General features: G+C 66.8%; 423 protein-coding genes, 4 tRNA genes, 11 pseudogenes and 2 riboswitches (2 of these 440 running past the window's edge). Of the genes and pseudogenes, 203 read left to right on the plus strand and 235 right to left on the minus strand.

All coding sequences use genetic code 11. From position 1 onward, the window contains the following. The 3 genes in view from ACZYVJ_RS08240 to ACZYVJ_RS08250 are tightly spaced (at most 10 nt apart) and all read left to right on the plus strand, a layout consistent with a single transcriptional unit that may run on beyond the window. A protein-coding gene (locus ACZYVJ_RS08240) for a lipid-transfer protein (protein ID WP_463830555.1) crosses the window boundary here: on the plus strand, window positions 1-105 show its 3' end. Its footprint begins 1065 nt before the window's first position; only the last 105 of its 1170 coding nucleotides appear in the window; its start codon lies off the left edge, out of view; the stop codon is at window positions 103-105. Window positions 106-115: 10 nt separating this feature from the next. Further along, window positions 116-1186, plus strand: coding sequence for a zinc-binding dehydrogenase (locus ACZYVJ_RS08245; protein WP_463830556.1), 1071 nt, complete (start codon window positions 116-118; stop codon window positions 1184-1186). Next, entirely contained in the window at window positions 1183-1791 is a 609-nt protein-coding gene (locus ACZYVJ_RS08250; protein WP_463830557.1) for a TetR/AcrR family transcriptional regulator, read from the plus strand. Before ACZYVJ_RS08245 ends, ACZYVJ_RS08250 begins: the two co-directional genes overlap by 4 nt. A gap of 98 nt (window positions 1792-1889) precedes the next feature. Here ACZYVJ_RS08250 and ACZYVJ_RS08255 read toward each other — a convergent pair whose 3' ends face one another. Both ACZYVJ_RS08255 and pruA read right to left on the minus strand, forming a co-directional pair. Beyond that, complete coding sequence (locus ACZYVJ_RS08255) at window positions 1890-2849, minus strand: proline dehydrogenase family protein (RefSeq protein ID WP_463830558.1); 960 nt, start codon at window positions 2847-2849, stop codon at window positions 1890-1892. Further along, on the minus strand, window positions 2849-4480 hold the full coding sequence (gene pruA, locus ACZYVJ_RS08260) for an L-glutamate gamma-semialdehyde dehydrogenase (RefSeq protein ID WP_463830559.1): 1632 nt from the start codon (window positions 4478-4480) through the stop codon (window positions 2849-2851). Before pruA ends, ACZYVJ_RS08255 begins: the two co-directional genes overlap by 1 nt. An 83-nt stretch (window positions 4481-4563) precedes the next feature. On the opposite strand from pruA, the gene ACZYVJ_RS08265 reads away from it, so the two are divergent. Together ACZYVJ_RS08265 and fadD21 are read left to right on the plus strand one after the other, a co-directional pair. Further along, complete coding sequence (locus ACZYVJ_RS08265) at window positions 4564-6159, plus strand: PucR family transcriptional regulator (protein WP_463830560.1); 1596 nt, start codon at window positions 4564-4566, stop codon at window positions 6157-6159. 66 nt (window positions 6160-6225) lie between these two features. Then, window positions 6226-7962 (plus strand): fatty-acid--AMP ligase FAAL21/FadD21, encoded by a 1737-nt coding sequence (gene fadD21 / locus ACZYVJ_RS08270; protein WP_463830561.1) that lies wholly within the window; start codon window positions 6226-6228, stop codon window positions 7960-7962. Between the two features lie 2 nt (window positions 7963-7964). On the opposite strand, the gene ACZYVJ_RS08275 is transcribed toward fadD21, so the two are convergent. From ACZYVJ_RS08275 to cysC, 3 genes are all read right to left on the minus strand, one after another. Further along, on the minus strand, window positions 7965-8294 hold the full coding sequence (locus ACZYVJ_RS08275) for a DUF6955 family protein (RefSeq protein ID WP_463830562.1): 330 nt from the start codon (window positions 8292-8294) through the stop codon (window positions 7965-7967). Then, window positions 8291-9550, minus strand: a complete 1260-nt coding sequence (gene sat / locus ACZYVJ_RS08280) for a sulfate adenylyltransferase (RefSeq protein WP_463830563.1) — start codon at window positions 9548-9550, stop codon at window positions 8291-8293. The genes ACZYVJ_RS08275 and sat overlap by 4 nt, the downstream gene beginning before the upstream one ends. A gap of 75 nt (window positions 9551-9625) precedes the next feature. Then, a complete protein-coding gene (gene cysC / locus ACZYVJ_RS08285; RefSeq protein WP_463830564.1) occupies window positions 9626-10294 on the minus strand; it encodes an adenylyl-sulfate kinase in 669 nt (222 codons plus the stop codon). A gap of 860 nt (window positions 10295-11154) precedes the next feature. Here cysC and ACZYVJ_RS08290 point away from each other — a divergent pair. Then, a pseudogene (locus ACZYVJ_RS08290) lies at window positions 11155-12095 on the plus strand (PPE family protein). Between the two features lie 59 nt (window positions 12096-12154). On the opposite strand, the gene pks2 reads toward ACZYVJ_RS08290, so the two are convergent. The 4 genes from pks2 to fdxA all read right to left on the minus strand — a co-directional run bounded on the left by pks2 (window position 12155) and on the right by fdxA (window position 22839). After that, complete coding sequence (pks2, locus tag ACZYVJ_RS08295) at window positions 12155-18514, minus strand: sulfolipid-1 biosynthesis phthioceranic/hydroxyphthioceranic acid synthase (protein ID WP_463830565.1); 6360 nt, start codon at window positions 18512-18514, stop codon at window positions 12155-12157. Window positions 18515-18929: 415 nt separating this feature from the next. Further along, window positions 18930-21293 (minus strand): APC family permease, encoded by a 2364-nt coding sequence (locus tag ACZYVJ_RS08300; protein WP_463830566.1) that lies wholly within the window; start codon window positions 21291-21293, stop codon window positions 18930-18932. A 92-nt stretch (window positions 21294-21385) separates the two neighbouring features. Next, a complete protein-coding gene (gene dapC, locus ACZYVJ_RS08305) occupies window positions 21386-22471 on the minus strand; it encodes a succinyldiaminopimelate transaminase (protein WP_463832901.1) in 1086 nt (361 codons plus the stop codon). A 41-nt stretch (window positions 22472-22512) separates the two neighbouring features. Next, window positions 22513-22839 carry a ferredoxin gene (gene fdxA / locus ACZYVJ_RS08310; protein ID WP_003875467.1) on the minus strand — a complete coding sequence of 109 codons (327 nt, stop codon included), beginning with the start codon at window positions 22837-22839 and terminating at the stop codon, window positions 22513-22515. 388 nt (window positions 22840-23227) lie between these two features. Here fdxA and ACZYVJ_RS08315 point away from each other — a divergent pair, with 388 nt between their 5' ends. Next, a complete protein-coding gene (locus tag ACZYVJ_RS08315; RefSeq protein WP_463830567.1) occupies window positions 23228-23560 on the plus strand; it encodes a hemophore-related protein in 333 nt (110 codons plus the stop codon). Between the two features lie 24 nt (window positions 23561-23584). Here ACZYVJ_RS08315 and ACZYVJ_RS08320 read toward each other — a convergent pair whose 3' ends face one another. The 4 genes from ACZYVJ_RS08320 to mshB all read right to left on the minus strand — a co-directional run bounded on the left by ACZYVJ_RS08320 (window position 23585) and on the right by mshB (window position 28590). After that, complete coding sequence (locus tag ACZYVJ_RS08320) at window positions 23585-24349, minus strand: maleylpyruvate isomerase N-terminal domain-containing protein (protein ID WP_463830568.1); 765 nt, start codon at window positions 24347-24349, stop codon at window positions 23585-23587. Between the two features lie 39 nt (window positions 24350-24388). Beyond that, window positions 24389-27028: a bifunctional FO biosynthesis protein CofGH gene (locus ACZYVJ_RS08325; protein WP_463830569.1), complete on the minus strand. Its 2640-nt coding sequence runs from the start codon at window positions 27026-27028 to the stop codon at window positions 24389-24391. 96 nt (window positions 27029-27124) lie between these two features. Beyond that, window positions 27125-27586: a hypothetical protein gene (locus ACZYVJ_RS08330; protein WP_463830570.1), complete on the minus strand. Its 462-nt coding sequence runs from the start codon at window positions 27584-27586 to the stop codon at window positions 27125-27127. 92 nt (window positions 27587-27678) lie between these two features. After that, a complete protein-coding gene (mshB, locus tag ACZYVJ_RS08335; RefSeq protein WP_463830571.1) occupies window positions 27679-28590 on the minus strand; it encodes an N-acetyl-1-D-myo-inositol-2-amino-2-deoxy-alpha-D-glucopyranoside deacetylase in 912 nt (303 codons plus the stop codon). A gap of 97 nt (window positions 28591-28687) precedes the next feature. Here mshB and ACZYVJ_RS08340 point away from each other — a divergent pair, with 97 nt between their 5' ends. After that, the gene (locus ACZYVJ_RS08340) at window positions 28688-29299 is read left to right on the plus strand and encodes a TetR/AcrR family transcriptional regulator (protein ID WP_463830572.1); all 612 of its coding nucleotides are present in this window, start codon (window positions 28688-28690) and stop codon (window positions 29297-29299) included. Between the two features lie 9 nt (window positions 29300-29308). On the opposite strand, the gene ACZYVJ_RS08345 is transcribed toward ACZYVJ_RS08340, so the two are convergent. From ACZYVJ_RS08345 to ACZYVJ_RS08375, 7 genes are all read right to left on the minus strand, one after another. Beyond that, a complete protein-coding gene (locus tag ACZYVJ_RS08345) occupies window positions 29309-31171 on the minus strand; it encodes an ABC transporter family substrate-binding protein (protein ID WP_463832902.1) in 1863 nt (620 codons plus the stop codon). Window positions 31172-31249: 78 nt separating this feature from the next. Beyond that, window positions 31250-33139, minus strand: a complete 1890-nt coding sequence (typA, locus tag ACZYVJ_RS08350; protein WP_463830573.1) for a translational GTPase TypA — start codon at window positions 33137-33139, stop codon at window positions 31250-31252. 180 nt (window positions 33140-33319) lie between these two features. Next, window positions 33320-34051, minus strand: a complete 732-nt coding sequence (gene narI, locus ACZYVJ_RS08355; protein ID WP_463830574.1) for a respiratory nitrate reductase subunit gamma — start codon at window positions 34049-34051, stop codon at window positions 33320-33322. After that, window positions 34044-34712, minus strand: coding sequence for a nitrate reductase molybdenum cofactor assembly chaperone (narJ, locus tag ACZYVJ_RS08360; protein WP_463830575.1), 669 nt, complete (start codon window positions 34710-34712; stop codon window positions 34044-34046). The genes narI and narJ overlap by 8 nt, the downstream gene beginning before the upstream one ends. Next, window positions 34709-36325, minus strand: coding sequence for a nitrate reductase subunit beta (gene narH, locus ACZYVJ_RS08365; RefSeq protein ID WP_463830576.1), 1617 nt, complete (start codon window positions 36323-36325; stop codon window positions 34709-34711). Before narH ends, narJ begins: the two co-directional genes overlap by 4 nt. A 34-nt stretch (window positions 36326-36359) precedes the next feature. Next, window positions 36360-40055 (minus strand): nitrate reductase subunit alpha, encoded by a 3696-nt coding sequence (locus ACZYVJ_RS08370; RefSeq protein ID WP_463830577.1) that lies wholly within the window; start codon window positions 40053-40055, stop codon window positions 36360-36362. Window positions 40056-40514: 459 nt separating this feature from the next. Beyond that, window positions 40515-40907, minus strand: coding sequence for a (deoxy)nucleoside triphosphate pyrophosphohydrolase (locus ACZYVJ_RS08375; protein WP_463830578.1), 393 nt, complete (start codon window positions 40905-40907; stop codon window positions 40515-40517). A gap of 213 nt (window positions 40908-41120) precedes the next feature. Between ACZYVJ_RS08375 and ACZYVJ_RS08380 the strand changes: the two genes are divergently transcribed. From ACZYVJ_RS08380 to ACZYVJ_RS08390, 3 genes and pseudogenes are all read left to right on the plus strand, one after another. Beyond that, a complete protein-coding gene (locus tag ACZYVJ_RS08380; protein WP_463830579.1) occupies window positions 41121-41894 on the plus strand; it encodes a cell division protein DivIVA in 774 nt (257 codons plus the stop codon). Between the two features lie 238 nt (window positions 41895-42132). After that, window positions 42133-43442, plus strand: a pseudogene (locus tag ACZYVJ_RS08385) (adenylate/guanylate cyclase domain-containing protein). A gap of 165 nt (window positions 43443-43607) precedes the next feature. Then, entirely contained in the window at window positions 43608-43892 is a 285-nt protein-coding gene (locus ACZYVJ_RS08390; protein WP_463830580.1) for a 4a-hydroxytetrahydrobiopterin dehydratase, read from the plus strand. On the opposite strand, the gene ACZYVJ_RS08395 is transcribed toward ACZYVJ_RS08390, so the two are convergent. Beyond that, complete coding sequence (locus ACZYVJ_RS08395; RefSeq protein WP_463830581.1) at window positions 43889-45178, minus strand: mannosyltransferase; 1290 nt, start codon at window positions 45176-45178, stop codon at window positions 43889-43891. The two genes, ACZYVJ_RS08390 and ACZYVJ_RS08395, sit on opposite strands and share 4 nt — an antisense overlap. 151 nt (window positions 45179-45329) lie before the next feature. Here ACZYVJ_RS08395 and ACZYVJ_RS08400 point away from each other — a divergent pair, with 151 nt between their 5' ends. Further along, window positions 45330-46091, plus strand: coding sequence for a hypothetical protein (locus ACZYVJ_RS08400; RefSeq protein ID WP_463830582.1), 762 nt, complete (start codon window positions 45330-45332; stop codon window positions 46089-46091). A 20-nt stretch (window positions 46092-46111) separates the two neighbouring features. Next, entirely contained in the window at window positions 46112-47320 is a 1209-nt protein-coding gene (locus ACZYVJ_RS08405) for an Rv1157c family protein (RefSeq protein ID WP_463832903.1), read from the plus strand. Between the two features lie 81 nt (window positions 47321-47401). On the opposite strand, the gene ACZYVJ_RS08410 is transcribed toward ACZYVJ_RS08405, so the two are convergent. Next, window positions 47402-47548 carry a DUF1059 domain-containing protein gene (locus ACZYVJ_RS08410; protein WP_066951537.1) on the minus strand — a complete coding sequence of 49 codons (147 nt, stop codon included), beginning with the start codon at window positions 47546-47548 and terminating at the stop codon, window positions 47402-47404. Between the two features lie 28 nt (window positions 47549-47576). Further along, window positions 47577-48149 (minus strand): HhH-GPD-type base excision DNA repair protein, encoded by a 573-nt coding sequence (locus tag ACZYVJ_RS08415; protein WP_463832905.1) that lies wholly within the window; start codon window positions 48147-48149, stop codon window positions 47577-47579. A 90-nt stretch (window positions 48150-48239) separates the two neighbouring features. Between ACZYVJ_RS08415 and ACZYVJ_RS08420 the strand changes: the two genes are divergently transcribed. Beyond that, window positions 48240-48773, plus strand: coding sequence for a nuclear transport factor 2 family protein (locus ACZYVJ_RS08420; protein ID WP_463830583.1), 534 nt, complete (start codon window positions 48240-48242; stop codon window positions 48771-48773). A 45-nt stretch (window positions 48774-48818) separates the two neighbouring features. Here ACZYVJ_RS08420 and ACZYVJ_RS08425 read toward each other — a convergent pair whose 3' ends face one another. Both ACZYVJ_RS08425 and ACZYVJ_RS08430 read right to left on the minus strand, forming a co-directional pair. Then, window positions 48819-49043, minus strand: coding sequence for a DUF5302 domain-containing protein (locus ACZYVJ_RS08425; RefSeq protein WP_463830584.1), 225 nt, complete (start codon window positions 49041-49043; stop codon window positions 48819-48821). A 49-nt stretch (window positions 49044-49092) separates the two neighbouring features. Further along, window positions 49093-49536, minus strand: coding sequence for a PPOX class F420-dependent oxidoreductase (locus ACZYVJ_RS08430; RefSeq protein ID WP_463830585.1), 444 nt, complete (start codon window positions 49534-49536; stop codon window positions 49093-49095). Window positions 49537-49611: 75 nt separating this feature from the next. On the opposite strand from ACZYVJ_RS08430, the gene ACZYVJ_RS08435 reads away from it, so the two are divergent. After that, window positions 49612-50133, plus strand: coding sequence for a DUF1697 domain-containing protein (locus ACZYVJ_RS08435; RefSeq protein WP_463830586.1), 522 nt, complete (start codon window positions 49612-49614; stop codon window positions 50131-50133). 57 nt (window positions 50134-50190) lie between these two features. On the opposite strand, the gene ACZYVJ_RS08440 is transcribed toward ACZYVJ_RS08435, so the two are convergent. Further along, on the minus strand, window positions 50191-50556 hold the full coding sequence (locus ACZYVJ_RS08440; RefSeq protein WP_463830587.1) for a GntR family transcriptional regulator: 366 nt from the start codon (window positions 50554-50556) through the stop codon (window positions 50191-50193). Window positions 50557-50593: 37 nt separating this feature from the next. Between ACZYVJ_RS08440 and ACZYVJ_RS08445 the strand changes: the two genes are divergently transcribed. Beyond that, window positions 50594-51307, plus strand: coding sequence for an NAD-dependent deacylase (locus ACZYVJ_RS08445; RefSeq protein WP_463830588.1), 714 nt, complete (start codon window positions 50594-50596; stop codon window positions 51305-51307). A gap of 13 nt (window positions 51308-51320) precedes the next feature. Here the strand turns inward: ACZYVJ_RS08445 and ACZYVJ_RS08450 are convergent, their stop codons facing one another. Both ACZYVJ_RS08450 and ACZYVJ_RS08455 read right to left on the minus strand, forming a co-directional pair. Continuing rightward, window positions 51321-51950, minus strand: a complete 630-nt coding sequence (locus tag ACZYVJ_RS08450) for a class I SAM-dependent methyltransferase (RefSeq protein WP_463830589.1) — start codon at window positions 51948-51950, stop codon at window positions 51321-51323. Between the two features lie 66 nt (window positions 51951-52016). After that, a complete protein-coding gene (locus ACZYVJ_RS08455; protein WP_463830590.1) occupies window positions 52017-54395 on the minus strand; it encodes an MMPL family transporter in 2379 nt (792 codons plus the stop codon). Window positions 54396-54708: 313 nt separating this feature from the next. Here ACZYVJ_RS08455 and ACZYVJ_RS08460 point away from each other — a divergent pair, with 313 nt between their 5' ends. Then, window positions 54709-54831: a hypothetical protein gene (locus tag ACZYVJ_RS08460; RefSeq protein ID WP_003878506.1), complete on the plus strand. Its 123-nt coding sequence runs from the start codon at window positions 54709-54711 to the stop codon at window positions 54829-54831. A gap of 155 nt (window positions 54832-54986) precedes the next feature. Here the strand turns inward: ACZYVJ_RS08460 and ACZYVJ_RS08465 are convergent, their stop codons facing one another. Both ACZYVJ_RS08465 and ACZYVJ_RS08470 read right to left on the minus strand, forming a co-directional pair. Next, the gene (locus ACZYVJ_RS08465) at window positions 54987-55751 is read right to left on the minus strand and encodes a 3-hydroxyacyl-CoA dehydrogenase (protein ID WP_463830591.1); all 765 of its coding nucleotides are present in this window, start codon (window positions 55749-55751) and stop codon (window positions 54987-54989) included. A gap of 48 nt (window positions 55752-55799) precedes the next feature. Then, window positions 55800-56891 carry a CaiB/BaiF CoA transferase family protein gene (locus tag ACZYVJ_RS08470; protein ID WP_463830592.1) on the minus strand — a complete coding sequence of 364 codons (1092 nt, stop codon included), beginning with the start codon at window positions 56889-56891 and terminating at the stop codon, window positions 55800-55802. 119 nt (window positions 56892-57010) lie between these two features. Here ACZYVJ_RS08470 and ACZYVJ_RS08475 point away from each other — a divergent pair, with 119 nt between their 5' ends. Together ACZYVJ_RS08475 and ACZYVJ_RS08480 are read left to right on the plus strand one after the other, a co-directional pair. Continuing rightward, window positions 57011-57823, plus strand: coding sequence for an enoyl-CoA hydratase (locus ACZYVJ_RS08475; protein WP_463830593.1), 813 nt, complete (start codon window positions 57011-57013; stop codon window positions 57821-57823). A gap of 95 nt (window positions 57824-57918) precedes the next feature. Next, a complete protein-coding gene (locus ACZYVJ_RS08480) occupies window positions 57919-59259 on the plus strand; it encodes a DUF2867 domain-containing protein (RefSeq protein ID WP_463830594.1) in 1341 nt (446 codons plus the stop codon). Between the two features lie 6 nt (window positions 59260-59265). On the opposite strand, the gene ACZYVJ_RS08485 is transcribed toward ACZYVJ_RS08480, so the two are convergent. Together ACZYVJ_RS08485 and ACZYVJ_RS08490 are read right to left on the minus strand one after the other, a co-directional pair. Beyond that, window positions 59266-59991, minus strand: coding sequence for a lysostaphin resistance A-like protein (locus ACZYVJ_RS08485; protein WP_463830595.1), 726 nt, complete (start codon window positions 59989-59991; stop codon window positions 59266-59268). Beyond that, window positions 59988-61136 (minus strand): NAD(P)H-binding protein, encoded by a 1149-nt coding sequence (locus ACZYVJ_RS08490; RefSeq protein ID WP_463830596.1) that lies wholly within the window; start codon window positions 61134-61136, stop codon window positions 59988-59990. The genes ACZYVJ_RS08485 and ACZYVJ_RS08490 overlap by 4 nt, the downstream gene beginning before the upstream one ends. A gap of 164 nt (window positions 61137-61300) precedes the next feature. On the opposite strand from ACZYVJ_RS08490, the gene ACZYVJ_RS08495 reads away from it, so the two are divergent. From ACZYVJ_RS08495 to ACZYVJ_RS08505, 3 genes are read left to right on the plus strand one after another with little or no spacing between them, the layout of a single operon-like run. Beyond that, the gene (locus ACZYVJ_RS08495; protein WP_463830597.1) at window positions 61301-62371 is read left to right on the plus strand and encodes a type III polyketide synthase; all 1071 of its coding nucleotides are present in this window, start codon (window positions 61301-61303) and stop codon (window positions 62369-62371) included. 20 nt (window positions 62372-62391) lie between these two features. Further along, window positions 62392-62892, plus strand: a complete 501-nt coding sequence (locus tag ACZYVJ_RS08500) for an isoprenylcysteine carboxyl methyltransferase family protein (protein WP_463830598.1) — start codon at window positions 62392-62394, stop codon at window positions 62890-62892. After that, window positions 62889-63905 carry an NAD(P)/FAD-dependent oxidoreductase gene (locus ACZYVJ_RS08505; RefSeq protein WP_463830599.1) on the plus strand — a complete coding sequence of 339 codons (1017 nt, stop codon included), beginning with the start codon at window positions 62889-62891 and terminating at the stop codon, window positions 63903-63905. The genes ACZYVJ_RS08500 and ACZYVJ_RS08505 overlap by 4 nt, the downstream gene beginning before the upstream one ends. 52 nt (window positions 63906-63957) lie before the next feature. Here ACZYVJ_RS08505 and ACZYVJ_RS08510 read toward each other — a convergent pair whose 3' ends face one another. Together ACZYVJ_RS08510 and ACZYVJ_RS08515 are read right to left on the minus strand one after the other, a co-directional pair. Next, entirely contained in the window at window positions 63958-64749 is a 792-nt protein-coding gene (locus ACZYVJ_RS08510; protein ID WP_463830600.1) for a crotonase/enoyl-CoA hydratase family protein, read from the minus strand. Next, window positions 64746-65894 carry a thiolase family protein gene (locus tag ACZYVJ_RS08515; protein WP_463830601.1) on the minus strand — a complete coding sequence of 383 codons (1149 nt, stop codon included), beginning with the start codon at window positions 65892-65894 and terminating at the stop codon, window positions 64746-64748. Before ACZYVJ_RS08515 ends, ACZYVJ_RS08510 begins: the two co-directional genes overlap by 4 nt. A 266-nt stretch (window positions 65895-66160) precedes the next feature. Between ACZYVJ_RS08515 and ACZYVJ_RS08520 the strand changes: the two genes are divergently transcribed. After that, on the plus strand, window positions 66161-67585 hold the full coding sequence (locus ACZYVJ_RS08520) for a WS/DGAT/MGAT family O-acyltransferase (RefSeq protein ID WP_463830602.1): 1425 nt from the start codon (window positions 66161-66163) through the stop codon (window positions 67583-67585). Between the two features lie 11 nt (window positions 67586-67596). Here ACZYVJ_RS08520 and ACZYVJ_RS08525 read toward each other — a convergent pair whose 3' ends face one another. From ACZYVJ_RS08525 to ACZYVJ_RS08570, 10 genes are all read right to left on the minus strand, one after another. Then, the gene (locus ACZYVJ_RS08525; protein ID WP_463830603.1) at window positions 67597-68388 is read right to left on the minus strand and encodes a lysophospholipid acyltransferase family protein; all 792 of its coding nucleotides are present in this window, start codon (window positions 68386-68388) and stop codon (window positions 67597-67599) included. Further along, complete coding sequence (locus tag ACZYVJ_RS08530) at window positions 68385-69653, minus strand: cytochrome P450 (protein ID WP_463830604.1); 1269 nt, start codon at window positions 69651-69653, stop codon at window positions 68385-68387. Before ACZYVJ_RS08530 ends, ACZYVJ_RS08525 begins: the two co-directional genes overlap by 4 nt. Before the next feature lie 267 nt (window positions 69654-69920). Beyond that, window positions 69921-70556 carry a maleylpyruvate isomerase family mycothiol-dependent enzyme gene (locus ACZYVJ_RS08535; RefSeq protein ID WP_463832906.1) on the minus strand — a complete coding sequence of 212 codons (636 nt, stop codon included), beginning with the start codon at window positions 70554-70556 and terminating at the stop codon, window positions 69921-69923. 97 nt (window positions 70557-70653) lie between these two features. Then, window positions 70654-72138: an aldehyde dehydrogenase family protein gene (locus ACZYVJ_RS08540; RefSeq protein WP_463830605.1), complete on the minus strand. Its 1485-nt coding sequence runs from the start codon at window positions 72136-72138 to the stop codon at window positions 70654-70656. Window positions 72139-72252: 114 nt separating this feature from the next. Continuing rightward, window positions 72253-73467, minus strand: coding sequence for a cytochrome P450 (locus tag ACZYVJ_RS08545; protein WP_463830606.1), 1215 nt, complete (start codon window positions 73465-73467; stop codon window positions 72253-72255). Between the two features lie 10 nt (window positions 73468-73477). Beyond that, the gene (locus ACZYVJ_RS08550; RefSeq protein ID WP_463830607.1) at window positions 73478-74494 is read right to left on the minus strand and encodes an SDR family NAD(P)-dependent oxidoreductase; all 1017 of its coding nucleotides are present in this window, start codon (window positions 74492-74494) and stop codon (window positions 73478-73480) included. Next, a complete protein-coding gene (locus ACZYVJ_RS08555) occupies window positions 74487-75629 on the minus strand; it encodes a spirocyclase AveC family protein (protein ID WP_463830608.1) in 1143 nt (380 codons plus the stop codon). The genes ACZYVJ_RS08550 and ACZYVJ_RS08555 overlap by 8 nt, the downstream gene beginning before the upstream one ends. Further along, a complete protein-coding gene (locus ACZYVJ_RS08560) occupies window positions 75629-76747 on the minus strand; it encodes an ABC transporter substrate-binding protein (RefSeq protein WP_463830609.1) in 1119 nt (372 codons plus the stop codon). The genes ACZYVJ_RS08555 and ACZYVJ_RS08560 overlap by 1 nt, the downstream gene beginning before the upstream one ends. Window positions 76748-76831: 84 nt before the next feature. After that, window positions 76832-77698 (minus strand): AAA family ATPase, encoded by an 867-nt coding sequence (locus tag ACZYVJ_RS08565; protein ID WP_463830610.1) that lies wholly within the window; start codon window positions 77696-77698, stop codon window positions 76832-76834. A gap of 55 nt (window positions 77699-77753) precedes the next feature. Then, on the minus strand, window positions 77754-79523 hold the full coding sequence (locus ACZYVJ_RS08570) for a nitric oxide reductase activation protein NorD (RefSeq protein ID WP_463832907.1): 1770 nt from the start codon (window positions 79521-79523) through the stop codon (window positions 77754-77756). Window positions 79524-79605: 82 nt separating this feature from the next. Here ACZYVJ_RS08570 and ACZYVJ_RS08575 point away from each other — a divergent pair, with 82 nt between their 5' ends. The 10 genes from ACZYVJ_RS08575 (at window position 79606) to metE (ending at window position 90327) form a co-directional block, all read left to right on the plus strand. Next, on the plus strand, window positions 79606-80580 hold the full coding sequence (locus ACZYVJ_RS08575) for an SDR family NAD(P)-dependent oxidoreductase (protein ID WP_463830611.1): 975 nt from the start codon (window positions 79606-79608) through the stop codon (window positions 80578-80580). A 115-nt stretch (window positions 80581-80695) separates the two neighbouring features. Further along, window positions 80696-81844 (plus strand): acyl-CoA dehydrogenase family protein, encoded by a 1149-nt coding sequence (locus ACZYVJ_RS08580; protein ID WP_463830612.1) that lies wholly within the window; start codon window positions 80696-80698, stop codon window positions 81842-81844. Beyond that, the gene (locus tag ACZYVJ_RS08585) at window positions 81841-82962 is read left to right on the plus strand and encodes an acyl-CoA dehydrogenase family protein (protein ID WP_463830613.1); all 1122 of its coding nucleotides are present in this window, start codon (window positions 81841-81843) and stop codon (window positions 82960-82962) included. Before ACZYVJ_RS08580 ends, ACZYVJ_RS08585 begins: the two co-directional genes overlap by 4 nt. Continuing rightward, window positions 82962-83609 (plus strand): nitroreductase family protein, encoded by a 648-nt coding sequence (locus ACZYVJ_RS08590; protein WP_463832908.1) that lies wholly within the window; start codon window positions 82962-82964, stop codon window positions 83607-83609. Before ACZYVJ_RS08585 ends, ACZYVJ_RS08590 begins: the two co-directional genes overlap by 1 nt. Window positions 83610-83747: 138 nt before the next feature. Next, entirely contained in the window at window positions 83748-85025 is a 1278-nt protein-coding gene (locus tag ACZYVJ_RS08595; protein WP_463830615.1) for a TetR/AcrR family transcriptional regulator, read from the plus strand. 97 nt (window positions 85026-85122) lie between these two features. After that, entirely contained in the window at window positions 85123-85965 is an 843-nt protein-coding gene (locus tag ACZYVJ_RS08600) for an SDR family oxidoreductase (protein WP_463830616.1), read from the plus strand. A gap of 37 nt (window positions 85966-86002) precedes the next feature. Continuing rightward, entirely contained in the window at window positions 86003-86656 is a 654-nt protein-coding gene (locus ACZYVJ_RS08605) for an SDR family oxidoreductase (protein WP_463830617.1), read from the plus strand. 43 nt (window positions 86657-86699) lie between these two features. Beyond that, on the plus strand, window positions 86700-87041 hold the full coding sequence (locus tag ACZYVJ_RS08610) for an alpha/beta fold hydrolase (RefSeq protein WP_463830618.1): 342 nt from the start codon (window positions 86700-86702) through the stop codon (window positions 87039-87041). Next, entirely contained in the window at window positions 87038-87577 is a 540-nt protein-coding gene (locus ACZYVJ_RS08615) for an alpha/beta fold hydrolase (RefSeq protein WP_463830619.1), read from the plus strand. The genes ACZYVJ_RS08610 and ACZYVJ_RS08615 overlap by 4 nt, the downstream gene beginning before the upstream one ends. A 140-nt stretch (window positions 87578-87717) precedes the next feature. Next, window positions 87718-87919: riboswitch (cobalamin riboswitch) on the plus strand. A 137-nt stretch (window positions 87920-88056) separates the two neighbouring features. After that, a complete protein-coding gene (gene metE, locus ACZYVJ_RS08620) occupies window positions 88057-90327 on the plus strand; it encodes a 5-methyltetrahydropteroyltriglutamate--homocysteine S-methyltransferase (RefSeq protein WP_463830620.1) in 2271 nt (756 codons plus the stop codon). A gap of 74 nt (window positions 90328-90401) precedes the next feature. On the opposite strand, the gene ACZYVJ_RS08625 is transcribed toward metE, so the two are convergent. After that, on the minus strand, window positions 90402-92135 hold the full coding sequence (locus ACZYVJ_RS08625; protein ID WP_463830621.1) for a DUF3556 domain-containing protein: 1734 nt from the start codon (window positions 92133-92135) through the stop codon (window positions 90402-90404). A 123-nt stretch (window positions 92136-92258) separates the two neighbouring features. On the opposite strand from ACZYVJ_RS08625, the gene ACZYVJ_RS08630 reads away from it, so the two are divergent. The 11 genes from ACZYVJ_RS08630 (at window position 92259) to ACZYVJ_RS08680 (ending at window position 102311) form a co-directional block, all read left to right on the plus strand. Next, window positions 92259-92471, plus strand: a complete 213-nt coding sequence (locus ACZYVJ_RS08630) for a hypothetical protein (RefSeq protein WP_463830622.1) — start codon at window positions 92259-92261, stop codon at window positions 92469-92471. A gap of 178 nt (window positions 92472-92649) precedes the next feature. Continuing rightward, window positions 92650-94017 (plus strand): flavin monoamine oxidase family protein, encoded by a 1368-nt coding sequence (locus ACZYVJ_RS08635; protein WP_463830623.1) that lies wholly within the window; start codon window positions 92650-92652, stop codon window positions 94015-94017. Between the two features lie 181 nt (window positions 94018-94198). Then, entirely contained in the window at window positions 94199-95653 is a 1455-nt protein-coding gene (locus tag ACZYVJ_RS08640) for an HNH endonuclease signature motif containing protein (protein WP_463832909.1), read from the plus strand. Further along, window positions 95535-97004: a recombinase family protein gene (locus ACZYVJ_RS08645; RefSeq protein ID WP_463832910.1), complete on the plus strand. Its 1470-nt coding sequence runs from the start codon at window positions 95535-95537 to the stop codon at window positions 97002-97004. Before ACZYVJ_RS08640 ends, ACZYVJ_RS08645 begins: the two co-directional genes overlap by 119 nt. A 472-nt stretch (window positions 97005-97476) precedes the next feature. Next, the gene (locus ACZYVJ_RS08650) at window positions 97477-97686 is read left to right on the plus strand and encodes a hypothetical protein (protein ID WP_463830624.1); all 210 of its coding nucleotides are present in this window, start codon (window positions 97477-97479) and stop codon (window positions 97684-97686) included. Beyond that, complete coding sequence (locus ACZYVJ_RS08655; RefSeq protein WP_463830625.1) at window positions 97683-97832, plus strand: hypothetical protein; 150 nt, start codon at window positions 97683-97685, stop codon at window positions 97830-97832. Before ACZYVJ_RS08650 ends, ACZYVJ_RS08655 begins: the two co-directional genes overlap by 4 nt. A 206-nt stretch (window positions 97833-98038) precedes the next feature. Next, window positions 98039-98443 (plus strand): hypothetical protein, encoded by a 405-nt coding sequence (locus ACZYVJ_RS08660; RefSeq protein WP_463830627.1) that lies wholly within the window; start codon window positions 98039-98041, stop codon window positions 98441-98443. 580 nt (window positions 98444-99023) lie between these two features. After that, window positions 99024-99206, plus strand: coding sequence for a hypothetical protein (locus ACZYVJ_RS08665; protein WP_463830628.1), 183 nt, complete (start codon window positions 99024-99026; stop codon window positions 99204-99206). A gap of 24 nt (window positions 99207-99230) precedes the next feature. Continuing rightward, window positions 99231-99449, plus strand: coding sequence for a hypothetical protein (locus ACZYVJ_RS08670; RefSeq protein ID WP_463830629.1), 219 nt, complete (start codon window positions 99231-99233; stop codon window positions 99447-99449). A gap of 315 nt (window positions 99450-99764) precedes the next feature. Further along, a complete protein-coding gene (locus ACZYVJ_RS08675) occupies window positions 99765-101186 on the plus strand; it encodes a phage major capsid protein (RefSeq protein ID WP_463830630.1) in 1422 nt (473 codons plus the stop codon). Window positions 101187-101963: 777 nt separating this feature from the next. Continuing rightward, on the plus strand, window positions 101964-102311 hold the full coding sequence (locus tag ACZYVJ_RS08680; RefSeq protein WP_463830631.1) for a hypothetical protein: 348 nt from the start codon (window positions 101964-101966) through the stop codon (window positions 102309-102311). On the opposite strand, the gene ACZYVJ_RS08685 is transcribed toward ACZYVJ_RS08680, so the two are convergent. From ACZYVJ_RS08685 to ACZYVJ_RS08695, 3 genes are all read right to left on the minus strand, one after another. Then, complete coding sequence (locus ACZYVJ_RS08685) at window positions 102308-105340, minus strand: hypothetical protein (protein ID WP_463830632.1); 3033 nt, start codon at window positions 105338-105340, stop codon at window positions 102308-102310. The two genes, ACZYVJ_RS08680 and ACZYVJ_RS08685, sit on opposite strands and share 4 nt — an antisense overlap. 656 nt (window positions 105341-105996) lie before the next feature. After that, the gene (locus tag ACZYVJ_RS08690) at window positions 105997-106560 is read right to left on the minus strand and encodes a hypothetical protein (protein WP_463830633.1); all 564 of its coding nucleotides are present in this window, start codon (window positions 106558-106560) and stop codon (window positions 105997-105999) included. 113 nt (window positions 106561-106673) lie between these two features. Next, window positions 106674-107195 (minus strand): DoxX family protein, encoded by a 522-nt coding sequence (locus tag ACZYVJ_RS08695; protein ID WP_463830634.1) that lies wholly within the window; start codon window positions 107193-107195, stop codon window positions 106674-106676. A 222-nt stretch (window positions 107196-107417) separates the two neighbouring features. Here ACZYVJ_RS08695 and ACZYVJ_RS08700 point away from each other — a divergent pair, with 222 nt between their 5' ends. Further along, window positions 107418-108998: a pyruvate, phosphate dikinase gene (locus ACZYVJ_RS08700; protein ID WP_463830635.1), complete on the plus strand. Its 1581-nt coding sequence runs from the start codon at window positions 107418-107420 to the stop codon at window positions 108996-108998. Next, window positions 108995-109609 (plus strand): MarR family transcriptional regulator, encoded by a 615-nt coding sequence (locus ACZYVJ_RS08705; RefSeq protein WP_463830636.1) that lies wholly within the window; start codon window positions 108995-108997, stop codon window positions 109607-109609. Before ACZYVJ_RS08700 ends, ACZYVJ_RS08705 begins: the two co-directional genes overlap by 4 nt. Here the strand turns inward: ACZYVJ_RS08705 and ACZYVJ_RS08710 are convergent, their stop codons facing one another. The 3 genes from ACZYVJ_RS08710 to ACZYVJ_RS08720 all read right to left on the minus strand — a co-directional run bounded on the left by ACZYVJ_RS08710 (window position 109610) and on the right by ACZYVJ_RS08720 (window position 112361). After that, window positions 109610-110851: a WS/DGAT domain-containing protein gene (locus ACZYVJ_RS08710; RefSeq protein ID WP_463832911.1), complete on the minus strand. Its 1242-nt coding sequence runs from the start codon at window positions 110849-110851 to the stop codon at window positions 109610-109612. A gap of 16 nt (window positions 110852-110867) precedes the next feature. After that, entirely contained in the window at window positions 110868-111776 is a 909-nt protein-coding gene (locus tag ACZYVJ_RS08715; RefSeq protein WP_463830637.1) for an alpha/beta fold hydrolase, read from the minus strand. Window positions 111777-111884: 108 nt separating this feature from the next. Next, a complete protein-coding gene (locus ACZYVJ_RS08720) occupies window positions 111885-112361 on the minus strand; it encodes a VOC family protein (protein WP_463830639.1) in 477 nt (158 codons plus the stop codon). A gap of 121 nt (window positions 112362-112482) precedes the next feature. Between ACZYVJ_RS08720 and ACZYVJ_RS08725 the strand changes: the two genes are divergently transcribed. Further along, window positions 112483-113346 carry an alpha/beta fold hydrolase gene (locus ACZYVJ_RS08725; protein WP_463830640.1) on the plus strand — a complete coding sequence of 288 codons (864 nt, stop codon included), beginning with the start codon at window positions 112483-112485 and terminating at the stop codon, window positions 113344-113346. A 161-nt stretch (window positions 113347-113507) separates the two neighbouring features. Here the strand turns inward: ACZYVJ_RS08725 and gnd are convergent, their stop codons facing one another. Then, the gene (gene gnd, locus ACZYVJ_RS08730) at window positions 113508-114530 is read right to left on the minus strand and encodes a phosphogluconate dehydrogenase (NAD(+)-dependent, decarboxylating) (RefSeq protein ID WP_463830641.1); all 1023 of its coding nucleotides are present in this window, start codon (window positions 114528-114530) and stop codon (window positions 113508-113510) included. Between the two features lie 13 nt (window positions 114531-114543). Further along, window positions 114544-115953 carry a glucose-6-phosphate dehydrogenase gene (locus ACZYVJ_RS08735; protein WP_463830642.1) on the minus strand — a complete coding sequence of 470 codons (1410 nt, stop codon included), beginning with the start codon at window positions 115951-115953 and terminating at the stop codon, window positions 114544-114546. A 121-nt stretch (window positions 115954-116074) separates the two neighbouring features. Here ACZYVJ_RS08735 and ACZYVJ_RS08740 point away from each other — a divergent pair, with 121 nt between their 5' ends. Next, window positions 116075-116908, plus strand: a complete 834-nt coding sequence (locus ACZYVJ_RS08740; RefSeq protein WP_463830643.1) for an adenylate/guanylate cyclase domain-containing protein — start codon at window positions 116075-116077, stop codon at window positions 116906-116908. On the opposite strand, the gene ACZYVJ_RS08745 is transcribed toward ACZYVJ_RS08740, so the two are convergent. Beyond that, the gene (locus ACZYVJ_RS08745) at window positions 116860-117069 is read right to left on the minus strand and encodes a hypothetical protein (protein WP_463830644.1); all 210 of its coding nucleotides are present in this window, start codon (window positions 117067-117069) and stop codon (window positions 116860-116862) included. The genes ACZYVJ_RS08740 and ACZYVJ_RS08745 overlap by 49 nt on opposite strands. A gap of 155 nt (window positions 117070-117224) precedes the next feature. Here ACZYVJ_RS08745 and ACZYVJ_RS08750 point away from each other — a divergent pair, with 155 nt between their 5' ends. Continuing rightward, window positions 117225-117905 carry a guanylate cyclase gene (locus ACZYVJ_RS08750; RefSeq protein WP_463830645.1) on the plus strand — a complete coding sequence of 227 codons (681 nt, stop codon included), beginning with the start codon at window positions 117225-117227 and terminating at the stop codon, window positions 117903-117905. 6 nt (window positions 117906-117911) lie between these two features. Here the strand turns inward: ACZYVJ_RS08750 and ACZYVJ_RS08755 are convergent, their stop codons facing one another. From ACZYVJ_RS08755 to ACZYVJ_RS08780, 6 genes are all read right to left on the minus strand, one after another. Next, window positions 117912-118235 (minus strand): putative quinol monooxygenase, encoded by a 324-nt coding sequence (locus tag ACZYVJ_RS08755; RefSeq protein WP_463830646.1) that lies wholly within the window; start codon window positions 118233-118235, stop codon window positions 117912-117914. A gap of 375 nt (window positions 118236-118610) precedes the next feature. Continuing rightward, window positions 118611-119144, minus strand: a complete 534-nt coding sequence (locus ACZYVJ_RS08760; protein WP_463830647.1) for a peptidoglycan endopeptidase — start codon at window positions 119142-119144, stop codon at window positions 118611-118613. Window positions 119145-119536: 392 nt separating this feature from the next. Beyond that, entirely contained in the window at window positions 119537-119917 is a 381-nt protein-coding gene (locus ACZYVJ_RS08765; protein WP_463830648.1) for a hypothetical protein, read from the minus strand. 64 nt (window positions 119918-119981) lie between these two features. Next, window positions 119982-120380 carry a VOC family protein gene (locus ACZYVJ_RS08770; RefSeq protein WP_463830649.1) on the minus strand — a complete coding sequence of 133 codons (399 nt, stop codon included), beginning with the start codon at window positions 120378-120380 and terminating at the stop codon, window positions 119982-119984. 177 nt (window positions 120381-120557) lie between these two features. Beyond that, on the minus strand, window positions 120558-121220 hold the full coding sequence (locus tag ACZYVJ_RS08775) for a cation efflux transmembrane domain-containing protein (protein ID WP_463830650.1): 663 nt from the start codon (window positions 121218-121220) through the stop codon (window positions 120558-120560). Beyond that, window positions 121217-121699, minus strand: a complete 483-nt coding sequence (locus ACZYVJ_RS08780) for an SRPBCC family protein (protein ID WP_463830651.1) — start codon at window positions 121697-121699, stop codon at window positions 121217-121219. The genes ACZYVJ_RS08775 and ACZYVJ_RS08780 overlap by 4 nt, the downstream gene beginning before the upstream one ends. Before the next feature lie 240 nt (window positions 121700-121939). Between ACZYVJ_RS08780 and ACZYVJ_RS08785 the strand changes: the two genes are divergently transcribed. Beyond that, window positions 121940-122578, plus strand: a complete 639-nt coding sequence (locus ACZYVJ_RS08785) for a methyltransferase domain-containing protein (RefSeq protein WP_463830652.1) — start codon at window positions 121940-121942, stop codon at window positions 122576-122578. Between the two features lie 45 nt (window positions 122579-122623). Here ACZYVJ_RS08785 and ychF read toward each other — a convergent pair whose 3' ends face one another. Further along, window positions 122624-123697: a redox-regulated ATPase YchF gene (ychF, locus tag ACZYVJ_RS08790; protein WP_463830653.1), complete on the minus strand. Its 1074-nt coding sequence runs from the start codon at window positions 123695-123697 to the stop codon at window positions 122624-122626. A 142-nt stretch (window positions 123698-123839) separates the two neighbouring features. Between ychF and ACZYVJ_RS08795 the strand changes: the two genes are divergently transcribed. Beyond that, the gene (locus tag ACZYVJ_RS08795; RefSeq protein WP_463830654.1) at window positions 123840-125051 is read left to right on the plus strand and encodes a DUF6542 domain-containing protein; all 1212 of its coding nucleotides are present in this window, start codon (window positions 123840-123842) and stop codon (window positions 125049-125051) included. A 14-nt stretch (window positions 125052-125065) separates the two neighbouring features. Here ACZYVJ_RS08795 and ACZYVJ_RS08800 read toward each other — a convergent pair whose 3' ends face one another. Further along, window positions 125066-126064 (minus strand): 4-hydroxy-3-methylbut-2-enyl diphosphate reductase, encoded by a 999-nt coding sequence (locus ACZYVJ_RS08800; RefSeq protein WP_463830655.1) that lies wholly within the window; start codon window positions 126062-126064, stop codon window positions 125066-125068. Between the two features lie 89 nt (window positions 126065-126153). On the opposite strand from ACZYVJ_RS08800, the gene ACZYVJ_RS08805 reads away from it, so the two are divergent. The 4 genes from ACZYVJ_RS08805 (at window position 126154) to ACZYVJ_RS08820 (ending at window position 129415) form a co-directional block, all read left to right on the plus strand. Then, window positions 126154-126753, plus strand: coding sequence for a lipid droplet-associated protein (locus ACZYVJ_RS08805; RefSeq protein WP_463830656.1), 600 nt, complete (start codon window positions 126154-126156; stop codon window positions 126751-126753). Beyond that, the gene (gene xseA / locus ACZYVJ_RS08810; RefSeq protein ID WP_463830657.1) at window positions 126750-127994 is read left to right on the plus strand and encodes an exodeoxyribonuclease VII large subunit; all 1245 of its coding nucleotides are present in this window, start codon (window positions 126750-126752) and stop codon (window positions 127992-127994) included. Before ACZYVJ_RS08805 ends, xseA begins: the two co-directional genes overlap by 4 nt. Next, window positions 127984-128253: an exodeoxyribonuclease VII small subunit gene (locus ACZYVJ_RS08815; protein WP_463830658.1), complete on the plus strand. Its 270-nt coding sequence runs from the start codon at window positions 127984-127986 to the stop codon at window positions 128251-128253. Before xseA ends, ACZYVJ_RS08815 begins: the two co-directional genes overlap by 11 nt. A 61-nt stretch (window positions 128254-128314) precedes the next feature. Continuing rightward, window positions 128315-129415 (plus strand): 3-beta-hydroxysteroid dehydrogenase, encoded by a 1101-nt coding sequence (locus ACZYVJ_RS08820; protein WP_463830659.1) that lies wholly within the window; start codon window positions 128315-128317, stop codon window positions 129413-129415. On the opposite strand, the gene ACZYVJ_RS08825 is transcribed toward ACZYVJ_RS08820, so the two are convergent. The 3 genes from ACZYVJ_RS08825 to ACZYVJ_RS08835 are packed head-to-tail and all read right to left on the minus strand — an operon-like array spanning window position 129412 to window position 132489. Beyond that, window positions 129412-130956 (minus strand): carboxylesterase/lipase family protein, encoded by a 1545-nt coding sequence (locus ACZYVJ_RS08825; protein WP_463830660.1) that lies wholly within the window; start codon window positions 130954-130956, stop codon window positions 129412-129414. The two genes, ACZYVJ_RS08820 and ACZYVJ_RS08825, sit on opposite strands and share 4 nt — an antisense overlap. A gap of 25 nt (window positions 130957-130981) precedes the next feature. Then, on the minus strand, window positions 130982-131779 hold the full coding sequence (locus tag ACZYVJ_RS08830) for a dienelactone hydrolase family protein (protein ID WP_463830661.1): 798 nt from the start codon (window positions 131777-131779) through the stop codon (window positions 130982-130984). 11 nt (window positions 131780-131790) lie between these two features. After that, window positions 131791-132489, minus strand: coding sequence for a DUF4245 domain-containing protein (locus ACZYVJ_RS08835; RefSeq protein ID WP_463830662.1), 699 nt, complete (start codon window positions 132487-132489; stop codon window positions 131791-131793). Window positions 132490-132543: 54 nt separating this feature from the next. Here ACZYVJ_RS08835 and glpX point away from each other — a divergent pair, with 54 nt between their 5' ends. From glpX to ACZYVJ_RS08850, 3 genes are read left to right on the plus strand one after another with little or no spacing between them, the layout of a single operon-like run. Further along, window positions 132544-133623 carry a class II fructose-bisphosphatase gene (gene glpX, locus ACZYVJ_RS08840; protein ID WP_463830664.1) on the plus strand — a complete coding sequence of 360 codons (1080 nt, stop codon included), beginning with the start codon at window positions 132544-132546 and terminating at the stop codon, window positions 133621-133623. Window positions 133624-133655: 32 nt separating this feature from the next. Then, window positions 133656-135071, plus strand: a complete 1416-nt coding sequence (locus ACZYVJ_RS08845) for a class II fumarate hydratase (RefSeq protein ID WP_463830665.1) — start codon at window positions 133656-133658, stop codon at window positions 135069-135071. A gap of 53 nt (window positions 135072-135124) precedes the next feature. Next, complete coding sequence (locus ACZYVJ_RS08850) at window positions 135125-136141, plus strand: hypothetical protein (RefSeq protein ID WP_463830666.1); 1017 nt, start codon at window positions 135125-135127, stop codon at window positions 136139-136141. A 15-nt stretch (window positions 136142-136156) separates the two neighbouring features. On the opposite strand, the gene ACZYVJ_RS08855 is transcribed toward ACZYVJ_RS08850, so the two are convergent. The 5 genes from ACZYVJ_RS08855 to glyA all read right to left on the minus strand — a co-directional run bounded on the left by ACZYVJ_RS08855 (window position 136157) and on the right by glyA (window position 142449). After that, entirely contained in the window at window positions 136157-137599 is a 1443-nt protein-coding gene (locus ACZYVJ_RS08855) for an adenylate/guanylate cyclase domain-containing protein (RefSeq protein ID WP_463832912.1), read from the minus strand. Window positions 137600-137755: 156 nt separating this feature from the next. After that, window positions 137756-138631 (minus strand): polysaccharide deacetylase family protein, encoded by an 876-nt coding sequence (locus ACZYVJ_RS08860; RefSeq protein ID WP_463830667.1) that lies wholly within the window; start codon window positions 138629-138631, stop codon window positions 137756-137758. Between the two features lie 57 nt (window positions 138632-138688). Further along, window positions 138689-139990: a PhoH family protein gene (locus ACZYVJ_RS08865; protein ID WP_007776610.1), complete on the minus strand. Its 1302-nt coding sequence runs from the start codon at window positions 139988-139990 to the stop codon at window positions 138689-138691. Between the two features lie 252 nt (window positions 139991-140242). After that, window positions 140243-141070: an acyl-ACP desaturase gene (locus ACZYVJ_RS08870; protein WP_463830668.1), complete on the minus strand. Its 828-nt coding sequence runs from the start codon at window positions 141068-141070 to the stop codon at window positions 140243-140245. Between the two features lie 98 nt (window positions 141071-141168). Next, window positions 141169-142449 (minus strand): serine hydroxymethyltransferase, encoded by a 1281-nt coding sequence (gene glyA, locus ACZYVJ_RS08875; protein WP_463832913.1) that lies wholly within the window; start codon window positions 142447-142449, stop codon window positions 141169-141171. Window positions 142450-142577: 128 nt separating this feature from the next. Between glyA and coaA the strand changes: the two genes are divergently transcribed. Next, window positions 142578-143516, plus strand: a complete 939-nt coding sequence (gene coaA, locus ACZYVJ_RS08880) for a type I pantothenate kinase (RefSeq protein WP_044487112.1) — start codon at window positions 142578-142580, stop codon at window positions 143514-143516. A gap of 35 nt (window positions 143517-143551) precedes the next feature. Here coaA and ACZYVJ_RS08885 read toward each other — a convergent pair whose 3' ends face one another. The 3 genes from ACZYVJ_RS08885 to ACZYVJ_RS08895 form a co-directional block, all read right to left on the minus strand. Continuing rightward, window positions 143552-143974, minus strand: a complete 423-nt coding sequence (locus ACZYVJ_RS08885; RefSeq protein WP_463830669.1) for a hypothetical protein — start codon at window positions 143972-143974, stop codon at window positions 143552-143554. Window positions 143975-144221: 247 nt separating this feature from the next. Continuing rightward, window positions 144222-145592, minus strand: coding sequence for a hypothetical protein (locus tag ACZYVJ_RS08890; RefSeq protein ID WP_463830670.1), 1371 nt, complete (start codon window positions 145590-145592; stop codon window positions 144222-144224). 48 nt (window positions 145593-145640) lie between these two features. Then, window positions 145641-146429, minus strand: coding sequence for a (2Z,6E)-farnesyl diphosphate synthase (locus ACZYVJ_RS08895; RefSeq protein WP_463830671.1), 789 nt, complete (start codon window positions 146427-146429; stop codon window positions 145641-145643). 169 nt (window positions 146430-146598) lie between these two features. Between ACZYVJ_RS08895 and trhA the strand changes: the two genes are divergently transcribed. Next, entirely contained in the window at window positions 146599-147372 is a 774-nt protein-coding gene (trhA, locus tag ACZYVJ_RS08900; RefSeq protein ID WP_463830672.1) for a PAQR family membrane homeostasis protein TrhA, read from the plus strand. Here trhA and ACZYVJ_RS08905 read toward each other — a convergent pair. The 4 genes from ACZYVJ_RS08905 to mca are packed head-to-tail and all read right to left on the minus strand — an operon-like array spanning window position 147369 to window position 150956. Beyond that, on the minus strand, window positions 147369-147752 hold the full coding sequence (locus tag ACZYVJ_RS08905) for a nuclear transport factor 2 family protein (protein WP_463830673.1): 384 nt from the start codon (window positions 147750-147752) through the stop codon (window positions 147369-147371). The genes trhA and ACZYVJ_RS08905 overlap by 4 nt on opposite strands. A 21-nt stretch (window positions 147753-147773) precedes the next feature. Further along, window positions 147774-149789, minus strand: coding sequence for a thioredoxin domain-containing protein (locus tag ACZYVJ_RS08910; protein ID WP_463830674.1), 2016 nt, complete (start codon window positions 149787-149789; stop codon window positions 147774-147776). Beyond that, complete coding sequence (locus ACZYVJ_RS08915; RefSeq protein ID WP_463830675.1) at window positions 149776-150087, minus strand: hypothetical protein; 312 nt, start codon at window positions 150085-150087, stop codon at window positions 149776-149778. The genes ACZYVJ_RS08910 and ACZYVJ_RS08915 overlap by 14 nt, the downstream gene beginning before the upstream one ends. After that, a complete protein-coding gene (gene mca, locus ACZYVJ_RS08920) occupies window positions 150084-150956 on the minus strand; it encodes a mycothiol conjugate amidase Mca (RefSeq protein ID WP_463830676.1) in 873 nt (290 codons plus the stop codon). The genes ACZYVJ_RS08915 and mca overlap by 4 nt, the downstream gene beginning before the upstream one ends. A gap of 122 nt (window positions 150957-151078) precedes the next feature. Between mca and ACZYVJ_RS08925 the strand changes: the two genes are divergently transcribed. Further along, the gene (locus ACZYVJ_RS08925; RefSeq protein ID WP_463830677.1) at window positions 151079-151513 is read left to right on the plus strand and encodes a DUF4307 domain-containing protein; all 435 of its coding nucleotides are present in this window, start codon (window positions 151079-151081) and stop codon (window positions 151511-151513) included. Between the two features lie 219 nt (window positions 151514-151732). Further along, on the plus strand, window positions 151733-152227 hold the full coding sequence (gene greA / locus ACZYVJ_RS08930) for a transcription elongation factor GreA (protein ID WP_083065928.1): 495 nt from the start codon (window positions 151733-151735) through the stop codon (window positions 152225-152227). 63 nt (window positions 152228-152290) lie between these two features. On the opposite strand, the gene ACZYVJ_RS08935 is transcribed toward greA, so the two are convergent. The 4 genes from ACZYVJ_RS08935 to ACZYVJ_RS08950 all read right to left on the minus strand — a co-directional run bounded on the left by ACZYVJ_RS08935 (window position 152291) and on the right by ACZYVJ_RS08950 (window position 156829). Continuing rightward, the gene (locus tag ACZYVJ_RS08935) at window positions 152291-153457 is read right to left on the minus strand and encodes a cystathionine gamma-synthase (RefSeq protein ID WP_463830679.1); all 1167 of its coding nucleotides are present in this window, start codon (window positions 153455-153457) and stop codon (window positions 152291-152293) included. Between the two features lie 11 nt (window positions 153458-153468). Continuing rightward, window positions 153469-154206: an RDD family protein gene (locus tag ACZYVJ_RS08940; RefSeq protein WP_463830680.1), complete on the minus strand. Its 738-nt coding sequence runs from the start codon at window positions 154204-154206 to the stop codon at window positions 153469-153471. 87 nt (window positions 154207-154293) lie between these two features. After that, the gene (locus tag ACZYVJ_RS08945; RefSeq protein ID WP_463830681.1) at window positions 154294-155700 is read right to left on the minus strand and encodes a cystathionine beta-synthase; all 1407 of its coding nucleotides are present in this window, start codon (window positions 155698-155700) and stop codon (window positions 154294-154296) included. Window positions 155701-155761: 61 nt separating this feature from the next. Continuing rightward, on the minus strand, window positions 155762-156829 hold the full coding sequence (locus ACZYVJ_RS08950; RefSeq protein WP_463830682.1) for an alpha/beta hydrolase: 1068 nt from the start codon (window positions 156827-156829) through the stop codon (window positions 155762-155764). A 243-nt stretch (window positions 156830-157072) separates the two neighbouring features. Between ACZYVJ_RS08950 and ACZYVJ_RS08955 the strand changes: the two genes are divergently transcribed. Continuing rightward, window positions 157073-158035 (plus strand): SGNH/GDSL hydrolase family protein, encoded by a 963-nt coding sequence (locus ACZYVJ_RS08955; RefSeq protein ID WP_463832914.1) that lies wholly within the window; start codon window positions 157073-157075, stop codon window positions 158033-158035. 94 nt (window positions 158036-158129) lie between these two features. Then, window positions 158130-159347 (plus strand): acetyl-CoA C-acetyltransferase, encoded by a 1218-nt coding sequence (locus ACZYVJ_RS08960; protein ID WP_463830684.1) that lies wholly within the window; start codon window positions 158130-158132, stop codon window positions 159345-159347. Between the two features lie 152 nt (window positions 159348-159499). Here the strand turns inward: ACZYVJ_RS08960 and ACZYVJ_RS08965 are convergent, their stop codons facing one another. Continuing rightward, window positions 159500-160357 carry a Bax inhibitor-1/YccA family protein gene (locus tag ACZYVJ_RS08965; protein WP_463830685.1) on the minus strand — a complete coding sequence of 286 codons (858 nt, stop codon included), beginning with the start codon at window positions 160355-160357 and terminating at the stop codon, window positions 159500-159502. A 225-nt stretch (window positions 160358-160582) separates the two neighbouring features. Between ACZYVJ_RS08965 and ACZYVJ_RS08970 the strand changes: the two genes are divergently transcribed. From ACZYVJ_RS08970 to ACZYVJ_RS08980, 3 genes are read left to right on the plus strand one after another with little or no spacing between them, the layout of a single operon-like run. Next, entirely contained in the window at window positions 160583-161620 is a 1038-nt protein-coding gene (locus ACZYVJ_RS08970) for an enoyl-CoA hydratase/isomerase family protein (RefSeq protein WP_463830686.1), read from the plus strand. Between the two features lie 13 nt (window positions 161621-161633). Next, complete coding sequence (locus tag ACZYVJ_RS08975) at window positions 161634-162416, plus strand: enoyl-CoA hydratase (RefSeq protein WP_463830687.1); 783 nt, start codon at window positions 161634-161636, stop codon at window positions 162414-162416. 9 nt (window positions 162417-162425) lie between these two features. Further along, window positions 162426-164216, plus strand: coding sequence for an alpha/beta hydrolase (locus ACZYVJ_RS08980; protein WP_463830688.1), 1791 nt, complete (start codon window positions 162426-162428; stop codon window positions 164214-164216). On the opposite strand, the gene ACZYVJ_RS08985 is transcribed toward ACZYVJ_RS08980, so the two are convergent. Continuing rightward, window positions 164213-164650, minus strand: coding sequence for a rhodanese-like domain-containing protein (locus ACZYVJ_RS08985; protein WP_463830689.1), 438 nt, complete (start codon window positions 164648-164650; stop codon window positions 164213-164215). The genes ACZYVJ_RS08980 and ACZYVJ_RS08985 overlap by 4 nt on opposite strands. Next, window positions 164647-165267: a cupin domain-containing protein gene (locus tag ACZYVJ_RS08990; protein WP_463830690.1), complete on the minus strand. Its 621-nt coding sequence runs from the start codon at window positions 165265-165267 to the stop codon at window positions 164647-164649. The genes ACZYVJ_RS08985 and ACZYVJ_RS08990 overlap by 4 nt, the downstream gene beginning before the upstream one ends. Before the next feature lie 176 nt (window positions 165268-165443). Between ACZYVJ_RS08990 and ACZYVJ_RS08995 the strand changes: the two genes are divergently transcribed. Next, a complete protein-coding gene (locus ACZYVJ_RS08995; RefSeq protein WP_463830691.1) occupies window positions 165444-165818 on the plus strand; it encodes a lipoprotein LpqV in 375 nt (124 codons plus the stop codon). Window positions 165819-165914: 96 nt separating this feature from the next. Continuing rightward, window positions 165915-166982, plus strand: a complete 1068-nt coding sequence (locus ACZYVJ_RS09000) for a patatin-like phospholipase family protein (RefSeq protein WP_463830692.1) — start codon at window positions 165915-165917, stop codon at window positions 166980-166982. A 33-nt stretch (window positions 166983-167015) separates the two neighbouring features. Here ACZYVJ_RS09000 and ACZYVJ_RS09005 read toward each other — a convergent pair whose 3' ends face one another. The 12 genes from ACZYVJ_RS09005 to ACZYVJ_RS09060 all read right to left on the minus strand — a co-directional run bounded on the left by ACZYVJ_RS09005 (window position 167016) and on the right by ACZYVJ_RS09060 (window position 178863). Beyond that, window positions 167016-167885 carry a patatin-like phospholipase family protein gene (locus ACZYVJ_RS09005; RefSeq protein WP_463830694.1) on the minus strand — a complete coding sequence of 290 codons (870 nt, stop codon included), beginning with the start codon at window positions 167883-167885 and terminating at the stop codon, window positions 167016-167018. Between the two features lie 23 nt (window positions 167886-167908). After that, window positions 167909-168799: a class II glutamine amidotransferase gene (locus ACZYVJ_RS09010; RefSeq protein ID WP_463830695.1), complete on the minus strand. Its 891-nt coding sequence runs from the start codon at window positions 168797-168799 to the stop codon at window positions 167909-167911. A gap of 60 nt (window positions 168800-168859) precedes the next feature. Beyond that, window positions 168860-170488 carry a long-chain fatty acid--CoA ligase gene (locus ACZYVJ_RS09015; RefSeq protein WP_463830696.1) on the minus strand — a complete coding sequence of 543 codons (1629 nt, stop codon included), beginning with the start codon at window positions 170486-170488 and terminating at the stop codon, window positions 168860-168862. 163 nt (window positions 170489-170651) lie between these two features. Next, entirely contained in the window at window positions 170652-171770 is a 1119-nt protein-coding gene (locus tag ACZYVJ_RS09020) for a WD40 repeat domain-containing protein (RefSeq protein WP_463830697.1), read from the minus strand. Window positions 171771-172209: 439 nt separating this feature from the next. Next, the gene (locus ACZYVJ_RS09025) at window positions 172210-172548 is read right to left on the minus strand and encodes a P-II family nitrogen regulator (protein WP_463830698.1); all 339 of its coding nucleotides are present in this window, start codon (window positions 172546-172548) and stop codon (window positions 172210-172212) included. Window positions 172549-172563: 15 nt separating this feature from the next. Beyond that, window positions 172564-173979 carry an ammonium transporter gene (locus ACZYVJ_RS09030; protein ID WP_463830699.1) on the minus strand — a complete coding sequence of 472 codons (1416 nt, stop codon included), beginning with the start codon at window positions 173977-173979 and terminating at the stop codon, window positions 172564-172566. A 146-nt stretch (window positions 173980-174125) separates the two neighbouring features. Then, on the minus strand, window positions 174126-174896 hold the full coding sequence (locus tag ACZYVJ_RS09035; protein ID WP_463830700.1) for a DUF427 domain-containing protein: 771 nt from the start codon (window positions 174894-174896) through the stop codon (window positions 174126-174128). Window positions 174897-174903: 7 nt separating this feature from the next. After that, window positions 174904-175176: a DUF6295 family protein gene (locus tag ACZYVJ_RS09040; protein WP_065054221.1), complete on the minus strand. Its 273-nt coding sequence runs from the start codon at window positions 175174-175176 to the stop codon at window positions 174904-174906. Window positions 175177-175186: 10 nt separating this feature from the next. Continuing rightward, window positions 175187-175942 (minus strand): dienelactone hydrolase family protein, encoded by a 756-nt coding sequence (locus ACZYVJ_RS09045; RefSeq protein ID WP_463830701.1) that lies wholly within the window; start codon window positions 175940-175942, stop codon window positions 175187-175189. Window positions 175943-176060: 118 nt separating this feature from the next. Then, window positions 176061-176867: a hypothetical protein gene (locus ACZYVJ_RS09050; protein WP_463830702.1), complete on the minus strand. Its 807-nt coding sequence runs from the start codon at window positions 176865-176867 to the stop codon at window positions 176061-176063. Window positions 176868-177532: 665 nt separating this feature from the next. Next, window positions 177533-177606 (minus strand) — tRNA-Leu (locus ACZYVJ_RS09055). 30 nt (window positions 177607-177636) lie between these two features. Then, window positions 177637-178863: a methyltransferase gene (locus ACZYVJ_RS09060; protein ID WP_463830703.1), complete on the minus strand. Its 1227-nt coding sequence runs from the start codon at window positions 178861-178863 to the stop codon at window positions 177637-177639. A gap of 185 nt (window positions 178864-179048) precedes the next feature. Between ACZYVJ_RS09060 and ACZYVJ_RS09065 the strand changes: the two genes are divergently transcribed. The 14 genes from ACZYVJ_RS09065 to ACZYVJ_RS09130 all read left to right on the plus strand — a co-directional run bounded on the left by ACZYVJ_RS09065 (window position 179049) and on the right by ACZYVJ_RS09130 (window position 194065). Beyond that, the gene (locus tag ACZYVJ_RS09065; protein ID WP_463830704.1) at window positions 179049-179378 is read left to right on the plus strand and encodes a DUF732 domain-containing protein; all 330 of its coding nucleotides are present in this window, start codon (window positions 179049-179051) and stop codon (window positions 179376-179378) included. Window positions 179379-180101: 723 nt separating this feature from the next. Further along, window positions 180102-180998, plus strand: coding sequence for a PPE family protein, SVP subgroup (locus tag ACZYVJ_RS09070; protein ID WP_463830705.1), 897 nt, complete (start codon window positions 180102-180104; stop codon window positions 180996-180998). A 54-nt stretch (window positions 180999-181052) separates the two neighbouring features. Further along, window positions 181053-182231, plus strand: a complete 1179-nt coding sequence (locus tag ACZYVJ_RS09075; protein ID WP_463830706.1) for a PPE family protein, SVP subgroup — start codon at window positions 181053-181055, stop codon at window positions 182229-182231. 159 nt (window positions 182232-182390) lie between these two features. Then, window positions 182391-182687 (plus strand): WXG100 family type VII secretion target, encoded by a 297-nt coding sequence (locus tag ACZYVJ_RS09080; protein WP_007771418.1) that lies wholly within the window; start codon window positions 182391-182393, stop codon window positions 182685-182687. Window positions 182688-182731: 44 nt separating this feature from the next. Then, window positions 182732-183016, plus strand: coding sequence for a WXG100 family type VII secretion target (locus tag ACZYVJ_RS09085; RefSeq protein WP_007771417.1), 285 nt, complete (start codon window positions 182732-182734; stop codon window positions 183014-183016). A 278-nt stretch (window positions 183017-183294) separates the two neighbouring features. Beyond that, window positions 183295-184068 (plus strand): response regulator transcription factor, encoded by a 774-nt coding sequence (locus tag ACZYVJ_RS09090; protein ID WP_463830707.1) that lies wholly within the window; start codon window positions 183295-183297, stop codon window positions 184066-184068. Beyond that, a complete protein-coding gene (locus tag ACZYVJ_RS09095) occupies window positions 184065-185594 on the plus strand; it encodes a sensor histidine kinase (RefSeq protein WP_463830708.1) in 1530 nt (509 codons plus the stop codon). Before ACZYVJ_RS09090 ends, ACZYVJ_RS09095 begins: the two co-directional genes overlap by 4 nt. A gap of 279 nt (window positions 185595-185873) precedes the next feature. Further along, window positions 185874-185957 (plus strand): potassium ABC transporter ATPase, encoded by an 84-nt coding sequence (locus ACZYVJ_RS09100; RefSeq protein ID WP_463832915.1) that lies wholly within the window; start codon window positions 185874-185876, stop codon window positions 185955-185957. Continuing rightward, a complete protein-coding gene (locus ACZYVJ_RS09105; protein WP_064953956.1) occupies window positions 185954-186043 on the plus strand; it encodes a potassium-transporting ATPase subunit F in 90 nt (29 codons plus the stop codon). The genes ACZYVJ_RS09100 and ACZYVJ_RS09105 overlap by 4 nt, the downstream gene beginning before the upstream one ends. Continuing rightward, entirely contained in the window at window positions 186044-187714 is a 1671-nt protein-coding gene (gene kdpA / locus ACZYVJ_RS09110; RefSeq protein WP_463830709.1) for a potassium-transporting ATPase subunit KdpA, read from the plus strand. Continuing rightward, window positions 187714-189876, plus strand: coding sequence for a potassium-transporting ATPase subunit KdpB (gene kdpB / locus ACZYVJ_RS09115; RefSeq protein WP_463830710.1), 2163 nt, complete (start codon window positions 187714-187716; stop codon window positions 189874-189876). The genes kdpA and kdpB overlap by 1 nt, the downstream gene beginning before the upstream one ends. Beyond that, complete coding sequence (locus ACZYVJ_RS09120) at window positions 189876-190799, plus strand: potassium-transporting ATPase subunit C (RefSeq protein WP_463830711.1); 924 nt, start codon at window positions 189876-189878, stop codon at window positions 190797-190799. The genes kdpB and ACZYVJ_RS09120 overlap by 1 nt, the downstream gene beginning before the upstream one ends. A 12-nt stretch (window positions 190800-190811) precedes the next feature. Continuing rightward, window positions 190812-193388 carry an ATP-binding protein gene (locus ACZYVJ_RS09125; protein WP_463830712.1) on the plus strand — a complete coding sequence of 859 codons (2577 nt, stop codon included), beginning with the start codon at window positions 190812-190814 and terminating at the stop codon, window positions 193386-193388. Then, the gene (locus ACZYVJ_RS09130; RefSeq protein ID WP_064953778.1) at window positions 193385-194065 is read left to right on the plus strand and encodes a response regulator; all 681 of its coding nucleotides are present in this window, start codon (window positions 193385-193387) and stop codon (window positions 194063-194065) included. Before ACZYVJ_RS09125 ends, ACZYVJ_RS09130 begins: the two co-directional genes overlap by 4 nt. 83 nt (window positions 194066-194148) lie before the next feature. Here the strand turns inward: ACZYVJ_RS09130 and ACZYVJ_RS09135 are convergent, their stop codons facing one another. From ACZYVJ_RS09135 to mfd, 7 genes are all read right to left on the minus strand, one after another. After that, the gene (locus ACZYVJ_RS09135; RefSeq protein ID WP_463830713.1) at window positions 194149-195096 is read right to left on the minus strand and encodes a Ppx/GppA phosphatase family protein; all 948 of its coding nucleotides are present in this window, start codon (window positions 195094-195096) and stop codon (window positions 194149-194151) included. Then, a complete protein-coding gene (locus ACZYVJ_RS09140; protein WP_463830714.1) occupies window positions 195090-195578 on the minus strand; it encodes a DUF501 domain-containing protein in 489 nt (162 codons plus the stop codon). Before ACZYVJ_RS09140 ends, ACZYVJ_RS09135 begins: the two co-directional genes overlap by 7 nt. Further along, on the minus strand, window positions 195571-196278 hold the full coding sequence (locus tag ACZYVJ_RS09145; protein ID WP_463830715.1) for an FtsB family cell division protein: 708 nt from the start codon (window positions 196276-196278) through the stop codon (window positions 195571-195573). Before ACZYVJ_RS09145 ends, ACZYVJ_RS09140 begins: the two co-directional genes overlap by 8 nt. Before the next feature lie 20 nt (window positions 196279-196298). Next, window positions 196299-197588 carry a phosphopyruvate hydratase gene (gene eno / locus ACZYVJ_RS09150; RefSeq protein WP_463830716.1) on the minus strand — a complete coding sequence of 430 codons (1290 nt, stop codon included), beginning with the start codon at window positions 197586-197588 and terminating at the stop codon, window positions 196299-196301. A gap of 57 nt (window positions 197589-197645) precedes the next feature. Continuing rightward, window positions 197646-198374, minus strand: coding sequence for a lytic transglycosylase domain-containing protein (locus ACZYVJ_RS09155; RefSeq protein ID WP_463832916.1), 729 nt, complete (start codon window positions 198372-198374; stop codon window positions 197646-197648). Between the two features lie 317 nt (window positions 198375-198691). Then, window positions 198692-199741 (minus strand): nucleoside triphosphate pyrophosphohydrolase, encoded by a 1050-nt coding sequence (locus ACZYVJ_RS09160; protein WP_463830717.1) that lies wholly within the window; start codon window positions 199739-199741, stop codon window positions 198692-198694. Next, window positions 199738-203403, minus strand: coding sequence for a transcription-repair coupling factor (mfd, locus tag ACZYVJ_RS09165; protein WP_463830718.1), 3666 nt, complete (start codon window positions 203401-203403; stop codon window positions 199738-199740). The genes ACZYVJ_RS09160 and mfd overlap by 4 nt, the downstream gene beginning before the upstream one ends. Window positions 203404-203533: 130 nt before the next feature. Between mfd and lysA the strand changes: the two genes are divergently transcribed. Continuing rightward, window positions 203534-204883 (plus strand): diaminopimelate decarboxylase, encoded by a 1350-nt coding sequence (gene lysA / locus ACZYVJ_RS09170; protein ID WP_463830719.1) that lies wholly within the window; start codon window positions 203534-203536, stop codon window positions 204881-204883. A gap of 49 nt (window positions 204884-204932) precedes the next feature. Here the strand turns inward: lysA and ACZYVJ_RS09175 are convergent, their stop codons facing one another. Then, on the minus strand, window positions 204933-205526 hold the full coding sequence (locus ACZYVJ_RS09175; RefSeq protein WP_463832917.1) for a TetR/AcrR family transcriptional regulator: 594 nt from the start codon (window positions 205524-205526) through the stop codon (window positions 204933-204935). Window positions 205527-205686: 160 nt separating this feature from the next. Between ACZYVJ_RS09175 and ACZYVJ_RS09180 the strand changes: the two genes are divergently transcribed. The 5 genes from ACZYVJ_RS09180 to ACZYVJ_RS09200 all read left to right on the plus strand — a co-directional run bounded on the left by ACZYVJ_RS09180 (window position 205687) and on the right by ACZYVJ_RS09200 (window position 209471). Beyond that, window positions 205687-205758: transfer RNA gene (locus tag ACZYVJ_RS09180), tRNA-Gln, on the plus strand. Window positions 205759-205880: 122 nt separating this feature from the next. After that, window positions 205881-207374 (plus strand): bifunctional UDP-N-acetylglucosamine diphosphorylase/glucosamine-1-phosphate N-acetyltransferase GlmU, encoded by a 1494-nt coding sequence (glmU, locus tag ACZYVJ_RS09185; protein WP_463830720.1) that lies wholly within the window; start codon window positions 205881-205883, stop codon window positions 207372-207374. A gap of 103 nt (window positions 207375-207477) precedes the next feature. Continuing rightward, window positions 207478-208458 (plus strand): ribose-phosphate diphosphokinase, encoded by a 981-nt coding sequence (locus ACZYVJ_RS09190; RefSeq protein ID WP_064953125.1) that lies wholly within the window; start codon window positions 207478-207480, stop codon window positions 208456-208458. Then, on the plus strand, window positions 208459-208815 hold the full coding sequence (gene arsC / locus ACZYVJ_RS09195; protein ID WP_463830721.1) for an arsenate reductase (glutaredoxin): 357 nt from the start codon (window positions 208459-208461) through the stop codon (window positions 208813-208815). It abuts the gene before it with no gap. A gap of 32 nt (window positions 208816-208847) precedes the next feature. Then, window positions 208848-209471 carry an LpqN/LpqT family lipoprotein gene (locus ACZYVJ_RS09200; RefSeq protein WP_463832919.1) on the plus strand — a complete coding sequence of 208 codons (624 nt, stop codon included), beginning with the start codon at window positions 208848-208850 and terminating at the stop codon, window positions 209469-209471. A gap of 1 nt (window position 209472) precedes the next feature. Here the strand turns inward: ACZYVJ_RS09200 and ACZYVJ_RS09205 are convergent, their stop codons facing one another. Then, window positions 209473-212769, minus strand: coding sequence for a helix-turn-helix transcriptional regulator (locus ACZYVJ_RS09205; RefSeq protein WP_463830722.1), 3297 nt, complete (start codon window positions 212767-212769; stop codon window positions 209473-209475). A gap of 171 nt (window positions 212770-212940) precedes the next feature. Here ACZYVJ_RS09205 and ACZYVJ_RS09210 point away from each other — a divergent pair, with 171 nt between their 5' ends. The 4 genes from ACZYVJ_RS09210 to pth all read left to right on the plus strand — a co-directional run bounded on the left by ACZYVJ_RS09210 (window position 212941) and on the right by pth (window position 216569). Next, on the plus strand, window positions 212941-214185 hold the full coding sequence (locus ACZYVJ_RS09210) for a cytochrome P450 (RefSeq protein WP_463830723.1): 1245 nt from the start codon (window positions 212941-212943) through the stop codon (window positions 214183-214185). Continuing rightward, a complete protein-coding gene (locus ACZYVJ_RS09215) occupies window positions 214182-215051 on the plus strand; it encodes an oxidoreductase (protein ID WP_463830724.1) in 870 nt (289 codons plus the stop codon). The genes ACZYVJ_RS09210 and ACZYVJ_RS09215 overlap by 4 nt, the downstream gene beginning before the upstream one ends. Window positions 215052-215312: 261 nt before the next feature. After that, window positions 215313-215981: a 50S ribosomal protein L25/general stress protein Ctc gene (locus ACZYVJ_RS09220; RefSeq protein WP_463830725.1), complete on the plus strand. Its 669-nt coding sequence runs from the start codon at window positions 215313-215315 to the stop codon at window positions 215979-215981. 12 nt (window positions 215982-215993) lie between these two features. Then, window positions 215994-216569: an aminoacyl-tRNA hydrolase gene (gene pth / locus ACZYVJ_RS09225; protein ID WP_463830726.1), complete on the plus strand. Its 576-nt coding sequence runs from the start codon at window positions 215994-215996 to the stop codon at window positions 216567-216569. Window positions 216570-216584: 15 nt separating this feature from the next. Here the strand turns inward: pth and ACZYVJ_RS09230 are convergent, their stop codons facing one another. The 5 genes from ACZYVJ_RS09230 to ACZYVJ_RS09250 form a co-directional block, all read right to left on the minus strand. Continuing rightward, on the minus strand, window positions 216585-218219 hold the full coding sequence (locus ACZYVJ_RS09230) for a fatty acyl-AMP ligase (protein WP_463830727.1): 1635 nt from the start codon (window positions 218217-218219) through the stop codon (window positions 216585-216587). Between the two features lie 337 nt (window positions 218220-218556). Further along, entirely contained in the window at window positions 218557-219513 is a 957-nt protein-coding gene (locus ACZYVJ_RS09235) for a 4-(cytidine 5'-diphospho)-2-C-methyl-D-erythritol kinase (RefSeq protein WP_463830728.1), read from the minus strand. 60 nt (window positions 219514-219573) lie between these two features. Then, complete coding sequence (gene rsmA, locus ACZYVJ_RS09240) at window positions 219574-220527, minus strand: 16S rRNA (adenine(1518)-N(6)/adenine(1519)-N(6))-dimethyltransferase RsmA (RefSeq protein WP_463830729.1); 954 nt, start codon at window positions 220525-220527, stop codon at window positions 219574-219576. After that, window positions 220491-221618, minus strand: a complete 1128-nt coding sequence (locus ACZYVJ_RS09245; protein WP_463830730.1) for a transglycosylase family protein — start codon at window positions 221616-221618, stop codon at window positions 220491-220493. The genes rsmA and ACZYVJ_RS09245 overlap by 37 nt, the downstream gene beginning before the upstream one ends. Window positions 221619-221775: 157 nt before the next feature. After that, window positions 221776-222618: a TatD family hydrolase gene (locus ACZYVJ_RS09250; RefSeq protein ID WP_463830731.1), complete on the minus strand. Its 843-nt coding sequence runs from the start codon at window positions 222616-222618 to the stop codon at window positions 221776-221778. Between the two features lie 33 nt (window positions 222619-222651). On the opposite strand from ACZYVJ_RS09250, the gene metG reads away from it, so the two are divergent. Beyond that, window positions 222652-224208 (plus strand): methionine--tRNA ligase, encoded by a 1557-nt coding sequence (metG, locus tag ACZYVJ_RS09255; protein WP_463830732.1) that lies wholly within the window; start codon window positions 222652-222654, stop codon window positions 224206-224208. 181 nt (window positions 224209-224389) lie between these two features. Next, complete coding sequence (locus ACZYVJ_RS09260; RefSeq protein ID WP_463832920.1) at window positions 224390-224752, plus strand: PAS domain S-box protein; 363 nt, start codon at window positions 224390-224392, stop codon at window positions 224750-224752. Window positions 224753-224767: 15 nt separating this feature from the next. On the opposite strand, the gene ACZYVJ_RS09265 is transcribed toward ACZYVJ_RS09260, so the two are convergent. From ACZYVJ_RS09265 to ACZYVJ_RS09280, 4 genes are all read right to left on the minus strand, one after another. After that, entirely contained in the window at window positions 224768-225820 is a 1053-nt protein-coding gene (locus tag ACZYVJ_RS09265; protein ID WP_463830733.1) for a polysaccharide deacetylase family protein, read from the minus strand. A gap of 13 nt (window positions 225821-225833) precedes the next feature. Then, window positions 225834-227870: a hypothetical protein gene (locus tag ACZYVJ_RS09270; protein WP_463830734.1), complete on the minus strand. Its 2037-nt coding sequence runs from the start codon at window positions 227868-227870 to the stop codon at window positions 225834-225836. Window positions 227871-227970: 100 nt separating this feature from the next. Continuing rightward, complete coding sequence (locus ACZYVJ_RS09275) at window positions 227971-228681, minus strand: TetR family transcriptional regulator (protein WP_463830735.1); 711 nt, start codon at window positions 228679-228681, stop codon at window positions 227971-227973. 131 nt (window positions 228682-228812) lie between these two features. Beyond that, window positions 228813-229484, minus strand: coding sequence for a TetR family transcriptional regulator (locus tag ACZYVJ_RS09280; protein ID WP_463830736.1), 672 nt, complete (start codon window positions 229482-229484; stop codon window positions 228813-228815). Window positions 229485-229992: 508 nt separating this feature from the next. On the opposite strand from ACZYVJ_RS09280, the gene ACZYVJ_RS09285 reads away from it, so the two are divergent. Genes ACZYVJ_RS09285 through ACZYVJ_RS09305 form a run of 5 tightly spaced genes read left to right on the plus strand, consistent with a single transcriptional unit; the run spans window position 229993 to window position 236842 of the window. Continuing rightward, window positions 229993-231207, plus strand: coding sequence for a PPE family protein (locus ACZYVJ_RS09285; RefSeq protein ID WP_463830737.1), 1215 nt, complete (start codon window positions 229993-229995; stop codon window positions 231205-231207). A 55-nt stretch (window positions 231208-231262) separates the two neighbouring features. Continuing rightward, a complete protein-coding gene (locus ACZYVJ_RS09290; protein ID WP_463830738.1) occupies window positions 231263-231835 on the plus strand; it encodes a dTDP-4-dehydrorhamnose 3,5-epimerase family protein in 573 nt (190 codons plus the stop codon). Next, window positions 231820-233403 (plus strand): sugar transferase, encoded by a 1584-nt coding sequence (locus ACZYVJ_RS09295; RefSeq protein WP_463830739.1) that lies wholly within the window; start codon window positions 231820-231822, stop codon window positions 233401-233403. Before ACZYVJ_RS09290 ends, ACZYVJ_RS09295 begins: the two co-directional genes overlap by 16 nt. Window positions 233404-233414: 11 nt before the next feature. Further along, window positions 233415-234878, plus strand: coding sequence for an oligosaccharide flippase family protein (locus tag ACZYVJ_RS09300; RefSeq protein WP_463830740.1), 1464 nt, complete (start codon window positions 233415-233417; stop codon window positions 234876-234878). After that, window positions 234875-236842, plus strand: coding sequence for a glycosyltransferase (locus ACZYVJ_RS09305; RefSeq protein ID WP_463830741.1), 1968 nt, complete (start codon window positions 234875-234877; stop codon window positions 236840-236842). The genes ACZYVJ_RS09300 and ACZYVJ_RS09305 overlap by 4 nt, the downstream gene beginning before the upstream one ends. Before the next feature lie 35 nt (window positions 236843-236877). Here the strand turns inward: ACZYVJ_RS09305 and ACZYVJ_RS09310 are convergent, their stop codons facing one another. Next, window positions 236878-237753, minus strand: coding sequence for a hypothetical protein (locus ACZYVJ_RS09310; RefSeq protein WP_463830742.1), 876 nt, complete (start codon window positions 237751-237753; stop codon window positions 236878-236880). A gap of 313 nt (window positions 237754-238066) precedes the next feature. Between ACZYVJ_RS09310 and ACZYVJ_RS09315 the strand changes: the two genes are divergently transcribed. Then, the gene (locus ACZYVJ_RS09315; RefSeq protein ID WP_463830743.1) at window positions 238067-238888 is read left to right on the plus strand and encodes a class I SAM-dependent methyltransferase; all 822 of its coding nucleotides are present in this window, start codon (window positions 238067-238069) and stop codon (window positions 238886-238888) included. 11 nt (window positions 238889-238899) lie between these two features. Continuing rightward, window positions 238900-239943: a glycosyltransferase family 4 protein gene (locus tag ACZYVJ_RS09320; RefSeq protein ID WP_463832921.1), complete on the plus strand. Its 1044-nt coding sequence runs from the start codon at window positions 238900-238902 to the stop codon at window positions 239941-239943. A gap of 5 nt (window positions 239944-239948) precedes the next feature. On the opposite strand, the gene ACZYVJ_RS09325 is transcribed toward ACZYVJ_RS09320, so the two are convergent. The 8 genes from ACZYVJ_RS09325 to ACZYVJ_RS09360 form a co-directional block, all read right to left on the minus strand. Then, complete coding sequence (locus ACZYVJ_RS09325; protein ID WP_463830744.1) at window positions 239949-241652, minus strand: GMC oxidoreductase; 1704 nt, start codon at window positions 241650-241652, stop codon at window positions 239949-239951. Beyond that, window positions 241649-242605, minus strand: a complete 957-nt coding sequence (locus tag ACZYVJ_RS09330; protein WP_463830745.1) for an aldo/keto reductase — start codon at window positions 242603-242605, stop codon at window positions 241649-241651. The genes ACZYVJ_RS09325 and ACZYVJ_RS09330 overlap by 4 nt, the downstream gene beginning before the upstream one ends. Then, window positions 242592-243605: a glycosyltransferase family 4 protein gene (locus ACZYVJ_RS09335; protein ID WP_463830746.1), complete on the minus strand. Its 1014-nt coding sequence runs from the start codon at window positions 243603-243605 to the stop codon at window positions 242592-242594. The genes ACZYVJ_RS09330 and ACZYVJ_RS09335 overlap by 14 nt, the downstream gene beginning before the upstream one ends. Further along, window positions 243602-245083 (minus strand): O-antigen ligase family protein, encoded by a 1482-nt coding sequence (locus tag ACZYVJ_RS09340; RefSeq protein ID WP_463830747.1) that lies wholly within the window; start codon window positions 245081-245083, stop codon window positions 243602-243604. Before ACZYVJ_RS09340 ends, ACZYVJ_RS09335 begins: the two co-directional genes overlap by 4 nt. Then, window positions 245080-246552 (minus strand): tyrosine-protein kinase domain-containing protein, encoded by a 1473-nt coding sequence (locus tag ACZYVJ_RS09345; RefSeq protein WP_463830748.1) that lies wholly within the window; start codon window positions 246550-246552, stop codon window positions 245080-245082. The genes ACZYVJ_RS09340 and ACZYVJ_RS09345 overlap by 4 nt, the downstream gene beginning before the upstream one ends. A 172-nt stretch (window positions 246553-246724) precedes the next feature. Further along, on the minus strand, window positions 246725-248368 hold the full coding sequence (locus ACZYVJ_RS09350) for a hypothetical protein (protein WP_463830749.1): 1644 nt from the start codon (window positions 248366-248368) through the stop codon (window positions 246725-246727). A gap of 64 nt (window positions 248369-248432) precedes the next feature. Continuing rightward, a complete protein-coding gene (locus tag ACZYVJ_RS09355) occupies window positions 248433-250298 on the minus strand; it encodes a putative bifunctional diguanylate cyclase/phosphodiesterase (protein ID WP_463830750.1) in 1866 nt (621 codons plus the stop codon). A gap of 197 nt (window positions 250299-250495) precedes the next feature. Beyond that, window positions 250496-252169: a hypothetical protein gene (locus ACZYVJ_RS09360; protein ID WP_463832922.1), complete on the minus strand. Its 1674-nt coding sequence runs from the start codon at window positions 252167-252169 to the stop codon at window positions 250496-250498. 386 nt (window positions 252170-252555) lie between these two features. On the opposite strand from ACZYVJ_RS09360, the gene ACZYVJ_RS09365 reads away from it, so the two are divergent. The 3 genes from ACZYVJ_RS09365 to ACZYVJ_RS09375 are packed head-to-tail and all read left to right on the plus strand — an operon-like array spanning window position 252556 to window position 255947. Continuing rightward, a complete protein-coding gene (locus ACZYVJ_RS09365) occupies window positions 252556-253737 on the plus strand; it encodes an NAD(P)/FAD-dependent oxidoreductase (protein WP_463830751.1) in 1182 nt (393 codons plus the stop codon). After that, window positions 253734-254645 (plus strand): RNA polymerase sigma-70 factor, encoded by a 912-nt coding sequence (locus ACZYVJ_RS09370; RefSeq protein ID WP_463830752.1) that lies wholly within the window; start codon window positions 253734-253736, stop codon window positions 254643-254645. The genes ACZYVJ_RS09365 and ACZYVJ_RS09370 overlap by 4 nt, the downstream gene beginning before the upstream one ends. Window positions 254646-254696: 51 nt before the next feature. Beyond that, the gene (locus tag ACZYVJ_RS09375; RefSeq protein ID WP_463830753.1) at window positions 254697-255947 is read left to right on the plus strand and encodes an aminodeoxychorismate synthase component I; all 1251 of its coding nucleotides are present in this window, start codon (window positions 254697-254699) and stop codon (window positions 255945-255947) included. Window positions 255948-255957: 10 nt separating this feature from the next. On the opposite strand, the gene rsmI is transcribed toward ACZYVJ_RS09375, so the two are convergent. Then, window positions 255958-256794 carry a 16S rRNA (cytidine(1402)-2'-O)-methyltransferase gene (gene rsmI, locus ACZYVJ_RS09380; RefSeq protein ID WP_463830754.1) on the minus strand — a complete coding sequence of 279 codons (837 nt, stop codon included), beginning with the start codon at window positions 256792-256794 and terminating at the stop codon, window positions 255958-255960. Window positions 256795-256875: 81 nt separating this feature from the next. Between rsmI and ACZYVJ_RS09385 the strand changes: the two genes are divergently transcribed. Continuing rightward, complete coding sequence (locus ACZYVJ_RS09385) at window positions 256876-258414, plus strand: dolichyl-phosphate-mannose--protein mannosyltransferase (RefSeq protein ID WP_463832923.1); 1539 nt, start codon at window positions 256876-256878, stop codon at window positions 258412-258414. 2 nt (window positions 258415-258416) lie between these two features. Here ACZYVJ_RS09385 and arcA read toward each other — a convergent pair whose 3' ends face one another. Beyond that, on the minus strand, window positions 258417-259631 hold the full coding sequence (gene arcA, locus ACZYVJ_RS09390) for an arginine deiminase (protein WP_463830755.1): 1215 nt from the start codon (window positions 259629-259631) through the stop codon (window positions 258417-258419). Window positions 259632-259724: 93 nt separating this feature from the next. On the opposite strand from arcA, the gene ACZYVJ_RS09395 reads away from it, so the two are divergent. After that, the gene (locus tag ACZYVJ_RS09395; protein ID WP_463830756.1) at window positions 259725-260321 is read left to right on the plus strand and encodes an alpha-ketoglutarate-dependent dioxygenase AlkB; all 597 of its coding nucleotides are present in this window, start codon (window positions 259725-259727) and stop codon (window positions 260319-260321) included. A 10-nt stretch (window positions 260322-260331) separates the two neighbouring features. Here ACZYVJ_RS09395 and ACZYVJ_RS09400 read toward each other — a convergent pair whose 3' ends face one another. From ACZYVJ_RS09400 to ACZYVJ_RS09410, 3 genes are read right to left on the minus strand one after another with little or no spacing between them, the layout of a single operon-like run. Then, complete coding sequence (locus tag ACZYVJ_RS09400; protein ID WP_463830757.1) at window positions 260332-260982, minus strand: DUF5642 family protein; 651 nt, start codon at window positions 260980-260982, stop codon at window positions 260332-260334. Between the two features lie 27 nt (window positions 260983-261009). Beyond that, window positions 261010-261699 carry a DUF5642 family protein gene (locus ACZYVJ_RS09405; RefSeq protein ID WP_463830758.1) on the minus strand — a complete coding sequence of 230 codons (690 nt, stop codon included), beginning with the start codon at window positions 261697-261699 and terminating at the stop codon, window positions 261010-261012. 55 nt (window positions 261700-261754) lie between these two features. Beyond that, entirely contained in the window at window positions 261755-262699 is a 945-nt protein-coding gene (locus ACZYVJ_RS09410; RefSeq protein ID WP_463832924.1) for a GNAT family N-acetyltransferase, read from the minus strand. Window positions 262700-263073: 374 nt separating this feature from the next. Here ACZYVJ_RS09410 and ACZYVJ_RS09415 point away from each other — a divergent pair, with 374 nt between their 5' ends. Next, window positions 263074-263796 carry a WecB/TagA/CpsF family glycosyltransferase gene (locus tag ACZYVJ_RS09415; RefSeq protein ID WP_463830759.1) on the plus strand — a complete coding sequence of 241 codons (723 nt, stop codon included), beginning with the start codon at window positions 263074-263076 and terminating at the stop codon, window positions 263794-263796. A gap of 4 nt (window positions 263797-263800) precedes the next feature. Here the strand turns inward: ACZYVJ_RS09415 and ACZYVJ_RS09420 are convergent, their stop codons facing one another. The 5 genes from ACZYVJ_RS09420 to ACZYVJ_RS09440 form a co-directional block, all read right to left on the minus strand. Continuing rightward, complete coding sequence (locus tag ACZYVJ_RS09420) at window positions 263801-264346, minus strand: D-glycero-alpha-D-manno-heptose-1,7-bisphosphate 7-phosphatase (RefSeq protein WP_463830760.1); 546 nt, start codon at window positions 264344-264346, stop codon at window positions 263801-263803. Window positions 264347-264353: 7 nt separating this feature from the next. Next, complete coding sequence (locus tag ACZYVJ_RS09425) at window positions 264354-264971, minus strand: D-sedoheptulose-7-phosphate isomerase (protein ID WP_463830761.1); 618 nt, start codon at window positions 264969-264971, stop codon at window positions 264354-264356. Next, window positions 264959-265975, minus strand: coding sequence for a GHMP family kinase ATP-binding protein (locus ACZYVJ_RS09430; RefSeq protein WP_463830762.1), 1017 nt, complete (start codon window positions 265973-265975; stop codon window positions 264959-264961). The genes ACZYVJ_RS09425 and ACZYVJ_RS09430 overlap by 13 nt, the downstream gene beginning before the upstream one ends. Before the next feature lie 119 nt (window positions 265976-266094). Beyond that, window positions 266095-267222: a M28 family peptidase gene (locus ACZYVJ_RS09435; RefSeq protein ID WP_463830763.1), complete on the minus strand. Its 1128-nt coding sequence runs from the start codon at window positions 267220-267222 to the stop codon at window positions 266095-266097. A gap of 72 nt (window positions 267223-267294) precedes the next feature. Beyond that, window positions 267295-268464: an aromatic ring-hydroxylating oxygenase subunit alpha gene (locus tag ACZYVJ_RS09440; protein ID WP_463830764.1), complete on the minus strand. Its 1170-nt coding sequence runs from the start codon at window positions 268462-268464 to the stop codon at window positions 267295-267297. A gap of 90 nt (window positions 268465-268554) precedes the next feature. On the opposite strand from ACZYVJ_RS09440, the gene ACZYVJ_RS09445 reads away from it, so the two are divergent. After that, the gene (locus ACZYVJ_RS09445; RefSeq protein WP_463830765.1) at window positions 268555-269163 is read left to right on the plus strand and encodes a TetR/AcrR family transcriptional regulator; all 609 of its coding nucleotides are present in this window, start codon (window positions 268555-268557) and stop codon (window positions 269161-269163) included. 68 nt (window positions 269164-269231) lie between these two features. Here ACZYVJ_RS09445 and ACZYVJ_RS09450 read toward each other — a convergent pair whose 3' ends face one another. The 3 genes from ACZYVJ_RS09450 to ACZYVJ_RS09460 form a co-directional block, all read right to left on the minus strand. Further along, on the minus strand, window positions 269232-269738 hold the full coding sequence (locus ACZYVJ_RS09450; RefSeq protein ID WP_463830766.1) for a formate dehydrogenase: 507 nt from the start codon (window positions 269736-269738) through the stop codon (window positions 269232-269234). A gap of 221 nt (window positions 269739-269959) precedes the next feature. Further along, a complete protein-coding gene (locus ACZYVJ_RS09455) occupies window positions 269960-271258 on the minus strand; it encodes a cytochrome P450 (RefSeq protein WP_463830767.1) in 1299 nt (432 codons plus the stop codon). A 181-nt stretch (window positions 271259-271439) separates the two neighbouring features. Then, window positions 271440-271940 (minus strand): universal stress protein, encoded by a 501-nt coding sequence (locus ACZYVJ_RS09460; protein ID WP_463830768.1) that lies wholly within the window; start codon window positions 271938-271940, stop codon window positions 271440-271442. Between the two features lie 205 nt (window positions 271941-272145). Between ACZYVJ_RS09460 and ACZYVJ_RS09465 the strand changes: the two genes are divergently transcribed. Together ACZYVJ_RS09465 and ACZYVJ_RS09470 are read left to right on the plus strand one after the other, a co-directional pair. Next, window positions 272146-272409 carry a YegP family protein gene (locus tag ACZYVJ_RS09465; protein ID WP_463830769.1) on the plus strand — a complete coding sequence of 88 codons (264 nt, stop codon included), beginning with the start codon at window positions 272146-272148 and terminating at the stop codon, window positions 272407-272409. 94 nt (window positions 272410-272503) lie between these two features. Further along, window positions 272504-272692, plus strand: a pseudogene (locus ACZYVJ_RS09470) (antitermination regulator); the annotation flags it as partial. A 76-nt stretch (window positions 272693-272768) separates the two neighbouring features. On the opposite strand, the gene ACZYVJ_RS09475 reads toward ACZYVJ_RS09470, so the two are convergent. The 5 genes from ACZYVJ_RS09475 to ACZYVJ_RS09495 all read right to left on the minus strand — a co-directional run bounded on the left by ACZYVJ_RS09475 (window position 272769) and on the right by ACZYVJ_RS09495 (window position 277173). Next, window positions 272769-272841: transfer RNA gene (locus ACZYVJ_RS09475), tRNA-Ala, on the minus strand. A gap of 50 nt (window positions 272842-272891) precedes the next feature. After that, a complete protein-coding gene (gene sepX, locus ACZYVJ_RS09480; protein ID WP_463830770.1) occupies window positions 272892-273953 on the minus strand; it encodes a divisome protein SepX/GlpR in 1062 nt (353 codons plus the stop codon). A 222-nt stretch (window positions 273954-274175) separates the two neighbouring features. Continuing rightward, entirely contained in the window at window positions 274176-274829 is a 654-nt protein-coding gene (locus ACZYVJ_RS09485) for a GNAT family N-acetyltransferase (RefSeq protein ID WP_463832925.1), read from the minus strand. A gap of 20 nt (window positions 274830-274849) precedes the next feature. Further along, the gene (glp, locus tag ACZYVJ_RS09490) at window positions 274850-276139 is read right to left on the minus strand and encodes a molybdotransferase-like divisome protein Glp (RefSeq protein WP_463830771.1); all 1290 of its coding nucleotides are present in this window, start codon (window positions 276137-276139) and stop codon (window positions 274850-274852) included. Window positions 276140-276261: 122 nt separating this feature from the next. Next, entirely contained in the window at window positions 276262-277173 is a 912-nt protein-coding gene (locus tag ACZYVJ_RS09495) for a UTP--glucose-1-phosphate uridylyltransferase (RefSeq protein ID WP_463830772.1), read from the minus strand. Between the two features lie 76 nt (window positions 277174-277249). On the opposite strand from ACZYVJ_RS09495, the gene ACZYVJ_RS09500 reads away from it, so the two are divergent. The 4 genes from ACZYVJ_RS09500 to mscL all read left to right on the plus strand — a co-directional run bounded on the left by ACZYVJ_RS09500 (window position 277250) and on the right by mscL (window position 279550). Then, window positions 277250-277849 carry a 5-formyltetrahydrofolate cyclo-ligase gene (locus ACZYVJ_RS09500; RefSeq protein ID WP_463830773.1) on the plus strand — a complete coding sequence of 200 codons (600 nt, stop codon included), beginning with the start codon at window positions 277250-277252 and terminating at the stop codon, window positions 277847-277849. Window positions 277850-277937: 88 nt separating this feature from the next. Continuing rightward, window positions 277938-278279, plus strand: a complete 342-nt coding sequence (locus ACZYVJ_RS09505) for an FmdB family zinc ribbon protein (protein ID WP_463830774.1) — start codon at window positions 277938-277940, stop codon at window positions 278277-278279. 65 nt (window positions 278280-278344) lie between these two features. Beyond that, the gene (locus ACZYVJ_RS09510) at window positions 278345-279025 is read left to right on the plus strand and encodes an SAF domain-containing protein (protein WP_463830775.1); all 681 of its coding nucleotides are present in this window, start codon (window positions 278345-278347) and stop codon (window positions 279023-279025) included. Window positions 279026-279091: 66 nt separating this feature from the next. Beyond that, window positions 279092-279550, plus strand: a complete 459-nt coding sequence (mscL, locus tag ACZYVJ_RS09515) for a large-conductance mechanosensitive channel protein MscL (RefSeq protein ID WP_463830776.1) — start codon at window positions 279092-279094, stop codon at window positions 279548-279550. 39 nt (window positions 279551-279589) lie between these two features. On the opposite strand, the gene ACZYVJ_RS09520 is transcribed toward mscL, so the two are convergent. From ACZYVJ_RS09520 to rpmF, 5 genes are all read right to left on the minus strand, one after another. Further along, the gene (locus ACZYVJ_RS09520) at window positions 279590-280087 is read right to left on the minus strand and encodes a MogA/MoaB family molybdenum cofactor biosynthesis protein (RefSeq protein ID WP_044487196.1); all 498 of its coding nucleotides are present in this window, start codon (window positions 280085-280087) and stop codon (window positions 279590-279592) included. A gap of 59 nt (window positions 280088-280146) precedes the next feature. Then, window positions 280147-281670 carry a S1C family serine protease gene (locus tag ACZYVJ_RS09525; protein ID WP_463830777.1) on the minus strand — a complete coding sequence of 508 codons (1524 nt, stop codon included), beginning with the start codon at window positions 281668-281670 and terminating at the stop codon, window positions 280147-280149. Window positions 281671-281742: 72 nt separating this feature from the next. Continuing rightward, window positions 281743-283311, minus strand: a complete 1569-nt coding sequence (locus tag ACZYVJ_RS09530) for a HAMP domain-containing sensor histidine kinase (protein ID WP_463830778.1) — start codon at window positions 283309-283311, stop codon at window positions 281743-281745. Window positions 283312-283327: 16 nt separating this feature from the next. Beyond that, a complete protein-coding gene (gene mprA / locus ACZYVJ_RS09535) occupies window positions 283328-284017 on the minus strand; it encodes a two-component system response regulator MprA (RefSeq protein ID WP_112632849.1) in 690 nt (229 codons plus the stop codon). Between the two features lie 56 nt (window positions 284018-284073). Next, window positions 284074-284247 carry a 50S ribosomal protein L32 gene (gene rpmF / locus ACZYVJ_RS09540; protein ID WP_003872812.1) on the minus strand — a complete coding sequence of 58 codons (174 nt, stop codon included), beginning with the start codon at window positions 284245-284247 and terminating at the stop codon, window positions 284074-284076. Window positions 284248-284515: 268 nt separating this feature from the next. Between rpmF and ACZYVJ_RS09545 the strand changes: the two genes are divergently transcribed. The 7 genes from ACZYVJ_RS09545 to ACZYVJ_RS09575 all read left to right on the plus strand — a co-directional run bounded on the left by ACZYVJ_RS09545 (window position 284516) and on the right by ACZYVJ_RS09575 (window position 293795). Beyond that, on the plus strand, window positions 284516-286249 hold the full coding sequence (locus ACZYVJ_RS09545; RefSeq protein ID WP_463830779.1) for an acyclic terpene utilization AtuA family protein: 1734 nt from the start codon (window positions 284516-284518) through the stop codon (window positions 286247-286249). Next, window positions 286246-287394 carry an acyl-CoA dehydrogenase family protein gene (locus ACZYVJ_RS09550; RefSeq protein WP_463830780.1) on the plus strand — a complete coding sequence of 383 codons (1149 nt, stop codon included), beginning with the start codon at window positions 286246-286248 and terminating at the stop codon, window positions 287392-287394. Before ACZYVJ_RS09545 ends, ACZYVJ_RS09550 begins: the two co-directional genes overlap by 4 nt. 2 nt (window positions 287395-287396) lie before the next feature. Then, window positions 287397-288986, plus strand: coding sequence for an acyl-CoA carboxylase subunit beta (locus tag ACZYVJ_RS09555; protein ID WP_463832926.1), 1590 nt, complete (start codon window positions 287397-287399; stop codon window positions 288984-288986). A 5-nt stretch (window positions 288987-288991) separates the two neighbouring features. Beyond that, the gene (locus ACZYVJ_RS09560) at window positions 288992-290971 is read left to right on the plus strand and encodes an acetyl/propionyl/methylcrotonyl-CoA carboxylase subunit alpha (RefSeq protein ID WP_463830781.1); all 1980 of its coding nucleotides are present in this window, start codon (window positions 288992-288994) and stop codon (window positions 290969-290971) included. After that, entirely contained in the window at window positions 290968-292134 is a 1167-nt protein-coding gene (locus ACZYVJ_RS09565) for an acyl-CoA dehydrogenase family protein (RefSeq protein WP_463830782.1), read from the plus strand. Before ACZYVJ_RS09560 ends, ACZYVJ_RS09565 begins: the two co-directional genes overlap by 4 nt. 16 nt (window positions 292135-292150) lie before the next feature. After that, on the plus strand, window positions 292151-293059 hold the full coding sequence (locus ACZYVJ_RS09570) for an enoyl-CoA hydratase family protein (protein ID WP_463830783.1): 909 nt from the start codon (window positions 292151-292153) through the stop codon (window positions 293057-293059). Between the two features lie 133 nt (window positions 293060-293192). Beyond that, window positions 293193-293795 (plus strand): DUF1707 SHOCT-like domain-containing protein, encoded by a 603-nt coding sequence (locus tag ACZYVJ_RS09575; RefSeq protein WP_463830785.1) that lies wholly within the window; start codon window positions 293193-293195, stop codon window positions 293793-293795. A 9-nt stretch (window positions 293796-293804) separates the two neighbouring features. Here the strand turns inward: ACZYVJ_RS09575 and ACZYVJ_RS09580 are convergent, their stop codons facing one another. The 7 genes from ACZYVJ_RS09580 to ACZYVJ_RS09610 form a co-directional block, all read right to left on the minus strand. Beyond that, the gene (locus tag ACZYVJ_RS09580) at window positions 293805-294653 is read right to left on the minus strand and encodes an aldo/keto reductase (RefSeq protein WP_463830786.1); all 849 of its coding nucleotides are present in this window, start codon (window positions 294651-294653) and stop codon (window positions 293805-293807) included. A 77-nt stretch (window positions 294654-294730) separates the two neighbouring features. Continuing rightward, window positions 294731-296710 (minus strand): vWA domain-containing protein, encoded by a 1980-nt coding sequence (locus ACZYVJ_RS09585; protein WP_463830787.1) that lies wholly within the window; start codon window positions 296708-296710, stop codon window positions 294731-294733. Beyond that, the gene (locus tag ACZYVJ_RS09590) at window positions 296703-298088 is read right to left on the minus strand and encodes a sigma 54-interacting transcriptional regulator (protein ID WP_463830789.1); all 1386 of its coding nucleotides are present in this window, start codon (window positions 298086-298088) and stop codon (window positions 296703-296705) included. The genes ACZYVJ_RS09585 and ACZYVJ_RS09590 overlap by 8 nt, the downstream gene beginning before the upstream one ends. A gap of 85 nt (window positions 298089-298173) precedes the next feature. Next, a complete protein-coding gene (purH, locus tag ACZYVJ_RS09595) occupies window positions 298174-299757 on the minus strand; it encodes a bifunctional phosphoribosylaminoimidazolecarboxamide formyltransferase/IMP cyclohydrolase (RefSeq protein ID WP_463830790.1) in 1584 nt (527 codons plus the stop codon). Further along, window positions 299754-300401, minus strand: a complete 648-nt coding sequence (gene purN / locus ACZYVJ_RS09600) for a phosphoribosylglycinamide formyltransferase (protein WP_463830791.1) — start codon at window positions 300399-300401, stop codon at window positions 299754-299756. Before purN ends, purH begins: the two co-directional genes overlap by 4 nt. Before the next feature lie 133 nt (window positions 300402-300534). After that, the gene (locus tag ACZYVJ_RS09605; RefSeq protein ID WP_463830792.1) at window positions 300535-301956 is read right to left on the minus strand and encodes a cell division protein PerM; all 1422 of its coding nucleotides are present in this window, start codon (window positions 301954-301956) and stop codon (window positions 300535-300537) included. A gap of 47 nt (window positions 301957-302003) precedes the next feature. Then, window positions 302004-302915 (minus strand): DUF5336 domain-containing protein, encoded by a 912-nt coding sequence (locus ACZYVJ_RS09610; RefSeq protein WP_463830793.1) that lies wholly within the window; start codon window positions 302913-302915, stop codon window positions 302004-302006. A 254-nt stretch (window positions 302916-303169) separates the two neighbouring features. Here ACZYVJ_RS09610 and ACZYVJ_RS09615 point away from each other — a divergent pair, with 254 nt between their 5' ends. Beyond that, a complete protein-coding gene (locus tag ACZYVJ_RS09615) occupies window positions 303170-304018 on the plus strand; it encodes an LLM class F420-dependent oxidoreductase (RefSeq protein WP_463830794.1) in 849 nt (282 codons plus the stop codon). A 3-nt stretch (window positions 304019-304021) separates the two neighbouring features. Here ACZYVJ_RS09615 and ACZYVJ_RS09620 read toward each other — a convergent pair whose 3' ends face one another. The 3 genes from ACZYVJ_RS09620 to sucC form a co-directional block, all read right to left on the minus strand. Continuing rightward, window positions 304022-305548 (minus strand): acetyl-CoA acetyltransferase, encoded by a 1527-nt coding sequence (locus ACZYVJ_RS09620; RefSeq protein ID WP_463830795.1) that lies wholly within the window; start codon window positions 305546-305548, stop codon window positions 304022-304024. Window positions 305549-305618: 70 nt separating this feature from the next. Continuing rightward, a complete protein-coding gene (gene sucD / locus ACZYVJ_RS09625; RefSeq protein ID WP_083018032.1) occupies window positions 305619-306521 on the minus strand; it encodes a succinate--CoA ligase subunit alpha in 903 nt (300 codons plus the stop codon). A 12-nt stretch (window positions 306522-306533) separates the two neighbouring features. Beyond that, entirely contained in the window at window positions 306534-307697 is a 1164-nt protein-coding gene (gene sucC, locus ACZYVJ_RS09630) for an ADP-forming succinate--CoA ligase subunit beta (protein WP_463830796.1), read from the minus strand. A gap of 320 nt (window positions 307698-308017) precedes the next feature. On the opposite strand from sucC, the gene ACZYVJ_RS09635 reads away from it, so the two are divergent. Next, window positions 308018-309070, plus strand: coding sequence for a M23 family metallopeptidase (locus tag ACZYVJ_RS09635; protein WP_463830797.1), 1053 nt, complete (start codon window positions 308018-308020; stop codon window positions 309068-309070). Window position 309071: 1 nt separating this feature from the next. Continuing rightward, a complete protein-coding gene (locus ACZYVJ_RS09640) occupies window positions 309072-309662 on the plus strand; it encodes a hypothetical protein (protein WP_463830798.1) in 591 nt (196 codons plus the stop codon). A gap of 20 nt (window positions 309663-309682) precedes the next feature. Here ACZYVJ_RS09640 and pcrA read toward each other — a convergent pair whose 3' ends face one another. Then, complete coding sequence (pcrA, locus tag ACZYVJ_RS09645; RefSeq protein WP_463830799.1) at window positions 309683-312055, minus strand: DNA helicase PcrA; 2373 nt, start codon at window positions 312053-312055, stop codon at window positions 309683-309685. Between the two features lie 393 nt (window positions 312056-312448). On the opposite strand from pcrA, the gene ACZYVJ_RS09650 reads away from it, so the two are divergent. Continuing rightward, window positions 312449-312769 carry a chorismate mutase gene (locus ACZYVJ_RS09650; protein WP_463830800.1) on the plus strand — a complete coding sequence of 107 codons (321 nt, stop codon included), beginning with the start codon at window positions 312449-312451 and terminating at the stop codon, window positions 312767-312769. Between the two features lie 78 nt (window positions 312770-312847). Beyond that, complete coding sequence (pgi, locus tag ACZYVJ_RS09655) at window positions 312848-314512, plus strand: glucose-6-phosphate isomerase (protein ID WP_463830801.1); 1665 nt, start codon at window positions 312848-312850, stop codon at window positions 314510-314512. Window position 314513: 1 nt separating this feature from the next. Here the strand turns inward: pgi and ACZYVJ_RS09660 are convergent, their stop codons facing one another. The 4 genes and pseudogenes from ACZYVJ_RS09660 to cobF form a co-directional block, all read right to left on the minus strand. Then, on the minus strand, window positions 314514-315263 hold the full coding sequence (locus ACZYVJ_RS09660; RefSeq protein ID WP_463830802.1) for an SDR family oxidoreductase: 750 nt from the start codon (window positions 315261-315263) through the stop codon (window positions 314514-314516). A 42-nt stretch (window positions 315264-315305) separates the two neighbouring features. After that, window positions 315306-315776: a zinc finger domain-containing protein gene (locus ACZYVJ_RS09665; protein WP_463832927.1), complete on the minus strand. Its 471-nt coding sequence runs from the start codon at window positions 315774-315776 to the stop codon at window positions 315306-315308. Window positions 315777-315926: 150 nt separating this feature from the next. Further along, window positions 315927-316169 (minus strand): annotated as a pseudogene (locus ACZYVJ_RS09670) (DNA-formamidopyrimidine glycosylase family protein); the annotation flags it as partial. Window positions 316170-316173: 4 nt separating this feature from the next. Beyond that, a complete protein-coding gene (cobF, locus tag ACZYVJ_RS09675) occupies window positions 316174-316920 on the minus strand; it encodes a precorrin-6A synthase (deacetylating) (RefSeq protein WP_463830803.1) in 747 nt (248 codons plus the stop codon). 125 nt (window positions 316921-317045) lie between these two features. Between cobF and ACZYVJ_RS09680 the strand changes: the two genes are divergently transcribed. The 4 genes from ACZYVJ_RS09680 (at window position 317046) to ACZYVJ_RS09695 (ending at window position 321294) form a co-directional block, all read left to right on the plus strand. After that, a complete protein-coding gene (locus tag ACZYVJ_RS09680; RefSeq protein ID WP_463830804.1) occupies window positions 317046-317951 on the plus strand; it encodes an AurF N-oxygenase family protein in 906 nt (301 codons plus the stop codon). Beyond that, entirely contained in the window at window positions 317948-319180 is a 1233-nt protein-coding gene (locus tag ACZYVJ_RS09685; RefSeq protein WP_463830805.1) for a DUF4873 domain-containing protein, read from the plus strand. Before ACZYVJ_RS09680 ends, ACZYVJ_RS09685 begins: the two co-directional genes overlap by 4 nt. A 392-nt stretch (window positions 319181-319572) precedes the next feature. After that, window positions 319573-320316 carry an STAS domain-containing protein gene (locus ACZYVJ_RS09690; protein WP_463830806.1) on the plus strand — a complete coding sequence of 248 codons (744 nt, stop codon included), beginning with the start codon at window positions 319573-319575 and terminating at the stop codon, window positions 320314-320316. A 111-nt stretch (window positions 320317-320427) separates the two neighbouring features. After that, window positions 320428-321294, plus strand: coding sequence for an LLM class flavin-dependent oxidoreductase (locus tag ACZYVJ_RS09695; protein WP_463830807.1), 867 nt, complete (start codon window positions 320428-320430; stop codon window positions 321292-321294). Between the two features lie 9 nt (window positions 321295-321303). Here the strand turns inward: ACZYVJ_RS09695 and ACZYVJ_RS09700 are convergent, their stop codons facing one another. Continuing rightward, on the minus strand, window positions 321304-322110 hold the full coding sequence (locus ACZYVJ_RS09700; protein ID WP_463830808.1) for an enoyl-CoA hydratase/isomerase family protein: 807 nt from the start codon (window positions 322108-322110) through the stop codon (window positions 321304-321306). A gap of 26 nt (window positions 322111-322136) precedes the next feature. Then, window positions 322137-322349: a hypothetical protein gene (locus tag ACZYVJ_RS09705; protein ID WP_463833092.1), complete on the minus strand. Its 213-nt coding sequence runs from the start codon at window positions 322347-322349 to the stop codon at window positions 322137-322139. Between ACZYVJ_RS09705 and ACZYVJ_RS09710 the strand changes: the two are divergent. After that, window positions 322246-323102 (plus strand): annotated as a pseudogene (locus tag ACZYVJ_RS09710) (SAM-dependent methyltransferase). The gene ACZYVJ_RS09705 and the pseudogene ACZYVJ_RS09710 sit on opposite strands and share 104 nt — an antisense overlap. Window positions 323103-323115: 13 nt before the next feature. Here the strand turns inward: ACZYVJ_RS09710 and ACZYVJ_RS09715 are convergent. Next, window positions 323116-325065, minus strand: a complete 1950-nt coding sequence (locus tag ACZYVJ_RS09715; RefSeq protein ID WP_463830809.1) for a fumarylacetoacetate hydrolase family protein — start codon at window positions 325063-325065, stop codon at window positions 323116-323118. Continuing rightward, window positions 325062-327317 carry an ATP-dependent DNA ligase gene (locus ACZYVJ_RS09720; protein ID WP_463830810.1) on the minus strand — a complete coding sequence of 752 codons (2256 nt, stop codon included), beginning with the start codon at window positions 327315-327317 and terminating at the stop codon, window positions 325062-325064. Before ACZYVJ_RS09720 ends, ACZYVJ_RS09715 begins: the two co-directional genes overlap by 4 nt. Window positions 327318-327445: 128 nt before the next feature. On the opposite strand from ACZYVJ_RS09720, the gene ACZYVJ_RS09725 reads away from it, so the two are divergent. From ACZYVJ_RS09725 to ku, 5 genes are all read left to right on the plus strand, one after another. Beyond that, complete coding sequence (locus ACZYVJ_RS09725; protein ID WP_463830811.1) at window positions 327446-328972, plus strand: mannitol dehydrogenase family protein; 1527 nt, start codon at window positions 327446-327448, stop codon at window positions 328970-328972. Next, window positions 328969-329823, plus strand: coding sequence for an HAD family hydrolase (locus tag ACZYVJ_RS09730; protein ID WP_463830812.1), 855 nt, complete (start codon window positions 328969-328971; stop codon window positions 329821-329823). Before ACZYVJ_RS09725 ends, ACZYVJ_RS09730 begins: the two co-directional genes overlap by 4 nt. Before the next feature lie 55 nt (window positions 329824-329878). Further along, window positions 329879-331306 carry a mannitol dehydrogenase family protein gene (locus tag ACZYVJ_RS09735; RefSeq protein WP_463830813.1) on the plus strand — a complete coding sequence of 476 codons (1428 nt, stop codon included), beginning with the start codon at window positions 329879-329881 and terminating at the stop codon, window positions 331304-331306. Continuing rightward, a complete protein-coding gene (locus ACZYVJ_RS09740; protein ID WP_463830814.1) occupies window positions 331303-332211 on the plus strand; it encodes a carbohydrate kinase family protein in 909 nt (302 codons plus the stop codon). The genes ACZYVJ_RS09735 and ACZYVJ_RS09740 overlap by 4 nt, the downstream gene beginning before the upstream one ends. Before the next feature lie 96 nt (window positions 332212-332307). Then, window positions 332308-333213: a non-homologous end joining protein Ku gene (gene ku, locus ACZYVJ_RS09745; protein WP_463830815.1), complete on the plus strand. Its 906-nt coding sequence runs from the start codon at window positions 332308-332310 to the stop codon at window positions 333211-333213. Window positions 333214-333225: 12 nt separating this feature from the next. On the opposite strand, the gene pstA is transcribed toward ku, so the two are convergent. From pstA to pstS (ACZYVJ_RS09765), 4 genes are all read right to left on the minus strand, one after another. Continuing rightward, window positions 333226-334128 carry a phosphate ABC transporter permease PstA gene (gene pstA, locus ACZYVJ_RS09750; RefSeq protein WP_463830816.1) on the minus strand — a complete coding sequence of 301 codons (903 nt, stop codon included), beginning with the start codon at window positions 334126-334128 and terminating at the stop codon, window positions 333226-333228. Between the two features lie 25 nt (window positions 334129-334153). Beyond that, window positions 334154-335128, minus strand: a complete 975-nt coding sequence (pstC, locus tag ACZYVJ_RS09755) for a phosphate ABC transporter permease subunit PstC (protein ID WP_463832928.1) — start codon at window positions 335126-335128, stop codon at window positions 334154-334156. Window positions 335129-335158: 30 nt separating this feature from the next. Further along, window positions 335159-336271, minus strand: coding sequence for a phosphate ABC transporter substrate-binding protein PstS (gene pstS, locus ACZYVJ_RS09760; RefSeq protein WP_463830817.1), 1113 nt, complete (start codon window positions 336269-336271; stop codon window positions 335159-335161). A gap of 251 nt (window positions 336272-336522) precedes the next feature. After that, complete coding sequence (gene pstS / locus ACZYVJ_RS09765) at window positions 336523-337620, minus strand: phosphate ABC transporter substrate-binding protein PstS (RefSeq protein ID WP_463830818.1); 1098 nt, start codon at window positions 337618-337620, stop codon at window positions 336523-336525. Window positions 337621-337859: 239 nt separating this feature from the next. Between pstS (ACZYVJ_RS09765) and ACZYVJ_RS09770 the strand changes: the two genes are divergently transcribed. The 6 genes from ACZYVJ_RS09770 to ACZYVJ_RS09795 all read left to right on the plus strand — a co-directional run bounded on the left by ACZYVJ_RS09770 (window position 337860) and on the right by ACZYVJ_RS09795 (window position 343107). Further along, a complete protein-coding gene (locus tag ACZYVJ_RS09770; RefSeq protein ID WP_463830819.1) occupies window positions 337860-338651 on the plus strand; it encodes an SDR family oxidoreductase in 792 nt (263 codons plus the stop codon). A 24-nt stretch (window positions 338652-338675) separates the two neighbouring features. Continuing rightward, window positions 338676-339752: an NAD(P)H-dependent amine dehydrogenase family protein gene (locus tag ACZYVJ_RS09775; protein ID WP_463830820.1), complete on the plus strand. Its 1077-nt coding sequence runs from the start codon at window positions 338676-338678 to the stop codon at window positions 339750-339752. A gap of 83 nt (window positions 339753-339835) precedes the next feature. Next, window positions 339836-341077, plus strand: coding sequence for an Nramp family divalent metal transporter (locus ACZYVJ_RS09780; protein WP_463832929.1), 1242 nt, complete (start codon window positions 339836-339838; stop codon window positions 341075-341077). Next, the gene (locus tag ACZYVJ_RS09785; RefSeq protein WP_463830821.1) at window positions 341078-342151 is read left to right on the plus strand and encodes a poly-gamma-glutamate hydrolase family protein; all 1074 of its coding nucleotides are present in this window, start codon (window positions 341078-341080) and stop codon (window positions 342149-342151) included. Window positions 342152-342158: 7 nt separating this feature from the next. Next, window positions 342159-342983 (plus strand): LLM class F420-dependent oxidoreductase, encoded by an 825-nt coding sequence (locus ACZYVJ_RS09790; protein ID WP_463830822.1) that lies wholly within the window; start codon window positions 342159-342161, stop codon window positions 342981-342983. Between the two features lie 48 nt (window positions 342984-343031). Next, window positions 343032-343107 (plus strand) — tRNA-Arg (locus ACZYVJ_RS09795). Between the two features lie 723 nt (window positions 343108-343830). Here ACZYVJ_RS09795 and ACZYVJ_RS09800 read toward each other — a convergent pair. Continuing rightward, complete coding sequence (locus tag ACZYVJ_RS09800; protein WP_463830823.1) at window positions 343831-343986, minus strand: LysR family transcriptional regulator; 156 nt, start codon at window positions 343984-343986, stop codon at window positions 343831-343833. Between the two features lie 202 nt (window positions 343987-344188). Between ACZYVJ_RS09800 and ACZYVJ_RS09805 the strand changes: the two genes are divergently transcribed. From ACZYVJ_RS09805 to ACZYVJ_RS09850, 10 genes are all read left to right on the plus strand, one after another. Next, window positions 344189-344887, plus strand: a complete 699-nt coding sequence (locus tag ACZYVJ_RS09805; RefSeq protein ID WP_463830824.1) for a cysteine hydrolase family protein — start codon at window positions 344189-344191, stop codon at window positions 344885-344887. 27 nt (window positions 344888-344914) lie between these two features. Next, on the plus strand, window positions 344915-345097 hold the full coding sequence (locus tag ACZYVJ_RS09810) for a hypothetical protein (protein ID WP_463830825.1): 183 nt from the start codon (window positions 344915-344917) through the stop codon (window positions 345095-345097). A gap of 31 nt (window positions 345098-345128) precedes the next feature. After that, window positions 345129-345554: an MBL fold metallo-hydrolase gene (locus ACZYVJ_RS09815; protein ID WP_463832930.1), complete on the plus strand. Its 426-nt coding sequence runs from the start codon at window positions 345129-345131 to the stop codon at window positions 345552-345554. A 2-nt stretch (window positions 345555-345556) separates the two neighbouring features. Next, entirely contained in the window at window positions 345557-345751 is a 195-nt protein-coding gene (locus ACZYVJ_RS09820; RefSeq protein ID WP_463830826.1) for an MBL fold metallo-hydrolase, read from the plus strand. 532 nt (window positions 345752-346283) lie between these two features. Next, window positions 346284-346679: a hypothetical protein gene (locus ACZYVJ_RS09825; protein WP_463830827.1), complete on the plus strand. Its 396-nt coding sequence runs from the start codon at window positions 346284-346286 to the stop codon at window positions 346677-346679. Between the two features lie 232 nt (window positions 346680-346911). Further along, on the plus strand, window positions 346912-348144 hold the full coding sequence (locus tag ACZYVJ_RS09830; protein ID WP_463830828.1) for a cytochrome P450 family protein: 1233 nt from the start codon (window positions 346912-346914) through the stop codon (window positions 348142-348144). A 1178-nt stretch (window positions 348145-349322) separates the two neighbouring features. Continuing rightward, entirely contained in the window at window positions 349323-350441 is a 1119-nt protein-coding gene (locus ACZYVJ_RS09835) for an LLM class flavin-dependent oxidoreductase (RefSeq protein ID WP_463830829.1), read from the plus strand. A 61-nt stretch (window positions 350442-350502) separates the two neighbouring features. Continuing rightward, the gene (locus tag ACZYVJ_RS09840; protein ID WP_463830830.1) at window positions 350503-350991 is read left to right on the plus strand and encodes a MarR family winged helix-turn-helix transcriptional regulator; all 489 of its coding nucleotides are present in this window, start codon (window positions 350503-350505) and stop codon (window positions 350989-350991) included. A 482-nt stretch (window positions 350992-351473) separates the two neighbouring features. Next, window positions 351474-352319: a helix-turn-helix transcriptional regulator gene (locus ACZYVJ_RS09845; protein WP_463830831.1), complete on the plus strand. Its 846-nt coding sequence runs from the start codon at window positions 351474-351476 to the stop codon at window positions 352317-352319. A gap of 572 nt (window positions 352320-352891) precedes the next feature. Further along, a complete protein-coding gene (locus tag ACZYVJ_RS09850; protein ID WP_463830832.1) occupies window positions 352892-354289 on the plus strand; it encodes an FAD-binding protein in 1398 nt (465 codons plus the stop codon). 493 nt (window positions 354290-354782) lie between these two features. Here the strand turns inward: ACZYVJ_RS09850 and ACZYVJ_RS09855 are convergent, their stop codons facing one another. Beyond that, on the minus strand, window positions 354783-355496 hold the full coding sequence (locus ACZYVJ_RS09855; RefSeq protein ID WP_463830833.1) for a peroxiredoxin-like family protein: 714 nt from the start codon (window positions 355494-355496) through the stop codon (window positions 354783-354785). A gap of 468 nt (window positions 355497-355964) precedes the next feature. On the opposite strand from ACZYVJ_RS09855, the gene ACZYVJ_RS09860 reads away from it, so the two are divergent. Continuing rightward, complete coding sequence (locus tag ACZYVJ_RS09860) at window positions 355965-356783, plus strand: methyltransferase domain-containing protein (RefSeq protein ID WP_463830834.1); 819 nt, start codon at window positions 355965-355967, stop codon at window positions 356781-356783. A gap of 99 nt (window positions 356784-356882) precedes the next feature. Beyond that, the gene (locus ACZYVJ_RS09865; protein ID WP_463830835.1) at window positions 356883-357908 is read left to right on the plus strand and encodes a methyltransferase; all 1026 of its coding nucleotides are present in this window, start codon (window positions 356883-356885) and stop codon (window positions 357906-357908) included. 1506 nt (window positions 357909-359414) lie between these two features. Here the strand turns inward: ACZYVJ_RS09865 and ACZYVJ_RS09870 are convergent. The 7 genes and pseudogenes from ACZYVJ_RS09870 to ACZYVJ_RS09900 form a co-directional block, all read right to left on the minus strand. Then, window positions 359415-360007, minus strand: a pseudogene (locus ACZYVJ_RS09870) (aldehyde dehydrogenase family protein). A 188-nt stretch (window positions 360008-360195) separates the two neighbouring features. After that, window positions 360196-362376, minus strand: a complete 2181-nt coding sequence (locus ACZYVJ_RS09875; protein WP_463830836.1) for a linalool dehydratase/isomerase domain-containing protein — start codon at window positions 362374-362376, stop codon at window positions 360196-360198. Further along, a complete protein-coding gene (locus ACZYVJ_RS09880; protein WP_463830837.1) occupies window positions 362373-363017 on the minus strand; it encodes a hypothetical protein in 645 nt (214 codons plus the stop codon). Before ACZYVJ_RS09880 ends, ACZYVJ_RS09875 begins: the two co-directional genes overlap by 4 nt. 130 nt (window positions 363018-363147) lie before the next feature. Then, complete coding sequence (locus ACZYVJ_RS09885) at window positions 363148-363522, minus strand: hypothetical protein (RefSeq protein WP_463830838.1); 375 nt, start codon at window positions 363520-363522, stop codon at window positions 363148-363150. Between the two features lie 589 nt (window positions 363523-364111). After that, window positions 364112-364948: a helix-turn-helix transcriptional regulator gene (locus ACZYVJ_RS09890; RefSeq protein WP_463830839.1), complete on the minus strand. Its 837-nt coding sequence runs from the start codon at window positions 364946-364948 to the stop codon at window positions 364112-364114. Window positions 364949-365072: 124 nt separating this feature from the next. Continuing rightward, window positions 365073-365573, minus strand: coding sequence for a Dps family protein (locus ACZYVJ_RS09895; RefSeq protein WP_463830840.1), 501 nt, complete (start codon window positions 365571-365573; stop codon window positions 365073-365075). A 15-nt stretch (window positions 365574-365588) separates the two neighbouring features. Continuing rightward, window positions 365589-366155: an NAD(P)H-dependent oxidoreductase gene (locus ACZYVJ_RS09900; protein WP_463830841.1), complete on the minus strand. Its 567-nt coding sequence runs from the start codon at window positions 366153-366155 to the stop codon at window positions 365589-365591. A gap of 170 nt (window positions 366156-366325) precedes the next feature. Between ACZYVJ_RS09900 and ACZYVJ_RS09905 the strand changes: the two genes are divergently transcribed. Next, window positions 366326-366601, plus strand: coding sequence for a hypothetical protein (locus tag ACZYVJ_RS09905; protein ID WP_463830842.1), 276 nt, complete (start codon window positions 366326-366328; stop codon window positions 366599-366601). Window positions 366602-366776: 175 nt separating this feature from the next. On the opposite strand, the gene ACZYVJ_RS09910 is transcribed toward ACZYVJ_RS09905, so the two are convergent. From ACZYVJ_RS09910 to ACZYVJ_RS09935, 6 genes and pseudogenes are all read right to left on the minus strand, one after another. Then, a complete protein-coding gene (locus ACZYVJ_RS09910) occupies window positions 366777-367583 on the minus strand; it encodes a class I SAM-dependent methyltransferase (RefSeq protein WP_463830843.1) in 807 nt (268 codons plus the stop codon). Window positions 367584-367910: 327 nt separating this feature from the next. Next, window positions 367911-368042: pseudogene (locus tag ACZYVJ_RS09915) on the minus strand (cytochrome P450); the annotation flags it as partial. Between the two features lie 449 nt (window positions 368043-368491). After that, window positions 368492-368848, minus strand: a complete 357-nt coding sequence (locus ACZYVJ_RS09920; protein ID WP_463830844.1) for a nuclear transport factor 2 family protein — start codon at window positions 368846-368848, stop codon at window positions 368492-368494. A 129-nt stretch (window positions 368849-368977) separates the two neighbouring features. After that, complete coding sequence (locus tag ACZYVJ_RS09925; protein ID WP_463830845.1) at window positions 368978-369799, minus strand: mycofactocin-coupled SDR family oxidoreductase; 822 nt, start codon at window positions 369797-369799, stop codon at window positions 368978-368980. A gap of 435 nt (window positions 369800-370234) precedes the next feature. Continuing rightward, window positions 370235-371479 (minus strand): cytochrome P450, encoded by a 1245-nt coding sequence (locus tag ACZYVJ_RS09930; protein WP_463830846.1) that lies wholly within the window; start codon window positions 371477-371479, stop codon window positions 370235-370237. Between the two features lie 73 nt (window positions 371480-371552). Next, complete coding sequence (locus ACZYVJ_RS09935; RefSeq protein WP_463830847.1) at window positions 371553-371840, minus strand: MmyB family transcriptional regulator; 288 nt, start codon at window positions 371838-371840, stop codon at window positions 371553-371555. Between the two features lie 62 nt (window positions 371841-371902). Between ACZYVJ_RS09935 and ACZYVJ_RS09940 the strand changes: the two genes are divergently transcribed. The 10 genes and pseudogenes from ACZYVJ_RS09940 to ACZYVJ_RS09985 all read left to right on the plus strand — a co-directional run. Further along, window positions 371903-372190: a hypothetical protein gene (locus tag ACZYVJ_RS09940; protein WP_463830848.1), complete on the plus strand. Its 288-nt coding sequence runs from the start codon at window positions 371903-371905 to the stop codon at window positions 372188-372190. 331 nt (window positions 372191-372521) lie between these two features. Then, the gene (locus ACZYVJ_RS09945) at window positions 372522-373520 is read left to right on the plus strand and encodes a GlxA family transcriptional regulator (RefSeq protein ID WP_463830849.1); all 999 of its coding nucleotides are present in this window, start codon (window positions 372522-372524) and stop codon (window positions 373518-373520) included. A gap of 62 nt (window positions 373521-373582) precedes the next feature. Continuing rightward, window positions 373583-374833: a haloalkane dehalogenase gene (locus ACZYVJ_RS09950; RefSeq protein ID WP_463830850.1), complete on the plus strand. Its 1251-nt coding sequence runs from the start codon at window positions 373583-373585 to the stop codon at window positions 374831-374833. Between the two features lie 291 nt (window positions 374834-375124). Then, window positions 375125-375427, plus strand: coding sequence for a helix-turn-helix domain-containing protein (locus tag ACZYVJ_RS09955; protein WP_463830851.1), 303 nt, complete (start codon window positions 375125-375127; stop codon window positions 375425-375427). A gap of 145 nt (window positions 375428-375572) precedes the next feature. Beyond that, window positions 375573-375700 (plus strand): annotated as a pseudogene (locus ACZYVJ_RS09960) (hypothetical protein); the annotation flags it as partial. Between the two features lie 18 nt (window positions 375701-375718). Then, window positions 375719-376294, plus strand: a complete 576-nt coding sequence (locus ACZYVJ_RS09965; protein WP_463832931.1) for an aldehyde dehydrogenase family protein — start codon at window positions 375719-375721, stop codon at window positions 376292-376294. 8 nt (window positions 376295-376302) lie between these two features. Beyond that, window positions 376303-376695, plus strand: coding sequence for an aldehyde dehydrogenase family protein (locus ACZYVJ_RS09970; protein ID WP_463832932.1), 393 nt, complete (start codon window positions 376303-376305; stop codon window positions 376693-376695). After that, window positions 376692-377822 (plus strand): NAD(P)-dependent alcohol dehydrogenase, encoded by a 1131-nt coding sequence (locus ACZYVJ_RS09975; protein ID WP_463830852.1) that lies wholly within the window; start codon window positions 376692-376694, stop codon window positions 377820-377822. The genes ACZYVJ_RS09970 and ACZYVJ_RS09975 overlap by 4 nt, the downstream gene beginning before the upstream one ends. Window positions 377823-377918: 96 nt before the next feature. Continuing rightward, window positions 377919-378086, plus strand: a pseudogene (locus tag ACZYVJ_RS09980) (AMP-binding protein); the annotation flags it as partial. Between the two features lie 62 nt (window positions 378087-378148). Continuing rightward, window positions 378149-378391: pseudogene (locus ACZYVJ_RS09985) on the plus strand (IS481 family transposase); the annotation flags it as partial. A 149-nt stretch (window positions 378392-378540) separates the two neighbouring features. Here the strand turns inward: ACZYVJ_RS09985 and ACZYVJ_RS09990 are convergent. Further along, the gene (locus ACZYVJ_RS09990; RefSeq protein WP_463830853.1) at window positions 378541-378768 is read right to left on the minus strand and encodes a hypothetical protein; all 228 of its coding nucleotides are present in this window, start codon (window positions 378766-378768) and stop codon (window positions 378541-378543) included. Between the two features lie 83 nt (window positions 378769-378851). Here ACZYVJ_RS09990 and ACZYVJ_RS09995 point away from each other — a divergent pair, with 83 nt between their 5' ends. The 3 genes from ACZYVJ_RS09995 (at window position 378852) to ACZYVJ_RS10005 (ending at window position 380420) form a co-directional block, all read left to right on the plus strand. Beyond that, window positions 378852-379463: a hypothetical protein gene (locus tag ACZYVJ_RS09995; RefSeq protein WP_463830854.1), complete on the plus strand. Its 612-nt coding sequence runs from the start codon at window positions 378852-378854 to the stop codon at window positions 379461-379463. A gap of 113 nt (window positions 379464-379576) precedes the next feature. Then, the gene (locus ACZYVJ_RS10000; RefSeq protein WP_463830855.1) at window positions 379577-379870 is read left to right on the plus strand and encodes a hypothetical protein; all 294 of its coding nucleotides are present in this window, start codon (window positions 379577-379579) and stop codon (window positions 379868-379870) included. Window positions 379871-380201: 331 nt separating this feature from the next. Beyond that, window positions 380202-380420, plus strand: coding sequence for a hypothetical protein (locus ACZYVJ_RS10005; protein WP_463830856.1), 219 nt, complete (start codon window positions 380202-380204; stop codon window positions 380418-380420). A 58-nt stretch (window positions 380421-380478) separates the two neighbouring features. On the opposite strand, the gene ACZYVJ_RS10010 is transcribed toward ACZYVJ_RS10005, so the two are convergent. Further along, window positions 380479-380865, minus strand: a complete 387-nt coding sequence (locus ACZYVJ_RS10010; protein WP_463830857.1) for a hypothetical protein — start codon at window positions 380863-380865, stop codon at window positions 380479-380481. Between the two features lie 48 nt (window positions 380866-380913). Then, window positions 380914-382443, minus strand: coding sequence for a DUF4185 domain-containing protein (locus ACZYVJ_RS10015; RefSeq protein ID WP_463830858.1), 1530 nt, complete (start codon window positions 382441-382443; stop codon window positions 380914-380916). An 801-nt stretch (window positions 382444-383244) separates the two neighbouring features. Between ACZYVJ_RS10015 and ACZYVJ_RS10020 the strand changes: the two genes are divergently transcribed. From ACZYVJ_RS10020 to ACZYVJ_RS10030, 3 genes are read left to right on the plus strand one after another with little or no spacing between them, the layout of a single operon-like run. Further along, complete coding sequence (locus ACZYVJ_RS10020; RefSeq protein WP_463830859.1) at window positions 383245-384471, plus strand: acetyl-CoA acetyltransferase; 1227 nt, start codon at window positions 383245-383247, stop codon at window positions 384469-384471. 2 nt (window positions 384472-384473) lie between these two features. Continuing rightward, the gene (locus ACZYVJ_RS10025; protein WP_463830860.1) at window positions 384474-385988 is read left to right on the plus strand and encodes a carotenoid oxygenase family protein; all 1515 of its coding nucleotides are present in this window, start codon (window positions 384474-384476) and stop codon (window positions 385986-385988) included. Beyond that, window positions 385988-386470: a VOC family protein gene (locus ACZYVJ_RS10030; protein ID WP_463830861.1), complete on the plus strand. Its 483-nt coding sequence runs from the start codon at window positions 385988-385990 to the stop codon at window positions 386468-386470. The genes ACZYVJ_RS10025 and ACZYVJ_RS10030 overlap by 1 nt, the downstream gene beginning before the upstream one ends. A gap of 4 nt (window positions 386471-386474) precedes the next feature. Here the strand turns inward: ACZYVJ_RS10030 and ACZYVJ_RS10035 are convergent, their stop codons facing one another. From ACZYVJ_RS10035 to ACZYVJ_RS10070, 8 genes are all read right to left on the minus strand, one after another. After that, window positions 386475-386909: a hypothetical protein gene (locus tag ACZYVJ_RS10035; protein ID WP_463830862.1), complete on the minus strand. Its 435-nt coding sequence runs from the start codon at window positions 386907-386909 to the stop codon at window positions 386475-386477. A 65-nt stretch (window positions 386910-386974) separates the two neighbouring features. Further along, the gene (locus ACZYVJ_RS10040; protein WP_463830863.1) at window positions 386975-387745 is read right to left on the minus strand and encodes a VOC family protein; all 771 of its coding nucleotides are present in this window, start codon (window positions 387743-387745) and stop codon (window positions 386975-386977) included. 90 nt (window positions 387746-387835) lie between these two features. After that, entirely contained in the window at window positions 387836-388309 is a 474-nt protein-coding gene (locus ACZYVJ_RS10045) for a type II toxin-antitoxin system Rv0910 family toxin (RefSeq protein ID WP_463830864.1), read from the minus strand. A 3-nt stretch (window positions 388310-388312) separates the two neighbouring features. Next, a complete protein-coding gene (locus ACZYVJ_RS10050; RefSeq protein WP_463830865.1) occupies window positions 388313-388501 on the minus strand; it encodes an antitoxin in 189 nt (62 codons plus the stop codon). Window positions 388502-388567: 66 nt separating this feature from the next. Next, the gene (locus tag ACZYVJ_RS10055) at window positions 388568-390949 is read right to left on the minus strand and encodes a cation-translocating P-type ATPase (RefSeq protein ID WP_463830866.1); all 2382 of its coding nucleotides are present in this window, start codon (window positions 390947-390949) and stop codon (window positions 388568-388570) included. Beyond that, on the minus strand, window positions 390946-392538 hold the full coding sequence (locus ACZYVJ_RS10060; RefSeq protein WP_463830867.1) for a serine hydrolase: 1593 nt from the start codon (window positions 392536-392538) through the stop codon (window positions 390946-390948). The genes ACZYVJ_RS10055 and ACZYVJ_RS10060 overlap by 4 nt, the downstream gene beginning before the upstream one ends. Window positions 392539-392577: 39 nt before the next feature. Next, window positions 392578-393687, minus strand: coding sequence for an MBL fold metallo-hydrolase (locus ACZYVJ_RS10065; RefSeq protein ID WP_463830868.1), 1110 nt, complete (start codon window positions 393685-393687; stop codon window positions 392578-392580). A 5-nt stretch (window positions 393688-393692) separates the two neighbouring features. After that, a complete protein-coding gene (locus ACZYVJ_RS10070; RefSeq protein WP_067838231.1) occupies window positions 393693-394424 on the minus strand; it encodes an enoyl-CoA hydratase in 732 nt (243 codons plus the stop codon). Window positions 394425-394451: 27 nt separating this feature from the next. On the opposite strand from ACZYVJ_RS10070, the gene ACZYVJ_RS10075 reads away from it, so the two are divergent. Genes ACZYVJ_RS10075 through ACZYVJ_RS10085 form a run of 3 tightly spaced genes read left to right on the plus strand, consistent with a single transcriptional unit; the run spans window position 394452 to window position 398058 of the window. Continuing rightward, the gene (locus tag ACZYVJ_RS10075) at window positions 394452-395948 is read left to right on the plus strand and encodes a carboxyl transferase domain-containing protein (RefSeq protein WP_463830869.1); all 1497 of its coding nucleotides are present in this window, start codon (window positions 394452-394454) and stop codon (window positions 395946-395948) included. A 45-nt stretch (window positions 395949-395993) separates the two neighbouring features. Further along, the gene (gene prrA, locus ACZYVJ_RS10080) at window positions 395994-396704 is read left to right on the plus strand and encodes a two-component system response regulator PrrA (RefSeq protein WP_007777113.1); all 711 of its coding nucleotides are present in this window, start codon (window positions 395994-395996) and stop codon (window positions 396702-396704) included. Window positions 396705-396720: 16 nt separating this feature from the next. Beyond that, window positions 396721-398058: a sensor histidine kinase gene (locus ACZYVJ_RS10085; protein WP_463830870.1), complete on the plus strand. Its 1338-nt coding sequence runs from the start codon at window positions 396721-396723 to the stop codon at window positions 398056-398058. Between the two features lie 4 nt (window positions 398059-398062). Here ACZYVJ_RS10085 and arfC read toward each other — a convergent pair whose 3' ends face one another. Genes arfC through arfA form a run of 3 tightly spaced genes read right to left on the minus strand, consistent with a single transcriptional unit; the run spans window position 398063 to window position 399410 of the window. Continuing rightward, window positions 398063-398542: a channel accessory protein ArfC, sunset domain variant gene (gene arfC, locus ACZYVJ_RS10090; protein ID WP_463830871.1), complete on the minus strand. Its 480-nt coding sequence runs from the start codon at window positions 398540-398542 to the stop codon at window positions 398063-398065. Beyond that, a complete protein-coding gene (gene arfB / locus ACZYVJ_RS10095) occupies window positions 398539-398652 on the minus strand; it encodes a channel accessory protein ArfB (protein ID WP_463830872.1) in 114 nt (37 codons plus the stop codon). The genes arfC and arfB overlap by 4 nt, the downstream gene beginning before the upstream one ends. Window positions 398653-398663: 11 nt before the next feature. After that, complete coding sequence (gene arfA, locus ACZYVJ_RS10100) at window positions 398664-399410, minus strand: channel-forming protein ArfA/OmpATb (RefSeq protein ID WP_463830873.1); 747 nt, start codon at window positions 399408-399410, stop codon at window positions 398664-398666. A 240-nt stretch (window positions 399411-399650) separates the two neighbouring features. On the opposite strand from arfA, the gene ACZYVJ_RS10105 reads away from it, so the two are divergent. Both ACZYVJ_RS10105 and ACZYVJ_RS10110 read left to right on the plus strand, forming a co-directional pair. Further along, window positions 399651-399914, plus strand: a complete 264-nt coding sequence (locus tag ACZYVJ_RS10105) for a DUF2630 family protein (protein ID WP_463830874.1) — start codon at window positions 399651-399653, stop codon at window positions 399912-399914. After that, window positions 399911-401488, plus strand: a complete 1578-nt coding sequence (locus ACZYVJ_RS10110) for a phytoene desaturase family protein (RefSeq protein ID WP_463832933.1) — start codon at window positions 399911-399913, stop codon at window positions 401486-401488. The genes ACZYVJ_RS10105 and ACZYVJ_RS10110 overlap by 4 nt, the downstream gene beginning before the upstream one ends. Window positions 401489-401509: 21 nt before the next feature. Here the strand turns inward: ACZYVJ_RS10110 and ACZYVJ_RS10115 are convergent, their stop codons facing one another. After that, entirely contained in the window at window positions 401510-402808 is a 1299-nt protein-coding gene (locus ACZYVJ_RS10115; RefSeq protein ID WP_463830875.1) for a citrate synthase, read from the minus strand. Between the two features lie 158 nt (window positions 402809-402966). After that, window positions 402967-403629 carry a pyridoxamine 5'-phosphate oxidase gene (gene pdxH / locus ACZYVJ_RS10120; protein ID WP_463830876.1) on the minus strand — a complete coding sequence of 221 codons (663 nt, stop codon included), beginning with the start codon at window positions 403627-403629 and terminating at the stop codon, window positions 402967-402969. Window positions 403630-403701: 72 nt separating this feature from the next. Between pdxH and ACZYVJ_RS10125 the strand changes: the two genes are divergently transcribed. Both ACZYVJ_RS10125 and ACZYVJ_RS10130 read left to right on the plus strand, forming a co-directional pair. Further along, window positions 403702-404823 (plus strand): citrate synthase 2, encoded by a 1122-nt coding sequence (locus ACZYVJ_RS10125; RefSeq protein WP_463830877.1) that lies wholly within the window; start codon window positions 403702-403704, stop codon window positions 404821-404823. A 131-nt stretch (window positions 404824-404954) separates the two neighbouring features. Then, window positions 404955-405413, plus strand: a complete 459-nt coding sequence (locus ACZYVJ_RS10130; RefSeq protein WP_463830878.1) for a VOC family protein — start codon at window positions 404955-404957, stop codon at window positions 405411-405413. 106 nt (window positions 405414-405519) lie between these two features. Here the strand turns inward: ACZYVJ_RS10130 and ACZYVJ_RS10135 are convergent, their stop codons facing one another. Then, window positions 405520-407208 carry an FAD-dependent oxidoreductase gene (locus tag ACZYVJ_RS10135; protein ID WP_463830879.1) on the minus strand — a complete coding sequence of 563 codons (1689 nt, stop codon included), beginning with the start codon at window positions 407206-407208 and terminating at the stop codon, window positions 405520-405522. Window positions 407209-407226: 18 nt separating this feature from the next. Then, a complete protein-coding gene (locus ACZYVJ_RS10140) occupies window positions 407227-408252 on the minus strand; it encodes an AurF N-oxygenase family protein (RefSeq protein ID WP_463830880.1) in 1026 nt (341 codons plus the stop codon). A 246-nt stretch (window positions 408253-408498) separates the two neighbouring features. Here ACZYVJ_RS10140 and serC point away from each other — a divergent pair, with 246 nt between their 5' ends. Continuing rightward, window positions 408499-409617 (plus strand): phosphoserine transaminase, encoded by a 1119-nt coding sequence (gene serC, locus ACZYVJ_RS10145; protein WP_463830881.1) that lies wholly within the window; start codon window positions 408499-408501, stop codon window positions 409615-409617. Window positions 409618-409739: 122 nt separating this feature from the next. Beyond that, window positions 409740-410513, plus strand: a complete 774-nt coding sequence (sepH, locus tag ACZYVJ_RS10150) for a septation protein SepH (protein WP_463830882.1) — start codon at window positions 409740-409742, stop codon at window positions 410511-410513. Window positions 410514-410621: 108 nt separating this feature from the next. Here the strand turns inward: sepH and ACZYVJ_RS10155 are convergent, their stop codons facing one another. Genes ACZYVJ_RS10155 through ACZYVJ_RS10165 form a run of 3 tightly spaced genes read right to left on the minus strand, consistent with a single transcriptional unit; the run spans window position 410622 to window position 412196 of the window. Further along, window positions 410622-410900 (minus strand): DUF2537 domain-containing protein, encoded by a 279-nt coding sequence (locus ACZYVJ_RS10155; RefSeq protein WP_076051318.1) that lies wholly within the window; start codon window positions 410898-410900, stop codon window positions 410622-410624. 10 nt (window positions 410901-410910) lie between these two features. Further along, window positions 410911-411768 carry a TrmH family RNA methyltransferase gene (locus ACZYVJ_RS10160; RefSeq protein WP_463830883.1) on the minus strand — a complete coding sequence of 286 codons (858 nt, stop codon included), beginning with the start codon at window positions 411766-411768 and terminating at the stop codon, window positions 410911-410913. After that, window positions 411765-412196, minus strand: a complete 432-nt coding sequence (locus ACZYVJ_RS10165) for an Rv0880 family HTH-type transcriptional regulator (RefSeq protein ID WP_064954373.1) — start codon at window positions 412194-412196, stop codon at window positions 411765-411767. Before ACZYVJ_RS10165 ends, ACZYVJ_RS10160 begins: the two co-directional genes overlap by 4 nt. A gap of 202 nt (window positions 412197-412398) precedes the next feature. On the opposite strand from ACZYVJ_RS10165, the gene ACZYVJ_RS10170 reads away from it, so the two are divergent. Beyond that, window positions 412399-412674: a DUF2530 domain-containing protein gene (locus ACZYVJ_RS10170; RefSeq protein WP_463830884.1), complete on the plus strand. Its 276-nt coding sequence runs from the start codon at window positions 412399-412401 to the stop codon at window positions 412672-412674. A 20-nt stretch (window positions 412675-412694) separates the two neighbouring features. Next, on the plus strand, window positions 412695-413150 hold the full coding sequence (locus ACZYVJ_RS10175; protein WP_459968007.1) for an SRPBCC family protein: 456 nt from the start codon (window positions 412695-412697) through the stop codon (window positions 413148-413150). 185 nt (window positions 413151-413335) lie between these two features. On the opposite strand, the pseudogene ACZYVJ_RS10180 reads toward ACZYVJ_RS10175, so the two are convergent. Next, a pseudogene (locus tag ACZYVJ_RS10180) lies at window positions 413336-414121 on the minus strand (DUF3027 domain-containing protein); the annotation flags it as partial. A gap of 142 nt (window positions 414122-414263) precedes the next feature. On the opposite strand from ACZYVJ_RS10180, the gene ACZYVJ_RS10185 reads away from it, so the two are divergent. Beyond that, the gene (locus tag ACZYVJ_RS10185; RefSeq protein WP_463832934.1) at window positions 414264-415913 is read left to right on the plus strand and encodes an MFS transporter; all 1650 of its coding nucleotides are present in this window, start codon (window positions 414264-414266) and stop codon (window positions 415911-415913) included. Beyond that, window positions 415910-416410: a DUF2771 domain-containing protein gene (locus ACZYVJ_RS10190; RefSeq protein ID WP_463830885.1), complete on the plus strand. Its 501-nt coding sequence runs from the start codon at window positions 415910-415912 to the stop codon at window positions 416408-416410. The genes ACZYVJ_RS10185 and ACZYVJ_RS10190 overlap by 4 nt, the downstream gene beginning before the upstream one ends. A 16-nt stretch (window positions 416411-416426) precedes the next feature. On the opposite strand, the gene ACZYVJ_RS10195 is transcribed toward ACZYVJ_RS10190, so the two are convergent. The 3 genes from ACZYVJ_RS10195 to ACZYVJ_RS10205 all read right to left on the minus strand — a co-directional run bounded on the left by ACZYVJ_RS10195 (window position 416427) and on the right by ACZYVJ_RS10205 (window position 419981). Beyond that, window positions 416427-417431, minus strand: a complete 1005-nt coding sequence (locus ACZYVJ_RS10195) for a glutathione S-transferase family protein (protein ID WP_463830886.1) — start codon at window positions 417429-417431, stop codon at window positions 416427-416429. A 39-nt stretch (window positions 417432-417470) separates the two neighbouring features. Beyond that, window positions 417471-419399 carry an acyl-CoA dehydrogenase family protein gene (locus tag ACZYVJ_RS10200; protein WP_463830887.1) on the minus strand — a complete coding sequence of 643 codons (1929 nt, stop codon included), beginning with the start codon at window positions 419397-419399 and terminating at the stop codon, window positions 417471-417473. Between the two features lie 174 nt (window positions 419400-419573). Further along, window positions 419574-419981, minus strand: a complete 408-nt coding sequence (locus ACZYVJ_RS10205) for a cold-shock protein (RefSeq protein ID WP_463830888.1) — start codon at window positions 419979-419981, stop codon at window positions 419574-419576. 166 nt (window positions 419982-420147) lie between these two features. Here ACZYVJ_RS10205 and ACZYVJ_RS10210 point away from each other — a divergent pair, with 166 nt between their 5' ends. The 4 genes from ACZYVJ_RS10210 (at window position 420148) to ACZYVJ_RS10225 (ending at window position 423183) form a co-directional block, all read left to right on the plus strand. Continuing rightward, the gene (locus ACZYVJ_RS10210) at window positions 420148-420555 is read left to right on the plus strand and encodes a YccF domain-containing protein (protein ID WP_463830889.1); all 408 of its coding nucleotides are present in this window, start codon (window positions 420148-420150) and stop codon (window positions 420553-420555) included. After that, window positions 420552-421634 carry a GTP 3',8-cyclase MoaA gene (gene moaA / locus ACZYVJ_RS10215; RefSeq protein ID WP_463830890.1) on the plus strand — a complete coding sequence of 361 codons (1083 nt, stop codon included), beginning with the start codon at window positions 420552-420554 and terminating at the stop codon, window positions 421632-421634. The genes ACZYVJ_RS10210 and moaA overlap by 4 nt, the downstream gene beginning before the upstream one ends. Beyond that, complete coding sequence (locus ACZYVJ_RS10220; protein WP_463830891.1) at window positions 421627-421917, plus strand: MoaD/ThiS family protein; 291 nt, start codon at window positions 421627-421629, stop codon at window positions 421915-421917. Before moaA ends, ACZYVJ_RS10220 begins: the two co-directional genes overlap by 8 nt. Window positions 421918-422153: 236 nt before the next feature. Next, window positions 422154-422339: riboswitch (cyclic di-AMP (ydaO/yuaA leader) on the plus strand. 13 nt (window positions 422340-422352) lie between these two features. Continuing rightward, window positions 422353-423183, plus strand: a complete 831-nt coding sequence (locus ACZYVJ_RS10225) for a transglycosylase family protein (RefSeq protein ID WP_463830892.1) — start codon at window positions 422353-422355, stop codon at window positions 423181-423183. 115 nt (window positions 423184-423298) lie between these two features. Here the strand turns inward: ACZYVJ_RS10225 and ACZYVJ_RS10230 are convergent, their stop codons facing one another. From ACZYVJ_RS10230 to ACZYVJ_RS10245, 4 genes are read right to left on the minus strand one after another with little or no spacing between them, the layout of a single operon-like run. Then, a complete protein-coding gene (locus ACZYVJ_RS10230; protein ID WP_463830893.1) occupies window positions 423299-423724 on the minus strand; it encodes a molybdenum cofactor biosynthesis protein MoaE in 426 nt (141 codons plus the stop codon). Next, complete coding sequence (locus ACZYVJ_RS10235; protein ID WP_463830894.1) at window positions 423721-424203, minus strand: MogA/MoaB family molybdenum cofactor biosynthesis protein; 483 nt, start codon at window positions 424201-424203, stop codon at window positions 423721-423723. The genes ACZYVJ_RS10230 and ACZYVJ_RS10235 overlap by 4 nt, the downstream gene beginning before the upstream one ends. Then, complete coding sequence (gene moaC, locus ACZYVJ_RS10240; protein WP_463830895.1) at window positions 424200-424730, minus strand: cyclic pyranopterin monophosphate synthase MoaC; 531 nt, start codon at window positions 424728-424730, stop codon at window positions 424200-424202. Before moaC ends, ACZYVJ_RS10235 begins: the two co-directional genes overlap by 4 nt. Window positions 424731-424738: 8 nt before the next feature. Beyond that, window positions 424739-424939: a hypothetical protein gene (locus ACZYVJ_RS10245; RefSeq protein WP_463830896.1), complete on the minus strand. Its 201-nt coding sequence runs from the start codon at window positions 424937-424939 to the stop codon at window positions 424739-424741. 152 nt (window positions 424940-425091) lie between these two features. Here ACZYVJ_RS10245 and ACZYVJ_RS10250 point away from each other — a divergent pair, with 152 nt between their 5' ends. Then, window positions 425092-427350 carry a helicase-associated domain-containing protein gene (locus tag ACZYVJ_RS10250; protein ID WP_463830897.1) on the plus strand — a complete coding sequence of 753 codons (2259 nt, stop codon included), beginning with the start codon at window positions 425092-425094 and terminating at the stop codon, window positions 427348-427350. Between the two features lie 51 nt (window positions 427351-427401). Beyond that, window positions 427402-429051 carry a DNA repair helicase XPB gene (locus ACZYVJ_RS10255; protein WP_463830898.1) on the plus strand — a complete coding sequence of 550 codons (1650 nt, stop codon included), beginning with the start codon at window positions 427402-427404 and terminating at the stop codon, window positions 429049-429051. 26 nt (window positions 429052-429077) lie between these two features. Here the strand turns inward: ACZYVJ_RS10255 and ACZYVJ_RS10260 are convergent, their stop codons facing one another. Both ACZYVJ_RS10260 and ACZYVJ_RS10265 read right to left on the minus strand, forming a co-directional pair. Next, a complete protein-coding gene (locus tag ACZYVJ_RS10260) occupies window positions 429078-430223 on the minus strand; it encodes a thiolase family protein (RefSeq protein ID WP_463830899.1) in 1146 nt (381 codons plus the stop codon). Between the two features lie 33 nt (window positions 430224-430256). After that, window positions 430257-430670 carry a Zn-ribbon domain-containing OB-fold protein gene (locus ACZYVJ_RS10265; protein ID WP_044488751.1) on the minus strand — a complete coding sequence of 138 codons (414 nt, stop codon included), beginning with the start codon at window positions 430668-430670 and terminating at the stop codon, window positions 430257-430259. A 151-nt stretch (window positions 430671-430821) separates the two neighbouring features. Here ACZYVJ_RS10265 and ACZYVJ_RS10270 point away from each other — a divergent pair, with 151 nt between their 5' ends. Beyond that, a complete protein-coding gene (locus ACZYVJ_RS10270) occupies window positions 430822-431115 on the plus strand; it encodes a putative quinol monooxygenase (protein WP_463830900.1) in 294 nt (97 codons plus the stop codon). 4 nt (window positions 431116-431119) lie between these two features. Here the strand turns inward: ACZYVJ_RS10270 and ACZYVJ_RS10275 are convergent, their stop codons facing one another. Both ACZYVJ_RS10275 and ACZYVJ_RS10280 read right to left on the minus strand, forming a co-directional pair. Further along, window positions 431120-432172 carry an FAD-dependent monooxygenase gene (locus ACZYVJ_RS10275; protein ID WP_463830901.1) on the minus strand — a complete coding sequence of 351 codons (1053 nt, stop codon included), beginning with the start codon at window positions 432170-432172 and terminating at the stop codon, window positions 431120-431122. A gap of 47 nt (window positions 432173-432219) precedes the next feature. Next, window positions 432220-433203: an LLM class F420-dependent oxidoreductase gene (locus ACZYVJ_RS10280; protein WP_463830902.1), complete on the minus strand. Its 984-nt coding sequence runs from the start codon at window positions 433201-433203 to the stop codon at window positions 432220-432222. 87 nt (window positions 433204-433290) lie between these two features. Between ACZYVJ_RS10280 and ACZYVJ_RS10285 the strand changes: the two genes are divergently transcribed. Next, window positions 433291-433575 (plus strand): hypothetical protein, encoded by a 285-nt coding sequence (locus ACZYVJ_RS10285; RefSeq protein ID WP_463830903.1) that lies wholly within the window; start codon window positions 433291-433293, stop codon window positions 433573-433575. Window positions 433576-433581: 6 nt separating this feature from the next. Here ACZYVJ_RS10285 and ACZYVJ_RS10290 read toward each other — a convergent pair whose 3' ends face one another. Further along, window positions 433582-434118: a TetR/AcrR family transcriptional regulator gene (locus tag ACZYVJ_RS10290; RefSeq protein WP_463830904.1), complete on the minus strand. Its 537-nt coding sequence runs from the start codon at window positions 434116-434118 to the stop codon at window positions 433582-433584. Window positions 434119-434194: 76 nt separating this feature from the next. Between ACZYVJ_RS10290 and ACZYVJ_RS10295 the strand changes: the two genes are divergently transcribed. The 3 genes from ACZYVJ_RS10295 to ACZYVJ_RS10305 are packed head-to-tail and all read left to right on the plus strand — an operon-like array spanning window position 434195 to window position 436956. Continuing rightward, window positions 434195-435403: an FAD-dependent monooxygenase gene (locus ACZYVJ_RS10295; protein ID WP_463830905.1), complete on the plus strand. Its 1209-nt coding sequence runs from the start codon at window positions 434195-434197 to the stop codon at window positions 435401-435403. A gap of 60 nt (window positions 435404-435463) precedes the next feature. Beyond that, window positions 435464-436324, plus strand: coding sequence for an LLM class F420-dependent oxidoreductase (locus ACZYVJ_RS10300; protein ID WP_463830906.1), 861 nt, complete (start codon window positions 435464-435466; stop codon window positions 436322-436324). Window positions 436325-436350: 26 nt separating this feature from the next. After that, window positions 436351-436956, plus strand: coding sequence for a class I SAM-dependent methyltransferase (locus ACZYVJ_RS10305; RefSeq protein WP_463830907.1), 606 nt, complete (start codon window positions 436351-436353; stop codon window positions 436954-436956). Between the two features lie 68 nt (window positions 436957-437024). On the opposite strand, the gene ACZYVJ_RS10310 is transcribed toward ACZYVJ_RS10305, so the two are convergent. Then, a complete protein-coding gene (locus ACZYVJ_RS10310) occupies window positions 437025-439169 on the minus strand; it encodes a 3-hydroxyacyl-CoA dehydrogenase NAD-binding domain-containing protein (protein WP_463830908.1) in 2145 nt (714 codons plus the stop codon). A 4-nt stretch (window positions 439170-439173) separates the two neighbouring features. Then, window positions 439174-440385 (minus strand): acetyl-CoA C-acetyltransferase, encoded by a 1212-nt coding sequence (locus ACZYVJ_RS10315; protein WP_463830909.1) that lies wholly within the window; start codon window positions 440383-440385, stop codon window positions 439174-439176. A gap of 295 nt (window positions 440386-440680) precedes the next feature. Between ACZYVJ_RS10315 and ACZYVJ_RS10320 the strand changes: the two genes are divergently transcribed. Next, window positions 440681-441862, plus strand: coding sequence for a pyridoxal phosphate-dependent aminotransferase (locus ACZYVJ_RS10320; protein WP_463830910.1), 1182 nt, complete (start codon window positions 440681-440683; stop codon window positions 441860-441862). Here ACZYVJ_RS10320 and ACZYVJ_RS10325 read toward each other — a convergent pair. Genes ACZYVJ_RS10325 through ACZYVJ_RS10340 form a run of 4 tightly spaced genes read right to left on the minus strand, consistent with a single transcriptional unit; the run spans window position 441859 to window position 444383 of the window. Then, window positions 441859-442299 carry an SRPBCC family protein gene (locus ACZYVJ_RS10325; protein ID WP_463830911.1) on the minus strand — a complete coding sequence of 147 codons (441 nt, stop codon included), beginning with the start codon at window positions 442297-442299 and terminating at the stop codon, window positions 441859-441861. The two genes, ACZYVJ_RS10320 and ACZYVJ_RS10325, sit on opposite strands and share 4 nt — an antisense overlap. Before the next feature lie 38 nt (window positions 442300-442337). Next, window positions 442338-442793: an SRPBCC family protein gene (locus tag ACZYVJ_RS10330; protein ID WP_463830912.1), complete on the minus strand. Its 456-nt coding sequence runs from the start codon at window positions 442791-442793 to the stop codon at window positions 442338-442340. 58 nt (window positions 442794-442851) lie between these two features. Continuing rightward, window positions 442852-443934: a CaiB/BaiF CoA transferase family protein gene (locus ACZYVJ_RS10335; RefSeq protein ID WP_463830913.1), complete on the minus strand. Its 1083-nt coding sequence runs from the start codon at window positions 443932-443934 to the stop codon at window positions 442852-442854. A gap of 5 nt (window positions 443935-443939) precedes the next feature. Beyond that, window positions 443940-444383 carry an SRPBCC family protein gene (locus tag ACZYVJ_RS10340; RefSeq protein WP_463830914.1) on the minus strand — a complete coding sequence of 148 codons (444 nt, stop codon included), beginning with the start codon at window positions 444381-444383 and terminating at the stop codon, window positions 443940-443942. A gap of 65 nt (window positions 444384-444448) precedes the next feature. Between ACZYVJ_RS10340 and ACZYVJ_RS10345 the strand changes: the two genes are divergently transcribed. After that, window positions 444449-446134 carry an alpha-keto acid decarboxylase family protein gene (locus ACZYVJ_RS10345; RefSeq protein ID WP_463830915.1) on the plus strand — a complete coding sequence of 562 codons (1686 nt, stop codon included), beginning with the start codon at window positions 444449-444451 and terminating at the stop codon, window positions 446132-446134. A 4-nt stretch (window positions 446135-446138) separates the two neighbouring features. Here ACZYVJ_RS10345 and ACZYVJ_RS10350 read toward each other — a convergent pair whose 3' ends face one another. The 5 genes from ACZYVJ_RS10350 to ACZYVJ_RS10370 all read right to left on the minus strand — a co-directional run bounded on the left by ACZYVJ_RS10350 (window position 446139) and on the right by ACZYVJ_RS10370 (window position 450079). Further along, window positions 446139-446324 carry a (2Fe-2S)-binding protein gene (locus tag ACZYVJ_RS10350; protein WP_463830916.1) on the minus strand — a complete coding sequence of 62 codons (186 nt, stop codon included), beginning with the start codon at window positions 446322-446324 and terminating at the stop codon, window positions 446139-446141. Window positions 446325-446334: 10 nt separating this feature from the next. Beyond that, window positions 446335-446961: a fatty-acid--CoA ligase gene (locus tag ACZYVJ_RS10355; RefSeq protein WP_463830917.1), complete on the minus strand. Its 627-nt coding sequence runs from the start codon at window positions 446959-446961 to the stop codon at window positions 446335-446337. Beyond that, entirely contained in the window at window positions 446958-448385 is a 1428-nt protein-coding gene (locus ACZYVJ_RS10360; RefSeq protein WP_463830918.1) for a FadD3 family acyl-CoA ligase, read from the minus strand. The genes ACZYVJ_RS10355 and ACZYVJ_RS10360 overlap by 4 nt, the downstream gene beginning before the upstream one ends. Beyond that, on the minus strand, window positions 448382-449572 hold the full coding sequence (locus ACZYVJ_RS10365) for an amidohydrolase family protein (RefSeq protein ID WP_463830919.1): 1191 nt from the start codon (window positions 449570-449572) through the stop codon (window positions 448382-448384). The genes ACZYVJ_RS10360 and ACZYVJ_RS10365 overlap by 4 nt, the downstream gene beginning before the upstream one ends. 87 nt (window positions 449573-449659) lie before the next feature. Beyond that, window positions 449660-450079 carry a lipoprotein LpqH gene (locus ACZYVJ_RS10370; RefSeq protein ID WP_463830920.1) on the minus strand — a complete coding sequence of 140 codons (420 nt, stop codon included), beginning with the start codon at window positions 450077-450079 and terminating at the stop codon, window positions 449660-449662. Between the two features lie 109 nt (window positions 450080-450188). On the opposite strand from ACZYVJ_RS10370, the gene ACZYVJ_RS10375 reads away from it, so the two are divergent. Both ACZYVJ_RS10375 and ACZYVJ_RS10380 read left to right on the plus strand, forming a co-directional pair. Further along, window positions 450189-450944 (plus strand): enoyl-CoA hydratase/isomerase family protein, encoded by a 756-nt coding sequence (locus ACZYVJ_RS10375; RefSeq protein WP_463830921.1) that lies wholly within the window; start codon window positions 450189-450191, stop codon window positions 450942-450944. A 68-nt stretch (window positions 450945-451012) separates the two neighbouring features. Beyond that, window positions 451013-451378 (plus strand): hypothetical protein, encoded by a 366-nt coding sequence (locus ACZYVJ_RS10380; protein WP_463832935.1) that lies wholly within the window; start codon window positions 451013-451015, stop codon window positions 451376-451378. On the opposite strand, the gene ACZYVJ_RS10385 is transcribed toward ACZYVJ_RS10380, so the two are convergent. Further along, window positions 451294-452013 (minus strand): TetR/AcrR family transcriptional regulator, encoded by a 720-nt coding sequence (locus ACZYVJ_RS10385; protein WP_463830922.1) that lies wholly within the window; start codon window positions 452011-452013, stop codon window positions 451294-451296. The genes ACZYVJ_RS10380 and ACZYVJ_RS10385 overlap by 85 nt on opposite strands. A gap of 193 nt (window positions 452014-452206) precedes the next feature. Here ACZYVJ_RS10385 and ACZYVJ_RS10390 point away from each other — a divergent pair, with 193 nt between their 5' ends. Further along, window positions 452207-453502, plus strand: coding sequence for a cytochrome P450 (locus tag ACZYVJ_RS10390; protein WP_463830923.1), 1296 nt, complete (start codon window positions 452207-452209; stop codon window positions 453500-453502). A gap of 19 nt (window positions 453503-453521) precedes the next feature. On the opposite strand, the gene ACZYVJ_RS10395 is transcribed toward ACZYVJ_RS10390, so the two are convergent. Genes ACZYVJ_RS10395 through ACZYVJ_RS10410 form a run of 4 tightly spaced genes read right to left on the minus strand, consistent with a single transcriptional unit; the run spans window position 453522 to window position 455981 of the window. Beyond that, window positions 453522-453809 carry a cytochrome C oxidase subunit IV family protein gene (locus tag ACZYVJ_RS10395; RefSeq protein WP_463832936.1) on the minus strand — a complete coding sequence of 96 codons (288 nt, stop codon included), beginning with the start codon at window positions 453807-453809 and terminating at the stop codon, window positions 453522-453524. After that, window positions 453809-454387 (minus strand): cytochrome c oxidase subunit 3 family protein, encoded by a 579-nt coding sequence (locus ACZYVJ_RS10400; RefSeq protein ID WP_463830924.1) that lies wholly within the window; start codon window positions 454385-454387, stop codon window positions 453809-453811. Before ACZYVJ_RS10400 ends, ACZYVJ_RS10395 begins: the two co-directional genes overlap by 1 nt. Continuing rightward, window positions 454384-455199, minus strand: a complete 816-nt coding sequence (locus tag ACZYVJ_RS10405) for a hypothetical protein (protein WP_463830925.1) — start codon at window positions 455197-455199, stop codon at window positions 454384-454386. The genes ACZYVJ_RS10400 and ACZYVJ_RS10405 overlap by 4 nt, the downstream gene beginning before the upstream one ends. After that, entirely contained in the window at window positions 455196-455981 is a 786-nt protein-coding gene (locus ACZYVJ_RS10410; RefSeq protein WP_463830926.1) for a hypothetical protein, read from the minus strand. Before ACZYVJ_RS10410 ends, ACZYVJ_RS10405 begins: the two co-directional genes overlap by 4 nt. A gap of 101 nt (window positions 455982-456082) precedes the next feature. Here ACZYVJ_RS10410 and ACZYVJ_RS10415 point away from each other — a divergent pair, with 101 nt between their 5' ends. Next, complete coding sequence (locus tag ACZYVJ_RS10415; RefSeq protein WP_463830927.1) at window positions 456083-456685, plus strand: TetR/AcrR family transcriptional regulator; 603 nt, start codon at window positions 456083-456085, stop codon at window positions 456683-456685. 3 nt (window positions 456686-456688) lie between these two features. Here ACZYVJ_RS10415 and ACZYVJ_RS10420 read toward each other — a convergent pair whose 3' ends face one another. Then, window positions 456689-457081: a hypothetical protein gene (locus tag ACZYVJ_RS10420; RefSeq protein WP_463832937.1), complete on the minus strand. Its 393-nt coding sequence runs from the start codon at window positions 457079-457081 to the stop codon at window positions 456689-456691. 263 nt (window positions 457082-457344) lie between these two features. On the opposite strand from ACZYVJ_RS10420, the gene ACZYVJ_RS10425 reads away from it, so the two are divergent. Then, window positions 457345-457416: the beginning of a hypothetical protein gene (locus tag ACZYVJ_RS10425; RefSeq protein ID WP_463830928.1), read on the plus strand. 675 nt of this gene lie beyond the right edge of the window; the window shows 72 of its 747 coding nt (coding positions 1-72); the start codon lies at window positions 457345-457347; the stop codon falls past the right edge of the window.

Consider the following 457416-nt stretch of genomic DNA (forward strand, 5'->3'; position numbering starts at 1 on the left):
GTGCGCGGCACGTCACACAACCAGGTCGACAACGTCGAACACGTGCTGGTCACGTCCGGAACCGGCGTGCCGACCAGCGGCCTGATTCTCGCACCGGCCGGCTAGGGGGACCGTCATGCCGAGGCTCGCGCTCCTGACCGCCCACGGCGGGCCCATCGAGCTGGCCGAATTCCCGTTGACCACACCGGCGCCGGGCACCGCCGCGCTGCGGCTGCGGATGGCCGGCATCTGCGGATCCGACCTGCACATCTTCCGCGGCGAGCTGCCGCTGCCGTGCCCGTTCGCCATGGGCCACGAAATGGTCGGTGAGATAGCCGAACTCGGCGAGGGCCTGACCGCCGACGCGACCGGAAAGCCGTTGGCCGTCGGCGATCGTGTGGTGGCGCCGTACTTTTGGTTCTGCGGCAGCTGTCACGCGTGCGCGCGTGGACGCTCGTATGCCTGCCAGAACCTGATGGCCGGCGAGTACCGCACCCACGAGCAGGCGCCGCACTTCGTCGCCGCCTACGGCGAGTACTACTACACCAGCCGCCGGCAGCCGTTGTACAAGGTTCCCGCAGACCTGCCCGACGAGGCCGTCGCACCGCTGAATTGCGCGCTCGCCCAAGTGCTTTTCGCGCTGCGCGATGTGCGGCTCGGGGACACCGTCGTCATTCAGGGTGCTGGCGGGCTGGGCATCAACGCCGCCGCCGTGGCGCGGACGGCGGGCGCCGCCGCGGTCATCGTCATCGACAAGATCGCCGAACGACTCGACGTCGCCGCCGACTTCGGCGCCACCCACTGCATCGACGCCGGGGGGATCTCGGCCGCCGAAGTCACCGAGCGGGTGCGCGAGCACACCGACGGTATCGGCGCGGACTGGGTGCTCGAGGTCGTGGGCGTGCCGGGCGTCATCCCGGAAGGGATCGGGTTTCTCAACAACGGCGGAACGTTACTCGAGGTCGGCAACGTCGGGATGGGGCGCACCTTCGAGCTCGACCCGAGCGCGTTGGTCTACGGCAACAAGTCCGTGCGCGGCGTGATGCTCTACGATCCGGTGACCCTGGCCACCGGCCTATCGTTTCTGCAGCACACCAGTTTTCCGTTCGAGCGGCTGATGCCCAAGCCGTTCCATCTGGTCGACGTCAACGCCGCGTTCGCGTCGGCCGATGCCGGGCTCGTCCCTCGGGGGGCGTTGATTCCGTGACGACGCAAGCGACTCAGCTGACCGACACCCGCGAGCTCATCGTGGAGTCGGCGTTCGAGTGCTTCGGCAAGCAGGGGTTGCAGAAGGCGACCATCGTCGACATCGCCAAGCGGGCCGGGGTGTCCCGCAGCACCATCTACGAATACTTCTCCGACAAGGCGTCCATCGTCGAGGCGTGCGCCGAACACGCGTCCGAGCGCTTCTATCGCGAGATGACAAAGGCGATGGACCGTGGCGGCACGCTCGAGGACAAGCTGTGTTCGGCGGCGGTCTTCGTCACTCAGGCGCGACGGGTCATCGCCTCCGAGAAGTACTTCGACGAGGATGCGATCAGCCTGCTGCTGACCAAGGACGCGGGCGTGCTGCTGCGCGAATGCGTCGAGTTCTTCGCCCCCTACCTGTCGGCCGCCCGGCTCACCGGCGAGGTGCGCAAGGACCTCGACATCGAAGCCGCCGGTGAATGGTTCGCGCGCATACTCTTTTCACTGTTCAGCACGCCGTCCTCGACGCTCGACATGGACGATCCGGAGGTGGCGGCGGAATTCGTTCGGGCCCACGTGGTGCGCGGCTTCGCCAGCGAGCGCCCGCGCCCCCGCCGCGGTTAGCCACGGTGTGCGTCCACGGCGTTGAGGGTGTGCTTCCGTGGCGGGGATTGTCGGCGTGTCGCCGCCCGGTGTTCACACTCGACGCCAACGCTTCACACTCAGCGGCGGTGCGCCAGTGCCCGCAGGAAGAACGTCAAATTGGCCGGGCGTTCGGCCAGCCGCCGCATGAAGTAGCCATACCACTGGGTACCGAACGGTACGTACACCCGCACCCGGTCCCCGGCCGCGGCCAGGCGCCGCTGCTCGTCATCGCGGATGCCATAGAGCATCTGGTATTCGAATTCGCCGCCTCGACGGCCCGATTCGCGCACCATATCGGGCACCGCGGCGATGATCTCCGGGTCGTGGGTGGCCACCATCGGGTAGCCGGACCCGGCCATCAGCACCCGAAGGCAAGCCAGATACGAGTCGGTGACCTCGGCCGGCTCGCGGTAGGCCAGCGAGGCCGGTTCGTCGTAGGCGCCCTTGCACAGCCGAACCCGGGCGCCGGAGGCGGCGAATTCCTCGCAGTCATCCAGGGTGCGCCGCAGATACGCCTGCAAAACCAGGCCCAGCCAGGGGAATTCGGCGCGCAGGTCGCGCACGATGCGTAGCGTCGAATCGGTGGTGGTGTGATTCTCCGCGTCCACCGCCACCCACACGCCCGCACGCTGGGCGGCGTCGCAGATCGACCATGCGTTCTCCCGCGCGATCTTGTGCCCGTCGCGCTCCAGCGACTGCCCCAGCGCCGACAGCTTGACCGAGACTTCCAGGGGTCGCACACCCGCGAAATCGCCGGAGCCACCCAGCCTTTCGATCAGATCCAGGTAGGTCCGCACCACCGCGTCGGCGTCGTCGGCGTTGGCGACGTCCTCGCCCAGATAATCGATACTGACGAATCGGCCCGAATCGCGAAGCACCGCGACGCTGTTCAGCACGGAATCGGTGGTCTCCCCGGGAACGAATCGGCGCACCACCTTACGGGTCACCGTCAGCCGTTCGGCGGTTCGGCGCAACCCTTCGCGGCGGCTCGCGGCCAGGATCGCCGGGCGCAGGGTGGTGGCGAACAGTCCGGCCATCACTCGGCGCCCATGTGCGGATAGGTGTGATCGGTCGCCGGGACGAAGGTTTCCTTGATGGTGCGAGCCGACGTCCAGCGCAACATGTTCAGCATCGACCCGGCCTTGTCGTTGGTGCCCGAGCCACGTGATCCCCCGAACGGCTGACGCCCGACGACCGCGCCGGTCGGCTTGTCGTTGACGTAGAAGTTCCCGGCGGCGAACCGCAACCGGTCCTGCGCGGTCAGCACGGCGGCGCGGTCGTCGGCGATGACCGCGCCGGTCAGCGCGTACCGTGACCCTGTGTCGACGACGTCGAGGATTCGCTCGTAATCGTGGTCGGGGTATACGTGCACCGACAGCAGCGGGCCGAAGTATTCCGTCGCGAACGACTCGTCGGTCGGGTCATCGGACAGCAATACCGTGGGTCGGACGAAATAGCCTTCGCTGTCGTCGTATTCGCCGCCGACGGCGATGGTGACGTGCGGGGCGCCCTTGGCCCGTTCGATGGCGTCGACGTTCTTGATGAAGGCGCGCCGGTCGATCAGCGCTCCGCCGTAATTGGTCAGGTCGGTCACGTCGCCGTAGCGCAGCGTGGCGGTCTTGCCCAGGAAGTCGTCACCCATGCGGCGCCACACCGACTGCGCGACGAAGGCGCGCGACGCGGCCGAGCATTTCTGTCCCTGGTAGTCGAACGCGCCGCGAATCAGCGCCGTGCCCAACACCTCCGGGCGCGCCGAGGCGTGCGCGACGACGAAGTCTTTGCCGCCGGTCTCGCCGACCAGCCGCGGATAGCTGTGATAGCGGCCGATATTGGCGCCCACCTGCTGCCACAAATGCTGGAAGGTGGCCGTGGACCCGGTGAAGTGGATGCCCGCCAGCCGCGGGTCGGCCAGTGCCACATCGGAAACGGCGAGGCCGTCGCCGGTGACCAGGTTGATCACCCCGGGCGGCAGCCCCGCGGCCTCGAGCAGCTGCATGGTCAGATACGCCGACAGCGTCTGGGTGATCGACGGCTTCCACACCACGGTGTTGCCCATCAGCGCCGGCGCCGTCGGCAGGTTGCCCGCGATCGAGGTGAAATTGAACGGCGTGATCGCGTACACGAAGCCGTCCAGCGGGCGGTACTCGCTGCGATTCCACTCCCCCGGCCCGCTGATCGGCTGCTGCGCCAGGATCTGTCGCGCGAACGCCACGTTGAATCGCCAGAAGTCGATCTGCTCGCACGGTGAATCGATCTCGGCCTGATAGACCGACTTGGATTGGCCGAGCATCGTCGCGGCGGCGACCTTCTCCCGCCACGGCCCGGCCAGCAGGTCGGCGGCGCGCAGGAACACCGCCGCCCGCTCGTCGAAGGGCAGTGCAGCCCACGGGCGTTTCGCGGCCATCGCGGCCTCGATCGCCGCCGTCGCCTCCGCGTGCCCGGCGTTGGTCAGGGTGCCCAGCTTCGCGGCGTGCCGGTGTGGCTGGACGACGTCGATGCGTTCACCGTCGCCCATCCGGTGGGCGCCGCCGATGACATGCGGCAGGTCGATCGGGCCATCGGCCAGGGCGGCCAGTGCGGCGCGGAGCCGGGCGCGTTCCGGCGAGTGTGGCGCATAGTCGTGGACCGGCTCGTTGGCCGGCATTGGGACCTGGGTTATCGCGTCCATGCTGCAAGGATCCTCGCGGCGGCCCCACGAAGAATTAGCCGATCGGACAATAGAGGCCGGTAGTCATAGTAGAATTGGACAACATGGCCGGTGTGGGGCTGGGGCAGCTGTTACTCGCGCTGGACGCAACCCTGGTGAGCCTGGTCGAGGCGCCCCGTGGCCTGGACCTGCCGGTGGGGTCGGCGGCGCTGATCGACTCCGACGACGTGCGGCTCGGGCTGGCGGCCGCCGCGGGCTCGGCCGATGTCTTCTTCCTGCTGGGGGTCGCCGAAGACGAGGCGCTGCGGTGGGTGGACAACCAGGCGCGCGACCGCGTGCCGGTGGCCATCTTCGTCAAAGAGCCGTCGAATGCGTTGGTGGCCAAGGCCGTTGCGGCCGGCTCGGCCGTGGTGGCCGCCGATCCGCGGGCCCGCTGGGAGCGGCTCTATCAGTTGGTCAACCACGTCCTGGAGCATCACGGGGACCGCGCGGACGCGACCGACGACTCGGGCACCGACCTGTTCGGGTTGGCGCAGTCGCTCGCCGACCGCATTCACGGCATGGTCAGCATCGAAAACGCCCAATCGCACGTCCTGGCCTATTCCGCCTCCAACGACGAAGCCGACGAGCTGCGCCGCCTTTCCATCCTGGGCAGGGCCGGCCCGCCCGAGCACCTGGAGTGGATCGGCCAATGGGGCATCTTCGATGCGCTGCGGTCGGGCGGCGACGTCGTGCGCGTCGCCGAGCGGCCCGAGTTGGGGCTGCGCCCGCGGCTGGCCGTCGGCATCCACCGGCCCGCACCGGACGCGCGGCGGCCGCCGGTGTTCGCCGGCACCATCTGGGTCCAGCAGGGCTCGCAACCACTGGCCGACGACGCCGAGGAGATGTTGCGGGGTGCCGCCGTGCTGGCCGCGCGCATCATGTCGCGGCTGGCGGCCCGGCCGTCCACGCATGCCCGGCGGGTGCAGCAACTCCTCGGCCTCGCCGATGCGGAGACCCTCGCGCATGTCGACGTTGCTGCGGTTGCCGGCGAGCTCGGCCTGGCCGCCGACGGCGACGCGGCGCTGATCGGTTGGGACGCGACGGACGGCTCACCCGGTCACGGTCGACTCGCCGATGTTATCGCGCTGAGCGCCAGCGCTTTTCGCGCTGACGCCCAGGTCGCCTCGAACGGCGCGCGCACGTATGTACTCCTCCCCCAGACACGCAACCGTTCGGTCACCTCGTGGGTGCGCGGAACCATCGGCGCCATGCGCGACGAGCTCGGGGTGCAGCTACGGACGGCCATCGCCGCACCGGTCGCCGGCCTGGCCGGGATTGCCGCGGCGCGCATCGAGGTGGACCGCGTGCTGGACAGCGCTGAGCGGCACCCGATTTCGTTCGGGCAGGTCACGTCGTTGGCCGAGGCGCGCACCGCCGTCCTGCTCGACGAAATCGTGACCCTGGTCGGCAGCGACGAGCGATTGATCGATCCGCGAATCGTGGCGCTGCGCGACGACGATCCGGTGCTGGCCGAGACTTTGCGGGCCTATCTGGACGCCTTCGGCGACATCGCGGCGGCCGCACAAGCGTTGCGGGTGCATCCGAATACGGTTCGCTACCGCGTTCGGCGGATCGAGAAATTGTTGTCGACGTCGCTGGCCGATCCCGAGGTGCGGCTGTTGTTTTCGTTGGGGTTACGGGTGCTGGAAAGCCGTTGACCCGCTCGCCTTCCCGGGCATGGCGGCCGGCATGAACGAAAATCCGGAAGCGGTACCCTAGCCCGCATGCAGAGTACGTCGGTTGTCTCCCTATTGCGGGAACGCGCCGGTCTGCAACCCGACGACTTGGCGTTCCGGTATACCGATTACGAGCAGGACTGGGCCGGCGTCACCGAGACCCTGACGTGGGCACAGCTGTACCAGCGAACGCTGAACGTTGCGCGCGAGGTCAAGCGGCATGGCACCACCGGGGACCGCGCCGTCGTCCTCGCCCCCCAGGGCCTGCCCTACATCGTGGCGTTCCTGGGCGCGATCCAGGCCGGGCTGATCGCGGTTCCGCTCCCGGTCCCGCAGCCGGGCTCGCATGACGAGCGCGTTGCCGCGGTCCTGGCGGACACCGCACCAACCGTGGTCCTCACCACGTCGGCGGCCGCCGCGACCGTCAACGACTACCTGCAGCGGCCGGAGTCGCCCGCCCCGGCGGTCATCGCCGTCGACGCGCTGGACCTGGATGATCCGAATTCGTCGAGCATCCGGATCAGCGGCGCCCCGAGCATCGCCTACCTGCAGTACACGTCGGGCTCCACGCGCCTTCCGGCCGGCGTCATGGTTTCGCACCGCAACCTGCAGGTGAACTTCCAGCAATTGATGGCCGCGTACTTTCCCGACTTCAACGGGGTGGCCCCGCGCGACACCGTCTGCGTGTCGTGGCTGCCCTTCTACCACGACATGGGGTTGGTGCAGGGCGTCATCGCACCGATCCTGGGTGGCTACCTGGGCGATGTGACGAGCCCGGTCGCGTTCCTGCAGCGCCCGGCGCGCTGGATCCACGCGATGTCCCAAACCAATCCGGTCTTCTCCGCCGCGCCGAACTTCGCGTTCGAGCTGGCGGTCCGCAAGACCACCGAGGACGACCTGGCCGGACTCGACCTGGGCAACGTCATCAGCATCGTCAGCGGCGCCGAACGGATCCATCCCGCCACGCTCGACCGGTTCTGTAAACGGTTCGCGCCGTACAACTTTCGTGAGCACATGATGCAGCCCTCCTATGGGTTGGCCGAAGCCACCGTCTACGTGGCAAGCCGCGCACAGGGCGCCGCCCCACACGTCGTCCACTTCGAACCGGGGCAGCTGTCGCAGGGCAAGGCGCAGCGGTGCCCGGCGGAGACCGGCTCACCGCTGCTGAGTTACGGCACGCCGACGTCGCCGATGGTGCGGATCGTCGACCCCGACACCAGCACTCAGTGCCCGGCCGGGACGGTCGGTGAGATCTGGGTCAGCGGCGAGAACGTCGCCGACGGCTACTGGCAGAAGCCGGTGGAAACCCGGCGCACCTTCGGCGGCGCCTTGGCCGACGCGTCGCCCGGCACCCCCGAAGGCCCGTGGCTGCGCACCGGCGACCTCGGATTCATCTGCGAGGACGAGATATTCATCGTGGGCCGGATGAAAGATCTGCTGATCGTCTACGGGCGCAACCACTATCCCGAGGACATCGAGTCGACGGTGCAGCGGATCACCGGCGGCCGGGTCGCGGCGATCTCGGTTTCCGTGGACGAGACCGAAAAGCTGGTCACTATCATCGAATTCAAAAAGCGCGGCGATTCCGACGAAGCCGCGAAGCGCAACCTCGACACCGTCAAGAACGACGTCACCGCGGCGATATCGAACTCGCACGGGCTCAACGTCGCCGATCTGGTGCTGGTGGCACCGGGATCGATTCCCACCACGACCAGCGGCAAGATCCGGCGGGCCGCATGCGTCGAGCAGTACCGCCGCCGGCAATTCACCCGGCTGGACGCTTAGCCCTACTGGCTGTTCGCCGTCTGGGCTTCCTCGAGGAAGTGACCCACCACGTCGGGGCCGGTGGAGTGCATCTTGATGGACAGTTCGAGCAGCCTGTCCTTGGCCCGCTTCGGCAGCAGCTCGATCGAGCCAGTGGTGGCCGAGTCATACTTCGCCCCGGGAAAGCGCTGCAGCAGAATGTCTTTCTGTTCCTCGGTGGTGTAGATCTCGAGTAGCTTCATGCCGGCGAACGCCTCGTTCGCCAGGTCCGCCATTCCGGCATTCGCAAGCGCTTCCAGCCGTTCCTCGTTGATCCAGACGTTGACCTTGATCTTTTTCTCGCCATTGCTCATGAGTTCTCCAACTGGTTCAGCGTAAAGACCGGCAATCTGTCTTTCAGATATTCCTCGGTGACGAACGGCGAGCCCTGGCCGTACTTGGCGGCGCTGTCCATCACGACTTCGAAAACCTCGTGGCGCATCACCTTCTGGGTCGGCTTGACCTCGTCGGTCAGGATGCTTCGAATCAGGCTGCCGCTGAAGCTTTGCGATTGGTCGTCGTGACCGCACAGGGCCGAGTTGGTGACCTCCTGGCACACCGGGCAGTACCAGTTCTCACGCAGGAACACCGGTTTGATGCCCAGCTCGCTGCGGTGTTCCTTGAGGATGTTCTGGGAGTCGTAGGGGTGGTAGAAATCGCCGACGCCGGCGTGGTCTCGCCCGAACATGTGATGCGTGCAGCCGAGGTTCGTCCGCAGGATCGCGTGGAAGATGGCCTCGCGGGGCCCGGCGTAGCGCATGTCCCACAGCGTGAACGACACCAGGTGCACGTCCTCCCGGAAATACCCGCTGGTGCGCAACTCGTTCTGCGCCAACAGGATTGCCTCGTCGATGTAGTCACCGACGCGCTTCTGGCCGATGATGGCATTGACCAGCACGCCGGTGTTCAGGTTGTCGACGGGCTGGTCCTCATTCGCCGCCAGCCACGCCTGCTTCATCAGGGCTTCGTGGCCGGTGTGCGGAACGTTGCGGGTTTGATGGGCGACGGCACGCACCCAGTTCTTCTTCGCCAGCGCATCCTTGTGCTGCCGCGGCGTGAGCCAGAAGTTCTTGAAGGGTTCGTTGAACACCGGCTCGTTGATGAGCGTGATGTCGCCGCCGATGAACCGATTCGCATAAGCCCGTGTCTTCTTGACGCCCGGGTGCCGGGGATCGGTGGTGCCGTAGGTCTTTTCGGCCATCCGCTCCAAGTCGTATTCGTAGATCTCGGAGACCTCGAAGATCGCCATCGGGGCATCGAGATATTCGAGGACGACGCGTTCGCCCTCCTTCACCCCGTACTTTTGCACGTCTTCCGCGGAAAGATCGAAGACGATCGGGATGCTCCACAGCGTGCCGTCCGGCAGCTGGAAGTTGTCCAGCGTGCCATCCACTTCGCGCCGGCCCATGAACCCGGTCAGCGGGGTGAAGAAGCCGTAGGACAGGCTGATCACCTCGTGCGCGGTGGCTTTCGAAATCGGGACGCGCGGCAAGCCATCGATCTGACCCGCCGCATTCTCCGTGGACACCCGTTCCACGATCGGCTTCCCGTTATGTCCTTGGTAGCTCATGAAAGTGACCTCGTTTCGGTAATCAGCGGTTTGCCCGTCGACGGCTCCCGACGCCGTCACTGCCGGACCCGTCCGCTAAGCGTCTGGCCGGACCGGGGCCGAGATGACGCCCGCGCGCTCGAGATGGGCGATCACCTCCTCGGCCAACGTGTCCGCGTCCTTGTTGCCGCCTTCGAGCCGCAGCTCGGGCTGCGCCGGGGCCTCGTAGGGGTCGTCGATTCCGGTGAATCCTTTGATCTCGCCGGCGCGGGCCTTCTTGTAGAGCCCCTTGGGGTCGCGCTGCTCGCAGATCTCGATAGGGGTGTCGATGAAGATCTCCTGGAAATCGCCGTCGTCCAGGGTGGCCCGGATGGCGTCGCGGTCACGAACGTACGGGCTGATGAACGCCGTGAGCGCGATGGTGCCGGACTCGCAGAACAGCTTCGCGACCGCGCCGATACGGCGGATGTTCTCCTCGCGATCCTGGGCGGAAAATCCCAGGCCGAAGCGCTTCGCGAACTCGGGCCCGTGGCGCTCCTCGAGAAGGTCCGGGCCGGCGTTGAGTCCGTAGCGGACGTTGTCCCCGTCCAGCAGGTAGCTGCGGATGCCCCGCTCGTAGAGCTTCTGCTCGACGACGTTGGCCACCGTGCTCTTGCCGCTGCCGCTCAGCCCGGTGAACCAGATGACGCAGCCCCTGTGACCGTTGAGTCTTTCGCGTTCGGCGCGGCTTATCTGGTGTTCGTGCCAGGTGATGTTGTTCGACATTGCCAGCTCCTGTTCACAACGTATCGGCCGACGCTGACGAAACCCTCACGGCCACTTGCCATCCTCCGCCTCACCGGTCTCCGCTTCGGTGGCCGGCCGGACGTTGGGCCCGCTCCGCGGGATTTGTTTGCCTGCCGATACCGACGCCCGGCTTCGGCGCGGCAACCTCGTCGCACCGAGCCCGGCCACACACCTTCACCATATTGTTTATCAATCAATCCGGATTAGAACCAGTCCACAAGTAAAGTTGGTCAACTTACGGGAGTTTGTGTGGCCTCACGGCGACCCGCCGCGCCGCCCCGCGCCGGGCCCCGTTTTGGGTCCGCCAGCAAACGAAATGAAGTCCGGTTGAGGTTGGCCGATCGGCCCGTTAACGCCGGAGAACCCGCCGCGGGCGGGCGGCCTCGCGTTGCACGTGGCTACGCGTCGACATGGCCGGTGCGATCCTGCCGTGCCGCCGCCGCACCGCAGGCCTCGGCCGTAGGAGTCATTCCGGCCGGCGTCCCGGGCGTCTGGCACCACAGGTTCGGGACTTTGCCAATAGCAATGGGGATCGCCCTCCGGCATCACAAAGCTCAGCCCTGCGCGCAGTTCAACAGGTCATGCCACTTCGGCGCGCCAGCCGGGTTAGCTGTCAATAGTCTGTATATCCACCATTCGGGGTTGTCCCGGCGGGCGTCGGTGGGTTTGACTCAGACAGCAGTAATCGAGTCGTTGCGCCCGAATCGGGCGCCCGGGCGGCGAGGCTCGATGACGGTGGGATTCGTCATGACTGCGCGGGCTACCGTTCGCGGGCGGCCGCCTCGGCCAGGTCCAAACCCGGCCGGCAAACGCGCGGCGGGCGATGTGGGGGGCGACGAATGCTTGATTACGGGGCGCTGCCCCCAGAAATCAACTCGACCAGAATGTATGCCGGTCCAGGCTCGGGGCCGCTGATCGCCGCGGCGGCCGCTTGGCAGGTATTGGCCAACGGACTCGAGACGGCCTCGCGCGGCTACGCCTCGGTGCTCGCCCGGCTGGAAGGCGAAAGTTGTTCTGGCGGCGCGTCGGCCGCGATGGCTACCCTGGCCGCTCAATTCGTGGCGTGGATGGCCAACGCGGCGGCGCAGGCGGAGGACGCCGCCGGGCGGGCCCGCGCCGCGGCGGCCGCCTACGAGACGGCCTTAGGTGCCACCGCGCCGCCCGCAGTGGTGACCGCCAACCGCACCCTATTGGCGCACCTGGTAGCGAGCAACGTTCTGGGACAGAACACCGCGTTGATCGGGGCCACCGAGGGCGCCTACTTCGAGATGTGGGCCCAGGATGCCGGCGCGATGTACGGCTACGCCGCATCATCGTCGGGCGCGACCACGCTCAGGCAATTCGGCCAACCGCCCCAGACCGCGACTGCCGGCGGGCAATCCACCCAGACCGCAGCGGTGGTCCACGCGGCCGGCGGCTCGGCCGCCGGACGGTCGCACGCCGCCCTGTCCCGGGCGATGTCGACCGTCCCGCTACAGCTGCAAACCCTTTCCACCACAGGCACTTCGGACTCGTCCATGTCGTCGTCGGGGTCGTCCTCCGCGGTAGGCCGGTTGTCCGTCCCGCAAAGCTGGGCGGCGACAAATCCAGCGGTCACCGGCGTCACCGAGCTCGACGGGGGCCCGTCGTGCCACGAGGGCCCGGCGACCAACAGGTGGAGGGGGCCGCCGGTGGCGGCCACGGCGTCGACGTCAGGACTCTTGTCGCGGCCTCGGCCGACGACGCGCCGCGAGTGACGCCGCGCCAATTCAAGATGCCGCGCCCTTCCGCCGGCGGATAGCCGCGATTTTCGTGCCGATGACCGGAAACGGCGGGGACGCCGGTCATTTCAAGCGCGGGTCAGATTGCTGACGGCGCTGCTTCCAGACCGGCCAGCTCGTCGCACAGATGGTCGGCCAAACCGCGAACGGTGGTGATCTTGGTGGGGCTGACGCGTACACCCGTTTCGGTTTCGATGCGGGTCCGCAGCTCCAGATTCCCCAGCGAATCCAGGCCATAGTCGGACAGCGGCCGATCGGGATCGATTGTGCGCCGCAGCAACAGGCTGATCTGACCGGATACCAGCCGGCGGATGGCCGACGGCCATTCCTCGCGCGGCAGCGCCTGCAGCTCGGCGAGGAACTTGCCGGTGTCCGGTTTGCCTTGGCCCATCGAACCGAACGCCTCGGCGAAGCGGCTGCGTTGCGCGAAGGACGTCAACCATGGCGTCCCCATGATCGGCGCGTAGCCCGAATATGGGCGGTCGTAGCGCAGCAGCGTTTCGAATGCGCGGAAGCCCTCCGCCGGCGTGATCGCGATGCCGGCGTCCTCGGCCAGGGCCGTGGCGCGGCCGACCTCGGACCACGCGCCCCACGCGATCGAGGTGGCCGCGAGGCCCTGGGCACGACGCCAATACGCGAACGCGTCCAGCCAGCTGTTGGCCGCGGCGTAGGCGCCCTGCCCCGGCGACCCCACCAGCGCGGCGGCCGACGAGAAGGAGCAGAACCAATCCAGCGGCTGGCCGCTGCTTTGTTCCCGCAGAGCTTGATGCAGGTTCCACGCGCCGTAAACCTTTGGCGCCCAACACCGGTCGATGAGCTCGTCGGTGACATTCGCCAGCGTGGCGTCATCCACGACCGCGGCGGCGTGCAGCACCCCCCGGACCGGCAACCCGGTGGCCGTGGCGCACGCCACCAGCCGCTCGGCCGTCTGCGGCTCGGCGATGTCACCGCACTCCACCGCGATGTCCGCCCCGCTGGCCCGAAGCCGCTCGATGGTGTCGCGCGCCCGCTCATCGGGTTGGGAGCGGGAGTTGAGCACGATCCGTCCGCAGCCCGCGCCGCCGTCCCGAGCGGCCATCTGGCCGGCCAGGAACAAGCCCAAGCCACCGATTCCGCCGGTGATGATGTAGGCGCCGTCGGCGCGGAACGGCCACACCTTGTCCGGCGGTACCGCGGCCACACTGCTTCCCGCGTGCGGCACCTGCAACACCACCTTGCCGGTGTGTCCCGCGCCGGCGACCAGGCGCACCGCGGCGGCCGCGTCGTGAATCGGATAGTGCGTGGTGCGCGGCAAGGGCAGTTCACCGGCGGCGGTGCGCTGGTACACGGTGGTCAACAGGCGCCGAACCGTGTGCGGGTGGCTGAAAGTCAGCAGCGCGAGGTCGACGGTGAACAGCGAGAGGTTGCGTCGGAACGGGAACAGACCCAGATGGGTGTCGCCGTAGATGTCTCGCTTGCCCAGCTCGATGAACCGTCCGCCCAAGGCCAGCAACTCGATACCCGCGCGTTGCGCGGCGCCGGGCAGCGAGTTGAGCACCACGTCGACGCCGTATCCGTCGGTGTCACGCCGGATTTGGTCCGCGAATTCCGTGCTGCGCGAGTCATAGACGTGCTCAATACCCATGTCGCGCAGCAGTTGCCGGCGCTGCGGGCTGCCCGCGGTCGCGAAGATCTCACAGCCCACGGCCCGGGCGATCGCGATGGCCGCCTGGCCGACGCCACCGGTCCCGGAATGGATGAGTACCTTGTCGGTCGGCGCGATGCGCGCCAGATCGTGCAGGCCGTACCACGCGGTCGCGGAGGCGGTCGGCACCGCGGCCGCTTCTTCCAGCGGAACCTCGGGCGGCAGCGTGACCGCGTGCCGGGCGTCGGCGATGACGAAGGTGCCCCAGCATCCGTTGCGGGACATTCCGCCGACGTGGTCGCCGAGCTGGTGCTCGGTGACGTCCGGGCCGACGGCGGTCACCACGCCGGCGAAGTCACCGCCCAACTGCTGCCGGTAGCCCTCGAATGTGGGATAACGCCCAAACGCGACAAGAACATCCGCGAAGTTGATGGTCGACGAGGTCACCGCCACCTCGATCTCCCCTGGCCCGGGCGGCACCCGGTCGAACGCGGCGAACTCCAGCGATTCGAGGTCACCGGGAGTGCGGATCTGCAGGCGCATGCCGTCGCGCTCGTGATCGACGACGGTGGTGCGCCGCTCGGACGGGCGAAGCGGACCCGGCCGCAGGCGCGCGGCGTACCACTGGCCGCCGCGCCAGGCGGTCTCGTCCTCTTCCGAGCCGCTTTTCAGTTGCAGCGCAACCTGTTCGGGATCGGTCGCGTCGTCCACATCGATCTGGGTGGCGCCCAGATGCGGATGCTCGGAGTCGATCACCCGCATCAGTCCGCGCAGCCCGGCCTGCGCCAGGTTCGCCACATCACCGGCGGCCACGCTCGCGGCGTTGCGGGTCACCACGTACAGTCGCGGCGACTCCCCGGGCAGCTCCGAGAGCTCGCGGGCGACGGCCGCCAGGTGCGACACGCAATCCCGGCCGCGCCGCGGCACGTGCGGGTCGCCCGCGGCGCCATCGGACGCCGCGGCCACCACGACGACGCCGGTCAGCCCCTTCAGCGGCCCGTGACCGTTGGAGGCGGTCGCGCCGCCGGACAGCAGCGTCCGCAGCTGTGCGGTGTCCACTACCCCGAGCGGCACAGGCACCATGGTGCACTGCGCGCCATCGGAATTCAGCGCCTCGGCAAGCCGCGCCGGCAACGGGTCGTGGCCGTCGGACGCGTTGAGCAGCACCCACGAGCCGGGCTCGCCCTGCGCGTCCTCGGTCAGCTCCCGGGGCTCCCAGTCGATGGTCAACAACCGCTCGTTGAGCAGCCGCTGGGCGTGTTCGCGTTCGGAGGCGCCGCCGGACAGCCGGAGTCCCTCGACGGTCAACAGCACCGTTCCGGATTGGTCCAGCACGTCGAGGTCAGCCTCGCATTCGCCGGCTCGCGACGACGTAACCCGGGTGAGGCAGTATTTGGCGTTACGCGTCGAGTGATAGTTGCGCACCCTGCGCACGCCGACCGGCAACAGCAGGCCGCCGGCGCCGGCCTTCTGCACCTCGGGTGAGACGACGACCGACTGGAAGCACGCGTCGAGCAGAGCCGGGTGCGCGCCGTAGCTGGACTGCTGCGAGCGAATGGCGCCGGGCAGTGCCACTTCTGCAAGCACCGTGCTGATCTCCCCGTCGGCAACCAGCACCGCGGCCAGACCCGAAAACGCCGGTCCGTAGTGAATTCCTACCGCCTCGAACGCCTTTCGCAATTCCGCTCCGTCCATGCGGGACGGGTGGTTGGCGATCAGCGTGCCCAGCTCGTGCGCGGGCGGCTGCTGGGCCTCCGCCGAGTCCGCGCCGTCTCCCGCGCACGCGTGCAGGACCGCGCTCGCCCGGCGGATGCGTTCGCCGTCCTCGTGGGTGTCCACGGCGAAGTCGAGAACACCGGGCGTGGCGACCGTCGCGACCGACGACGCCCGCGTGTCGTCACCCAGCAACAGCGTCTGCTCGAACGCGACGTCGCGGACCTCGGCGCGATCACCGAGGGCCGCGCGGGCGGCGGCGAGCGCCATCTCGCAATAGGCGGCGCCGGGAAGCGCTGCGACACCGTTGATTTGGTGATCTGCAAGCCACGGGTGGGCGTCGGTCCCGATCTCGCCCTGCCAGACGTGCCGCTCGGGTTCCTCCTGCAGGTGCACGTGCGCACCGAGCAGGGGATGCACGGCCTGGACGGAGCCGCCGTGCGCCTGGTCGGTTGCCTCGCGGCTGAGCATCAACCGGCGGTGGGTCCACGTCGGTAGCGGGGCATCCACCAGTCGGCCGGACGGGTACTGGACGGCGAAGTCGACTTGGGCGCCGGCGCTGTGCACGTCGGCGACGAAGCCGCGCAGGCCGGACGGCAGCTCCTGCTCGCGGCGCATGGCCGCCAGGGCGGCGATGGGCACGTCCAGGCTGCCGGCGTTCTGCTCGACGGCGTGCGTCAGCAACGGATGCGGCGCCAGCTCACCGAAAATGCGGAACCCATCCTTGAGGGCTGCTTGCACTGCGGCCGCGAATCGCACTGTGTACCGCAGGTTTTCGGCCCAGTAATCGCCGGTGAACGACGGCCGTGCGCGCGGATTCCACAGTGTCGAGGAGTAGTAGGGAACCTCGGGCGCCGTTGGTTGCAGATCGGCGAGGGCTTCGACCAGCTCGTCGAGGATCGGTTCCACCTGCGGTGAATGCGAGGCGACGTCCACCGCCACCTCGCGCGCCAGCACGTCCTGCTGCTGCCAGGCCGCGACCAGATCGCGGATGGTCTGGGCGTCACCGCCGACGACGGTCGATGTCGGCGACGCGACCACAGAGAGCACCGCGTCGGAGATGCCGCGAATCGAAAGTTCGGACAACACTTGCTGTCCCGGCAGTTCCACCGATGCCATCGCGCCGCTGCCCGCGATCCGAGCCATCAGCTTCGAGCGACGGCAGATGACGCGCACACCGTCGGCCACCGACAACCCACCGGCGACGACCGCGGCCGCCGATTCGCCGAGCGAATGCCCGATGACAGCGCCGGGGCGTACCCCGTAGGACTTCATCGTCTCGGCGAGCGCGACCTGCATCGCGAAGATCGTCGGCTGCACCTTGTCGATGCCGGTCACCGTCTCGGGCGCCGACAAGGCCTCGGTCACCGAAAAGCCGGATTCCGCGGCGATCAACGGCTCGATGGCCGCGATGGTCGCGGCGAAAATTGGCTCCTTGGCCAGCAATTCGGCGCCCATCTCCGGCCATTGCGAACCCTGGCCGGAGAATACCCACACCGGCCCGCGGTCGCCCTGCCCCACCGCGGGCTCGTACGGGATGTCACTGTCGGCGACCGCCCGCAGCTCGGTGCGCAATTCGTCGAGAGTGTTCGCCGAGACCACGGTCCGCACCGGCCGGTGCGCGCGCCTGCGTGACAGCGTATAGCCCAGATCTTTTAGGCCCGCGCTACTTTCGCCGTCGCTAGCCCCGTGCTCGTCGAGCCAGTCCGCCAGCCGGGCGGCCGTGACACGCAGCTGCTCGGCGGAGGTGGCCGACAGGGGAAACAGCAGCGGCCCCGCCGGTTCACCGGGCGGCTGCGCCTGCGCTTGTTCGGGAGCCTGTTCCAGGATGGCGTGCACGTTGGTGCCCGACATCCCGTACGACGACACCGCGGCGCGTCGCGGATGGCGGCCATTGCTGGGCCACGGCGTATTGCTCTGCGGCACAAAAAGATCCGTCTTGATCCGGGCCATCTCGTCGGGGAGCCGGGTGAAATGCAGGTTCTGCGGCACGACGGCGTGCTGCAGCGCCAGGATCGCCTTCATCAGTCCCAGCGGCCCGGACGTCGACTGCATGTGGCCGAAGTTGGTCTTCACCGATCCCAGGGCGCAGGGGCCGCCGGTGCCGTACACAGCGGCCAGGCTGGCGAATTCGATCGGATCGCCGACCGGGGTGCCGGTGCCGTGCGCCTCGACCAGGCCGACCGTGGCGGCGTCGACATCCGCGATCTCCAGGGCCTTCTGGTAGACGGCGACCTGAGCCGTTTCCGAGGGCACCGCGATGTTCACGGTGCGGCCGTCCTGGTTGGCTGCGGTGCCGCGCAGCACGGCCAGGATGCGATCGCCGTCGCGCTGGGCGTCGTCGAGCCGTTTGAGCAGCAGCATGACGCAGCCCTCGCCGGACACGAAGCCGTCGGCGCGGACGTCGAAGGCGTGGCAGCGGCCGGTCGGGGACAGCATGCCCTGCAGCGAGCCCGAAACGGACTTGCGTGGTTCCAGGGTCACCACGACGCCACCGGCCAGGGTGAGGTCGGATTCGGCACTGCCGAGACTGCCGCACGCCTGGTGGACGGCCATCAACCCCGACGAACACGCCGTGTCCACCGTGACCGCCGGGCCGTGCAGGCCCAGCGTGTAGGCCACGCGTCCGGACGCGAAGCTGTTGCTGGTGCCGGTGAATCCGTACGGCCCTTCGGCCGCGCCGCAGTCGGCGGACAGCAGTTCGTAGTCGCCGTGTGTCAGGCCGACGAACACCCCGGTCTGCGAGTGGATCAGGGAGGCGGGGTCCAGACCGGCATGCTCGATGGCATCCCAGGACGTCTCGAGCAGCAGGCGGTGTTGCGGGTCGATCGCGGTGGCCTCGCGCTCGGTCATCCCGAAGAATTCAGTGTCGAAGCCGCCGACGTCGTCGAGGAACGCACCCCAGCGGGTTACCGATCGGCCGGGTACGCCGGGCTCGGGGTCGTAGAACAGATCCGCATCCCACCGGTCGGCGGGAATTTCGCCGACGAGGTCGTCACCGCGCAGCAGCGCCTCCCAGAGGAGTTGTGGGGAGTCGATCCCGCCGGGGAGTCGGCAGGCCATCCCGATGACGGCGACGGGCGTGGCGTTTGCAGCACCCAAAGTGCAAGTCCCCTATCCTCGCCCACTACCTCGGGCATTCGATAGCCGCGCGGGTGCGCGGGGAGCATCGGCGCGCACCATCTTTCTCACGTGTGTCAAGCGTTATTATGCAGATGTCAGTTTACATTCAAACGCCGTCAGCTTAGCGGGAGTAAGGAATTTCGGCTGGGCCTACCGAAAACTGGCCAGCAAGCCCAGAGTGTCGCGAAACCCGCGCCGTGACTGCGCAATTCCGTCAATGCCCATCTCACCGATGAGGCGGCGACCCGTGCCGCAGGTGGGCATTGAGTACCGCCGGCCACCCGAATCCCCGATTTCGTCGCAATGCGGCGTCATCGACGGGTGCTCCAAGCGGAGGCGGTGCCGAAATCCCCTGATAACCAAGCAAATTCACTCGGGCACGGGACGCAAGGGGCTAGGAATCGCCGCCTTGGTCGGAGTCCTCGGACTCGGCGTCCTTCGCCGGGTCCTCGATTATCTGATATGCCGGGTCGAGCATGGATATGGCCCGGGTGCCGGCCTGGCGGGCCTTCCCGGTGATCCGCAGCACCTGACCGGGCTGGATGTCGGCGCCCCCGTTGCCCGGGCGGAAGGTGACGGTCATTTCGCCGGTGCTGTCCCCGATGACGATCTGGCGGTGGGTCCGGCCGCGGGTAGTGACGTCTTCGACCTCGCTGACCCGCCCCTCGACGCTGGCGCGCTGCCCGGAGATCAGGCCCGCCACCATGATCACCGACCGGGGCCGCTCCGGGTGTTCGTAGGCGTCGACCTTGCGGTCCTCGTCCTGGGACACCCACGCCTCGAGCTTGTCGATGCGCTCCCCGATCTTTTGCTCGAAGGTGTCGGGATAGGCCTCCCTGATCCGGGATTCGACGTCGTAGGGCACGATCGTCGCCGCGGCGTCGGGGATGAGGCTGACCGCTCGCGAGATCTTGTCGGCGGTGCGGTCGTGCAGAACCCGGCCCAACAGCCGGGCGAAGGTCCTTCGGGGCAGCAGCACCGTCACATTGGTCCGCGCGTGCTCCTCAAGCGCCTTGGCCACCAGCAGCTGCGCGGCCCGGCTGACCCGGCGGTCGGGACAATCCACGATCCGCAACGGAGTGTCGAGTTCGAAATGGTCCCACCGCTTTCGCAGCAGCGCGGCGTGGGCCGCGTCGACCATGAAATGCACCGCGATCAGCTCGTCGGCCCGCAGTCCCCTGCCGTAGCGCAAGGCCTCGATCACCGCCAGGTCGACGGAGTCGACCAACACGAACACCCGGTGCCGCGCGTACTTCACCAGCTCCGGGCGATCAGTGCGGAACATCTCGAGAATTGCCGCCTCGGCGCGGTATTCGCGGTTGAGCCGGGTCAGCATGAACACCAACAGGGGGAACACGACGACCACCAGCCAGGCGCCCTCGGTGAACTTCGCCACCGCGAAGATTCCCACCACGATCGTCGACAGGACCGCGGCGGACAGGTTGATCGCCAGCCGGCGTCGCCAGCCCGGTTCCCGGTGCGTCAGATGGTGTTTGGTCATCCCGTAGCCGGCCATCGAGAAGCCGGTGAACACGCCGATCGCGTAGAAGGGCACCAGCGCGTTCACCGACCCGCCGGTGGTCACCAGCAATGCGATTGAGAGCGCCGTGAGTGTGATGATCCCGTTCGAAAACACCAGGCGGTGGCCACGTTTGGTGAGCTGACGGGGCAGGAAGCGGTCCTCGGCGACGAAACTGGCCAGGGCCGGAAAGCCGTTGAAGCTGGTGTTCGCGCCGGTGAACAAGATAGCGGCCGTCGCCGCCTGGACCAGGACGTAGAAAACGTCGCCGACGGTGCCGCTGCCGAAGACGGCGCGGCCGATCTGCGACAGCACCGATGGGTACTCCGTCAGATACGGCGTCGCGTGGGTGACGTGGGCCAGGTAGGCGACGCCGGCCAGCAGCAGGCCGAGGACGGTGGCCATCGCAGTCAGCACTCGGCGCGCGTTGCGGCCCTGGGGCTTTCGGAAGTAGTCGACCGTGTTGGAGATGGCCTCGACCCCGGTCAGCGACGAACCGCCGTTGGCGAACGCCCGCAGCAGCACCAAGATCGTGGCGCCCAGCACCAGGCCGTTGCCCTGGTGCACCGGCACCGTGCCGGCCAGGTGGGTGGGATCGTAGGTCGGCAGGTTTCCGATGACCGCACGGACGACGCCGATCACGATGGTCAGCCCGACCATGACGATGAAGGAATAGGTCGCCACCGCGAACGGCAATCCGGCCTCCTTCAGGCCCCGCAGGTTGGCGTAGCAGATGGCAAGCACCACGGCGACGGTGAGCTCGAGGCTGTACGGGCCCAGCGCGGGAATCGCCGAGACCACCGCGACGGTCCCGGCCGCCGACTGCACCGCGACCGTCACCACATAGTCGATCAACAGCGCCGCGGCGGCGATCTGCGCAACCCGGGGCCCGAAATTGTCGCGCGCGACGATGTACGAGCCGCCGGCCCGGGTGTAGGCCATGACCACCTGCCGATACGACGCGGCCACCAGCACCAGGATCAGCAGGATGACACCGGTGATGGGCAGCAGAAGCACGAACGCGGCCAGCCCGGCGTGGGGCAGCAGTTCGATCAGGATCTGCTCGGGACCGTACGCGACGGAGGAGACGGCGTCAGGCGAAAGTGCGCCTAGCGCAACAGAATTCGACAGTTTCTCGGACGCGATATCCTCGGTGATCAGCGGCTTTCCGAGGAACACCCGCTTGGCGATGTCTCCTAGCGAGAGCGGGATGCGCAGCTTGCCGGTCGAACTGGTCACGAGCACCGTCCTTACCCAGAGTTCGTGAAACGCCTCCGATGCATTGTGCACGCCCGGGCGCCCCAGGCGGTGTGGGTGTGGGTGTGGGTCGGCTACGCGAGCCGATGCACGGCGGCGGCGATCCGCTCGTCGCTGGCGGTCAGCGCAACCCGCACGTGCTGCGCACCACGCGGCCCGTAGAAATCGCCCGGCGCCACCAGGATGCCGCGCTGCGCCAGCCAGGCGACGCTGTCGTGGCACGGCTCGCCGCGGGTGGCCCACAGATAGAGGCCGGCCTCGGAGTAGTCGATCGTGAAACCGGCCGAGCGCAGCGCGGGCAGCAGGGCCGCGCGGCGCCGTTCGTAACGCTCCCGCTGCGCCAGCTCGTGCGCGTCGTCGTCCAGGGCCGCCACCATGGCCGCCTGCACCGGCGTCGGCACCATCATGCCGGCGTGCTTGCGCACGGCGAGCAGTTCGGCGACCAGCTCGGGGTCTCCGGCGACGAAACCGGCCCGGTACCCGGCCAGCGAGGAGCTCTTCGACAACGAGTGGATCGCGAGCAGGCCGGTATGGTCGCCGTCGCACACCGAGGGATGCAGGATCGAAAGCGGCTGGTCGTCCCAGCCCAGCCCCAGATAGCACTCGTCTGAGGCCACCAGGCAGGCCCTGTCGCGCGCCCAGCCGACCACTTTGCGCAGGTGATCCACGCCCAGGACGCGTCCGGTCGGATTGCTCGGCGAGTTCAGGTAGTACAGCGACGGCGATTGCGGGCCCAGCTGGGTCAGCGAATCCGCGCGCAGCACCCGCGCCCCGGCCAGCCGCGCCCCGACGTCATAGGTCGGATACGCCAGCTCGGGCACCACGATCAGGTCCGCGGGGCCCAGGCCCAGCAGCGTGGGCAGCCAGGCGATGAGCTCCTTACTGCCGATGACCGGCAGCACGGCCGCCTCGGTCAGCCCGGTGATGCCGAACCGGCGGTCCAGCGCGCCGACCGCCGATTCGCGCAGCCGGGCGGTGCCCACGGTGGCGGGATAGCCCGACGCCGAAGCGGCGGCGGCCAGCGCCTCCTGAATCACCGGGGCGACCGGGTCGACCGGGGTGCCGACGGAGAGGTCGACGATCCCGTCCCGATGGGCGCCGGCCTGCGCTTTCGCGTCGGCCAGGGTGTCCCAGGGAAATTCCGGCAGGGATGCCGACACCGCCGGCCGGCGCTTTTTGAGCTGGTGTGGCACCGGGTCGCTCAGTCGCCTTCGCCCTGCGGTGGCAGATCCTTGACCACTTGCGGGTCGTTCTCGGTCAAGCCGACCTTGGCCGCGCCGCCGGGCGATCCCAGCTCGGCGAAGAAGTCGGCGTTGATCTGCGTGTACTGGCTCCACTGGTCCGGCACGTCGTCTTCGTAGTAGATGGCTTCGACGGGGCAGACCGGCTCGCACGCCCCGCAGTCGACGCATTCGTCGGGGTGGATGTAGAGCATCCGAGCGCCTTCATAAATGCAGTCGACCGGGCACTCCTCGATACAGGCTTTGTCCTTGATGTCGACACAGGGTTCGGCGATCGTGTACGTCACAGACGTCTCCTCCATGTACTAGTCCGTGTACTAGGGCTGAAATGTTGGGCTGCTGTTCAGCTCGCACCGGCGCGTCCGACCGCTTCGATGAAGCTTCGGTTACTGATACTAGACGTCGCAGATACAGGTCAACCATTTGGCGCGCCTGTCGGTACATAGATTTAAGACCGACAGTCTCGGAGGCCGCGACCGGGTCCCGTTTCGCCGAGGGCGAACACCGCTGACGGGTCGCTGACCTGCGAAGAGTAACGCTCCGGCGGTGGCGGTAGATAGCTCTTGCGTTGCGAGCACGCTCGCGGGGCCTGGTAATCTCATCCGGAGGACGGCAACCGCTGGGCAGATGTTCTCGCCGTAATAGCGGTGCATTAACTGGGGAAGGTGTCCACACATGAGGCTGTCGTTGAGCAAATTGGGCGTTGCGGTTGGCAGCGCGGCGGTGGCGTTGACCGCCGCGGCCGGGGTCGCGTCGGCTGACCCGTCGGACGCGATCATCAACACCACCTGCAACTACGGGCAGGTCATCGCGGCGCTGAACGCGACCGACCCGGCTGCCGCTCAGCAGCTGAACTCGTCGCCGGTGGCGCAGTCCTACATCCGCAACTTCCTGGCGTCGCCGCCGCCGAAGCGCCAGCAGATGGCCCAGCAGATCCAGGCCATGCCGTCGGCGCAGAAGTACTACGACGACATCAACCAGGTCGCGGTCACCTGTAATAACTACTGAGCCGATCGCTTCGGACGAAGCGGGTCAGTAACCACCGAGCAGGCGGCGCACCCGGCCCAGGGTTTCCGGCCCGACGCGGCTGCGAATGCGTGATGGATCGGCGGGCCTGCGGCCCCACAGCAGCAGCACGCGCGCGGCCGCGTCGGTTTCCAGGGTGGCCGGGCCGTCCGGTTCGGCAAAGCCGATGGTGATCTGATCCGGGCCGGCGGCCAGGACGACGTCGTCGGTGCCATCGGCTCGCAGGCTGGCTTCGATGCGCTCACCCGGTTGCAGCTGCTTGCAGCCCTTCACCAGCAGCGGCCTGCCGACGGCGAGGACGCTGTGCGTGGTCATCCACGGCTCGGCCAGCCGGGCCTGGGCTTCCGGCTCGTCGCCGGTGATGTCCCAGCCGTGCAGGACGAGCTCCTCGCGCATGTGCTCGGCGAACCAGGGCACCTTCATGGTGCGGCCCGTCCAGGCGACATCGGTGTCGGCGGGCAGTTCTTCGGCCGCCACCGCGACATCGTTGAGGGTGGCCATCCGGTCCACCAGCGCGTCCCACAGGTCCGCGTCGTTCAGGGCGCGCAACGGGCCCTCACGTTCCTCGAAGCCGCGGGTCGCGACGGGCTCACCCGCCAGATGGCCGCCGAGCACCCGGGCGAGCTCTTCGGCGTTTCCCGCCTGATGGACGACGATGTCGCGCACCGTCCAGGCCTCGCACCAGGTGCCGGCGTCGGGTCCGTGCCTGCGCACCGCGTCCTCGAACGGCGCCCATTCGGGAAATCGGTTGTCGTCGATTCGTCGCTTCACGGCTTCGGGTATACCCGCCGCCTGTGACAAGAAAGCGAACTACGCGGCCAGGGTGGTGTAGTCGGTGGTGCGTTGCCGCCCCGGGCGGCCGATGCCTTCGGCGATCGCCATCAGCTCGGCCACCGTCTTGGCCGAGCCGTATTCCGAACCGGCCATCCGCGAGATGGTCTCCTCCATCAACGTGCCGCCCAGATCGTTGGCGCCGCCGTTGAGCATCACCTGCGTACGCTCGACACCGAGCTTGACCCAGCTGGTCTGGATCTGAGAAATGCGGCCGTGCAACATGATTCGCGCCAGCGCGTGCACCGCCCGGTTGTCGCGGTGGGTGGGCCCGGGACGCGACGCGCCGGCCAGATACAGCGGCGAGCTCTGGTGCACGAACGGCAACGGCACGAATTCGGTGAAACCGCCGGTGCGGTCCTGGATGTCGCGCAGCACGTTGAGGTGGCCGACCCAGTGCCGCGGGCTGTCGACGTGGCCGTACATCATGGTCGACGACGAGCGCAGTCCCACCTCGTGTGCGGTACTGACGATTTCGATCCACAGCGACGTCGGCAACTTGCCCTTGGTCAGCACCCAGCGCACCTCGTCGTCCAAGATCTCGGCGGCGGTGCCGGGGATGGTGTCCAGGCCCGCCTCGCGCAGGCTGATCAGCCACTCACGAATACTCAACCCGCTCTTGGTCACACCGTTGGCGATCTCCATCGGCGAAAACGCGTGCACGTGCATCGACGGCACCCGCGCTTTGACCGCCCGGACCAGGTCGGCGTAGCCGGTGACCGGGAGCTCGGGGTCGATGCCGCCCTGCATGCACACCTCGGTGGCGCCTTCGACGTGCGCCTCCCACGCGCGGTCGGCGACCTCGTCGGCGGACAGCGAGTACGCGTCGGCGTCGCCCTTGCGCTGCGCGAACGCACAGAACCGGCACCCGGTGTAGCAGATGTTGGTGAAGTTGATGTTGCGGTTCACCACGAATGTCACGTCATCGCCGACGGTCTCGCGGCGCAGCGTATCCGCAAGGGCGGCAACGGCTTCCAGCGCCGGACCGTCGGCGGTCGCCAGCGACAGGTACTCGCTGTCCGAGCAGCCGGCGGGGTCGCGTTCGGCTGAGCGCAGTGCGGCGAGCACGTCGGTGTCTAGGCGTTCGGGCGCTTTGGCGCCTTGGGCGGCCAGTTCGTGGACGTGGGCACGAATCGATTCCCAGTCGCCGAAGGCGCTGTCGATATCGCTGCGGGTCTCGGTGTTGCGGCCCTCGCTGTCGATCGCCGAGTTGAGGTCGACCCGGCCCGAGGAGCCGACGTCGTCGGGCTCCTGCCAGGGCATCCCCACCGGGTTGACGTCGCGAGCCAGGCCGGTCGCCGGATCCGCCAGCGCGGTCACGTGTCCCTGCACGCGCGGGTCGATCCAGGCCGAGCCCGCCTGCACGTATTTGGGCTGCGCGGTCAGCCGCTGAACCAGCTCATAGCCGGCCTCGGCGGTGACGGCGGCCAGTTCGTCCAGGGCCGGCCAGGGCCGCTCTGGGTTGACGTGGTCGGGCGTCAGCGGTGAAACACCGCCCCAGTCGTCTACTCCGGCGCCGATCAGTGCCAGGCACTCGTCGCGCGACACCAGGTTGGGCGGCGCCTGAACCCGCATCCCGGGGCCGAGCACCAACCGCGCCACCGCCACCGTCGCCAGGTAGTCCTCGATGCCGGCGTCGGGGACGGCGGCCATCGCGGTGTGTTCCTTGGCCCGGAAGTTCTGCACGATCACTTCCTGCACATGACCGAACTCCTTGTGCGACTTGCGAATCGCGTGCAAGGTGTCGGCACGTTCGGCGAGCGTCTCGCCGATGCCGACCAGCAGGCCGGTGGTGAACGGAATCGACAACCGGCCCGCGTCGGTCAGAGCGCGCAGGCGGACGGCCGGGTCTTTGTCCGGGCTGCCGTAGTGCGCAAGCCCTTTCGTTTCAAACAGCCGTCGCGACGTCGTCTCGAGCATCATGCCCATCGACGGCGCCACCGGCTTGAGCCGCGCCATCTCCGACCAGCTCATCACGCCGGGGTTCAGGTGCGGCAGCAGGCCGGTTTCCTCCAGCACCCGGATCGCCATCGCGCGCACGTAGGACAGCGTGGAGTCGTAGCCACGCGCCTCCAGCCACTCGCGCGCCTCCGGCCAGCGATCCTCGGGCCGATCGCCGAGGGTGAATAGTGCTTCCTTGCAACCGAGTTCGGCACCACGGCGGGCGATGTCGAGGATCTCGTCGGGCTCCAAATACATGCCGGCGCCCTGGGCGCGCAGCTTGCCGGGGACGGTGACGAAGGTGCAGTAATGGCAGCTGTCCCGACACAGGTGGGTGACCGGTATGAAAACCTTGCGCGAGTAGGTGATCGGCAGCCCACCGCCCGGGCCGCGGCGTCCGGCAGACTCCAGCCCCGCGTCGCGCACCCGCGCTGCGCTGGCGCACAGATCCGCGAGATCCGCGCCTCGCGCCGTCATCGCGACCGCCGCCTCGTCGATGTTCAGCGCCACACCATCTCGAGCCCGTCGCAATACCCGTCGCAGCGCGGAGGCACTGACCTCAGTGGAGGCCTTGGCCGGAACCACAGGGTTGGGTAGAGCGGTAGGCTCCTCGCCCGGAGTCAACAGCACCTTTGTGTAACTTCCCGACGATCGAATTTCATCCGTGCGTCCCAACATGTGAAATCGTGGCACCCGTTGGCGGGTCCCGTCTGGGCAACAGTCAACAGTAGCCGCACCCCCGCGCGGGCAAGCGGGCGACATCCCGGCTGAACGTCAGACCCCCCGGCCGCGCCGCCACAGCACCCAGACCGGCGGTGCGACCCCCAGGACCAGCAGCAATAAGGCCCCGTAGGCCATCAGGCCGCGGCCCCCCAGGATGACGTCGTCGGCCGGGCCGCCCATGCTGATCACCGCCACCGTCAGCAGCCAGGTCCACAGCGGCAAGGCCGCGAGCCGCGGGGAGCGGGTCCAGCGACCGGCGGCCCACACCAGCGCCGCGTTCACCAGTCCAGAAATCAGTCCACTGATGGGAAACGGGACCGTCCCGATGTAGAGAGGCAGCAGCAGAGCTCCAGCGAGTGCGGAGAGCACCCCGTCGACCGCCAAGAGGGCCAACACGACGAAACGGATCGCGGGGTCGGTTGCGCCGCTGTCGTCGACGGACGCGACGCGTGGCTTGGTTTCGGTCAGGTCGGGACGCTGTCGATGTTGGACATGATCGAGCCGATGACCCACTGCAGGCTGTCCAGCCGGTCCTGCCAGTGCTGCTGATTAGGGTCCAGGTCGGGGTCCATGCGAATTCCTTCCGTGGCTGCCTGATTGGCAGCCTACCGCGTCGCGGACCCCGGGAAATCAAGCCCTGCGAGCAGGTCCGTTTCCCAGCCGCGTCCGTCGCGCGCCCCCGCGGTGCCGGCGGCCAGGACGTAGTGTTCGTCTCCCAGTATCGGTATCGCCGCGTTGTTGGACAGCGCGCAGGCCCGACCGGTCGGGCCGACCACCACCTGGGTGGCGTGCGCGGCGAGCGCCGCCCGCTTGGCGTCCCGGGCCGCCGGGGCGGTCTCGACGACGGCATCGATGTCGGCGTCGGCATAGCCGAAGGTGAACTCTTCTTTGGGCGGGGTCGACCATTCGGGCCGCAGATCCTCGGGCGTCAGCGAGTCCATGGCCGCCTCGAAGGCGCTCGTCGCGAAGACCGACCAGTAGAACTTCGGCACGGCCCAGGGCTCGCCGGGAAAGTCGGCGCCGACTCCCGGTCCGGCCGCCGCCACGGCGGCCACCGTCACCCGGTGCGCGTGCACGTGATCGGGATGGCCGTAGCCGCCGCCCGGGTCGTAGGTCACGACGACGTGCGGACGCTGCTCGCGAATGACGGCCACCAGCGCGCCGACCGTCTCGCGCTCGTCGGCGTCGATGAATCGTTGCCGGTGCCGGCGTGGTGTGCCGCGCATGCCCGAATCGCGCCAGCGGCCCGCGCCCCCGAGATAGTGGGGCTCGCCGATGCCCAGCGCCCGAAGCGCGGCGGTCAATTCGCCGATCCGGTAGCCGCCGAGCTGGTCCGCGCGATCGACGGCGAGTTCGGCCCAGCGATCGCCGATCACCTCGCCCTCTTCACCCAGCGTGCAGGTGACTACCCGGACGTCGGCCCCGCGGGCGGCGTAGTGGGCGATGGTGGCCCCGGTGCCGAGGCTTTCGTCGTCGGGATGCGCGTGGACGAACAGCAGCCGCGGCGTCTCAGGCATGGACGGCACCCTACCCGTCAGCGGCCCCGATTTCGGCAGCCCGGCGGCTACCCACCGGTAAGCGGCAGATAGGAACGCGCACGGCTACTATCAAGGGGTGCCTCAGCTCACGGACGCAGACCACACCGGCAGCCGGAGCCGTCGGCGAGGTGAGGTCCTCGAACGCGCCCTCTACGAGGCGACCCTGGCCGAGTTGACCGAAGTCGGTTACGGCGGCCTGACCATGGAGGGAATCGCGGCGCGGGCCCACACCGGCAAAGCCGCGCTCTACCGGCGCTGGGACACCAAGTGCGAGCTGGTGCATGCCGCTTTGGTTTTCGCGCTGCCGCCGCTGCCCGAGCTGCGTTCCGGCCGTTCGGCCAGAGAGAACCTGCTGGCGATGTTCACCGCACAGCGTGACCTGCTGGCCGGAAAAACCGGCTTCCCCGGCCTGGACGTGATCCATCAGCTGTTGCACGAGCCCGAGATGCGGGCCATCTTCGCCGATGCGGTGGTGCGGCCGCGCATGCAGATCGTGGAATCGATCCTGCAGGCGGCCATGAGCGACGGTGACCTCGATCCCAAGACGGTCACGCCACTCACCGCGCGGATCGGATCGGCCCTGATCAACCAGCACTTCCTGCTGAACGGGTCGCCGCCGAACCGGCGCGAGCTGGCACTGATCGTGGATACCGTGATCCCGCCGCGGGCGGCGCTGGCCGCCGACTGACGACGCGGGTTACGGCCCGGTCTTGATCCACTGGCCGGCGTCGCCGACGATGCCGACCGGAACCGCACCGGACAAGCTGACGTTCTGCACGCTCGGGCCGGCCGCGACGATCGTGGTGTCCTGCAGGATCGGCAGCACGGTGGACATATTCCACAGCCGCGGTTCCACCGCGGTGATCACGTCGTTGATGTTCTTGGTGCCGTTGAGGGCCGCGTCGATGTTCGACTGGATGCTGCGATCACAGATCCCGGTCAGGTTCGACGGCGCCTGGACCAAGGCGTTGGGATCGGCGGGGCGGCTGGGCGGCGGCGTCGTCGTCGGGGTCGTCGAGGTGGCGGCCGGGCCGGTGGACGGCGCCGGACCGGTGGAGGTGGTGGGCACCGGCGCCGGGCCGTTGGAAATCGGTACCTGGGTCGATTCCAGTGCGCGACAGCCGTATCGGGAGGCGAGCCGGGCCGCCAGGTTTCCGCCTGCCTGATGCCAGCCGACGATCGCGTCCACCCGGTTGTCGTTCAGCGCGTCGTGGTACAGGGTGACCGGGTCCAGCGCCAGCACGGTCGCGGCGATGCCGACGTTGCGCAACCGGTCGGCGGCGGTGTTGGCCACCGCGACTGCGGTCGGGTCATTCGCCGCCACCCCGATGACCAGTGAAAGCTGTTGGCCGTCCTTGCTGATCCGGCCGCGGATGACCTCGGGCGGCCCGGTGTTCGGCGGGGTCGGCTCGGGTGATGCCGAGGAATTGGGTTCGACCTTGTATCCGGCGCCCTCCAGCAACGCCAGCGCGGCCGGCGTCGTCATCGCCGGTGGCGCGGTCGGCTCGTAACCCGGGTCGCTCGGCGCGCGGATCTGGGCCTGGTCCAGGGTGACGGTGTTGTCGCTGCCCGCGCCCACCGCGGCGAGCAGGTCAACGTCGAGCAGCCCCAGAATCGCCTTACGCACTTGCGTGTCAGCGAGTTTGGCCTCGGTGGCCCGCAACGTGAGCTGCATGACCCGCGGCGTCACGATCCGGGCGGTCCGGACGTCCGGGATGGCGGACAGCTGCGCGAACGCCGCCGAGCCGCCATGCACCTGCGCCACCTGGGTGTCGCCGTTGCGCACGGAATCGGCCAGCGCGGCCGGCGCACCGGCGCGCCGGAAGAGAATGAGCGCGGGTTTGGCGGGCGGCCCCCAGTAGCGGTCGTTGCGCGCCACCAGGATCTCGTCGCGCTGCGGGTCGATGCTCTCGACGCGGAACTGTCCGCCGGTGACGGGAAGCGCCCGGGCCAGGCCGGCCGCGAAGCCGCCGGGGACGTCCTTGACGATGTGCGCCGGAAGGATGTTGCTGAACAACTCTTTCCACGACGGATACGGTTCGGCGAAGGTGACGACCGCCTGCTTGCCCCCCTCCAGGGACTGCACGCCGGTGATGAGGTCATACCCGGCCGGGTCGACGACCCCGGGCTGGCTGACCATCTGGTGCCACAGGTACCAGAAGTCGTCGGCGGCGATCGGCGCGTTGTCCGTCCACTGTGCCTCGGGCCGGATCTTGTAGGTCACCGTGAACGGGTTCTGGCTGGTCACCTCGGCCGACACCAGCAGGGTGGGGTCCATCTCCCAGCGTGAGCCGGTCGGCGTGTTGGGGTCTGGGACGGGCCGAAAGGCGCTGGGCAACACCAGCGCGCTGATCGCCGCGTTCACCGGGGACAGGTCGGACAGCAGGTGCGGATTGAAGCCGGCGCCGATCGAGTCGATGCCCATGATGATCTCGCTGACCCGCGGCGGCGGCGGCACCGAGTTGTGCGGCGTATCGGTGCTCTGCGGCGCCGGCGGCGGGTTGACGGTGCAGGCCGACAGGACGAGTCCGACCAACGAGACCAGGCCGCCGAGCACCATGAACAAGCGGCGGACTCGTCTCGGCACGCTGCTCAGGGTATCGAGCAACCGCACAGCAGCCCGTCCGACCACCCGGTGTTAACCCCGGGCCTTGGCGCGCGACCGGCTGCGGGCCCGGGAGGTGGCGTCCAGCTCGACCTTGCGCACCCGCACGATCTCCGGGGTCACCTCGACGCATTCGTCTTGCGCGCAGAACTCCATGGCCTGTTCGAGATCGAGCTCGAGCGGCCTGGCCAACGTTTCGATGACATCGGCGGTCGACGACCGCATGTTGGTCAGCTTCTTCTCGCGGGTGACGTTGATGTCGAGATCCTCTGCGCGCGGGTTGATTCCGACGACCATGCCCTCGTAGGTGTCCTGGCCGGGCTCGACGAAGAACTGGCCCCGGTCGGCGAGCTGGATCATGGCGAAGGGTGTGATGGTGCCGGCGCGGTCCGACACCAGTGACCCGGTGTGGCGGGCCCGGATCTCCCCCGCCCATGGCCGGTAGCCGTCGAACACGGCGTTGGCGATGCCGGTGCCGCGGGTCAGGGTGAGGAAGTCGGTGCGGAAGCCGATCAGGCCGCGGCTGGGCACGATGAAGTCCATCCGGACCCAGCCCGCCGCGTGGTTGGTCATCTCTTCCATGCGGCCCTTGCGGGCGGCCATCAGTTGGGTGATCGCGCCGACGAACTCGTCGGGGCAGTCGATGGTCATCGCTTCGAAGGGCTCGTGCAGCTTGCCGTCGATCGTCTGGGTTACCACCTGCGGCTTGCCGACCGTGAGCTCGAAACCCTCGCGGCGCATCTGCTCGACCAGCACCGCCAACGCGAGCTCGCCGCGGCCCTGCACCTCCCAGGCGTCGGGCCGGTCGATGTCCACGACCTTGATGGAGACGTTGCCGACGAGTTCGGCGTCGAGCCGCGACTTCACCATGCGGGCGGTCAACTTGTGACCCTTCACCTTGCCCGCCAGCGGCGACGTGTTCGTCCCGATGGTCACCGAGATGGCGGGCTCGTCCACGGTGATGCGTGGCAGCGCGTGCGCGTGGTCGGGATCGGCCAGCGTGTCGCCGATCATGATCTCCGGAATGCCCGCGACGGCGACGATGTCTCCGGCGATGGCCTCGTCGGTGGGCGTGCGTTCCACGCCCTCGGTCACCAGCAGTTCGGTGATCTTCGCGTTGGTGATGACGGGATGGCCGTCAACCTCGCGCATCCAGGCGACCTGCTGGCCCTTGCGGATCCGGCCCTTATAGATGCGGATCAGCGCGAGCCGGCCGAGGAAGGCCGAGGCGTCGAGGTTGGTCACCAGCGCCTGCAACGGCGCCTCGGGATCGCCCTGCGGCGGCGGGATGTGCTCGAGCAGAACGTCGAACAGCGGGTCGAGGTTGTCGCCCGCGGGGTTCTCACCATTGGACGGTTCGGTCGTGCTGGCGATGCCTGCGCGGCCCGAGGCGTACAGCGTCGGCAGGCCCAGGGCGTGCTCGGCGGCCTTCTGTGCTTCCTCGTCGAGGTCGGAGGCGACGTCGAGCAGCAGGTCGTGGCTCTCCGAGACGACCTCGGATATCCGGGCGTCCGGCCGGTCCGTCTTGTTGACGACCAGGATCACCGGAAGGTGGGCGGCCAGGGCCTTGCGCAGCACGAACCGGGTCTGCGGCAGCGGACCCTCGGAGGCGTCGACCAGCAGCAGCACCCCGTCGACCATGGACAGTCCGCGCTCCACCTCACCACCGAAGTCGGCGTGGCCCGGGGTGTCGATGACGTTGATGACGGTCGTCGTTCCGTCGGCGTGCTTGCGATGCACGGCCGTGTTCTTGGCCAGGATCGTGATGCCCTTTTCCTTCTCCAGGTCCCCGGAGTCCATCAGGCGCTCGACCGCGTCGTCACCCCGGTGGTGCAGCGCGCCCGACTGCCGCAGCATCGCGTCAACCAGGGTGGTCTTTCCGTGGTCGACGTGGGCGACGATGGCGACGTTGCGAAATAGCACGTCGGTGATTGTGGCAGCGGGGAGCCTTGAAAGGCGAACTGGCGAGCGAACCGGCAGGTGGACAACCCTCGGGTCGCCGACGGCGTCAAGTGTGCGGTGGCGGCGTTGAGTGTGCGGTGGCGGCGTTCCGGGTCGGCGTGTCGCCGCCCTAGCCGCACAACCAAAGCGCAGGACGAACGGTCACCAGCCCCGCCGGCGCGGCGCCGTACCGACCAGTTGGCCCTTGCCCGCCGCCTCGCGGCTGCGGTAGACGATGTAGGGCCGGAACAGGTAGACGACCGGAGCGCTGAACACGTGCACCAGCCGGGTGAAGGGCCACAGCGTGAACAGCACCATGCCGATCAGCGCGTGCAGCTGGTAGTCCAGCGGCGCGTTGATCATCACCTCGCCGTGCGGCTGGAATATCCAGATCCGGCGGAACCACAGGCCCACTGTGTAGCGATAGTGGAACTCGCCGCCGTGCGGGCCGGTGCCGATCAGGTCGCAGTACAGGCCCACCACGATCGCCAGCAGCAGCACGACGTACATCACCTTGTCGCTGCGGCTGGTGGCCATGGTCACGGCCGGGCGGGTGAACCGCCGGTAGATCAGCAACCCGATGCCGATCAGCGTCGCGATGCCGGCCATCGACCCGGCGATGACCGCCTGCAGGTGGTAGAAGTGGTCGCTCATCTTCAGCATCTGGGTGACCCTGGGCGGGACGAGCAGGCCCATCACGTGTCCGGCGAACACCGCCAGGATGCCGAAATGGAAGATGGGGCTGGCGATGCTCAGCAGCCGCGACTCGTAGATCTGCGACGAGCGCGATGTCCAGCCGAACTTGTCGTAACGGTAGCGCCACCAGGTGCCCACGATCAGCACCGACAGCGTGACGTAGGGCGCGATGTCCCAGAACAGGACGTTGCTAAACACTTGGTGTTCCTTTACGGGGTGGCACGGTCAGGTTAAACGGTTGCAGCCCAACGGCTTCCGCCGGTGGTCCGGCTTTCGCCAGCCGCTCGGCGCGGCGAACTTCCTGATCGGTTGCGGCGGGCAGGGTCTCGCAGACCGCCGCGACCGTCGGCTCGTACGGCGACTCGGCGTCGGCCAGGGCGCCGCGCAGCACGTCGATCGGCACGCGGTGCTGGTCAAGCAGTCGCCGCCCCACCTCTGGATCGACGGTGGCGGCGAATTCGAGCACCACCGTCAGATGGTCGGGCGCCTCGCCGCCGGGCGCTGTTACGCCCGCCTCCCGATACGCGGTGGCGAACGCCAGCATCTCCCGGCCGCGGTTGCGGGTATCCCCCGCGGTCCAGTAGGTCAGGTACATCGTGCAGCGCCGGCGCATGTCGAAGGTGGCGACGTAATCCATCGCGGCGGCCATCGGCTCGCGGGCGCGCAGCGCCGCGACCGTCTGCTGCAGCAACGCCGCCGGCGGACCGCTGATGTGGGCGAGCAACCGGTCGACGGCGTCCAGGCGCCCGGCCAACCCGTCGTCGGGATAGGCCAGCAGCAGCGACGCCGCCTGCCACACCAGGCGATCCTGCATCGCCCGGTTGGTGGAGCGCTCCCGCAGGGCCGAGAGCAGTTTCATCGCTGCGGCTCCTCGGGAAACATTCCGGCGGGCACCTGGCCGCCGTCCCAGTTGAGCAGGTTCACCCGGGTGGACGGCCGCATGTTGCCGGGGTCGTCGCCGCGCTGCTGGAGGGTGTGGAAGGTCTCCACGGACACCGGCACCAAATCCGACTCGTACATGCCGGGCCCGCCGTCACCGGTCAGCGAGCAGCCCATCTCCTCGAGATCGCGGGCCTGCGGCGCGAAGGCGGTTGGAATGACATAACGCTCTTCGTATTTCGCGATGGCGAGCAGCCGGTACATCTCGTAGATCTCTTCTTCGGTCAGGCCGACCGAATGCGGGATGTGCGGCTGGGTCTCGCGGCCGAGGTTGATGTCGCGCATGTAGGAACGCATCGCCGCCAGCCGCCGCAGCACGCCCTCGACCACTGCGGTGTCGCCCGCGGTGAACAGCTCGGCCAAATACTGCATCGGGATGCGCAGCGCGTCCAGCGCGCCGAACAGGTTGCCGAGGTCTTCCCCGTCGTGCCCGTCGCGGCTGACCGCGTCGACCACCGGCGAGAGCGGCGGGATGTACCAAACCATCGGCATGGTGCGGTATTCCGGGTGCAACGGCAGCGCCACCTTGTAGGTGTGGATCAGCGCATACACCGGGGAGCGTTGCGCGGCCTCGATCCACTCGTCCGGAATGCCCTCGGCCCGCGCCCCGGCGATGACCTCCGGATCGTTGGGGTCCAGCAGGATCTCGCACTGCGCCGGATAGAGATCGGTCTCCTTCCCCACGGACGCCGCCTGAAGCACCCTGTCGACGTCGTAGAGCACCACGCCCAGGTAGCGCAGCCGCCCCACACAGGTCTCCGAGCAGATGGTCGGCAGGCCGACCTCCATCCGCGGATAGCACAGCGTGCACTTCTCGGCCTTGCCGGTCTTGTGATTGAAATAGACCTTCTTGTAAGGACATCCGGACACGCACATCCGCCAGCCGCGGCAGCGGTCCTGGTCGACCAGCACGATGCCGTCCTCGCTGCGCTTGTACATCGCGCCCGACGGGCACGACGCCACGCAGGACGGGTTGAGGCAGTGCTCGCAGATGCGGGGCAGGTAGAACATGAAGGTTTCTTCGAGCGAGAGTTTGACCTCTTCGCTGATCTTCTTCAGGATCGGGTCCTCGGCCAGGATCTCCGGCGACCCGGCCAGGTTGTCGTCCCAGTTCGGCCCCCACGAAATCTTCATCGGCTCACCGGTGATCAGGCTTTTGGGAGCGGCCGTCGGGAAGGTGTCCCCCGCGGGTGCGGTGGTCAGGTTCTCGTAGTCGTAGGTCCAGGGCTCGTAGTAGTCGCCGATGAGGGGCAACTTCGGATTGGCGAAGATCCGCAGCAGTTTGTGCAACCGGCCGCCGTCCCGTAACCGCAGCCGGCCCTTCTTGTCGCGGATCCAGCCGCCGCGCCACCGCTCCTGGTCCTCATAGGTGCGTGGATAGCCTTGGCCGGGGCGGGTTTCGACGTTGTTGAACCACACGTATTCGGTACCGGGTCGGTTGGTCCAGGCCTGTTTGCACGTCACCGAGCAGGTGTGGCAACCGATGCATTTGTCGAGGTTCATCACCATCGCCAACTGCGCCATGACCTTCATTGCGATCCCCCCTCCCGTGTCGTGTTGGTGCGCATCAGTACTGCACCTCCTGGCTGCGGCGGCGCACGACGGTTACCTCGTCGCGCTGGTTACCGGTCGGACCCAGGTAGTTGAACGCGAACGCGTGTTGCCCGCAGCCACCGGCCAGGTGGCTGGGCTTGATGCGCACCCGGGTCAGCGCGTTGTGATTACCGCCGCGCTTGTTGTTGATTTCGGAGCGCGGCGTGTCCACGGTCCGCTCCTGAACGTGGTAGACGAAGACCACACCGTCGGGCATCCGGTGGCTGACGATCGCCCGGCACACGTAGATGCCGTTGACGTTGACCGCCTCGACCCAATCATTATCGCGCACATTGATTTTCGCCGCGTCGCCCGGACTCATCCACATCGTCGGGCCGCCGCGGGACAGCGACAACATGTACAGGTTGTCCTGATAGGTGGAGTGGAATGACCACTTCGAGTGCGGCGTCAGGTATCGCACGGTGAGCCCGATGCCGTCCTCGCATGCGCCAAGCGTGGGCTGGCCGAACAGGCGGGCCATGTCCAGCGGCGGCCGGAACACCGGCAGATGCTCGCCGAGTTCCTCGATCCAGTCGTGCGCGAGGTAGAAATGCATCCGGCCGGTCAGGGTGTGGAACGGCTTGAGGTTCTCGATGTTGATGGTGAACGGCGCGTAGCGACGGCCACCAGTTTCGCTGCCCGACCATTCCGGGCTGGTGACCACGGGAACGGGCCGAGCCTGGGTGTCGGCGTAGCTGATGCGCTTGTCCTCGCTGCCCTCGGCCAGATGCACCAGCCGCTGACCGGTGCGCTTTTCCAGTTCGTGGAAGCCCTCGACCGCCAGCCGCCCGTTGGTGGTCCCGGACAGCAGCAGCAGCACGTCGGCCATCCGCGACGCGGTGGTGATGGCCGGACGGCCCGCCCCCACACCGGATTTCAGCACGCCGAACTTGGCGGCGAGCTCCTCGACCTCGCGGAACGGGTGCACCGTGACGCCTTTGGTGGTCAAGCCGAATTTGTCGACGAGCGGACCCAGGGTCAGCCACTTGTCGTAAATGGCGGTGTAGTCGCGCTCCACCACGGTGAGCTTGCCCATCGTCCGGCCGGGCACCGGCGTCGCACCGGTGTGCAGCCAATCCTGTTCGGTGCCATCGGGATAGGCCATCGCATCCGGAGTGTCGTGCTGCAGCGCGCTGAGCACCACATCGGTGCGGGTGCCCAAATGGTCCTTGGCCATGGCGCTGAAGGCGCGGGCGATCGCACCGAAAGCGTCGAAGTCCGAACGCGTTTCCCACGGCGGATCTGTCGCGGCGCTGAACGCATGCACGTACGGGTGCATGTCGGTGCTGGAGATGTCGGCCTTTTCATACCAAGTCGCCGCCGGCAGCACGATGTCGGACACCAGGGTGGTCGAGGTCATCCGGAAGTCGATCGACATCATCAGGTCGAGCTTGCCCTCGGGGATGTCGCCCTCGCACGTCACGCCGGTGGGCCGCACCCCGTCCTCGGGCGGCAGCGCCGACGCGTTGGAATCGGTGCCCAACAGGTGGCGCAGGAAGTATTCGCCGCCCTTGCCCGACGAGCCGATCAGGTTGGCGCGCCAAACGGTAAGCACCCGTGGCCAATTGACCGGGTTGTCCGGATCGGTCACGGCGAGCTTCAGCTTGCGCTGGCCGAGCTGTTCGGCGACATATTCGGCGACGTCGCGATCTGTGGCACGCGCCTCGTCGGCGACGTCCAGACTGGACCGGTCGAATTGGGGGTAAAACGGGCTCCACCCCATGGCCACCGATGACGCCAGCAGGTCCATGGTGTGCTTGCCCGCGAACCTGCCCCGGCCCACCGGGCTGGCCAGTTTGTCCGCGCCGTATCCGTCGTAGCGCCATTGGTCGGTGTGTGCGTACCAGTACGAGGCGCCGGGCACCTGCCGCGGTGGACGCACCCAGTCGGTTGCCATCGCCATCGTCTGGAATCCGGTGAGCGGGCGCACCTTTTCCTGGCCGACGTAGTGAGCCCAGCCGCCGCCGTTGCGGCCCATCGATCCGGTCAGCATCAGCAGCGCGAGCACCGCACGGTAGATCGCGTCGCTGTGGAACCAGTGACAGATGCCGCCACCCATGATGATCATGGAGCGGCCGCCCGATTCCTCGGCGCTGCGCGCGAATTCCCTTGCCACCCTGATGGCCTGGGCGGCCGACACGCCGGTGATCGGTTCCTGCCATGCCGGGGTGTTCTGCTGGGTGGCGTCGTCGTAGCCGGTGGGCCATTCGCCCGGCAAACCGGGCCGCGCCACACCGTATTGGGCGAGCATCAGGTCAAAGACGGTGCACACCAGGTGCTTACCGATGCGGCGTACCGGGACACCGCGCGCCACGGTCGTTCCCTCGCCGTTGACGGTGTCGAAGCTGGGCAGGTGGACGAGCGCGCTGGTGTCATCTCCTGACCCGTGCGCGTCTCGCACGCTGAGCGCCGGCATCAGGTCGCCGAGATCGAGATTCCATTTCCCGACGCCCGACTCGCCGTACCGGAATCCCAGCGAACCGAGCGGCACCACAACCGAATCGGTCGTCTCGTCCAGCACGGCGGGCTTGAGCGCCGCGTTCTCGACGGCCTCCCCCAGATCCGCCGCCGTGAGGTTCTTTCCCGGCACCAGCATGTCGCCGCGTTCTTCCAGCTTGATCAGGAACGGCAGGTCGGTGTAGCGGCGGGAGAAGTCGGTGAAAAACGGAACTTCCTTGCGCACATAGCATTCCGAGAGGATGACGTGGCCCATCGCCATGGCCAGCGCCCCGTCGGTGCCGGCCGCACAGGGCATCCACTCGTCGGCGAACTTGGTGTTGTCGGCGTAATCCGGGCTGACGGTCACCACCTTGGTGCCGCGGTAGCGCGCCTCGGCCATCCAGTGCGCGTCGGGCGTGCGGGTGATCGGGACGTTGGAGCCCCACATCATCAAATACGCTGCGTCCCACCAGTCCCCGGATTCGGGCACATCGGTCTGATCGCCGAAGACCTGCGGTGAGGCGACCGGCAGGTCGGCGTACCAGTCGTAGAACGACGTCATGGGGGCGCCGATCAGCTCGAAGAACCGCGAGCCCGCGGTGTAGGACACCATTGACATCGCTGGGATCGGGGAAAATCCGGCAACGCGATCCGGTCCGTAGGTCTTGATCGTGTGCACGTGGGCGGCGGCGATCAGCTCGGTGGCCTCGGCCCAGGTGACCCGGACCAGCCCGCCCTTCCCGCGCGCCTGCTGATAGCGGCGGCGACGCTCTGGATCGGACTGGATGTCGGCCCAGGCCAGCACCGGGTCGCCGAGCCGCGCCTTGGCCTCCCGGTACATCTCGACCAGCACGCCGCGGGCATACGGGTAGCGCACGCGGGTCGGTGAGTAGCTGTACCACGAAAACGACGCACCTCGGGGGCAGCCGCGCGGCTCGTACTCGGGCCGGTCCGGGCCCACCGACGGGTAGTCGGTCTGCTGGGTCTCCCAGGTGATGATCCCGTCTTTGACGTAGATCTTCCACGAGCACGATCCGGTGCAGTTCACCCCGTGGGTGGAGCGGACCACCTTGTCGTGGCTCCAGCGGTCGCGGTAGAACACGTCGGCTTCGCGGCCGCCCTCCCGCGTCACCGTGCGCAGGTCGGCCGAGATCTCGCCGGGCGTGAAGAACCGCCCGCTGCGCTCCAGGAGCTCCTCGAGCACTCCGCCAATGTGAGGTGTGACAGTCAAGAAGTACTCCTCCGATTCGGTAACGTCGCGCCTCGTCGCCGGGCCGTCCGTTCGACCCCAACTGCGTTGTGTTCGGCAATCAGCCCAATGATCCAGCCGCCCGCACCAGCTCGGATCGGCTCAGCGCCCGGCATGTCGGGCCCGCGGGCTGGGAGGCGATACAGCACCAGCGTAGGTCTGGGCCGAGGGCGAAATCAGGTCCGCCGCGCGTGGCCACATGTCGCAAAAAGTGGTCATGAGTATGGGTTTTTGTGCGCCTGGCAATGCGCCGGCCCGGCATCGAGGCCGCGACGGCAAGGGCTGAACAAGCATTCGACTCGCTATCCGCACGCGCATCCAGGGCAGATTTTTGTGGCGTCGTTGTACACGTCATATTGTTCTGTTCAGTTCACTGCGAAGACCTGCAACGCGGCTGTACATAAGCTGCCGGAAGTCTGTGGACTTGTTATGAGGCGCCCGTCAAAGCGCCCGGGTCAGGTCCCCTAACCAGCCACGATCGGCCGGCACCCAGTCGAGATCGTGCAGCTCAGCCGCCGTGATCCAGCGCAACGCCCGGTGATCGCGGGCGTCGGGCTCGCCGCGGATCAGGCGCACGCGGTAGGCCCGCAGCGTGAACCGGCCGTCCACCGCGACGTCGGCGCCCAGCCGCTCGCCCACCGCGACGTCACCGACCGCCAGGCCCAGCTCCTCGACCAGCTCACGGGCCAGCGCGTCACGCTCGGTTTCACCGGGCGCGACCTTGCCACCGGGCAGCTCCCAGCGGCCGGCGAGCTCGGGCGGACGAACGCGTTGCGCCACCAAGACCTTGGAGTCGCAGATCAGGGCACCCGCGACGACGATCTGGGTCGACATGGCCAGTGACGGTATACCGTCGGGCACCTCGGCTGGGCACGACGCCCTCGGCCGGCGAAGATCAAATTCCTCGAAATGGCGTCAAACCCCCGCGATATGGATCGAATTCCCATGCGGCACAACGGTTCTGTTCCGATTTGAGCACCGGCGTGGGATACTCGGCTCTAGCCGGTCAGTATCCCTAAATAGCACTTCCAGGAATGGGGGTTGGCAATGACCACCGAACCCGCAACGACGTTCGCCCGCACGTTCAGGGGCTATGACACGGCTGCGGTCGATGCCTATATCCAGGTGTTGCTCGCCAAGCAGAAGCTCCTAATCGACGAAGTCCAGAACCTCAGGGCCCAGCGAAACGAATCCGGCGATGAAGCGGTCGCGCTGCGGATCGAAGCCGCCTGCCTCAAGGATGAGATCGCCGTCCTCTCGGACACGTCGCCGTCGCCCTACGCGATGCAACATCGCATGGCGAAGTTGCTGCGGCGTGCGCTCGATGAGATCTCCCAGATGCAGTACGAGTCGCGCGCCGAGGTAGAAGCGCTGATTGCCGAGGCCGAGGCCGAGGCCGAGGCCGCCCACCAAGAGCACCGGGAGTTGCTGGCGGACATTGCCGCGCAGCGAAAGGCGCTGGAGGCAGAGTGTGCGGCAACCAGGAAAGAGCTGGACGCCGAACTCGCCAGGATGCGTGCTGAAGCCCAATCGTCGATCGATGATGCGTGGCAGGAAGCCCAGCATGAGCGCGACCGACTCCTCGCCGACGCAAAACAGAGAGCCCGTCAAACCGATGAGCAGGCCCACAGGGCGCTGGGTGAGGCGAACCAGCGACGGATCATGATCCTGGAAGAACTGATGGGCGTGGCCCGCGACCTCCAGCGGGTTCCGGCGATCCTCGAGACGGCGTACCAAGAACGAAACAACCCGCCGGAGGCAAACGTCGTGGTTCAGCTGGATCAAAAAAGTCAGACGCCGGGTCCCGCTGTTGCCTCGTAGTTGACCACCCTGTCGGGAAGGGTTCGCGTATTTCCTTCCCGCGGCATGGCCGGTGACGGTATACCGTCGGGGCATGGCTGTGTTATTTCCCGCCGAACGCTGTACGTGAGCTGGGGAAACACTGCTGGCGTTCTAACGCTGTAGCTTCTGTTGAACGTAAGTGATCGCCCGTTGCCTGTCGTGCCTGATCTGCGCGGGCATGTCCATTCCCGACCACTCCTCGGCTTACACTTCCGCAATGTTCTCGGAGACGCGCTACGCGATGAACGGGGACTTGCGCGTCGCCTATCGCGCGTCACCCAAGGGTCCTCGCGACATCGTGCTCATCCCGACCTGGTTCACCAACTGCGACATCCTTCCAGAGCAATCGTTCATTCAAGGCTGCGTCGAAGCGCTGACATCGCTCGGTCGACTGATCTTCTTCGACCAGCCAGGCATGGGAGCCTCCGATCCCACTACGTCGGGCGCGCCGGCAACCGTGGAGCAATGGGCCGACAGCATGACCGCGGTGCTCGACGACCTGGAGATGAGCGAAGTGGTCCTTCTCGCGGGCCCCGACAGCGGCGCTGTTCGCGGCAACATATCCGTCGCGTACAGCCGCGCTGGTGGTGCTGGAGGGCTATGCGGACCCGAGGGCTCAACGGACTGGCGGGCTCGCTCAGGAGGACGTCCTCGCTGCAATGGTGGGTGTGTGGGGTACCGGAGGGTCCCAACATGTCATGAACCCGGACATGCCTTGGAACGAGGAAATCCGGGCAGCGTCAGCCCGGATGGAACGCCTCTCAGCGAGCCCAGGAACCGTTGCCAGCATGATGGCGCTGATGGCCGAAATGGACGTGCGGGCGTTGCTTCCCACAGTCCGCGTCCCGACGCTCGCCCTGCATCACACCGACGACGCCGTAATCCCGCCGGAGTGGGGCAAGGAAGTCGCTGATCGGATACCGGGCGCGAGATACGTTGAGCTGCCAGGGCGCAACATGATGCACTTCGTAGAACCATGGCGCGATTCGTTTCAGGAGATCGCCCAGTTCCTCACCGGCCAGCAGGCCGATGTGGCCGACGACCGGGTTCTGGCTACGGTGATGTTCACCGACATCGTGGACTCGACGCGTCGCGCGGCGGAGATGGGCGACCGTGACTGGCATGCGTTGCTCGATGCGCACGATGCTGTGGTGCGGTCGCAACTCGTCCGGTTTCGGGGCCGCGAGGTGAACACATCCGGAGACGGCTTCCTCGCGATGTTCGACGGTCCTCAGCGAGCGATCCGCTGCGCCATGGCGATCCGCGACGCCGTGCAGGCACTTGGCATACAGGTGCGTGCTGGGTTGCACATCGGGTGAGTGCGAGGTCCGCGGCGATGACATCGGCGGGATCGGCGTGCACATCGGAGCGCGAGTTAGCGCATTGGCAGGGCCGAACGACGTGCTCGTGTCGAGCACACTGCGCGACCTGGTGATCGGGTCAGGACTCGAATTCGAGGAACGTGGGACACACCAACTCAAGGGCGTGCCAGGCGAATGGCACCTATTCGCGGTCGCCTCTACCTAGACCAAACTGACGGTCCGTTACAACGTCGGCGTCCAAGTACATGAGACGTCCACTTGAAGCAGATTGACGAAGAAACTTTCGAGGAATGACCCAGTGCCATCGGAAAATGCTTCGGTAAATCCGCGAGACGTTATCGTCCCCATCTTCGCGGTGGATACTTACGGTATGGCTGTGTTAACGGATGAGCAAGTAGACGCCGCACTGCCCGATCTCAACGGATGGGAGCGCGCCGACGGCGCCCTGCGCCGCTCGATCAAATTTCCGAGTTTTCTCGCCGGCATCGATGCCGTACGCCGGGTGGGCGAGCACGCGGAGAGCAAGGACCATCACCCGGACATCGATATTCGTTGGCGGACAGTGACTTTCGTCCTCGTCACGCACTCCGAGGGAGGCATCACCAATAACGACATCGACATGGCCCGCGACATCAACGGCATCGTCGACAACTAGGCGGCGGCCGGGCCCTTCTCCGCGGTCTCCCGGCTGCCGCTAGCCGCGATCCAGCTCAACGTCGCCACCGCCGCCACGATGTAGATCAGCCCGGCCCACGCCAGGTACCAAGGCCGGCTTATCTGCCAGATGGTCGGTTGGGCGAAGCTCAGCAACCACGGCACGCCGATCACGGTGAGTGCCAGCCAGCCCCAGCCCACGATGCGCGCTCCGCGCAGCTCGCGCACCGGACCATGGATCGCCCAGATCATCAGCGGCACCAGCCACACCCAGTGGTGGGTCCACGAAATCGGCGAGAGCAGCAGCCCGAACAGCTCCACCACCAGGAGCCTGCCCAACCGATCGGCGGAGTCCAGCGCGCGCCAGGCCAGCACGGCCAGCACCGCGGTGACGGCGACGGCGGCCACCAGCAACGGGCCGAATCCCACGTCGTGGCCCAGGATCCGCGAAATGCCGCCGCGCCAGGACTGATTGAACGAGGTGGCGATGGGGCCGATCCGATGGGCATCGCCCAGCAGGTCGGTGAAGTAGAAGCGTGTCTGATCGCCGACTACCAAGACCGAAATCCCAATGGTGGCAACGAAAACGACCGCCGAGAACACCGCGGCTCCCCACCGGCGGGCGCCGGCCAGATAGACGCCGGAGATCGCGGGGGTCAACTTGATGCCGGCCGCCACGCCCACCAGTAGCCCCGACAGCCACCACCGGGTGGTGTAGACCGCCCACAGCACCGCGGTCATCAGCAACACGTTGACCTGTCCGTAGTCGAACGTGCTGCGCAGCGGCTCGATCCAGATGGCGACCGCCGTCCATAACATCGCGACACGCCGGCCGTCGGCCCCGGCGGCCACGCCCATCAGGCGCTGGCTGAGCCGGACCGCGCCGTACAGAGCGGCCATGGTTGCGATCTGCCAGAGGAACGCAACGAGGCCGAACGCCAACAGGTGCAGTGGGTAGAAGACGACGGCCGCGAAGGGCGGGTAGGTGAACGGCAGCGGGAAGTCCGGCGTCTGGTCGGCGTAGACGTAGCTGTACAAGGTGCCGGGGTGGTCGATCGCGGCCGACCCGCCGAGGTACACGTGCAGGTCGACGAAGTTCGCGCCGTTGGGAGCCAGATACGTCCACGCCAGCCGCGCAGCGATGCTTGCGATGAGCAGCATCGGCGCGGCCGCCTGCAGGAGACTCGCCAACCGCTGGGGCTTGGGTGCCGCCGGAGCGGCCGAGGTGGTGTCTATCCGCCCGACTTTAGCGAGCGTGGTACGCGCCGCCGCGCCGTCGGTCCCCACTCAGCTTCGTGGAGGCCTCTTTTCACCCATTCGGTCACCCTTCTCACTCGTATCAGTAACGAGTTCATAAATGCCACACGTGTCACTTGAGTCTCATCTGCATCAAAGTAACTTCAGCGCCGAACCTGTAATCGATCAATCAGGGAGAGTCATGCCAACCATCTGGACTTACATGCGTGCAGCCGCCGTCGTGGTCGGTTCGTCCGCAGCGCTATTGACGGGCGGAATCGCCCACGCCGACCCCGTGCCGGCCCCCGCCATGCCGAACATTCCGCAGCAGCTGATCAGTTCGGCGGCCAACGCACCGCAAATCCTGCAGAACCTCGCGACCGCACTCGGCGCCACGCCGCCGGCGGCTCCGGCCACTCCGGGCATCAGCTTCCCGGGTGTTCCGGCGGCCACCGCTCCGGCAACCGCGGCGGCTCCGGCGGCGGGTCTTCCGTCGATTCCCGGACTGACCGCGCCGACAAGCCCCGCCGCCCAGGTGCCTTCTACGGCGGCCAACCCCTTCCTTCCGGGGCTGGCGCAGTCGGCAACCCCTGCCGCGCCGTCGACGGCGACCGGCGGTATTCCGGGAATGATCCAGGGCCTGACGGGTGCGCAGCCGGCGGCTGCGGGTCCCGCCGCCCCGTCGGCTCCGTCGATCCCGGGCCTGCCCGCGATCCCGGGTCTGTCTGCTCCGGCGGCACCGGCCACTCCGCCGGCTCCGCAGATTCCGCAGGCGCAGGTCAACATGCCTGCGATGCCGGCCGGCCTGCCGGTCAGTGTGCCTCCGAAAGTGCTGCTCCCGCAGGATCTGCCGGCGCTCGCTTCGGGTCAGGCTCCGGCCGCACCCGCAGCACCGGCGGCACCCGCGCCGGCGCCGGTCAGCCCCGCCGGACCGGTAGCGCCGCTGCTGGCCGCCCTGCCCTGATCAGTTTCGTAAACGGCTAAATCACCACCGAGAACCGGAGGACACGCACCGTGGCAACCACTTGGAATCTGTCCAAAGGTTTGGCCGCTGTCGTCACGGCATCGGCTGTCGCGTTCGGGCTCTGCCCGAGCGCGGCAGCCGACCCGGCGGCACCGCAGCCGGCACCGCAACCGAATGCGGCCCAAGGGCTGCCCGGTCTGCCTGCCTTGTCGCAGCTGAGCCCGCTCATCCAGCAAGCGGCCACCGACCCGCAGCAAGCGACACAGCTGCTGATGGCCGCAGCGCAAGCCTTCGCCCACAACCCGACCACGCCCAGCGAGTCGAAAAACGTTGCGGCCGCAGTCAATCAATTCGTCGCCGAGCCCGGCGCGCCGGCGCAACACGTGCCCGCGGCGGGGGTGGAGCCCGGTTTGCAGGCCCACCTGCCGGCCGGCATCAACCCGGCCCACGCGGCCGGCCCGGCCCCCGACGCGGCACCCGCCGCTCCGGCGCCCGCCGCGGCTCCAGCGCCCGAGGCACACCTGCCCGCCGCGGCTCCGGCGCCCGCTGCCGCGCCCGCCGCGGCTCCAGCGCCCGAGGCACACCTGCCGGCCGGCATCGACCCGGCCCACGCCGCCGGTCCCGCACCCGCCGCGGCACCCGCCGCACCGGGTCCCGCCCAACCAGCCAACGTGCCGGTCGCGGCGCCGGTCCCAGCGCCACCGGCCCCGGTCGCAGCGCCTCCGGCGGCCCCACCCACACCGGAAGCCGCCCCGGCGCCCGCACCGGCACCGGCCCCGGACGCCGCTCCCACGGCGGCGGCGCCGGGGTTCGGCCCTGACACGCCCCCCACCCAGGACTTCATGTACCCATCGATCGGCTCCAACTGCCTGGCGGACGGCACCAGCGCCATCGCCACCGCGCTGTCGGTGGCGGGGCCGGCCAAGATTCCCGCCCCCGGCCCGGGGCCCGGCCAGACCGCCTACGTGTTCACCGCGGTCGGCACGCCCGGACCCGCCGACGTGCAGAAGCTGCCGCTGAACGTCACCTGGGTGAACCTGACCACCGGAAAGTCGGGAACCGTCGCTCTCCAGCCGCGTCCGGACATCAACCCGGAGGGGCCGACGACGTTGAGCGCGATCGTCGACACCGGCTCGGGCAGCATCATGTCGACGATCTTCGGGCAGGTCACCACCAAGGAAAAGCAGTGCCAGTTCTTGCCCACCATCGGTTCGACGGTGGTGCCGTAACGGATCGGCGCCGCCACCGTCTCGTCGCCCTGAATGCGCGTGTCCCCGACCGGGGGGCACGCGCATTCGCGTCGAGCGGGGCTAGTACGCCATGAACAAGATGGCGTCCCGGTCGTACTCGAGGCCAGGATGATCGCTGGCGAGGTGAGCCTGGGTCAACTCGACCAGTTCGTCCTCGTCCTTGCCGACGATGGCTTCGCCGCACGGACACGTGATGTGTGTCTTCACGTTGTCGCCCTTCCCTTCTGTGGACCTGCTACTTCGCCGCTTTGGCTGCCGCTTTCATCTGCTTTTTGTAGGCGCGCACTTTCCCCATCGACTGGGCGTCGACGATGTCGGCGACGGATATGTGCGCGCCGGCCTTGCCGAAGTCTCCCGCCGCCGCACGCCAGCCTTTCGGGGTCACGCCGTACTGCTTGCCCAGCAGTGCCAAAAAGATCTGCGCCTTGACGTCGCCGAATCCGGGCAGCCCCTTGATCCGCCGCAGCAGCTCGTTGCCGTCGGGGTTGCCGGCGGTCCACAGTCCGGCGGCGTCACCGTCGTAGCGGTCCACGATGATCTGCGCCAGCGTTTGGATGCGCTTGGCCATCGACCCCGGAAAGCGGTGTATCGCAGGCCTTTGCGAGCATAATGCGGCGAACTTGTCGGGGTCGTAGTCCGCGATTTCGGCGGCATCGAGGCTGCCCATCCGGTCTGCGATCTTCTTCGGTCCGGCGAACGCCGTCTCGAAGGGGACCTGCTGATCCAGGACCATCCCGATGAGCAGCGCCAACGGATTCTCGTCCAGCAGGCTGTCGGCCTCAGGATCTTGGGCAAGGCAAATTTTCACCGTCAACGATCTTCCTTCCGCTGAACATCCTGGGACCGGGGACCCATAGGTCGCAAGACTACTCACCAGCAATGACCGCGTTATCGTGGCGTGGTGGTGGATGAGGGCAAGCTGGCACTGATGCTGGCGCGCGACGGGCTGCATCAGCTCGTCACCGCCTACTGCAGGGCCGTCGACCGCGCCGACTACGACACGCTGCGCGGCCTGTACCACCCCGAGGCGACCGATTCGCACGGCTCGTTCTCGACGGGCGGCGTCGAACAATTCATCGCGCAACTGCAAGGCGCCGAACCGTATGTGCGTGTCTCCCAACACAACATCACCACCACGAACTTCGTCGTCGACGGCGACACGGCGCGGGGGGAGATCTACTGCCTGGTGTTTCACACCTTCGCCGGCCCCGAGCACGACGTCGACGTCATCATCGGCGGGCGATACCTGGACAGCTACACCAAACACGACGACCGGTGGAAGTTCAGTCAACGCACCATCGTGGCGGACTGGGCATACCAGAACGACCCGTCCCGAGTGAACTTCGAACACCCCAGCACCAGGGGCAGCCTGCGCGGCCAACCCGGCCAAGCCGACCCTTCGATCGGCCTGTTCGCAGCCCCGGAGGACTGAGATCGGCGAAACATGCTGGCACACAGCATGTTTCGCCAGCAACCGTCAGCCGCTCTTGCGGCGGAACTCCCGGCGGTTTCCCACCGCGCCGTGCGCCCGCGATTGCTTGCCCGCGCCGTCCCTGTGGTCGGACCCGTTCGAGGATTTCGCCATCTTGCGGTCCAGGGCTTCGCGGAATTTGCGCTTGGTGTCGTCGTCCGACCCGGGCGATCCGGCGGCCCCCGAAGACTCCGACGACTTGGAACCCTGCCGGGCATTCGATTCAGCCATACGGGGCAGCCTAGCCCGGGCCTGCCGAACGGTTCGGTAGGCGGCGCGGCTACCGCATGCCGGGCGGCATGCCGTACAGGTGCGAGATCGGCAGCGTCAGCAGCACCCGCCGGTCGGTGACCATCGCCCGCCGGTATTCGTCCCAGTCCGGGTGTTCACCGGCGATGTTGCGATACAACGCAATCAGGGACTCCACGGTGTCGTCGTCGGGCGCGGCCGCGGGTGGCGTCAGCTCGGCGGTGCCCTCGGCGACGGCGTACGACCAGCCGTCGTCGGCGTCGACCAGGATCGAGGCCCGCGGATCCCGACGCAGGTTGCGGGTCTTGGCGCGCGGCTCGGTGATCGACACCTGGATACCCACGCTGCGCGGGTCGAAGTGATAGCTCACGTTGGAGAGCTGCGGCCGCCCGTCGCGCTTGATGGTGGCCAGCACCCCGAGGGAGTGTCCGCTGATCAAGGCCAGCAATTTGTCGTCGAAGACTTGGCGTCCCATGACGAAAGCGTACGTCGCGGACGGCCGGGGCGGGCCGGGGTGTTTTCTGCGCGGCCGACCTGGTGGAATCGGGACATGACCAAGTACGCGGCGTTTCTGCGTGGCGTCAACGTCGGGGGCGTCAACCTCAAGATGGCCGAGGTGGCTGCCGCGCTGACCGAGGCGGGATTCACCCAGGTCCGGACCATCCTGGCCACCGGCAACGTGCTGCTGGAGTCGACCGCCGTCGTGGCGTCGGTGCGCAAGAAGGCCGAAGCCACGTTGCGTGACCGGTTCGGCTACGACGCGTGGGTGCTGGCCTATGACATCGACACGCTGCGCGCGGTGGTCGATGCCTACCCGTTCGAGCGCGAGGTCGACGGCTATCAGTCCTATGTCACGTTCGTCGCCGACGCGGCCGTGCTTGACGAGCTCGCCGCGCTGGGTAAGAAGGCCGGTCCCGACGAGAAGATCCGCCGCGGTGACGGGGTGATCTATTGGCAGGTCCCCAAGGGCGGCACGCTGGACAGCAGCATCGGCAAGACGATGGGTAAGCCGCGGTACAAGTCGTCGACCACGACGCGCAACCTGCGCACGCTGGACAAGGTGTTGCGCTGAGCCCGCGCTAGCAAAAAGCCGGTGCGGCAAGAAGTTTCGATGCTCGCCGAGCACGCGTCATTCGTCGGGCACCGCTTCGATGTAGCGCACCGCTTCGGCCTTGTCCAACCCGAGCCCGCGCGCAACCCGGACGTACTCGCGGGCAGCGGCCGCCATCGCGGCGTCGGTCGGGTCGTAGCGGGCGATGAAAGTGCCGAAGCGCCCGCGGGTTTCGATGATGGCGGAGCTTTCCAGCTCGCGGTAGGCGCGCGCGACGGTGTTGACGGCGACGCCGAGCTGGCCGGCCAGGTCCCGCACGGTCGGCAGGCGGGTGCCGGGCGGCAACGCGCCGTCCCGGACTCCTTCGATGACCTGCGTCCTGAGCTGGTCGAACAACGGTTTTCCCGCCTTCATGTCGACCTTCAACCAGTCACCCAGCTCCACCCATCCAGTATCCCCCACCCCCGGCTATCTTGGTGAGATGCGAGTAGCGGTGCTCAGCGGCGCGGGGATCTCCGCCGAAAGCGGTGTGCCGACCTTCCGCGACGACAAGAACGGATTGTGGGCCCGCTTCGACCCTTACGAGCTGTCCAGCACCCAGGGATGGCGCGACAACCCGCAGCGGGTCTGGGGTTGGTATCTGTGGCGCCACTATCTGGTCGCCGATGTCCAACCGAATGCGGGTCACCGCGCCATCGCCGCCTGGCAAGACGACGCCCAGGTCAGCGTCATCACCCAGAACGTCGACGACCTGCACGAGCGCGCGGGCAGCCGTTCGGTTCACCACCTGCACGGCAGCCTGTTCGAATTCCGTTGTGCGCGTTGTGGTATGGCCTATTCTGGGGAGCTGCCGGCGATGGCCGAGCCGGCGCTGGAGGTGCAACCGCCGGTCTGCCACTGCGGCGGCCTGATCCGACCCGACATCGTGTGGTTCGGTGAACAGTTACCCGACGAGCCGTGGCAGCGCGCCGTGGAGGCGACCGAGGCCGCCGACGTCATGGTGGTGGTCGGGACCTCGGCGATCGTCTATCCGGCGGCCGGGCTGGCTGAGCGGGCGCTGTCCCGCGGCACCGCCGTCATTGAGGTCAATCCAGAGGTCACTCCGTTGTCCAGCAGCGTGACGATCAGCATCCGTGAGACGGCAGGTCAGGCGCTGCCCGGGTTGTTGCAGCGGCTACCGGCCCTGCTGAGCTGATCGGGCCCGCCGGTCAGGGCCGGCGCGCGCGGCCGAGCAGTAACTCAGAGACCGGCATCGGCGCCCAGGCCGGCAACGTGAACTGCCGCCGCGACGTGTCGATTTCGAAGCCCGCCTCGGCGATCGAGCGCTCGGTGTCCCGGTGGGTGTGGCAGTTGCCGAACAGCCGCGGCCACACCGTCGCATCGACGAAACGCTGAAAGCGGCCCCGCGCACCGGCACTGGCGATGTGCTCAAGGTAGCGCAGCTCCCCGCCCGGCCGCAGCAATGTGTACAGGCGCCGCAACACGTCGCGGGGGTCGCGCACCGAGCACAACACCAGCGAGCACACCACCGCGTCGAACGGCTCCGCGCCGCTGAACGCTTCGGCCGTCTCGCCGGTGACGACCACGCGGAGGGGCACCGCCTCCGCCGCGGCACGGGCCTGCGCCGCCAGCCGCGGTTCGGGTTCCACCGCGATCACCTCGTCGACCGAGTCCGGATAGTGGGGGAAGTTCGTGCCGATTCCCGCGCCGACTTCCAGTACCCGACCGGACAGGCCGGCCAGGTTCTCCCGGCGCATTGCCCGGATCGCCTCGGCTTCGTGGGTGGCGACGACCGGCCAGACCCGCGCGAAGAAGGGGTTGTCGACCACCGTTGTCATACCTCTGTGAACCTTCCGACTCGCTTTGCGCCTCACAATAGGTTCCCGACGGCCAGACGGTCGGAGTTACCGCATATTGGGTACCGGCTCGGCGGCGACCCGGTCGGGGCGCTCGACGGGCTCTGCGGCCGGACCGGGGAGCTCGACGGGGTCCGAGGCCGGCTCGAGGTGGTCGACGGCTTCTCCGGCCGCGCCCTCGCTGATGCCGAAACGGTCGTGCAGCCACGCCAGGGGTTTGGGCGCCCACCAGTTCCACCGGCCCATCACGTGCATGAAGGCCGGCACGACCACCATCCGCACCAGGGTGGCGTCGGCGAACACGGCGAGGGTCAGGCCGAGGCCGAACATCCGCATGAACGAGACGTGGGCCGCGATCAGCGCGGCGAACGACATCGACATCACCAGCGCGGCCGCGGTGATCACCCGGCCGGTGCGGGCGACACCGAGCGCCACGCTCTCGTCGTTGGCGGCGTGGGCCTGCTTCGCCGTCGGCCTCGCCGGCCGGGCGGCACCGGACGCCAGCCAGTACTCCCGGATCCGGGAGAGCAGGAAGACCTCATAATCCATGGACAGCCCGAAGGCGATGCAGAACAGCAGCACCGGCATGTTGGCCACCAGCGTCCCGCTGGGCGTCGTCCCGAGCGCGCCCAGGTGTCCGTCCTGGAAGATCCACACCAGCGCGCCGAACGCCGCGGTCAGCGACAGGAAGTTGCAGGCGAGCGCCTTGGCGGGCAGCAGCACGCTGCCGGTGAGCAGGAACAGCAACACAAAGGTGATCGCCGCCATCAACCCGAGGACCAGCGGAAGCCGGTTGGTCACGGCGTCGACGCTGTCGCGGTTGACCTGCGCGACCCCGCCCATCTCGACGGACCGGCCCGCGGGCACGGGCACCTCGTGCAGCCGATTGAGCTGGGTGTCGTTCGCGGTGGAAAACAGGGGCGCCGCGCTGCTGACGGTCAGGAAGGCGCTGCCGTCATGCAACCCGGTGGGCCCGGCCGGCGGCCCCGCCCGGTTGCCGGCCGTGAAGGTGCCCCCGGGGGCCGCCACGGCCGTCACGTCGGCGACACGAGAGAGAGCCGCGGCGTAGCTGTCGAAGTCCGCCGGCCCCAGGCCGGTCGCGTCGGGGATGACGACCGGCACCGACGTTGCCGAGTCGTGCGCGAAATCGTTGCGCAGCTGGTCGCCCACCTGATGCGCCGACGCCGACCGCGGCAGCACCCGGTCGTCGGGGAAGCCCCACGTCACGCGCAGGAACGGATACCCGAGCAGCAGTAGCAGCGCGACGACGGTCAGGCCGATCGGCGCCCAGCGGCGCATCACGAACTTTGTCGACCGGTACCAGAACAGCTGCTCGACGGGTTTGTGCACCGGCTCGGGACGGCCCAGCATGCGACGCCCCAGCCGGCGTACGTTCAGGGCGTCCAGCCGGGGGCCCAGCAGCACGATCGCGGCCGGGGTGATCACGATCGAGGCGACCGCGACGAAGGCGACGGTCGCGACGCCGGCGTAGGCGAACGACTTAAGGAAGTACATAGGGAAGGCCACGGTCGCCGACATCGACAGCGCCACGGTGATCGCGGAGAACAGCACGGTTCGTCCGGAGGTGGCCATGGTCCGGATGAGCGCTTCGTCGCGGTCGTGGCCTTCGGCCAGCTCGTCGCGGTAGCGGCTGACGATCAGCAGGGTGTAGTCGATGGCCAGGGCCAGGCCCAGGGCGGTGCTCAGGTTGAGGGCGAAGATCGAGACTTCGGTGGTGAAGGTGATGAGGCGCAGCACCGTCATCGACCCGACCACGGCCAGCGCGCCAAGCGCCATCGGCAGCGCCGCGGCCAGCAGACCGCCGAACACCCAGATCAGCACCAAAAAGCTCAGCGGCAGCGCGATCATCTCCATCACCAGCAGGTCGGCCTGGTTCTGCGTGTTGATCTGCGCGTACTGCATCGCGGCGCCGCCGGCGCGGACGGTGACGCCGTCGCGGTCGTGGATGAACTGGTCCGCCAATGTCTGCGCATTGCTCTGGGCGTAGTTCTCGCCGCCCTTGAGGTTGACCACGACGAGCCCGGACTTGCCGTCGCGGCTCACCAAGTCGTCGGGCTGCCCCGGGGAGGCAGGAACAGGTCGAGTCCACGGCGAGGAGACGTTGTAGACCAGCGGGGACTTCTGCAGCTGGTCGACGAGGTCGTTGCCCACCTTGCGGGCCTGTTCGCTGTTGGCGCCGCCGGGGGCGGTAACCAGAATCAGCACCTGCTGGCCGCTCTGTCCGAATTTGTCACTCAACACGCTGATGGCGTGTGCCGACTCCGAGTCCGGGTCTTGGAAACCGCCCGGCGACAGGCTCTTGGCGACGGGGACGCCGAAGATGGCGGCGGCGATGAAAACCAGCACACCGATCGCGAGGATGCGGCGGGGCGCCCTGATGGCGACTCGGGCGATCTTTTGCAGCATTTCGAGCCCTTCCGCTGCCGGTGCCCCGTTGCGCTGGCCGCTGGCTTATCGGCGACAACGTAACAAACGCTAATTTGCACGCGTCAAACAGTGTTCTCCCTATCTAAAGACGGTGGCGACCGCCCGAAGCGTTCAACGCCGCGTTTAAACCGCGCCGACAGTAAGAGTCCGGCCAGAAAAATGTGCCGTAACTAAGCAGCTCACGGCCCAAATCGTGGCGCAGCCGCCGGTCAACCTACCCGCGGGTAAATTGCCAAGGTTTTCCGAATCGTGACTCAAAGATTCCTTAATGGTGGCCCATACGCTCAGTGTCATGTGGATCGACGACACAAGTGCCGACGTCATCAAGGTTGACTTCGAAGCCCTCTACCACGGCGACGTCCTGGTGGAAGGCGAGACCTCGGAGCAGTTCGACGAACTGCAAGCCGCGAGCTGAGGCCCATCATGAGCATGCTCGCACGCCTGTTGATGGCCGAACCCAACGTCAGTCGATGGTTCCGCAAGTAGCCATTGATCCTGGTTTTCACGAAAGCCCCCCGCGGACGCGGGGGGCTTTCGTTTTGTCGATGCTTTTCCGAGGGGCGTACGCCCCTAGCGGGGCGCCATGCGAATGGCGCCGTCCAGGCGGATGACCTCGCCGTTGAGCATCGGGTTCTCGACGATGTGAACGGCCAGGGCGCCGTACTCGTCGGGGTCGCCCAGCCGGGCCGGGTGCGGCACCTGCTTGCCCAGCGACGCCTGCGCCTCCTCGGGAAGCGAACCCAGCAGCGGCGTCTTGAACAGGCCCGGTGCGATGGTCACCACGCGGATGAGCTCGCGCGACAGGTCGCGCGCGATCGGCAGGGTCATGCCGACGACGCCGCCCTTGGATGCCGAGTAGGCGGCCTGGCCGATCTGTCCCTCGAACGCGGCGACCGAGGCGGTGTTGATGATGACGCCGCGCTCCGGGCTTGTCTCGGGGCCGACCGGCTCGCTCTTGGCGATGCGCTCGGCGGCCAGCCGCAGCACGTTGAAGGTGCCGATCAGGTTGACGCCGATGACCTTCTTGAAGCCGTCCAGCGGGAACGGGCCGTCCTTGGACAGCGTCTTGATGGCGTTGCCGATGCCGGCGCAGTTGACGTTGATGCGCAGCGTGCCCATCGACTCCGCGGCATCCAGCGCCTTGCCCACGGCAGCCTCATCGGTGACGTCGGCCTCGACGAAGCGGGCGCGATCGCCCAGTTCACGGACCGCTTCCTCGCCGCGCAGGTCGATGACCACCACCTGGGCGCCGCGGTCCAGCAGTCGCTTGGTGGTGGCCAGGCCCAGGCCTGACGCTCCCCCGGTGACGACGGCAACGGCGTCTTTGATCTCCATCCGAGTCCTTCCTGATTCGCTCGAGTCCAGCCAACTGGTTGGTTGGGACTATACCCAGTCCTTGAGTACCGCTTCGGCGTCGGCCACCGGCGCCGCGGGGCGCGGTGTCTCCGGCGCGGTGCGGGAGAACCGCGGCGCCGGCAGCGGCTGCAGGCCGCCGTCGACCTCGTAGAAGGTGTTCCGCTCGGTGATGTGCGGCTCGGTCTGCACCTCGCCGAACGCCAGGATCGGCGTCACGCACGCGTCGGAGTCGGCGAACACCTTGGCCCAGTGGTCGCGGTCCTGACTGCCGAACTTCTCGGTCAGGACCGCCCGCAGTTCGGGCCAGCGGCTGACGTCGTTCTGGCCGGGCAGGTCGGCGCCGTCCAGGCCGAGTCCGGTCAGCATGGCCGCGTAGAACTGCGGCTCGATGGCGCCGACCGCGACGTAGCGGCCGTCGGCGCATTCGTAGGTGTCGTAGTAGGGGGCGCCGCCGTCGAGCAGGTTGGTGCCGCGGGTGTCGGTCCACATGCCCGACGAACGCATCTGCCACATCATCTGGATCAGCACGCTGGAGCCGTCCACCATCGCGGCATCGACGACCTGCCCCTTGCCTGAGGTCTGCCGCTCCCATAGCGCGGACAGGATGCCGAGCAGCAGGAACATCGAGCCGCCGCCGAAGTCACCGACCAGGTTCAGCGGCGGGACCGGCCGCTCGTTCGCCCGGCCGATCGAGTGCAGGATGCCGTTCAGCGAGATGTAGTTGATGTCGTGACCCGCCTGCTGGCTGCGCGGGCCTGTCTGGCCCCAGCCGGTCATCCGGGCGTAGACCAGCCGGTCGTTGACCTTGGCGCAGTCCTCGGGGCCCAGGCCGAGCCGCTCGGTGACGCCGGGCCGGTAGCCCTCGATCAGCACGTCGGCCTTGGCGATCAGCTTGAGGACGAGGCCGCGGCCCTCGTCGGACTTCAGGTCGGCGGTCACCACCCGCCGGTTGCGCATCATGGCGTCCTTGGCTGTGCCGCCCGAGCCCCCTGGGCTCGATGCCGGGCGATCGATGCGCACCACGTCGGCTCCCAGATCCCCCAGGATCATCGCCGCGTGTGGGCCGGGGCCGATGCCGGCTAGCTCGACAACACGCAGTCCCTTCAATGGTCCAGCCACGATGCACCGACCTTTCGTCTGCTCTGACGCCTTGACCGTTCGCAACCAAACAACCGGTCGTTCGACATCTTCGCAGCCGTGCCGGACGGTGGTGCACCCCGGTCACTTATGGTGAGCCCATGCCTTCATCCGCGATCGCCACCCTCTACCCAGTCGCAGGCCTGGACGTCACGCTGTCCGACGGCGTGTTGTCGGTGACCATCAACCGGCCGGACAGCCTGAATTCGCTGACCATTCCGGTGATCACCGGCATCGCGGACGCGATGGAGTACGCGGCCACCGACCCCGAGGTGAAGGTGGTGCGGCTCGGCGGCGCCGGACGCGGCTTCAGCTCCGGTGCGGGCATCAGCGCCGACGACGTCTCCGACGGCGGCGGCGTCCCGCCCGACGAGATCATCCTCGAGATCAACCGGCTGGTGCGCGCGATCGCCGCGCTGCCGCACCCGGTGGTCGCCGTCGTTCAGGGCCCCGCGGCGGGCGTCGGCGTCTCCATCGCCCTGGCCTGTGACGTCGTATTGGCTTCGGAGAGCGCGTTTTTCATGCTCGCATTCACCAAGATCGGGTTGATGCCCGACGGCGGCGCGTCGGCGTTGGTGGCGGCCGCGGTCGGCCGGATCCGGGCCATGCAGATGGCGCTGCTTCCGGAACGGCTGACCGCCGCCGAGGCGTTGTCGTGGGGCCTGGTCACCGCCGTCTATCCGGCCGGCGATTTCGACGCCGAGGTCGATAAGGTGATCGCACGCTTGCTGGCCGGCCCGGCCGTGGCCTTCGCCCAGACCAAGCTGGCGATCAACGCGGCCACCCTGACCGAGTTGGACCCGGCCCTGCAGCGTGAGTTCGACGGACAGTCCGTGTTGCTGAAATCCCCCGACTTCGTCGAGGGCGCAACGGCCTTTCAGCAGCGGCGTGCCGCCAACTTCACCGACCGCTGAAAGTCGTGGCGCTGATCGGCAGCAACGCTTAACCGCTTGTTTATGAGGTAATCCTCCCCGTCAGACCCCTTTGGCTGACGAACGACGGAGGATCGATGCCCGAACAGGTGCGGTGCCTGGTCACCGGAGCGACCGGCTACATCGGCGGGCGCCTGGTGCCCCGGCTGCTGGAGGAAGGCCACCGCGTTCGGTCGTTGGCGCGCAACCCCGACAAGCTCGCGCAGGTGCCGTGGCGGCACCAGGCGGAGGTGGCGCGCGGTGACCTCGGTGACGTCGATTCACTGATCGCCGCGTTCGAAGGCGTCGACGTGGTCTACTACCTCGTCCACTCGATGGGCACCTCGAAGGACTTCGCCGCCGAGGAAACGCGCGCCGTCCGCAACGTCGTCACGGCCGCCCGGAGCGCCGGGGTGCGGCGGGTCGTGTACTTGAGTGGGCTGCATCCCGAAAACCGCGATCTCTCACCGCATCTCGCGTCGCGCAAGGCCGTCGGCGACGCGCTGATCGAATCCGGCATCGAGACGGTGGTGTTGCAGGCCGGGGTGGTCGTCGGCTCGGGGTCGGCGTCGTTCGAGATGATCCGCCACCTCACCGACCGGTTGCCGGTCATGACCACGCCGAAATGGGTGCACAACAAGATCCAGCCGATCGCGGTGCGCGACGTGCTCTACTACCTGGCCGCGGCCGCGACGGCCCCGGTCCCGGCGTCGCGCACCTGGGATATCGGCGGGCCCGACGTGCTGGAATACGGCGACATGATGCGGGTCTACGCCGAGGTCGCGGGGTTGGGCAATCGCTACCTCATCGTGCTGCCGTTCCTTACTCCGACGATCGCCAGCCTCTGGGTCGGGACCGTGACGCCGATTCCGCCCGGCCTGGCGCGGCCACTCGTCGAATCGCTGGAATGCGATGCGGTGATGCGTAATTCGGACATCGACGGCATCATCGCGCCGCCACCGGGCGGGCTGACGGGTTACCGGCGCGCAGTCGAACTCGCGCTCGAACGCGCTGCGCGGGGTGTCCCCGAACCCATGTGGTCATCGCCGCGGTCCGAGCCGGCCGGGGCGCTGCCCACCGACCCGACCTGGGCGGGCGAGATCGTCTACACCGATGTGCGCACGGCCGAAACCGCCGTCGAACCCGAGAGCGTCTGGACGGCCGCGGAGAACGCGGTGAACTCGCGGACAACCGACTGGAAGGTCGAGGAGCGCGCGCCGGGAACCCTGTTGCGGCTGCGTTCCACCAAGCGGGCCCCGGGACGGGAGTGGCTCGAGATTGCCGTCACGCGGCAAGGCGATCGCGGGAGCCGGTATACCCAGCGGTCGGTCTTTCTGCCGAGGGGCATTCCGGGGCGGGTGTACTGGTTCTTCGTTCGCCCAGTCCGCACCGCCGCGATGCGTGCGCTCGCGCGTGAGGTCGTCGGTTCGGCCCGATAGCCGGCGCTAGACCCCGAACATCGGGGGCAGCACCAGCACCATGATCAGTCCCCATACCAAGTGGGTGAGCACCGGCGCCAGGACACCGCCGGTGGCCCGGCGCTCGAACGCGCACACCGTTCCGAGGATGATCGCGGCGAAGCCGAGCATCGGGTTGCCACTGGCCAGCGTCGCGCACGTGTAGAGAACCGTCGAAATCACGACCGGGTGATAGCGGCCCAGGGCTGTGTAGAGCGCGCCGCGAAAGAACGCCTCTTCAGCGAAGCCGTTGATCAGCGTGATCGCCACGATCACCGGATACCACCCGTGGTGGGCGTAGAGCAGCACCTGGGTTATCAGCTCCGCCACCGGGGTGATCTGCCGGGCGATGAGTCCGCCCACGACGAACGCGCCGCCCACCAGCAGGCCGACGCCGGTGCCGGTGATGACCGGCCGCTGGTTGCGGCCGCGCCAGCAGATGCCGCCCAGGTGCAGCGGACCGGAGGCCAGCGCTCCGGCGGTCCACACCCCCGCGAGCACCAGGGTCAACCAGTAGAAGCTGGCCTCGCCTGGATTGCGCCGCAACGAATAGCCCAGCACCGCGGCGCCGATCACCAGCGTGATCGCGACGACGATGCGCCGGCGCCGCACGATGGCCGGCGATTCATTATGGGGCACAGCGACATTGGTGAGTGCACGGCGCAACTCGGTGAAGACGCCGGTCTGGTAAGGACTACTCGTCGACTGGGTCATGCTGGACGCACCTTCGGGGTCAGGGCGATCAGGATGTCGAGGCCGGTACGTACCGCTCCGGCCACCGGTCCGGGGACCCAGTTCACCAGACCCAGGGTCGGCCGCACGATGGAGGGGGTGACCCGCCGGGCGAGCCGGCGGATGCGCAGCGCGTCGCCGCCGGCCCAGGCGGGATCGGTGTTGGCGAGGTGGTGCGGATCGGCCAGGGCGTTGACGGGACGCGGCCGGTGCGTGGACTGGCCGGACAGGGCCAGGGCCATGGACTCGTCGATGCCGAGCAGGCCGCCGGGCGGGTCGGGAACCCGATCGCGCAAGCCGCTGGCCGATGCCACCATCGGGTGGTCCAGCGATTCGACCAGGTCGCCCGCCAGCCCCGGTGGCACCGGCAACGCGACGCCCGTGATCAGCGACGCCAGCGAGGTGTCGACCCTGCCGACCGGCAATCCGGTGTGCCAGCGGCCGGAGACACGCGCATACGCCTTGAGCAGGTCCCGGTAGGTCGTGGTGTCCGGGCCGGCGATGTCGTACGCCCCGGCGGGCACCAGGTCGCGATCGGCCGCGGCGACGAGATAGTGCAGGACATCGCGGATGGAGATCGGGTCGATCGGGTTGTCCATCCAGCGCGGGATCGGGATCAGCGGGAAACGGTCGCCGACGTAGCGCATCATCTCGAACGACGTCGAACCGGCACCGATGATGATCGCCGCTCCCAGCCACACCAGTTCGGGGCCGTCCGGGATGGTGAGCGCCTCGGCCACCTCGGCCCGGCTGGTCAAGTGCTCGGACAAGTCTTGTGCGGCGGGCACGAAGCCGCCCAGGTAGACGATGCGTGATACCCCGGCGTCGCGGGCCGCGGCCGCGAAGTTCGCCGCGGCGGTCTTGTCGACGTCGCGAAAACCGGGCTGACCGATCGCGTGCACCAGGTAATACGCCACGTCAACGGGGCCCACACCGGCGAACGCGGAGGCCAGCGACGCGGGGTCGGCGGCGTCCAATTCGACCGGTGTGACGTCGTGAATCCAGCCGAAACGCTTGAGGCGCGCCGGGTTTCGAGTCGCCGCCACCACCTCGTGCTGATCGGCCAGCAGCTCGGTGACCAGGCGTGATCCCACATAACCGGTGGCACCGGTGACCAGAGCCCGCATACCCCGACCCTAGCCGGACGACGCTGCACGCCGCTCGCGGCGTGTGGAGGAGTCGGGCAATTGCGCCGAGCGGCCCGGCCGCGCGGCGGGCGTTTGAACCGGCGACGCGGCGGCACCGTCACCCATATATGGACCATGGGGGAAGCCGTGAATTTGCCGGCTCGATGACAGTCTCGACAGGGTTTGCGCCGAAAAATCCGTCCATCGCCGGCGTCGCGGTGAAGTTTCCACCCAATCGCTATACCCAAAGTGAAGCCATCCGCGCGCTGACCGACATCGCCGGTCCGGACTTTCAGCGTTTCGCGCGCAGCAGCGGGGTCGAGTTCCGCAACACCGCGTTGCGGCTGCCGCGGTACCGCGAGCTCAGCGGATTCACCGAGGCCAACGACGCCTATCTCGAGGTCGCGATGGAGCTGGGCGAGCAGGCGCTGCTGGCCGCCCTGGACGAGGCCAAGGTCAGGGCGTCGGAGCTCGACATCGTGTTTTCGACGACGGTCACCGGGCTGGCCGTGCCGACATTGGAGGCGCGGCTCGCGACGCGAGTCGGGCTGCGGCCGGACGTCAAACGCGTCCCGCTGTTCGGGCTGGGCTGTGTGGCCGGTGCGGCCGGAGTGGCACGCATGCACGACTACCTGCGCGCTTTCCCCGACCAGACCGCCGCGCTGCTCGCGGTGGAACTGTGCTCGTTGACCGTTCAGCGCCAAGACAAGTCGGTCGCCAATCTCGTTGCCACCAGCCTTTTCGGCGACGGTGCGGCCGCGGTGATCACCGAGGGCGCCGACCGGGCGGGCCGGGAACACACCGGCCCCCGGGTGCTGGCGACGCGCAGCCGCATCTACCCCGACACCGAAGAGGTGATGGGCTGGAAGATCGGCGGTGACGGCTTCCGGATCGTGCTGTCCGCCGACGTGGCCACCATCGCCGACAAATACCTGGGCGACGACGTCCGCGACTTCCTCGCCGACCACGGGCTGACCCCCCGCGATGTGGCGACCTGGGTGTGCCATCCCGGCGGACCGCGGGTGATCGAGACCGTCGAGAGCGTCCTGGACCTCCCGGGGGACGCGCTCGACCACACGCGAAACTCGTTGCGCGACAACGGCAATCTGTCTTCGGTCTCGGTGCTCGACGTGCTCGCGGCCAACATGGCCGATCCGCCGCCAACGGGGTCGATCGGTCTGATGATCGCCATGGGCCCGGCGTTCTGTTCCGAGCTGGTGCTGCTGGCCTGGTAGAGCTGGTAAAGACTGTAGCCATGTATTACCTGCTGGTGCTGGCGGTCGGACTCGAGCGCGTCGCGGAGCTGGTGGTGTCCGCCCGCAATGCGCGTTGGTCGTTTACCAAGGGCGCCAAGGAGTTTGGCCGATCGCACTATCCGGTGATGGTGATCATCCACACCGGGCTCCTGGTCGGCTGCCTCGTCGAACCGTGGGCGCTGCACCGGCCGTTCATCGCATGGCTGGGCTGGCCGATGCTGGCGGTGGTGGTGGCCAGCCAGGTGTTGCGGTGGTGGTGCATCACGACGCTGGGACGGCGATGGAACACCCGGGTGATCGTTCTGCCGCAGGCGCCGTTGGTGCGTCAGGGTCCCTACCGCTGGCTGCACCACCCGAACTATGTTGCTGTTGTGGCTGAGGGTTTGGCGTTGCCGCTGGTCCACACGGCGTGGCTGACCGCCGCCGTTTTCACGCTGGCCAACGCCGCGCTGCTCAGGGTGCGCCTGCGGGTGGAGAACTCCGCGTTGGGTTACACGTGAGCGACTACGACGCGGACCTGTTGATCGTCGGTGGCGGCCCCGGCGGACTGGCCACGGCGTTACACGCTCGACGTCATGGACTTTCCGTGATCGTGGCCGAGCCGCGCGACGGCCCCATCGACAAGGCCTGCGGCGAGGGGTTGATGCCCGGCGGGCTGGCCGAACTGACCTCGCTGGGCGTCGATCCCGTCGGCATGCCTTTCCACGGGATCGCCTACGTGAGTGAACGACGGCGGGCCCAGGCGCGCTTTCACAGCGGGCCGGGACGCGGCGTGCGTCGCACCACGTTGCACGCGGCGCTAGGCGCGCGGGCCAAAGAGCAAGACACCGACTGGATCCGCACGCGGGTGACCAGCGTCGCGCAAGACGCCCACGGCGTCTCGGCCGCCGGTGTGCGCGCGAGATGGTTGGTGGCGGCGGACGGACTGCATTCCCAGGTCCGGCGCGCGGTCGGAATCACGGCGACGGCGGGGACACCGCGGCGCTACGGCGTGCGGTGGCATTACCGGGTGCCGGCATGGTCGGAATTCGTCGAGGTGTATTGGTCGCGCTGGGGCGAGGCGTACGTGACGCCGGTCGAGCCGGATCTGGTCGGTGTGGCGATCCTGTCGCGTGGCCGGCCCGAGCTGGCCTGGTTTCCACGGCTGGCCCGCCAGCTGCACGGCGCCGCGCCGGGCCAGCCCCGCGGCTGCGGCCCGCTTCGGCAGGTGGTCTCGCGCCGGGTCGCGGGGCGCGTGCTGCTGGTCGGCGACGCGGCCGGCTACGAGGACGCGCTCACCGGTGAGGGCATCAGCCTGGCGCTCAAACAGTCCGCCGCGGCCATCGACGCCATCGTCCACGAGACGCCCGCGTCATACGAGCAGGCGTGGCACCGGATCACCCGTGATTACCGGCTGCTCACCCGCGCGCTGGTGCTGGCCAGCACGCCGCGGGCGGTGCGGGGCGCCGTCGTCCCGACGTGCACGCTGTTACCCCCGCTGTTCGGCCGCGGCGTCAACATCCTGGCCGGCTAGTCCTGATGGTGGCGACCCGCTTCGCCCGGCTGCGCCGCGCTCGCGATCACCACTAGCGCGCCTTCCAGACCGGCTCCCGCTTCTCGGCGAACGCCAGCGGCCCTTCCTTGGCGTCCTCGGACTTGAGCAGGGCCTTCATCTCGCGCATGGTGCGCTCCCAGCCCGGCTCGTCACCGACGACGACGCCGTCGTCGACGCCGTAGGCGACCCGCTTGCTGGCCTGCACCGACAGCGGCGCGTTGACGGTGACCCGCTCGGCCAGCGCCAGCGCGGCGTCCAGCACCGAGCCCGCCGCGACGACCTCGTTGATCAGGCCCCATTCGCAGGCGGCGGCCGCGCTGAGCGGTTCGCCGGTCAGCAGCAGCCGCATCGCCACCTTGCGCGGTAGCTGCTCGGCGATGCGGAATACGCCACCGGCGGCGGCGATCAGCCCGCGCTTCACCTCGGGCAGGCCGAACTGCGCGCGTTCGTCGGCCACCACCAGGTCGCTGGCCAGCGCCAGCTCGGTGCCACCGCCCAGGGCGGTCCCGTTCACCGCCGCGATCGTCGGCTTGTCGATGAAGTGGTGGACGTATCCGGCGAAGCCCCACTCGGGATGGTCGGGGTGATAAAGGTTCTCTCGCCGGGCGATCGCCTTGAGGTCGGCGCCGGCGCAGAACGACTTGTCGCCCGCGCCGGTGACCACCACCGCCCGCACCTCGGGGTCGTGCTGCGCCTCTTCGAGCGCATCCCCAAGGCCGATGCTGACGGCGGCGTTCACCGCGTTGCGGGCCTCCGGCCGGTTGATGGTTATCACCATCACGTTGCCCCGGCGCTCGGCCAGGGCCCCCGGCTCCTGGGTCACAACAGTTCCACGATGGTGGCGTTGGCCTGGCCGCCACCCTCGCACATGGTCTGCAGGCCGTACTGAATTCCCTTGTCCCGCATGTGGTACAGCAGGGTGGTCATAATCCGGGCACCGGACCCACCCAGCGGGTGACCCAACGCGATGGCGCCGCCGTTGGGGTTGAGTTTCTTCTCGTCGGCGCCGATGTCCTTGAGCCAGGCCAGCGGAACCGGCGCGAACGCCTCATTCACCTCGTAGGCGCCGATGTCGCCGATGGACAGCCCCGAGCGCTTGAGCACCTTCTGGGTCGCCGGGATGGGCGCGGTCAGCATTATCACCGGGTCCGCGCCGGCCAGCGCCGCGGTATGCACCTTGGCGATCGGCTTGAGCCCGAGTTCCTTGGCCTTCTCGGCCGACATGAACAGCAGCGCCGCCGAGCCGTCGGAGATCTGCGACGAGTTGCCGGCGTGGATCACACCGTCTTCCTTGAACGCCGGCTTCAGCGAGGCCATCTTCTCCATCGGCGTGCCGCGGCGGATGCCTTCGTCCTTGAGCACCACGTTGCCGTCCTGGTCCTTGATGCCCACGATCTGGTCATCGAAGGCGCCGGCATCCTGTGCGGCAGCGGCCTTTTCGTGCGAATCGAGGGAGAACTGGTCGAGCGCGGTGCGGTCGAACCCCCACTGCTCGGCGATCATCTCCGCGCCGATGCCCTGGTTGGGGATCTGGCCCTCGTAGCGGTCCAGGAACGCCTGGGGGTACGGGCGCCCACCGTTGGCCAGCGATGCGCCCATCGGAGTCCGCGACATCGACTCGACGCCACCGGCGACGACGACGTCGTAGTGCCCGGCGATGACGCCGGCGGCCGCGAAGTGGATGGACTGCTGGCTGGAGCCGCACTGGCGGTCCACGGTCACGCCCGGGACGGTCTCGGGCCAGCCGGCGGTCAGCAGCGCGGTGCGGCCGATGTCGAGCGCCTGCTCACCCGCCTGCATGACGCAACCCCAGATGACGTCGTCGACCAGGCCCGGGTCGACGCCGGCCTTGTCGACCAGGCCGTTGAGCACCTGTGCGGACAGATCCGCCGGGTGCACCCCGGACAATCCGCCGTTGCGCTTGCCGATCGGTGAACGCACTGCCTCGACGATGACGGCTTCAGCCATGGTCTTGTCTCCTTTGACACGTGGACTTCGAAAGAGTGGAGTCTTGCGTCGATTGTCAACCAAGGGGTTGGGCGGGCGAAGCGCGGGGTGCCGTGGCGCCTTCGCGGCCCCGTCGACGGACGCCGAGGGACCATAGCGGAACCAGAGATTTGTTCGCCCATCTCGCGCGGATGTCACCATAATGGTGTCGGAGACCGCGTCATCCACCCGTCACCTGAGTCGGTGGCGCCGGCAGCGTCGCGGGTCCTCGGACAGATGGGGCAGGCGTGAAGCGGCTCAACGGCATGGACGCGATGCTGCTGTACAGCGAGACGCCGAACCTGCATACGCACACCCTGAAGATCGCGATCGTCGCCGACCCCGACTTCACCTTCGACGTCTTTCGCCGTACCCTGCTGCGCCGGCTGCATCTGCTGGACCCGTTGCGCTACAAGCTCGTTGACATTCCGTGGCGACTGCACCATCCGATGTGGTTGCAGAACTGCGACGTCGACCTCGACTACCATCTGCGGCGAGTGGAAGTGCCCGCCCCGGGCGGTCGACGCGAGCTCGACGCAGTGATCGGGAACATCGCCAGCACGCCGCTGGATCGGAGCCACCCGCTGTGGGAATTCCACATCGCCGAGGGAATGGCCGATCAGCGGCTGGCCGTCATCGGCAAGATTCACCACGCGCTGGCCGACGGTGTCGCATCGGCGAACCTGCTAACCCGCCTCATGGATGCCGACAGCACGGTGCAGGACGAACGCGACAACGACACCGGCTGCGTACCGCCGTCGACGGCGGAGCTGCTACGGGCCGCGGCGCGTGACCACATCCAGCAGGCCGTCGCGCTGCCGGGGGTGATCACCGAAGCGCTGTCCGGCGCGCGACGGCTGCGACGCCGCGCCCGCGAGCGGGGCAAGCAGCCAGACCTTGCCCGGCTCCTGCACGCGCCGGCGACATTCATGAACCACGTAGTCTCGCCGGGCAGAACGTTTGCGACCGCGACGCTCTCACTGCCACAGGTGAAACAGGTCGGCAAGAGCTTGCGGATCACCATCAACGATGTGGTGATGGCGATGACGGCGGGTGCACTACGAGAGTTGTTGTTGCGCTACGACGGTGGCGCGGACCGGCCGATCGTCGCTTCCGTTCCGGCCAGCACCGACCGCTCACCAAACCGGATCAGCGGCAACGAACTCGGCGGGATGGCGGTGTCACTGCCCACGCACATCGGCGATCCGCTGGAGCGGGTGCGACTGACGTCGGTGGCTACCACGATCGCCAAGGAAAACAACGAGCTGTTTGGTCCCGAGCTGTACGGCAGACTGATCAGCTACCTACCGTCGACCGCCGCTCCCGCCGCGTTCAAGTGGCTGGCCCGGCGCGACGCAAAAAACAGACTGTTCAACATCCCGGTTTCCAACGTGGCGGGGCCACGCCAGACCGGTCATCTGGCAGGCACACCGGTCAGCGAGATTTACTCGGCCGGCCCGTTGATCGCCGCGTGCGGCGTCAACATCACGGTGTGGAGCTACGTCAACCAACTCAACATCTCGGTCATTGCCGACGACCGCACCGTCGAGGATCCGCACGAGGTCACCACAGCCATGGTCCATGCATTTTCCGAGATCAGCGCCGCCGCAGGGCTTTCCGACGAGCCGGCGATGGTCGACGGCGCGATGCCCCCGGTAACGCTCAAACCCTGAGCACCGACGCGTTATCCGAGAACGGGGAAGCGTCGTTCGCGAGCCAGCCCGTCCAGGGCGTCCTGCATGGCCGAACGGACGTGTGCGTCAACGTCGGTGGCGTCTGGCGCGTCGCCGAATTGGGCGGCGACGTCGATGGGCTCCAGGACTTCGCTGACGATCTTGGTCGGCAACGGCAGGTTGGGCGGCAGGATCATGCTGAGCCCGAAGGGAAAGCCCCACGTGATGGGGAGAATGTCGGACCGCCACCGCGACAGGCCCAACCGCTTCGCCAGACACGTTCCGCGGGTGAGGAACAACTGGCTTTCCTGGCCACCGATGGAGACCAGCGGCACGATCGGCACGCGCGCATCGATCGCCGATCTGATATATCCGGTCCGGCCATTGAAGTCAATGACGTTCTCCGCCAGCGTCGGTCGGTAGGCGTCGTAGATCCCGCCCGGGAACACCAGCACCACACCGCCGGACCGCAGCGCCTGCGCGGCATTTTTCGAGGTGGCGCGAATGACCCCGAGGCGGCCCAACCATCCCGACATCGGCCCGACGAACATCCCGTCGTGCCCGAGCGTGTACAGCGGACGCCCGTAGCCGAACCTGCGGTAGAAGGCCGCGGCGAAGATCAGCACGTCCGGCGTGAGAATGCCGCCCGAGTGGTTGCCGACGATCAGGGCACCGCCGTTGGACGGCAGCGATTCCAGCCCACGCACGTCGAAGCGAAACCAGGCCCGTGCCAAAGGTTCTGCCGCGCCGACCAAGCGCTCGGTGAAGCCGGGATCCCACTCGCGGGTTTCGCGGTCACTCACGAAATCGGGGTGAACTCGAGGTGCAACTCGGACAGACCCCGCATCTGCCACGTCGGGTCGTAGGTGTAGCGGCGGGCGTCCGGCGGCCCGTGCTCGGCCTCTGTGATGGCGATGTCCGCCATCCGGTCGAGTATGCGGTTCAGCGAAATTCGCCCCTCCGCGCGGGCCAGCGGTGCGCCCGGGCAAGAGTGATTGCCGCGGCCGAAGGCCACATGCTCACGCACGTTCGGCCGGTCGATGCGGAACTCATCGGGCTGCTCGAACTTTCGTGCATCCCGGTTGCTCGCGCCGGGCAGCAGCATCATCGTGCTGCCCGCCGGGATGTCGGTGTCACCGATCGAGGTCGTCGTGCGGGCCATCCGGAAGTGACACTTGACCGGACTCTCCATGCGCAGCGTCTCTTCGACGAAATTCGGTATCCGGCTGCGGTCTTCGCGGAGCAGCTTCTGCAACTCCGGGATCTCGGCGAGCGTGCGGACCCCGAAGCTGAGCAGCTTGGTCGTGGTCTCCTGGCCGGCCGCGAACAGGAAGGTCGCCAACCGGACCACGTCGATGACCTCGGGAGTGGAGCCGTCGGGGTACTTCGCCTGGGCCAGCTCGGTCAACACATCTTCGCGTGGCTGCCGGCGCCGTTCGGTGATGTGGGTGGTGAACTTCTCGTCGAGATATTCCAGCGGATTGTGCGCGCGCGTCACCGAGTCGTCCTCGACCCCACCGGAGAACTTGCCCGAGAACACATTCCGAAACTCTTCGTGATCCTCGACGGGAACTCCCAAGAGGTCGGCGATCACCAACCCGGAGAACGGCCGCGCATAGTCGTCGAGGAATTCGCAACTCCCGCGGGACAAGAACTCGTCGAGCTGCTGATCGGCGAGCCGCCACATGAAGTCTTCATTTTCCTTGAGCCGCTTGGGCGTCAGTAGGCGGCTGAGCAGACCCCGCGTCCGGGCATGCTCCGGTGGATCTTGAGTCACGATGTGTTCGCTCATCGGGATCTGCGAGCGATGTTGTTCGATCAGGTTGCCGATGTCGTCGCCCTCGGGTACGAACGGCAACCCCGAAAACGGCCCTGCGACCGAGACACACGACGAGAAAGCCGGATCTTTGTAGACGGCGAGCGCCTCGGAGTGTCCCGTTACCGCCATGACGCCCTGATCCGGTTGGGGCAACACCGGGCAGCGCGCGCGCAGATGATCGAAGTAGGGGTACGGGTCCGGAATCAGGGACACGTCAGTGAAGAAATCAACCGATTCGAATTCGCTCAACAGGACTCCTAGGATCCACGTAACCGCCCCACCAACTTCGGCCCGGGCGACGCAACCTCTCCTGCCAATCTAGAGCTGAACAAATATTAGGTCAAGCTGAGCGCACACATGGTGGTCGCGCGATCGCCCGTAGCCCTGAACGCGGGCACCGCATCAGCCCAGGCAGTTTGACGCCAACTCTTCGGCGGTCACCCGTAATCCATTTCTGCTGGGCCGACAGCTCATATGGTCCCCGGATGTGAGCACTCCTGCACCCGGGGCAAGGCTCTACCCTGACAATCGCTGGAGAATCCGTGGCAGGCCCGGCCCGTCGAGCATGTGCAGGAGCGCGGTGCGTCCGGCGACAGTCATCATTAGGGCAGCCACCGGTCCGTGAATTTCCGCACCGCTCCCCCACACTTGGCCAAGGTCAATGGCACGCAGGCTGATCCCACGCAGTCGCCCGAGAGGAACGAAGGCGAACGGCCACCGGCCGGTCAAGAAGTCCATGGCCAACGCCGCTCGCTGCGGGTCGGGCTGGAAGGGCAACCCGAGAGGGATCCGGATGTCGCCGCTGTGCACCAAGACATCCGCCAGAGGGTCCAACGGACCGAGTAGCGGCGGGTCGATCTGGCGATCCGCGCATTGACGCAAACTTGCGACGATCTCGGCAGCCGGCAATTGAGCACGACGGCGCGCCAACTCGTCGATCGCGCGCGCCATGCTCCCGCGACGTAGCGCGAGCCGCAGGAATGCGGCGGTGCCGTCGGTGGCGGTACTGACAGCGTGAGCGGCCACCGTCTTGACGTCCCAGCCCGCACAAAGGCTCGGCGTCGCCAACTGCGCGGCGTCCAATGTGTCTAGCAGGCCTGCAATGCGGCGTCGCTCGTCGGCGACGGCCGCGAAAACGAACGCGCGGTCTATCGGCATCGCTCGAAGCCGTTGGTTCACAGCATCTTACGACGGCTCAGCCAGCCGGATGGATTGAACAGCACCGGAAGCCAAGCCTTCGCCCGATCCGTTATCCGGCGGGGTAGGCCACCGACTTGATCTCGGTGTACTGGTCGAATCCAGCGATACCGTTCTGGCGCCCCACACCGCTTTCCTTATAGCCGCCGAACGGTGTGTCGGCGCCGTACGGGGCGCCGCCGTTGACGCCCATGAAGCCGGCCTTGATCCGGCGGGTCACCGACAGCGCACGTTCGAGTGAACCCGCAAACACGTTGCCGGCCAACCCGTACACGCTGTCGTTGGCGATCCGGATCGCGTCCTCCTCGTCTTCGAAGGGGATGACCGACAGCACCGGGCCGAAGATCTCCTCCTGCGCGATGGTCATCTTGTTGTCGACATTCGTGAAAAGCGTTGGCCTGATGAAATATCCCTTGTCGAAACCGGTTTCCGCACCGGGTCCGCCGACCAGCGCCGTGGCGCCCTCTTCGACGCCCTTCTTGATGTAGTCCGTCACGCGGTCGAACTGGCGTTGCGAGATCACCGGCCCACACAGCGTTCCGGGGTCCTGCGGGTCGCCGCAGGTGACGTTCTCGTAGAGGTTCTTGAGGATCTCGACGCCCTCGTCGTAGCGGGACCGCGGCAGCAGCAGCCGCGTCGGGTTGGCGCAGCCCTGACCGGCGTGCATGCACGGTGCGATGCCGACCATGCACGCCGTCCCGAAGTCGGCGTCCTCCAGCACGATGGTGGCCGACTTGCCGCCGAGTTCCAGGAACAGCCGCTTCATTGTCGCGGCACCCTTTTCCATGATCCGTTTGCCGACCACCGTCGAGCCGGTGAACGAGATCAGGTCGACCTTGGGCGACAGCGTGAGCTCCTCGCCCACGAAGTGGTCCGACGCGGTGACGACGTTGACGACGCCCGCGGGGATGTCGGTCTTCTCGGCGATCAGGCGGCCGAGCCGGTTCGCGTTGAACGGGGTGTTGGGCGCCGGCTTGAGGACCACGGTGTTACCGGTGCCCAGCGCCTGGCCGAGCTTGTTGAGGGTGACCTCGAACGGGAAGTTCCACGGCACGATCGCACCGACCACGCCCACCGGTTCCCGCCACACCTTGCGGGTGGTCAGCGTGCCGGTCAGGCTGATCACCTTGTCGCCCAGGTCGGTTTCCCACGCGTACTCGTCGATGAGCCGAGCAGGGTACTTCAGCCCATCTTCCAGCGGGGCGTCCAGCTGAGGCCCGAACGTGATGGCACGCGGCGAGCCGACCTCGAGGATCAGCTCTTCGCGCAGCTCGTCGATCTCGGATTCGATCGCCTCGTGCAGCTGCAACAGGCAGCGCTTGCGCAGCTCCTTGTTGGTCGACCAGTCGGTCTCGTCGAAGGCGCGCCGGGCCGCGTCGATGGCCCGGTGCATGTCCTCCTTCGAGGCATCGGCGACCTCGCCGAGCGACTCTTCGGTCGCCGGGTTGATGTTCGTGAAGGTGCCGGCCTGCCCGTCGACGAGCTTGCCGTCGATCATCATCTTCGGCTCGAAGCGGACCTTTACAGCCTCAGTCATATCTGTCACTCTCTTCTGACTCGTTAACGGGGCGTCCCGCAGAGCGCTGATTGCCCTACGGGGAGCCTTACTGGAAACTAGCCGATTGGCAAGTGGAGGCTCGGGTGGGGCCGGTTATTGGGGGTCGAACAGCACCGGGACCGACGTCGGTGACCGGAAGACCTGGCCGCGAATATGCGGGTCGGCGCCCTCGGGGTCCAGCCGCAGGTTCGGCAACCGGTCCAGCAGAAGGTTGATGGCGGTGCGCATCTCGAGCCGCGCCAGGTGCATGCCCAGGCAGACGTGCACACCGTGCCCCCAGCCCAGGTGGCTCTTGGGCGAGCGGAAGATGTCGAACGAGTCCGGTTCGGGGTAACGGTCTTCCTGCCGGTTGGCGGCGCCCAGCATCGGCATCACGCTCGACCCGGCCGGGATCGGCACCCCGCCGAGTTCGGTGTCGCGGGTGGCGACCCGGGTGATGGTCAACAGCGGCGGTTCCCACCGCACGCCCTCCTCGATGGCCTGCGGCAACAGGGAGCGGTCCGCGCGGATGGCGTCCAGCTGCTTGGGATCGGACAACAGCGCGAGCAGCAGGTTGCCCAGCGCGCGGTAGGTGGTCTCCACCCCGGCGGGCAGCAGCAGACGCAGGAACGAATAGATCTCTTCGTCCTCGAGCTTCTCGCCGTCGATCTCCGCCTCGGCCAGAGCGCTGATCAGATCGTCCTTGGGCTCGGCGCGCCGGGCCGCCAGGATCGGCGCGAAGTAGTCGCACAGCGCCGCCGACGCGGCAAGTCCGCGTTCTGGATTCAGGATCCAGCTCAGCAGCGAGATGGACCAGCGCTGAAACTGGGGGTAGTCCTCCTCGGGCAGGCCCAGCAGTCCGGCGATGATCTGACTGGGATAGTCGAAGGTGAATTCCTTGACCAGGTCGGCCTTGCCGTTGGCGGCGAACTTGTCGATCAGGCCATTGGCCACGCGTCCGACCAACTCGTCCTCCCAGCGCGCCAACGCCTTCTGCGAGAACGCCTTTGACACCAGTGACCGCAGCCGGCCGTGTATCGGCTCGTCCATGCCGAGCATGACGCGCTCCCCCAGCACGGGACCGAACGCCGCGATCACGGCCGCCGAGGAGAACGTTTCGTTGTCTCGCAGCATCTGCTGCGCTTCCTCGTGCCGGTAGACGATGAAGACGGGCTTGGATTCCTCATGGGGCATCCCGGAGGTGTCCAGGCGCTGAATCGGTTCCTCGCGACGCAGCCGGGCCAATTCGGTGTACGGGTCGCGCACGTCCCCGGAGACCGCATCGTCGAACGCGCCGAAGTCTTCTAGATCGTCGAAAAGTTGTTCCATGATTGCCCCTTTAATCCTCTTGCGGTGCCGCATTTTTCTGCGACGAGAACCGCCCCGCCACCGCGGCCAAGCGCTGCAGTATCGGTTGCGGAAGAACACGGGCGACGAAGACCATCGCCTTTTGACTTGTTGTCAACGGCCAAGCGCCACCGCGCATCGACCCCTGCCGGGGTATCCCCAGCACGATCCGCGACATGTGGTGCATGCCAGAAGCCGGCAGGATCCTGTTGGCCACCAACAGCATCGAGGCGTCCGGCCCGATTCCCCGGCGGCGGAATGCTCCCCGGTCCTCGATCGCCTTGAGCAGGCCGTCGGTGAACCGCTCCGGTGGCCGCGCCATTTTCATCGCGAAGCGCCCGCGGCCGTTCATGGTGTTGTGCAGCCGGGCGTACGGGCCGCCGAAGTTGCGGTTATCGGTGGTGCCCGCGTCGGTGATGATGTCGGTGTCATATGTGCCGGCCACCAGAACCGTGACACCAAGACCGAACGGCGCGATCTCGCACGCCATCGATTCCCCCCACCGCTCCAGCGCTCCCTTGGCCGCCGAGTACGGCGCGGTGGCCGGCTGGCCCCGCACCCCCGCCGCGCTGGACACCAGGACGATGCGTCCCCGGCCCGCCGCCCGCATCGACGGCAGCAGTGCCTGGGTGAGCAACACGGGGCCCAGGACGCTGGTGGCGAACATGCGCTGCCACAACGCAGCGTCGGTCTCCTCCACCATTCCGGCGGCCGAGATTCCCGCGTTGTGCACCAGAGCGAAGGGTGCGCCCACGGCTTCTTCGATTGTCTTGGCCGCCGCGGCGATCGACGCGCTGTCGATCAGGTCGAGCTGGACGCCGATCAACCGTTCGTCGCCGGGGGCCGGCAACCCCAGTTCCTGAATAGCCCGGCGCAGCAACGGCATTCCCTGGTCGGGAGTGCGCATGGCCGCGACGACACGCCACCCCTCCCGGTACATCCGTACCGCCGAAGCGAAGCCGAGTCCGCGGGACGCACCGGTGATGACGATCGTGCGCGGCTCAGCCATGCTGGCCCGCCGTCGCACACGCGCCTTCACCCGGCGGCGGAGGATCGACATGCGGCCGTCCGTTGGGCTCCCCGCTCGCCCAGGTTGACCAGATGCCGACCGAATACGGACCCTGGGCGCCCGCCTTCTCGTAATACCCTTGCGGGTCATACACTTTCGCCTCTGGATACGGCCACGGGCACGCCACCGAGGTGGCGGCGTGGCTGACCTTGATGACCCAGAACCAGCCGCCGTAGGCGAAGTAGGACACGTTGATGATGATGAACATCACCAGGAACGTGCCCAGCACGGGTCGCGACGGGAACAACTTTGCTTTTGCAGCAAGCTTTTCCGCCACCGACTTGCCCGTATCGTCGCGATAGCACAGGATCGCGGCCGGCACCATCACGAAGCACACCGAGAACGATTCCCAGATCAGCGGGAACTGGAAGGTGGTGCCGGTGAACACCGATCCCCACGGGATCACCTGCGAGTAGATGTACATGCCCCAGTGGATGAGGATGTTTTCCAGGAAGGCATCGAAAATGAACCCGATCACCAGCGTGATCAGACCCAGGCTGACCAAAGGATGCCGCGATACATAGCTGGTGGGCCCGTATTTTGCCTGCAGTCTGCGCAGTAGCCAGACCGCCGGGAAGTAAGGGCCGAAGTAGAACATCACGTAACCGAAGACCACGAACGGTTCCACCGTCGGCGACAACGACACCAGCGGCCAGGATTCCGGCCAGTGAACGAGGTCGGGGTTGTAGACCGCGAACGGTGACCAGTTCATGATCGGGTCCTGCCACACGATCAGTGTGGTGCACAGGAACATCAACATCACCGGGCTGCCGGGATTGCGGCGCCAGCCCCGGATGAACACGATCAACAGCACGATGAGCGCCACCACCGTGGCCCAGTCCAGGAACCCGATGTAGTCCAGCCCGAACGTGAACTTCACCGGCCGCGGCCGGCCCTGCACGTTCGGGTTCGCTACGCGGGGGTCAAGGGCCACACGGCAATTCGCAATGAAGAACAGCGCGAAGGCGGCCAGCGTCGCGCCGGCGATCCAACCGCCCCAGCTGCGCTTGCCATTTCGTCGCGGGACGGCCGGTTCCTCCTGCGCGGCAGGCGGCGTGGATTGTTCCGTGGACATCAGTCTTCCTCTCCGAACCGATCCACCAGGTGCGAGTTGATGCCGTCGGCGTCGAGGGTGCGCGCCACCAGGTAGCCGGCACCCATCCAGGCCCGGCGAGTCCATTTGCCGAACGACACTCGGGTCCCGGGCGCGCCGGAGGCGGCGGGCAACATCTTGACCCGTTCCAAAGCCTCTTTGACGCCCCGAGGGCTCAACGGATGTGCGTCGGTGAACCCACGCACGAGCGTGGCGGCGACATCGCGGTTGACCACGGTCACGCAGAACTCGGGGCGACTGCCGTTGTACTTCTTCGCGTAACTGTCGAGGAAGTCTTGGCCGATCCGGTTCGCCTCGTCGTACTGGTCGACACCGATCCAGCCCATGAACGCGTTCCACATGATCGGGTTGACCCAGGCGTTCTGCCACGCCGTCGTGGTGAAGCGGGGCGGGTCCCAGCCGAGGGACTCGAGCGCCGGATTGATGAAGACGATTCCGAAGCCGAAGCCCAGGTGCACGATCGCCTCGGCCTTTGCCTCACGCAGCGTCTGCACCGCAGCGTTGATGTCCTGAGCCGTCTGGGCGATGGCAACTTCCGCCACGATGCGAATGCCCTTGCGCCGACAGGCGCTTCGCAGGTTCTTCAGGTAGCTCTCACCGATGAGGCTCTGCTCGACCAGGACGCCGATCTCGGCAAGTCCTCGTTTGGCGATGAGGTCGGCCAGGAAGATCGGCTCATCGGTCATCGATCCCTGTGGGAATGCGAAGGTCCACTCACCTAGCCAGTCATCGGTGCCGGTCACGCTGATCGCGGGCACCTTGAACCGTTCCTCGATCGCTTCTCGCAACGGCACGCAGTTATCTGTGATGTTCGGGCCGAAAACCACCAGGCAGCCCTCATCGACCAGTTCGCCATATGCATCGATCACCGCCTTGACCGAACCCTTGGGCAGTCCCTCGACCTCGCGATAAATCATCTGCACGGGGCGGTCCATCAGGCCCTGGGCGACAGCCTCTTCGAAGATGAGGTCGAAAGTCTGGGTGAACGAGGCGAACAGGTCTTCGGGAAACCCAGGCGGAAGCGTGAAGTCCATCAGGTAGCCGACCTTGATCGGCTCTGCGCTGCTCTCGTAGGACATCCGACCTCCCAGGTGACTTGATTGCGCGCGCCCGTCCGAAAAACCTAATATTTGTTCAGACCCTAGCCGGGGCGGTATGCAGCGTCAATCGTCGGACCCGCCAGACCCGTCCGAACCGAGGTAGATCTGGATCATTTCGCCCAGCGCCTTGCCCACCGCGACGTCGTCGGTCAGCGGGCCCGCGATGGCGGCCTGGGCCGCCTCTCGCATGCTCAGGCCCTCGGCGACCAGCCTGCCCGCGGCGATCAGCACCCGCGTCGACGCCACCTCGCGCAGCCCGCCGGTTTCCAGCCGGCGGATGGCCTGCCCAAACCGGACCAGCTCGGCCGCGGTGGCCCCGTTCACGCCCGCCTCGTGCGCGACGATGCCCTCTTCGATATCGGCTGTGGGGAAACCGAATTCGATGGCCACCATCCGCTGTCGGGTCGAATCCTTCAGATCCTTCAGCACACTTTGATAACCGGGGTTGTAGGACACCACCAAGCCGAATCCGGGCGCCGCGTCCAGCGTGACGCCGAGCCGCTCGATGGGAAGCTGTCGCCGGTGGTCGGCCAGCGGATGCAGCACCACGGTGGTGTCCTGCCGGGCTTCCACCACCTCGTCGAGATAGCAGATCGCGCCTTCACGCACCGCCCGAGTCAGCGGGCCGTCCACCCAGACCGTCTCGTCGCCACGCAGCAGGTATCGGCCGACCAGGTCCGCCGTGGTGAGGTCGTCGTGGCAGGCGACGGTGATCAGCGGCCGCCCCAGGTCGTGGGCCATCGCCTCGACGAATCGGGTCTTTCCGCACCCCGTCGGACCCTTCAGAACCAGCGACAGGCCCTGGCGGTAGGCCGCCTTGAAGACCGCCTCTTCGCTGCCGACCGCTTGGTAGTAGGGCCGCACTTCTTCCTTCCCGTCCGCGTCGGACGGACCACCGCTGAAGTAAGCAAGCCCGGGCTCGTTGGCCATAGCTTCCCTTCTGCTACTTCCGGCGAATGGAGCCTAGCCGGAACAGATGTTTGTTTCAAGTGCCCCGACGGGCAGTGCTGACACTCTCGCGGGCCAACTGTGTTCTGGGACTTGGCATCACCGATATCCTGCGGCGAACCTCCGCCGAGCGCAGGGCGGACCTGAACAGCGGTCCGATCACACCGGCGAGCTGATCGGGGCGCCCGATGGTGGCGTGCGCGGTGCTGCCGAACACCCTGCGCAGCGATGGCACGTCGGTTCCCGCGCCGATCGTCAGGCACACGCAGCCGGTCCCCCGGCGGCGTGCCTCGGTCAGCGCCCGGCGCGCGTCCGCGGCACCGTAAGCCCGCTCGTAGCCATGGTCGTAGGCCAGGCCGTCGGAGAGCACCACCAACAGCCGCCGTGACGTCCCGCCGCGCGCCTCCAGGGTCGCCGAACCGTGCCGGATCGCCGCGCCCAGGCGTGAATACGCGCCCGGTTCCAGGCTGTTGAGCCGCCGGATCACCTGGGCGTTCAGCTGGTCATCGAACCGCTTCACCGGCACCACGCTCACCGCGCGCCGGCCCTGCGAGTAGTAGGCGTACAGCGCGACGCGGTCACCCAGGTCGTGCAAGGCCACGGTCAGGTTGGCGACCGCCGCGCGCTGCTGTTCGTGCACCGTGCGCCCGACCGTTCCGGGTTCGCCCGACGAGCCCGACACGTCGAGCAGCAACAACACCGAGAGGTCGCGCCTGCGCCGCAGGCTGTCGAGGTACACGGCCTCGTCGGGCACCGATCCGGCCCGCACCTCGACGCGGGCCTCGACGGCCGCATCGATGTCGATGTCGTCACCTTGCGGCTGCCGGTGCCGCCGGTGCAGGCCCATGCCGAGCCGCGACAGCGGCCGCCGCACCCCGATGGCGTCGTCGATGGCCTGGGTGGCAGAAGCCTTGATCTGCGGCTCGACCTCGCGCACCGTGCACCACGCCGGGCGGTAGCTCTTGCGCGCGAAGTCCCATTCCGGATACCGCACGCCGTCCTCGGCGGTTTGGCCCTCGCGATCGTCGGCGTCCCCGTCGTCGACGCCGGACGTCGAGGCCAGCGATGTGACGGCGTACGCGCCGCGCTTCCCGGTGTTGGTGCGGTGGGTCGGGCTGTCCGCGCCGGGCGGCCCGCCACCACTTCCGGTCTTGCGCGCCGACGAGAGCATCTTCTTCAACCACTTGCCGATGAATCCGCCCCCGCCAACGGGGCTGGTGAACAGGTCCGGATCGTCGGAGTCGTCGACCTCGCCGTCGTAGAGCTCCTCGAGTTCCGTTGCGCCATTACGCCGCGGCACATGGCCGGCCTTCGCCTCTTCGTTTTGGTTGGCCACCCGCGCACACGCCGACATCACCTTTGCCGCGCGGATCACGCCGAACTCCGGCGCCGGGTCCTCCAGCGCCACCCGTGCGGCGGCAATGTCGAGCGACCCGTAGGGCGAATCGCTGCGACCCGCGATGTCGCGGTCGCCCAGCGACGCCAAAACGCTTGGCAACAAAGGGGCGTTGGCCACCAGCGCGCGGTGGCCTTCGATAGAGAGGTAACGCTTCGCCAGCTTGCGGCGGCGAACCAACGCGCCCACCACGTCGGGCTCCAGGCTGCCGGCGGCGATCATCGACGCCTGCACGGCCACGGCTTTCAGCTGTGCGCGCGGCGCCGCGGCGGCGTCGACGTGGATCGTCTGGCCGTCGGTCCATGCCGGTTCCCCCGGCGGCAGCCCGGCGACCGCGACGGCCCGGCCAGCCAGCGCGGAGGCGAGCATGCGCAGGGCCTGCAGTCGGTCGGCACCGGCGTCGTCCCCCACGCTCAACCTCCGGATTGTTGACCAAATATCTGTTCCACCGTAAAGTCCGGCTGCACAGCAGTCAATGAATCAGGAGCACACGATGATTGACTTCACCGGCCGGGTGGCGGTGGTGACCGGGGCCGGTCGGGGACTCGGTCGGCTGTATGCGCTGGATCTGGCCCGCCGCGGCGCCGCCGTGGTGGTCAACGACCTCGGCGGCTCGATGCGCGGGGAGGGTTCCGACAAAGGCGTCGCCGACGAGGTCGTCGACGAGATCGAGCAGGCTGGCGGGACCGCTATCGCCTCGTATGACTCCGTGGACAACCCGGCCGGCGGCCAGGCGATCATCGATGCGGCGGTGGGCGCCTTCGGGCGCCTCGACGCTGTCGTCAGCAACGCCGGCATCTTCGGCAGCGTGCCCTTCGAGGACCTCTCGCACGACGACTGGACGCGAATGCTGCGCGTGCATCTCGACGGCGGCTTTCACCTGTCCCAGCCCGCGTATCGCGTGATGAAGAACAACGGCGGCGGACGATTCGTGTTCATCTCGTCGTCGGCCGGAATCTTCGGCCAGCCGATGGAAGCCCACTACGCGGCGGCCAAGGCCGGGTTGGTCGGGTTGACGAACGTCATCGCCATCGAAGGCGAAGCGTACGGTATCCTGGCCAATTCCGTTATGCCCACCGGGTTCTCGCGGATGGTCACCGAGACCGTCGGCGACGAGAAGTTCCTCGCCGAATCCGGATTCATGCAGGCGATCCAGCCCGAACTCGTCGTGCCGCTGGTGACGTTTCTGGCCAGCAAGGCCTGCACGTTCACCCACCGCAATTATTCGGCCGCCGCGGGCCGCTACGCGCGGGTGTTCGTCGGCCTCACCGAAGGCTGGCTCGCCGACGCCGAGGGCCGGCCTACGGCCGAGGACATCGAGGCCCATCTCGAGCAGATGTCCTCGACTGAGAAGTTCATCGTGCCGGAGTCGATCGTCGATGAGGTGCTGGAAGTGTGTGGGCGACGCGGCGTCAGCCCGATGCCGGGCAACGCGGAGGTCGCATTCCCCGCACCCCGAGGGGGCTGAACGTGGACGGCGAATTCGCGGCGGCGCGCATGCCCGCCAACATCATTGACCAGATATCCGCCCAACCGTAGAGTCCGGCTTGGTCAGGGTTTTACGACGCTGAAGACAGAGGAACGTGGACTTTTCATATCCGGCGGAAGTGGAACAGTTCCGCAGCGAGCTGCGTGACTGGCTCTCGCAGAACCTGACCGACGAGCTGGTGGCGGCGCGCCGGCCCACCGGCCGCGACGACGCCGCGTTCGAGATGTTGCGCGCGTGGAACGCGACGATGGCCGACGCGGGATGGGCCGCCGTATCCTGGCCGCCCGAATACGGCGGGCGCGGCGCAACGGTGCTCGAGCAGCTGGTCTACACCGAAGAGACCACGCGCGCTCGAGCTCCGATGCCGCTCAACGTGATTGGGCTCAACAACATCGCGCCGGCCATCATGCAGTACGGTACCGAGCAACAGAAACTCACGCTGCTCCCCCGCATGATGCGCGCCGACGACATCTGGTGCCAGGGCATGTCGGAGCCCGAGGCGGGGTCCGATCTCGCGTCGCTGCGCACCCGCGCCGTGCGAGACGGCGACGACTTCGTCGTCAACGGCCAGAAGATCTGGACCTCACTGGGACATCGAGCCGACTGGTGCCAGCTCTACGTGCGCACCGATCCCGAGGCGCCCAAGCACAAGGGGATCTCCTGCCTGATCGTCGACATGACGCTGCCGGGCATCGAGGTCCGCCCGCTGGTCACGCTCAACGGTGACGCCGACTTCGCCGAGGTCTTCTTCCACGACGTGCGGGTGCCGGCGGACGCGTTGCTCGGTCCGCTCAATGCGGGCTGGCAGGTGGCCACCACCACCCTCAGCCACGAGCGCGCCGGGGCCGCCAGGCTCTACGCGGAAATGCAGGTGCGGCTCGAAGAGCTGGTCAACGATCTCGCCGCGGCCGGCACCGGCGCGCTGGACGATCCGGTGACGCTGCGGCGCCTCGGCGAAATCGCGGTCCGCATCAAGTATCTCGAGGTCCTGTGTCAACGGTCGATCTCGGCGACACTGCATGGCGGTGACGCGTTGGGGTCGGCCAGCCTCGCCAAGACCGTGTGGGGCGAAATCGGTCAGGACCTGGCCGCACTGGCCTTCGACGCTCTGGGCACCCAGGGTCCCGGCGCGCCGTGGGCGAACTACCGTCTGACGTCGCGGTCGCTGACCATCGCGGGCGGTACCACTCAGATCAACAAGAACATCACCGCGCAACGAGTGCTGGGACTGCCGCGCAAATGAACCTCGAACTCACCGACGAACAGGTGGCGCTGCGCGACACCACACGGCGCTTCCTCGCCGAGAAGGCACCGATTTCGGAACATGTGCGCGCGCTACTCGACGATCCGGCCGGAACGGACGAGGCGGTCTGGCGCGGCCTCGCCGATCTCGGAACCACCGGCCTGCTGGTGCCGGAGGAGTACGGCGGCGCCGGCATGACGATGGTCGAGGCCGGCATCGTCGCCGAAGAGCTGGGCGCCGCCCTGCACCCGGGGCCGTGGTTGTCGACCGCGGTGGCCGCCGTGCGGGCGCTGACCCGGCTCGGGGACAACGACATCGCACCGAAGTTGTTGCGCGGCATCGCCGACGGCACCACCGTGGCCACCGTCTGCTTCCCGGATGCGGCGAACGCCTCGATCGCCGCGAGCCGGCAAGATGACGCGATAGTGCTGGGCGGCGAAATCGCCACGGTACCCGACGCCGCAGCCGCCGATGTTCTGCTCGTGGTCGCCGAAGATGACCACGGCACCGCGCTTTTCGCGGTACGGGCCGGCTCGTCCGGCTTGTCGGTCGCGCCCGAGCACGGCATCGACCAAACCCGCAAGCTGTTCCGCGTCATGTTCGACTCAGTACCCGCGCAGCGACTGGCCGCGGCGCCCGCGGACGACCTGGCGGCGGTGATCGACGACGTGCTGATCGCCACCGCGGCCGACGCGCTCGGTGCCGCGCGCGCCATCATGGGCCTCGCCGTCGAATACGCTAAAAGCAGAACACAATTCGGTCAGCCGATCGGCTCCTTCCAGGCCATCCAGCACCTGTGCGTGGATATGTTCGAGACGGTCGAGCTGGCCCGCAGCGGCGTGATCCACGCGCTGTGGGCCAGCGACGCGTTCCCGGCAGCCGACGGCCAATCCGGCGAAGAGCGCCACCTCGCCGCGATGCGCGCGAAGGCGTTCGCCGGGCGACTGGCCACCGTGGCCGACACCGCCATCCAGGTCTTCGGTGGGATCGGCTACACCTGGGAGCACGATGCTCACCTCTACCTCAAGCGCCTGCTGAGCTGGAGCGCGTTGCGCGGCGGACCCGACGAATACCTCACCGAACTCGGTGCGCGCCTTGCCAAGAGAGGCCGTCAGTGATGGATATCGAGTACCTGCTCACCGCGACGCCTTCGGCCCGCAAGTCGATCGACCTCGACGCGCCGGTGGACCCCGACGACATCCGCGACTGCCTGCGGATCGCCCTGCAGGCCGCTAACGGGTCGAATGCCCAGGCATGGCGCTGGCTGTTGATCTCGGATCCGGCGCTGCGCACCAAGATCGCCGAGCTGTATCGCCAGGCCTACCTGCTGCGCGTCGGTGGACAGCTGATCGCCGGCCTGATGCCCGCGGGAACTCCCGAGAGCCGGGTCATGTCGTCGACGGAGTGGCTGGTCGAGAACATGGCGCGCGTACCGCTGCTGGTAATCCCTTGCTATGAGCCCTATTTGCCTCGCATCGAGGGCGACGAATCGTTTCACCTGGCCACGTTGTACGGCTCGATCTTCCCGCCGGTGTGGAATTTCCAGCTGGCGCTGCACACCCGGGGATACGGGACGTGCATCACCACCCTGCATCTGCATCACGAAGAGGAAATCCGGATCCTGGTCGGGATCCCGCCGACCTACGTTCAGGGTTGTTTGTTGCCGGTAGGTCGGCTGCGGGCGGGCCGCACGTTCTCACCAGCGCCCAGGCGGCCGCTCGAGGAAGTGGTTGCGTGCGACCGCTGGGATGGCCCCCCGCTCTAGAATGGAGCTTTCACCGCTTTGTGCAGGGCATTCAGCGCGCACAGTCTGATAGCCTCTAACAAAGATTTGGTTCGGCAAGAGAGGACGAATGCGAATGTTCGCCAGCCCGCAGTCGTCCAGATTTGCACACCGCTAACCATGGCGAAGGCCGACTCACTGCGAGCCAGCGGCACAGCCGATTCTCCCACTCGCCGCGCCGAGATCCTGGCCACCGCCGCGTCTTTGATCGCATCCTCAGGGCTGCGGACGTCGCTGCAGGAGATCGCGGATGCCGCAGGCATTCTTCCCGGCAGCCTGTATCACCATTTCGAGTCCAAAGAAGCCATCCTCGTCGAGCTGATCTTGCGCTACCAGGAAGACCTGGAGCGCATCGGACGGTCCGCGCAGGAGAGATTGGACGGACCTGATGCTCGTCCGGTCGCCGACCAGATCATCGAGCTCGGGTCGGCGATCGCCAACTGCGCCGTCGAACACCGCGCGGCGTTGCAGATGTCGTTCTATGAGGGGCCGGGTACGGACCCGGAGCTGACCAAGCTGACGCAGCAGCGGCCCGTGGCCATCCAGGAGGCGATGCTGCAGACGCTGCGGGCAGGTCGGTGGAGCGGCTACATCAAACCCGACATCGATCTGCCGACGCTGGCCGATCGAATCTGCCAAACCATGCTGCAGGTCGGCCTCGACGTCATGCGCCACAGTTCGTCAGCCAACCAGGTGGCCGAGCTGCTGTGCCGAATCATCCTGCAGGGCTTGGCAACTCGCCCTCCAGCTGACTCGGCACTCGACCGGTCCAACGCCTTTGCCGCCGCCAATGACGTCATCGCGACATGGTCCGACGACAGCGACGCGGACCCGAGCGACAAGGCGGCGCTGGTGCGCGCGGTGGCGCGAACGGAATTCGGGCGCAGGGGGTACGAGGTCACCACCATCAGGGACATCGCCTCGGCGGCCGGCCTGGGCACCGGGACGGTATACCGGGTGATCGGATCGAAGGACGAACTTCTGGACTCGATCATGCGCTCTTTCGGCAAGAAGGTGGAGGCCGGCTGGGTCAGCGTGCTTCGTTCCGACGCCACCCCCACCGAGAAGCTGGACGCGCTGAGCTGGGTCAACGTCAATGCGTTGGATCAGTTTTCCGACGAGTTCAGGATTCAGCTGGCCTGGATGCGGCTGTCGCCGCCGACAGCGAATCCAGGCTGGTCCTACACGACGCGCCTGAGGCAGATGAAATCGCTGCTCTCCGAAGGGCTCCGCTCGGGCGAGATCGCGATGGAAGCCCCGTCGACCGCGATGCTGGCGCGCTGCCTCATCGGCCTGCAGTGGATTCCGGAGAACATTCTCCGCGAGATTGGCAAACGCCCTGCTTTGCTGCATGTTCGCGACACCGTCCTGCGCGGCGTCGCCGTCCGCGGCAACTAAACCTCAATTAACCCGCCCCGGTATTGAACCAAATAACTGTTACCCATACAGTTGAGCAGTTAGAACCGCGTTGGCATTATCCGAGAAGGGGATTTCCATGACCATTGTCGATCGGTTGCGCTACGACGGCAAGCGCGCTCTCGTTGTTGGTGGCGCGACTGGCATGGGCGCCGCGGCGGCCAAGTCAGCGGCCGAACTGGGTGCCGAAGTCATTGTGATGGACTACGCGCCGGTCGATTACAAGGTCGCCCAGTCCGTCCAGGTGGACCTACGCGACCCCGCATCCATCGATTCCGCCCTCGAGCAGGTCGAGGGCCCGATCCACGCGGTGTTCTCCGCCGCCGGCGTCGCGGACGGCACGATCGACCTGATGAAGATCAACTTCATCGGCCACCGCCACCTCATCGACCGGCTGCTGGAGCAGAACAAGCTGCCGAACGGCGCTGCGATCTGCTTCATCTCTTCGGTGGCCGGCATGGGTTGGGAGAACGACCTGGACCTGATGCTGGAATTCCTGGCCACGCCGGACTTCGCGGCGGCCGAGGCCTGGTGCCAGGCGCACGAGGCCGAAGGCATCAACCATTACGGCACCAGCAAGAAGGTGATCAACACCTACGTGGCGACCCAGGGCTATCCGCTGGCGAAGAAGGGCATTCGGATCAACGCGATCTGCCCGGGGCCGACCGACACCCCGCTGGCCCAGGCCAACGCGGACCTGTGGCTCAGCTTCGCCCAGGACTACCGCGACGAGACCGGCTCGAAGGTGCACACCCCCGAGCAGATGGGCGACGTGATGACGTTCCTCAACAGCGAAGCGGCCTGCGGCATCAGCGGGATCACGCTGCTGGTGGACTCCGGACACACCATGGCCTCGATGACCGGCGCCTACGCGCCCGGCAAGCCGATCATCGACATCATCATGGGCAAGGTAAAGCTGTAGCCCCGCTGCCGGGATCCGTCGCGCTACCGTCGGAGGGATGGCACGCATCATCGTCTTCGGCGGGCACGGCAAGGTCGCACTGCAGCTCGCCCGAATCCTGACCGAACGCGGCGACCAGGTGAGCTCGGTCTTCCGCAATCCCGACCAATCCGACGATGTCGCTGCCACCGGTGCCAAACCGGTGGTGGCCGACATCGAGCGGCTCGACACCGACGCGCTGGCTGACCTGGTGACCGGACACGACGCGGTCGTCTTCTCGGCCGGGGCCGGCGGTGGTGATCCGGACCGGACCTATGCCGTCGACCGCGACGCGGCGATCCGGGTGATCGACGCCACCGCACAGGCGGGCATCAAGCGGTTCGTCATGGTGTCCTACTTCGGCGCGGGGCCGGATCACGGTGTGCCGCAAGATGATCCGTTCTTCGCCTATGCGCAGGCCAAGGCCGCCGCCGATACCCACCTGCGCGACAGCGACCTGGACTGGACGGTGTTGGGTCCCGGCCGGCTCACGCTGGAACCGGCGACCGGCAAGATCGCGCTACGGGACGGAAACCGGCCCGAAAATGACTCCGTGTCCCGCGCAGACGTCGCGCTCGTCGCGGCCGCCGCGCTGGCCGACGATTCGACCATCCGGCGGACCATCGAATTCAACAACGGCGACATCCCGATCGCCGAGGCACTGGCTGGCTGACCCGGCCGAGTAGCGTGCAGTCCATGGGGGAAGCGCCGACGAAGTGGCAACCCGACATGGCCGACGTCTTGCCTATTTCGAAGTCGGAGATCCCCACGGACCGCTCGTCATCCATAATCACGGTGGACCCAGTAGCCGACTCGAGGCACGCCTCTTAGCGGATGCCGCGTCGAAGAATCGACCGCGACTCGTCTGTGTGGACCGACCAGGCATGGGTCAGTCCAGCCGTCAGAAAACACGCTCGTACTCCGGCTGGGCCGACGACCTGATGACGGTTGCGGATGCGTTGGGGTACCGCGAATTCGGGGTCACAGGCTGGTCTGAGGGCGCCCGTGGGCACTCGCTGCGGCCGCCTACATCGATCCCATTCGACTGCGTCACGTGAGCAGCATCGCGGGTGGAAGTTACGGAGCGTTCGGTGACAACTGGGCAGCCGGTCACCTTTCCAAAATCGACGCACTGGGCGGTTCCCTTGCACTGCGTATGAAACCCGCGTTCAGCATCATGTACGCCATCCTGGGCGTAACCGCCAAACACTTCCGCGGATCGTTCGTCAAACAAATACGAAAGATCGTCAACGATTACGATCGGCAGATCCTGCTTCGCCCGGAGATCGAAACCGCCTTCAGCGAATCGTGCGCCGAATGCTTCGCTCACGGTTCGGGCGGATTGGTGCGCGACGCTGAAGTCCTTTATCGGAGTTGGGCTTTCGATCTGTCGACAATCGGACGCCGAGTCCACATGTGGCAGGGACTCGATGACCGGCTTGTCCCGGACCTCATCAATAAGGCGGTGGCCGACGCAATGCCTGGCGCGGTGTGGCATCCGGTCGCTGATGCCGGGCACTTCGTGGCCGTCGGCGTCGCGGACGAAATCTTCGCCATCGCTGCCGAGGAGCTGGGCGGTCGGCGGACTCGTTGACAGGTATCGCGAGTGACACTGGCCGGCGCTCAGCACCGATCCGCGAACGTTTGGCGCCCGCCCGGACCTGGCTGACTGACCCCGCCGGAGTAAGCTACCTTACGCAGCTGGTCTGCTTGCGCCGCAACGGCGGCGTGGGCATCGAGCGAGGCAACGTTAGTAACGCTTCGTGAGAGGGAACCCGGTGAGAATCCGGGACTGTCCCGCAACGGTATGCAGGAACGACCGCCGTCAGAGTTTTTGGCAAGCACTGGTCGCAAGACTGGGAAGCGACGGCCATTAGGAGCACCACCGAAGTGCGCGCCTGCGAGTCCGGAGACCTGCCAGCCGTGCCGGGCGCGCCGCGTCCGGCGGCTCATCGCCTCGAGGAATGGGCGTTCGGCTGCAGTCGTTGCGATTGGTACCTGGGTACGCACCGCCAACGGATTGGCTGCACGTCCGCCGGCGGTGACCACCACGCCGATTGAAGGACGAATAACGTGACCCCTCAAGCATTCACCGCAACGGTTGTCGGCTCGCCACGCATCGGTCCCAAGCGCGAACTCAAACGCGCCACCGAGGGCTACTGGGCCGGACGCACCAGCCGAGCCGATCTGGAAAAGGTTGCCGCCACACTGCGCCGCGACACCTGGAAGGGCCTGGTCGACGCTGGCCTGGACTCGGTGCCGGTGAACACCTTCTCTTACTACGACCAGATGCTCGACACCGCGGTCATGCTGGCCGCGCTGCCGGCCCGGGCCGCGCAGGTCCCCGACGACCTGGACCGTTACTTCGCCGCGGCGCGCGGCAATAAGGACGTCGCGCCGCTGGAGATGACCAAATGGTTCGACACCAACTACCACTACATCGTTCCCGAGATCGGGCCGGAGACCACGTTTTCGCTGAACCCCGACAAGGTGCTGTCGGAGCTGAAAGAGGCTCGAGGTCTTGGGATTCCGGCCCGCCCGGTGGTCATCGGCCCGGTGACGTTCCTGCTGCTGAGCAAGGGCGTCGACGGTGGCGGCGCGCCGATCGAGCGGCTCCAGGAGCTGATACCGATCTATTCGGAGCTGTTGTCGCTGCTCGCCGACAACGGCGCGCAGTGGGTCCAGCTCGACGAGCCCGCGCTGGTCACCGACATCTCCCCCGACGCGCCGGCTTTGGCCGAGGCGGTCTACAACAAGCTGGGCTCGGTGAGCAACCGGCCGGCCATCTACGTCGCCACCTACTTCGGTGATCCCGGCGCCTCCTTGGCCGGGCTGGCCCGCACGCCCGTGGAGGGGATCGGTGTCGACCTGGTCTACGGCGCCGACACGGCAGTGGCGGCGGTGCCGGAGCTGGCCGGCAAGACCCTGGTCGCCGGTGTGGTGGACGGGCGCAACATCTGGCGCACCGACCTGGAGTCGGCGCTGGGCAAGCTGACCACCCTGCTGGGTTCGGCGGCCCACGTGGCGGTCTCGACGTCCTGCTCGACGCTGCACGTGCCGTACTCGCTGGAGCCCGAGACCGGCCTCGATGACGCGCTGGGCAGCTGGCTGGCGTTCGGACAGGAGAAGGTCGCCGAGGTGGTGACGCTGGCCCGGGCACTACACGAGGGCCGCGACGCGGTCGCCGACGAGATTGCCGCGTCCAACGCCGCGGTGGCGTCCCGCAAGAGCGACCCGCGCCTGCACAACGACGGGCTGCGGGCTCGCATCGATTCGATCGTCGCGTCGGGAACGCACCGTGGTGATGCGGCTCAGCGCCGCGCCAGCCAGGAAGAGCGGCTGCATTTGCCGCCGCTGCCGACCACCACCATCGGGTCGTTCCCGCAGACCGTCGAGATCCGCAAGGCCCGCGCCGCGCTGGTCGCCGGTGAGATCGACGAGGCCGAGTATCAGAGGCGGATGAAGCAGGAGATCGCCGACGTCATCAAGTTGCAGGAAAGCCTCGGGATCGACGTGCTGGTGCACGGCGAACCGGAGCGCAACGACATGGTGCAGTACTTCGCCGAGCAACTGGACGGCTTCTTCGCCACGAAGAACGGCTGGGTGCAGTCCTACGGCAGCCGGTGCGTGCGGCCGCCGGTTCTTTTCGGCGATGTGATCCGCCAGCACCCGATGACGGTGGAGTGGGCCAAGTATGCGCAGTCGCTGACCGACAAGCCGGTGAAGGGCATGCTGACCGGTCCGGTGACGATCCTGGCGTGGTCGTTCGTCCGCGACGACCAGCCGCTGGCCGACACCGCCAACCAGGTGGCGCTGGCCATCCGTGACGAGACCGTGGATCTGCAGGCCGCGGGCATCGCGGTGATCCAGGTCGACGAGCCGGCACTGCGGGAGCTGCTGCCGCTGCGTCGCGCCGATCAGGACGACTACTTGCGTTGGGCGGTAGGGTCTTTCCGGTTGGCCACCTCCGGCGTCGCGGACTCCACCCAGATCCACACCCACCTGTGCTATTCGGAATTCGGTGAGGTGATCGGAGCCATCGCCGACCTGGACGCCGATGTGACGTCCATCGAGGCGGCACGCTCACACATGGAGGTGCTGGACGATCTGAACTCGATCGGCTTCTCCAACAGCGTGGGGCCGGGCGTCTACGACATCCACTCGCCGCGGGTGCCGAGCACGGACGAGATGGCCGAGTCGCTGCGCGCGGCGCTGCGGGCCGTGCCCGCCGAGCGGCTGTGGGTCAACCCCGACTGCGGGTTGAAGACCCGCAACACCGACGAGGTGAATGCGTCGCTGAAGAACATGGTCGCCGCCGCGCACCAAGTTCGCGCGAAGGCTTAGGTTTTCGGGTTTTCGCGAGCGTAAGCCCACTGCGATTTCCGGCGATTATTCGCAGGGGGCTTACGCTCGCGGACCTACTCCGACTTCTCCGAAACCAGTTCCACCGGAACGTCGTCGGCCCACGGCTGGCGGACGACCATGTCGGCGACCCGGACGATGCCGCGCTCGAATTCACCCGTCGCCGCGTCGACCAACCGGTACGCCTGCGTCTGCTTGTGAATCGGTTGTGCGTCAAGCAGAACCACGCGGACCTCGCCCGGTACGAAGTGGCAGCGCTCCTGCAGGGCGGCGATCAGTTGCTCGTTGTGCATGTGGCCGTCGCCGAAGTTCCAGCCGATGGCGGTGCTGCAGATCCGTTCGCCGTCGGTGATGACGTAGTCGTCCTCGTTCTGCCCCGCCATGGCGCGGTGCGCCAGCGTGAACAGCGCGCGGCCGTGAGTGTTGAAGCCGCGGAACGCATATCCCATGTAGATCGGGATCTGCGCCGCCTCGGGGCTGCCGTAGAACCGCTCCAGCTGGGCCTGCGGCATGCTGGCGATCGCCACGATGCCCCTGCCGATCTTGTCGCTGGCCGATGGCTTGATGCACCACAGCGTGGTGTCCCAGTTGCCCGCGTAGTAACGCATCCCGAGCAGGAAGGAGATCTTGCGCGGAAACATGTTGCCCAACACGACGATTCCCGCAATGACGACGAACAGGACCGCCACCACCACCGGGTGCCGCAGGTCGCTCAGCCCGATGTGGGTGTGCGCGACGAACAACGACAACACCCCGAAGATCATGAAGACGTTCCACTCCAGCGGGACGCCCATCGGGATCGAGACCAGGATCCCCAGATGGAAACAGACCATCGCGATGGCGGCGATCGTAACGGGCCAGCCGCCGTGACAGAAGAACAGCGGTATCGGCACCAACATTTCGATGGCGGTGCTCAGGTGCGCCAACCATCGCGACAACCGTCCGGGCCGCAAATCATCCGGAAAGCTTTCGAAGAAGCGCCGTTTCAGCCAGCGGGGCCGCACCAGCGGGTTGTTGGACATCATCGTGGAGATGACGAACGGAAAGTGTTTGTTGAGCTTGGATGTGGCGGCGCCCATCCAGATCACCAGGAACACCACCTTGGACCCGACGATCATGTCGGGCGCCGCGAACAGGAACGTCACCGCCATGGTCGCGTACACCTCGCCACGGGCGGCCAGGAAGATCACCTTGTCGCGCAGGCCGACCACCGCCAGCAGCAGCAGGATCAGCACGATCTTCCATGCGGGCAGCAGCCCGATCCTGGTGCCCAGTTCAGGTATCGGCCCGGTGCCGTCGGCGAACAGCGCCGCCAGCGTCACCAGAAGGAAGAGCCCGTACAGGGCGACGTCGACCGGCTTGCGCTTGGTGCCCTTGGTGAGCGGGACCCGATCCGGCCATGGTGGCAGCCGGATGGTGCCGAAGCGCATCCAGTACAGAATCGAGCCCATCGGCGGGAAGAACCGGTTGTTCAAAGGGCCGAAGCCGCAACCCAGCCCGATCACCTCGAACAGCATCGTGTAGAGCACGACCTTCTCGAACACGATCGGCTCCGACCACCACGACGCCACGCGCGTGAAGCCGCCCAGGCCGTCGGTGGCCGACGCGAACAGCCACGCACCGAGGATGTACAGCAGAATTTTGACGACATAGAACAGATGCAGCACGACCGGCGTGCCGAAGCCCACCTCGGCCCAGTGCTTGGCCATCGGCCGGATCTTGTCGCTACGGGTGCCTTTGTTCCATTCGGCCATGTCGAGCTGCGGCAGCTCGGGCTTCAGAAATCCCATGGTTTCACAGACTAGAACGTGTTCTAGGGCTACGTGCTGCAACCTTGGGAAGAAACCTTTGCCTGCACCTTTGGCGCAGCTACCGTTGAAGGCGGTCGGCGTGCGCTTAGGGGGATTTTCATCATGAGCAGGCCTTGGTCCCTCGGATGGGCAACAGTTGCCGCCATCGTCGCGATCACGTCGGCCGCCGAAGGCCGTGCCGATCCGCCGCTGCCCGGTGATGAGTGCACGGTATTGCACTCGATCGCCCAGGACGTCAACGACAGACCGATGTGGTGCAACCCGACGACCACCGGACCCCATGCCCTGGTGTGGCAATACGGCGGGCCTTCGTAGCGGTTGCCGACCGATTAGTCTGTGCGCCAACTCTTTTCAGTCACATTCGGCGCTGGTCTCGAACACCCGCGGACGGCCGGGCGCGCGAACTCCCGCAGAAATCTGCGTTAACCGGCCCCCGCGGACACTCGACCCGTGTACTTTGCTGCTTGGGGTGGACGAGGTTGAGGAGCCAGCCGTGTCTGAGGTCGACTATTGCGTGGTCGGAGCCGGATTCGCGGGTTTGACGGCCGCTTTGCGGCTCAAACAGGGGGGCCACTCGGTGGCCTTGCTGGAGGCGCGTGATCGGGTCGGTGGCCGCACCTTCACCGAGACCCGAGCCGACGGGACATGGATCGACCGTGGCGGCGCGTGGATCGGTCCGGGCCAGGACCGAATCTATGCGCTGATGCACGAGTTCGGCGTGCCGGAGTACAAGCAGCACAACGATGGCGACGCCATGATGATCGTCCGCGGCAAAAAACACCGCTACGGCGGCACCATCCCATGGACCGTGAGCCCGTGGGCGGTCGCCAACCTCGGGCTTGGTTTGGCGACCATCGAAAGGATGGGCAAATCTCTTCCGCGCGAGGCCCCGTGGGAGGCGAAGAAGGCCCATGAGTGGGACCGCATCAGCATCGCGCAATGGATCGAAAAGAATTCCATGTCCTCCGAAGCCGCCGAGATGCTGGACATGGCCTTTGCCGGCCTCTACACCTCGGCAGCGTCGGAGACGTCGTTGCTGTGGGGGCTGCTGCAGACGGCCTCGGCGGGCGGGCTCACCTTCGCGATATCGGGCAAGGGCGGCTCGCAAGATGCCCGCCCGGTCGGTGGAATGGGGGCGCTGCACCGTCCGATGGTGGCCGAACTGGGCGACGCGCTGCACCTTTCGCAGCCGGTCCGGCAGATCACCCAGGATGGCGACGGTGTCACGATCACCGCCGCCGATCTGACGGTGCGCGCGCGCCGCGTCATTGTCGCGATCCCGCTGGCGATCGCCACGTCGATCCTGTACGAGCCGATGCTCCCGGTGGACCGAGCATTTCTGCACCAGCGCATGCCGAGCGGCGCGGTCATCAAGACCTCGGTCATCTACGACGAGCCGTTCTGGCGCGCGGACGGATTCTCCGGCCAGTCCGCGGCGCCGGGGTCCCCGGCCACCCTGACCATCGACGCCTGCACCGACACCGGAAACCCGGGAATCATGTGCGTCATCACCGAAGGGCCTGCGGCGCGCCGACTGACACGACTCGACGAGGCCGAGCGCAGAGCGGTAGTGATCGACGAACTCGTCGACCGGTTCGGCAGCAAGGCCAAAGCGCCGCTGGAGGTGCACGAACAGAACTGGACGGTGGACCGCTATTCCGGTGGCGGAATGATCGGCCACGCCCCCACCGGCGTGCTGACCGAATTCGGTTATACCTTGCGCGAGCCGTGCGGCCGGATCCATTGGGCAGGCACCGAGAGCTCGGCCGTCATGTGCGGGTGGATCGATGGAGCGATCCGCTCCGGCGAGCGCGCCGCGGCCGAGGTGACCGATGCCGAGACCACCGCCGTCGTCGCATAGTCGAATTTCGCCGGCTGTCGGGTGGCACGAACTTCCGCGGCGGTCAGGCCAAACCACTTGCACCACTGTCGTTTCAGTGGATCCGGCAACGCGTTTTGTCAGTGGGGCGCGGTAGCATTCGAACATGGGTTCGACAGACCAACCGCGCAGCCCCGTTATCACGGTCGAGCAGGCGGCGCACATGACCTTGACGGACCGCGAGGGGGTCGAAGAAGCCATCGATGCGCCGCGCGCGGCGGTGTCGTGTTTGCAGGGACATTCGTACGAGGGGCTGACCACTCCGGAGCGTTTGAAGCTTTTGGAGATACTCGAATGCGAAACACGCAAACTCCAAGCTTTTAGCCATCAACTGATCAATCAGATCGCCGAGCAGTCGAATTCGGTCGAATTGGGTGGCAAGCTGTCCTGGGTATTGGCCGACCGGTTGCACATCACGCGTGCGGAGGCCGGTCGCCGCATCGCCGAGGCCGCCGATCTTGGTCCGCGTCGGGCGCTTTCCGGTGAGCCGCTAGCGCCGGTGTTGCCCGCCACCGCGGCGGCGCAGCGGGACGGGGCGATCGGGGCCGACCACGTGGCGGTGATCCGGCGGTTTTTCCACCAGTTGCCTGAGTCGGTCGACATCGAGACGTGTGAGCAGGCCGAGCGGCATCTGGCGGTCAAGGCCGCCGGATTTCGGCCCGACCAATTCGCCAAACTGGCCCGGCGCCTGCTGGATTGTCTCAATCCCGATGGCAGCTACACCGATGGGGACCGGGCACGGGTGCGTGGGCTGGTGCTGGGCACTCAGCAGGCCGACGGTATGTCGCGCCTGAGTGGTTGGTTGACACCGGAGGCGCGTGCCGGCTGGGAGGCGGTCCTGGCCAAGCTGGCCGCCCCCGGCATGTGCAACCCGGACGACGAGCAGCCAGTCGTCGACGGCGCCCCGTTTGAGGACGCGATGCAACGCGACACCCGCAGCGCCGCCCAGCGCAACCATGACGGCCTCAATGCCGCGCTGCGCGCGGTGCTGGCCAGCGGAAAACTGGGCCAGCACAACGGGTTACCGGTATCGATCATGGTCACCACCACGCTCGACGACCTCGAACACACCACCGGCAAGGGCCTCACCGGGGGCGGCACCCTGCTACCGATGTCGGATGTGATTCGGCTGGCCCGCCACGCCCATCATTACCTGGCGATCTTCGACAAGGGCATAGCGCTGGCGCTGTATCACACCAAGCGCCTGGCCTCGCGCGGACAGCGAATTGTCTTGTACGCCAAGGACCGTGGGTGTTCGCATCCGGGTTGCGACGTGTCGGGCTACTACTGCGAGGTCCACCACGTCACCAGTTATGCCACGCGACCCAGCACCGACATCGACGAACTGACCTTCGCGTGCGGTGGTCATCACCCACTGGCCGAGAAGGGCTGGACCACCCGAAAACGCGTCAACGGCGACACCGAATGGATCCCGCCGCCACACCTCGACCGTGACCAAGCGCGAACTGCTGAAGTACCCTTTAGACATGGACGCCGCCATTTACCTCCGAACCAGCGAAGACAGGTCGGGCGAGCAGCTCGGCGTTACCCGGCAACGCGAGGACTGCCTTGCGTTGTGCCAGGAAAAGGGCTGGATTCCGGTCGAGTACCTGGATAACGACACCAGCGCCACCAGCGGCACGCCCAGGCGCGACTACGAGCGGATGCTGGCCGACATCCGGGACGGTCGTCTGGGGGCGGTGGTCGCCTGGGACCTGGACCGGCTGCACCGCCGCCCGATCGAACTGGAAGCGTTCATGGCGCTGGCCGACGAGAAGCACCTGGCGCTGGCCACCGTCAGCGGCGACGTCGACCTGTCGACTGCTCAGGGCCGCCTGGTGGCCCGGTTGAAAGGCAGCGTGGCCGCCCATGAGGGTGAGCACCGCAAGGCTCGCCAGCTGCGCGCGACCCGCCAGCTGGCCGAACGCGGGGTTCCCAACTGGACGCGGGCATTCGGCTACACCCCCGAGCACCAACCCGACTGCCCGCGCGACTGCAACAGCAAGCGCCACCGTGACCCGGTGACCGCGCCGCTGGTGAAGCAGGCATACGCGGCGGTGCTTGCCGGGGCCAGCTTGGGTGACGTGTGCAGCCTGTTCAACGATGCCGGCGCGCAGACCGAGCGTTGGATGCGGCCGCGCGACACCGATGGCAATCCCATCCGGGACGCCGAGCCGGTGGTGGAGCGCCGCCCGTGGACGCCAACTGTGGTGTCGAAGTTTCTGCGTAAGGCCCGCAACGCTGGGCTGCGGACATACGGTGTGCGCTACGGCGCGGTGACCCGTGACAGCGTTGTGGGCAAAGGCAATTGGCCCGCGCTGGTGGACGAAGATACTTTCTGGGCGGCCCAGGCGGTGCTGGACGCCCCCGGTCGCGCTCCGGGCCGCAAGAGCGTACGCAAGCACCTGTTGACCGGCGTGCTGGGTTGCGGCAAGTGCGGCGGCTATCTGTCGGGTGCCTATGTCGGGAAGGCCACCAAAGCGCTGACCTACATCTGCAAGGGCTGTCACGGGATCAACGTGCGCGCCGAGTACGTGGAACCGCTGCTGCTCGACATCGTCGGGGGCCGACTGGCGATGGCTGATGCCGCGGACCTGCTCAAGGCCGAGCAGCACGACACCGAGCAAGCCGAGTCACTACGTGCACAGGCCAATTCGCTGCTGGTCCGGTTGGATGAGATCGCCGACGAACGCGCCGATGGTCTGCTGACCGGCCGCCAGGCCCAACGGGCGACGGAGCGGATCAACGCCAAGCTGGCCGTGATCGAGCACCAGCAGCGCGACGCGGAGCGGGTGCGGGTGTTCCGCGATCTGCCGCTGGGAACCCCGGAGGTGGTGGAGGCGGTGCGGTCGCTGTCGCCGGATCGCTTCCGCGCTGTGATGGAAGTGCTGATGGACGTGACCGTGGCACCTGTTGGTAAGAGTGGGCGCGTGTTCAATCCCGACCGACTTGTGGTGTCCTGGCGCTGATTCGCGTCTCCCCGTGAGAGTCGCATTCCCGCGTCCAGGGGTGGTTTGCGGCTTCCCCCGATAGTTTGCGACTTTCACGGGAAGGCGCGACCTGTCTACCAGGCCCTTTGTATTCCGCACTTTCCCCGATACTCGCGCATTTGAGAGTTTCCCCAATACTCGCAACCCATTCGGGACTTTCACGGAAACTCTTGACACGCACGCCATTTCGACGCTTGACGGCAGCGTGTTGTCGACTCACTATGGTGGTCGACACGCTAAAACCCCCAGCACCACGACCTGGTCAGGAATGAGGACCGAGTGACCAGGACAAAGGCCTAGCTGGTTTGAGCGAACCTAGGGGCGGTTCGCATCCAACCTAAGGCCTTGTGCTGCTATGCCATTGACACCCGAACAGCGCCGACTTCGAGCCTCCAACGCTGCCCGCGCCACCTGGGCCAACACCAAAGACCGCTCCGGACGCGGCCGACACATGACGCGGGGGAACTGGGAAAAGCACTACCGCCAGACCAATCCCGCGCTGCCCGACGACAAGCGCCGCAAGCTGGCCGACGCCGCATACAAAGCCGAGATGAGCGAGAGGGGGCGTCGCGGCGGCGCTGTGACCCGCCAGAAGAACGACGAGCGCCGCGCCGCCGAACGAGCCCGCCAACAGCACCACACCCCCGGCGACGCGGCATGACCACCGCCACACCGGCCCAGAGCGACCACAGCGGCCACGACGCCTACGTGCAGCGTGTCCTGGCCGAGGCCAAACCCCTGACCGCCCAGCAGCGAGCCCAGCTGGCCGAGCTGCTACGCCCCGTGCGACGGGCCGGTGGCAAATGAGACACGAAACCGACTGGGGCACACACCCTGCAGCGGCGACCGCCAACACGGGCCCCACAGAAAAGGAAAGGCCCCGCTACCGGCAAGAAGCGGGGGCCAATCACTTAGGTAATGCCTTCCAGGCCTCTAGATATACCACCCGCCGCCGACTGGGGGAAGCCGACACGCGCCGTGCCGGCGCGGACGCGGAAGCGTGGTGGTGATCCATGGGCCGCAGAAACCCTATTTACGTTGCGGGACAACCGATCCGCCAAGGAGTTACCTGGCTTTCCGACGAGCTGATCCGTTTGGGTGCCCACGAAGACGCGCTTGGATCGGACGGGTTCGCGGTGATGTCTTACCTGCTGTCTTGTGCCTGCGCGCCTGGTTCCAACCGCCGCCCATGGGAGACCTCACCGGCCGCGCTGTCCGAGCAATTCGGCTGGGGTCAGAACCGAGAGCGTGCCAGGGCGGCCATCGCCAAGGCGGAGAAGGACCACAGGCTGGTCCGGCGCAAGTTCGTGCGCGACGGCAAGGAGTTGCCCAACCGATGTGCGTATGTCGTGTGTGCGGGCGGCCGGCGGTTCACCGACGAGGAGTTGTCGCTGTGGTCGCGGCCGATCGAATGTTGACCAAGCTGCACGGTTTCCGTGCACCTTTGGATCGCGGAACGTGCACGGAATCCGTGCACCTTAGACCCTCCAAGCTGCACGGGTTGGGGTGCAGCTTAAGCCCCCTCCAAGCTGCACGGTTTCCGTGCAACTTAAGGTGCACGGTTTCGGTGCACCATTGGACAACCTACGTACTTACGTACGTGGACAACCAAACCCGTCATGCACTGCGTGCACGACGGATCAAATACCCTTCCGCAGCTTGCTTACCGGGTTACGCAAATCGGGGACTGTGTGGCGACCCAACGACCGCGCGAGGAAAGACGACGGTTCCACGGAGAGTCGCGGTTTCACGGAAAGTCGGGAAATTCACGTGAGAGCCCGCAGCAGCAGTGGTTTCGCCCACTACGTCCAAGCGGCCTGTGACTGCCGGCCCGGCGTTGTGTGCTCGTTTTGCCGCGCTGCCAGCCACGGACACCCCAAGAAGGGGCGGAAAACGCGGCAGCGTCGCGGCCAGCCGGTCGCAATCGCCCGCGTTGGCTACCGCGCCGCCCACGCCCGAGTCCGGGCCGCCCGGGGTCGCGCGTCGGACCAACCTTGCGTGGGTGATTGCGGGGGTCCAGCAGCCGAGTGGGCTTACGACAACGCCGATCCCGATGAACTGGTCACCACCGTCAACGGCAAGCCCAGGCGGTACAGCCTGGACCCCGACAGGTATCAGCCGATGTGCCGCCCCTGCCATCGACGCTTCGACCACACCCACCGTGTCATCGCCACCTGGTGACCCAACCCCCGAGAGGACCGCACGATGAGCAACGAGGCCGAGTTTTTCGATAACGACGACTGGCACCCCGACGACCGCGAGCAGGCGGCCGAGGTGTACCTGCTCGACCGGCAGCTTGACGACGAGCAGGAGGCCCTGGAACGCCTGGCCGCCACCGATCCAGTTGGGCTGACGTGGTTCGGCGACCGCGACGACTGGGTCGACGCGCGGTTGGCCGGCGCGCGGAAGGACAAGCCGAAGTGAGTGCGGGCGTGGCGGTGTGGCTACTTGTCGGCGCTGCGGGGTACTCTGCGAGTGCGTTCGGCCTAGAAGCAGCCCGCTCCGTATGGAGTCCGCCGTCGCGGTTGGGTCCAGGGGACCCGCCGCGGCCAGCCCGCCGAAAACGCACCGCCGCCGCCCAGCGTCAGCTGCCCGGATAGGCAATCCCTTTGCGTGCCAACAACACGCAGACTCCCGCATGGTCACCCGCTGCCGGTTCCTTGGCTTTGACGGCGGTGGGGACCATGTCGGGGCCCGAAATTTCCCGCAGCCCTGACTGATTGAGAAAGACGAACGACCATGACGATTGCAACGATTACCCAGCTGACACGCGAACAGTCTGTGGCCAGGCTCGAACAGATCGACGCCCGGCTTGACGCGCTGTCGGGGAAACGGCGGCTGAGCAAGGACGACGAGACCGAGGCCAGCGAGAGCATGGCCGAATTTGAGGCCCTGCAGCGTCATATCGAGAAGCTGGACCGCGCGGCTGTGATTGCCGCGGCTGCCGGGGAAGGTGGCGCAGGTTTGCGGTTGGAGCGGGCGATTGACCCGCACGCGGGCCGTGACCTGCTCGCCGACAACGCCGCCCAGTCTGCCCGGGACGCGGCGCTGCGGACGGTGGAGCGGTCGCTGAAGGCCGGCGCGTTGGACGCGCGCAGCGCCGAAGCGGTCGAGCGGCTGTGCGAGGACGGCAGCGAGCTCGAACGGTCGTGGATGCAGCGGTGGGTACGCGACAGCGGCTCGCCGGAGTACCACAGTGCTTTCCGGAAGCTGTTGGTGCACGGTGAGGCCCGCGCTGGGCTTGAGTTCACCGCTGCCGAGCGGGCCGCCTATGAGCGGGTCGCCCGGTTGAAGCAGGAGCAGCGCGCCATGTCCTTGACGGACTCTGCGGGAGGATTTTTGGTGCCCTACGAAGTCGATTTTCAAATCAACCTGGTGTCCTCCGGCAGCATCAACCCGCTGTTGCAGTGGGCCAGGACCGTTCAGTCGGTATCGGACATCTGGCATGGGATCAACAGCAACGGCGTGGTTTCCGAGTGGCTGGCCGAGGGGGCGGAGGCCGCTGACGCCTCCCCGGTGCTGAGCGAACCGTCGGTGCCCAACTACAAGGCCTCCACTTGGATCGAATTCTCGGTGGAAGTGGCGATGGACGCGGTCAACCTGGTTTCCCAGCTGGGACGGCTGATCTCGGACTCCCAGCTGCAGCTGCTCAACGAGGCCTGGACCAACGGCGGTGGTGTGGGCGGGCCGACCGGCATCGTCACCAAGCTGACCGGGTCGAGCTCGGTGGTCAACGCCGGTACTGCCGCGACGATCTCGGCCAACGACCTCTACGGCGTACAAAATGCCTTGGGACCCCGGTGGCAGGCCGGCGCGAAGTGGCTGGGGAATCTCGCGGCCATCAACGCGATTGCCGCGTTGGAGACCCCTAACGGTGCGATCCGGTTCCCGTCGATCCAGAACGAGCCGCGCACCCTGTTGGGCCGCCCGGTGGGTGAGGCATCGAACATGGACGGCACCCTGGCCGCTGGCACCACGCCGTTGATTTACGGCGACTGGAATCAGTTCGTGATCTCCCAGCGGGTCGGCACCAGCGTGGAGTTCGTGCCGGTGGTGTTCGGCCCCAACCAGCGCCCGACCGGCAAGCGTGGCCTGTGGGCCTGGTCGCGGTGGGGTTCCGACTGCATCAACACCAGCGCCTTCCGCATGTTGAAGGTGTGACCAGACGTCCCCCGCGAGGGGCTGTAGTCGCCCCACCCTGGTGGGTTGCGTCAACGAAAGTCGCGTGGTGTAGCTCTCGCGGCCCCTCGCGGGGGACCCCCACAACTGAATAACGACACAGATTTCCGTGGAGGGGGTCAACGTCACGGCGTGTGGTCGCGCGGGATAACCCGGTAGACAATAGCTGCGCGCTGTGATCCCAGGGCACGGGGTCCCCCTCCACGGAACCCCCTAGTCTCCCGTTGGCCGGGGCGCAATTGGTGGGCCACTACCTGTGGTTCCCCCGGTCAACGGGACCGACCCTGGGCGCGGCCACCGTGCGCGGCCCACAGCGACACCCACCAGGCTTTCCTCCTTGGGGCTTGGTGGGTGTTCGCTTGCCATCAGTACCCACACACTGGCCGAACCTGTTGCGGCACCACTCCACCCGGTCACCGAGGTCCCAGGCCCGACCAGCGTCCGACACTCTCACGGGTAGGGGGTACCCCTCTCGCGCGACGGGGGACAGCCAACCTACTCCCCATAGCTAGCTGATGTACCCCCCCGAGCGTTTTTGCCCGTTTGACGTTGGCTGGCAGGTGTTGCTGCAGCGTCGTTTCCGCTGGTTTGACCTGCCGGTTTGGTGGATCGCCCTGTGCGTCGGTGGTTTCGGGGAAAATGCCCACCATGAAAGCTGCTGATCGGGAGCGCCGCGACGCCCAAGTGCTCCGGTTGTTTCTGGGCGGGGCCAGTCACAGGGCCATTGCGCGAGCTGTGGGGTTTCGGTCCCATCGGAGTGTGGGCAACATCGTGGCGCGGGCGTTGGAGGGTTCCGCGGACAGGCGCGCGCTGCTGACCGATGAGGCGTTCGCTGTGTGGCAGGAGCGCAGTGAGCGGCTGTTCCGCGCCCACTGGGGGCCGGCGTTGGACGGCAACTATCGCTCTGCGGAGTTGTGCCGCAAGATACTGGCTCAGCACGTGTTGGTTTACGGTCTGGCGCGGGAGGTTTCCGTGGCCGGCACGCGGGCCGATGCGGTGGAGGTTGAGCCGGAGCCTGAACCCGACGACGAGGACCTGGACGTGCTGGCGCGCATGCGCCGCGACCGTGTCCGCGCCGAGCTTGCACCCGTTTTCCGGCGAATCTAGGAAGCGGGGTCGCCTTGGACCTGGAGTCTGCGACGTACTCGGTAACTAGGGTCAGTTTGCAGAATCTGCGTAAGCTCCTTGATCCCAACTGATCCAAGGTGGCCTCGAGAGGCCAGGGACCCGGCGACCGCGATGCGGACATTTGTGTTGCTGTCACGTGCCAGGGATTGAGTAGCCTCGAAATCCATCTGCTCGGTGGACGTTGGGAACACTGTCGCCGCGAGTAACCGCATCTCCGGGTCATTGCTCAGCGCCATCGTCCGCCAAGGTAACTCAATCGAAAAGTCAAATCGACTCAGCTGGTAGCTCGTCCTAGCGAACGCGAGCGCGTCCTGACTCTCTCCGGTTCGCAGCAGAAGCTGGGCTGCATGCCACACGAGGCGGCGGCGTTGGCCGTCGGCAGCCAGCATCGCCAGCGTCATGATCACCTGACGACGAAGGCTCCCGGGTGTGCGTTCGATATGGAAAGGCGCGAACGGATCAGCGAAGCGTCTTTCCCACTCATCGAACTGGCTCACAGGCTCGTCTGAACCCACTGCGAGCCGAAATAGTCTGTCGAACAATTCGTTTCGAGTATCAGTTGGGAGTGTATCGGCAAGCGGGATACAAGCCCCCGCGAAGACGGCACGGTTACCTTCGCTGTCATTGTCATCCAACGCGTGATTACAAAAGTGCCAGGCGAGTGCGACCTGACGATCAGCCGCGAGGCACGTCGCTATCGTCGCAATGTCCGACTTCGCCGCTACTTGTGACATGGTATTCGCGGAGTATGTCGGTGGCGCAGCAAGTTCGCGTGCCACGAATGATTCGGCCGCCTCAATAACTTCGTCGGAGCGATTCCCAAGGCGGACAAGCACTTCCGTGGCATTGCGCACTTTTCCATAATCCATTATCTCGTATGGTCCGACCAGAGACTGCAGTTGCCCTTCGATGAGTCGGAATACGGGCTCCATGACATCAAAGTGCGCAATGAGGCTGACGGAAATTTCGTCGGCGACTTCGAAAGCAAGGGCGACCCGCTCAGCAATCTGTGTGTGCATTTCCGGCCTTCCAGCGCATAGGCCGACGAGGATGCTGGCGATCTGGTCGTCAGCGTGCGTATATTGGTGCCGCTGGCGCGGAAGGAGCCGGTCGATATCCGAAAGAAGTTGATTAACAACCTCATCAGGCAGCCTTATGGCGAGTCCGGCGAGCAACTTGTACGCCTCGAGCCACACCTCCGCCCCAAATGGTCGCCCGTTGTGTTGTACAGCTTCGGCTATTGCTGATGTGGCCCACTCGTTAACCAAGTCATCTGGAATTAAGTCAGCCTCCCCCGCGGCGGCACCGAAGGCGGCTGCACGCTGTTGGAATTGAAGCGCCCGCGATTCCTCACGGCAGTCGAAGTAGGCGCTAAGCTGCGCGGCAATCTTGCGGCAGTCGTCCGCGCTGCCGGCGACAATGTAATGACCCACGGCGCGTTCGAGATGGCCCGTTTGCTGATACATCCGGCCCATAAGAATATGGGCCTGGATTTCGTCCTCTAGATGCGCTGAGGCCACGCTGTCGCGTAGGTAACGTCGAAGCTCGGCGCGCGCAGCACGAGGCCGCTTTCTTCCAACGGCGGCTTCCAGAAGATCCTGCAGCGCCGCAACCTCCGGGTCGTAGGCTTGCACACGCAGTGCGCCACGTCCAGACGCGCTGATGGCCCGAATCTGCGGCTGAAGATTCTCCATATCAGTCACATTCACCTCGCTGGCACGAGAATGGACGCGGATGATTGAACGGCACCAGGCAGCCGCGTCGTCCCAGATTCGTGCCCGGCAACCGCGCTCAACACCGAATCGGAACTCTGCCGCTGCCGCCTCGGACTGATCACGCCAGAATAGGTATCGGCCTCTCCGTGCATGTATCAACGCAGAGTCCGGGAGAGAGCATCGACCCGACCCGGGTGCCGCGTCCCTAAGCAATTCGGTCCACGACTCCTCGTCGTGCGTGGCTTCGGCGACAGCGAGTTTCAGCCGGACCCTTAGATTGGCCTCTGTGCACGAGCCAGCGACTTGTCGCAGCTGGTCGCTCACGTCTGCGACCAATTGCGTCGCACCTAGCGCGATAGCTCCTTCTGCGGCAATAGACAACCAGAGGGCACCTGCCGGGTCACCGGCGACTGAGGCCGCAACTGCAGCCGCAATTGCAGTGTCGGACTCCACGTCGCCGTTGATCCATTTCTCAAGGTTCGATACGGCAATCGCGCGTGGAAGTAGCCATTCCGGTGCGCCTTCTCGCTTCGCGAGTGCAATGAACGCCTCTACCGCTGTATCGGCAGTGCGTCCCGCGCCGGAAACGAGGAAGCGTTCAACGAATGGCAGCCACTCGCCATCCGCTGCAGCGAACTGACCCGCATCGGTAAGCAATTGTGCGCGCCGGATGTGGAGTGGCTCGGCTAGCGGGCCGTATCCAGCGCGCTCCAACTCGTGGGTCACCTCAGCGAAAATCGCTGCTGCGGCGATGGGGTCCGATGACGCCAGCCGCTCTGCTGTTCGGTGCTGGTCCGTCAGCCCCAGGCCCTGCAACGGACCTGCGAGAAGGATGTCTGGATCAATTTGGGTCGCAGTCTGGCCGGACTGGTCGATTGCGTCGAGCATGCGCTCAAATTGAGCATTCATGCTTTCATCCACGCGCCGCAGTTTGTAGTAGAGGCCGCCGAAAGCTTCTTGCATATTAAGAGATTCGGGATACTCGGTCATCAATGCTTCAGCGATGAACCGGGAATCTGGAGATGGGGCTGTGCGCAGCACTCGGCTCGCAATCATCGCAGATAGCGTCTCCACACCCTGCTGATCTTGATCCATCAGAGCGCCTTCAGCGTCTCTGTCCTTGAGGAGGTCCATCAGCCGCCAACGCAACTTCCAGCCGATAGTGGGTGCCCCAGGAACTTCCTTCAGCTTGGTCTTCAGCCGTTTCATCAGCCGCTCACGTACCGTCTTTTCACCGACCGCCGCCTTGACGGCCATCGCAGCGACCTTGAAGGCGGATGACTCCATGCTCATGTTTCGATCCTGGCACCGCGCCGCCTGTCCGTTGTTCAACGACACTCGCCGGGGCGACGCAGCAGCCCTAGCCGGGTGACCGTTTTAGAACGTACTTCAGCAGTTCATGGCCAGCCCCGGGTAAACACGTTTCATCACCCCGAAAAACTGCTGGCCGAGGATGACGACGACGCGGCGTAAAGCTCACACGGTCTGACGGAAGCGCAGGCAGGGGCCGACTGCGACTATTGCTGCGGAGGAGGCGGTGGGAGGGGCGCCGGCGCCGTGCGGCGAGGGCGAATCTGGCCGCAATTCAAGCCAATTATGCAGTCCGAGCCGCTTGCTTGGGGTTGGGCAGCATCGGCGCAGCAAACGCCGTCCGGCGATGCGGGCGCAGGAGCGGCAATCGGCGCAGGTGCGGCAATCGGCGGAGGGGCCGCAATCGGCGCAGGGAGGGCGTTGGTGCGCGGCATACCGCCGACACCGCCAAGCGCCAGTGCAAGCACGGCAGCGCCTATGCACGCTGCGGCTCTGCCCGTTCGATTCGCCATGGCACCGTTCCTAATTTTTCCTGCTGAATGTACAGAGCCAGCGCACGGCATTACGCCGTGGTGGCGCACTCTGAGTAGCTCTTTCCGGCCCGACATTCGACCACCTCCACAGTCCCGCGAACTCGATCAGCGAACGCCCTCGGCCTGCCACCAGTCGTACAGGGCGGCTTGGGTACTGTCCGGGGCGATGCCCTGCTCAGCAACGACTAGCATCCGCGAGGGGATGTCTGTCCAGACCAGATAGACGCCGTCATCATCTGGGCCAGCGCCGAGGAACACGACCGACCCGTAGTGCCCGCCGCGATTCCACTCGGTGGGCCCCGTCGTGCCATCCGGAAAAGGTTGCGCCGGAGTCCGCGGGTCCTCCGCGAGGCTGCGCTGGAAGTCGGCATTCAGATCGTCAGTGTTGGCGTACAACAGGTAATCCGCGTTCCAGGGGCCGCCGGGATCGTGACAGTAGTTGTCGCAGTTGACCGCGGCGACCGCCCGGGCGGAGTGCGCGCCGGCGGGGTGGCAGTCGGCTGGGGTGTAGCCGCCCGAGAGGTGGCTCATCAGCGTTTGCACGTCTGCCGGATTATTGGCGGGAGTGGCGGGATCTGCCGCGGCCGTCGTGGCTAACCCACTGGCGGTCAGACCGGTCAAGGCGGTAACCACGCCCGCGCGGGCCAGTCGGGAACGCAGGCGGGCCATGGTGTCTCCTTTGCTGGGCAAAGAGCTACGGCGGTGAGTTTAACTCCTAGTCGCGCGCCGCAGTTTGAGAAGGCAGTGCAGCGCGTCACCACGGCTATCGACAGCGGCGGCGATTAACCGGCTTGCTTGGCAGGCGGTCGGTAGAAGATCGCCAATTGGCCGATCGCCCCAACCAGGCCCAACCCCGCCGAGATCACCAGGCCCTGCCAGCCGTCGAACCAGTTCTTCCCGAAGACCAGGTAGTCAAGGCTGTACTTGCCCGCGCCCAGCGTGGCCACGCCCACGGCGCTGACCGCCAGCACCAGGTTGTACTCCCAGCCCTCCTTGACGATGAAGAAGCCGTTAGCACGGTGCACCGTCCAGGCCGCGACCAGCATCAGCGAGACGAAGCCCGCCGCCGGGATCGGGGTCAAAAATCCGGCGGCCAGGCCCAGGCCGGCGGCCATTTCGGTGGTCGCCGCCACGGTGGCGTGGAACTTGCCGGGCTTCATGCCGATGCTCTCGAACCAGCGCGCGGTGCCCGGGATGCGGCCACCGCCGAAGAACTTGTTGTAGCCATGCGCGGCCAGCGTCACGCCCAACACCAGCCGCAGGATCAGTACGCCGACGTCATGGAACGTGTCATATGAAGTCATAACTGTAAACCTAGATCATGGGCCGGGTGCCACCACAAGAGCCGCCGAGCAGCTACGTCGCTTAATCCGCTGGTCCGTGTGGGAACATAGCGGGCGTTCCGACGTCGGCCCGATCAGTAGCCACACCAGCAAAGGGGGTGCACCACGGCTGGCACCCCACGAGGCAGCGGCGCCCACCGCACTGCGTCAAGCGGCCGTGGGTCTGCGCCTACCGACCACTCCGTGGTGTTGCTGGACGGCTCATCGAACCACCCGCGGGAGCTGCTGGGCAACAAAGGCCACGGCATCGACGCGATGCGCCGGCACAACCTGCCGGTGCCGCCGGCGTTCTGCATCACCACCGCGGTCGGCCTGCGGTATCTCGCCGATCCCGCGGCGACCATCGACCCTATCTGGGACGACGTGCTCGACCGGATGCGCTGGCTGGAGGCGCAGACCTCGCGCACCTTCGGCCGGGGCCCGCATCCCCTATTGGTCAGCGTGCGCTCCGGAGCCACCCAGTCCATGCCGGGCATGATGGACACCATCCTGGACCTCGGCATCAACGATGAGGTCGAGCAGGCGCTGGCGGCGACCGGTGACCGAGCCTTCGCCAGCGACACCCGCCGGCGGTTCTCGGAGATGTATCGGCGCATCGTCGGCGTCGCCGAGCACGAATCGGTGCCGTCCGACCCGTACACGCAGTTGCGCGCCGGCATCGAGGCGGTGTTCGCTTCGTGGAATTCACCGCGCGCGGTCGCCTACCGCGCCCACTACGGAATCGACGATCAGCACGGAACCGCCGTAGTAGTGCAGGCGATGGTATTCGGCAACCACGACCCCAATTCCGGTGCGGGGGCGTTCTTTTCCCGCAACCCGATCACCGGTGACAACGAACCGTTCGGCGAATGGCTGCCGCGCGGCCAGGGCGACGACGTGGTGTCGGGATCGGTCGACGTCGAACCGATCGTCGCGCTGCGTGATGAGCAGCCGGCCGTCTACGACGAGCTGATCGATGCCGCCCGAACCTTGGAACGGCTGGACTCCGACATTCAGGAGATCGAGTTCACCGTCGAGGCCGGCAAGCTGTGGCTATTGCAGACGCGGGCGGCCGAACGGTCGGCGCAGGCGGCGGTGCGCACGGCGCTGCAGCTGCGGCACGAGGGACTCATCGATGACGAGGAGACATTGCGCCGGGTGACCCCGACGCACGTCCAGACCCTGCTGCAACCGGCCTTGCAGCCCGAAATACGCCTGGCAGCACCGCTTTTGGCCAAGGGATTACCGGCGTGCCCGGGCGTGGCGTCGGGCAAGGCGTACACCGATGTCGACGAGGCGCTGCGCGCCGTCGATCGCGGGGAGCAGGTGATCCTGGTGCGCGATCACACCCGGCCCGAGGACGTGTCGGGCATGCTGGCCGCGCAGGGCATCGTGACCGAAGTCGGCGGCGCCTCCAGCCACGCGGCGGTAGTCAGCCGCGAGCTGGGCCGGGTGGCGGTGGTGGGCTGCGGCCACGGGGTCGCCGCAGCGCTGGCCGGCAAGCACATCACCGTCGACGGCGCCGAAGGCGAAGTGCGCGAAGGCAATCTGAGCCTATCCGCGTGGTCGGAAGACGACACGCCGGAACTGCGCGAACTGGCCGACATCGCGCGGCGGATCAGCCCGCTGCGTGCCCACGCCGCGGGCGACCACGTGCGACTGGAGGACAGCTCCGAGGCCGCGGTGCGCGCCGCGCTGAACAGCGGGCAGGCCGACGTGGTGTCGCCGACGCCATTGATCGTGATGCTGACCGCGCTGCGCCTGACACCAGGATCCACATCGTGACCGAATTGGCGGTGCTGCAAGGGGTTCGGCTCAAGGGACGGGTCAGCCCCGCCGATCTGGCCGCGACGCTGGGTGCGGACCTCGCCGACATCACCCCGGTGGTCGAGCGGTTGACCGCGGCGGGACTGCTGACCGAAGGCCCGACGTTGCGGATCACCCTCAGTGGGACCGACAAGCTCGCGACGCTGCTCGCCGAGGAACGCGGGGGCATCGATCCACGCGCGATGGCGGCCGCCTACGACGACTTCCGAGCCGTCAACGCCGACTTCAAGCGGCTGGTGACGGATTGGCAGCTCAAGGGCGGACCGGACGGCGTTCCCAACGCCCACGACGACGCCGACTACGACGCCGCGGTGCTGGCCCGCCTCGACGACGTGCACGCCCGCATGATGCCGATCCTCGAGGCGGCCGCGGCGCAGCTGCCGCGGCTGAGCGCCTACGCGGCCAAACTGGTTGCGGCACTGGACAAAGTCAAGGCCGGGGAGACCACCTGGCTGACCCGGCCGTTGATCGACTCCTACCACACGGTGTGGTTCGAGCTGCACGAAGAGCTGATCGTCGCCGCCGGCCTGACCCGCGAAGAGGCGGCCAGATCCGGCGACGCGCAATAGCTAGAGCGCCGCGTCGAGCAGCGCCAGGTAGGCGTCGACGTCGGGCACGGCCGAGGCCGCCGCGTGCACGCTGATCGCGATGGTGTCACCGATGCCGTGCACGCCGTGCGTCAGCCCCATCATCGGTGACAGCGCCGGGTATCCCGCTGTCAGCACCACCCGGGCGCCGCCGAAGCTCAGATCGGCCGCACCCCGGTTGACGCTGGATACCACGGTGTTGCCGGACACCTGCGTCGCGCGCTCGTGGACATCGAATTGTGTGATGCCCCAACGCAGCAACCCTGCCGGAACCGCCGCGAACGCGCGGTCGGCGGTCCGGGTGGCCGGGTGCTCGAAGCGGCGCCGGCCGTTGGCCAGGTCGGCCGCGATCCGCTCGGCGCGCGCGTCCGACCCGAGATTCGGGTACAGCCCCACCACGATGTTGCCGAAGTGGTTGAACGCCCGCGCCGCACCGGGCTTGGCCATCGGAACCTCGGCGCCCAGCGAATCGCATTGCCCGTCAAGGAGATCGGACAGGGCCTGCGATACCGCGCTCAGCACGCCGACGGTGATCGTGGGGCCGGGCAACTGCGAACGGTGTCGCACCAAGGTCCGCACGGCGCGGGCGCCCCCGGGACGCGCATTCGTCGGCAACAGCGGACGCGACCCGGCGCCGGGGGCCAGCAGGCCCGCGCGGATGTCGCGCTCCAGCCGGCGATGGGCGCGCGCCGCCTGGACGCCTCGCCAGGGCAGAAAGCCCGGCCGTGACCTGGGCACCTCGGCAACCCGGTCCGGGCGCCCGAACAGCCACGCCGCCATCGCCGCGGACCGGGCGCCGTCGGCCAGCGCGTGCGCGACCTGCAACACCGCGACGGCACCCGGCCCGGTGACGCCGGGAATCCCGCGCACGGGGGTGAAAACGTGCAGCCGCCAAGCCATCCGCCGAACGTCCAGCTGGTCATCGGCGAGACCGGCGACGGCCGCCAGGACACCATTCCAGCTGTGATCGGCGACGTCGTGGCGGACCACCCGTTCGGCCGTGACGAACTCCGGCACCCACCGCGGGTAGCGCCATCGGCCTTGGTCCCGCACCCGCATCGTCAGCGCCGGCTCGGCATTGGCCCGCAAGCAGAGTTGCTCGACGGCAAGCGCGTAGTCGGCGGGCTCACCGTCGAACGCGTAGAGCAGGAACTCGTCGTTGGGGATCTTGGCCGACATCCAGTAGAACTGCGCATCGACCGCCGCCATCCGGTGTCCCGACACGACCCGAGCCACAACGTCAGCCGGGTGAGTCGATGAACCCGAGCACCAGGTCGGCGACCTTGTCGGGCTGTTCGAGCTGCAAAAAGTGACCGGCGTGTTCGACGATGCCCACCTCACTGCCCGGGGGCAGCACCTTTTCCGCCCACCGCGCGAAAGCCGGTGTCATGCAACCGTCGTCGCGACCGTGCAGGTACAGGCACGGCAGCACGGGTTCTTCGGTCCACAACTGGTTCAACGCGGCGTACCGCGCCGACGGCCGGGTGTTGCGGATGGTGGCGCGGTATGGCCCCAGCGCGGCGCGCCAGCTTTCCGGCGCCCCGATCGCGGCGTCGACGTGACGCAAGTCCTCGTCGGCGCGATAACCGGGCGACCACCGCCGCCACAGCAGCGGCAACACCCAGGAGGCGGAACGCTCAGGCAGCCAAGGCAATTGGAAGTATATGATGTACCAGCTGCGGAACACCTGGCGCGCTAGATGGGCGGCCATCCGGCCCCGCTCGGCCGCGCCACCGCCGCGCCGCCGGAACGCCGCCGACGGCGGCACCGACATGATCACCGCTTTGGTGAACGGGCTGTCGGGCATGGCGGCCAGGCCGGTGCCGGCGATCGCGCCCCAGTCGTGGCCGATGATCACATCGTTCTCGGTGCCGCCCGCCGCCGAGCGCACCCGCAGGGCGTCGTCCATCAGCGCGCCCACCTGATAGCTGCCGTCGACCGGGATCGACGACGGCGCGTATCCGCGCATGAAGGGCGCGATCACCCGCCACCCCGCCGCGGCGAGCCGGGGGGCGACCTTGCGCCAGCCGTAGGGGGTGTCGGGAAAGCCGTGCAGACACAGCGCGATGGGACCGTCTTCTGGCCCCCACGTGAGAGCCTTGAGGTCCCCCGCGGGACCGGTCACGTCGATCCAGCCTGGTTCAGCCATGTTCACTCCCTGCTCGACGTCTCCGCAGGGATCAACCTAACCTGTGCGGCCGCACCACGCACCGACCCTGGTCGGCAGCGGGTCAAACCGCCGCTGTACCAGCAGCTTTCACCGTTGCAGCGCGGCGGCCCGTTCCAGCTCGGCGATGATGATCTTGCGCATGCCATACATCGCGTTGGTGGCCGCCGCCGCCCGTGCGCGGTCAGGGTCACTGATCAGTTCGTAGAGCCGGTCCGGGACGATTTGCCAGCTCATCCCGAACCGGTCTTTGAGCCAGCCGCATTGCGATTCCTCGCCGCCGTCGGTCAGCCGGTCCCAGTAGTAGTCGACCTCGTCCTGGTCCTTGCAGTGGATCGTGAACGAGACCGCCTCGGTGAAGTGGAAGTGCGGACCGCCGTTGATCCCGATGAACCGGGTCCCGTCCAGCACGAAGCTGCCGGACAGGACCGTGCCGGGTTCCCCCGGTCCGGCGTCGGTGGTCTGGTTGAAGCCCTCGATGTGGGAGTTGGGGAACACCGAGGTGTAGAACCTGGCGGCCTCCTCCAGGTTGTCGTCGAACCACAACGACGGGGTGATCGATGGCATGTCCGGGGCCTCCTTGATGGTCGTTGGTCTCTGGCATTGATAGACCCCCTTGGCGACGAAAACTCACCGCCGCGTCCACCCGCGCAACAGTGCTTAACCGGCCTATGTAACGTCAGGTCGCATGAATACCGTCAGTAGCAGTCCCGAGACGGTTGAGTTTGCCGGCGTCGACGGGATCACCCTGGTCGCCGACGAATGGAATCGCGGCTCCGACGGTGCCGGCCGGCCGAGCATCCTGATGTTGCACGGCGGCGGCCAGAACCGGTTTTCCTGGAAAAACACCGGCCAGACGCTGGCCGATGAGGGACTGCACGTGGTGGCGCTCGATTCCCGGGGACACGGAGACAGCGCACGCTCCCCCGACGCCGACTACGAGATCGAGACGCTGACCGGCGACGTCATGCGGGTGCTGGACGCGATCGGCCGGCCCGTGACGATCATCGGGGCCAGCATGGGCGGGCTGACCGGCATCCTCGCCGCTCATCGTGCCGGTCCCGCGAAGGTCACCCGGTTGGTGCTCGTCGACGTGGTCCCCCGATTCGAAAAGGGCGGCAGCGCCCGCATCCGCGACTTCATGTTCAGCGGCCTCGACGGCTTCGATTCGCTCGAGCAGGCCGCCGACGCCGTCGCCGCCTACCTGCCCTACCGGAGCAAGCCGCGCAGCCCCGAGGGCCTGAAGAAGAACCTGCGCCTGCGCGACGGCCGCTGGTATTGGCACTGGGACCCCGCCTTCATGACCAAGCCTGGCGACGATCCGGAACTGCGCACCGAGAGCTTCGAGCAGGCCGCCAAGAACCTGACGATCCCCGTCCTGTTGATCCGCGGCAAGCTGTCCGACGTGGTGAGCCCCGAGGGTGTGCGGCACTTTCTGGCCACCGTGCCGCGTGCCGAGTTCGTCGAGCTGTCCAACGCCGGGCACACCGCGGCCGGCGACGACAACGACGCATTCAGCGACGCGGTGGTGGCGTTCGTCAACCGCCGCTAGTTCGATGACGGCGACCCGCTTCGCCCGGCACCGCCGCGCTCGCGATCGCCGCTAGTTCGATGGCGGCGACCCGCTTCGCTCGGCACCGCCGCGCTCGCGATCGCAGCTAGTTCGATGGCGGCGACCCGCTTCGCTCGGCACCGCCGCGCTCGCGATCGCAGCTAGTTCGCCGGCTTCTCCGCGTGCCCGCCGAATTGCTTGCGCATCGCCGAGAGGGCCTTGTTGGCGAAGTCATCGAGCTGGCGCGAGGCGAAGCGGGACTGCAGCGCGGTGGTCAGCACCGGCGACGGGACGCCCTCGTCGATCGCCGCTATGGCGGTCCAGCGGCCCTCCCCGGAGTCGGAGACCCGTCCGGAGAACTCCTTGAGGTCGGGCGAGTCGTGCAGCGCGATCGCGGTCAGGTCCAGTAGCCAGGAGCCGATGACGCTGCCGCGCCGCCACACCTCGGCGACCTCCGGAATGTCGAAGTCGTATTGGTAGAACTCGGGGTGCTCCAGCGGCGCGGTTTCGGCGTCACCCTCCTGCACTTGCGTGCCGATGTCAGCGTTGCGCAGGATGTTGAGCCCCTCGGCGAGCGAGGCCATCATGCCGTATTCGATGCCGTTGTGCACCATCTTGACGAAGTGCCCGGCACCGGCAGGCCCGCAGTGCAGATAGCCCTGCTCCGACCGCGCGACCTCGCCATCGCGACCCGGCGTGCGGGCCGCGGCGTCGACGCCCGGTGCGACGGTGGCGAAGATCGGTTCCGCGTGCAGGAAAGCCTCGTCGTCACCGCCGATCATCAGACAGTAGCCGCGTTCGCGGCCCCACACGCCGCCGCTGGTACCGCAGTCGAGTAGGTGAATGCCGCTCTCCGACAGCGTTTTCGCATGGCGGATGTCGTCGCGGTAGTAGGAGTTGCCACCGTCGATGACGATGTCGCCCGATTCCAGCGTCTTGGCGAGTTCCTTGATGACACCCGTCGTGATGGTTCCGGCCGGCACCATGACCCAGACCACCCGCGGTGCCGTCAGCTTCTCGGCGAGCTCCTGCAGCGAGCCCACGCCGGTGGTCCTCTCCTCCCCCGCCATCGCCTTGACCGCGTCGGGGTTGTGGTCATAGACCACGCATTCGTGTCCGCCCTTGGCGACGCGGCGGACGATGTTCGCGCCCATCCGGCCGAGGCCGATCATCCCAAGCTGCATCGTGCCAGTCTCCTTACTGTTCGGTGGGCTTGCTACGCGGCAGCCACGGCTCTTGCCAGCTGTGGTGACCCCGCAGCAGCGCCTGTGCGGCCTCGGGTCCCCATGTGCCCTGGTCGTAATGATGGATGCGGGCCGGCTTGTCCAGCACCGGCTGCACAATTCGCCACGTCTCTTCGATGGCATCTTCGCGGGCGAACAACTGGCGATCTCCGTCGAACGCGGCGTGGAGCAGCCGCTCGTAGGGCCGCACCGGTTCGCCGAGATCCTCGGCGAAGGACGAGTCCAGGTGAACGTCGTGCCACGAATCGCCTGCCTGGGCGGACAACTGCAGCCGCATCCCGGGATCGGGGTCGATGCGCAGCACGATCTGGTTGCACTCGGGCGGCCGGCGGTTGGGCAGGAACGAGAACCCGGGAACGTGATGCAGGAACATCCGCACCTCGGTCACCTTCTCCGACAATGCTTTTCCGGCACGCAGGAAGATCGGCACCCCGGCCCAGCGCCAGTTGTCGATCTCGGTGCGCAGCGCGATGTAGGTCTCGGTGGTGGAATCCTTTGCTACACCGGCGACGTCGGTGTAGCCGCGGTACTGCCCGCGGACGCAACGCTGGGGATCCAGCGCCGGCATCGCCCGGAAAACCTCGGCCTTCTTGTCGTTCAGGTCGTCGGCACCGGCCCCGACCGGGGGCTCCATGGCGACCAGGGCAAGCACCTGCAGCAGGTGGTTTTGCACGACATCGCGAAGGGTGCCAACCACGTCGTAGAACTTGCCGCGGTCCTCGATGCCGAAGTCCTCGGCCATCGTGATGTGAATCTCGGAGATGCTGTCGCGGTCCCACAGCTTGGCCAGGCCGTTGTTGGCGAACCGCAGGTATTGCAATTCTTCAACCGGCTGTTTGCCCAAAAAGTGGTCCACGCGCAGGATTTGGTCTTCGTCGAGCACCGCGCGCAGCCGCTCGTTGAGATCACGCGCCGAGTCCAGGTCGTGGCCGAACGGCTTTTCCACCGCCACCCTGGCCCGCTCCAGCAGGTCGGCCTTCGCCAGGTTCTCCACGATCGGCGCGAACAATGATGGCGGCATTTCGAGGTAGTAGAGCGGATGGGAGCCCGAGGGGATCTTCTTGGCGAGCTGCGTGTAGAGAGTGGCGTCGGTAACGTCGCCGTGCAGGTAGGACAGCCGGTCCGCCAGCCGGTCGAACACGGCGTCGTCGAACGTCTCCCCCGATGCCTTGATGGCGTCGCGCGCCCGGTCCTGCAGCTGTTCGACGGTGATGTCGTCACTGGCCACGCCCACGATCGGGTGGTTGAGCATGTCGTGACGCTCGAGCCGGTACAACGCCCGGAATGTCATCTTGCGCGCCAAATCACCGGTGATTCCGAAGATCACCAGCAGGTCAGATGGTTTAGTGTCGTCCTCGGCCAAAACCGCTCCTCCCGAAAGTCACCCGATCGGCTCCCTTGAGATCACTACCCGCGGCTGGCGGAGTCAACACTAGACACTGCAGATAGGGCCGACAACCTCAGTGGGCCGCGGCCTTGAAAGGATGACCGCCATGGCTGACGCGCTGCACGTCACGGTCTACGTTCTGGCCGGGATCGCCGTGATCGAGGGTGTTGCGCTGATCGTGCTGTGGCGGTTGCTGGCGCGCAGCGAGCAGGAGCTCGACGAGTTGCGCCAGCGGACCGACGCCCGCAATCAGCTGCTATCGGGCGGTCGCGAGGCCGTCAAAAGGGTGTGGAACACCGCCAACCTGATGCGCAAAGAGGGCTTCGGCGCGGTGGTACGCACCAGCATCGAGGAACTCGCGGACTGGGCCGAAGTCGAGCGACCCGACCTTGCCCGCGTCACCCCGGACGGCCGGGTGGTGATCTTGTTCTCCGACATCGAGGAGTCCACCGCGCTCAACGAGCGGATCGGCGACCGGGCCTGGGTCAAGCTGATCAGCTCGCACGACAAGCTGGTCTCGGATCTGGTGCGGCGTCGGTCCGGTCATGTGGTGAAGAGCCAGGGCGACGGATTCATGATCGCCTTCGCTCGCGCCGAGGAAGCGGTGCGGTGCGGTATCGACCTGCAGCAGGCGTTGCGTAGGCAGGGAAATCGCAAGCGGCACGAGGAGATTCGCGTCCGGATCGGCATCCACATGGGCCGTTCGGTGCGTCGCGGCGATGACCTGTTCGGCCGCAACGTCGCAATGGCGGCGCGGGTCGCCGCGCAAGCGTTGGGCGGTCAGATTCTGGTGAGTCAGCCGGTGCGCGACGCGCTTTCCGATTCCGACGGCATCCGGTTCGACGACGGCCGCAATGTGGAGCTGAAGGGCTTTTCGGGCACCTACCGCCTGTTCGCCGTCGAGTCTCCGCCCGATTCCGAGCCGGACTGAACGCCGTCCCCGTTGTATTCGGCCAACCGCCGATGCAGACGGTCGCGGACCTCATCGGCGGTGTATGCGCGCCGCTTGCGTTGGTCGCGTACGACCAGCGCTCCCCCGGCGACGACACCGGCGGCACCGGCCAACCCCAGCCACTTCCACACATTGCGCATGACACCAGGCTATGCGCAGCCGGGTCGTTATGGCCCGATTGTGATTGACTTGTGTGCCCGCAACGTTCGGCAACGCATCGCGCGTTACGTAGCGGCGGGCTGACATTGGCGACAACAGTGGCGAAAGTTGCAGCGGCGGACGGGCTTACACAAAGATGCTCACTTTGAACCAAGCGCTCGAACAGACCCGCACCGGCGACCTTTGGCTGTTTCGCGGCGGTTCGGGACCCGACCGCGCCATCCAGACATTGACCAACAGCCCGGTGAACCACGTCGGGATGACGGTGGCCATCGACGACCTGCCGCCGTTGATCTGGCACGCCGAACTCGGTGACAAGCTGGTTGACCTGTGGACCGGGACGAATCATCGTGGCGTGCAACTCAACGACCTTGCGCAGTCGGTGTTGCGGTGGTCGCAGCGCTACCACCAGCGTTGCTGGCTGCGCCAGCTGACCCCGCCGGCCAACCGGGAGCAAGAGAACACGCTGCTACGGGTCATCGCCCGGATGGACGGAACCGCCTTTCCCACCAGCATGCGGCTGACCGGGCGGTGGCTGCGCGGCCGGCTGCCGAACACCTACGACTGGCTGCGCGGAATCCCGTTGGTGGACCAGAAGGTTCGCGAATCGATGCAGCGACGCAAGGAGCGGCAAAAGCTGGGCCTGGAGGTGGCCTACTGCGCGGAAACGGTGGCCATCACCTACGAGGAGATGGGGTTGCTCACCACCGAGAAGTACTCCAACTACTTCGACCCCGGCTCGTTCTGGAGCGGCGACAAGCTTCCGCTCACACCGGGCTACGCGCTGGGCGACGAGATCGAGATCGCGGTCGGCTAGTCGAGATTACCCGACCGCCATCTCGCCCATCTCCGACCAGCCCGTGGCGTCGATGGTCTGGTTGATGATCTTGGGGGTGGACTTCAGCGCCTGCGGGGCCTCTTGGATGAAGCGCTTGAAGTGGTCGCTGTTGACGTGAACGCCGCCCGCCTCGTCGTCGCGGAACGCCTCCACCAAGACGTACTCCGCCGGGTCGTCCAGGCTGCGCGACCAGTCGAACCAGAGATTGCCTTCTTCGGCCCGGGTCGCCTCGGTGAACGGCGTGACGAATTCGGGCCAGCGGTCGGTCCACTCTGGTTTGGTCTCGAACTTGACGACGATGAAGATCATTGCGGCCCCGCCTCGGTTCGCTGTTCCGATTACGCCCGCCCGGTCTTCGCGGGCAGCGCCAAGCCTATCCCGTCCGCGGGCGGAGCCGTGGCGACCTGAGCGGCCGAGATCCGGACGTAGTTTGCTTGGGTAATGGTTAGAGCAAAGTGTGCTCATGCGTCACACAGGACGCATGAGCACACTTCCGCCGCAGGTTACCCATTTTCGCCGTCAGTGGTGTAGCTCACAAATTAGCCGCAAACGGCGCCATTTCACTATCGCGTATGACGGCAGAATTGCAGCGTTTACGGCGCCGGAAAACCGATCTTTTATGCCCGGCAATCCGCGTTCTATTTGTTATTAATTCGCAATTCCCGCGTGGCCCGATAAAGGCAATCAGGGACCCGGCGGAGGCGGAACGGGCGTCTGAGCGTCGATCAGAACGGCCGGCGGCGGAGGCGGGGCATCCGGCGGGGGCGGCGGGGCGTCCGGCGGCGGAGGCGGGGCATCCGGCGGGGGCGGCGGCGCGAACAGCGGCGGCGGCGGGGCACCGTCTTCCGGTGGCATCGGGAGGAACATGTGGTGGGTGAATCCGGCCTGGTAGGCGCCCGCGCCGCCGACGTGCACGCCGCCACGCTCACCGCTGGACACGGGCGTTCCGTCCGGCAGCGTCACCGCGGTGTGGCCACCGTTCCAGCCGATGACCAAGGCGTTGGGGGCGGTCCCATACTGGAAGCCGCGCGCCAGCAATGCGCCTTCTTCGTTTCCGGTGTTGAATCGATCCCCGAAAACGGGCCTGTCAGTCGCTGCATTCGCAATCCACGAAGCAAGTCCCGAACAATCCGTCCCGGCGGGCGAATCGCCACCCGCAATATAGGGCGTGCCGGAGACCTGCCCGATCAACGACATCAATGTTGCAATAACGACCATGGGCACGGAGGCTAGCAATAACATTTAACGCGAACCAAAATTTGTGGCGCAGGTCATTCGCTGCGGCGACAATGACGTGCGCCGCAGCCAGAGCAAACTCATCACACATCGGTATATTTTCCGCAGCAAAATATATGCGCCTCCGGGGTACCGGTTCCGTGGTTTCCCGAGGACGCTTCCAGCCGTTAGCGGCTAAGGGTTATCGGAGCCCCGTTCGCTGTGCGCCGTCTCACGGTCGCCGTCGGCTTGCTCCCGCTTTTGCTGCCTCGCGTTCGTCCGCGCGCTGCTCGACACGATCCTCGGCGGCAACAGCTCACCCCAACGCTGGGCGGTCGGCTGTTCGACCCGACGAGGGCCGCTTGCACCCGGCCGGCCCCTCACAACAGGTCTGATCAGATGGGAGTCCATATCCCGTTGTTCCAGATGCCCCAGTTACCGGCGCCGGTGGGGTTCCACATCATTTGAGCCCCGGGCGCCCACTCCGGTTGGGGGGGTGGCGGCGGGGCCCACGCCGGCGGAGGTCCCCAGGGCCCCCACCCCGCCGGGGCGGTCGGGCCTCCCGGACGTTGCCAGTCGTGGCAGTGATTCCAGTCCCAGTCCGCCACGTTGCCCCAGGTGGGGTTCCAAGGATCGCCGGGGCACCAGTGACCGACGGGTGGCGGCGCCGGGGCCGCCTCAGCGGCGGTGCCACCGACCAGGACCAGAGCGGACAGCGCCAACGCGCCGCCCACCAGGCTCGCAATCCGCCGCACCGCGCTCTTCACAGTCGCCATCTCCCAAGAATTTCCCTAGGCGGGGATCCGGGCAAGTAGTAATTCGGATTCGCAAGTCCCCGGCTCACACCCCGAACTTGGACCGCGCCTCCTCCGTGACGGGAGTGAACAGGTTGACCAGGTTTCCGTCAGGATCCCGGAACAGCAGCGCGCGGTTTCCCCAGGGCATCGTCGTCGGCGTCGTCACGACCTCGGCCACGTGCTCGCGAAGCCGCTCGTACTCGGCGTCCACGTCCTCGACGATGAACTCCAGGATGGCGCTGCGGTTGGCAGCGGGTTCGGCGGATCCGTCTCCAAAGAGCGGAACGGTCTTGTCACTGCCGATGGCCAGCGTGCCGATCGGCGTCGGGAGCTCGGCGAACAGCTCGTTGCCCCAGATCGCCGAGACCTCGGTGACCAGCTCGTAGAAACTGACGAGCCGCTTGACGTCGGCCGTGATGATGCGGGTCGAAATGAACTTCATGCGGGCTCCCTCGAGGTCACAGCGGTACGTGTCTGAGGACCGAATGCTAAACGCCGCCTCCGACAACCCCGGACCGAAGGATCGAACGAGAATTCGCGATGCCACCGGTCGACTGCTGCCCGGCTACGAGACGGGAGCGCGATGTGGTTGATGCCGGGAACTGCACGGCTCGGAAGCCTAGTCATCCGTGAAATCGACTGCGTTACCGCGTATTGCGTTGAAGGCCTTAACGCAGAGTGTGGTCGCCGGGAATGCGACGAGAGCCGCTATCGCAAGCGCGAGAACCGAATCGAGCCAGAAGAAACGTCCGGTCAGCGCGATCACCCCACCAGCGACGGCAATCGCCGCGGCCGCCGCTGCATCGGCGAGCGTGTCCAGCAGGACGGAACGCATATGGAGGTCCTCGTCCGCGGCCGAGGCGCCCAGGACCCACGCACCCGCCAATAGAACCGCCATCGTCACCACGCTGACAATCAACACTGGTAGGCCGCGCACCTCGGGAACGCCGCGACTCAGTCGACCGATTGCCTCCGCCGCGATCAGCGCTGCCACGACCAACAGCCCCCCACCGTTGATCAGTGCGACCACAGGTATCGCCACCGAACGCCAGGAATAGTCGGTGCGGTCCCGCACGGTAACGGCGATCAGGCCCAGAACCAGCGCCACCGAATCCGCCGCCGTGTCGCCGGCCGCCGCGATGACGCCGACCGAATGTGCGGCCAGGCCGACGATGACAAGCGCTGCTACGAGAGAAACGTTGAGGCCGAGGACGATTCCCAGCCGACTTCGCTGGCTCACGGGCCTAGACGTTGAACCTGAACTCGACCACTTCGCCGTCAACCCTGCTGGCCCGGCGGCCGAGTCAGATAGGTAGCAAGATTCGTCAACGACGATCGAAGCCCGTTGATGTGATCTCCGGCCGAGATACCGGGCGGGACGTCATCGGCTCGAATATCAACACGGGTGCTGCCGGCGCTCACCGCCGTGACCGACCACGTCATGGTCATCGTTCCCGCAAACGAAGGGTCATCGGATTCGAAGTCGACGGCCTGAACGACCCGTTCATCGGGCACGATCTCAACGAACCGAACATCCACGACATCCGAGTCGGCGCTCGACTTGCCGCCCGACTCGGGCGCCTCGGCGTAGGTCAGCCTCATCCGGTAGGAGCCCCCGGGGCGGACGTCGACGTGTTCGAACCGACCCGACATCCCGTCAGGCGGAAGCCACTTGAGGAGCGCCTGCGGCTCTATCAACGCGGCATATACCCGACGCACCGGGGCATCCACCACCAGTGAGGCGGTATCCGTTCTTCCCATACCTCCACCTCCCCCGCTCCGCGGGGCGCATGCTTCGACGACCCCGTTATTGCTCGGGCAGAAGCAGCGAGCGCCGCCTTGAGGCACACGTTGAAGCAAACTCGACAAGGTCACCGTCGGCCCCAGGTCACGACGCACTAGACGATATTCTTCCGCCGACCGGACGCCCTCGTCGCCTACGCTCCCGTCACTTCATCCAATAAGCCGTGCCGCACAGCGTCCGTGCTCTACGGTCGTCGAATGGGGGTCCGGGACGCCGTCATGGCGGGTATTGCTAAGCAGCTCGGTCATCCAAGTGGTGTGCGCGGGCGCCTGGTTGGTGCGGCGCTCAATCGGGGCAACCGGCGCTTGGTGAGCGCCGCCGCGCGGGCGCTGCAACCCGATAAAGCATCGGCGGTGGCCGATGTCGGATTCGGTGGCGCAGTGGGGCTGAAATTCCTGCTTGACAGTGTCGGTCCGTCCGGCAGAGTTCATGGTGTCGAGGTGTCGGAGACGATGCTCAGCCAGGCCGCAGGGCGCTACCGCCGCGACATCGCAAGCGGGCGGCTGTCTTTGCATTCCGGGTCCATGACACAGCTGCCCTTTCCCGATGGCGCATTGGACGGCGCCATTACCGTCAACACCATCTACTTCGTCGCGGAGATTGACCGAGCGTTCACAGAGCTTGCCAGGGTGATAAACAGCCAGGGCCGACTCGTCATCGGACTGGCCGACCCCGATGTGATGGCAAAACTGCCCTTCACGGAACACGGCTTTCACCTCCGTCCGGTGCCGCACGTGATCGACGTGTTACGCAGCACCGGCCTCACAGTCGAACACCGTCAGATCGGTGAGGACGCCAACGCACCGCACCTGCTGATCGCCCACGCCGTCGCGTGAACGTCGCGAACGAGTGCGGGACTTCGATCGACGCCGACTTTCGGCTTAGACGTTGAACCGGAACTCGACCACGTCACCGTCGGCCATGACATAGTCCTTGCCCTCCATGCGCACCTTGCCGGCCGCCTTCGCCGCCGCCATCGATCCCGCGGTAATCAGGTCGTCGTAGGAGACGATCTCGGCCTTGATGAAGCCCTTTTCGAAGTCGGTGTGAATCACCCCGGCGGCCTTGGGCGCGGTGTCGCCCTGGTGAATCACCCACGCGCGCGCCTCTTTTGGGCCCGCCGTCAGATAGGTTTGCAGCTTGAGGGTGTGAAAACCGGCCCGCGCCAATGCATCTAGCCCTCGTTCGGTCTGCCCGATGGACTCGAGCAGCTCGGCGGCGGACTCGTCGTCCAGCTCCTGCAATTCGGCCTCGATCTTCGCGTCGAGGAACACCGCGTCGGCGGGTGCGACCATCGCGCACAGCTCGGCCTTGCGGGCGTCGTCGGTGAGCACGGACTCGTCGGCGTTGAACACATACAAAAACGGCTTGGTGGTCATCAGGTTCAGCTCGCGCAGCAGTGCGGTGTCGACACCGGCCGCGAAGAGCGTCTTGCCCGAGTTCAGCACGGCCTCCGCGGCCACAGCCGCCTCGTGCACGGGCTTGCGGTCCTTGTTGTTGCGGGCTTCCTTCTCCAGCCGCGGTACGGCCTTCTCCAGCGTCTGCATGTCGGCGAGGATCAACTCGGTCTCGATCACCTCGATGTCGGACGCCGGATCGACCTTGCCGTCGACATGCACGACGTCGTCGTCGGCGAACACCCGCACCACCTGGCAGATCGCGTCACATTCGCGGATGTTGGCCAGGAACTTGTTGCCCAGCCCGGCGCCCTCGGACGCGCCCTTCACGATTCCGGCGATGTCGACGAACGTCACCGGCGCCGGCACTATCTTCTCGGAATCGAACATCTCGGCCAGCTTGTCCAGCCGGGGATCGGGCAGCGGAACGACGCCCTCGTTGGGCTCGATCGTCGCGAACGGATAGTTGGCCGCCACGACGTTGTTCCGGGTCAGCGCGTTGAACAAGGTCGACTTGCCGACGTTGGGCAAACCCACGATTCCGAGGCTCAGGCTCACGGGGAACCAAGTCTAGGGGTGTGGGCGGCGACGGGCGCCGGGGACCGTTGATCACCGCCGATACTGCACGCCGGCATGGCACGCGCAGGATCGCAACGAGGTATTTACGGGCCTTTCGGCCCATTCCCGGTACGGTCTACATGTGTCAGCACAGCGGGCAAGTTCGACGGTGGAGGGTGCTCACCGTTCGATCCACCCAAATATCCCAGGTGTCCCCTGGTACGCGGCCCTGCTTATCGCCGTCACGGCGACTGCCATCGGCTACGGAATCGACGCTGGTCACAAGGAACTGACCCACGTCTTCGCCGGCTTCTATATAGCCGGCTGCGTGGCGGCGGTGCTGGCGGTGCGCCAGGACGGCATCTTCACCACCATCATCCAGCCGCCGCTGATCCTGTTCGGCGCGGTCCCGGGCGCCTACTGGCTGTTCCACGACGCCAAGGTCGGTCGCCTCAAAGACCTCCTGATCAACTGCGGTTACCCGCTGATCGAGCGCTTCCCGCTGATGCTGGGGACCGCCGGCGGCGTGCTGGCCATCGGGCTGGCCCGCTGGTATTTCGGAAACGCTTACAAGACAAGCGCACCGGTGAACGCCTCCGGGGACGCTGCCGGGGTCCCCGGCGTCGACGTCAAGTCCTTCTTCAACGGCATCGTCGCCAAGGCGCAGTCCGTGCTGCAGTCCGATACCGACGCGGACGACGCAGACGACACCACCGACTCCCGCCACGGGCGCAGGCCGGGCTCGTCGTCCAGGACCCGCCGCACGACGCGCAGCACCCGTTCCGCCACGCGATCGGCGCGCACCCGCTCCCGGCACTCACGAGAGCCCCTGGCCGATGGGTCGGAACCGGTCGAGCGGTCCGAGCGTCCGAGGCGCAGCAGCACGCGTCGCAGCGCGGCGACGGCCCGCGACTACGACGCCGCCGAGCCGGCCCGGCGACCCCGGCGTCGGCCGCGGCCGGACGCCGACCCCGATCCGCGTGGCCAATCGCCCCGGGACGCCCGTCGCGAGCCGCGCACCCCTCGCAACCCGTACGAGCGGCCCACCCCGCGGAGCAGCCGTTTCGACGGCTTCGAGTCCTACGGCGACAGATACGAACCGCCGAGCGGCCCGACTTCCGGAGGGCGGTATGGGAGCCGCTACGAAACCCGCGAGCCCTACGAGCCGTCCTATGAACCGAGACGCCGGCGGCCCCCGTCAAACGGCTCCAACGGAACGCATCACCCCATCTCGCAGGTGCGCTACCGCGGCGCCGGTTCGCAAGACCCGCCGCGCGAGCCGCACACCGAGCGCCGCAGCCGTTCGAGGACACCGGGACGCTCGCCGGCGGAATCGTGGGAGTACGACGTCTAGCGGCGATCGCAAGCTCAGCGAACTGACCGGATCTCCCGCGGCAGCGCGAACACCAGGGTCTCCTGCGCGGTCGTGACCGGCTGCACCACGTTGAAGCCGCACTCGGCCAGCCGCGCCAGCACGCCTTCCACCAGGACTTCGGGAACCGACGCCCCCGAGGTGACGCCCACCGTGGTCACGCCCTCCAGCCACGCCGGGTCGATGTCGTCGGCCCAGTCGACGAGGTGCGCGGCGGCGGCCCCGCCGCCCAGCGCGACCTCGACCAGCCGCACCGAATTCGACGAGTTGCGGGACCCGACGACGATCACCAGCTCACACTCCGGCGCCATCGCCTTGACCGCGACCTGCCGATTCTGGGTCGCGTAGCAGATGTCGTCGCTGGGCGGGTCCTGCAGCTTCGGGAAGCGCTGCCGCAGCTGCTCGACGATCTCCATGGTCTCGTCGACCGACAGCGTGGTCTGCGAGAGCCACACCACCTTGTTCTCGTCGCGCACCGTCACGTTGTCCACTGCGGCGACCCCGTCGACCAACTGCACGTGGTCGGGCGCCTCCCCGGCGGTCCCGACGACCTCCTCGTGGCCCTCGTGGCCGATCAGCAGGATGTCGTAGTCGTTGCGGGCGAACCGCCTGGCCTCGTTGTGCACCTTGGTCACCAGGGGGCAGGTGGCGTCGATGGTGTGCAGGTTGCGGTCGGCGGCCGCGGCGTGCACCGTGGGCGCGACGCCGTGGGCGGAGAACACCACGATGGCGCCTTCGGGAACCTCGTCGGTCTCCTCGACGAACACCGCCCCGGCCTTTTCCAGGGTGGTGACGACGTGCCGGTTGTGCACGATCTCGTGGCGCACGTAGACCGGTGGGCCGTGCTTTTCCAGTGCGCGTTCCACGGTTTCCACGGCCCTGTCCACCCCCGCGCAATACCCGCGCGGCTCGGCCAGGAGCACTCGCTTACGGACTGGGTCGCTGGCTACCGATCGCACCGCGCCGGGAATCCCCATGTCGATAGTCGGCGGCATGACGTCCAGGGTACTTACTGCCGACACGGGCTTGCCAGCTCGCGCCGGTGGGCTTGGAGTTAGCCGCCGCTTAGGGCAATCTTGGACCCATGGGCACTGCACCGTATGGCGTTCGGCTGCTGGTCGGCGCGGCAACAGTCGCTGTCGAAGAGACCATCAGGCTGCCGAAAACCATCCTGATGTACCCGATGACACTGGCCAGCCAGGCTGCGCACATCGTGATGCGCTTTCAGCAGAACCTCGCCGAGCTGGCGATCAAGGGCGACAGCACCCTCGAATCGATCTTTCCGCCCCGCGATGAGAAGCCGGAATGGGCGACCTTCGACGAGGACCTGAACGACGCGATCGACGGCGGCTACAGCCCCGTGCCGGACGGCGGTGAGGGCGAGCGCCGGGCCGAGGGCCGGTTCGCGCTGTACTCGGTTGCCGACGCGCACGAAGACGCCAGCGCCCTGACCAAGCCCGCCCGGCAATCCAAGAAGCCGGCCGCCAACGCCTCGGTTCCGCAACCGGCGGTGGTCACCGAGCTGGACTACGCGGCGCTGACGCTGGCGCAGCTGCGGGCCCGCCTGCAATCGCTGAGCGTGGATGAACTCGAAGCCCTGCTGGCCTACGAGCAGGCCACCAAGGGCCGAGCACCGTTCCAGACGCTGCTCGCCAACAGGATCACCCGCGCGAACGCGAAGTGACACCGGCCGTTACCTCCGAACCCAACTCCGCCGAGAACCCCTTTCCGGTGCGCGCGGTGGCCATCCGGGTCGCCGGCTGGATCGACAAGCTGGGCACCGTCTGGGTCGAGGGCCAGCTCGCCCAGATCTCGATGCGGCAGGATTCCAAAACCGTGTTCATGGTGCTGCGCGACCCGGCCGCCGACATGTCCCTGAGCGTGACGTGCCCGCGCGATCTGGTGCTGAACGCGCCGGTGAAGCTGGCCGAAGGCACGCAGGTGGTGGTGCGCGGCAAGCCGTCTTTCTATACGGGCCGGGGCACATTCTCGTTGCGGCTCACCGAGATTCGCGCCGTCGGGGTGGGCGAGCTGCTGGCCCGCATCGAGCGGCTGCGCAGGCTGCTGGACGCCGAGGGGCTTTTCGATCCTCGGCTCAAACGACCAATCCCCTTCTTGCCCAACATGATCGGCTTAATCACCGGCCGGGCCAGCGCCGCCGAACGCGACGTGACTACCGTGGCGGGCGCCCGCTGGCCCGGGGCGCGCTTCGCGGTGCGCAACACCGCGGTCCAGGGACCCAACGCGGTCGCCCAGATCGTCGAGGCGCTGGGCGAACTCGACCGCGATGCCGAGGTGGACGTCATCGTGCTCGCCCGCGGCGGCGGCAGCGTGGAAGACCTGCTGCCGTTCTCCGACGAGACGCTGTGCCGCGCCATCGCGGCGTGCCGCACCCCGGTGATCAGTGCGGTCGGCCACGAGCCCGACAATCCGCTGTGCGACCTGGTCGCCGATCTACGCGCGGCCACTCCCACCGACGCGGCGAAGAAGGTGGTACCCGATACCGCCGCCGAGCAACGGCTGATCGACGACCTGCGCCGGCGCAGCGCGCAGGCGCTGCGCAACTGGGTGTCCCGCGAGCAGCGGGCGCTGGCCCAGATACGCAGCCGCCCGGTGCTGGCCGAGCCGCTGGCGGCGCTGACCGCACGCGCCGAGGAGGTGCACCGTGCCCGGTCGGCGATTCGCCGCGACATCACCCGGCTGACCGCCACCGAGAGCGAGCGCGTCGGCCACCTGAGCGCGCGGCTGGCGACGTTGGGGCCGGCGGCCACGCTGGCCCGCGGGTACGCCGTCGTGCAAGCCCTCGGGCCGACGAACCGGGTGCTCCGCTCGGTCGACGACGCGCCGGCGGGCACGCGGCTGCGGGTGCGGGTGGCCGACGGCGCCGTGGCCGCGGTGAGCGAGGGGCGGACCGATGGCCCGTAAAAACCACGACGGAGACGACTCCACCACCCCAAAAGAGGACGAATCCATTACACCTATTAGTCAGCTGGCTTACGAAGCGTGCCGGGACGAATTGATCGAAGTCGTCCGCGTGCTGGAGCAGGGTGGCTTGGACCTGGATGAGTCGCTGAAATTATGGGAAAGAGGCGAACAACTCGCTAAACGCTGCGAAGAGCACTTAGCTGGCGCTCGGAAGAGAATCGAAGATGCGCTCGCGGCGGGCGAGGCCGAGGACGCCTGAACACGCGGATACTGGAGCGCTTTGTTGAAAACTTCTTTCCAAACTGGAACACGTTTCAGTTATGCTCTCGACCATGGGTGATGCATCACTGACGGCCGAACTGGGCCGTGTCCTGGTCACCGGGGGGTCCGGATTCGTCGGCGCCAACCTGGTAACCACGTTGCTCGACCGAGGGCATCAGGTCCGCTCCTTCGACCGTGCGCCCTCACCGCTGCCGCCACACCCGCAGCTGGAGGTGCTGCAGGGCGATATCACCGACACGGCCGTGTGCGCGCGGGCGGTCGACGGCATCGACACCGTCTTCCACACCGCGGCGATCATCGACCTGATGGGCGGCGCGTCGGTGACCGACGAGTACCGGCAGCGCAGCTTCGGGGTCAACGTCGGGGGCACCGAGAACCTGGTCCGCGCCGGGCAGGCCGCCGGGGTGCAGCGCTTCGTCTACACCTCGTCCAACAGCGTCGTCATGGGCGGCCAGAACATCGCCGGCGGCGACGAGACGCTGCCCTACACCCACCGGTTCAACGACCTGTACACCGAGACGAAGGTGATCGCCGAGCGATTCGTGTTGGGCCAGAACGGGGTTGACGGCCTGTTGACGTGTGCGATTCGGCCCAGCGGCATCTGGGGCCGTGGTGATCAGACGATGTTCCGCAAGCTGTTCGAAAGCGTGATCGCCGGCCACGTCAAAGTACTGATCGGGCGCAAATCGGCTCGGCTGGATAACTCTTACGTGCACAACCTGATTCACGGTTTCATCCTGGCGGCCGAGCACCTGATGCCCGGCGGCACCGCGCCCGGGCAGGCGTACTTCATCAACGACGCCGAGCCGATCAACATGTTCGAGTTCGCCAGGCCGGTCGTCGAGGCCTGCGGGGAGAAGTGGCCCCGGGTCCGGCTGAACGGCCCCGTCGTGCGCGCGGCGATGACGGGTTGGCAGCGGCTGCATTTCCGGTTCGGAATACCGGCGCCGCTGCTCGAGCCGCTCGCCGTCGAGCGGCTCTACCTGGACAACTTCTTCTCGATCGACAAGGCGTCGCGCGATCTCGGGTATCAGCCCCTGTTCAACACCGAGCAGGCGCTGAGGGAATGTCTGTCGTACTACGTCGACATGTTCGACCAAATGAAGCGACAAGCCTTGGCGAGCAAGGCATCCGCCTAGCGGAAGCTCACCATCTCGCTGCCCCACGCCGCGCGGATGTTGGCATCGACGTCGTGCGCGACTGCGTCGCTGCGGCCGATGATCAGGCAGGAGCGGTCATCCTGGGCATACGGCGTCCACTCCGGCTCGCCGGCGGGACCCGCGGGCGTGCCGTGCGCGGCGAAGTTGATCCATCGGGCGCGCACCCGCTTGGATACCGCCTTGGCGGTTTTGGTGCCACCGAGTTTCAGGGTGGGATCCTTGGGCGCACCGAGAGTGCCCCAGACATAAGGCAATTCGGTGGCATGCGCGGCGTTGACCATCAGCAGCTTCAGCAACGGGGTGGCGTAATCGAACCGGTACAGGTAGACCGGCGCCACCCGGCTGTGGCCCTCGGCGAGCCACACCGACGGCATCCGGAAGCCGACGTCGGTCGCGATGCTCAAACTCCGTGCCTTGCGCCGCATTCGCGCATACGCCGAGCCGATCACTTCTTCGGTGGGCAACTGCAGATCGGGTTGTTCGGCGGCGATCTGGTTGAACATCGACGTGATCGCGCTCGGAGTGATCGGCATCAGCGGCGAGCGCATCAACCGAAACAACGCCGCCTCATGCTTGTTGGTGCCGATGATCAGCGGGACGGGATGCGAGCGGCCCTCCTGCGCCAGCTTGACCGGATAGTCGCTCAGCACGTCGCCGTCGACGATCGGGACGAACGCCAGCCTTCCCGGGTTGCGCACCGGCACCTCGTCGAACACCTGTTGCGACGCGGCCAGGATCGCCGCCATGGGCAGGTCGAGGAGCTTTTGTGATTCCGATGGGGCGACTCCCAGCCGGTCGAGAAAGGCCTGGGCTACCAGGGCGGCCCGCTCGCGGTCGTAAACCGAAGTGGCCGGGGAACTTTGCGCGATCGCCGCGCCGAACAGACCCTCGGCCGCCGGGCTGGCCAGCAGCGTGGTGACGATCCCGGCCCCGGCGGACTCGCCGAACAGCGTGACCCGCCGCGGGTCGCCACCGAAGGCCGCGATGTTGTCGCGCACCCACTCCAGCGCCGCCAGCACGTCGCGCAAGCCGACGTTCGAGTCGAAATGCCGCCTCCCGCGATCGAACGATGACAGGTCGAGAAAGCCCAGCGCCCCGAGCCGATAGTTGACGGTCACCACGACGACATCGCCGTGGCTGACCAACCTGCGGCCGTCATAGAGCGTCTGGCTGCTCGACCCCAGGACATAGGCGCCGCCGTGCAGCCAGACCATCACCGGCTTGGCGTCACCGGGCCGGGTGTCAGAAGACGCCCAGACGTTGAGCCGCAAGCAGTCTTCGCCCTGTGGCGCACCCAGATCCAATGGCATGTTGGGAAATACGGGTTGCGGGCACGCCGGCCCGAATGCGGTGGCATCGGCGACCTCGGTACTGCGCGGGGGCGGTTGGGGCGCCCGGAAACGCAGCTGGCCAGTGGGGGCCGCCGCGTATCGAATGCCCTTCCACGCCTTGAGACTGTCCTCTGCGGTGCCCCGGATCGGGCCGCAGTTGGTTTCGACCACCAAGTCGTCGATTGTCATGCGCGTGCGAAATCTCCTGGAGAACCTAGAAAAGGCGTTGCTTGAGGAACTCGACCACTCGCTTACGCGCCTCGTAGGCGGGATGGCCGTCGACTTCGCGGACCTCGTCGGTGATCACCGAGTGCGCCATCTTGCCGAAGCCGTGCTGATTGTTTGGGCCCGAGTCGATGTCGATCACCTCGAAGGCGTCACCGAGGCGCTCCTTGAGCGTCACGAACCGCTCGGCCGGGGCCGTCTTGTCTTCGCTGAACCGCAGGCCCATGGCGCACAGCCCGTCATTGGCGCACCGGTCGGCCACGGTGGCCAGCTCGGATTCGCTCAGGCCCGGGTCTCGGCGCCGCGCGGCGCCCAACGGGAACGGGACCGACGGCTGCGAAAGCACCGGCGCCAGCACGCTGTCGTCGACCGCGGCGGCCAGCGCGAACCCGCCGGTGAAGCACTGGCCGATCACGCCGACGCCCTTGCCCGGCGTCGACGCGTTGAGATCACGGGCCAGGGCACGCAGGAACTGCGCCACCGGCCGCTGCTTGTTCAGTGCCAGCGCCGCGAATTCCCGTGCCACACAAGCCCGGCCGATGGCGCTGATGATGTAGCCGGCCGTCTTGGCCTTGCCCGGCTCGCCGAATAGTGACGGCATGACGACGGTGAAGCCGTTGTCCATCAGGTGATTACCCAGCGCCAGCACGCCGGGATGGATGCCGGGGAGCTCGGGAATCAGCACCACCCCCGGGCCACTGCCCTTGCGATAAACGTCGTGCGTGTAGCCGCCACCGCTGAACGGCGCCACCGACCATCCGGAAAGATCGGCCTCTGGTGCAGTCACGCGAGTCCCTTCTAGCGGGTCGGCAAAGGCGGTTGCGATTGCGTCGCCGACGCCAGCGTACGGAACTGATCGGTGTTTCCGGCGCCGGTTATCGCAATTTGAGTGGCTCCGCCCGGCCCGCTGAGCCGCGTCGTCCATACCGGCTCTGCGCCCGCGCCGTCCTGGCCGGAACTCTGATAGACCACCCAGCTGGTTCCGGAGACGTCGACCGCCCCGGTCGGGAAGGCCGACGGATGAATCGAGTTGACGAGCTTGTCCTCGTCGGCGTCGCTCTGGGTCAGGCTCAGATACATCCCGGTTGGACTGATGTAGCCGACGACCGAGATGGGGGCGTTCACCCGCTGCCCGCTGGCGGGGTCGGTCCGACCCCCCTGGATACCACCGCGGTGGCCGGAGTTGGCCTGCCAGCCGGCGGGCAGCCAAGGTTGGCGGATGGGAAAGCCGAGCGCGGAAGCGTCTGCATGCAGCGCCGCACCCGCGTCGTAGGACGGGACGGGGCCCTGGTGGTTGCCTAGCTGGAACGAGCACATGCCCAGCATCCCGGCCAGCACGACGCACCCGATGACCAGCGGAATCAGGGACCAGAACATGTCCCTGCCGTCCTGCAACAGCCGGGGCTTCGCCGGCCTGGGCGCCGGTCCAGCCTGCGGAGACGGCGCGCCGGCTACGTTCCCATCAAGCTGGGCATTCAGCGGCGGCTCCTCCGTCATCCCCCAAGTATCCCAGTTCCAGCGGAGCGATCTGCTTCTGGGACAATTCCAACCATGACAGTTGAGGGCGACCGCTCGACCGCCACCACCGGCCGGGCCCCAGCGCAGGGCCGACCGCGCGGTGAGGCTCCGGACCGCAACCTGGCTTTGGAACTGGTACGCGTCACCGAGGCCGGCGCCATGGCCGCAGGTCGCTGGGTCGGCCGCGGCGACAAAGAGGGCGGCGACGGGGCGGCCGTCGACGCGATGCGTGAGCTGGTCAACACGGTGTCGATGCGCGGTGTCGTCGTCATCGGCGAGGGTGAGAAGGACCACGCGCCGATGCTCTACAACGGCGAGGAGGTCGGCAACGGCGACGGCGCGGAGTGCGACTTCGCGGTCGACCCGATCGACGGCACCACGCTGATGAGCAAGGGCATGCCCAACGCCATCTCCGTGCTGGCGGTGGCCGACCGCGGCGCGATGTTCGACCCGTCCGCGGTGTTCTACATGAACAAGATCGCCGTCGGGCCCGAGGCCGCGCACGTGCTCGACATCACCGCCCCGATCGCCGAGAACATCAAGGCCGTCGCCAAGGTCAAGGCGCTGTCGGTGCGAGACATGACCGTGTGCATCCTGGACCGGCCGAGGCATGCCCAGCTGATCCACGACGTCCGGGCGACCGGCGCCCGCATCCGGCTGATCACCGACGGTGACGTTGCCGGCGCCATCTCGGCCTGCCGGCCGCACTCGGGCACCGACATGCTGGCCGGGATCGGAGGCACGCCGGAGGGCATCATCGCGGCCGCCGCGATCCGCTGCATGGGCGGCGCGATCCAGGCGCAGCTGGCACCCACGGACGACGAGGAACGCCAGAAGGCCGCCGACGCCGGCTACGACCTCGATCGCGTGCTGACCACCGAGGACCTGGTCTCCGGTGAGAACGTGTTCTTCTGCGCCACCGGGGTCACCAACGGCGACCTGCTCAAGGGCGTGCAGTACTACCCGGGCGGCTGCACCACGCAGTCGATCGTGATGCGGTCGAAGTCGGGAACCGTCCGGATGATCGAGGCCTACCACCGGCTTTCGAAACTCAACGAGTACTCCGCCATCGACTTCACCGGCGATAGCTCCGCCGCCTATCCCCTGCCCTGACACCACCGATCGAAGAACGAGGAAGCCGCTTTATGGGCGCTGAAAACGTCGAAGACACCGAGTACCGCATCGAGCACGACACCATGGGCGAGGTGCGCGTGCCCGCAAAAGCGTTGTGGCGCGCGCAAACTCAGCGTGCGGTCGAGAACTTCCCGATTTCGGGCCGCGGCCTGGAACGCACCCAGATCCGCGCGTTGGGCTTGCTGAAGGGCGCCTGCGCGCAGGTCAACAAGGACCTCGGGTTACTGGCACCGGAGAAGGCCGACGCGATCATCGCCGCGGCGGCTGAGATCGCTGACGGCCAGCACGACGACCAGTTCCCCATCGACGTCTTCCAGACCGGTTCGGGCACCAGCTCCAACATGAACACCAACGAGGTGATCGCCAGCATCGCGGCGGCCAACGGTGTGACTGTGCACCCCAACGACGACGTCAACATGTCGCAGTCGTCGAACGACACCTTCCCCACCGCAACGCATATCGCGGCCACCGAGGCGGCCGTGCGTCATCTGATCCCCGCCCTCGAGGTGCTGCACGCCGCCCTGGCCGGCAAGGCCCGCGAGTGGCACACCGTGGTCAAGTCCGGCCGCACCCACCTGATGGACGCCGTCCCGGTGACGCTCGGTCAGGAATTCGGCGGATACGCCCGGCAGATCGAGGCGGGCATCGAGCGGGTGCGCGCGACGCTGCCCCGGCTGGGCGAGCTGGCCATCGGCGGCACCGCGGTCGGTACCGGCCTGAACGCCCCCGACGGCTTCGGCGCCAAGGTGGTCGAGACGTTGGTCGCCTCCACCGGCTTGAGCGAATTGCGCACGGCGGCAAACTCATTCGAGGCGCAGGCGGCGCGCGACGGGCTGGTCGAGGCTTCCGGCGCACTGCGCACCATCGCGGTGTCGCTGACCAAGATCGCCAACGACGTGCGCTGGATGGGGTCGGGCCCGCTGACCGGCCTGGCCGAGATTCAGCTGCCCGACCTGCAGCCGGGTAGCTCGATCATGCCGGGCAAGGTCAATCCCGTTCTGCCCGAGGCGGTCACGCAGGTCGCCGCGCAGGTGATCGGCAACGACGCCGCGGTCGCGTGGGGCGGTGGGAACGGCGCGTTCGAACTCAACGTCTACATCCCGATGATGGCCCGCAACATCCTCGAGTCCTTCAAGCTGCTGACCAACGTGTCGAAACTGTTCGCCGAGCGCTGCATCACCGGCCTGGCCGCCAATGTGGAGCACCTGCGCGAGCTGGCCGAATCGTCGCCGTCCATCGTGACACCGCTGAACTCGGCGATCGGCTACGAGGAGGCCGCCGCGGTGGCCAAGCAAGCGCTCAAGGAGCGCAAGACGATTCGTCAGACCGTGATCGATCGCGGGCTGATCGGCGACAAGTTGTCGATCGACGAACTCGACCGGCGGCTCGACGTGCTGGCGATGGCCAAGGTCAAGCCGGAAGACTGAGCCGGCCGTCCGGGGGTGACGGCGGTGGTCGACGAGAGTAAGGGTGGTTTTCCATGACGGCTCCTCCCGGTGGTCCCTACGGTCAGGGGCCCTACGGACCCAATCCGTATGGGCAGGACCCGAATTGGGGCGGCCAGCCGCAGGGCGGTCCCGGTCCCTACCCGCCAGGTGGTCCAGGCCCTTACCCGCAGAGCGGTCCAGGCCCGTATCCGCAGGGCGGTCCAGGCCCCTATCCGCAGGGCGGTCCGTACGCCTACCCGCCGCCGGGTGGCCCGTACCCATATCAGCAGTATCCCCAACCCGGACAACAGTTTCCGGGTGGCCCGGGCGGGCCGTACCCTCCGGGACGGCCGCCGCGTGGGTCCGGCTCGAAGCTGCCGTGGCTGATCGTCGCCGGCCTGGTCGTGCTCGCGGTCATCGCGCTGGTGGCCACGCTGCTGGTGATGCGAGGCGGCCATGACAACAAGCCGGCCACCGCGCCGTCGACAACGAGCACCTCGGTCTCGCAGCCGAAGAACTCCGCGCAGAACGCGACCGACTGCACCCCGAATGTGTCAGGCGGTGAGATGCCGCGGAGCGACTCGATCTCCGCCGGCAAGCTTTCGTTCCCCGCCACTGCGGCGCCGGGCGGCTGGACGGTGTTCTCCGACGACCAGGGCCCTAACCTGATCGGCGGCCTGGGGGTCGCCCAGGACGTGCCTGGGGCCAATCAGTGGATGATGACGGCCGAGGTCGGCGTCACCAATTTCGTTTCCAGCATGGACCTTACGGCGCAAGCCACGAAGCTGATGCAATGCATCGTCGCGGGCCCGGGCTACGCGAATGCCCAGCCCACGCTAGGACCGACGAAGTCGTCGTCGATCACCGTCGACGGCACCAAGGCCGCCCGGGTCGACGCCGACGTCACGATCGCCGATCCCAGTCGCAACGTCAAGGGCGACTCCGTCACCATAATCGCCGTCGACACCAAGCCTGTCACGGTCTTCATCGGCAGCACACCCATCGGTGACGCCGCTTCGGCGGGCCTTATCGGTAAAATCATTGCCGCGCTGAAGGTCTCGAAGTCCTGACGCAGGTGGGCCCGGCTAGCCGGCCGGGCCCGTCGGCGCCGAGACGTGGGTGGCCTCGGATCGCCCGCGCAGTACCGTGGAATAGCATTCAGCCCACTGCGCACGCTCGGCCTCACCCGCGGCGTCGATGGCACCGGCCGAGCACAGGATCCGCCTGTCAGAGGTCTTGGCGAGGTCGGCCAGCCGAGCGGCTTCGTTGACCGCGTCACCGATCACGGTGTATTCGTACCGGTTTTCGGCGCCGACGTTGCCGGCGAACACCCGCCCCGCTGACACACCGATGCCGAAATCGACCGGCAGGCGCCGCAGTTGGGAGCCGAGCGCACGAGCCGTCGCCAACGCCGACGATGCGGGCTCGCTGGTCGGCAACGGCACCCCGAAGACGGCCAGCGCGGCATCGCCGGCGAATTTGTTGATCAGCCCGTGGTGTTCGTCGACGGCGTGCACGACGATCCGGAAGAAGTCGTTGAGCACCTCCGCGACCTCTTGTGGGGGCCGGCTTTGGGCGAGCTGGGTGGATCCCACCAGGTCGATGAAAAGCACTGCCGCTTCGACCACGTCGCCCGACAGCGTCGCCCCCTCGGTGAGGGCGCGTTGCGCGACGTCGGCCCCGACATGCCGGCCGAACAGGTCACGCAGCCGGTCGCGCTCGGCGAGACCTGCTACCATCCGGTTGAATCCCGTTTGCAGGCGCCCGATTTGAGATCTCTCGTAGGCGCCGACATACGTCTCAATGCGGCCGTGCTCGACCTCGGCCATCGCGTCGACGACCTCCCCGACCGGATCCGAGATGGACCGCGAGGTCAGGATCATCGTGGGCAGCCCCAGCACCAGCGCCGCCAGCGACACCACCAGAATCGGCACGTCCAGCGACGCCGATTTCTCGATCAGCCACCCATACGAGCGGAGAACGACCAGCGTCGCGATGACGGCGATGGGAAAGGCGCTGCACAAGAACCACAGCAGGACCAGCCGTGCGTACACACTCGGCACCGCCAGCCTCGGCTCGGCGCCCAGCGTGGCGGCGCGCATGATGGGCCGCAGGGTGCGTTGCGCGAGCAGCATCCCGGTGCCGGCGGCGGCCGATCCGCCGAGCACCACTCCGAGCGCGATGGGCAGCAGAAGTTGGGGCCCGCCACTCAGATTCAGCAAGGTAAAGATCCCACCGCTCAGCGCCCAGGCCGTCACCAGGATCGCCGATTGGCGTCCGGCCAGCTTCATCACGGCTTCGCGTTGTTGTGGGGTGGGTTCGGCACCCGCGACATACCAGCGCACGGTGGGCGCCAGGCTGACGGCGCCGGCCACCGCGACGCCGGCGATGCCCAGCACGATGAGCAACACCACGGGCGCGGTGTTCTGCCGCGCGAAGTCCGCGTTGGCGCCGACGGAAGTGTGGCCCCGCAACGGAATCAGGATGGCCGCCGCCTCGACGACGGCCAGCACGTGGGACAGGCTCAGATCGAACCCGTATTGAAACAACCACCGTCGAAAGGACTTTCGTTGCCCCGTGGCGGGTTGCCGCGCCGGGCCGCGCCATGATGGCGGAAGCCGATCCCGAAGCCAGCCCACGGTGATCACCCTGTAAAGGTAGCCGCGGCTGGTCCGAAATTTGCTCTACGCACCGTTGTTCGGCCCGCCGGAGTTCTGCCCTGGGATGTCGGTGATCGGGAAATTCGGCATCGGTTTCGGTGAGGGCGTATTGGGCAGCGTGGGGATGTCACCGGGAGGAATGTCGTGCAGGCCGTTGACGGGCGGGCCGTTCTCTCGGCCGCCGTAACTGCTGCCGGGAGAACGTGATCCCAACAGGTCGCTGACCGTCACCAACCGGTAGCCATTGGCCTTGAGCACCGGGATGAACTGATACACCAGGTCGACCGTGCTCGAGTAGGTGCTGTGCAGCAGGACCACCGAGCCGGGCTTGATATACGTCATCAGCATGTAGCGGGTCGCCGCCGTGTTCGAGTCGTTCGCCCAATCGAAAGGGATCACATCCCAAAGGATTTCGGCCAACCCGAGTTGGCCGGCGGCCTGGCGCACCACCGGGTCGGACAATCCGCCCGCGGGGCGGTACAGGTTCGGGGTGCGGCCGGTCGCGGCGATGATCGCGTCGTTGGCCTTGGAGAACTGGGCGGCGATGTCCTCGCGCGGGATCGTGGTCATATTAGGGTGTTCCCAGGTGTGACTGCCGATTTCCATCCCCGCGTCGGCGATGCGCTTGGCCCCGGCCGGGTTGGCGGCTACCTTGTTGCCGATCAGGAAGAAGGTGGCCTTGGCATCGTTCTCCTTCAGGATTTGCAGCAGCCGCTCGTCGAACGGCCCCGGCCCGTCGTCGAACGTCAACGCGACGCACTTGACGACCGAACAGCTGAGGTCGTCGGCGCGCGTTACGTGGCCCGTGAGCCCGCCGATCACCAGCACCGCGACGGCCGCCGCCACGCCGACAACCGTGCGCCAGTAGCGCCAGGCTTGGGTGTCGGGTCGTTTCGCCACCGTGGAAGTTTATCGAAGGAAGCCCTACCCGGGGTCGAGCGCGCTGGTCAGGCGCCCTCACTGCGGGCCGGCGATCTCCTCGAGCATCTCAGTGACCAGGGCGGCAATCGGGGATCGCTCGCTGCGCAACAGGGTGATGTGGGCGAACAGCGGATGACCCTTGAGCTTCTCGATCACTGCCGCGACCCCGTCGTGGCGACCCACGCGCAAGTTGTCGCGCTGCGCGATGTCGTGCGTCAACACCACCCGCGATCCGGTGCCCAACCTGGACAGCACCGTCAGCAACACGTTGCGTTCCAGCGACTGGGCCTCGTCGACGATGACGAATGAGTCGTGCAGCGACCGGCCCCGGATGTGGGTCAGCGGCAGCACCTCGAGCATGCCCCTGGACAGCACTTCCTCCAGCACCGCCGGGCTGGCCAGACCCTCGAGGGTGTCGAAGACGGCCTGCGCCCACGGCCCCATCTTTTCGCTCTCGCTGCCGGGCAGGTACCCCAGCTCCTGCCCGCCGACGGCATAGAGCGGCCGGAAGACCACCACCTTGCGCTGGGTCCGGCGCTCCAGCACCGCCTCCAGACCCGCGCACAAAGCCAGAGCCGACTTGCCGGTGCCCGCCTTGCCGCCAAGCGACACGATGCCCACGGACTCATCGAGCAGCAGGTCGAGCGCCACCCGCTGTTCGGCGGACCGCCCGCGCAGCCCGAATACCTCGCGGTCACCGCGCACCAGCTGGACACGTTTGTCCGCGTTGACCCGGCCCAGCGCGTGAGAACTTCCGCCGAGCAGCCGAACACCGGTGTGGCAGGGCAGGTCTCGCGCCTCCACCAGATCGATCTCGCCGTCGGTGAACAGCGCGTCGATGTCTTCGGTGGCGGTCTCGATCTCGCGCATCCCCGACCAGCCGGAGGCCACCACGTCCTGCGCGTGGTACTCGTCGGCGGCCAGCCCAACCGCGGCGGCCTTGACCCGAAGTGGAATGTCCTTGCTGACCAACGTAACTCGCTTGCCTTCGGCGGCGAGGTTGGCTGCGCAGCTCAGGATTCGGGAGTCGTTGCTGTCGCTGCGAAAACCCGCCGGCAGCACCGACGGGTCCGTGTGGTTGAGCTCGACATGCAGCGAACCGCCCTGCGTCCCAACGGGAATGGGCTGATCCAGTCGTCCGTGCAACAGCCGGAGATCGTCGAACAGCCGCAAGGACTGGCGAGCGAACCATCCCAGCTCGTGGTGGTGGCGTTTGGCCTCCAGCTCGCTGATCACCACCAACGGAACAACCACCTCGTGTTCGGCGAACCGGCTGCACGCCCAGGGGTCGGACAGCAGCACGGAAGTGTCGATCACGTAGGTCCGGATTTCGGTCACGTAGCGCTCCTCGAGCGGGATGAGCCCGCGCGGACCCGCACAGGCATGTCGACGGGAACCGCAGCACCAGGACCGGGGCCGGTCCTTCCGTTGTGGTGACGGGAGGTGCCGCCCTGGCAGCAGAGCATGACGCTGACCATCGGGATCGACGCTACTCCCGTGGCCGCATGCGCGCTGTGCAGGCGCGCCGACGTGGCGGGCCGAGACCACCTTCAGTGGGCCGTCGATGTTGAGGGGCGCCTGCAGGTCGGCTTAGCCGACGATCAATTGCCGCAGTTCAGGCTCGTCCGCGAGCCCCCATGCGGTGATGCGGTCGGAGATCGCCTGACGCAGCTGCTCCGGACCGAAAATGCCTGCCTTTTCGACGTTCTGCACCTTGTCCGCGTACGCGTCGATGTCGGCGCCGGGCACGTTCAGGTCGGCTGCGCGGGCGGCGATCGCCGCGACGGTCTCGTCGCGGGTGTACTCGAGGCAGTGCGCGACGAGGTTGGAGAAGAAGACCTCGTGGCGCCGCTCGTCGCGGGCGATCCGGTCGACGAGGCCGGCCAGGATGGGCTCCTCGAGCTTGGCGGCCAAGTTTTCACAGAAAACGGCGTGGGTGCGTTCGACGAACGCCATGTGCACCAGCGTTTCCACCTGCGAGTAGGTGTCGGCGCGGTAGCCCTTCATGACGTACTGGACGCGGGCCTCTTCGTTGTCGGTCGGGTCGACTTCGCGGGTCACCACCAGGTACTCGCGCAGCGCGATGGCGTGCAGGTGCTCCTCCGCGGTCCACCGGCCCAGCCAGCGGCCCCAGTAGTCCTCCAGGATGAAGTGCTCGACCAACTCACGGTGGTGCGCGGCCAGGTTGTCCTTGAGCAGCAGCATGATCTCGCAGGCGTCCGTCAACGGCCTCGGCAGCGTCATCGACGACGGGTCCCAGTCGCGCCCGCCGAGGAAGGCGAAGTTCTCGCCCCGGTCGAACGGCACGTAGTCGTGCGCGAACCAGAGTTCTTCGGTGGACAGGTGGCGGTCGATGTTTGCTTCGACGACCGGCTCGAGTTCCAGGGTCAGCGCGTTAGCGACAGGTCTTTCGGCCATGAGGTGACTGTAACCCGCGTACACAGGTTCATGAAATCGCCCGGGTCGTGTCGCGGCGATTGGTGACCTTGGTCCTCAAAGCCGCTGCGCTCCCCGGGTCAGCGGCCGACCAGCGCCCAGTCCTCGAGGCCCTCGTACAGCGGAAACTCCTGCGCCAGCCGCGTCACGCGCTGCCGCAGCCCGGCCACGTCGGCCGAGGTGCCGGCCGCCAGCGCGGTGGCGATGACGTCGGCGACCTCGCTGAACTCGGCGTCGCCGAAGCCGCGGGTGGCCAGGGCGGGCGTCCCGATCCGCAGCCCCGAGGTGACCATCGGCGGGCGCGGGTCGTTGGGCACGGCGTTGCGGTTGACGGTGATGCCGACCTCGTGCAGCAGGTCCTCGGCGGCCTGACCGTCCAGCGGGGAGTTGCGCAGGTCCACCAGGACCAGGTGCACGTCGGTGCCACCGCTGACCACGGACACGCCGGCCTTCGCGACATCGGCGGCCAGCAGCCGGTCGGCGAGGATGCGCGCGCCGGACAACGTGCGCTGCTGCCGCTCGACGAATTCGGGGGTGCCGGCGATCTTCAGCGCGACGGCCTTGCCCGCGATGACGTGCATGAGCGGCCCGCCCTGCTGGCCGGGGAACACCGCCGAGTTCACGGCCTTGGCGTACTCCTGCTTGCCCAGGATCATGCCCGAGCGGCCGCCGCCGAGCGTCTTGTGAATGGTGGTCGAGACGACGTCGGCGTGCGGGATCGGGGACGGGTGCAGCCCGGCCGCGACGAGGCCCGCGAAGTGCGCCATGTCCACCCAGAGCTTGGCGTCGACCTCGTCGGCGATCGACCGGAAGGCCGCGAAGTCGAGGATCCGAGGGTAGGCCGACCAGCCGGCGATGATCACCTTCGGACGGAATTCCAGCGCGCGGGCGCGCACCGCGTCCATGTCGACCAGATGCGTGGTCGGGTCGACGCCGTAGAAGCCGTTCTCGTAGAGCTTGCCAGAGAAGTTCAGCTTCATGCCGTGCGTCAGGTGACCACCGTTGGCCAGGTCCAGACCCAGCAGCCGCTCCCCCGGCGCCATCAGCGCGTGCAGCACCGCGGCGTTGGCCTGGGCGCCCGAATGCGGCTGCACGTTGGCGAAGTCGGCGCCGAACAGGGCCTTGGCCCGGTCGCGGGCGATGTTCTCCACGACGTCGACGTATTCACAGCCGCCGTAGTAGCGCCGCCCGGGCAACCCCTCGGCGTACTTGTTGGTCAGCACGCTGCCCTGCGCCTGCAGCACCGCGCGCGGCACGAAGTTCTCCGAAGCGATCATCTCGAGGGTGTCGCGTTGCCGGCCGAGCTCTTTGCCGAGGAGCTCGGCGATATCCGGGTCGACGTCGGCCAGCGGGGCGGACATGAAGGACGCCGTGGCGGGGGCAGTGGGGCGGGCGTCAGGTGCGGCAGTCACGGCCGCCAGTCTATCCAGCGTTGAGTTTTCGCCAGCCCAGCCGTCGGGCTTTTCCGCGCTCCTGCAACACTTGCACTATGCCGCGGCTTAGCGAGCCGAGCCCATATGTGGAGTTCGACCGAAAGCAATGGCGTGCGCTTCGTATGTCGACGCCGCTGGCCCTCACCGAGGAAGAACTCGTCGGCCTGCGCGGCTTGGGTGAACAAATCGACTTGCTCGAAGTCGAAGAGGTCTATCTTCCGCTGGCCCGGCTCATTCACCTGCAGGTCGCGGCCCGGCAGCGATTGTTCGCCGCCACCGCCGAATTCCTCGGCGAACCTCAGCAGAACCCGGACCGGCCGGTGCCGTTCATCATCGGCGTGGCCGGCAGCGTGGCGGTCGGCAAGTCGACGACCGCCCGTGTGTTGCAGGCCCTGTTGGCGCGGTGGGATCACCACCCGCGCGTCGACCTGGTCACCACCGACGGCTTCTTGTACCCGAATGCCGAACTGGACCGGCGGAACCTGATGCACCGCAAGGGGTTTCCCGAAAGCTACAACCGTCGCGCGCTGATGCGGTTCGTGACCTCGGTCAAATCCGGTTCGGATTATGCGTGCGCGCCGGTGTATTCGCACTTGAAATACGACATCATCCCCGGGGCCAAGCATGTGGTCCGTCACCCCGACATCTTGATCCTGGAGGGACTCAACGTTCTGCAGACCGGTCCGACCCTGATGGTGTCGGACCTGTTCGACTTCGGCGTGTACGTCGACGCCCGAATCGAGGACATCGAGCAGTGGTACGTATCGCGATTCCTGGCCATGCGCAGCACGGCCTTCGCGGATCCCGAATCGCACTTCCACCACTACTCGGCCCTCAACGATACGAAGGCGGTGGCCGCCGCGCGCGAGATCTGGCGGTCGATCAACCGCCCCAACCTGGTCGAGAACATCCTTCCGACCCGGCCGCGCGCCACCCTGGTGTTACGCAAGGACGCCGACCACTCCATCAACCGGCTGCGGCTGCGCAAGCTCTAGCGTTTTAACGCTTTACGCAGGCCGGGAACGGAAGATCACACCTCGAGGCGACGCAGACCCAGGTATTGCAGCCCCGCGAAGGCCGCCGTGTACGCGCCACTGGCCAGCGTCATCGCGACGCCGGTGGCGGTCAGCGGCAGCGCCTCGGCGGCCACGATCGCGGCCAGCGTGAACGCGACGTTGACCACTACCACGCTGATACCGAGACGCCGCAGTTCCGGCAGCGCCCCGAGGCTGAACACCAGCAGGCCGGCGATCACGAAAACCACGCCCACGCCGTATTCCTGGAAGGACGTCAGGCCGGTCAGCGACGAGATCGGGTCGGCAAGGAAGGCGATGGCCAACCCGCACAACCCCGTCAGGGTCGCGTCGGCACGCACGGCAAAACGCAACAGCGAGTCCGTCGAGTCGTAGAGGGGCCGGGGCGGGATGCTTGATACACCGGTGATCGAGCTCATGTGCTTACTCCTCGCGATGGCGGGTTGGGTCGAACAGCTTTGAGGGTGCCGCCAGTGCACTGCCATATCGACTCGTGGCGCTGCCAACTACTGCCACGGATACAAAGACGAGGTGATTCACCCCACTATTCCCTCAGTGGGTAAATATTTGACACGCGCCGGTCTCGAGGGCTCAGCGGCCCCACGAGTCACAGGCAGGGGGCGCGGCACTGTGCCGTCGGCGACCGCGGCAACTGAAGTACCCGTTCTAGTCGCTGGGAACCGGGACCCGGCCGCGAAGATCGGCGGCGATCAGCCGGGCGGCGGCGTTCTGCCAGTTGTGCAGCGAGCGCTGCGGAACCTCGGTGACGAACCACTGCCAGGCCTGCCGCGCGGTCGGATCCAGACCGGCGGCGGTAGCGTTCTGGGCGTACGCGCGCACCCCGACGACGTAGGGGAAATAGAGCGAGTTGTAGTACCGCCACTCTTCGGTGGTTCCGAAGTCGCCGCCGTCGCGCGGCTTGAGCCGCGCTATGCCGTCGGCGAGCACGGCCTTGAGTTCGTTGGCCCGCTCGATCGGTTGGTCGGGGGCTCCTCGGGCGGCCAGCCGCGCGTCGATCACCGGCAACGCGGTCAGCGGGCTGGCGACCAGCTTGGTCAGGTCGCCGTAATGACCCAGTGCGCGACGGGTGAGCCGGGCGAAGGTGACGTCGTCGACGCCGGCCAGCGGATGCTCCTGGCGCAGCGGCAACGCCGCCCCGGTATGGCGCAGCGCGGCCCGATCCGCCCGCAGCGCAGGCGATTTCGAGAACGCCAGGCGGTCGAGCACCCCGGCCAGCGGATCGGCGAGCACCTGCACGGTGATCGCGATCGCGAGGCTGGTGAACAGCAGCACGGTCAGCGCGGTCTGCGCGCCGGCGTCGTCGCGAGTCACCGCCAACCCGATCAGCGCCTGGCCACCGAACAGCACCGCCACCGCCACCGAACCGGCGAACGAACGCAGCATGTCGGCGCGCAGCGCGTGGCCCTCGTCGAACGCGTCCCACAGCGCGACGGCGACCCCGAGCCCGAGGACGTCGCAACTCGTCGACGCCAGCGCAACCCAGCTGGGCACCAGGCCCAGCGGGATGATCAGGATCGCGTTGCCCAGCGCGAAGAACAGGGTGGCGGTGATGGTGAGTCCCACCGCCGGCCTCGGCCGCCGCGGGCGGCGCAGCGCGACGACCATCGCGCCGAGGGTCGACACCGAGATCACCGCGAACATCAGCCAGTGGCCTGGCCGTAGCGGCCCGTCGACGCTGCCGGCCAGCGCCGCCCCGAACAGGGTCAGCGCGGCCACCCCCGCCACGAGTAACACCTCGCGGGTACGCGAGCGCCAGCCGTCACTGGGCCGGGACAGCTCGACCAGCACCGCGAACCACGCCACGCCGGGGATGGTCGTCAGGTAGATCTCGACCCGGCTCAGCAGCTGGGCATGCCCGGGGCCGGCGGTGCGAACCGCATCCAGGCCCACCACGAGCGCGAATCCGCACAACCCGATTGCCGCGAGCGCGAGGACGGGTTTACGCGGATCGCGGGCGGCCAGATACAGGCCCAGCCAGGCGCTCAGCGTGAATACCACCGCCGACAGCGCAGCCATGTCCTTAGTGTGGCACGCGCGCAGGCGGGCGCTGAAGGCCTTTGGGGGCTACTTGCCGTGCCGGCGATCCCGCTGGCTGTAGTCACGCAGCGCACGCAAGAAGTCGACGCGGCGGAACGCCGGCCAATGCGTTTCGCAGAACCACATCTCCGAATATGCGCTCTGCCATAGCAGGAATCCGGACAGCCGTTGCTCGCCCGAGGTGCGGATCACCAGGTCTGGGTCGGGTTGCCCGGACGTGTAGAGGTTCTCGGAGATGGCGTCGACGGTCACCGCGTCGACGAGCTCCTCCGCGGTGGCGCCGTTGGCGAGTTCTTTGTTCAACAACGCACGCACCGCGCCGACGATCTCCTGCCGGCCGCCGTAGCCGACCGCCACGTTGACGTGAAACGGCGCGACGCTAGGGGTGGACTCGACCGCACCGCGCACCCGCCGGGCCGGTTCGTCGCCGAGCAGTTCCAAATCCCCCACCGTGCGCACGCTCCAGCGGTTGGCCGGTGCGCAGATCTCCTCCACGACGTCGGTGATGATTTCGATCAGCCCGGCCAGCTCGTCGGGATCACGTTGCAGGTTCTCGGTGGACAGCAGGTACACCGTGGTCATTTCGACCCCGGCTTCCTGACACCAGCGCAGCATCTCCGCGATCTTGGATGCGCCCATCCGGTAGCCGTAGCTGACGTCCTCGTATCCCGCGTCGCGGGCCCACCGCCGGTTCCCGTCGCACAGCACGGCGATGTGCCGCGGCAGCTGGGACTTCGAGGCGGCCAGGCCCTGCCTCAGCCGCAGCTCGTAGACGCGATACAGCGGCTCTTTGAGGCGCGGCGGGATAATTTCCACGAACACTCACCCTACTGCCAGCGGTGATTTATTCACCGGTCTCATTTCGGCCCGGTCATCTGAGAAGTCGACACGGCGCCGTAACCATCCCTGGCTACTGTGGATCGTGGGCAGTCCGCGGCGACTTTCCCACCGGTATCCCAAGTTGCGAGAACAAGACACAGGAGACATGAGCAGCCAGACCAGCACCGTTCCCAACCCGGAGCCCGAACGCGAGTCGATCGCTCCGGGCAACACCGTCGACCAGCTCGTCGAGGGTGCCGCCCAGTTCTTGGGCAAGCCCCGGATGCGCGGCTGGATCCACTTCGTCTCGGCGTGGCTGGCCATCATCACCGGCGCCACGCTGGTGTCGGTGTCGTGGGCGCTCGCCTCGCCGCGCGCCGGCCACTCGACGCTGGTCTACGCCGCGGCGACGGTGGCGATGTTCGCGGTCAGCGCCACCTATCACCGGGTGCACTGGAAGTCACCCGTCGCGCGCAGCCGGATGAAGCGGCTCGACCACTCGATGATCTTCGTCTTCATCGCCGGCAGCTACACGCCGTTCGCGCGGCTGGTCATGCCGCAGAACACCGGGGTGCTGGTGCAGTGCATCGTATGGGGCGGCGCGGCCGCCGGCATCGCGCTGAAAATGTGCTGGCCGACGGCGCCGCGCTGGGTCGGGGTGCCGCTCTATCTGCTGCTGGGGTGGGTGGCCGTCTGGTTCGCCCCCACGATCCTGCACCAGGCCGGCGTGGCGGCGATGGTCCTGCTGGCGGTGGGCGGCGTGTTCTACAGCGTGGGCGGCATCTTCTACGGGCTGCGTTGGCCCGACCCATGGCCGCAGACGTTCGGCTACCACGAGTTCTTCCACGCCTTCACCGCGATCGCAGCGATCCTGCACTACATCGCCATGTGGTTCGCCGTGTTCTACACCGGCGACCACGCCTGGCTGGCGGGCGGCTAGGCCGGGGCGACCTCGTCCTCCGGCGACCAGTAGGCCTTCATCGAGGCGATCTTGCCTTGGCCGTCGAAGACCATGACGTCGATCGGCTCGATCACCATCCGGTGTTCGCCCGCGGTCACGGTCAGCCGGAATTGGAAGGCTGCCTCGTTGCCTGCGACGCGCAGCGTCTTCAGTTCGCATTCGCGCTGCAGTTCGTTGACAGCGGAGTAGAAGCCGTGGATGGCCTGCCGGCCGATGTGCACCTCGCCGCCGACCGGATCCTCGACGGTGGCGTCGTCGGCGTACAACTCGACCAAGTCATCGGCGCTGCCCTTGGCGACCAACTCGATGTAGCGGTTGACCGTGCTTCTGATCGCTTCGGTCTTGGCGGCATTCGGCATGGGACGCAGGGTAACCCCGAGTCAGTGACCGGATACACCCAGGGCGGTGGCCAGTTCGGTTGCGGCGGTCACCGGCAGGTCGCAGACCTGGCCGCGGCACACGTAGGCGGCATCCGCGCCGCCCACCCTGGGGCGGCCGGCCAGCAGCGGCGACGAATCCACCTCCCCGCCCACCACAATCGCCCCGCCGGGTGCCAGCCGTCGCGCATCGGCCAGCAGCGCCGAGGCCGACGGGTCGCAGGCGACCGCGATCTGCAGCGGTCCGCGCACCGCCGCTTCGGCGACGGCCAGCCAATGCCCGGCCGAACGCGGCGCCCGCGCCAACAGCAGGGAGTGCGCGCCGAGCGACTCGGTGACCGCCCGCAGATACCACTCGGCGCGGTCTCCCTCGACCAGGTGCGCGGCGGTCAGCAGCGCCTCGGTGATCGACGACGCTCCCGACGGGGTCGCGCCGTCCAGCGGGTCGGCCGGGCGGAGCACCAACTGCTCGGCATCGTCGGCGGTGTCGAACCAGCGGCCGGGTTGCGCCCGATCGGCGAAGTGCGCCAACGCGGTGTCCAGCAGGTCGGTGGCGGCCGTCAGCCAGGTCGCATCGGCGGTCAGCTGATACAGCGCAAGCAGGCCGGTGGCCAGCATCGCGTAGTCCTCCAGGATGGCAACGCTGTCGCCGACCACACCGCCCAGGCTGGCACGTCGCAACCGGCCGTCGACGACATGCGAATCCAGCAGGGTCCGCGCGCAACGCATTGCCGCCTGCGCCAATTCCGGCTCATCCAACGCCACCCCGGCCTCGGCCAAGGCGGTGATCGCCAGGCCATTCCACGAGGTGACGACCTTGTCGTCACGCCCGGGCTGGACTCGGGCGAGGCGGGCGGTCAGCAGCGCGGCCCGCACGCGTTCCAGCCGCTGCGGGTCCTCGGGATCGGCGGGTAGCTGCAGCACCGAGGTGCCGTGCTCGAACGTACCGCTCTGGGTGACTGCGAAAACGCTTGCCGCCCAAGGGCCGTCGTCGGGTCCAAGCACCTCGTTCAGCTGCGCCGCCGTCCAGACATAGGTCGAACCCTCGCGGCCGTCGGCGTCGGCGTCCAGCGACGAGGTGAACATGGCACCGTCGGCCAGCTCGACGAGCAGAAACCGTGCGGTCTGGGCGGTGACCCGGCGCGCCAGCGGATCACCGGTGCGCCTGGCCCAGTGCGCGTAGGCGCGCAGCAGCAGCGCGTTGTCGTACAGCATCTTCTCGAAATGCGGTACCACCCAAGCGTTGTCGACACTGTACCGGGCGAATCCGCCGCCGAGCTGATCGTAGATGCCACCGCGCGCCATCGCGTTGCCGGTGTGGGCAACCGCCGCGAGCGACGCCGGTGAGCCGGTGCGCTCGAAGTGCCGCAGCAACGCCTCGAGCAGCGCCGACGGCGGGAATTTGGGTGCACCGCCGAATCCGCCGTGCAGCGCGTCGCGTTCCTTGAGCAGCGTGGCCGCGGCGTGGTCGCACAGCTCCGGCGCCACCGCAGGACCGACACCCGGAAGAGCCGAAGCCATCTTGCGTAGCTCACCGGCGATTTGGTCGGACGCCTCCTCCACCTCACCACGACGCTCCCGCCAGGTGGCGGATACAGCCGAAAGGAGTTGCAGGAAGCCGTCTTTCGGATAGTACGTACCGCAGAAGAAGGGGCGCCCGTCCGGTGTGAGGAAACACGTCATCGGCCAGCCGCCGTGCCCGGTGAGCGCGACCGTGGCGTTCATGTACGCCGCGTCGATGTCCGGGCGTTCCTCGCGGTCGACCTTGACGCAGACGAAGCCCGCGTTCATCACGGCGGCCACTTCGTCGTCCTCGAACGATTCGTGGGCCATGACATGGCACCAGTGGCAGGCCGCATAGCCGACCGAGAGCAGGATCGGCACGTCGCGGGCGGCCGCGTCGGCCAGCGCCTCGGGGGTCCACTGCTGCCAATGCACCGGATTGTCCGCGTGCTGGCGCAGATACGGGCTGGTCGCCAGCCCAAGGGTATTCGTGGAAGCGCGGTCAGCCGGGCTCATCGCCGGGCCCCGGGGCTCGCGGTGGGCCGTCCGTCTGGTCGGGGGTGCTCTCCGGGTCGACCGCGTCGGTGCCCTCGTCGACTGCCTGGTCCGGTTCGGGGTGCTTGGGATCAAACGATTCGGGCACCTTCTTCAGCTGCCGGTTCATCGACCGCAGCAGAAAGAGCGTGCTGATCAAGAGCAACACGACGATCAGCAGCCCGACCGGGCTGGCCTTGCCGAAATCGGGGCCGGTGTGGCGCGGCGGGCCGTCGGCCTGCCAGCCGGCGGCGGTCACGACCAGATAGAGGTGGTTCACTCGTCGCTCTCGATTCCGGCGAACAGGTCGTCCTCGGGTAGCCGGGCCGGGACGCGCGAGCGCGCCAACTCGAATTCCTCAGTCGGCCACAGCCGTTGCTGCCACGCAATGGGAGCGGCGAAGAAGTCGTGGTCGGGGTCGATCTGGGTGGTGTGTGCGCGCAGCGCGTCGTCACGCTGGCTGAAGTACGCCGAGCACTCGACCCGCGTGGTGACCCGCGACTCGAACGGGTCGTGCTTGGCGTCCCAATGTTCCAGCCACTTCTTGAACGGGGGTTCTTGACCGTGCTTGATGGCTTCGTCGTGCAGCAACTGCATCCGGGCCCGCAGGAACCCGTGGTTGTAGTAGAGCTTGGACACCGTCCAGGGCTCACCGGCGTCCGGGAAGAGCCGGTAATCGCCGGCCGCCTCGAACGCGCCGACCGAAACCTGGTGGCAGCGAATGTGATCGGGGTGGGGATAGCCGCCGTTCTCGTCATATGTGGTCATTACGTGCGGGCGGAACTCCCGGACCACGCGGACCAGCGCCTCGACCGACTCCTCCAGCGGCACCAGCGCGAAACAGCCCTCGGGCAACGGCGGCGGCGGGTCGCCCTGGGGCAGTCCGGAGTCGACGAAACCCAGCCAGGTGTGCTCCACGCCGAGTATCTCGGCCGCCTTGGCCATCTCGTCCCGGCGGATTTCGGCGATGTGTCCGTGCACCTCTGGCAGGTCCATCGCCGGGTTGAGAATGTCGCCGCGCTCGCCGCCGGTCAACGTCACCACCAACACGCGATGGCCCTCGTCGGCGTAGCGGGCCAGCGTGGCAGCACCCTTGCTGGACTCGTCGTCGGGATGGGCGTGCACCGCCATCAACCGCAATTCGCTCACGTGCTCCCTTGTCACCTCAGGTGGTCGCCCGGTCTGACCCTATAATTCCAGTTCCGAGTTCGTTGCATGCTGTCGGCCGGTGCCGGGCAGCCGACAACCAGGCATAACAGGCATAACCAGGTATGACCGAAACCCCGATTTCTCGTCCGGAGTCCCGCTACGGACGCTCCCGGCTGTCGCGTATCCCCCGCCGGTGGGTGATCGCCACGCTGGGCGCGCTGGTGATCCTGGCGGGACTCGTCATCGCGGTCGTCGGTTATCACCGGTTCGGCGCCAGCGACGTCAAGGGGACGATGGCCGGCTATCAGGTGATCGATGACCAGACGGCGTTGATAACGATCAGCGTGACGCGATCGGATCCGTCGCGGCCGGTGGACTGCATCGTGCGGGTCCGTGCGCAGGACGGCAGCGAGACGGGCCGGCGCGAGCTGCTGGTACCGCCGTCGGACGCGACCACCGTGCAGGTGACCACGACGGTGAAATCTTTCGAACCGCCGGTGGTGGCCGACATCTATGGCTGCGGCACCAATGTGCCCGCTTACCTGCGCCCGGCGTGACCTCCCGATCCGCGGCGAACTGCGAATATGGGGTCATCAACTGTTTGCGCGGTGGTAACATGGATGAATGCACGGTTCCGGTTGGGGCCGTGTTGCTGCATTAGCGACCGTGAGCAAAACGGAGCGGCAGCACACGGGGAGGACCCGCGCACTCCGGGGCGGCGGAGCTAACAGGACTTAACGCGAACTCGCGAAACAACATACGAGGAGCACGACGAGATGACGGACACTTCCGTGACCTGGCTTACCCAGGAGTCACACGATCGACTCAAGGCCGAGCTCGATCAATTGATCGCGAATCGTCCGGTCATCGCCGCGGAGATCAACGACCGCCGCGAGGAGGGTGACCTGCGCGAGAACGGCGGCTACCACGCCGCGCGCGAAGAGCAGGGTCAGCAGGAGGCCCGCATCCGTCAGTTGCAGGACCTGCTCAACAACGCCAAAGTCGGCGAGGCGCCCAAGCAGTCCGGCGTCGCGCTGCCCGGTTCGGTGGTGAAGGTCTACTACAACGGCGACAAGTCCGACACGGAGACCTTCCTGATCGCCACCCGCCAGGAGGGCGTCAACGACGGCAAGCTCGAGGTGTACTCGCCCAACTCACCGCTGGGCGCCGCCCTGATCGACGCCAAGGAAGGCGAGACCCGCAGCTACGTGGTGCCCAACGGCAACACCGTCGAGGTCACGCTGGTCAGCGCGGAGCCCTACCACTCCTGATCGGGGCACTAGCCCGATGGTGGCGACCGGCGTCGCCCGCCTCCGCCGCGCTCGCGATCGCCGCTAGCCCAGGGCCTGATCGAGATCGGCCAGCAGGTCGGCGATGTCTTCGATGCCGACCGACAGGCGCACCAGATCGTCGGGAACCTCCAATTGTGACCCGGCCGTCGACGCATGGGTCATCGCGCTGGGGTGCTCGATCAGCGACTCGACCCCGCCCAGCGATTCCGCCAGGATGAACACTTTGGTCTTGGCGCACAGATCGCGGGCGGCCTCGCGGCCGCCGCGCATACGAACCGAGACCATGCCGCCGAAGGAACTCATCTGTCGTGCGGCGACCTCGTGGCCGGGGTGTGACGGCAGGCCGGGATAGAGCACCGCGCTCACCGCAGAGTGGCCTTCGAGGAATTCCGCTACGGCCGAAGCGTTTTCGCTGTGCCGCTGCATGCGCAGTACCAGTGTCTTCAGGCCGCGCATCGTCAGGTAGGCGTCGAATGGACCGGGCACCGCGCCGGCCCCGTTCTGCAGGAAGGCGAACGCCTCGTCCAGTTCCCGATCGTTGGTGACCAGCGCACCGCCCACCACGTCGGAGTGCCCGCCGATGTATTTGGTGGTCGAGTGCAGCACGATGTCGGCGCCCAGCGTCAACGGCCGCTGCAGCGCGGGCGAGGCAAAAGTATTGTCCACCAACACCTTTGCCGAACTCTGCTTGCCTAGTTCGGCCAGCGCCGCGATGTCGGCGATGGACAGCAGCGGGTTGGTCGGGGTTTCCGCCCAGATCAGCCGGGTTCTCGGCGTGATCGCGGCGGCGACGGAGTCCAGCTCGTGCAGCGCCACCGGCGTGTACTCGACGTTCCACTGGGTGAAGACCTTGTCGATCAGCCGGAAGGTGCCGCCGTAGGCGTCGTTCGGGATGACCACATGGTCGCCGGGGCGCAGCAGCGCGCGCAGGGCGCAGTCGGTAGCGGCCATGCCTGAACCGAAGGCCCGCCCGTAGGCGCCGTCTTCGACGGCAGCCAGTGCGGCTTCCAGCGCGGTGCGGGTCGGGTTGCCGGTGCGCGCGTATTCGAACCCGCCGCGCAGCGCACCGACCCCGTCCTGGGCGAAAGTGCTGGTGGCGTATATCGGCGCGTTCACCGCGCCGGTCGCCGGGTCCGGCCGATAGCCGGCGTGAATCGCTTTGGTGGCCAGTCCGGTGAACTCGGGGTGTCCGGTGCGGTCGTCGCTCATCGACGATCAGCCTAGGTGACGGCCGGCCTCTCGGCGCCGTCGATCGGCAAGCACACCGTCGTCACGATCTTGTCCGCCAGCGTTTGACGCTTCGAATCCCACAGCGGGAAAAGGAAACCGATGAAGCAGATGATCGCGTCGACGAAGTGTGCCAGCGAGCGCACCACCGACATCCCGAAGCCGATGGGTTGCCCGGTGACCTCGCTGACCACCTTGAACTTCAGCACCGACTTGCCGACGCTCGACCCGGTGGTGCCTTGCCGGTAGCCGTAGTTCCAGATCAGATAGAACAGCCCGATTATCGACGCCAGCCACTGCGCAACCATGCCGGTGGTCGAGTTCTGGGTGGCGCAGTACTGGTTGACGGCGTACTGCGTGACGTCGGTGATACAGGCGGTCTGCTGGGTGGCGACCAGGATCGCGGTGCCGATCCCGTGCACGACGACGTACGGGAGGATGTCGATGATGAACGCCAGCGCGCGGGTCAGCCACGGCGTGTAGTCCTGCGTCGGCAGCGTGCGGATCGCCGGCCCGGGTGGCGGCGGCGCGTATCCGCCGGCCGACGACGGAGGCGGCGGGTACGACCCGCCCGGCGGCGGTGGCGGGGGCGGCGGATACGACCCGGCGGGCGCCTGCGGAGGCGGCGGGACCTGTTGCCCACCCTGAGGTGGCGGCTGCTGCCCACCCGAGGGCCCGGGCGACGAGGGAGGTGGCGGATAAGCGCCGCCGGGCGGCGGTTGATCGGTCATGGGCAACCTTCCACTCAGGTCCAGCCGAACTAGGCCGAAACAGTACCCGAGCGCGTCGCGGCCCGGCGAGAAGCGCGGCGCCGCGAACTACCGGCGCCCGGACAGTCCCCGAGGGCCGTCGGAGAGGAAACCCAGCAAGTCATAGCGGGTGATCACCCCCACCGGTTTGCCCTCCTCGACCACCATCAGCGCGTCCCAATCGCGCAGCGCCTTGCCGGCCGCGCTGACCAACTCCCCGGCGCCGATCATCGGCAACGGCGGGCTCATGTGCAGCGCGACCGCATCGGCCAGTTTCGCGCGGCCCTCGAAGACGGCCGACAACAATTCGCGCTCGGAGACGCTGCCGGCCACCTCCCCCGCCATCACCGGCGGCTCGGCGCCGACCACCGGCATCTGGGACACCCCGTACTCGCGCAGGATCCCGATCGCGTCGCGCACGGTCTCGGACGGATGGGTGTGCACCAGGTCGGGCAGCTCCCCGGACTTGCGGCGCAGCACGTCGCCGACCCTGGACTGTTCGGTGGAGCCGTCGAGGCGACTGCGCAGGAACCCGTACGACGACATCCAGGCGTCGTTGAAGATCTTCGACATGTAGCCGCGCCCGCCGTCGGGCAGCAGCACCACCACGATGGAGTCGGGGCCGGCCTGCTCGGCCACCCTGAGGGCGGCGACCACCGCCATCCCGCACGATCCGCCGACCAGCATCGCCTCCTCGCGGGCCAGCCGCCGGGTCATGTCGAACGAGTCGGAGTCGGACACGGCGATGATCTCGTCGGGCACCGTGCGGTCGTAGGCCTGCGGCCAGAAGTCCTCACCGACGCCCTCCACCAGATACGGCCGGCCGGTGCCGCCGGAATACACCGACCCCTCGGGGTCGGCCCCGATGATGCGCACCGCGCCGTCGGACACCTCTTTGAGGTAGCGGCCCGCGCCGGTGATCGTTCCGCCGGTGCCGATGCCGGCGACGAAATGGGTGACCTTGCCGTCGGTGTCGGCCCAGATCTCCGGGCCGGTGGTGGCGTAGTGGCTGGCCGGGCCCTCGGGGTTGGCGTACTGGTCGGGCTTCCACGCGCCGTCGATCTCGGTGACCAGCCGGTCGGAGACGCTGTAGTAGCTGTCCGGGTGCTCGGGCGGCACGGCGGTCGGGCAGACGACGACCTCGGCGCCGTACGCCAGCAGCACGTTGCGCTTGTCCTCGCTGACCTTGTCGGGGCAGACGAACACGCACTTGTAGCCGCGGTGCTGGGCGACGAGGGCCAGCCCGACGCCGGTGTTGCCCGAGGTGGGTTCGACGATGGTGCCGCCGGGCCGCAACTGCCCGCTGGCCTCGGCGGCGTCGATCATCTTCACCGCGATCCGGTCCTTCGAGCTGCCACCGGGGTTGAGGTATTCGACCTTGGCCGCCACGATGCCGGCACCGTTGGGGACGACGGAATTCAGGCGCACCAGCGGTGTGCCGCCGATGAGGTCACTGATGTGCTGCGCGATCCGCATGCGTTCATCGTCTCAGGCGGTTTCGCGCGGCGCACAACTACTCTCCGCGCGGTCTGCGCGTCTAGCCGGTGGCCTCGCGGATGTAGTCGCCGATCTGCCGCAGCGAGCGGATGGCCTCGGGCACCATCGGCGCGGCCAGCTGGAAGTCGTGGATCTGCCCGGGCCATACCCGCACCTCGGCCGGCACGCCCACCGCGGCCAGCCTGCTCGCCGCCAGCCGTGCGTCGTGCAACAGCACCTCGGAGCCCGACACGTGGATCAGCGTGCGCGGCAGGCCCGGCTTGATGTGCTCGAGCGGCTCGTAGATCTCTTCGGGCTTCCCGTCGACGACGTTCTTCTGGGCCGCCCCGGCCACCAGCTCGGCCAGCGCATCGAACGCCCCGGCCGGGAACATCGCATCCGTCTCGATGTTGGGGTGGGCCTGCTTTGGTTCCTTGGCCAGCTGCAGCAGGGGTGAGATCGCCACCAGCGCAGCGGGATCCTCACCCTCCTCCAGCAGGCGCTGGGCCAGCGTGAGCGCCAGGTAGCCGCCCGCGGAGTCGCCGGCCAGCACGATCTGGTCGGGTTCGTATCCGCGCTGCCGCAGCCATCGGTAGGCGTCTTGACAGTCGTCGAGCGCCATCCCGACCGAGTTCTTGGGGAGCAGACGGTAATTGACCACCAGGATGGGCGAGTCGGCGAACTTGGAGAGGGCTTCGACGAGCCGGCCGTGCGAGTTCGCCCCGCAGGTGAGGAAGGCGCCGCCGTGCAGGTAGACGATCACGCGGCGGCTGCCGTCGGCGGGCAGCACCCCGGGCGCGCGGACCAGCTGGGCCGACGCATGGGGCAGCTTCACGGTCTCGCGGACGGTGGCCGACACCGGGATCAGCACCCGGGCGGTGAGGTCGATGAGACCCCAGGGCCAGGGCAGGTTGGGAACGTGGCTGCCGACGGACAGGATCGGCCGGATGGTCAGGCGCGAAGTGAGGTTCGCCAATCGCGCGGCGACGCTGGGCCCGGATTCCAGGACCTCGACGGGCGCGCCGTCGCTGATGGCGAATTTGCGCGCCTGGGCTCGACGCGCTCTCAGGACGTCATGGGGCCGAACGGTAGTTGCCGATGACCCCGATTCCTTACTAGGTGCAGTCATGCTCAACACTTCCTACGCCGTTGTAGTGCGATACAGCATGTGACGAGGCGACCGAGCGTCTGGTTCAGCCGTTTGCCAGAGCGCTCAGCCAATCCCTTGATTACAGCTTGACAGGCGATGCTTAGTGCAACGTATGAAATAGCTGATTCGATACCAGTTTTGCTTCGCACCGTAATCAGTTCGTTTTCCAGCCACCCGCGCGAAACTCCCAGCAGCTTTAAACTTGATTGCGTGACCATGCGGGTGCCACGCCGTTCGGCGATCGCCCTGGCCACAGCAGGCGCGCTGGCCTCAACAGGAACCGCCTACCTGGGGGCACGCAGTCTGTTGGTCGGCCAGGCCACTCACGCGCGCACGATCATCCCCAAATCCTGGGATATCCCGCCTCGCGCGGACGGCGTGTACGTGCGTGGCGGCGGCCCGGTGGAACGCTGGCACCGCGGCATGGCGGTGGACCAGCACCTGATGATCTTCGGTGACTCGACCGCCGCCGGATACGGCTGCATGAGCGCCGACGAAGTGCCCGGGGTGCGGATCGCGCGAGGCCTCGCCGAGCAGACCGGCAAACGAATCCGGTTGAGCACCAAGGCAATCGTGGGCGCCACCTCCAAGGGCGTGTGGGGTCAGGTCGACGCGATGTTCGTGGCCGGCCCGCCGCCGGACATCGCGGTGATCATGGTGGGCGCCAACGACGTGACCGCGCTGAACGGCATCAGCCAGTCGGCGCAACGGCTGGCGTTGACCGTCCGCAAGTTGCGCGCCCGCGGCGCCGTGGTGATCGTCGGCACCTGCCCCGATCTCGGGTTCATCAGCGCCATTCCGCAACCGCTGCGGTCGCTGGCGCACGAGCGTTGTCTGCAGCTTGCCCGCGCCCAGACCGCGGCCGTCCGGTCGGCCGGCGGCGTGCCGGTGCCGTTGGCGCAGCTGATGGCGCCGCAATTCCGCGCCACCCCCGACGTGATGTTCTCCGCCGACGGCTTCCACCCCTCGGCGCCCGCCTATGCGCTCGCGGCCGACGCGCTGCTGCTCGCCCTGTGCGACGCGCTGGGCGAGGAGGTGGAGCGCCCGCCGGTGAGTTCGCCGGTGCCGGCGGCGACGCCGGTCCTCGGTCAGCGACACACCCGCACCAGCGTGATGTCGCGGCTGTGGCGACGTCCGGCGCCCGGACCTGCCCCGTCTTCGTGCCCCGAGGTCGGCAGCGACTAGATTTGTTTTCGCCGGTCGGGGTGGACCTACCGCCCGAAGGTGAAGCGAGCCAGCCCCCATCTGTGGGATCTGCAGGGATCTGAAGGGAACCACCATGCCTGAAGCCGTGATTGTCTCAACCGCTCGCTCGCCGATCGGCCGCGCGATGAAGGGGTCGCTGGTCAACATGCGCCCCGACGACCTGACCGTCCAGATTGTGCGCGCCGCGCTCGACAAGGTGCCCGCGTTGAACCCGCACCAGATCGACGACCTGATCCTGGGCTGCGGCCAGCCGGCCGGTGAATCCGGCTACAACCTGGCGCGGGTCATCGCCGTCGAGCTCGGCTTCGACTTCCTGCCGGGCACCACCGTCAACCGGTACTGCTCGTCGTCGCTGCAGACCTCGCGGATGGCCTTCCACGCGATCAAGGCCGGCGAGGGCGATGCCTTCATCTCCGCGGGTGTGGAAACCGTGTCCCGGTTCGCCAAGGGCAGCGCCGATTCCTGGCCGGACACCAAGAACTCGCTGTTCGGTGAGGCCCAGGAGCGGTCGGCCGCCGCGGCCGAAGGCGCCGAGGAGTGGCATGACCCTCGCGCCGACGACAACATCCCCGACGTGTACATCGCGATGGGGCAGACGGCCGAGAACGTTGCGCTGCTCACCGGCATCAGCCGCGAGGACCAGGACCACTGGGGGGTGCGCAGCCAGAACCGCGCCGAGGAAGCGATCAAGAGCGGCTTCTTCGAACGCGAGATCATCCCGGTGACCCTGCCCGACGGCACCACCGTGAGCACCGACGACGGCCCGCGTCCCGGCACCACCTACGAGAAGATCAGCCAGCTCAAGCCGGTGTTCCGGCCCAATGGCACCGTGACCGCGGGCAACGCCTGCCCGCTCAACGACGGTGCCGCCGCGGTGGTGATCACCAGCGACACCAAGGCCAAGGAACTGGGTCTGACGCCGCTGGCGCGCATCGTGTCGACCGGGGTCAGCGGCCTGTCCCCAGAGATCATGGGCCTGGGCCCCATCGAGGCGACCAAGAAGGCGCTGGCGCGCGCCAAGCTGTCGGTCGGCGACATCGACCTGTTCGAGATCAACGAGGCGTTCGCGGTCCAGGTGCTGGGCTCGGCGCGCGAGCTCGGCATCGACGAGGACAAGCTGAACGTGTCCGGCGGGGCGATCGCGCTGGGCCACCCCTTCGGCATGACCGGCGCCCGCATCGCCACCACGCTGCTGAACAACCTGCAGACGCACGACAAGACCTTCGGTCTGGAGACCATGTGCGTCGGCGGCGGCCAGGGCATGGCGATGGTGATCGAGCGGCTGAGCTAGGCACCCGAGCGTGGGCCGTGCGCGTCGAGTGTGAAAGCTGCGCGTCGAGTGTGAAACCCCGGCGGCGACACGCCGAGTAAACCCGCCCTGCGCCCACACACACGAAAAAACCGGCACGCCAACGGACGTGCCGGTTTTTCTCTCTGAGAGAGCTAGTCGTTCTGCAGATAACTCAGCAGACGCAGGATCTCGATGTACAGCCAGACCAGCGTCACGGTCAGGCCCAGCGCGATGCCCCATGCCGCCTTCTCCGGCGCGCCGGCGCGCACCATCTGATCGGCCGCGTCGAAGTCGATCAGGAAGCTGAACGCCGCGATCGCGATGCACACCAGCGAGAAGATGATCGCCAACGTGCCGCCGCTGCGCAGGCCCAGGCCGGTGCCGCCGTTGACGTGGAACATCGCCAGCACGAAGTTGCCGAGCATCAGGGCCAGCACGCCGAACATCGCGGCGACCAGCATGCGGGTGAACTTGGGCGTCACCCGGATGGCCCCGGTCTTGTAGACGACGAGCATGCCGAAGAACACCCCGAATGTGCCCAGCACCGCCTCACCGATCAGCGCCCCGGCGTTGGCGTGCGACACCGTGAAGTTGGCGAAGACGAACGAGATGGCGCCCAGGACCATCCCTTCGAGCACCGCGTAACCCAGCACGATGCCCGGGTTGTCCTGCTTGCGGCCGAAGGTGGCCACCAGCACCAGCGCCAATCCGCCCAGCCCGCCGACCAGGGCCAGCGGCATGGCCAGCGCCACGTCGCGGGCGACCAGGAAGTAGGAGACCACGGCGGAGACCGCCAGCACGGCCAGCGTGATGCCGGTCTTCGTGACGACGTCGTCGATGGTCAGCGGACGCGAAGCTTTGGCCTCTTGATACGGGGCCGGATAGGGAGCCGCGTAGGGGTCGGCCCCATAGCCATAGCCCTGCATCGGGGGGGCGCCAGTGCCGAATTGCGCGTATCCGCCCCTCTGCTTAGGCAGCGAACGAAATACCGGGTTGCTTGTCTCCCGCACCGTCGGATCCTCTCTATTTGGCTTCGAGCTGTGCGAACACACTGTCAACGATCGGCGCTGCACCCTGGTTCCCAGCGGACCTGGGCATTTTCCGGTGTATACAGCCTCCGCCGATGTCGTCGCGTTAAAGATAACCCTTACCCGCGGGTACCGCGCCGGTCGTGACGATCTAGATTTCTTCCTCGGGGCTGAACCGGCCTGGACCGGCTCAAGGAAGGCGAGGGCGTGACCGACGAATCCGATGAGGTTCTGACCGAAGTCGAGGGAAGCGTCGGCTTGATCACGCTCAACCGCCCCAAGGCGATCAACTCGCTGAATCAGCCGATGGTCGACGCGCTGAGCGCCATCCTCACCGGCTGGGCGGGCGACGACGCGGTGCACGCGGTGGTGCTGTCCGGTGCCGGCGGGCGCGGACTGTGCGCGGGCGGCGACGTGGTCTCGATCTATCACAGCGCGCGCAAAGACGGGGTCGAGGCGCGACGGTTCTGGCGCGACGAGTATCTGCTCAACGCGCAGATCGCCGAGTTCCCCAAGCCGTACGTGGCGTTGATGGACGGCATCGTGATGGGCGGAGGCGTCGGCGTCAGCGCGCACGCGAACACCCGGGTGGTCACCGATACGTCCAAAATCGCCATGCCCGAGGTCGGCATCGGCTTCATCCCCGACGTCGGCGGTGTCTATCTGCTGTCTCGGGCTCCCGGCGGCCTGGGTCTGCACGCCGCGCTGACCGGGGCGCCGTTCTCCGGAGCCGACGCCATCGCCATGGGCTTCGCCGACCACTACGTCGCGCATGACGACGTCGAAGCGTTCCGCCGCGCGGTGGTCTCCGACGGCGTCCAGGACGCACTCGCCAAGTACGCGACCGAACCGCCGGCCAGTGAGCTTGCCGCGCAACGTGACTGGATTGACGCATGCTATGCCGGCGACACCGTCGAGGACATCGTCGCCGCCCTGCGCGGGCACGATGCGGCTCCGGCCAACGACGCCGCCGACCTGATCGCCACCCGTTCCCCGATCGCGCTGTCGGTGACCCTGGAGGCGGTGCGCCGTGCCGCCAAGCTCGCGACACTGAAAGACGTTCTGGTGCAGGACTATCGGGTGTCGTCGGCGTCGTTGCGCTCGCACGATCTGGTGGAGGGCATCCGCGCCCAGCTGATCGACAAGGATCGCAATCCGAAATGGTCGCCGGCGCAGCTGTCCGCGGTCACCGCGGCCGACGTCGAGGCGTATTTCACGCCGGTCGAGGACGACTTGAGTTTCTAGAAAGGCGGTTTGGATGACAGACACGAATTACGAGACCATCCTCGTCGAGCGCGAAGAGCGTGTCGGCATCATCACCTTGAACCGGCCGAAGGCCCTCAACGCCCTGAACACTCAGGTGATGAACGAAGTCACCAGCGCGGCAGCCGATTTAGATGAAGACCCCGGCATCGGAGCTATCATCATCACCGGCTCGGCCAAGGCGTTCGCCGCCGGCGCCGACATCAAGGAGATGGCCGGGCTGACGTTCGCCGACGCCTTCGGCGCCGACTTCTTCGCCCCCTGGAGCAAGCTCGCCGCGGTCCGCACTCCGACGATCGCCGCGGTGGCCGGGCACGCGCTGGGCGGCGGCTGCGAGCTCGCGATGATGTGCGATGTGCTGATCGCCGCCGACACAGCGAAATTCGGCCAGCCCGAAATCAAACTCGGGGTGCTTCCCGGCATGGGCGGCTCACAGCGGCTGACCCGAGCCATCGGCAAGGCCAAGGCCATGGACCTCATCCTGACCGGCCGCACCATCGGCGCCGAAGAAGCCGAACGAAGCGGCCTGGTCTCACGAGTGGTGCCGGCCGACGACCTGCTGACCGAGGCCAAGGCCGTCGCTACCACCATTTCGCAGATGTCGCGCTCGGCGGCCCGGATGGCCAAGGAGGCCGTCAACCGCGCGTTCGAATCCACCTTGGCCGAGGGACTTCTCTACGAGCGCAGGCTCTTTCACTCGACGTTCGCGACCGATGATCAGTCCGAAGGGATGGCGGCCTTCGTCGAGAAGCGCCCGCCGAACTTCACCCACCGCTAGGACGCTTGCATGAGCGAACCGGTTTCCGCGACACCCACCGAGGCAGACCACGACCCGGCGGACGTCGTCGAGGAGTCCGCGGCGGCCGAGCCGGACGCCGCACCGCACCCGGCACCGGCATCGCGAGCCGGGCGCGCCGCCCCCACCCTGCCGTGGACCGAAAGACCTTGGTGGGTACGGCATTACACATTCTTCGGCACCACCGTCGGCCTGATCTTCATCTGGCTTTCGCTGACACCCTCGCTGCTACCGCGCGGCCCATTGTTTCAGGGGCTGGTCAGCGGGCTCTCCGGCGCCATCGGCTATGGGCTGGGCGTCTTTTCGGTCTGGCTGGTGCGGTTCATGCGCGAAAAGGATCACAGCCCGCCGCCACCAGGCTGGGCATGGAAGGTGCTGATCCCGATCGGCGTGGTGGGCCAGGTACTCATGGCGATCTGGTTCCACGTGTGGCAGGACGACGTGCGCGACCTGATGGGCGTGTCCCATCTGGAGTGGTATGACTACCCGCTGGCGGGAGTCTTATCGCTGGTGGTGCTGTTCACGGTGGTCGAAATAGGCCAATTCACCCGCTGGCTGGTCCGCTTTCTGGTCGGCCAGGTGGACCGGTTCGTGCCGTTTCGGCTTTCGGCCACCATCGTGGTCATCACACTGGTGGTCATGACCGTCGCGGTGCTCAACGGCGTCGTGCTCAAGTTCGCCATGCGCACCATGAACAACACTTTCGCCTCGGCCAACGACGAGCTGAGCCCCGATAGCGCGGCGCCGAAGACGCCGCTGCGCTCCGGTGGTCCCGAGTCGTTGGTGTCGTGGGAATCCCTTGGTCACCAAGGGCGTATCTTCGTCGAGGGCGGTCCGAAGGTCGCCGATCTGACCTCGTTCAACGGGGCCCCGGCCATCGAGCCGATCCGGGCCTACGCCGGGTTGGACTCGTCGAAGGGCATCATCGCGGCCGCGGAACTGGCGGCACGAGAGTTGCAGCGCACCGGGGGGCTGCAGCGCGCCGTCGTCGCGGTGGGCACCACCACCGGGACCGGCTGGATCAACGAGGCGGAAGCCTCGGCGCTGGAATACATGTACAACGGCAACACCGCGATCGTGAGCATGCAGTATTCGTTCCTGCCGAGCTGGCTGTCGTTCCTGGTGGACAAGGAGAACGCACGGCACGCCGGCCAGGCGCTCTTCGAGGCCGTCGACAAGCTGATCCGCCAGATGCCCGAAGGCAGTCGCCCCAAGCTCGTCGTGTTCGGCGAGAGCCTGGGATCGTTCGGGGGCGAGGCGCCGTTCTTGAGCCTGAACAACGTGCTGGCGCGCACCGACGGGGCGTTGTTCAGCGGACCGACCTTCAAAAACACCATCTGGACCGATCTGACGTCGACGCGTGACCACGGATCGCCGGAGTGGCTACCGATCTATCAGGACGGTCGTTATGTCCGATTCGTCGCTCGCGCAAAGGATTTGACGCGCCCCGACGCGCCGTGGGATCACCCTCGGGTGGTGTACCTGCAGCACGCGTCGGACCCCATCGCCTGGTGGACGCCGGACCTGTTGTTCAGCAAGCCCGACTGGCTGAACGAGCCGCGCGGCTATGACGTGCTGCCGCAGACGCGCTGGATTCCGGTCGTCACGTTCCTGCAGGTGTCGGCCGACATGGCGGTGGCGGTGGACGTACCCGACGGGCATGGCCACCACTACGTCGCCGACGTTGCCGACGGCTGGGCGGCGGTGCTGTCGCCGCCCGGCTGGACGCCGGACAAGACCGCGAAACTGCGTCCGCTGCTGCACGCCGACGAGACGAGCTAGATCCAGCGCCGCGCGTTGCCGCCGGTGTCGGCGAACACCGGATCGACCCGGCCCCCGGCCAGCTCGCTCAGCACGCCGGCGCCGGCCAGCGCGTGATAACCGCCGATGACGTCGGTGGCGCGGTGCAGGCCGATGTCCAGCAGCGCGGCCGCCGCCAAGCTGGACGTGTAGCCCTCCGAACACAGGATCACCCATTCGACGTCGTCGCCGACGGCCTCGGGCAGCCTGGCCTCGCTGGTGGGATCGCACCGCCACTCCAGGACGTTGCGTTCGATCACCAGCGCCCCGGGCACCTCACCCTCGCGAAAGCGCTGGGCCTGCGGCCGGATGTCGACCAGTACCGCGCCACGCCGCAGCGCATCGGGCACTTCGACGGCGGGCAGGCGGCGATACCGGCGCCGGGCGGATCTCAAGACGACGTCGATGCGGCTCATGGCGATCCTTCCGGCTGGTCGGTCAGTTCGGTGCGTTCGCGGCGCAACGTCTTGCGGTCGGTGATCTCGTAATACGACATCGCCGTCAGGGGCGGCGAGTAGGCGTGCACGCTCAGGGTCGGCTGCACCGGCGCGGCTGCCGCGCCCGGCGACCCCGCGACCGGCAGCGAAACGGGCACGGCGACCGGCCGCGGCGCCCAGACCACGTCGTGCACCCAGCCCAACGGGAATCCGGCCTGATCGCCGGCGTCCAGCCGACGGCGACGTAAAGCCCTTCCGTCCCAACGGTATTCGTTCAGCGATCCGGAAATGACGGTCAGCGCGCCCAGCGACCCGCCATGGTCGTGCAGCTCGGTCGGCTGGCCGGGCACCCAGCTGATCAGCCAGACGTCGAGTTCTTCGTCGCCGTGAATGCGGGTGAACCAGCGCCGCGACTCAGGTATGCCGCCCTCGGGCAACAGGTGATCGCAGCGCCCGCTGAGCACATCGTCGGCGGCCTGGTCGGTGGCGTAGAGCAGATCCGGCACTCGCAGCCGGGTCGGGCCGGCGGACGGGGCGGAGAGGGCTCGCGGGCGCGGGGCAGCCACAGTGGGGACCGTGACGACGGGCACAGACATTTAGAGGAGCTTTCACGCGAAAACGGACAGGGCAAGCGGCGGCGTGTTACGGCCGACAACACTCGCAAAATCCGAAGCGCTCCATCACGGCCGCCAGTGTTGCATAGATTGAGACCGTGCGGTGGTGCGGTGGTCGGTCCCGGCGGTGGGGCGCGGTTGTTGCCGCGGCCGCCGTGATGGCGGTCACGGGGTGCTCGCACGGCGCGCACAGTGGCGCCCCCTCGTCCCCGTCGGCGCGGCAATCCGGCATCCCGGGTTCGTTGCCCGCGGGTTCGGTCGGCCTGTCCCCCGCCGGCGTGACGACCAGGGTCGACGTCCCCGCGAACTCGACCGAAGAGGAGTACTACCAGGCCTGTCACGCCGCGAAAGAGTGGATGGACGCCCAGCCCAAGACGGGTGCGTCGCTGTTCGAGCCGTATCTGTCGATGGTTCAGGCGTCCCCGGCGGGCACCGCGGGCAGCTGGAACGCCCCGTGGTCGAAGCTGGCGCCGGCCCGCCAGGCCGCCGTGATCGTCGCCGCGCGGGCGGCCGCCAACGACGAATGCGGGTAGCGCCGCACCCGGAGGTTTTTTCGCCGCCGGGTAATTGGAATCACGACTGAATAAAGTGCCCGCGCAGCCCGCTGACCCACCGCGCAGAATGTAGGGGTGCCCGACGAACTTCGGCGCCGATCAGAACCGACCCGGGTGGCCCTGGCCCTCGGCAGCGGTGGCGCCCGCGGCTACGCCCACATCGGGGTGATCGAGGCCCTGGTGACGCGCGGCTACGACATCGTCGGCGTCTCCGGCTCGTCGATGGGCGCGCTGGTCGGCGGCCTGCAGGCGGCCGGGCGGCTCGACGAGTTCGCCGACTGGGCGAAGTCCCTGACTCAGCGCACCATCCTGCGGCTGCTGGACCCGTCCATCAGCGCGGCCGGCGTGATGCGGGCCGGCAAGATCTTGGACGCGGTGCGCGACATCCTGGGCCCGGTCGCCATCGAAGAACTGCCCATCCCCTACACCGCGGTGGCGACCGACCTGCTGACGGGAAAGTCCGTCTGGTTTCAGCGCGGGCCCCTCGACGAGGCCATCCGGGCGTCCATCGCGATCCCCGGCGTGATCGCACCGCACGCGGTCGACGGGCGGCTGCTCGCCGACGGCGGCATCCTGGATCCGCTGCCGCTGGCCCCGCTCGCCGCGGTCAACGCCGACCTGACCATCGCGGTGAGCCTGTCCGGCAGCGAGGCGATCAGCAACCGTGAACCGGAGCCCGGTGCCACCGTCGAGTGGTTGACCCGCATGGTGCGCAGCACCTCCGCGCTGCTTGACACGACCGCCGCCCGTTCGCTGCTCGATCGGCCGACGGCGCGGGCGGTGCTGAGCAGGTTGGGCGGACCGGGTGAGTCGGACGGCTGGGCGGACACCCACGACGACGAGCAGCCCGCGCCCGGTGACGACGCCGGCGAACTGGTCGGTGTGGGACCCGACGTGCCGAAACTGGGCAGCTTCGAGGTGATGAACCGGACGATCGACATCGCCCAGGCCGCCCTGGCCCGCCACACCCTGGCGGTCTACCCGCCCGACCTGCACATCGAGATTCCGCGCTCGACGTGCCGGGCCCTGGAATTCCACCGGGCGATGGAGGTGATCGCCGCCGGCCGCGCGTTGGCGGATGACGCGCTGGACGCCCTGGAAGTCGTGGACGACCAGGACGTCCCACCCGCGATCGAGCACTGAGAGGCGCTCAAATCGCTTGTGCGCCAAGCGCTGTCACAGCCCCAGAAAGCGGGCGATGGCAGCGGCTTCGCGACGGCCCTGCTTGCGTCCAGCCAGGGCCGACGGGATGCGGCAGCCCGGGTCGAGCGCATTGGGCCCGAAGGCGGCCAGCGAATCGGCATCGGCGAAGACGGCGAACGCCGCTCCGGGAAATGCCGAGACCTCGGCGGCCGGCCCGGCACCGAACGGCGAGGGCGCGTCGACGCCCGAGGGCACCAGCACCACCGCCGTCGCGCAGTCGGCGGCCACCACGAGGTTGACCGAACTGGCGATCCCGCCGTCCATGTAGTGGCGGCCCGCGATCGTCACCGGCGGCCACGCCCCGGGCACCGCGCAGCTGGCCGCGACGGCATCGACCAGGTCGACGCCGGAGTCGGGGCCGAAGACGGTCAATTCGCCGGTTTCGACGTCGATCGCGGTGAGGCGCAATTCCCTGTCCGGCCAGTGGTGCGACGGCAAGCGCCGCGCGATGACGTCGCGGCGCACCGGCGCGGGAACGGTTTTGGTGGCCAGTGCCACGGCGCCGATGCGCTGCATCTGTTGCCGGGTCCTGTCCAGGGTGTCCTGATACGGCTCACCCAGGGCCGTCAGGAACATTTCGGTGATGGTCTCGACGTCGACCCCGGAATCGATCTCGGCCGACGTCTCGGCGACCTGCCGGTCGAACAGCTCGTCCAGGGTGTGTCCGCTGCTCAGCTGCGCGGCGACGGCCGAGCCCGCCGACGTCCCGACCAGCACGTCGGACTCGATCAACAGCCGGGCCACCGCCGGCGACTCGTCGGCGATGCCCCGCAGAACACCTGTCTCCCAGGCGATTCCCGCAATCCCCCCACCGGCCAGCACCAGGGCGCGTTTGGTTGTCACGTCGTCTAGCTTGCCAGCACGGATCAGGCCAGCTGCCGGGTGTTCGGCAGGGCGTGCTGGGACTCCTCAACCGGCGAGCTCAGGTCCTCGCGACGCAGCAGATGTTTGGGCGGGTCTGGCAGGATCATGCTGCGGTGGATCTGCAGACCGGCATCGACATGGAAGAGTTCGCCCGCCGGCAGCAGCCGCCAGCGCGGCTCGTCGTCCATCACCTCAGTGGCGAACACCACCGACGGCCGCTCACACAGATGCTCCGATCGGGCGTGAATCCGCTTGGTGCACAAGTCGAATTCGGTGTCGCGCGAAGCGACATCGTCGGATCGATCCAAAATATAGAGCTGATGGGTGTCCGGATAGCGCAGCGCCCACATGTCGGTGGCCGTGCTCAGCAGCACGTTGACCGCGTAGATCGGAGCGTGCTCGGCGAGCCACCGCATGGCGTCGGTGAGGCCGGCGGTGATGTCGCCGTCGCGCGCGCGGATCGCGGCGGTGATCAAGGCGAACACCCGCTCGGAGTCGGTGTCGCCCAACACCAAGTCGTCGGTGCCGACCTCACGCAGCCGTTCGTCGAGGATGTCCAATCCCTCGAGGACGCCGTTGTGCGCGAAGATCCGCCCGTCCTGCAGGAACGGGTGGGTGTTGTGGATATCGAGCGAGCCGGTGGTCGCGTAGCGGACATGGGCGAGGACGGTCGTGCCGGTCATCCGGTGGGCCTCGGTCGCGAATTTGGCGTCCTGCCAGGCCGCTATCGGCTCCTTGTACAGGTGCGGTTGGCCGTGTTCGTCAAAGACCCCCAGCCCGGTGCCGTCCGGATTCCTCCTGCTCTGTTGAGCCAGGCTGTCCGGGGCGTCCAGCAGCCAGAAGGTCGCGGTGCACGCGTGCGTCCCGGCGTGCAGGCCAAAGAGTCGGCACATGGCTCCCCACGCTAGCGGCCGCCGGTCGGCACGTCAGCAGGGCCGACGGGTACGCATCGTTCAATCACGCGCCTCGATCACCTGATATTCGTCCTCGGCGTATCGCGATCGGATGGTTTTCTTGTCGTACTTGCCGACGCTGGTGCGCGGGATCTCGTCGACGAAGGTCCACCGCTCCGGCAGCCACCACCGAACAACCTTGTCGGCGAGGAAGTTTCGCAGCTGTTCGGGGCTCACCGCTGCGCCCTCCTTGGCCACGATCACCGCAAGCGGCCGCTCCTCCCAGCGCTCGTCGGGAACGCCGACCACGGCGGCCTCGACCACATCCGGGTGCCCGATCAAGAAGTTCTCCAACTCGACCGAGGAGATCCATTCCCCACCGGATTTGATGACGTCCTTGGCGCGGTCGGTCAGGGTGACGAATCCGCGCTCGTCGATGCGGCCCACGTCGCCGGTGCGCAGCCAGCCGGAGTCGAACTTCGATTCGTCGCGGCCCAGGTAGTAGCCCCCGGCGATCCATGGTCCGCGGACCTCGACCTCGCCGACCGCTTGGCCGTCGTTGGGCAGCACCTGACCGTCGTCGTCGACGATGCGCATCTCCACCCCGCAGACCGGCTGGCCCTGCGTCCCGCGGAAGGCCCAGTGCTGGTCCTCCGGGGTGCCGGGCGGCGGCCACGCCATGGTGGCCAGCGGCGAGGTCTCCGTCATGCCCCACAGCTGCCGGATCTGTACGTCGTGCTTTTCCTCGAAGGTGCGCATCAGCGACACCGGGACGGCCGAGCCGCCGCAGACCACCAACCGCAGCGAGGACATGTCGTGGTCGGGGTCGTCCTCGAGGTGATGCAGGACGCCGTTCCAGATGGTCGGCACCGCGCCGGTCACGGTGGGTTTCAGGTCCTCGACCATCGCGACCAGCGACCGGGGGTCGAGGTGGCAGTCGGGCAACACCAAGTCGGCGCCGGCCATCAGCGCCGCGTATGGCAGCCCCCAGGCGTTGGCGTGGAACATCGGCACGATGGGCAGCACGCTGTCGGTGGCCCCGACGCCGATGCCGTTGGTGGTACACGCGCCCATCGTGTGCAGGAAGCTCGAACGGTGGCTGTAGACAACGCCTTTCGGGTTGCCTGTGGTGCCGCTGGTGTAGCACATCGCGGCGGCGGAGTTCTCGTCGATGCGCGGCCAGTCGAAGTCGGTGGGCTCGCCGTCGAGGACGTCGGCGTAGCGCAGCACGGTCTTACCCGATCCCTGCAGTGGCTCGGTGTCGTCGCCGACCACGACCACGGTGTGCACGGTCTCGAGCTCGGGCAGCACGGGTGCGAGCAACTTGACCAGGGAGGCGTCGACCAGCACCACCTGGTCCTCGGCCTCGTTGGCGACGAAGGCGATCTGCTCGGGGAACAGCCGGATGTTAAGGGTATGCAGGACAGCGCCCATCGAAGGCAAGGCGAGATAGGCGGTGAGGTGCTCGGCGTTGTTCCACATGAACGTGCCCACCCGCTGATCACCCGTGACGCCCAGCCGGCGCAGGCCATTCGCCAGTTGCGCGGCCTGCCGGCCCAGCTCCCGGTAGGTCGTGCGCCGGTAGCCGTCCCCGGTGGCGGTCGTGACGCTGCGTTCCCCATGCACGGTGCAGCCGTGGCGCATGATCGCGGTGATGGTCAACGGGAAGTCCTGCATCGTGCCGTCCACTGATCAACCGCCTTAGTCTCGGGGCAACACACCTGTGCCGTCGGCCGCCTCCCACCCTAAGCCTGAATTCGGCGAGAGTGTCAGCACCCGAGGAGACTGGCGGTCGATTGCGTGGATCCCGTTCGGCCGGGGCCGCTTTGGCGCCCCGCGGCACCAGGCGGGCCTAGGCCAGGACCGGTTCCCACTCCGGCAGTTCGGGCAGCCAGCCGGCGACCGCCAGGTTCCGGTCGCTCGCGTCGCCGCGGGTCTGCGACGGCGCGGTCGAGGCGATGCGCGCCGCGGTGACCACGCCGGAGTAGTCGGCGACGTACAGATGGGTGCCGTCGGGGCTCTCCACCACGCACGACGGGTGCTTGGACACCATGACCTCGCCGACGACGTCCTGCTGGTGGGTGCTCAGCACCGTGATGCGGTCGTCGCTGACCAGGTAGGCCCGCGCGCCGTCACGACTGAGCGTCATCCGCGTGAGCGGGCCGGTGATCTCCGGAATCTTGTGGGTGCCGACGATTTTGTTGACCCGGGTGTCGACCACGTCGAGCACCGCGCCCGCGACCGGATCGCAGCTCGCCACGTACGCCGTGCCGCCGTCATTGCTCAGCGCCACATCCCGCAGGGGCAGACCGAGGTCGACGACGCCGACGATGCGCGACCGGCCGCCGACCCGCCGGTTGTCGGACCGCGTCCGGGTCTCGATCATGGCAAGACTGCCGCCGGTCGGGGCGTTCATGCCGACGTACAACCGACGTCCGTCGGCGCTGATCCGCACGCACTCGGTGGTGGTGCCCGGCACGGTCGCCAGGTCGATGACCTCCAGTTCGCCGGTGGTGGTGTCCAGCACCGTCACATCGGCGCCGCGAACCGCGTTGCGGCTGGCGTAAAGGAATTTGCCGTCCGGGCTCACCGTCAGATCGCTGACGCTGTTCGCCAGCTGGTGTGTGGCGATACGCCAGTTCGTGACGACGTCGATGACCTCGATGGCGTCGTAGCCGGCGGTCGCGATGCTGACGTAGGCGTAGTTGGAGTCCGCGCTGCTCATAGTGACCGCGAACGGTTCGGCCAGCCCGGTGACGGTGCTCGAGACACGACACGTGTTGGCGTCGATGACCGAAACCATATTGCGGCCGTAGTTGGTTGCGACCAGCCGGCGCCCGTCCGGGCTGATGTCGATATCGCTGATCGGACCGTTGTGCAACGGCACTCGCACCACCGAGGTGGTGTCAAGCTCGAAGATTCGGGCGTCTCGATCGTCATGCGCGGCCGTAGGGCCGTTCACATCGTTCACGCTGGCACCGCCTTTGCTGTGTTTGTTGGCTCTGGTCGTCATGTGGCGAAAGCCGCCGATACGTGTGCGACGATTTGGCCTCCGGATCCACCGGATTGCAGCACCGAAAGGCGCTGACGAGACTGGTTTTCGGTAGTCTACTGGCCAAAATTCGCCCCAAAGCAGTTCGAAGTTTTCGACGTTAGCTACGTCACTCCGCACACTCAGGTTCTGCTCAGACTTCCAATCACGCTGTATCGCAGTCGCTTACCCGTAGCGAAAGTCAGGCAAACCCGCTTCCGGCGGATTTCGCTCATGTCGCTAACAACTGCCGTAAGCGCTGCACCGTCGCGTATGTAAGGAGTTCTCAGGATTTGCGGCCGACGAGGTGAATATCACACATCGGCCGACCGCAAGATGTTTGGCAAAATAGTCACCCTTTGGGTGCAATGTCACCGATTCACAGCGCCTCGTGGTCACGTTCCCCGGTCCGGATCCGGATAAGCGATTCCACCGGTGAAACCCACACCTTCCCGTCACCGATCTTCCCGGTGCGAGCCGCGCCGATGATGGCCCCTGTGACCCGGTCGACGAACTCCTCGTCGGTCAGTACCTCGACCCGCACCTTCGGCACGAATTCGACCGCGTACTCGGCTCCGCGATAGACCTCGGTATGTCCGCGCTGTCTGCCGTACCCCTGGACTTCGGTGACGGTCAAACCCAGCACACCGGCGGACTCCACGGCATGCCTGACGTCATCGAGGGTGAAGGGCTGGACGATCGCGGTAATCAGCTTCATGGCGACTTCGCATCCTCAATCATCCACCGGTTCAGTGGGTTTCGAGGTCAACGCGTCACTCCGCGTTGCCGAGACCGGCTCAACCCTCCGACCCGTGACGAGTGTGTCGTCGGGGTAAGCCTCTTCGTCGTGAGCACCGAGGTCACCGGTCTCCAACACCTCGTCAGGCAACCGCAGTTTCATGAAGAGGCCAAGGACTTTCAGGATGACGAAGGTGACGAACGCATCCCAGACGATGACGGTGCCCGCAGCGCCGGCCTGGATCAGTATCTGTTTGGGGTGGTGACCGTACAGCCAACCAGAAAAAGTCACGTCCTGTCCCGTGCTGCCGCCCAGATATTCCACGATGTGCGGGTCGGCAAGCACCCCGACCAGCAAGCCGCCGGCCAAACCCGCCACACCGTGGGTGTGAAAGACACCGAGCGTGTCATCCACCTTCTTGAAAAGCCTTGTCGTACCAAGCCAATTCCACGACATCCATACCAGGGACGAGGCGACGGCACCGATGATCATCGCACCGAAGCTGTTGACAAACCCGGCCGCCGGCGTGATGGCGACCAGACCGGAGATCATCCCGTTCACCGCGCCGAGGAACGTCGGTTTGCGCTGCCTGCTTGCGAAGATGTCCCAGATCACCCAGGTGAGCAATGCGACTGCGGTGGCGAGATTGGTGTTGATCACCGCCAGTGACGCATCGGCACCCGAAAAGTACGGGTCCCCGCCGTTGAAGCCGTTCCAGCCCAACCACAAAACTCCGGCGCCGACCGCGGCCAGGGGTAGGTTGTTCGGCACCGCGCGCTCCCGGTCCCGCGCCAGCCTCGGACCTATCACGGCGGCGGCGACGAACCCGGATGTCCCTGCGGCGAGGTGAATGACGTAGCCGCCGCTGTAATCCAAGGCGCCCGCGTGTGACCACCAGCCGCCGCCCCACAACAGGAACGCATTGACCGAGTAGGCGAATGTCGACCACAGCGGCACGAAGATCAGCCAAACCTTGAAGCTCATTCGCCCGATCACGCTACCGAGGAAAAGCAGCGGGGTAATGGCGGCGAACACGAACTGGAAGTAGGCCAGCGTGGTCTCCGAGAAGCGGAAAGACGGCATGGTGCCATCCAGCAGCGGGATATAAGCGATCTGCTGGTTGTTGCTGCTCAGGATGGTTCTGGGTTTCCCGACGGCCGACGCCAAGATGCCCGGTCCGAGTTTCAGCGGCTCGCCGAAGCCCATCTTGAAGCCCCACAGCACCCACACGACCAGCACCAGAGAAAATCCGGTGAACGCCATCAACATGGTGTTGACGGCCCACTTCTTCTGCACGATTCCGCCGTACAGGACGGCGATGCCTGGAATGCTCATCAGGCCGACCAGAGTCGCCGCCACCAACTGCCAGGCGTTGTCCCCGGGATTGAGCCAATCTGGATAAGGCAACATGGTTCAGACACACCCCAATTCAGGCTGGTAGGCCTTTTAGAATCAGCTGCGGTGCGAAGTGACGCCGTAGACGGGTGAAGCGTCGAATGGCAATGTTGCGCCCGTATGTGCGCGAGTTTAAGAATCTATTTCGAAATGCGGTGGGGCTAGCTGAACTGCGTTTGCGGCCTCGCCAACCCGACCCCGTCGACGCTGATGTCGAGTTTCTCGTTGTAGAAAGCGATTAGACCGGCAATCTGACCGACCGCTGGAAGCGGATAGTGGTAGGTCCATGCCAGGTCCTGGTGCACGTCGTCACCCACGCGCACCGACCAATAACCTGACGTAACCCCCTTGTACGGACACAACGTCTGCGTGGGGCTGGACTCCAGGTGCTCGAACGCGACATCGGTCGGATCAATGTAATACCTTGTCGGCAAACCGGTTTCGAACAGCAAAACGGGAGTTGTGGTATCGGCCAAGACAATTCCGTCGATCTCGACCCGAACGTGGCGGTGCGAGCGCAGGGCGTCGACGCGTGAATACGGGTTACGCGGGTGCCCGTAGATCGGCTCGTCTTCTTCGAACCAGCGCAACGGATTCCATTCGAAGCGAACGGTACCGGCCAGCGCGCTGTCGCCCTCGGCGTCGAATACCCGCGCGGCGGACTCGTGCGTCTGGCCGGCGCCCACCAGGGAGTGCAGCCGCGACGCGCCGAATTGTACTGTCTGGGCGTGGTTTTCGTCGCGCAGGAATTCGGTCCGGACGTCGGCAAGGGGGATGTAGTACTGGGGATAGTACGGGACTTCCCACACGTACCGGGCGGCGGTGGTGTCGAAGACCAGCGCGTCGCCGAGGTAGCCACGGACCCGCCGGGGGGCGGGTTCGATCCTGCCGCGCGCCGCGGCCATCTGCGGGTAACCGGTGTCGGCGGCCATGGCTGACCTACTGGTCCTTGGAGGCCAGTCCGGCCGGAGCGTGACCGATGGCCTTGCGGATGGCGTCGGCCAGCGCCAGCGCGCTCTCCTCGGTCAGTTCCAGGGCCACCCGCGCCGACGGGCCGAGCTGCGGGTTGATCACGTCGATGTTGACGGTGTGGCCGTAGGGCGCGTGCACGGGGTGGTCGACGTATACCGTCGCGCGGTTGGCGCCGAACCATCCCGTCGCGCCCTTGCCGCTGCCGTCGATCTCGACGTGTTCGGTGAGATAAGTGCACATGGGGAGATGCCTAGCCCTTCAGGTAGGTGGCGAAGAACTCGTCGATGCGCCGCCAGCCGTCCACCGCGGCCTCCGGCCGGTACGCCGGGCGGTCGACGGAGAAGAACGAATGGCCCGCGCCCTCGTACGAGTGGAACTCGTGCGGCTTGTCGTGCTTGTTGAGCTCGGCGTCCAGGGTGGCCACCGCGGCGGGCGCCGGAAATCGGTCGTCGAGCCCGAACAGGCCCAGCAGCGGACAGCTGAGGTTGGCGGCCAGGTCCAGGATCGGCTTCATGGCCTTGGGCATGCCCTCGGGCGGGTCCTCGACGATGAAGGCGCCGTAGCAGTCCACCGCGGCATCGAACGGCAGCGAGCACGCCGCGAGGTAGGCGTGCCGTCCCCCCGAACAGTGCCCGATGACCCCGAACTTGCCGTTGGCGCCGTCCAACGTGCGCAGGTGGTCCATCGCGCCCGCGACGTCGCCGACCAGTCGTTCGTCGGGCACCCCGCCCGCGGCGCGCGCCGCGGCGGCCGCGTCATCGGGCGCGGCGCCCGGGGCTTCGCGCGAGTACAGGTTCGGCGCCACGGCGTTGTAGCCGCTGACGGCGAGCCGGCGGACGAACTCCTTGGTCTCCCGGTCGTACCCGGGCATGTGGTGGATCCACACGACGCCGCCCCGCGACGCCTGCGCGAGCGGCACGGCGTGGTAGGCCTCGATCTCGTCGCCGCCGTGGCCGATGATGGTGATGGTTTCTGCGCGGATGGCGTCTGCGCTGGGCGCGTTCATCACGACTCCCTTTCTCCGCTCCGGTGGGCATTCCCGTTGTGGCCACCCGGATGCGGAGCGCTGCCGTAGGTCCGGGCCGCTCCGCCGAGAACCAACGTAGCCGAATCGCGCTGCGGGTTCAGTGCCGCTTGTCGCGCACCTTGTAGGTCGAGGGCCACGACTTGCGGGACTCGTCTCCGGTCAACGGAGTCCCCATCCCGCCGACCTTGACGGCATACGCCTCCTTGCCGGGGCCGACCTCACGGTTGGCGTGTTCCTGGGCCAAAAAGTAGAGCTCGTCGATGGTGGCTTCGTCGTAGGCGACGAACGAGGTTTCCCGCGCGACGTCGTCGATGCCGACCAGCATCCAGTCGGGCAGCAGTCGCGACGCGACCGCCGCGAGCCCCAGCAGCCCGAAGGGAATGATCCAGTAGCAGAGAAACAACAGCGGTGTCTTGGTGTCCAGCATCAGGGCGGCGGTGGTCCCGGCGGGTCCGGCGGGGCCTTCCAGGATCGACGGGATCACCGACGACACCGTCATCCCGGCGAACGTCGCGACCCACAGCCAGCTGAGAATCTTGACGACCCGGCCGAACAGCGCGGTTTTAACGACGTCGGCGGCTTGTTCCGCCGCGGCGAACTCGGCCACGAAGGGCTTGCCGACCAGCACCCCGATCAGCGTCACCAGGAGGATCCCGGCGTTGCTCAGCGGCAGTATCCACCGCTCGAGGAACGAATCGCTGAGCGTGAAGGCCAGCACGGCGAGAATCAAAAGCACTGCGACGGAAGCAAAATCGAAGAACTGCCACTTCCTGCCCAGCACGCCCCCCAGGCCCAGGCTGGCGGCGGCGATCGCCAACGCGACCAGCACGGCCGCGGCGAATGGGACGTTACCGACGAGTACCCAATACACGATCCACGGCGCGAGGCCGAACAGCATGCCCATGCTGGGTCAGTGTATGGATGACGGTTTGCGCGCCCGTCGGCGGCAGGCCCAAACTGTTGGTCCACGCGACGATGGGTGCGGACGGCGGCGCATCATGATCGTCAAAAACGTTATTGTGCAGCCAATTCGGTGCACCGTCGCCCGGGCGGGCGTCGTCGCGCTGCGCCACGCCGTCGGGCTCTGCCAGATAAGACCGCCGCCGGTATGCGCTTGCGCCACCCGGGTCGGGCGCGTGCAAGTTTTGAGCCGTCGCTGTTCGCGCAACCGACTGCGGCACGATTGTGACCGCAGTGGGACGAAGTTAGCAGCTTCGACTCTTCGCCCCCTCCGCCATCCCACTGCTTGCTGAAATGTTGCCTGAAGCGCCAGCGCTTGCCGAAATCGATAAGGACGACACTTCGGTAGAAAACAGGGCTATTTTCGGCCGTGCGAACGTCAGGTCGATAGCCGAAACAGTATCGTGACAGCACCACGCGCGACTGCAATTTGAATGGTTGGCAGCGCATCATGCTGTGGCGTTCAGGAGACAAAGTTTGGGAAGCTTGCGCCGCGCGTGACGTCACAAGTCAACTGACTGCTGACGCGTTGCTGACGCGGAGAGTCTTGACGGCGACGACCGCTCACACGTTCGAGGCAGATATGCCCTCCTAGCAGAATAAACACTGTGCCCCCAGTCGGACTCGAACCGACACTTGACGGATTTTAAGTCCGCTGCCTCTGCCAATTGGGCTATGGGGGCCCGTCGCGAATGTAGCCGACCGGGGGCCGGCTATCCGGCTGGGTCGGCATGCAACGCCATGGCCAGAAAGTCCAGCCGCCACAAGCCCTGGAACAGCTTGTGGCCGAACTCTCGCAGTAGGGCCCGGTGCTCGTCGGGGACACCACCAACCTGTGCCACGCATTCGATGATCTCGGCGATCGTGCGCCGGCCGTCCACGTGTTGCACGAAGGGCAACTGGGCCGGATTGAGCTTCTGCTTCCCGCCCGGCCAATGGATTTCGTCGCCGGACAACAAACACGCCGTGCGCACCAGCGGCACGTAATCGAACGAGGCCGGTGACGCGAAATCGATGGTGTACTGCCCCCTGGGGCGCTCGGGACGGCAGGCCAGAAAGAAATGGGTGGCGTTCGCCGGCTGCAGGCGCTCCATCACGGACCACAGTTCGGCGTCGGGCAATTGGTTGAGCGCCGACTGGAATCCGCTCGCCGGCGTGAGCATCTCGTGGGAGTAGTACGGCGATTTGTGGAACCATCCCTGGAACGCGAGTCCGGCGGCGGCGACCAGATCCAGGCACTCGGCCACGGTGTAGCTGCGCGCCCGGGGGTGCAGAAATGTGTCGACCAGGGCGCCGTTGGAGACCAGGTCGCGGGCCGCCTTGAGGTAGCTGCGCACCGGGTGGTCGGCGGGCAGCATCGCGACGGCCTCTTTGACCAGTTGGACCGACGCGTGGTCCTGCGACAGCTTGAGGTCGCGAAACACCGATTCGAGCATTTCGACGCCGATCCGGCCGTACTTGGCGTAGAGCATCACCGCAAGCGCTCCGTCGCGGCGCAGGCACGCGCCCAGCGCGGTGAGCCCGGCCAGCGGGTCCGCCATGTGGTGCAGGACGCCGCTGGAGACGATCAGGTCGAAGTCGCGCCCGAGCGCCGACACCTCTTCGATCGGCAGCAGGTGCAACTCCAAGTTCTGCAGCCCGTGCTTGTCCTTCAGCCGCCTCTGGTGATTCAGGGCGTTGCCGCTGACGTCGATCCCGACCACCGTCGCGCCGGGATTCTTGAAGGCGAACAGGGCGGCCTGAAAGGTGCCGCAGCCCGCGATCAGAATGTCGAGGTCCGGCTTGTATTCCCGGTCCGGCCACAACAGCCGGTGGGCCCAGAACGGATCGAACCAATCCCAGTGGGTTTCGCACCACGCCGCGAGGTCGTCCACCGGGGGCGGGTACTCCCACCGATCGTATTGACGGGAGACGGCGTCACCCCGCGGGTCCTCGGTCACTTCGGCGCTGGCTCCTTCGCGACGGGCGGGTTTTCGTGCCTTGTGTTGGCGGTGGCGATTAACTTACAAGCCTCCGCCGATATCCGGGCGCCGAAAAACCCCTGGTTAACTCGTCGAGACAGATTTGCCGGACGCAATTAAGATTCGGTTCCTGCACGCAGGTATGGAACCGGAGGAGTCGACGAGTGAAAAACACGGCACGTTTGGCAGGCCCTGTCGCCGTCGTCGTGGCCGGTGTCGTCGGCATCGTCGCCGCGCCGATCGCGAGTGCCGACCCCGCGGATGACCAGTACCTGCAAACGCTGCATTTGCGCGGCCTCAGCTGGGCGGATGGCGCCGATCAGTCGATGATCAATGTGGGGCATGCGGTGTGTACGGACTTCGATGGCGGGGACACGGCGGCCCAGACCATCGGCGATGTGAAGAAGTCGGTCGGGTTGAGCAACGGCGGCGCCAACATCATCGTGGGCGCGGCGGTTGCGGCGTACTGCCCGCAATACCGCAGCAAATTGTAGGGGCCGCCAACAGCGGCAGCGGCACGATCCTCAGGGTGCTGCGACGGCCACTTACTGCCCGGAGTTCCGGAGCAAGATCCCTTAACCCCTCCCAGCCGCTCGCGGGTTTGCTACCTGACACCGGGAGCAATGCCACCTAATCGCCGGGAGCAAATGCCGGCGGTCCGCGAAGGCCATGCCGTGGCGTGCGTCACAGCAAGCCTCGCGGCACCCTACTCGGGCAGCTGCCGGAAGCTCAGACCAGTTTGCGCGACACCGGCCGCAGCCGGGCGCCGCCGGAACCGCAATCCGCGTCAATCAGACGCACCCGCCACGGTCGAACGTTAACCGGCACTTGGGGATGTGACTCCGTCTTCCGTCGCAAATCGAGCCTTCGGGGGGTCGGCGCACGGCGGCCACCTGCAGGCGCGGCCACCCGCTCGCAATTAGCCAGATGTATAACGTGCGGCGCGGGCGGGCGTCGACTAGGATCCGCGCGGCGCGCGCGGTTTCCTGTTGCGCCGCCCGAGCTCAGATGACGTCACGGTATCGCCCGACAGGAGCTTGTTAAAACTACGACACCCGGCGTTAAGAAGCCGTAAACGGCTGTCACGTGTGCGTTTTCGGCGGGAACGTGGAGTCGGTGGATAGCTAGCCTTTCCCCAACGCACAGGGACCGTGACGCCAACGCACAGGCCGACCAACCGCAAGGGGCCGGCCAGTTCCGAACACTAGGAGCAACGGATGTCTTTTCTGACAACACAGACCGAAGAGATGTTAGCCGCGGAGCAACTGCTCAGCGGCATCAACACCAACCTGGCGGCGCAGAACGCGGGCGCCGCGTCGGCTACCACCGTGATCGCTCCCGCGGCTGCCGACCCGGTCTCGGCCCAGCAGGCAGCTATCTTCTCGACCTACGGCACCACGTACCAGACGATCGCCGCCCAGGCGCAGGCGCAGCTGGAGCAGTACGCGAGCACCCTGGGGATCAGCTCCAACGCCTACGGCGACACCGAGGCCGTCAACGCGAGTCAGGCCGTGCTGTCGAATGCCGCCTCGCCCCTCGCTGCCGCCGCGGCCACTCCGTCGAACACTCCCCTGGACTACCTCTCCTACCTCCTCGGTAGCACCGGCAACGGCACCAACCCGAACATGCTCGGCGGGATCTTCGGCCTCTCGAGCAACGGTGCCAACATCTTGAACATCGGTGCTGGCAACTGGGCCTCGGCCGGGTCCGACCTGCTGGGAATGGCCGGTGGTGGTCTGCTCGACACCTCCGGCGATGCCGCCGGTGCCGGATTGGCCGCGGATGTCGCCTCCTCGCCAGGGCTGGGTGCCACTGGCGCCGCGGCCGGCGGCATGGTCGGCATGGGCGGGATGCCGGTAGCCTCGATGGGCTCGGCGACCATGGTCAACAACCTGGCGGTGCCGCCGAGCTGGGCCGGCGCGCCCGCCCCGGCCGTCACGCCCGTCAGCGCGATCCAAACGGCGGGCTGGACCGCCGCCGCGCCGCAGGCCGGCGCCGGCACGGTCGTCCCCGGCATGCCCGGAATGGCCTCGGCCGCGCGCAGCAGCGCCGGCTTTGGCGCTCCGCGCTACGGCGTGAAGCCGATCGTCATGCCGAAACCGGCCGCCGTCTAAGCAGCGGTCACCCAGACGTCGCATTCGAACAGACAACTAAGGAGCGGGACAGAAATGGTTCTAAGTTTTGCGGCAATACCCCCGGAGATCACCTCCTCGCTCATCTACTCCGGTGCGGGCGCGGCGCCCCTGATGGCGGCGGCGACGGCCTACGCCAACCTGGCCGCCGAGGTGAGCACGACGGCCACCCAGTGGGAGTCGATCGTCGCGCTGCTGACTAGCGAGCAGTGGACGGGCGGCGGGTCGGCGGCGGCGGCCACGGCGGCCCAGCCCATCGTCACCTACCTGACCGAGACGGCGGCGACGCTCGAGCAGGCCAGTGCCCAGGCCACGGCGTCGGCGGCCGCGTTCGAGGCGGTGTTCGCCGCGGTGGTGCCGCCACCGGTGATCGCCACGAACAGGGCCACCCAGGCGGCGCTCGTCGCGTCTAACGTGCTCGGCCAGAACACCCCCGCGATCGTCGCGCTGGACACCCTGTACGCCGAGTATTGGGCCCAGGACGCCGCCGCGATGGCGGCGTACCAGGCGTCCTCGGCGGCGGCCGGGGCGCTGACCCCGGTGACGCCGCTGACGTCGACCACCGACCCGGCGGCCGCCGCGGTCGTGGACAACACCGCCCTCGCCGGTGGTGCGACCGGCGGCACGGCTCAGGCACTCGCCGCGCCCATCTCGGCGGCGCCTCTGGCGGCCGCGGCGCCCACCCTTCCGTTCCAGACCACAGGCATCTTGTCCTCGATCGACAACTTCCTCGGCACGCCGTCCGTGCTCAACGCCATCAACGGCGCGGTCAACACTGGGGCCTGGTTCACCATGAACGCCATCCCGACCGCGGTGTCGCTGGGCCACACCCTGGGTACCGTGCCGTCCATCGCCGTCGGTGACGTGGCGCCCGACGGTGTTGCGGGCATCACCGAAGGCACCATGGTGAGCTCGGTGGCGCCGGGAAGCGGCCTGGGCGCGGCGACATCGGCAGCCGCCGGGCAGGCGTCCACGGTCGGCCGTCTGTCGGTGCCGCCCACGTGGTCTGCAGCCGCGCCGGCGACGCAGTTGGCTTCGGCCGCCGCCCCGCTCGAGGGCTCGGGCTGGACCGTCGCCTCCGAAGCCGCCCAGCCGGTCTCCGCGATGCCCGGCATGCCCGGAATGGCGGCGGCAGCAAAGGGAGCCGGTGCCTACGGCGCCGGGCCGCGGTACGGCGTCAAGCCGATCGTCATGCCCAAACAGGTTGTCGTCTGAGAGGGTCCGCTGATATGGGAAAAAGGGGGTACATGTCACCCATTTGAGGCGAGCAATTAACCGGCAGGCCGTAATCTATTTGCAACGCGGCCACCACCGCATCAATCACAACTGTTAAGACTTCGGCGAACTGAAGCTCTAAGATAGGAGACAGCCGACATGGCAACACGTTTTATGACCGACCCGCACGAGATGCGGGCGATGGCGGGCCGCTTCGAGGTGCACGCCCAGACCGTTGAGGACGAGGCTCGCAAGATGTGGGCGTCGTCGATGAACATCGCCGGCTCGGGCTGGAGCGGTCAGGCCCAGGCCACCTCGTACGACACCATGGGTCAGGTCAACCAGGCCTTCCGCAACATCGTCAACATGCTCCACGGGGTGCGCGACGGGCTGATTCGCGACGCGAACAACTACGAGCAGCAAGAGCAGGCCTCGCAGCAGATCCTCGGCAGCTAGCAGTCGAAGCGGCTGTCGCCCAACACTTTTAAGGAGCTAACCAAATGAGCATCAATTACCAGTTCGGCGACGTAGACGCCCACGGTGCCTTGATCCGCGCCCAGGCCGCTTCCTTGGAGGCTGAGCACCAGGCCATCGTTCGCGATGTGCTTGCTGCCGGCGACTTCTGGGGCGGTGCGGGTTCGGTGGCATGCCAGGAGTTCATCACCCAGTTGGGTCGCAACTTCCAGGTCATCTACGAGCAGGCCAACTCCCACGGACAGAAGGTCCAGTCCGCGGGCAGCAACATGGCCAGCACCGACAGCGCCGTCGGGTCCAGCTGGGCCTGACACCTCGTCTCGACTCCGGGGCCGCACACCACTTGGTGTGCGGCCCCGTTTTTCGGTCGGCGAACGGGCTTGTGCCGCAACGGCGCAAGCCCGATTTGTTGCCGGCTCCGGGCTATCCGGCCACCGGCGAACGCGGAAACAGTGACGCCGCAAACCGATTCGGTGTACGCCACCGTCGGACTCGCGGCCGACCATCGCACCCAGGCGAATAGGCCTACATTTGAGAATTCTATGAACTCCGTGACAGTCCCGTGTGTGGCTTGCCAGAATGTAGGAGCATGACCGCAATGTCGGGATACTCAGGCGCGCAGCGCCCACGCCAAGCCATCCTGGGGCAGCTGCCCAGGATCTATCGTGCCGACGGGTCACCCATCAGGGTTTTGCTGGTCGACGACGAGCCGGCGCTGACCAATCTGGTGAAGATGGCGCTGCACTACGAGGGTTGGGTTGTCGACATCGCCCACAACGGGCGCGAGGCCATGGCCAAGTTCGACCGGGTCAGTCCCGACGTCCTCGTCCTCGACATCATGCTGCCCGACGTGGACGGATTGCGAATCCTGGAACGCGTCCGCCAATCCGACGCCTACACCCCCACGCTCTTCCTCACCGCACGCGACTCGGTGATGGACCGCGTCACCGGCCTGACCGCGGGCGCCGACGACTACATGACCAAGCCGTTCAGCCTCGAGGAGCTGGTCGCCCGGCTGCGCGGGTTGCTACGCCGCTCCGGCCAGCAGCCCACGCCGACGGCCGAGACCCTCAAGGTCGGCGACCTCAGGGTCGACAGCGCCAGCCGGGAAGTCACCCGTGATGGCGATCCGATATCGCTGTCCTCCACCGAATTCGAATTGCTGCGCTTCCTCATGCGCAATCCGCGCCGTGCGCTGAGCCGCACCGAGATCCTGGACCGCGTCTGGAATTACGACTTCGCCGGTCGCACCAGCATCGTGGATCTCTACATCTCGTACCTGAGAAAAAAGATCGACTCGGGGCGGGAACCGATGATTCATACCGTCCGCGGTGTGGGGTACATGCTGCGGCCTGCGGAATGACCCGAGACCCAGACACCACATCCGGGGGCTTCTCGCGGTGGTTTCCGCATTCGCTGCGGCGCCAACTGCTGTTGGGCGTGCTGGCCGTGGTGAGCGTGGTGCTGGTGACGGTCGGGATCGTCTCGGTGCTGAGCCTGCGTGGCTATGTCAATGCCATGAGCGATGCCGATGTCGCCGAGTCCCTGGACGCATTGAACCACCAGTACACCAAATACCGCAACGGCGAACATGTTTCGTCGCATCCCGGCACCCCGCCGATCGCACAGGCGATGCTGGAGTTCACCGGGCAGACGCCGGGAAACCTGATCGCCGTGCTGCACAACGGCACCGTGATCGGGTCGGCGGTTTTCTCCGAAGACGAACCCAAGCCCGCACCGGCCGACGTCGTCCGCGACCTGCAGGCGCAGACGTGGAGTGACGGGCCGCCGCGCACCGAAATCCTCGGCAGGCTAGGGCCTTACCGCGTCGACAGCACCGCCGTCGGGTCCGACGTCCTGGTGGTCGGGATGTCGCAGAACCTCGCCGATCGGATCATCGTCCGCAAACAGCTCACCACCATCGTGCTCACCGCGGCGGCGCTGGTGCTCACCGCCGGACTCACCATGTGGGTAGTCGGTTACACGCTTCGTCCGCTGCGTCGGCTGGCGTCGATCGCGGCCGGCGTCGCCGCCATGCCGCTCACCGACGACGACCACCGGATCAGCGTCCGGGTACCACCGCAAGACACCAACCCGCAAAACGAAGTCGGGATCGTCGGGCACACGCTGAACCGCTTGCTGGACAACGTCGACAGTGCGCTGGCGCATCGGGTCGACTCGGATCTGCGGCAGCGCCAGTTCATCACCGACGCCAGCCACGAATTGCGCACTCCGCTGGCGGCCATTCAGGGCTACGCGGAACTCACCCGCCAGGATAGTTCGGCGCTCCCGCCGACCACCGAATACGCTTTGGCCCGAATCGAGTCCGAGGCGCGGCGGATGGCTTCGCTCGTCGACGAGCTGCTGCTGCTCTCCCGCCTCGGCGAAGGGCAAGACCTGGAGTCCGAGGACGTCGATCTGGCCGAAGTGGTCAGCAATGCGGTGAATGACGCGACCGTCGCAGCATCGACTCACCACTGGGTCAAAGATCTGCCCGACGAGCCGGTGTGGGTGCGCGGCGATCACGCCCGGTTGCACCAGTTGGTCAGCAATCTGCTCAGCAACGCCCGCGTGCACACACCGCCAGGGGTCACGGTGACGACCGGAATCACCTGCCGCCGTGACGGTCCCGAGGCGCCCTACGCGGAACTGACCGTCACCGACGACGGCCCGGGCATCGACGCGGAGTTGCTGCCCAAGTTGTTCGAACGGTTCGTTCGCGCCGACAAGTCAAGATCCAACGGCTCGGGCAATGGGCTCGGTCTGGCCATCGTCAGCTCGATCGTCAAGGCCCATCATGGTTCGGTCACCGCCGAATCCAACGAGAACAGCACGGTGTTCCGAGTGCGACTGCCGTTGATCTCGAGCGCGGACAAACCAGCACATTAACTCGCCGACGGTCGTTTCGGGGCGTGGAAGCCGTTGCCACCGGCGGAGATTAGTGGCCGCGGTGCGTTTCTCGGCCTGACCGGCACCGCGCCGGGGCGGCGCCGGCCGGATGCCGCCGTTCGGGGCGTTAAGAAACCGTAAATGTGCACTGCGCACCCGTTAGGAAACCGTCAACCGAATGCCCCTGCGGATGACACCCCATTAATTTCGAGCTGACCTTGTCTGGCGGGCTGTGGCCGGCGCGTCGAGGTCCCTTTCGCATGCAGGGACGGAGAAATGATGGGCGTGGTGGTGTATCTCGTGCTGACCGTGGCGGTGTTCGCCGCAATCGGTCTGGCCCAGAAGTTGGTCGAGCGGTTATGAACTACCAAAATGCGGTCGGCTTGGTGCTTTCCATCGTCATCGCGCTCTACCTCGGGGGCGCGCTGCTGTTCCCGGAGAGGTTCTAAGTGAATACGACAACGGCCGGGATCGGATTCTTCGTCGTCCTCGTCGCGGCGGTGGTGGTCGTGCACGTGCCCTTCGGGGACTACATGTTTCGGGTGTACACGTCGGAAAAGGACCTCTCCGCGGAGCGCGTGATCTACCAACTGATCGGGGTCGATGCCCGCTCGGAGCAGACATGGGGCGCCTACGCCCGCAGCGTGTTGGCGTTCTCGTCGGTCAGCATCCTGTTCCTGTTCGTTTTCCAGCTCGTGCAGGACAAGCTGCCGTTGCATCTGCATGATCCGGGCACCAAGATGACGCCCTCACTGGCGTGGAACACCGCGGTCAGTTTCGTGAGCAATACCAATTGGCAGGCCTACTCCGGTGAATCCACGCAGGGCCATCTGGTCCAGATGGCGGGCCTGGCGGTGCAGAACTTCGTATCGGCCGCCGTTGGGATGGCGGTGGCCGTCGCGCTGGTGCGCGGGTTTGCCCGCAAACGCACCGGCGAGCTCGGCAATTTCTGGGTCGACCTGGTCCGCGGAACGCTGCGCATCCTGCTGCCCATCGCCGTCCTCAGCGCGATCCTGCTGGTCGCCGGTGGGGCGATCCAGAACTTCCACCTGCACGACCAGATGGTCACCACCGTCAACGGAGCCCAGCAGACCATTACCGGCGGCCCGGTGGCCAGCCAGGAGGTCATCAAGGAGCTCGGCACCAACGGTGGCGGCTTTTACAACGCGAACTCCGCTCACCCGTTCGAGAACCCGACCGTATGGACCAACTGGCTGGAGATCTTTTTGATCCTGGTGATCGGCTTCTCGCTGCCGCGCACCTTCGGTCGGATGGTGGGTAACACCAAGCAGGGCTTCGCGATTGCGGCCGTGATGGCGACGCTCTACACGACCAGCACGACGTTCATGCTGTGGTTTCAGGTGCAACACCACGGGACGGTGCCGACCTCGATCGGCTCCGCGATGGAGGGAGTCGAGCAGCGCTTCGGCGTCACCGACTCGGGCGTGTTCGCCGCCGCGACGACGCTCACCTCCACCGGGGCCGTGGACTCGACTCACGACTCGCTCACCAGCCTGGGCGGCATGATCACAATGTTCAACATGCAGCTCGGCGAGGTCGCCCCCGGCGGCACCGGGTCGGGCCTCTACGGCATGCTGATCCTGGCTGTGATCACCGTCTTCGTCGCCGGGCTGATGGTCGGGCGTACCCCCGAATACCTCGGCAAGAAGATCACCCCGCGCGAAATCAAGCTTGCCGCAAGCTATTTCCTGGTGACACCGTTGATCGTGCTGACCGGCACCGCGATCGCGATGGCGCTGCCCGGCGAGCGGGCCGGCATGCTCAACGGCGGACCGCACGGGCTGTCGGAGGTGCTCTACGCGTTCACCTCGGCCGCCAACAACAACGGGTCGGCCTTCGGGGGGCTGAGCGCCAACACCGACTGGTACAACACGGCTCTCGGCCTGGCCATGGCGTTCGGCCGGTTTCTGCCCATCGTGCTGGTGCTGGCGCTGGCCGGGTCGCTGGCCAGGCAGGGCAGCACACCCGATTCGGCGGGCACCTTGCCCACGCACCGCCCGCAGTTCGTGGGCATGGTCGCGGGTGTCACCTTGATTGTCGTTGCCCTCACGTTCTTGCCCATGCTCGCGCTCGGGCCTCTCGCTGAAGGAATCCACTGATGACCGCGACCGCGATCCACCCCACCGAGCGCACCCAGCCGGCGGTGTCCACCGGCAGAAAACGGGTGCAGGGCGGACTGCTCGACCCGAAGATGCTGTGGAAGTCCACACCGGACGCGCTGCGCAAACTCAACCCGCGCACCCTGTGGCGCAACCCGGTGATGTTCATCGTGGAGATCGGCGCCGCCTGGAGCACCGCGTTGGCGATCGTCGACCCGACGTGGTTCGCCTGGCTGACCGTGATCTGGTTGTGGCTCACGGTGTTGTTCGCCAATCTCGCCGAGGCGGTGGCCGAAGGCCGCGGCAAGGCGCAGGCCGAAACGCTGCGCCGCGCCAAAACTCAGACCATGGCCCGGCGCCTCAGGGATTGGGCGCCCGGCGCGACCGCGGTCGAGGAAGCGGTCGCCGCGCCGCAGTTACAGCGGGGCGACATCGTCGTTGTCGAGGCGGGCCAGGTGATCCCGGGAGACGGTGACGTCGTGGAAGGCATTGCCTCGGTGGATGAATCGGCCATCACGGGTGAGTCGGCGCCGGTGATCCGGGAGTCAGGTGGCGACCGTTCCGCGGTCACCGGCGGCACCACGGTGCTCAGCGACCGCATCGTCGTGAAGGTCACCCAGAAGCCCGGGGAGAGCTTCATCGACCGGATGATCGCGCTGGTTGAGGGTGCCAACCGGCAGAAGACCCCGAACGAGATCGCGCTGAACATCCTGTTGGCCGCGCTGACGATCATCTTCGTCTTCGCCGTCGCGACCCTGCAGCCGTTGGCGATCTACTCCAAGGCGAACAACCCCGGCGTCCCGGATGGTCAGGCGCTCAACGCAAGCGGCGTCACCGGCATCGTGATGGTGTCGTTGCTGGTGTGCCTGATCCCGACGACGATCGGCGCGCTGCTGTCGGCCATCGGCATCGCGGGCATGGATCGTCTGGTGCAGCGCAACGTCCTGGCCATGTCCGGGCGGGCGGTGGAAGCCGCCGGCGACGTCAACACCCTGCTGCTGGACAAAACCGGAACCATCACGCTGGGCAACCGGCAGGCCGCGGCCTTCATCCCGCTCGACGGAGTCTCCGCCGAACAGCTGGCCGACGCCGCGCAGTTGTCCAGCCTCGCCGACGAAACACCCGAGGGCCGTTCGATTGTCGTGTTCGCCAAGCAGCACTTCGGGCTGCGCGCGCGTACACCGGGTGAGCTGGCCCGGGCCCAATGGGTGACGTTCTCGGCCACCACCCGGATGTCGGGTGTCGACCTCGACGGTCACCTGCTGCGAAAAGGTGCGGCGAGTTCGGTCGCGGAATGGGTAGGCGCGCAAGGGGGTCAGGTGCCCCAGCAGCTTGGCGAGGTCGTCGACGGCATCTCGGCCGGCGGTGGTACCCCGCTGGTGGTCGGGGAAAGCCGTGGCGGCATGGCCGACAAGAAGGCACGGGTGCTAGGCGTCATCCACCTCAAGGACGTCGTCAAGCAGGGCATGCGCGAGCGGTTCGACGAGATGCGGCGGATGGGCATCCGGACGGTGATGATCACCGGCGATAACCCGTTGACCGCCAGGGCGATTGCGGACGAGGCCGGGGTCGACGACTTCCTGGCGGAGGCCACGCCCGAGGACAAGCTCGACTTGATCAAGCGTGAGCAGGCGGGCGGCAAGCTGGTCGCGATGACGGGCGACGGCACCAACGACGCGCCCGCCCTGGCTCAAGCCGACGTGGGTGTGGCGATGAACACCGGCACGTCGGCCGCCAAAGAGGCCGGCAACATGGTCGACTTGGACTCCGATCCCACCAAACTCATCGAGATCGTGGAAATCGGCAAGCAGCTGCTGATCACCCGTGGTGCGCTGACCACCTTCTCGATCGCCAATGACATCGCGAAGTACTTCGCGATCATCCCGGCGATGTTCGTCGCGCTGTTCCCCGGCCTGGATCTGCTCAACGTAATGCGGCTGCACAGCCCGCAATCGGCGATCTTGTCCGCGGTCATCTTCAACGCGGTCGTCATCGTCGCGCTGATCCCGCTTTCGCTGCGCGGCGTGCGGTACACGCCGAGCAGCGCGTCAAAGCTGTTGAGCCGCAACCTCTACGTCTATGGTCTCGGCGGCATCGTCGCACCGTTCATCGGAATCAAATTGATCGACCTGATAATCCAATTCATCCCAGGGATGTCCTGATGACGTTCTCGAATTTCGTCCGCCTGCATTGGGCGGCATTGCGCACGCTGCTGGTGCTGACCGTGATAACCGGCCTGGCCTACCCCCTGTTCATCTGGGTGGTCGCACAGTTCCCCGGACTGCGTGACCAGGCCGAAGGATCGATTCTGACCGCCGACGGAAAGCCGGTGGGCAGCAGGCTGATCGGCCAGTCGTTCACCGACAAGGACGGCAACGCTCTGCCGCAGTACTTCCAGAGTCGCCCCTCGGCGGCCGGCAACGGGTATGACCCGACGTCGTCGGGCGGCAGCAACCTGGGGCCGGAAAGTATCGTGGACACACCCGCCGATCCGTCGCAACTGGCGGCCGGCAAGTCCGCGTCGGACGCGGGTTTCAAACCGAGCCTGTTGACGACCGTGTGCTCGCGCAGCGCCGCGGTGGGCAAGCTGGACGGAGTCGATGGGTCGCGGCCGTTCTGCACGGGCGGCGGCGTGGGCGCGGTGCTGTCGGTGATCGGTCCGCGCGACGGGCGCGGCAACGTCATCCGCCCGACCCGGGTGGTAAGCGTCAACGAGCCGTGCGGGTCGACGACAATGCCGTTCCTTGCCCTCTACGAGGGTGTGCGCGTCGAATGTGCCAAGTACGGCGAGGACTACACGATCGGACAGATCGTGCCGATCCGAGGAGCCGCGCCGGCCGATCCGGCGGTGCCGGCGGACGCGGTGACCGCCGGCGGCAGCGGCCTGGACCCGAACATTTCGCCCGCCTACGCCGCTATCCAGGTGGCGCGGGTGGCCAAAGTGCGTCACGTCAGCGCAGATCAGATACGGGAAGTGGTCGCGCAGCACAGCAGCGGCCGCGGCCTCGGGTTTTTCGGTGAACCGTGCGTCAATGTGCTGCAACTAAATCTGCAACTCGACCACCGGTATCCGGTCGCGAGTTAGCGCCGAGGGGGGATGATGGTTGACGTGAGTGACGTCAACCTCCGCGACCACCACCCCAAGCGCGGGGAGTTACGCATCTACCTCGGTGCGGCTCCGGGCGTGGGCAAGACGTACTCGATGCTGGGCGAAGCACATCGGCGGCTGGAACGCGGCACCGAACTGGTGGCGGGCGTGGTGGAAACCCACGGGCGGTCGAAAACCGCTGAGCTGCTTGAGGGCATCGAAGTGATTCCGCCGCGACTCGTCGACTACCGCGGCGGCAGCTTCCCCGAACTCGACGTGCCTGCGGTTTTGGCGCGCCACCCCCAGGTCGTCCTGGTCGACGAACTCGCGCACACCAATACGCCGGGCAGCAAAAACCCCAAGCGGTGGCAGGACGTCGAGGAACTGCTCGATGCCGGGATCACCGTGATCTCCACGGTCAACGTGCAGCACCTGGAAAGCCTGAACGACGTCGTCGCGCAGATCACTGGTATCGAGCAGAAGGAAACCATACCGGACTCGATCGTGCGCCAGGCGTCACAGGTAGAGCTCATCGACATCACGCCAGAGGCATTGCGCCGCAGGTTGTCTCACGGCAATGTCTACGCCCCGGATCGCATCGATGCGGCGCTGTCCAACTACTTCCGGCGTGGAAACCTCACCGCGTTAAGGGAATTGGCGTTGCTGTGGCTCGCCGACCAGGTCGACACCGCGCTGGCCAAATACCGGGCCGAGAACAAGATCACCGACATGTGGGAGGCCCGCGAGCGGGTCGTGGTGGCGGTCACCGGTGGTCCCGAGTCCGAGACGCTGGTACGACGGGCGTCCCGAATCGCCTCGAAGTCGACCGCCGAACTGATGGTGGTGCACGTGATCCACGGCGACGGGCTGGCCGGCCTGTCGGAGTCACGGATGGCCAAGATTCGGGAGCTGGCGAACAGCCTGGATGCGTCGATGCACACCGTGGTCGGCGACGAGGTGCCCACGGCACTGCTCGAGTTCGCCCGCGAGATGAACGCGACGCAGCTGGTGATCGGCACCTCCCGCCGGTCGCGCTGGGCGCGGCTGTTCGAGGAGGGGATCGGCCCGAGGATCGTCGAGCTGTCCGGGAAGATCGACGTGCACCTGGTCACCCACGAGGAATCCAAACGCGGCTTCCGCGCATCCTCTCTCGCGCCGCGGGAGCGGCGGGTGGCGTCGTGGCTGGCGGCGTTCATCGTGCCGTCGGTCATCTGCGCGATCACCGTGACGACGCTGGACCCGTACCTGGATACCGGCGGCGAGAGCGCCCTGTTCTTCGTGGGCGTGCTGCTGGTCGGATTATTGGGAGGCATTGCACCCGCGGCACTTTCGGCGGTGCTGTCCGGGCTGTTGCTGAACTACTTCCTGATCGCTCCGCGGCACAGCTTCACCATCGCCGAACCCAACAGCGCCATCACCGAATTGGTGCTGCTGCTCATCGCGGTCGCCGTCGCGGTGCTGGTCGACTTCGCGGCCAAACGCACCCGGGAGGCCCGTCGCGCCTCGCAGGAGGCGGAGCTGCTGACCCTGTTCGCGGGTTCGGTACTGCGCGGTGCCGATCTCGAGACGTTGCTCGAACGGGTGCGCGAGACCTACGCCCAGCGGACCGTCAGCATGCTGCGTGAGCACGACGACGTAGCGCGCGCCGGCGGCAGGAAGAGCGACGTCGTCGCCTGTGTGGGCCGCGATCCCTGTGTCACAATCGATTCCGCGGACACCGCGATCGAGGTAGGCGACGACGAGTTCTGGATGCTGCTGGCGGGCAGGAAGCTCTCCGCGCGTGACCGGCGGGTGCTCGGCGCGGTGGCCAGACAGGCCGCGGGTTTGATCAGGCAGCGTGAGCTCGCCGAGGAAGCCAGCCGCGCCGAGGCGATCGTCCGGGCCGACGAACTGCGCCGCTCCCTGCTGTCGGCGGTCAGCCACGACCTGCGCACGCCGCTGGCGGCGGCCAAGGTCGCCGTCTCCAGCCTGCGCGCCGAGGACGTCGCCTTCTCCCCCGCCGACACCGCCGAACTGCTGGCCACCATCGAGGAGTCGATCGACCAGCTGACCGCGCTGGTCGGAAACCTGCTGGATTCATCGCGTTTGGCCGCCGGGGTGATCCACCCGGATCTGCGCCGGGTGTATCTGGAGGAGACCGTGCAACGGGCGCTGGTCAGCATCGGCAAGGGCGCCACCGGTTTCTTCCGGTCTGCCATCGACCGGGTGAAGGTCGACGTGTCCGATGCCATGGTGATGGCCGACCCCGGGCTGCTGGAACGCGTACTCGCTAACCTGATCGACAACGCGCTGCGCTATGCGCCCAACTGTGTGGTGCGCGTCAACGCCGGGCGGGTGGGTGATCGCGTGCTGATCAACGTCATCGACGAGGGCCCCGGGATTCCGCACGGGGCCGAGGAACAGATCTTCGAGGCGTTTCAGCGGCTCGGCGATCACGACAACACCACCGGCGTCGGCCTGGGGATGTCGGTGGCGCGGGGCTTCGTCGAGGCGATGGGCGGGACAATTACGGCCACCGACACCCCGGGAGGCGGACTGACCGTGATCGTGGATATGGCTGCGCCGCAGGCGATGGACGCGGTATGACGCGCGTACTCGTCATCGACGACGAACCGCAGATCCTGCGTGCCCTGCGCATCAACCTGACCGTGCGCGGATACGAGGTGATCACGGCGTCCAGCGGGGCCGGCGCGTTGCGCGCGGCCGCCGAGCACAAACCCGACGTGGTGATTCTCGACCTCGGCCTGCCCGACATCTCCGGCATCGATGTGCTGGCCGGTCTGCGCGGCTGGCTCACCGCACCGGTGATCGTGTTGTCGGCGCGCACCGACTCCTCGGACAAGGTGGAGGCGCTGGACGCCGGCGCCGACGACTATGTGACCAAACCCTTTGGGATGGACGAGTTCTTGGCGCGGCTGCGCGCGGCGGTGCGCCGCAACACCGCCGCGTCGGAACTGGAGCAACCGGTCATCGAGACCGAATCGTTCACCGTCGACCTGGCCGCCAAGAAGGTCACCAAGAACGGCAGCGAAGTCCACCTCACCCCGACCGAGTGGGGAATGCTCGAGGTCCTGGTCCGCAACCGCGGCAAGCTGGTGGGCCGTGAAGAACTCCTCAAAGAGGTGTGGGGACCGGCGTACGCCACCGAAACGCATTACCTGCGTGTATATCTCGCGCAGCTGCGCCGCAAACTCGAGAACGACCCGTCGCACCCCAAACACCTGCTGACCGAATCGGGCATGGGGTATCGCTTCGAGGCGTGAGCCCGGCCGCACGCCCACGTTGTCGCTACGAGGCGGGCAAAAGACATGCCCGCTCCCCCAGGGGCCAGCGGGGCGGATGTGCCCTACTCCGCGATGGACAACACGATGCCGTCCAGGATGTCGTGCTCGCTGACGGTCAGCTCGTCGATGCCCGCACGGACGCGCAGCTCGCGCGCCAGCTCCTCGACGACGATCGCGCCCCCGCCGATCACGTCGGCCCGGCCCTCGTGCATCGGCGGCAGCGCCGCGCGCTCGGCCCGCGTCATGCCGATCAGCCGCTCGCACACCGATAGCAGGGCATCGCCCGAAACACGCGAAAGATGAATGGCCGCAGAGTCATACGCCGTCATGTTGTGGGCCAGCGCGGATAGCGTCGTCATCGTTCCGGCAAGCCCGACCCAGGTCCGGGCCCCTTCGACGGGCACCACACCCAGCGCAACCTCGAGTCGTTCGCACACCAGCTGCCGGGCGGCCGCAACCTCCTCGTGCGTCGGCGGGTCCGCATGCAGACAACGTTCGGTCAGCCGCACGCAGCCGATGTCGGCCGAGTAGCTGGCCGTCACCGCGTCGCCGCCGACGACGATTTCGGTGGAGCCGCCACCCAGGTCGACGACGACGAAAGGACCCGTCGCACTGTCTAACTCGCCGACCGCACCCCGGAACGAGAGCTCGGCCTCCTCGGCGCCGGTGATGACCTCCGCCACCGACCCGGGCAGCACCGCACCCAACGCCTCGGCCGTCATCGCGAAAAAGGCGTCGCGGTTGGCGACGTCGCGGGCGGCCGACGTGGCCACCATCCGCACCCGCTGCGCGCCGTGCCGTTTGATCAAGGCCGCATAATCGGTGAGCGCCGCGCGGGTGCGGGCGATCGCGTCCGCCGCGAACTCACCGGTCGCATCGACACCCTGACCCAGCCGCACGATCCGCGTCTCCCGGTGCACGTCACGCAGCCGGCCGCCGTCGAAGTCGGCGATCAGCAACCGGATCGAGTTGGTACCGCAGTCGATTCCGGCGAGCCTGCCATTCACCATTGGCCGACCACCAAGATGCCGGCCATCGCGGGCCCGTCGGCCAGGATCGCCAGCGCCTCGTCGCCGAACGGGTTCACGCCGGGGCCCTTGGCCAGCGAATGGGCGATCAGCACGTGCAGACACTTGACCCGGTCAGGCATCCCGCCGCCGGAAAACGTGGTGCCCAGCGGCTCGATCGCGTCGCGTTCGGCCAGATACGACTCGTGGGCGCGCCGGTAGGCGGCCGCCAATTGGGGGTCCTGGCCCAGCCTTTCGGTCATCTCGCGCATCAACCCCGTGGTCTCCAGTCTGCTGGCTGCGGCCGTCAGGGCCGGATGGGTCAGGTAATACAGCGTCGGAAACGGCGTGCCGTCAGGAAGTTTCGGCGCGGTCTTCACCACACCGGGTTCACCATTGGGACACCGGTAGGCGATTTCGAGTACCCCGCGCGGCTCGCGCCCGAGCTGGCGCGCCACCGCTTCCAGGTCGGCATGATCAGCCACCGGGACCCGTGGGATTCGGTGCGGGCACCGGGCCGGGTGATCCCGGTTCGGCCGGCGGGGCTTCGGGCGCAGGCGCTTGGGCCGGCGGCAGGTGCGGGGCGTCGGCGATGGTGTGCCACAGCGACGTGTACCAGGGGTCACCGTTGGCCGGCTTCGCCGCCGGCGATCCCGGCTGCGTGGGCTCGGCCGCCGACGGCGGAAGCTGAACCTGGAACGGGATGTCTCCGGGCTTGACGAAGCCGAGCCGCTCGCGGGCCTGCGCGGCGATGTAGGCCGGGTCACCGAGTTTGGCCTTGCGCTGCTCTAAGTCCGCGACCTGACGGCGCAGCGCCGCTTCGCTGGCGTTCAGCTGATTCATCTCGGTGCGTTGCGCGAAGTAGGTGCGCACCGGTCCGGCGATCGTCAGCGTCAGCACGCAGATCACCGCGGCAAGCACCGCGGCGCGGCGCGCGGTGAAACCCAGCCGTTGCTCGGAGCGCTGCTCCAGCGATTCGGCGGCCTGCCGCGTGATGGGCTCGACGACATGCTCTTGCTGCGTTCGCGTGGCGGTCCGGCCGGCCTGATTCGCCGAAGGCGACGTCCGCGAGGACGGCTTGGAGGACGGCTTGGCCGTGCGCCGGCCCCGACCCGTTTCGCCGGCCTTCCCCGGGCGGGAGGCCGGGGAGCGCCGTTTCGAGTCGGGCCGTTTCGCGTCAGCCATGTCAGCCGTTGAACGTCAAGCTATTTCGCCTCCACGGCGTACCGCGGGAAGGCCAGGTCGCCGGCGTAGCGCGCGGCATCACCGAGCGCCTCCTCGATCCGCAGCAGCTGGTTGTACTTGGCGACGCGCTCGCTGCGGGCCGGCGCGCCGGTCTTGATCTGCCCGCTGCCGACGGCCACTGCCAGGTCGGCGATCGTGGTGTCCTCGGTCTCGCCGCTGCGGTGGCTCATCATCGTGCGATAGCCGCTGTGGTGGGCGAGCGCGACGGCGTCCAGCGTCTCGGTCAGCGTGCCGATCTGATTCACCTTGACCAGCAAGGCGTTTGCCACGCCCTTGTCGATGCCCTCTTCCAGGCGCTCGGGATTGGTGACGAAGATGTCGTCGCCGACCAGCTGCACCCGGTCACCGATCGACGCGGTCAGGGTAGCCCAGCCGTCCCAATCGTCTTCTGACAGCGGGTCTTCGATGGACACCAGCGGGTACGAGCCGAGCAGGCCTGCGTAGAAGTCCGCCATCTGCTCGGCGCTGCGGGTGGCCCCCTCAAACTTGTAACCCGTCCCGTCGGTGAAGAATTCGGTGGCCGCCGCGTCGAGCGCCAGCGCCACGTCGGAGCCGAGTTTGAAGCCAACCGACTCGATGGCCCTGCTGATCAGATCCAGGGCCGCGGTGGTGCCCGCCACGTCGGGGGCGAAACCGCCCTCGTCGCCCAGGCCGGTGCTCAGCCCCTCCTTCTTCAGCACCGACTTCAGCGCGTGATACACCTCGGCGCCCCAGCGCAACGCCTCGGCGAAGCTGGGCGCACCGATCGGCGCCACCATGAACTCCTGGATGTCGACGGCGGTGTCGGCGTGCGCGCCGCCGTTGAGGATGTTCATCATCGGCACCGGCAGGATGTGCGCGTTCGGGCCGCCGAGGTAGCGGAACAGCGGCAGCGCGGCGGAATCGGCGGCGGCCTTGGCCACCGCGAGCGACACGCCCAGGATCGCGTTGCCGCCCAGCCTCGACTTGTCGGGCGTGCCGTCCAGATCCAGCAGCGCCTGGTCCACCAGCCGCTGATCGTCGGCGTTCAGGCCGATCACCGCCGGGCCGATCTCGTCCAGCACGGCCTGCACCGCTTTCCGCACGCCCTTGCCGCCGTAACGCTCGCCACCGTCGCGCAGCTCGACGGCCTCGTGCTCGCCCGTCGACGCGCCGGACGGCACCGCCGCGCGGGCGAACGTCCCGTCGATCAGGGCTATCTCGACCTCGACTGTCGGGTTACCGCGGGAATCGAGGATCTCGCGGGCCCCGACCTGCTCGATAATCGGCACTGAGTTCTCCTTGCGTCGTCGCCGGTGCGTGCTTTTGCCGGTCAGCGATACATCCTGCTACAGCGAGTGGCCCTTCGCGTAAGCGGTCGCCCAATCGCGGACCGCCCGGGCGTAGACACCGGAGTTGTTGTAGGCGCGCAGCGCGGTGATCCAGCCGCGGGGCGTCGCGAGATCCTTTCCGCGCCAACACAGATACCCGGCCGCCGCGAGCGCGGCGTCGTCGATGTTGTCCGGGTTGACGCGGCCGTCGTTGTGAGCGTCGACACCATAGAGCCGCCACGTCTCCGGGATGAACTGCATCGGCCCCATGGCGCGCGTCACACCGTCGTCGTCGGTGACGTCTTCCTCCGTGTCGACGATGCGCAGCGTGCCACCGCTGCCATCGAGGCGGACACCCCGAATCGGGGGGCTCACATCGCCGTTGGGGGCCAGCCGCGCGCCGCGGTAGGTGCCGTGGTGGCTTTCGACCTGGCCGATGCCTGCCAGGGTGGTCCACGCGATGTGACATTTCGGGTTCTCGACTTCGGCGACCCGGGCCGCGTAGGCGTAGGCCTCGAGCGCGATCACCGGGATCTCCAGTCCCGCCGACCGCTGCGCCGCCCACTCGCGCAACTGATCCGCGGGTCGGCCACTGGCGTGGGTGTCCACCGCCGGCACCGGATCACCGGCCGGTGGCGGGACCCCGTCGGGGATGAACAGGCTGAGCTGCCAGGTGCAACTCGAGGCCAGAACGATCGCGGTCGCGCCGATCACGGCGGCCGCGCGCATCCAACGCCTCGGCGACACCATGCTTTTCTGAGCTCCCCTAAACTCGCCCGCACCAACTTCCGCCACACCATCGTCCCATGCGTTCGGCAACTACCCGGTTGCCTCGGGCCTCGGCGCACCGACCTCTGGTCGGTTTCAGCTAATGCTCGGTTAGCTGCTCGTCGTCTCGGCTAGCGCAGTCAGACCGACGTCGACCACGGGGATTCGCAACCTCGTCCGCGATATTACCGAGCGGCCGATGACAAATGCCGCAAACATTCCGGTGATCGCTCTGACTCACGGCCGAAAATGCGAATTAGTGCGCCGCGGCGCCGGGCGCGGGCGATGCCGGCACGTCAGGCGTCGTCGGCCGTGGCGTCGGCGCTGGATTCTTCCTCGACCACATCGGCAACCGCGTCGGCCTCGCCGTCGGTCTCGGGCGCCGCCTCCTGCGACCGATCGTCGGCCGCGGGTTCTTCGCCCGGCCAGTGCTCACGCCACTCGTCCTCGGAGATCTCGCCCAGCGGGGCGACGTCGAACTCCTCGGGAACACCCGTGCCGCGGCGCGCCGCCGAGATCGTCCGCTCGACTCCGCGGACCGTCTCCACGAATTCCAGAACGGCGCTGCGCAGCGCACTTTCGGCATCGACGTCGGCCGACACTGAGATCGAGGTAACCGCCTCGGGGATCAGGTCCGCGGGCAGGCCCGCTTTGCCGGCACGCGCAATGACCTTCTGGGCCAGCGCCAATGCGGGCTGCCCGGTGTGCACATCGTCCATCACCGAATTGCGCGGCTTCTCGGCCGCCTTGCGTTCTTCCCACTGGGCCAGCTGCTCTTCGAGCGAAATCGATTGCCCGGCAAGCACTCCCGGCACCCGGTTGCCCAGCTTGCGCATCAGGGTCGCTGCGACGTCGTCGATGGTGAAGGGGAATTGCGGCGCGTCCTCTGCGATGCGGGCGTGGAACAGCACCTGCAACAGCACGTCGCCGAGCTCTTCCCGCAACAGGTCGGCGTTGCCGCTGCCGACCGCGTCCAGCAGCTCGTAGGTCTCCTCCAGCAGAAACCTGCGCAGCGAGTCATGGGTTTGCTCGCTCTCCCACGGCCCGGCGGTGCGCAGCTTGTCCATCATCGCCACGGCATCGACCAGCCGTTCCCCGCGCGGCGTCTCGGGCGCCGAGATCAGCCGAGCCCCGGCCGCCAACCGGGCGACGACAGCGGGATGGTCGGGGTCCGACGACAGCAGCACCGGGGCGTCTTCACCGGAGTGCACCGGACGCGCAGCGGACAGCGACCACGGCACCGCGACGGGCATCTCTTCGGTGTACTGCACCTCGCCGCTGAGGTGCTCGATGGCTTCGATGGGAACCAGCGAGGGACGGCGGGGGTCGAACAAGACGACGATCACAGGCGCCCCTCCTCACTCGCCATCGACGCAGGTAGTTCACTCGTTATACCAATGTCTGTCTGCGGTTTGCCCTGCAGTGCCGTCACTAGGTTGGCGACCATCTGCACCAGTTCGACATCGCGCAGTCGCGGTGCGCCCACCCCGCCGGCCCGCGGGATGGGCACCTGCACGGTGGACGTCGTGGCGCGGTAGCTCGCCGCCGGGTACATCCGCTTGAGCCGCACCTGAGCAGAATCCGGCAACGTCATCGGTGAGAGCCGCACGGTCGACGCCGACGCCGCCGACACCTCGGTGATGCCGGCGGTGCGGCACAGCAACCGCAGCCGCGCCACCGCCACCAGCCGCAGGGCCGGTTCGGGCAGCGCCCCGTACCGGTCGATGAGTTCCTCCACCACCGCGTCGATCTCAGCGTCGGAGGCCGCGGCGGCCAGCCGCCGGTACCCCTCCAGGCGCAGCCGGTCGCTGGCGATGTAATCCGGCGGCAGGTGCGCGTCGACCGGCAGGTCGATCCGCACGTCCTTGGGCTCCTCGGCCGTCGTGACGGTCTGGCCGTCGGCAGCCGCCCGGTAGGCCTCCACCGCCTCGCCCACCAACCGGACGTACAGGTCGAAACCGACCCCGGCGACGTGGCCGGACTGCTCGACGCCCAACACGTTGCCGGCGCCGCGGATTTCGAGGTCCTTCATCGCGACTGCCATGCCCGCGCCCAGCTCGTTGTTCTGCGCGATGGTGGCCAGCCGGTCGTAGGCCGTCTCGGTCAGCGGCGAGTGCGGCGGATAGAGGAAGTAGGCGTAGCCACGCTCACGGCTGCGGCCGACCCGGCCGCGCAGCTGGTGCAGCTGGGAGAGGCCGAAGGTGTCGGCGCGTTCGACGATCAGCGTGTTGGCGTTGGAGATGTCCAGCCCGGTCTCCACGATCGTGGTGCACACCAGGATGTCGTATTCGCGGTTCCAGAACCCCTGGACCGTGCGCTCCAGCCGTTCCTCGGGCATCTGCCCATGCGCGACGACCACCCGCGCCTCGGGCACCAACTCGCGGATCCGCGCCGCGGTCCGATCGATCGAGCTGACCCGGTTGTGCACGTAGAAGACCTGCCCGTCGCGCAGCAGCTCGCGCCGCAGGGCGGCCGCCACCTGCTTGTCATCGTGCGGGCCGACATAGGTCAGCACCGGATACCGCTCCTCGGGCGGCGTCAGGATCGTCGACATCTCGCGGATCCCGGCCAGGCTCATCTCCAGCGTCCGCGGGATGGGGGTGGCGCTCATGGTCAGCACGTCGACGTGGGTGCGCAGCGACTTGATGTGCTCCTTGTGCTCGACGCCGAACCGCTGCTCCTCGTCGACCACCACCAGGCCGAGGTCCTTCCAGCGCACCCCGGTCTGCAGCAGTCGGTGCGTGCCGATCACCACGTCTACCGACCCGTCGGCCAGGCCCTCGATCACGGCCTTGGACTCCGTCGGATCGGTGAACCGGGACAGACCCTTGACGGTCACCGGAAACCCGGTCATCCGGTCGGTGAAGGTCTGCAGATGCTGGTCGGCCAGCAGCGTGGTAGGCACCAGCACGGCGACCTGCTTGCCGTCCTGGACGGCCTTGAACGCCGCCCGCACCGCGATCTCGGTCTTGCCATAGCCGACGTCGCCGCAGATCACCCGGTCCATCGGGACCGGCTTTTCCATGTCGCCCTTGACCTCGGTGATCGCGGTGAGCTGGTCGACGGTCTCGGTGTAGCCGAACGCGTCTTCCATCTCGGCCTGCCAGGGCGTGTCCGGCCCGAACGCGTGCCCGGGGCTGGCCTGCCGCTTGGCGTACAGCGACACCAGCTCGCCGGCGATCTCGCGCACCGCGCGGCGGGCCTTGGTCTTGGTGTTGGTCCAGTCGCTGCCGCCCAGCTTGCTCAGCGCGGGCGCCTGGCCGCCGACGTACCGCGACAACTGGTCCAGCGAATCCATCGGCACATACAGCTTGTCTGTGTCTTTTGCCGCACCACCACGGTTCTTGCTGGAGGCGTATTCGAGCACCAGGTACTCGCGGCGGGCGCCGCCGACGGTGCGCTCGACCATCTCCACGAACCGGCCGATGCCGTGCTGATCGTGCACCACCAGATCACCGGCGGTGAGCGCCAGCGGGTCAACGGTGTTGCGCCGCTTGGCCGCCAGGCGCTTACCCTCGACGGCCGTCACCCGGCTGCCGGTCAGGTCGGTCTCGGTGATCACCACCAACGTGGCGCCGGGTATGACGATGCCGTCGTGCAGCGGACCCTTGAACACACCGACCACGCCGGCCTTGGGTGCGGCCCCCGATTCGAGCATGGCCGCGGGGGTGTCGCATTCGGCCAGCCGCTCGACCACGCGGTGCGCGGTGCCGGTGCCTGGCGCGACGACGGCGGCGTAGCCACCGGTGCTGACGTGCGCGCGCAGCATCGCGAAGATGCCGTCGATGTCGTGCTGATGTCCCCGAGCCGACGGCGCCGAGCGGACATCGAGTTCCACGGCCGACTCGTCGGACAGCTGGCTCAACGTCCACCACAGATGCCCCGCGCGGGCCGCGGCGGCCCGGACCTCGTCGAGTTCGGCGAATCCCGACCCGCCGAACTGCGCCACGTCGACCGGGGCGTCGGTACCCAATGCGGCGACCGACCACGACGCTTCGAGGAATTCGCTGCCGGTCTTGATCAGGTCGGCGGCCCGGGTGCGGACCTTCTCCGGATCGCAGAGCAACACCGGTGTGCGCTCGGCCAATTGGTCGGTCAGCAGCACGTGCTCACCGGGCCGAAGCACCGGCAGCAGGGCCTCCATGCCGTCGACCGCGATGCCCTCGCCGATCTTGGCCAGCATGTCGGTGACGCTGCCGGTGATCGCGGGTTCGGTGGTGCGGTGCCGGGCGGCCAGCTCGGCGGCGCGCTCCCGCACCGCATCGGTCAGCAGCAGTTCGCGGCAGGCCACCGCGATCAGGGTGTCGACCTCGATCTCCGGGATCGAGCGCTGATCGGCGACCGAGAACATCCGCATCTCGCTGACCTCGTCGCCCCAGAACTCGATGCGCACCGGGTGCTCGGCAGTCGGCGGGAAGACGTCGAGAATGCCTCCGCGCACGGCGAATTCGCCGCGCCGGCCGACCATGTCGACCCGGGTGTAGGCAAGCTCGGCGAGCCGGGTGATCACGCCCTCGAATTCGATCTCCGTCCCGACGGTCAACGTGACCGGTTCCACGAGGCCCAGCTGCGGCGTCATCGGCTGCAGCAGCGAGCGCACCGCGGTCACCACCACCCGCAGGGGCGGACCCAGCCGGGCATCGTCGGGATGGGCCAGCCGGCGCAGCACCGTCAACCGGGCGCCGACGGTATCGACGCCGGGCGAAAGTCGCTCGTGCGGCAGCGTTTCCCACGATGGGAAGACCGCGACGGAATCGCCGAAGACGCCGCGCAGTTCGGCGGTCAGGTCGTCGGCTTCGCGCCCGGTCGCGGTGACTACCAGCAGAGGACCCAACCGCGCCAGCGCACTGGCGACGAATAGTCGTGCGCTGGCTGGACCCACCAGGCTCAATTCGGCAGGCGAAACGGACGCGCTGTCGATCAACTGCTGGAAGGTCGGCGCGGTGAGCGCCAATTCAACGAGCCCCGCGATCGGGGTTTCTGGGCTAGCAGCCCCCGGTGCGGTCATGATGAATTCCATTCTAGGGGCCCTCAGCGACAGGGCCGGACACACCGAACCACGTCAATATTGAGGTCGCCGCCGTCAAGGGATCGTAAGGAACCCACCACCCGAATATCCGCGGGCGCAGGTTGGATTCATGACATTGCTGGACATCCTGCCGTCTGTGGGCCAGGCCGCTTCCCCGCGTTTCGATCCGGCCATCTGGCCGATCACCGCCCACCCCGACGAGGAGGGCAGGCTGTGCGTCGGCGGTGTACCACTGGCCGATATCGCCGACGAGTTTCACACCCCGGCCTACGTCATCGACGAAACCGACTTCCGGCATCGCGCGCGCCGCTACCGCCGCACGCTATGCGGCGCCGGAAACACAGTGGTGGTGTACGCCGGAAAGTCGCTATTGAGCACCGCGGTGGCCCGCTGGGCCCGCGAAGAGGGCCTCGGGCTCGACGTCTGCTCCGGCGGCGAGCTGGCCGTCGCGCTTGCCGGTGGAGTCGACCCGGCACGCATCGTCATGCACGGCAACGCGAAATCGCCCGAGGAGCTGCGCGAAGCGGTGCGCGTCGGCGTGGGGCGTATCGTGCTGGATTCCGCAATGGAGATCGCCTACCTCGCCGGCCTGGCGCAACGGCGCCAACCGGTGCTCATCCGGGTGACCCCCGACATCGACATCCACGGACACCGCGCCGTCACCACCGGTGTCAGCGACCAGAAGTTCGGGTTCACGCTCCACGGGGACCGGGCCGACGTCGCGGCCCAGCGCGTGCTGTCGCACCCCATCCTCGACCTCGTCGGCCTGCACTGCCATATCGGCTCGCAGGTCGCCGACCCCGCCCTGTACGGCGAGGCGATCCGCCGGATGATCGCGGCGATGGCCGATATCCGTGCCCGGCACGGCGCCATACTCACCGAGCTGAACATCGGCGGCGGGCACGCGATCCCCTACGTCCCCGGCGATCGCGAGCTGAATCTCGAGCAGCTGGCCGACGTCATCGAGAACGCCCTCGACGAGGCGTGTGCCGCCGAGCATTTCCCGCGGCCGCAGATCGTGGTGGAACCGGGTCGGGCCATCTGCGGCCGGGCCGGGGTGACGCTGTACCGGGTGTGCTCGATCAAGAACCAGCCGGGTGGACGCACCTTCGTCGCGGTCGACGGCGGCATGAGCGACAACCCGCGGGTGTCGCTGTACGGCGCGCAATACACGGCCGCGCTGGCCAACCGGCATTCGCTGGGACTCAAGCAGCGGGTCACCGTCGTCGGTCGGCATTGCGAGGCGGGCGACGAGATCGCCCGCGACGTCGAGCTTCCGGCGGATCTGCACCCCGGTGACCTGCTGGCGGTGGCCTGCACCGGTGCCTACCACCACAGCATGGCGTCGAACTACAACATGGTCGGGCGCCCCGCGCTGGTGGCGGTCAAGGATGGACGGGCCCGCGAACTGGTTCGCCGGGAGACCGTTACCGACCTGCTGGCCCGCGACTGCGGCTAGTTGTGATGTCCAGGGAGGTTGGTCAGTCGGGTGAGCCGGCCCGCGTCGGCTACTCGTCCTGCAGCCGAGGATCGGCTTCAAGGCCGATCAGCCCGTTCCACATCAGGTTGACCAGGTGCGCGGCCACGACTTCCTTCTTGGGCTCGCGGGTGTCGAGCCACCACTGCGCCGTCATCGACACCGAGCCGACGAGCGCCTGCGCGTACAGCGGCGCCAGCCCGGGATCGAGCCCGCGACGGGAGAAGTCGCCGGCCAGGATGGAGCTGACCTGGTTGACGGCGTCGTTGAGCAGGCTCGAGTAGGTGCCCGAGCTGATCGCGGCAGGCGAGTCGCGGATCATGATGCGGAAACCGTCGGTGCGCTCTTCGACGTAGGTGAGCAGCGCCAGGGCGACCCGTTCGACGCGCACCCGGGACCGGTTGTTGGTCAACGACGAGGTGATGCCGTCCAGCAGCGCCGACATCTCGCGGTCGACCACGACGGCGTACAGGCCTTCCTTGCCGCCGAAATGCTCGTAGACGACCGGTTTGGACACGTTGGCGCGCAGCGCGATCTCCTCGATCGAGGTGCCTTCGTACCCCCGTTCGGCGAACAGCGTGCGCGCGATGCCGACCAGCTGTTGGCGGCGCTCGGTGCCGGTCATCCGCGCGCGCGGCGCCCGCACCTCCTTGTCCGGTTCCTTGTCCAGCACGGCCACGTCATTCAGCGTATCGGTCAACAGCCGACAAGCGGCTCGGATCGTCGTCAGACTAAAGTCTTGGTGGCGCGGTCGGTCTCCGCCGCCGCTCGCCATGGGTTAGCGATCCGTCGTGGTGTAATCGGCAGCACCTCTGATTTTGGTTCAGATAGTTCAGGTTCGAGTCCTGGCGACGGAGCTTCAATTGCCATTGCGATATCCCATCGTTTTTTGCCTTCACCGCAGCTGAAGTGACACGCTTGACGGCGTGTCGGCGCTTCCGCGCGCAACCCGCGCGGGACAAACCCAAGAGGAGGGTTGATGTCGTCTCCTGGTGATACCGCGGTCCTGGTGCTGGCCGCCGGGCCCGGCACCCGGATGCGGTCGGACACCCCGAAAGTTCTGCACACCCTCGGTGGGCGCAGCATGCTGTCCCACCTCCTGCACGCGATCACCAAGGTGGCGCCCCAGCACCTGGCGGTCGTTCTCGGCCACGACCACGACCGGATCGCGCCGCTGGTCGCCGACTGGGCCGACGCGCTGGGCCGTCCCATCGACATCGCGCTGCAGGACCGGCCCCGCGGCACCGGCGACGCGGTGCTGTGCGGCCTGTCCGCGCTGCCCGACGACTACGCCGGGGTCGTGGTCGTCACCTCGGGCGACACCCCGCTGCTGGACGCCGACACCCTGGCCGACCTGATCGCCTCCCACACCGCGGCGCCGGCCGCGGTCACGGTGCTGACCACCACCGTGAGCGACCCCAGCGGGTACGGCCGCATCCTGCGCACCCAGGACAACGAGGTCATGGCGATCGTGGAACACGCCGACGCCACGCCCTCGCAACGCGAGATCCGTGAGGTCAACGCCGGCGTCTACGCCTTCGACACCGCCGCGCTGCGCTCGGCGCTGAACCGGTTGAGCGCCAACAACGCCCAGCAGGAGCTCTACCTGACCGACGTCATAGCCATCCTGCGCGGCGACGGCCTGGCCATCCACGCGCGCCACGTCGACGACAGCGCGCTGGTCGCCGGCGTCAACAACCGCGTCCAACTCGCGCAGCTGGGCGCCGAACTCAACCGACGCATCATCGCGGCCCATCAGATGGCGGGCGTCACCATCGTCGACCCCGCCACCACCTGGATCGACGTCGACGTCAGCATCGGGCGCGACACCGTCATCCAGCCGGGGACGCAGCTGCTGGGCCGCACCCAGGTCGGTGGCCACTGCGTCGTCGGCCCGGACACCACCCTGACCGACGTCAGCGTCGGCGACGGCGCCTCGGTGGTGCGCACCCACGGCACCGCGTCGTCGATCGGTGCCGGCGCGACCGTCGGGCCGTTCACCTACCTGCGGCCCGGCACCGTGCTGGGCGACGACGGCAAGCTCGGCGCGTTCGTCGAGACCAAGAACGCCACCATCGGCACCGGCTCCAAGGTGCCGCACCTGACCTACGTCGGCGACGCCGACATCGGCGAACACAGCAACATCGGCGCGTCCAGCGTGTTCGTCAACTACGACGGCGAATCCAAACGGCGGACCACCATCGGCTCGCACGTGCGCACCGGCTCGGACACCATGTTCGTGGCGCCGGTGACCGTCGGCGACGGCGCCTACACCGGCGCGGGCACGGTGGTGCGCAACGACGTCCCACCAGGAACGTTGGCGGTATCCGCTGGTCCACAGCGCAACATCGAAGGCTGGGTGCACCGCAAGCGCCCGGGCAGCGCGGCCGCGCAGGCAGCCGAGGCAGCCGAGGCAGCCGAGAAATTCGCTGGTCAGGGCCCCGCGGAGGGCTCCGCACCAAGAGCCGACTAGACACCGTGAATTTGCTAGCTGGCAACCCGGCCACATTTCCGTACGATTCGCTTCGTACGATGGGGCCTTCCATCCCCCACCCCGATTTGGCGAGGGCAGTGCGTTGAGCCACGACTGGACCGATAACCGCAAAAATTTGATGCTCTTCTCCGGCCGTGCGCATCCGGAGCTGGCCGAGCAGGTGGCCAAGGAGCTCGACGTCCACGTCACCGCACAGACAGCGCGGGAGTTCGCCAACGGCGAGATCTTCGTGCGGTTCCACGAATCGGTGCGCGGTTGCGACGCCTTCGTCCTGCAGTCGGCCCCTGACCCGGTGAACAACTGGCTGATGGAACAACTGATCATGATCGACGCCCTGAAGCGGGGCAGCGCCAAGCGGATCACCGCGGTCATGCCGTTCTACCCGTACGCCCGACAGGACAAGAAGCACCGCGGCCGCGAGCCGATCTCGGCGCGGTTGGTCGCCGACCTGCTCAAGACCGCGGGCGCCGACCGGATCGTCACCGTCGACCTGCACACCGACCAGATCCAGGGCTTCTTCGACGGGCCCGTCGACCACATGCGCGGGCAGAACCTGCTGACCGGCTACATCCGCGACAACTACCCCGACGGCAACATGGTGGTCGTCTCGCCCGACTCCGGCCGGGTGCGCATCGCCGAGAAATGGGCCGACTCGCTGGGCGGCGTCCCGCTGGCCTTCATTCACAAGACCCGCGACCCGCGGGTGCCCAACCAGGTGGTGTCCAACCGGGTCGTCGGTGAGGTGGCCGGACGCACCTGCGTGTTGATCGACGACATGATCGACACCGGCGGAACCATCGCCGGCGCGGTGAAGCTGCTGCGCGACGAGGGCGCCGGTGACGTGATCATCGCGGCCACCCACGGTGTGCTCTCCGATCCGGCCGCCGAGCGGCTGGCCGCCTGCGGCGCCCGGGAAGTGATCGTGACGAACACGCTTCCGATCGGCGAGGAGAAGCGTTTCCCGCAGCTGACCGTCCTGTCCATCGCACCGCTGCTGGCCAGCACCATCCGCGCCGTCTTCGAAAACGGTTCGGTCACCGGGCTTTTCGACGGAGATGCCTAGATGGCTGCCAAGCCAGACGACGCCGTTATCTTCCACAACCCCCGCTGCAGCACTTCCCGCAAGACACTGGATCTGTTGCGCGACAACGATTTTGAGCCCACGGTGGTCGAGTACCTGAAGACCCCGCCGACCCGCGACGAGCTGGTGAAGATGATCCGCGACGCGGGCATCGACGTGCGCACCGCGACCCGCAAGCGCGAGTCGCTGTATGAGGAGCTCAATCTCGCGGACGCGACCGATGACCAATTGCTCGACGCCATGGTCGAACACCCCATCCTCATCGAACGACCCTTCGTCGTCACGCCGAAGGGCACTCGGCTGGCCCGCCCGATCGACGCGGTCCGCGAGATTCTGTGAATCGGCTCGGCCGCCGCGTGGCCGCTGCCGCGATGGTTGCGGCGGCATTCGCCGCGGCCGGCTGCGCACCGAAACCGCCTGATTACCAGTCGATCCTGTCGAAGACCCCGACGACCACGACCACCACGGCGGCGCAGAAGCCGGTTCCCCTGTCGCAGTATCTGCAGAGCATCGGGGTGACCGGAGAGCCGGTGGCACCGGGATCGTTGCCCGACCTGACGGTGTCGATACCGACGCCCCCGGGCTGGTCGCCGTTCACCAGCCCGAACATCAGCCCGCAAACGCTGATCATCTCCCAAGGCGGCAAGTTCCCGACGGCGCGGCTGGTGGTGTTCAAGCTCAACGGTGACTTCGACCCGGCCCAGGTGATCAAGCACGGCAACGACGATGCGCAACTGTTCGAGAACTTCAAGCAGCTGGATGCCTCGGGCGCGCCCTACAACGGGTTTCCCTCGTCGATGATCCAGGGCAGCTACGACCTCGACGGTGGCATGCGGCTGCACAGCTGGAACCGCATCGTCATCGCGACCGGATCACCGCCCGCGCACCAGCGTTACCTGGTGCAGCTGACCATCACCGGCTTCGCCAATCAGGCGGCCGCGCAGGCGAGCGACATCGACACGATCATTCACGGATTCGTCGTCGCGGCAAAGTGATTCAGGCACGCCGACCTGCTTCCTGCACAAGTTGGACACGGGAGGTCAAGCCGAGTTTGGCATACACATGGGAGAGGTGAGTCTGCACCGTCCGCGGTGAGATGAACAGCCGGGCGCCGACCTCCTTGTTGCCCAGGCCTTCTGCGACCAGGCGCGCCACATCGTTTTCCATGGGAGTCAGCGACGCCCAGCCGCTGGTCGGACGTTTACGCTCTCCGCGACCACGTTGCGCGTAGGCGATCGCTTCTTCGGTGGATAGCGCGGCGCCCTCAGCCCACGCGGAGTCGAAAGCCGCCTGACCCAGAGCTTCTCGTACCACCGTGAGCGCAGCATCGTGATCGGTCCGGTACATGGGGAAGCGCGGGTGTTCCATGCGCTGTCGCATGGCCTCCGCTGCGCCCAACAGGCGCGCCGCGTGCGGGTGACTGTCGTAGTCGGCGGCGAGGCGGGCGAGACATTCCAAGGCGTCATCGACGTGCAGATATCCCTGAGTATGGGACGCGAGGGTGAGGGCCTTGTGAGCGTCTTGCTCCGCTTGCCCAGACTCACCTGCAGCCAGTGCGATGTACGCACGAACGACTAGCGCCGGCACTTTTTGCCAGGCCGGTGTCATCTCGACATTCTCGTCGGCCCAGCGGCGCGCCGTGGTCAGATCACCGATTGCCAAGGCCGCCTGCGCTATCGGGTTGGTGGATCGGGTGAACACCTCGCGCAGTGGGTTGGTGTGTTCCCATGCCTTCTCGCAGAACTGCATTGCCGCAGCACCATCGCCGGAGGCCAATGCGGCGTCGCCGAGAACCCCGTACACCGTGTCTTCCGAAATCCCGCCCAGCGCCTCTGCGGCGGCCCGCGCGGACTGCGCCGCGGCGTGCGCGGCGGACCCATGCCCCTGGCGGGCCAGCACTACGCCATGCACCAGGCATCCATAAACCTGCATCACCGCGTCCCCGGCTTCTGCGGCCTCCACAGCCAGGGAACGTGCCACTTCGGCCGCTTGGGCGAGATGTCCCTGCTGCATGAGAGCGACGACCAGCCAAGTCCGGCAATTTCGTGAGTAGAACCGGTCGCCAAGCGCATCGGCGAGGTCGCGCCCTTCTTCGGCGGCCGCACGTGTTGCGGTCGGCTCACCCCCTATCGCGCCCGCCGTCGCCTGGTGGCTCAAGATTTGGCACAGGGTCCACCGGTCACCGGCCGCACGGACAAGTTCGCTTGCTTCGGCGAAGTAGGACTGAACCACTTCGGCGTGGTAGACGGCGCTCATTCCGCATGTAATCAGGGCACGGACGATCAGTGCCGGGTCATCGAGCTGACGAGCTATCGCTAACGCGTCCAGCGCCCTACTCAAATCCGTTGGGAGGCCTAACCAGGCAGCGAGGAACTGGCGCTCGATCGCCGCCGCAACCCGCACGGTGGGTGCTATGGGCGATTGCCCCTCATCAGTCAAGGCGGCGTCTAAACCCGCCAGCGCCTCACCTACACGGCCGCCCCGCAACCACAATGGCTGTAGCGACAGGATTAGCCGCATCGCTGTCTCAATGTGCGAGTTCTCTCGGCTCCAACTGTAGGCGGTTCGTAGATTCTCGATTTCGCTTTGTGCCCAACGTAGTAGCGGATCAACACCCGCCAGCCCTTGAGATTCGAAAGCGATAGCCCGACTGGTGTAGTAGTCGCGGTGGCGAGTCCGCACCTGGTCGGCCTCGCCGGATTCGCCGAGTTTTTCTTGCGCGTACTGGCGTACCGTTTCCAACAGGCGGTACCGCATTTCGTCGCCGGTGTCGTCGGTCACCACGAGCGATTTGTCTACCAGCAAGCTCAATTGGTCTAGCAGCTGGTAACTTTCGACATCACTATCGGCGCCGACGGCCTGGGCGGCGTCCAGATCGAAGCCACCGGCGAACGCCGCGAGCCGTCGAAACAAAACTTGCTCCGGTTCGGTGAGTAGCGCATGCGACCAATCCACCGAGGCGCGCAGCGTCTGTTGGCGACGCACCGCGGTGCGCGCGCCTCCGGTCAAGAGGCGAAAGCGGTCATGCAAGCTTTCCACGATCTGGCCCAGCGACAACGCCCGAACCCGCGCTGCGGCAAGCTCGATCGCCAACGGCATACCATCGAGGCGCGCGCAGATCTGCTCCACCTGCGCGTGGTTATCCCCTCCCACAGAGAACTCGGGGCGGGCACGACGGGCGCGATCGGTGAACAGATCGATGGCCTCGTCCGTGAGGGAAAGCGAAGGCACCCGCCAGCTCAGCTCACCGGGCAGGCCCAACGGCTCGCGACTGGTGGCCAGGATCGTCAATTGCGGGCAGGCCGCCAGTAATTCGATGGTCATCGTGCCGCACGCGTCGAGGAGGTGCTCACAATTGTCGAGCAGCAGCAATATCTTCTTATCGCTGAAGAAGCGTACGAGGAGGTCCATGGTGGAGCGACCCGGTTGATCGGGAAGTCCCAGCGTGCGCGCCACAGTGACCGGCGCCACTTCCGGGATGGTGATCGGTGCCAGATCGACGTACCAGATGCCGTCGGAGAACCCGCTACTGAGCGCAGAGGCGACTTCCACGGAGAGCCGGGTCTTTCCGGCACCGCCGGCTCCGGTCAACGTCACCAAACGGTTGGCGGTGATGACCTGTCGCAACTCTTCCATTTGCGCCTGGCGCCCAACAAAACTCGTCAACTGGGCCGGAAGGTTGTGCGAGGCAACCACAGTGCGCACCCGAAGTGGCGGGAAGTCGTTGCGTAGGTCCGGGTGGCACAGCTGCACCACGCGCTCGGGACGTGGAAGATCCCGCAATGGGTAGCTGCCCAGTTCGGCCAACCACACGTCGTCGGGCAGTCGATCAACGATCAACGATTCGGTGGCGCCCGACAACACCGTCTGCCCACCATGCGCCAAGTCACGCAGCCGTGCGGTGCGATTGATGGTCGGGCCCGCGTAATTGGCGTCGTCGCGCAGCTGAATCTCACCCGTGTGTATTCCGACCCGCAACTGGATCGGCGCCAACGGGGCGCGCTGCAACTCCAGCGCACACGCCACCGCGTCCGACGCTCGTGCGAACGCGGCCACAAAACTGTCACCCTCGCCCTGTTCGAGCGGACGCACCCCGTCGTGCGAGGCGATCGCCTCATTCACCGTTTTGTTCAGCTGGACCAGTGCGGCCGTCATCTCTTCGGGCCGCGTTTCCCACAGCCGTGTGGAACCCTCGACATCGGCCAGCAGCAACGTCACGGTTCCGGTCGGCAGCAACTCGCCCACGCACAAATCGTCCCAGGTTAGCGCCGGATTATCCGCATATTGGCTCATGTTAGCCAGCATCGTCGCCCCCGCCAACGCAAAACATCGGCCAATGCGCGCAGATCCCTTTCCAGCGGCGTGCGGATCTACGACCCCCACCGCGTAGATCTACGTGCCGTGGCGGATGGTCTTGGTCGCGCGGCGCCGGATAGTCGACTCAACCCGACCGAGGAGATCCCGATGACCATCGATCAAACGGCCACCTGCCCGAACGTTTTCGACGCCGGCCTGCCCATCATTGCCTACGACCACCTCACCGACCCCGACGAAGCGCACCGCATCATCGACGACGCCCGCGAGCTTTCGCCAATCGCGATCGGCCCGCACGGACCCGAAGTCTTGAGCTATGAACTGGTGCGGACCGTGTTGCGCGACAGCAGATTCGTCACCGCGCGCGGCCTTGGGCTTGACCTGCAAGGCATCACCTCCGGCCCACTGTGGGACAGGGCGATCAGCAACATCCTCGGGCTCGACGGCGACGTGCATCATCGGCTGCGCCGGCTGGTGTCGAAGGCTTTCGCACCCCGCGGGGCGGAGCGGCTGCGCACGCTCGTCGTCGAGATCATCAACGACCTGGTCGACCCGCTCACGGCCGGGGGACATTGCGACGTCGTCTCCGACATCGCCCGCCGCTACCCCACGCCGGTCATCTGCGCGCTGCTGGGCGCGCCACCGCAGGATTGGCATCTGTTCAGCGACTGGACCGATGACATCAAGAAGATCTTCGATTGGAACGTCGCCGAAGACGGCCCGGCGATCCTGGCCGCGTGGGATCAGCTTGACGCCTACCTCGAGGAGTTGATCGCCCGGCGACGCGCGTCGCTGTCCGATGACCTGATATCGGAGCTCATCCGCAGCGAAGACGGCGGCGATCGCCTTACCCACGACGAACTGCTCATGCTGTGCGCGACCCTGCTCGGCGCCGGCACCGACACCACCCGCAACCAGTTGGCCGCCGCGGTGCAGGTGCTGGCCGACCACCCCGACCAGTGGGCCTTGCTTGCCCAGCACCCCGAGCTGGCGGCCCACGCGGTTCACGAGCTGATGCGTTACTACCCAATCATCTTCGGCACCGTGCGGCGGACCGCCGTCGACGTCGAGCTGGCCGGAGTGTGCATTCCCGCCGGGACCCTGGTGCTGGCCAACACCGCCGCGGCCAACCGCGATCCAAGCGTCTATGACCACCCCGACCGTGTCGACATCATCCGCGACGACCCTCCGGCGATGCTCACCTTCGGCGGCGGTGTGCACTACTGCCTCGGCGCTCACCTTGCGCGCCTCGAACTGACTGAAGCACTCCGGGTGATCACCCAACGCATGCCCAACCCGCACAGAATCGGCCCGGCCCCGTGGAAGGCCATCAGCGGAATCACCGGCCCGATGACCCTGCCACTGGAGTTCGATGTCGGTACTGTTCGGGCATGACGAACTGGACCGCCGCAGACCTGCCCTCATTCGCCGAACGGACCGTCGTCATCACCGGCGCCAACAGCGGGTTGGGCGCCGTGACCGCGCGTGAGCTGGCGCGACACGGGGCCACGATCGTCATGGCCGTCCGCGACATCCGCAAGGGCGAGACCGCGGCCCGACAGATGGCCGGTCAGGTCGAGGTGCGAGAGCTCGATCTGCAGGACCTGTCGTCGGTGCGCCGGTTCGCCGACGGGGTGAGCAAGGCCGACGTGCTGATCAACAACGCCGGCATCATGGCCGCCCCCTTCGCGCTGACCGTCGACGGCTTCGAGACCCAGATCGGTACCAACCACCTCGGGCACTTCGCGCTGACTAATCTGTTGCTGCCCAAGTTGACCGATCGAGTGGTGACCGTGTCGTCGATGGCGCACTGGCCCGGGCGCATCGACCTCGACGACCCGAACTGGCAGAACCGGCGGTACTCGCCGTGGCTGGCCTACAGCCAGTCCAAGCTCGCCAACCTGCTGTTCACCAGCGAGTTGCAGCGCCGCCTCGTCGCGGCCGGTTCCCCACTGCGGGCGCTCGCGGCCCACCCCGGCTACTCGCACACCAACCTGCAGGGCGCCTCCGGCCGCAAGCTGGGTGACGCGCTGATGTCGGCGGTCACCCGGGTGGTTGCCACCGACGCGGATTTCGGCGCCCGGCAAACGCTGTACGCGGCGTCCCAGGATTTGCCCGGGGACACGTTCGTCGGGCCCCGATTCGGCCAGATGGGCCGCACCCAACCGGTCGGACGCAGCCGGCGTGCCCGGGACAGCGCCACCGCGGCGGCGCTGTGGTCGCTGTCCGAGCAGCTCACGAAGACCAAGTTCCCACTCTGAGCCGCATCGGTCACGTCCGTCACGCCAGCCCCTACGCGGCCTATAAGGCTTGTTGCCCGCCTTCGAGCGACAACGGGTGTCAGCCGCCGAGCGACGAGCGACCGACCGCCGAATTTCTGCTCTGAGGTGCAGATGCGCTAACCTGACCGGGCGTCACGGCGAGGGTGGCTGGCGGGCCAGCACCGTTATCGACGGAGACCGACGAATCGTCGCGACCCCGGCCGTGCCCCGAAACACAGGCGAGCACACAGGAGCGACACGATGGCCAAGCAAGCACTCAACCAGTTGAAGGCGGCGGTCCGCGCCGAGACCGGCAAGGGTGCGTCCCGGCGAGCCCGCCGCGACGGCAAGATCCCGGCCGTCCTCTACGGTCACGGCGCCGACCCGCAGCACCTCGAACTGCCCGGCCACGACTTCGCCGCGGTACTCCGGCACGCGGGCACCAACGCGGTGCTGACCCTCGACATCGAGGGCAAGGAGCAGCTGGCCCTGACCAAGTCGCTCGACATCCACCCGATCCGCCGCACCATCCAGCACGCCGACCTGTTGGTCGTGCGCCGCGGCGAAAAGGTCGTCGTCGAGGTCCGCGTCGTCATCGAGGGCGAGGCCGTGCCCGGCACCCTGGTGACCCAGGACACCAGCACCATCGAGATCGAGGCCGACGCGCTGTCGATTCCCGAGCAGCTGACGGTGTCGATTGAGGGCGCCGAGCCCGGCACCCAGTTCTCCGCGGGACAGATCACCCTGCCCAAGGGCGTCACCCTGATCTCCGACCCGGAGACCCTGGTGGTCAACGTGGTCACCGCACCGACTGCCGAGGAACTCGCCGAAGAGGGCGCGGGCGAGGTCACCGAGGAAGCCGCAGCGGCCGCGGGCGAAGAAGAAGCCGAGGCCGGCGAAGAAGAGGCCGCCGAGGCCGAGGCCGAGTAGGCGGATCGCAACGTGGCCGAGCCGTTGCTGGTCGTCGGCCTGGGCAATCCCGGAGACAACTACGCCCGGACCCGGCACAACGTCGGATTCATGGTCGCCGACCTGCTTGCCGGGCGGATGGGTTCGAAGTTCAAGGCGCACAAGCGTTCCGGCGCCGAGATCGTCAGCGGCCGCCTCGCCGGGCGCTCGGTGGTCGTCGCCAAGCCGCGCTGCTACATGAACGAATCCGGCCGTCAGGTCGGCCCGTTGGCGAAGTTCTACTCGGTGACACCGGCCGACGTCATCGTCATCCACGACGATCTCGACCTGGATTTCGGGCGTATCCGGCTCAAGATCGGTGGCGGCGAAGGCGGCCACAACGGCCTGCGTTCGGTTGCTAATGCCTTGGGCAGCAAGGAGTTTCAGCGGGTCCGGATCGGGATAGGCCGTCCTCCGGGACGCAAGGATCCGGCGGCGTTCGTGCTGGAAGGCTTCAGCGCCGCCGAACGGCCCGAGGTTCCCACCATCTGCGAGCAGGCCGCGGACGCGACCGAGTTGCTGATCGAACTGGGGCTAGAGCCCGCGCAGAACCGCGTCCACGCCTGGTAGCCCGGCCGACCCGGACTAGGTGACCAGGCTGACGGAGGTCGACCGGCGCAACTTGCCCGACGGCGTCTTCGGGATGGTCCCCGGACCGAGCACCACCACGTTGCGCGGCCGCACGTCGACCTCGGCCACCACCTCTCGGGCGACCTGGTGCTCGATGCGACGCACCTCGGCCTGGTCTTGGAAGGCGTTGGACTCCACGGCCACCGCGAATGTCTCGCGGGAGTGGCCGGCGTCCAGCCGCACCGCCACGGCGCAGCCGGGCCGCACCCCCTCGACGCGGCAGGCGGCGCGCTCGATGTCGGTGGGATAGATGTTGCGGCCCGCCATGATGATGACGTCCTTTACGCGGCCGCAGACCACCACGTGACCCTCTTCGGTCAGGTAGCCGAGGTCGCCGGTGTCGTACCAGCCGTTCTCGTCCTGGGCCGAGATGAAGCCACCCATGGTGAGGTAGCCGGGCGTAAGCGACTCGCCGCGCAGCTCGATGACCCCGACGCCGCGGGCGGGCATCACCTCGCCGTTCTCGTCGATGATGCGCGCCTCGAGGTCGCGCAGCAGCGGGCCGAGCGTGGCCAGCCGGCGGGTGTTGCCCTTGGTGGAGGGCACGGCGCGGCGCAGGGCGGCCAGCAGGTCGGCGTCCACCTCGTCGACCACCAGGCCGGCGTTGCACTCCGAGAACGAAACGGCCAGCGTGGTCTCGGCCATGCCGTAGGCCGGCAGGATCGCCGCCGGGTTCAGGCCGAACGGCTTGCCGGCGTCGAGCAGGTCCTCGACATCGGCGGGCTCGACGGGCTCGGCACCGGACAGGGCGAAGCGCAGGGTCGACAGGTCGAAGTCGCCGGCCTTGGCGTTGCGGCGCAGCCGCTTGGCCAGCAGCGCGTACGCGAAGTTGGGCGCCGCGGTCATGGTGCCCTTGTACTTGTCGATGAGCTTGGCCCACAGCAGCGTGTCACGCAGGAAGTCCATCGGCGTGACCTTGACCAGCTCTGCACCGAAGTACATCGGGATGGTCAGGAAGCCGACCATGCCCATGTCGTGGAAGCAGGGCAGCCAGCTGACCATGACGTCCTTGGTGACGTCGTACTGGGCGCCGATGAACATCGCCTCGGCGTTGGAATAGATGTTGCGGTGGGTGATCTGCACCGCCTTGGGAGATCCGGTCGAGCCGCTGGTCAGCTGCATCAACGCGAGCGCATCCTCGCCGACCTCGACGGGTTCGATGGGCTCCGCCGCGAGCAGGTCGGCGACGGTGACGACCTTGATGCCCTTCTCCTCGAGAACCGGGATCGCCACCATGAACGGCTCGGAGACGACGACGGCCTTCGCCTCGATCATGCCGATGACGTTCATGGTGTCCTCGGCCCACACGGCCAGGTCGGTGCGCGGCGTGGGCTGGTGCAGCATGGTCAGGCTGGCGCCGCGCATCCACAGGCCCTGCGCCGTCGGCGCGATCTCCACCGGATAACCGGCGAGCACACCGACCGCGTCGTCGGGCCCGATGCCCGCGGCGGCCAGGCCACCGGCGATGCGGCGCGCGCGCTCGTGGACCTCACCCCAGGTGTGACGGACGGGTTCGTGGGGTTCACCGGTGACCATGCCCGTCGTCGCGGACCGGGCATTGCGGTACATCTTCTCGGTAAACCTGCTCACAAAAGCCTCCTCGGTTCCAGCCCTCGTCCCAATGCCCGGAATCTCATGTTCCGCCCGCTGGGTAACTCTTCGACGCAAGCACGTAAACACAGTTGGGCGGCGGTTAGGTCTCGGATCGATGATGCGTCCGCACCCGCCGCAAGGCGGCGGCGTTCGATCACCCGATAAGCGCGAATCGGGCCGGAGAAACGCTGCCGGGCCCGATTCATTAATCGTCCGCCGGAACGTCCGGCGGACGATGGAATTAAGTGATCTTGCTCAACACTTCCCGTCACCGCGCATTATCTTAAACTCCTCTTAGGGTGGCGCCAAACTAATGCGTAAATTGGGGTTCTTTTCACACCTCGGTCGGTGTGGGGACCACCCGAGCGCCCGCCACAGGCCCGCTGGCGACCCGCACCGTGCGGCAGACGCCCGCCCCCGACACCTCGGTGCCGACGTCGACCGCGGCGGTCGCCGACGAGCACAGGAAGGCACACGTCGGGCCCGACCCGGACACGATCCCCGCCAGCGCCCCGGCCTCCACACCGGCGCGCAACGTCCGCCGCAGGGCGGGGTGCAGGCTCACGGCGGCCGCCTGCATCTCGTTGCCCAACAGCGGCGCCAGCTGCTCGGCGTCGCCGGCGGCGAGGGCGGCCAGCACCGGCCCGGGAGCCGGCAGCCGGGGCGGGTCCCCCACCTCACGCAGCCGGTCCAGTTCGGCGAAGACGGCCGGCGTCAGCAGCTCACTGTCGGCGAAAGCCAGCACCCAGTGGAAGGTGTTGCGGGACAACACCGTCGCCAATTCCTCGCCGCGGCCGGTGCCCAACGCGGTTCCGCCGTGCAGCGCGAACGGGACGTCGCTGCCCAACCGGGCGGCCAGCGCGCGCAGATCGCGGCGCGGGACGTTGAGTTCCCACAGCGAGTTCATCGCGACCAACACGGCCGCCGCGTCGGCACTACCACCGGCCATGCCGCCGGCCACCGGAATCGATTTGTCGATGATGATCGACACATCCGGCGCCCGGCCGACGTGTTCGGCCATCAGCTCTGCGGCCTGCCAGGCGAGATTGCGTCCGTCGGTGGGCAGCTTCTCGGCGCCCTCGCCGACGATCTCGAGCGAGAGCACATCGGCATTGCGGACCGTCACCTCGTCGAGCAGCGAAACGGCCTGAAAGATCGTGTTCAGCTCGTGATAACCGTCCTCGCGGCGGTCGCCGACCGCCAGGTAAAGGTTGACTTTTCCGGGGACCCGAACGGTGACCGACCCGGTGGGAATCCACTGCGCGGCGGTGTTGCCGTCAGACGCTGACACCGCAGCAGACTATCGCTGCTGAGAGCCAATCACACGCAACGGCGCCCCTGAGGTCCGCCGTCAGCCGGTCGGCGCCCCCTGTTCGGCGGTCTGCGCAGTCGCATCGGGCGTGCCGTGCGGGCGGTCGGCCGATCGCTGCAACAACCGCACGAAGTCGTCGATCGAGAGCGTCTCGCCGCGGCGGGCGGGGTCAATGCTGGCGGCCAGCAACCGATCCGCCGACTCGTTGCCCGAGCCGGCCCAGTTCACGAACGCGTTGCGGCAGGTCTTGCGCCGCTGCCCGAACGCGATGTCCACCAGTGCGAACACCTCGCGGCGGAACGTCTCGTCGGTGGGCCACGGCGAGGTAGCAAAGCGGTCGATGCGCACCAGCCCGGAATACACCCGGGGGATCGGCCAGAAAACGGTCGGCGACACCGTGCCGCAACGGCGAACCTGGCCGAAGAAGCGCACCTTGACGCTCGGCACGCCGTATTCCTTGCCACCCGGCTCGGCGGCCAGGCGCTCGGCGACCTCGGCCTGCACCATGACCGTGACGGTTCGAATCGACGGGAACTCGGCGAGCAGGTGCAGCAGTGCCGGGACGGCGACGTTGTAGGGCAGGTTGGCGACCAGGGCGGTCGGCTGCACGGACAGATCGTCGCGGCGCAGGGTCAAGACGTCGCGGTTGACCACCGTCAGGCGCTGGCTTTCGCTGCCGGAGTGCTCGGCGACGGTTTGGGGCAGCCGTTCGGCCAGTACCGGATCGATTTCGATGGCGGTGACGGGCGAGCCGCGGTCGAGCAATGCCAGGGTGAGCGAGCCGAGACCGGGCCCGACCTCCAAGATGTGGTCAGACCGGCTCACCCCGGAGGTCGAGACTATCCGGCGCACCGTATTGGCGTCGTGGACGAAGTTTTGGCCGAGGGATTTCCGTGGCCGAAATTCAAGTTCTTTGGCCAGCCGCCTGATCTCGGTACGCCCGAGTAGCCGGATGGTCAGCGTGCACCAGCTCTTCCGCTGCACACTGGCCATGCACCCCAACCCTGGCGCTCTCGGGTCACCTCGGCAACGGTGATCTGCTCCTCGCGGGTGGCGAGGTCGGCGCGCGAGGCGAACCGCAAACCGCCGTTGCGCTCCCACGTGCCCTGGTCGAACTGCACACCCCCGTAATACCCGTTGCCGGTGTTGATCGCCCAGTTTCCGCCGGCCTCACAGCCCGCGATCGCGTCCCAGATGGAACCGTCGCTGACCGGTGGCACTTCGGTGCCGGGCTTGGTGCCGATGCGGACCACCGAGTCGCGGGCGGGCGTGATCACCGTGTTGGCGATCGGCAGCCGGCCGGTCTCGACACCGTTGACGGTGGCCACCGAGAAGGTGACGTCCTGCGTGCCCGGGCTGCCCGGATCCTCGACGACCTGGCGGCTCATGTTCATGCCCGGATCTTCGATGCGACGGGCGGTGGGGGGCAGCGGGATCCGCTCGGTCACCTGCTGGATCCGGTTGCGGGTCACCTGGACTTCCATCCCGTCGACGATCGGCGCCGTCGCGGCGGGCACTACCTGGTCGCTGTCGAGCAGCGGTGCGCCGGCGGCGCTCAGCAGGCCGGCGACATTCGGTGCAGCCAGGTGCACGTTGCGAACCGCACCGGCGTCGTTGATGCGGACGGTCTTGGCGCTGACGACGGGCAGCGCCATTCCGGCGAGCGGAACGCGGCTGCCGCGGTTGGCCGCGGCCGGGGCGGTGTCGGTCATCGCCAGCTGGGCCAGCGCCTCGTCGACGGTGGATGCGGTGGTCCACACCTGCTTGGTGTCGTGGCCGTCCAGCGAGATCTGCAGGGGACGGCTACGGCGCAACACGATCTTGCCGGCGTCGTGCACCGCGACATCGCCGGCGGGATACAGGTCGTCGCGGTCGTCGATGACGAAACCGTTCTCCTCGACGACGTCGATGACCCGCGACTTCATGGTGGTGACTCGCATGGCGACCCCGTCGACGGTCAACGTCACCGTCTTGCACACCGAGACCGCGTATCCGCCCGCGAATGCCAGGACTACCAGCAGCCCTCCGACCACGAGCCGCAACATCGGCGAAGGATTCTGATGCAGTTTTGTCAATACACTCAACGCGCGTTACCCAACCCTCAACAACCCACTCATTCAGCAGCAAGTCACAAATTAAGGGCCCGTAGGCCCAACCGTTCGATCACAAGACGGTAACGAACCGGTCAATGTTGGGCAACTCCGACGCGGCGAATTTAAACGAATCGCCTGGTCGTTTTCGTCACACTGTGACCAATCCGTACACCCGTTGAGCATTGCCGGTTGTCATCTCGGCCAGCTCTTCTGGGCGACGATCCACCAGTTCGGCGATCGCCCGAACAGTATAAGGAAGGCAATAGGGCTCATTCGCCGTCCCCCTATATGGATGGGGCGTCAAGAACGGTGCATCGGTCTCCACCAACAGCTGTTCCGGCGGTATCAACGGGACGGCTTCGCGCAGGGCGTGCGCGTTGCGGAAGCTCACGGTGCCGGACAGGCTCAGCAACCATCCGGCGTCGACGCAGCGGCGGGCCATCGCGGCGTCCGAGGAAAAGCAGTGGAAGATCACGGCGTCCGGGGCACCCTCGGCCGCCAGCACGTCGAGCACTTCTTCGTCGGCGTCGCGGTTGTGGATCATCAGCGGTTTTTTGCACCGCTTCGCCAGGTCGATGTGCCAGGCGAACGCCTCCCGCTGCACGGCCGGCTCGGCGCAGCCGTCCAGACGGCCGGGCCAATACAGGTCCAGGCCGGTCTCGCCGACGGCCACCACCCTGGGGTGGGTCACCAATCGCTCGATTTCGGCGCGGGCGGCGTCGTCGAGCGCGCCGGCGCGAGTCGGGTGCAGCGCCACCGCGGCATAGACCCGCGGGTCCCACTCGGCGGCGCGGGTGACCCAGCGCGCCGAGGCCAGGTCGTCGGCGACCGTGACGACCGCGCCTACCCCGACCGCTGCGGCGCGGTCCACGATGGCCCGCACGCCCTCGGCGTCGACGGCACCACTCGCATCCAGGTGGGTGTGCGCATCGACGAGCGGGCTCAACGGCTCGGGGGCCGGGGCCGACCGGCGTTTGGAACTCACGCGCACACAATAGGTCGCCCCCAAATAAGGTTGGGGGCGATGAGGCCCTATTACGTCACCACCGCGATCACCTACCCCAATGGCGATCCGCACATCGGCCACGCGTACGAGTACATCGCGACCGACGCAATCGCCCGGTTCAAGCGGCTCGACGGCTTCGATGTGCGGTTTCTGACCGGCACCGACGAGCACGGCCTCAAGATGGTCGAAACGGCGGCGGCCGAGGGCATCCCCACAGCCGAGCTGGCCCGGCGCAACTCCGATGTGTTCCAGCGGCTGCAGGAGCGGTTGAACATCTCCTTCGACCGGTTCATCCGCACCACCGATCCCGACCACCGCGAGGCGTCCAAGGAGATCTGGCGCCGGATGTCGGCCGCCGGTGACATCTACCTGGACACCTACTCGGGCTGGTACTCGGTGCGCGACGAACGGTTCTTCGTCGAATCGGAGACCAAACTCCTCGAGGACGGGACCCGGCTGGCCGTGGAGACCGGCGCCCCGGTGACCTGGACCGAGGAGCAGACCTACTTCTTCCGGCTCTCGTCCTATGCCGACAAGCTGCTGGCCCACTACGAGGCGAACCCGGACTTCATCGCGCCCGACGTGCGGCGCAATGAGGTGGTCAGCTTCGTCTCGGGCGGACTGCGCGACCTGTCCATCTCGCGCACCTCGTTCGACTGGGGCGTGCAGGTGCCCGAGCATCCCGACCACGTGATGTACGTCTGGGTCGACGCGCTGACCAACTACCTGACCGGGGTCGGCTACCCGGACACCGAATCCGAGCGGTTCCGCCGCTATTGGCCGGCCGACTTGCACATGATCGGCAAGGACATCATCCGATTCCATACCGTGTACTGGCCCGCATTTTTGATGTCGGCCGGAATCGAGCTGCCGCGTAGGGTTTTCGCGCACGGTTTCCTGCTCAACCGCGGCGAGAAGATGAGCAAGTCGGTGGGCAACGTGGTCGACCCGATCGACCTGATCGACACGTTCGGGGTTGACCAGGTTCGCTATTTCCTGCTGCGCGAAGTGCCGTTCGGCCAGGACGGCAGTTTCAGCGAAGACGCCATCGTCACCCGGATCAATGCCGATCTGGCCAACGAGCTGGGCAACCTGGCGCAACGGTCGTTGTCGATGATCGCCAAGAACCTCGACGGGATCGTCCCCGAACCCGGTGGGCTGATTGCCGCCGACTCCGAGTTGCTCGCCACGGCCGACGGTTTGTTGGAACGCGTGCGGGCCAGTTTCGACTCCCAGGCGATGCATCTGGCCCTCGAAGCGATCTGGCTGATGCTCGGCGAGGCCAACAAGTACTTCTCGGCGCAGCAGCCGTGGGTCTTGCGCAAGAGCGAGTCCCAGGCGGACCAGGAACGGTTCCGCACCGTCTTGTACGTCACCTGCGAGGCAGTCCGCATCGCGGCGCTGCTGGTCCAGCCCGTCATGCCCGAATCGTCCGGCAAGCTGCTGGATCTGCTCGGCCAGCCGTCAGACCGGCGAGCGTTCGCCGCCGTCGGTACGCGATTGGCTCCCGGCACCGCGTTGCCCGCTCCCGCGGGTGTGTTCCCCCGCTACCAGCCGAGCACCGAGGTGGAGTGAGCTCATAGCGCCGTGACCAGCGGTCAAAGACCCGAACAATTCGGTTGAGGATCAAGCGAGTTCGACGACACGGCCCATACTTCTGTGCCGCTTTGGACAAAAGAGTCCAACATAACTTCTGGCATAGACCATAATCTTCGGTGTGGAACGACGCCAGAACAGGCAACAGAGCCAATCGCCGATGACGACCCTGAAGGAGCTGCCCGCCCTGGTTGTGCTGGAGCGGATCCCGGTTCCGGTGCTGGCCATCGGGGATGACGGCAGTATCTTGTTCGCCAACACCGCATTTGCCGACATGATGGGCTACGAGCCGGATGAGGCCCTGTCGCTGCGGTTCGAGCAGATCTTCCATCAGGCCCCTGCGTCGGATTCGCTGTTGGCTACCGTCCACGCTCTCGCGAACATGGTCGTCGAGCTCGCGCACAAGGACGGCTCGGTCGTGCGCGCGATGATGAGCAAGTCCGCCGTGCGGCGCGTCGACGATCAGTTCGCCCTCGCGGCGTTCCAGGACCTGACCGAACAGCTCTGGGAAGAAACGCGCTAGCGCGTCCAACCTCCCTCAGCGGCTTGAGGCAACGGCCGTTGCGCGCCGGCGCGGCAGGCCGCCGGAGACCGTGAGCCGGAAGTAGTCGAACGAGGAATTGCTACCCACCGCCAACCGTGGCAACGCCAGCGGGTCGCAGCGGCAATCGGCGAATCCCGGCGCGGTGGACAACGCCCAACGCACCCCACGGCGGCGCAACGCGTCCATGGCTCGAGCATCGAAATCCTGAGGCCGGCCATTCGGGTAGGCGAAAATTGTTGGCGCCAGGCCCGTCTCACGTTCCATCGCCGCGCAGGAATCGGCGATCTCCTGCTCGACCTTGTCGTCACCGCACCGCGCGAGGATGGGGTGGGTGACGGTGTGCGGGTACAGCGTCACCAGGGGATCGCCGGCCATCTCCCGCGCCTCGTCCCAGCTGAGCATCCGGAACGGGCCGGGGTCGCCGTCGTCGCGGTATCCGAGTGCGCCCAGGACCTCGTCCAGCACCGCGATGCGCTCCGCGTCGGCAAGGTTCTTCAACCCCTCGACGGCCGCCACGTAGGCAGCGCCCCGTTCGGCGCTGCCGTCGAGCGAACGCGTTCCCAATCCCAATGCGCCCAAGTCGACTTCGTCGGCGTTGCTGCGGGCGATCGCCAGCCACAGCCGGTCGGGCCACAAGGTCGCGTCGGTGCCGATCGGGCCCGTCGCGAGGAACACCGCCGCGGGCAGGTTCAGCTCGCGCAGCACCGGCAGAGCGTGTGTCGCGAGGTTGCGGGTGCCGTCGTCGAACGTGATCGCCAGCGCGCGCGGCGGCAATGTCCCTGCGGAAAGGCAAGCGAGGGCCTCCGCGAGCGGCAGGACGTTGAAGTGCGCACGCACGTATTCCAATTGGCGGCGATACAGCTCTGCGCCGTTGACATGCCAGCACGGCGGCGACAGTGGGTGGTCCTCCACGCCGTGGAACATGACGATGGCGAGCACGTCGCGGTGCCGTCGCCGCGCCAGCGCCGGAACCCCGGCAGCACACAACAATCGGGCCGCGATGTTCTTGACGGCCGGGCGCATCACCGCGCTCCTGAGTCGCGTCATCAAGCGTCAAACTCTATTGGCGCCGCCATGATTCGCGCCTCACGCGCCACAGGATCACCCCGGCACCGATGATGGCCACGACGACCCAGCCGGCGCCGAACCACCACAGCCAGTCGAGGTCGGAATGACCGCCGGATCCCGCGGCGGACGCACCGGCGGCCAACGGCGGATGGTCGACCGTCACCGGGTCTTGCCCGGGCACCGACACCACCGCAACACCTCTGAGTCGCTGCCAATGCTTGTTGTCGTCGCTCTTGAGCCACCTGATCAGCTCGTCGAGCTGTCCGGGCGCCCCGTTGGACGTCGCGACCAGCAGCGACCGACCGCGGTTGAAAACCGTTTGGAGAGAGGCGAACCGCAGCACTGGGTCCAGCGTGAGCTTAGCCGGCTTGTCACCGGGCCCGACGGCGTTGACGGTGATCGGGCCGCTGGGTCCCGCCGTCACCGGGAGCACCACGTCGGATTGGTTCCACCCGTCGGCGGAAATCAGTAGCGCGGGATTCGAGGATTCGATCGCCTGCTTGACGCTGGTGACGGTGGTGTCGATCGGGATCGAGCTGATTCGCTGCAGGCCGATCAAGATGTCGAGCGCGCGCATGGTGTCGATGAACGAGTGCTCGGCGATGCCCACCTGGACGCGAGGCATCAGGGTTTGCGGCACCGATTGGAAGCCGTCCGGCACCGGCGGCGCGGCTGGGCTGCTCTGAATGACGCTGTCGCCGCTGATGTTCAGCGAGAGAAGCTGGTTGCCGGGCCCGGCGGTGTAGAAGTCACCGCAATGTCCGATGTTGCTTGCGACATCGAGTACCAGATCAAGGCTGGTGTAGCGCTGCAGCAGTCGATCCGGCACGTCGACCCACCGGTCGATGTTGCCGTGGCCGTCGGTCGGCCAGTGGTCGATGGTCTCCGAGCCCATGGTGACGGCGATCTGGCCGCCGATGTTGTTCGGCGTCGGAGTGTATGAGCCCTGCAGATGCACCCGCACCGAATGCACCGACCTGCCGAACCGGGTCTGGTCAACTCCGATCGACACCCGCGGTTGCAGTGAGGTCGAGTTGGCAACGGACTGGCCAAGTTCGCGCAGGGTGGCGGTGTCTCCCGGCAATTGCACCTTGGGCTTCGGCGATTCCATCGAGGCCTTGGACGACAGCGCCAGATCCGAAAGGTCGCTGAACAACACGGCCGTGTCCGACTCGTCGGTGCGGTTCAACGGGCCCGAAACCAACAGCCAGGGCACGCCGGAGGAACCCTGCAGCGAAAGCCCGTTGTCCGGGCCCTCTTTCACGACGACCTGGCGTTCCAGCGATTGCGGCGGCGTCGGCGGCGAGTTCTGCCCTTCCGGCAACGGGATCACCGTGATGTCGGGGGCCTGCTTGCCGTAGTGCGCGGCGGCGGAGGTGGCGAGCTGAATTGCCGTGTCGGACTCGGCCGTCGACGGCGATTGCGGCAGATAGATGCTCAGCTTCCGCAGCACCGGCGGCAAGAAATGCGACACCGTGGTGGGCGGCAGTTCGGTGCCCGTGTAATTGATCGTCCCGTTGGACAGCCGCAGCGGGCTCTCCGGATACAAGCAAGCTCCGTCGTTGGGCACCAGATAGGCCCGCACCGTGACCGTCAGCCAGTTGTCAATCACCTCGGCCCCGCCCAGCGGGATGACGATCGGCGCCTGATCGGTGTTGGGCAGGTTGAGCCGCGCGAGGGTGCGCTCGCCCTGCGACACGGTGAGCAGACCGGAGCGCAGATTGATCGGCAGTTCGACAGTCGCGTTGAACGCCGTGGGGTTCAGCCCGTGCAGTACCGGAAGAGACAATTGTTGGCTGCTCGTCAGGCCCCAGAACTCCAGGTTCGCGGACGCCCCGACGTCGGTCATCGACAACGTCGTCGTGGTTGGCGTCGCCGTCGCCGAAGTCGACGTCGAGTCCGACGGGGTGGTCGGGTCGGCCGGCGCAGCCCACGATGCCGGAGCATTCATCACCAAGAATCCGACGACACCGGCCAGTGCAAATACTCGGCGGAGAGATTTCCGGTACATCACCGGAACAGTATGCATTGTTGAAAGCGCTTCAACCCCAATAACGGAATCGTCGCCGTGGCGACCGCGAAAAGGTATCTGGCGCCACCTCTTAGAGATCCGCTGCCTTCACCGCGGTCTATTCGGTTTTCGAATCCGCTGCGGCCTCGTCGCGGGCAGCCCTGGCCGCCGCGTGCCGCATTCCTTCGCGGCGCAGGAATTGGTCGAAGTAAGGCAGCGACGCTTCCGAGACGACGCCGGGCAGCAGCAGGTTCCAGATCTGGTGCAGCCGCGCGGTTGGGTCGCCGATGATGTCGCCGATTCTGCCGTGGCTGGATATGGCGTTGGCCACCAACCGGGCCCCGAAGATGGCGCCGATGATTGCCGCGCTGAGCACGTCGGGGTCGATTTCGCTGCGGAGGTCGCCCTCCTTGATTGCGCGGCGTGCCTCTTGCGCCGTCTCCAACATCAAGTTCGCGTAGAAGCGCGACGCCGCTCCGTTGAATCCGCTTAAGGCTGTGGCCAATTGCGCGGCCGCGCGGGCCATTATGTCCGAGCTCAACACCTCGACAATCGTGAATGTGCCGTGCAGCAGGTTCTCCAGCCCCGGCGACGACGCCCCGCACACATTGCGGAAAGCGCTGAGAAGTGTGTCCGAACCTTCCTCGATGATGTTCGACGCCAACGATTCTTTCGAATCGAAGTGGTGATAGAGAGCGCCCTTGGTCATTCCCGTGCGCTCGATGATGGTGCTCCATCCAGCGGCGGCATAGCCCACGTCACCGAACACTTCGATCGCGGAATCGAGGATTTTTCGGCGAGTGGCTTCAGAGCGAACTTGGCGCGCCATTGTGCACGCACCTCCGGAGTCTCATCGGATGCGCAGATCGCTCATCTGGTTTCACCTTGCTCGCAAGACGGCCCACAGTATCAGCCGCCACCACGGCGATCCCCCCGTGCAACCCGCCGGTGTTGCTGCCGCTAGTCGACATCCGCGGAACTGGTGTTGATGGCGAGCGCCGCACGCCGCCTGAGGAATTGGCGGAAGTATTCGGTGCGGTCCGGCTGCAATACCCCGGTCAGGAGCAGGGACCAGCAGTTCTCCAGGTCGCGCAGGAACCGTTCCGGTTCGTCCAGATTGCTGGTCTTCCGCAGGCCCATGTGCAGCGAGACCATCAAGCGGCCGACGTCGTGCGGATCGCATTCGTCGTTGATGTCACCCTCGGTCTTGGCCTGCTCGGCGACCCTGGCCAGCGCCTTGATCCATTGATCGAACAACTTCTCCTGCAGCCCGTCCGCCAGGCCGACCGATTCCATCAGGTTCAGCCCGGACCTGACGACATCGGTCTTGATGTCCTTGATGGCGATCAGATAGGAGAAGTCGATCAGGGTCTCGAGGCCCGAGAGACCGCGCGACAGCAGATCTCGCACGGCTTCGGCGCCCGCCTCGGTCTGGCCGTCGATGATCGCGACCGCCAACGCGTGCTTCGACTTGAAGTGGAAGTACATCGCGCCCTTGGTCAGTTCGGCCTCGGCGAGGATGTCGTCGAGGCCCACGTCGTGGTACGGGCGTCGGGCGAATTGATGAGACGCGGCCCGCAGTATCTGCTGCCGGGTCGCATCGGCTCGTCCATCAGTCGAGTGGGTCGTCATCGCAATCGAGAACTCGGATTCCCCGCGGCGCGCGTTTTGATGCAAAAGTCCAGCCCGAGGCTGACGTCGTGGGCAGCGTCGCCTGCCACCACGTCGCTAAACGCTCTGCTCGAGCAGGGCACAACTACCTCGGTTCTTCGGGGGTTGGAGCGAACACACCCGCGTCGCTCAAGATATCCAGTCCACTCCTGAGGCTAGCAGTCATACGGCTGTCCTGGTTGACGCCCGCGTAAATACCTACGGTTTAGATCACACGCTCTTGTCAAACTATTGGTATGTTTTGTACGCTATTGTCATATCGTCAGTTTGGAAACGGGCCAAACATCGTCTCGACCGTCTGCACCGCCTAAGGGGAAGCACATGTCGTTCGTCACGGCGAACCGCTGGTCAGGGATCTCACCCGGCCGCCAGACCACGGCTGACCTGCGGCTTATCGACGCATCGAGCGTCGCCTGCACCTCCTCCGCTGTCAACGCCGCCTGTGCCCGACCGACGGCCACGGTCTGAAATGATCGATTTCGGAGCGTTTCCCCCGGAGATCAACTCCACCAGGATGTATGCCGGCCCCGGCCCGCTATCGCTTATCGCCGCCGCGGTGGCCTGGGACGGTTTGGCCGCCGAACTGCACGCGGCGTCCAGTTGCTACCGCACGGTGATCGCGGGGCTGACCACCCAGCGCTGGATGGGTCCGTCGTCGCTGGCGATGGCCTCCGCTTTCGCGCCGTACATGGCGTGGACGGCCGGGGCCGCCGCGCGGGCCGCGGAATCGGCCGGTCAGGCCAGGCTCGCCGTGGAGGTCTACGAAGCCGCCTTCGCGATGACCGTCCCCCCACCAGCGGTCGCCGCCAACCGGGCCCAGCTCGCGGTGCTGGTCGCGACCAACTTCTTCGGCCAGAATGCGGCGGCCATCGCGGCCACCGAAGCCGAATACGGCGAGATGTGGGCGCAGGACGCCGCGGCGATGTATGAATACGCCGCCGGCTCGGCCACCGCGTGCTCGGTGACGCAGTTCAACCCGGCACCAAACGTGACCAACGAGAGCGGGATGGCCGAGCAGGCCGCGACGGTCGGGCGGGTCACCGCGCAGACCGAGCAGGCGAACCTCGCGCAGGTGGTGTCCAAAGTCCCCACCACGCTGCACCAGCTTTCCTCACCGATGACCTCCGGGACGTCCACGCTGACCGATGCGGGCGGAACCGTCGGAAACACCGTGGGCGGGACCACCAATTCGGCCACGTCAGACGCGATCTCGAACCTGATGTCCCAGCTGCCCAATACCGCCGCCACCTACTTCATGGCGAGCGCGACACCCCTTTACGGGATGTCCTCCATCCTCGGCATGGCCCAGACCGCGCAGGGCCTGGCCAAAGTCGCCGGCGACGGGGCCATGGCGGTGGCCGGCACCGCGGCGTCCGGCGTCGCGAGCGCGGCCAGCACCGGCGCGGGTGCGCTCGGATCGCTCGGCTCCGGCGTGTTCGGCAGCCTCGGCAGCGCGGCCTCGCTGGGTCCGCTCGCCGTGCCGGCCAGCTGGACCAGTGTGATCCCCGCCGCCAACAGCGCCGTTTCCGCCCTGCCCGCCATCAATCTCGCCGGCGCGAATGTGCCGCCCAGCGTCATGGGCTCGCTGCCGCGCCTGGCGGCCGCGACGGGCAAGTCGCTCGGACCCCGCTACGGCGTCATCCCGACCGTGATGACGCGCCCCCCGGCCGCCGGATACGCGTGAGCCATCGCATGAGCGACAAGGTTTTCTGCAGGCCCGGTTACAGAAGGAGCGGTAAGTGAAGTACACGCCCACCAAGGTCGCCGGGGTCACAATCATCGACCTCGAACTCAGTCGCGACCATCGCGGGTATTCCTCACGCTCGTTTTGCGCCCGGGACTTCGCCAATCACGGGCTGAATTTCGATGTCACGCAGACCAATATCGTCTTCAACTACACCCGCGGAACCGTCCGCGGTCTGTACCGTCAGGTGCCGCCACACGCCGAGGCCATGCTGGTCCGCTGCACCCGCGGCGCCGTCGCCGCCGTCGCGGTCGACATCCGCCCCGACTCCCTGACCTACGGCGACCACCTGATGGTCGAGCTGAACGCCGACGACCACCGGACGCTGTACTTGCCGCCCTATGTCGCCCACGGCTTCCAGACGCAGGTCGACGACACCGAAGTCAGCTACCAGGTGAGCGGGCAGTACTCCGCGGCCGACCAGCAGGGGATCCGCTGGGACGACCCCGAATTCGGCATCACATGGCCCATACCGGTCACGGTCATCTCCGAGCAGGACGCGAGCTGGCCCTCACGTAAACCCAGGTTGGTTCCAGTGGAGCAGGTGGCAACATGCATCAGTCGGTAATGATTCGCAACACGGTGGATCTCGTGCCCAGCCGGCGCTCGCCGAAGACCTGTCCCCCCAGTGTCAGCGCGTTGCATCGCGGTGACGCCAAAGCCTCAGCGGCAATCGCCGCTCCGCCGCCTTCGGCCGGTGGCAAAGTCTTACGGCGCTGGCAGGACCACTATTCGCAGAACCTGCGCATCAGCGACTCGGTGATCGTCTGCGCCTCTGTGTTGCTTGCCCAGTACGTTCGCTTCGGCGAGATCGCGAACACCTCGGGTTACTCGGATCCGATGATGACGCTGTTCTCCAGCCTCTTCGCGGCGCTGTGGCTGTCGGCCCTTGCGGTATTCCAAACGCGCTCAACGCGAGTCATCGGCGCGGGGATCGAGGAGTACCGCCGGATCGGCACCGCGTCGTTCTGGACATTCGGAATCATCGCGATGGTGACGCTGCTCGCCAAGGTCGACTTGGCCCGCGGTTACCTGGCCATCGCGCTTCCCGTCGGGACCCTGGCGCTGCTGGGAAGCCGCAGCGTGTGGCGCAAGCACGTCAACCGCAGGCGTGCCGAAGGCCAGTACCAGACCCGGGTTTTGGCGATCGGAGATCGCCAGGCGGTTACCCACCTCGCGCACGAGCTGGCCCGCAGCCCGCTGGCCGGCTGCGTCGTGGTCGGTGTCTGCATCCCCGGCTACGGGCCGGCCCGCGGCAACTGCCTGACCATCGCCGGCCGCGAGATCCCGATCCTTGGCGACCAGACCCATGCGGCTACCGCGATCGCCAGCTGCGGCGCGGACACCGTGGCGCTGACCCAGACGGATCACTTTGGGATGCACGGGATCAGGGAGCTGATGTGGCAGCTCGAGACCATGAACGTCGACCTGGTCGTGTCGCCCGGCGTGATGGACGTGACCGAGGCGCGATTGACCCTGCGCCTCACAGCGGGCCTGCCCCTGCTGCACGTCGACAAGCCGCAATACGAAGGGGCGCACCGCTTCCAGAAGCAGGCCTTCGACTTCGTGTTCTCGCTGGCGGCCCTGATCGCCACCGCGCCGGTGCTCATCGCCGCCGCCATCGCCATCAAGCTGACCAGCAGGGGCCCCATCTTCTACCCGTCCGAGCGGATCGGCGCCGACGGAAAACCCTTCACGATGCTCAAGTTCCGCACCATGACCGACGGCGCGGACACCCAGATCGAACACCTGCTGTCGCTGAACGAGAGCACCGGCGGCATGCTGTTCAAGATGCGCGAAGACCCGCGCATCACGCCGGTCGGCAAGATCCTGCGCCGGTACAGCATTGACGAGCTGCCCCAATTCATCAATGTCCTCAAGGGAGACATGAGCGTCGTGGGGCCGCGGCCTCCGCTGCAGCGGGAAGTCGACAAGTACGAAAGCGACGTGAAGCGGCGGTTGCTGGTGAAGCCGGGCGTCAGCGGATTGTGGCAAGTGAGCGGCCGCTCGGACCTGTCCTGGGAAGAGTCGGTGCGGCTGGACCTGTCCTACGTCGACAACTGGTCGATGTCGGGTGATCTGGTGATTGTCGCCAAGACGGTGAAAGCGGTTCTCACGAGCCACGGAGCCTACTAGGCTCGCGAGCCATGACCGAGCCGACGGCACCCGACGCGGTGGTGCCGTCAGTCCCACTCAACCAGATGGCTCACGCGTTCTCGATTCAGTTGATCTGCCGCGCCCTGGGCATGCTGGCCTCGGTGGTCTCGGTGGCGATGACCGCTCGCTATCTGGGACCCGGACGCTACGGCCAGCTCTCCATCGCCGTTCTCTTCATCGCGATGTGGAACAGCCTGGCCGACCTCGGCATCGCCACCGTGATCGTGCGCCGGGTGACCTCCGGCCGCGGCGACCTGGAGCGCCTGGTGCGGATCAACAGCGGCCTGGCCCTGGTCTACTGCGTGCCGCTGGCCGCGCTGGCGGCGTTGTCCGGGTTGCTGGTCTACAGCGACGGGGACGTGCGGGTGATGCTCGTCGTGCTCTCCGGAGCCCTGCTCATGCAGACGATGGTGACGCGGTTCGAGCCGGTGTTCCTTGCCACCGTGCGGTTCTCGGCGGTCGCCATCTCCGACCTGGCCGGCCGGCTGGCCGCCCTTGGCATGGTCGCCTGGCTGGTCGCGACGCACGCGAACGTCATCTGGTTCGCTGTCGCGCAACTCATCCCGCCGGCCCTACAACTGCTGATCCAGGGCGCCGCCGCCATGCGGCAGATCTCGGTGCGCCCGCTCTTCGCCCCCCGCGAGGCCGCCGATCTGTTGCGGGAAAGCCTGCCGCTCATCGGGTTCCTGGTCGTCGGGTTGCTGTACTGCCGCGCCGACGGGGTGATCCTGTCCTTGCTGAGCACACATGCCGAGGTCGGCGTGTACGGGTTGGCCTTCACGATCGCGTTCAACACCATTGTGGTGTCGCTGATCTTTCTCAAGTCGACGCTGTCCACGGCCACCGAGCTGTTCGCGCGTGACGTCGCCGCGTTCGCCGGTTTCCTGCGGCGCAGCGTTGAGCTGATGTATTTCGTCGCGGTCCCCGTCGCGGTGATCGGCGCGCTGCTGGCCGGACCGTTGATCGCGCTGTTCGGTGACAAGGCGTTCGTCGCCCGCGGCACGCCGACGCTGGCGTTGCTGTTCGTCGCGGCGGCCCTGCGATTCGTCAGCGGCACCCTGGGCCAGGGCCTGGTCGCCAGTCACCATCAGCGGATCTTGTTCTGGTTGACGATGGCCACCCTGGTGCTCAACGTCGCACTCAATCTCGCTCTCGCCGGACGCTACGGCGCCGTCGGTCCGGGCGTCGCGCTGGTGTGCACGGAGTTCTTCAACATGGTGGTCAGCACGTGGTGGCTGCGCCGCCAGTGCGGCTACCGTACGCCGGTGATGTTCTTACTGCGGCTGCTGATCCCGACGGCAGCGGGTGTGGCTGTGACACTGCTGCTTTCGGGCCACCATGTGGTGTTGACCCTGACGGTCGCCGCGGGCGCCTACCTGGCCACCAGCGCGGCCGTCGGGCCGCTGCGCTGGTCGAACCTGACCTCCCTGCGCCGGAACCAGCTGGCGGCATGAAGGAGCAATTGGACCGGGCGTACCTGAAGCGTCCGGTCGGCGACCCGCCCGACCTGCCGGACACGCGTCCGCTCGCGGTCCTGATCGTCAACCGTGGCGACCGTGCGTCGCTGCAGAACTGCCTTCGCGGCGTCGCCCGGCATCTGCCCGCGCTGCCGGTCTACGTCTACGACAACAGCGGCGGCGCTGATCCCTCGCATGCCGGGCTCGCAGCGGAATTCCCTGCGGTGCACTGGGTATCGGGGTCCGGCAACGTTGGTTTCGCCGCGGCCTGCAACGCGCTGGTGGAGCACGCTCCCGGCGACGCCGACCTGCTGTTGCTGGATCCTGACGCCCGCGTGCTGGGGCCACTCAGCCGCACCCGGGAGTTGCTCCGTCAGCACAAGGTGGCGGCGGTCGCGCCACTCGTGCGCGATGACAGCGCTCCCGGCCGGGCGTCGTGGGACGTCGCGGTCCGTCGCCGCAGCGTGATCCGGGAGCTGAGCGCGGCCGCCGGTTGCTCTGACTCGCTACGCCGCACACCCTTGTCGCAGCTGTACGCTCGCCGGCCTCCCGAATCACGCGGTGTCGACGGCGATTTGAGCGCCACCTGCCTGGCGATCAATCGCGCGGCCTGGAACGCCATCGGCGGCTTCGACGAAGAATACTTCGGCTACGGCGAGGCGGCGGACTGGCAGGCCCGCGCCCGCGCCGCGGGCTGGCGCTTGCTGCTGGCCGACGAACTCGGCGCCGAGCGCGCCGGTGCGGTGCCCGGGCAGGGCGCCGGACAGCGCCGCACCGGGGACCTGGCGCGCACCAACGCCGCGCTGCTCCTCGAGCATCACAACGGCGTTCACCACGCCGACATATATCTGGCCGGCACGACACTGCTGGATCGCGTGCAGCCGTCGAAACGGTACGCGCGCAAGATCGCCCGCCGGCGTCGCGACCTGCCGACCATCGTGATCAGCACCAATCGCCTGGTCCACGGCGGCGCTGAGCGGCAAAAGGCCTTGTTGGCAACAGAATTGGATCGTCGTGGCTATCCGGTCACCATCGTCTGCGTGCAACGCTTCGGCCCGATGATCTCCGAAATCCCGCCGACTGTGCGGGTGGTACGTCAGCCTTGGTGGGCGCCGGTGATCGACATCCCCGAAGGCCCGGCGGTGCTGATCACCGCCGACACCAACACCGAAGCGGGATTCGCCACCCTGTGGCGCGCCGCCGGCCGACACCGCCGCTGGCTGGTCGCTCCGCATGTTCCCCCGGAACAGGACCGGCCCATCTACTCGCGGCCGCTGACGGCCGCGATGCGCCGTGCGGACGCCTTCATCGTGCTGGCGCAACGGCATTGGGACATGCTTGCGGCCACCCAACGGCTGCGAGGCCGGCGATTCATCGCGCCCAACGGTGTCGCCGCGCCGCCTGACCCGGGTCCCCGGGTCCGCACCGCCGGGGAGCCGCTGCACCTGGTGATGCTCTCGCGCATCCTCGAACACAAAAATCCGCACGTGCTGATCGAGGCGCTTGACGGGGTTACCGACTCGTCTTGGCAGCTCTCAATTTTCGGCGACGGCCCCGACCGGGAACGGCTGCAGGCCCGCACGCCCGCCGGACTGCTGGATCGGGTGTACTGGCGCGGATGGGTCGACGGGCCCGGGACCGCGCTCGCCGACGCCGACCTGCTGTGTGTGCCGAGCCGCTCCGAGGCGTTCCCGCTGGTGATTCTCGAGGCGATGGCCCGGTCCGTGCCGGTGGCGGCGTCGGCGATCTGCGCCGTCCCCGAGATGCTGGATTTCGGAAAGGCGGGATTTCTCGTCGACCCCGTGTCGGTGACCGGATGGCGTCAAAGCCTTTCGAACATCCTGGCCGATCCCGATGCGCTGCCGGCGGTGGGACGGCGCGGCTTCGACCGCATGCACAAGCACTACACCGTGGAGGCGATGGCGGACGCCTACCTCGACGCGATCAATGCTGTATTGTGAAACACCTTCGGGTGGACTGACTTTGGCCGGGTCGACTAGGGTTTGTCGCCGCCGGTCCCCAGGATCTTCTCCACCGTGCGCGGCGAGGTCTTGTGCTGCCCGTACCCGCTGTACAGGAAGTAGCGCGGCTCGCAGTAGATCTCGTTGATGTCGGTCGGCACGTCGGCGAAATGCTCCGCGAGCGCGGAGTCGACGAAGAACGCATCCGAACCCGAGTGCGAATTGCAGCACACCAGCTGGTAGTCGAAACGGGTGAACAACGCGGCGAAACTGCTCAGCGATGCCCCGAAGTAGTCGTCGGACTGCCAGACATGCTCGGGGTCGTAGGCGATCTGAAATTTCACCGGAGGCGGGAACTTACCGTTGTATTCGACGATGAAGACCTTCGGCCGGATGCCGTCGGCCAAGAGTTTCTCGACGAGATAGATATCGTTGCCGTCCAAATCCAGGGAGATCACGTCCACCTGCGCGGCGTTGATTCGCTGCAGGCAGGATCGGCTGAGCGCCAGGATGTTCTCCGCGGTGATCCAGGCCTTCTCGTAGGTGAAACGGGAGCCGTCGTGATAGCTGACCGCCAGGTCCTGTCCCCCGACCCAGAAGCCTTTCCAGCCCAGCGCCGCCAGGATCAGCGTGTTGTTCTCCGTCCCGTCGCCGACACCGAATTCGGCGAACACCCCGTCCTCGAGACGGCCGATGCGGCGCAGGATCTCCAGCGTTATGCCGTCCTGGTCGGTTCCGGAAAAGCATCTCTTCCCGGCCCGGGTCAGTGGATTGGGGTGATTCGCCCTCAGCGTTCGAGATTGGTCGAAAAGGATCAGATCTTTGAGCTGGTCGCGCGTTTCAGTTCCGGCGATGCGCCGGACCTTGTGCCTGAGCCTCTTTCGGGGCGGCGGTGTCGCGCTATCGGCCATTAGGCGGTCATCCGGGGTCTCTCTCAAGCAAACGTCGAATGGAGCCTAAAGCTACCACGCCAACGCCGATGCGAAGTTCTTGTAGCCCCTGCGATTTGCCCCGCCAGACCGCCCAAGCGGTGCTGTATCGGGTCCGCAGGTTGATCGAATAGTCATGGTGCACAACCCATCGGCTGCGCAAGCGCAAAGAAGGGTGGCCGCCGACTTTCGGACGAGTTCCCTTGCTCATCGCGGCGGAAGTGCCGTAGCTTTTAACTGTCCTTCTTCCGGCGTTTACCGACGTCGCGGAAGACGCCCAGGAAGGTTTGATGCCGTGCTGTGCCGCATCTGCAGTTCGGACACCATCCCGGCCTTCACGCGCCAGGTTCTCGACAAATACGACTGCCGGTATTACTTCTGCGACAGCTGCGGTGGCCTGCAGACCGAAGAGCCGCATTGGCTCGACGAGGCGTATGCCAGCCCGGTCGCTGCCGCCGACACCACCATGCTGTGGCGCAACCTTTACCTTTCCCGCGCGATGTCGGTGTTGCTGTATTTCCTGTTCGATCACCGCGGCCGGTTTCTCGACGCGGCCGGCGGCTACGGCGTTTTCACCCGCCTGATGCGCGACATCGGGTTCGACTACTATTGGAACGACAAGTACTCCCCTAACCTCACCGCACAGGGTTTCGAGGCGGATGCCGGCCCGGGGGCGCCGTACACGGCGGTCACCGCCTTCGAGGTGATGGAGCATCTCACCGACCCGGTCGGCTTCGTGTCGGAGCTGCTGGAAACCACCGGTACCGACACGATCATCTTCACGACCGAACTCTTCGACGGCGGGCCCCCACCTCCGGACGAGTGGATGTACTACGCCTTCGCGACCGGCCAGCACATCACCTTCTACCAAAAGCGGACGCTGGAGCTGATCGGACAGCGCTTCGGCATGCAGTTCCACACCTCCAAGACCCGATGGTGGTTCCTGGGCGGCATGGGGCTGCACATCTGGACGCGCAAGAAGATCAACCCGCTCGCCTGGCGGCTGCTCGCCTCGCCGCGGGTGACGAACCTTCTACAGGGGCTGCCACGCAGTTCGCTTCAGACACGGATGTGGGCGGACGCCGACCTGTTCCTGCACGCGGATCCGGGGTCGTGAATTCGCCTCGGGTGCTGTGGCTTTCGCCGTGGACGCGACCGGCGGTGCGCGTGCAGTCCGAGGCGCTCATCCGGCGGGGCGCCGACGTGCTGTTGGTCACCTCCGATCGCCACCCGGAGTCCGACGCCGCCCGCGATTACGAGTTGGTGCTCGATCCGCGGTTCAAGACCGCCGCCACGTGGCTGCCCACCGTCAAGGCCTGGCGTCGTATCCGGCAGTTCCGGCCCGACGTGGTGATCGCCGAGATCGTCCGTGACCCGCGCTGGATTGCGCTGGCCGGGTCGGCGCCCCGGATCCAGGTGGTGCACGACGACCGTCCACACGACCCCGGCGAACAGGTCCCGTCCTACGAGCGCGCGGTGTTCGACCGCTGGGGCGCGCGCTCGGCGGCCACCATCACCTACTGCGAGTACGTCGCCGCCGGAGTCGCCACACGCCGCGACGTGGCCGGCACGCCCGTGCACGTGGTGCCGCTCGCCAGCGACATAGACCCACACCGGGTTCCACCGTTCGTCGGGCCCGACGGACGCCGTGACTTCGTCATGTTCGGCCGGCTCAATCCCTACAAGAACGTCGACGTCGTGCTCGAAGCCTGGCAACGGCATATCGTCGGCGATGGCTGGCGCGGTGACAACCTGGTGCTGATCGGGGACGGGCCGCTGGATGCCGGTGCTCTGCCCAAGCACACCAGCTGGCGCAACGGCAGCTACCGCTACGCCGACGTCATCCCCACGCTGGCCACCGCGAAAGGCTCGATCTCGCACTACCGCCGCGCGTCGCAAAGCGGTGTGCAGGTGCTCTCGATGCAACTGGGCGTGATGCCGATCGTGTCCACCGCCGGCGGCCTGCCCGAATACCAGCCGTCGGGTTGCCCTCCGATCGGTGTCGACGACGCCGCCGGGCTGGCCGCCGCGTTCGACCAGTTGGCCGACCCGGTCGTCGCGGCGCAACGTGGCGCCGAGGCGGCGGGCGACTACGCGCAGCGCTGCGACGTCGACATCGTCGCGCGCCGCTTCCTGGAGGTCATCGCGCAGGTGCGGGCCGGGCGCCGCTGACCCGTTCAGGCCGTCTTGGAATCCGAAGGCCGGCGAGCGGTTCGGGCCTTGGCCAGGCGATCGGCCAGCCGCACCCCCAGCGCGATCCCGAGCAGCGTGGGGTTGGCCTGACTCGATGTCGGCAGGACCGAGGTGCTCGCGACGTACAGCCCGCGCACCCCATGGACTTCAAGGTTCGCGTCCACGACACCACCCTCGGGCGTCCTGGACATCCGCGTCGTTCCGGCCTGGTGGTAGCCGGCGTGCCCGGCCAAGAACTCACGGACCAGACCCTCGACGTCGTCGCTCAGCCATTCCACGTATCCGACGCCGTGACGGCGCAGGTGATCGTCGATGGCGACGATGGCCCGGTGCACGCTCTGGTAGTCGGCGTCGGAGAAATGAATGTGCGTGCGCAGCCTGCGCATGCCCAGGGCGTCGCGGTCGTCGGCCAGCTCGACCCGGCTCTCCCAGTGCGGCAGATGCTCGCCGTGGTAGTGCAGCAGGTACCGGTTATCGGCGCTTTTGACGAAGAATCCGGGCGCCTTGCGGCCCCTGCGGATGAACCGTGTGTAGGAGAACGTCACCGCGAATCGGATGGAGCCGAACAGGTCTCGCACGATATTTCGCAGATGCGCGAACATCTGCGGCGGCCCGTCGGTGTGGGTGTGCTTGGCGCGGATGGCCTCCGCGAGCAGGAAGCGGCCGACTGGAGAGATCAGCGTGAGATACACGCCCGATAGGATCCCGCTTCCGTGGCCGGGATCGCTGATCGGCGGATTCACCAGCCACACAGCGGCATTGAGCATCCCCGCTTCGCGCTGCAGAACCGGATCGAGGGTGAAGCGGCGGCGGACGTACACCCCGTCGCTGTCGCGCTCATAGGCGTAGAGGACGTCGTCGGTGGTGAAGTGCACGCGCGCGACGCGACCCTCTACGTGCGACATATACCAGCGCCCCAGGTGCCCGCCCGCGTTGCCCAGTCCCGCCGGATGATGGCGATCCGACGCCAGCAGCAGCCTGGTCGCCTCCAAACCGCCTGTCGCGATGACGTAGTCGGTCGCGACCACTCTCCCCTGCCGGCCGTCGAGTGTCTTGACCACCAGGTGGTCGACGGCGTCACCGGATTCCGTGGTGACGATTTCGGTGCACGTCAGGCCCGTCCATAGGGTGAGGCCAGCGGCGTCGCGCAACGCGGGCCGGTACTCATGGCCGAAACGTGTTGGCAATGACCAACGTTCGAGATCGGTGGTCCGCACGTCGCCGTCGGGAAGCCCGGCGACCAGATCCCGGTCCGCGATTTCCGGAATGGCGCGCGCATTGAACACCGCCTGCCCGCACGCCGCCCAATCGCAGGCGCTCTGCAGATACGGCTCGACGTCCTCGTAGCGGATCGGCCAGGGCGCCTGGGCCGTCAGCGCCCGATCCTCGAAATCGATGGGGTCGAAGTTCACGCAGCGCCCACCCCAGAGCGCGGTGGTCCCGCCCACCTGCCTGCGAATCATCAGGTCGCTGCTGGAATGAAAGTAGTCGTCCTGGTGCGAATCCAGCGCCGACAACTCTTGCGCCGCTTGGTCGGTGCGTTCGAGACCGCTTTCGATCAACGCCACCTGGACACCCGAGTTCGCGAGCTCCAGCGCGGTCGCGATGCCGATCGCCCCGGCACCGACGACCACCACGTCGGTGTCGATCGTCGCGTGCGTGCTGAAGTCCTGCGGGCCGCGGATCACCGGGCATCGCCCGCCCGGAATTCGTCGACGAGCGCCAGAAACCGCGTCGAGATTTCCGCGGCCGGGGGCGACGACACTGCGCTCGCCGCTTCGGCGACCCGGGTCGGGTTGGTGGTGCTGTACAGAATTGCGCGGCAACCCATTGCCGCAGCCGATGATCCGAGGATCAGCTTCGGCAACGCGCCGGCGCCCAGCGGGTCTAGCTGCAGCGCCTCGCGCCAGCGTCGCAGCAGTGTCGCGTCGGCCCGCAACGCCGCCGACAGCGCGGTGTACGAACCGTTCAGCACGCCGAACACGAGATCCGCGGGATGCGGCGGAGGATTGAGCAGATCGCCGCGCACCTGGCTGACTCCCTCGGGCGCGAAGTCAAGGGCGAAGTCCACCTCGAGCCCTTCGTCTTGGGAGACGCCCCATGCGCGAATCTTGCCCTGACGGCGGGCACTTTCGAAGAATTCGCGAAGTTCGGCGCTTTCCAACACATCCTGTGGCCTGGGGCCGTGGACGAACAGGATGTCGACGTGGTCGACACCCAGCGCGGCGAGGCTTTCGTCGAGGCTGCGGGCCGCGCCGGCCGCGTCGTAGACCCGGGCGGTCTCGTCTGAGGGGTGGTTGCGCTTCACGGCGCTCCGCAGCGCCGGAGCTTTGCGCAGCAGCGCGCGCGCCGGCGCCTGAAACCGGCCGAGCCGCCGGGCCATTCCGCCCACGTCGATGCCGAACTTGGTCGCCACGGTCACCGCGTCGCGGTCGACCGTGCGCAAGAAAGTCCCGAGCTCGGCCTCGGCCCGGCCCAGTCCGTACATCCGCGCGGTGTCGAAGTGCGTGATTCCGTTGTCCACCGCTCTGCCGAGCACGGCCATCCGTTCCTTGCGGGACGGCGATTGCATCAGACCGCCGCATCCGAATCCGACCACGCTCAGGCTCAGGTTCGAACCTGGCAGCTCAACCCGTTTCAACGGCGCAGCCTTCGTAGATGCGGCGCAGCTGGGCGCCGATGACTTCTGGGCTGCGGGTGGCCGCGACGTGCGCCTGCCCGCGCAGCCCGTCGCGCTCGGCCAGCTGCGGGTCACGCAGATATCGCCCGATCGCCGCCGCCAGCGCGGGTGCATCATCAACGGGCACAATCATTCCCGGGTCGCACGCGATCTCCGCCGTGCCGCCGACGGGTGTCGCCACAAACGGGCGCGCGCCGGCGAGCGCCTCGGTCAGGATCATCGGCATGCCTTCGGCGAACGACGGGAGCGTGACCACGCGAACCGACCGGATCAAATCGCGGACCGCATCCGGGTGCACCGGCCCTTCGACCGTCAGCCGCTCGGTCAGCGGTGGAACGTAGTCGTCGATGAGACCGACTATCCGGCAATAGCCTTCGATACCCTCGGCGAGAAGGAGCCGCCACGCCGCCACCAACGTGTCGACGCCCTTGCGCCGGCCGATGGTTCCCGCGAAGAGCACCACGGGTGGCGTCGAGCCGGCCGGCGGCGCCTCCCGGTCGATCGGGATCGGGTTGGCCACCACCGACGCCCGCACCCCGGGCGCCACCCACCGTGCGGCGGCACGCGCCTCCTCCGACAACAGGATCACGTGGTCGGCGTGGCTCAACGTGCCCCGGACGAAACGTGAACGCGCGTGGGCGAACTCGTGGAAATCGGAACCGTGAATGGTGACGACGACGCGGAGACCGCGGGCCTTCGCCAGCCGGATCAACGGCCCCTCACGCAGCCACGCGCCGCCGTTGGACATGTGGAAGTGCGTGACGGTCCCGCGCGGCGAGCGAGCCAGCGCCACCCCGGCGCGCGCGGTGAGTAATGAATTCTTCGCGTGGTGCCGCCCGTCCCAGGTGGACAGGACGCGGATCTCGTCGGCGCCGATCTTGTTGTCGCGGAGGACTCGGATCACCGACTGCGTCCCGCCGAAGCTGTACGGGTCCGGCCCCACGTGGGTGACCGCGTTCACGTCGTTGCGGCGAGCGGGGCCGGCGCGGGCGCGGGACTGATCTCGAGTTCGCGGGCTTTGCGCTGGCGGCGGCCCAGATTGGCGAAACCCATTGTGGTGCCCAAGGACAGACCCATCGCCAGCGCATCCATCGGCATCTCCGGCAGGGGCCACACGGCGGAAATCGCGAGCAGGGCCGCGGACGTGGCCGCGCTGATCTTCGCCGGCGCCGTCGCGGTGCGCACCGCGCGGACTATCGGTGTCCCCGCGAACCACACGAACGCCGCCATGCCGACCGCCCCGGCTTTGGCCAGCCACCATTGGTAGAACAGGTGAGAGTAGGTGGGGCCCAGCGTCCAGGCGAACGCGTTGGGATCCTTCCCCGACGGCAACTGGTAGGCGTAGCCGAGCCCGTGGCCGAATACCGGCGCCTGGGCGATGGCGTCGTCGAGGCGGGCGACCTCGCGCAGCCGGTCCAGTGTCGATTCGTCGGTGGCGAGCGCGCTCGCCGAAATGCCGCCCAGCACACGCTGATTGAACGCCGTGAACTGGTCGCTGAGCCATGACCCGGCGTGCGAGTGCTGTAGTAAGAACAGCGATGCGGGCACCGTCAGGGCGAGAACCGCCGCGCTGAGGGCGGCGACGACGGCCGTCCGGCGGATGGCCGCCCAGCCGAAGCTGGTGAAGAAAGCAAGGGCGGCCGCCACCGCCACGGCGATCAGCGTGTTGCGGGCGAAGGACAGCAACGAGATGATCAGCGCCGGCGGGGCCAACGCGAAAAACATTGCGGGCCTGACCCGCCCGATGATCGAGGCGGCAACCAACGCGCTGAGCACCGCGGTCGCCGGTGTCTGGATGGACAGGACGATGCGCAGCGCCTGGCCGGCGCCCGTCGCCCCCTCCAGGCTTTCCGCCCGGCCGGCCAGGCGGATGGCGTGCAGCGAGCTCACGATTGCCATGAAGGCCGAGAACCACAGCGTCACGATCATCACGCGGACGCACCACCTGACGTAGCCGCCGTAGACAACGAACAACGCCAGCAGGAATCCGATCACCATTTCGAGCAGGGTTGCCGATTCCCGCATCACCATGGTGGCTTCGTGGCCTAGCTCAAAGCCGACGACGGTATAGGCCAGCACCGTGAACACGAACATCGCCGGCAACAGGAAATCGGCGAATCGCGGTCTCACGATGGGGATCAGGTAGCAGATCGCCAGCACGGCGGCCACATGGTAGGCGTAGACCGCCACCGGGCCGATGACCTTGCCGACGTGCAACCCCTCTGGCAGCGCCGCGAACGCCAAGAACAGGGTGACGCCTACCATGCCTTCGGGCTTCACCCAGTACACCACCAGGCAGAAGAGAGCGGCGATCAGCACGGCGCCCTCGGTGGTTCGGCGCACCGAGAGCACGCCGAAGACGAAGCAGCCCAACAGGAACACCGCCAGCAGTGCGCCATCCACCGCCAGGCGATGGCGACCCGGCAGATAGGGGATCACGCCGGCCCGCTGACCTTCGTCCGGTAGGCCCGGGTCGCCGCCTTGATGTGCAGGGCCGGACGGGCGTCGGTCAGCACGGTTCCGACCACGTTCGCGCCCGCCGCATGCAACGCGGTCAGCGCATCCTTGAGCTCCTCGACGGTGGTTCGGCGCGCCCGTACCACCAGCACGGTGGCCTGAACGGCGCCGGCCAACAGGGCGGTGTCGGCCGTCGCCAGCACCGGCGGGCCGTCGACCACGATCCGGTCGAATCGCGAAGACAACTCGAGCAGCACCCGGTCGATCACTTCGGGCAGGAACGCGCTGACTGGAGGGGTCTCGCGGCGGGCGGACCGCGAGGCGAGGGCGAACAACCGCGCAATCGGTGACTGCTTGACTGCTTCGGCGGCGATATCCGGATTGGCCAGCGCGTTGGCCAGTCCCTCCCCCGATTCGACTCGCAACAGGCCGGCGATCACATGACGGCGGGTATCGCCCTCCACCAGCAACACTTCCTCGCCGATTTCGGCGAGTGCCAGCGACAGATTCAGCGCCGTCGTCGTCGTTCCTTCACCGCCGAATGGCGCCGTCACCAGCACCCGGCGGCCCTCGGACCCCATGGCCCGCAACAGCCGCGCGCGCAGGCCCCGCACCGCGTCGTCCAGCGCGCCGTCGCTGCCGAACCGCGGCGTGCCACCGCGTTTACCGGACAACTCGGCCAGCGTCGGCAAGCCAGAGAGTTTCTCCAGCTTCTCCCGATCGCGCACGGTGCGATCGCCGGCCTCCCGAATCAGCGCAACCGCGATGCCCAGCAATATGCCGGCGATGAACCCCATCGCCATGTTGCGCATCGGCACCGGCGTGACGGGATGCTTGGGCACCCGGGGCGGCTCCACCACCCTGGCCCGGGCCAGCGGCAGCGCCTTGGTCGACGCTTGCGAGGGATTCGACACATCCGGCGCGGGTCCCGGAAGCGGGGCGTTGGTTGGGGTTTCACCCGTCTCTAGTCGCGGTCCGTTGGGGGGCGACGCAATCGGACCGTTCGGCGTCAGGTTCGCACCGAGCGCCGGGACCATGAGCGCGAACTGATCGGCCATCGCGCCCGCGAGGGCCGCGGCACGCGCGGCGTCGGTGTCCTTGACGGTGATGGTGAAAAGCATTGATTTCGCGGTGTATTTCACCTGCGTCTGACTCACCAGCGCGTCGGGGCTGATCGGAACCTGAAGCTGATTGACCGCACGCTCCGCGACGACGCGCCCGCCGGCGATCTGCGCATAGGAGGACAACCGTTCTTGGGCGGCCAGCGTGCCGTTGTACATCTCGGTCAGGTCGGTCGCACTTGGAAATGAGACGAGGATCGTGGCCGTCGACTGGTAATGCTTGGTCTGCAACGCGGTGATGGCTGCGGCACCGATGGTGCAGGCAAGCACCGCGGCCGCGGCGAGTTTCCAATGAGCAAGAAGAATCTTGACAAAGGTGCGGAAATCCATCCACTAACCTCTCTGGCCGACGCCACAGGAATAGCGTCGATTTCATTTACTTCGCACCCGCCGCGCAAAGCTCAGTCCACATTATGCAGCAATCGCCATGCGGCATCGGCGGAATCGCGAGCGTGCTCTCTCATCGGAAACCGGACACTTGAGCGGCGCTTCGCACCGCCATTCACTGGCGGGGGGCCGATGTCAGCGCATCGCGGGAAACGTCCAGCGTCGCGACCGGATACCACCCGTTGCCGTCGCGCCCGGCACGCGCCAACTGCATGGGCGGGTAATTCACCACGTGCGACGCGCCGGGTTTGTGCTGTTGCCAATCCACGGCCGCGCTCAGCGTGTAGTGGCCGGGCGCCAGGCCGGCCACGTCGACCGACACCGAGTCGGTGTAAGTCGCCGGCACCGGTTCGGTCCCTGATTTGTCCCCGGATCGCCCCTGGGCCAGCGTGTTCAGCGTCACGGACGCGGGCAGGGTGCGAACCACTTTTCCGGAGAAATCCACCAACCGGTAGCCCGGGACCCAGTTCTCGGTGGCGGCGGCCGAGCCGTAGTTGGTCCACACCACCGACAAGCTGGGCACCCCGTCGCGTACCGACGGCGACCCCGCCTTCGCCTCGACCGAGTAGCGGTAGCCGGCGGCGACATTGGCCTGTGCCCACAGCAGGTACAGCGCCGGGTCCATCGCGCTCGCCGAATCCACCGCCGGGAAGTTGTAACTCGACGTCATCGACACGTGGTACTTGACGACGTCACGCAGTCCCTTGTCGTAGTAGGACCGCGGATCGGTTCCATCGGTTAACTGGCACCATTCTGAGATCACCAGCGCCGAGGCCAGCCGGTCCTTGAGTTGGCCGACGAGCGGATCCTTCGACCGCAGATAGTAGGAGCCGTCTGCCTCGGCCCAGGTGGGCAAGGGCGCGTACACGCCGAGGCAATCCGAGCGGATCCCCACCGGCGCAGACAGTTTTTTGGTGACGTCGTCGGCCAGCAGTTGGCGAACGATCTCCGGGTTCAGCGCGGTGGTTACCAATTGTGTGTGGGGAAAGGCGTTTACGTTCGCCGAGACGAGCTGCGCGATAGCCGCCTTGGTGATGCTCTGGTCACGAAACTGGCTGTAATACCCGAGCTTCGCGACGCTGTCCTCCGGTGACGGACCCGGCGCGCCCAGCTTGTCACGGAGATAGGCGATGTGGTTCTCGCTGAAATCCCCGTAGCCGGAGAACTCGAACACGCTGAGCCGCTCGTCGCCGTCGTAACGCCGCCCGAGGGCGGCCAGCAGTTGGGCGAAGGCATTGAGGTAACCGGGATCGTTCCAGTTCGGCACCACCTGCGCCACCCCGGGTGTCCACCAATACCGTTGCGGCCCGGTGAGGCTGACGCTGGCATCGGGAATGCCGCGCATCCAGTCGGGCATCGCGATGTTGGTGTTGTTCGCATAGGTGGTGTCGCAGCAGGAGTTATAGGCGACCACGCGCAGCGTCAGCCGCATGTTGCGGCCGGCCAGCTTCGCCAGCGCGTCGTCGATGACGCCGAAGTCGAACTTGCGATCGTCCGGCGCGTCGGGGGGCAGCGTGCCCGGATCGGTCGGCTGCAGCTGCCGCCACGAGACACGCAGGCTGGCGTCATACGACGACGGCCACGCCGGGTAACGCCGCTGCGCGGAATTGCCTTGCGGGAAAAGCGGCATCAGGAGGTCCTCGTACTGGCCGCGCAGCGGGTTGGGTACCTCTTGAATGGTCGGCGGTATGGACGGGCTGATGACGACGGACAACGGACCGGGGTCGGCGCGGTGCGCGCCACCGCATCCGCTCAACATCAACGTCGCGCACGCGACAACGACCGCCGTAGCTAGCCTTAGTGTTCGGACCACCGTTGCGATGCTAGAGCGAACCCAGCGACGATGACTCGCGATCGGCCAGAAACGGCATCGGCATCCAGCGCGCGGACAGCAACGCTTCCATCGCATCGCCGGCGATGGGACGAGACAACAGGAAGCCCTGCGCCCGGTGACAGCCGTGCTGCATCAAAGTCAGTGCGGCAGCAGGTGTCTCGACGCCTTCGGCGACCACTTCCAGGCCGAACGCCTCGGCCAGCCCGATGATCGCCCGGACAATGGCCAGGTCACCGGGGTTGGTGCCCACGTCACGCACGAAGCCGGCATCGATCTTGAGCATGTCCACCGGAAGGGACTTCAGGTGGGACAGCACGGCATAACCGGTGCCGAAGTCGTCGATGGCGATCTGCACGCCCACTTCCTTGAGCTCCGCCAAGGTCTTTCGCGTGGTGTCGATGTCGTGCACCACCGCGCGCTCGGTGATCTCCAGGCACACCGACTCGGCATCGATGCCGAACTCGCCGATGGTGTCGGCGACACTTTCCACGTAACCGCGGCTGATCAGCTGGATGGGCGACACGTTGATGCGCAGCATGGCGCCTTGCCCGATACCGTTGGCCCGCCACCCGCTGAAGTCGGCGCAGGCGCTGCGCATCACCCACCGACCCAATTCGGCGGCCAGGTTGGTCGATTCGGCGACACCGATGAACGCGTCGGGCAACAACAGTCCCCACACCGGATGACGCCACCGCACCAGCGCCTCAGCGCCGACGATGGCGCCGGTCCACAGGTCGACCTCGGGCAGGTAGTGCAGGAGCAGGCCTTCGCTTTCGATGTCGCCTTGCAGGTGCAGTTCGATGTCGTTGCGGAAGGCCCGTTTCAGCGACATGTCGTCGGTGGACACCGCGGTCTGGTTGCCGCCGGCGCGCTTGGCCGTCAGCACGGCCTCGTCGGCCCGCCGGAGCAGATCGGCGCAGTTGTCGGTCCCGGGGGTGCCCACCGCCAGCCCGATGCTGACGGTCCGGCTGATCACGTGGCCGCCGACGGAGAGGCGGTCGCACAGCATCGCCAACAGCCGGCGCGCGAACGCCTCGGCGTCCTCCGAGCGCATCGGCTGGTGGGGGATGACCACGAACTCGTCGCCGCCCAGTCGGGCGATCATGCTCTGGCTTCCCGCGCACTCCTCGATGCGTTGCGCGAACATCCTGATGAACCAGTCACCCGCGGAATGGCCCAGGTAATCGTTGATCGGCTTGAGCCGGTCGAGGTCGAGGTAGAAAACCGCGACCGGCCCGGGGCTTCCGGCCGCGAGCCGTTCGGTCAGATGCGCGACCAGTGCCCGACGGTTGTAGACGCCGGTCAGGTCGTCGTGTTCGGCGAGATAGCGGAGCCGTTCCTCGGCGGCGATGCGGGCCTGCAGCTGGGCGAACAGGGCGGCGACCGCCTCGAGCGTGTTGATCTCCTCTTGTTTCCACTTACGGGCGCCGAACTTGACGAAGCCGAGCACACCGGTGGTCGCGTCGCCGGACACCAGCGGCGCGACGGCCAGGGACGGCGAGACCGGTGACTTGCCCTGGTTCAGCGAGCGGCGAATCCAGCCGTTGGGCTGATCCGGCCGGGTCACCACCGGTTTCCGGTCCCGCTCGCACTGGGCGAGCACCGACTCGGCGCCGTCGCGCTCGAGGTCGGCCACCGGATCCGGATCGGCGGCGTCGGTGCGCCGTGGCCACTCGGCCACCAGCACCGAGGCCGGGGCGTCCTGGGCGTGGTGACGCAGGAAGCTGGCGTCCACATCGAACTGCTCGACGAGCTGCGCGAGAACCTTTTCGCTGACCTGGGTCGCGGTGGGCGCCGTGGCCTCCATCAGCTGGGTGGCGACGGAGGTGACCACCAGGTCCAGGCTGCGCGGCACGGGTCCTCCGATACGGGCACATACGGCGACCCTTCCGAATACCCGTCGAAGGGGTCCGATAGTTCGCTCGGTTGTTTGCTGGTCGAATCCCGAACCGCGCGGCGACGCGGCCGAAATCCGTCTGGAAACGGTATCACGCAAGGACCGGTCGATCAGGAGTTACGACAAGCTGCGCGTGGGCGCCGCGACGCGACGGATCACTGACCGTTTGCTGAGGCCGCGTCGCCCGGAATGTCAAGTGTGGCAATCGGGTACAGCCCGGAGCCGTCGCGACCGTCCCGCGCCAGGGCCATCGGGGCGTAGTTCACCACGTGCGAGGCGCCCGCGATGTGCTGCTGCCATTCAACCGAGGCGCGCAGCGTGTAGTGACCGGGCGCCAGACCGGTGACGTCCACGTGCACCGACTCGCTGGCCGACTCCGCGACCGGCTCCTCACGGGACTGGCTGGATTCGTCGTGCACCAACGTCTTGAGATTGACGGTCGCCGGCAGGCTGCGAACCACTGCGCCGGAGAAGTCCACCAGCTTGTAGAAGGGCGCCCAGCGCTCGGTGGCCGCCGCCGAGCCGTAATTGGTCCAGTCGACCGAGATCGTCGCCACCTTGCCCTGGATCGATTGCGATCCCGGCTTCGCCTCGACCGAATAGCGGTAGCCGGCGGAGGTATTGGCCTGGCTCCACAGCTGAAACAGCTTGGGGTCCATCGCCGAGCCCGCATCGCGGTCCGGGAAATCGGCGCTCGACGTCATCGACACGTGATACCGGATGACGTCGTGCAGGCCCTTCTCGTAATACGACCGGGCATCGGCTCCGCTCGGCAATCGGCACCATTGGCTGATCACCAGCGCGGTCATCAGCCGCTGCTTGATCGCGTTGACCACCGCATCGTTGGACCGCACGTAGTGCGAGTCGTTGGCCTCGGCCCATTCCGGCAGGGGGGCCTGCACCCCGAGGCAGTCGGCGCGGATTCCTACCGGCGCGGCCAACCTCTTGGTGACGTCGTCGGCGAACAGCTGACGCACGATCTCCGGGTTCTGCGGAGCCACCACCAATTGGGTATGTGGGAAGGCGTTGGTGTTGGCCGCGACCAGCTGCGCGATGGAGGCCTTGGTGATGCTCTGGTCGCGGAACTGGCTGTAATAGCCCAGCTTTGCCGCGCTGTCGTCGGGGGTGGGGCCCGGCGCGCTCAGCGAATCACGCAGGTACGCGAGTTGGTTCTGGCCGAAGTCCCCGTACCCGGAGAACTCGAACACGGCGAGGCGCTCGTCGCCGTCGTAGCGGCGGCCGAGCGCGGCCAACAGCTGGCCGACGCCGTTGAGATAGTCGGGGTCGTTGAAGTTCGGCACCACCTGGGTGACCCCCGGGGCGGAACCGTTCGGCGGCGCGGGATAGCTGGCGGCCGAGGGGCGCAGCCACTCCGGAATCGCGATGTTGGTGTTGTCGGCGTAGGCGTCGTTGCAACAGGACTTATAGGCGTACACACCCAGGGTCAGGCGCATGTTCCGGGTGCTGAGCTTGGCCAGCGCGTCGTCGATGGAGCTGAAATCGAACTTGCGGTCGTCGGGTGCGTCCGGGGGCAGCGTGCGCGGGTCGACCGGCTGCAACTGCCGCCACGAGACGCGCAGGCTGGCGTCGTATGACGCGGGCCAGGCGGAGTATCGCTGCTGCGCCGAATTACCTTGCGGGAACAGCGGATTCAGCATCTCCTCGTACTGGCCGCGCAGCGGGTTCGGTATCTCTTGCGCGGTGGGCGGGATGGCCGGGCTGACCATCGCCGACAACGGCCCGGGGTCGCTGTTATCGCCGCAGCCGCTGAGCGCCAACGCCGCGCACACGACAGCGGCCAGCGCGCGTTTCCTCGATGAGCACACCATGGTCACGGCGTCAGATCGCGCCCGACGACAACGGCCCGCGCGGGCTCCGCGACCGCGCCGGTGCGGCGCGGGACCCGGTCAAAGCGATCATCGTCGTCAAGGTTGCTTCTCCCAATACACACCGATGCGCGTGTGAGTGGCCCCGTATTTCGCGCGTTCCAGTGGTGCGTGCAGGCGGCCCGGGGCAGGCCACGAATTGGCGTAGCGCAGCGTATCACGCGCGTTTAGGCATGGCTTCGTCGCAGCTCAGCGGGGGTAGACGGGGCAAATCGGCCCGCATCGCCTTTGTCGCGTAGTGAGACAGGTCACAATTACGGGCGCGCTTGTCACGCTCAGCGGGTCTGCGGTGTCTCAAGGGCACAGGTCCTCACACAAAGGAGACAGCCATGAAGGCCCCCCAAAGAACACATGTCGTCGTTGTCGGCGCCGGATACGCCGGGACGCTGGCGGCCAACCATCTGCGCCAGCGCCCGGACATCGACATCACCGTGGTGAACCCGCGGCCGGTCTTCGTCGAGCGAATCCGATTGCACCAGTTGGTTGCCGACACCGGCACGGCGACCGCCGATTACGCGACGCTGCTCGGCGAGGGGATCCAGCTGGTCGTCGACTCCGTCGATCACATCGACACCGCCGGCCGCCGGATCGCACTGGCCTCGGGCGGCGAGCTGACCTACGACTACCTGATCTACGCCGTGGGAAGCACCGGCGCCACCGCGTCGACGGTGCCCGGCTGCGCCGAGTTCGCGCATTCGGTCGCCGACCTGGAAAGCGCGCAGCGGCTGCACTGGGCGCTCACCGATCTGCCGCTGCCCGCACCCATCACCGTGGTCGGTGGCGGGTTGACCGGCATCGAGACGGCCGCCGAGCTCGGCGAGGGCGGGCGCCCGGTGACCCTGGTCTGCGGTCCGGTGCTCGGTCCGTCGCTGAGCAAGCGAGGCCGGCGCTCGGTGGCCAAGCGGCTGCGTCGCCTGGGTGTCAACGTGCTGGAGTCCGTGGCGGTAGCCGAGGTGCGCTGGAATGAGGTGGTGCTCACCGACGGCGTGGTGCTGCCCAGCGCGGCAACCATCTGGACGGCCGGATTCGCCGTGCCGGACCTGGCCGTGCGCAGCGGGCTGCACACCGACCCGATGGGCCGGCTCCTCACCGACGAGACGCTCACCAGCATCGACGACGAGCGCGTCGTCGCCGCGGGCGACGCCGCCGCGCCTTCCGGCCGGCCGTTACGGATGAGCTGCCAGGCCGCCGGGCCGATGGGCGCCCAGGCCGCCAACACCGTGCTCGCCCGCATCGCGGGCGATATCCCCGCGGCGCTGAGTCAGGCGTTCGTCGGGCAGTGCATCAGCCTCGGCCGCACGCACGCCACGTTCCAGATGGCGCGCACCGATGACACCCCGGTGAACATGTACCTGGGCGGCCGGGCGGCGGCTTCGCTCAAGGAAGCGATCTGCAAGGGCACGGTGTGGTCGATCCGGCGGGAGGCCGCCAAGCCCGGTACATATCGCTGGATCAAGGGCGGCAAGCGGCCCGCGCAGTCCCCGGCCGACGAGCAGGTCGCCGCGCGATGACGCACGCGCCGACCGGCAGCGAGCACGCCGAAAGGTTCACCCTGCTGCGGCCACTGCTGTTCACCATCGCCTACGAGATGCTGGGCTCGGCGACCGAGGCCGACGACGTCTTGCAGGACAGCTATCTGCGGTGGGCGGCGGTCGACTTGGCGACGGTGCGCGACACCAAGTCGTATCTGGCCCAGCTGGTCACCCGCCAGGCGCTGAACTCGCTGCGGGCCGGTGCTCGTCGGCGCGAGGATTACGTGGGGCCGTGGCTGCCCGAGCCGCTGCTGCTCGACGAGCAGGATCCCTCGGCCGATGTTGTTCTGGCGGAGTCGATTTCGATGGCGATGCTGGTGTTGCTGGAGACATTGGGTCCCGACGAGCGGGCGGTGTTCGTGCTGCGCGAGGTGTTCGGGTTCGACTACGGCGAGATCGCCGAGGCGGTGGGCAGGCCGGCGCCCACCGTCCGGCAGGTGGCGCACCGGGCCCGCGAACACGTGCGGGCCCGGCGCAAGCGCTTCGACTCGGTGGACCCGGAACGCAACGCCGAAATCACCGCGCAGTTTCTGGCCGCCGCTGCCGGTGGCGACGTGGAAGCGCTGATGACGATGCTCGCCCCGGACGCCACGTGGACGGCCGACAGCGGCGGCGTGGTGAGCGCCGCCCGCCGGCCGGTGGTCGGCGCCGAGAAGGTGGCTCGCGCGATCGCCGGCCTGATGCGCCGGGCCGCGACGCTGGGCGCGATGCGGGTGAACATGGTGACCTGCAACAGCGCCCCGGCGGTGTTGCTCTACCTCGGTGACCAGCTCGAGGGAGTGATCACGCTGGAGATCGCCGAGGGCAAGATCACCAATTTCTACGTGATGCGAAACCCGCAGAAACTGGCCGCCCTGGCCACCGCGCGCGATATCAGCCGCGGCTAGCCCGGCGGGCACCGCGGGTGCGAAACGCCGCCGCTCTGTCAAGCTAGGACTGTGCGAATCGACCGGCTCGGTGACCTTGGCGCCGCCCCTCAGGTGCTGGGCGCCGTGGGCGACGCCACCCGCCGGCTCGGTCTGCCGCCGCCAGCCGCGCTGACCGGCGAGTGGTTCGGCGCCCTGGCGGTGATCGCGCCGAGCCTGCCAGTGCGCCCGGTGCACGCCGACGACGTATTCGCCGTGCAGCCGTCGCCGACGCCGGAGCCGCACGCTGTGGGCGGCGGCTGGATCGGTTACCTGTCCTACCCCGACCCCGGCGCCGACGCGCAGCCCAACCGGATCCCCGAGGCCGCCGGCGGCTGGACCGACTGCGTGCTGCGCCGCGACCGCGACGGCCACTGGTGGTACGAGAGTCTGTCCGGCGCGCCGATGCCGCAGTGGCTCGCCACCGCGCTCGCTGCGCCGGCGGCCGCGGCGCGCGAATGCCACATCGATTGGGGCAGCGCCGACCGGGCGGCACATCGCGACGGGGTGCTGGCCTGCCTGGAGGCCATCCGCGCGGGCGAGGTCTACCAAGCCTGCGTGTGCACGCAGTTCACCGGGACGGTCGCCGGCGCCCCGCTGGACTTCTTCATCGAGGGCGTCGCGCGCACCTCCCCGGCCCGGGCGGCCTACGTCGCCGGCACCTGGGGTGCGGTGGCGTCGCTGTCCCCCGAGCTCTTCCTGCGACGGCGAGGCACGGTCGTCACGTCCAGCCCGATCAAGGGCACCTTGCCGCTCGATGCCTGGCCTGCGGCGCTGCGCGCGTCGGCCAAAGAGGTCGCCGAGAACATCATGATCGTCGACCTGGTCCGCAACGACCTCGGCCGGGTGGCGATCACCGGCACGGTGACCGTGCCCGAGCTGCTGGTGGTGCGGCGTGCTCCCGGCGTGTGGCACCTGGTGTCGACGGTGTCCGCGCAGGTCACCACAGACTTGCCCACGTCGGCGCTGCTGGACGCCACCTTTCCGCCGGCCTCCGTCACCGGGACGCCCAAACACCGCGCCCGGCAACTGCTTTCGCAGTGGGAGCCCAATCGTCGTGGAATCTATTGCGGCACAATCGGATTGGCCTCACCCGTGGCCGGCTGCGAACTCAATGTCGCGATCCGTACCGTCGAATTCGATGCCGCGGGCGCCGCGGTGCTGGGAGTCGGCGGCGGAATCACCGCCGACTCCGACCCGGACGCCGAATGGGCCGAATGCCTGCACAAGGCATCCCCGATCGTTGGGCTGCCGTCCATCGCCGCCGCGCGCCCGGCCGTCTGACCGCTCGGACTCAGCCGCGCCGGGACTGCAGCACCGCGTCGTAGAGCTGGCGCGAACGCACCCCCGGATGCGCGGCGGCCACCTCCCCGCAGGCGTCCTTGATACGGGTGCCGCCCGCGACCAGCTCCTCGACCTCGACGACGAGCGACGGCAGGTCGGCGCTCGGGGTGGCGCCGGCCAGCACCACGGTGATCTCACCGAGCACACCGTCGGCCGCCCACGCCGCCAGCTCGTCGAGCGACCCGCGCACCACCTCCTCGTGCACCTTCGTCAGCTCGCGGCAGACCGCGGCTCGGCGCGCGCCGCCGAGCCGCTCGACGGCGTCCTGCAGGCAGGCGGACAACCGGCGCGGCGACTCGAAGAACACGCAGGTGCGCCGCTCGTCGGCCAGTGAATCCAGCCAGGCCCGCCGCGCGCCCTTCTTGCGCGGCGCGAACCCCTCGAAGCAGAACTTTTCGGCCGGCAGACCTGACAGCGCCAGCGCGGTCGTCACCGCCGACGGCCCCGGCAGACATCCCACCGGCAGGCCGGCCTCCACGCAGGCGGTCACCAGCCGGTAGCCGGGGTCGCTGATCAGCGGCATCCCGGCGTCGCTGACCACCAGCACCGTCGCGCCCGCGCGAATCGCCTCGATCACCGACTCCACCCGGGCGTTCTCGACCTGATCGAACATGCTGATCACGCGGCCGGTGATGCGCACCTCGAGGGCCTTGGCCAGGGTGCGCACCCGCCGGGTGTCCTCGGCGGCCACCACATCGGCTCGGGCCAGGGCGTCCAGCAGGCGGGGGGAGGCGTCCGACGGCTGGCCCAGGGGGGTCGCGCCCAGCAACAGGCGGCCGGTGGTCATGACCGACAGCCTACGATCGACGTGATGACCGCCCCGCCCCGCGAATCCCTCTTGAACACCGAGGGTGCCGAGCAGGAACGCGTGGTGCCCGTGGTCAGCCCCGGGCCGCTGGTGCCGGTGGCCGATTTCGGCCCGACCGATCAGGTCCGCGGCTGGGTGGTGACCGGGGTGATCACGCTGGTGGCGGCGATCACCCGGTTCCTGAATCTGGGCTCACCTACCGACGGCGGCACCCCGGTCTTCGACGAGAAGCACTACGCGCCGCAGGCCTGGCAGGTGTTGCACAACCACGGCGTGGAAGACAATCCCGGGTTCGGCCTGGTGGTCCACCCGCCGGTCGGCAAGCAACTGATCGCCCTCGGTGAGGCGATCTTCGGCTACGGCGGCATCGGCTGGCGGTTCACCGGCGCGCTGCTCGGCGTGGTGATGGTGGCGCTGGTGATGCGGATCGTCCGGCGGATCAGCCGCTCGACGCTGGTCGGCGCCGTCGCCGGGGTGTTGGTGATCTGCGACGGCGTCAGCTTCGTCGCCTCGCGGACCGCCCTGCTCGACGGCATCCTCACGTTCTTCGTGGTCGCGGCGTTCGGCGCGCTGATCGTCGACCGCGACCAGGTACGGCAACGGATGCACATCGCGCTGGCCGAGGGCCGCAACGCCGACACGGTTTGGGGTCCGCGGCTCGGCGTGCGGTGGTGGCGCTTCGGCGCCGGGATCCTGCTCGGATTGGCTTGCGGCACAAAGTGGTCCGGCCTGTACTTCGTGCTGTTCTTCGGCGCCATGTCGCTGGCGTTCGACGTGGCCGCACGCCGCCAGTATCAGGTCACCCGGCCCTGGCTGGGGACCTTGCGGCGCGACCTCGCCCCGACCGTGTATGCGCTGGCCGTCATGCCGGTGCTGGTGTACCTGGCCAGCTACGCGCCGTGGTTCGCCTCCGAGACCGCCATCGACCGGCACGAGGTGGGCCAGACGATCGGCCCGCATTCGCTGGTGCCGCTGCCCGACGCCATCCGATCGCTGTGGCATTACACCGCCAAGGCGTTCCAATTCCATGCGGGCTTGACGAATTCCGCGGGCAACTACCACCCGTGGGAATCGAAACCGTGGAGCTGGCCGATGTCGCTGCGGCCGGTGCTCTATGCCATCGACGAGCAGAACGTCGCCGGGTGCGGGGCCCAATCCTGCGTCAAGGCCGAGATGCTGGTGGGCACCCCGGCGATGTGGTGGCTGGCCGTGCCGGTCCTGGTTTTCGCGTCGTGGCGCATGCTGGTCCGCCGCGACTGGCGCTACGCCGCGGTGCTGGTCGGCTACTGCGCCGGCTGGCTGCCCTGGTTCGCCGACATCGATCGGCAGATGTACTTCTTCTACGCGGCGACCATGGCGCCGTTCTTGGTGATGGCCATCGCGCTGATTTGCGGCGACATCCTCTACACCCCTGGCGCCCCGCCCCGGCGGCTGCGGCTGCAGGTGAACTCGGAGCGGCGCACGCTGGGACTGATCGCCGTGTCTTGTTACGTGGCCTTGGTGGTGACCAACTTCGCGTGGCTGTTCCCGGTGCTGACCGGCCTGCCGATTTCGCAGCAGACGTGGAACATGGAGATCTGGCTGCCCAGCTGGCGCTAGCGCTACGCCAGCCGGTCGCGGGCGACGGGGCAGGACATGCACCGGGGCCCGCCGCGACCGGTGCCCAGTTCGGATCCGGCGATGGTCAGCACCTCGATGCCAGCGTCCTGCAGGCGGATATTGGTCTGCACGTTGCGCTCATAGGCGACCACCACGCCGGGCGCGAGCGCCAGCGTGTTGTTGCCGTCGTCCCACTGCTCGCGCTCGGCGACGACGGGGTCGAGCCCCGTGTCGATGACCCGCAGCTTGTCGATCTCCATCGCCTTGGCGGCGGCCTCCAGGAACGGGGCCTCGTCGCTGATCGCGACTCCGTCCGGGGTGTGCGCGATGGTGAAGGCCGACAACGAGTCGACGATGTTCGCGTACATCACCACCGTGTCGGTGTCGACCATCGTGCACACCGTGTCCAGGTGCATCTGGGCGCGCCGCTGAGCGATCGGCACCGCGAGCACCGTGTTGGCCAGACCGTCGTCAAACAGGCTGCGTGCCAACGCTTCCGCGCCGGCCGGAGTGGTCCGCTCCCCCACCCCGACCGCGACCACGCCGGGCGCCAGCAGCAGCACGTCACCGCCCTCGACGGGGGCGGTGCGTGACTCGTAGGCACGCCGCACGCCGGTGAACCGCGGGTGGTGGGCGTAGATGAGGTCGGTCAGCGACGCCTCGCGGACGCGGGCGCGCAGCGCCAGCGTCGGGATCACCACCCGTTGGCCGATCCAGATGGACGAGTCGCGGGTGAAGACGAGGTTGGGCAGCGGTTCGATGACGAAATCGCCGCCGTGGTGCATGCGCAGCACCAGCGAGACGTCGGTCCGGGTGTCCGAGGGCAACTCGTTGAACGTCATGCCGGCCATCAGCACCTGGGCCAGCCGGGCCGGCTCGAGCCCGCGCAGGTAGCCCGAGAGTTCTTGCGCCAACGGCACCCCGAGTCGTCGTGCGTCGACGGCGGCCGCCACGCCCTGCATCCGGGCGGCTCCGCTGTGTGTCAGCGCCTCGGTGAGCAGGTCCGACAGCAGCAGCACCTCGATGCCGCGGGACCGCAGCAGCGCGGAGAACTGGTCATGCTCGTCCTGCGCGCGGGCGACCCACGGCAGGCCGTCGAACAGCAACTGGTCGACGTTGCGCGGATTGAGCCGGAGCAACTCGGCGCCGGGGCGGTGCAGGATGACCACGCGCAGCGCGCCGACCTCGGAATTGGTGCCCAGCTCAACAACACCCACGGCTCAACCGTAGCGGCGCACGGCAGCGCGGTCCCGCCACACGCCCGTCGCGCGCCCCACGCCATCGAACGGATGTGCGATAAACTCGGTCGCGTGGAGATCGCGGTTCAAGGCTCCCTGTTCCAGCACACCGAGCGCAGGCAACTCGGTGACGGCGCGTTCATCGAGATCCGCGCCGGCTGGCTCACCGACGCCGATGACCTGCTGGACGCCTTGCTGTCGACGGTGCCGTGGCGCGAGGAGCGCCGGCAGATGTACGACCGGGTTGTCGACGTGCCGCGGCTGGTGAGCTTTCACGACCTCACGGTGGGCGAGCCGCCGCATCCGGAGCTGGCCCGGCTGCGGCGCCGGCTCAACGACATCTACGCCGGCGAGCTCGGTGAGCCGTTCACCACGGTCGGGTTGTGTTGCTATCGCGATGGGTCGGACAGCGTGGCCTGGCACGGCGACACGATCGGCCGCAGCAGTTCCGAGGACACCATGGTGGCGATCGTCAGCCTGGGCGCGACCCGGTCGTTCGCGATGCGCCGCCGCGGCGGCGGCCCGTCGCTGCGGCTGCCGCAGGCGCACGGCGACCTGCTGGTGATGGGCGGATCGTGCCAACGCACCTGGGAACACGCGGTGCCCAAGACGGCGGCGTCCGTCGGGCCGCGGGTGAGCATCCAGTTCCGGCCGCGCGGCGTTCGGTAAAGCGAGACGCTCAGGTGCGCACCGCGGACACCGCTTTGACGAGCAGGTCGCGCGCCCGCTGGGTGTCAACCGCGGCGACGGGCTGATTGGGAACCACCAACGGATTGGCGATGACGATCACCTGGTAGTCGCCGAATGCGGCCGAATAGTCGTACAACTCACCGGTGCGTGGACCGCCCTGTGTCAGCGCCTGCATGACGCGATGCACGCCCAGCGTGCGGGTGCTCTCGATCTGCGGCACCTCGACCACCTGGACGCCGCCCCGCAGCTGCGGCCCGGTGAAGGTCACCTTGTTGCAGTCCTGCCCGGGGTCGTTGAACGGCAACGCTTTTGAGGTCTCCAACGCAATCACCACGAAGCGGTTGCCGCGGCCCTCGGCGGTGACCGCGGACATGTTGCCCTGCAGGTCTGCCGGCATGTCCGGCCCGGCGGCCACTTTCGCGCAGTTCGCCGGGTCGAACGTCAACCCGTCGGGCAGTTTGCGGCCCGCTAGCAGCTTGGGATCGATTCCCCGTTCGCTGATGTCGCTGACCGTAAACTCGGGTCCGAAGCTGGACTTCACGTCGACGACCTTGTTGATGTCGACCTTTGCCGAGTGAGTGGTCGAAGAGCAGCCGGCCAGGACGCAGACAGCCGCGACCGCGAGCAACATCTTGGACATCGTGGCCAATCTACCCAAGCGGGTAGCTCAGCTGCGCAACGTGGACACCGTTTTGGCGAGCAGATCCGCGGCGAATTGCGGCGGCAGCACCGGAAGGGCCGAACCCGGATCGGTGGTCAGTGTGGTGAAGGCGTAGTAGTTGCCCAGGTACGCGGTGAATGTGTAGGTGCGCGAATCTATTTCGGTGCCTGATTCGACGGAGGACTTCACGTCGGCCACCATGCCGACGGTGTCGACACCATCGACGTGCGGCGCGTCGGTGAGGTGGACGTGCACCACGGTGCGCCCGGCGGCCTCCGACCACTGCGAACACGACGTGAGCAGGTCGTCCGGGAGATCCACCGGCTCCGGCAAAGCCACCACCACCGCGTCGACGATGCCGCCGCTCCCCGAGCCCGACACGCCCTGCGCCGACTGGTCGCGCCCGTTGCCGGGATCGGCCAGCGTCCCGCACTTGGCCGGTTTGGCCTGCAGATCGTCCCCGAGGCTCCAGATCACCCTCGGCGAGGCCGCGCTGGGGATTTCGGTGGTCACCTCGTAACCGGGCGGCAGGTCCCGAACGACCCGTTTGATGTTGGCGGGGTTGACGGCAACGGCGCTCGCCGGAGCGGACTTCGTCGGTTTGGCCGACGGTGCGTGCGCGGGTGAGTGACCGCACGCGGCGATCACCCCCGCGAGCACGGCAGCCAGCGACGGGCCAATCCGGAACGGCCGCATGAGGAGTTGATAACACAAGATGCGACCGCACCCGTCGCCCCACGCCAGCGCGGCCTCAGCCAACCGCCGCGATCACCTGCCGGGCCACACGCTTGATCTGCTCGGCCTCCTCACGCCGCAGGTGCCGCGGGCGGGGCACGTCGATCACGGTGGTGATGACGCCGATGTCTTCGCGCTGCCAGACGGCGCCGTAGCGATCCATGATCGCACGCATCGGCCCGTTGTCGGAAAGCATTCGGGCGGTGAACCTTTCGACGCCGTCGACCTCGGCGGCGATGGACAGCGCGCTGATCAGGAAGGTGCCGATGCCGCGGCCCTGATAGGCGTCGGCCACGGTGAAGGCGATCTCGGCGACCTTCGGGTCGTTCGCGTCACGCACGAAGCGCGCGTCGGCCACCGGGTCGCTGCCGTCGGTGACCACCCAAACGAAGTGATCGACGTAGTCGACCTCCGACAGGTAGTGCATCAACGCCGGGGTGGGAAGTCGCGGGGTCATGAAGCGCCGATACAAGGTGTCGCTGGAGAAGTAGACGTGTCCGTGCACGGTGCGCTCGCTGTCGCCGGGCAGCACCGGGCGCAGCAACAGCAGCGTTCCGTCACGCACGCGGATCGGGATCGGCGTGATAAACGCGGCGAGACGCTGGCGCACGGTGCGCAGCAGCCGCGGTGTGATGCCGGGGATGTGCACCAGGCTGGCGAAGGCCCTGGTGTCACCGATCCAACCGGTCAGCGGTTCGGCGGTGGTCACGGTCGCGGTCCGGGGAATGTCACGCAGCAGGGCGATCTCGCCGACGATCATGCCCGGGGACGCGTGCTCGACCATCACCACGCCGTCGTCACCCAGGTGGGTGATCTCGGCGGTACCCGAGGAGATCAACAGGAACGAGACGGCCTGCTCCCCCTGCCGCATCAGCACCTGGCCGGCCGCGGCGCGCAGTGGCTGAAGGCGGCCCGCCAGCGGGGCGAGGTCTTCGGCGGGACACCCCTTGAAGATGTCCATCGTCGCCAGCTCGTCCACCCGGGCGCCGGTCAGTCCGGCCACCGCTATAGACCGCCGCCCGCAGCATCGCGACACCGGTCTGCGCGTCGCGGTGATGCCATGACCTGCCCGCCTGCTTGCCGTCGTCTACCGCGCCGGGCCGAACACCCCGGATGCGGTCGGATGTTGCCAGGTTATGAGCACCGTTGCGGCTGCGGCAAGGATGCGCGGGTCAATTGCCGGATCAGCGGGGGCGCCGTCGGGCATGATGATCGGGTCAAAGCGCTGCCTGAGGTATGTGCGACCGCGCCAGATGGGGGCCAGTGGTTATATCACCGAAGTCGGCCGGTTCGGGTCCGATCAAAATCCAGGTGGGCGATCTGTGGTTCGACGCAGTGACGCAACAGGAAGTTGTCGACGCCGTGCGCGCGCACTGGGCGACCGGCCACGGCGGCTCCGTCATCCCGGTGAACATCGATGTGGCCTTTTCGGCCACCCGGGATCGCGGGCTGGCCGACTTGATAGCCCGGGGCTCGCTCGTCGTCGCCGACGGGATGCCGCTGGTGTGGGCCGCGCGCGCGAAAGGCGCCGTGCTGCCCGAGCGCGTGGCCGGCTCGTCGTTGATCTCTCCGTTGTGCGCGGCGGCCGCCGCGGACGGTAAGTCGGTGTATCTATTCGGGGGCGCCGACGGCGTTCCCCAGCGGGCGGCCGAGGCGCTGGCCGCACGGTGCCCCGAGCTACGCATCGCGGGCACCCAGTCGCCGGACTTCGGCTTCGACGACACCGAGGACGGCGCGCGGCGGGCGATGGCCGCGGTCATCGGCGCGGCACCGGATCTGGTGTTCGTCGGCCTGGGCTTCCCACGCCAGGAACGCCTCATCGAGCAGCTGCGCCAGGAGTTGCCGAGTGCCTGGTTTCTGGCGTGCGGCGGGGGCATCGCGATGACTGCCGGCGTGGTCCGGCGGGCGTCCCCGTTGATGCAGCGGCTCGGATTCGAGTGGCTGCACCGGCTGGCACAAGAGCCGCGACGGCTGGCCCGCCGATACCTGCGCGACGATCTGCCGTTTGCGCTCGCGTTGGTGGCCCGCTCGGCGGCCCAGCGCTTCAGCCGAAACTAGTGCGTCACTTGGGCGTCACGATGAGGTCGATGGCGGCGGCGAGGTCGTCGACCACGAAGTCGGCGTCTTCGGAGGCCTCACCACCATTGCGGAGCAGGATGGTCGCCGTCCCGGCCGCCCGGCCCGCCATCATGTCGCTGTCGCTGTCGCCGACCATGACCGATTCGGACAGGTCGAAGCCGTGCTCGCGCGCCGCGCGCACCAACATGCCGGCCAGCGGCTTGCGGCAGTCACAGCTGCTCGCCGCGTGCGGGCAGTGGTAGGCGGCATCGAGCCGGGCGCCTTCGCGCGCCAGCAATTCGTCCAGACGCCGCTGGGTGGCGGCGAAATCCGCTGGGTCGGCGGTCTTTCCCGATAGCCACCGCTGGTTGGTCACCAGCACGGTCCGCAGGCCCGCGGCGTTCAGCGTGGCCAGCGCCTTGGCCGCGCCGGGCAACAGCACCAGCTCGTCGGGTGATCGGATGTATTCGCCCTCGGCCGCCTTGACGTTGATGGTGCCGTCCCGGTCCAGGAACACGGTGCGCACGGTGCGCAGGTCGGGTGCGGCCATCGTCGATTCAGGAAGGCCTGGAAAACAGTGCCGCTTCGACCATTTCGCAGATGGAGTGGCCCAGGTGCAGGCATGCCTCCTGGATCCGCCCGGTGTCGTGGCTGGGCACCTGGATGCAGATTTCGGCGACATCGGCCACCTTGCCGCCGCGTGCGCCGGTGAGCGTGACGGTAGTCATCCCCACCTGGCCGGCCGCCTCGAGAGCGCGAACGACGTTGGGAGAGTTGCCCGATGTGGTCAGCCCCACCACCACGTCACCGGGGCGCCCCGCGGCGAGGACCTGACGGGCGAACACCTCGTCATAGGAATAGTCGTTACCGATCGCCGTGATCGCCGCGGTGGCGTCGGGAAGGCTGATCGCCGCCAAACCAGGGCGGTCAAAAGCGAAGCGGCCCATCAGTTCGGCGGCCAGGTGCCCCGCGTCTTGCGCGGACCCGCCGTTGCCGAAGAAGATCACCTTTCCGCCGGCGCGCAACGCGCCGATGATCACGCGGGCCACCTCGACGGTCTGCGCGGCGAGATCGCCCTGCTGCATTTGCTGCTTGACCGCTATGGTTTCGGCAAGCCGCTGCCGCACCAGCTCCACGCTCGGCGGGACGACATCGGACTCGGTCAAGCCTGCCATGTTGTCAATCCCTTGCTCTCGAAAGCGAATTCGGTGATGGTGGCGCCGGCGCCCTCGAGGGCTTCGATGAGTCGGTGTTTTTTGGCGAAGTCGCAGAACAGCAGGATGTATCCCCCACCGCCCGCGCCGGTGAGCTTTCCGCCCAGGGCTCCGTTCTTCCGGGCGAGGTCGTAGAGGTCGTCGATGCGCTCGTTGGTGATGTAGGGCGACATGCGCTTCTTCTGACTCCACGCCTCGCCGAGCAGCGCGCCGAAATCGTTGAGCTTGCCGGTCAGCAGCGCCGCCTTCATCGCGACCGCCAGATCCTTCTGGGCTCGCAGACCCGCCAGGGTATCGTCGGAACCCGTTGTGGCACGGCGGGTTTGGTCCTCGATCACGCGGGCGGAGTCGCGGGTGATCCCCGTGTAGCACAGCAGCAGGCTGAGCTCGAGTTCGAAGGCGGTCTCGTCGCGGATCCGCAAGGGATTGACGATCACCCGGTCAGTGAACTCGATGAAGTTGAAGCCGCCGAACGTCGCGGCGTACATGTCCTGCAGGCCGCCCGCGATGCCCAAGTCGTCGCGTTCGATGGCGCATGCCAGCTGCGCTGTCTCGTACTCGCCCATCGGCACTCGGTAATGCTCGGCGAGCAGGCCGGTGAGAGCGACCATCATCGTCGACGACGAGCCCAGCCCCGAGCCGGGTGGAGCGCTGGAACGCAGCACCAGGTCGTAGCCGTCCGTGCCGTCGCGGCCGAACCTGCGCACCGCGGCCTTGATCAGGTCGAGGCTGCCGTCGTAGAGGATCTCGCTGTCCAGCGTCATCTCGTGTGTGGTCTTGAAGTCCACCGACTCGATGCTGACCCGGCGATCGGTACGTGGCGCGAGCGATCCCTGGGCGTAGCGATCGATGGTGGCCGACAGGACGCAGCCGCCTTCGGTCGTCGGGAACGGCGGGACGTCGGTGCCGCCGCCGGCGAACGAGATACGCAGCGGCGCTCGGGCGCGGATTCGGGGGCGTGTCATGGGGATTCGCTTTGCGGCAACGACTTGTCAGAGACCACACCCGCCACGTGCTAATCCCATCGTTTGGCGTCCCGAAGCGCCGCCAGCCTAGCAGGCTGACCAGCGCGGTCGCCGGGTTTTCAGGCGATCTTTTGACTCGGCTGCAGCACGAAATCGACGACGATCGTGGCCATGTCGTCGATCGCGCGGCGAGCGATGACCTCGTAGCCGTGGGTGCTCAGCGTGGGCAGGCACAGCAGGCCGGCGCGTGCCGTCAGCCCGTTGGCCTTGGAGTGCGAGGCGTCGGATTCGAAGGCGCCCAACGCGGCCGGCTGTGGCGACAGCTCGCGGTCGGTGGCGATTTTGAGCAACCGGTCGGCGACCTCTTTGTCGTAAACACAGAGCGCGTCGCTGTAACCGACGATCGGGCCGCCGGTGACGCTGGTGTTGTATTCGCGTTCGGTGGGGCCGACCTCCAGGGCGAGGGTGAGGTCGCCGGGCAACGTGGCGCTGGCGTAGGTGCCCCCGACCCCACCGATCTCTTCGTTGGTGGTGAACACCAGGTAGACGTCGTCGACGGGCCGCTGTTGGCGCTCGCGCAGCAGGCGTGCGGCGCGCAGCAGAGCGGTCACGGCGGCGCGGTCGTCAAGGAAGTAGGCGCCGACGTAGTCGCCCATCTCGACCACCGATCTCTTGCTGGCGTCGACACACACCCGAGTGCCGGCGTGTACTCCCGCGGCGGTCAGCTCGTCGGTGCTGCGGCCGGTGAAGACGTAGACGTGATGCCAGTCCAGCGCGCGGTCGCCCTGATCGGGCTTGGTCTCCCAGATTCGCGGACTTTCCTGGGTGGTGTGCTCGGAGCCGAGAGTCAGTACGGCGGTGAGGGTTTCGTTGTCGCCGAGAACGGCGACCGGACCCAATCCGAAGTTTCCCGGGTACATCGTGCCCAGCTGCGTCAGATGCAGTGTGCCATCGGATTCCACGCGCTTGACGATCATGGACAGTTCGTCCATGTGCGCCATCACCCGTGTCGCGGTACCGGGGATGGACTCGGTGCGGTGGCGGTGAGTGGGCGCCCCGGCATCACCGGCCGACGGGTTGGCCGCCACGTAGCCGATCAGGTTGCCTGCGTCGTCGGTCCACATGTCGTCGACGAGGGGTTGCAGTTCGCGGGCGATGACCGCGCGTACCGCGCCCTCCTGCCCGCACGGCCCATAGGTCAACAGGAGTTCTTGTAGCAACTCGTCGCCTGCGTCGCGGTGCGCCATCGGATCCTCTCCGTCATTGGGTTCAGTGGATCAGTACCCACGTTGGCCTGCGGCTACCCAACGGGGAGATGTTCAGGCGAGTGCGACGCCCAGTTCTTGCGCGAACACCTTGATCATGTGCTGGACGGCTATTTCGTTGCGTCCGATGATCATATGGTCGTGCTGGCCGTGCCGGACGCCCTCGCCGCACTGGGGCAGCATGGCGAAGTCCTCGTCGCGCACGGCCGCGTGCACGCCTTCGAAGACCGTGTCGTATGCCGCTCTCATCTCGTCGTTGGTGGCCGGGATGCGGCCCATCCAGCTGTGCCGGACCGTGCAGCGGGTCGGTTCACCGGCGGGCAGCATGTCGATGATCTCCACTCCGACCGGGCTGTTGGCCAGGATGAGGTTCGGATACACCCAATAGATCACGCCCATGTTCGTCGAGGGGTGCAGCGACGCCGTGGGGTCGGTGTAAGCGTTGGTGATCCAGGTGAACGGAAACCCGATGCGGTGGTGCTTGCCGAATTCGTCGTAGACCATTGTGTTGGCCAGGGTGTTCTGCCCGATGAGGCTCTCGCCGTGCACGTAGGGGAAGTGGTATCCCTCGGCGAAGGCTTCCAACGCGCCCTTCCACGACACCTCGGACGTGAATTCGCGCTGCGTGTGGTAGCCGTAGGACTCGTAGTTCCACAGCGCCAGTTCGGTACCGAAGTCGCCCAGGTGCGCGTCGAGGTCGATGGTCGCGTCGGCGGTCAGCACCGCCCAGATGAACCCGTGCCGCTCCTCGGAGGGCAGCTCCACCAGGCCGTAGTCCTTGGTGTCCATCGAATCGAAGCCGGCCTTGCCCGGGACCGTGAACAGCTCCCCGGTGTTGCGGTACGTCCAGGCGTGATACGGGCAGACGAACCGCGAGGCGTTACCCGAGCCGCAGGCCGGCATCGCGCCGCGGTGCCGGCAGTAATTGAGCAAGACGTGGGTGGCGCCGGTGCGGTCGCGGGTGACCAGCAGCGAATCGCCCAGCACCGAGCGCACGACGTAGTCGTTCTTGTTCGGTACCTGCGCCGACGGGACGATGGCCAGCGGCACCCGGCGCAGGATCTGCGATTCCTCGATCTCGGTGATCTTCGGGTCGCGGTAGTAGTGCAGCGGCACCCGCAGTTCGCGTTCGGCCAGGTCGGTCGTCTTGTCCCGCGCGTGACGCAGGCCCCGCCGCGTCAGCGTCTCGTCGGTGCCGCTCACCGGCTTGTCGATCGTCGTCACCCTGGTCTCCTTCGCCTCGACCTTCGGACCATACAATCACTATCGTTTGTATTGTCAAGACGGGCGGCCGGGGTGTGCGACGATCACGCAATGCGCCGGCACGGCTGGTCGGGCGACATCCCGGCCGACGACGATGAGGCGGTCGCGCGCATCCTGACCGCGACGCGCAGCGCCATCGACGCGCGCGGGACCGTGAGTGTGTCCGAGGTCGCGTCGACGCTCGGCGTGACGCGGCAGACGATCTACCGGTACTTCCCCACCCACGAGGTACTGCTGGGCGCGACGGCACTGTCCGCCGTCGACGGGTTCCTGGATCGCCTTGCGGCGCATCTGGGTTCGATCACCGACCCGACCGAGGCGGTGGTCGAGGGCATCGCCTACACCTTCGAGCAACTCGCGCACGACAAATACCTGAGCCTGGTGTTCCAGCCCGGCAAGGCCAGCGCGTTCACCGCGGGCGTCACGTCCGACATGGCCATCTCGTTCGGCAGGTCGATCCTGCAACGATTCGACGTCGATTGGGCCGCAGCGGGATTCGCCGGGCGCAGGCTCGACGAACTGGTCGAGATCATGCTGCGCACCCTGCAGTCGCTGATCGTCGACCCGGGCCGCCCACCGCGCACCGGGCAGGAGCTGCGAAAGTTCCTCGAGGACTGGATCGCGCCGTCGGTGCGCGCGCACGCCGCCGTCGAGCGCTGAGCGGCCCAGGACGCTTGACTACCTACCCGTGGATCGCGGCTCGCGTTTGGCCGGCCCCAGCTGATTCGTCAGACTGCCTCGTCCTCGACGTCTGCCACAAAATGGGTAATGCTCGGATGCAGATGTCGCAGTAGCTCCTCACCGGAGAACTGCATGCGCTCGGCCTCCCCCAGGAAATCGGACTGCGCGGCTGAGGATTCGTAGACCAGTCGGGTGGTTTTCGGTGCCCTCGGCTCGCGCAGCGCCCTGCGCTTCTTCAGACGCATCAGTTCGGGATGCATCTTCTTGCGCTGTGAGGGAGGGACTAGCGCACCGCGGTTGAAGGCCCTCATACCGAGCTTGTCCGCGACCTCCCAAACCTGACAAGTCTTCAACCGGTAGCGCCAAGCGATTTGCGAAATCGTGTACCACCCCCGTGGCATCCGCCAGACCCAGCCCGCGACGGTAATCACCGTCAACACAATCGCCAGGGTCGCTTCAGGGCGGAACAGCTTTCCGGAGAACATACTTGCCGCGATCCCGACTACCAGCATGACGAGGAGAGCCGACACGAAGAAAATGTGAGTCGGGCTCATGCCGCCTCCTTGCGATCCATCGCGAGTATGTCCAACGGTCCCAGAACCGACCTGCGGTGAAACCGCGACACGCCGTAGCGTCACCGGCTCGAGACCGCCTCTTGCTCGTCCGGGATGGTCGCTGCAGCGATTGCCCGGCCACGCGTCGGTGTCCCAGAGGTTCTCTGCGGCGACCCCGACCCATCACCCGCGAGCCTGGCGACACAAGCTAACCGGCCGGTTCAGTCCAGCACTACCGTGGTCCCGCGTCCTGGCACGTGGGTGATCGACCGGCGGTGTATCGGCTCGGATTTGACGTCGACGGGGCGCACCCGGATGGTGCTGAACAGTGCGCCAAGCGCAATCCGCATCTCGGATTCGGCGAAGGTCGCTCCCAGACAACGTCGAACGCCGCCTCCGAACGGAATCCACGTGTACGTTCCTGCCCGGTTCTCGAGAAACCGCTCGGGACGAAACCGCTCCGGGTCGGGGTAGATGTCGGGACGCCTGTGCATGAGGTAGATCGAGGGTGCGACCTTTACCCCGGCGGGCAAGGAGAACCCGCCGACCTCCATCGGTTCTGTGAGCCGCCCGCTGACCAGGGCGAGCACCGGCCGCATCCGAAGTGTCTCCTTCACCACCGCGTCGACGTACCCCTGGCCGTCACCGGACTGCACCTCTTCGATGAGTCGCGAATGCACATCCGGATGACGGATGATCCGTTCGACAGCCCAGGCCAGTCCCGATGCCGTTGTTTCGTGGCCCGCAAGTAGCAACGTGACGAGTTCATCGCGAATCTCTTGGTCACTCATCGGGTTACCGTCTTCGTGCTCGGCCTTCAACAGCACCGACAGGACGTCGTTGCGGGTATCAAGATCCTCTTGTCTTCTGCGAGTGGCGATCTCGTCGTGGAGTAGCCGATCCACTTCGGCCAGCAATCTATTGGTGAACGCGGTCCTCAATTGTTGGGGACCTACGACCAAGAGAAACATCTGCGCGATGGCGCGGGTGGTGAGAGCGAGCATCCGCTGGAGCGCCTGACGCAGCCGGTCCATGCTTTCCCCGCGCTCAAGGCCGAACACGAGATGCAAGATGACTTCGAGGGTCAACGCTTGCATTCGAGAGTGCAGTCGAATCGGCACGCCACGCGGCCAGCCGGCCATCTCGGCCTCGACAATGGCGGTCATCGTGCTCATGTAGCTCTGCAAGTGGTTACCGCGAAAGGCGGGCATGAGGAGTCGGCGCTGTTCCTTGTGCGCGTCGCGGTCGAGCAGTAGAACCGAGTTCCGGCCCACCACGGGCAGCAGGATGCGATTGGCCTCCCCGGCCAGCGCCAGTTCAGGAGGCGCGGTGAAAATCTGCCGCACCGCATCTGGATGCGAGACCATCACGATTGGTCCTTCACGGAGCAACTTCATGGTGAACGTGTCGCCGTATCGGGCGGCGGCGCGTTCCATGAATTCCCACGGCCGGGCTATCCACTCGGCAGTTTGCACCGCCACGGGTAGTCGAGGACCGGGTGGCAGGGTGTCGGCAGCCATCTATTACCCCCAATGGGGACGACGCGTGATGGGTTGCTTCGAGCACAGCAACTTTATGTGCTCAGACTGCCGACTACCAGACCCTCGATACGTTCAACACATCGTGGGCGAGCGGATGGCCGCGAAGCCCCTTAGAAGCCGTGCGCGCAGGGGCTGGCTTCAAACGATTCTTAACGGTGCCTCAGTCGGTGGTATGGACGAGCAGCACGTCGGTCTTCGCCCTGCGCAAGACGTTTCCGGGCACCGAGCCAAGCCACTTGTCGCTGCGCGTGCCTAGTCCCACGTTGCCAACCACCAACAGATCGGCCTTGACGTCTTTAGCGAGGTGGAACAGCGCATGCACCGGATCACCCCTAACGGGTCGCGCCTCGATATCCTTGGCTCCAGCCCTCCTGGCCCGCTCCCGCGCCTCCCGCAGGATCGCATAGACGGCGGCCATCCCGTGCACCTTGTAATCCCCCTCGTTCCCGAGGGCGACCTCAGCGCGGCCATCAAGCACACGATCCGGCCGGGCTGGTCTTCCCCAGCCTCCCTTGTCTCCCTTTTCCAAATAAGACAAGTGCGCCATCGCGATAATCAACTTCGCGTTATTTCTCGCGGCGAACGCGGCGGCGTGGTCCACCGCACAAAACGATGTGTCCGAGCCATCAGTGCCGACCACCAAGGTCTGATAGGCGCTCATTTCGCTCCACCTTTGCTGCGAGCCCCCCAAGAGCGAGGGTGCCCACTAACGTGCGCCCTTTACACCTCCCGATAAAAGACGCACCCGGGTGCAGCACCCGCTGACCCGGCTGGGGAGCGGCACGGCCGCTGCCGTCGAGACGTGGCGGACGCGCTGCTAGAGGAGCGCCTTCGAGCTAGTGAACGGCTGCGGTCAATCTACGTGTATGCGCCACAAGCCGTACAGGCATAGCCTTTTCGCTGTTCGAGTACACGAACGAGAACTGCCATGGCAGCCAAGTTCGAATTCAGCAAGGACAAATCCGGCAAGTTCCGGTTCCACCTCAAGGGCAGCCAACGGCGAAATCATCGCCGCCGGCCAGGCCTATGACACAAAGGCAGGTGTCGAAAAAGGCATCCAGTCGGTCAAGATGAACGCCTCCGCCGCGAAGGCCGTAGACATGACCCAACCGCAACCGGCGCACAACTAGCGCATCCATCGCCGTTCATAACCGCACGCCCAGCACTCGTTGCGTGCGGCAATAGCCTGCGAGCAGGTAGAGCAGCGGCGCTAGAGTCCGTGTTGTGTCCGGAGCCGCTGGTGAGTCCCCTGTCGAGGGTGGGCTTGCGGGAGAGCTTCTAGCGGATTCATCGGAGCGGACGGGATGGTTTCGGTTCTACTTCGATGACCAACGCTGGGAGTGGTCTGATGAGGTGCAGCGGTTGCACGGCTATCAGCCAGGCACGGTCAGCCCAACTATGGACGCGGCTATCCAAGTTACTGCGGACGCACTGCGGACGGCGCAAGTTCCCTAGCGGACGCTACCGGCTCTGAACTGCTCAAACTTTGTGGAGCTAAGGGGAATCGAACCCCTGACCTACTCGATGCGAACGAGTCGCGCTACCAACTGCGCCATAGCCCCTGACCGCTAGCAGGCTACCAGCCGCGGCACCAACTACCGAACTGCCAGCACTATTCGCCGACGGCGCGCGGCAAGTCCCGCGGCCAACCGAAGGTCCGCATCGCCATCGCGTAGTCCAGATGCTCGAAGACGGGGTCCTCGTCGTCGATTTCCAGGACCACCGCGCCGGGGCGTCGCAGCCGCGACGGGACCACGTCGTAGTCGCGGTCGTAGGCGTTCTCCACGCCGAGCCGCGCCCGCGCCATCCGCTTCATCCGGCGGTTGCGCACCTTCTCCTCGATGCGGGTCTGGCGCCGCAGGTAACCCAGGTACATCAGGGTGATCGCAGTGGAGGTGCCGCACACCCACCAGGCGGTCGGCGAGATCTTGAAAGCCGCGGTGGCCGAGCCGACCAGGACGACCGCCATCACCATCAGGACCTTCCTGCGGAACGCATACTTGCGGGCGCTCACCGCGGCGGCGGTCTTGTTGTCGAACCGACGCCGCCGTGATGCGTTGCGCGGCATGGGCGCCGGCGCCTCCTCCTCGGCGTCGTCAGCCTCGGCGGCGGGCTCCAGACCGGAGGAATCCTCGACGTACTCGTAGCTGTCCTCGTCAGCGTCGTCGCGTTTGGCGACGGCCTCGGTGTCGGCCTCGTCGTCTTCGATCGGCTCGATGTCGGCCGTCTCCGGCTCGGCCGCAGAATCGCTGGCCCCCACCGGAAGGACGTGGGAATCCTCGACGACATCGACGTCGAGGTAGTCGGGCTCGGTGGGCTCGGCGACGGCCATCCTCATCACGACCGGGCGCCTGCGGCTCAGCTCGTCGGTGTCGGCCTCGTCGTCCGCCTCATGGTCGCGGTCTTCATCCTCGGAGAAGTCGCGCTCCTCATCGAGGTCGGTGTCGGCCGACTCTTCCGGCGGCGTCCAGTTGGGGTCGCTGCGATGCCCGGCGGCGGGACCAGTGCGCTTGATCAGCCGGGAGTTGCCTCCGCCGTTGAGCACCCGGGTGGCCAGGGCCACGTCGCTGGTGCGCCGCACCGCGTCGCGCTTGCTGACGAGCATCGGCACCAAGACGAACAGCCACAGCACCACGAGCGATATCCACAACAAAGACTGCGGGATGCTTGGCATGATGACCTGCTCTCTTCGGTGTCCATCCCCCGCGGAGCCCATTGGTGGCCAACGCGGCGGTCTACTGACCAGGACAATTACACACCTGTAATTTGCCTCTCACAAGCACCACGAGTCACTCGTGTCGCGCCAGTCCCAGAACGGCAACGATTTCGACTCCCCCGCGAGCCGTCGGAAACCCTATCTAGGGACGGCGAATTGCGCGCCTCGCCGGCGGGGCGGTCACACCCAGCTGGCGTTACCGCCCCGGACCAGCGCCGATGCCACCGAACCGCTCACCTCTTCGACGGTGATGGCCATCAGCAGATGATCTCGCCACGCCCTGTCGACTTCCAGGTAGCGCTGCAGCAGGCCCTCCTGGCGGAAGCCGACTTTGGCCAGCACGGCGCGGCTCGCGGCGTTTTCCGGGCGCACGGTCGCCTCCACCCGGTGCAGCATCACCGGGCCAAAGCAGTGATCCAACCCCAGCGCCAGCGCGGCGGTGGCCACGCCGCCGCCAGTGGCCGACCGCGGCACCCAGTAGCCGATCCACGCCGACCGCAGTGCGCCGTGGGTGACATTGCCGATGGTCAGCTGGCCGCAGAAGCGGCCGTCGAGCTCGATGACGTAGGGCAGCATCCGCCCCTGCCGCGCCTCGGCGCGCAGACCAGAACACAACGCCGGCCATGCCGCCACCGCGTGACGGCTCGTCCAATCGCCCTCGGAGCTGGGCTCCCACGGTTCCAGGTGCGCGCGATCGGTCAGCCGGATCCGGCTCCACTGCGCTCCGTCGCGCAGCCGCACCGCCCGCAACCGGACGATGCCCGCCGGAACCCGAAGTGGCCCAACGCTCATGGGCCAACCTGGATGACGGGAATTGGAGAGCAACAGGTTCACCATGTGTGCAGTCGTTTCGCTCAGCCGCGCTGAGCCAGGAAGGCGACGTCGACGATCTCGCCGGTGCGAATCTGCTCGGCGCCGCTGGGCACCACGACCAGACAGTTCGCTTCGGCGAGGGTGGCCAACAGGTGCGACGACGCGCCTGGGGCGCCGCCGAGCGCCTGCACCAGATACTCCCCGCTCTCCTGGTCGCGCATCAGCTGGCCGCGCAGGAAGCCCTTGCGTCCGGCCACCGACGTGATGGGCGACAGCGTGCGCGCCTGCACGATGCGGCGCATCGGCTGACGCTTGCCCAGCGACAGCCGGATCAGCGGACGGACCATCACCTCGAAGACCACCAGCGCGCTCACCGGGTTGGCCGGCAGCAGGAAGGTCGGCACGCCCTCGCGGCCCAGCTGCCCGAAACCCTGGATGGATCCCGGATGCATGGCGACGCGCACGACCTCTATTTCACCGAGCTCGGCGAGCATCTGGCGCACCGCCTCGGCCGCGGCGCCCCCGACCGCGCCGGCGATGACGATCACCTCTGCGCGATTGATCTGGCCCTCGACGATCTCGCGGAGCTCGCGGGGCCCGCCGCTGACGATCCCGACCCGGTTGACCTCCGCGCCGGCATCGCGGGCCGCCGCCGCCAGCGCGTAGGAGTTGACGTCGTAGACCTGCCCGTTGCCCGGGTTGCGCGAGATGTCGACCAGCTCGCCGCCCAGCGCCATGATCGTCACCCGAGGCCGCGGGTGAACCAGCACCCGCTCGCGACCGACCGCGGCCAGCAGCCCGACTTGCGCCGCACCGATCACCGTCCCGGACCGCACCGCGACGTCACCGGGCTGGACGTCGTCGCCGGCGCGGCGCACGTAGGCGCCCGACGGCGCACCCCGCAGCACCCGCACCCGCTGCGTCCCGCCGTCGGTCCACCGCAACGGCAGGACCGCGTCGGCCAGGGTCGGCAGCGGCGCCCCGGTCTGCACGCGCACGGCCTGGCGCGGCTGCAACCGGCTCGGGGTGCGCGACCCCGCCTCGACCATGCCCATCACCGGCAGCACCAGGCCCTCGCGCCCGTCGCCCTCGCCCGACTCATCGAACGGCCCCGGCAGACCCTCGCTGCCCACCTCGCCGACACCGAGGACGTCGACGCTGCGCACCGCATAGCCGTCGATCGCGGCCTGGTCGAAGCCGGGCATCGGGCGTTCGGTCACCACTTCTTCGGCGCACAACAATCCCTGGGCCTCGGCGATCGCCACACGTATCGGCCGCGGGGCCACCGCGGCGGCCGTGATCCGGGCCTGCTGCTCTTCCACCGAACGCACAGCGCGCCTCTCTGCCGTCGGGCCGCGCAGGGCGACCGCTCACTGCGCAGGCGGGGCATCCCGCCCGGGACCGCTACGCGTTGCGCCGGCCGCCGTCGTCCGCCAGCCGGGTCAGCGCCCGGCTACTGCTCGGCCAGACCTAATCGCGCCACCAACCACTGCCGCAAATCCGGCCCGTAGTCGTCTCGATCCAATGCAAAGTCAACCGCAGCCTTGAGGTAGCCGCCAGGATTTCCCAAGTCGTGTCGAGATCCGCGATGCACGACCACGTGCACCGGGTGGCCCTCGGCTATCAGCAACGCGATCCCGTCGGTGAGCTGTACTTCGCCGCCGGCCCCGCGCTCAATGCGACGCAGCGCATCGAAGATGGCGCGGTCGAGCACGTAACGGCCGGCCGCGGCGAACAACGACGGCGCGTTCCCGGCGGGAGGCTTCTCGACCATGCCGTTGACCTTGAGCACGTCGGGATTGTCGTCGTCGGGAATCGGTTCGACGTCGAAAACGCCGTAGGCGCTGACCTCTTCGGGCGTCACCTCGATGGCACACAACACCGTGCCGCCGTAGTGCGCGCGCACCTTCGACATCGTGCCCAGCACGCCGGTGGGCAGCACCAGGTCGTCGGGCAGCAGCACCGCAATGGCGTCCTCGTCGTCGGCCAGCCGCGACTCGACGCAGCCGATCGCGTGTCCCAGGCCCAGCGGCTCGCTCTGCACCACCGACTCGACCTTGATCAGCTGCGGCGCGCGCCGGACCTTGTCGAGCATCGCCGTCTTGCCGCGCTCCTCCAGCGTGCTTTCCAGCACCAGGTCTTCGACGAAGTGCGCGACGACGCCGTCCTTGCCCTCCGACGTGATGATCACCAGGCGCTCGGCGCCGGCCTCGGCCGCCTCGGCGGCCACCAGCTCGATGCCCGGCGTATCGACAACCGGAAGCAGCTCCTTGGGGACCGTTTTGGTCGCCGGCAAGAAGCGGGTACCGAGGCCCGCGGCGGGCACGACCGCAGTGCGTGGCACCACCACGTTTGGGCTTGACATTGTTCACACGATAACCCGCATCCACTTCGCCGAGTCGATGTGGCGCGGGCAAAGACCCGGCTGTCATGGTTAACGAATGGCGACCACCAGCAAAGCCGCGCTGCGCGACCAGCTGCTTGCCGCCCGACGCCACGTTGCCGACGACGTTCGCGCCGCCGAGGCGCGGCAGGTGTGCGAGCGGCTGGAGGCGCTGGAAAGCATTGTGACCAGGGACAGCACGATCTGCGCCTACGTGCCGGTGGGCACCGAGCCGGGGTCCATCGAGATGCTCGACATGTTGCTGCGGCGCACGGGGCGAGTGCTGCTGCCGGTTGCGCGCACCGCGGCCGACAACACGCCGCTGCCGCTGAGCTGGGGCGAATACCGGCCCGGCACGCTGACCACCGGGCGGTGGGGGCTGCTCGAACCACCGCAGCCGTGGCTGCCGTCAGCCGCCTTGGCGCAAGCCGGTGTGGTGCTGGTGCCGGCCCTGGCCGTCGACCGCCGCGGTGTGCGGCTGGGCCGGGGCCGCGGGTTCTACGACCGCTCGCTGGGCGGCCGAGACCCCCACGCGCGGCTGATCGCGGTCGTCCGCGACGCCGAGGTGCTCGACGAATTACCGGCCGATCCGCACGACATTCCGATGACCCATGCACTCACGCCGCGGCAGGGATTGATCGATCTCGCCGGGCGCTGACATGTCGGGAATGAGACACGTCACGTGGCGGTTCTAGCACTTGAGACGCTAGAGTGCTAATCACGTTTGCAATCATCCGGAGGTTGTTGTGCCGACTTACAGCTATCAGTGCACCGAGTGCGACGATCGCTTCGACATCGTGCAGGCCTTCACCGACGACGCGCTGACCACGTGCAAACGCTGCTCCGGGCGACTGCGCAAGCGCTTCAACTCCGTCGGGGTGGTGTTCAAGGGCAGCGGTTTCTATCGCACCGACAGCCGCGAGTCCGGCAAGAAGTCGTCGGCTTCGAGCAACGGCTCGTCGAGCGACTCGGGATCAAACGGCTCGAACTCCAGCGAAAAATCCGGCTCGAGCACCAGTGACAAGTCCAGCTCGAGCGACAAGTCGAGCAGCAGCTCCACGACTTCCACCGCCGCGGCCACCAGCTGACGGGTTATCCACACCTGCCTCGCCGGCCGTGAGCCCGAGCGCCCGGTAGCGCCTACCGTTGTCGCGTGGGCGAATCATCGCTGAACCCAAGCCTATTGAGCCGGCTCGCGCTGTGGTTGCGCCCGGACTGGACTCGCACCGTGCTGGTACGCCGCGTCGCGGCGGGCGGGCTGGTGGTGCTGGCCGGTATCGTGACGCTGCGGTCCAACCCCGCCGGTGACTATGCGCAAGTCGTGGTGGCCGAGCATGACCTGCGTCCCGGCGCCGCGTTGACTCCCGCCGACGTACGGCTCGAAAAGCGTTTGACCGCAACAGTTCCCGATGGAGCACGAGCCGACCTGGGCGCGGTGGTGGGTTCGACGCTGGCCGGCCCGACCCGGCGCGGTGAGGTGCTCACCGACGTCCGGTTACTGGGAAGCCGGTTGGCTGAGGCCGCAATCGGGTCGGCGTCGGGGCCTGGCGCCCGCATCGTGCCGCTGCACTTGGCCGACGGCGCTCTGATCGACCTCGTGCGGGTGGGTGACGTGGTTGACGTGCTGGCCGCGCCGGCCACCAGTGGGCCGGACGATTCGCGCACCGCCCCCAAGGTGGTGGCCACCGACGCCGTGGTGGTGCTGGTCTCGGCCAAAGAAAAGATTCAGGCCGCCGACAGCGACCGCGTAGTGTTGGTTGCGCTGCCGGCTCGTGTGGCGAACGCGGTGGCAGGGTCGGCGCTGGGCCAGACCGTTACGCTCACCCTGCACTGAGTGCCTGGCCGTTGTTGGTCTGCTAGCCGACAGCCAACTCTGTCCAGTCCCAGAAAGGCGTCTCCAATGCTCAAAGGGTTCAAGGAATTTCTCTCCCGGGGCAACATCATCGATCTGTCCACCGCAGTGGTCATCGGTACCGCTTTCACCGCACTGGTCACGGCTTTCACCAACGCCATCATCAAGCCGTTGATCAACCGGATCGGCGTCAACCAGAAGTCCGATCTCGGCATCCTGAGGATCAGCATCGGTGGCGGTCAGACCATTGACCTGAACGACGTCTTGTCGGCCGCCATCAACTTCTTGATCATCGCCGCCGTGGTCTACTTCCTGGTCGTGCTGCCGTACACCACGCTGCGCAAACGCAATGAGGTCGAGCCGGCCGATGACGCGCAGGTCGTCCTGCTCAAAGAGATTCGCGACCTGCTCGCGCAGACCAATGGCGAGTCGCCGGGCAAACACGGGAGTGTCACCACCAAGCCGCCACCGGAGTACGGGCCCCGGGCGGAGGCCGAATCGAAGTAGCCTGCGAGCTGCGAGCTGGGCCCACGACCGGCCTGGGCTTTAAATCTCCAGGCTCGACAACTGCCCGATGATCTGAGCCGCCAACGGATTCAGCGTCGCCATCCCGTCGCGCACGGCGTAACGGGAGCCGGCCAGGTTGACCACCAGCGTGCTGCCGGACACCCCGGCGAGACCGCGTGACAATCCGGCGTCGATGATTCCCGCCGACAGGCCCGACCCGCGGATAGCCTCTGCGATACCGAGGATCTCGCGATCCAGGATCTCGCGGGTGGCCTCCGGGGTGACGTCGCGCGGCGTGACGCCCGTCCCGCCGACCGAGACGACCAGGTCCACCCCGCCGATCACCGCGGTGTTCAGCGCGTTGCGGATCTCGATCTCGTCAGCGGCGACCGCGACCACACCGTCGACGACGAATCCCGCCTCGGTCAGCAGCTCGGTCACCAACGGACCGCTGTGGTCCTCGTCCCCGTGAGCGGTGCGATCGTCGACCACCACAACCAGAGCCCGGCCAACTACCAATTCCGCACCCGTTTCCATGGGAGCAACCGTATATCCGAGCTCAGACAATCCCGTCACCGAGGGTTCGTCCACTTTCACTACTGATCCGCCTTCCCGAGGGTGACCGGCAACGTCCGGCTGCCGCCACCAGCGGGATCCTGGAACGTCAGCGAAATCTTGTCGCCGGGCGCCCTGGACCGCACGGCCGCGACCAACGCGTCGGCGCTGTTGATCGGACGGTCGTCGACCTTGGTGACGACCACGTTCTTGGGGACGCCGGCGGATGCCGCCGCACCGCCCGCGACGACGTCGACGACCTTGGCGCCGGGAGTGCCCTTGTCGTTGGTGACCTGCACGCCGAGCGAGGCGTGGGTCGCCTTGCCGGTGGCGATCAGCTCATCGGCGATGCGCTTGGCCTGATCGACCGGAATCGCGAAGCCCAGGCCGATCGAACCGCTCTGGGCATCCGGCGAGTCGGCGCCCAGGGTGGCGATGGCCGAGTTGACGCCCACCAGCTGGCCGTTCATGTTGACCAGCGCGCCACCAGAGTTACCGGGGTTGATCGCGGCGTCGGTCTGAATCGCGTCCAGCACGGTGTTCTGGTTGCCCGACTCACCGGTGGTGGACACCGGCCGGTTCAGCGCGCTGACGATGCCGGTGGTCACCGTGCCCGACAGGCCCAACGGCGATCCGATCGCGACGACCGGCTGGCCGACGCGCAAGTCCGACGAGGAGCCCAGCGAGATGGGCGTGAGTCCGGACATACCCTGCACGCGAATCACGGCGATATCGCTGGTGGGGTCCGCGCCGACCACCGTGAACGGTGCGGTGCGACCGTCAGAGAAGGTCACCGTCGTCTTGGGCGTCGGGGAGCCGGCACCGGCGCCGCCGGGACCACCCGGGATGCCGGGAGGCGCGGGAGCCGCGGGCGGAGCTCCCGGGGGGCCGCCGGGCCCCTTGGGCGGTCCCGCCGCGGCGGCGATCACGTGGTTGTTGGTCAGGATGAGCCCGTCGGTGGACAGGATGATGCCGGAGCCCTCTTCGGACTGGCGCCCTATGTCGGTCTCGAGCATCACGACGCTGGGCACGACCTTGGAGGCAACCCCTTCGACGCTGCCGGGCGGCATGTTCGCGGCCGGGACGCTGGGCGCCGCCCCGATGACCCGCCCACCGCCGTTACCGGTGGCGTGCGTACCGAGCTCGACGGCCGTCGCGGCGGCACCGCCGATACCGGCCGACACCACCGCGATGGCTAACGCACCGACAAACAACAGGCCTGTGCGAGAACGCTTTTGGGGTTCCTGCGGGACAGGCATTCCGGGCAGCATGCCAGGCATGGGACCTGTGCCGGTGCCTCCCGGGATCGGGCCTGCGCCGGTTCCCCCGGGGATCCGACCCTGCCCGGTGTTGCCGAAGGGCTCGTAGGGCGCACGGAACTGCGTCGTCGGCGACTGGGACGGCTGCGACCGATAGCGCCAGTCATATTGCTGGCTGTAGGGCTGCTGTTGTCCCGGGGCGTAGCCGGAGGACCCCGCATGGCTCGGGGCGGGCGCAGGCTGGTTCGGCGCGGGGGGGTATCCCGGCTGCTGCGGCGGTGGCGAATACCTCGGGTCATTCGTCATGTCGCTAAGTCGCTCTTCCTCTATCTCAGTGTTTCGGCAAGTCGACGGCTGGGTTCAACAGTAGCCGCAGACCTACCTTGCCCGCGCGGACTGAGAGTCCACTGAGATAACGTTCGCCGATTCCCGAGAGTTCGCCTCGTCACCGGTTATCGCGTCGGTGGGACCGGTCGCGACGTCTACCTGGTCGGTTTCCGCATCGGCGACGGCCGTGGCGTACGTCGACGCGGCCAGAGGCCGGCCGGGCAGCAGGACATAGAAGGACGTACCCGGGGGCTGACCGCCCGGAACGGTGTCCTCGACGCGCAGCAGCCCCCCATGATTGAGCACAACCTTTTTGACGATCGCCAACCCAAGTCCGGAGCCGGGCATGGCTCGTGCCGTCGTCGAGCGGTAGAACCGCTCGAACACCAGGCGGCGCTCCTGGGGCGGGATGCCGGGCCCGTGGTCGGCGATCACCAGCTCCGCGTGCGACGGGTCGAGCTGGCGCATCGTGACACCGACGCGGCCACCGGGCGGGCTCCACTTGGCGGCGTTGTCGAGCAGGTTCAGGACCGCGCGCGACAACCCGGCGCCGTCGCCGTAGATCTGCCACGGCGTCACGTCGACGTCGAAGTGAATGTCGTTGCGCCGACGCCTGACTCGCTCCAGGCTGCGATCGACGACCTCGGACACGTCGATGGGCTCGTGCACCACCTGGCCGGCGTCATCCCGGGTGAGGTCCACCAAATCGCCTACCAGCGTTGATAATTCTTCGATCTGCGCGATGACATCGGTGCGCAGGTCCACCATCTCCTGCTCGGGCAGGCGCGGCGCCCCCGGTTCCATCGCGGCCATCAACAGCTCGACGTTGGTCCGCAGCGACGTAAGCGGGGTCCGCAGTTCATGCCCGGCGTCGGTGACCAGCCGTGCCTGCCGCTCCCGGGACTCGGCGAGCGCGCGCAGCATCAGGTTGAACGACTCGGTTAGCCTTGCCAATTCGTCGCTACCGAACACGGGAATGGGTCTCAGGTCATCGGTGCGCGCCACCCGCTCGGCCGCTTCGGTCAGCCGTGCCACCGGGCGCAACCCGGCCCGGGTGACCATGCCGCCCGCCACCGCGGCGACCGCCACACCCACACCGCCCACGATCAGCAACACCCAGCGCAGCCGGTTCATCACCGCCTCGGTGGGCTTGAGGCTCTTGGAGATCAGCAGCGAGGTGCCGTTCTGCAGGTGCACCGCGAGAATCCGCTGATCACCGGCGGTGCGCCGCGACATGAACAAATCGCCGTGGATGACGGCTTTTTCCGCCGAACCGACCGGCAGGGTCTGACCCGGCTGCTGGGCGGTGTAGATCGCGTGGCCCGGGTTCACCAGCATCGCGTTGACGTCGGAATAGGCGGTGCCTTCGATGGCTTTGCCGGGGTCGGCGGCCAGTGAACCGCTGGCGATCAGCAGTTGCGCCCGGCTCTGCAGCTGGTTGTCGATGTCGCTGTACAGCGCGGCCGAGATCACGGCATAGACGGCGAAGGCCATCAGCACGACGACCATGGCGACCATCGACATGGCCAGCAGCATCACCCGCCACCGCAACGACAACGACGGCGTCGCGCGCAATGCTGGGCGCAGCGGTGGACGTTGAGGCCGGGGGAACCGGATCATCGAGGGACCCGCATCGTCACGGCGGCGTCTCCCGAAGGACGTATCCCACGCCGCGCACGGTGTGGATCAGCCGCGACTCCCCATCGGCTTCGGTCTTGCGCCGCAGATAGCCCACGTAGACCTCCAGCGCGTTGCCCGAGGTGGGGAAGTCGAATCCCCAGACCTCCTCGAGGATGCGGCTGCGGGTGAGCACCCGGCGCGGATTGGCGATCAGCATTTCCAGCAGCGCGAATTCGGTGCGGGTCAGGCTGATCCGGCGCTGGCCGCGGGTGACCTCGCGGGTGACCGGGTCCAGCGTCAGGTCCGAGAACGTCATCGCCACCGAATCGGCGTCCTCGTCCTCCGGCTTGGTGCGGCGCAGCAGCGCGCGCATCCGGGCCAACAGTTCTTCCAGGGCGAACGGCTTCGGCAGGTAGTCGTCGGCGCCGGCGTCCAGGCCGGCGACCCGTTCCGACACCGAATCGCGCGCGGTAAGCACCAGGATGGGCAGGTCGTCACCGGTGCTGCGCAGCTGACGGCACACCTCGAGGCCGTCCAGGCGCGGCATCATCACATCCAGGACGAGCGCGTCGGGGCGATCGCTCGCGATCAGTTCAAGGGCTTCGACCCCGTCATGGGCCAACTCAACGGAGTAGCCGTTGAAGGACAACGACCTACGCAGCGACTCGCGCACCGCGCGATCGTCGTCGACGACCAGTATTCGCACGGCCCCTAGTTTCGTCCCATCGCCTGAGACTGGCCTGAGAGGCGCGCCGGAAGGGGCTAGCGGCGGTCGAGGTCGATCAGACCGAGGCGGGCCGCCTTGAGCAGCCGCCGGGGCACTTTGTGCCGCTGACCTGCGACCGTCACACCGACGAGTTCGGTCTTCTCGGCCTTCCACTGCGCGCGCCGGCTACGGGTGTTCGCGCGCGACATTCTGCGCTTGGGTACGGCCATGGTCGGGCCTAACTCCTCAATGTGGGACTTGCAGTTCGGCATGTCGCGCGGCGTGGCTGGTGGGCCGAACGGGCGACGATCGCATATCAGGATAGTCGCTGGTCCGCTCGTGGCCAAAATGGACGCCCGCGTGCCGATCCCCGCCCGTCGGGCGCGCCGCGGGGACCCCGTTCCGAAGTGGGATCCTTGACGTGACACCGACGGTACCCGCTAACCTACCGGTTGGTTGGTTGATCCGAACCGGTGAATCCCCGAATGGAGGACAGGCATGGCCTCTGCTTCCGGCGCTTCCGGCGCCTCGGGCAGTCCCGGCGCCGTCCGGATCGCAAACTGCTCGGGGTTCTACGGCGACCGGCTGTCGGCCATGCGCGAGATGCTCACCGGCGGCGACGTCGACTACCTCACCGGCGACTACCTGGCCGAACTCACCATGCTGATCCTGGGCCGGGACCGAATGAAACACCCCGAGCGCGGCTACGCGAAGACCTTTCTGACCCAGCTCGAGGACTGCCTGGGCGAGGCCCGCGACCGCGGGGTCCGCATCGTCGCCAACGCCGGCGGCCTCAACCCGGCCGGCCTGGCCGACGCGATACGCGCGCTGGCCGAGCGCCTGGGCATCGACGCCCGGGTCGCCCATGTGGAGGGCGACGACCTGTTGTCGCGTGCCGCCGAACTCGGCCTGGGCAGCCCGCTGACCGCGAACGCGTACCTGGGCGCCTGGGGGATCGTCGACTGCCTCGACGACGGCGCCGACGTGGTCGTTACCGGCCGCGTCACCGACGCCTCGGTGATCGTCGGGGCGGCCGCCGCACACTTCGGGTGGGACCGCACCGACTACGACCGGCTCGCCGGCGCCGTGGTCGCCGGCCACGTCATCGAGTGCGGGGTGCAGGCCACCGGCGGCAACTACTCGTTCTTCACCGAGGTCGCCGATCTCACCCACGCCGGTTTCCCCCTAGCTGAGGTCAGCGCCGACGGATCCTCGGTGATCACCAAACACCCGGGCACCGGCGGCCTGGTCAGCGTCGACACCGTCACCGCGCAGCTGCTCTACGAGATCACCGGCGCGCGCTACGCCAATCCCGACGTCACCGCCCGGATGGACAGCGTCGACTTGTCGTCCGACGGGCCCGACCGGGTGCGCATCAGCGGGGTTCGCGGCGAAGCCCCGCCACCCACCTACAAGGTGTCGATGAACAGCATCGGCGGGTTCCGCAACTCGATGACCTTCGTGTTGACCGGCTTGGACATCGAGGCCAAGGCCGACCTGGTGCGCCGGCAACTCGACGCCGCTTTGACGGTCAAGCCCGCCGAGCTGCAGTGGTCGCTGGCCCGCACCGACCACCCCGACGCCGACACCGAAGAGGCCGCCAGCGCCCTGTTGCACTGCGTTGTGCGTGACCCCGACCCCGCCAATGTCGGGCGCCAATTCTCCTCCGCCGCTGTCGAATTGGCGCTGGCCAGCTATCCGGGATTTCACGTGACAGCCCCGCCGGGCGACGGCCAGGTCTACGGCGTGTTCACCCCGGGTTACGTCGCCGCCGATCAGGTACCGCACGTCGCGGTACTCGCCGACGGATCACGTGTTGACATTCCATGCGCCACAGACACTTTGGAGCTCTCCCCCGTTGCTGCTGAACCACCGCTTCCGGAAGCGCTGCCCAACGGGCCGACCCGCCGGGTGCCGCTGGGTCGCATCGCCGCGGCCCGCAGCGGCGACAAGGGCGGCTCGGCGAACGTCGGAGTCTGGGTGCGTACCGACGAGCAATGGCGCTGGCTGGCCAACACTTTGACCGTCGAGCTGCTCCAGGAGCTGCTGCCCGAAGCGGCGGACTTCGACGTCACCCGCCACCTGCTGCCGAATCTGCGGGCGGTCAACTTCGTCATCGACGGCATCCTTGGCCAAGGCGTCGCGTACCAGGCTCGATTTGACCCCCAGGCCAAAGGGCTGGGCGAATGGCTCCGCGGCCGCTACCTCGACATCCCGGAGAGACTCCTGTGAATCTTTGGACCACGCCCGAGCGCGAACAGTTGCGAAAGACGGTGCGCTCGTTCGCAGAACGCGAGATCCTGCCCCACGTCGACGAGTGGGAGCGCACCGGCGACCTGCCGCGCGAGTTGCACCGCAGCGCCGGGGCCGCCGGGCTGCTGGGAGCCGGGTTCCCCGAATCCGTCGGCGGCGGTGGCGGCGACGGCGGCGACGCGGTGATCATCTGCGAGGAGATGCATCAGGCCGGGGCCCCGGGAGGTGTGTTCGCGTCACTGTTCGCCTGCGGCATCGCGGTGCCGCACATGATCGCCTCAGGCGATCAGCGGCTGATCGAGGAGTTCGTCCGCCCGACGCTGGCCGGCGAGAAGATCGGTTCGCTGGCCATCACCGAACCCGGCGGCGGTTCCGACGTCGGGCATTTGCGGACCTCCGCGGTCCTGGACGGTGATCACTATGTGGTCAACGGCGCCAAGACCTACATCACCTCCGGAGTTCGCGCCGACTACGTGGTGACCGCGGTACGCACCGGAGGTCCTGGCGCGGGCGGGGTTTCGCTGCTGGTTGTCGAGAAGGGCACGCCGGGCTTCGAGGTGTCCCGCAAGCTGGACAAGATGGGCTGGCGGTCCTCGGACACCGCCGAGCTGTCCTACACCGACGTACGCGTGCCTGTGGCCAACCTGGTCGGCGCCGAGAACAGTGGCTTCGCCCAGATCGCCCAGGCCTTCGTCTCCGAACGTATCGGCCTTGCCGCACAGGCCTATTCGAGCGCGCAGCGGTGCCTGGACCTCACGGTGCAATGGTGTCGCGACCGCGAAACGTTCGGTCGCCCATTGATATCGCGGCAGTCGGTGCAGAACACGTTGGCCGAGATGGCCCGTCGCATCGACGTCGCCCGGGTGTACTCGCGCAGCGTGGTGGAGCGGCAGCTCGCCGGCGAGACGAACCTGATTCCGCAGGTGTGTTTCGCCAAGAACACCGCCGTCGAGGCCGGCGAATGGGTGGCCAACCAAGCCGTTCAGCTGTTCGGCGGGATGGGTTACATGGCCGAATCCGAGGTGGAACGCCAATACCGGGACATGAGAATCCTGGGCATCGGCGGAGGAACCACCGAGATCCTGACCGCGCTGTCCGCCAAACTGCTGGGATTCCAATCATGACCGTGCTGCAGTCCACACTCGACGCCGAGGCCCCCGCCTTCACCGACGCGGCGGCGGCAGCGGCGGCGAAACTCGAGGAGATCGACACCGAGCTGGCCAATGCGCTGGCCGGCGGCGGGACCAAATACGTTGAGCGCCACCATGCTCGCGGCAAGCTGACGGCGCGCGAGCGCATCGAATTGCTCGTCGACCAGGACTCGCCGTTCCTGGAGCTCAGTCCGCTGGCGGCGTGGGGCAGCGCCTTCAAGGTAGGCGCCAGCACGGTCACCGGGATCGGCGTGGTCGAAGGCGTGGAATGCATGATCGTCGCCAACGACCCGACGGTCAAAGGCGGCACCAGCAACCCCTGGACACTGAAGAAGATCCTGCGGGCCAACCAGATCGCCTTCGAGAACCGGCTACCGGTCATCTCCCTGGTGGAATCCGGCGGCGCGGACCTGCCCACGCAGAAGGAGATCTTCATTCCGGGTGGGCGGATGTTCCGCGACCTGACCCGGCTGTCGGCGGCCGGGATCCCCACCATCGCATTGGTGTTCGGCAACTCCACCGCGGGTGGCGCCTACGTCCCGGGCATGTCCGATCACGTGGTGATGATCAAGGAACGCTCCAAGGTCTTCCTCGCGGGGCCCCCGCTGGTGAAGATGGCCACCGGTGAGGAATCCGACGACGAATCGCTCGGCGGCGCCGAAATGCACGCCCGGGTCTCGGGTTTGGCCGACTACTTCGCCGTCGACGAACTCGACGCGATCCGGATCGGCCGCCGCGTCGTCGCCCGGCTGAACTGGGCCAAGCAGGGGCCGAAGCCCAAACCGGTCACCGCGCCGCTGTTCGACACCGAGGAGCTCATCGGCATCGTGCCCGCGGATCTGCGCATTCCGTTCGACCCCCGGGAAGTGATCGCCCGCATCGTCGACGGCTCCGAATTCGACGAATTCAAGCCGCTGTACGGGTCGTCGCTGGTGACGGGCTGGGCCCAGTTACACGGCTATCCGATCGGCATCCTGGCCAACGCGCGCGGCGTGCTGTTCAGCGAGGAGTCCCAGAAGGCCACCCAGTTCATCCAGCTGGCCAACCGCTCCGACACGCCACTGTTGTTCCTGCACAACACCACCGGCTACATGGTGGGCAAGGACTACGAAGAGGGCGGGATGATCAAGCACGGCTCGATGATGATCAACGCCGTATCCAATTCGACCGTTCCGCACATCTCGCTGCTGATCGGCGCGTCCTACGGCGCGGGCCACTACGGCATGTGCGGCCGCGCCTACGACCCGCGGTTCCTCTTCGCGTGGCCGACCTCCAAGTCCGCGGTGATGGGCGGCGCCCAGCTGTCGGGCGTGTTGTCGATCGTCGCCCGCGCGGCCGCCGAGGCACGCGGCCAGCAGGTCGACGAGGAGGCCGACGCGGCGATGCGGGCCGCGGTCGAGGGCCAGATCGAAGCCGAGTCGCTGCCGATGGTGCTGTCCGGGATGCTCTACGACGACGGGGTGATCGACCCGCGCGATACCCGCACCGTGTTGGGAATATGTCTGTCCGCCATCGCCAATGGCCCGATCAAGGGGACGTCGAACTTCGGCGTCTTCCGGATGTGAGCCCCATGATCACTCGAGTACTGGTCGCCAACCGGGGCGAGATCGCCCGGCGGGTGTTCGCCACCTGCCGCCGGCTCGGCCTGGGCACCGTCGCCGTCTACACCGATCCCGACTCCGGCGCGCCCCACGTCGCCGAGGCCGACGCCCGGGTGCGGCTGGACAAGACCAACTACTACCTCAACGCCGCGGCCATCATCGCCGCCGCCCGCGCCGCGGGTGCCGACGCGATACACCCCGGCTACGGGTTCCTCTCGGAGAACGCCGAATTCGCGTCCGCCGTCCAGGACGCCGGCCTGACCTGGGTCGGCCCACCGGTGGACGCGGTGCGTGCAATGGGCTCCAAGATCGAGTCCAAGAAGCTGATGTCCGCGGCCGGGGTGCCCGTGCTCGACGAGCTCGACCCCGACACCGTCACCGAGGCGCAACTGCCGGTTCTGGTCAAGGCCTCCGCCGGCGGCGGTGGCCGCGGCATGCGGGTGGTCCGCGACTTGTCCGCTCTGGCAGGCGAAGTCGCCGCGGCGAGCCGCGAGGCGCAGTCCGCTTTCGGTGACCCGACCGTATTCTGCGAACGCTACCTGCCGACCGGGCACCACATCGAGGTTCAGGTCATGGCCGACACCCATGGCACCGTGTGGGCGGTCGGCGAACGCGAATGCTCGATCCAGCGCCGCCACCAGAAGATCATCGAGGAGGCCCCCTCGCCGCTGGTGGAGCGCACACCCGGCATGCGCGCCAAGCTGTTCGACGCGGCCCGGCTGGCCGCCGACGCCATCGGCTACACCGGAGCCGGGACGGTGGAGTTCCTGGCCGACGACGACGGCGAGTTCTACTTCCTCGAGATGAACACCCGGCTGCAGGTCGAACACCCGGTCACCGAGGAGACCACCGGACTCGACCTCGTCGAACTGCAGCTCGCCGTCGCCGACGGCGGGCGTCTCAACGCGGAACCACCTGCCGCCCAAGGCCATTCGATTGAAGCCCGGCTCTACGCCGAGGACCCCGCGAAGAACTGGCAGCCGCAGGCCGGCCAGGTGCACGCGTTCGACGTGCCGTCGGTCCGGACCGAGTTCACCTCGCTGGGACAACGGACCGGAATCCGGCTGGATTCCGGCATCGTCGACGGGTTCACCGTCTCGATCCACTACGACCCGATGCTGGCCAAGGTCATCTCCTATGCCCCGACGCGCCGCCAGGCGGCGCTGGTCCTCGCCGATGCACTGGCCCGCGCCCGCGTGCACGGCGTACGCACCAACCGCGATCTGCTGGTGAACGTGTTGCGGCATCCGGCGTTCCTCGACGGTGCCACCGACACCGCGTTTTTCGACACCCACGACCTGGAGCGGCTGGCCGCGCCGCTGGGCGACGACACGGTAATCCGCCTGTCCGCCGTCGCGGCCGCGCTCGCCGACGCCGCGCACAACCGCGCCGTCGCTCCGGTGTTGGGCGCCGTTCCCAGCGGCTGGCGCAACCTAGCGTCGGTCTATCAGGTCAGGGACTACCACGATGACGCGGGCGACGAGCTACGGGTTCAATACCGTTTCACCAGAACCGGCTTGGACCTGCCCGACGATCCGTCCGTGCAGCTGGTGTCGGCCACGCCCAATGACGTCGTGCTGCGGGCCGACGGCGTGGACCACGGCTTCTCGGTGCGGCGCTACGATTCCGACGTCTACGTCGATTCGGCACGCGGACCCGTGCACCTGATCGCCCTGCCGCGTTTTCCCGAGCCCGGTTCGACCGTCGAAAAGGGCTCGCTGGTGGCGCCGATGCCCGGCAGCGTCATCCGGCTCGGCGCCGCGATCGGCGACACCGTCAGCGCCGGCCAGCCGCTGGTCTGGCTGGAAGCCATGAAGATGGAACACACCATCGCCGCCCCGGTCGACGGGGTACTCGCCGAACTCAACGTCAAGACCGGTCAGCAAGTCGAAGTCGGCGCCGTGCTGGCAAGAGTGGTAGCGCCGCAACCAGAAGGGGATCAAGCATGACCGACACCAGCTTCATCGAGAGCGAGGAGCGTCAGGCCCTGCGCAAATCGGTGGCGGCGTGGGCAGCCAACTACGGCAGCGAGTACTACCTGCGCAAGGCCCGCGCCCACGAGCACACCGACGAATTATGGTCCGAGGCAGGCAAACTCGGCTTCCTCGGGGTGAACCTGCCCGAAGAGTACGGCGGTGGTGGCGCCGGAATGTACGAGCTGTCGCTCGTCATGGAGGAGATGGCGGCCGCGGGCAGCGCGCTGCTACTGATGGTGGTCTCGCCCGCCATCAACGGCACCATCATCAGCAAGTTCGGCACCGAGGAGCAGAAGAAGCGCTGGATCCCCGGCATCGCCGACGGCACACTGACGATGGCGTTCGCCATCACCGAGCCCGACGCCGGGTCCAACTCGCACAAGATCACCACCACCGCCCGCCGCGACGGCAGCGACTGGATCCTCAAGGGCCAGAAGGTCTTCATCTCCGGTATCGACCAGGCGCAGGCCGTGCTGGTGGTGGCCCGCACCGAAGAGGCCAAGACCGGCAAGCTGCGTCCCGCGCTGTTCGTGGTTCCCACCGACGCGCCCGGATTCACCTACACGCCAATCGAAATGGAACTGATCAGCCCCGAACGCCAGTTCCAGGTCTTCCTCGACGACGTTCGGCTGCCCGGCGACGCGCTGGTCGGCGCCGAAGACGCCGCCATCGCGCAGCTGTTCGCCGGGCTCAACCCCGAACGCATCATGGGCGCGGCGAGCTCGGTCGGGATGGGCCGGTTCGCCCTCAACAAGGCCGCCGATTACGTCAAGACCCGCCAGGTGTGGGGCACGCCGATCGGCGCGCACCAAGGCCTGTCACATCCGTTGGCGCAGTGCCACATCGAGGTCGAACTGGCCAAGCTGATGCTACAGAAGGCCGCCACCCTCTACGATTCCGGCAACGACATGGGCGCGGCCGAGGCGGCGAACATGGCCAAATACGCTGCGGCCGAGGCGGCCACGCGGTCGGTGGACCAGGCGGTGCAGTCGATGGGCGGCAACGGGCTGACCAAGGAGTACGGCGTGGCGGCGATGCTCACCTCGGCCCGGCTGGGCCGCATCGCTCCGGTCAGCCGCGAGATGGTGCTGAACTTCGTCGCGCAGACATCGCTGGGTCTGCCCCGAAGCTACTGATGGCTAGGTCCTTCTCATGACAAGGCTCGTCGAATACGCCGGGCCCGCCGACACGGGTGGCCCGTACGCGCGGCTGACGCTGAACTCACCGCACAACCGCAACGCCCTGTCCACCGCGCTGGTCAACCAACTGCACCAGGGCCTGCGCGACGCCTCGGCGGACCCTGCGGTGCGGCTGGTGGTGCTGGGCCACACCGGCGGCACCTTTTGTGCCGGTGCGGATCTGAGCGAGGGCGGCGCAGCCGGGCGAAGCGGGTCGCCACCATCGGCACGTGGCGATCGCGAGGGCGGCGCAGCCGGGCGAAGCGGGTCGCCACCATCGGCACGTGGCGATCGCGAGGGCGGCGCAGCCGGGCGAAGCGGGTCGCCACCAACGGCATACGCCATGGCCTTGGAGCGGGCCCGGGAGATGGCCGCCTTGATGCGGGCCATCGTCTCCTCGCCGCTGCCGGTGATCGCCGCGATCAATGGGCACGTCCGCGCCGGCGGATTCGGTCTGGTGGGCGCCTGCGATATCGCGCTCGCCGGCCCGCGCAGCACCTTCGCGCTGACCGAGGCCCGGATCGGCGTCGCCCCGGCGATCATCTCGTTGACGCTGCTGCCGAAACTGTCAGCGCGGGCCGCGGCGCGCTACTACCTCAGCGGCGAGACGTTCGACGCCGGCCGGGCAGCCGAGATCGGACTGATCACCGAGGCCGCCGAGGACGTTGACGCCGCGGTCGACAAATTGGTCTCCGACATCGGCCGCGGTTCACCGCAGGGCCTCGCGGCCTCCAAGGCATTGAACACGGCCGCGGTGCTGGATGGGTTCGACCGCGACGCCGAGCGGCTCGCCGAGGAATCGGCCCGGCTGTTCGTGTCCGACGAAGCGCGCGAAGGCATGCTGGCGTTCCTGGAGAAGCGGCCGCCCCGCTGGACGAGTTAGCCAGCCGAGAAGTTAGCCAGATGTCAAACAACGGGTCCGGCCGGACGGCCGGCGGCGCGGCGCGGGCCGGCGCAAGGTTGCAGTTTAGCCAATCCTCTTGCAGCAAAACCTGGACGTCGTAGGCTCGTGGGTGATGAGCAACTCAACGCAACGGGATGCGGAGGACACGCGCGACGAGCCGTCGCGCGCGGCTGATACTGATCGCATCCAGATTGCGCAGTTGCTCGCGTACGCGGCCGAGCAGGGCCGCCTGCAGCTCAATGACTACGAGGACCGCCTGACCAGGGCTTATGCAGCCACCACATACGAGGAGCTGGATCAGCTGCGGGCCGATCTGCCGGGGACGCCCGTCAGCCCTCGCCGTGGCGGCAAGCCCAATCCGGCGCCGTCGACGCTTCTGCTGGCGTTGATGAGCGGCTTCGAGCGCCGCGGGCGATGGAATGTCCCGAAGAAGCTCACCACCTTCACCCTGTGGGGCAGCGGGGTCGTCGATCTGCGCTACGCCGACTTCACCTCGACCGAGGTCGACATTCATGCGATGTCGATCATGGGCGTGCAGAACATTTTGCTGCCGCCCGAGGTCAACGTCGAGGTGCACGGCCGCGGCGTGATGGGCAACTTCGATCGCGCCGCCCTCGGGAAGGGCACTCCTGGCGCCCCGACCGTCCGTATTCGCGGCTTCTCGCTGTGGGGCGGGGTCGGAATCATCCGCAAGGCCCGCCGGCCACGCGGCTAACAGAACGTTTTAGTCGGGCACGTAATCGAAAGTGTCGGGGTTGGGGCCGTTGCGTCCCGACTCACCCTTGTTCAGCCCGGAGATCGCTTCCATGTCGGAGTCGTCCAGCTCGAAGTCGAACAGCTCGAAATTTTCTTTGACCCGTTCCGGCGTCACCGATTTCGGGAAGACGATGTCGCCCCGCTGAATGTGCCAGCGCAACACCACCTGCGCGGCGGTTTTACCGCGGCCCTCGGCGACGCGGTTGATCACCGGATCGTCGAGCACCTTGCCCTGCGCGATGGGCGCCCACGCCTCGGTGGCGATGCCGTGCTCGCGCCCATAGGCCCGGACTTCGTCGTTGCCAAAGTAGGGATGCACCTCGACCTGGTTGACCGACGGGACGGTGTCGGTCTCGTCGGCGAGCCGATCCAAGTGTGCGACTTGGAAATTCGACACACCGATGCTGCGGGCGCGGCCGTCACGCTTGAACTCCTCGAAGACCTTCCACGTCGAGACGAAGTCGCCGTCATAAAGGGTGGGCAGCGGCCAGTGGATGAGGAACAGATCGACGTAGTCGGAATCCAGCTTCTTCAGCGTCTCGTCGAATGCGCGGCGCGCATCGTCGGGCTGGTGAAAGCCGTTGTTGAGTTTGCTTGTGACGAAGACATCGCCGCGGTCCAGACCCGCCTCGCGAATGCCTTGTGCGACTTCCTTCTCGTTGCCGTACATCTCGGCCGTGTCGATGTGGCGGTATCCGATCTCGAGCGCCTTCTTCACCGCCGCCGCGGTCTCGTCGGGCTTGATCTGGAACACCCCGAAACCCAGCTGCGGAATGCTGCCGCCGTCATTGAGTTCGATCGTTGGAACCTGGCTCATACGTCTCCTCCTTCTCCAAGTGCCTGTACCCCGTCCAGAGCACACCTATCCCCTGACCGGCGCTGCCGATGCGGCGTTTAGCGACGGCGAGACCGCAGGTAGTCGCCGACCACGGCCGCTCCCAATCCGTCGAGATCGGGTACCACGACCCGTCCCTCGACGCGCCGGGCGACCTGGTCGATGAACCGGGCCAGGCCCGGGTCGCTGCCCAGCCGGAAGATGGTGATCTGGGCGCCCAGCCGCGCCATCTCGTCGAAGCCGCGCACGGTGTGGGCGATGGTCCGCGGATGCGGCGGGTAGTCGAAGAACACGGTCGTGCCGTCGCCGTCGAAGTCCTCCAGGTGCGCGGTCGGCTCACCGTCGGTCACCACCAGCACCACGGGCTGCGCGTTGGGATGCCGGCGCAGATGGCGTCCGGCCAGCGCGAGCGCGTGATGCAGGTTGGTGCCCTGCTCATAGACACCCTCGAGGCCGGTGAGCTCGGCGGCGGTAACCGTCCGCGCGTATCGGCCAAAAGCGATGATCTGCAAGGCATCCGAGCGAAATCGCGTGCACACCAGGTGGTTGAGCGCCAGCGCCGTCTGCTTCATGGGCAGCCAGCGATTCTCCATCACCATGGAGAACGAGGTATCGACCAGTAACGCGATCGCGGCCTGCGTGCGTGTCTCGGTCTCGGAGACTTCGACGTCGTCGACGGTGATCTTCAACCGGCCGTCCTGGCCGTCCAGGGTGGCGGTTCCCGATTGTCGCAGGACGGCATTGGTCAACGTGCGGGAGATGTTCCACGGCTCGGTGTCGCCGAATTGCCAGGGCCGGGTGGCGCCGGTGAGTTCACCGGCCGCTCCCGCGCGCCGATGGTCGCGCTCACCGCGGCGACCGGAAAGTTGTTGTGCCACATCGCGTAATGCCGTCTCGCCGAGTCGGCGCATGGCCTTCGGCGAGAGCCGCCACTGACCGTCGGAGCCGCGATCCAGGAAGCCCTGATTGACCAGCGCGCGTTCCAATTCGGCGAGCGTGCGGGCGTCGACGGCGGCCTCGTCACCGAGCTGGCGTGCCAGCGCGTCCAGGTCGACGTCGTCCATGGTGGCGCCCGGATAGCTCTGCGAGAGTTGCTCGGCCAGTTGCTCCAGCTCGGCGATGTCGGAAAGCGCCTGGGTGCCCTCCCCCATCCCGAACGGGTTGTCACCGGAGAACTGCTCGGACCCGCTCCAGTCCTCCCCCGGCCGTGCCGCCTGCAGGTGCGCATCGAGGCGGTTCAGCGCCTGCATCAGCGATGGCGAGCCAAAAGCCTGTTGCGCCAAGGCATCCAGCTCCGCCCGCTGCTCGGCGCTGAGGCTGTTACGGAAACGCTGCGCGGCGGCGGCGCGCTTGGCCAGGGAGTCCAGCAACTCGTCGACGTTCTGCGGGTTCTCCGGGAAGAACTCGCCGTGCTTGTCCATGAAGTCTTCGAAGTCTTGCTGGGTGTCCTCGCCGCGGGCGTGCTTGTCCAGCAGGTCGTTGAGGTCGTTGACCATGTCGTTGACCCGCTGGCGATCCTCGTCGGTGGCGCCTTCCAGCGCCTGCTTCATGCCCGCGAAGCGTTGGTCGAGCATCTCGCGACCGAGCAGATCCTTGATCTGGTCGTACTTTTGGCGCGCCTCGCCGCTGCGCCAGTTGTAGTCGGAGAGCTCCTGGACGGCCTTGGCCGGCGACGACGGCAGCGCGTCCAGCTGCAGTTCGCCGAACCGGGCGTCGTCGTCGAGTGCGCGGGCCAGCTCCTTGCGTTCGGCCAGCACGGCCTCATCGAGAAGTTTCTTGATCTCCTGCAGGGTGCCGTCTAAGTTATTGCGCCGCAACAAATCCCGTCGTCTCCGGTTGGCCTCGGCGGCCAGCCGGTCGGCGCCGGGCGTGTTCTTGGTGCCGCGGCGCAGCAGCTCGGACAGCGCACGGCGCGGCGACGTGCCGGCCATCACATCCTGGCCGATCTGTTCGAGCGCCTCGCGCAGATCCACCGGCGGGGCCAGCGGGTCGGGCCCGCCGGTATACGCCGAGTAGCGCGAGGAATGCCCTTTAGCCATAGACGGTTTGACCCTCCCCGGATACCTTGTCGATGCGCTTGGCCAGATACAGGGCCTCGAGCGCCAGTTCCAGCGCCGCGGCGCGTTCGCCTTCAGACTGCGCCCCGACCTTGGCAGCGATCTTGTCCACCACGGGCAGGCTGGGGACCGCGGCCAGCACGTCCTTGGCCGACACTCGCTCGCCCGTCGTCACCGCCGAACCGCCCTCGACCGCGCTCACCAGCGACCCGACGTCGATGCCGCCCAGCACCCGCGACGCGGTGTCCGCGGTCGCCCGGCGCAGCAGGTGTTCGAGGACGGCCTGTTCGCGGCCTTCCTCGCCGGACTCGAATTCCAGCTTGCCGCGCAGGACGTCGATCACCGTGCCCAGGTCGACCACCCGGGCCACCGGATCCGTCTCCCCCAGCACCGCGCCGCGATGCCGCGCGGCGGCGGCGACGGTCTCGGCGGCGGCAATGGCGAACCGTGCCGACACCCCGGAACGTTGATCGACGGAGTTGGACTCCCGCAGATACCGCGCGAACCGGGCGATGACCTGCATCAGGTAATCGGGAACCTGAGCCGACAGGTGCGCTTCCTGCGCGATCACTCCGACTTCGGCGTCAAGCTCCAGCGGATAGTGGGTCCGGATCTCCGCGCCGAAACGGTCTTTGAGCGGGGTGATGATGCGGCCCCTGTTGGTGTAATCCTCGGGGTTGGCGCTGGCGACCACCAACACGTCCAGCGGGAGACGCAGGGTATAACCGCGGACCTGGATGTCGCGCTCCTCCATCACGTTGAGCATCGACACCTGGATGCGCTCGGCGAGATCGGGCAGTTCGTTGACCGCGACGATGCCGCGGTGCGCGCGCGGGATCAGGCCGTAGGCGATGGTCTCCGGGTCTCCCAGGCTGCGGCCCTCGGCGACCTTGATCGGGTCGACGTCGCCGACCAGGTCGGCGACGCTGGTGTCCGGAGTAGCGAGCTTTTCGGTGTAGCGCTCGCTGCGGTGCTTCCATTCGATCGGCAGATCGTCGCCCAGGGTGGCGGCCTTGCGGATCGACTCCGGCGTGATCGGAGAGAAGGGGTGCTCACCCAATTCGGCCCCGGCGATCACCGGCGTCCACTCATCGAGCAATCCGGTCAGCGCGCGCAGCAGCCGGGTCTTGCCCTGGCCGCGTTCACCGAGCAGCACGAAGTCGTGGCCCGCGATCAGCGCCCGCTCCAGTTGGGGCAAGACGGTGTCGTCGAATCCCAGAATTCCCGGCCAGATGTCATCTCCCTCGGCCAGTGCGGTAAGCAGATTTTCGCGGATTTCCTGCTTGACTCCCCGTTCACGATGACCGGCGGCACGCAGTTCGCCGACTGTGCGGGGCAGGTTGCTCGGTGACGTCACCACTACACGCTACGACGCGCGCTCAGACGAGTCATGCCAAGGGCGTTCACTACACGCTTATTGACACCCGCGTCGGCGCACCCCGTGGCTAGTGCGCGAAGTGACGCGCCCCGGTGAGATAGAGCGAAATGCCGGCGTTGGCGGCCGCCGCGGTCACCTCGTCGTCGCGCACCGATCCGCCGGGGTGCACGATCGCCTTCACCCCGGCGCCGGTCAGCGTCTCGAGTCCGTCGGGGAACGGGAAGAACGCATCCGAGGCCGCGACCGCGCCGCGCACCCGGTCGCCGCCGCGTTCGACCGCCAGCCGCGCGGCGTCGACCCGGTTCACCTGACCCATGCCGACGCCGATGGTGGCGCCGCCGGCGGCGATCACGATCGCGTTCGATTTCACGGCTCGACAGACGCGCCAGGCGAATACCAGGTCGGCCAGCGTCGCCGGGTCGGCGGGTGAGCCGGTGGCCAGGGTCCAGTTCACCGGGTTGTCGCCGTGCGCGTCGAGCTCGTCACGCTGCTGTACCAACAGGCCGCCACTGATCGGCCGCAGCTCGGTGCCACCGGTCAGCGGCTCCGAACCCACCAGCACCCGGATGTTCTTCTTGCGGGTCAGCACCTCCAGGGCGGCCGGCTCGTAGGCGGGCGCGACGATGACCTCGGTGAAGATGGTGCTGACGTACTCGGCCATTTCCAGGCTGACTTCGGTGTTGGACGCAATGACCCCGCCGAAGGCGCTCAGCGGGTCGCACTCGTGTGCCTTGCGGTGTGCGTCCGCGACCGATGCCGACGAGATGGCGATGCCACATGGGTTGGCGTGCTTGATGATTGCCACGCAGGTCTGCTCGTGGTCGAAGGCGGCCCGCCAGGCCGCATCCGCATCGGTGAAGTTGTTGTAGGACATCTCTTTTCCGTGCAACTGCTCGGCCTGCGCCAGTCCCGGCCAGGCGCCCGGGTCGCTGTACAGCGCCGCCTGCTGGTGCGGGTTCTCGCCGTAGCGCAGCATCGCCGAGCGGCGCCAGCTGCGGCCCAGCCACTTCGGGAAGGTCGTCGGCGGGTGCTCGGGAGCCAGCGCCGACTCCATCCAGCTGGCGACGGCGATGTCGTACTCGGCGGTGTGCTGAAAAGCAAGCGACGCCAGCTTTTTGCGCTCGGCGAGGGTAAAGCCGCCTTCGCGCACCGCGGCGAGCACTCCGTCGTAGCCCTGCGGGTCGGTGACCACCGCCACGCTGGGGTGGTTTTTGGCAGCGGCCCGCACCATCGACGGGCCGCCGATGTCGATCTGCTCGACGCATTCGTCGATGCTCGCCCCGGAGTCGACGGTCTCGGTGAAGGGGTACAGGTTCACGACGACGAGCTCGAATCCCGCAATCCCGAGTTCCTCGAGCGCGGCGGCGTGCTCGGGCTTGCGAAGGTCCGCCAGCAGGCCCGCATGCACGCGCGGGTGCAATGTCTTGACGCGGCCGTCGAGGACTTCGGGAAAACCGGTCAGCTCTTCGACCCGGGTCACCGGAATGCCTTTGTCGGCAATGACCTTCGCGGTGGACCCGGTCGAGACGATCTCGACGCCCGCCCCCGCCAGGCCCTGGGCGAGGTCGAACAGCCCGGTCTTGTCGTACACGCTGATCAAGGCGCGCCGGATCGGCCGTTTGGCGTCTTCGCGCCAGTCGTCGGTGCTCATCGGTTCGTCGCCTTTCGTCCGATCGTCGCTGTTCTCCCGACCAGGGTCAGGCCGCCGGTTGCGATCGCGGCCACCACGTCCACCAGGAGCTTGCGTTCGGTGACCTTGATGCGTTCGTGCAGAGTCTCTTCGGTGTCGCCGTCGAGCACCGGAACGGATTCCTGCGCCAGAATCGGCCCGGTGTCCGTCCCGGCGTCCACCAGGTGCACCGTACAACCTGTGACCTTCACACCGTAGGCCAACGCGTCGGCCACCCCGTGCGCGCCCGGGAACGCCGGCAGCAGCGCCGGATGGGTGTTGATGACGCGGCCGTTGAACCGCGAAAGGAACTGTGGCCCAAGAATTTTCATGAAACCGGCGGAGACCACCAGGTCGGGTGAGTGCGCGGCGGTGGCCTCGGTGATGGCCGCGTCCCAGGCGTCGCGGTCCGGGTGATCGCCGAGCCGGACGGTGAACGCGGGCACGGACGCGGCCGCGGCGATCTCGGTGGCCAGGCAGTCGCGGTCGGCGCCGACGGCGACCACCCGCGCCGGATAGTCCGCGACCGCTGAGGTCAGCAGTGAATTCAGCAGCGACCCGGTGCCCGACGCCAGTACCACTATCCGTGCCGGTGCGTTCGGGGGCACATGGAGCGGTTCGACCACATCGGCGAGCCTACTGGCGACGTCATCGCCCTGACGATCAGGCTGGCCACAGGGGAATTGCCCGCCTCTGAGCGACTATCACCTGGCGGCGCACCGCACTCGCCGCGGTTGTCGTTACGAGGCGGGCGAAGGCCTAATCCCCAGAATCTCGCTCGGACGCGCCCAGCCCCGGTTCGGCGGGGGGCGGCGCGTCGTCACCGGCCGGCGCGTGTTGTTCGGTGGCATCGTCAGGGGCGACCACATCGCCGGGAGGCACGTCGTCCGCATCGCAAGGAGGCAGATCACCCGAGTCGGCCGAATCCGCTGGGATCGCGTCGTCTCGCTCCGCGTCCTCGGGCACCAGGTCGTCGTCGAAAACGCCCACGAAGTCCGCGGGTTCCTCGACAGCCGCGGCGGCCGCGGGCCTGGGCTTGATCCGGCGGGGCCGACGCATGATCCCGCCGGTCATCGCCACGGTGATCCCGCCGACGACCGCGAACCAGAAGAAGACGCCGACGAGCAACGCGCCCTGGTCCACGCCGACGTGGCCGAAGTTGCCCAGCTGGCCGCTGCCGGCATAAGCAAGCAACGACATCACCAGCGCGCCGCCGACCGCGGCGACCAGCAGCTTGGCCGCGGCCGCGAGCGGCGGCAGCGCACGCCGGGCGCATTGCTGGCCGACCGCCACGCCGGACGAGGCGCCGATGATCAACAGCGCCACCCAGACCGGACCCAACGGCGGTCTGGGGACCGCGGCCAGCACCGGCAGGGCCGGGATATCGCCACCGAACACGGTGAATGAACTGAAGGTCGCGAACCCGATATGCGCGCTGGACCCGACGGCCATCGCCGCGGTGCCCGCAATCACGTTGGGCGCGTAAAGCATTGACAGCAGCGTCAGGCTGAACTCGCCGAAGATCGAATCGGTGATGCCGTAGAGCTCCTGCATGGTCGACCAGTGCACGACCAGCGACCCGGCCGCCACCAGGCCGGACAGCCCCAGCAATGCCAGCAGGCCGGCGGATGCGGCGCGCACGGAGTCGCCGAGCCAAAACGGCAGCGACGCCGCCGCCAGCGCGCGCGGCCCCACCCGGGACCACACCCCGATGCCGGCGCCGGCGGCATGCACCACGAGCACGCTGAGGAACGCGCGCAGCGCGCTGGGTGTTTGCAGCTCGGTGATCACCGAGGACGCGTCGTGGATGACGGCCAGGGCGATCGCCGCCATCAGCAGCGGGCCGCCCAGCGCCGAGGCGACGACCCAGCGGACAACCAGCCACGACGAATGGGGCGTGGTGGCGCGCGCCGTACTGCGGGCGGTCGCCCAGATCATCAGGAGGACCGGCAGCAGCGGCATCACACCGAGTTCGCGGCCGGCGATCGAGACCGGGACCTGGTGCACGCCCAGCCACATGCTGGCGATGGCGCCCAGCGCGCCGGTCATGTCGCTGTTGGCGATCAACAACTGGATCAGCGTGATCGCGGCGATGATGACCAACGCCACCACCGTCGGCGCGAACGCGACCCTGACTAAGTCACGCGCCTGGCGAGCGCCCGCTGCCCGGTTGTCCTCCACCCGTGTCACTCTGGGGCACGTCCCCGACTAGGCGCGACAGCGCACGGTTAGGAGGGCGCTGGCCCAGACGGTGACGACGGCGATTGCTGCTCCTGGCCGTAGTGCTGGCCCCCACCCTGCTCGGAGAAGTTCGTCGTCGCCGAACCGGCATCCGATCCGCCGACGTTCGGCGGCGGGCTGAAGCTGGGGAAGCCGGTGGGGGGTGTGGACGGACCCTGCTGCTGCGCGGACGGCTGGGCACCCGACTGCGGCGACGGCTGAGCACCGAAACCGCCGGTCGGAACGCCGCTTTGGGTGGGCGCCGCGCTCGGCGAATAGCCGCCGTACTGCGACCCGTATCCCTGGGGCGACTGCTGCTGGCCCCCGTGCTGCTGGCCGCCCGCCTGCTGACCGTAGTAGGGCTGCTGACCGTACTGGCCATATTGCCCGTACTGGTTGTACTGAGCGTAGGGGTCGTACTTGGGCCGCGGCGCCGGCGCGGTGATCACCCCGGCGTCCAGCAGGACCACCACAACCGCGGCGATCGCCTGCAGCACGACGGCCGCCACCAGCGGCCACATCGCCCAGCCGATCGCGAAACCGGCGGGCAGGTTGATCGTCTCGGTGATGGCCAGCAACGCAGCCAGAACCGCGATCACCGCGACGATTCCCGGGTAGTTCTTGGTCTTCGGCAGCAGGCCGAGGCCGGCGAGCAGCGCGGCCAGCACGGCGACCACCACCGCGGTGCCCGCGTCGCCGGCGCGTCCACCGATGCCCGGGCCGAGGTCGGCGCCGATGGTGAAGGTGGGACCGAAGTTCAGCAGGTACGCCGCCAGACCCAGCACAACCACCGCGATGTTCAGGTAGAACGGCAGCTTGCTCGTTCCGTGGTCGTCCTTGGCGAAGGACGGTGTGGCGCCCGCATAGCTGCCGCCGGGTTGCGCCGATGGATAGCCCGGGCTTCCGGGAGAGTAGGTCATGGCTCCTCCTGTTGCTTCCAGTGCCTTGAACTGCCTAGCGGTCGCCACGATTGCAGTGCAACGCTGTGCTTCCAGGCGCCTCGCTGGGTTAGCGACGCGGTCGATCACCCACGCTAGCGCACGTGCGGCAACCCGTGCCGCCGCCACTGGCTTGGACGGCGCGGCCCACGCCCGCGGTGCCACCAGCCCCTCGCGAGACGGTCCGTGTCACAACAGCTTGCTCAGCAGAGGTAGAACACGTTCTAATTCTCTGCATGGATTACGGGCTTGTGCTTTTTACCAGCGATCGTGGCATCTCCCCGGCGAAGGCCGCGAAGCTCGCCGACGACCACGGCTTTGCGACCTTCTACGTGCCAGAACACACTCACATCCCGGTGAAGCGCGAGGCGGCTCACCCCACCACGGGGGACGAATCGCTGCCCGACGATCGCTACATGCGGACACTAGACCCATGGGTAAGTCTGGGTGCTGCGTGCGCGGTCACCTCGCGGGTGCGGCTGTCCACCGCGGTCGCCCTGCCGGTCGAGCACGACCCGATCACCCTGGCGAAAAGTATTGCCACCCTTGACCACCTGTCGGGCGGACGGGTCAGCCTGGGCGTCGGGTTCGGCTGGAACACCGACGAACTCGCCGACCACAACGTGCCGCCGGGCCGGCGCCGCACGATGCTGCGCGAATATCTCGAGGCGATGCGGGCGCTGTGGACCGAAGAGGAAGCCCAATACGACGGCGAATTCGTGAAGTTCGGTCCCAGCTGGGCCTGGCCCAAGCCGGTGCAATCACACATCCCGGTGCTGGTGGGCGCCGCGGGCACCGAGAAGAACTTCAAGTGGATCGCCCGCAGCGCCGACGGCTGGATCACCACTCCGCGCGACTTCGACATCGACGAACCGGTGAAGCTGCTGCAGGACACCTGGGCGGCCGCGGGCCGTGACGGCGCCCCGCAGATCGTGGCGCTGGACTTCAAGCCGGTGCCCGAGAAGCTCGCGAAGTGGGCCGAGCTGGGGGTGACCGAGGTGCTGTTCGGGCTGCCGGACAAGTCCGAGGACGAGGTCGCCGCCTACGTCGAGCGGCTGGCCGGCAAACTCGCCGCCCTGGTCTGACGCTCAGGCCAGCGTGGCCCGATTGTCCTTCTCGGTCGGCCGGACCACGATCGAGGCCCCGAGCGGCTCGCCGTCACTGAGCAGGCCGACCAGATCGGGGTCCTCGCTCAGGGCCAGGAAGCGGCTGCCGTCGTCGTCGAGCCGACCGATAATGAGGCCAGTGTGCACCGGCCAGTCGTACCGCACGGTGTAGGTCTCGATGGTCGCCGGACCATCGGCCTTGATGCTCACCGCCATCTTGGGGCGGGCGGCGACCTCGGCGCGCAGCGCGGCGCTGTTGTCGGGCTTCCAGTTCGCCGGCGTTGTCGAGTACACCCCGACGGAGTACTTGCTCATGATCCCGCCGTTGGCGGCGACCAGGCCGAATTGCCCTGGCAGGTCCCGCATTTCGCTGACCGTTTCGGCGATGCCGTGCAGTGAGTAGTTGTTGCCCGGTCCGCCGAAGTACGGCAGACCGCCGGTGAGGGTCAGCCCGCGAGGATCGTCGGCGGCCAGACCCATCCCGTCGCAGAAGTTGAACACCGGCACCGGGAAGCAGCTGTAGAGGTCGAAGGTCGAGACGTCGTCGATGCCGACGCCGGCCCCGGCGAGAGCTTCCCGGACCGCCAGCACCGAGGCCGAATTGTGCGTCAGGTCGAGGCGGTCCAGCAGCGGCTGGTCCACCATGTCGGCGTGGCCGTGCAGGAACACCCAGCGCTCCTGGGGCACGCCGAGCCTGCGGGCGGCGCCCACCGACATCAGCAGCGCAGCCGCACCCTGGTTGACCTGGTCGCGGGCCACCAACAGTCGCGGGTACGGATCGCAGATCATCCGGTTGGACGCGGTGACGGTGATGAGCTCGTCGACGCTGCGTTCCACCGGAGAGGACGCGAACGGGTTCTTGGCCGCCACTTTGCTGAACGGGGCGAACAGCTCGCCCATCCGGCGCCGGTAGTCGGCGACGCTCAAGCCCAGCCGGGCGCGGCGCGCGTTCTCCAGCAGCCCGTACTGGGCGGGCGCTCCGATCAGGCCGTGGGCGACGGTGTAGTCGTCGAACAGACCGTCGTAGCCCAAGCCTCGGTCCTCGAGGGAACCCTCGACCGTCTCGGAGTGGTCCGGCTTATCCCGGTCGGCGAAATACCGGATGCTGGAAGTGTTTTCGGAGCCGAAGATCATCACGACCTCGGCCTCACCCGAGGCGATGACGCCGGCGAACTCGGTGACCAGATGCTGGGGGCCCTGGCCGCCGATGGGTTCGAGAATCGCGCGGGCCGGTGCGGCGCCGATGCGCGTGGCCACCGACCGCGGGTAGTTGTTGGACTTGCCCATCGGCGCCGGTGTGCGCCCGGAGAGCTCGAATTGCCGAGTGGCGGCGACGGTGTCGATGGCCGCGGCGACGGCGGTGGCGTCGGCACCGGAGTCATGCAGTGCGGCCTGCGCCGCGGCCGTCGCCAGTTCCACCGACGACATTCCGCGGTAGTCGGAGTCCTCGATGCGTTCGGTGAACTGCCCCACCCCGACGATGACGGGGGTGTTCGGGTCGAGATTCATAGACCCACTATCTACCGAGGGCCGGGCCCCGCCAAATCCGGGGCCCGCGCAGCGCCAGTGTCCGACCTGGCTACAGGCTCTGCAGGATCTCCCGGGCCAGCGCCGCGGTCTCCGACGGGGTCTTGCCGACCTTGACGCCGGCCGCCTCCAGGGCCTCCTTCTTGGCGGCCGCGGTGCCCGACGAGCCGGACACGATGGCGCCCGCGTGGCCCATCGTCTTGCCCTCCGGCGCGGTGAATCCGGCGACGTAGCCGACGACCGGCTTGGACACGTTGGCCTTGATGTAGTCGGCCGCACGCTCCTCGGCGTCACCGCCGATCTCACCGATCATCACGATGACCTTGGTGTCGGGGTCCTTCTCGAAGGCCTCGATGGCGTCGATGTGGGTGGTGCCGATCACCGGGTCACCACCGATGCCGATCGAGGTGGAGAAGCCGAAATCGCGCAGCTCGTACATCATCTGGTAGGTCAGCGTGCCCGACTTCGAGACCAGGCCGACCGGGCCTGGTCCGCTGATGTTCGCCGGGGTGATGCCGGCCAGCGCCTCGCCCGGGGTGATGATGCCGGGGCAGTTCGGCCCGATGATGCGGGTCTTCTGCCCCTTGTCCACGTTGTAGGCCCACGCATAGGCGCTGTCCTGCACCGGAATTCCCTCGGTGATGACGACAAGCAGCGGGATCTCTGCGTCGATGGCCTCGATGATCGCGTCCTTGGCGAACTTGGGCGGCACGAAGACGACCGACACGTTGGCGCCGGTTTCCTTCATCGCCTCGGCGACCGTGCCGAAGACCGGCAGCTCGACGTCCTTGCCCACGGGGTCCACGTGCGACACCGTGGTGCCGGCCTTGCGGGCGTTCACGCCACCCACCACCTGGGTGCCGGCCTTCATCATGAGCGCGGTGTGCTTGGTGCCCTCTCCACCCGTGATGCCCTGGACGATTACCTTGGAGTCTTTGTTCAGGAAGATCGACATCTCTTGTGTCCCTTACTTGTTCGCCAGCTCGGCGGCTTTGTCGGCACCGGCGTCCATCGTCTCGGCCTGGATCACCAGCGGGTGGTTGGCTTGGGCCAGGATGCGCCGGCCCTCGTCGACGTTGTTGCCGTCGAGCCGGACCACGAGCGGCTTGTTGGCCTCGTCGCCGAGCATGTTCAGCGCGGTCACGATGCCGTTGGCGACGGCGTCGCACGAGGTGATGCCGCCGAACACGTTCACGAACACGCTCTTGACCTGCTTGTCGTTCAGAATGACGTCCAGGCCCGCGGCCATCACCTCGGCCGACGCGCCGCCGCCGATGTCGAGGAAGTTGGCCGGCTTGACCCCGCCGTGCTTCTCGCCCGCGTACGCGACTACGTCGAGGGTCGACATCACCAGGCCCGCACCATTACCGATGATGCCGACCGAGCCGTCCAGCTTGACGTAGTTGAGGTCGTGCTCCTTGGCCTTGAGCTCCAGCGGGTCGGTGGCGTCGCGGTCCTCGAACTCGGCGTGCCCGGGCTGACGGAAGTCGGCGTTGGCGTCCAGCGTGACCTTGCCGTCCAGCGCCAGGATCTGGTCCTGCGGGTCGCGCACCAACGGGTTGACCTCGACCAGGGTGGCGTCCTCGGCGACGAAGACCTCCCACAGCTTGTTGATGGTGATCGCGGCGGCGTCGAGCACCTCGGCGGGCAGGTGGCCTTGCTCCGCGATGGAACGCGCGGTCGCCAGGTCGACACCCTTGACGGCGTCCACCGGAACCTTGGCCAGCCGCTCGGGCTTGGTGGCGGCCACCTCTTCGATCTCCATGCCGCCCTCGACCGAGCACATGGCCAGGTAGGTGCGGTTGGCGCGGTCGAGCAGGAAGGAGATGTAGTACTCCTCGGCGATGTCGCTGGCCTCGGCGACCAGCAGCTTCTTCACGACGTGTCCCTTGATGTCGAGACCGAGGATGTTCTTGGCGTGCTCGTAGGCGTCGTCGGGCGTGGCCGCGTACTTGACGCCACCCGCCTTGCCGCGTCCGCCGACCTTCACCTGCGCCTTAACCATCACCGGACGACCGATCTCGCTGGCGATCTCGCGAGCGCCCTCGGCGGTGTCGGTCACGCGTCCCGGCGTAGTCGGTACGTTGTGCTTGGCGAACAATTCTTTTGCTTGATACTCGAAAAGGTCCATGGACTCTCTGTCTTCGCTCGACTCAACTACTAGGCCTCTTGGTGGGCAGTGCCGCACTCGGCGACTCGCACGGACGAACTGTATCCACCCCTCAAACGGCTTTGACCACCGCGTCCGCCGATGTGGCACAGCTCACCGGCTATGGGTTGACCGCCCGCGTGATCCAAATCACAATTCCGCCTGGATTTTCCAACTAGGTTGCCAGCCCCGCGCGTTAGCGGATACCTTCCTAGGGTCCAGATAACGTTATGGTCACGATACGAGGACATTTCAGGTTGTCCCAGCACCGTTTTGCCCGGCCTTCTGCAACTGAAGGCGTCGTGAGGGTAGGTCGCGCGGCAGGCGCCCGGTGGGCCGACGCACCGCACCGCACCGAGGTCACGGAGATACTCCCGCTCGACGGGTTTGATTTCGACGACTTCGAGTTCAGCGACGACGCCGGTGATCTCGGCGATTTGGACTTCAGCAACGACTCACCATTCGACAACGAAGCGCAGGTGCTGCTGGCGCCCGAGCTCGACGACCTCAACGAGGCCGACGACGTGCGCCCGGCATGGCTGGCCGCGCCCGTCACCGAGGTGCTGCCGCGGGTGATCGTCGAGCCGCGCACCGAGCGACGTCTCGAACGCTCGCACAGCACCGACGTCGTCGGCGTCGCACGCCGCGGCGGCCAGCACCGCAAGCAAGCGACCAGTGCGGCCCGGGGACGCCTGCTGATCTCGGCGATGGCCGCCGGCGCCGCCGCCGCGGCCGCCCACACGGCCACCAGCCACGCCGACACCCCCAAGACCGACGCGGTGCTGACCGCCAACGCGTCCGCACTCAACGGCGGCGCGGGCAGCAGCACCGTCCGCGGTCCGCAGGTGATCGCCGCCGCGCCGGCAGCCACCGCCGCGCTGCACAATCAGGAGCTCGCCAAGGGCGTCGCCTTCGCCAACGATCGCGCTCAGCGCGAGGCGCGGTTATCGCAACCGCTCTACGTGATGCCGACTAAGGGCATCTTCACCTCCAACTTCGGCTACCGCTGGGGTGTGCTGCACGCCGGTATCGACCTGGCCAACTCGATCGGGACACCGATCTACGCGGTGTCCGACGGCGTCGTCATCGACGCCGGCCCGGCCAGCGGCTACGGCATGCTGGTCAAGCTGCGTCACGCCGACGGCACGGTCACGCTCTACGGCCACGTGAACACCACACTGGTCAGCGTCGGCGAGCGGGTGATGGCCGGCGACCAGATCGCCACCATGGGCAACCGCGGCAATTCCACCGGCCCGCACCTGCATTTCGAGGTGCTGCAAGGCGGCAGCGAACGGATCGACCCCGTGCCGTGGCTCGCTAAGCGGGGTCTTATGGTCGGCAATTACGCTGGTTGAGGTGACCGCGCCAAACGAAGAAACTTCCGGTCCGCGTCCGCCCGAGCTCACGCCCGAGCAAGATTCGCCCTCCGAGTCACGGACACGGATCATCCGGCGCGCGCCGACCGGGCCCATTCCGATCACACCGGACAGCCCGACCACCCACTTCGCCCCGCAATCGGCGCCCGCCCGGGCCGGTTCTCGTGCGGGTCGCACCGGTTATGCCGGAGTGCCGGCGCTTGAGCCCACCGATCGGACGGCCGTCGCCGCGTGTGCGGTGAGCATCGTCAGCGGCTGGGCCACCTCGGTGGTGGCCACCGACCTGATCGCCGGTTGGTGGCGAACCGACCGCCTGTTCTGCATCGCGGTCGCCTTTCTGGCCCTGGTATTCGCGGGTACCACGGTGTCGGGCGTGATCCTGTTACTGAAGCGCCGATCGATCAGCCGCTACCTTCTGATGGCCGGCGCACTGGTCGCCTTCCTTACTTACATCGGCGTGTTCATCGCCGGCGCCCGCGTCGCATGGGTGGTCCACCTGTTGCCGATATTGCCGATCACCACGGTCGTGCTGGTGCTGCTGCCGCAGACCAAACGCTGGCTGGACGCCTGACCTTCCCCGAACGAAACCGGCTAGAGCTTGCTGATCGGGGCGTGGTTGTGCATCAGCTTCACCCGCCCGGCACTGCCGAAGTCGATCAGCGACATCGCCGATTCGCCGACGCCGGACACCTCCTCGACCCGGCCCAGCCCGTACTTGTCGTGCGTCACCCGGTCGCCGGCCGCGAGCACCAGTAGCGGCCGCTTGCTCATCCCCGAGCGGGTCGGGGCCGCCCGCGGTGTGCCGAACCGGCCGGCGCCGCTCACCGGCGCGCTGAACGACGGGGCCGGCGCCGTGCGCCGCCATTCGATGAGCTCCTGCGGAATCTCTTGCAGGAAGCGCGATTCCGGGTTGAGCATGGGCTGTCCCCAGGACGACCGGACGATTGCCCTGCTCACGTAGAGCCGTTGCCGCGCCCGAGTGATCCCGACGTAGGCCAGCCGTCGCTCCTCGGACAGTTCGACCGGATCGTCCAGCGACCGCATGTGGGGGAACATTCCGTCCTCCCAGCCGGTCACGAACACCACCGGAAACTCCAGACCCTTGGCGGTGTGCAGCGTCATCAGCGTGACCATGCCGGCGCCGTCCTCGGGGATCTCGTCGCTGTCCGAGACCAGCGAGACCCGCTCCAAGAACTCCGCCAGCACACCGGTGTCCGGCACGTCTTCGTCTTCGGGGGTCTGCAGCGACTCGCCCAGCGCCGCGGCATTGGCCCGGTCGGTGCTGAATTCGTGTGCCACGCTGACGAGTTCGTTGAGGTTGTCCAACCGGGCGAGCTCTTGGGGATCGGTGGAGGATTCGAGTTCGCGACGATATCCGGTGCGTTCGAGGACCGACTCGACCAGGTCTCCGAGATCGTCGTCCAGTCGGCCACGCAACTCGTCGAGCAGCTCGACGAAACCGGCGATCGCCTTCTCCGCACGCGAATTCAGCATCGGCACTTTGCCTTCGGCCGCGGCCACGAGCGCGTCGGCGAAGCTGGCGCCGGTGTTCTCGGCGTACACCGCCACGCACGCCTCGGCGCGATCGCCGATGCCCCGGCGCGGGGTGTTCAGGATGCGCCGCATGCTGACCGCATCCCCCGGGTTGTCCAGCACCCGCAGATAGGCGACGATGTCGCGAATTTCCTTGCGCTCGTAAAAGCGCACTCCCCCAACGACTTTATAGGGTATTCCGGCGCGGATGAACACCTCTTCGAACGACCGCGAGGAGTTGTTGGTGCGGTAGAAGACGGCGACGTCGTTGTAGGTGATCTCGCCCTTCTCGGCGAGCGCGTCGATCTCCTCGGCGACGAAGCGGGCCTCGTCGTGCTCGTTGTCGGCGACGTACCCGACGATCAGCTCACCGGCACCCTCCGCGGTCCACAGCCGCTTGTCGCGGCGTCCGGAGTTGCGGGCGATCACCGAGTTGGCCGCGGACAGGATGTTCTGCGTCGAGCGGTAATTCTGTTCCAGCAGAATGGTTGTCGCGTCGGGGTAGTCGCGCTCGAAGTCCTCGATGTTGCGGATCGTGGCGCCCCGGAACGCATAGATCGACTGGTCGGCGTCGCCGACGACGCACAGTTCCGCGGGGGGCACCTCGTCGGACACCTCGGCACCGTCGGGCTTATTCGGCGGTCCCAGCTTCGTCCCGCCTCCGCCGTGGCCAGCCAGTTCGCGCACCAGCACGTACTGCGCGTGGTTGGTGTCCTGGTACTCGTCGACGAGGACGTGCCGGAACCGCCGCCGGTAGTGCTGGGCGATCTGCGGGAAGGCCCGCAGCACCGCCACGGTTTCCCCGATCAGGTCGTCGAAGTCCAGCGCGTTCGCCGCGCGCAGCCGCCGCTGGTATTCGCCGTAGACACTGACCACCGTGCGGGACAACTCGTCGGAGTCGTCGGTCAGGTTGACCACCGCCTGCGCGGGGTCGATCAGCTCGTTCTTCAGGTTGGAGACGGCGTTGGCCAGCAGCCGGGGCGAGTAGCGCTTGATGTCGAGCCCCATGTCGCGCCCGATCATCTGCAGCAGCCGCCGTGAGTCGTCGGCGTCGTAGATGGAGAAGTTGGAGTTGAGGCCCTCGATCAGGGACGCCTGATTGCGCAGGATGCGCACGCAGGTCGAGTGGAAGGTGGACACCCACATGGCCCGTGCCCGGTTGCCCACCAGCCGCACCACCCGTTCGCGCATCTCGGCGGCGGCCTTGTTGGTGAAGGTGATGGCCAGCACCTGGCCGACCCCCACCCCGCGTTCCGCGATCAGGTAGGCGATGCGCCGGGTCAACACCGCGGTCTTCCCCGAACCCGCACCCGCGACGATCAGCAGGGGGGAACCCTCATGCACCACCGCTTGGCGCTGTTGCGGATTGAGGCCCTCGAGCAGTTGATCTGCTTCGGAGGCCGGCTTGGTATCTGTTGCGTGCACACTCATGTCAGTCCAAACTTACCGCCGCCCACTGACGCACAGCGCCCTGGCATCTGACCAGGCTAGTGGCCCGGGCGGCCGGGGCGGCGTCACGCGGGCTACCGAGAATTCGGCGTGTCGGAATGCAATTTCGACCACCGGATTTCGTCCTGCGGAGTAATTGCACCCGAGTTCAAAAAGCGCAGCTTAAGTACGTTTTTTTTGCGCGTTTACCACTTTTAGTGGCACACTCGATTCGTGCTCAACGTGCAGCCTCGGCGACGCTCCTCGATCCAGGAGTGGCGCCGCCGATTTCCCTGCGGGTACCGGTTCGCGGTGCCCGTGGCCTAACTGCTTCCGCAGAGCCCCGTGGTCCGCTTCCGGCACTCGGGGCTCGTCGTTTGTGAGGCCCGATACTGCATGAGACCAGAACCCCCACATCACGACGAAGACGCGGAGTCAGCAGAGATGGACATCGACACGGTGCAGACCCAAGAGGTCACCGACATAGACGAGTTGCGACACGAAATCGACCGGTTGGACGCCGCGATTCTGGCAGCGGTACAGCGGCGCACCGAGGTGTCGCAGGCGATCGGCAAGGCCCGGATGGCGTCCGGCGGCACGCGGCTTGTCCATAGCCGCGAAATGAAGGTCATCGAGCGCTACAGCGAGCTCGGCCCCGAGGGCAAGGACCTGGCGATACTGCTGCTGCGGTTGGGCAGGGGCCGGCTCGGTCACTGACCTCGGCGGTTCATCCTTCGGGCGCAGAGCTCGCCGCTACACCTGGCTCCGTCCCGCCACAGCCCATAGGGTCGAAGCATGACCTCCGTGCACACCCTCCCCGACATCACCGCCACCCCGGCGTGGGACGCCCTGCGCAGGCATCATGAACAAATCGGCGACACCCATCTGCGGCAGTTCTTCGACGACGATCCCGATCGCGGCCGCGAGCTGACCGTCTCCGTCGGCGACCTCTACATCGACTACAGCAAGCACCGCATCACGCGAGAAACGCTGCGGCTCTTGGTTGATCTGGCGCGCACGGCCAACCTCGAAGAGCGCCGCGACCAGATGTTCGCCGGCGTGCACATCAACACCTCGGAGGATCGCGCGGTCCTGCACACCGCGCTGCGACTGCCCCGGGACGCCGAGCTGGTGGTCGACGGCCAAAACGTCGTCCAAGACGTGCACGAGGTGCTCGATGCCATGGGCGACTTCACCGACCGGTTGCGCAGCGGTGAATGGACGGGGGCCAGCGGGAAACGTATCAGCACGGTGGTCAACATCGGCATCGGTGGCTCGGACCTCGGCCCGGTGATGGTCTACCAGGCGCTGCGCCACTACGCGGACGCGGGGATCTCGGCGCGGTTCGTCTCCAACGTCGACCCGGCGGATCTGATCGCCACCCTGGCCGACTTGGACCCGGCCACAACACTTTTCATCGTCGCGTCGAAGACGTTCTCGACACTGGAAACCCTGACCAACGCCACGGCCGCGCGCCGCTGGATCACCGATGCCCTCGGCGACGCCGCGGTGTCGCAGCACTTCGTCGCCGTCTCGACCAACAAACGTATGGTCGACGACTTCGGCATCAACACCGACAACATGTTCGGTTTCTGGGATTGGGTCGGCGGCCGCTACTCGGTGGACTCGGCGATCGGACTGTCGGTGATGGCCGTCATCGGCCGAGAAGCCTTCGCGGACTTCCTTTCCGGCTTCCACATCGTCGACCGGCATTTCAAGACCTCCCCGCTGGAATCCAATGCGCCTGTGCTGCTTGGGCTTATCGGCCTGTGGTACTCGAACTTCATGGGCGCGCAATCGCGTGCCGTGCTGCCGTACTCCAACGACCTGGCACGCTTCGCGGCCTACCTGCAACAGCTGACCATGGAGTCCAACGGCAAGTCGACCCGCGCGGACGGCAGCCCGGTCACCACGGACACCGGTGAAATCTTTTGGGGCGAACCGGGAACCAACGGGCAGCACGCCTTCTACCAGTTGTTGCATCAGGGCACCCGGTTGGTGCCCGCCGACTTCATCGGCTTCAGCCAGCCCATCGACGACCTGCCCACCGCCGAGGGCGACGGCAGCATGCACGACTTGTTGATGAGCAACTTCTTCGCCCAGACCCAGGTGCTGGCCTTCGGCAAGACCGCCGAAGAGATCGCCGCCGAAGGCACGCCCGCGGACATCGTGCCGCACAAGGTGATGCCCGGTAACCGGCCGTCGACCTCGATCCTGGCCAACCGGCTCACCCCGTCGGTCATGGGCCAGCTGATCGCGCTGTACGAGCATCAGGTCTTCACCGAGGGCGTGATCTGGGGAATCGACTCGTTCGACCAATGGGGTGTGGAGCTGGGTAAAACCCAGGCCAAGGCGCTGCTTCCGGTGATCACCGCGGATGGTTCGCCGGCGCCGCAGTCGGACAGCTCCACCGACGCCCTGGTGCGCCGCTATCGCAGCGAACGCGGGCGAACCAGCTGACTCAGGCGAACATCTTGGTCAGCTGAGGCGGCAGCACCCGCATCAACTGAACCAGCGGGGCCCACGGCCACCACGGCACCGCGGCGCGGCCGGTCTCCCGTTCCATGGCGGCGATTAGGGCGTTGACGCCAGTTTCGTTGTCCACCATCAACATTGTGCTGTTGGACTTGGCCGTCATCTCCGACTCGATATAGCCGGGTTCGATGACCGAAACCTTGACGGGGCCCTTGGCGTATTCGGCGCGCAGCGATTCACCCAGTGAGCTCACCCCGGCCTTGCTCGCGGCGTAGGCCGCCTTGACGCCGGGCACGCCCTTGTTGCCGAGCACCGACGAGATCAGTACCAGGTGGCCCGCACCGTTCTTGTTGAACATCTCCAGCGCGGTCTCGATCTGCACCAGCGCCGAGACCAGGTTGGTCTCGAGGGTTGCCTTGTTGGCCCACAGCTTGCCGGAGCCCAGTTTCGCGCCCTTGCCGATGCCGGCGTTGACGACGATGCGGTCGATGCCGCCCAGCTCGTCGCCGAGTTCGGCGAACACCTTGGGGACGGCCTCGTGGTCGTTGACGTCCAGCGCGGCGACCGCGATCTTGATGCCCGGATACTTCTGCGAGAGCTCGGCTTTCAGCTCATCGAGCCGGTCGGTGCGACGCGCGCACAGGGCGAGGTCGCGGCCCTTGGCGGCGAAGGCGCGCGCCATGCCGGCGCCCAGGCCCGAGCTGGCACCGGTGATGAGGATCTTCTGGCGAGTCATCGGGGCAGCATATCGACAGGTGTCAAGTCCGGAGTCGGGCGACTACTTCAGCAAACGCGACATGCGCCGGTCGGCCAGGATCTTGCCACCGGTCTGACACGTCGGGCAGTACTGGAAAGACTTGTCCGCGAACGACACTTCGCGCACGGTGTCCCCGCATACCGGGCAGGGCAGCCCGGTGCGGGCGTGCACCCGCAATCCGGAGCGCTTCTCGCCTTTGAGCGTGGCCGCCCCCTGCCCGACCGACCGGCTCACCGCGTCGGTGAGCACCGAGACCATCGCGTCGTGCAGCGTGGCGATCTGCGCGTCGGACAGCTTGCCAGCGGTGGCGAACGGCGAAAAGCGCGCGACGTGCAGGATCTCGTCGCTGTAGGCGTTGCCGATCCCGGCGATCACCTTCTGGTCGGTGATGACCGTCTTGATCCGGCCGGTGTTGCCGGCCAACACATTGGCCAGCGCGTCGAGGTCCAGGTCCAGCGCATCCGGGCCGAGCGAGGCGATCCCGGGGACCAGGGCCGGGTCGTCGACCAGCCACACCGCCAGCCGCTTCTGGGTGCCGGCCTCGGTGAGGTCGAAGCCGGGCGCCTCACCGGGGGTGCCCAGGTGCACCCGCAGCGCGATCGGGCCCTTGCCGGGGCGCAGCGGCGCCGCGGCGAGTTTGTCGGACCACCGCAACCAGCCCGCACGCGACAGATGGGCGATCAGGAAAAGGTTGTCGGTGCGCAGCCCGAGGTACTTGCCCCACCGCTCGGCCCCGGTCACGGCCTGGCCGTGTAGCACGCTGATCGGCGGATCGAAGGTCTTCAGCACGGACAGGGCGGCGATGTCGACCCTCCCGATCGTCAAGCCGACGGCGTGGCGCCGGAGATGGTCGACCAGCGCTTCGATCTCGGGTAGTTCGGGCACGGTCTCAGTGTGCCGGTCGCAGCAAATAGGTGTCCATGATCCAGCCGTGCCGGGCGCGGGCTTCGGCTCGCAGCGAAACGATGCGGGGACCCACCTCGCCGATCGTGCCCGCGATGAGCAGTTCGTCGTCGGTACCCAGGTAGGCGCCCCACCAGATTCGCGTGTCGGGCGGGCATACCTGGAAGGAGCAGTCGGCGTCGAGCATCACGACGGCGGATCCCACGGTCGGCCCGTGCGTGCGCAGCTGGCGCCCGGTGGTGATCAGAACGGGCTCGCCGACCTCGTTGAGCGGGATGCGGTGCCGGGCGGTCAGCGCCTGCACGGCGGTGATACCCGGGATGACGTCGAAGGTGAAGTCGACCTGTTCGGCCACCACGTCGAGGATGCGCAGGGTGCTGTCGTAGAGCGACGGGTCGCCCCAGGCCAGAAACCCGCCGACATCGTGCGGGCCCAACTCGGCGGAGATGGCGTCGGCCCAGATCTGCGCGCGGGCGGCGTGCCAATCCGCAACCGCGTCCCGGTAATGGGCGTCCTCAGCCCGCTTGGGGTCGGGCAGCTCGACGAAGCGGTAGCCCGGCTCGCGGATGAAACGGCCGCAGATCTCGCGTCGCAGCGCCACCAGATCGCTCTTCTGCTCGCCCTTGTCCATCACGAAGAACACCTGGGTGTCGTTGAGCGCCTCGATCGCCTGCACGGTCACGTAGGTGGGGTCGCCGGCACCGATGCCGATGACGTGAATGTGCCGGCCCACTTCGCCGCCTCCTGATGGTCGTTGCCCGTCAGATTGCCGAATCGCAACCTCCGGCATCTAGTCGGGACCGCAAGTACCCAGTACCATGGGTACCGTCTGAAGCACCCAATGGAGGGACGCCAGCGATGACCACTCCGGTGAAGCCAGGTGGGCCAAGTCGTGAAGACTTCTCGGACCGATTGCTGAAGGGCTCGGTCAAAAAGTCCTACGAACCCGTCGTCGACATCGACTGGGACGCCCCGCTGGACCCGGACAAGTTCTATCTGCCGCCCCGGCTGGTGTCGCTCTACGGCACGCCGATGTGGGACGAGATGACCCGCGAGCAACAGATCGAGCTGTCCCGGCAGGAACTGGTCAACACCCTGTCGGCCGGGATCTGGTTCGAGAACATGCTCAACCAGGTGCTGCTGCGCACGATCCTGCACGAGGACCCGACCAGCAGGTCGACGCATTACAAGCTGACCGAACTGGGCGACGAGACCCGCCACATGGTGATGTTCGGCAAGGCGATCGAACGCATCGGCGCAAAGCCGGTGCGCCCCAAGCTGTTTCACCGAATGATCATCAATGCGCTGCCGTTTGCGTTTCAGCGCGGCTCGATGCTCTGGGTGGCCGCCCTGATCGGTGAGGAAATCTTCGATTCGCTGCAGCGACAGATGATGGACGACCCGGAGCTGCAACCAATCATCCAGCGGCTCATGCGCATTCACGTCACCGAAGAAGCACGCCACATCCAGTTCGCGCGCGACGGTGCCCGCAAGCGCGTCGTCGAGATGCCGCGGTTCAACCGCTGGTTCATGGCCAACATCAACGGGCTGGGCGGCTACTTCTTCAACTACCTGTTCAGCAATCCCGTCCCTTATGCACGAGCGGGTCTCGACCCCAAGCGTGCCCGGAAGGTTGCACGCACCAGTCCGCATCGTCGCGACACACAGGTGGCCGGGTTCGCGCCGCTGGCGGCGTTTTTGACCGAGGTCGGCCTGATGGGCTCGATCGCACGCCGCGGCTGGAAGCGCAGCAGGTTTCTGTGACACAGCCGCGGGACCGCGCCGAGCGCCGCTCCCACATCGCCGTTCTCGGGGCGGGCGCCCGCGCTCAGAGCGCCCAAACCGCCTTGCTGGCAGCCGGTTTCACCGACCTGGTGATGCTGGACCGGCCCACCCAGGACGCGCGCTTTGACGACGAGTCCGAAACCTGGCTGTTGACCACGACCGAGGGTGACCGAACCCGCGCCGATGTCGTCGTCGCCGCCGACCACCCGGTCCAGCGGCCCTGGCTGCCCCGCATTCCCGGGCGCGACGAGTTCGGTGGCGCGGCGTTTCACGCCGCGGCGTGGGAGTCCGGCTTCGTTCCCTCCGGCAAGCACCTCGCGGTGGTCGGCACCGACGCCGCGGCCGCTCATCACCTCGGGCGGCTGGCCCGGGCGGCCGCGTCGGTCACCGTGTTCGCGCACGCACCGCGTCGCGTCGTGACCGACATCCCGGCGTGGCCCGCCCGCGCCACACGCTGGCTGCGCCGCACGCCGGCCGCAGGGTCCCGGGTCACCATCGCCGGGTCCGCGATCCAGGCGGTGACCGCGTCGGGCGTGCGCACCGCCGACGGTGCCGACCACCGCGTCGACGCCATCATCTACGGCACCGGCTTCTTCATCCCCGAGGACACCGGCGACGAGGCCCTGGCCGGCGCGGCCGGGCTGACCATCCGGCAGGCCTGGCACGACGGCATGGAGCCGTTCTGCGGGGTGGCGATTCGCGGGTTCCCCAATTACTTCTTTGTCACCGGTCCCGATCCGGACGCCCAGGCACGCTACGTCGCCGAGTGCCTGAAAGTCATGAAGCGCACGGCCAGTGGCCGCATCGAGGTGCGCGCCAGCAGCCAGCGGGTGTTCAACGAGCGCGCCCTGTTGCGACCGGCCGAACCTCCCCCGCCGGCGTCCGCCTTCGACCTCTCGGCCAGCGCGCCTGCCGGTGAAGACACGTACGACGGCGCCGCCACGCTGGAAATCGCCGGCGCCCACCACCCCGTGCGGGTCCGGCTGACCGGTCACCTGGACCCGATCGACGGCCGCTACCACTGGCAGGGAACTCTGTTTGGTTCCCCGTCGGGACCCGTGTCCGGCGACATCCTCAAGCAATCACGGACGGGCACCTTGACGGTCGGCGAACGCAGCGCGCCGGCACGCATCGTCGAACAGACACCGTGGGGGACGCATTCGGTCGCCGGAGTGGGTGCTCCCCCCTACGCGCTGAGCAACCACTGAGCCGACATGAGCGCCGGGCCGGCGGGGCGCGCGGCGCGCGGGAGATGCCTTTGCGCAGGTTAACCCCATGTTTCCGACATACCGGAAAGTTTGGCGGCGGTCACCGCGTGGTAACCCCGGTGGAAGCGCGTGCTGGGCATTCGACTCCATAGCGTGTCGGGGGTGGGGTTCCTCGACTCCCCGACGGATGCGGGAGGGGGGCGCATGGTGCTTTCATTGCGGGCTTGCGGCATGGATTTGCTTGGATCCGGATCGCGGCCTGCGGGTTCCGGCTGTGTTGAGGTCGGTGGTTCGCGAAGTAGACTTTTGCCGCTGAGAGCGGATACTCAAGCAATCGGCCCGGCATGATGCGAGGAGCGGGAAATGGAACCGGACGCCAGGACCGAACTGGGATGAGCCCTGTGGCCGTTGCGATGCGGACGGATGACTCGGTTGCCGTTCTGACCGTCGACGGGGAGCTTGATGCCGCCCACTCGACCGCAGTTCGCGAACGCATCCTCAAGGCCACGCTGGACGAGGCCGCCGCCGTGATCGTCAACGTCTCCGGGCTCACGGTGCACACCGAATCGGCATGGGCGGCCTTCATGGGCGCGTACTGGCAGGCCGGCAGCGCCCCCCACATTCCGATCGTGCTGGTGTGCACCAACCGGGCGACCCGCGAGGCGATCACCAATAGCGGTGTCACCCACATCATGCCGGTCTACGCAAGCGAGAAAGCCGCGCTGAAGGCGCTCGGCCAGAACAGCCGTCGCCCGGCGCGGCGCGCCGATGTGCAGCTGCCCGCGGACCTGACCAGCCTGCGAGAGTCACGGCGCCTGGTCCGCGAGTGGCTCACCACATGGTCGCAGTCCAAGCTGATTCCGGTGGCGCTGGTGGTGGTCAACGTGTTCGTGGAGAACGTGCTCGAACACACCGCCAGCGTTCCGGCGGTCCGCATCGAAGCGCAGGGCACGACGGCGACCATCGCGGTGTCCGACGCGAGCAACACGCCCGCGGTCCGACTGCCGTCGCCGAAGAAGGGCATCGACGTGTCCGGGCTCGCGATCGTCGACGCGTTGTCGCGAGCGTGGGGCAGCACGCCCACCTCGTCCGGGAAGACGGTGTGGGCGGTCATCGGTCCCGAGAACCAGCTCTAGCCTAAAACCCCTAGTTCGGCGACCCGGTCGTCGTCGCGCGATCTGCCGGTTGTGCTGAAACTAGAACACGTTCTAGTGTCGAGTGACGACCCCTTCAGGAAGGCAGATGACGTGCGGTTTACCTACGCAGAGGCGATGACGGACTTTAGGTACTACATCCCGCTGGCCAAGGCAGCCGAAGCGGCCGGCTACGACGCCATGACGATCGCCGACAGCATCGCCTACCCCTTCGAATCCGACTCGAAGTACCCCTACACCCCGGACGGCAACCGCGAGTTCCTGGACGGCAAGGAGTTCATCGAAACCTTCGTGCTCACTTCGGCATTGGGCGCGGTGACCACGAAGCTGCGGTTCAACTTCTTCGTGCTCAAGCTGCCCATCCGACCACCGGCGTTGGTGGCCAAGCAGATCGGGTCGCTGGCCGCGATGACCGATAACCGGGTGGGATTCGGCGTCGGCACCAGCCCATGGCCCGAGGACTACGAGTTGTTGGGCGTCCCGTTCGCCAGGCGCGGCAAGCGGATGGACGAATGCATCGAGATCATCCAAGGCCTCACCACGGGTGACTACTTCGAATTCCACGGCGAGTTCTACGACATCCCCAAGACCAAGATGACGCCGGCCCCCACCAAGCCCGTCCCGATTCTGATCGGCGGTCACGCCGACGCGGCGCTGCGGCGCGCGGCTCGCCTGGACGGCTGGATGCACGGTGGCGGCGACCCCGAGGAACTCGACCACCTGCTGGCGAAGCTCATGAAGTTTCGTGAAGAGGCCGGCAAGACCGGTCCGTTCGAGATCCACGTGATCTCGGCCGACGCCTACACCGCGGACGGCATCAAACGGCTCGAGGACAAGGGCGTCACCGACGTCATCGTCGGCTTCCGCATCCCGTACATCAAGGGCAAGGACACCGAGCCGCTGGACAGCAAGATCCGCAACCTGGAGATGTTCGCCGAGAACGTGATCGCGAAGCTTTAGCGGGAAGCCTTACAGCACATCCCATTTCGGGGCGCGCTTCTCCCGGTGCGCCATCGCGGCCTCGACCGGGTTGTTCGTGAAGCCGCTCAGGATCTGGGTGCGGTTCTCGATCTCGATGGCATGGCGCAGGCTGGGCGCGTCCAGTGCGGCGTTAAGGCCAATCTTGGTCTGCCACACGCCGTATGCGTTGTTCTCGGCGATCGAGCGGGCCAGCTTGAGCGCGGCCGGCATCAGCTCATCGGGGGCTACGACCTCGTGAACCAACTTGATGCGATAGGCCTCCGCCGCGTCGATGATGCGACCGGTGAGCATGAGTTCGCGCGCCACCCCGGCGCCGACGATCTTGGGCAGCAGATAGCTGGTGCCCATGTCCATCGACGAGAACCCCGCCTTGATGAACACCGAACCGAACCGGGCCTGCTCGGAGGCGACCCGGATATCGCAGACCAACGAGAACGCCAGCCCACCCCCGACGGCGACACCGTTCACCGCGCCGATCACCGGAATGTCCATCTCGTAGATCCGGGTGTACAGGTTGGCCAGCCGGACCTGGGCGTCGTAGTTGACCTTGAACGCCGGGGTGGTCGGCTTGTTCTGCGTCCAGGGCTGCCCGGTGCCGCTCAGATCGGCGCCGGCGCAGAATCCGCGTCCGGCACCGGTCAGGATCGCCACCCGGTACTCACCGTTGTCCAGCATGTCCAGGGCCTCGTGGACGCCGTCGATCAACGACCCATCGATGGCGTTCAGGCGCTCCGGCCGGTTCAGGGTGATGCAGGCGATGTTGTCTTCGAGACGTTCCAGTGTCACTGCAGGCATAGGGGAACCGTAGGCGACGTCGCTATTCAGCGACTGGGCATACCGTGGTTTTGCCACCACATCGAAGGAGCAGCCATGGCACGAACCGACGGTGACTCGTGGGACCTGGCCAACAGCGTGGGCGCCACCGCCACCATGGTGGCCGCGGCCCGCGCGGCCGCCACCAAACGCCCGCAGCCGGTCATCACCGACGAGTTCGCCGAGCCGCTGGTGCGCGCCGTCGGGCTGGACGTGTTCACCAAGCTCGCATCCGGCGAACTCGATTCGATAGACCTGGAGCAGGGCGTCGAATTCTCTCGGATGTGGACACATTCGCTGCCCGAGCCCGGTTTTACGACGACTATTTCGCCGCGGCCGGGCAGGCCGGGCTGCGCCAGGTGGTCATCGTGGCATCGGGTCTGGACTCGCGGGCCTACCGACTGCGGTGGCCGGCCGGGACGACGGTGTACGAGATCGATCAGCCGGAGGTGATCGCGTTCAAGACGGCGACGCTGGCCGAGATCGGTGCGGCCCCGACCGCCGAACTGCGCACCGTGGGTGTCGATTTGCGCGACGACTGGCCGGCGGCGTTGCAGGCGGCGGGCTTTGACCCCAATCAGGCGACGGCGTGGCTCGCCGAGGGGGTGCTGATCGGGTTCCTTCCGCCCGAGGCCGAAGTTCGGTTGCTCGACGCCATCATTCCGTTGTCCAGCGAGGGAAGCCGGCTTGCCGCGGACTTCGGGACCGTCGCCCCCACGACGCCAGAGGGGCAGGAACAGGCCCGGCTGATGACCGAGGGGTGGCGACGGCAGGGTCTCGATCTGGACATCCCCGGCTTGTCCTACCCCGGCGAGCACACCGACGTCGCCGCGCACCTGGCGGCAAACGGGTGGGATACCACCACATTTCGGCTCGCCGAGCTGTTCTCCGCCGCGGGCCTACCGGAACTGGGGCCCGCCGAGCATCAGGTGCCGGCCGACACGATCAGCTTCGTCAAGGCGGTACGGCTGTAGCGAACACCGGTCGTCACCGCGACCGCTTGGCCAGCCACTCGGCCTGCATCACCAGCAGGGCCATGACCTCCAATTGCGGTGTCTGCGGGTCGAGTTCGCGGTATCGCTGATAGACGTTGACCACGACGCGTTCGGCGTCCAGCCACGTGGCGTACTCGCCGAGGTCGATGGTGTCGGCGGCCTCGGCCCACGACAAGCCCCGCTGGTAGGCCGCCTCGGCCTGTTCTGCGACGTGCACGAGATAGCCACGCACCGCGCGGATTCCGTCCGGATCGGTGACGGGGCCATGGCCGGGCACCACCGTGGGTGCGTCCAGCGCGATCATCGAGTCGCACGCCGCGACCCAGTTGGCGATCGGGCCGGCCCACACGATGGGTGTGCAGCCGATGAACAGTAGGTCGCCGCCGAACAGCACCCCCGCGTCGGGCACGTGCACCACCGAGTCGGCGGCGGTGTGCGCGGGACCCAGATTCAGCACGTCGACCCTTCGCCCGCCGACCTCGACGGACAGGTTGCGCTCGAAAGTCTGGTCGGCGTTGCGCAGCGTGATGTTGCTGAAGTCGAAGTGCCCGAAGCGTTCTCGCGTGTACGGGGTCGCCACCGGCCCCAGGTTGGCCGTTTGCGCCATGGCCAACATCTCGGGCGCCATCCCGTGCTCGATCTCCTCGGCGGTGCCGTGCGCGGCGATGATGCGCACCGACGCGTCGAGCAGTTGGTTGCCGTGGGTGTGGTCGCCGTTGGAGTGGGTGATCACCGCGTCGGTGATGGGCGCGGACCCCGTGATGGGCCGCATCGCGGTGAGCATCTCGCGAGTCAGCGCCAGATCGAACAGGGTGTCCACCAACAGGGACGCGCCCTCGCCGGCGATCAGCCCGGCGTTGCTCCACCCGTAGCCACCGTCCGGCAGCGTCCATGCCCACACCCGGTCGGCGACCCGGTGCAGCCCGCGCGTGTAGGGCACCCGGGCCGGCGCCCGGTTGACCCGCGGCGCGGCCGGCGCCGCATCGGGATTGGGCCGCGCGGCCAACGCGTGCGGCGCACTGCTCGCGCGGACTGTTTGCCGGGTCTCCCCCAGGCCCTGGACCTGGAGCGTGACGACGTCGCCGTCGTGCAGCCAGCCGGGAAACGATTCCAGCGCAGCGGGATTGAGGTGCTCGACCAGTGTGCAGGTGGGCACCGTTCCCGAGCCGATGACGTCGCCCGGATTGAGGGTGACGCCGCGCGAGGCGTAAGAGATGACTTCACCGAACGTCCAGTCCATCTGGGCCGTCGACCCCGTACCGATCACGGTGTCGTTGACCAGGGCGGTGACCTGCAGGTCCAGCTTGCCAGGATAGGAGGGGTGGCGGTACGGCTCGAGCTCATCGGGCGTCACCAGGTACGGACCCAGCGTGACACCGGTGTCCTTGCCCTTGCCCTGCCCGATACCCAGCTGGCTTTCCATCTGCTGCAGGTCGCGCGCGGACCAATCGTTGAAGATGGTGTAGCCGATGATCGCCCGTTCGGCCTGTTCGACGGTGAGATCCTTTCCGCCCGTCCCGATCACCGCCGCGATCTCCAATTCGAAGTCCTGCCAAGCACTTCCGGGCGCCGTCCACGCGTCGTCGTAGGGCCCTAAAACGGTTGCCGGACAGGCGAAGTAAAACGCGGGGACGCGGTACCAGCTGTCGGCGAGCAGCCGCCCGGCGCCCAGCGCGGCTTGGCAGTTGCGCATGTGGTCGAGGAAGCACAGGGAATCCCGGATCGACGGCGGGCGCGGGATGGGCGCCAGTAGGCGCACGTCTGCGAGCGGTACCGTCGCCGCCGGGGTGCGTTGCGCCTCCTCCCCCGCTTGCCGCAGTCCGTCAGGGCCCCGCGCGATCAGGTCGAGCAGCGTCACTCCCGCCGGCAACGTGTGAATGGTGTCCCCGGATAGGACCCCGACCCGCTCGCCGTCATCACCTTGGTAGGTAACCCATTTCACTCGCGTACCACCTCACTTGCGTCCTTGTCCGGTCGTAACCCCCGCCAACTCGATTGGCGCAGCCGATCATCCGGGGTCCATTCGCTGTACCGCACCTCCCCGACCAGAACCGGCTCGACGTACGTGACGCCCCGGGCTTCGCTGCGGGGCAGCGGTGGCTGGAAGGGGGACGCGTCTGTGTGCAGCGGCGCCAGCGTCTTCTTCAACTTGGTCAGGTCGCGTTCGGTGAACCCGGTGCCGACACGGCCCGCGAAGTGCAGGCCATCGCCGGTGGGGATGCCCATCAGCAGTGAGCCGATGCCGCTGCTGCGTCCGCCTTCCCCGGCCTTCCAGCCGCCGATGACGACTTCCTGGGTGTTCCAGTGCTTGTCCTTGATCCACGACGACGAGCGCCGGCCGGGCTGGTAGGTGGAGTCGCGCCGCTTGGCGATCACCCCTTCCCAGCCGCGCTTGCCGGAGTGCTCCAGCGCCTGCGCGCCGTTGCCGGGCAGCAGCTCGGGAACGATGAGATCGCTGCCGGCGCCGAGCATTTCCAGCACCTTACGCCGGTCTGAGTAACTGGCCCGCAGCAGCGAGCGGCCGTCGAGGTACAGCACGTCGAACGCCCAGAATTCGACGCGCGAGCCTCGACCGCGGTTCTGCATCTCATGGAAGTTGGGCACACCCGAGGAGTCCAGGACGACGGCCTCACCGTCGAGGATCACGTGGTGCTCTGCGAGATCTTCTGCGAGCGAACGTAGTTCGGGATATTCGCCAGTGACTTCGCGGCCGCGCCGAGACCGTACCCGGATGGCGCCGTGGTCGGCCTCGATCAACAGCCGGTAGCCATCCCATTTTCCTTCGAACGCCCACTGGCCCGCCTTCAGCGCCGTCACCGAGCCATGGGTGGCCAGCATGGGGGCGATGGTGTCGAAGTCGAAGACCTTCTGATCCTTCATCCGGTGCGCCAGCCACTGGTCGCCGTTGGTCTGAATCAGTGCATAGCGTCCGGAGATCTTGCTGCCGTGCAGATTAACGATGACCTCGTCGTCAAGGAACTTCTCGGCCTCGTAGGTTCCGGCGTCCCAGATGATCACCTTCCCGGCGCCGTACTCCCCTTTGGGGATGGTGCCTTCGAACCCGCCGTATTCCAGCGGATGGTCCTCGGTGTGGACCGCCAGGTGGTTCACCGAGGTCGTTTCGGGCAGGTTCTTCGGCACCGCCCAGGACACCAGCACGCCGTCGCGTTCGAGCCGGAAGTCATAGTGCAGCCGGCGGGCATGGTGTTCTTGGATGACGAAGCTATTACCGTGTTCTGTAACGGGTTTCGCAGCGGGGACCGGCTCAGGGGTTTTCGAAGCGTCGCGCATGCTGCGGTATTTACTCAGGCGATCGGGGACCGGTGCATCCTCGTCCAGAGGTGCCAGCAGATCGCCGTCGCGGGCGACCCGGCCCAGCACCTCGTCATAACGCAGCTGGCGCAGCGAGGGGTCGTCGAGTTCCTCCCAGGTGCGCGGCGCCGCGACGGTGGGTTGCTCACGTCCGCGCAGCGAGTACGGCGCGATGGTCGTCTTGGCACCGTTGTTCTGACTCCAGTCCAGAAAGATCTTTCCGGCCCGCAGGCTTTTGGTCATGGTCGACGTCACCAGTGTGGGCATCGTCTTTTCCAGTTGTTGCGCAACGCGTTTGGCCAACACTGTCGCGCCCTTACTGCTCACCGGCTCCTGCAGTGGCGTGTAGAGGTGCAGGCCCTTGCTGCCGCTGGTGAGCGGATAGGTGGTCAGCCCGATTCCGGTGATCAGGTCGCGGACGGCGCGCGCCACTTCGGCCAGTTGGGCCATCGTGACGCCTTCACCCGGGTCGAGGTCGAACACCAGGCGGGTCGCCGGACCGGGTTTTAGTTCCTCGGCCCGGCTGCGGGTCCACTCGGCGACGAAGCGCCACTGCGGTACATGGACCTCAAGCGCGGCCTGTTGGGCGATCCACGCCAGCCCGTCGACGCCGTCGATGATCGGATACGTCGTCGTTCCGGATCTATGCGTCACGCTGGCGCGCGGCAGCCACTCGGGCGCCGACGAGGCCAGTTGTTTCTCGAAAAACGATTCCTCCTCGACGCCGTTGGGCCAGCGCTTGCGCGTTGCCGGCCGCCCGGCGACGTGCGGGCTCATCACCTCGGCGATGCGCGTGTAATAGTCGAAGATCTCGCTTTTCGTGGTTCCGGTGGCGGGATAGAGCACCTTCTCGGCGTTGGTCAGTTTCACCCGCGGTGCCATGTTGTCAAACTACGCGTTTCGCGCGTGTTAACCGCTTTGACCACGGTTAATCATCAGATCGCCAGTTTATTTTGTGACATGACCCACGAACACGTTGATTGGCGACCGGCCCGGGGCACAGACACTGAATGTTTGACGTAATCCCCTCCCCGTGGCGTCGAAACAGCGGCGTCCCACTCAGCGACGCGACCCTCCGACTGCATTCCCGGAGAATCGACGTTCCAACCTACGACCGGTCATCCCTCGGTCGCGGAGTCGTCCACATCGGTGCGGGCAACTTCCATCGCGCGCACCAGGCCGTCTACTTCGACGACCTCGCCCGCTCGGGCATCTCCGATCGCTGGGGGGTTACCGGCGTCAGCCTTCACTCCCCGGACGTCAAAGACTTGCTGTCGGCACAAGACGGGCTGTACACCGTGGTGCAGCAAGGACACGATCGCCAAACCGCCCGCGTCGTCGGGTCGATCGGCTCCGTGCACTACGCACCGAACGACGGGGCAGCCGTCCGCGCCGCCCTCGTAGATCCGCAGACCCGCATTGTCAGCCTGACCATCACCGGCAACGGATACTTCCTGAACCCCGTCACCGACGAGTTCGACGCCGACGATCCCGACGTGCGCGCCGACCTCGTCGCGTCCGGAAACTACGCCACCGCATGGGGGTACCTGGCTGAAGCCCTGCACCGGCGCCGCCACGCCGGCATCGCGCCGTTCACCGTGCTCTGCTGCGACAACATCCCCGGCGACACCCAGCCGGCGAGGACCGCGCTGGTGTCGTTCGCCGCTCTGAAGGACCCCGGGCTGGCCCGCTGGATCGACACGCATGTCGCGTTCCCGTCGACGATGGTCGATCGCATCACCCCGCAAACCTCGAAGTCGGAGCGGCAATTCGTCGAGAAGACGTTCGGCGTCGCCGACAAGTGGCCGGTGGTGACCGAACCGTATTGCCAGTGGGTGATCGAGGATTCGTTCAGCAATGGGCGACCGCCGCTGCACGAGGTCGGTGCCGAGTTCGTCGCCGATGTCAGCGACCACAAGCTGATCAAGACCCGGCTTCTCAACGGAACCCATATCGCGCTCGCGTGCCTGGCCATCCTTGCCGGTTACCAGCGCACCGACGAAGCGATGCGGGACGGCATCATCGTCGATTTCGTCGAGAAGCTGCTGCGCGACGAGATTCAACCGCTGCTGCCCCCGGTTCCCGGGATGAACACACCCGAATACCGGCGCACGTTGCTCGATCGGCTCAGCAATCCCCGAATGAGTGACCAGCTGACTCGGCTGGCCCGCCGGGGAACCAGCAAGATCGCGACGTTCGTGCTGCCCTCCCTGCAGGAGGCGATCGCGCAGGGCAGGCCACACACCCTGTTGATGTTGGCGGTCGCCGGATGGGCCCGCTACATGCGTGGCCACGACCTCCAGGGGCGAAAGCTCCGCCTCGAGGACTCGCAGGCGATACCGGTGGCTAGGTTGGCCAACATGGCAAGCAGCAATCCCGATCCGCTGCTGGGGCACGAGATGTTCGCGGAGGTGCGCGCGGTCCCCGGTTTTGCGGAACGTTTCGGCGACATGATCGCCGACATCGACGCGCGCGGTGTGCTGCCCACGCTGCGCGACGCGTTGCGGCACGACCAGCGGGAGTTGGTGGCACGATGACGGGCTTGACCTTCGTGCGCGAATTCGACCCTGCGCCGCTCACCACCTTGCTCTGCGACGCCGATGACAACCTGTTCGGGTCGGAGAGGCCGGCGTTCGACGCATCGACCGAGGTGACCAATCGTTTCCTGGCCAGGTTCGGCGTGACCGCCCCGCTCAGCTCCGAGGAGTTGCGTAAGCGCGCCGTCGGGAAGAACTTTCGTACCACGGCCCTCGACTTGGCGGTGCAATGCGAAGTTCCGCTTGACCAGACATTGGCCCAGGGCCGCCCCGCCGCGGTGGTCGCGTCGGCCGGTGACGTGGCGAGCGGCAATGCATTGTGCGCCGACGAACTCGAGCAGTGGGTGCGCGACGAGCGTGAACGGGTCACCGCTCACCTGGCTGTCACCTTGACCCCCGATCCACAGGTGCTCGAACCGCTGCGCGAGCTCGCGGCGCGCTACGCACTCGCGGCCGTGAGCTCCAGCGCCACCAAGCGTCTGCGTGCCTGCTTCACCGCCACCGGCCTGGACTCGCTGATCTCGGAGGCGGTGACCTTCAGCGCGGAGGATTCTCTGCCGGTGCCGACGAGCAAGCCCGATCCGGCGGTGTATCTGCATTGCGGCCAGGTACTGGGCGTCGCAGCCGAACAGGGACTGGCCATTGAAGACTCGGTGGCCGGCGTGAAGTCCGCGGTGGCGGCCGGCTATGCCACCGTCGGCAACCTGATGTTCGTGTTGCCGGACGAACGGGAATGCCGCCGTGCAGAGTTGATCGAAGCCGGCGCAGTCGCGATAACCGATTCGTGGCGTGCTCTTGCCGATGTCCTGTTGTCGTCGGCCGTGCCGGCCGGACGTTCCCCGCACCCGTAGGACGTCGACCTCGCAGTAGCGATCCGGGCTGCGACCCGGGGAGGAGGTGGCCACGATGGCCAGCGCGACCAATCTGAACAACGCGATCGATCTGAACAATGCGTCGCTCTCCGAGCTGCCGATCGACGCGCCGAAATACGATCGGGGCAGCGTCACCGTCGGGATCGCGCATATCGGCGCCGGTCACTTCCACCGGGCGCATCAGGCCGTGTACATCAATCTGCTGCTGCAGCAAGGTTTGGCGTACGAGTGGGGCATTTGCGGGGTGGGTGTGATGCCCGCCGACTGGACCATGCGCGACGTCCTCAACGGTCAGGACGGGCTGTACACGCTGATCTTGGAGAACCCCAACGGCAGCCGCGACGCCCAGGTGATCGGCTCGATCATCGACTACCGCTACGCCCCGGACGATCCGGATTCGGCTTTGGAGGTGCTGGCCGCCCCGTCCACCCGGATCATTTCACTGACCATCACCGAAGGTGGCTACCGCGACCCCGATGGGCCCGCGTTCACCTTGATCACCGAGGCGCTCGCCCGGCGTCGCCAACGCGGGATCGCCGCGCCGACGATCGTCTCCTGCGACAACATCGAGAACAACGGCGAGGTCGCCAGACGTACCGTGCTCGCGAGCGCCGAACACGTGGATCCGGAATTGGCCGAGTGGGTGGCCGAGCACGCCCGGTTCCCGAGTTCGATGGTCGATCGCATCACTCCGGCAACGACTTTGGAGATGGCTGCGGAAGTGCGACGCGATTTCGGCGTCAACGACCGGTGGCCGGTGGTGGCCGAGCCGTTCACCGCCTGGGTGATCGAGGACGCCTTCGCCGACGGTCGGCCGCCGCTGGAGCAAGCGGGCGTGCTGTTGGTCGACGATGTGCGCCCGTACGAGCTGATGAAGCTGCGACTGCTCAACGCGGGGCATCAGTGCCTGGCCTACTTCGCCCATCTGTGCGGCTACAAGTTCGTCCACGAGGCCGCAAGCGATCCGTTGTTCGCCGAATTCCTGCTTGCCTACTTCGAATCCGAGGCCATTCCGACGCTCCCGCCGGTGCCGGGAATCGACCTGCACGAGTACGGCCGCACGTTGGTCGAGCGGTTTGCCAACCCGGCCGTGCGGGACACCGTCGCACGGCTGTGCGCCTATTCGTCGGATCGCATCCCGAAATGGCTGTATCCCGTCATCTGCGACAACCTGGCCAACGACGGCCCGGTTCGGCTGGCGGCGGCGGTGGTGGCGAGCTGGGCCCGATACGCCGAGGGCGTCGACGAGTGGGGCAACCCGTACGAGGTGTTGGACCAACTGGCCGACTCGCTCATCCCGATCGCCAGGTCGCAGCGCGAGAACCCCACCGTGTTCATCGAGATCACCGCGGTGTTCTGCGATCTGGCCCATCAGCCGCGCTTCGTCGAGGCGTACCTCTGGGCGCTGGATTCGTTGCACAGCAAGGGGGCTCGCGCGACGCTGGATGCCTTGGTGCGATGACCCGCGGGCTGGTGATCGGCGAGTCGCTGATCGATATCGTCGGGAGCGACGAGCATGTCGGCGGCAGTCCACTCAACGTCGCCGTCGGACTCGGCCGACTGGGCCGCCCAATCGACTTCCTGACCTCGATCGCCGACGACCCGTATGGGCGGCGCATCGTCGACTACGTCGAAGCCGCAGGGGTGCAACTGGTTTCGGAAAGCCGGTCTGCGCAGCGCACACCGACCGCACGGTCGACCATCGCGGAAGACGGGTCGGCCGACTACGTGTTCGACCTGGACTGGTGGCTCTCCGGAACGCCGCCGGTCGCCCCGCCGCTCTTTGTCCACACCGGATCGATTGCCGCCGTACAGGATCCGGGCTGCCTGGCGGTCGCGGCGCTGATCGACACCTATCGAGTCTCGGCCACGGTCACCTTCGACCCCAACGTTCGGCCGTCGCTGATCGCCGACCGGGAACTCGCCGTCGAACGCATCGAGCACCTCATCGAGCGCAGCGACATCGTGAAGGTCAGCGAGGAAGACCTGCATTGGATCGACCCCGCTCACCCGCCCGAGCAGATCGCGCAAATGTGGCTGCGATTGGGTCCGGCCATCGTGGCGGTGACGATGGCCGACCGGGGCGCCGTGGCCTTCTGTGCGGCCGGCGTCGCCCGGGTGCCGACGCGCGCGGTGCACGTGGTCGACACCGTCGGCGCCGGTGACTCGTTCATGGTCGGTCTGCTCGACGCGATGTGGGAATCGGGATCGCTGGGCGGCGACCGTCGCGCCGACTTGCGCGGGATCACAGTAGACGCGCTGACGACGGCGCTGGAGGCGGCGAGCCTGTCCGCGGCGCTGACCGTCGCTCGCGCCGGAGCCGACCTGCCGGATCGGGCCGCGCTGGACGCGGCTTCGCAGGACTAGGCGCATACCCCGGAAGTCGAAAGCCCGCGTGGACAATCCCAGGTCGTAGCCCTGTCGTGCTGTTTTGCCACCGGACCTACGGGCATACTGACTTGCATGCGCTCCATCTGGAAGGGTTCCATCGCGTTCGGGCTGGTGAACGTCCCGGTCAAGGTGTACAGCGCCACCCAGGACCACGACATCAAGTTCCACCAGGTGCACGCCAAGGACAACGGCCGCATCCGCTACCAACGCGTGTGCGAGGTCGACGGCGAGACCGTGGAATACCGTGACATCGCCCGGGCTTACGAATCCGACGACGGTCAGATGGTCATCATCACCGACGACGACATAGCCACCCTGCCCGAGGAACGCAGCCGCGAGATCGAAGTGCTGGAGTTCGTTCCGGCCAGCGAGGTGGACCCGATGCTGTTCGACCGCAGCTACTTCCTGGAGCCGGACTCGAAGTCATCGAAATCCTATGTGCTGCTTGCCAAGACGCTTGCCGAGACGGATCGGATGGCGATCGTCCACTTCACCCTGCGCAACAAGACCAGGCTGGCGGCCTTGCGCGTCAAGGACTTCGGCAAGCGTGACGTGATGGTGATCCACACCTTGTTGTGGCCCGACGAGATCCGTGATCCGGACTTCCCCATCCTGGACAAGAAGGTCGAAATCAAGCCGGCCGAACTCAAGATGGCCGGTCAGGTGGTGGAGTCGATGGCCGAGGAGTTCAATCCCGACCGCTACCACGACACCTACCAGGAACAACTACAAGAGCTGGTCGACGCCAAACTCGAAGGCGGAGAAGCGTTCACGACCGAGGAGCAGCCGAAGCAGCTGGACGAGACCGAGGACGTCTCGGATCTGCTCGCCAAGCTGGAGGCCAGCGTGAAGGCGCGTTCCGGCAACGGCAAGGCGCCCGCGAAGAAGACCCCGGCGAAGAAGGCCCCCGCGAAGAAGACGGCCGCCAAGAAGGCTCCGGCCAAGAAGGCGGCCTCGAAGGCGTCGTCGAAGTCTTGACCCGCCGTCGGGTCAGCGCCTGCGGGTGGCCAAAAAGCGGGTCAGCGCCGCCACGATGTTGATGACGGCGACCATAATGATCAGGGTCAGCGCCGCACCCCAGATCCGCAGGAAACCCGCGTGTTCGGGGTTGGTGAGCTCGGTGTAGATCAACAACGGCAGTGACGCCATGTTGCCGTGGAAGATGTCGACGTTGATCGAGCGGCTGTAGCCGACCAGCACCAGCACCGGTGCGGTTTCGCCGATGACCCGCGCGATGGACAACAGGATGCCGGACACGATGCCGGGCATCGCGATCGGAAAGACGATCCGCACGATGGTCTTCCATTTGGACACGCCCAGCGCGTAGCTGGCCTCGCGCAGGTCGTCGGGCACCAGCCGGAGCATCTCCTCGGCCGAGCGCACCACCACCGGCAGCATCAGCAGGACCAGGGCCAGCGACACCGCGAACGAACTCTGCTGAAAACCCAGGGTGGCGATCCAGAGGCTGAAGATGAACAGCGCCGCCACGATCGAGGGGACGCCCGCGAGTACGTCGACCATGAACGTCGTGAGCCGCACCAGACGCCCGGTTCCGTATTCCACCAGAAAGACCGCGGTCATCAAGCCCAGCGGCACGGCCAGGGCCGCGGCGACCCCTGCTTGCACCACCGTGCCGTAGAGCGCGTGGTAGACCCCGCCTGCGAACTCTTCGGGCAGGATGCCGTGCAGCGAATGGGTCCACCATTCCGACCGCGTGACGGCGTACCAGCCACGTTCGACGACGATCCACAACACCCAGATCAGCGGCACCAGCGCGACGCAGAACGAGCTCAGGAAGAAGACCGTCGCGGCGCTGTTGGTGATCCGGCGCCGGAAGCTCAGCGGCTTGAACACCTCGACCTTGACCGGCCGGTCCAGCGCTTCGGCCGTCACGAGCGCCGCTCGTTGCCGTAGCCGGTCATCCGTTCACCTTCCCGCCGGCGATCGCGCGGGCGAGCGCGTTGACGACGAACGTCAAGACGAACAGCGCGAATCCAGCCGAGATGTATGCCCCCGTCGGCAGCGGCGAGCTGAACTCCGCGGCCGCCGACGCGATCTTCGAGGCGAACGTGTAGCCGCCGTCGAACAGCGACCAGTTACCCGGGCGGGCGGCCGAACGCAAGATGATCAGCACCGCCACGGTCTCGCCCAGCGCGCGGCCCAACCCCAGCATCGAGGCCGCAATGACGCCGCTGCGGCCGAAGGGCAGCACGGTCATCCGCACCACCTCCCATTTGGTGGCGCCGAGCGCCTGCGCCGCCTCCATCTGGATGTGCGGGGTCTGCCGAAACACTTCGCGCGAGACGGACGTGACGATGGGCAGGATCATCACCGAGAGCACGACACCGGCGGTGAAAATGGTGCCGCCACCGGCCAACGACACATTGCCCTGCTTGAACAGGAACAGCCAGCCCAGGTGGCGGTTGAGAAACGCGGCCACCGGCTCGAGCTGGGGTGCGAGCACGAAAATTCCCCACAGCCCGAAGATGATCGACGGCACCGCGGCCAGCAGATCCACCACCGCGCCGAAGGGGCGGGCCAGCCGCTTCGGCGCGTACTGGGTGAGGAACACCGCGATACCGACCGCGACCGGAACGGCCAGCACCAGCGCGCTGAGCGAACTGAGCACCGTGACCATGAGCAGGTCGCGAATGCCGAACGCCAGCTTCGCCGGGTCGCTGGTGCTGAACTTGGCGCTGGTGAAGAAGTTCGCGTGGTTGACCCGCAACGACGGGACGGCGCGCAGCAGCAGGAAAACGGCGATCAGCAGGATGGCGACCACGATCGTCGAACCGGCGGCGGCCGCAACCAACTTGAACAGTCGATCAGCGCGCCGCCCCACGTGTTGACTCAGCGCCGTTAGTGCCGGCTTCTCGGTGGTCGACGGGCTGATGGCTGTTCCTCGTGTCACGACCACCTCAGGTTATGTGATGGCGTTGATGGAAGCAGACAACCTCGCCTTGAACGCGTCAGGGATGGGGATGTAGCCGTTGTCTGCCAGGCCGTTCTGCCCGGCACCGATGGTGCTTTGCAGGAATGCCTTGACCGCCGTACCGACCTGGGCGTCGGGATACTTCGAGCAGACGATCTCGTAGGTGGCCAACACGATCGGGTAGGAACCGGCCTGGGTCGGCTTGTAGAAGGACAGCGTGTCCAGCACCAGGTCATTGCCCTGGCCGGCGATCTTGGCTCCAGCAATCGTCTTGCCCACCGAATCGGCACTGATCGACACCGCATCCGGGCCGGCCGAGGTGACGATCTTGGCCATGTTCAGTTTCTGCGCCTGAGCAAATGACCACTCGTTGTAGGTGACGGACCCCTCGGTCGCCTTGATCGCGGCGGAGGTGCCGTCGTTGCCCTTCGCCCCCTCGCCGACGCCGCCCTTGAAGGACTTGCCGGCGCCCCTGCCCCACGCGCCGTTGGAGGCGGCATCGAGGTACTTCTGGAAGTTGTCCGTGGTGCCGGATTCGTCGTTGCGGAACACGACGTGAATCGGCTCGCCCGGCAAGGCGGCCCCCGGGTTGAGCGCCTGGATCGCGGGGTCGTTCCATGTCGTGATCGCGCCGTTGAAGATCTTGGCGGCCGTGGCGCCGTCCAGGCTCAGTGAATTGACGCCCGCGACGTTGTAGGTGATCGCGATCGGGCCGAAGACCACCGGCAGGTTCAACGCCGGCGAACCGCACCGCTGTTGCGCGGCGGCGTACTCGTTGGCCGCCAGCGGCGAGTCGGAACCACCGAAATCCGTTTGCTTACCGTTGAATTCGCTGATTCCCGCGCCCGACCCGTTGGCGGTGTAGTTCAGCGTCTGGCCGGGACAGGCCTGCTCGTACGCGTTGACGAACCGCGTCATCGCGTTGGCCTGAGCCGTCGAGCCGCTCGCCTTGAGGGCCTTCTTTCCGCCACAGCTCACGTTGCCCGACGAGGAGCCGCTGGTTGCGCTCGCGCCGGTCCCGTTGTTGTCGCTTCCGCATGCCGACAACGCCAGCGCGCCGGCGCTAACGACACTCAGCACGGCGCCAAATCGGTTGAGTTTCAATTCGCTTCCTTACGGTAGGGATGAAACAAGATCGCCGCCGGTCGGTAGCGGTTGCGTCCGACCAGCCGTCTCGCAGCCACGAAGCTAACAGTAACAAGGTGAACGTTGAGCAAATTGTTCGGCGCTCGCCGCTGAACGCGGTGACTCCGGGCGGCGACGTGCGCGCGAGCCGGACTCGACGGCGCTTCGGCCCGCCACGACAGCAAAGAATATTTGTTGGGTTTCACGCCGCCCGTGGGTGCCGTCTCACGTTATGAGATGGCGTTGATGGACTCCGCCAGCCGTGACTTGAATGACGCGGGTACCGGGATGTACCCGTTGCCGGCCAAGCCGTTTTGTCCATCGCCAATGGTGCTCTGCAGGAACGCCTTTACCGCGGCGCCGACCTTGGGGTCGGGATATTTCGAGCACACGATCTCGTAGGTGGCCAACACGATCGGATAGGAGCCGGGCCGAGTCGGCTTGTAGAACGAGTAGGTGTCGACGACCAGGTCGTTGCCCCGCCCGGTCAGGGTGGCGCCGGAGATCGTCTTCCCCACCGACTCCGCACCGATCGACACCGGGTCCGGGCCGGCCGAGGTGACAATCCTGGCGATGGCCAGGTTCTGCGCCGACGCGAACGACCATTCGTTGTAGCTGATCGATCCTTCGGTCGCCTTCACGGCCGCCGAGGTGCCGCCGTTGCCCTCGGCGCCCTCGCCGACCCCGCCGTTGAACGCCTTGCCGATGCCCCGGTCCCACACGCCGTCGGAGGCGGAGTCCAGGTATTTCTGGAAGTTGTCCGTGGTGCCGGACTGGTCGCTGCGGAACGTGACGTGGATGGGCTCGGGGGGCAGTGCGGTGCCGGGGTTCAGCGCCCGGATGGCGGGATCGTTCCAGGCGGCGACCGCGCCCTTGAAGATTTTGGCGGTGGTGGGGCCGTCCAGGATCAGCGAGTGGACGCCCGCGACGTTGTAGGTGATCGCGATCGGGCCGAAAACCACCGGCAGGTTCCACGCCGGAGAACCGCATCGGGCCTGGGCCGCGAAGTATTCGATCGGGGCCAGCGGTGAGTCCGAACCCGCGAAATCGGTTTGATTACCTGTGAATTCACCGATGCCCGCACCCGAACCGTTGGGGGTGTAATTCAGCGTCTGGCCGGGGCAGGCCCGCTCGAACGAGCTGACGAAGCGGGTCATCGCGTTGGCCTGGGCGGTCGAGCCGCTGGCCTTCAGGGTCTTCTTTCCGCCGCAATCGACCGGGGCCGCCCCGCTTCCCCACGCCCGGGTGTCGTTGCCCCCGCATCCCGACAACACCAGCGCACCGGCCGTCAGGACACTCAATGCGGCACCAAATCGGTTGCGCCTCAAGTTACTTCCTCACGGTGAAGACCAGACATGATCGTCGCCGTTCAGCTAACAGCACCAAGGTTAACGGCGGGCGAATGGTCGCCCGGCGCGGGTAGGACCCGGCGCCCGTGTTCGTGCCCGCGCCCGGGGCCCCACCGCCACGCCCATATGCAAAAGTAGAACCTGTTCCAGAAATGCCCGATCCGAGACGGCGCGGCTTGCTACCGTGTCGGCTGACACTGAAATGAAGAGAGGCCGCCATGATCCTTGACAGGTTCCGTCTCGACGACAAAGTCGCCGTCATCACCGGTGCAGGCCGCGGTCTCGGGGCGGCCATCGCGCTGGCCTTCGCCGAGGCGGGCGCCGATGTCCTCATCGCCTCACGCACGGAATCCCAACTAGAAGCCGTCGCAGAACAGGTCCGGGCCGTCGGACGGCGCGCCCACGTCGTGGCCGCCGACCTGGCGCATCCCGAGGCCACCGCGGAGCTGGCCGCCAAGGCCGTCGAGGCGTTCGGGAAACTAGACATCGTCGTCAACAACGTCGGCGGCACCATGCCCAACACGCTGCTGACCACCTCGACGAAGGACCTCAAGGACGCCTTCACGTTCAACGTCGCCACCGCCCACGCGCTGACGCTTGCGGCGGTGCCGTTGATGCTGGAGCACTCCGACGGCGGCAGCATCATCAACATCACCTCGACCATGGGTCGGCTGGCCGGCCGTGGTTTCGCCGCCTACGGCACCGCCAAGGCCGCGCTGTCGCACTACACCCGGTTGACCGCCCTGGACCTGTGCCCGCGCGTTCGCGTCAACGCGATCGCACCGGGATCGATCCTGACCTCCGCCCTGGACGTCGTTGCCTCCAACGACGAACTGCGCGCGCCGATGGAGAAGGCCACACCGATGCGCCGTCTCGGCGATCCGATCGACATCGCCGCTGCCGCAGTCTATTTGGCGTCCCCGGCCGGAAGCTTCCTGACCGGTAAGACACTCGAGGTCGACGGCGGCCTGACCTTCCCCAACCTCGACATTCCCGTCCCGGACCTGTGACCCCCGATCGCTAAGGAGCTCGTCATGCCCATCCCCGTCGTCCAATTGGGCACCGGCAACGTCGGTATCCACGCCCTGCGCGCGCTCATCACCAATCCGGAGTTCGACCTGTTGGGCGTCTGGGTGTCCTCGGACGCCAAGGCCGGCAAGGACGCGGCGGAGCTTGCGGGACTCGGCGAGTCGACCGGTGTGCTCGCCAGCACCGATCTGGATGCCGTGCTCGCCACCGGGCCGCAATGCGCCGTGTACAACGCGCTGGCCGACAACCGGTTGCCCGAGGCGCTCGAGGACTACCGGCGCGTCCTGGCGGCGGGAATCAACATCGTCGGCAGCGGCCCGGTCTTCTTGCAGTATCCGTGGCAGGTCATCCCCGAGGAACTGATCAGGCCCTTGGAAGACGCTGCGCAAGAGGGGAATTCGAGCCTCTACGTCAACGGTATCGATCCCGGCTTCGCCAACGATCTGCTGCCGCTGGCGCTGGCGGGTACCTGCCAGAGCATCCAGCAGATTCGCTGCATGGAGATCGTCGACTACGCCACGTACGACAGCGCCGCGGTCATGTTCGACGTGATGGGCTTCGGCAAGCCGCTGGACGAGCTTCCCATGCTGCTGCAGCCCGGCGTGCTCAGCCTGGCGTGGGGTTCGGTGATCCGCCAAATGGCTGCGGGCCTGGGTATTTCGCTCGACGAGGTCACCCAGGACTACGTCCGCGTCCCCGCCCCCGAGGACTTCGACATCGCCTCGGGTCATATCGCCAAGGGCACCGCCGCGGCGTTGCGCTTCGAGGTGTTCGGCATGGTCAACGGTGAACCCGTCGTCGTCCTCGAACACGTCACCCGGCTGCGCGAGGATCTGTGCCCGGACTGGCCGCAGCCCGCCCAGGAGGGCGGCTCCTACCGCATCGAGATCACCGGCGAACCCTCGTATGCCATGGACGTCTGCGTGAGCAGCCGCAAGGGCGATCACAACCACGCCGGCCTGGTTGCCACCGCGATGCGCGTCGTCAACGCGATCCCCGCGGTGGTGGCCGCCCAGCCCGGCATCGTGACAACCCTGGATCTGCCGCTGGTCACCGGCAAGGGGCTCTACCTCCCGCAGTGAGGCCCCAGGGCGGGAAACGCCGTAGCCGCTGAGGGACGCGCCGAGATGTTCGACTAACCTCACTTTCTTATTCGGTGAAGTGAATCGAGGTCGGCACGTTGGGGCAGCGGACCCAGGGCTCGCTCAAGGGCAATTGGTATTTGCTCGGGCCCGCGTTCGTCGCTGCGATCGCCTACGTCGACCCGGGAAACGTCGCCGCCAACGTCAGCGCCGGCTCGCAGTACGGCTACCTGCTGCTGTGGGTCATCGTCGCGGCCAACGTGCTGGCGGGCCTGGTCCAGTACCTGTCCGCGAAGCTGGGGCTGGTCACGGGGCGCTCGCTGCCCGCCACGATCGGCAAGCGGATGGGCCGCCCGGCGCGGTTGGTCTACTGGGCTCAGGCCGAGCTCGTGGCCGTCGCGACCGACGCGGCCGAAGTCGTCGGCGGGGCCATCGCCTTGCACATCCTGTTCAACCTGCCGCTGCTGGCCGGCGGGCTGATCACCGGCCTGGTGGCCTTGCTGCTGCTGGGGATCCAGGACCGGCGCGGACAGATCATCTTCGAGCGGGTCATCACCGGCTTGCTGCTGGTCATCGCCATCGGGTTCGCGGCGAGCTTCTTCGTCAAGACGGCCCCGCCGGAGGAGATGCTCGGCGGGCTGATCCCCCGGTTCCGCGGCACCGAAAGCGTGCTGCTGGCCGCCGCCATCCTGGGCGCCACCGTGATGCCGCACGCGGTCTATATGCATTCGGGCCTGGTCCTGGACCGGCACGGCCATCCCGAAGAGGGATCACATCGGCGCCTGCTGCTGCGCGTCACCCGCTGGGACGTCGTGCTGGCGATGACCGTGGCCGGCACGGTGAACGCCGTGATGCTGGTGATCGCCGCGGTCAACCTGCAGCACCGCGACATGAGCGCCTCCATCGAGGGCGCCTACTCCGCGATCCACAACACGCTGGGCGCGACCATCGCGGTGCTGTTTGCGATCGGGTTGCTCGCGTCGGGTCTGGCGTCGTCGTCGGTGGGCGCCTACGCCGGCGCCATGATCATGCAGGGATTGCTGCACCGGTCGATCCCGATGGTGCTGCGTCGGGTGATCACCCTGGTCCCCGCACTGGTGATCCTGGCGGTGGGGTTCGATCCCACCCGCGCACTGGTGCTGTCGCAGGTGGTGTTGTCGTTCGGAATACCTTTTGCCGTGCTGCCTTTGATCAAGCTGACCAGCGATCGCGGGCTGATGGGTAGCGACGTCAATCACCGCATCACCACGATTCTCGGCTGGGCCGTCGGCGTATTGATTACTCTGCTTAACGTGGTGCTGATCTGGCTGACGGTGACCGGCTGAATGCCGGCCCTCCGGCACCTCTACTTCGCATACGGGTCGAACCTATGCGTCAGGCAGATGGCGCAACGCTGCCCCGACGCCGCGCATCCGCGCCCTGCCGTGCTGGCCGATCACGACTGGCTGATCAATCAGCGCGGCGTGGCCACCGTCGAACCGCTCGCCGGCAACCAGGTGTACGGGGTGGTGTGGCGGATCTCCGACGGTGACCTGGCGACGCTGGACAGCGCCGAGGGGGTTCCGGTGCGCTACCGGCGCGACGAGATGACGGTGCACACCGACGACGGACCGGCGCCGGCCTGGGTCTACATCGACCACCGCGTGACGCCGGGCCCGCCCAGGCCGGGCTACCTGCCCAAGATCATCGACGGCGCCACGCAGCACGGGTTGCCGCAACGCTGGGTCGACTTCTTGCGCCGCTGGGATCCCGCCGGCTGGCCCCGCCCGAAATCGTCGACGTCCGGGCCTGGGCCACAGTCACTTTCGGCGTTGCTGAGCGAGCCCGGGATGACCGAGAGCAGCCAATTACGTTCGCGCTTCGGGTTTTTCGCGATCCACGGCGGTGGGCTGGAAGAGATGACCGACGTGATCGCCGAGCGTGCCGCCGAGGCGGCCGGCGCCTCGGTGTACGTGGTGCGCCATCCCGACGCTTATCCGCATCACCTGTCGTCGGCCCTGTTCGACCCGGCCGAGTCGCCGCGGCTCGCCGAATTCCTCGACCATGTCGACGTCGCGGTGTCGCTGCACGGCTATGGCCGCGACGGTCGCAGCACCCAGCTGCTGGCCGGGGGCCGCAACCGCGCGCTGGCCGCGCACCTGACCCGGCACATTCGGCTGACCGGCTACCAGGTGATCACCGACCTCGACGAGATCCCGCCGGAACTGCGGGGCCTGCATCCGCGCAACCCGGTGAACCGGGTGCGCGACGGCGGAACCCAGCTGGAGCTTTGCGCCCGGGTCAGGGGGATCAGCCCGCGCAGCCCGCTGGCGGGTGATGACGGTTTGTCGTCGGTCACCAGCGCCCTGATTCAGGGGTTGGCCGAGGCCGCCCGTAGTTGGTCAATGTCGGATCGTTGAACGGATATTGTTGGTGGCCAAGGATTTTCGCTTTGGAATGAGCATGCGGTTCTTCAAGTCGCGCGAGGCACTGCTCGATAAGGCCAAGCGGGCTGAGGACGCCGGCTTCGACATTCTTTGTGTGCCTGACCATTTGGGGGCCGCGGCTCCGTTCCCGACGCTGACCGCGGTCGCGATGGTCACCACGACGCTGCGGCTGAGCATGTATGTGCTCAACTCCGCGTTCTACAAGCCGGCCCTGCTCAGCCGGGACATGCAGGGCCTGGATCTGCTCAGCGACGGCCGCCTGGAGATCGGGCTTGGCACCGGCTACGTCCGCGAAGAGTTCGAGGCCGCGGAGATCCCGTATCCCAGCGCCGGCGCGCGGGTCGACTACCTCGAGCACATGACGACGTACCTGAAGGAGCACCACCCGTCGACACCGCTCATCATCGCCGGCAACGGTGACCGGGTGCTGACCATCGCCGCCCGCAACGCCGACATCATCGGGCTGACCGGCTCCAAGGTGCGCGACGTCGAGGACCCGTTCGCCGAACGCGTCGAGTTCGTCCGCAAGGCGGCGGGTGACCGGTTCGACTCGCTCGAGCTGAACCTGGCCATCACGGCGATGCCGCGGGTCGGCGAGACCGAGCCCGACCTCAAGCTGACCCGTGCGTACTCGCCGGACCTGTCCGACGAGGAGATCCTGTCTCAGCACTCGGTACTGAGTGGTTCGCCCCGCGAGATCGCCGACACGTTGCTCGCATACCGGGAAAAGTACGGCGTGTCGTCCTTCACCGTGCAGGACAACAACATCGACAACTTCTCGAAGGTGATCGCCGAACTGCGCTGACCGCCGTGGCGATTTACCGGCGGGCGTGCCGGTAAGCTCAGGCCGTCCGCCCCCGTAGCTCAGGGGATAGAGCACGGCTCTCCTAAAGCCGGTGTCGCAGGTTCGAATCCTGCCGGGGGCACCAGGGCCTTCGCACGTCAGATCCCATTTTATGGGAGCGTTGAGGACGACTGGCTATCTAGTGGCGATCCGGTTTACGCGGGTCAACATCAAGGGGCGCGGTCGGTGGCTTGCAGATGGCCCTGCTCGATCATCGGCAACGGGTGCCATGCGGATCGTCGCGCCGAGCCGCCACCAACGGGCGCGGATACCCAGCCCAGGCCACGCCGACCTCTCTACTGGCGGCGATCCCATCGGTCGCGGCGACTTCTTTGAACTCAGGTTCAAGCCACGCCCGGCTTAAGTCGTTGGGTTCGGCCGTTCAGCGGGAGTTGTGCCGCGAGTGGTCAGGCAGGTTGGGATACCCAGCCCGTGGGCACATCGACCGTCAGCGCTAACTGCACAAAACGGCTCACAGCGGCGGTGGAGGCTCGGTCGGGATTCCATGCCAGCACATACGGCACGGGTTGGGTGGGCACCACGGGTCGAAGTGGCGTGGACATCTGGCCACCGGCAATAGATGCTGTCGTGATGATCCAGTCAACGTCGGGCTGCGTCGTCCACTGACATGCGGATAAACCGCAATTTACGAGCTCGACAGTGGGCGGCGACGCCCCTGCGGCATCGAGGGCCTGCCGTTCGGCCAGCGCCCACGCCGGAAACAGTGCTCCATTGTGAATGCCTAGGGTCTCACCCTCTAACTCGGCAAGGGCAATCGCATCTCGAACGGCAAGGCGGTGATTCGTCCTCAATCCGACCAGCAAAACCTCGCCGCAGAATATGTACCCGACGACTCCGGGGTACCGCTCACCGTTGGCTGCCCTATGTTCAGCTTCCGCGCAGCACGGCCGAAGTGCAGCTCAGTAGCCACAGCAACAAAGGCCTCAAGCTGTCGCAGCTCCACTGGCAAATACTAACCACTCCGGAAGTGACCGACCTCGATTAATCGGCAGCGACGATCACAGCGATCCGATATTGGCTCTTTCCCCGATCGGCGCAGCCCTGCAGTCTGTACACAGTCCATGAACAGCGCGACGAAAGAAGCTGCATAACCTCCCGCACGGTTTCATTCCTATCCGAAAGCCATCCGCACCAGGAGCCATACCGTGAACTTCGACCCCGCCGACACCGCAGTTGTCGTCATCGACCCACAGAACGACGTCCTCTCCCCTTCGGGCAGAAACTGGGATTTTTTGCGCGCAAGTGTGACTGAGAACAGGACAGTCGAGAACCTCATCCAAATCCTGACAGCCGCCGCCGCGGGCCGCTTTGCCGTGTTCGTCTCTCCCCACTACTTTTACCCGACCGACCACGGTTGGTTGTTCAATGGGCCGCTGGAGGCAGATGAGCTTCGCACCAGCACATTTGCACGCGTTGGCCCGCTGAGCCTTGACGGTTTCGCTGGGTCTGGTGCTGATTGGCTCGACCAGTTGAAGCCGTTCATCGAGGACTCCGCGACCGTCGTCGCCAGTCCTCACAAAGTGTGGGGACCGCAGACCAACGACTTGGTGCTGCAATTGCGCAAGCGGCGGATCACCAAGGTTGTCCTGTGCGGCATGCTCGCCAACATCTGCGTGGAGTCCCACCTGCGGGATCTGCTTGAGCAGGGATTCGAAGTAGCCGTGGTCCGCGATGCTACGGCCGGGCCTCGGCATCCAACACACGGAGACGGCTACCAGGCCGCCTTGGTCAACTACGCCTTCCTCGCACATGCTGTTCCCTCTACGGTCGAGGCCGTCGCGGCTATGGCAATCGAGAGACCGCGCGTCCCGCACGCCACCGCGTTACCACCGCAAGACAAGTGACCGGGCAACTACGGGAGAGGATTCACGATGAGGTCGTTGGCTCTAACTAGCAGTGAGACGGCGGATTTCAGCCAGGGTGAGGTCTATTTCATCGGTAACGCCACCAGCGTCATCCGATTCGGCGGATTGACGGTGCTGACCGATCCCGCATTTCTTCACAAGGGTGAGCATGTTTTTGGGCCATGGGATTTGAGCGCGGCGCGAGGTTGAGCCGGCGTGTCAAATCGCCGACCTGCCCCCGATAGATCTAGTCGTCTTATCCCATTACCACGGTGACCATTTCGACGACGTTGCCGCTCGTGAACTCGACAAGACTCTGCCCATCGTGTCGACGGGTGACGCAGTCGATATGCTGGCTGCTTTGGGTTTCATGCACGGTTACCCCTTAGAAACCTGGGAATCGCTGGTGATCCGCAAGGGCGATGCGGAGCTGACGATAACGGCGATGCCGGCCAAACACGCCGCAAACGACGCGGTTGACGAACTCCTGATGCCCGTTAACGGCCATCTGCTCGAGTTCAACCGCAGCGGCGATCACCTCTACCGTATCTACATCACCGGTGACACCATGCTGGTCGATGACCTCGAGGACATTCCCCGTCGCTATCCTGACATCGACCTCGGCCTGATTCACACCGGGGCACAACGTTCCTCGTCACGGTCGTGACGATGACCGGCGAGCAAGCAGTCAGAGCTGTCGAGATCACCAGACCTAGAACCGCCATCCCAATCCACTACAACGACTTCTCGGTATTTCTGTCTGGACTCGACGACTTCAAGCAGGCAGCCGAAAGCTCTGCCGGAAGTACACAATTCGTCTACCTGTCTCATGGCGAGACCTCTACCTTCACGCCCTCCACCTAGATGGACTTCATCAACGCAGCGGCGATCAACAGAGCACTTCCTCTCATCCGACTTACGCGACTCAACGGTTGTGAACCCACGACGTCCGCCAGCGAACCCGGGAGACATTCACGGCAGCAGCGATGGTGTCCATGGTCGTCTCAGACAGGCGCACACAGGCCACACCGCTTCAAACCATTGCGGCCCGGCCGGCCGAGCGGTGAGCCGCACCAGAAGCGGCCGTGAATTCGTCATCTATGGCTCACGGAAACCATGCGATCCTTCATCTTCCGGTGATTCGCACTGGCTGGAGCTTGGCTACGACAACAAAGCGCCTTATGGGAGATATGACGCCTGATATGCCACAAGTGCGGCTACGAACCGCACCACGGGGTTTCAGTTCCGACGCCGCTCCTCCGAATCGCTTCTGGGCAACCGCTCCCTGGCGGCCACCGTCCTCATCTGATGCCCGAAGCGCCACACACCGCCGGCCTCAATCACCTGACGTCCCCACATAACCCAAGTCACATCGCCCCCAATTGAAAGGGGCCCAATGTCTACCGGCCACGAAGAACTAAAGATTGACATCGCTATGGAACTCGACGAAGTGCAGGTCGCCTTCTGGGTTGCGTCGCTGGCTTCCGAGGGCGATCTACCCGCCGCCATCTTCCACATCGGACTCCTTCTTGATGATGCGGCGTCGTGGAGCGTGAAGCCACAACTGGTCGTGGTGTTCCATACCAACGCGGGTCATGTGACGTTAGGCGATGACGTGTACAACCGCTATCGTGACGTTGCCACTGGGAATCCCCAAAGCCCTTGCCACGGAACTATTGGGGCGGGGCGGGCGCGTCGAGCTATGCGGAGCGACCCGCTAAAGCCAACGGATGGCGAAACTCCGACACAATCGGCGGTATCAAAACCAACACTGACGCTATGGTGCGGCTAGCGCAATTGACCCAACTGGGATACGTCGTTATGTCTGAATCCTAGGGCGGGCGCTGCGCCAGGCACTACACGCGCCTGTCGCGCCCGGCGACCACATGCCAGCGTGCTAACAATTAGCTTCGTATCCGAGGCGGCCGTGCGCTGCCTGATGATCGGCAACTAAACCTGGGTATCCCGCAACCAGGAAAAGCGCGTCCTGGATACCTGCGATCTGGCACTGCAGCATTCGAGGTGTGAATGATAGCGAGTTAAGCGTTCAAGAGCTTGCGACGTCGGCAAACCCGCCGCGGCTTGGCCGTAAATTTATCCAAGATCCCCACGCCCTGTATCGGCGGCTTCGCACAGAGGCTCCGGTACATCGCGTCAGGATATGGGGCGGAAGGCAAGCTTGGCTGGTCACTCGCTACGCCGAAGCACGGGCATTGCTGGCCGATCCGCTGTTGAGCAAGGACTGGCAGTACTTGGTGAAGTTCTTCCCATCCGGCAATCATGGCGCGCACAACTCGGTGCTCAACAGGCATATGTTGCAACAGGATCCGCCGGACCATACGCGGTTGCGCAAACTCGTCGCGAGGGAGTTCACTCAAAGCAACGTGCATAAGATGCGACCCGATATCTGCAGGATCGCCGATCAGTTGCTCGACGGCATGGCTCGGGACGGCGCCACCCGTGAGGTTGACCTTATGCAGTCGTACGCAACTCAACTCCCCCTCCAAGTCATGAGTGCGTTATTGGGTGTCCCGCCAAGTGATCGCGAAAACTTCAAAACGCACGTTGAACCATTGCTCACCAGCATCGATTCCGACGAGTTACAGGCTATGGAAAAGGCACTGATCGACCTATTAGCCAAGCTGATCGCGCAGAAGCGCCGACAACCCGCGGAGGACTTGCTCAGTGCATTGGTCCACTCCTCCGACTTCGAGGATCAACTGTCACCCGATGAGTTGCTGGCGACAGCCTTCTTGCTAATTCTCGCCGGATACGAGACCACGGTAAACCTGATCGGCAACGGTGTCCTTGCCCTGCTGCGCAACCCATCTCAACTCGCGGCGTTGCGTGCCGACCTATCGCTCATGCCGACCGCGGTGGAGGAATTCTTGCGGTTTGAAAGCCCACTCAACACAGCCACCACCAGATTCACCATCGACACAGTACGAATCGGCGAAGTCGAGATTCCCGCGGGTCAGCTTGTGGTGATCTCCCTCCTCGGTGCCAACCGCGACGCCCGACGCTACGGCGACCCGGATCGACTTGATATAGCAAGGACACCCAACCCGCACCTCGCATTCGGCCACGGCATACACCACTGTCTTGGAGCAGCACTGGCTAGGCTTGAGGGGGAGATTGCGATCGGGCGGCTGCTTGCCCGGTTCGAGCGGATCAGACTGGACAGCAATGCCGTTCTTGAGTATCGAAGCAGCACGTTGATGCGCGGACTGACCACACTTCCCGTTCGGATCTCCTGACATGAGCGTAAAAATATGGGCAACGATCTCCGGCGCAATGCAGGCGGTTGGCCTGTTAGTGGGGTTTTCGACCATGACGCTGGTAACGCCGATGCTAATATGGATCACCCTCGCCGCCGACCTACCCCTCGTGATGGTGATCTTGCTGTTGGTATGCATGGCAGTTATATCAAACTGTGTGTCCCAACTCGCCGTTCGTCTCTGCACATTAGACAATGCCAGTAGCCACCAACCTTATGGGGCACCGAAATCGGCACCCGGCACATCGCCATCCCAGGGCGATGAGGTTCCCACGCATGCAGATTACGCAAAGCGTTCCGGCAGCTGCCGCCAGTAGTGGTTGGCCGTTGTCATGTTGTCAGCGAGCGCTGGTGAAACACACGGCGAGCGCACTGAACTGACGCATCAACTGCGTATGTCAATCAGAGAGAGCGGAATCAAGATAATCCCCATGCCGCCCCTTCATCATCAAGATAGGTGACCCATTGCCTCACCCGGACATTGGACTAGACGTCAACGACGTTGGTCTGTTACTCGATTTGACTGAGATTAACGAATTTTCGCGATCTGCAGATGACCATGCCGGTGGTGAGGTAACGGCATCTATGCATAACAAAACGCTGGTTCCCCTAATTGAAACCGTGATAGTTGAAACCGAGCGCAGTCTGCGCTGGCGCCGTGGTCAGTTAGCCGATGCCGAGAACATCGTGAGGCGTCTTCGTGATCGAATCATGAAGGACGAGAACAGACTTTGTGTGATTAAAGCTAGCCTCGACCACGTAAGGCGAACATGATGGCTAGCGCTGACAATCTTCTGCGCAGTCCACGCTCTGACATCGGCAGTGGGCGTTCGGTATTCCTTTTGTGCAATGCTGCACCCGCCCATGTTGGAGTGACCTTCGAATTGACGGTTCCCGCTGCCACCGGCATCCGCGTCGGCTGACGTGGTAGCTGGCCGAAAGGTACGCCGGAGACGATGTCGAGAAAGCTGATCGAGCATGTGGCGCTGTTGGCACAGGGCGTAAAAGGCGAGGTGCCAGAGGGTTTGCACCACAAAGCGTCAACAACATCGCAGACGCACCACCCGAGAAGGGAGCTACTGCTGAAATGCTCCCGGTGTCAACGTATCTGGCGATCCACGGAGAGGAAGTGACTCGAATGAATAGGACGGCAGAGCTGTGACGAAGATCGCGTGCGAGGTACCCTGGCAGAGCAGGCACTTCACCGTCCCGCTGGAGCGCATCAAGCGCTGTGAGCAACTCGGATTCGACGCGGTCTTCACCGCTGAGGGCGCGGGCTCGGACGCGCTGACGCCGCTCGCCTACATCGCAGCCCACACCTCAAAGATCAGGCTCGGCACGCACATCGCGACGCTGACCGCGCGCCCGGCGACCGTGCTCGCGCAGGGCCTCACAACGATCGACGCGATGGCCGGCGGTGGCCGTGTCATCGCCGGCGTAGGAGGTGGATTCCCCAGCATCGCCGAGGGCTGGCACGGGCGACCGTGGGGCAAACCGGTGCGCCGGCTGCGTGACTACGTTGGCGTCCTGCGCCAGGCGTTCGCAAGCCAGGGTGCACGCGACACCGACGGGAACCCGATCGAGAGCACCGAGCTGTATTGGGAGCACTCTCGCGCTCGCCTCGCCAGCCCGGTGCGCTGTCAGAGCTCGGAAACCAGCATCCCGTACAGCGGCGAGGGTGCGCTCGGCGTCGAGCCGTGGTCGATGTCCGTCGAGTCCGGTTTCGCGCCGGAGGTCCACGTCGCCGCGGTGGGTCCGCAGATGCTCGAGCTGACCGCGGAAATCGCCGACGGCTGGTTTCCCTGGGGTTTCGCGCCGGGGATGATGCCGACCTTCCAGCCGCAGCTCGACGCCGGCTTCGCGAGCCGCACGGACGGCAAGAAGCGCGAGGACTTCGACGTCTGGGCCATCGTCGACTTCATCGTCTCTGACGACGTCGCGGCCGGTCTGGACCTCTTCCGCCCCTACGTCGTCGAGTGGTCGGAACACATGCGCCCGCAGACCGAAGCGCTCGGGTTCACCGGCCTCTGCGACCGGCTCGCCGAGCTCGTCGCCGCGGGCCGACGCGAGGAGGCGCTCGCCGCCGTCCCCGATGACTACGTCGACACGGCCTTCCTGATCGGTTCACACAAGCGAATCGCCGAGCGGCTGCAGCTGTGGACCGACTCGGGTGCGACCGGCCTGATCTTCCGCTACGGTCCGCAAGTACAGGTCGGCTCGCTCGAGATCCTGGAGGACATGGACGTCTGGGAGACGATCGCCAAAGCGACGCGCTAGCTCAAGCCACGCCGGACTTTCGGCTGGTTGATACGTCAACGCTTGGACTAGGATTGGATGCATGTCTGATGAACCATGGCTCAGCGCCGAGGAGCAAAAGGCGTGGCGGGCTTTCACCGAGATGCGGCACATGCTGGAAAGGCATCTCGAGCGGCACCTACAGCGTGAATTCGGCCTGTCCGACCCCGATTTCGAGATCCTGGTAAACCTCTCCGAAACACCGAAGGGACGGATGCGCACATTCGAACTAGGCGAGGCGACGCAGTGGGAGAAGAGCCGGATGTCACATCACCTGAGCCGGATGGAAAAACGAGGACTGATCCGCCGGAAAGCCTCCGACGCCCGCTACCCGGATATCGTTTTGACCAAGGCGGGGCGAGACGCCATCGAGGCTAGTGCACCGGCGAACGCAGCCCGTGTGCGAAAGTTCTTCATCGACGTACTTGGGCCCCAGCGTCTCGCCATGCTGCGTGAAGCCTCCGAGGACGTGCTCGCTGCCATCGAAGAACACCATCAAAGCGACTGTCCACCCCAAATCCGCGCTCATTGAAGCTTATTCAGCAACCGGCGGCAGAGCGGATCGTTTCTGCCGGCAACAGACCGTGACCCGATGCCCGTAGCCTGAGATAGAACATGGCATCCCGGGGCGGTCAGTGAGGCCAGACATGTGCGCCGCGGACTGCAGGAGCCCAGTGGGAGCGCCTCGCCAGCGGTCTGCAATAGCACTCCAGGATGCGTCGCGTCTCCATGCCTGGCGGGTTGACATAACAACCCGCCCAGAGTAGATTTTGGGATCATCAGGTTGATATATCAACCCGGATCCGACGAGGACGTTATGGCTAAACGAAGGCTGCTTGCAGGGGTCGAACAACTGTGCCGCAGGGCGGCGGCCTGACCCGGGTGAGCTTTGACGAATCTGACGCCGTTGAACACGCAATCGAACCGACGGACCGCCACTGTATTGGCTTACCCCAAACCGATACCGCCCGGGCGCCTATTGCCATGACTCCAACCGCGCGAATAATCAGTTCGGTGGACCTCTCGAAAATGCGCGATCGGCAAGCAGCCGATGAACATTCTCTTGGCAGGATCACCCTGGCGCAGTTCTTACGTGCTCGCCGAAGCCTGGTCCAGCCCGCCGATGTCGGTCTACCTGCAGGTGGGCGCCGCAGGGTCGCCGGCCTCCGAAGAGAAGAAGTAGCAGTACTAGCCGGCATCAGCACCGACTACTACCTACGCCTTGAGCAGGGCCGAGAAGACAACCCGTCAGATCAGGTGCTCAATGCGATCGGTCGGGCGCTGCAACTCGAAGACGACGCCATGAACTACATGCGAAACCTGATGCGTCACCGGCCTGTTGATCACATCGAACCGTTGCAGGAGCCGCATCCCGCAATCGGCGTCCTGCTTGACCGCTGGCCGCTGGCAGCCGCGCACGTGTTCAACCCCGGTCTTACCGTGGTGAGTTCGAACAAACTTGCCGAGGCGCTGTACCCACATCTTGGGGTTGGGGCAAACGTCGTGCGAGCGTTGTTCGTCTCCCCGGAGATGCGCAGCTTCTACCGCAACTGGGAGAGGCTGACTGCGTGGTCGGTTTCGTTTATCCGCGCGATGCTCGGTCAACGTCCCGATCCGGCCCTGATCAACCTGATCGACGAATTGAGAACCCACAGCGCGCGATTCCGGCAGTTGTGGGCCCGGCATGACGTCACAGAGGAATCAGCCGGAATGATGTTGGTCGACCATCCGCAGGTAGGACCTCTCAAACTCAACTATCAGCAGATGCTGCTGCCGGCGACCGGCCATTGGCTTGTCGCTTACTGGGCCGAACCGGGGTCCGCGTCCGAGGCCGGCCTTCGGCGCCTGTCCAGTAGTTAATCCTGGTTGTGGCATTGCCAGGAATCGCCCGACCTGGATAGCTCCGATAGGCCACCGCAGTATCAGAGCATGAGCCTCAACGATTTCCAACCTGCGAAAGTGAACCGATCCGCTCATCTGCCACCCGGAGCTAACCCAGATGACGATCTGATCGAGGGCGACTCTTACCCCTCTCGGTGCGCACGCGAGCCGTACCGCTCGAGGCGAGCCAATCAACCAATTTTCCGCGGCCGCAACGTCGGACTGGCGGCGGCGGAAGGCCGATGCGAAGCCGGTGCGCGACGTCACCGACCCCCAAGTCGCCGATCGGTCCGTCCATGGGTGCACATGGTGGTGTCGCGCAACAAGTCCGTTTATGCAGTCCCGCAGGGACACAACGTGCGCTTGGGGATCTGGCTGGCGGGCTGGCGCATCGAAATCTGTGACGGTATCTAAAACCTGGCTTCGGTACCTAAACCTGTTGCTTCGTTCGATATGGGTGCGGAGCCGACACTTCTAGACGGCGACATCAGCCGCCGGAGGGTCTGGATTTGCGCCCTCGGCGAGCGTGATCGCGATGGGGAGGATGTGCAATGAAATCGTGGCGCAACGAAGTTGCAGAACTGCAGGACGCCGTGAACGGGCCTGTCTTCACGACGGACACCCCGGGTTATGACAGCGAGTTAACGGTGTTCAACATGGCAGTGCGACACCGACCGGTAGTTGTGGTAGGTGCTGCCAATGCAGTCGACGTATCCGAGGCAGTGAAATTCGCCTCCCGTCAGGACCTAAAGATCGCTGTACTCAATACCGGGCACGGACCGTCGATGGCGGCCGATGCTGACACGTTGATGATCACGACGAGGAGGATGTGCGGTATCACCATCGACGCCGAAAACAGCTTGGCGCGCGTGCTGGCCGGGGTACGTTTCGGGCCGCTCGTGGAGGCGGCGGCCCGGTACGGACTCGCTCCACTGCCCGGCTCCTCACCCGGGGTGGGTGTCGTCGGTTACACCTTGAGTGGTGGGGCCAGCTCGACGATGGGACGCAAATACGGCTGGGCCGCCGATCATGTCAGCGCTATCGAAGTCGTGACCGCGGACGGCCAAATCCGTCGTGTGTCCCCACACTCCGAAGCCGACCTGTTCGGTGCGTTGCTGGGTGGGAAAAGCAACTTTGGCGTTGTTACGGCAATGGAGTTCACGCTTTTTCCGGTGACGCGGTTGTACGCAGGAGCGCTCTTCTATTCCGGCGAATACGCCGGGCAAGTACTGGCGGCCTACCGGGAGCTCACCTTGTCAGCACCCGATGAGATGACTACTGGATTCGCGTTGCTGAATTTGCCGCCGCTGCCCAGTATTCCGTCATTCATGCAGGGAAAGCTTACTGTTTCGGTGCGCGTCTCTTATGTGGGTGGTGATTATGCTGCCACTCGTTTGATCGAACCGCTGCGGCAAGCGGCCCCTGTGTTGGCCGACACGGTGGCCAGCATCCCGTACACACAGTTCGGGTCCATTACGAATGATCCGACAGATCCAGCGCCGGCAGTGGAGCATTTCGGGCTGCTTCGAGAACTGACGCAGGGCACCGTTGCCTCGATCATCGACGTGGTCGGTCCTGACTCAACGAGCCCTATCAACATCGTGGATATCCGCCATTTGCAAGGAGCGTTCGGCAGGCCATCGCCTTTTCCCAACGCGGTCGGTGCGCGCGACGCCGCGTTCGCCGTCTTCGGCTTGACGGTTGTGCCGCCGGGGCAACATGTTTCGGATTACCTGCCCTCCGGCAGCGAGCTTTTTGCAGCGCTGCAGCCTTGGCTCCACGACACCGGCAACCCGAGCTTTCTTGGGCCGAATGACATAAGCGAGGAGCGCACCAGGCAGGCCTATGAGCCCGCGACGTACGCCAAGTTGCGGGCAGTTAAAACGATCTACGATCCGCACAATAGATTTCGGCTCAACCACAACATTCCACCTCATCCTGAGGCGTGAATCAGATGTCTTGAGCCCCTTGGCCTCGTAAGCCGCCAGGCCCAAAGCTGCGTGCAAACCTTCGATAACTGGCCCGCAGTTCCGGACTGCCGTATTACGCTAGGTCACTCCGATGCTCGGCCGCGCCGGGTACCGCCAGATTCTCCGACGACTGCCCGCATCCGCGATGCGTCCGCGCACAACCGATACCGCACTGGGTCCGGTTGCCATGACCGCAACCGCGAATATCAGGTCGGTGGCCCTTCGAGAACGCGCGATGGGCGAGCAGCTGATGAACATTCGCTTGGCGGGATCACCCTGGCACAGTTTTGCGTGCTCGCCGAGGCCTCGTCGATGTCGGTCTGCCTGGCGGGTGGGCGGCGCAGGGTCACCGGACTGCGATCTGGATGGCGTGCGTGGAGTACCCAGTCTCGACTGCGCGGGCCCAGTCGGCGGCGGTGGTGTGGATCCCGAGCATGTCGCCGAGCACGGCCGGGGACGAGCCGGAACGACGCTACACCGCAAGTTGCCGTACGGCAGCCATGACCTGGGCAGGGTCGGTCCGGTGCGTGTAGTCAGCCAGCGCGTCGGCGAACACAATCTTTCCGTCACGGTCGATCACGAAACTCGCGGGAATGGGCAGTGCCCAATCGTCGGTGCCGTTGAACGCTGGCAGCGGATGCCCCAGCGTTCGGTAAATGTCCCGAAGGTAGGGAGGAAGGTCGAACACCAGCCCGTACGCGCGAGACACCCTGGCCCCGACGTCACTCAAAACTTTATAGGTAAGCGCATTGCGCTCGACCATCGTCAGCGAGTCGTCAGGGGTCTGCAGTGAAATCCCGACCAACGAAACCCCCAACTCACCGAGCTCGCTCAGGTGCTGCTCGTAAGCGCGCAGAGTGAGACTGCAGAACGGACACCACACGCCGCGATAGAAAACCACTACCGCGGGCCCAGTGGCTAGTAGCCCATCCAACGACACCATGCTGCCGGTCTGGTTAGCCAGTTCGAACGTCGGCGCGATGTCACCGATGCCAGGCATCCCAGCGAGCGGATCGACGCCTGCAAGCTCGGCTGTTGCCTGGTCCATCTTCGCGGCGACGTCCGCCCCCACGGCTGCATCCCTGAGATCACGCAGCTTTTGCAGAACCACGGGCAGCTCAAATGCCTCGGTCGGGAAAAGCTCGTACGGAAGATGATAGTTGTTCTCAGTGTCGCCGGTGTCCATGTGTGGTCTGCCTTCCACCTCGAGCTCGATCAGATATCGGGGTTACCCAAGTCGGATCGGCGTAGGGCTCACCAACCGCGAGACGATTCCTGCGTCACACCAGTCGGCAACTGCTTTCGCGCAGCCGACTCCTACTGCAGGCTAGCGGACTAGTGAGCTCTGCCCGCGCAACCTGATCGAGATCACACCCGCCGAGTCACCCGCCAACCTCGCGCCGCCGAGACGCCGGAACCAACCCCTGCGCACCCAGTCGGTCTCGTTCATCCCGCCATGCTCGACGAACGTCCCGGCAACCTCGGATCGGCCTTATCGACGAGTTGGCGGAGCGAGTGCGCAGTTCCAACACAGCTTTAAGCCGGGCGCGACGTCAGACCGAAGACTGGCGCAGAGATAGCAGTTCCCCAGGAGTGCCGCAACCAGGAATAGCGTGCCCTGGATGCTCCTAATTGGCTACCGCAGGATCGGACGATGGGACAGATTTACGATGAATACTTGTTAAGCGCCGACCTGTTCGGTGTCGATGCCGAACGAGAGCGCGCTCGCCTGAAAGGCAGTGAAGCGCAGTGGGATCCTGGCAGCCAGTCCTTACTGGCCGACCTCGGTTTGGACGCTGGTTGGCACTGCCTGGAGGTCGGTGCAGGTAATGGTTCACTAGTCGAATGGATGGCCGGCAAAGGAGCGGCGGTGACGGCCGTCGATATCGACACCCGGTTCATCGAACATTTGGCGTCCGACACCGTGGATGTTCGATGCCTCGACATCCGCACCGATGCGCTCCCTCCGGGCAAGTTCGACCTCATTCACACACGACTCGTCCTCGAGCACCTCAGGGATCGGCAGCAGGTTCTAGACCGGTTAGCCGCCGCGTTGAGTCCCGGCGGTTGGATTGTTATCGAGTCTTTCGACTGGAGCTATTTTAGTTGGGAGCCAGCCGTTCCCGCGCTAGACGCAATGGCCAAGGCGGTCCTCGATTATGCCCAGCGGGTAGGCGGTGTCGACACCAATTACGGGCGTCGCGTGCTGACTGCGCTCAACCATGCGGGGTTGGCTGACGTCCGTGGCCAGGGGCGTGCCGAACTCATCGATGGTTCTTGCCCTGGCTTCGACTTCTTCAAGATCACAATCGAGGCCATGAGACAACAGCTCATCGACATCGGTGCGGTATCCGAGGCCGACGCCAAGGTGGTTGATGCGCGTCTGGATGACAAGCACTTACACCTCTACACTCCTATGATGATGGCCGGCATTGGCCGGCGGGATGACTCCCCGAATCAAGATGTGGGTTAACGCATTAACCCACATCTCCACCGTCTCAAGTCTTCAGAACGAGACAAGAGGAATGTGCCCGGCGCTCGCAGCGCGATTCGACAACGAGGAGCACCAAGTATGCATGAACGACAAGGCACAGCCAGCGTCGACGATTACGGACGAATGCTGAAGATGGTAACCGGTTTCTGGGTGACGCAAGTGGTCCGCGCGGCCGCGACCTTGCACGTGCCGGAGCGCCTGGCCGCGGGAATGGACACGGCAACCAAGATTGCCGAGGACGAGGGTGCGGATCGCGACGCCGTGCGCCGCCTGCTGCGAGCCCTCGCGTCACTCGATCTCGTCGACACCACCGACGGCGTGCACTACGCGGGGACGTCGTTGTTGAACATCCTCCGCGCCGATTCCCCACGATCGCTGCGCGGAATGGCACTGGCGCAAGCCGCTCCAGGCCACTGGTTACCGTGGGGACGCTTCCCCGACGCCATCCAGTGTGGCCGTGGCCAGATCGAAGCCGCTCACGATACTGACTCGATCTTCTCGTATTTCGCCGACAACGTCGAAGAGGCGCAGTACTTCACCGAGGCCATGCAAAACCTGAGTACGGCTGAGGCCATCGACATCACCAGAGTGCTCGACACCCGTGGCGTGCGCTTTGCCCTCGACGTCGGCGGCGCGAACGGCGAAATCGTCAGAGCGCTCCTACGTGCGAACCCAGACCTGCGAGGCGGGGTGTTCGACCTGGCGCACGTCGTGCCCGACGCCGAGCAGGCCGCGCTCAAGGACGGGCTCGAGGCACGATTCAGCACCGTCAGCGGCGACTTCTTTCAAGCGATACCTGCCGCCGATCTGCACATCCTCAAGCTGGTCCTTCACGACTGGAGCGATGACGAGAGCGTGCGCATTCTCGCGAACTGCCGGGCCTCCCTCGAGCCTGGCGGTCGGATCGTAATCATGGACTATCTCGTCAACGGCGGGGATCCCTTTGCCGCGCTGATGGACATGAACATGCTCGCCATGACCGGAGGGGGACGCGAACGCGACCTGCAGGAGTTCGACGCTCTGCTGCTCTCAGCCGGACTGCGTCGCACGAAGGTGAGCCGCGCCGGCGTCCTGAACGTCATCGAGGCGGTCGCGACCGGATAGAAAGGCTTCACGCCTCTGTTTCAGCTATTCGCTTCTCCAGCTTGGCAGGCACGTTCAGAGGAAGGACACTCACGTTTCCACGACCGCTCCCCTGCACCCGCTCGGAGTCAACCTAGGCGAGCGACCATTCAAGAACTGATTACGACACCGCCCACGCCGGTGCCTTTCGCCTATGGCGTTGCGGCCTTGCCACGCTTTTGAATACGGCCGGATCGGATATGGCGGGTAACCAGCTAGCGATGGCAGGAAAGCCACGTCAACCTCGCGTCTGAACCCCGCCGCGTAACCTCGCTACGCCGATCCGCGGTTCCGAATGGCTTCGCCCACTAGTTAACTCACTACTGGCGAGACACCGCTTGGCGCGACCGAGGGCGAACTTCTTAAGGGCGCCCCTTCGCACTGCAACACATATGGTTTACCGCCTTGGCTCAGCGTGGCGGCAGCCCTAACCATCCAACGATTTGCCGGCGGACCGACGACGAATACATCCGGGGCATGCGGCCTCCCGATGATCACTCCGCCCTCAAGTCTCACAACGGTGGAACAACAATACGGTTCACGACCGCTGACGCCGCACTGGTCAATAACACGGCCAACATGGCCGTCGATAGCCGAACGCGGAGTGGCTCAACCATTCTGCATCCTGACCACGGGACTCAGTTCACGTCTGGGAGTTTCGGGGAGAACATGCGACGATGGGGCCTACTCGGCTCGTTCGGCACCGTGGGCGACTGCTTCGATAACGCGGCCATGGAGTCATTTTGGGCGCGGATGCAAGTTGAGTTGCTCAACACCCACAGGCGGCGACCACCATCGAGTTGGTCGCCGCCATGGCCGGCTACATCGGCAACTTCTATAACGCCGAACGCCGTCACAGCTACCTCGGTAACATCAGCCCACAGAGTTCGAAACGCTCTGGACGTCCACCTCTTCGATCCCTCAACTCGCATAACTACGGCTCGAAACGGCGGGGAACAGATCACATGGACCAACCGATCGGGGTCAGGCCACCCCATGATGACGCGATAACTGCCTCGAACCAGCGCGTACCTAGCTGGTTATTGACGGCGACACAATCCACCTACAACCGTTTGTTCGGGGTCGATCGAAGATCGAATGCCTAAATGCTTCGAAGTTTCGACGTCTTCCGTCCTCCCGGCACCGTAGGACTGCCAGTGACGATGCACTGTTCAGCCACCGCGGACCGCACGAATACGGTGGCACCTCGCGATTCTCGAAGTTTGGGCGACGCCTTAGGGGCTCGGCAGCCTTCCGACGTTGGCGCCGAACAGACCGCGCCGCTCAGGTCTTATCCGCCACGTCGGATCATCGGGTATGTGGCTCTGATCGAGTCGGCCGTGTGATCCACTTGCCGGTGCCGTCGAACGGCGTCACAGCGGCCCACCGCCGTGGGTTGTCTTCGATCGCGACGGCATTCCCGAGAGCCGAAGTCAGCGAACATGTGCGACGCCATCACGCGAAATTTCCGGCGTCGAGCGTCGAATCTTAACCGAACGGTGTCGAAGTCATGGTGTACTTCGTCTGCAGATACTCGTGGATGCCTTCTGCGCCGCCCTCTCGCCCGAGACCGGAGAGCTTCCAGCCACCAAAGGGCGCAGCGGCGTTCGAGACCACTCCGATGTTAGACCCACCATTCCAATCTGGATGCGCTCGATCATGCGTTGACCGCGGCGAAGGTCCTCGGTGTACACATGCGCGACCAGCCCGTATTCGGCGTCGTTGGCCAGCTCGACGGCCTCGTCTTCTGTGTTGAACGATGCCACCGCCAGCACTGGGCCGAAGATCTCCTCGCGCAGGATGTTGCTGCCAGCAACAACATTGGCTAAAACCGTAGGAGCGAAGAATGTACCGGGCCCGTCCAGACGCTTCCCACCCGTGGTGATGGTTGCACCGCGAGTGGTTGCGTCGGGCACGAGCGCTTCGGCTTTGGCGACCGCGTCGCCGTCGATCAGCGGGCCGATCGTGACCCCGGGCTCGGTGCCATGCCCCACCGTAAATCCTTTGACCTGCTCGGTGACGCGTCGCCTGAACTCGTCGACCACGGAGCGGTGCACGATGAACCGGTTCGCCGCGCGCACGCCTGTCCGATGTTACGAAGCCGCGATCGCACCCTCAACCGCCGTGTCGACGTTGGCGTCGTCGAACACGACGAACGGTGTATTCCCACTTAGTTCCAAGTAAATGTCGCGAGATGGCCTAACCTCGGCCCGTCGACGCGCCGGCGTCGCTAGCCGCGTCGCAGTCCATGAACACTCGGGTCCGCCGGTCACAGGGGGCGAAGCTCGATGGTAGTGCGGCCCATTATGTCGGCTGTCAATTCAGCACGGCCATGGCCGTCTGCCGTCAAGTGGCTTTCGACTGCACCGTGGATGACATATCGACCAAAGGGCCGCAAGCAATCGAGGCTCAGCCCGACACGACCATCGGCGATGCCTGGTTGGAGCACCAAGTCCAGTCCGTGACCGTCTGACACGGCCTTGGCGACAAGCACTTCGGGGTGCGGCGCCTCGACCAGCTGCGGGCCGTTGTCCCACGCGGTGGGGCGAGGCTTGGTCAGCATATCGTTGAATGCTAACGGTCGACTGAGGCCGCCAAGTCCGAGCATGCCGTTGGCGTGCACAGATGCCGCTTCGAAGCTTGCAACTCCGGGATTGGTCGGCTGCCCCGTGAAATGAAGTTGTTCCACGGCAGCGTCCCACAACGTGGCGTGCCAGGCCTCGTCACCGACTGTGTGTGCCAAATGCATTGCTGCTGCCAGCGTCTCGGCGTTAGTCTTTGCTCCGGTCGACCAATCGGGCATTTCCCGACCGGTCGAACTCGGCTCACGAAACAGATCGGTTTCGAGCCATTCGCGCTTGAGGATTTCCCATGCCCGCCAGCCCAGCTCTGGACAAAGCGGTGCGATGAAGGCTGCCACACCGGCGGTGCTTCCCGTTCCCGACATCACCCTACGCACCGACAGGCCAAGTCCCGACACCACGAAGGCGGCCATATCGTTGGCGGCCCGCGTGTACTCCCGTTCGAGCACTCCCGCGACGTTGTTCGCAATGGAAGACCCGTAATTGGTCGCATTGACCGTGTCCATGATCGCGATGCCTGCGGTGGTGACTGTGTTGCAGTATGGGAACACGTAGCCGCGCTTGCGGCCCGGGCTGAGCACTGGCTCACACGGCCATAGGTACAGGTCTTGATTGAAGTTGCGGATACAGATCGTATTGATCTGTTGATGATCGAAGCTGAAGCGTTGCCGCGGTGACCAATTGAAGACCAGCGATCCTGGGAGTTCGAACCGACTGTCGCCAGTGGCCTGCCGAAACATCGCCAGCTGCAGGTTCAGGTAGCCGGAGAACATGATGTTCTGCGGTATATCGATGGGATCGGCGCGACGCTTACGGAAGTCCCAGTTGCCCAACAGGTTCTGCCAGTACCAATAACCCCACACTGCCTTCTGCTGCGCCCTTTCGAGCAGTGCCACCTGGGCGGTGGTCAGCACACCGCTGTACGCAGGTGTATGGGAGTAGTTGTACATGGCCAGTGCCCAACCTAGAGCGTTGACCTGGTAGCGGTACTGCTGCAGTGGGCCTTGCGCCTCGTCGTCGAAACTGTCCCAATCGTCTACAGGTTGACTCGCGACTCCGATCAGGTACCGCAACAGCCTCAACTGATCGGCGCTTGCCTCGGTAACCTCCGGTATCGCGACTGACCGCTCGAGGCCGACGGCGGATGCCTGCGCTGGCGTGTTCTGCGACCTCCGCAGAGGGTTGAGATACTGCATTCGCGCCTCGCCGAGCCGTCGGGCTGACCGGCGCGCCGTCCAAGCGCGCGTCGACGACGCGCAAACACCACCGATGGCGATCGCGAGCGCAGCCCACGGAATCCAAGTCATCGGACCTGGACGGCCGCCGTGCCATGCGGTGAGTCCCCCACCGGCAGCAGCCGAGACTGTGATTATTGCAACGAGTGTCACGCTGTCGGCGCGGGCGATGAGACGAATCCCGAACGCCCACCCGCACGCAAGCACGACTCCGACGAATGCCGCGACGTGGCCCGAAACAACGACGGCGTAGGGCGCAACGAAGCAGCCAACAATCAGCGCCACGCAAACCAGCGTGGCGCAGACGGCGGGCAGCCACCCGAGTTTTCGCAATACCCAGGCGGCCGTGACGGCTTCGATCGCGACGAGTATGGCGTGCCCGACGACCATGGTGATGCCTATCGGGTGCTGCATTCCAGGGATCGCGTAGAGCAGTCCGGCACCGGGTACGACGAGTCCGGCGCCGAAGGCACGCCACGGCCCACTCAATCCAAGGACTTGAGGTAGGCCGACGGCAGCGGCCCAGAAAAACAGGAGAACGGCGACAGTTCGAACCAACCAGCGGGTCGATAGTCGTTCGGTCGTCAGTATCGCCGGAGCCTGGGCAGGAACGACTGCAGCGTTGAGAGTCATAGGGTCGCCCTTGCTGCCGTATGTGCGGAGACGAGATGACGCGAGGTCCGCGGCTCATCAAACTGTCGGCTTATCCGAATATCTCGACGTCCACGCAGAATCTGATAGAGCCGCACTCCGTGGGGACCAAACAGGGCGAGTCCGCCCAGCACCAGGCAACATAGCATCAGAACCGTCTCACTTCCATTATTGCCGGCAATGCAGAGTCCACTGACTCCGGCACCGATGACCACTACGTCAAAGAAGGCAACAGGAGTCGCATGCGGCGGCGTCGCAGGCAACGCGCCCACGCGGGATCCCTCAGCCATCGGCATGCCCCGCGCGGGTCGCACCGACGTAAAGCGAGTCCAACTGCAGCCCGCCGTCAATGCCGATTTCTTGGGCCGGTGATGTATCCAGAAGTCTCGCCCGCGAGAAAGGCGACCCCAGTTGCCGCGTCCAAATCCGTCGAACGGGAGCTCTGGCCAAAATGAGATCGGCGCCTCACGGTGCAGCGTGGCGAAAGCACCATCGCGATAGTTGTCGTCTCTGGCCCAGAAGTCCCATGAACCAAGCTCGATGCCGGCAAGCGGAACCTCACATTGCACCGTCGCATTGTCTTGTGCCGCAGCACCGTTACGATCACCCATGCCCAAATCCATTCGGTCCCTCCTCCGTTATGCATTACTAGCGACCGGACACCGCGCGTGCGGACGCGATGGCCGGCGCAATCGAGTGACGGCTTGCGAACGGGATTTGGTGATCGGCGATTGATGCGTGATAAAGCGCCGGCTAGGTCTGTTGAAGCAGGTTCACCAAGACATAGGCCATGCAGATTAGTAAATGCAATACCGCCAACACCACACCCGTAAACATGAGTGAGCGCACGCCGCGCTGTTTCAGCCGTTTGAACTTTGCTGTCCGCGCAGCACGATTGAGCTCCGAGGCGATCAAAGCGAAGCTTATGTCGGTCAGTTCACGGTTTGCAGCGGGTAAGCCCGCGAGCATCTCCTGAAGACGTTCGGGCCGGGCTTCGACCCCTACTTGCGCGAAGCGCTGGCAGAGCCGCCGCGCGCGGCGGCGGCCAAGATTTCGGCCGCTTGTCTGAATTTGTGGTGAGAAGTAGCGATCATCACCCTCGAATTCCGGCGCAGTCATCACGAACATCGATTCGTTACTGGATGTGATGATCGACTGTTTCGGCTCACCCGCGGCACTGTGGTAGTGGTTGCGGGCCGACCGGACCGCCGCAGGAGAGCTACCCCGCCCGCGATACAGCTCAACGCTATACGGCTATATACATTGAGCACCAGCGCGACAAGCGGAATCGCTTCAATGTCGATTGGTTCAGGCTGAGTGGGCACTCTGACCCCTCCTCCGTTTCTGGATCGGTTTAAGGACACATGCTGACGCTAGGCCGAGCGATTTGTTGAGCTAGCGGTTCCGCGCAGCCTTACCTACAACCTTCAGATCACGCACTCGTCGTCCTCGTGCAGCGTCCGCTGGTCTGGTCGTCTACGAAACAACTCTCTGATCGGCGAGGCGTCCTCGTCGACCTATACCGGCCATCATCGTAGGGGTGTAAATGCGTAAGTTCTTGTCGTTCAGGCGTATAGCGGTTGCCTTGGCGTCGGCCTCTGATACCGCGCCGGCGCTTAACAAGTAGTCATCGTGGATCTGTCTCATTGCTCCGATCCTCCGGGAGTCGACAGGGGGTATCCAGGACGCATGATTCCTGGCAGTGCGACAACCAGGATTAGCTACTGGCCAGACGCCGAAGGCCGGCTTCGGATGCTGACCCAGGTTCGGCCCAGTAAGCGACAAGCCAATGACCGGTCCCTGGCAACAGCATCTGCTGATAGCTGAGATCGAGCGGCCCTACCTGCGGATGGTCGATCAGCATCACTGTGAGGGCCTCTTGTGTGACGTCGTGCCGCGCCCAAAGCTGTTGAAACCGCGGGCTTCGCTCTGTCAACTCGTCGACGAGGTCGGTCAAAGCGGGATCGGGGCGTTGGCCGAGCATGGCGCGGATGAATGAAACCGACCATGCAGTCAGCCCCTCCCAGTCGCGGTAGAAGCTTCGCATCCCTGGGGCGAGAAAAAAGCCTCGCACGGTGTTAACCCCGAGCCCACCAAGATGCGGGGACAGCGCCACGGCAAGTTTGTTTGTACGAACCACGGTCATGCCGGGGTCAACGACAAGCGCGGCCGCCAGCGGCAAGCCGTCAAGCAGGACCCCGATTGCTGGATGCGGCTGCTGCAACGGTTCCATCCAACCCGCAACGGACTGATGACGCAGCAGGTTTCGCATGTAGGTCACGGCTTCATCATCGAGTTGCAGCGCCCGACCGATGGCCTCGAGCACCTGATCCGAGGGATTGTCTTCTCGGCCTTGTTCAAGCCGTAGGTAGTAGTCGGTGCTGATGCCGGCCAGTACCGCCACTTCCTCTCTCCGGAGCCCGGCCACCCTGCGGCGCCCACCTGCAGGCAGACCGACATCGGCAGGCTGGACCAGGCTTCGGCGAGCACGTAAAAACTGCGCCAGGGTGATCCTGCCAAGAGAATGTTCATCGGCTACTTGCCCATTGCGCATGCTCGAAGGGTCCACTTACCTGATTCTTCACGCGGTTGCAGTCACAGCAAGCAAGATTGGCCTTCCTCTGACGACACCTATTGCACAGTGGCCTCTTTGCGAATCATGGCGGTCTTGAGCTCGCTCAGGCCGTGCGGTTTTCCGACTTGAGCAGCCATGCTTGTTTTTCCAGGTCATCGATGATGGCGTGCAACAGATCGGCGGTCGACGGATCGGCGCCATCGACCTCGTCGTGCACGGCGCGGATGGCACCCACGGCGGCATAGATCCGGGTGGTGATCATCTCCACCGTTTCGGTGGCACTGAGTAGACCGGGCGGTATCGCGGGAATGGTTGTCTTTTCCACGACCGTGTCTGAGCGCCCGTCAGGAACGGCGTCTAAGGCGCGCATGCGTTCGGCGATTGTATCGCTGGCTTCCCGCGCGGTATCGACGATGCTGTCGAGCTGCAGATGCAGGTCGCGGAAGTTCGTCCCAACAAGGTTCCAATGGGCTTGCTTGCCTTGCAAGCTCAACTCAATCAAGTCGACGAGGACGGCTTGCAGGTCCTCGAACAGGATGTCCGGGGCGCGAAACGGCCGGATCTCGTCGATGTCACGACGATTGGTGGATAGAGAAGTTGTCATGGCAGGTTCCTTCAGTTAGGGATTTGGGTTTGGGCTTTGGGCTGCCAAGGCAAGAGCAGCCAGGAGCTGGGGCATTTTGGTGATGATCTCCTCGTCGCATACAGGCGGGGTGTCGGCGAAGCGCGTCGTCGCGCAGGGCACCGACAATGCGATCTCATCGAGTACGGTTGCGCCGCCGATGCGGGCCGTCTTGCGGGCGTCTTCGTGAGCCCATGCCCCGCCGTAGCGCCCGCCAGAGGTGCCAATCACAGCGACAGGCTTTTGGTAGATGGCTCCCCGTGGGTAGGGACGTGACACCCAGTCGATAGCATTCTTGAGCGCCGGGGGGATGGTCCCGTTGTATTCCGGTGTGACCAGCAGCAGCGCGTCGGCGGACCGTACCGCGGTGCGCAGCGCGTCGGCGGACGGCGGGACGGTGTCGGGCTGGTCGAGGTCTTCGTTGTAGAAGGGCACGTCTGCGAGGCCTTCATAGAGTTCAACCTTGAAGCCTTTTGGTGCGAGCTTGACAGCTGCCTCGGCCAGCTGGCGATTGTACGAAGCGGCACGCAGACTGCCTACCATCGCGAGGATTCGGGTGCTCATCGTGGTTCCTTCCCCTTTGTCAATCAGGAGCTTGCAGGGTATTGGCACGCGCATTCGTCGGCCGGTGGCTTGTCATCGTGATTGGGGTCGTGGCAATGCATTTGGCCAGAGCGCGCGATTGTTTTGCCAGGTGCTGAGGCCTGGCGAAACCGCATCGAGGCGCGATTTCAGTGATGCTGAGCGACGTATCCATCGAATTCCTCATAGATTTCGATGCGCCAGCCGGCAAGCCAGATCGCCATGCGCAGATTACGATCCTGCGTGCTGATCGCCCGAGTGAATTTGCCACGGGACATGACGATGTGCATTGCATGTGTGGATCGGTCGGCGACTTGGAGCTCGGTGAAGTGGCGCATGCACTCCGCATCCGCATTGGTCGTCCGCCGCCGGCAACGTGGCATTATCGTCGTCGGGCTGAGAATCATGCCGCACCCCGCCAACAGTGATCGGGATCGAGGAAAATCGGCCGTGCCAGGCCGCTGCCCTGCGACCCGGTCGCTCCGACCACTACGATCAACCGCCGTTCAGTCACGAATTCTCCCCGTAAAATCTGTGGTTGATATGTCAACTCGCCTAGGTACAGAACTTACTTTTAGCTGGTTGATATGTCAACCCGCGTCTTCAGTCGGCCATGTCTCCTCGCCGGCCAATGCCGGCCATCATCATCGGCGTGCAGACGCGTAAGTGCTTGTCTTCCAGGCGCGCATCAACCACCTTGGCGTCGGCCTCGGATACCGTGCCGATATCGATGAGCTGTTGACGCAGACTCTCAATTGTCAGCTTGAAGAAGTCGAAGCCAGGGCAAGAACCATCAATGATGTGCGCACGCCCCTGGCAACGGACGTCAGTCATACCCGCATCATTGAGGGCAGTCAGCACGCGACGTCCGTAATTGGTGTCGACCCTGCCTGCCTGCCGCGCATAATCGAGGACCGCCTCCGTCATTGCGTTCAGCGCGGGAACCCCTGGCTCCCAACTGAAATAGGTCCAGTCGAAATCCTCGATGACAATCCAACCGCCGGGACTCAACGCGGCGGCCAGCCGGTTTAGAACCTGCTGGCGGTCGCTGAGGTGCTGAAGGACGAGGCGTGTGTGAATGAGGTCGAACTTGCCCGGAGGGAGCACATCGGTGCGGATGTCGAGGCATTGAATATCCACGTTGTCTGACGCCAAATGTTCGATGAACCGGGTGTCGATATCGACGGCGGTCACCGCCGCTCCTTGGCTGGCCATCCACTCGACCAGTGAACCATTACCCGCACCGACCTCCAGGCAGCGCCAACCAGCGCCTAAACCGAGGTCGGCTAATAAGGATTGGCTGCCCGGATCCCACTGCGCTTCGCTGCCCTTCAGGCGAGCACGCTCCCGCTCGGCATCGATACCGAACAAGTCGGCGCTTAACAAATACTCGTCGTTGGTCTGTCTCATCCGTCAGATGCTGCGGCAGCCATTTGGAAGTATCCAGGGCGCGTTATTCCTGGATGCGGGACACCTAGGTAATAGCTATCTCTTCGGCAGTCTGCTGCATGACGTCGTGTTGGGCCCTTCGGGCGGTCAGCTTGTCCCAGTTGCAGTAAAAGCCTTGTGACTCCGGCTCGGAAACCACCCCGTATCGCGTTGTCCTGGACCGCAAGTGCGGTAACAGCGCCACGGCAGGCTTGTTCGCACCAACCACGGTCATGCCGGGGTCAACGACTGCGGACCCGTCTATCCTGTGAACGCCAAACGGTGAACTGGCCGGCGCTCTCATCTCTTCTACGCGGTGTTAACGACGGGAGTGGGTGTAAATACCACCGGCATCGATTCCGGCCCGGTGACGAAATTGCTGGCGCGCAGTGGTGCTTCGGGCGTGTCGGCTAGGTGCAGGTCGGGCAATCGTTCTAACAACGCGTCTCGATGGACGCATCGCCCAGACCAGGTATAGCGGACCATCCCCGCCCGGGACGTCGGTGCGGGCCACGGGACACTTGCTGCGCAGTTCGTCGAAGAACGGATGGAGATCCTGCTCCTGCAGCTGCGGATCGTAGACGTCGAACGTCCGGACCTGCTCGTCCAGGCCACTCGAATCGCTCGCCATGAATACCCTTTCGGTTGTGAATACCCTTGCTGAAAAAGCTGATGACGCCGTCGCTGACCACCAGGTCGACGATCGCCCAGATGTCGAAGTCGTCCCGCCGCTTACCGCGCGGGCGCGCGAGAAGCAGGCAGCAGGGTTGGACTCTCGGTCCCTGACGGTTTGCGCCCGCTACATCACCGAATCCGATGGGGACAAAGCCGCGCGGCTGGCCCGGTGGCATCGATGGCTGACAACGAGACAATGTGGGCCGCCGGATCGCCTACGCGACGAATACCGCAGCCAGGTCGATGAAGACGCGGTAGTCAGTGATAAAGCCGGACGTGTCGTCGCGCCAGATCGACACGGCGGGGATCGTCACCTTCGTGCCATCGTGGCGCGTGTATGTCACCGCTGTCTCGACGATGGTGTCCTGCTCGACGATCCATTGGTTGTTGATGTGATGGCGCAGGCCGGCGATGCTCGTAAAGAACGCTGCGCTACCCGCCGCAATGGCACTTCGGCCGGCCATCGGCTCGCCGTTGCCGAATGTCATGGTGGCGTTGTGCGCGAAAAGCTCGGCAATCCCCGCGGGATCCATACTGTCGATTCGCCTGAAAAGGGAATGCGCACTTGTCACTTGGGTTCCTCCGTTTGGTCATTGGTCGATCGGCACTTCGCGGCCTGGGCACCACACGTTCGGGTTTGCTCGTGCATGCAATTAGCGGACCACGCTCCAGCGGTTGTGTTGTCGCACTGTGGGCAAGCTCTATCGCGCACTGAACCCTGCGTCGATCGGAAGGGCCACTCCGGTAACGTATTTGGCGTAATCGCTAACTAGCCAAACGACCGCGTCGCTGATGTCTGACGGCTGAACGAACGAAACGGGGAGAAGATTCACGGTTGCTTGCGCCGCTTCGGGGTTGTCGGCTAGGTACGCGCTAATCGCCTCATTCATGATCATTGGTGTTTCAACGCCAGTCGGGTGCACGGTATTGACGCGGATCTTGTCCTTCGCTAGCCAGTGTGTGAAGGATCGCATTAGGCCCACAACACCGTGTTTGGCCGCAGCGTAGGCGCTGTTCGCAGCAGTACCATCACCACCGGTGCCCTTGAGGCCCTGCGTGGAGCTAATAAGCACGATTGCCCCGCCCTTTCCCGCTTTACGCATACTGGGGGTGGCGGCCATAACTGTGTTCCAGACGCCGATAAGGTTGACATCGATAACATTTCGGAACACCGTGTCGGCATTGGGCTCTTTGGTGCCGACCGCCGCTATCCCGGCATTGGCTACGACGATGTCGATCGGGCCGAGGTCATGCGTTGCCTCGGACACGACACGCTGCAGTGCCGTTACATCACGGACATCAGCCGTCCGGGCGACGATCGTGCGGCCAAGCGATTCGACCGCTTTGGTTGTGTACTCCAAGTCCTCGGCGGTGCCCATCTGATAGGGAACGCAGTCGATTTGTCCACAGAGATCGATTGCGACGATATCTGCGCCCTCCTCCGCCAACCGGATAGCGTGGCTCCGCCCCTGTCCTCGCGCAGCTCCGGTAATAAATGCAACCTTGTTGTCGAGCATTCCCATTTGGGCTTCCTTTCTCTTGAGTGGTGGGCGCTACGGCCTGACCGCCAGCAGGGCATCGTGGTCATGCGCCAACCTCGTTTTGAAGCTGCGTTCACGCTCGGCCGTAGGAGGCACGGCGTCACGGTTGACAACTCCGTTTTCCGCTCGCGGCTCGATAGGGTTTCTATTGACACAATATTTAGCTGGCCTGTGAAGCTGAAAAATGTGATACCACAACCATGTTGATGAGACCGCGAAGTACAGCGCACCAGTTCCCAACATGAAGGGAAGCCCTGCAGCGAGCGCAACCCATATGAGTGTCGCTATTGCGGCCGGTATAAGGATGTACGCAACAACGGTTGCTATACTTCGGGTTTCGCAGTCTTTGCGGGAGACTGGCAGGACTTGATTTGGACGCAATGAATCCAACTTCTCTTAGGTTGTAGCTGTTCAGCACTATGCGCCGAGGCGAACGGGGAGTGTGGTTAGTCCAGGCATCACGACGTTATTTCGATGCTGCAGGAAGGTATTGTCGGCCACCGTGATCTGCGCGAATCGCTCAAGCAGGCGGCTGACCGCAATTTCGCCCTCGAGCCGCGCTAGCCGTCCTCCGAGGCAGTGTTTAATGTCCGACACGAACGCGAGGTGTCTGTTTGAAGTTGGGGTCCGGTCGAGGCGATCCGCATCGGCATGCGAGGGAGCGCCGTGATTAGCACAGAGTAGGCACACCAACACTAGTTGACCCGGTGGTATATCGACTTCGCCGATCCGCACTGTTTCGGTGGTGAGGCGCGCAGTGGCGACATCGAGCGGGCTTTCAAATTGCAGGAATTCTTCCACCGCGCTGGGCAGCAGTGACGGATCGGCGCGGAGCGCCGTTAGCTGTGACACGTTGCGCAACAACGTGAGAAGCGCGTGGCCGATCAGGTGTATGGAGGTGTCGTATCCCGCCAAGATCAGTAGCAGTGCGGTCAAGACTAATTCATCATGGTTCAGCCCCTCTTTTCCGTCGGACGTGTGCACTAACGCACTGAACAGGTCGTCCGCCGGATGTGCGCGCTTATGTGTGATCAACTCGTCCAGCAGGTCGGTCAGTGCATATTCGGTGGCGGCCAATTCGGCAGCGTGTGTGGCGGTGAGTAGCGGTTCGATATGTATCCGAAAGCTTTCGGCCTCGCCCGACGGCACACCTAACAAATAGCTGATGACCCGAAAGGGCAGTGGTACTGCGTAAGATTGCATCAAATCCACCGCTTCGCCGGCTGCGGCGGAAACCGCGGCGCCGTCAAGCAACTCGTCGGCGATCCGCATGATGGCGGGCCGCATCTTCAGCACGCTGCGAGCGGTGAATTCGCGGGTAACCAGTTCGCGCAACCGAGTATGCTCAGGCGAGTCTTCGCGCAGTATGTGGCTTTTCACCAGGGTCCAGCGCGGACCAAAACTGCCCCATGGCAACAGGTCCATGAGCTGACGCCGGTTCTTGCTCAGCCGGGGATCGTCTAGTACAACCTCTGCGTCATCGTGTCGAGTGACCAGCCATGCGTGCGTCCCGCCCCTCATTACCACGCGATGTGCCGGTGCCTCCGCGCGGAGCCGGCGATACAGGTCGTGCGGATGTTGAATGAACGCCCGACCGTGCTCCACCGAGTTCTTCGGCGGCGAAACGTTTTCAAGGCGGCCCATGAAATTGTTGAGGCTCATACTCTGATACTGCGGTGGCGTATCAAAGGTATCCAGGACGCATGATTCCTGGCAGTGCGACAGCCAGGATTAGCTACTGGCCAGACGCTGAAGTCCGGCTTCGGATGCTGACCCAGGTTCGGCCCAGTAGGCGACAAGCCAATGGCCGGGTCGACGGTATCGTCATTTGCTGGTAGTTGAGATCGAGAGATCCTAGCAGCGGGTGATTGACCAGCATCACTCCGGCAGTCTCCTGCCTGACGTCATGCCGGGCCCACAACTGCCGGAACGGCGCGCTGTAACTTCTCAACTTGTCGACCAGACTGATCAGAGCCGGATCGGGACGTTGACCGAGCATGGCGCGACCAATGAGACCGACCATGCAACCTGTCCCAGTTGCGGTAGAAGCTTGGCATCTCTGGCTCGACAAACAACGCTCGCACGGTGTTGGCCGCGACCCCGAAGTGCGGACAGCGCCGCGGCAAGTTTGTCGCACTAACCAGCGGTCAGGGCGGGGTCAAATACGTGGGCCGCGGCCGGCTGCCAGTCGTCAAGCAGGACCCCGATTGCTGGATGCGGCTCCTGCAACGGTTCCATCCGACCCGCAACGGACTGATGACGCAGCAGGTTTCGCATGTAGGTCACGGCTTCATCATCGAGTTGCAGCGCCCGACCGATCGCATTGAGCACCTGATGCGACGGATTGTCTTCTCGGCCTTGCTCAAGCCGTAGGTAGTAGTCGATACTCATGCCGCGCTGGCACTTGGCGTCGGTGAGGCGTCACGGCGCCTCGGAAAGGACTCATTGTCCCCATCGTTTGAGTGTTGCTCCCCACGCCCGGGTCCACAATGACCAAACTCTGCCAAATACGGACATCAGCAACGATGCTCCGCGCCACCAGAGGACGTTCTCCCGCCGTCGCATAGCACTGCCAAGCGGTGGTGTATCGGCTGTCTCGTACTAGGCGAGAACAAGGGTGGGTGGGTGCATCACAGGCTCGCATGTCCGTATTTGACAGAGTTTGGTCATTGTGGACGCGCCCGATCCGCACAATGCTGATGGGATGGACAGCCAGCCAACCCACCTCGTGGTCGCCACCGCGTTTCCCGGCATCGACGCCATCGACGTCGCTGGACCCGCTGAGGTATTCGCGATGGCCAACATCGCGCTGCCGCCCGGGGCAGTGCGCTACGAGGTGCGAGTCGTGGCCGCCCAACGCGCCGCGGTAACGACGTCCTCGGGGCTAAGCCTCGGGGTCGACCAGGCTTTCACTGAGCTGCAGGAGCGACCCGACACCCTGCTGGTGACGGGTCGAGTGGACATCGGTGAGGACGGCTTGCCCGTCGCCTTCGTGGACACCGAGGTGCGCGACTGGCTTCGTGACCACGCTGCCCAAGCCGGCCGGATCGTCGCGGTCTGCGCCGGCGGTCAAGTCGCCGCCGCAGCTGGGCTTCTGGACGGCCATCGTGTGACCACTCACTGGGGCACGGCGGCACAGTTGTCGGCCGAACATCCACTCATCGAAGTCGATCCCGACCCGATCTTCGTGCGCTCGGGCAAGGTGTGGACCAGCGCGGGAATCACTGCGTCGATGGACCTGGCGTTGGCCCTCGTCGGCGAAGACCACGGCAAAGAGATCGCGCTGCAGGTGGCACAACTGATGGTCATGTACGTGCAGCGCCCCGGCGGGCAGAGCCAGTTCAGCGCAGCGCTGTCCGTGCCAGTCAGTACGCGCTCAGATATCGCGCAACTGCGCCGCTGGATTGGCACACATCTCACCGCCGACCTCTCGGCAGCCGCCTTGGCTCGCAGGATGGGGGTCAGCCCCCGTCACCTGGCCCGCGTATTTCATGCCGACGTCGGCGTCACTCCCGGTGAATTCGTCGAGCGCGCGCGCGTCGAACACGCGCGTCGATTGTTGGAACGTACCGACCTGTCTTCCGCCCGCGTCGCCGCCGAAAGCGGAGTCGGATCGGTGGAAACGCTGCACCGATTGTTTCGCAGCCGCCTAGGCACCACACCACGCGAGTACCGGCACCGGTTCTCAGCATCATCTCGGTAAGCAGCGCTCTGCACCGCTGACTACCCAGCACCACTCATAAATTCCCCACGAAAGGTACTGCCATGCAACAAATGTTCGTCGAAATGTACAACTACAAGCAGAACTGGATCGATCTGAGCGTCCCCGAGCGAGAGGCATTCATCGGCACTTTGGCCTCGGCATTGGGGGAGCTTTGTGCAGCTGGAGTCGAGGTACTGGCCTACGCCGTCAACGATCCGGCCACCGATCACCGCGCGCCCTACGACTTCTTCTGCGTGTATCGCGTGCCCGCGGTCGGACTGCAACGCATGTTCGAAGCCGGGATCGCCGCATCTGGCTGGTACGAGTACTTCGAGCAGGTCAATCTTAGCGGCGCGGCTCGTACGCCCATTGGCACTTTGATGAAGAACGTTCTCCTGCAACCCGCACTGCCACAGGGTAAGCCGATCATCCCCCCGGCGCCCTCGGTGAAGAAGTCCGCGGTAGTCGACGGACACGTCATGACCTACGTCGAACACGGCGAGGGTACGCCAGTGGTGTTCATTCACGGCGACGTCATGTCGTCATTCCTGTGGGACAACGTGATGCCTTACGTCGCCGAGAACCACCGCGCCATCGCCGTTGACCTGATCGGCGCCGGCGATTCGGACAAGCTTCCTGCATCCGGTGAGGGCACCTACAGTTTCGAAACTCACGCGCACTATCTCGAGGGCCTGTTCGAGAAACTGAACTTGGGTGATGACGTCATCCTCGTCGGACACGATTGGGGCTCCAATCTCGCCTTCGATTGGGCCATGAAGCATGAGGATCACGTGCGCGCCATCGCGTTCACCGAAGCGCTACTGCCGCCCTTCGATTGGTCGGACTGGCCGATCCTGGTCCGCGGTGTGTTCGAGCACCTACGCACGCCCGAAGGCGGTCAGGACGTCTTGGACAACAACTTCTTCCTAAACTCCTCGCGCGACAACATCGTGCGCGTACTCGCACCCGAGGAGTGGGCTGAGATCGTCCGGCCGTACGCCAACCCTGGCGAGGACCGCCGGCCGACGCTGGATTGGCCGCGTTCGGTGCCGTTCGGTGACGATGACACCCCGATGCGCAAAGTGCTTGAAGGTCAGGCGGAATGGCTGTCGAAGACGTCCATCGCCAAGTTGCACATGGCCGGCGTCCCCGGCGGTATCGAGTTTGTCGGCGGGCGTCGCCGGGACACCATTGCCGCTTTCCCCAACCTCTCGGTCATCGACGTTGAGGGGCTGCATTGGATCCCGCTGGAGGACCCGCACTCCATGGGCGAGGGCCTGGCCACATGGCTGGCCTCGGTGACCCAGAGCTAACGCTGGCCGCGGGTTCCGACCACCTAGGTCGGTATCCGCGCAGCGGTCCGTTCGCGTCCCCGCCGACTGGACGCTCCGCTCCATCACCTGCTAGTTCTGGTCGGTCACGCACAACCTTGGACAAACTCCCGTCGGTGACAGCCGTCCGATCCGAGATCGCCCAGGCCTGGCGTCTCGCTGAGCTTCACGGCCTATACCCCGGCACCCGCATCTGCCCGCCCGTTGCCGCCGAACCTGTCCCGTCAAGCCGATTGACGGTCGCTGTGGCGCCGGTGCTGGACCGACTGGCTAGTGACCTGTCTGGGGTCCCGTCTGCTGACCGCCCATCCATGGCCGGGCAATCTACGTGAGCTTCATGACGTTGTCGCCCAGGCGGCCCGCGGCCGCATCCACCGCGACATCATCGACATCGACTTGCCTCAGACACTGCAGCGGACGCCTCCGCGCACATTGTCGGGCATGGAGGTCGCCGAGCGAGACGCCATCATCGCTGCTCTGCAGAGCGCCAACGGCAACAAGGCGGCAGCGGCCATCCGCCTGGGCGTCGGCCGCACCACGCTCTACCAACGGCTGCGCCGTTACCGCCTGGACTGATGGAGGTGTTCGCAATCAGAACATTCCGGCTGCCCAGAACTCGTAGACGATGTACCCACCGTTGAACCCGAACCGTCCGACTCAACGAGGAGTAGCCCCGGTGACCCCGTCCCCCTCGACCACCCGCATCGACGCCGATTTCGCCATGACGATCGATGGAAATCGCTGCGCGACGGCCGATTCTGCACCGGTGGTCAACCCAGCAGACCGATCGATCCTCGCCCGCGTTCTGATTGCTCGTCCCGAGGGCCTGGAGCGGGCCGTCGCGGCCGCCCGCGACGCGTTTCCGGCCTGGGCGTCGCTCCTGCGCTCAATACGGGTAACACGATCATCGTCAAACCCAGCCCGTTTACCCCGCTGTGTGACCTCAAACTGGTTGAGCTATTGCAGGACCTGCTTCCGCCGGGGGTGTTGAGTGCGGTCAGCGGAGACGAAGAGCTGGGCAAATGGATGACCAGTCATCCTGGTATCTCGAAGATCGCCTTCACCGGCAGTACCGAAACCGGCAAGCACGTGATGCGTTCTGCGGCTGGAACACTCAAGAGGCTCACACTGCAGCTAGGTGGCAACGACCCGGCGATCGTGCTCGACGACGTCGATCCGGCCGGCGTAGCTCCCAAGTTGTTCTGGGCGGCATTCCAGAACAACGCCCAATTCTGCAACGCCGCCAAACGCATCTACATTCACGACCGCGTCTACGACGCCATGCGTGACAGCTTGGTCGCCTATGCCAAGACCATCGCCGTCGACGACGGCGCCGACTCGCGCACACAACTCGGGCCGATTCAGAATGAACCTCAGTACCTCAAACGTAGGTCGCTGAGTATTTCGACGACTGCCGCACTCGCGGTTACACGTTCGCTCTAGGGGGAAGCATCGATACAGACGCCCCTGGATGGTTCGTGCCCGTGACGCTCGTCGACAATCCGCCTGAGAAGTCGCGTCTGGTCACCGAGGAACCGTTCGGTCCGATCCTGCCGTTGTTGCGCTGGAGCGACGAAGACGACGTCATCGCCCGTGCGAACGACACACCCTGGGGATTAGGCGCCTCGGTGTGGGGAAAGGACCTCGACCGCCCCCAGCGCATCGCACGACGACTGGAGGCAGGCACGGTGTGGCTCAACGAAATTCACCGATATTCTCCTCATCAGGTGTTTGGTGGACACAAACAATCCGGGATAGGTGCAGAGAACTCCCTCCGCGGTCTGGCTAAATACACCAATTATCAAACCATCACCCTCAACAAGTCCCAGGCAGGTATTCCATGAAGACATCTGCGGCTGTCCTCCGCTCGACTTCGTCACAGTTGACGATTGAAGAGCTCGACATCGACGCGCTGCGCCCCGGTGAGGTTCTCGTACGCATGGTTAGTGCGGGCATCTGCCACACCGACCTGGGCGTAATCGCCTCGGCTTCAGCGGAGCAACCTTCAATCGTCCTCGGACACGAGGGAGCTGGCGTGGTATCACAGGTCGGCAGTGCAGTGACCACGATCGCGCCGGGAGATCACGTGGTGCTGTCCTACAATTTCTGCGGCGTCTGCGACAACTGCACCGCAGGCCTTCCCATGCATTGCCGCCAATTCATGGAACTGAATTTTTCCGGCGCGCGCGGCGACGGGACGACTCCCCTGCACGACGACGCCGGTCCAATACTCGGCGCATTCTTCGGGCAATCGTCATGGTCCACCCACGCAGTGGCGACCGAACGCTGCTGTGTGAAAGTCGATCCCGAGCTCCCACTCGCTCTATTAGGCCCCCTGGGCTGCGGCATCCAGACGGGCGCCGGCGCGGTTCTGAACACCTTGGACCCCGCCCCGGGTTCGTCCATTGCGATATTTGGCGTCGGGTCCGTGGGACTTGCCGCCGTACTCGCTGCCGTCGCCGCCGGTTGTTCACCGATCATCGCAGTCGATATCAACGACTCGGCACTATCGAAGGCCCGCCAACTCGGAGCGACCCACACCGTCAACTCCTCATCGGGCGACCCCGCCGGCCTCATACGCGACCTGACCGATGGTCGGGGCGTCCAGTACACCGTCGACTGCATCGCTCTTCCATCCGTCGCACGCGCAGCGATCGAATCGCTACAAGAGCCGGGGATTTGTGCGAGCGTCGGATTTCAGGGTCCATCCAACGACATCACTGTCGACCAAGGGCATCTGCTGTTCGGACGCACGGTGATCGGAGTGATAGAGGGCGACGCCGTAGCAGCTACATTCATTCCACGGCTGCTGGAGATGTACCGGAATGGCCGCTTCCCCTTCGACCAGATCATCGACACGTTCCCCTTCGCTGACATCAACGAGGCCATCGACGCAGTACACCGCGGCGCCACGACCAAAGCCGTATTGACCTTCTCACCCATCGACAGCACCGAAGCCGGCGATGCTTAAGGCCCAGGTTGGCGTTTCGCCGTCGAGCAGTCCCGGCGAGATACTTCCCTGCGCCGCAAACGGGACGCTGACGCCTTGGCCTTGATCACCGACACGGTGCGACTGACCTACGGCCACCTGGAACGGTTATCGCGGCATTTCGCCGTCGCCTTACAGCGTCGCGGCATCACCACCGGTCATGTCGTTTCGCTGTTCGGTCAGAACGCCTGGCAATGGGTGGTGGCCTACCACGGAGCCCTGCGCGCCGGAGCAGTTGTCAACCCGATCAACGTGATGGTCACCGCACCGGAGCTGGCGTACGTGCTCGGAGACTGCCGTTCGCATGCGCGCGCACCGAGCGCGGTGGAGATGACTGGGTCAGTCGCAGGGTCACCACCAATGGGGTGGTGTGTGTGGCCTGGCAGCAGGTCAGCATCGGCCGTTACTACGCCGGCGCGCGTTGCGATGTCCACGTCGACGGCGAGCTGCTGCGGTTCTGGATTGGTGATCAATTGGTCAAAACCGCCGCCCGACGCACCCCCGGCGAGGTACGAATCAAACGGGCCATGCGCACCAGCGCAGACGCCTAAAACACAACAACGAGTGTCAACGATCAACCGAAACAGAAACGTCAACCATCAACAGACTCTGAACAGGGGCACGTCAGTGATGGCTTTTCTCGGTCAGACAGCCACGCCGGGGCCTCGAACTCCGCAGTTCCGCTGATAGATGGCGAGCCCTAGGCGACCGCGGTCGCGTCGCCCTCCTGCACTTCACTGCACGTAACGAGCAGTGCTGCTGCGATCCGCTCGAATTGGCAGTCGTGACATAACACCACATCAATCCCGGGCAACCGCCGGATAACAGCATTTGCTTTGGTGGCCACTCGTTGGCACTGACCGCATTTCAGATACGCGGCAGAGTGTTCGATGATGCGGGCCGCGGCGAGGGCGGAGGAGTCGACCATGGAACCCATCGTGCGCCGCGCCTCTTGTCATCTGCTGAGAGGCACGCCAGCAATCTCCCAAGAATCTGTTAGGAAACTGCTGAGTGCGGCCGCCGTCGGCGACCCGGTCCTCAATCGTCATCGATGGTTCGCAGGTTGGGGTGATCAAATCCGCGATGTCGAAACCTGTTGCGCGACACTGGCTGACGACTAACTACCGACTCCTAAAGCCGGTGTCGCAGGTTCCGGCCAAGACGGCACTTCAACGTTTTTACGATGCAGCCGTATGCATCGACAGCTCGCCGGAAGAGGATGGTCCCATGACCACCACACCGAACAGCGCCCTCATCCCGACATTCGCCGCTCTGCGCTTCGCCACCGGCGTGGCCGGATGGGCCGCCCCAATCAGAGCTGCCCGGCTGTTTGGACTGGGTTCCGCCAAACAGCAGCCGCTGCTCGCCCAACTCTTCGCGTCTCGCGAACTGACGCTGGCCCTGGCCGTCGCGGATCCCGCATCCCCGCGGCTGCGCACCCGCGCACTGCAACTTGGGCTGCTCACGGACGCCCTGGACATCATCGCGACCCTGCGCGGCATCCGACACGAGACGCTGCGACCGGTCGGCGCGATCGTTACCGGTGGCGGCGCGGCGGTGTTCCTTGGTATGGGCCTTACCGCGTTGGCGAATCAGAAACGGGCCGCCGCCTCTGCGGCATGAGCGGAAGTGAGTTGAGTCACCCCAGATCCCGCCACGGGCAGCCTTTCGGCCCCTTATGTGTTGCAACACTAAGTCACTAATTCAAACGGTGGCCCCCACTTAGCGAGGCTGACATGCGGCAGACCACCATTCGCCAGCGCCCGGATGCCCGTTTTCCCATCGCCTCGACGCTGTGGGGCATCGCCGGCATCATCCTGCTGGTCGCCCTGGGAGACGTCGTGATCGTGTTGGGCCTCGCGCTGGCCGCCGGGGCCATCGCGACCGCCTGGTGGGTGCGTCGCACCGCCGGGCGTCGCGTGCGGAGCAGCGAGGTTGGGTTGGCTTCCGTGTCTCACCTGACGACCGACCACCGCGAGCCGCAGAAGGCGTCGGCACTCGCGCCGTGGCATCGCCACAACGCCGCGTAGGTGCCGGTTCACCCTTCGCGCTTGCGTCGGCTGGGCGTGACCGATCGGGTAGCAATCGAAGGGCGCGGACACCGTGAGTCCGATCGACAGATTGGTCAGGCATATCAGCGGCCCGGAGTCGGAGCACCGATTGGGCCGAATATGAAGGGAATTGCCCACAACGCGACCGGCGGCCGAGCGGATTGGGCCTTCGCCGGAAGGTGTGCGACCGGCGTGGGCGGGACAATTCAGATCCCCACAAAGGGCGGAGAAGAGGACTACCATCTATACCGTGCGCGTGAGGGAAGAAACGTAGCGCCCGTCGCTTCGTAGGGCATAAGAAGAGCCTGCGATGCGGAAGCTGGTCGCGACACTGATGGCCGTTGGGGCCTTGATGCTCACCGGGGGTATCGCTCGCTCCGAGAACCAGCCGGCACCACCTCCTCCCACCCCTTCGTTCTACGCACCGAAGTGTCTGAGTTTCGATCCCAATCCGCCGGGACACTGGAATTACCTGCCCTGCGGTTGGACGACGGATGGCAAGCGGTGGATACCGCTGCCGCCGCCGTAGCCGATACCCCTGACACAGATCGGCGATGGCGGCCGCGCGAAAAGCCTTCAGCCGGTGGCTAACTGGCTTTGAGGTGACCGCCTCCGCGGCAGCTAACGCCGCAGACGCCCGCATCCCCCCGGGCGTCTGCGAGCGAAAGCGCCTGGTCGATCGGAACACCACTGCAGTCCAGGCCGTTGACCACGAGGCCCAGGCTGATCGCGCCGTCGGCACGGGTGCCTTCGATGCACACCTCGATGTCCCGCAGGCCCGGCCTTCCCGCTGTCCAGAAGTCCGGACGGTGGCCGTCGAACACCGTGTGGGCGTCCGCACCGTCGACCCCCTCTCGCCGGGAGAGCTCACCCGCCGACGACATGGGCACATCGTCGGGTAACGCCGCCGCCGCGAGAGGAGTGAGCGGGTCGGCGAGGCCGCAAGAATTTTCGTGATACGCCAAGGCGATCATCGTCGCCCTCCTCTCACTCGGCCATCGTTTTGTTCGACGGCAACGGCTTTACGGCAGCACGGTGTGCATCAGCATCACGTCGTATGCCGACCACAGCGACAGGTTGAAGTACAGGTCTCGTCCTGACGACCAGGGATGAATCATCGGCGCATAGATACCGCCGGGCATTTGGAACGAGGACACCAACGGCTGCTCGGGACTCCAAGGCCCTTGTGGCGTCGGCGCGGTCCGTGCCACGACGTCGTTGCTGCCGCCGTCGGTGTAAAGCACCAGATATTGCTTGAGATAACTGTTGTACTGGGCCGACATTTCGCCGACCGGCCCCGGGAAGATCGGTGTCGCCGCGCCGGGATTGTTCGCCACCCAGTGACCGCCGTTGTCGCCGTTCCAGTACTGGTACTTGGTCAGGTCGGGCAGTTGATTCGGTGGGACGCGCGAAAGGAATGCCGCGCCGCCACGTCCGGACGGGGTGCCGAACTGGTAGAGGTAACCGTCGTTCCCCTTCATGAACGCGCCCATCTGGAAGTTTTCATTTCCCGGCGTAAACCCAGCTCCCGGAATGGCATCCGGCGAGGCCGTACGAATGGTGGTCGGGAAGATCCCCCAGTTTTGGCCGTTGTCGTTGGACCGGGCGATCGCCGAGTAGTTCGTCGACCATTCGCCGTCACGGCCCCACTGGCGGATGGACATGTAGCTCATGTATTGGGTTCTGCCCATGGACATCGCTGCGGTCGGAATGATTCCCGTCTCGTGCGCCGCCTTGTGAATGGTGTTGACGACCTGCTTGGAAAGTCCGGGCGCCCACACCGGCGAGCCCGAATACCTGTCGTTCGGCGCACCATCGGCGATGTGAATCCCCTTGGACAGATCGTGGTCATTGCTGCGGAAGAGGGTGTTGTAGCGCCACTGCTGGCCGTGCACCTTGCAATAGCCGAAGGTGTCACCAAAGGCCATCAGCACCTGGCGGTTGGCGGGATCGCCGTTGTCCCAGGCAATCCCGAGGTCGGTACCGGAGATGCTGAAACGTTGCAGGGTCTTGTTGGGGCCGTTCGGTCCGGTCACCCAGTCGACGAGCGACGTCGGCGCGCCCGCGATCGAAGGGGGCGGCGGCCCCGGCTCGGGCTGCGGCATGGGCGCGGCGTTCGGGCGCAGCTGGTTGGCGTTCGGCGGGACCGGGACCCCGGGCGCGGGCGGATTGGGTCCGGGCGGCAACACTGCGGCTTGCGGGTACATCGGGGCGGAGGGGTCGGGTCCGGGCGTCGGCACCTCGGCTCGCGGATGCGCCGGTGCAGAATACTGCCGACCCGGAGCGGCCGGCTTGAGCAATGACGAGATCAGCGGACCCAACCGCGGCAGCGGCGCCTGATCATTCGTGTGCGTGGGTCGGCGCCCAACCGGCGGTTGTACGACCGGCTGGGGAGCGGGCATGGCCGGCGGCGCCGCGGGAGGATCGACGTTCGCCTCGGGCGCCCCGCACGGTGTGGCGTTTGCAATTGGTGCGGGCCCCACCACAAGGACGAATCCGATAGCGGCCGCCGACGCCATCGATAGCGACACACTTCGCAGAAACGCCGACATGTAGCACCTTTCGAGCGGTAGGACACCGCGTTGACGTCCCTTAGCTGGCCCATGTGACGATAGTGATTTGCGGGGCAGATGTGACCAGTGATGAGCTGATAGGTATCCATCCGTGACCGTGTCGCAACGCGGCGATCCCGCCCACCGCGCGCCTTCCATGCGGTTAGCTCACGGTCCATATGGGCAGTTGGGAAGCCTTACAGGCTTTGCCCCAGTCGCGGCCACACTGGGCTACCCGGCGCCCGGCGCGGTGCCAGGATGGACGCTGGACCCGCGCCACCCGGGGGCTGGGCGACGGTTCTCCGATAGCCGGGTTGTCACTATGAGGTGAGCACCTCTTCACTCGGCCCCGCGGCAGCGACGTAGTAGTGGTGGGGTCCCGGGGGACGCGACATCGACTTTGCTGGGCGGCCGCCGGAGCCGCCGCCGAGAGCCCCACCAGCCGCCGATCCGCATTCGGTACGGGCGCACCACATTGCCGCAGCTCAGGCTCGCGCGCGCGGAGCCGTCGAACACTCTGTTGCACACAAGGAAAACAAGATTCGTCAATCGCCCGGCGCAGCGCGAAAGGCGTGTCACACTGAAATAGATTGGGTCAGCATGTTTGTCGACCGTCATCGGTGGCAATGATCCAACAGAGGCGAGTGCGTCGGCCGGCCTTCGCATTCGTCTAGGTCCCGTCGGTTCAGCCCGAGAGCCGACGGGGCCGCCCTTTTTGGGCCCTTTTCGCCGACCTGAAGCGGTCGGCCTGGGTCGCCGATAGGCCTCAACAACCCCGCCGTGCGGGAGTACCGTCGGCGTATGGCTCGAGCGCCTGGCGTGTGGATTCTCGGCGGTTATCAAAGCGATTTCGCTCGCAACCTCACCAGAGAAGGTCGCGACTTCGCCGCGCTGACGGGCGGGATCGTCGATGCCACATTGACCGCGGCGGGGATCGATGCGGCCGACATCGGGGTGGTGCATGTCGCCAACGCCTTCGGCGAGATGTTCGCGGGGCAGGGCCACCTCGGGGCGATGCCGGCCACGGTATGCGACGGCCTCTGGGATACCCCGGCCTCGCGGCACGAAGCGGCGTGCGCCTCCGGCAGCGTGGCGACACTGTCGGCGATGGCCGATCTGCGCTCGGGCGCCTACGACACCGCGCTGGTGGTGGGCGTCGAACTGGAGAAGACCGTCGCCGGCGACACCGCCGCGCAGCATCTGGGTGCCGCCGCCTGGACCGGGCACGAGGGGGCAGACGCCCGCTACCTGTGGCCGTCCATGTTCGCCCAAGTGGCCGACGAATACGACCGGCGGTACGGCCTGGACGACGCGCACCTGCGCGCCATCGCCCAGCTGAATTTTGCCAACGCGCGGCGCAACCCCAACGCCCAGACCCGCGAATGGACCGTCCCCGACCCGATCACCGACGACGACACGACCAACCCGATCACCGAAGGCCGGCTACGCAGATTCGACTGCAGCCAAATGACCGACGGCGGTGCGGGATTGGTGCTCGTCAACGACGGCTATCTGGGCGAGCACCCCGACGCGCGCCCGATCGGCCGCATCGACGGCTGGGGTCATCGCACCGTCGGGCTGGGTCTGCAACAGAAATTGGACCGCGCCGACGGCGGCCCCTACGTCCTGCCCCATGTGCGGGCCGCAGTACTCGACGCGCTGCGTCGCGCGCAGCGCGGCCTCGACGACGTCGACGGATTCGAAGTCCATGACTGCTTCACCCCCAGCGAGTACCTGGCGATCGACCACATCGGGCTGACCGGGCCGGGCGAATCGTGGAAGGCCATCGAGAACGGTGAGATCGACATCGGCGGCCGGCTGCCGATCAACCCCAGCGGCGGGCTGATCGGTGGCGGACATCCGGTCGGAGCCTCCGGCGTGCGGATGCTGCTCGATGCGGCCAAGCAGGTCAGCGACGCCGCAGGCGAGTATCAGGTCGAGGGTGCCCAGAGCTTCGGCACCCTGAATTTCGGCGGGAGCACCGCCACCACAGTGAGTTTCGTCGTCAGCGGCACCGAAGGCGAGTGACCATGGATGTTGAGATCGTCGGCAAGTTCCTGTCCACCTTGCCTGAAGACGACGACCACCCGTATCGCACCGGGCCGTGGCGTCCCCAGACCACCGAGTGGGACGCCGACGACCTGATCGCAGTCGAGGGTGAAATTCCCCGCGACCTGGACGGCGTCTACCTGCGCAACACCGAGAACCCGCTGCATCCGGCGTTGAAGACCTATCACCCGTTCGACGGCGACGGCATGGTGCACGTGGTGGGCTTCCGTCAAGGAAAGGCCTTCTACCGCAACCGGTTTATCCGCACCGACGGGTTCCTGGCCGAGAACGAGGCCGGCGGGCCGCTGTGGCCGGGTCTGGCCGAACCCGTGCAGTTGGCTCGGCGCGAGCACGGCTGGGGTGCGCGCACGAAGATGAAGGACGCATCGAGCACGGACGTCATCATCCACCGCGGCGTCGCGCTGACCAGTTTCTACCAGTGCGGCGACCTGTACCGGATCGACCCGTACTCGGCCGGCACGCTGGGCAAGGAGTCCTGGAACGGCGGATTCCCGGCCGAATGGGGCGTGTCCGCACATCCCAAGGTAGACAACAGAACCGGCGAACTGCTGTTCTTCAACTACAGCAAGCAAGAGCCGTACATGCACTACGGCGTGGTCGACGAGCGCAACGAGCTGACGCACTATGTCGACATCCCGCTGCCCGGGCCGCGTCTACCCCACGACATGGCGTTCACCGAAAACTACGCCATCCTCAACGATTTCCCGCTGTTCTGGGATCCCCAACTGCTCCAGCACGACGTGCACCTGCCGCGCTTCTATCCCGAAATGCCGTCGCGGTTCGCGGTCATCCCCCGGCACGGCGGCACCGGGCACATCCGCTGGTTCGAGGCCGACCCGACGTTCGTGCTGCATTTCACCAACGCCTACGAGGACGGCGACGAGATCGTGCTCGACGGCTTCTTCGAATCCGATCCTTCTCCGCTCGATACCGGTGGAACCAAGTGGGAGAAGCTGTTTCGCTTCCTCGCCCTGGATCGACTGCAGGCCCGGCTGCACCGGTGGCGCTTCAACCTGGTCACCGGCGCGGTGCGAGAAGAGCGGCTCACGGATTCCATCACCGAGTTCGGCACCATCAACCCCGAACACGCGGGCGGTGCCTACCGCTACACGTATGCCGCCACCGGCAAGCCCGGCTGGTTCTTGTTCGACGGGCTGGTCAAACACGACCTGCGCACCGGAACTGAGGAAGGATTCTCGTTCGGCGAGGGCGTCTACGGCAGCGAGACCGCGATGGCGCCGCGGGCGGGCGGCTCCGGTGAGGACGACGGCTACCTGGTCACCCTCACCACCGACATGAACGCCGACGCCTCCTACTGCCTGGTGTTCGACGCCGCCCGGGTCGGCGACGGTCCGGTGTGCAAACTGCAACTGCCCGAACGTATTTCCAGCGGAACCCACTCGACGTGGGCGCCGGGCGCCCAACTGCGACGCTGGGACACCGCCGACTCGGCCGCCGGCGCGATCGGGCTGTGATGAGCGCCGGCAAGCCCCACCACACGACGCACTGGCCGCTGCGGCTGGCGCCGATCGGTGCCATCCGTTTCGCACGCCGCTCCACGCATTTCGCTGAAACAGTGCGGTTCTACCGCGATCTGGTGGGGCTGCCGCTCTACGAGACGTTCGGGGACAGCTACGGAAGCAACGGCGCCATCTTCGGATTGCCCAGCTGGAACCTCACCATGGAAATCGTGGAGGCCGTCGACCCCGTCGCGGTGGACCATCACGAACAGCTGTGCCTGTACTTTCCCGACCAACAGGCGCAGCACGCCGCCCTGGCGCGCCTGCGCGAGGCGGGCGTCGAGCCCGTCGAGCAGCACCCCTATTGGGACGCCACGGGTGCGGTCACCTTCCGCGACCCGGATGGACGTGAAATCGTGTTCGCGCCCTTCGTATTCGGCGTGAACGAGCCCGAGAGCAGCGCCGCGTCGGGGAGGCACGAATTCCCGTCGGCCTGACCCTTCAGCGGCCGGACCGTCCGGAAGCCACCGCGGCGATGACGGCCACCAGCGAGCACGCCACCGCGCAGACGGCGGCGCCCGCCCCGACGTAGAGCCCGTATTCGGCAGACACCGGCGGGTTGACGTTGAGCTTGTAGTACCACGCCGTCAGCGCCACGATCAGCAGCGAAATCATCAGCGCGGCAACCGAAGCAAGCTTCACCGACAGCCCACGGCCGATCATCGCGCCGACCACCAGCAGGGTCGAGGCCAACAGCACGATGAGCTGGCCCGCACCGAATCCCGGAGGCAATTCCAGGTTGCCGTGGGCGCCGCCGATGGCGTTGGCCCAGCCCCCGCCGTTCACGGTCGTCCGCAGCCACGGCAGCCATGCGCTGGCCGACACCACGACGGCGAACAACGCCACCAGCCAACCGGGGCGCAGTCGGCGAGTCATGGTTGCGAGATTAACCGACTCTCACACCCGCCCGCGTGAGCGAGCGTGAGGCTCGCCGTAGGAGACTACGTCTGCAGTGAGGACAGGTTGAAGACCGCGCCCGTCGGATCGCCCGCCGCGGCCAGCCGTCCGTACGGGGTGTCCTCGGCGTCGCGCACCACCATGCCGCCGTTGTCGGCGATCACCCGCAGGGTCTTGTCGACGTCCTCGGCGCCGAAGAAGATCACCCAGTTCGACGGGATGTCCTGCGGCAGGAACGCGGCGCCGTCCATTACGCCGAGTAATTGCTCGTCACCGAATCGTGCCGTGCTGTAGCGGAATTCGTCGGTGTCGGACACGACCTCGGTCTGCCATCCCAAGACGTCGCGGTAGAAATCGAGGGCGGCGCCGTAGCCGCGTGTGGTCAGCTGGTGCCACACCGGGGCGCCGGCCTCGCCGATCACCTCGAAGCCGCGGTGGCCCAGCGGCTGCCACAGCCCGAAGACCGCGCCGGCGGGGTCGGTCGCGACGGCCATGTGGCCCTTGGCGGGCACCTCCATCGCCATGCACACCGCACCACCGGCCCCGGTGACCGCGGCGACGGTGGTGTCGATGTCGGCGGTGTGGAAGTAGGTGGCCCAGTGGTCGGGCGACCCGGCTTCGGGCCGGTTGGCCATGATGCCGGCCACCGGGTGGCCGTCCTTGGCGGCATTGACGTAGCCGTGATACTCGGGTCCGGCGGACTCGAAGGTCCAGCCGAAGACCGTGCCGTAGAACTGCTGGGCGCGTTCGACGTCGGACGTGGTCAGATCGATCCAGCATGGAGCGCCCAGTGGGGCGCAGTCACGGATGGGCACGGTGACCTCCTGGTGGTGGTGTCCTGGCCCCGAGGAAAGGGCTTCACACTATCGACTGCTGCCCAGCCTAAAACTCATCGGCGCCGGCGATCAGCGATGAGGCCCACCGTCTCCGTTGGTGTTCGGGTCCGCTCGGGTGAACACCGTGACGAAGTTCTCCAGCGATTGGTTGATGTCGCCGCGCAGGGCGGCGGCGACGATCATGCCGATGGGGCCGAACAGCGCCGGGCCGCCCAGGTGCACGTCGAAGCTGACGGTGGAGCCGTCGTCCCTGGGCGCGATCTTGGCCAGAAGCTTGACCTTGACCCCGCCGACGCCGTCGCCGTTGAGCGTCATGCCCTCGGGCGGCTTGTAGCGCACCACCGTCCATTTGATCCGGCTGTACATGCCTTTGACCTCGACGATCGATTCGACGACCGTGCCCTTTTCGATCTCGTCGGGCAGGGTGCTGCGCCACACCCGGTGAATGGTCAGCCAGTCCTTGTACCGGGACAGGTTGGAGGCGTGCTGCCAGGCGACCTCGGGTGGCAGCGGGACATCGATGGATCCGGAGAGCTTCGCCATTGCTCAGTTCTGCTGGTCGCCGGTGTCCGCGGCGCCGGCGGCCTTCTTGGCCTGCGCCTGCACCTGGTGGATGGTGTCGGTGTATTTGCCCTGCGTCTTGTCGTCGACGAACTCGCCGGCCTTGTCGATCGCCATTTCGACCTTGTCGGCGTTCTGCGACAACAGGTCTTTTGCCTTGTCCAGGAATCCCATGTGCCCTCCCTTTTCCCGGCATCGTACTTGGCCGGCGGCGGCCGATTCTGGGTGAGTTCGGCGCGCTCAGCGCCACAACCGCGGCGGCACGCCCAGCACTTTGGCGCGGATCCACCACGCAGCCTCGATGGCGGCCGCTCCCAGCAACCCGACGCCCAGCGCGGCCGAGGTCACCGCGACATTGGACGGGTCGAGCAGGAACTCCTTGCGCGCCAGCGGCAGGCTGAAAATCACGACATAGGCCAGGCCCGAAGCGATTACCAGCGCCACCCGCCACCACTCGTAGGGGCGGGCCACCACGGCCAGCACCCACAGCGCCGTCATCAGCAACGTGATCAGGGCCGCCGTGGACGCCTGATCCTGTTGGACGAACGTGGCGTGGCGACCGTGATAGGCCAGCAGGTAGGAGGCGAAGGTCGCGGTGCCGACGATCAGCCCGGAGGGCAGCGCCGAGGTGAGCACCCGCCGCACGAAACCCGAGTGGGCGCGTTCGTTGTTGGGCGCCAGCGACAGGATGAATGACGGTATGCCGATGGTGAACCAGGCGGCGATGGTGACGTGGATGGGCTGGAACGGGTACAGCAGCGGGTCGGCTTTGAGTGGTTTGGCGAGCAGGCATTCGATGCCCACCAGCAACGCCAGCAGCACCGAGTACACCGTCTTGGTCAAAAACAGGTTGGCGACGCGCTCGATGTTGCCGATCACCCGGCGCCCCTCTCCGACGACGTAGGGCAGCGTGGCGAACCTGTTGTCCAGCAGGACGATCTGCGCAACCGCGCGCGCCGCCGGGCTGCCGGCGCCCATCGCGACGCCGATGTCGGCGTCCTTGAGGGCCAGCACGTCATTGACGCCGTCGCCGGTCATCGCGACGGTGTGCCCGTGTGATTGCAGGGCATGCACCATGGCGCGTTTCTGGTCCGGCCGCACCCGCCCGAAGGTGGTGTGCGTGTCCAGCGCGTCTGCCAATTGCGCGGGCTCGGAGGGTAATTGGCGCGCATCCATCGTCTCGCCGCGCAGCCCGAGCTTGCCGGCGACAGCGCCGACCGAGACCGCGTTGTCCCCGGACAGCACCTTGACCGAAACACCTTGTTCGGCAAAATAATCCAGTGTCTGCTGCGCGTCCGGACGCACCTTCTGTTCCAGCACCACCAGCGCGACGGGGGTGACGCGGCCCGGCGCGTCGGGGTGGTCGACGGCGACGTCACCGGCCCCAACCAGCAGCACCCGCAACCCCTGCGCGCCGATCCGCTCGGCCTGTTCGGCCGCCGCCGACGCCGGCTCGAGCAACACGTCCGGCGCCCCCATCACCCAGTTGCCGTGGCCGTCGAACGAGACGCCGCTCCATTTGGTGGCCGACTTGAAAGGTGCTGTCGCAGTTGCGGTCCAGCCCGGCGGTTCGTGGTAGGTCTCGGCGATGGCCCGCATGCTCGCGTTGGGTCGCGGGTCGGCGGCGGCCAACGAGGCCAGCACGTCGGCGATCCGCTCCCCCGCGGGGTCGAGTTCGTCCACGGTCGCCACCCGCATGCCGCTTTCGGTCAGGGTGCCCGTCTTGTCCGCGCAAACCACGTCGACGCGCGCGAGCCCCTCGATGGCGGGCAGCTCCTGCACCAGGCACCGGCGCTGGCCGAGCCGGACCACCCCGACCGCGAAGGCCACCGATGTCAGCAGCACCAGCCCTTCGGGGACCATCGGCACCAGTGCGCCGACCGTGCGCAGCACCGCCTGCCGCCAGTCGGCATGGGTGGTGAACAGCTGGGTGTAGATGGTGAGCAGGCCGGCGGGCACCAACAGGTAGGTGATGAACTGCAGGATGCGGTTAATGCCGCTGCGCAGTTCGGATTTCACCAAGGTGAACTTGCTGGCCTCCTCGGCGAGCTTGGTGGCGTAGGCGTCCGGCCCGACCTTGGTGGCGCGGTAGGCGCCGCTGCCCGCGACGACGAAACTGCCCGACATCACCGCGTCGTCGACGGCCTTGGCGATCGGGTCTGCCTCACCGGTCAGCAGCGACTCGTCCACTTCCAGATTCGCCTCTTCGACGACCTCGCCGTCGACGGCGACCTGATCGCCGGGGCCCAGTTCGATGATGTCGTCGAGCACCACCTCGCCGGGTGGCACCGCACGGGTTCCGGATTGCCTGCGCACCAACGGTTTCGCCTGCCCCACGATGGCGAGCTTGTCCAGCGTCTGCTTGGCCCGGATCTCCTGGACCATGCCGACGACACTGTTGGCAACGATCAGCAGCCCGAACATCCCGTTGATCACCGAGCCCGTCGCGAGCACGATCAGCAGCAGCACCCCTAGGATCGCGTTGATCCGGGTGAAGACGTTGGCCCGGACGATGGCGGTGATGCTGCGCGTGGCGCGTTCCCGTATCTCGTTGCTGTTGCCGTCGGCCACGCGCTGCGCGACTTCGGCGTCGGTCAGGCCGGCGGCGGTAGCGAGAGTCATCGTGTGAAGGTTCCCAGCTTGTTCGAGTCGTAGTACTCCAAGTTCATCGTGGCGCCGGGGAACCCGGAGAATGTGGCCTTGGAAACCGTTCCGGGTGGGGCGTTTTCGTCGGTCAGCGTGAAGGTGAAGGTGTCACCGTCCCAGTGCGTGAGGGTGGCCGTCCGGTTTTTCGGCCCCATCGCCAACTGCAGCGCGCCGTCGTGTTCGGTCACCACGGCCGGTCCCCAGTAGTCGCTGGCGTAACTGCCGGCGTAGTCGCCGAGCGGTCGGGCCGGGGCGGGGTCGGCCGGGGGCTGCTTGCCGACCAGCGAGCCTACCGGGTTGTTCAGCCAGCCGATCGCCTTCTTGTACAGCGGGCCCCAGTCCTCGCGGACCTGCCCGTACTGGACGAGGTCCATGAATTCGGCGGTGAGCGTTTCCGGGATGCCGTAGGGCGCGGCGTTGGTCAGCGCGATGATGCCCAAGTCCTCGGACGGCAGCACCACGAAGTTGGTCGCCGCACCCAGATCGAAAGCGCCGGAATGGCTGTACTCGGTGCGTCCCGAGGAATCCACCGAAGAGTTGAAGCCGTATCCGTAGAACCCGGCGCGCGCCAGCGGCGTTTTGGCAGGCGACGACACAATCTGCGGGCTGGTGGCGGGTAGCAAGGCTTCCGGCGACGTGATCCGCCGGCCGTTGTAGGTTCCGTTGCCCAGCAACATCAATAGCCAGCGCGCCATGTCGTTCACCGATGAACTCACGCCGCCCGCCGGCGACTGGGAATCGGGGTCGCGCTGAAAGCGGGCCTGCCACTTGTCGTCGACCTTGATGTGGTTGACCGCATGATTGGGCCGGGCGACGAAGTCGGCGAACCGCGAACTGGTCGACGTCATTCCCAGCGGGCGGTAGAGCACCTCGTCGGACAGGTCCTCCCATGGCTTGCCCGCGGCGGCCGCCACCGCCTCGGCACCGGCGGTGATCCCATAGTTGGTGTACGCATAGCTGATTCGGAACGGAGCCAGCGGGAGGTACTTGAGCCGCTCCAGCGTTTGTCGACGGTCGTAGCCCAGGTCTTCCAGCTTGTCACCCGCGTGATCCGGTAACCCGGAGCGGTGCGAATACAGGTCGCCGACGGTCACATGGCTGGTGACGTAGGGATCGCTCAGCGTGAACCACGGCAACTTGGACGCGACGGGCGTGTCCCAGGCGACGACGTTGTCGCTGACCTCGTGCGCGATCACCGTCGCGCCGACGGATTTGGACACCGACGCCAACTGGAAGACGGTGTCGGCGTCCACCTTGTTGTCCTGACCCTTCCCCTTGCTCACGTCCCTGATGCCGAAGCCTTTGGCGTACAACACCTTGCCGCCGTGGACAACGGCCACGGCCATCCCCGGGATGCCGGTGCTTTTCATCAGGTCGTTGACCAGACCGTCGACCTTGGCGACGGCCTCATCGATGCGGCCGGCGGGTATCGACACGCCGGAGACCTGGTTGGGCGGGGCGTCAGACAATGTGGACGGCGGAGCGGCTGTCGGCTGCGCGGAGCCGCACCCGGTCAACCCGAGCAGCGCCGCGGCGAATGCGGCCGCGACCGCACGTGTGGTCATGCGCGAACCCTAACGCGGTGCGATGCGCGCCGCGTCGATCTACAGCCGCCACCAGGGCTCGGATTTTCCCGGCGCCGCGGGATCGATGCGCTGACCGGGCAGCGGCACCGCCACGTCCACCCGCTCGGGCGCGGCGGCGGCGAGCAGGCGCTCAACCGGTTCCGCCCAGGGGTGCGGGGCCAACCGGAAAGTGCCCCAATGGATCGGGACCAGCAGCCCGCCGTCGGTCACGTCCAGGTGCGCCCGCACCGCCTCTTCGGGGTTCATGTGCACGTCGGGCCACGCGGTGTTGTAGGCCCCGATAGGCAGCAGGGTCAGGTCGAACGGCCCGTGATCGGCGCCGATCTGGGCAAAGCTTTTGGTGTAGCCGGTGTCGCCGCCGAAATAGGCGCGATGCGTCGGGCCGACGAACGCCCATGACGCCCACAGGGTCGTGTTGCGGTCCAGAAAGCGTCCCGAGAAGTGCCGCGCCGGCACGCACACCACCGTCAGCTCGTCGACCTTGGCGCTCTGATGCCAGTCGAGCTCGACGATGCGGTGCTCGGGGATGCCCCACATGCGCAGGTGGGCACCGATGCCGAGGGGCACGAAGAACGGGGCCCGCTGAGTTCGGGCCAGCGCCATCACCGTGTCGATGTCGAGGTGGTCGTAATGGTCATGGCTGATCACCACCGCATCCACGGCGGGCAGCGCCTCGAGTTGGATCGGCGGCGGGTGCAGCCGCTGCGGTCCGACGACGTCTGACGGCGAGCACCGGTCGCTCCACACCGGATCGGTGAGCACCCGGTAACCGTCGATCTCCAGCAGCGCCGTGGAATGGCCGAACCAGCTGACGGCCAGCCGGGCCGGGCCGGTGTCGAGAATTCCCGGCGACGCCAGCGGGATCGGCCCCTTCGGCCGGCTGCCGCTCCGGTTCCCGATCAGCTCCCAAGCGACGAGCCGCAGTTGCTCGCGATCCATCTTGGCTTCGGAGGCCGGCTCGAGGTTGACGAAGACGCCGTCGCGGTAGTGCGGCGACCCGGCCGTCACCGCCGCGATCGAGGCGGGATGGGCGCCGAGCGCGTCGGGTGCGCCGTGCAGCGCACGCACCAGCCAGCCACCGGCCGCCAGCGACGCCGTACCGGCGACCAGCCGCAGCGTCCCCCGCATGTTTGTCAGGCCCCCTGGAACTTCGGCGGTCGCTTCTCGATCCGGGCGACCTGGGCTTCGACGACGTCCTGGCTGCTCCAAGCCTTATCGAAGAGCTCCTTGTGCACCGGTCCGGCCTCTTCGATGGCGCCGTCGTCGTTGAGCACCCGCTTGGCGTGCTGGATCGCCAGCGGCGCCAAGCCCGCGATCTCGGCGGCCCAGGCCTGCGCGTCGGCCAGTGTCCCGATGCGGTTGGCCATTCCGGTTTGCAGCGCCACGTCGGCGGTCAGCTTCTCCGCGGTGAGCAGCATGGCGCGGGCGCGGCCGTGACCGACCAGCGAGGACAGTCGGCGAATGCTCCAGTTATCCAGGGCCAGGCCATATTTCGAGGTCGGGAACTGGAAGAACGCGTCGGGCGCGACGACCCGCAGATCGCATTGCATGGCCAGCTGCAGGCCGGCGCCGATGGCAGGCCCGTTGATGGCCCCGATCACCGGGATCAACGTGGCATCGAGCACCCGGTGCAGTTCGATAAGCCGGTCGGGGTAGTCGGCGGCGAACGCGTCACCGGACAGGTCCGCGCCGGCGCAGAACACCGTGCCCTGACCCGTCAGCACGATCGCGCGGGTGGCGCCGTCGCCCGCCTTCAGCACTGCCTCGCGCAGCTCCTCGACCAGCTGGGAGTTCAAGGCGTTGCGGCGCTCGGGACGCTGCAGCTCGATGGTCATAACGGCTTCGGCCTGGGTAACACCGATCATGGCAGCCACCCTATATAGCCTCGTCCCGTGAGTCGTATTACGGCTGGTCAACTCCGCGATGCGGTGCTGGACGAAAATTCCTTCATCCGCTGGGACAGCGAACCGCTCGCGGTGCCGGTCAGCGCCTCCTACGCCGAAGAGCTGGCCGCCGCCCGGGAAGCGACGGGCCTGGACGAGTCGGTGCTCACCGGCGAAGGGCGCGTCTTCGGGCGCCGGGTCGCCGTGGTGGTCTGCGAGTTCGGCTTCCTGGGCGGGTCGATCGGGGTGGCCGCCGCCGAGCGGATCACCGCCGCCGTGCAGCGGGCGACGGCCGAGGGACTGCCGCTGCTGGCCTCGCCCAGCTCCGGCGGCACCCGCATGCAAGAGGGCACGGTCGCGTTTCTGCAGATGGTGAAGATCGCCGCGGCCGTCCGGCTGCACAAACAGGCGCACCTGCCGTACCTGGTCTATCTGCGCAATCCGACCACCGGTGGGGTGTTCGCGTCCTGGGGTTCGCTCGGTCATGTGACCGTCGCCGAGCCGGGCGCGCTCATCGGTTTCCTCGGGCCGCGCGTCTACCAGTTGCTCTACGGCGAACCCTTCCCCGAGGGCGTGCAGACCGCGGAGAATCTGCACCGACACGGCGTGATCGACGGCGTCGTCCGGCTCGATGAGCTGCGCAGGACGCTCGACCGTGCCATGACCGTCATCGCCGACGCGCCCGCGCCGCTGCCCGCGGCGGCGCCACCCGAACCGACACCCGACGTCGCGGCATGGGACTCGGTGGTGGCGTCGCGACGGCCCGACCGGCCCGGGGTGGGGCTGTTGCTGCGGCATGGCGCCACCGATCGGGTGCTGCTGTCCGGGACCGGCCAGGGAGAGGCCGCGACCACGCTGTTGGCGCTGGCCCGATTCGCCGGCCAGCCCGTGGTGGTGCTGGGCCAGCAGCGGCTGACGGGCGGCTTGGTGGGGCCCGCGTCCTTGCGCGAGGCCCGTCGCGGCATGGCGCTTGCCGCCGAGCTGCGCCTGCCCCTGGTGCTGGTGATCGACACCGCGGGGCCGGCCCTGTCGGCCGAAGCCGAACAGGGCGGGCTGGCCGGGCAGATCGCGCAGTCCCTGGCCGAGCTGGTGACGCTGGATACCCCGACGGTGTCGGTGCTGCTGGGCCAGGGCAGCGGCGGGCCGGCGCTGGCGATGGTGCCCGCCGACCGGGTGCTGGCCGCGTTGCACGGCTGGCTGGCTCCGCTACCACCGGAGGGGGCCAGCGCGATCGTCTTCCGCGATACCGAGCACGCCGCCGAACTCGCCTCGGCACAAGGCATTCGATCGGTTGACCTGTTGAGGTCCGGGATCGTCGACGCGATCGTGCCGGAGCATCCCGATGCCGCCGACGAGCCGGTCGAGTTCGCGCAGCGATTGTCGCGAGCCATCGCCGCCGAGGTGCAGGCGCTACGAGGACTCTCCGCCGACGAACGGCTGGCCGCCCGGTTGCGGCGCTACCGCAACATCGGATTGCCCGAGCACCATCGCGACACCGCCGGGTAAGACAGCGGTGTAGCCTCCCACAGCCATAGCCGACAATCAGGCAAAATGGGCGGCATGGACACTGGAGCTAGCTCACCGCGCGTCTTGGTCGTCGACGACGATTCAGATGTGCTCGCCTCGCTCGAACGCGGTCTGCGGCTGTCCGGATTTGAGGTGTCGACGGCGGTCGACGGTGCCGAAGCGTTGCGCAGCGCCACCGAGACGCGTCCGGACGCGATCGTGCTCGACATCAACATGCCCGTGCTGGACGGCGTTAGCGTCGTCACGGCGCTGCGCGCTATGGACAACGACGTCCCGGTCTGTGTGCTGTCCGCGCGGAGCTCGGTCGACGATCGGGTCGCGGGCCTGGAGGCCGGAGCCGACGACTATCTGGTCAAACCCTTCGTGCTGGCCGAGCTGGTTGCGCGGGTCAAGGCGCTGCTGCGCCGCCGCGGCGCCACCGCCACGTCCTCGTCGGAAACCATCACGGTCGGGCCGCTGGAAGTCGACATCCCGGGCCGGCGTGCCCGGGTCAACGGGGTCGACGTCGACCTGACCAAGCGGGAATTCGACCTGCTGGCGGTGCTGGCCGAGCACAAGACGGCGGTGTTGTCCCGCGCGCAGCTGCTCGAGCTGGTGTGGGGTTACGACTTCGCCGCCGATACCAACGTCGTCGACGTGTTCATCGGATACCTGCGCCGCAAGCTGGAGGCGAACGGCGGCCCACGGCTGCTGCACACCGTCCGCGGAGTGGGATTCGTACTGCGCATGCAGTAGCCAGGTCGACCGGCCCATGAAGTTCCTGTCCCGGATTCTGACCCGTACGCCATCGCTACGGGCCCGGGTCGCGGTCGCGACTGCCATCGGCACCGCCATCGTGGTGGTCATCGCGGGAGCGGTGGTGTGGTTCGGCATCACCAGCGCCTGGAAGGAACGCCTGGATCGCCGTCTGGACGAGGCGGCGGGTTTCGCCATCCCCTTCCTGCCGCGTGGACTCGACGAAATCCCGCGTGCCCCCAACGATCAGGACACCGTCATCACCGTCCGGCGCGACGGACAGGTCAAGTCCAACTCGGACGTCACGCTGCCGCCGCTGGACGTGGGCTATGCCGACACCTACATCAACGGCGTGCGCTACCGGGTGCGGACCTTAGAGGTCGCCACGCCGCAGCCGGCGACGGTGGCAGTCGGTGCGACGTACTACGACACGATCACCCAGACCAACAACCTGCATCGCCGGGTGATCCTGATCTGCGCGCTCTCGATCGGCGCGGCAGCGGTATTCGCTTGGCTCCTCGCGGCTTTCGCGGTGCGGCCGTTCAAACGTCTGGCCCAGCAAGCCCGCTCGATCGACGCCGGCCAGCGACCGCAGGTGGCGGTGCGCGGCGCCAGCGAGGCCGTCGAGATCGCCGAAGCCATGCGCGGCATGCTGCAGCGCATCTGGACCGAACAGGACCGGACCAAGGACGCGCTCGCGTCGGCCCGCGACTTCGCCGCCGTGTCCTCGCACGAACTGCGCACCCCACTGACCGCGATGCGCACCAACCTCGAAGTGCTGTCCACCCTGGACATGCCCGACGAGCAGCGCAAAGAGGTGCTGGGGGACGTCATCCGCACGCAGTTGCGGATCGAGGCGACGTTGACCGCCCTCGAGCGGCTGGCCCAGGGCGAACTGTCGACGGCCGACGATCACGTGCCCGTCGACATCACCGAGCTGCTCGACCGCGCGGCCCACGACGCCACCCGCATCTATCCCGGGGTCGACGTTTCGCTGGTGCCCTCGCCCACCTGCATCATCGTCGGGTTGCCGGCCGGGTTGCGCCTGAGCGTCGACAACGCGATCGCCAATGCCGTCAAGCACGGCGGCGCCACCCGGGTCCAGCTGTCGGCGGTCAGCTCGCGCGCCGGCGTGGAGATCGCCATCGATGACAACGGCGGCGGTGTGCCCGAGGATGAGCGCCGGGTGGTGTTCGATCGGTTTTCCCGCGGATCGACGGCCTCCCATTCCGGGTCGGGGTTGGGCTTGGCGCTGGTTGCCCAACAGGCCCAGCTGCACGGCGGGACGGCGGCGCTGGAGAGCAGTCCCCTGGGAGGGGCGCGGCTGGTGTTGCGGATCCCGGGCCCGAGCTAGCGCCCTATCGCCGCCGCGGGTTGTCCGGGCTGTCGCGCCAGGGCGTGAAACCCGCTTGCTGCGCGGACTTCTCGTCGCTGAACCAGACCTCGGCGGGGGCGGAGTCGTAGTTCGGATCGTCCGGTGTGAAGTACATCTTGCCCTCCGCGCGGGCTTTGATCAGGTATCCCGCCGGCCCCCGGCCGTCGGGCTGTGCGTCGGCGGAGCCCGGGCCGTAGGGCGCCCGCGGCGACCACGGGATCTTGGTGGTCGGCGACTCCTTGGCCACCGGAATCGTGGTGGTGCGCGGCTCGGTGACCGGAATTCTCGTGGTGCGCTTCTCGGCGACCGGGATCGTGGTGGTGGCGGGCTCCGGGCTCGCACCCTTGCTCGGTGGATTCGACACCGGCGCTTGGCTTTTGACGGAGGTCATCATCAGCGTGAAAGTCAGCACCAACCCGAGACCGAAGGACAGGCCGAAGAGCCACCAGTGCACGTGGTTCATCGCCCAGCATCCTTTCGCGCACGGTTGAGCAGCGTGGCGACCACCCAGGCGACGGCCGAGCCCGCCACGAACGCGAACAGGTACCACAACCACTGGATGACGAAGTCCACGCCGAATCTCCTTAGCTGATTACGATTTCGACCCGGCGATTCTGGGTCCGCCCGTAGTCCGTGCCATTGGGGGCGATCGGATTGGCCGAGCCGAAACCGGTGGTGCTCAAGCGGTCGCCGGGCACGCCCTGGGCTTCCAAGAACCCCGCGACGGCTTGCGCGCGCTCTTCGCTCAACGGGACGTTCAGGCTCGTATTGCCAGTGTTGTCGGCGTAGCCGTTGATGACCGCATGTGCGGTCGGGCACGCCTTGAGTTTGTCGGCTACCCGGGTCAAGACCTGCTCGTCGGACGCCGTCAGGCTGCCGACGTTCGACTCGAAGGTAAGAGCGCCGTCGGTCAGGGTGTTGATCGCCGATTGCAGGTTGGTGCACGACGCGGCGGCGGGCGATGGAGCCGCCGCAGGTGCGTTAACGACAAGATTGTCAACGACATTCAGGGTGGACCAGATGCGCTTCGCGTCGATGTCGATGGTGTTGCTCTGCTCAGGCGATGCCGCGGTGCCCATTAGGGTTATGGTGTCGCCGCCGACCGTGAGAGCGAAGTCTGCGATCGATGCGCTGTCGGAGAAAACCGGCTTGGCCTTGGCGAAATCGAGTGCATCGACGGCAGGATCGATGCGGATCTGGTCGACGATGTCGAGGCCGGGAGGCAGCGCTCCGGTCAGCACGTTGCGCAACACCGCTTTGGCGGACTCGTCCGGGAAGTCTCCGGTCAGGGTGACGCTGTTGCCGCTGCGGACCATGGCGAACGCCGCCAACGAAAACTTCCGCGCACCAGCGCTGGTCGACGGCGCCGAGGACACGCGACCGGACGGGGACCGTGCCGACACTTGGTAGCCGATTGCAGCGAGCAGAAGCGGAATGACCAGCAGCGCGATCAGCCAGGGCGGGCCGGGCCGTTTGATGCTCACGACGGCCCTCCCTCATGTCACCCGCGCTTGCCAGGCGATATGCAGCCTACCGATTCACCCCCCTCCCGAGTCGGGCACACTGGAACGATGGCCAACGGCAGTAAACCAACCGACAACGACACACTGGCGGTCATCCGCGACCTGGTCGCCGAGGAGAAGGCGCTGCGGGCGCAGCTGCAGCGCGGGGACATCGACGAGTCGGAAGAACATGACCGCCTCCGGCGGGTGGAGGTCGAACTCGACCAGTGCTGGGACCTGCTGCGGCAGCGCCGGGCACTGCGCGAGACCGGCGGTGACGCACGGGAGGCGGAGGTGCGTCCGCCCGACGAGGTCGAGGGCTACCTGAGCTGACCGACCACGCGACCGATGTCGACGCCTTAATCGTCGGAGGCGGCCACAACGGCCTCCTCGTCGCGGCCGCCTATCTGGCTCGCGCGGGTCTGCGGGTGCGGCTGCTGGAACGACTGAACCACACCGGGGGCGCGGCCGTCTCGGCGCAGGCCTTCGACGGTGTCGGCGTTCGGGTGTCGCGCTACTCCTATCTGGTCAGTCTGCTGCCTGCGCGCATCGTCGAGGATCTGGGCGCCGACGTGCGACTGGCCCGGCGGCCGTATTCGTCGTACACACCCGACCCCGCGACCGGCGGCCGCGGCGGACTGCTGATCGGGTCGCCCAATGACACCTTCGCCGCCATCGGGGCGGCCGGGGATGCGCGGGGGTTCGCCGACTTCTATCAACGCTGCCGGCTGGTGACCGAAGCGCTGTGGCCGACGTTGCTCCAACCGCTGCGCACCCGCGACGACGCCCGCCGGCTGGTGATGCAACACGGGGATCGCCGCGCGGCGGCCGCGTGGCGGGCGGTGATCGAGGACCCGATCGGACACGCCATCGCCGATGCGGTGCGAAATGACGTGGTGCGTGGGGTGATCGCGACCGACGCACTGATCGGCACGTTCGCCCGCCTCGATGACGCATCGCTGACGCAGAACGTCTGCTTCCTGTATCACGTGCTCGGCGGGGGCACCGGAGACTGGGACGTCCCGATCGGCGGCATGGGCGCGGTCACCACGGCGCTGGCCGCGGCCGCCGTGCGCCACGGAGCCGAAATCAACACCGGCGCAGAGGTTTACGCTGTCGATCCCACCGGCGAAGTGCGTTATCGCAGCGACGACGAAGACCGCCTGATTCGGGCCCGGTTCGTCCTGGCCGGCGTCACACCGACGGTCCTGGACGGGCTGCTCGGCGAGGATCCGCAGCCGGCGGCCGCCGGCGCACAGGTCAAGGTGAACATGGTGCTGGCACGGCTGCCGCGGCTGCGCGACCACGCCGTCACGCCCGCCCAGGCATTCGCCGGGACGTTTCACGTCAACGAGACCTGGACGCAGCTGGACACGGCCTATTCGCAGGCCGCCACCGGTCAACCGCCGAATCCCTTGCCGTGCGAGGCCTATTGCCACTCGCTGACCGATCCCAGCATCCTGTCGGGCGAGCTGCGCGACTCGGGCGCGCAGACGATGACGGTGTTCGGTTTACACACCCCGCACTCGTTATTCGGCGGCGCCCACCCCGACGCGCTGCGCGATCAGCTGACCCACGATGTGCTGGCGTCGATGAATTCCGTTCTGGCCGAACCGATTCAAGACCTGCTGCTGACCGACGCGCAAGGCCGGCCGTGCCTCGAGACGACCACCACACTGGATCTGGAGCGCGCCCTGCGCATGAGCGGCGGCAACATCTTCCACGGCGGCCTGTCGTGGCCGTTCGCCGAGGACGACGACCCGCTGGACACCCCGGCGCGGCAATGGGGCGTGGCCACCGCGCACGAACGAATCATGCTGTGCGGCTCGGGCACTCGCCGCGGCGGGGCGGTGTCGGGAATCGGCGGGCACAACGCCGCGATGGCGGTGCTTGCCTCGCTCGATTAGCGAATGTTATTGCCGTGCGAGCTACTTGCGCGCGTCGATGGTGACGTAATCGCGCTCGGTGTAGCCGGTGTAGATCTGACGCGGGCGGCCGATCTTGCTGTCGCCCTCGTCGTGCATCTCGCGCCAGTGGGCGATCCAGCCGGGCAGCCGGCCCAGCGCGAACAGCACGGTGAACATCCTGGTCGGGAAGCCCAGCGCCCGGTAGATCAGGCCGGTGTAGAAGTCGACGTTGGGGTACAGCTTGCGCTCGATGAAGTAGTCGTCGGTGAGCGCGGCCTCTTCGAGCTGCTTGGCGATGTCCAGCAGGTCGTCGTCACCGCCGAGCTTGGCCAGGATCTTGTCGGCCTGCTCCTTGACGATGCGGGCGCGCGGGTCGTAGTTCTTGTACACCCGGTGGCCGAAGCCCATCAGCTTCACGCCCTCTTCGCGGTTCTTCACCTTGCGCACGAATTCGCTGACGTCGTCGTCGCTTTGGCGGATCTTCTCGAGCATCTCGAGCACCGCCTGGTTGGCGCCGCCATGCAGCGGGCCCCACAGCGCGTTGATGCCACCGGAGATGGAGGTGAACAGGTTGGCCTGCGACGATCCCACCAGCCGGACCGTCGACGTCGAACAGTTCTGCTCGTGGTCGGCGTGCAGGATGAGCAGCATGTCCAGCGCCCGAACGATTTCGGGGTCCGCCTGGTAGGGCTCCGCGGGCAGCCCGAACGTCATGCGCAGGAAGTTCTCCACCAGCGACAGCGAGTTGTCCGGGTAGAGGAAGGGCTGTCCGACCGACTTCTTGTAGGCGTAGGCGGCGATGGTCGGCAGCTTGGCCAGCAGCCGGATCGTGGACAGCTCGACGTCCTCGGTGTCCATCGGGTCAAGCGAATCGGGGTAGTAGGCGGACAGCGCGTTGACGGCGCTGGACAACACCGGCATCGGGTGGGCGTTCCGCGGGAAGCCGTCGAAGAATCGTTTGAGGTCCTCGTGCAGCATGGTGTGCAGCTGGATCCGCTTGGTGAAGTCGGCCAGCTGCTCCTTGCTCGGCAGTTCGCCGTAGATCAAGAGGTAACTCACCTCGATGAACGTCGACTTCTCGGCGAGCTGCTCGATCGGGATGCCGCGGTAGCGCAGGATGCCCGCGTCGCCGTCGATGTAGGTGATGGAGCTCTTGCACGAGGCAGTGTTGACGAAGCCGTTGTCGAACGTGGTGTAGCCGGTTTTGGACAACAGCGAGCCCAGCGCAATGCCGTCAGCGCCGTCGGTGGCGTTGACGATCTCCAGGTCGGTCTCACCGCCCGGGTACTTCAAGGTGGCGGTGTCGTCGGTGTCTGCCACGAGAACCCCTTTGCGCTCTGGCTGATATGGCTGCTGACTTGGTGCTTACTGCAAAAGGTAGTCGTTATGAGGATGAGGCGCCTGCCCGGGGTCGAGTCCGCTGGTCACGCCAGCAATCGATCCCGTCACACCGCCGCGCGACGTGCATCATCAGCAGGTTAGGGCTGCAGGCGCTCCACCCGATCTCCGGTTATGCGGATGCGGTTGTGCAATCGATCTTCCCGGCCCTGCCAGAACTCCACCAGTTCCGGCGCAATGAGATAGCCACCCCAACCCGGCGGGACCGGAACCTGCTCGCGGTCGGCGAAGCGGGCGGTCACCTCCCCCAGCTGGTCGAGCAGGGCCGCTCGTGACGCGATCGGTTGCGACTGGTGCGACGCCCACGCGCCCAGCTGCGACCCGCGCGGCCGCTTGGACCAGTAGTCCTCGGTGACCTGTGCGGTGACCTTGCTCACCGGCCCGCGGATGTGGACCTGGCGGCCGAGCTGGTACCAGGGAAACGTCGCCGAGGCGTACGCCGTCGCCGCGAGATCGTCGCCCTTGGCGGAGTCATAGTTGGTGAAGAAAGTGATCCCGGTCTCGTCGGCGCTCTTGCACAAGACGGATCGGCTCGCGGGCCTGCCGTCGGCGGTGACGGTGGCCAGCACGAACGCATTGGGTTCGGCCACACCCGAGCGTTCGGCGTCATCGATCCATTTGCGCAACAACGAAACCCAGCCGTCGCGCAGCCAATCCGCGTCGAGATCTGGACTGCCGTCTTTTTCCACTGACCCGTACTCCACACGCATTCTTTGCAGGTGCTCGTCTTCTGGTCCTGCCATCGCGTCAACGCTACCGGCGCTTGCTACCGGCCGGTAGCGTCGGCCCGATCAGGGGGTGCGAGAATTTTCGGTATGACTGTGGTACCCGAAGACTTTGTCCCCGGCCTCGAAGGCGTGGTCGCCTTCACCACCGAAATTGCCGAGCCGGATAAAGACGGCGGTGCGCTGCGCTATCGCGGCGTCGACATCGAAGACCTGGTGAGCCAGCAGGTCACCTTCGGTGACGTGTGGGCGCTGCTGGTCGACGGCAAGTTCGGCCGCGGGCTGCCGCCCGCCGAGCCGTTCCCGCTGCCCATCCACACGGGCGACGTCCGCGTCGACGTGCAGGCGGGCCTGGCGATGCTGGCCCCGATCTGGGGGTACAAGCCGCTGCTGGACACCGAGGAGACCGTCGCCCGCGACCAGCTGGCCCGGGCCTCGGTCATGGCCCTGTCCTACGTCGCACAGTCCGCGCGCGGCATCTACCAGCCCGCCGTCCCGCAGCGGATCATCGACGAATGCGAAACGGTCACCGCCCGTTTCATGACGCGGTGGCAGGGCGAGCCGGACCCGCGGCACGTCGAAGCGATTGACGCCTACTGGGTCTCGGCCGCCGAGCACGGCATGAACGCCTCGACATTCACCGCCCGGGTGATCGCCTCGACCGGCGCCGACGTGGCGGCGGCCTTGTCCGGGGCGATCGGGGCGATGAGCGGCCCGCTGCACGGTGGGGCGCCGGCGCGGGTGCTCCCGATGATCGAAGAGGTCGAGCGCACCGGCGACGCGCGCGGCCTGGTGAAGAAGATCCTGGACAGCGGCGACAAGCTGATGGGCTTCGGGCACCGGGTCTACCGGGCCGAAGACCCGCGGGCCCGGGTGCTGCGCGCCACCGCCGAACGGCTGGGCGCCCCGCGCCACGAGGTCGCCGTCGCGCTCGAGCAGGCGGCCCTGGCCGAGCTGCGCGAGCGCCGTCCGGACCGGGCGATCGAGACCAACGTCGAGTTCTGGGCCGCGGTGATGCTGGACTTCGCCCGGGTCCCGGCCAACATGATGCCGGCGATGTTCACCTGCGGCCGTACCGCCGGCTGGTGCGCGCACATCCTCGAGCAGAAGCGGCTGGGCAAGCTGGTCCGCCCGTCGGCCATCTACGTAGGCCCCAGCCCGCGCAGCCCGGAATCCGTCGAGGGCTGGGACCGCAGTCTCACCAACGCCTGAGCCGACCTGGTTGTCGGTGCCCGGCGATCTAATGGTTGTCGTCGCGATGAGTTTCTGTCGCCGGCGCAGTCATAAATCGTGAACCCGCCCGTCGTGGGCGGGTGAGGGAACCGATAGCAAGGAGAACCATCATGGCGATCAACATCGAACCGGCACTGTCCCCGCACCTGGTGGTCGACGATGCCGCCGCGGCAATCGACTTCTATGTCAAGGCTTTTGGGGCACAGGAAATCGGGCGCGTGCCGCGTCCCGACGGCAAACTGGTGCACGCCGCGGTGCGCATCAACGGCTTCACGGTGATGCTCAACGACGACTTCCCGGAGGTGTGTGGCGGCAAGTCCATGACGCCGACGTCGCTGGGCGGCACCCCCGTCACCATCCATCTGACGGTCACCGATGTCGACGCCAGCTTCCAGCGGGCGCTCGACGCCGGCGCCACCGTGGTGACGCCGTTGGACGACCAGTTCTGGGGCGACCGCTACGGCATGGTCGCCGACCCGTTCGGCCACCACTGGTCGATGGGGCAGCCGGTCCGCGAGGTCAGCATGGAAGAGATCTCGGCGGCGATGTCCGGCCAGGGAGCCGGTTAGTGGCGATCGCGAGCGCGGCCGTGGCGATCGCAAGCGCGGCGTAGCCGGGCGCAGCGGGTCGCCACTACACCTCGCAGCCGGGCGAAGCGGGTCGCCACCATCGGGACTAGCCGAGCAGCCGATCCAGCAGCCGGCGTCGCTGCGGCGGCGCCGGCTCCGCGGCGGCCGCGGCCGCGAGCATGGCGGACACATCGGTGAATTTGTTGCGGGGCCGGCCGGCGTCGCCGCCGCGTGCGACTTCGGCGGCGTCGATAGCGCGCCATCCCGCCGCGTCGATCGCGTCGGGCTGACGGTCGTGCACCAGGCGGGCCAGCGCGTCGGGTTTGGCGACCGGATCGGTCAGCTTGCCGGCGTTGAAATCGGCGACCAGGCCCTGCACGGTCTGCAACGAGCAGGACTTGTTGGTGCCGATGAACCCGCTGGGCCCCCGCTTGATCCAGCCCGCCACGTATGCGCCGGGCACCGGTTGTCCCGAGGCGGGGTCGACGACGCGGCCACCGTCGTTCGGCACGACAGCCGACGATTCGTCATAGGGTAGATCGCGAATCGGCTTGCCGCGGTAGCCAATCGACGTCAGCACCAGACCCGTTTCCAACAGGCGCGTCTCGTCGGTACCGGTGACGGAGAACTCGATGCCGACGGCGCGCCCGTCCCCCAGCACCCGGTTCGGGGTGAGCCGATACGCCAGCCTGATTCTGGGTCGGTCGAACGGCGCCGAATCGTCGCCGAGCGAACTCAAGATTTCCAGCTTGCGCTTCGTCAAGGCGTCCGACGCGGTCGCGAGATCGGCCGCCACCAACTGATGGTCGGCCGCGCTGAGCACCACCTCGGAACTGCCGGTGAGCCCGATCAGCTCGGGCAACGTGAACGCCGACTGGGCGGGGCCGCGCCGGGCTGCGATCAACACCTCCCGCACCGCCGAGCCCCGGAAGGCCGCCAGCGCGTGGTCGACGATATCGGTGCGGGCCAGATCGTCGGGATCCGAGGTGAGCAACCGGGCGACATCGAGAGCGACATTGCCGTTGCCGACGATCACCACCCGCTCGTGGCTGAGATCGACTGGCAGATGGGCGAAGTCGGGATGCCCGTTGATCCACGCGACCAATTCGGTTGCCGTTCCGGTCCCCGGAAGGCCCATGCCCTCGATGTCCAGCCGGCGGTCATCGGGTGCACCCACCGCGTACAGCACGGCGTGGTGATGAGCCAGCAGGTCCGCGTGGCTCAGCTGCTTGCCGACCTCGACGTTGAGATAGAACCGGAACCGGCCATCACTGGCGACCCTGTCGAACAGCCGGGTGACCCGCTTGGTGTTCTGATGATCCGGCGCCACCCCGGCCCGCACCAAACCATAAGGTGTGGGCAGCTTTTCGAAGACGTTGACGCGCACGTCCCGCTGGGTCAGCAGCTCGTCGGCGGCATACATCGCCGCCGGCCCGGATCCGACGATGGCCACCGTCAGCGGTCTGCGGCGGGCGTGCACCTCGGCGGCGGGGATCACCGCCGCCAGCTTCGACGTCGGCGGCAGCTTCTGGTCCTTGGGCCGCTCCGGGTAGAAGGACGCGTTGATCTCGATGAACGGCAGCTGCTTGGAGTCCAGTCGGGTGTCAGGCGCGATCGCGCCGACGGGGCACGCGCTAACGCAGGCGCCGCAGTCCACGCACGCCACCGGATCGATGTAGAGCATCTCCGAAGTAGCGAAGCCGGGCTCATCCGGTGTCGGGTGAATGCAATTCACCGGGCAAGCGAAAACACAGGACCCGTCGTTACAGCACGACTGGGTAATAACGTGCGGCATAAAGGAACTCGCAGTTGTTTACGCGGCCGGGACCGCAGCCAGGTGCTGGCGCTGCGGCTCGCTGCGGTACCGCGACGGCTTGCCGTTGATCTTGCACAGCCGCCACATCAACCGCGCCGAGCGCGTCTCCATCAAGCCGGTGTCGTACGCCAGCATCCGCACGTCACCAAACATGTCGCTCAACCACTTTCGCGATTCCGGCGACCGGAAGAACAGTTCCTTCTTGACGTCACGCGGGATGTCGAATTCGCGCCAGAACGCCTTGGGCGGCACCACGATGGCGCGACACAGCGCCTTCATGGTCAGCGGCAGGTACAGCGCGGTCCAGAACCGCTGCCTCTTGGTCAATTCCGGCACCCGCTTGCGCAGGAACTCGTGGGCGAACGAGATGTGGCGGGCTTCCTCGGCCACGTGGATCGCCATCACCCGCTCCATGATGGGGTGCAGCGACTTGCCTTCGCGCAGAACATTTTTCTGCGTGTGGTCGATGGGCTCCTCGCCGGCGAGCACGCCGATGAAGAATGCCACCGGCAGCGGGCCGGCCACCAGCGGAACCAGCGGCGAGAGCCACTTGAGAACCCGCGGCATGCCCGGCACGTCGGTGCCGATGCGGTTGACCATCTCCTGGAACATCATGGTGTGGTTGCACTCTTCGACCGACTCGTGCAGGCAGTACCGGTACTCAGGCGAACCGTTGGGCACCCAGAACGTGTAGTTCATCAAGCCCCGGATCAGGATGGATTCGAAGTGCAGACCCACCTTGGCCACGTTGGCCTGGCGCCACATCCCGATCTTGATCTTGCGCTCGTCCGACTGCGCCAGATACCAGGGATGCCGGCCCAGCGGGTCGGTCGCCGGCAGAATCCACCGTGGATCGTTTTCCGTGACAGCGAATTCCGGTGAATCCCAATCGATATCGGTGTACGGATTGAAGTTGCGCCGCACTGACCCCTCGGACAGTGTGGCAAGCATGTTGACGTATTCGGCGTCGTCGCGCACTTCCATCTTGCTTCGCCAACGCCGGACTAATCGCGTCCGAGCCATATCCAGGCCTCCCCAACGAGGTTTACATTTGGACGTGCTATGTCCAGACAGTACCGCAGGTACCGGATAATTCCTAGGCCCCTCCCAGGCACTGTGACCTGACCGGTGGTCATGAAATTTTTATGCCCCAGGTCACACCCGGCCAAACGTCCGGCCACACCCGAGCAGGCCTTTTGTCCCGGCGGTTGGAGCCCGCGGCCGGGCCGCCGCACCGACCCGTCAGGTCGGCTCACTACCCTGATGGGCATGGCTGACCAGCTCGAGATCCCCGCTGACATCAAACCCCGCGACGGCCGCTTCGGGTGTGGCCCGTCGAAGGTCCGGCCCGAACAACTGCAGGCGCTGACCACGACCGCCGCCCCCCTGTTCGGCACCTCGCACCGGCAGGCGCCGGTCAAGAATCTGGTGGGCCGGCTGCGGTCCGGGCTCGCCGATCTGTTTTCGCTGCCCGACGGCTACGAGGTCATTCTGGGCAACGGCGGCGCGACGGCGTTCTGGGACGCCGCGGCCTTCGGGCTGATCGACAAGCGGTCGTTGCACCTGTCCTTCGGCGAGTTCAGCTCCAAGTTCGCCTCCGCGGTCGCCAAGAACCCGTTCGTCGGCGATCCCGTCATCATCAAGGCGGACGCCGGCAGCGCCCCCGAGCCGCAGAGCGACCCCTCCGTCGACGTGATCGCCTGGGCGCACAACGAGACGTCCACCGGCGTCGCGGTGCCCATCGGCCGGCCCGCCGACTCCGGCGACGCCCTGATCGTCATCGACGCAACCTCTGGCGCCGGCGGCCTGCCGGTCGACATCGCGCAGACCGACGCCTACTACTTCTCTCCGCAGAAGAATTTCGCCAGTGACGGCGGCCTGTGGCTGGCCGTCATGAGCCCCGCGGCGCTGGCCCGCGTCGAGTCCGTCGCTGCCTCCGGCCGCTGGGTGCCCGACTTCCTGTCGCTGCCGATCGCCGTGGAGAACAGCCTGAAGGACCAGACCTACAACACCCCGGCGATCGGCACCCTGGCGCTGATGGCCGAGCAGGTCGACTGGATGCTGGGCAACGGCGGGCTGGAGTGGGCCGTCAAGCGCACGGCGGACTCGTCGGGCCGGCTGTACTCCTGGGCCGAGGAGCAGGCCTACACCACGCCCTTCGTCACCGACCCGAAGCTGCGCTCCCAGGTGGTGGGCACCATCGACTTCGCCGACGAGGTCGACGCCGCGGCCGTGGCGAAGGTCTTGCGGGCGAACGGCGTCGTCGACACCGAGCCGTACCGCAAACTCGGCCGCAACCAGCTACGGGTGGGGATGTTCCCGGCGGTGGACCCCGACGATGTCAGCGCACTCACCCAATGCATTGACTGGGTCGTCGAGCGGCTGTAACTAACCGGCAATCGGCGCGCAACCGCACAGCGTGTCAGCACAGGTGATGGGCGGTTGCTGGACTAAAGTGCGCACGTGACGGATCCGTCGCTGACCTGCACGGAGCCTGCGAGGAGATAACCATGCGGGAACTCAAAGTGATTGGGCTGGATGCCGACAGCAAATATGTCATCTGCGAGAGTGACGATCCCGCGGAGCAGTTCCAGCTAGCGGCCGACGACCGCCTGCGAGCCCTGCTGCGCGATGCAGCCCTTTCCTCTGAGCAACCGCAGCTCGAGATTGAAGTCACCAACATGCTGAGCCCCAAAGAAATTCAGTCCAAAATCCGCGCGGGCGCCTCCGTCGAGCAGGTCGCCGCGGCGTCAGGCTCGGAGGTGTCGCGGATCCGCCGCTTTGCCCATCCGGTGCTGTTGGAACGGTTCCGCGCCGCCGAACTGGCAACCGCGGCCCATCCGATGTTGGCTGACGGCCCCGCCGTGCTGACGCTGCTGGAGACGGTCAGCGCCGCGTTGGTGACCCGGGGCCTCAGCCACGACAAACTCAGCTGGGACGCCTGGCGCAACGAAGACAACCGGTGGACGGTGCAGCTCGCGTGGAAGGTCGGCCGTTCCGACAACCTCGCGCATTTCTGCTTCTCCCCCGGCGCCCACGGCGGAACCGTGACCGCCATCGACGACGCGGCCAGCGCGCTGATCGACCCCAACTACGAACGTCCGCTGCGCCCGGTGGCCCGGGTCGCCCATGTCGACTTCGAGGAGCCCGCGAAGCCGCCGGTCGCGGAACCCGAGGCGGTCGTGGAGCCCGACGAAAAGCCGGTACACACCCGCCGGGGCAAGCCGGTCATCCCGGCGTGGGAAGACGTGTTGCTCGGCGTGCGCTCGGGCGGGCAGCGCTAAGCACGATGGTGGCGACCCGCTTCGCCCGGCTACGCCGCGCTCGCGATCACCACTAAGCACGATGGTGGCGACCCGCTTCGCCCGGCTACGCCGCGCTCGCGATCACCACTAAGCCCGACCCGCGGCCGTCAGGGCCAGCAGCACAATCCATGCGCCCGCGACGCCCACCGCTGCGCCCAGCACGAACCAGCGCAGCACCGGGGTGCGACGCCACCCCCACAAGGTCGGCGCCAGTCCCCCGGCGGCGACGACGTTGAGCCCCACAGCCAGCAGCGCGTGCACCCGAACCAGCCCCAGGCTGAGCACCACGATCGCGGCGGCGGTGACCACCGCAACGAATGCGGTCACCGTCAAACCCGTTGCCCAGGGGACGGATTCGTCTCTCATCAGCCGGAGCCTAGTCTGACTGTCCATCGCCGCCTCTAGACGTCGAGCGGGCCCGCTCGTAGAACGCCAGCGCCGCCGCCGTCGCGACGTTGAGCGAGTCGGTGCCCCGCGACATCGGGATGCGTACCCGCACGTCGCTCAACCGCAGGGTGGCCGGCGTCAGCCCCGGCCCCTCGGCACCCACCAGCACCGCGACGCGGTCGTCGCGCGCGGTCGCCATCGCCTCCGGCAAGGCGCACGCCGTGCCTTGGGGGGTCATCGCCATGAGTCGAAAACCGTTCTCCCGCAACGTCTCAAGCTCGGCGGGCCAACAGACTGCGCGCGCATAGGGCACCAGCAGCGCGTGGCCCATCGACACCCGGACCGCGCGGCGGTACAGCGGGTCGGCGCAGCCGCTGCCGAACACCACCGCATCGACGCCGAGGCCCGCCGCGTTGCGGAAGATGGAGCCCAAATTCTCGTGGTCGTTGACCCCTTCGAGCACCGCGACCGTGCGCGCCCCGGTGATCACGTCGGCGACGCCGGGTTCGGGCACTCGCCGGGCGGCCGCCAGCACGCCGCGGTTGAGGTGGAAGCCGACCACTTGGGCCATGACGTCGGCCGAGGCTCGGTAGAACGGCACGGCGCTGCCGGCCAGATCATCGTCGAGCTCGGCGAGCCGGCGGTCGGTGCCCAGCAGGGCATGCGGTCGGAAGCGCGACGCGAGCATGCGCTGGACCACCAGCACACCCTCGGCGATCACCAGCCCCTTGCCGGACGGCAGATCTGGACGGCGGTCGACGCTGTTCAGGTCGCGGAAATCGTCGAGCCTCGGATCGTCGGGGTCGTCAACGTCCTGAATATTCAGGGCTTCGGTCCGGTAACTCACGGGCCTTCGTCGACCAGGGCCAACATCAGATCGGCCGCGTTGCGCAGGGTGTCGCGTTGTTCGCTGTCCAGCGTCGCCAGCCGCTTGGCCAGCCACTCCTGGCGGGCACGTCGGTTCGCCTTGACCAGCTCGGCCCCGGACTCCGAGACCGAGACGAGCACCTGCCGGCCGTCGACCGGGTGCGGCGCGCGGTCCACCAGGCCCATCTCGGCCAGCGACGCGATCACCCGGGTCATCGACGGCGGCCGGACCCGTTCGCGGATCGCCAGGGCGCCCGGTGTCATCGGGCCTTCATTGGTCAGCATCGCCAGCGCCGACAGCTGGGACAACGACACCGGCGACGACGGGTTGCGAAACCGCAGTTGGCGGGCCAGCCGCATAACAGCCAGTGACAGGTCGCTGGCCAGCCGCGCATCGCTGTCAGGCATGGCGCGAGGTTACACGGAAGCCTGAGAAACCGGGACACGAACCGGTCAACGACCGATGTTGATCCTTTTCGCTAGGCTTCGGAATTTTGCTCGAAACGCTTACCCGCCCGCCCATCCCGCCTCGCTCAGCGGTTTCCGATCATCGGTTTCGGCAAGTGGGTGCGCCGCCGGCGAACACCGGCGGCGGGCTATGTTAATCGCGATGTCTGCCGAACCCGGTGCTAACCGCACAGCGCCGCCGTTGCCGGCCGCGCTGCTGCACGTGTGGCCCTTCATCGTGCTCGGCGCACTGGGCTGGCTGGCCGTGGCGGCCGCCGCTTTCCTGGTGCCCGCCCTGACCAGCTGGCGTCCGGTGGCCGTGGCCGGGCTGGGCGTGGGTGTGCTCGGCACGAGCATCTTTTTGCTGCAGCTGGCCGCGGCCCGGCGCGGTGCGCGCGGCGCCCAGGCCGGGCTCGAAAACTATCTCGACCACAAGTAATCCGCACACCTGGAGGAGCGATGGTAGCCCCGCTGTTGCAAACGCACGTCGACATCGACGCACCGGTGGCCACCGTGTGGGGATTGATTTCCGATCTGCGGCGCATGCCGCAGTGGAGCCCGCAGTGCAGGTGGATGAAGCCCTTCGGCCCGGTCCGCCAGGGCACCCGGACCCTCAACCTCAATCGCCGCAAGCGGATGTTCTGGCCGACCACGTGCACGGTCGTCGAGATCGTTCCCGACCGCAAGCTCGCGTTCCGCGTGGACACCAACAACACCATCTGGACCTATGAGCTCGAGCCCAGCGGCGAAGGCACCCGGCTGATCGAGAGTCGGCACGCCGAAAACGGGGTCACCGCGTTTTCGAACCTGTCGGTGAACGCACTCTTCGGCGGGACCGAGAAGTTCGAACGCGAATTGCTCGACGGGATGAACGCCTCGCTGGCGCGCATCAAGGCCGCCGCCGAAACCGGCTAGTCCGGCGTCTCGGTCTCCGGCTCGGCTGCCGCGGTCTCGCCCGGCGCCTCGGGCTGTTGCTCCGCAGCCTCGGGCTGTTGCTCCGAAGCCTCGAGCTGTTGCTCCGCAGCCTCGGGCTGTTGCTCTTCGTCCTCGGCCTGCGGCTGCGCTTCGGACGCCTCCGGCGAGTCCGCAGGCGGCGGGGACGGCTCGACCGGTGCCTGGGTGACGTCCAGCATGCCGTCGTCGTAGGGCTCGTAGGCCGGCGACCCGGTACCCGCCGGGGCGGGGGTGTCCGAGTGAGCACCGCAGCCGTACAGCTTGTCGACGATGTGCCCGTCGGCCGACAGTTCGTTGCCGCACACGCCGAACAGCGCGCCCAGGGATCCCGACAGCGGCAGGAAGAAGCCGCAGTCGCGGCATACCCGTTTGGTCGATCGCGCCATCGGTGAGTCTGGGCCGTAATCGCCGGTCCGCCAGCGTTCGGCCGCCTCCGAGCGGCCCTCGATGCTCATCACCCAGCGCCGGCCCAGCCCGATTTCCGCGGCGGTCTCGTCGACCTCGAGGTCACCACTGGAGGTGTAACCGGGAACCAGCCGGGGATCGTCGGCGGCGGGCGCCAACAGGTCGCCGGGGCTCAGGTCCCCGGGCCGCACCCGCTGCTCCCACGGCACCCAGTTCGGGGCCAGCAATGCCGTCGGCCCTGGCACCAGCACCACCTCGCTGATGGTGGCGTGGTCGGCGCCGGGGTAGGCGGCCACAACGACCGCCCACTGCCAGCCCTGGTAGCCGGGCAGATGCGCCAGGAATCGGTGGGTGGCGGTGTTCGGGTCTTCGTAGCCGACGCCCAGATAGTCGCCCACCATCTCCGGCGCGCCGAACTCCACCACCGCGGCCCTGGCCTGGTCTGCCGCGCCCGTGAGCACGGTCGCCAACCCCTCGGGCCAGTCGGCCACGGTCGCCACGGCGTTCTCCACGGTGGGCTCCTCGATGGGTCGGGTCGCGCTGTCTTCTTTCTGCATTGCGTTTTCAATACTAGGTTGACGAGCCACGCCCCGTTACCTGCAGACGCATCCAGGCGGCATAGGGGAGAATCGGGACGTGTCTGGACGGCGGCAGAACAAGCCGGGCCGGGTGGCCCCTCAGCCGGGCCGCCGGCCTCGCAATGGCGCTGCCTCCCAACATCCGGGCGCGGCCAATTACCCCGCCGGCGGGGCCGCCGATCGGCGCACCCGCCGCCCGACCCCGATGCCGAGCGCCAACCGCTACCTGCCCCCGCTGGGCCACCAGCCGGAGCCGGAACGCACCAGCGTCGCGGCGCCGCGCGGTCCCTCGTCCGGCGAGCGGATCACCGTTACCCGCGCCGCGGCGCTGCGAAGCCGCGAGATGGGTTCGCGGATGTACTGGATGGTGCAGCGCGCCGCGACGGCCGACGGCGCCGACAAGTCCGGCCTGACGGCGCTGACGTGGCCAGTGGTGGCCAACTTCGCGGTGGACGCCGCGATGGCCGTGGCGCTGGCCAACACGTTGTTCTTCGCGGCGGCCACCGGCGAGAGCAAGGGCCGGGTCGCGCTGTACCTGTTGATCACCATCGCGCCGTTCGCGGTGATCGCTCCGCTGATCGGTCCGGCGCTCGACCGGCTGCAGCACGGCCGCCGCGTCGCCCTGGCCGCGTCGTTCTCCCTGCGCACCGCGCTGGCCGTGCTGCTGGTGATGAACTACGACAGCGCCAGTGGCAGTTTCCCGTCGTGGGTGCTCTATCCGTGCGCGCTCGCGATGATGGTGTTCTCGAAGTCGTTCAGCGTGCTGCGCAGCGCGGTGACACCGCGCGTGATGCCGCCGAGCATCGACCTGGTGCGGGTCAACGCCAGACTGACCATGTTCGGTCTGCTGGGCGGCACCATCGTCGGCGGCGCGATCGCGGGCGGTGTCGAATTCGTCTGCACCCATCTGTTCAAGCTGCCCGGGGCGTTGTTCGTGGTGATCGCGATGACGATCGCCGGCGCCATGCTGTCGATGCGGATACCGCGCTGGGTCGAGGTGACCGCGGGTGAGGTTCCCGCCACCCTGAGCTATCGCCAGGACAGTGAACCGCTGCGGCGCAGCTGGCACAAGGAGGTCAGCGGGGCGCTGCGACAGCCGTTGGGCCGCAACATCATCACCTCGCTGTGGGGTAACTGCACCATCAAGGTCATGGTGGGCTTCCTGTTCCTGTATCCCGCGTTCGTCGCCAAGGCCCATCAGGCCAACGGCTGGGCCCAGATCGCCATGCTCGGGATGATCGGCGCCGCGGCCGGGATCGGCAATTTCGTCGGCAACTTCACCAGCGCGCGCCTGAAGCTGGGCCGGCCCGCCGCGCTGGTGGTGCGCTGCACGGTGGCGGTGAGCGCGGTCGCGCTGGCCGCCTCGGTCGCAGGCAACCTGATGCTGGCCGTGGTCGCCACCCTGGTCACGTCGGGATCCAGCGCCATCGCGAAGGCGTCCCTGGACGCGTCGCTGCAGAACGACCTGCCGGAGGAATCCCGCGCCTCGGGCTTCGGGCGCTCGGAGTCGACGCTGCAGTTGGCCTGGGTCCTCGGCGGCGCGCTCGGGGTGTTGGTGTACACCGAGTTGTGGGTCGGTTTCACCGCGGTGACTGCGCTACTCATCCTGGGCCTGGCGCAGACCCTGGTCAGCTTCCGCGGCAACTCATTGATTCCCGGCCTGGGAGGGAATAGGCCGATCATGGTCGAGCAGGAGGGCAAGCGCCGCGGTGTCGGCGCACCGGCGGTGGTTGCCGAGTGAAACCCGAAAGCAAGCGGGGTGTGGCGGTGCTGCTCGCCTGCCTGGTGGCTGTGCTCTGCGTCGGCGCCGGCGTCGCAACCTGGTTGTTAGTGGGACGCTCCGGACCGCGGCACCCCGAGATCAGCGCGTATTCGCACGGCCACCTGACCCGGGTGGGGCCGTACCTGTACTGCAACGTGCTCAACCTCGAAGACTGCGAGACGCCGCAGAGCCAGGGTGAGCTGCGGGTCAGCGAGCGTTACCCGATTCAGCTCTCGGTGCCCGATGCCATCTACCGGGCACCCTGGCGGTTACTCCAGGTTTACGACGACCCCACCAACACCACCAGCACTATCTTCCGGCCGGACACCCGGTTTGCCGTGACCATCCCCTCGGTCGACCCGCATCGCGGCCGCCTGGCCGGGATCGTGGTGCAGTTGCTGACGCTGGCGGTGGATCCCGCGGGCGAGTTGCGCGACGTGCCGCACGCGGAATGGTCGGTGCGGCTGACCTTCTGAGAGTTCACCTCCAGTACTAGGCCCCATGGCCGGGGGGCACGCGTTCACCTTCGACCGGCGGCCCGGGAGGTGTACCTGTCCCGAAGGGCTTGCCGCCCAAGCTCTCTCGCCCGTGCGGAGATAGCCAGCCGGCCAGGTCCGGACCCTTGGGCACGATCCGGGTGGGATTGATGTCGGCGTGCACGATGTAGTAGTGCTGCTTGATCTGAACGAAGTCGACGGTGTCACCGAAACCCGGCGTCTGGAACAGGTCACGCGCGTAGGCCCACAGCACCGGCATCTCGCTCAATTTGCTGCGATTGCATTTGAAGTGCCCGTGATACACCGGGTCGAAGCGCGCCAGGGTGGTGAACAGCCGCACGTCGGCCTCGGTGATGGTGTCGCCCACCAGGAATCGCTGACTGGTCAGCCGCTCACTCACCCAATCCAGCGCGGTGAACAACCGGTCATATGCCGCCTCGTAGGCCTGCTGCGAGCCGGCGAACCCGCACCGGTACACGCCATTGTTGATCTCGGTGTAAACCCTCTTGCTCACCTCGTCGATCTCCGCACGAAGCCGCTCGGGATACAGCTCCGGCGCCCCGGCGCGATGGTAGGCCGTCCATTCCGTCGAAAGATCCAGGGTCATCTGCGCGAAGTCGTTCGTGACCACCGCACCGGTTGGGACGTCGACGATCGCGGGCACCGTGATGCCCTTGGGGTAGTCGGGGAAGCGCTTGAAGTAGGCGTCTTGCAGCCGCGGGATCTTCAGCACCGGGTCGACACCGCCCGGATCCAGATCGAACGTCCAACTGCGCTCGTCGTGCGTGGGGCCGCAAAAACCAATGGAGAGAACGCTTTCCAGGCCCAGCAAGCGACGCACGATGATCGCGCGGTTTGCCCATGGGCACGCGCGGGCGACGACCAGCCGATACCGACCGGGCTCGACGGGGTACCCGTCGCGCCCATCGGCCGTTATGCGGGTGGCGATGTAGTTGGTGTCGCGGGTGAATTCACCTGCTTGCGCAATATAGGAAGCCATATCTCCCATATTGCTCAACACCGGCGTTCGGCGCATTGACTATCCGGACGGAATTCGCCGAGCCAGATTGGTCTCGGTCGACGCACCCTCTTCCCAGTGAGCGATCCACGGTCCGGTGCCCTCGGACTGATCGATGATCCCGTCCTCAAGCCAGCGGTAATGACCCTCCAGCAGGTTGCGGGTGAGCGCAACATCGCTGCCGTCGGTGTTGTCCCATAAGGCGTGAAACAGCGCCTCGACCCGTAAGGCCGATTGCTCACAAAACGTCTCGGCGAGCTCACACGCCCGCTGACCGACCACCGGATCGGCGGCGCGTTGCGATTCTGCCCGCACGCACGCCGCGGACATCGCGAACAGCTCGGCGCCGATGTCGACCACGCGACCGAGGAACCCCTGCCGCTGCTCGAGCTTGGCCTGCCAACGTGCCATGCCGTAGAAGGTGTTGCGGGCCAGCTTGCGGCTGGAGCGTTCGATAAAGCGAAAATGTGGCGCCAGCGGGCCGAACTCATGGTAGGCCCGTGGCCGCTGGCCTTCACCGAATACCAGCTGCGGCAACCACTTTGCGTAGAATCCGCTCGCACCGAGCGCCGCCGCGGCCTTCTGCCGTAAGCCGGTGTCCGGCTTGGCGAGGTCACCGGCCGCAGCGAGGTGCGCGTCGACCGCCTCACGAGCGATGAGCAGTCTCATGATCTCACTGGATCCTTCGAAGATCCGGTTGATCCGCAGGTCCCGCAACGCCTGCTCCACCGGCACCGCGCGTTCGCCGCGCGCGGCCAGCGACTCGGCGGTCTCATACCCGCGACCGCCCCGGATCTGCATGACCTCATCGACGATCAGGCAGGCCATCTCGCTCGACCACAACTTGGCCAGCGCCGCTTCGATGCGGATGTCGTTGCGTCCCTCGTCCGCCATCTGGGCGGACAACTCCAGCACCGCGTCGAGGGCGTAGTTGGTCGCGGCGATGAACGAGAGCTTGCTCGCCACCGCTTCGTGTTCGGCCAGCGGTTTTCCCCACTGCACGCGCTCACCAGACCATTCGCGCGCAATCTTGAGCGCCCACTTCGACGAGCCCGCCGCACTGGCCGGAATCGACAACCGTCCGGCGTTGAGCGTGGTGAGCGCGATCTTCAGGCCGTCGCCCTCCTTGCCGATCAAGTTTTCGCTCGGAACCCGGACCTTGTGCAGCCTGGTCACGCCGTTCTCGATGCCGCGCAGTCCCATGAATTTGTTGCGTCGCTCGACGGTGATGCCGGGCGAATCGGCCTCGACGACAAAAGCACTGATGCCACCGCGGTTCCCGTCGTGCTTGGGAACCCGGGCCATCACCACCAACAGTTCAGCGACCACGCCGTTGGTGGTCCACAACTTCACGCCATCGAGTTCGTAGGCCTTACCGTCTTCGATCGGTGTTGCCGTCGAGGCCAGGCGCGCCGGGTCGGAGCCCACGTCGGGTTCGGTAAGCAGAAATGCCGAGATGGCCCCAGCGGCGCACCGCGGCAAGAACTTCCGTTTCTGCTCGGCTGTCCCGGCGAGCTTGAGCGGCTCGGGTACCCCGATCGACTGATGAGCCGATAACAAGGCGCCGAGACTGGGATGCACGCTCGTCACCATCATCAGAGCCCGGTTGTAGGCGACCTGCGACATATTCAGACCGCCATAGTCGGCTGGTATCTTCATCCCGAAGCAGCCCAGTTCGGCCAGGCCCTTCACGTACTCGGGCGGAATTTCGGCATCGCGTTCGATCACGCTGCCGTCAACGCCGGCCAGGAATTCGCGCAATTGGTCGAGGAACGTCCGGGTGCGGACCTCGTCGGCATCAGAGGGCGTCGGGAATGGATGTATCAACTCCAGCGGGAATCGACCGAGAAATAGCTCTTTCGCGAAGGACGGTTTATCCCAACCGCTTTCGCGTGACTCCTCGGCGAGAGCTCTCGCCTGCTCTTCGGTGACGTGCGCTCGCTGTGCCATCGCAGCCTCCTTGCTAGACGGCCGTAATGGGGTGTGAGTACCCGCGATGCGTGGCTCGCCACCACGGAATCGCCTAGCAGAAGTGAAGTACCAGCGGTGCGCGCAGGCTCGGCCGCTCGGGCCAGGTAGCCGGGCAGATCTTTCCGCCCGCGTCGCGGCGAGCCGGGGTCAGCGTCAGCCGTCGAGTTCCCGGGCCACGGCCTTGACCACCTCGGAGACCCGGCGGGCGGTCTTGCGGTCCGGGTAGCGGCCCTTGCGCAACTCGGGCTGCACGGTGCTTTCCAGCAGGGTGATCATGTCCTCGACCATGCCGTGCAGCTCGTCGGGGCTGTGCTTGTGCTCGGCGGGCGCCTCGCGACGCGTCTTGGTCAGGCTCGGCGGCGGCTCAATCAGCTTGAGGCTCAACGCTTGCGGCCCGCGTCGCCCGGAGGCGATGCCGAACTCCACACGCTGGCCCGCTTTGAGGCCCTCGACCCCGGCGGGCAACGCCGACGAGCGGACGTACACGTCTTCGCCGTCCTCCTGCGACAGGAAGCCGAAGCCCTTGTCAGCGTCGTACCACTTCACCTTGCCCGTCGGCACTGGTCTCACCTGCTTTGTCTAACGAATCAGTAGAAATAGGCAACACAATAAGCGTCCCGCCTGCGCAGGACGCCGTATTAGGAGTCTGATCCTACTCGGATGCCCGGGTAACGAGCACCCCCGTTATCGGGCACTCGGTACCCTTGGTAGTACCCGCGGAGGAGATATGCGCCTGATCCTTAACATCATCTGGTTAGTCTTCGGCGGCCTTTGGATGGCCGTCGGATATTTGGCTGCGGCGCTCGTCAGCTTCGTGCTCATCATCACCATTCCGTTCGGCTTCGCGTCGCTGCGCATCGCCTCCTACGCGCTGTGGCCGTTCGGCCGCACCATCGTGGACAAGCCGACCGCGGGGTCGGGCGCCCTGATCGGAAACGTCATCTGGGTGGTGCTGTTCGGTGTGTGGCTGGCGATCGGTCACCTGGTCAGCGCGGCGGCGATGGCGCTCACGATCGTCGGCATTCCCCTGGCGCTGGCCAACCTCAAACTGATTCCGGTGTCGTTGATGCCGCTGGGCAAGCAGATCGTTCCGGTCAGCTCGCCGACTCACTACGAGCCACAGGTGGCCGCATGACCCTGACGACGCTGGGCCTCCCGACGGTGCCGAGCCGCGACGGCGGGCCGGCCGTACCGTCGGACGCGCCGACCACCGGCCCGCTGGTGGACACCTATGGGAGGGTCGCCACCGATCTGCGGGTGTCGCTGACCGACCGCTGCAACCTGCGGTGCAGTTATTGCATGCCGGCAGAGGGCCTGAACTGGCTCCCCGGCGAGCAACTGCTCAACGCCGACGAGTTGGCCAGGCTGCTGCGCATCGCCGTCATCCGGCTGGGGGTGACCAGCGTGCGGTTCACCGGCGGCGAACCCCTACTGGCGCGCCACCTCGAGGAAGTGGTCGCCGCGGCCGCCGGCCTGCAGCCGCGCCCCGAGATCTCGCTGACCACCAACGGTGTGGGGCTGGCGCGGCGCGCCGCCGGGCTCGCCGCGGCCGGCCTGAACCGGGTCAACGTCTCACTGGACAGCGTGGACCGGAAGAATTTCGCGGCCATCACCCGCCGCGACCGGCTCGCCGACGTGCTGGCCGGCCTGGCCGGCGCCCAGGAGGCCGGCCTGACGCCGGTCAAGGTGAACGCCGTGCTCGACCCCGGCACCGGCCGCGAGGACGTGGTGGAGCTGTTGCGGTTCTGCCTGGAGCACGGCTACCAGTTGCGCGTCATCGAGCAGATGCCGCTGGATGCCGGGCACCAATGGCGACGGGACGCGGCGTTGAGCGCCGACGACGTGCTGGCGGCGCTGCGCCCGCACTTCCGGCTGCGGCCCGACCCGGCGCCGCGCGGATCGGCCCCCGCCGAGCTGTGGCTGGTGGACACCGGCCCGGGAACGCCGAGCGGCAAGTTCGGCGTCATCGCATCGGTCTCGCACGCCTTCTGCGGGGCGTGTGACCGCACCCGGTTGACGGCGGACGGCCAGATCCGCAGCTGCCTGTTCGCCGAGCAGGAGACCGACCTGCGCGGGCTGCTGCGCGGCGGCGCGACCGACGACGCGATCGAGGCTGCCTGGCGCACCGCGATGTGGGGCAAGCCCGCCGGTCACGGCATCAACGACCCGAACTTCATCCAGCCCGACCGCCCGATGAGCGCGATCGGTGGCTAGCCCTGCGGGACAGGCCCCTGTCCAAGCCAACGGAATCCAGGTGACGGTGCGCTACTTCGCGGCCGCCCGCGCGGCCGCGGGTGTCGAGTCGGAGACGGTGGTGCTGCGCCCCGGCACTACGGTCGGCGAGCTGGTCGAGCGGCTCGCCGTTCGAGGGTCTCGCCTCGCCACCGTGTTGATGCGCTGCTCGTACCTGCGCGACGGGATCGCGGTCCGCGACGAGACCGCGGTGTTGCAAACCGGTGACACGATTGATGTCCTGCCGCCCTTTTCTGGCGGCTGAAACTGTGAGTTATCTCACGTAACGGATTCATAACGGCGCGGTCACGCTCCGATATCGCGCATATTGACCTGCGCAAACACTATGTGTTCCTGCGGTTTTCGCAGTTGGCCATGAGGGAAACGCCGGGTTTCGCAAGACGTGACGAGACCAACAGAAACCGTTACCGTCTCCGAAGGCTCGCCAGCCATCCCGATTGGCGGACCTCCCCTCCCTATCGCGCCGAGCTCCATCCAATAGGCGGGGGGCCACCGAACTACATGGATGGAGACGGGGGACCCACCGGTCCACCGTGATCGGACTGGGGTCGCTCGCGGCCCCTAGGGGTGAAGCCGGCGTCGTCTCGCATGACGACCACGCCGGCCGGGTGGCCTCTCCAACCCGAACCCGACAGCTGACCTCGCAGGCGCGTGACGAGAGAGGAATAAACCGGCGCGTATGAGTGGACGTCACCGTAAGCCCAGCAGTTCGAACATCAGCGTCGCCAAGATCGCCTTCACCGGTGCGGTTCTTGGTGGCGGCAGCATCGCCCTTGCCGGCCAGGCGGCTGCGGCCACCGATGGCGAATGGGATCAAGTAGCCCATTGTGAATCCGGCGGCAACTGGGGCATCAACACCGGCAACGGCTACCACGGCGGCGTGCAGTTCAGCTCAAGCACTTGGGCTTCGCACGGCGGCGGCCAGTACGCCCCGTCTGCCGAACTCGCCACCAGGGAACAGCAGATCGCCGTAGCCGAGCGGGTGCTCGCCACCCAGGGCCGTGGCGCCTGGCCCGTGTGCGGTGGCCCGCTGTCGGGTCCCACCCAGCGCGACGTGCCCGTGCCGGCCGCCCTGGACGCTCCCGGCGTCAACGGCGCCCCGGCGCCGCTGGCCCCGCCCGCGGACGCGCCCCCGCCGGACGCCCCTCCGCCGCCCGCTCCGGTGCAACTGGCCTCGTTTGACCGGCCGGCACCGCCGGACGCTCCTCCGCCGCCCCCGGCGGATCTGCCGCCCGCGCCCCCGGCCGACGTCCCGCCCGCGCCTCCCGTGGACCTGCCGCCGGCACCCCCGGCCGATGTCCCGCCTCCAGCGGACGCGATGCCGCCCGCGCCCCCAGCGGACGCACCGCCCGTCGTGGACACGGACTTCCACGGTTTCGTACCGGCCGGCATGCCGCAGCATGCTTCCGAAGCCGGCTACACGCAGCAACTGTGGGACGCCATCCGGGCCCAGGACGTTCAGGGCAACGACGCGCTGGACGCTCTCGCCCAGCCGTCGCCTAGCGCCTGAGCACGCCGCACTCCCCGGCACGCCCCGAAACCCTCCTATTCGGGGCGTGTCGGGCACGGATCATTCGGCACCCGGCCCCCCAAGGCCGACGCGCGCACGGCGCGTGACTAGGAAGTCAGGCCGAGCCGACCCACTCTTCGGTTCCGTCCGCGAAGAATTGGTGTTTCCACACCGGTAGCCGCGCCTTGATGGTGTCCACCAGATGCGCGCAGGTGGCGAATGCCGCCTGCCGGTGATCGGCGGCGACGGCCGCCACCAGCGCCGCCTCTCCGATGCGCAGCGCGCCGACCCGGTGGCTGGCGGCGACGGCACGCACGCCGCTGGACTGCTCGGCCACATCGGCCACTACCTCGGCGATGACCTGCTCGGCGGACGGGTGTGCGGAGTACTCGAGCCGCACCACCCGCCGGCCGCCGTCGTGGTCGCGGATCATGCCGACGAACCCGACGATGGCCCCGGCCGCCTGATGGCCCACCAACTCTTCGTGCTCGGCCAGTGAAATCGGGTGCTCGGTCATCGCGGCGCGCACGACGAGCGTCATCGCTGGTGATCTTTACCGGCGAGCTGGTCGAGCGCGTGGTCCAGCACACCGGCGAGCACGCCGAGGCCGTCGCGCACCCCTCCGGGCGAACCCGGCAGGTTGACGATCAGGGTCTGGCCGGCCACGCCGCACACCCCGCGCGACAGCACCGACGTCGGCACCTTGGGCAGGCCAGAGTGGCGGATCGCTTCCGCCAGCCCCGGAACCATGTAGTCGACGACGGCCACGGTCTGGTCCGGTGTGCTGTCGGTGGGCGAGATGCCGGTGCCACCGGAGGTGATGATGACGTCGACCTCGGCGTCGATCGCGGTGCGCAGCGCGTCGCCGACCGGTGGCCCGTCGGCGACAACCTCCGGCTGCACGTCCGAAAAGCCCCGCTCTGCCAGCCATTCGGCGATGATCGGGCCGCAGCGGTCGTCGTACACTCCCGACGACGCGCGGGTCGAGGCGATGATGATGCGGGCTGAACGTGAACTCATGGACGCGCCCACCTTCCGGTTTTGCCGCCGTCCTTGCGCAGCACTCGAATATCGTCGATTCGTGCGGCCGGGTCGACCGCCTTGATCATGTCGTAGAGCGTCAGGCCCGCGACGCTGACGGCGGTCAGCGCTTCCATCTCCACCCCCGTGCGGTCGGTGCTACGCACCGTTGCGATGATCTCGATCTCAGACTCACCTACGGTGAAGTCGATGTCGACCCCCGTGAGCGCAAGTTGATGACAAAGCGGGATGAGGTCGCTGGTGCGCTTCGCGGCCTGGATGCCGGCTATCCGCGCGGTGGCCAGTGCGTCGCCCTTGGGCAGGCCGCCGGTCGAAATCAGACCCACAACCTGGGCCGACGTGCGTAGGACGCCGGCGGCGACCGCGGTGCGCTTGGTGGCGACCTTCTCGCTGACGTCGACCATGTGCGCCGCCCCGTGATCGTCCAGGTGTGACAGGGCGCCCGACCCAGAGTCTGGCGACGCCCGGCTCGCAGAGGCTGCGGAGGCCTCAGAGGCCCTGGCCATTTGGCGGCCTACCGATTGACGTCGGTGACCGGGTGCACGTAGGGCAGATCGGTGGAGGGCAGCGGGAACACCAGCTCGCCGAAGGGCGACAGCGCACCCGTGCGATCGGTCACGAGTTCACTGACCGCGTGGTCGTCGGGGTCCGTTGTCGGCCAGCCGTTGTCGACGTACTTGGTTTTGCGCGCTTTGCCCTCAGCAGTGTCAGCCACGAGGTCCATTCTTACAGGTGGCCCCACTGCATGTGGTGCAAGACCGGCGTTCGGAGACGCGTGACGCTCGCCGCCGATGCCCGCCGCCCGGGTGAGGCGATCACTCATCGAGCTCTGCTCGGTACCGGCAACCTGCTTTACGCTGGTCAGCAATGACCGACAACACCCCGGATATCCCGCTGGGGTCTTGGCTGGCCGAGTTATCCGATGAGCGGCTGATCCGACTGTTGGAATTGCGGCCGGACCTCGCCCAGCCCCCACCCGGCAGCATCGCCGCACTGGCCGCGCGCGCCCAGGCCCGCCAGTCGATCAAGGCCGGCACCGACGACCTCGACTTCCTGCGCCTGGCCGTTCTCGACGCGCTGCTGGTGCTGCAGGCCGACGTGGAGCCTGTGCCGGCCGCGAAGCTGCTGGCGCTGATCGGTGACCGCGCCCCCGAATCCGACGTCCTCGCCGCCGTCGACGACCTCCGGCAACGCGCGCTGGTCTGGGGCGAGGCCGCGCTGCGGGTGGCCGCCGACGCCGCGACGGGAATGCCGTGGCATCCGGGCCAGGTCATTCTCGAGGACACCTCGCGCAGCGCCGAGGAGATCGCCGGCCTGATCGACGACCTCAACCAGGCGCAGCTCGACGTGTTGGAGAAACTTCTCGAGGGCTCCCCGATGGGCCGCACCCGCGACGCCGCGCCCGGCGCGGCCGCCGACCGGCCGGTGCCTCAGCTGCTGGCCATGGGGCTGCTGCGGCGCATCGACGCCGAGACGGTGATCCTGCCCCGCCACGTCGGACAGGTGCTGCGCGGCGAACAGCCCGGCCCCATGCAGCTGACCGCGCCCGACCCGGTGGTGTCGACGACCACGGCCGACGATGCCGACGCGGCGGCCGCCGGGGCCGTCATCGACCTGCTGCACGAGGTCGACGTCCTACTTGAAACGCTTTCCACCGCACCGGTTTCCGAGCTGCGCAGCGGCGGCCTTGGCATTCGCGACGTCAAGCGGCTGAGCAAGGTGACCGGCGTCGAGGAACCGCGGCTGGGATTGATCCTCGAAGTCACGGCCGCGGCCGGATTGATCGCCAGCGGTATGCCCGACCCCGAGCCGGTCACCGGCGAGGCACCGTACTGGGCGCCGACCATCGCCACCGACCGGTACACCGCGATGTCGGCCGCCGAACGCTGGCAGCTGTTGGCGAGTAGTTGGCTCGACCTTCCCGGCCGCCCGGCGCTGATCGGCAGCCGCGGGCCCGACGCCAAGCCCTACGGGGCCCTCACCGACGGGCTGTACTCCACGGCCGCACCGCTGGATCGCCGGCTGTTGCTCGGCATGCTGGCCGAACTGTCGCCCGGGGCCGGCGTCAACGCGGCGGAAGCCTCCGCGGCGCTGATCTGGCGACGTCCGCGCTGGGCGAAGCGATTGCAGCCCGGACCCGTCGGGGACCTGCTCGCCGAGAGCAACGCCCTGGGCCTGGTGGGCCGCGGGGCGATCAGCACGCCGGGGCGGGCGCTGCTGGACGACGACGGGGATCCGCAGGCCGCGATCGAAGCGATGAACCGCGCCCTGCCCAAGCCGGTCGACCATTTCCTGGTGCAGGCGGACCTGACGGTGGTGGTGCCCGGGCCGTTGGAACGCGACCTGGCCGAGCAACTCGCCGTCGTCGCCACCGTCGAATCGGCCGGCACCGCGATGGTGTACCGCATCACCGAGCAGTCGATCCGGCATGCACTCGATGTCGGCAAGACCCGCGACTGGATGCATTCCCTTTTCGCCAGGCATTCCAAAACGCCAGTGCCACAAGGACTTACCTATCTGATCGACGATGTCGCGCGCCGGCATGGACAGCTGCGGATCGGCATGGCCGCGTCGTTCGTTCGTTGCGAGGACCCCGCGCTGCTGGCGCAGGCGGTGGCCGCGCCGGCGACCGACGAGGTGCAGCTGCGGGCGCTGGCGCCGACCGTCGCTGTGTCACCGGCGCCCATCGGCGACGTGCTCACCGCGTTGCGCGCCGCGGGCTTCGCCCCGGCGGCCGAGGATTCCTCCGGAGCCATCGTCGACGTGCGTCAGCGCGGGGCCCGGGTGGCGACACCCCAGCAGCGCCGGCCGTATCGCCCGGTCCGGCGCCCCAACAGCGAAAGCCTCAACGCGGTGGTCGCGGTGCTGCGCAAGGTGACCGCCGCACCGTTCGGCAATATCCGCGTCGATCCTGCCGTCACCATGACCCAGCTGCAGCGCGCGGCCAAGGAACAAGACACCCTGGTGATCGGTTATCTGGATGCGGCGGGCGTGGCCACCCAGCGGGTGGTGTCGCCCATCACCATCAAGGGCGGTCAGCTGGTCGCCTTCGATTCGGCGTCCGGCCGGCTGCGTGACTTCGCCATTCACCGCATCACGTCGGTCGTGTCGGCCACCGCCCGATAATGGTTGGCATGCCCGCCGACGGAACACAGATGAGGAGGAGTGGCGCTGACGATGTCTGACGGACCGTTGATCGTGCAGTCGGATAAGACGGTGCTGCTCGAAGTGGACCACGAGCAGGCCCGCGCGGCGCGCGCCGCCATCGCGCCGTTCGCCGAGCTGGAGCGCGCGCCCGAGCACGTGCACACCTACCGCATCACGCCGCTGGCGCTGTGGAACGCCCGCGCCGCCGGTCATGACGCCGAGCAGGTGGTCGACGCGCTGGTGAGCTTCTCGCGCTACGCGGTGCCCCAGCCGCTGCTGGTCGACATCGTCGACACCATGGCCCGCTACGGCCGCCTGCAACTGGTAAAGAACCCCGCGCACGGCCTGACGCTGGTGAGCCTGGATCGCGCGGTGCTCGAAGAGGTGTTGCGCAACAAGAAGATCGCCCCGATGCTAGGGGCGCGGCTCGATGACGACACCGTCATCGTCCACCCCAGCGAGCGCGGCCGCGTCAAGCAGATGCTGCTCAAAATCGGTTGGCCCGCAGAGGATCTCGCCGGCTACGTCGACGGCGAAGCGCATCCGATCAGCCTGGCCCAGGACGGCTGGCACCTGCGCGACTATCAACAGATGGCCACCGACTCGTTCTGGTCCGGGGGCTCCGGGGTGGTGGTGCTTCCGTGCGGCGCAGGTAAGACACTGGTGGGCGCTGCCGCCATGGCGAAAGCCGGTGCGACGACGCTGATTCTGGTCACCAATATCGTCGCGGCGCGGCAATGGAAGCGCGAACTGATCGCCCGCACGTCGCTCACCGAGGACGAGATCGGCGAATACTCCGGCGAACGTAAGGAGATCCGTCCGGTCACCATTTCGACCTATCAGATGATCACGCGGCGCACCAAGGGCGAGTACCGGCACCTGGAGCTCTTTGACAGCCGGGATTGGGGATTGATCATCTACGACGAGGTCCATCTGTTGCCGGCGCCGGTGTTTCGGATGACCGCCGATCTGCAGTCCAAGCGGCGCCTGGGCCTGACCGCCACGCTGGTCCGCGAGGACGGCCGCGAGGGCGACGTGTTTTCGCTGATCGGCCCGAAACGCTACGACGCGCCGTGGAAGGATATCGAGGCGCAGGGGTGGATCGCACCGGCCGAATGCGTCGAGGTGCGGGTCACCATGACGGACAACGAGCGGATGCTGTACGCCACCGCCGAGCCCGAAGAGCGGTACAAGCTCTGCTCGACGGTGCACACCAAAATCGCTGTGGTCAAATCGATCCTGGCGAAGCATCCCGGCGAGCAGACCCTGGTGATCGGCGCCTACCTCGATCAGCTCGACGAGCTCGGTGCCGAACTGAACGCCCCGGTGATCCAGGGGTCCACTCGGACCAAGGAACGCGAAGAGCTGTTCGACGCGTTCCGGCGTGGCGAGTTGTCCACCCTGGTGGTGTCCAAGGTCGCGAACTTCTCCATTGACCTGCCGGAAGCCTCTGTGGCGGTGCAGGTTTCGGGAACATTCGGCTCGCGCCAGGAGGAGGCGCAACGGCTGGGTAGGCTGCTGCGGCCCAAGTCCGACGGTGGGGGTGCCATCTTCTATTCCGTGGTGGCGCGCGACAGCCTGGACGCGGAGTACGCCGCGCACCGGCAGCGCTTCTTGGCCGAGCAGGGCTACGGCTACATCATCCGCGACGCGGACGACCTCTTGGGGCCGGCGATTTAGGTTGTGGCCGCTCGCCGCTCAGGCGGTTAGCGCGACAGGATGGTCGCCGACGCGGTGCCGGGCGCGCCGTACACCTGGGCCAGCCCGACGCGCGGGTCGCCGGGCACCTGACGCTCCCCCGCCTCGCCGCGCAACTGCCGCACCAGTTCGTGCATCTGCCGCAGCCCCGACGCGCCGATCGGCTCGCCGTTGGCGATCAGCCCGCCGTCGGTGTTGACCGGCATCGAGCCGTGGATCTCGGTGGCGCCGTCGGCCAGCAGCTTCTCCTGCTCGCCGTCCGCACACAGGCCGGTCTCGGCCATGTGGATCACCTCGGCGCCGGCGTCGGTGTCCTGCAACTGCGCGACGTCGACGTCCTCCGGGCCGATGCCGGCCGCCTCGTAGGCGGCCTTGGCGGCATACACCGTCGGTGACGCGTCCTCGTCCAGCGGCGCCGACGTGGCGTGCACCTCGTAGGCACCGAAGCGCCGGGTCCGAATCTCGCAGGCGCGCACGTAAACTGGCTTTTCGGTGAACTTCTCGGCCATATCCGCACGACACATGATGACCGCGGCTGCCCCCTCGTCGGGCGCGCAGAACATGTACTGCGTCAACGGGTAGTTCAGCGCGGGCGAGTTGAGGATCTCCTCGATGGAGATCTCCTTGCGCCGGAAGGCATTCGGGTTCAGCGCACCGTTGCGGAAGTTCTTGTTCGCCACCCGCGCCAGTGTCTCCTGCGAGATGTTGTGGTCGTGGATGTACTTGTTGGCCTTCATCCCGAAGAACTTGGTGGTGACGAACTGGCCGTTGTTGGCGTACCACTGGGGCAGCGCCAGCTTGGCGGGGTCGTCGGTGAAGGCGCCGCGCGGGTGCTTGTCCAGCCCGATCGCGATGCCGATGTCGTACTTGCCCAGCCGGATGGTGTCGGCGGTCTGCTGAATGGCGCTGGCCGAGGTGGCGCAGGCGTTGAACACGTTGGTGAACGTGATGCCGGTTAGTCCGACCAGGCGGGTGACCGCGTCGGGATTGGAGACCTCGTAGCTGCCCCCGAAGCCGAACTGGATGTCCTTCCAATCCACGCCGGCGTCTTTGAGTGCGAGCTGGACGGCCTCGGCGCCCATCTGCATCGCGGTCTTGTCGAACCGACCGAACGGGTGCAGGCCCACGCCGATGATGGCGACGTCGTTCGTCATCTCATGTGCTCCTAATCAGATGGTGGCGACCCGCTAGACCGGCTGGAAAGCGAAGGTGATGATTTCGGCGCCCTCGTCGTCGGTTGCGAAAGGCACCATGGTGAGTTCGACTTCCTGGCCGAACTGCAGCTTGGCCGGGTCGTTCTCGGTCAACCGGCCTTCGACGCGGATGACGTCACCCAGCTGGACCAACCCCACGCCGAACGGCACGAAGTCCTTGCCGGTCGGGCCGGCATAGGGAGCTCCGGGCGGGAAGCCCTGGGTGGTCCACGCCACCAGCGTCCCGCGCCGGGGCAACAGCACGTCGGACATCTCGGCGGCGCTGCATCGCGGGCACCACTGCTGCACCGGGAAGGTGGTGGCCGCACAGCTGCCGCATCGGCTGCCGATCAGCTGCGGGCTCTCATCGGGCCAGGTAGAGATCTCGGGGGCTAGTGCCTTCTGCATCGAGGGATCCTCCAGGATCGTCCACAATCCGCCAACAGAATATTGCTCACTGAACCGTATAACAGCCTTCCGAAAAGTGGAAACCGCATTCTCATCCGCGGGAGGAAGGCCAGGCCACCGGTGGGCCGCGGCCCGAAGATATGTTGGGGCTATGACGGTCACGGTGATACTTGAGCTCAGGTTTAAGCCCGACGAGGTCGCCGCGGGGCGCGAGCTGATGGGCCGAGCGCTGCAGGACACCCGGGCGTTCGACGGCAACGTCCGCACCGACGTGCTGGTCGACGAGGACGACGAGGCGCACTGGCTCATCTACGAGTTGTGGGAGACCGTCGAGCACGACGAGGCCTACCGCGCGTTTCGCGCCGGCGAAGGCAAGCTGACGCAGCTTCCCCCGCTGCTCGCCGCGCCACCGGCCAAAACCAGGTACCTCACCAGCGACGTATAACGCGCTAGCCGCGCCACCGGCTCACCCGGCCCGCCACGGCCGCGAACAGCGGGTCGGGCAGCATTCGAAGCGCTCGGTCTCGTGTGCTCTCCAGGACGGCGCTGCCCGGGGCGGTGAACCGGGAACCCGCCTTGGACGCGCCGTACAAAGCGAGCATGCGCAGCCATCGTCGAGACAGCCCGGGTACGCCGTGGCGGGCCAGCGTTATCGCGTCTTCCATGGCCAGCGCTGCGCCCTGGCCGAAGGTGGGCCGCATGCAGTGCGCGGCGTCACCGATCAGCGCAACGTTGCCGCGGGCGAGTCGACGGGGTGGCCGGGCTTCAAAGATCTCCGGTGTGATCATTTCGCCGTCCGTCGCGGCCTCGATCAGCGCTGGCAAGGGCTCTGGCCAGTCGCGAAACGACCGCAGGTCCGTGTGCCGGCGCCGGGTGCCGCCGTAGACGTAAGTGCGGCCGTCGACCAAAGGCAAGATGCCGAAATCCGCTGTCTGGCCCCAAATCGGACCGAAACCGCTGACGAGTTCGCGGTCCGCTATCCAGGCCCACCCGGTGATGCCGGTCGGGCGCGGCGGCGGCGCGTCCGCAAACACTAGCCTTCTCGTTACGCTGCGCAACCCGTCTGCGCCGATCACCAGATCGAACCGCACCGCGCTGCCGTCCACCACCACCGAGCCATCGGCAGCGACGTGGGTGACGCTGGCCGCGTACCGCACACACTGCGAGGGCAGCGCGGCCGCCAGCCAGGCAATCAACGCGGCGCGCGGCACCGTCGCGAATTCATCACCGCCGGCGAGTTGCGCTAGCGTGCGTCTGACCAAGACGCGCCCGTCGCGGGCCCGTACGGTGGCCACCGTCCGGGACCACGGGTCGGTCGCCACGTGGTGGCGTACACCCAGAATCGACAGGCACGCCAACGCGTTTGGGGCCAGCGCGATGGCGCCGCCCATTGCAGAGGGACCGGACATCTTCTCGAACACGGTGACGTCGTGGCCGTCCTGCCGGAATGCGATGGCAGCCGCCAAACCCGCGAAGCCGCCGCCGATGACGCCCACCCTCATGCACACACCATTGCCGTACCAGCTCGCCGACGAAGCACCGGGGGTCCCTAGCTCAGCGCGGGAATCACTTCGCGTTCGAACAATTCGATGCCGGAGCGGTCGTAGGCGGCCTCGGGGAAGTAGCAGATCGCGTATTCACACCCGAGGTCGCGGACCTTGGTGATCCGCTCGATGACTTGTTCCGTTGTGCCCGTTGCCCCCTCCGAACCGCCGGAGAGCATGGCATCCGCCGCCGCCTCGGGGACGTAGCGGGACATGCGGTCGCGTATCCGCCGCTGCCGGTCTTTGACGTCGGCGTCGGAGGTGCCGATGATCGCGCTGAAGTTGGCCGAGCGCACGATGGCGTCGAAGTCGGTGCCCACCTCGCGACAGTGCTCCGCCAGCACTTCCGATTTGTGTTTGAAGGCCTCGAGCTCCGGCGTGAAGTTGGTGTATTGCGCGTACTGCGCGGCTATGCGCAACGTCACCTTCTCGCCGCCACCGGCGATCCAGAAGGGAATACCCCCGTCCTGCAACGGTTTCGGTTCAACGATCGCGCCGTCGACCTGATAATGCTTGCCGTCCAAGCTGACCTTGCCGTCGCGCCACGCATCGCGCATGATCTGCACGCCCTCGTCCAGCCGGCCCAATCGCGTTCCCGCCGAGGGGAATCCGTAACCGTAAGCGCGCCATTCGTGTTCGTACCAGCCGCCGCCGATACCCATCTGAATGCGGCCACCGGAGATGATGTCGGCCGTGGCGGCCACCTTGGCGAGATAGACGGGGTTGCGGTAGCTCATCGCCGTGCACATCTGGCCGAGTTTGATCCGCGACGTGGTTGCCGCGTAGGCCGCCATCAGCGACCACGCTTCATGTGTGGCCTCGCCGGTCGGCATCGGCACGGTGTGGAAGTGGTCGTAGACCCACAGCGAGTCCCACGCACTGTTGTCGGCGTAGGTGGCCAGGTCGCGCATCACCGCCCAGTGTCTTTCGGGTTCGATGTCGACCAGATCCATCCGCCAGCCCTGCGGGATGAAGAGTCCAAAGCGCATACCTCGGGACTTTAGCCTGCACGGGCTCACAGCTGATCGATAAGCCGCGCCCAGCCGTCGCCGAAGCCGACACCGTACACATAACGCATGACGACAGTCGGGCACCCCACCAATCCCGCCGGCGCTGACCGCCGGCACATCTATGCCGCACCCGCGCTCTTCGCCGGGGCCGCCGCGATCGCGACGCTCGTCTTCTTCAGCGCCGCACCGCAGGCTGAAAGCGACGCCGTGGTCGCCGCGGGACCGTCGGCCACCGCCCCCTTGCCCACGGACGACACGAATTTCGTCAACGACAACGGGCAGACCCCCGGCGATATCTTCACTCAGAACGCCCAAGACCAAAGCACCGCGAGCGGCGCAGGCACGTCCTGACGCGCCTCACGCACCCAGCGCATCGAGCGCGGCCGCAACCGACTTCTCGCGTAGCTCCTCGTGGGGCGCATCGGGGAACTGCACGCAGCAGTCCTGCAAGCCGCCGAAGGCGACCACCGCCCTGGTGGACTGCGCGAGCGTCGGCTTCTTGCCGAAGACCAGCCTGGCGAGCCGCTCACGCCACGCCAGCACGGTGTCGATGAGGTCAAGGTCGATCAGCGTGGACAGCTCGGTCAAGAGCAGCACCAGATCCCGTCGGTGCCGGTAATGGAAGTCGAAATAGCCCTCCAGCAGCTCGCGCACATCGTTGTGACGGCGGGCCTCGTGGTCGGCGACGAATTGTTCACCCTCGTCGATCAGCGGCACCAGGATGCTGCGCACCAGGTCTTCGCGTGACGGAAAGTGGTAATACAGCGCGGGTTTGGTGATGCCCAGCTCATTTGCGATGTCCTGCAGGCTGGTGCGCTGCACACCCCGCTGCAAGAACAGCTCGCGGGCGACCTGCTGGATGCGCTCACGGGTGTCCGACCGGGGCCTGCTCACCCCACGAGTTTATCTGACTTACCGATAGGTAAGCGGGATGTTATGCTTACCGAACGTTAAGTAAGTGGAGGTGATCATGCGGATTCTCATCTCTGGCGCCAGCATCGCCGGCCCGGTCCTGGCGTACTGGCTGACCCGGTACGGCTTCGACGTCACCGTCGTGGAGCGCGCGCCGACGCTGCGCAAGACCGGCGGCCACGCCGTCGACTTGTTCCGTCCCGCAATGGAAATCTCGGCGAAGATGGGCGTCCTCCCGCGCATCGAGGCGCTGGCCACGGGGACGGACCGGCTGACGATGTACCGGGAAGGCCGGACAAAAGCCACCCGGATCGACCTCACCAAGATCTACGCCGCCACATCCGACCGGCACGTGGAGATCATGCGCGACGATCTGAGCGAGATCTACTACGACGCCGCCCGTGACGACGTCGAGTACCTGTTCGGCGACTCGATCACCGCGATCGAGCACGACGGGACTGTGACATTCGAGCACGCCCCGGCGCGCGCCTTCGACGTCATCGTGGGTGCCGATGGGCTGCACTCCCACGTCCGCCGCCTGACCTTCGGCGAGGAGGCCGACCTGACGCGCTTCCTCGGCGGGTACCTGTCGGTGGTGTCGGCACCCAAGGCGCTGGTCGATTCCGGCGACATGGTCGCTCACGTCGGCGCCGGCCGTTTCGCCGGGATCTACACGGCTGATCACCTGGACGACGCCCGCGCGGTGTTCATGTTCCGCAGCAAATCGGAATTGGACTACGACCATCATGATGCGTTGCGGCAGAAGGAATTACTGCGCCAGGCGTTCAGCGGGATGCACGACCAGGTGGACAGCTGGCTGAACGAACTGGAGCGCACGCCCACCTTCTACTTCGACTCGATCACCCAACTGCGCACCGACCGGTGGTCGCGGCGCCGGGTCACCCTGGTCGGCGACGCGGGATACTGCCCGGGACCCGCGGTGGGCGGCAGCACCAGCCTCGCCGTCCTCGGCGCCTACGTGCTGGCCGGCGAACTCGCCGAGGCCGAAGGCGACCACCTGCGCGCCTTCGCCGCCTACGAATTGCGGATGCAAGAACCGGTGCATCGCAGCCGGACTTTCGCCCGTGGCGCCGCCAAGGGCATCATTCCCGGTTCACGAGTTGGCGTGTGGGCGTTAACCCGTGGCGCCCAGCTGATCTCGGCGATGCCCGGGTCCATGTCGCGCTCCGTGGCCAAGCTCAACACCAAGGGGATCCGGATGCACGATTCGATGCCGGTGCCCGAATACACCGGAAGCGACGTCTGACAGCATGTCCTGTAGAGCCGCGGCCCCGAGCAGCCGCGCGCCACGAAGGGAAGGCCGCACATGGAACTGACCGGTGTTGGAATCTGGAGTAGTCAACTGCGCTACGGTGACCCGGCCGAATCTGCCGAGGCCGCAGCCGAACTCGATGAACTAGGCTTCCCGGCGCTGTGGATACCCGACGTCGGCGGGCCGGTATTCGACGCGGTGGCCCATCTGCTCGGCGCGACCAGGCGGACCGTGATCGCCACGGGAATCCTGAACCTGTGGATGCATGCGCCCGCCGATGTCGCCGACTCCTATGCGACGCTGACCGCCGAGCACGGCGACCGCTTCCTGCTCGGAATCGGTGTCAGCCACGCGCCGCTGATCGATGCCGGCCAACCCGGGCGTTACCGCAAACCGCTGGCGGCGACGGCGTCCTTCCTGGACGGCTTGGATGCGGCGCCGCGGCCGGTTCCCACCGACCGCCGGGTGCTGGCCGCGCTCGGGCCGAAGATGCTGACGCTGTCGGCGACCCGCGCCGGCGGCGCCCACCCGTACCTCGTCACCCCCGAGCACACCGCTTCCGCCCGTTCGACTCTGGGCCGGGGCCCGTTGCTGCTTCCCGAACAGACGGTGATCCTGACCGACAGCGCCGACGAGGCCCGTCAGATCGGAACCGATTGGCTGCGCGCGTATTTGGCGCTGCCCAACTACGCCAACAATCTGCTGCGCAGCGGCTTCTCCCAAGACGACCTGTCGCAGGTCAGCGATGGGCTCTTCAACGCGATCATCGCGTGGGGTGACGAGGAGGCCGTGATGCGCCGCGTCGCCGAGCATCGGTCCGCGGGCGCCGACCATGTCTGCGTGCAGGTGCTGCGGGCCGATCCCCGGGCCTTCCCGCGGGAGGAATGGCGTCGCATCGCCGCGGCCTCCCGGTGACCGGCCCGACGGGCCTAGGGTGAGCTATGGCTTCCAAACAAACGCTGTTTCGGATCTTCTACCGCATCGGCTTCACCCCATGGGATGGTCACCCGCTCGCGCAGAGCGTGCGGGATCTGGTCGAGGGAACGGGCGACGCCGCGGCACTGCCCGCCGGGCGGGCCCTGGAAGTCGGCTGCGGTACGGGTGACTGCTCCATTTATCTCGCCCAACACGGCTGGAACGTCACCGCGGTCGACTTCGTGGCCAAGCCCCTCGAGCGGGCGCGCGCCAAGGCACGCGCGGCCGGCGCCGCGGTCGAGTTCGTCCAGGCCGACGTCACTCAGCTGAGCCGGGCCGGCATCGGCGCGAACTTCGAGCTGATCGTCGACAACGGGTGCCTGCACAACATGAGCGATGCGGACCGCGACGCCTACGTCCGGGAGATCACCGCCGTCGCGGCACCCGATGCGCGGCTGCTGATCGTCGCGTTCATCCCGGGCGGCCGGGTCGGGGTGCGAGGCATCGACCGCGCCGAGATGGAACGACGATTTACACAGAGCTGGACGCTGTCGTCGGCCGGGGCCGAACGCGAGCTGGACCGCGCCGAGAAGACTCCGGCGTGGTACTACCTGTTCCAAAGGCGCCGTTAGCCTTTCGCGACCCCAAAACGAAAGCCCCCGAAACCTCGTTGTTTCGGGGGCTTTCGCGCTCGTAGTACTTAGCTCAGCGACGCCGGCGGCAGGAAGCGGTCGCCGTACTTGGCGGCCAGTTCCTTGGCCCGGGCCACGAAGGCTTGCTTGCCGATACCACCCGCGCCCTGGTAACCGACGATGAACTGCGCGCTACCACCGGTGTACGGCGGGAAGCCGATGCCCATGATCGACCCGATGTTGGCGTCGGCGGTCGACGTCAGCACGCCCTCGTCCAGGCACTTCTGCGTCTCCAGCGCCTCGGCGAACAGCATGCGATCGATCATGTCCTGCAACGGAATTTCCGCGCTGCCGGACTTGAACGTCTCGCGCAGGCCCGGCCACAGCCGGGTCCGCTTGCCGTCGACGTACTCGTAGAAGCCGGCGCCCTTCAGCCGCGACGGGCGTTCGAGTTCGATCATCTTCTCGACGACGGCCTCGGCCGGGTGCGGCTCGTAGGTGCCGCCCGCGTCTTCGACGCCCTTGCGGGTGGCGGTCGCGATCTTGTGCATCAGCTCCAGGTTGAGCTCGTCGGACAGCTGCAGCGGCGGGGCCGGGTAGCCGGCCTGCGACCCGGCGTGCTCGACGCTCGCCGGCTCCACGCCCTCGCCCAGCATCGCCAGCGCCTCGTTGACGAACGTGCCGATGACGCGGCTGGTGAAGAAGCCGCGGCTGTCGTTGACCACGATCGGGGTCTTGCCGATGGCCAGCGTGTAGTCGAACACGCGGGCCAGCGCCTCGTCAGAGGTCTTCTCGCCCTTGATGATTTCCACCAGCGGCATCTTGTCGACCGGCGAGAAGAAGTGGATCCCGATGAAGTCCTCTTGGCGCTTCACGCCGGTCGCCAGACCGGTGATCGGCAGCGTCGAGGTGTTGGAACCCAGGAGCGCGTTGGGCTCGACGACGTCCTCGATCTCCTGGAACACCTTGTGCTTGAGTTCCTGGTTCTCGAACACGGCCTCGATCACGAAGTCGACGCCCTTGAAGTCGGCCGGGTCGGCGGCCGGCGTGATCCGGTCCAGCAGCGCCTTGCTCTTCTCCTCGGTGGTCTTGCCACGCTGAAGTGCCTTGGCCTCAAGCTTTTCCGAGTAGGCCTTACCCTTCTGGGCGGCCTCGATGCTGACGTCCTTGAGCACCACCTCGTACCCGGCCTTGGCCGACACGTAGGCGATGCCGGCGCCCATCATGCCCGCGCCCAGCACGCCGATCTTGTTGATCTTGACCGGCTCGATGCCGTCCGGACGGGAACCGCCGCCGTTGATGTGCTGCAGGTCGAAGAAGAACGCCTGGATCATGTTCTTGGCGACCTGGCCGGTGACCAGCTGGGTGAAGTAGCGGCTCTCGATGCGGCTGGCGGTGTCGAAGTCCACCTGCGCGCCCTCGACGGCCGCGTCCAGGATGGCCCGCGGCGCCGGCATCGGCGCGCCCTTGAGCTGCTTCTTGAGCAGCGCCGGGAACGACGGCAGGATGCCGGCCAGCGCGGGGCTGGCCGGGGTGCCGCCGGGCATCTTGTAACCCTTTTTGTCCCAGGGCTGTTCGTGCGAGTCGGGGTTGGCCTTGATCCACGCCTTGGCGGCGGGCACCAGTTCCTCGACCGAGCCGACCAGCTCGTCGACGAGGCCGATTTCCTTGGCCTTGTCCGGCTTGAAGCGGGTGCCCTGCGACAGGATGTTCATGAACGCGTTCTGGATGCCGAACATCCGCACGGTGCGGGTCACGCCGCCACCGCCGGGCAGCAGGCCCAGCGTGACCTCGGGCAGGCCGACGACCAGGCCCTTGACGTCCGCGGCGATGCGGTGATGACAGGCCAGCGCGATCTCCAGGCCACCGCCGAGTGCGGCGCCGTTGATGGCCGCGACCACCGGCTTGCCCAGGGTCTCCAGCGCGCGCAAGTCACGCTTGACCGACTCGACCGTGTCGAACGCCTCGCCGGCGTTCTCCGGGCCGAGGTTGATCATGCCCTTGAGGTCGCCGCCGGCGAAGAAGGTCTTCTTCGCGCTGGTGATGACCACGCCGGTGATCGAATCCTTCTCGGCGGCAAGGCGTTCCACAGCGTTGTGCATCGACTCCGCGTAGTGCTCGTTCATCACGTTGGCCGACCCGGTGGGGTCGTCCAGGGTCAGCGTGACGATGCCGTCGGCGTCCTTATCCCACTGAATGGTGTTCTCTGCCATGGTCTTAAACCCTCTCGATGATGGTGGCGACACCCATGCCGCCGCCGATGCACAGCGTGACCAGGGCGCGACGCGCGTTGCGGCGCTCCAGCTCGTCGACCATGGTGCCGGTGATCATGGCGCCGGTGGCGCCCAGCGGGTGGCCCATCGCGATGGCGCCGCCGTTGACGTTGAGCTTCTCGTCCGGGATGTGCAGGTCCTTCTGGAACTTCAGCACGACGGAGGCGAAGGCCTCGTTGAGCTCGAACAGGTCGATGTCGTCGACCGTCAGGCCGGCGCGGTCGAGCACCTTCTGGGTGGCCGGGGTCGGGCCGGTCAGCATGATGACCGGGTCGGAGCCGCTGGTGGCGGTGGCCACGATGCGCGCCCGCGGGGTCAGCCCCTGCGACTTGCCCGCGGCTTCCGAGCCGACCAGCACCAGCGCGGCGCCGTCGACGATGCCGGAGCTGTTGCCGCCGGTGTGCACGTGGTTGATCTTCTCGACGTAGTGGTACTTGGTCAGCGCCACGTCGTCGAAGCCGCCCATCTCGCCGATGCCGTCGAATGCGGTCTTCAGCTTGCCCAGCCCCTCCAGGGTGGTGTCGGGCCGCATGTGCTCGTCGTGGTCGAGGATGACCAATCCGTTCTGGTCGCGCACCGGCACGACCGACTTAGCGAAGTAGCCGCCCGACCACGCCGCAGCCGCCTTCTCCTGCGAGCGCAGCGCGTAGCGGTCGACGTCCTCGCGGGAGAAGCCCTCGATGGTCGCGATCAGGTCGGCGCCGATGCCCTGGGGCACGAAGCCGATCTGGTAGTTGGTCTCGGGGTCGGTCGCCCAGGCGCCGCCGTCGGAGCCCATCGGGACGCGGCTCATCGACTCGACACCGCCGGCCAGCACCAGGTCGTCCCAGCCGGAGCGCACCTTCTGCGCGGCGGTGTTGACGGCCTCCAGGCCGGACGCGCAGAACCGGTTGAGCTGCACGCCGCCGGTGGTCTCGGGCAGGCCGGCGGCCAGCACCGCGGTGCGGGCGATGTCACCGCCCTGGTCACCGACCGGGGACACGACGCCCAGGATCATGTCGCTGATCAGGTTCTCGTCCAGGTCGGGGAATCGCCGACGGAGCTCGTCAACCAGGCCCACGACCAGGTTGAGCGGCTTCACCTCGTTCAGCGAACCGTTGCGCTGCTTGCCCCGCGGGGTGCGGATGGCCTCATAGATAAAAGCTTCTTCGGACATACGACTTCCTGTTCTCCGAATTGGGTTCGAATCCGTCTTCAAGACGAATCCGTCTTCAAGACTAGGTCCCGCGCCAGCCTAACAGGGGCCCCGGCCAACCTGTTGGTTGGGCAAGATCGCGCAGCTCAAGGGCACCCTGTGACGGACACCACGCGCTCGGTTGGTGGGGGACGCCCGTCCCGGGCGAGCGTGAAACTACCTTCACGCTCGGCGACGAGTGTGCACCTCACTTCACATTGGGCTGGCGACACGTCGTGGCACTCGCCGCGGCACGCCCCGCCTAAGCTCGACCACCATGACGGTGTCGCGACTGCGCCCCTACGCGACGACGGTATTCGCCGAGATGTCGGCGCTGGCCGCGCGCATCGGAGCGGTGAACCTCGGCCAGGGGTTCCCGGACGAGGACGGGCCCCCGGCCATGCTGAAGGCCGCCCAGGAGGCCATCGCCGACGGCGTCAACCAGTACCCGCCGGGCATCGGCATCGCACCGCTGCGCCACGCCATCGCCGCCCAGCGGCAGCGCCGCTACGGCATCGAATACGACCCCGACACCGAGGTGCTGGTGACGGTCGGGGCGACCGAAGCGATCGCGTCCGCGGTGATCGGCCTGATCGAACCCGGCTCCGAGGTCCTGCTCATCGAGCCGTTCTACGACTCCTACTCGCCGGTGGTGGCGATGGCCTCCGCGCAGCGGGTGGCCGTGCCGCTGGTCCCCCACGGCCGCGGCTTCGCCCTGGACGCCGATGCCCTGCGCCGGGCGGTAACGCCACGGACCCGCGCGCTGATCGTCAACTCCCCGCACAACCCGACGGGCACGGTGCTGAGCGCCGAGGAGTTGGCGGCCATCGCCGAGGTCGCGATCGCGGCCGACCTGCTGGTGATCACCGATGAGGTCTACGAGCACCTGGTGTTCGACGGGCGGCGACATGTGCCGCTGGCCGGCTTCGACGGCATGGCCGAGCGGACGATCACCATCTCCAGCGCGGCCAAGATGTTCAACTGCACCGGATGGAAGATCGGATGGGCTTGCGGCCCAGCAGAACTCATCGCCGGGATGCGCGCGGCCAAACAGTATCTGAGCTACGTCGGCGGTGCGCCGTTCCAGCCGGCGGTGGCCTTGGCCCTGGAGACGCAGGACGCGTGGGTGGCCGGTCTGCGCGCCACTTTGCAGGCCAGACGCGACCGTCTGGCCGCCGGGCTGATCGACGTCGGGTTCGAGGTGCACGACAGCGCCGGCACCTACTTCCTCTGCGCCGATCCGCGTCCGCTGGGATACGACGACAGCGGCGAGTTCTGCGCGGCGCTACCGGAAAAGGTTGGCGTGGCCGCGATCCCGATGTCGGCGTTCTGCGACCCGGCCGCAACGCGCGGCCCTGCCGACGTGTGGAATCACCTGGTGCGCTTCACCTTCTGTAAACGCGACGACACCCTCGACGAGGCGATCAAGCGGCTGGCCGCCCTGAAAGATGCCGGCTAGCCCGCCATCCCCATCACACGCTTGCGCAGGCCCTCCAGCGCGGCGTGCAGGATTTTCTTGCGGGCCCGGGCGATCCAGAACTCCGGGAGCGGCGCCCACGGTTCGACGGTGATGGTGAAGCGCACCCTGGTCTTGTCGACGCCCAGCCGGCTCAGGTTGTACTCGCCGTGCTGACCGTGCTGCTGCGCCGTCTTCTGAGCGTCCCACACCATCCAGTCTGGGCCCCAATGGTATTCGAGCAATTCCGTGTCGTGAATGCCGGTCACCGAGATCGTGACCTTCACATGGTGGGGGCGCCCGTCGGGATGCTTGTCGACGACCTCGACCCGCTTGTGGACCGACGACCACGAGGGCACCGCATCCATATCGGCGAGCGCCTCCATGATGACTTCCGGAGGCGCGTCGATGACGATTTCCGACGATGCTTGAACGGCCACTACTACTAAGTTAACGCCAGCGCAGTCACCGGCGAAGGCTATTCCGGCCCGGGGGAACCCGTAGGGCGTGCCACCAAGTCGCGCAACCCCTTCATCGAGGCGTCGAGAGCGCTCTCGGCGGCCCGCCGCACGATGAACGCCGGCATGGGCCGGCCGGGTTCGACGGTGATGTCGAAGCGCACCCGGGTCCGGTCGATCCCTTCGGGTTTGAGGGTGTACTCGACGTGCTGCCCGTGCTGCTGGGAGGTCCCCTTGGCGTCATAGACAACCCAATCGGGACCCCAGTGATATTCCAGGACCTCTTTGTCGACCAGCCCGAGAATCTTGATGGTGGTCTTGACGTGGTGGGGCCGGCCGTCGGGATAACGGTCGATCACTTCGATGTGTTTGTGCAACGGCGACCACGATGAGAGGACGCCGACATCTGTCAGCGCCTCCATCACCACTTCTGGCGGCGCGTTGACAACGAATTCCCGTGATGCTTTTACGGCCACTGAAGATCAACTTAGCAACGCCGACCCCGGTACGGACGGATTCGGCGTAAAGAGTTTCCTACCAGTTGATTTCGTTGAGTGGCGTGGCCGAAACCGGCGGCCTTGCGACCGGTCCGGCCGGGGTCCGCGAAAAGCGCGGGGCGGGTGCGGCCTGGTCGGCGCCGTGGGCGGTGATCACCGTGGATCGCGCCCGCAAGTGATCGTCGACGGCGGCCTCGCTCCACGTCAGCACCGCGGTGACGCACGCGTCGGTGCCGGCGAACGTCTGTGCCCATTCGTCGCGAGTGCGGCCGGCGAACCGCTGGGCGAAGATCTCGCGCATCCGCGGGTAGCACGCTCTGTCGTGTTGGGCGGGCACGTCGTCGGGTGACAGGCCGAGTCCGTCGAGCAACGCGGCGAAGAATTGTGGCTCGATGGCGCCGACGGCGACGTACTTACCGTCGGCGGTCTCGTAGCAGCCGTAGAACGGGGCGCCACCGTCGAGCAGAAACGACTCGCGCCGGTCGCGCAGTGCCCCAGTGGACTTCATGGTCCACATGACCTGGGCCAGCAGGCTGACACCGTCGACCATCGCCGCGTCGATCACCTGGCCGGTGCCCGAGCGTTCGCGCTCGTAGAGGGCGACCGCGATGCCGATCACCACCAGCATCGAGCCGCCGCCGAAATCGGCGACCAGGTTCAGCGGCGGCATCGGCGGCCGGTCGGCGTAGCCCAGCGCCGACAGCGCACCGGTCTGCGCCAGATAGTTGATGTCATGACCGGCGGTCGGCGCCAGCGGCCCGTCCTGTCCCCAGCCGGTCATCCGCGCGTAGATCAGCCGCGGGTTGGCCAACGCGCAGTCGTCTGGTCCGATGCCCAGTCGCTCGCAGGTCCCGGGTCGAAAGCAGTCCAGCAGCACGTCGGCCTTGGCGGCCAGGCCGAGCAGCTCCTGCGGCCGCGCCTTGACGTCCAGGTCGACGATTCGCTTGCCGCGGTGCAGCAGGTCGCGATCCTCGGCCGGCATGGTGAGCCCGCCCGCCGGGCGCCGCACCCGCACCACGTCGGCACCCAGATCGGCGAGCAGCATTCCCGCGTGCGGCCCGGGTCCGATGCCGCCGAGTTCGATGACTCGCACCCCGGCCAGCGGCCCGCCACCGCTCACCGCGGCTACTTGCCCTCCTTGACCCGGAGCACCCGCTCGCGCAGCGCCTTGGTCGCCGAGTCGATCGTTCCCTTCACGGCGCGCTTGAGCACGAAGCCGGGTAGCGGCACGTTCGGGTCGGCGAGAAGCTCGAACTTGACCAGGGTCCCGTCGCCTTGCGGCACCAGGGTGTACTTCCCGTCCTGCGCCTTCTGCTGCGAGGAGCTGACCAGCTTCCAGCTCACCACGTTGTCGCCCCACGTGTAGGCGATCACCTGTTCGTCCGTGATCCCGGCGACCTTGACCTTCATCTTCACTTGGCGGGGGCGCCCGTCGTCGCCGGTGTCGAGGATCTCCGCGCTCTGATGCGGCTCCGACCATTCGGGCATCGCTTCGAAGTCGGCGATGACGTCCAAAATCTCCTCCGGACTGGCTTCGATGACGATGTCGCGGGATTCTTTGAGTGCCATGGCCCGCACGATACTGGCCTGCCGTCTCACCCGGAACCGATTGGACCGAGCGTACCGTCGTGCCTGTGACTGATGCCGCGACCGAGCCCGCATACACCGTCGGTGACTACCTGTTGGACCGTCTCGCCGAGCTCGGCGTCTCGGAGATCTTCGGCGTTCCCGGTGATTACAACCTGGAATTCCTCGACCACATCATCGCCCACCCCAGCATTCGCTGGGTCGGCAACGCCAACGAGCTGAACGCCGGCTACGCCGCCGACGGGTACGGGCGGCTGCGCGGAATGTCGGCATTGGTAACGACTTTCGGTGTCGGCGAGCTCTCCGCGTCCAATGCGGTCGCTGGTAGCTACGCCGAGCAGGTACCCGTCGTGCACATCGTGGGCGGCCCGTCCAAAGATGCCCAGGGCACCAGGCGGGCGCTGCACCATTCGCTCGGCGACGGGGACTTCGAGCACTTCTTCCGCATTAGCCGCGAAATCACTTGCGCCCAAGCTAATCTCATGCCCGCGACGGCCCGCCGCGAGATCGACCGGGTGCTGTCCGAGGTGCGCGAGCAGAAGCGCCCCGGCTACATCCTGCTGTCCACCGACGTGGCCCGCTTTCCCACCGAGCCGCCCGACGCGCCGCTGCCCCGCTACCCCGGTGGCACCAGTCCCCGCGCCCTGGCGATGTTCGTCGAAGCCGCGACCGAACTCATCGGCGGCCACCAGATCACCGTGCTCGCCGACCTGCTGGTGCACCGGCTGCAGGCGATCAAGGAACTCGAGGCGTTGCTGGCCGCCGACGTGGTGCCGCACGCCACGTTGATGTGGGGCAAGAGTCTGCTCGACGAGAGTTCGCCCAATTTCCTGGGCATCTACGCCGGCTCCGCGAGCGCGCCTGCGGTGCGCACCGCGATCGAAGAGGCACCCGTGTTGGTCACCGCCGGAGTGGTGTTCACCGACATGGTCAGCGGCTTCTTCAGCCAGCGCATCGACCCGGCCCGCACCATCGACGTCGGCCAGTATCAGAGCAGTGTGGCCGGAGAAGTCTTCGCGCCGTTGGAGATGGGTGCCGCGCTCGAGGCGCTGGCCACCATCCTGGTCCGGCGCGGAATCTCGTCGCCGCCGGTGGTGTCGCCGCCGGCCGAACCATTGCCGCCGCCCCCGCCGCGCGACCAGCCGCTCACCCAGAAGATGTTGTGGGACCGCCTGTGCGTGGCCCTCACACCGGGCAACGTGGTGCTTGCAGACCAGGGCACCTCCTTCTACGGCATGGCCGACCATCGGCTGCCGCACGGAGTGACCTTCATCGGTCAACCACTATGGGGCTCAATCGGTTACACGCTGCCCGCCGCGCTCGGGGCGGCGGTGGCACATCCGGACCGCAGGACGGTGTTGCTCATCGGGGACGGCGCCGCGCAACTGACCGTCCAAGAGCTCGGCGCCTTCTCGCGCGAGGGCCTGTCCCCCGTCATCGTGGTGGTCAACAACGACGGCTACACCATCGAGCGGGCGATCCACGGAGAGACGGCGCCGTACAACGACATCGTGAGCTGGAAGTGGACGGACCTTCCCAACGCGCTGGGCGTCACCGACCACCTGGCGTTCCGGGTCCAGACCTACGGCGAGCTCGACGACGCCCTGACCGCCGCCGCGGAGCAGCAAGACCGCATGGTGTTGGTCGAGGTGATGTTGCCGCGGCTCGAAATCCCCAACCTGCTCGTCGACCTCGTCCAACCGACGTCACCGGACGGCAGCCCGCGACGGTGAAGATTTAGCGCGAGTTCGGCGTTCGATCCTCGCTGGAAGAGCGCAGGATGGCCTGCACCGTCCGCCGGCAGCGGCCGCAGTCGGCGCCCGCTCCGCACGCCTGGGCGACTTCCTTCGTGGTCGACGCCCCGCACGAAACGGCCTCGGTCACGGTTTGACTGGTGACTCCATTGCACAGGCACACGAACAACGGCGAATCCTCAGTCCGCCTCGATGCGCATCATGTCGAAGATTCGGCCGACGAACAACGGCGGGTAGGCACCGATTCCGGCCCCGGACATCCACTGCGCCGCGGCATCGGGGTGGTCGATCCACTCCCGCGCGCTTTCTTCGTCGGGGAACTCCTGCAAGATCAGCACTTCGTGGTCGTCGTCGAAAGCCTGGAATACCCACGTCTTCCGGATGCCGGCCGTGGTGAATCGGTCTATCGCCGTGCTGACCTCGGAGGTCAGCAGGGAGACGTCGTTGACGGACGCGATGGCGGCCACGACGACGCCCGGTGCCGCCGGGGTGTTCGGTGGCTGCGCGATGAACCTGTCGACGATCTCGCCGGCGAAGACGGCGGGAATGTCTTCGACGCCGGCCTCGTCGAACCAATCGAAGAAGACGCGGGAGCGCAGCAGCTCCACGATCGGCTCACGGCTGTGGACGCCGATCATCACCAGTACCCGACCGTGGTCGCGGGTCGAGGTGTAGACCAGCACGTGGTGCGCGCCGATATCGGCGAGGGCGGCCTTGTTGCGTTTCAGCAGCGGCCATACCCGGGTGGGATCGGGCACGCGGTAGTCCGACGCGATCACCATCGAGTGAATATCGCCGTTGTTCATCGGAGTTGGTCCTTCATCACTTTCCCCGTCGCGTTGAGTGGGAGTGAATTGAGGAACTCTACCGTGCGCGGCACCTTGAATCCGGCCATGCGGTCGCGACACCAGCCGATCAATTCGTCGGCGCTGACGTCGCCTTTGCGGACCACGAACGCTTTTCCGACCTGACCCATCCGTTCGTCAGGGACGCCGATGACGGCCGCCTGCGCGACGGCCGGGTGGTTGAGCAGGAAGCCCTCGATCTCGGCCGGGTAGGCGTTGAAGCCACCGACGATGAACATGTCCTTTTTCCGGCCGACGATGCGCAGTCGCCCGGTCCCGGTGAAGTCGCCCAGATCTCCGGTGTGCAGCCAGCCATCGTCGTCGATCGCCTGGGCGGTGGCCTCCGGTTCGTCGAGATAGCCCTTCATGACCCCGTAGCCGCGGACCAGCACCTCGCCGTCGTCGGCGATGCGCACCTCGACCCCGTCGCACGGCACGCCCGCGGTGGTGGCGACATCCTCGAAGGAATCGCCGGGCAGCGAGAGGGTGACGTTGCCGGCCTCGGTGAGCCCGTAGCCCGTCATCAACGTCTGGAACGGCAGTTCGTCGTGGATCCGACGGACCAGCTCGACGGGGATGTCGGCGGCGCCGGTCACTCCCGCGCGCAACGACGACAGCCCGGACTTGTCCTGCACCGTCAGCAACGAGTGATACAGCGTCGGAGGTCCGGGCAGCATCGTGATGCGTTCGCGTTCAATGAGATCCACTACCGTGTCGACGTCGAACACCGCGACGGGCAGCATCGTGGCACCGCGCAGGAAAGACGTGACCAGACCCGCCTTCAGCCCGAAGGTGTGGAAGTACGGGTTGATCTGCAAATAGCGGTCACCCTCGCGCAGGTCCGCGAGCGTCGCCCACTCCTCATACATGCGCAGCGTTTGACCGTGACTCAGCATCGCCCCCTTGGGGCGACCGGTCGTGCCCGACGTGAAGATGATGTCCGAGGTATCGGTGCCGCTCACCGGTCGCTCGAATGGTGAACCGCTGGACAGAAAGTCGGACTTCAGGTCGATAACCGGCACGCCGGCGGGAGCGGTGTAATCCTGGCCCAGAAAGCCCTTCTGGACCAGGACGGCCTTCACCTTGCTGCGCACGATGATGTCGCCGGCCTCTTCGGTCTTGAACCGGGTGTTGACCGGGACGAGCACGCCACCAGCGGTGAGCAACCCGAACGCCGCGACGATCCACTCGGCCGAATTGGGCGCCCAGATCGCGACCCGGTCACCCTTGTCGACACCGAGGTCGGCGAAGGCGCCTGCGGCGCAACGGATCCGCTCGACCACCTGCCTGAAAGTCAAGCGCAGCGGACCGTCCACGACTGCTTCGGCGTCGCCGAACCGGTCCGCCGCGCTCAAGACCATCTCGGGGATGGTCTCCCAGCTCATGTCGTGACGAGCCGACCGAGGTTGCCGCCCATGATCTTTGCCTGATCCTCAACGGACAGGTGCGACAGCGCGTTGACGTAGAACGTCGGCTCCGCCAACCCTTCCGGGTGCGGCCAGTCCGAGCCGTACAGCACACGGTCGACACCGACGAGGTTGACCAGATCGTCGATGCCGTCTTCGAAGAACGGGCTCACGTGGATCCGGTTCTTGACCATCTCGACGGGGTCGCTCGGGAAGGCTTCCGGGGCCTTCCGGAAAACCTCGGCCAGGCCGTCCAGCAGCGGGGTCATCCACTTCGAACCGGCCTCGACGATCGCGACCTTCAGCTTCGGGTGGCGATACAACGCGCCGTGGATCACCCACGACCCCACCGAGTCCTGGATCGGCCGCCACTCGTTGAGGATGCCCATCGCATTGGTTTGGAACGGCAGCATCTCCTGGTCGGCACCGTCCCATTCGGAGGTGTACCGGGAATAGCCGCTGTCACTCGAGTGCATGCCGACCAGCACGTCGTGCTCGACGACCCGCTCCCAGAACGGGTCGAACTCGGGCACCGCGAACGACCGCGGACCACGGAAGCCGGGCACCGGCGCCGGGCGGACCAGGATGGCACGGGCACCACGCTTGACCGCCCACTCCAACTCCTCGATCGCCTTCTCAACGATCGGCAAGGTGATGACCGGCGTGGTGAAGATGCGGTTCTGGTAGTTGAAGCCCCACACCTCATCGAGCCACTCGTTGAGCGCGTGGACCAGGACGTGGATGGCCAGCGGGTCGTCGCGCAGCCGCTCCTCGAGCAGGCTGGCCAGCGTCGGGAACATCAGGGTGCGCTCCAGGCCCAGCTCGTTCATCTTCTCCAGGCGCGGCCCGGGCTCGAAGAACGCCGGGATTGCGCGCATCGGCTCACCGAACAGCTCGCGCTTGCTCTTGCCGTCCGGATTGCCGAACTTGAAGTACTCCTCCCAAGCACCCGGCCGGGCGACGACCTCGAAGGTCGGGTTGGGAATGTAGTTGCTGATCTGGCCGCGGATCGCGATCTTGGTGCGCCCGTTGATCTGCACGTACTGGACGTAGTCCTTGTACTCCTTGGGCAAGAACTTTGTCAGCGCCTCCGGCGGTTCGTAGAGATGGTTATCCGCGTCAAAGATTGGAAACGGGACGTCTTCCCGGTGCGACAACTGCCCCATGAAATCCTCCTTCTTGATTTGTGAGAATACTATTCTCTACGGGTGCCCAATCGCAACGTGGCCCCGCCGACGCCCGGTTCGACGTCGTCAGCACGACACAAAGATCTTGTACGTGGCGTCAGCCGGTTCACCGGGTTTGTCGGTTCGGTAGCCGTTGGCGGTGCCGGAGACGGTGAATTTGTCGCCCGTCATGCTCATGTCCGCACTGCCGCCGTCGCCCCGCGAGTACATGCCGCTGAAGCCACCTAGGTTTTGGATGTGTACCGACTCGACCGTCGCCGGTTGCGCGCTCTCGTCTATGACGAGTTTGGCGCCGGCAAAATTGCCGCCGATTTCGATCGTCCGGCTCCACTCCCGCTGGCTGCACTTCACGATGTGGAAATTTCGGTCGTTGCCGTTCACGGTGACCGACGCCGTGCTGGCGAGCTGGTTGGGTGGCCGCGACGTGCACGCCCCAACCAAAGCAACGGTCAGGACCGCAGCGGCGGCCACGATTCGGTTCTGCATCGAGTCACCTCCATCCTCGCTGACGAAAGTTCTTTAGCCTGCAGCGATGATGTTATTCTCGCGAAAAGAGAATGCCAATATCGGGTTCCTGCGAGGAGCGATTACAGACATGGTGGACCTGGAGATCGACGACGGGTTGGCGGTGGTCACCATCGACCGCCCACACGCGCGCAACGCCATCGGTCTGGACACCATGGACCAGCTCGAGAAAGCGCTCGACGCGGCAGCCGACGCGCAGGCGCTGGTGATCAAGGGTGCCGGAGACAAAGCTTTCGTCTCCGGCGGCGACCTCAAGGAATTGAGCGCGCTGCGGACCGAGGCGGACGCCGCCGCCATGGCCCGGCGGATGCGGTCCATCTGTGATCAACTGGCGGACTTCCCCGCCCCGGTCATCGCGGCACTCAACGGCCACGCGTTCGGCGGCGGGGCCGAAGTCGCCGTCGCCGCCGACATCCGGGTGGCCGCCGACGACATCAAGATCGCCTTCAACCAGGTGCAGCTCGAGATCATGCCGGCCTGGGGCGGTGCCGAGCGGCTGGCCGCGCTGGTCGGGAAGAGCAGGGCGCTGCTGTTGGCCGGTTCGGGAACCGCCCTCACCGCCGTCGATGCCGAACGCATCGGCCTGGTGGATCAGGTCGTACCCCGCGGCGTGTTCGACTCGCCCGACCAGGGATGGCGAGCCGTCGCGCGATCGCTGGCACACCAGCCTGCGGCCGCGATAAAGCGGGTAATCCGCGGAGTTTCTCCCGAGGAGGCGATAGCATCCTTCGCACGGTTATGGGTTGCCGACCCGCACTGGCAGGCCGCAGAACGGGTCATGAACCGCAACGCCAAACCGCGCCCGGCAGCCGGAGGAGCGTCATGACCACGATGAAGACAGTGATGGGCGTCAGTTCCATCGTGTCGTTGGCTTCGCTATTGGCAGCAGCGGGTCTGCTGGTGGGAAGCGGACGGGCACATGCCGACGACCCGGTCATGCATCACGTCAAATACACCGTCACCGCGCAGAATCCGATTTATACGAGCATCTACTACCTGGACCATCAGCCGGAAAAATTTTCTGACTACAGCCACAACCCCTACTCGTTCACACCACACGTCGACATCGACCTCGCCCCGGGCAAGCCATGGGGCTTCGACCTCGACATGTCGGACCCCGAGCATTACGCGATGGTCGTGGCGAGCACGGGTACGGAGCCCGGCACGCCGGGACTTCACTGTGAGTTGGCGGTAGACGGCGCCGTCGTCGTATCCAAGGACGGTCCCAAAGGCGTGCTCTGCTCGCTGCGGAACTGGTGAACCAGCCAGGTCTCCGGCACGCCCTCGATCGGCTGCGGTTCGCCTTCCAGGCGCCGCAAGTAGTTCTCGACCAACTCCACCGTTTCGGCATGGCCTGCGGACATACCGATCGCCTGCTCGAGCACCAGAAAGCGCGACAGGCTGCTCATCAGCACCGTCCACACCACCGGAGCGATCTCGATGTCCTGCCCTTCGTCTTGGATTCTGGACCCGTAGCGCTCCAGCGCGGTCGTCACCGCTTGGCGCTGCTCTTCGCGAAAACGCTCGGCGTAATAAGCGATTTCGGCCCGCATGTCCTTGCGATGATTGGCCAGGGCCATGAATTCCATGGAGATCCGGGTGAACGCGGGATCGGTGCCGAATCGCCACAGCGCCCACAGCGGCTGTGGCAACTTCAGCATTTGCACGTGCGCCTCGAGCGCCTCTTCGGCCCGACGTCGAAAGACTTCCAGGAACAGCTCTTCCATGGTGCGGAAGTAGTAGTGCACCAGTTGGGGCTTCAGCCCCGCCTTGTTCGCGAGGCGCCGCGAGGTCACCGCGGCATAGCCCTCTTCGAGCATCAGCTGCTCGGCGGCATCGAGCAACAAGACGCGGTTTTTCGCGTCCGGCGCCCCGATTCTGCGGGCCGATGTCATGTCCCTGCTCCGTACTGTCTGCCGTGCCTTGCCGACCACCCGGATCGTATCTTGACGCGGCGTTGCGACCTTGACCCTGACATTACCGCCATGCTAAGCAGGTGCTCAGCACATTTCCGATCTCGAAATCGGGCGGCGCTGTCTCTTGCCGCCGAACACCACCGGTAAACCCAGCCCAGGGAGACGCAATCCGATGAGCACCTTCGACTCGATCGACTTCTTCACCGATCCGTCACTGGTCCCAGATCCGCACCCGTACTTCGACTACCTGCGCAGTCAGAACCCGGTGCTGCGCCTACCGCACTACGGCGTCGTCGCGGTCACCGGTTACGACGAAGCCTGCGAGATCTACAAGGACCCGGACACCTTCTCCAACATCGTCGCCCTCGGCGGACCCTTCCCGCCGCTCCCGTTCACGCCCGAAGGCGACGACATCAGCCCGCAGATCGATGCGCACCGCAGCTCCTTCCCCATGTTCGAGCACATGGTCACTATGGATCCTCCGGACCACACCAAGGCCCGATCGGTGCTCGCCAAGCTGCTGACCCCGAGCCGGCTGAAGCAGAACGAGGAGTTCATGTGGCGCCTCGCCGACCGCCAGCTCGACGAGTTCCTCGGCATCGGTGAGTGCGAGTTCATCGCCGAATATTCAAAGCCGTTCGCCACCTTGGTGATCGCCGACCTGCTCGGCGTGCCGGAAGAAGACCACAAGGAGTTCCGCTCTGTCTTGGGCGCCGACCGGCCCGGCGCGCGGGTGGGCGCGCTGGACCACGAGTCCGTCGGCATCAACCCGCTCGAGTGGCTCGACGACAAGTTCTGTCACTACATCGAGGATCGGCGCCGCGAACCCCGCGGCGACGTGCTGACCTTCCTGGCGGAAGCGAAGTACCCGGACGGCTCGACACCCCCGGTGATCGAGGTCGTCCGCTCGGCGACATTCCTCTTCGCCGCCGGACAGGAGACCACGGCCAAGCTGCTCAGCGCCGCCCTGCAGGTTCTGGGCGACCGGCCCGACATCCAGCAACAGTTGCGTGACGACCGCAGCCTGATACCCGGGTTCATCGAGGAATCGCTACGGATGGACAGCCCCGTCAAGAGCGACTCGCGGCTGGCACGCAAGGCAACCACCATCGGCGGCGTCGACATCCCCGCCGGCACCGTGGTGATGATCCTGCCGGGCGCGGCCAACCGCGACCCCCGGCGCTTCGAAAACCCACACGAGTTCGATCTGCGCCGCAAGAACGTCCGCGAGCACATGGCGTTCGCCCGCGGCGTGCACTCCTGCCCTGGCGGCCCGCTCGCCCGCGTCGAGGGCCGCGTCTCGATCGAGCGGATCCTGGACCGGATGCCACACATCGAGATCAACGAAGCCCATCACGGGCCGGCCGCCGAACGCCGCTACACCTACGAGCCGACCTACATCCTGCGCGGCCTGAGCGAACTGCACCTGTCGTTCACCACCGCGGACGCGATCGCGCCGGTGGCCTAAGGCTTTTCGCTCGCGAGCGCTACCGGACCTGCAGGCCGACGAAGTAGCTGCCGAGCAAGACGGCGGCGATCAACAGCACCCACGCATCGGTGAGTCGGCAGAGCAGGACCGGGCCGTCTCGCACCTCCATGAACTCGCGAAAGATGATGCGCACCTTGACCAGTGCGATGACGATGACGCTCGACGTGACCACAGCGCTGGATTTCAGTGCCCCGTCGACGGAGCGGTCTATCCACAGATAAGCCAGCGTCAACGCCGCCAGGACCACCCAGACGAACAGCAATCTCTTGTTGAATCTGATTCCGATCACCTCACCACGTAGAGCAGCGCAAAGATCAGCACCCACAGGAAGTCGACGGTGTGCCAATAGGTTGCGCAGGTTTCGACCAGTTCCTGGGAACGCCGCACCGGGCTTCGGAGTTGGTAGACGATGATGCCGAGGACGACGAAGCCGATCAGCAGGTGGACGAAGTGGATCCCGGTGAGGAAGAAATAGAACATGAAGAAGTCGTTGCGCTCTATGCCGTTTCCGGCCTGAACCAACCGGGCCCACTCAAACACCTTGAAACACAGGAACACCACGGCGAACGCTGCGGTGATGAAGACATCTCTGAGAGCCGCCCCATAGGCGCCGGCGCGGGCCGATTGGACACACCGCGCCACCGACCATGAGCTGAGTAGCAGAACCAGGGTGTTGACTACTCCGACGCGCAGGTCGAGGTGAGCCTGCGAGTGCAGAAAAAGCTCGGGATTGCGGCCCCGTGAGAACAGGTAGAAGCCGAAATATGCCGTGAACACCAGGGTCTCGAACAATACGAAGGCCCACATGTCGGGTTGGCCCGGCACGGCCCTGATGCGTCCGCGCTTGCCGGCTAGGTCGGTCACTGCGCAACCGCCTTCGGCCTTGGCAGGTCCGGCAGTTCCCCGGTGCCGAAGTCTTCGCGGCGGATCATTTGAAACAGCATCACGATGAATGTGACTTGGTAGATGCCGAACACGACCATGTCCAGCCACCAAGCGATCTCGCCGTCCCACGCGAATACGCCGCGCCGGAAGATCCAGCAGGGCGCCACGACCACCTCGGTCAGTGCGTTGCACAGGTTGAGATAGCCGAACCACTTGGGGAAAACGCGGTTCTTGTCGAGCAGGATCGCCACCATCCAGATCAGCGAGCCGATCAGGAACACTCCCATGGTCCCGTCAAAAGACAAGAACGCGAAGTCATAAAGCCAACCGATCACACGGGGGTCGCGGTCCGGTCGCAGCGTGCCGACGATCAGCGCGATGTTGAGCAGCAGCATGCCGGGCACCGCGCTGAGCGAATAGATGAGCAGATACGAGTACGCGAACGCGCGGCTGACGGACATGCGCCGCATGGAATACGCGATGAGGGCATTGTTGACCGTGATCATGCCGCTGATGGCGAAGATGACGCCGAAGCCGACGGGTATGCCGAGGTGACGTTCGGCGAACCAGTGGGCCTGCGTCGCGAGGTCCCAGGTGGGCTCCGGCGGCGGCTGGACTTGGGCCACGATGAAGAACATCGGGAAGAACAGGCCGTAAAACACCATGAGGATCCCCCACGCCAGCCACAGCTCGCGCTTGGGGTCGCGCCGCAGGTGCCAGCCGATGCGGCGATGCAGTGGGCCCGCGGGCGGCGTTGCGGGAGACGTCGCCGGGGCGATCACCGCACTCATGCGGTGGCCAATTCGTCTGGGCACCTGTGGTTCTCGGCACGCTCACGATAAACGGCCCGGCCCAGGACAACGCCCATCACAATGATCCAGACGGCAATGGCAATATTCTTCACCCAGAACGACAGCAAGCCGTCCCAGGCCAGCGGTCCGGTCAACGAGACGCCGACGAATGACGCCGGCACCAGCGCGGCCCCCACGACAAGATTGAAGTAGGCCACCCACCGGTTGAACACCGGGCGGGACGGATCATCGAAAAATATTGCCAGGGCCAAGATTACGCACTGCCCGATGAAAAACGGGACCAGGATGGTGAAGGTGATCCAGCCGAGATCGTTGAGCAGCTGCGTCAGCTCTGGGCTGCGCTCCGGCCGAAAGGCCGCCAGCAGCCAGCAGACATTGGCGACGAGAAACAGCGTCGGGCCGCCTGCCGCACACCCAAGCATGGCGTAGGAGAAGATCGGCGTCCGGTGCGCCATGCGGCGGATCTGCAGCACGATCAGGGCCAGGATCGGCACCAGACACACACCGAACCAGTTGAACAGGATCATGCTGGAACGGATCTGAGGAATATGCGCGGGATCGCGGTAGAACGCGGCCACCTGCTCCGCCGGCATGGTGGGTGACATCGGCGGGTTGAAACCCGGGAACAGGAAGAAGGAGGCGATCCACAGGATCAGCGCCGCCGGCAATGTCCAGAGCAGGATCAGCTCGCCATCGGTCCGCCGCGAGACGGTCCGCGCAGATTGGCTACCGCCCGTATCGTTTCCGCCGACGTCGGACATCGGTACCCCTTCCCCGCACGAAATCGCCGCCGAAACTCGGCTAGTGAGCGAAGCTAGCCGATCGGCTAGCCACGGTCAATAGCGTCGTCTAGTCTCGGTGCGTGGGAACAGCACGCCAGCCGGTGACCGCTGAGCAATTCTGGCTCGTCGCGCACAGCCCGGCCCGGACGCGGGTACTCGATGCCGCACTGGACCTGATCGCCACACACGGTGTCAGTGGCACGTCGCTGCAGATGATCGCCGATGCCGTCGGAATCACTAAAGCTGCTGTCTATCATCAATTCCCGACCAAGGAGCAGATCGTCATCGCCGTGACCGAGCGCGAACTCGGACGGCTCGAGCCCGCACTCGAGGAGGCAGAAGCATACGACGACGGTCCTCAGGCACGAGATGCGTTGTTGGTCCGTGTGGTCGAGATGGCCGTTCGCGATCGCCGGTTGGTGCGCACGCTGCAATTCGATCCCGTCGTCGTCCGGTTGCTGGCCGAACACAAGCCTTTTCAACTTTTCATGGACCGGCTGTACCGGGTGCTGCTGAGCGATGCGGGTCTGGACGGGCGGATCGAGGCCGCCATGTTCTCCGGCGCCCTGAGCACCGCGGTCATGCATCCGCTGGTAGCCGACATCGACGACGAGACCTTGCTCGATCGGGTTACCGATTTGAGCCGGCGCCTGCTGGGGCTGCCTCGGCAGACCCCCGGGTGACTGCTACGTGTCGGCGCGCACCCAGCTCGAGATGCCGTCGTGGGCAATGCAGATCAGGAACAGACCGTCGGGCGCCTGCGCGACGTAGTTCAGATAGTTCGTGCAGTCGGCGTTTTCGTCCTTGACTCCCGCCATTGGCGGTGACCGGAACCATCTGGGCTGGTATCGCCTCGGCGAGCCGCAGAACATCAGCCGTCCGGGCTCCGAGGCAAAGGAAACGTATCCGTCGGCGACACCGAAGGCGTAGTAGGTGGTGTTGTCACACGGCGCACCCAAAACCTGATGGGGCATGATGCCCGGGGTGCAAGCGGGGTAGTCGCAGACGGTCGGCCCGGCCGAGGCTGGCGGCGGCGCCGCCACCACACCGGCGCCGAGCACCGCGGCAACCAGAGCCACGATTGATCGCACCCGATTACTCTGCCACACCTGAAAAGAAAATTCTCCTGGTTGGAGAAGATCGCCTGGACCGACCGGTGGTCGGCGCCGGACCATCCCGAACGTCACTTCGCCCCGCTCCCGGCGAGTGAGCATTTCCGCATGTAAGGGCCGCTGAGGCCACTGTTCGCTGGCGGCGCTGAGCTCAGGCCCGAGTGATAAGCTGCTTCTCCGTGCACGATCCGGAGGGGCCCAACGCCGACGACGGTGGTGACCCGAGGGATGTGACCGATCCCGACGAACCGCAGTCAAGCGCAGGGGCCGACGGCGGCGACGTAGCGGCCGCGTCGGAAGCC

The organism is Mycobacterium sp. IDUB_3 (assembly GCF_055419585.1).

Excerpts from the sequence above, each read along its gene's own strand:
- ACZYVJ_RS09350 (WP_463830749.1), bottom strand. The coding sequence starts at position 248,368 with ATGTTGAGCGGATGCGGTGGCGCGCACCGCGCCGACCCCGGTCCGTTG.
- ACZYVJ_RS08445 (WP_463830588.1), top strand. The coding sequence starts at position 50,594 with ATGCGAGTAGCGGTGCTCAGCGGCGCGGGGATCTCCGCCGAAAGCGGT.
- ACZYVJ_RS10370 (WP_463830920.1), bottom strand. The coding sequence starts at position 450,079 with ATGCAGAACCGAATCGTGGCCGCCGCTGCGGTCCTGACCGTTGCTTTG.
- ku (WP_463830815.1), top strand. The coding sequence starts at position 332,308 with ATGCGCTCCATCTGGAAGGGTTCCATCGCGTTCGGGCTGGTGAACGTC.
- ACZYVJ_RS08945 (WP_463830681.1), bottom strand. The coding sequence starts at position 155,700 with ATGCGGATCGCGCAGCACATCAGTGACCTCATCGGCGGCACACCGCTG.
- ACZYVJ_RS10175 (WP_459968007.1), top strand. The coding sequence starts at position 412,695 with ATGGTAGCCCCGCTGTTGCAAACGCACGTCGACATCGACGCACCGGTG.
- ACZYVJ_RS09285 (WP_463830737.1), top strand. The coding sequence starts at position 229,993 with ATGATCGATTTCGGAGCGTTTCCCCCGGAGATCAACTCCACCAGGATG.
- ACZYVJ_RS08660 (WP_463830627.1), top strand. The coding sequence starts at position 98,039 with ATGGGCCGCAGAAACCCTATTTACGTTGCGGGACAACCGATCCGCCAA.
- ACZYVJ_RS08555 (WP_463830608.1), bottom strand. The coding sequence starts at position 75,629 with ATGTCCACGGAACAATCCACGCCGCCTGCCGCGCAGGAGGAACCGGCC.
- ACZYVJ_RS08430 (WP_463830585.1), bottom strand. The coding sequence starts at position 49,536 with ATGGGACGCCAAGTCTTCGACGACAAATTGCTGGCCTTGATCAGCGGA.
- ACZYVJ_RS09430 (WP_463830762.1), bottom strand. The coding sequence starts at position 265,975 with ATGACACGCCCCCGAATCCGCGCCCGAGCGCCGCTGCGTATCTCGTTC.
- ACZYVJ_RS09875 (WP_463830836.1), bottom strand. The coding sequence starts at position 362,376 with ATGACTCTCAACGCTGCAGTCGTTCCTGCCCAGGCTCCGGCGATACTG.
- ACZYVJ_RS09785 (WP_463830821.1), top strand. The coding sequence starts at position 341,078 with ATGCCGGCCCTCCGGCACCTCTACTTCGCATACGGGTCGAACCTATGC.
- ACZYVJ_RS10340 (WP_463830914.1), bottom strand. The coding sequence starts at position 444,383 with ATGGCACTCAAAGAATCCCGCGACATCGTCATCGAAGCCAGTCCGGAG.
- ACZYVJ_RS09365 (WP_463830751.1), top strand. The coding sequence starts at position 252,556 with ATGAAGGCCCCCCAAAGAACACATGTCGTCGTTGTCGGCGCCGGATAC.
- ACZYVJ_RS10045 (WP_463830864.1), bottom strand. The coding sequence starts at position 388,309 with ATGGCGAAGCTCTCCGGATCCATCGATGTCCCGCTGCCACCCGAGGTC.
- arsC (WP_463830721.1), top strand. The coding sequence starts at position 208,459 with ATGGCTGCCAAGCCAGACGACGCCGTTATCTTCCACAACCCCCGCTGC.
- ACZYVJ_RS08815 (WP_463830658.1), top strand. The coding sequence starts at position 127,984 with ATGGCCCGTAAAAACCACGACGGAGACGACTCCACCACCCCAAAAGAG.
- ACZYVJ_RS09435 (WP_463830763.1), bottom strand. The coding sequence starts at position 267,222 with ATGGCGCACCGCGACGCAGGCGACGAGTTGCTACAAGAACTCCTGTTG.
- ACZYVJ_RS10295 (WP_463830905.1), top strand. The coding sequence starts at position 434,195 with ATGCGGATTCTCATCTCTGGCGCCAGCATCGCCGGCCCGGTCCTGGCG.
- ACZYVJ_RS08275 (WP_463830562.1), bottom strand. The coding sequence starts at position 8,294 with ATGAGCAATGGCGAGAAAAAGATCAAGGTCAACGTCTGGATCAACGAG.
- ACZYVJ_RS10005 (WP_463830856.1), top strand. The coding sequence starts at position 380,202 with ATGCGGAAGCTGGTCGCGACACTGATGGCCGTTGGGGCCTTGATGCTC.
- ACZYVJ_RS09045 (WP_463830701.1), bottom strand. The coding sequence starts at position 175,942 with ATGAACGCGCCCAGCGCAGACGCCATCCGCGCAGAAACCATCACCATC.
- moaA (WP_463830890.1), top strand. The coding sequence starts at position 420,552 with ATGACCCTGACGACGCTGGGCCTCCCGACGGTGCCGAGCCGCGACGGC.
- ACZYVJ_RS09120 (WP_463830711.1), top strand. The coding sequence starts at position 189,876 with ATGACGTTCTCGAATTTCGTCCGCCTGCATTGGGCGGCATTGCGCACG.
- ACZYVJ_RS09070 (WP_463830705.1), top strand. The coding sequence starts at position 180,102 with ATGTCTTTTCTGACAACACAGACCGAAGAGATGTTAGCCGCGGAGCAA.
- ACZYVJ_RS10265 (WP_044488751.1), bottom strand. The coding sequence starts at position 430,670 with ATGCAGAAGGCACTAGCCCCCGAGATCTCTACCTGGCCCGATGAGAGC.
- ACZYVJ_RS08380 (WP_463830579.1), top strand. The coding sequence starts at position 41,121 with ATGACCACCGAACCCGCAACGACGTTCGCCCGCACGTTCAGGGGCTAT.
- ACZYVJ_RS08770 (WP_463830649.1), bottom strand. The coding sequence starts at position 120,380 with ATGAAGTTCATTTCGACCCGCATCATCACGGCCGACGTCAAGCGGCTC.
- ACZYVJ_RS08540 (WP_463830605.1), bottom strand. The coding sequence starts at position 72,138 with ATGACTGAGGCTGTAAAGGTCCGCTTCGAGCCGAAGATGATGATCGAC.
- ACZYVJ_RS09090 (WP_463830707.1), top strand. The coding sequence starts at position 183,295 with ATGACCGCAATGTCGGGATACTCAGGCGCGCAGCGCCCACGCCAAGCC.
- ACZYVJ_RS09420 (WP_463830760.1), bottom strand. The coding sequence starts at position 264,346 with ATGGCCGCACCCGACCTGCGCACCGTGCGCACCGTGTTCCTGGACCGG.
- ACZYVJ_RS09260 (WP_463832920.1), top strand. The coding sequence starts at position 224,390 with ATGACGACCCTGAAGGAGCTGCCCGCCCTGGTTGTGCTGGAGCGGATC.
- ACZYVJ_RS09370 (WP_463830752.1), top strand. The coding sequence starts at position 253,734 with ATGACGCACGCGCCGACCGGCAGCGAGCACGCCGAAAGGTTCACCCTG.
- ACZYVJ_RS10280 (WP_463830902.1), bottom strand. The coding sequence starts at position 433,203 with ATGCGCTTTGGACTCTTCATCCCGCAGGGCTGGCGGATGGATCTGGTC.
- ACZYVJ_RS09445 (WP_463830765.1), top strand. The coding sequence starts at position 268,555 with ATGCGCCGGCACGGCTGGTCGGGCGACATCCCGGCCGACGACGATGAG.
- ACZYVJ_RS09720 (WP_463830810.1), bottom strand. The coding sequence starts at position 327,317 with ATGGCACCGCGGGTGAAACTGACCAACGCCGAGAAGGTGCTCTATCCC.
- ACZYVJ_RS09860 (WP_463830834.1), top strand. The coding sequence starts at position 355,965 with ATGGGACAGATTTACGATGAATACTTGTTAAGCGCCGACCTGTTCGGT.
- ACZYVJ_RS08690 (WP_463830633.1), bottom strand. The coding sequence starts at position 106,560 with ATGGCCCGCCTGCGTTCCCGACTGGCCCGCGCGGGCGTGGTTACCGCC.
- ACZYVJ_RS08460 (WP_003878506.1), top strand. The coding sequence starts at position 54,709 with ATGTGGATCGACGACACAAGTGCCGACGTCATCAAGGTTGACTTCGAA.
- ACZYVJ_RS09935 (WP_463830847.1), bottom strand. The coding sequence starts at position 371,840 with ATGGTCGGTCTCATTGGTCGCGCCATGCTCGGTCAACGTCCCGATCCG.
- ACZYVJ_RS08490 (WP_463830596.1), bottom strand. The coding sequence starts at position 61,136 with ATGCGGGCTCTGGTCACCGGTGCCACCGGTTATGTGGGATCACGCCTG.
- ACZYVJ_RS09455 (WP_463830767.1), bottom strand. The coding sequence starts at position 271,258 with ATGGCTGCCGACACCCTGCCACCCGGTCCTCGACTACCCGTGGCGGTG.
- ACZYVJ_RS08265 (WP_463830560.1), top strand. The coding sequence starts at position 4,564 with ATGGCCGGTGTGGGGCTGGGGCAGCTGTTACTCGCGCTGGACGCAACC.
- ACZYVJ_RS09770 (WP_463830819.1), top strand. The coding sequence starts at position 337,860 with ATGATCCTTGACAGGTTCCGTCTCGACGACAAAGTCGCCGTCATCACC.
- ACZYVJ_RS09825 (WP_463830827.1), top strand. The coding sequence starts at position 346,284 with ATGTCTACCGGCCACGAAGAACTAAAGATTGACATCGCTATGGAACTC.
- ACZYVJ_RS09205 (WP_463830722.1), bottom strand. The coding sequence starts at position 212,769 with ATGAGCCAATATGCGGATAATCCGGCGCTAACCTGGGACGATTTGTGC.
- ACZYVJ_RS09295 (WP_463830739.1), top strand. The coding sequence starts at position 231,820 with ATGCATCAGTCGGTAATGATTCGCAACACGGTGGATCTCGTGCCCAGC.
- ACZYVJ_RS08995 (WP_463830691.1), top strand. The coding sequence starts at position 165,444 with ATGGCGGTCACGGGGTGCTCGCACGGCGCGCACAGTGGCGCCCCCTCG.
- ACZYVJ_RS09735 (WP_463830813.1), top strand. The coding sequence starts at position 329,879 with ATGGCCAGCGCGACCAATCTGAACAACGCGATCGATCTGAACAATGCG.
- moaC (WP_463830895.1), bottom strand. The coding sequence starts at position 424,730 with ATGGCCAGGGCCTCTGAGGCCTCCGCAGCCTCTGCGAGCCGGGCGTCG.
- ACZYVJ_RS08475 (WP_463830593.1), top strand. The coding sequence starts at position 57,011 with ATGCCTTCATCCGCGATCGCCACCCTCTACCCAGTCGCAGGCCTGGAC.
- ACZYVJ_RS08590 (WP_463832908.1), top strand. The coding sequence starts at position 82,962 with ATGGATATCGAGTACCTGCTCACCGCGACGCCTTCGGCCCGCAAGTCG.
- mfd (WP_463830718.1), bottom strand. The coding sequence starts at position 203,403 with ATGACCGCACCGGGGGCTGCTAGCCCAGAAACCCCGATCGCGGGGCTC.
- ACZYVJ_RS10200 (WP_463830887.1), bottom strand. The coding sequence starts at position 419,399 with ATGGCACAGCGAGCGCACGTCACCGAAGAGCAGGCGAGAGCTCTCGCC.
- ACZYVJ_RS09175 (WP_463832917.1), bottom strand. The coding sequence starts at position 205,526 with ATGACCGGCACCGAGCGCCGCCAACAGCTGGTCGGCATCGCGCGCACG.
- ACZYVJ_RS09660 (WP_463830802.1), bottom strand. The coding sequence starts at position 315,263 with ATGACTCGCCAGAAGATCCTCATCACCGGTGCCAGCTCGGGCCTGGGC.
- purH (WP_463830790.1), bottom strand. The coding sequence starts at position 299,757 with ATGAGCACCGACGACTGGCGCGAAGACGCCAAACGGCCGATCCGGCGC.
- ACZYVJ_RS09930 (WP_463830846.1), bottom strand. The coding sequence starts at position 371,479 with ATGAGCCTCAACAATTTCATGGGCCGCCTTGAAAACGTTTCGCCGCCG.
- pcrA (WP_463830799.1), bottom strand. The coding sequence starts at position 312,055 with ATGAGTGTGCACGCAACAGATACCAAGCCGGCCTCCGAAGCAGATCAA.
- glyA (WP_463832913.1), bottom strand. The coding sequence starts at position 142,449 with ATGTCCGCCCCGCTGGCCGACGTCGACCCGGATATCGCCGAGCTCCTC.
- ACZYVJ_RS09135 (WP_463830713.1), bottom strand. The coding sequence starts at position 195,096 with ATGGTGAATGGCAGGCTCGCCGGAATCGACTGCGGTACCAACTCGATC.
- ACZYVJ_RS10035 (WP_463830862.1), bottom strand. The coding sequence starts at position 386,909 with ATGACTCGCCGACTGCGCCCCGGTTGGCTGGTGGCGTTGTTCGCCGTC.
- ACZYVJ_RS08870 (WP_463830668.1), bottom strand. The coding sequence starts at position 141,070 with ATGGCCGAAAGACCTGTCGCTAACGCGCTGACCCTGGAACTCGAGCCG.
- ACZYVJ_RS09410 (WP_463832924.1), bottom strand. The coding sequence starts at position 262,699 with ATGGACATCTTCAAGGGGTGTCCCGCCGAAGACCTCGCCCCGCTGGCG.
- ACZYVJ_RS08940 (WP_463830680.1), bottom strand. The coding sequence starts at position 154,206 with ATGACCGATCAACCGCCGCCCGGCGGCGCTTATCCGCCACCTCCCTCG.
- ACZYVJ_RS09075 (WP_463830706.1), top strand. The coding sequence starts at position 181,053 with ATGGTTCTAAGTTTTGCGGCAATACCCCCGGAGATCACCTCCTCGCTC.
- ACZYVJ_RS09025 (WP_463830698.1), bottom strand. The coding sequence starts at position 172,548 with ATGAAGCTGATTACCGCGATCGTCCAGCCCTTCACCCTCGATGACGTC.
- ACZYVJ_RS08585 (WP_463830613.1), top strand. The coding sequence starts at position 81,841 with ATGAACCTCGAACTCACCGACGAACAGGTGGCGCTGCGCGACACCACA.
- ACZYVJ_RS08325 (WP_463830569.1), bottom strand. The coding sequence starts at position 27,028 with ATGTTGGGACGCACGGATGAAATTCGATCGTCGGGAAGTTACACAAAG.
- ACZYVJ_RS09615 (WP_463830794.1), top strand. The coding sequence starts at position 303,170 with ATGGATTACGGGCTTGTGCTTTTTACCAGCGATCGTGGCATCTCCCCG.
- ACZYVJ_RS09570 (WP_463830783.1), top strand. The coding sequence starts at position 292,151 with ATGACAAGGCTCGTCGAATACGCCGGGCCCGCCGACACGGGTGGCCCG.
- ACZYVJ_RS09530 (WP_463830778.1), bottom strand. The coding sequence starts at position 283,311 with ATGATCCGGTTCCCCCGGCCTCAACGTCCACCGCTGCGCCCAGCATTG.
- glmU (WP_463830720.1), top strand. The coding sequence starts at position 205,881 with ATGTCGTCTCCTGGTGATACCGCGGTCCTGGTGCTGGCCGCCGGGCCC.
- ACZYVJ_RS08425 (WP_463830584.1), bottom strand. The coding sequence starts at position 49,043 with ATGGCTGAATCGAATGCCCGGCAGGGTTCCAAGTCGTCGGAGTCTTCG.
- ACZYVJ_RS09085 (WP_007771417.1), top strand. The coding sequence starts at position 182,732 with ATGAGCATCAATTACCAGTTCGGCGACGTAGACGCCCACGGTGCCTTG.
- ACZYVJ_RS08315 (WP_463830567.1), top strand. The coding sequence starts at position 23,228 with ATGAGGCTGTCGTTGAGCAAATTGGGCGTTGCGGTTGGCAGCGCGGCG.
- ACZYVJ_RS09945 (WP_463830849.1), top strand. The coding sequence starts at position 372,522 with ATGGACAGCCAGCCAACCCACCTCGTGGTCGCCACCGCGTTTCCCGGC.
- ACZYVJ_RS09220 (WP_463830725.1), top strand. The coding sequence starts at position 215,313 with ATGGCCAAGCAAGCACTCAACCAGTTGAAGGCGGCGGTCCGCGCCGAG.
- ACZYVJ_RS10025 (WP_463830860.1), top strand. The coding sequence starts at position 384,474 with ATGGATGTTGAGATCGTCGGCAAGTTCCTGTCCACCTTGCCTGAAGAC.
- ACZYVJ_RS08990 (WP_463830690.1), bottom strand. The coding sequence starts at position 165,267 with ATGTCTGTGCCCGTCGTCACGGTCCCCACTGTGGCTGCCCCGCGCCCG.
- ACZYVJ_RS09305 (WP_463830741.1), top strand. The coding sequence starts at position 234,875 with ATGAAGGAGCAATTGGACCGGGCGTACCTGAAGCGTCCGGTCGGCGAC.
- ACZYVJ_RS09650 (WP_463830800.1), top strand. The coding sequence starts at position 312,449 with ATGAGACCAGAACCCCCACATCACGACGAAGACGCGGAGTCAGCAGAG.
- ACZYVJ_RS08515 (WP_463830601.1), bottom strand. The coding sequence starts at position 65,894 with ATGGCTGAAGCCGTCATCGTCGAGGCAGTGCGTTCACCGATCGGCAAG.
- ACZYVJ_RS08720 (WP_463830639.1), bottom strand. The coding sequence starts at position 112,361 with ATGCCATCGATCACCCCGTCGTTGTGGTTCGACGACAACCTGGAGGAG.
- ACZYVJ_RS09545 (WP_463830779.1), top strand. The coding sequence starts at position 284,516 with ATGGCCTCTGCTTCCGGCGCTTCCGGCGCCTCGGGCAGTCCCGGCGCC.
- ACZYVJ_RS09585 (WP_463830787.1), bottom strand. The coding sequence starts at position 296,710 with ATGGCTAAAGGGCATTCCTCGCGCTACTCGGCGTATACCGGCGGGCCC.
- ACZYVJ_RS10390 (WP_463830923.1), top strand. The coding sequence starts at position 452,207 with ATGAGCACCTTCGACTCGATCGACTTCTTCACCGATCCGTCACTGGTC.
- ACZYVJ_RS08500 (WP_463830598.1), top strand. The coding sequence starts at position 62,392 with ATGTATTACCTGCTGGTGCTGGCGGTCGGACTCGAGCGCGTCGCGGAG.
- gnd (WP_463830641.1), bottom strand. The coding sequence starts at position 114,530 with ATGCAGCTTGGGATGATCGGCCTCGGCCGGATGGGCGCGAACATCGTC.
- ACZYVJ_RS09145 (WP_463830715.1), bottom strand. The coding sequence starts at position 196,278 with ATGGCTGACGCGAAACGGCCCGACTCGAAACGGCGCTCCCCGGCCTCC.
- ACZYVJ_RS09810 (WP_463830825.1), top strand. The coding sequence starts at position 344,915 with ATGAGGTCGTTGGCTCTAACTAGCAGTGAGACGGCGGATTTCAGCCAG.
- ACZYVJ_RS10300 (WP_463830906.1), top strand. The coding sequence starts at position 435,464 with ATGGAACTGACCGGTGTTGGAATCTGGAGTAGTCAACTGCGCTACGGT.
- ACZYVJ_RS09560 (WP_463830781.1), top strand. The coding sequence starts at position 288,992 with ATGATCACTCGAGTACTGGTCGCCAACCGGGGCGAGATCGCCCGGCGG.
- cysC (WP_463830564.1), bottom strand. The coding sequence starts at position 10,294 with ATGTCGAACAACATCACCTGGCACGAACACCAGATAAGCCGCGCCGAA.
- ACZYVJ_RS08755 (WP_463830646.1), bottom strand. The coding sequence starts at position 118,235 with ATGATCTTCATCGTCGTCAAGTTCGAGACCAAACCAGAGTGGACCGAC.
- ACZYVJ_RS09400 (WP_463830757.1), bottom strand. The coding sequence starts at position 260,982 with ATGTCCAAGATGTTGCTCGCGGTCGCGGCTGTCTGCGTCCTGGCCGGC.
- ACZYVJ_RS09910 (WP_463830843.1), bottom strand. The coding sequence starts at position 367,583 with ATGAGACAGACCAACGACGAGTATTTGTTAAGCGCCGACTTGTTCGGT.
- ACZYVJ_RS10235 (WP_463830894.1), bottom strand. The coding sequence starts at position 424,203 with ATGAGTTCACGTTCAGCCCGCATCATCATCGCCTCGACCCGCGCGTCG.
- ACZYVJ_RS08975 (WP_463830687.1), top strand. The coding sequence starts at position 161,634 with ATGACAGACACGAATTACGAGACCATCCTCGTCGAGCGCGAAGAGCGT.
- ACZYVJ_RS08750 (WP_463830645.1), top strand. The coding sequence starts at position 117,225 with ATGCTCACTTTGAACCAAGCGCTCGAACAGACCCGCACCGGCGACCTT.
- sepH (WP_463830882.1), top strand. The coding sequence starts at position 409,740 with ATGCGGGAACTCAAAGTGATTGGGCTGGATGCCGACAGCAAATATGTC.
- ACZYVJ_RS10015 (WP_463830858.1), bottom strand. The coding sequence starts at position 382,443 with ATGTCGGCGTTTCTGCGAAGTGTGTCGCTATCGATGGCGTCGGCGGCC.
- ACZYVJ_RS08800 (WP_463830655.1), bottom strand. The coding sequence starts at position 126,064 with ATGCCGCCGACTATCGACATGGGGATTCCCGGCGCGGTGCGATCGGTA.
- ACZYVJ_RS09900 (WP_463830841.1), bottom strand. The coding sequence starts at position 366,155 with ATGAGCACCCGAATCCTCGCGATGGTAGGCAGTCTGCGTGCCGCTTCG.
- ACZYVJ_RS09700 (WP_463830808.1), bottom strand. The coding sequence starts at position 322,110 with ATGCCTGCAGTGACACTGGAACGTCTCGAAGACAACATCGCCTGCATC.
- ACZYVJ_RS10230 (WP_463830893.1), bottom strand. The coding sequence starts at position 423,724 with ATGACGCTCGTCGTGCGCGCCGCGATGACCGAGCACCCGATTTCACTG.
- ACZYVJ_RS09300 (WP_463830740.1), top strand. The coding sequence starts at position 233,415 with ATGACCGAGCCGACGGCACCCGACGCGGTGGTGCCGTCAGTCCCACTC.
- ACZYVJ_RS10155 (WP_076051318.1), bottom strand. The coding sequence starts at position 410,900 with ATGAGAGACGAATCCGTCCCCTGGGCAACGGGTTTGACGGTGACCGCA.
- ACZYVJ_RS09500 (WP_463830773.1), top strand. The coding sequence starts at position 277,250 with ATGGCGACCACCAGCAAAGCCGCGCTGCGCGACCAGCTGCTTGCCGCC.
- ACZYVJ_RS10310 (WP_463830908.1), bottom strand. The coding sequence starts at position 439,169 with ATGGCAGAGAACACCATTCAGTGGGATAAGGACGCCGACGGCATCGTC.
- fadD21 (WP_463830561.1), top strand. The coding sequence starts at position 6,226 with ATGCAGAGTACGTCGGTTGTCTCCCTATTGCGGGAACGCGCCGGTCTG.
- ACZYVJ_RS08435 (WP_463830586.1), top strand. The coding sequence starts at position 49,612 with ATGACCAAGTACGCGGCGTTTCTGCGTGGCGTCAACGTCGGGGGCGTC.
- ACZYVJ_RS09820 (WP_463830826.1), top strand. The coding sequence starts at position 345,557 with ATGACCGGCGAGCAAGCAGTCAGAGCTGTCGAGATCACCAGACCTAGA.
- ACZYVJ_RS09040 (WP_065054221.1), bottom strand. The coding sequence starts at position 175,176 with ATGTGCACTTATCTCACCGAACACGTCGAGATCGACGGCAGCGGCAAG.
- ACZYVJ_RS09575 (WP_463830785.1), top strand. The coding sequence starts at position 293,193 with ATGAGCAACTCAACGCAACGGGATGCGGAGGACACGCGCGACGAGCCG.
- ACZYVJ_RS10070 (WP_067838231.1), bottom strand. The coding sequence starts at position 394,424 with ATGATCGGTGTTACCCAGGCCGAAGCCGTTATGACCATCGAGCTGCAG.
- ACZYVJ_RS08805 (WP_463830656.1), top strand. The coding sequence starts at position 126,154 with ATGGGCACTGCACCGTATGGCGTTCGGCTGCTGGTCGGCGCGGCAACA.
- ACZYVJ_RS10055 (WP_463830866.1), bottom strand. The coding sequence starts at position 390,949 with ATGACTCTCGCTACCGCCGCCGGCCTGACCGACGCCGAAGTCGCGCAG.
- pruA (WP_463830559.1), bottom strand. The coding sequence starts at position 4,480 with ATGGACGCGATAACCCAGGTCCCAATGCCGGCCAACGAGCCGGTCCAC.
- ACZYVJ_RS10050 (WP_463830865.1), bottom strand. The coding sequence starts at position 388,501 with ATGGGATTCCTGGACAAGGCAAAAGACCTGTTGTCGCAGAACGCCGAC.
- ACZYVJ_RS08725 (WP_463830640.1), top strand. The coding sequence starts at position 112,483 with ATGAATACCGTCAGTAGCAGTCCCGAGACGGTTGAGTTTGCCGGCGTC.
- ACZYVJ_RS09895 (WP_463830840.1), bottom strand. The coding sequence starts at position 365,573 with ATGACAACTTCTCTATCCACCAATCGTCGTGACATCGACGAGATCCGG.
- ACZYVJ_RS09270 (WP_463830734.1), bottom strand. The coding sequence starts at position 227,870 with ATGCATACTGTTCCGGTGATGTACCGGAAATCTCTCCGCCGAGTATTT.
- ACZYVJ_RS10020 (WP_463830859.1), top strand. The coding sequence starts at position 383,245 with ATGGCTCGAGCGCCTGGCGTGTGGATTCTCGGCGGTTATCAAAGCGAT.
- ACZYVJ_RS09425 (WP_463830761.1), bottom strand. The coding sequence starts at position 264,971 with ATGGCAGGCTTGACCGAGTCCGATGTCGTCCCGCCGAGCGTGGAGCTG.
- rpmF (WP_003872812.1), bottom strand. The coding sequence starts at position 284,247 with ATGGCCGTACCCAAGCGCAGAATGTCGCGCGCGAACACCCGTAGCCGG.
- coaA (WP_044487112.1), top strand. The coding sequence starts at position 142,578 with ATGCCGCGGCTTAGCGAGCCGAGCCCATATGTGGAGTTCGACCGAAAG.
- ACZYVJ_RS10410 (WP_463830926.1), bottom strand. The coding sequence starts at position 455,981 with ATGTCCGACGTCGGCGGAAACGATACGGGCGGTAGCCAATCTGCGCGG.
- ACZYVJ_RS08670 (WP_463830629.1), top strand. The coding sequence starts at position 99,231 with ATGAGCAACGAGGCCGAGTTTTTCGATAACGACGACTGGCACCCCGAC.
- ACZYVJ_RS08685 (WP_463830632.1), bottom strand. The coding sequence starts at position 105,340 with ATGAGCATGGAGTCATCCGCCTTCAAGGTCGCTGCGATGGCCGTCAAG.
- ACZYVJ_RS10060 (WP_463830867.1), bottom strand. The coding sequence starts at position 392,538 with ATGACCACACGTGCGGTCGCGGCCGCATTCGCCGCGGCGCTGCTCGGG.
- ACZYVJ_RS08980 (WP_463830688.1), top strand. The coding sequence starts at position 162,426 with ATGAGCGAACCGGTTTCCGCGACACCCACCGAGGCAGACCACGACCCG.
- ACZYVJ_RS10375 (WP_463830921.1), top strand. The coding sequence starts at position 450,189 with ATGGTGGACCTGGAGATCGACGACGGGTTGGCGGTGGTCACCATCGAC.
- ACZYVJ_RS10360 (WP_463830918.1), bottom strand. The coding sequence starts at position 448,385 with ATGAGCTGGGAGACCATCCCCGAGATGGTCTTGAGCGCGGCGGACCGG.
- ACZYVJ_RS08985 (WP_463830689.1), bottom strand. The coding sequence starts at position 164,650 with ATGAGCCGCATCGACGTCGTCTTGAGATCCGCCCGGCGCCGGTATCGC.
- narJ (WP_463830575.1), bottom strand. The coding sequence starts at position 34,712 with ATGAAACTGCTCTCGGCCCTGCGGGAGCGCTCCACCAACCGGGCGATG.
- pgi (WP_463830801.1), top strand. The coding sequence starts at position 312,848 with ATGACCTCCGTGCACACCCTCCCCGACATCACCGCCACCCCGGCGTGG.
- ACZYVJ_RS09105 (WP_064953956.1), top strand. The coding sequence starts at position 185,954 with ATGAACTACCAAAATGCGGTCGGCTTGGTGCTTTCCATCGTCATCGCG.
- ACZYVJ_RS08745 (WP_463830644.1), bottom strand. The coding sequence starts at position 117,069 with ATGCGCAATGTGTGGAAGTGGCTGGGGTTGGCCGGTGCCGCCGGTGTC.
- ACZYVJ_RS10000 (WP_463830855.1), top strand. The coding sequence starts at position 379,577 with ATGCGGCAGACCACCATTCGCCAGCGCCCGGATGCCCGTTTTCCCATC.
- ACZYVJ_RS10355 (WP_463830917.1), bottom strand. The coding sequence starts at position 446,961 with ATGAACAACGGCGATATTCACTCGATGGTGATCGCGTCGGACTACCGC.
- ACZYVJ_RS10385 (WP_463830922.1), bottom strand. The coding sequence starts at position 452,013 with ATGACATCGGCCCGCAGAATCGGGGCGCCGGACGCGAAAAACCGCGTC.
- trhA (WP_463830672.1), top strand. The coding sequence starts at position 146,599 with ATGAGCAGCCAGACCAGCACCGTTCCCAACCCGGAGCCCGAACGCGAG.
- ACZYVJ_RS10250 (WP_463830897.1), top strand. The coding sequence starts at position 425,092 with ATGACCGACAACACCCCGGATATCCCGCTGGGGTCTTGGCTGGCCGAG.
- rsmI (WP_463830754.1), bottom strand. The coding sequence starts at position 256,794 with ATGACCACCGGCCGCCTGTTGCTGGGCGCGACCCCCCTGGGCCAGCCG.
- ACZYVJ_RS09345 (WP_463830748.1), bottom strand. The coding sequence starts at position 246,552 with ATGGATTTCCGCACCTTTGTCAAGATTCTTCTTGCTCATTGGAAACTC.
- ACZYVJ_RS10130 (WP_463830878.1), top strand. The coding sequence starts at position 404,955 with ATGGCGATCAACATCGAACCGGCACTGTCCCCGCACCTGGTGGTCGAC.
- ACZYVJ_RS08890 (WP_463830670.1), bottom strand. The coding sequence starts at position 145,592 with ATGGCTGCGCTGTCGGCGGTGGTATTCACGCTGAGCGCCTGGCTGGGC.
- ACZYVJ_RS08935 (WP_463830679.1), bottom strand. The coding sequence starts at position 153,457 with ATGAGCGACGACCGCACCGGACACCCCGAGTTCACCGGACTGGCCACC.
- greA (WP_083065928.1), top strand. The coding sequence starts at position 151,733 with ATGACGGACACTTCCGTGACCTGGCTTACCCAGGAGTCACACGATCGA.
- ACZYVJ_RS09525 (WP_463830777.1), bottom strand. The coding sequence starts at position 281,670 with ATGACGAATGACCCGAGGTATTCGCCACCGCCGCAGCAGCCGGGATAC.
- ACZYVJ_RS08390 (WP_463830580.1), top strand. The coding sequence starts at position 43,608 with ATGGCTGTGTTAACGGATGAGCAAGTAGACGCCGCACTGCCCGATCTC.
- ACZYVJ_RS09865 (WP_463830835.1), top strand. The coding sequence starts at position 356,883 with ATGCATGAACGACAAGGCACAGCCAGCGTCGACGATTACGGACGAATG.
- metG (WP_463830732.1), top strand. The coding sequence starts at position 222,652 with ATGAGGCCCTATTACGTCACCACCGCGATCACCTACCCCAATGGCGAT.
- ACZYVJ_RS09580 (WP_463830786.1), bottom strand. The coding sequence starts at position 294,653 with ATGAGCCAGGTTCCAACGATCGAACTCAATGACGGCGGCAGCATTCCG.
- ACZYVJ_RS08905 (WP_463830673.1), bottom strand. The coding sequence starts at position 147,752 with ATGCCGAATGCCGCCAAGACCGAAGCGATCAGAAGCACGGTCAACCGC.
- ACZYVJ_RS10305 (WP_463830907.1), top strand. The coding sequence starts at position 436,351 with ATGGCTTCCAAACAAACGCTGTTTCGGATCTTCTACCGCATCGGCTTC.
- ACZYVJ_RS09030 (WP_463830699.1), bottom strand. The coding sequence starts at position 173,979 with ATGTTGCCTTATCCAGATTGGCTCAATCCCGGGGACAACGCCTGGCAG.
- sucC (WP_463830796.1), bottom strand. The coding sequence starts at position 307,697 with ATGGACCTTTTCGAGTATCAAGCAAAAGAATTGTTCGCCAAGCACAAC.
- ACZYVJ_RS09215 (WP_463830724.1), top strand. The coding sequence starts at position 214,182 with ATGACGAACTGGACCGCCGCAGACCTGCCCTCATTCGCCGAACGGACC.
- ACZYVJ_RS09310 (WP_463830742.1), bottom strand. The coding sequence starts at position 237,753 with ATGGCCGATAGCGCGACACCGCCGCCCCGAAAGAGGCTCAGGCACAAG.
- ACZYVJ_RS10225 (WP_463830892.1), top strand. The coding sequence starts at position 422,353 with ATGAGTGGACGTCACCGTAAGCCCAGCAGTTCGAACATCAGCGTCGCC.
- ACZYVJ_RS09130 (WP_064953778.1), top strand. The coding sequence starts at position 193,385 with ATGACGCGCGTACTCGTCATCGACGACGAACCGCAGATCCTGCGTGCC.
- ACZYVJ_RS10260 (WP_463830899.1), bottom strand. The coding sequence starts at position 430,223 with ATGACGAACGACGTCGCCATCATCGGCGTGGGCCTGCACCCGTTCGGT.
- ACZYVJ_RS09850 (WP_463830832.1), top strand. The coding sequence starts at position 352,892 with ATGAAATCGTGGCGCAACGAAGTTGCAGAACTGCAGGACGCCGTGAAC.
- ACZYVJ_RS09725 (WP_463830811.1), top strand. The coding sequence starts at position 327,446 with ATGTTTGACGTAATCCCCTCCCCGTGGCGTCGAAACAGCGGCGTCCCA.
- sat (WP_463830563.1), bottom strand. The coding sequence starts at position 9,550 with ATGAGCTACCAAGGACATAACGGGAAGCCGATCGTGGAACGGGTGTCC.
- ACZYVJ_RS08375 (WP_463830578.1), bottom strand. The coding sequence starts at position 40,907 with ATGTCGACCCAGATCGTCGTCGCGGGTGCCCTGATCTGCGACTCCAAG.
- ACZYVJ_RS08925 (WP_463830677.1), top strand. The coding sequence starts at position 151,079 with ATGACCGAAACCCCGATTTCTCGTCCGGAGTCCCGCTACGGACGCTCC.
- ACZYVJ_RS10125 (WP_463830877.1), top strand. The coding sequence starts at position 403,702 with ATGACTGTGGTACCCGAAGACTTTGTCCCCGGCCTCGAAGGCGTGGTC.
- ACZYVJ_RS08495 (WP_463830597.1), top strand. The coding sequence starts at position 61,301 with ATGACAGTCTCGACAGGGTTTGCGCCGAAAAATCCGTCCATCGCCGGC.
- ACZYVJ_RS08485 (WP_463830595.1), bottom strand. The coding sequence starts at position 59,991 with ATGACCCAGTCGACGAGTAGTCCTTACCAGACCGGCGTCTTCACCGAG.
- ACZYVJ_RS09450 (WP_463830766.1), bottom strand. The coding sequence starts at position 269,738 with ATGAGCCCGACTCACATTTTCTTCGTGTCGGCTCTCCTCGTCATGCTG.
- ACZYVJ_RS09520 (WP_044487196.1), bottom strand. The coding sequence starts at position 280,087 with ATGGAAACGGGTGCGGAATTGGTAGTTGGCCGGGCTCTGGTTGTGGTG.
- ACZYVJ_RS08345 (WP_463832902.1), bottom strand. The coding sequence starts at position 31,171 with ATGGTGCTCGGCGGCCTGGTCTCGTTGGTCGGACTCGTCCTGTCGGCC.
- ACZYVJ_RS10210 (WP_463830889.1), top strand. The coding sequence starts at position 420,148 with ATGCGCCTGATCCTTAACATCATCTGGTTAGTCTTCGGCGGCCTTTGG.
- ACZYVJ_RS09990 (WP_463830853.1), bottom strand. The coding sequence starts at position 378,768 with ATGGTCGACTCCTCCGCCCTCGCCGCGGCCCGCATCATCGAACACTCT.
- ACZYVJ_RS08545 (WP_463830606.1), bottom strand. The coding sequence starts at position 73,467 with ATGGAACAACTTTTCGACGATCTAGAAGACTTCGGCGCGTTCGACGAT.
- ACZYVJ_RS10010 (WP_463830857.1), bottom strand. The coding sequence starts at position 380,865 with ATGATCGCCTTGGCGTATCACGAAAATTCTTGCGGCCTCGCCGACCCG.
- ACZYVJ_RS08465 (WP_463830591.1), bottom strand. The coding sequence starts at position 55,751 with ATGGAGATCAAAGACGCCGTTGCCGTCGTCACCGGGGGAGCGTCAGGC.
- ACZYVJ_RS08565 (WP_463830610.1), bottom strand. The coding sequence starts at position 77,698 with ATGGCCAACGAGCCCGGGCTTGCTTACTTCAGCGGTGGTCCGTCCGAC.
- ACZYVJ_RS08780 (WP_463830651.1), bottom strand. The coding sequence starts at position 121,699 with ATGGGAAGAACGGATACCGCCTCACTGGTGGTGGATGCCCCGGTGCGT.
- ACZYVJ_RS10165 (WP_064954373.1), bottom strand. The coding sequence starts at position 412,196 with ATGCCTGACAGCGATGCGCGGCTGGCCAGCGACCTGTCACTGGCTGTT.
- ACZYVJ_RS09210 (WP_463830723.1), top strand. The coding sequence starts at position 212,941 with ATGACCATCGATCAAACGGCCACCTGCCCGAACGTTTTCGACGCCGGC.
- ACZYVJ_RS09680 (WP_463830804.1), top strand. The coding sequence starts at position 317,046 with ATGACCACTCCGGTGAAGCCAGGTGGGCCAAGTCGTGAAGACTTCTCG.
- ACZYVJ_RS10315 (WP_463830909.1), bottom strand. The coding sequence starts at position 440,385 with ATGTCCGAAGAAGCTTTTATCTATGAGGCCATCCGCACCCCGCGGGGC.
- ACZYVJ_RS08655 (WP_463830625.1), top strand. The coding sequence starts at position 97,683 with ATGACCACCGCCACACCGGCCCAGAGCGACCACAGCGGCCACGACGCC.
- ACZYVJ_RS08255 (WP_463830558.1), bottom strand. The coding sequence starts at position 2,849 with ATGGCCGGACTGTTCGCCACCACCCTGCGCCCGGCGATCCTGGCCGCG.
- ACZYVJ_RS08400 (WP_463830582.1), top strand. The coding sequence starts at position 45,330 with ATGCCAACCATCTGGACTTACATGCGTGCAGCCGCCGTCGTGGTCGGT.
- ACZYVJ_RS09840 (WP_463830830.1), top strand. The coding sequence starts at position 350,503 with ATGTCTGATGAACCATGGCTCAGCGCCGAGGAGCAAAAGGCGTGGCGG.
- mshB (WP_463830571.1), bottom strand. The coding sequence starts at position 28,590 with ATGCCTGAGACGCCGCGGCTGCTGTTCGTCCACGCGCATCCCGACGAC.
- ACZYVJ_RS09125 (WP_463830712.1), top strand. The coding sequence starts at position 190,812 with ATGATGGTTGACGTGAGTGACGTCAACCTCCGCGACCACCACCCCAAG.
- ACZYVJ_RS08785 (WP_463830652.1), top strand. The coding sequence starts at position 121,940 with ATGGGGGTCCGGGACGCCGTCATGGCGGGTATTGCTAAGCAGCTCGGT.
- ACZYVJ_RS09080 (WP_007771418.1), top strand. The coding sequence starts at position 182,391 with ATGGCAACACGTTTTATGACCGACCCGCACGAGATGCGGGCGATGGCG.
- ACZYVJ_RS10140 (WP_463830880.1), bottom strand. The coding sequence starts at position 408,252 with ATGGCTCGGACGCGATTAGTCCGGCGTTGGCGAAGCAAGATGGAAGTG.
- ACZYVJ_RS09975 (WP_463830852.1), top strand. The coding sequence starts at position 376,692 with ATGAAGACATCTGCGGCTGTCCTCCGCTCGACTTCGTCACAGTTGACG.
- ACZYVJ_RS08595 (WP_463830615.1), top strand. The coding sequence starts at position 83,748 with ATGGCGAAGGCCGACTCACTGCGAGCCAGCGGCACAGCCGATTCTCCC.
- sucD (WP_083018032.1), bottom strand. The coding sequence starts at position 306,521 with ATGTCGATCTTCCTGAACAAAGACTCCAAGGTAATCGTCCAGGGCATC.
- ACZYVJ_RS08695 (WP_463830634.1), bottom strand. The coding sequence starts at position 107,195 with ATGACTTCATATGACACGTTCCATGACGTCGGCGTACTGATCCTGCGG.
- ACZYVJ_RS09890 (WP_463830839.1), bottom strand. The coding sequence starts at position 364,948 with ATGCGCAATGGGCAAGTAGCCGATGAACATTCTCTTGGCAGGATCACC.
- ACZYVJ_RS09565 (WP_463830782.1), top strand. The coding sequence starts at position 290,968 with ATGACCGACACCAGCTTCATCGAGAGCGAGGAGCGTCAGGCCCTGCGC.
- ACZYVJ_RS09265 (WP_463830733.1), bottom strand. The coding sequence starts at position 225,820 with ATGACGCGACTCAGGAGCGCGGTGATGCGCCCGGCCGTCAAGAACATC.
- kdpB (WP_463830710.1), top strand. The coding sequence starts at position 187,714 with ATGACCGCGACCGCGATCCACCCCACCGAGCGCACCCAGCCGGCGGTG.
- ACZYVJ_RS08480 (WP_463830594.1), top strand. The coding sequence starts at position 57,919 with ATGCCCGAACAGGTGCGGTGCCTGGTCACCGGAGCGACCGGCTACATC.
- ACZYVJ_RS08835 (WP_463830662.1), bottom strand. The coding sequence starts at position 132,489 with ATGACGGAGGAGCCGCCGCTGAATGCCCAGCTTGATGGGAACGTAGCC.
- ACZYVJ_RS09010 (WP_463830695.1), bottom strand. The coding sequence starts at position 168,799 with ATGTGCCGACTCTTTGGCCTGCACGCCGGGACGCACGCGTGCACCGCG.
- ACZYVJ_RS09460 (WP_463830768.1), bottom strand. The coding sequence starts at position 271,940 with ATGAGCGCCTATCAGACCTTGGTGGTCGGCACTGATGGCTCGGACACA.
- ACZYVJ_RS08885 (WP_463830669.1), bottom strand. The coding sequence starts at position 143,974 with ATGAGCTCGATCACCGGTGTATCAAGCATCCCGCCCCGGCCCCTCTAC.
- ACZYVJ_RS09925 (WP_463830845.1), bottom strand. The coding sequence starts at position 369,799 with ATGGGAATGCTCGACAACAAGGTTGCATTTATTACCGGAGCTGCGCGA.
- ACZYVJ_RS08675 (WP_463830630.1), top strand. The coding sequence starts at position 99,765 with ATGACGATTGCAACGATTACCCAGCTGACACGCGAACAGTCTGTGGCC.
- glpX (WP_463830664.1), top strand. The coding sequence starts at position 132,544 with ATGACAGTTGAGGGCGACCGCTCGACCGCCACCACCGGCCGGGCCCCA.
- ACZYVJ_RS10135 (WP_463830879.1), bottom strand. The coding sequence starts at position 407,208 with ATGCCGCACGTTATTACCCAGTCGTGCTGTAACGACGGGTCCTGTGTT.
- narH (WP_463830576.1), bottom strand. The coding sequence starts at position 36,325 with ATGAAGGTCATGGCGCAGTTGGCGATGGTGATGAACCTCGACAAATGC.
- ACZYVJ_RS10405 (WP_463830925.1), bottom strand. The coding sequence starts at position 455,199 with ATGAGTGCGGTGATCGCCCCGGCGACGTCTCCCGCAACGCCGCCCGCG.
- rsmA (WP_463830729.1), bottom strand. The coding sequence starts at position 220,527 with ATGGCCAGTGTGCAGCGGAAGAGCTGGTGCACGCTGACCATCCGGCTA.
- ACZYVJ_RS08820 (WP_463830659.1), top strand. The coding sequence starts at position 128,315 with ATGCTCTCGACCATGGGTGATGCATCACTGACGGCCGAACTGGGCCGT.
- ACZYVJ_RS08455 (WP_463830590.1), bottom strand. The coding sequence starts at position 54,395 with ATGCTGCAAAAGATCGCCCGAGTCGCCATCAGGGCGCCCCGCCGCATC.
- arfC (WP_463830871.1), bottom strand. The coding sequence starts at position 398,542 with ATGAACCACGTGCACTGGTGGCTCTTCGGCCTGTCCTTCGGTCTCGGG.
- ACZYVJ_RS09050 (WP_463830702.1), bottom strand. The coding sequence starts at position 176,867 with ATGGGCATGCTGTTCGGCCTCGCGCCGTGGATCGTGTATTGGGTACTC.
- ACZYVJ_RS08825 (WP_463830660.1), bottom strand. The coding sequence starts at position 130,956 with ATGACAATCGACGACTTGGTGGTCGAAACCAACTGCGGCCCGATCCGG.
- ACZYVJ_RS09690 (WP_463830806.1), top strand. The coding sequence starts at position 319,573 with ATGAGCCCTGTGGCCGTTGCGATGCGGACGGATGACTCGGTTGCCGTT.
- ACZYVJ_RS09880 (WP_463830837.1), bottom strand. The coding sequence starts at position 363,017 with ATGGATTTGGGCATGGGTGATCGTAACGGTGCTGCGGCACAAGACAAT.
- ACZYVJ_RS08600 (WP_463830616.1), top strand. The coding sequence starts at position 85,123 with ATGACCATTGTCGATCGGTTGCGCTACGACGGCAAGCGCGCTCTCGTT.
- ACZYVJ_RS08640 (WP_463832909.1), top strand. The coding sequence starts at position 94,199 with ATGACCTTGACGGACCGCGAGGGGGTCGAAGAAGCCATCGATGCGCCG.
- ACZYVJ_RS08450 (WP_463830589.1), bottom strand. The coding sequence starts at position 51,950 with ATGACAACGGTGGTCGACAACCCCTTCTTCGCGCGGGTCTGGCCGGTC.
- ACZYVJ_RS09200 (WP_463832919.1), top strand. The coding sequence starts at position 208,848 with ATGGTTGCGGCGGCATTCGCCGCGGCCGGCTGCGCACCGAAACCGCCT.
- ACZYVJ_RS09495 (WP_463830772.1), bottom strand. The coding sequence starts at position 277,173 with ATGTCAAGCCCAAACGTGGTGGTGCCACGCACTGCGGTCGTGCCCGCC.
- ACZYVJ_RS08715 (WP_463830637.1), bottom strand. The coding sequence starts at position 111,776 with ATGGCTGAACCAGGCTGGATCGACGTGACCGGTCCCGCGGGGGACCTC.
- ACZYVJ_RS09950 (WP_463830850.1), top strand. The coding sequence starts at position 373,583 with ATGCAACAAATGTTCGTCGAAATGTACAACTACAAGCAGAACTGGATC.
- ACZYVJ_RS08650 (WP_463830624.1), top strand. The coding sequence starts at position 97,477 with ATGACGCGGGGGAACTGGGAAAAGCACTACCGCCAGACCAATCCCGCG.
- ACZYVJ_RS10365 (WP_463830919.1), bottom strand. The coding sequence starts at position 449,572 with ATGGGGCAGTTGTCGCACCGGGAAGACGTCCCGTTTCCAATCTTTGAC.
- ACZYVJ_RS08960 (WP_463830684.1), top strand. The coding sequence starts at position 158,130 with ATGCCTGAAGCCGTGATTGTCTCAACCGCTCGCTCGCCGATCGGCCGC.
- ACZYVJ_RS10255 (WP_463830898.1), top strand. The coding sequence starts at position 427,402 with ATGTCTGACGGACCGTTGATCGTGCAGTCGGATAAGACGGTGCTGCTC.
- ACZYVJ_RS09035 (WP_463830700.1), bottom strand. The coding sequence starts at position 174,896 with ATGGCCGCCGACACCGGTTACCCGCAGATGGCCGCGGCGCGCGGCAGG.
- ACZYVJ_RS09095 (WP_463830708.1), top strand. The coding sequence starts at position 184,065 with ATGACCCGAGACCCAGACACCACATCCGGGGGCTTCTCGCGGTGGTTT.
- ACZYVJ_RS10320 (WP_463830910.1), top strand. The coding sequence starts at position 440,681 with ATGACGGTGTCGCGACTGCGCCCCTACGCGACGACGGTATTCGCCGAG.
- ACZYVJ_RS08560 (WP_463830609.1), bottom strand. The coding sequence starts at position 76,747 with ATGTCCTACGAGAGCAGCGCAGAGCCGATCAAGGTCGGCTACCTGATG.
- ACZYVJ_RS08950 (WP_463830682.1), bottom strand. The coding sequence starts at position 156,829 with ATGACTGCACCTAGTAAGGAATCGGGGTCATCGGCAACTACCGTTCGG.
- ACZYVJ_RS10065 (WP_463830868.1), bottom strand. The coding sequence starts at position 393,687 with ATGCGGGGGACGCTGCGGCTGGTCGCCGGTACGGCGTCGCTGGCGGCC.
- ACZYVJ_RS09855 (WP_463830833.1), bottom strand. The coding sequence starts at position 355,496 with ATGGACACCGGCGACACTGAGAACAACTATCATCTTCCGTACGAGCTT.
- ACZYVJ_RS08575 (WP_463830611.1), top strand. The coding sequence starts at position 79,606 with ATGATTGACTTCACCGGCCGGGTGGCGGTGGTGACCGGGGCCGGTCGG.
- lysA (WP_463830719.1), top strand. The coding sequence starts at position 203,534 with ATGACATTGCTGGACATCCTGCCGTCTGTGGGCCAGGCCGCTTCCCCG.
- ACZYVJ_RS09610 (WP_463830793.1), bottom strand. The coding sequence starts at position 302,915 with ATGACCTACTCTCCCGGAAGCCCGGGCTATCCATCGGCGCAACCCGGC.
- ACZYVJ_RS08760 (WP_463830647.1), bottom strand. The coding sequence starts at position 119,144 with ATGGTCGTTATTGCAACATTGATGTCGTTGATCGGGCAGGTCTCCGGC.
- pdxH (WP_463830876.1), bottom strand. The coding sequence starts at position 403,629 with ATGGCAGGACCAGAAGACGAGCACCTGCAAAGAATGCGTGTGGAGTAC.
- ACZYVJ_RS09275 (WP_463830735.1), bottom strand. The coding sequence starts at position 228,681 with ATGGCGCGCCAAGTTCGCTCTGAAGCCACTCGCCGAAAAATCCTCGAT.
- ACZYVJ_RS08630 (WP_463830622.1), top strand. The coding sequence starts at position 92,259 with ATGAGCAGGCCTTGGTCCCTCGGATGGGCAACAGTTGCCGCCATCGTC.
- ACZYVJ_RS08740 (WP_463830643.1), top strand. The coding sequence starts at position 116,075 with ATGACCGCCATGGCTGACGCGCTGCACGTCACGGTCTACGTTCTGGCC.
- serC (WP_463830881.1), top strand. The coding sequence starts at position 408,499 with ATGGCTGACCAGCTCGAGATCCCCGCTGACATCAAACCCCGCGACGGC.
- ACZYVJ_RS10195 (WP_463830886.1), bottom strand. The coding sequence starts at position 417,431 with ATGGCTTCCTATATTGCGCAAGCAGGTGAATTCACCCGCGACACCAAC.
- ACZYVJ_RS09465 (WP_463830769.1), top strand. The coding sequence starts at position 272,146 with ATGCGCCACAAGCCGTACAGGCATAGCCTTTTCGCTGTTCGAGTACAC.
- ACZYVJ_RS09775 (WP_463830820.1), top strand. The coding sequence starts at position 338,676 with ATGCCCATCCCCGTCGTCCAATTGGGCACCGGCAACGTCGGTATCCAC.
- ACZYVJ_RS08910 (WP_463830674.1), bottom strand. The coding sequence starts at position 149,789 with ATGAGCCCGGCTGACCGCGCTTCCACGAATACCCTTGGGCTGGCGACC.
- mscL (WP_463830776.1), top strand. The coding sequence starts at position 279,092 with ATGCTCAAAGGGTTCAAGGAATTTCTCTCCCGGGGCAACATCATCGAT.
- ACZYVJ_RS09100 (WP_463832915.1), top strand. The coding sequence starts at position 185,874 with ATGGGCGTGGTGGTGTATCTCGTGCTGACCGTGGCGGTGTTCGCCGCA.
- ACZYVJ_RS10170 (WP_463830884.1), top strand. The coding sequence starts at position 412,399 with ATGTCTGCCGAACCCGGTGCTAACCGCACAGCGCCGCCGTTGCCGGCC.
- ACZYVJ_RS10105 (WP_463830874.1), top strand. The coding sequence starts at position 399,651 with ATGGCCAACGGCAGTAAACCAACCGACAACGACACACTGGCGGTCATC.
- ACZYVJ_RS09360 (WP_463832922.1), bottom strand. The coding sequence starts at position 252,169 with ATGGTGTGCTCATCGAGGAAACGCGCGCTGGCCGCTGTCGTGTGCGCG.
- ACZYVJ_RS09885 (WP_463830838.1), bottom strand. The coding sequence starts at position 363,522 with ATGTTCGTGATGACTGCGCCGGAATTCGAGGGTGATGATCGCTACTTC.
- ACZYVJ_RS08550 (WP_463830607.1), bottom strand. The coding sequence starts at position 74,494 with ATGGCTGAGCCGCGCACGATCGTCATCACCGGTGCGTCCCGCGGACTC.
- ACZYVJ_RS08850 (WP_463830666.1), top strand. The coding sequence starts at position 135,125 with ATGACGGCTCCTCCCGGTGGTCCCTACGGTCAGGGGCCCTACGGACCC.
- ACZYVJ_RS10285 (WP_463830903.1), top strand. The coding sequence starts at position 433,291 with ATGACGACAGTCGGGCACCCCACCAATCCCGCCGGCGCTGACCGCCGG.
- ACZYVJ_RS09405 (WP_463830758.1), bottom strand. The coding sequence starts at position 261,699 with ATGCGGCCGTTCCGGATTGGCCCGTCGCTGGCTGCCGTGCTCGCGGGG.
- ACZYVJ_RS10030 (WP_463830861.1), top strand. The coding sequence starts at position 385,988 with ATGAGCGCCGGCAAGCCCCACCACACGACGCACTGGCCGCTGCGGCTG.
- prrA (WP_007777113.1), top strand. The coding sequence starts at position 395,994 with ATGGGCGGCATGGACACTGGAGCTAGCTCACCGCGCGTCTTGGTCGTC.
- ACZYVJ_RS09620 (WP_463830795.1), bottom strand. The coding sequence starts at position 305,548 with ATGAATCTCGACCCGAACACCCCCGTCATCGTCGGGGTGGGGCAGTTC.
- ACZYVJ_RS09280 (WP_463830736.1), bottom strand. The coding sequence starts at position 229,484 with ATGACGACCCACTCGACTGATGGACGAGCCGATGCGACCCGGCAGCAG.
- ACZYVJ_RS08605 (WP_463830617.1), top strand. The coding sequence starts at position 86,003 with ATGGCACGCATCATCGTCTTCGGCGGGCACGGCAAGGTCGCACTGCAG.
- ACZYVJ_RS08245 (WP_463830556.1), top strand. The coding sequence starts at position 116 with ATGCCGAGGCTCGCGCTCCTGACCGCCCACGGCGGGCCCATCGAGCTG.
- ACZYVJ_RS08765 (WP_463830648.1), bottom strand. The coding sequence starts at position 119,917 with ATGGCGACTGTGAAGAGCGCGGTGCGGCGGATTGCGAGCCTGGTGGGC.
- ACZYVJ_RS09730 (WP_463830812.1), top strand. The coding sequence starts at position 328,969 with ATGACGGGCTTGACCTTCGTGCGCGAATTCGACCCTGCGCCGCTCACC.
- ACZYVJ_RS09740 (WP_463830814.1), top strand. The coding sequence starts at position 331,303 with ATGACCCGCGGGCTGGTGATCGGCGAGTCGCTGATCGATATCGTCGGG.
- ACZYVJ_RS10275 (WP_463830901.1), bottom strand. The coding sequence starts at position 432,172 with ATGAGGGTGGGCGTCATCGGCGGCGGCTTCGCGGGTTTGGCGGCTGCC.
- ACZYVJ_RS10270 (WP_463830900.1), top strand. The coding sequence starts at position 430,822 with ATGACGGTCACGGTGATACTTGAGCTCAGGTTTAAGCCCGACGAGGTC.
- ACZYVJ_RS08625 (WP_463830621.1), bottom strand. The coding sequence starts at position 92,135 with ATGGGATTTCTGAAGCCCGAGCTGCCGCAGCTCGACATGGCCGAATGG.
- sepX (WP_463830770.1), bottom strand. The coding sequence starts at position 273,953 with ATGCCAAGCATCCCGCAGTCTTTGTTGTGGATATCGCTCGTGGTGCTG.
- ACZYVJ_RS10085 (WP_463830870.1), top strand. The coding sequence starts at position 396,721 with ATGAAGTTCCTGTCCCGGATTCTGACCCGTACGCCATCGCTACGGGCC.
- ACZYVJ_RS08845 (WP_463830665.1), top strand. The coding sequence starts at position 133,656 with ATGGGCGCTGAAAACGTCGAAGACACCGAGTACCGCATCGAGCACGAC.